Below are 453,966 nucleotides of genomic sequence, written 5' to 3'. Positions count from 1 at the left end.
ATGGATGCACGCAGCAATGCAGTGGCAGATCAGGGGCGAAAAGTTCAGGAGTATACCCAGCAGTCAGCGCAGTACGTCGAAGCAGCCCGCAAACACTATGATGCGGCGGAAAAACTCAACATCCCTGATTATCAGGAGAAAGAAGACGCGTTCATGCAGGTCGTTCCGGCACCGGTCGCCACCGACATCATGCGCCTCTTTCCGGAGAAATCCGCCGCAATTATGTACCACCTGGGCGCAAACCCAGAGAAAGCCCGCCAGTTACTGGCGATGGACGGACAGCTTGCGCTGATTGAACTTGCCCGACTATCTGAACGTTTAACTCTCAAGCCTCGCGGGACTCAGGTTTCCTCCGCTCCTCCTGCTGACCAGTCTGTTGCCGGAGATGTGACAGCGGCTAACGCCGATGCCATTCGCAAGCAGATGGATGCAGCATCAAGCAAGGGGGACGTAGCGACCTATCGCGCATTAAAGGCAAAACTTAAAGGAATCAAATAATGGCTTTGAACGAAGGTCAACTCGTTACGCTGGCTATCGATGAAGTTATCGAAACCGTCACCAACATGACGCCGATGGCTAAAAAGACCAGCAAATACACCCCGCCTGCTGCTGAGATGCAGCGTTCCAGCAACACCATATGGATGCCGCTGGAACAGGAAGCCCCGACACAAGAAGGCTGGGATTTAACCGGTAACGCTACTGGCATTACCGAACTGAACGTTGCCGTTAACCTCGGTGTACCTGATAACGATTTCTTCCAGCTTCGCGCTGATGATGTGCGTGATGAAACGTCATATCGCCGCCGCATCGCTGCGGCCGCTCAGAAGCTGGCGAATAACCTGGAAGTGAAAATCGCTAATACGGCGGTTGAGATGGGCTCCCTGGTGGTTACCGATCCGGCACAGATTAATACTGACCCTGCAAAGGGATGGGACTTTATGTCTCAGGCTGAATCACTGATTTTTGCCCGCGAGTTAAATCGTGATAAAGGTCTGTCGTGGTTCTTCAACGCTGATGACTATCGCCGTGCCGGGTACAACCTGCAGGGTCGTGGTTTTTACGGTGAAATTCCGGAAGAGGCATACCGAAACGGTAATATTCAGCGTCAGGTTGCTGGATTTGATGACGTCATGCGCTCTCCGAAAATCCCGACGCTGGCTGCATCAACCGCTACTGGTCTGACGGTTTCCGGAGCCCAGGCATTTAAGCCCGTTGCATGGGATCTGGATAATGATGGAAACCGCCGCAACGTTGATAACCGTTTCGCTACAGTCACCCTGTCAGCAACTACCGGCCTGAAACGTGGTGACAAAATCAGCTTTACCGGCGTGAAATATCTCTCGCAAATGGCGAAAAACGTCCTTACTCAGGATGCGACATTCTCCGTTGTACGAGTTGTTAACGGTACGCAGGTGGTGATTACGCCTAAGCCTATCGCGCTGAATGACGGGAGTCTGACGCCAGACCAAAAGGCTTACGCCAACGTCAACATCTCGCTGACTAACACAATGCCGGTCAATATCCTGAACAAAGCCACAGCAAAGGCTAACGTGTTCTGGGCTGATGATTCTATCCGTATCGTGTCTCAGCCAATCCCGGCTACGCACGAGTTGTTTTCTGGCATGAAGACCACCTCTTTCAGTATTCCTGAAGTGGGTCTGAATGGCATCTTTGCGACACAGGGCAATATCTCGACGCTCACCGGTCTGGCGCGTATCGCCGTCTGGTATGGCGTGAACGCCACCCGACCGGAAGCGATCGGCGTAGGTCTCCCTGGGCAGTCGTAATAACAAATGGGGCTTCGGCCCCTTTATTATTTGGAGCAGAACATGTCAAACATGGTATTCCGTCACGGCGACAACGCAGAGTGGAAAGGTGTTGGTTACGACTGGGTTATCGTCAGTGATGAAGAATTACAGGAATATCTCGATGCCGGATGGTTTGCGCATCCTGATGAGTTACTGAAATCATCTGCTGAGCCTGAGCCTGAGCCTGAGCCTGAGCCTGAGCCTGAGCCTGAGCCTGAGCCTGAGCCTGAGCCTGAGCCTGAGCCTGAGCCTGAGCCTGAGCCTGAGCCTGAGCCTGAGCCTGAGCCTGAGCCTGAGCCTGAGCCTGAGCCTGAGCCTGAGCCTGAGCCTGAGCCTGAGCCTGTTCAACGCAAGAAGCCGGGGCCAAAGCCTAAGGCGGTGAGTGATGCTGATAGCAACTAAGGGCGATCTGGTGAGGGCGGCTCTGCGAAAATTGGGGATAGCTTCTGATGCCACCCTGACTGATGTTGAGCCGCAATCCATGCAAGATGCGGTCGACGACCTTGAATCGATGATGGCTGAGTGGTATCAGGACGGAAAGGGGATTATTACCGGATATGTGTTCTCAGATCCAGATAACCCGCCAGCGGAGGGTGACGCGCATGGGCTTCAACCTTCTGCGGTAAGCGCTGTTTTTTACAATCTTGCCTGCCGTATCGCGCCTGATTATGCCCTCGAGGCTACAGCAAAAATCATCTCCTCTGCCAGATATGGCAAGGAACTTTTGTATAAAAACTCCGCTCTGAAGCGCGCTAAACGTGCTCCATACCCTAACAGGATGCCTGTCGGCAGCGGAAATAGTCTTGCCAACCTGAATGGCTGGCACTTCTTTCCTGGAGAAAAGCCAGATGCCGATTCAGAAACTCCCGCTGATGAAGGGAGTGGGTAAAGATTTCCGCAATGCGGATTATGTCGATTTGCTGCCAGTGAATATGCTGGCCACGCCGAAAGAGGTACTGGACGCTGCCGGATATTTTCGCTCCTTTCCCGGCTTAGCCAAAAAAGCAGATGTCGCAGGAGTATCGCGTGGGGCTGAGTTCAACACCGTACAGAATCTGGTTTATCGCGTAGCTGGCGGTCATTTGTATAAGGTGGAAAGCGATCGAGGGGGAGTGCCGGGGGATGGTCGTGTCAGCCTGGCTCATAGCGCTACGAGCCAGGCAGTTGCAGCCAGCGGCGTCATGACACTGTATCGTTATGACGGAACGAACAAAACGCTACAGAACTGGCCTGAGCATGTCGGTGATGTTACCTATGCCCAGTACGATATCGGCAGCGTACGCGACATCTGCCGGGCACGCGGGCGCTATGTGTGGGTTAAAGACGGAACTCAGACCTTCGGAGTTACAGACCTGGAGGACGAATCACATCCAGACCGTTTTCGACCGTTTTACAGTGCGGAATCGCAGCCTGACGGCATTATTGGCTGCGGGGTATGGCGTGATTTTGTAGTGATGTTCGGCAGCAGCACCATAGAGTATTTCTCCCTCACCGGCGCAACGGATAGCACTTCAGCAATTTATGTATCTCAGCCGTCGCTGATGGTACAGAAGGGGATCGCCGGCACTTACTGCAAAACTGAATTTGCTGGTAGTTTTGCATTTATTAGCCACGGGGCCACCGGTGCGCCATCAATTTACCTTATCAATAGCGGGCAGGCTACGACGATCGCCACGTCTACTGTTGAGAAAGTGCTCCGTGAATACACCGCAGCTGAACTGGCTACCGGTGTGCTTGAAACGGTGAGGTTCGACAGTCACGAACTGCTCCTCGTTCATCTCCCGCGGCACGTACTGTGTTACGACGCCGCAGCCGGGCAGAACGGCCCGCAGTGGTGCATTCTCAAAACGGGGCTGTTCAATGACGTGCATCGGGCGATCGATTACATGTTTGAGGGTAACCAGATCACTGTCGGTGACAAGGCCGAACCGGTAATAGGGTCCCTACGATTCGACTCCTCATCGCAGTACGACGAGCAGACCGAGCACCTGTTATTTACACCGATGTTCAAAGCCAATAACGCGCGGGTATTCGATTTCGAGCTGGAAGCAGTAACGGGCGTTTCGCAGTACGCGGAACGTCTGTTTATCTCTGCGACAGCGGACGGCTCAAACTATGGCCGCGAGAAGATGATCGGCGCTAATGCGCCTTTTGTATACGACAAGCGCGTGCTGTGGCGCCGTATTGGTCGGGTGCGTAAAAACATCGGCTTCAAAGTGCGGGTAATAACGCGCTCTCCTGTGACGCTGAGTGACTGCTCGGTAAGGATTGAATGATGGCTGATAACAGTCTCCGGAACCCTGTAGTTATCCAGGCCACGCGTATTGATGCAACGCTCCTTCCTCGAAATATATTCTCCCAGCCGTATCTTCTTTATGTCATTCAGCAGGGTACAGACCTGGGCAATGTTGCCAGTAAGGCCAACGATGCAGGCCAGGGGGCGTGGGATGCCCAGGTAAAAAATGACGAGCAAGACCTGGTGCTGGCTAATCATGAATCAAGGATAGAGGCTGCAGAAGCAACACTCGTTAACCACGAGCAACGTATTAAGGCCGCTGAAACTACGCTGGCTAATCATGAGCAACGCATTACTGCTGCCGAAACTAAGCTGGAAAATCACGAGCAGCGCATATCCACAGCGGAAGAAACGCTAATCAATCATGAAGAGCGAATCACGCAAAACAAGAATGATATTTCGGCGTTAGATACCCGGCTGAATACCGCCAAAAGCGACATTGACACTCTCAAAACCAACTCGATTTCGAAGGCGGTTTCAACGAGCCAGTCAGTGCAGGCTACGGGCGGTTCGTTTTTTGTTGGAAATGTGCCAGCACCTACGACTGACAAGTTGCAGGTTGGTGGCAGTGTTAATGCCAGCGTTTCGTACAAAGTGGCGGGGCTGCAGGTCCTTGGCGCTCGCCAGACAGGCTGGACTGCTGCGACAGGAACGGCGAACAAAGGGGCATTCGACGCTGATAAGTCATTCTCCACAGGGTACCCGCCAACACAGGAAGAAATACAGGCTCTGGTTGATGGGCTGGTAGAGACTCGTCGTCGTTTGAAGGCAATGGAGGACATGGCAAGAACCCATGGGTTGATAGCATGATTACTTTCACGCCAACGAGAAATATCGACCTCATAGAAATGGTCGGAAACCACCCCGACATCATCGCCGGTAGCAACAATGGCGATGGTTATGACTATCGCCCAGAATGTCGGTATTTCGAAGTTAGTGTGCATGGTCAGTTTGGTGGGATTGTTTATTACCACGAGATACAGCCGATGACTTTCGACTGCCATGCGATGTACCTGCCAGAGGTGAGGGGATTCAGCAAAGACATTGGCCTGGCGTTCTGGCGGTACATTTTATCTTCCACTGCTGTTCAATGCATCACCTCGTATGCTGCCCGTAAATTCAGGCACGGCCAGATTTATTGCACGATGATTGGCCTTCATCGGGTCGGAACTATCCGTAAATACTTCAAAGGCATCGATGATGTCGCCTTCTACTATGCCACTCGCGAAGATTTAGAAGCCTTCCTACAAAAAAGCAGGAGTTAATCATGACCAATATTTTTGCGCTGGGCAGGAAACTGCGCGGTGAAGAACCTCTATTTCCTGAGGGGGGCGGTGGCAAGGGTGGAAGTAAGGACAATGGTTCCAAGGCAGCCGCAGAGGCAACAAGATACTCTGCTGACCTGCAAAACCAGCAGTTCGAACGCATCATGGGAAACCTGGCGCCATTCACTCCGCTGGCCCAGCAATACATCGGCCAACTGCAAAACATATCCACGCTCGGCGGACAGCAGCAGGCCTTGGGCGATTACTACAACTCCGGCCAGTTCAAAGACCTGGCAAATCAGGCTCGTTATCAACAGCTCGCCTCCGCCGAAGCAACCGGGGGGCTGGGTTCGACGGCAACCAGTAACGGACTGGCGACGATCGCACCGACGCTCGGGCAGAACTGGCTTTCTGGCCAGATGCAGAATGCAAATAATCTGGCAAATATCGGCCTCGGCGCACTTCAGGGGCAAGCCAGCGCCGGGCAGAATTATGCCAATAATATGAGTCAGATATCACAGCAGAATGCTGCGCTGGCTGCTGCTAATGCCAACCGACCATCAGCAATACAGCAGGGAATTAGCGGTGCCCTTGGTGGCGGCGCTCTTGGGTATGGGATTGCTGGCGCATTGGGTACTTCAACACCTTGGGGCGCTGGTATTGGTGCTGGTATTGGTCTGCTTGGTTCACTGTTTTAAGGGGCAATCATGGCAACGTGGCAGGAAAGTAATGGCGCAGGTTTTCTTGCGGGTATCGGCCGGCAGAATGATAACGCCCCCCGGGCTGGCGATAATGTACTGGCGCTGGACCTTGTCCGTCAAAATAACGACATTCAGCGTTCTGGCGCTAATAACGTTGGCTTGCAGGCATTGCAGGGGATCGGCGGACTTGTTGATACCATGCGACAGACAGATCTGGCAAAAGCCACACAGCAGTTTAACCAGGTCCACGCTAACGCCTGGGCGACTGGCGATAATTCAGGACTCATTAAGTTCGCCCAGCAGAATCCGGCGTTTGTCGCGCAAGCTCAGCAGGCGGTTTCTGGTCTGAATGAGCAGCAGCGTGCCGAACTTGGCAGTCTGGCGATGCAGACAAATACCGCCCTTGCTCAAGGGCCTGAAGCGTACAGCCAGTTTGTTAACGCAAACAGCGATCGACTGAAACGTGTAGGGGCAGACCCTAACTGGATGCTTAAAACGGGAATATCAAGCCCTGAACAGTTGTCACACCTGACAAATGTAATGACGCTTGGCGCTGTTGGTCCAGATAAGATGCTCGAATATCAGGACAAAGCGGCGGGTCACGATATTGCCCAGCAGAACGCTAATACATCTGCCTTCTCTGCTCAGCAAAATGCCCGGCAGGGTGATGAAAGTCTCGCAATAGACCGGTACAAAGCTCAGACAGGGAATCAGTTAGCTGCTGAGGAATTAAGACTTCGCGCGTTGCTTGGTAAGGCTCAGAATGATACCGCCAGAGCTAATTTACAGCAGAAAATCGATACTCTCACAAGGGCTCGCGATGAAAAGATCAATTCTGTGGCGGGAAACGTAGCTGACTTTGGTAGAGCTGCGGCGGTGGGCACTGAACTTGGTGCTTTGGTCAATCAACATCCTACTGCTGTTTCCAGAAATCAAGGGGGCCTTGTGGGATGGGCTCCGAACGTAGCAGATGATACCCGAACACTGGCATCAAAAACCGACGAATACAATCTCAAGGTTATTTTGCCTGCCCTGAAGGGGACTTTTGGGGGTAACCCCACCGAAGGTGAGCGCGCTTCGTTGATGCAGTCCAGCAACAACCTTAAGAAAGCCACCAGTAACGAAGACTTCCTTAAAGAGCTGAATAAGGCCCAAGACACCATCGTACAGATGCAAAAGCGCCAAATTCGCGGACTCGGGATCCCCGTCACGAGGTCACAGGATGAAGCGACTGATACGCAGATGCTGCTGTCGGATCCGTCTCTCGTCGAGGAGTATATCCGTGCTCACGGGTACTTACCTGAGAGCTACTATCAGGCTCAACTGAAAGGCGCTAATTAATGGCAAAGCTTACAGATAGCCAGAAAGCCTATGCTAACGATCTCGATACAAAATACGGATTTCCCACCGGGACGATGGGGACCTTGGTTAGTGTAGAGTCAACAGGCGACGGGAATGCGACCTCACCTAAGGGCGCGCGTGGCTACGCTCAGTTAATGCCTTCCGCGATGGAAGATGCAGGATTGAAAGGCGTAGATCCTGCGTCTTTATCTTTCGAGAAGCAAATGGACATCGCGGCTAACCATCTGAACAAAGGATTTTCCCGTTTCGGTGACATTGGCATGGCTCTGGCTGGCTACAACGCAGGTAATGGTCGGGTTAATTCCGTGCGTAACGGGAAATCCACACTCCCTGGTGAGACTGCTGACTATGTGCAGAAGTTTGCCGATGCCGGAATCATCCCCGGTAGTAGTGAAGCGGTACAGTACGCGCAGGCAGCCAAACGAAATAGTGATAACTTACGCCCCCTGGATCTCTCGGATGCCAAAGCTGCAATTAACGCTATCGGCGATACCGAATCGTGGGCCGCAAAACGGCAGCAATTTAGCGCCGCAGCTTCAGGCCAACCTACCGCAAGTTCCTGGGCGCAGAAACGGCAGCAATTTCTTTCTGCAAAGAGTGATAGTAGTCAGCAGCCTAATGATGTTGCCAGGTCTGATATTCAATACTCGCCGGAGTATATATCTCCTGAGATGGCAGCAGCACCTGAGCAGGCGGTGCGTGGTATCGCAAACATCCCGTTTAATCTACCTCAGGGCGCGGTGGACCTGGTCAATACCGTAGGTAAAGCGGCTGCGTGGGCTAATGGCGTTCTAGGCGTAAATGGTGGGGAATTCACACCTATGCAGGATGTGGCGAGGCCGATATCTCAACCTACCGATCCCTATGCACAGGCTGGCGAGGCTATTGGTAACTACCTGATTCCTGGAGTTGGCCCGGTCCGTAGTGCAATGATAGGTTCTATTGCAAATGCCGGGAATCAGCCCGGCGATTTTGCAGAGAACGCATCAAAGGAGATGCTTCTCAACGCGGCACTGATGGGCGCTCCTGAGCTTTATCGCGGTGCACGCGGATTAGTTCAGGCAGTCAGAGGTGGCGGCAATGCGGCAGTGACTGAAAGTGCCGCAGAGCGCTCGGTTGCTTCGCTCTCACAAGACGTTGCTGGTACAACCACTGTGCCTGAAGTTACGGGTTCTCAGATTGCGGATAGCCAGACTGGTGATGCAGTCAGAAAACTGGCGGCACAAAGAAATCCAGACCTCGCATCATCTCTCGATGGTCTTAACGTCAATCCTCAGCAGGACGTAGTTGAGTCCGCCAATCGACTGGGTGTCGAATCTGTACTTCCGTCTCACTTATCCGGAAATGCGCAGTATCAGGCTGTGGAGCAGGCTATAAAGTCCCGTGCCGGTTCTGTCCTGCGAGTACAGGAGGATAAGGCTATCAGCGAATTGGCTTCCGGAGCCGGTAAAATCATTGATGATATCGCTGGTGCGCCAGATGCTCTGGGGATGAGCGAGAACTATGTTAACCAGATTAATGGCCGAATGGCGGCCTTGCAGCGCAGGAGCGATCAGCTTTATAGCCGCGTAGACAAAGCGATGGCACCGGGAACCAGGATAGAAGCTCCTGGTACAGCCTCGGCTCTGGAAAGAGAAGCTGATAACCTCGGTGGCTGGGAAAACCTCGATCCGATAGAGAAGGTGGTTTTCAAAGCTGTAAACCCCGGTCCGGATGGTGTTCTGACGTATGCAAACCTGAACAAACAACGGCGCCTTGTTGGCGATGCTTTGCAGAAGAGAAGCGGACCGTACAAGGATGCAGACCGGACTGCGTTGTCTCGGCTCTATGGTTCCCTGGCAGAGGACCAGAAAGCGGCCCTGGCAGGTACTGATTCCCTGCGTGATTTTGAGGTGGCTCAGCGACTTGTCCAGATGCGCAAGACGATGGAAAGCCAGATGGTAAATCTTCGAGGTAAAACGCTCAATGGTGACGTGACCTACAAAGCCACGAGTGCCCTACAGGCAATGTCGAAAGGCAACGCTAAAGGGTTTCGTGAGTTGATGGAAAATGCCCCCTCCCGCAGCCTGAGAACAGAACTCATCGGCACAGCGTTACGTGACATGCTCTCATCTGGAAAGAGAGGGGCAGACTTCAACCCTGCCGGATATGCTGACTGGTGGCAGAATATGCAGGCTAGTGGGCAAATCAGGACTCTGGCTCAGCATTTGCCAAGAGAGACAATGGCCGGCCTGAATGATGTCTATAAGGTCGCGAGAGCTATTAAAAATGCGAAGTCTCATGAGCTGACCACAGGAAAGCTGCTTGAGTTTACTGACCGGTTTAATTGCGTTACGGCTACACACGAAATGGCTGCTCGCCATGCGCAGAAGATAGGTACGATGATTGGCTCTTACGGCGGGCCTCTGGGGTCCATAGCGGGCGCTGAGATAGGACAGAAAATAGCCGAAAAAGCGAGGCTGGCGGGTGGTGCAGGATCCTCTGACGCCGCTGATAAGCTGATTTCATCCCCTGAGTTTCAGCGGGCGGTTAAATCGCTTCCGGCCAGTGCGCCAGAGCACGTTATGGACAGCAGGGTGCGAAAATCACCGCAGTGGCGCGACTTTTTCGACTCGTTACCTGAAGAGGATCGGCGGACAATAGCCCGCTTGGGCATAGTACGCTGGCTGATGCAAACTCAGGAAGAATATTAACATCAAGCCATGGATGGCTAGTTTATAAGCTCGCAATTGGAATCCGTAAACCTTTTAAGCGCTTCTTCATTCCATAAAGATGACAAGTCTCCAACCCCTTTGTTTTGAACAAACTGCGCCTCTGCAGATTTTCGTATCGAATCTTGCGCGGATAGCATGATGGTAGAAAGGAAATACCCAGCATAAAAATCTGGGCTTGGCTCTTTTTCATCTAATGTATTGAACAAAAAATCTTTTTGGTTAGCTAACCATTCATCCGTTTTTTGGTATTCGTGCGCTGCACTCAAATAAGATTTAAATATTTTTGATAGGGCTTTATGATTCTTATTTAGGGTTTCTTTATCAAAAGACGCTGAGTAACCTAAGCATTTTGATAGTGATAAGATTCTGTTTTCACTAACGCCAGAAGCCGAAGCCGAGGATATTGATAGTACAGTAATGAATGAAAATATAAGTTTCTTCATGCCAACCCCCTTAGTTTCCCCTCACTCTACCACGGAGTGAGCGAGACGTTAACCAGCCCGGCATAGTCCGGGCTTTTTTATACATGCAGTAAAACTCCCGCGCATCACACGCGCATTGTATAATCCTAGAGCCTACAGAAAGCGAGCCTGAGAGTTAGTTGTACTCTGGGGCGGCTATCTCTGTGTGACAGGCTCACTTTCTATAGGTAAACCTCATGCAATATCCTACCGTGTCAGTAAGCGGCGTTTCCGTTCGTGTTGACGACGAAGGTCGCTACAGTCTCAATGATCTCCATGCAGCCGCCGTGACCAACGGGGAGGCAACAGAGTCCCAGAGGCCCAGTAAATTTCTCCGCAGCGCTCAGATTAAAAGATTCATCAGAGCATTGCAGGCCAAAGCCCAAAAAAGTGCTTTGGAACAAATTCAACCACTTAAGGTCGTTAAAGGTGGTGATGAGCCTGGTGTGTGGGGAGTTGAACTGCTCGCCATTCGCTACGCTGCATGGATTAAACCAGAGTTCGAAATTGAAGTGTATGAGGTATTTCGAACCGTAGTCCGTATGGGGATCGGCGCAATGTCCCGCCTGAATAAAATCGACCACATTATCAATACCGAAACTAAGGCGATTAGCCAGTGTGCCAGTCAGATGGCCCGGTGGGGCGCTGGCGGCAGAAAGCAGCTGTTACATTCTGCTCGTGAACGCGTTGCCAATGAAGTGCAGATGTATTTGCCGGGAATGAACTGATATCACAAGGCCCACCAGGTGGGCCTCCTTTGCCTCTCACTCTCCCATGAGGGTAGCGCAAGGGGGAGCAAATTACTTTTTCCTGTAGTGCTCGGATGCCAGCTCAAAAACGAGCTTTTTCACTTCCTGCGCGAGGATATCAGCTTCGCGTTCTGCGTCGTCACTATAGCCGGACACTGGGGAAGGGCGAGATAACGATTCTTCCATCGTCGCTACAATCTCCGCATTGATAGATCTGTTGTTCATCTTCGCGCGTTGCTTAATCTTAGCGTGAAGCTCATGCGTAAGTCTCAAGTGGAACTGCGCCTCATCGTATTTGCTGTACATCCTTGATGCCTCACCGGTGGGTGGATAGGCATCGTAAAACCTACTGGATAAATCAACAATCGTACCATTTCGGTACGTTATCAATTACTGCCGCAAGCCACGCCTTGTGGGGGTTATTTGCGCCCGGAGCACGTAAAATGACTGATACCAATTACATGGTTTCCATGCCTTCAACACAGTTTACCTCGCCACGATCGTTAAAGTCGTTATCGAATGGCCGGATATATATAGGCAACCCCGACACTGACCCGGTTAACCCTGTAAATCGCATACCTGTGTATGTCGTTAACGAAAACGGGGACGAAGTACAGATTTCCCAGCCGATCATCATTAATGCAGGTGGTTTCCCGGTTTACAATGGTCAAATTGTTAAGCTTATTGTTAAGCAAAATTACAGTATGGCTGTGCTTGATGCTTATGGTTCCCTCCAGTATTACTGGCCTGATCTATCTAAAATAGACCCTGAATCTGTATTCAATAATCTGGCATCGGGAGACGGCTTTAAATTTATCGGGCAGTGTGCGAACTATGCTGAGTTGCGTACACAGGCACCAGGCTATTCAGGGCAACAGATATTTGTTCGCCGAGGAAGTCGGTCTGAATCCATGACATTTATATCTATGTCATGGATGAAATTATTAGATTTTCCTGATGATGGCGGTACGCGTATTGCTGCATCTGACGGACAATCCGTGTGGATAAATGCTGACCTAATCCGTAATCCAGGCGTTATCAGAGCCGAGTGGTTTGGCACCTCAAATGACTATGTTGAAGACTCTACACAAAAGCTGCAGGCCGCACTGGACGCTGCCTCTTTTTGGGCCAGAGTTCCCGCAGAAGATACGCGAGGGCTATTTGCACAGCGCTACAAAGTTGTATTCCCGCAGAAATGGTTTGCCAGTCGTACGTTAAAAATAGACGCGGTGTGCTGCTATATAGATTTAAACAGAGGGTTAGGTGTTTTTCTGCAATCTGGTGATTATACGCAACACCCCCTACGAGCTGATAAGCGTATGGCGTTTTATTATGAGTCCAAGAAACCATCCGATGACCTGTTCATTCCGGCCTATAACGACTGGGATGTTATAGTAAACGGGACGTTGGCGATGGGATATATTGACGGAGGACGCCCCAATCAGGGGTCTTTATGGAATAAAACAGAGTGGCCTAATGTCTGCGCCATCGGACATCACGGACTGACATCAACCCTGTACGGCGCACTAGGAAAAATCCGCAACGTTTGTATTGGCGGATTCGGAGAGACGTACATTAATGGTGATTTCGCCTGGGGACTGCAATGGTGGGGGGCTAAATTTATAGGTAATGGAGGAACTGGTGAGCTAATAAATGGTGAAGACAATGGCGAATCTTTTGAATTTTGGGGTTGTGTTGCATTAAATAACGGGAAATTTATAACGCCAGCCGGGTGGGGCGGGAAAGTTAACTGGATGGGCGGCAATCTGGACTATTTTAAAATCGAGAAACCTTGTGTATGGTCAGATAATTGCAATATGCAAATTAATATCGATGGCCCATTTATGGAGTTCAACCCTTTCCATACAAAAAATTTTTTTGATTTGTCTAAAGGTTCAAATGTTGCGCATTTGGGACTTAAAAATATAAAACTAACGTACGCTGTACCCTCCCGTGAGGATGGTGGTGGCGTCGTTAATGACGATTTTATTAAATATAACCCTGATTACCCGGAACAGATTTGTGTTGATACCGTAACAATTGTAGATGCTTCTGCGTCAGGAGAGTTTACAAAAAATTATCAATTTGTCGCAGACACAGGAAAACCAGTGCGCGTGTCTAACATCACGCCAGTGACGCTTAAAGATTATTTTGTTAACTCATCGTTTTTAAACAGGCAGCGGATAGCTAAATGGCAATACTATTTTTCCGGTTCGCAGGATTTCGACATAGCGTTTAGCGATAATGACGTAACTATCACCGGCAAAGTCGGGTCGGTTGTATCTGATAAAAGCGTTTTTATTTATATCCCCATGCAAGCTATCGTCGTTAATTATCAATATATGATGTGTCTGTTGAACTGCACCCGGTCGGATGTGCCTGTTTCATTTGCCGTGTGGTCTGGGTATACGCACTCTGCCATACCGGGACAGGTTAGCGACGGGAGTTTCGTGCTAGACGCCCCGGTTGGTGCAGAGCAACTTGTTAATCTTAACGTAGGGAAAAATACAAACATAATTGCCTACGCGGGTGGATCAGCTAATGGTGGGTTCGACCTGGCATCATATAGTCGTCCTGCGGACGGCAAACCCGCCGAAGGGCTGATTGTCCGACTGTGGCTATATAATTTTGTTGAAGGCAGTCAGGTTACACTGACAAAGCAAACAGGCATGATAACTTTGTAGGAGGTTGTGTGTGGTATATATACAACGCAAAAAATCAGAGCGTCGGCTGTGATGCGTATGCAATATCCCAGGATAAGTCAGCGGGAGTGCTGTTGTCCATTGAGGACACCGATACCCCCCTCGCCGCTGCATCAACTGCCATTGCGGGGGCTGGAATTTCCACGACAAACCATATCAGAGTTGTTTATCTGACAGATGATTTGATTGTTCCGTGGGTTCCTGGCGAGAGGCGGTGAGTAATAGTTCATTTGCCAGGGATGGCGATCGAGGGTGGAGAGGTTTACGGGTAGCCGCGGCATCCCGGCATAATCATTACGTTACATCAGTGGCGAGGATTGATAGCTGCAACCTCTTTGATCTGCCTCTCGAATGAAATTACTGTATGCATAACCAGCATTTTAAGGAGGGCAGATCATGCTCCGTCAGTCAGATATCACCCAGGCGTTCCGTGAATCGATCGCAGTTAATCCGAAGGGGTATCGTTATCTGCATACAAGAGATTTTGTGTGTAAGTTGCAGGAGAAGGGCATTCACTTCTCGGGGCGTGAAGCTAATGCATGGATAGAGCGCTATCAAACATACTTCGTTGACAAGACGCCAGACGAGTCAGAGAACCGTTTGTGGATGCTTCGCAATATGGGGATGGTGCTGTAACACACCATCATCGATCTGATGCGTGATGATGCGCCAGTTTAATAGGTCGCCCAGTATCCATATGCGGCGATTAAAGAATGGGGCCTACTCATGGCTTAAATAGGTGCAGTTATGCTGGAGGCCCCTTCTCCAAAACTAACCTACAACCCTTTGAATTTGCTTAAAGTTACACATGAGTAGCCCATAAGGTAAAACCAGCTAAAAATCATACCTAATGCCATGATAGTATTAAATTAATCGCTAAAATCGTGCGCCTTCTTGTTCAACAGACGCGCCGCGCGCCAGTAAATCAACAGCATCAGGCCCATGACCAGCGTCAGAGTAATGCTGGTTGCGGCACCAAACGGCCAGTCACGGATATTCAGGAACTGACTCTTGATAACGTTACCGATCAGCAGGTTTTTGGCGCCGCCCATCAGATCCGAGACGTAGAACAGTCCCATCGCCGGGAGCATCACCAGCAGACAGCCGGCAATAATACCCGGCATCGTCAGTGGAATAATGATGCGGATAAAGGTTTGCAGCTTGCTGGCGCCCAGATCCCTTGCCGCTTCCAGCAGAGGACGATCCAGCTTCTCAATACTGGAGTAAAGCGGCATCACCATAAACGGCAGCAGAATATAGACCAGTCCGATGATGACCGCAGAGGGGGTGTACATGATGCGCAGCGGCGTATCAATCATCCCCAGCCACAGCAGAAACTCATTGAGATACCCTTTGGTGCTAAGGAAGATCTTCAGCCCGTAGATACGGATCAATGAGTTGGTCCAGAACGGCACGATCAGCAGAAAGAGTAGCAGCGGGCGCACTTTTTCCGGCAGCCTGGCCAGAAACCAGGCGAAAGGGTAGCCGAGCGCCAGGCAGGCGAGGGTCGCCAGCAGCGCCATATTGAGCGAGTGCAGCAGCACGTCGTAATAGAGCGGATCCAGCAGGCGCGCGTAGTTATCCAGCGTGAAGACCAGCTTGACGAAGCTGGCGTCGTCGCGGGTCAAAAAGCTGGTACCGATGATCATCAGGTTGGGCAGGAACACAAACAGCACAAGCCAACCGACGATAGTGGCGATCACCACATTCTGCAATTTACTGGTATTCTTCATCAGCCAGCACAACCTCCCAGCTTTCTACCCAGTTAATGGCCATTTTCTGGTCAAGCGGGTGGTCAAAGTCCGGATCGTCTTCGTTAAAGAATTCACTGACCATGACCATTTTGCCATTTTCCAGTTCGACGACCGACTCCAGCGTCATGCCTTTGTAGTTGCGCTCGCGGATGTAGCCGATCAGTCCGTCGGCGTCGCTGCCGGGGTGGACTTCATCGACGCGCAGATCTTCCGGGCGCAGCAGAACGTTTAGCCGCTGGCCCCGCTCGACGGGGAAATTGACGTAGATATTGCATTCGCGGCCTTCAACACTGGCGCGGACGCGCTGCTCGTCAAGGCGTTCAATGACCGTCGCATTAAAGAGGTTGATCTCGCCGATAAAACTGGCGACGAACAGGTTTTTCGGCTCTTCGTAGATTTCACGCGGCGTGCCGTCCTGCTCGATTTTCCCGTCGCGCATAACCACGATGCGGTCGGACATGGTCAGGGCCTCTTCCTGATCGTGGGTGACGAAGACGAAGGTGATGCCAAGCTTACGCTGCAGTGCCTTCAGCTCGTTTTGCATCTGCTTGCGCAGCTTATAATCCAGCGCCGACAGGGATTCATCGAGCAGCAGCAGGCGCGGTTTATTGACCACCGCCCTGGCGATAGCCACCCGCTGCTGCTGACCGCCGGAGAGCTGATGTGGTTTGCGTTGGGCAAACTCCTCCAGCTGGACCATGCGCAGCGCATCGAGGACGCGAGGGGTGATTTCCGCCGCCGGCGTTTTCTGCATCCGCAGACCGAAGGCGACGTTTTCGAATACGCTCATATGGGGAAACAGAGCATAGCTTTGAAAGACGGTGTTGACGTGGCGGTTTTCCGCCGGAACATGGGTGATGTCCTGACCTTCGAGATGAATCCGCCCGCTGTCGACGTTTTCAAGCCCGGCAATAAGACGAAGAACGGTGGTTTTACCGCAGCCAGAGGGGCCAAGCAGGGTGAGAAACTCACCGTTGTTGATGGTCAGATTCAGATCTGAGATAACCGTTTTGCCATCAAAGCCTTTGCGAATTCCCGCCAGTTGCACCAGCGGCGAAAGCGAACGCGGTTGTATATTCAATTTTTAACTCTGTCCCATGTAGACGCAGCGGACGATTGACCGTTGCGGGGTTTGTGGTTAACCACCTTTGCGGTTGCGCATAATAAACGAGGGCAGGCATTTTACGGCAAACGCTTACGAACGCCAATGCTTGTCTCATCCGGATGCACGACCTTTACATCAATACGCGGGTTCAGGTATTAAATTCTTATTTGCCGGGCTAAAAATGACCTGACGCAATATTTGTATATTCGCGCTTATGAATAATGTTGTCACAAAAGATGAGGGTGGCTACATGGATAAATTGCTTGAGCGTTTTTTACAGTACGTTTCTCTGGATACACAGTCGAAGCCTGGCGTGCGTCAGGTTCCAAGCACGGAAGGTCAGTGGAAACTGTTACGCCTGCTGCAAGCACAGCTGGAAGAAATGGGACTGGTTAATGTGACGCTAAGTGAGAAAGGGACGGTGACGGGAACCCTGCCGGCCAATGTTGCCGGCACTATTCCTCCCATTGGCTTTATTTCCCACGTCGACACGGCGCCGGATTTCAGCGGCAAAAACGTCAACCCGCAAATCGTTGAAAACTACCGTGGCGGTGATATCGCTCTCGGGATTGGTGACGAAGTGCTCTCGCCGGTGATGTTCCCGGTCCTGCACCAGCTGCTGGGGCAAACGCTGATTACCACCGATGGCAAAACGCTGCTTGGTGCCGATGATAAAGCCGGTATCGCCGAGATAATGACCGCACTGGCGACGCTGAAGGCGAAAAATATTCCCCATGGCGATATCCGCGTGGCCTTCACGCCGGACGAAGAGGTCGGGAAAGGGGCGAAGCATTTTGATGTCGCCGCGTTTGACGCCCGCTGGGCCTATACCGTCGACGGTGGCGGCGTGGGTGAGCTGGAGTTTGAAAACTTCAACGCCGCGTCGGTGACCATTAAGATCGTGGGCAACAATGTCCATCCGGGCACCGCAAAAGGGGTGATGGTGAATGCGCTGTCGCTGGCGGCACGGATTCATGCCGAAGTCCCTGCCGATGAGGCGCCGGAGACGACCGAAGGCTATGAAGGCTTTTATCATCTGGCGAGCATGAAAGGCAGCGTTGATCGGGCAGAAATGCACTATATCATTCGCGATTTTGACCGTAAGCAGTTCGAGGCCCGCAAGCGCAAAATGATGGAAATTGCCAAAAAGGTTGGCAAGGGGCTGCATCCGGATTGCTATATCGAGCTGGTGATTGAAGACAGCTATTACAATATGCATGAAAAAGTGATGTCGCACCCGCATGTCGTTGAGATTGCCCGCCAGGCGATGGTGGATTGCGATATTGAACCGCAAATGAAACCGATTCGCGGCGGCACCGACGGCGCGCAACTCTCTTTCATGGGCTTACCCTGTCCGAATCTGTTTACCGGCGGCTACAACTACCACGGTAAGCATGAGTTTGTGACGCTGGAAGGGATGGAGAAGGCGGTGCAGGTGATTGTGCGCATCGCGGAGCTGACGGCAAAACGCAGCGCCTGATCCCGCTCCCGTCGCTCCCACAGGCCCGGTAAGGCGCGAGCCGTCACCGGGCAACCTCGGGGCTCAGTCCTCGAAGAACCAGTAGCCGCAGTTGACCAGCGCGGCAAGCATCGCGAGGAACGACGGGTCTTCCAGCGCATCGCCAAAATGTGCCGCGTTAAGCGACAGATGCGTTGCCAGCGCGTCCAGCGCCGGGCGGTGCGGCGAATTAATTTTCTCGCCGTTGACGAACACCTCGCCGTCAATACGCAATACGCGCAGCCCGCCCAGCCGCACCAGGCGATCGCCCTGTTGCAGAGCGTCGTAAATCTCATCAGGCTGATACGGTGGCTCAGCAGGAGCCACGTCCAGCTCGTGGCGGGACTGGGTAATAAACTCGCCAAACCACTGCTTAAAATGCTCGGGCTGGTTAATCAACCCCAGCATCATATCGCGCAGACGATCCAGTTCATCCGGCAGAATATCCGCCGGATGATCGCGGGAAGGCACGTCCGGGTCGGCATAGCGCTGGCTGCCCAGTTCACGCTGCAGAATATAGTCGGCAAAACCGCTGAACAGCTCGCGGGCGTTCGGCGCGCGATAGCCCACCGAATAGTTCAGCGAGTTTTCCAGGGAGTAACCTTCATGCGGGAATCCCGGCGGAATATAGAGAATATCGCCGGGCTCCATCTCTTCATCAATGATGGCGTCGAAGGGATCCACCTGCAGCAGGTCCGGATGTGGACAGTGCTGCTTCATCGGGACTTTATCGCCCACGCGCCAACGACGTCGGCCGGTTCCCTGGATGATAAACACGTCATATTGATCGAGATGGGGGCCTACGCCGCCGCCGGGTACGGAGAAAGAGATCATCAGATCATCAATACGCCAGTCGGGGAGGGCGCGGAAGGGTTGCATCAGCGCGGCCGTCGGCTCATGCCAGTTATTCACCGCCTGCACCAGCAGTGACCAGTTGTTTTCGCTCAGGTGATCGTAGCTTTCGAAAGGACCATGGCTGACCTGCCACTTCCCGTCCTGATGGCTGACCAGGCGGCTATCGACTTCGCTTTCCATCGCCAGCCCGGCCAGTTCATCCGGGCTAATCGGGTCGACGAAATTAGCGAAGCCGCGCTTGAGGACTACCGGGCGTTTTTGCCAGTAGCGTTCGATAAAGTCAGGCCAGTTAAGCGTTAATTGATAATCCATTTTTTTTATTCCACAGCAGGTGTCTGTCTGGGATTATACACGCCATGCTTCAAACTGCCTCTTTGTTGACGGCGATTGTGCTGCGCAGTCACAGAGTTTGCCCAACCGCGGCAAGCGGGGAGGTTCAGCTTTCCGTATCGTCGGGTAACTGGCGGCCAAAAACCACCTCCATGCAGGCTCCGCCGAGCAGGCTTTCACCGGTGAGGATGTCACCATCGTATTGCTCAACGATATCCCGGGCGACGGAAAGTCCCACGCCCTGGCCCGGCCGCAGCGTATCGGCGCGTTGCCCGCGATCGAATACCGCGGCCCGCTGGTTTAACGGGATGCCGGGGCCATCATCTTCCACCAGAATATGCAGGTGGTTGTCGTTGGTCTGACGCACGGAAACTTCGACAAATTCCAGACAATATTTACAGGCGTTATCCAGCACGTTGCCCATCACTTCCATAAAATCATTCTGTTCGCCGACGAAGCTTGTCTCCGGAGAGATATCGAGACTGATATTGACCCCTTTACGCTGATAAACCTTGTTCAGCGCCGAGGTCAGCTTGTCGAGCAGCGGCGCAATCGGATGCAGTTCGCGGCTGAGCAGCGTACCACCGCTGCGCATGCTGGCGCGATGCAGATAGTAGCCGATTTGCTGTGAGATGCGACTGATCTGCTCCAGCATGATAGGCTCTGCTTCATTGAGGTCGATTTTTTCGCCGCGCAAAGAACGTAAAGTGCTTTGCAGCACGGCCAGCGGGGTTTTCAGACTGTGGGTCAGATCGGTCAGCGTGGTGCGATATTTGTCGTAACGCTCGCGCTCGCTTTTAAGTAGCCGGTTAAGGTTGCTGACCAGTCGGGTCAGTTCGCGGGTGGTATTCGGGTTGAGCATCTCGCGGTGATGCTCTTCCAGCTCACGGACCTCTTTTGCCAGCGACTCGATAGGGCGCAGGCTCCACCAGGCCGCCACCCAAAGCAGCGGGATCACCAGCAGCAGATTGGCAACCAGCACGTAAACGAACCAGCTCCAGACCATATAAGAACGTTTCAACTCGACGGGAATGGTGTCAATCACCACGATGCTCAGCTGCGGCATCTTATCGGTTGCCGGATAGATATTGATCGCCACCGAGTGGGTCATTTCTGAACCATCATCCTGCTGGCGAAGGGCGTCCAGCTCCTCCTGGAACTGATGATTGTCGCGCAGCAGCATGCTGCTGCTGTCAACGTCGGACTCGATTTCGTGGAAGCCGTTGCTTTTCAGCCATTCGGGCTGAATGCGTTTTGCCAGCCAGGCGACATCGCGCTGCATCCACAGCAGTTTGCCGTTGGCATCGTATATCAACGTAACCGTCGGGCTCTGCATGTTCAGCCTTTCGGGGATATCCACATCGATGCGATTATTTTCCCACCTTGCCAGCATGTAGAACAGGTTACTTTCGCCGCGCAGCAGGCGGAAGGTGGTTTTATCAAAGCTGACGCTGTAGCCCACTAGCGCAACCATGCCGTAGGCCAGCGACAGCACCAGCACCACAGCCGCCGTCGCCAGCAGAAAACGCACGCGTAATGAAAGCGGCAAAATATGCCTTAGCGGATTTTTCATTCGCGCAGTTCAAATAAATAGCCCTGGCCGCGCACGGTTGTAATGACGTCATGCGGGTGCTGAGTCTGAATTTTTTTCCGCAGCCGCCCCATCAGAACATCGATGGTGTGGCTTTCGCGCAGTTCAGCATCGGGGTAGAGCTGGAGCATTAATGAATCTTTGCTGACGACTTTGCCACGGTTGCGAATCAGCGTTTCCATAATGGTGTATTCAAAGGCGGTCAGCTTGATGGGCTGTTCGTTAATCGACAGCTCGCGGCGTGACAGGTCGACCTGGAAAGGCGGAATGGAAATAACCTGTGACGCCAGGCCGCTATTACGACGCAAAAGCGCCTGCATCCGGGCTGCGACTTCTTCAATATGGAACGGCTTGGTGACGTAGTCGTCCGCCCCGGCGCTCAGCACCTCGACTTTGTCCTGCCAGCCTTCGCGGGCGGTCAATACCAGCACCGGAACCGACACGTCATGACTGCGCCAGCGGCGAATCAGCGAAAGACCGTCTTCATCGGGCAGGCCCAGATCGACAATGGCGATATCCGGCACGTGTTCACCCAGATAGTAATCGGCTTCCTTCGCATCTTCTGCTGCGTCCACCTGGTGGCCTAATTCCTGGAGCTGGACTTTCAGGTGATGGCGCAGTAAAGCGTTATCCTCAACGACGAGCACGCGCATGCCTTTTCTCCCGTTTATTTTGATTTTAAGTAGTGTAGCGCTGATTAGATATACTGAATTTAAACGGCTGTAAATGAAAGGCTTTTGTTGCAACCAGACCTGCCGTCCCATTTGCTGGCCTGCCACGTCGGTGGAGAGAGGGAGGTAGCGCCAGCGTCCGATATGTGTCCGGCAAGAGAAGGGGCATATCGTGGACATATATTGGCAAGTTTATCCTCATGTTTCCAGCCTGGCGAACATGGCGCGGATAAAACGGCGCTTCAATGGGTGATGCGAGGAAAAAAGCGAACTCAGGCGTGTGGCGGGGCATTTATCGCCCTGACGACGCTCTGGCGAATGAATGGCCGGAATGATTCCCGGCCATCTGTTTATCGGTATTCACGCACTCCTCGCTGATTCCGGCTGGAAGGCGAGGCCAGGCGCTTACTTCAGTTCATCAACCATGGTGGTGGCGCGGCCGATATAGTTAGCCGGGGTCATGGCTTTCAGACGAACCTTCTCGTCTTCCGGCAGCGGCAGACTGTCGATAAACTGCTGCATCCCTTGCGCATCCACGCGCTTGCCGCGGGTCAGCTCTTTGAGCTTCTCGTACGGTTTTTCGATGCCGTAGCGGCGCATCACGGTCTGGATCGGCTCAGCCAGCACTTCCCAGTTATGATCCAGCTCGTCCAGCAGGCGATCGCCGTTCAGCTCCAGCTTGCTGACGCCTTTAAGGGTCGACTGGTAAGCAATCAGCGCATAGCCGACGCCTACGCCGAGGTTACGCAGGACGGTGGAGTCCGTCAGGTCGCGCTGCCAGCGGGAAACCGGCAGTTTGCTCGCCAGATGCTGCATCATGGCGTTGGCCAGGCCGAGGTTACCTTCGGAGTTCTCAAAATCGATCGGGTTCACTTTATGCGGCATGGTGGAGGAACCGATTTCGCCGGCGATCGTTTTCTGCTTGAAATGGTTGAGGGCGATATAGCCCCACACGTCGCGATCGAAGTCGATCAGGATGGTGTTGAAGCGCGCGATGCAGTCGAACAGCTCGGCAATATAGTCATGCGGCTCAATCTGCGTGGTGTACGGGTTCCACTGGATGCCCAGCGAGGTGACGAACTCTTCGCTGAACTGGTGCCAGTCCACTTCCGGATAGGCCGCGATGTGGGCGTTATAGTTACCCACCGCGCCGTTGATTTTGCCCAGAATTTCCACCTGGTTCAGCTGACGATACTGACGCTCCATACGGTAAGCGACGTTAGCCATCTCTTTACCCATGGTGGACGGCGTGGCCGGCTGACCGTGAGTTCGGGACAGCAGCGGCACATCGCGATACTGAACCGCCAGGTCTTTCACCGCGTCGATAAGCTTGCGCCAGTACGGCAGAACCACCTCATCGCGCGCGGTTTTCAGCATCAGCGCGTGGGAAAGGTTATTAATATCTTCGGAGGTGCAGGCGAAGTGGATGAATTCAGATACCGCGTGCAGTTCAGCGATATCGGCCACTTTTTCCTTGAGGAAATACTCTACCGCTTTGACATCGTGGTTAGTGGTACGCTCGATGGTTTTGATGCGCTGCGCATCTTCAACGCTGAAGTCGGCAACGATTTTATCAAGGAAACCGTTTGCGTCGGCAGCAAAAGCAGGAACTTCCTTGATCGCTGCGTGCGCGGCTAACTTTTGCAGCCAACGTACTTCGACTTGTACACGGAATTTCAGCAAACCGAATTCGCTGAAGATACCGCGCAGCGCGCTGACTTTATCGCCGTAGCGTCCATCGACAGGGGAAACGGCGGTCAGTGAGGATAATTCCATAGATCACAACTCCGGGGTTAAATGAGCAAGAATTTGTTTGGCCTGGTTAACCAGACGATTACGAGAAAACATGAGCTGCATGCGCCCGCCGCCCACCTGGTGCCAGAGCACGGCGGCGCGAATGCCTGCCAGCAGGGAGGCGCGAACTTTGGCCTGAACCTGCGGACTCTGCAACACGGCCGGTGAGCCGGTCACCTGAATACGCGGGCCCAGTGGGCTGATGACGTCAACATAGATGCCCGCCATGGCGCTGAGCAGGGTTTCCGATTGCAAATCGAAATGTTCCAGCTGACGGCGCAGGCCGGCAATACGGTTGCCGAGGGTATCCATCGCCCCTTTGCTCCCGTCAAGCTTACGCTCAAGCACCATCAGGCTTAACGTGTAGCGGGTCAGCTCGGCATTGAGGCCCTGACGACTGCCGCTGTTGAGTACGCCGAGCAGGGTTTCCAGCCCGAGGCGAAGATTGGCTTCACTGCCACCGAACACCGCCAGCGTTGAATCCGGGTTGAGATCGATGATGCTGTTCAGCGAAACGTGCAGGGCATCGCCGTCGCAATGGCCCTGGTGCGCCAGTTGCTGAACCAGACGGGCGGCCTGGCAGATGCCCGCCAGCGCCAACGTGATGTCATAATAATTCTTCGCCACACCTACTCCTTGTAAACCGTCGGCGAGGATTTTGCCTCACCGGCGGTAAAAAACTGTCTGTCAGGACTGCAGCGGCAGACGCTGCTCGATCACGCCGCCGCCGAGGCACACTTCGCCAAGATAGAAGACCGCCGACTGGCCCGGCGTCACTGCCGCAACCGGTTCATCAAAAAGCACTTCGATGCGTTCGTCATCCAGCGCGTTTACGGTGCACGGAATATCGGTCTGGCGATAGCGGGTCTTCACCGTGCAGCGCAGAGTACCTTTAACCGGCTCGCGATCGACCCAGTGCAACTGTTGGGCAATCAGCCCTCTGGACATCAGACGCGGGTGGTCGTGCCCTTGAGCCACAACCAGAATATTGCTTTCGACGTCTTTATCAACAACGTACCACGGGTCTTCGCTGCCTTCTTTGGTGCCGCCGATGCCGAGGCCTTTACGCTGGCCAAGGGTATGATACATCAGACCCTGATGTTCGCCGATTTCGTCGCCGTCAACGGTGACAATTTTGCCCGGCTGAGCAGGAAGGTAACGGCCGAGGAACTCGCGGAATTTACGTTCGCCGATAAAGCAGATCCCGGTAGAGTCTTTTTTCTTCGCGGTGATCAGGTCGAGATCTTCCGCTATCTTGCGCACCTGCGGCTTTTCCAGCTCGCCAACCGGGAACAGGCTCTGGGCAATCTGCTCATGGCCGAGGGTGTACAGGAAGTAGCTTTGATCTTTGTTGCCGTCGAGACCGCGCAGCAGCTGGCTTTTACCATTGACATCGGCACGGCGCACGTAGTGGCCGGTGGCAATATAGTCGGCGCCCAGATCTTCTGCCGCGAACTCAAGGAAGGCTTTAAATTTGATCTCTTTGTTGCACAGAATGTCCGGGTTCGGCGTACGCCCGGCTTTGTATTCGGCCAGGAACAGTTCAAACACGTTGTCCCAGTATTCTGCGGCAAAGTTAACGGTATGAAGCTCAATCCCGAGCTTATCGCAGACGGCTTGCGCGTCGGCGAGGTCGGCAGCAGCGGTGCAGTATTCCTCACCATCGTCTTCCTCCCAGTTCTTCATGAACAGGCCTTCTACCTTATAACCTTGCTGAAGCAGCAACCAGGCAGAAACAGAGGAGTCGACGCCGCCGGACATGCCGACGATCACTTTTTTTTGGCTTTCTGACATTGGAATATTCACCACATTGAACTTCAAGGCGGCATATTCTAGCACGCACGAGCGGCTCAGGCACCCCCCAGGAGCGGCCAGTTAAACGCGCCAATTAATGACAGCGGATAGCGCGGGTCCTGTTGATAGCTGCGGATGCTTTCGGCAACCAGTTGAGAGCGCAGATTTGGCGCCGTCAGGATCTGTTGCGCACTCAGCCACAGACAGCGGTCGATATCGCTGTCATGCGGTTGCGTGGCGCACGTATCGTTAAGTTCGATGGCGAACAGAAAGCGTAAAAACGGCGTATTGTCTGGCGCAATCCACTGGTGCATGCGAATAAAATGCTGGGGCGTGGCGCGAATGCCGGTCTCTTCCCACAGCTCTCGCTCGGCGGCCTGCGCCAGCGTTTCATCTGCTTCGAGGTGTCCTGCCGGCTGATTCCACAGCGCTTTGCCGTTGATGGTTTCCTCAACGATCAGAAATTTGTCTTTCGCGTGTACGACGCAGGCGACGGTGACGTGCGGTTTAAACATACTTCCCGTTCCTTGTGTGATTAGCCGACCTGGCGCCACTCGCCGTTGGCCAGTCCGTCGAGAGTATAGCCGCCCATGGCGTAACGAATAAGCCGCAGCGTGGGATAACCGACGTGGGCGGTCATGCGTCGCACCTGACGGTTGCGCCCTTCATAAAGGGTGATTTTTAGCCAGCTGGTGGGAATGGATTTGCGTTCGCGGATAGGCGGATTGCGCGGCCACAGCCAGGCAGGTTCTGCCACCCGTTCAATGCCGGCGGGCAGAGTAGGGCCATCATTGAGCGTGACGCCAGTGCGTAGCGCGGTTAATGCGTCTTCTGTTGGCTGGCCTTCGACCTGAACATAGTAAATTTTACCGGTGCGCTTGCCGGGCTGGGTCAGCGTGGCCTGTAGTGCGCCATCGTTGGTCAGCACCAGTAATCCTTCGCTATCGCGGTCAAGACGACCCGCCGCGTAGACCCCGGAGATGGAAATAAAATCTTTCAGCGTGCTGCGTCCGGCTTCGTCCGTAAACTGCGGCAACACATCATAGGGTTTATTAAACAAGATCACGCGTTTTGGCGCGTGTTCTTTGCGTTGTCTGGCGTCTTGTTGTGAGCTGAATCGCTCAACGCGATGTTTTCTAAATGAAGTTTTCTGCATGGTATTTTCAGATCCTGACAATTGCCGCATTATAGCCTAATTACGAATGCCTTTCATGGACGCAAACATTCAGGTAGTATTGACATGCTCATCACAATTTTTTAACAAAAATATTGCTCAAACTGATTCGCGCTACAAGAAGGCGGCACGGACGCGAATCTCCGGTTAGCGGGATGACCCGGTGGCGGAGTGGGCGGATAAAGCCAACGCTCGGTTAGTGTGAAAAGGAAGAGCAGAACCAGAAGCGCTCGAAGGAGAGGTTAATGGAAAGCAAAGTAGTAGTTCCGGCGGAAGGTCAAAAAATCACCCTGCAAGATGGCAAACTGAATGTCCCTGACAACCCGATCATCCCGTTCATCGAGGGTGATGGTATCGGTGTTGACGTGACTCCGGCGATGCTGAAAGTGGTCGATGCCGCCGTTGAGAAAGCCTATAACGGCGAGCGTAAAATTTCCTGGATGGAAATTTACACCGGCGAAAAATCGACCCAGGTGTATGGCCAGGACGTCTGGCTGCCTGCCGAAACTCTTGATCTGATTCGTGACTATCGTGTTGCTATCAAAGGCCCTCTGACGACGCCAGTTGGCGGCGGTATTCGTTCCCTGAACGTTGCGCTGCGCCAGGAGCTGGACCTCTACGTCTGCCTGCGCCCGGTTCGTTATTACCAGGGTACTCCGAGCCCGGTTAAACACCCGGAGCTGACCGACATGGTTATCTTCCGTGAAAACTCCGAAGACATCTATGCGGGCATCGAGTGGAAAGCGGACTCTGCTGAAGCAGAAAAAGTGATCAAATTCCTGCGTGATGAGATGGGCGTGAAAAAAATTCGCTTCCCGGAACATTGCGGTATCGGTATCAAGCCGTGCTCTGAAGAAGGCACCAAGCGCCTGGTTCGCGCGGCTATGGAATACGTTATCACCAACGATCGCGATTCGCTGACCCTGGTACACAAAGGCAACATCATGAAGTTCACCGAAGGCGCGTTTAAAGACTGGGGCTACCAGCTGATCCGCGAAGAGTTCGGTGGCGAGCTGATTGACGGCGGCCCGTGGCAGAAAGTTAAAAACCCGAACACCGGTAAAGAAATCATCATTAAAGACGTGATCGCCGATGCCTTCCTGCAGCAGATCCTGCTGCGTCCGGCGGAGTATGACGTCATTGCCTGTATGAACCTGAACGGCGACTACATCTCTGATGCGCTGGCAGCCCAGGTTGGCGGTATCGGTATCGCGCCGGGTGCGAACATCGGTGACGAATGCGCGTTGTTCGAAGCGACCCACGGTACAGCGCCGAAATATGCTGGTCAGGATAAGGTGAACCCGGGTTCTATTATTCTGTCCGCTGAGATGATGCTGCGCCACATGCAGTGGTTCGAAGCCGCAGACCTGATCGTTAAAGGCACCGAAGGCGCCATCGCCGCCAAGACCGTGACCTATGACTTTGAACGTCTGATGGAAGGCGCTAAACTGCTGAAATGTAGCGAGTTTGGCGACGCAATTATCGCGAACATGTAATCCAGTCTCTGGGTTAAACAATAACGGGAGCTTAACAGTTCCCGTTTTTTATTAGTTTTTGAATGGTTATCAATATTTTATCAACTCAGGTTCTCAAAACCTCATTCCGAAAATCCTCATAAAGCCTCTCTTGTCCATCCCTTGCCGCGGGCATCAGGGCATGTAATGTCAGTGGGGGACGCCGGGGCTGTCGGCTTCTCTCGCCAGGGAAACCGACGTCGCTGGCAAATGGCTGACGCGATCGGAAGGCTCAATCCGCCGCAGACCGGTTCACTGAACATACCAGAGTGGCATGATCCCACCATGGGTTGCTGTTCACGCGGGTCGCAAGCACATCGAATTGCGCCTCCTTGAGCTCATTGATTAAGGCCGGGAGTGGTCTCAGCGTTCGCCAGGGCTGACCATTTTTGAGTAAATGCTGCTTCGCGGCATGATATGCCGCTCTGTCTTCCGCGTAACGAGGGGTTCCACACATCGAGCCGACGACAAATCGTCCTCCGGGTTTGAGCAATCTTCTCACCTCCGCAAAGCAGCGGCTGCGGGCATCATCAATCAGGCAATGCAAACAACTGCCATCAATAATGAGCTCAAACGCGGCATCCTGACATTGGTGGATATCACCGACATGACCGACAAGAAAGTGTGCTGAAAGACCGATGCGCTGAAAACGCTCTTCTGCCCATCTGATGGCGGTTTCTGATAAATCTATCCCCCACACAGCAAATCCCTGTTCGGCAAGATACTGCGCGGCCATGGCTCCGTTCCCACACCCCAATTCAAGTACCGGCGCGCCGGGACGAGGAAGGTGGTGATGTAAGTTGAGCCAGTGAAAGATCTGCTCCTGCTGTTTTTGTAAGCGCCTCGTGAAGGACGTGGGGTAAAAATTAGTTTACAGAGAGGGTGACGTTCCAGGGCAACAGATCTTTCACGCGGTTGGCAGGCCAGGTATTGATGACACTGATCACGTGGTGCAGCCAGGCCTCCGGCTCGATGCCGTTGAGTTTGCAGCTTCCGAGCAGGCTGTACATCACTGCCGCACTGTCACCACCACTATCAGAGCCGAAGAACATGTAGTTACGCCGTCCCAGCGCCACCACTCGAAGTGCGTTTTCGCACAGATTATTGTCGATCTCCACCCAGCCATTGCGGCAGTATTCGTTCAGTGCATCCCATTGTTTCAGCAGGTATGCGAACGCTTTCGCCGTATCTGAGTGACGCGACAGCGTGCCCATCTGCTGTTGTATCCAGTCGTACAGCGACTGCATCAGCGGAACACTTCTGGCTTTCCTGGCTGTCAGTCGCTCTTCTGCCGGACTACCGCGGATCTCCGATTCGATGGCGTACAGCGCCCCGATACGGTTCAGCGCCTCTGCTGTTACCGCCGTTGGATGGCGAACGTGAACATCGTGGAGCTTGCGTCGGGCATGTGCCATACAGGCCGCTTCGGTTACCCGCCCGCTTTCATAAAGAGCGTTGTAACCCGCGTAGGCATCGGCCTGCAGGATACCACTGTAGTCCGCCAGATGTTGCTGTGGATGGATACCTTTGCGGTCGGGAGAGTAGGAGAACCACACGGCAGCCGGCATGGTTGAGCCGGCGTTACGATCGTCACGAACATAGACCCACAGCCGCCCGGTACGGGTTTTACCCTGACCAGGCTCCAGTACACTCACCGGCGTGTCGTCTGCATGCACTTTACCCGGCATCAGCACATAGTGGTTCAGTTCATCATACAGCGGACGAAGTTGTTCTCCCATAATGTCAACCCAGCGCCCCATCGTATTGCGGCTCAGCTCCACGCCCTGCCGGGCGTAGATTTCCGACTGACGATACAGCGGCAGGTGTTCAGCGAACTTCGCCATGATAATGCGTGCCAGCAGAGCCGGACTGGCGTAACTGCGCTCGATGGGTTTTGGTGGCAGTGGTGCCTGCACGATGCAGTCGCACCGACTGCAGGCCAGTTTTGGGCGGACCGTTTCGATTACCCTGAACGCAGTGTTGATGATATCCAGCTGTTCAGAGATGCTTTCCCCCAGCGGTTTTAGTTTGCCGCTGCAGACCGGGCATTCGGTTTCTGCCGGGGAGATAACCCGCCTGTCACGGGGGAGTGTTACCGGAAGCGCTTTGCGGGCGGGAGTGTCTGATGTTTTTGATCCCGTATCTCCGGCCATTGAGGTGAGTTGCGACTGCGCCTCGCCAAGCCTGTTCTGGAGCTCGGTTATGCGCTTTTCTGCCTGCGCGATCTTCTTTTCTATCTTCTCGCGGTTTTTCTCGCTGCTGCGGCCGAACAACATTCTCTGCAGTTTAGCGACCAGCGCCCTGAGTGAGTCGATCTCGCGGGCATAGCCGGTTATTTCACCGGACAGACGGACGATAACCGCCTGCTGTGCGATCAGCAGGGCCTTCAGTTGCTCGATGTCGTCGGGGAGTGTGTTGTTCATTCCCCTGTTTTATCACGGGTTATATCCGTATACCAGGCCGTTCCGTCCGTTTTGGATGTTGCCACGCGATCCCCTCCAGAAGCATGGACAACTGGGCGGGTGTCAGATGCACTTTCCCGTCGCGGGTCACCGGCCACACGAAGCGGCCCTGCTCGAGGCGTTTGGCGAACAGGCACAACCCGTCACGATCGGCCCACAGTATTTTCACCATTTTGCCACTGCGGCCCCGGAAGACGAAGATATGCCCGGAGAACGGGTCATCTTTCAGCGTATTCTGCACCTTCGAAGCCAGCCCGTTGAAGCCACAACGCATATCTGTGACGCCAGCGATGATCCAGATTCTGGTACCGGTTGGCAGAGTTATCATCGGGCACCGCCTTTCATTTCGCGGATTAGCGCCCGTAACAGTTCCGGAGTGAGAGGGTCAAACAGTTTTACCACACCTGATTTAAGATGCAGCTCGCACCGTGGGACGTTTTCGGGATCGCACTCAGGGCACTCATCAGGCTTGTTACGCCAGAAGGGATTTGTAACTGGTCTGATCGGCTCTGGCGTATCAGTCAGTGCCACCGGGACAGGCATGCATTCCTGTATATCATCATCGCTCAGTAAGCCGTCCTCGTACTGGCTTTTCCATTTAAACAGCAGGTTATCATTGATATCGTGCTCTCTGGCGATCCGGGCAACAACAGCACCGGGTTGTAATGCCTGCTTAGCCAGACTGACCTTAAATTCACGGCTGTAGCTGGCTCGCCGTTCTTTTCGCCATTTTTCCTCGCTGATTTCAGGGCGAGTGGATTCATTTTTTCTGTTGGCATAAAGGATGGCGTCAAGCTGAGCGAATGAGACTGAATCGGGCAATGGCCATGCGATACCGGATGCAATAAAGCGCTGAAAAAGCGTATGTATTGTGGAATGACTGAGACCGAGGCGCTGAGCGATGGCCCGGATGGTCAGTTTATCTTCAAATCTTAAACGCAGGGCATCAGGCAAATAAGAACGGAAGCAGGGAATATCTTTTGTTGTCTGGGAATTCATCGTTCGTGTCCATCAAAATAGATGGGCGCGATTGTTGCCAGACAGGACAATTTTCACAAGACGTCGCAGATGGGGCGCTTACCTGTTTTTTGGCCCTGAGATAACCTTCTCCAGCCCAGGCGGTAGCGCCATTAGCCCGCAGTTGCCGATACGCTTGTTCATAGGGATTCATAGTGAAAATGCCTTTTTGCCAGCGACCATAGGCGCCAGTTTATACGCCATAGGGTATGGGATGAAGCGTTTGTGTAGCGAAAATAGCCTGCGCAGCATGCAATAACAGGGCTGCATCCGGCACACCTGTATTATTTTCCGCTCGTAGCGTCCGCGTATTCCTTGCGCAAAAAACTGACCGGTATTCAATGATGGCGCAGAGGTAACATCCGGCCGGAGTGCGCGGGGTTAAGAACCGTCTTCAGCAGCAGGTGAGGCGATAGCGCCATCTTTCCTCAGAGCATGACCATACTGCCAGGTGGATACCAGGCAGATCAGTAAAACAGGTAACATCATCAGGCCCAGCGCCTTCCAGCCCACAACTGCCAGCATCACGCCGGCCCCTGAGGTGGCGATCGCGGAGAAAATAAAGCGGCTGGTTTCGGCCAGACCTTGTGCTTTTTTTCGCTCATGATCCCGATAAGAGAGACTGAGCAGCGTAGAGCCACCGACAAACATAAAGTTCCATCCGATCCCCACCAGCAGCAGACTTAAGCTGTATGCCAGCATCGTTTCCCCGCTCAGGTTAACCGCGATGGCTGATATGTTGAGCGCGATCCCGGTATATAACAGAGCGGTGATACCCACTTTTCGTATCAGCAGACCGGTAAACAGTGAAGGGACATACATCCCCAGCAGATGCAGCTGAATAACCAGCGCGCCCTCATTCATTGAATGGTGGTGCGTCACGGAGAGAGGGGCCGCCGTCATAAGAAAAAGCATCACGAAGGAGCCCACGACCAGGTGAAGCCAGGCCGTACGGTAATCCGCACGTTTCATTAACTGCCGACTGGTCGGTGACCCTGGCGGAGGCGCGGCGCTGTCCGGGGCAGGGGGATCTTTTTTTTCTCGATCGAGGAACAGGGCCAGATTAAGCGCAGACAGAATACCCAGCATTGCCACAACGAGATAAACACCGGCAAAGCGAGGTAGCCCGGGGACATCCCGCGCAATAATCGTCAACAGCGGCCCGAGGATTGCCGCCACAACGCCGCCAATCATGACCAGAGAGATAGACTGCCCCTTCACTTCCGGCGGGGAGTGATCGGCGGCAACCAGACGATAGTACTGGCTGAAAGCCTGATAGACGCCGACAAGAAAGCAGCCGGTGCAAAAAAGTAAAAAACTGCCCTTCAGCACGGCGAGAAAAGACAATAATCCGCCCGCTGTACCGCATACCGATCCCAGGATAAACGCGAGTTTTTCGTTTCCCCGGCCAATCATGCTGGCCGCAAACAGACTCGAGAACGCGCCGGCGACAGTGATGAGCGCAAATGGCACTGTCGCCAGTTCATCAGACGGCGCCAGCTGATAGCCCACCAGAGTGGCGATGGTCAGATCAACAGAGACAGCGCAGGTAAAAAACAGATTACTGACCGCAAGGATGACGGGGATGCGGCCCGGAATGTATCGCATGATGCCCCTCCTACAGGGATGAACTGAACGGAAGTAAAGCGCAAGGCGCAGCCGTTAAACGCTACTCTGACTATTCCTGGCTGATGCCGGGGCACCGGGTATTGTTTTTATCAACTGACAGTAAAACCCGCCGTAAGCAAGCGGCTGCTCCTGAGCAGAAGTCTCAGGGGATGGGCAGGGTAGAGCAAAGTGAAGCGGTTCAAATAACGGTTTTCGGCGGGCCGCTTTCTCATCGTGAAAGATTTTTGTGGTCATGATTTAAGCTTCCGTCCGCTATTCGCGTCGTCAGAACGCTGTATTTATGGCTTCTCGATTACCTGAGCAATAAATAAAGCAAGAAGGATGCCATAAAAAAAGCGGATTTAACCCGCTATTCATGGCGCGCCTGCACCGTCCGGGAGCAAATTTTTCCTGCCCTGGTGCAACAGATTTAATTATCTATTTTATTATTAATAATAAAATAGATAAATTATTCACTGACAGGGGTTTTAAATTAAACGGTTATTGAGAGCTTACGGTGGCCATAGCATAAAGTTCAACAGGAATAACATGAATCTGAAGCCAGCTCGTTTCCCGGTTATTCTCTTTCCCATGTCATCCAGCCTCCGTGCCTGCCTGCTCAGTATCAACGAGTATAGCCACACCGCTGGACGTCATCCGGACTCCAGCCCATTCAGCACCCAATATGGCGGATATTAACGGTCATCCTGACCTCATCGATGGCACGATCGCGAGCGTACAGGCTGAAGAGAGTAATTCAGAGTGTTTTTCTACTATGTTGCCATTTAAGGATTAAATTTAGTGATTTTTTCTTAATGTATTAATTTTTATGGCATAAAATGCGATAGCAAAACTCCGGGTATATATCATTTCTGGTGTTAAAATAGACTTCATCGTCACTTTTGGTGATTAAAACTCCTGCAATTAGTTCAATGTGTGAATTAAATTTTATTTAATTCATTGATGTATAAGGTTTTGTTAAAACCTGGTGACAAGAATAAAACGTTACTATAAAGTAAATTTAAGTTTATTCATTGCCGTGTTTTTATCATGAATAGTTCTGAAAAAGATGACCTGGCGCCTGTGGGCCAGTTATTACGCGAATGAACGCCTGTCAGACCGTATCTTATTTGCCGACCAACGAGATCGCGATAATTTCCGCAGATCTTACCGGGGTGCAGCTGCGCCCCCTGTTCCTGACAGGATGTACTTTTATGCAGCAGATCGCTTTTTATATGCTTATCGCCAGCCTGACCATCGCCACCCCCGGGCCGGGCGTGTTGTTTACCCTGACGAACACACTGAACTATAGCTTGCGTCATGCCATGGCCGGGATCATCGGTGTGGCCGCCGGAATGGGGGTGATAGCGATCGTTGCGGCCAGCAGTGTCGGAGCGATCATCACCACCTCCCAGCTGGCGCTGCTGGCGGTGAAAGTTACCGGGGCCGCTTACCTGATCTACCTGGGGAGCAAATTATTCCGCTCGGTCCCCCCTGTGCTGAACAATCGCGCGGTCACCGCGGGAACCGATGTCGTACCGCCGGCGAGTCAACGTTTCCGCCAGGGACTGCTGGTTTCTCTGCTCAATCCCAAACCTATTGTCTTCTTTATGGCGCTGTTCCCGCAATTTATTCACCCGCAGCAGCCATTCGTTGCTCAGTTTTCGATACTGGCGGGTATTTTCTGTCTTTTAGTGATCGCCATCCACTCGCTTTACGGGCTTTTCGCCCACGCCGTAAAGATGAAGATGTCTGCCGGTAATCTCTTCAGTAAACTCAATAAAACCGGCGGGATAGTGTTCATGTGTTTTGCAGCTGGCCTTATCATTTCCGCCCTGCATCCTTATATCTGAACCTCTGCTGCCTTATTCCTTATGGCGTCGTTAACATGGACATTTTCGCTGATAACCCAGGGCGTAAATCCTTTTGACCACCACGAGGGGATATCCCGGCAGTGTGGGGCGGCGTATTGGACCATTTACCTGGAGAAATGACGGGCGATAGCGTTCCCGGCCCCATTCCCTGGAGTATGCCGTGACGCTGGAATTTATTAAAGCGGGTAAACCAACGTATAATGTAGCGCCGGAGGAGCGACGGTTGATGACCAGGAAAACGGCAATATCAAAAGCACGAAGAAAACAGGTGCGCTGACAATACCTGCTCAGGTATTTGCTATCATCCCCACATCCCCACATCCCCACATGGACACGTGAATGTTGTATATGACGTCAAAACAGCAGAAATGAAAATCCTGTCAAAAGGGAAATCCATTGAGAGTTGCGCTGGCTACGCAAGATAACTTTCCTGACGGAAAAGTGAAGGCAAGTTGCCAGGATCTTCTGTAATACAGGTGAAAAATGTTTCAAAAAAAACCGTTTCTCCTCCCCCTGCTTATTGCTTTCTCGTCAGGGGGGGTTATCCTGACAACTTTTCTGCTTCTTGGAGGGATCTATTTATTTCAAAAGAAAGAAATAGAAAACTCGCTCCTTGAGAGTAACCTGGCTTACGCGATGAAAATTGCTGATACGACAGACCGATATCTGGCCATGGCGCAACGTGAATTAGCCTGGACCGCGTCAGAGCTACATAGCACCGATACATCCCTGGCCAGGCATGAGATAGAGCGTCTGCAGCTGAGGTCAGAAGTCTTTAACTCTGTCGGAGTGGTTGACACTAAGGCTGTTATTATTGCCACTTCACCTTACTTGCCTGCGCTGACAGGCCTCAAAGTGCATTCTGACGCCAGCCAAAATGCTCTGGCCGTTCAACAACCGCTGATTTCTGGTCCATTCACGTCGGTTGCCGGGAATGAGATAATCATGCTCTCGCACCCACTCCGTTCGTCAGATGGTCACTATCTGGGGTATCTCGGTGGAAGCATTTATCTGAAAAAGCAAAGTATGCTAAGTGATATTATTAGTCTTCACTTTTATAAAGATAATGTCTCGGTAACTATTGTCGATCGCGATGGCATGGTGATATTCGCGACGACTCCCTCGAAGACAACCCCGCGTCTCAATCTATCTCCACAATTGAAAGCGTATATGAGCAACAACTTAAGCGGTTCTTTTGTCGGGCGAGATCGTTTGGTTGGCTATGCGGGTCTGAAGAAATCTGACTGGAATATTATTGTGTCAACGCCGTCAGAGGTTGTAACCAGTATGTTGTTGAATACTGCGAAGAAAATTTCCGGGCTGGTGCTGGCTATACTGTTCTTTATTGCTACGGGGGTGGCTTTCCTTTCATTACGGATAGCAAAACCACTGGCGCAGCTTGCCCGGCTGGTTCAGGCCACTGACAGTCTTACCTCCCCGGAGAAAATATCATCCATCAGGGCCTGGTATCAGGAAGCTTATCTACTCAGAGATGCGATGGAAAAACGCTTTCGTTTAGTCTCTGCACAATTTGCCGCGCTCAGTGATGAGGCGATGACAGATCCTTTGACGGGTTTGTATAACCGACGGGGTTTCTATGAGCAATTAACGTATATCAAGAACCTCAAAAATCAGTGTGCGATTGCCGTCGATATCGATCATTTTAAAACGATTAACGATCGTTTCGGGCACAGTGCTGGCGATGCCGTGCTGGTTCATACCGCGGATCTATTAAAACTGACATGCCGCAAAGGGGACGTCATCAGCCGCTTTGGTGGCGAGGAGTTCGTGGTCCTGTTGTCGGAAACCACGCTCGCAGAGTCCGCTGCGATCGCTGAGCGGATCCGTCAGGTCATATCGGCTACAGAGTTCACTGAGGCCGGACATCTTACGGTCTCGATCGGTGTTGCGGGGCTAAAAGATTATGCCAGCGACTACGAACGACTCCTTATGGAAGCGGATTCAGCGTTATACCAGGCCAAACGACAAGGACGAAACCGGGTCGTGGTCAGCGAGCATCGCCAATAGTCATTTGCCTGACGTTGCTGCGCTAAAGTTGCGAATATTTTTTTGCTTTATTAACGGTGGGGGACTGGTCAGGATTTTTACCGCCGCGGTTTTCAGACAGGAACAGGAGCCGGTTTGCGCAACGGCAGATGACTCTCGCCACCGGGTCGCCTGGGGAACGAAAACCAGATATCGGCATTCTCAATTTTCAGCGGCTCTGTCGACCGGGAGAGCCGCAGGGAAAGGCCGAACGGCGTGCTGAAAATAGTGAAGCTGTGGCTGCAACCATCTGGCGGCAAGACAATACATCAGGAAAGGGAACCCAGAATTAATTACCCCTAAAATAAGCGATGATTTGAACTTCCCTTCAAAATTAAATGAGGATTTAAGAACAAACAAAATAACGGTAAGCCCGCTAAAGCCAAAGAAGACGCGTAAAAAAGCAGTGTTAATCGCACCGAATTCAGGTGCGGCAATTCGCATGAACAAAAAACTTGCGCCCCAAATGGCGGCCTTCAGTATTTCGCGCATAGCCGGCATGGTGTCCTCTACCTGTAAGAGTGGCCGCTAATCTTGCGGTGATGCAATCCTGGTACAGCCGCCGACATTCCCGCTATAATCGCAGAAATTTCTCAACGGGGTTAGAGACGAAATGACAAAACTCACCTTACAAGAGCAGCTGCTGAAAGCCGGGTTAGTGACCAGCAAAAAGGTCGCTAAAGTGCAAAGAACGGCGAAAAAATCACGGGTTCAGGCGCGTGAAGCGCGAGAGGCGGTGGAAGAAAACAAAAAGGCGCAGCTCGAACGTGATAAGCAGCTCGGTGAACAGCAAAAGCAGGCTGTTTTAGCCAAAGAATATAAAGCCCAGGTGAAACAGCTTATTGAAATGAACCGAATTGTGCCGGCAAAAGGGGACATTGGCTTTAACTTTACCGACAACAACCTCATCAAAAAGATTTTTGTCGATAAGCTGGTTCAGTCCCAACTGATTAGCGGCCGTCTGGCGATCGCGCGTTTGGTGGCAGACAGCAGCGGCGAGAGCGTATACGCGATTATTCCGGCTAACGTCGCGGATAAAATTGCGCAGCGCGATGCGGACAGCATTGTGTTACACAGCGCGCTCAGCCAGGAAGAGCAGGACGAAGACGACCCGTATGCTGATTTTAAAGTGCCTGATGATTTAATGTGGTAGTTGATCTCGCCGTTGGTCTTGTATTGCGTCGAATGGCCGCCTCAGTGAAGGGGATGAGCGCCTGGCCTCACGGCAAAAAATGCCGCCCCCTCAAAGGATGAATCAGTAAGGATGAATCAATGATGATGTTTCGCCCCATGCGCGAAGAAGAATATCCGGCCTATCTGCAATATTTTATTGCGGATTATGCGCGTGAAATCGCCGCCAACTATCGACTTAGCGCAGAGGATTCACTGGCAAAAGCGAAGCGCGAAATCGCCGGGGATCTTCCGGAGGGGGTGAATACGCCCGGGCAGGTTCTGCTGTGTCTCTTTACCCAGGCAGACAATCGTGACAGACACGTCGGTTATCTCTGGTACAAACCCGATGCCGCCACGCGAAGCGTGTTCATCTATGATTTTTATATCTTCAGCGCCTGCCAGGGGCAGGGGCTGGGCACGCAGGCGCTACGCGCTTTTGAGCAGGAGATGCGTGAGCAGGGGGTTGAACAGATTCGACTTCGCGTTGCCGGGGATAATGAACGAGCCCGCCATGTCTACCAGTCCACCGGTTTTTGGGTGACGGGAATCAATATGAGTAAAACGTTGACCGGTTAACGCGCGACCGGCGCTACGCGGACGTCGACTAAAAGCCGTTTATAGCGCCGGGCTGCGGTCAACGGCGTGGTGAACCAACGGCTCTTCAGGGTCTCGTCGCTGTGCTTACCCTGAGTCTGGTTGCCTTGCGCGCCGTTTGGTCCGGCGAGGGTTCTGGATAGTGATTCCGAACGCCTGAGCCGGACCATTCGTTCAGCGCGCTTACTCCGCAGCTTATTTCGCCAGCAGCTCCCGACGGACAATCTCCGCGCCGGCACTTAACGCATTGAGCTTGCCTCTGGCGACCTGACGAGACAGTGGTGCCATACCGCAGTTGGTCGAAGGATAAAGCTTATCGGCATCGACAAACTCAAGGGCTTTGCGTAGCGTACCGGCGACCTCTTCCGGGGTCTCAATGGTATTGGTGGCGACATCAATGGCTCCCACCATCACCTTTTTGCCGCGAATCAGCTCAAGCAGATCCATAGGGACATGCGAGTTATGGCACTCCAGCGAGATGATATCGATATTTGACGTTTGCAGTCTCGGGAACGCCTCTTCATACTGACGCCACTCTGACCCCAGCGTCTTTTTCCAGTCGGTATTGGCTTTGATGCCATATCCATAGCAGATATGCACGGCCGTTTCACATTTTAGTCCTTCAATGGCTCGTTCTAATGCGGCGATCCCCCAGTCATTCACCTCATCAAAAAAGACATTAAATGCCGGTTCATCAAACTGGATAATATCGACACCCGCCGCCTCTAATTCTTTAGCCTCTTGATTGAGAATTTTGGCAAATTCCCAGGCCAGCTTTTCGCGGCTTTTATAGTGATTATCATAGAGGGTATCGATCATCGTCATCGGTCCTGGCAGGGCCCATTTAATCGGTTGTCTGGTCAACTGACGTAAAAACCGGGCATCTTCAACGAAAACGGGCTTCTGACGCGCCACTTCACCCACGACCGTCGGCACGCTCGCCTCATAGCGATTGCGAATTTTCACCACTTCGCGTTTCTCAAAATCCACGCCGCTGAGGTGTTCGATAAAGGTGGTGACAAAGTGCTGGCGCGTTTGTTCGCCATCGCTGACAATGTCAATTCCCGCACGCAGCTGATCGTACAGGGACAAGCTCAGCGCATCTTTTTTCCCCTCAATTAATTCTTCGTTATGTAATTTCCACGGGGACCACAGTTTCTCAGGCTCTGCCAGCCAGGAAGGTTTAGGTAAGCTGCCAGCCGTCGATGTGGGTAATAATTTCTTCATAATAGGGAGCCTTGTATGTTCGGTGAATTAAAGTGCGTAGCCAGCAGACCATTTCTCAAGAATATTCTGGTAAGGCTTAATGAAATGCTCTTCAGTAAATTTTCCTTGCTCAATCGCCAGCTGGCTTCGTTCTTCCCGATCATAAACAATTTTGGTTAATGAATGATCCTGGTGATTCAGGCTCGGTTGATAGTATTGCCCTGCGGCAGCATTGGCATTGTAAATTTCAGGCCGGTAAATCTTCTGGAACGTCTCCATCGTACTGATGGTGCTGATCAGCTCAAGATTAGTGTAATCACTAAGCAAATCACCAGCAAAATAAAATGCTAACGGCGCAACGCTATTCTGCGGCATAAAATAGCGAACCTTTAATCCCATTTTGGCGAAATATTGTTCGGTCAGCGACGAGCCATTTTGCTGATATTCAATACCCAATACCGGATGCTGATTTCCGGTCCGCTGATAGGTGTCTTTGCTCGATACGCTCAGGCAAATTACCGGCGGTTTGTTAAAGTTCTGCTGATACTCGTGTGAATTGACGAAATGTTTAAAAATATTCCCATGCAGATCGCCAAAACCATCCGGGATGCTAAATTGGGATTGCTGTTTGTTATGCTCTAACAGCCGCACGCTAAAATCATAATCGCGTACATAAGAAGAAAAATTATTCCCGACGATGCCGTCAATACGTTCTTGCGTTTTTTTATCAAGAATATTCGTTTTTAATATCTCAATCACCGGGAAGCTGCCGCGGCGATCCTGGTCATGGAGTGTCATCTCAACTGAAATAATTTCCAGCTCGACAGAATAACGATCGCCTTTCGGGTTATCCCAGTACGCCAGCGAGTTAAAACGGTTGTCAATCATCGTCAGCGTGTTACGCAAGTTTTCCTCGCGGTTGTCCCCTCTGGCCAGATTCGCGAAGTTGGTTGTAATTCGCGTATTTTCAGCGGGGTTATAATGCGTGTCAAAACAACTACGTTTGATAGCAAATGTAAAATTTTTATTCATCGCGATGCTGCACCCTAAGTTCTGATATGAAGACTGAATTTATTCCCTGAATCCCAGAATATCCTTTCTTTTTATCTGGTTTTATCGTTCAGTAATCATCATATTGTCTCTGATTAATAAACACATTTTATGCCAGAGTCCCCGGATGAGTGAAAGCGACATAATTTCATTACAACATGAGGTATCTTCATGGTCGCCGGTCGGGCCACTTCAAAACCGCGACCGCTGCTCTCTGCCGTCTCTGCGCAAGGCCGATGGTCGGCGCGCGACTCTCAGGTTAAGCGGATGAGTGGCAAGAGCGGGGCGACCCGCAGTGTAGAGTCTCAATCACAAATGTGTTTAGATATTTGCTTCTGAAATCCGGTGACCAACATGATGAATCCACAAGAAAATATTGTCAGTCAGTTCAGTACGCTTTCACCTGAGTTACAGCGGGCCGCAGAGTTTTGTCTGCAAAACGTGAATATACTGGTTGTGCAATCCATGCGCGCTTTCGCCGCGCAAGCCGGGGTGAAGCCCGCCACGCTGCTGCGTCTGGCGCAGCGTCTCGGGTTTAGCGGCTGGGGAGAGCTGAAGGATGCCTTTATTGACGATCTCGGCTTACGTAATGATACATATGTATCTAAAGCAAAAAAACTCGTTGCCAAAGATACGCAGTCGAAGCTGTATGAGGAAGTCTTTCAGGCGCATCAGGCCAATCTGACCTTCACCGGGCGTGAAAATCAGCAGGCGATGCCGCGAGCCGTCACGCTACTGGATGAGGCGGACAACGTCTATATCTGCGGGTTTCGCGCCAGCTTCCCGATTGCCTGGTCGTTGTATTATGTCTACCGTTTATTCAACCGTCAGGTGTCATTGATTGATGGTCTGGCAAGCAACATTGAACTGTTTACCCGCGAACTCACCGCTGGCGATTGTGTGCTGCTTACCAGTTTTGCCCCCTATTCACGAGAGTCGCTGGATGTCCTGCATGCGGCGCAGCGGGCCGGCGCCCGTATTATCGCCATCACCGACTCACCGGTCTCCCCGTTAGCTCAGGCGGCGGAGTGCACATTGCTGTTTTCAATCGACAGCCCCTCGTTTTTCCCGTCTGTCGTCTCCGGTATGGGGCTGGCGGAATGTCTGCTGGCGATGCTGGTGGCGCGTCACGGCAACGAGGCGGTCAGCAAAATCGAGAGCGCTGAGCGCTATCTGATCGACTCCGGCGCCTATGTGATTCCCGGCAAATCCGGGTAAATGAAGCACTTGTCTCTGTAATAAGAAAATTAAATACATATGTATCATAATTGCGTTGACGTGATTCAAATGAATCCTGCAAGATAATCCTCATAGTACGCAATAGCGTTTTCAGGAGCAGGAACAGAGCATGAGTCAGATCATTCATCGCAGCTTACGCCACACCCCCGCCGTTGCGGCGAGCGCGCAAGGTGTTTACATCACCGATGCCAGCGGCAAACGTTATCTTGATGCCTGCGGCGGCGCCGCCGTCTCATGCCTTGGGCATGGGCATCCCGACGTGCTGGCAGCCCTGCATCGTCAAATCGACCAGCTGGCCTACGCGCATACCAGTTTCTTTACCAGCGATACCGTTGAGCAGTTGGCGGAGCAGTTGACTCGCCAGGCACCGGGCGACCTTAACTACGCCTATTTTGTCTCCGGGGGCTCCGAAGCGGTAGAAACCGCATTGAAACTGGCGCGCCAGTATTTTGTCGAAATCGGTCAGCCGGAGCGCACCAAATTTATGGCCCGCAAGCAGAGCTACCATGGCAATACGTTGGGGGCATTGGCCGTGGGAGGCAATGAGTGGCGTCGTCGTCAATTCGCACCGCTGCTAATCGACGTGATTCGCGTCGCCGCCTGCAATGAATACCGCGACCGTCGCGAGAATGAGAGCCAGCAGCAGTATACCGATCGTTTGCTGCTGGAACTGGAGCAGGCAATGATCGAGGCCGGCCCGGAAACCATTATCGGTTTCTGCGCAGAAACGGTGGTCGGCGCGACAACCGGCGCGACCCCGCCGACCCCGGGTTACCTGCGCGGCGTGCGTCAGCTGTGCGATAAATACGGCATTTTGTATATTGCCGATGAAGTGATGTGCGGCATGGGGCGTACCGGCACGCTGCACGCCTTCGAGCAGGATGAGGTTGTCCCGGATCTGGTGACCATCGCTAAAGGCCTGGGGGGCGGATATCAGCCGATCGGCGCGGTGCTGGCCAGCGAGAAGATTGTCGCCGCGCTTCAGGCCGGCAGCGGTCTGTTCCAGCATGGACATACCTACATCTGTCACGCCACTGCCGCCGCCGCCGCATTGGCGGTCCAGCAGGTTATCGAGCGCGATAACTTGCTGGATGCGGTGAAACAACAGGGTCATTACCTACAAAACGCGCTGCGTGATGTGCTGGGTGAGCTACCGCATGTCGGGGACACTCGTGGACGTGGCCTGTTTGCCGGCGTGGAGTTGGTTTATGACAAAGGGGACAAAACCCCGTTCGATCCCGCATTAAAGCTGCATGCGGCAATCAAGGCCAACTGTCTGTCCCGTGGCCTGATGGTCTACCCGATGGGAGGAACTATCGATGGACAATATGGCGATCATATTCTGATAGCCCCGCCGTTTATCATTACGCAACCGCAGCTTGATTTCGTGGTTGATATGCTGCATCAGGCCATTCGTGAAGAGACGCACAAGTTAGCGAGGCCAGTATGATGAATCGTTTACCGCCGCTAGCCGAACAGGAGTGGGATGAACATCAGCGCCTGCTGGCGGAGGAGATCATTAACGGCCCCCGCGGCGCACTGTTGCCGCCCTTTGAACCGCTGCTGCGCAGCCCCGAATTGATGGCCCATGCACAGCGCATGGGGGAGTACCTGCGCTATCGCAGCGCGCTCGGACAACGGTTGTCTGAACTGGCTATTCTCATGACCGCGCGCCATTGGTCCCAGCCGGTGGAATGGGCGATTCATGCGCCTATTGCCCGTGAGAAGGGTATTTCAGCCGCGGCGGTACAGGCGATTAATGAATGCCGTCTGCCGGTGGATTTGCAAGCGGATGAGTGGGTGGTTTATCACTTCTGCCAACAGCTGCACCGAGAGAAAAGAATCAGCGATGATACCTGGCAACACGCCATCGCGCTTTGGGGAGAAAAGGGCGTGGTCGATTTGATGGGCATTAATGGTTATTACAGTTTACTTTCTATGATTATGAACGGCGCGCAGACGCCAGTGCCCGATACCGGGGATGAGATTATTCCCGCTTAAATAATTGACCGGCAAACTGGAGGGTCTTTTTTCTTCACTCCAGGTTGCTTGCTTAATTTGTCATGGAATACACACACCGGTTGTTAGCCCTTCAGTGGGCGCAACATCTGTTCTGTTATATACTTTCTCATCGACGTTGAGGGTTATTATGTCTACTTTTATTAGCAAATTAAAAATTACACTGGCACTGGTCGCATGCTCCACCAGTTTTTTAGCCGCGGCGCAGGATAAAATAACGGTGGGTGTTGATACGGCATTTGTCCCCTTTGAATTTAAACAAGGTGATAAATACGTAGGCTTTGATATCGACCTGTGGGATGCTATTGCTAAAAAAATGAATATAAGCTACGAGTTACGCCCCATGGATTTTAGTGGGTTAATTCCTGGCTTGCAATCGCGTAATTTAGATGTGGCAATGGCGGGTATTACCATTACCGATGCACGAAAACAGGTTGTCGATTTTAGCGACGGATATTATAACGCTGATTTGTTAATAGCGGTGAAGAAAGGGGATAATAGCATCACCCGCTTCAGCGACCTGGCAGGCAAAAAAGTGGGGCTTAAACAAGGCACCGCCGCCGCGACCTTTATGAAATCGAAATACAACGCTAACTATATTGAATTTCCGAATATCGACAATGCCTATCTCGATCTGCAGGCAGGGAACCTCGACGCCGTGGTACATGACTCGCCGAACGTGCTCTATTACGTGAAGACGGCCGGCGGTGGTAAAGTCAAATCCACCGGGGAAACCGATAGCATTTTGCCACAGCAGTATGGCTTCGCGATGCAGAAAAACAGCAGCCTGACGCCAAAGATCAACGCCGCGCTTGAGGCATTACGCGCAGATGGAACCTACGGCAAAATTTATGTGAAGTGGTTTGACAAACAGCCTAAATAACGTCTTCTGGCCGGAGCAATTCGGCCCATATTCCATCTGAGCCGGTTTTATTATGAATTTTGATAGTCATTATATATGGCAATCCCTGCCGCTGCTGCTGCAGGGATTGCAACTGACATTGATTATTTCGCTGTCAGGTCTGTTGGGTGGATTTATTATTGGTTTGTGCGCCGGAACCTGCCGGGCGTTTGGCGGCCGGATCGCGAAAACGCTGTCGTTAGTGTTTGTTGAGTTAATTCGCGGCACGCCGATCATGGTACAGGTGATGTTTATTTATTTCGCTCTGCCGATGATATTGCCTGTGCGTATCGACCCGGTTACCGCCGCGATTGCGACGATTATGATTAACTCCGGTGCCTATATCGCCGAAATAACGCGTGGCGCAATCTTATCAATCAATAAAGGCTTTAAAGAAGCCAGTCTGGCAATGGGATTATCGCAACGTAGCACCATCTGGCATGTGATTATGCCTCTGGCATTGCGGCGTATGATCCCAGCGCTGGGTAACCAATGGATTATCAGCATTAAAGATACTTCGTTGTTCATTGTTATCGGTGTGGCTGAGTTAACGCGGCAAGGACAGGAAATTATTGCCGGAAACTTTCGCGCCCTGGAAGTGTGGACGGCAGTGGCGTTGATTTATCTGATGGTGACGTTATGCCTGAGTTTTCTGCTGAAGCAACTAGAGAAAAGGATCCACATTTTATGAGCATGGTTGAATTTAGCGCAGTATCTAAAAGCTTCGGCACGACGCCCGTGCTGCATGATATCAATTTGAAAATTGAAGCCGGAGAAGTGGTGGTGATTATCGGGCCATCGGGGTCGGGTAAATCGACGCTGCTGCGCTGTATCAATAAGCTGGAGGAGATTAGCTCTGGCACGCTGCTGGTGGCGGGGATGCATATTACCGATCCGCACGCCAACGAATGCGATATCCGCCGTGAAGCGGGCATGGTGTTCCAGCAGTTCCATCTCTTTCCGCATTTAACCGCGCTGGAGAATGTGATGTTTGGCCCCATTCGGGTGCGTAAACAGAGTAAAGCGGCGGCACGCGAACAGGCGCTGGCGTTGCTGGATCGCGTCGGTCTGAAGGAACGCGCTAACCACTATCCAGCGGAGTTATCCGGCGGCCAACAGCAGCGCGTGGCGATTGCGCGCGCGCTGGCGGTGAAGCCGAAAATGATGCTGTTCGATGAGCCCACTTCCGCGCTTGACCCTGAACTGCGCCATGAAGTGCTAAAGGTCATGCGCTCGCTGGCCGATGAAGGGATGACCATGGTCATTGTCACGCACGAAATTGGCTTTGCGCGTGACGTGGCATCGCGCTTGATCTTTATTGATGGCGGAACCATTGCCGAAGATGGCGCACCTGATATGCTGCTAAACGCGAGCACCAATCCGCGCCTGAAAGAATTCCTGCAACACGTATCCTGAACAGAAGTGGATAATAACCCTATGCAAAAAATAACAATTAGTGGCTCTCCGTTTGCCGTTGGTCAACGTTTGGGCGAGTTCGGCCGCCACGCCTGGCATCAAAAACTGGTACATATTCCGCTGTGGCAAACGGTCATCGCGATGAAAGACAGCGCTCAAACCCAGGCGATGCGAGCCCTGGTTGAAGAGCAGTTTCCGCTGATTTGGCAAGAGCTGGCCGGTATGGCGGCGGGGTTACAGGCGCCGGTTGACGAAGTTTTCGCCTGGAACTGCCGGGGCGATTTAGTGCGATCCACATCCGATGGCTGTACCACGGTAGCGGGGGCGAGCCCCGAGGGGGAGAGCGTTATCGCCCACAACGAAGACGGTTTCCCGCAGTTACGCGACGATTGCGCGTGGGTTAGTATTTCCCCCACCGAGGGGATGGCCTTTTCCAGCTTTGCATACCCAGGTTCGCTTTGCGGTCATACCTTCGCAGTCAATGCCCGGGGGATCGTGAATACCGTAAACAACATTCGCGCGCTGCACCGGCCCGTCGGTATACCGCGGCAAATCCTCGCGCGCGCTGCGCTGAATGCCGGGACGCTGGATGAGGCCATTGCCGTTTTAACCTCAGCGCCGCGTTCAGGCGCGTTCCATCACACCCTGGGACAGTGCGGGGATAGTCGTCTGTTCAGCATTGAAGCGACCGGCTCCGGTTATTCCGTGCGTTTGCTGGATGGCGTATTTGGCCATGCTAACCATTTGATCCACGAATCGCTCGGGGATGTGCAGCAGGTGATCACCGACAGTTCCGCCTCGCGCCAGGCTCGCCTTATCGACGAGTTAACAACGTCATCGCAACTGGATGCCGCTGGCGCCCTGGCAATACTATCCGACAGGCAGGATGCGGAACTGCCGATATACCGTCTATCGCCGCAGGATCCGGATGAGGAGAATACCCTGGCTACGGCCCTGTTTGTGCTGAATGCCCGGCAGGTGGAGTGGCGCATTTTCACCCTGGATCGTCAGCAGGCCATCTTGCAAGGTGTGGTGAATGCATGACCTGCATGAAGTGAATGACGCGAATGCGCCGGGGTGATTCTGGCTCTCCGGCGCAGGCGGAGGGAGTCTGGTGAAGACGGGCAGGTTATTCCCTAACGCAACGGATTCCGCTAACCTGAATGACTCATCGCCTTTATGGGACTTATTAAATGAAATGGCTGACGTTTATTTCTTTAGCGCTATGCCTGCCGATCGTTTCGTATGCTGCCGACGATCGGAACCAACCCGGTAGTATCCTGAATGAGGGAGTGGAAACCTTCTCCATCGCTTGTGCCGGTATGCCGCAGGAGACAACCCTGGATATGGATGCCTGCATGGACGTGCAGCTCAAACAACTCAGTTGGGTTAAAGACAAGTACCTTGCCCGCGCTTTAAATCGCCTCCAGCAGGACAATAAAGATTCTCCGCCACGTCTGCAGGAATTAACCCGCGCGTTGAATGATGAAAGCCAGGCCTGGGATACTCTGATAGACAAAGCCGCCGCCTCAACGAAGGCGGACAGCGCGGGAGGGACGATAAGCGCTGTCAGTATTTCACTGCGACAAATCGGTCTTATAGAGCTACAGATACATGATATCTGGGACCACTGGCTGCGCTTTGAAGACGCAACGCCGCCGCTTCTGCCAGAGCCAAAGTTTAAGTCCGCGTCATAAAGCCGTTCAGCCGGGGTTCCCTTATCTGGAGCGCAAATGTACACCGCACGCAGGGCCGCAATAGCGCCATACAATCGCGGGTTCGGGAGAGAGAAGGCGTATTGAGCGCGGTGTGCCAGAGGCCGACAGGCTGCGCCACAAGGGGGCAGAATGTCGGCCCAGGCTCAGAGGCCATGCGCTCAGACTTTAAGCAGTTTCACCGTGGTATCGATGTCAATCTCATCTTCCGAGAAGATCAATGTCGTCCCCTGAAAAGTGGTGATCGCCAGTTTTTTCAGCGAGCGCATATCACCGGGCTTAACGTCGGATTTCGGCTTGATGCTGCTCATCAGGATCCCCACGGACAGCACCGCATTTTCTTTATCAATGCGGGTATCGGCAGGCACTTCTTCGCTGTAGACCAGGTAGGATTTGATCGACGTGAGCTTCAGACGCTCGCCGGCGATATAGATGTATTTGCTTTCCGGCACCACTTTCACCGCATAAGCTGACAAACCCTTGTTATTGGTGGTGGGTTCGAAGGTCACCGCCGCATCTTTCTTAATCAGATCAGGATTGGCGACCTTAATCACATGAAAATAGCGGTTATCGCCGTTTTCATCTTTGATAAATCCAAAACCTTTATCTTTAAACCAGGTTGTGATCGTTCCGTTCATCGCCATTACCACCTACTTAATCATGTATTAACTCAATTTTTGCAGCGCGCAGTGTAATGCACAATGCCTGCGCAGACCACGCCTTTGGTTTCAGTCTGGACGATAAATTTGGGCTACGCGAGAGAGAATGGCGTGCAGCAGAATAACCACACGCCGGTTTACCCTGGTCAGAGAGCCAGGGAGCTACTCATTGCCCCATTGATTGAGGAACATCGCAATCTCATCGATCCGATCCGGATGAAGACCGGCTTCACGCGCCATTTCGCCCTGGGCCTCTTCGCTGATCTCCTCGTTGTTCATGAGACGCGTGAGCAGCAGCTGAAAATAGCGCGCCAGAGGATCGCGTTCTGATTCACTGACCGGCTTTGCGCATTCCGTCGCGTACTCATCGGCGATGTCATAATATTTTAGCGGTATTTCATTATTCATTCAGTAGCCCCTCAGGTTAATGCCGGCATCATTTGCCGGCGATCATAGCATCCTTATTTCATTTTTTCTGCCACCCGCGCGGCGGCGGTCAGAAAGCGAGAAACGCCCGTGAGCAAGCACGGTCTCTTTGCGTTTTGCCGGGCGCTCTGAGCGTTAACGGGAAGCGTGTCAGGGGAGCGCTTTCTTTTTATTCTCTGCGGATGATAATGTTGCCCGATAACTCGTAACCCGATGCCGTCAATGAAGATATTGCTCGTAAGACATGGTGAAACCGAATGGAATGGCGTTAACCGCCTGCAGGGGCACCTTGATAGCCCGGTGACCGCGCGCGGGCATCGACAAATTGCGGCGCTGATCCGCGCGCTTGATGGCGAGAAGATCGATCGGGTGGTCTCTTCTCCAGCAGGTCGCGCCGTCGCGGCGGCCATGCCGATCGCGGCCCATTTTGCCTGTCCGATCCGCTTTGATTCGCGGCTTATGGAACGGGGGTTGGGGCCATTAGAGGGCACGGTCTACCCACAACTTGATGACGAGAGGCGCAGGCTGTTCGAGACAATCTACTCCGGCGATCCGAATGTGAAACCGCCGCATGGCGAGTCGCTGACCGAGGCCGTCGACAGAACGACAGCGGCGCTGCTTGACGCCGCTGAGGTCGCGGATCGGTGCGTGTGCGTGGTTTCTCATGGTCAGGTGATTCAGGCGGTTGTCTCCAGACTTGACGGCCACGGCCTGGAGAACTTTCCCCGCTATGCGCATCTGAATGGCAGCTACTCGATCCTGGAGCGTGCTGAAGGCCGCTTATCGCTGGTGACATGGGGGATAGCCACCCATCTGCTGGTGCGGGGATAAGCGGCCAGCTTATCCCCTTATGGTCTTAGTCGGTTTTCAGCATGCCGAAACTGACGATTCTGGAGCGACCCTGCTCTTTGGCCCGGTAAAGCGCGGCATCCGCGGCGCGCAGCAGGCTGTCGCTCTGGGTATGCTGCGGGAAACTGGCAATGCCTATCGAGACATCCACCTGGCCAATATCGTTGAGGCCATCGCGCAGGGTCAGGCTGCGGACATTGTCGTAAATCTCCTGGGCGCAGGTCCGGGCCGACTCTTCACTGGCACCGGCAAGCAGCGCCAGAAACTCCTCGCCACCGTAGCGAAAAGCCATCCCTCTGTCATGTACCGCGCGTTGCACAATCGCCGCTACGCTCTTGATCACCAGATCGCCGGCTTCATGACCATACCGATCGTTAATCATTTTGAAGTGATCGATATCGATCATCAGGCAACTCAGCGGCGTATGGTTTTGCACCGCGAGATTGATTTGCGTATTCAGGGCATCATCCAGATGATGACGATTACGCAGCCCGGTGAGCGAATCGAACAGCGCTTTCTCCAGCAACGCGCTGCGCAGACGCTGGTTTGCCAGCGCCAGGCCCAGCGCTTCGGCCATCAGTTCCAGATAGGCGCGAGAAGGGGCGGTGGCGGAGGTGACGTTCCTGAAGGAGAGCAGACCGATCGCTTCCCCTTGCGCAACCAGCGGCACGCAAAGCGATTGGTGAATGCAGGCCTCGGGCAGGTGCGAACAGGCGATGTCTGGCTCACCATTGACCGGCGGATGGCTTAACCCCCGGCGCACGGCCCAGCAGTTGTCAGGATAGAAGACCTCGGGTTCATCCGGCGGCGAGAGCCATTGCGCCACGCAGCGCAACTGCCAGGGGTTGGTTTCGAGAACATACAGGCGTCCGGGAATCGCGGGGGCGATATTCGGAGCGAAGAGTTCGGCGACCTTGATGACATCCTCAAAAGATTCGCAGCCTTGCAGACGCTGGGTCATGCGCGCCAGCAGTTCGCGAATCGCCCAGTCAGCATCCCGCTCTTGCTCAAGACGCTGACGCGCGAGGCCATTTTCGCGGAAAATACGGATCGCCTGGGCCATATCGCCAATCTCATCGATCTGCGTGAAGCGGGGAGCTTCGACGGCATAATCCTGTGAGGCAAGGCGTTGTACCACATCGCTTAAACGGACAACCGGGTACAATACCCGCCGTTGAAGGATAAACCCGAGGACAAACAGGAACATCAGCGCCGTCAGGGCGACCATGATTTCTGATAAGGTACGCCAGGTGTGCGATTTTGCCGTGGCTTGCGCAATGGCGCTGGCGGCCCGGCCTTCCAGCATCAGGCGGAAGTGATCGATCTGCGTCTGTACCCGGTCCAGATCCTGTTCATAAGGCTTGCCGTAGAGCAGGGCGATCGCCTCGTTGTCTGCGCCACGTTCAATACTGGCAAGCGCGGTCTGCTGTTCATCCTGTAGCTCATCCGCTATCTGCAGTCCCTCACGCAGCAACAGCAGCTCCTGGGAGGTCGCTCCCTGATCTTTCAGCTTTTCCAGCCGCTGCTCTATTGTCTTCAGCGAATGGGCCTGCTGGCGGTATTCCTGTAAGAGATCCGGATTTTTGTTAATGACGTAAGCGCGAGCGAGGTCGGATAATTCCCAGCTCTCGGTTTCAACCGATTCAGTTAATTGATCGAAGATCTGCCGCTGCTGTACTGCCCGGCGTTCGGCCGTCTCCGCGCTGGACGCCATCAGCATGGCAATACCGGAAGTGATGGTCAGGCAAACGGTGATCCCGTAGGCCCAGTTGGTCATGGTGGCGATTCTCACCCGAATTTTCCTTGCATGCAGATGAACAAATGAGGTCAGGTCTAATTATAGAACCCGCTTCGGCCCATTTCCGGGCAGAGGGTTAGCGGCGTTTTTTGCAAATAATCGTGCTATGCAGCGTATCGGCATGCTGGCATAACGTACAAAAAACATCTTTATCCAGGGCGCCATTTATAACATCGTTCTCTATCAGCTGTAAGGCATCCTGATAACGCATGGCGACGCGATAGGGGCGATCTTCGGTCAGGGCGGTAAAGATATCGGCAATGGCGATGATCCGGTCAGGCAGCTGCAGATAATCCTGATTCAGATGCAGCGGATAGCCGCTGCCATCGAGTTTTTCATGATGGTTCGCCGCCCAGTTAATGATTTCCCCCAGTTCGCTAAAGGCGCTGAGAATTTCACCGGTCATATAACTATGTTCTCGCACATGACGTAGTTCATCAGGGGTGAGTTCACCCTGCTTTTCCAGGATATCCAGCGGGATATTAATTTTACCAATATCGTGCAAATAACCGGCAATCTCGATTTTTTTACACTCTTCTTCCGGCAGATGCATATAGGTTGCCAGCAGGCAGGATATTTCGCCGACCATAATACTGTGGCTGGCGGTAAAACTGCTGTAGGTATCGACAATTTTGGCGATTAACAAACAAATATCTTTTAGCCCGTCGATATCGATGGACAGCTCGTTTATCGGGCCGATGATTTCCAGCATCCTCTGGATATGTCCGGGGTGAAGATGCAGCCAGAAATGCTCTTTTTGCGCGAGCTGGCAGACGGTGTCACAGAGCATCGGATCGATCGCTTGATGCAAGGTGCGAAAGGTGTCGATGATCATGTCAGGGTAATGATCGGTGGTGATATTTCCGCCAGAGAGCAGACGTTCAAAAGCATCGGCAAAAAAAACGATATGCTCTTCGAGGTTGCCTTTACGCGCCGGGTTAAAATGGTGATGGCGAATAAGAGGCAAAACAGGCGCGAAGGTGGGTAAGCCGTCGAGCATCTCGGCGCCCCGCTGCTGGTGGGGGTCTTCGATATTATCGATGTCATTCAGCGACGTAACGATTCGTTTATCGCCGAGTACGCCAATATCGTGAAGCAGCGCGGCGCAAAATATAGTCTGCTGTTGCGCTCGCGGCAGCTTCAGGGCCAGCGAGAGTTCGAGGGCAATTAACGCCGTGCGCTGCATATGCAACTGAAGTTCCGGGTTGATTATCTGTATAACGCGCGTGGTTAGCATCAATGCTGATTTTAAGGTGAGACGCATCGTTTTTCTCCATCCGCGTGATCGGGATAATATCGGCTCATTCTGGTCATCTGTGTCCAGATAACGCCAGCAGGGGGAAAGAGACGCCAGTACGCAGCGAAATGATCGGTAAGTAAATTCCGGGATAATTTCATTTATAGCAATACTCAAGCCCATAATGCGTGGCGACAAAGGCACATAAAGCGTGAAAAAAGTCTTTAACAGTCGTCAGTTAATCATTTTGCTCATAAAAAGAAAATACATTGTCGTGAGCCGGTTGCGTTATTTCGCCACCGGGATGATAGCTGGCTATTTTGACCATTGGCAAAACGAATTTTAGAACCGGATAGATGATGGAGTGATGAACGCTTGCCGCCGCTAAAGGACGCGCGGTTTCTCGAAAGGCGTTGGCGGCGTGAAACCAGTACAGGGACTCAAGGCGCAAAGCCGCGCGCAAACGCCACCGTCACCGCCCATGCCGGGACGGTGACGGAACAGCAGCAGAAGGTGTTCCGTCACCGCTGCATCATCAGAAGGTCATGGCGCCTTGCAGATACAAGGTACGCGGCTGACCGGCATAAATACCTTTGTTATTATCATCATAGGAGCGGGTGTAGTACGCGTGGTCGAAAATGTTTTTCACGCCGAATGCCAGGTTGAGGTTGGCCATTTGCGGGCCAAAATCATAGGCGACGCGGGCGCCCCACAGCATATAGCCCGGAATGCGGCCGGTGCTGCCGTCAGCGCTCTCTTCCACGGTGTTGGCGTTGTCAGCGAACTGGCTGGACTGAAAATCGCTGTTGAGGTTGAACGTCCAGTTGCCCGGTTTGTAGTCCACTCCGATCGTGCCTTTATGCCTGGGCGAGAAAGGCACCTGGTTGCCGTAGGTGTCGCCTTTCTCACGAATGATGGCGTTGACATAGGCATAGCTGGCATAGACCGACAGGTTGTCCAACTGCGAATTGAGATCGCCAAGGTCGTAACGCGTCCGGGTCTCCAGCCCGCTGTGCCGCGTTTTGCCGCGAGCGGTCACGGTATCGTTGGTCTGGTTGGCGTCGTACTGATTGTTAAAGTTAATCAGGAACAGCCCCATCTCCGCGCTCAGCGCGCCGTTGTCGTAGCGGCTGCCGACTTCCCAGGTACGGGCTTTTTCCGGTTCCACATGGCCGCTTTGCACAGCCTTGCCAATTTGGCTGTACTGTACGGTACCGAACGATCCTTCTGTATTGGCATAAAGATTCCAGCTGTCTGTGAGGTGGTAAAGTACGTTAAGCGCCGGCAGCGGGGCGTTATAGCTCACCTGCTGGCGGGTATCTTTCAGGTTGTTGTCCTGGTAAGACTCAATATGTTCGAAACGCATGCCCGGCGTGACCGTCCAGTTGCCGATATCGATGCGATCGTCGATATACCAGGCGTGAGCCTCGGTCCCTGAGCGGGTATCGCGGTCGTACGGACTGTTGGTGTCGGGTAACTTGCCGCTGACGGTGGGGGTGGTGTAGCGCATCTCGTGCGTGGATTCATTCACGTAGCGATAGCCGACGCCGACTTCGTGAGCGGAGGCGCCGAGCATAAAGCTCTGGCTGTAACGCGGTTCGATGCCGCGAACCCAGTATTCACGCGGGGAAAGGGTTGTACGTTTTCCCTGCTCCAGATAGCCGCTGCGCAATGTCTGAGTATAGAAGCCCTGGATATTGAACTTGCGCTGCGCATCAGGCTGGAACTGGTAGCCGAGGCTGGCGAGCTGACGTCGTCCCCAGAAGCTATCTTTTAAGCGGGTGGACTGCCAGCGATCGGCAGCATAATCGGCGCGGGACAGACCGCCGGGCATATCGGCTTCGCCGTCATAGTACTGCAGCAAACTGTTGAACGTGTGCGTCGCGTTTGGCGCATATTTGCCTTTCAGCATCACGTCATCGATGCGCGTGGCGCTATGTTCACGCCAGTCGCTGCCGCGGGTGCCGGAATAGAGCAGGGCCGCCCCCAGTCCGTTATCGGCGCTACCGCCCAGCATCAGGTTGTGGGTCTCTTTGGGATTGTTCTGCGAGGCGCTCGGGCTGAGCTGTCCTTCCACCCCGCCCGCGATGGCGAAATCCTGCGGGATGGCGCGAGTGACAAAGTTCACGACCCCACCCACGTTTTGCGGCCCGTAACGCACGGCGCCCGCGCCGCGAACGACATCCACCGCCTCCATGTTGCCGAGCGATACCGGCGCCAGCGAGAGCTGAGGCTGACCATAGGGGGCGAAGGGGACCGGGATACCGTCCATCAGCACCGTCGAACGGCTGGCGAGGCGTGGGTTCAGGCCCCGGATACCAAAGTTCATTGCCAGATCGTGGCTGCCGGTACCGGTATTTTCCGGCGCATTGACCCCGGGAATGCGATTCAGGACTTCGCGCATGGTGCTGGCGCCGGTTTTGGCGAAATCGTCGCGGCGGATAACATCGCGGGCGCCGGCGTGTTCAAAAACGTCGTTTTCTCGTGCCTCGCCAAGCCAGTCGCCGACCACCGTCAGCGTTGATTCCGTATCAACCGGCGCCGGTTCCAGCGTCCAGGCATGATTGCCCAGCGATTTCAGCCGCAGGCCGCTGCCGGTGAGCAGCATTTGCAGACCGTCTTCCACCTCATAGCTGCCGCGCAGGCCAGCGCTGTGTTTGCCGCGGGTCAGGCTGGCATCCGCCGAGAGCGTGATCCCGCTACGGGCGGCATATTGGTGCAGAGCGCTGTCCAGATCCCCGGCGGCAATGTCAAACTGCGTGGCGGCATAAGCGGACGCTGCGGTCAGCCCCGCGAGCGGCAGCAGGCTTAAACGGATTGCCATCACCAGAGGCATGGGTTTGCGTAATACGCGTAAAGGCGTCATGTGTTCTCCACGATCGTTTTTGGTTGTCATCACCTGTTAAGTCGAACGAGCAGGTGAAAAGGGACAATCGAGAAGACGAATTTTTTGTTTTTTTCTCAGGCCGCGACAACAGTGACCCAGTAGCGGGTGGCAAACTGCAGTTTTACCGGCAGCGTCTGCGCGATGATGTGCAAAATCGCATCGCTATCGCCCAGCGCAAAGGTGCCGCTCAGGCGTAAACCGGCGACGGCGGGATCGCAGCGTAAGACCCCGGGGCGATAGCGGGACAGGGTAGCGATCACCTCGCGCAGAGGCCGATCGCGGAAGCTGAGAATGCCCTGTGTCCAGCTGGCATCGCTGCTGTTCAGCGGCTGAAGACGGGAGAAGGCATCGCGGGTAAACCACAGGCTCTCGCCCGCGTGGATAATCGTCCGCTGGCCGTCTGGCAGCGCCACCTCCACGGCGTGCTGTTGTACCGCCAGGCGCGTCTCACGGGCCAACTGACGGACGGTAAATTCGGTGCCCAGCGCGGTGAGTAAACCGTCGCGGGTCTGGACGCGAAACGGTCGCCGCTGGCGGTCACGGGCAGTGGTAATGGCAATTTCGCCGTAGCGCAGGCGTATCAGGCGCTGGCGGTCATCAAAACGCACATCGGCGGCGCTGTCGGTATTGAGCGTCAGCAGAGTACCGTCGTTGAGCGTTTGCCGCAGCGGCAGGCCTTTGGCCGTCCGGTAATCGGCGCGCAATCCTTCCGCCAGTTCACTGTTCCACATCTGCCAACTGCCGCCAGCGGCGAGCAGCAGCACGCCTTTGAGCACCTGGCGGCGAGTCAGGCGGCTGTCATTGAGCGTCCGGCTGGCAAGAGGGCCGGGAAGTTGTCCCATCTGCTGGCGCAGGTTTTCGACCTGCTGCCACGCCCATTGGTGATCGCGGTGTTGTTGATACCACTGTTGCCAGCGGGCCTCCTGCTGCGGGTTGGCGCGACCATCGCTTAATACCGCGTACCAGTGCGAGGCGGAACGCAGGGCCTGCCGACGGGATTCGGATAACGCGGAACTCACAGGCCATTCTCGAGGCGAAAGAGCAGGCAGTGCTCGGTTGCCCTGGCGACATATTTTTTCACCGAGCTTACCGAGACCGTCAGACGTTCGGCTATCTCGGCATAGGTCAGCCCCTCCAGCTGCGAAAGTAAAAAGGCCGCGCGGGCTTTCCGGCTCAGACCATCAAGCATGGTATCGACCTGCTGCAGCGTCTCCAGTTGAAGGTGCAGTTGTTCCGGCGAAGGGACCTGGGTTTGCGGGAGGCGGGCAAGCATCTCCAGCCACGCACGTTCCAGCGCATGACGACGAAACCTGTCGATCATCACCCGTTTGGCGATGACGCACAGGAAGGATTTAGGATCGCGGATAGCGCTGAGGGATTCGCTGCCCATGATGCGCAGAAAGGTATCCTGAGTCACATCATCGGCGTCAAAGGCGGATTGCAGCTTAACGGTTAACCAGTGTGTCAGCCAGCCGTGATGGGCTTGATACAGCGAGGCGAGCGTGGGCGGTGCGACGGCGGAAAGCTGAGACATGATCGGCTTCAAAACAGGTTATCAATAGCGACATGTTAATATGAGAATGGTTATCATTACAATTAAAAGGGGCGCAAAAATGCGCAGCGGCAAGACTAATTTCAATAAGTGATTGTTGCGATTATAAAATGTTGTCGATTTTACGCTATCAGGTCTTAGACCTGTTTCACCGACGGGTTAGCGCCGAAGAGTGGGGATAAAAAATGATAATTGTTCGTTATATACGAATAATATGCGATTTATTTGCCGCAAGCGCCAGGCATTCAGCAGATTTATAAAATAAGGTGATTCTTATTTTATATATAGAGAATGAATGAAAAGATACGTTACATGCTATTTATAGATCCTGGTTCTGAAGTATGGAAAATAGTTATATTGACTCGCGTGGATTCTTTAGCAACGTTTATACTTTTACCCCTGCGCCGTCGTCAGCGGGTTGGCCGGTTTGCAAGGTGTCGCCGACCAGTGATGACAGGGGTTGCGCAGCGATATGCGGTGGATGAGTACAAACTGATTTAATTATGTGCAATCAGCAAATCGAAATAATTAGCGAGAAAAGGGTTGCCTCAGTAAATATTTGTCATCAGATCTGCTATTTTATTTTACATTCTGTTACAATTGTGAGGGTATTATGCTTTTTTCTGCTCAGGGATGTTTTTTACTTGCCGGAGTGAATTTAGCCGGATTACTATTGTCACAGTTGCCATACGTACCGCCTAACGACTGATGAATGGACTTCGTTTTTTCCTTAAGCGCTACTCATTTATTGATGTTTACAGGAAAAATCATGTCTTGCGCTTTTAATAAAAGTCTTCTGCACCCTCGCAACTGGGGGACCTGGTTTGGCCTGGCCATCCTCTGGTTAATCGTGCAACTACCCTATCCTCTGTTACACATCATCGGCACCAGCGCAGGGAAGGCGTCACGCCGTTTCCTTAAGCGTCGTGAACATATTGCCCGACGCAATCTCGAACTCTGTTTTCCGGACATGTCGCTGCAAGCGCGGGACAAGATGATTGAGCAGAATTTTATGTCGCTGGGCATGGGGCTTATCGAAACCGGGATGGCCTGGTTCTGGAGCGATGAGCGGGTGAAAAAATGGTTCGCCGTTGAAGGCTTTGAAAATCTGAACAAAGCGTTAGGTGCCGGGCAGGGCGTGATGGTCGTTGGCGTGCACTTTATGTCGCTGGAACTCGGCGGTCGTACCATGGGCCTGTGTCGGCCAATGATGGCGACCTATCGCCCGCATAACAGCCCGCTGATGGAGTGGGTGCAAACCCGCGGACGTCTGCGTTCGAATAAAGCGATGATCGATCGGCGTAATTTATCGGGTCTGGTGCACGCGCTGAAAGCCGGCGAAGCGGTATGGTTCGCCCCGGATCAGGACTACGGCCCGAAAGGCAGCGTGTTTGCGCCGTTCTTCTCCGTCCCTCAGGCGGCGACGACAAACGGTACCTATGTCCTGTCGCGTCTCTCCGGTGCGAAGATGCTGAGCATCAGCATGGTACGTAAGATGGACCGTAAAGGTTACACCTTGCACATCAGCGATGTGCTCAATGACTATCCTGGCGAAGATAAACAGGATGCGGCCAGCTACATCAACCGGGTGATTGAAAAAGAGATTCTGCGCGCGCCGGAGCAATACCTGTGGGTCCATCGGCGCTTTAAAACCCGCCCGCTGGGCGAAGGCTCGCTCTACTAAGCTAACCCGCACCGTAAGCGCTTTCAAAATCGCGGCAGTTGCGTTAACGTGAGCGCGATCGTGTTTTTATGTTGAAAGCGAAGGAGTGCAGCGTGTTCGCTGAGTTTGGTGTGTTGAATTATCTGACCTATCTGGTTGGGGCTATTTTTATCATCCTGGTGCCCGGCCCTAATACCTTTTTTGTACTGAAAACCGGTATCGCGCACGGCGTTAAGAAGGGCTACCTGGCGGCAGCTGGCGTGTTTATCGGTGACGCGGTGCTGATGCTGTTGGCCTTTGCCGGTGTCGCGACCCTGATTAAGACCACGCCGGTGCTGTTTAATATCGTGCGCTATCTGGGGGCGATTTACCTGCTGTGGCTGGGAGGCAAAATGCTCTATTCCGTGCTGACTCATCGGGAAGGGCACGCGGATGCCGGGGCTGAACCGGGAAGCGCAATTCTGAAACGCTCGCTGACGCTGAGCCTGACGAATCCCAAAGCTATTCTTTTCTATGTCTCTTTTTTCGTGCAGTTCATCGACGTCAATGCCAGCACGCCCGGGCTGGCGTTCTTTATCCTTGCGCTGACGCTGGAGGTGATTAGCTTTATGTATATGAGCTTCCTGATCCTGTCCGGTTCGTTCGTGACGCGCTACGTCAAGACCAGAAAGAAACTGGCAAAAATTGGCAACAGTCTGATTGGTCTGGTGTTTGTCGGTTTTGCCGCCCGTCTGGCAACCCTGCAATCGTAAACCGCTGGCCGGTAGTGATCCCGGCCAGATCGCCATATCCTCTGGCTTGTAACAAAAACCTTTCAATTTTTATTGCATTAATGTTACATATACCGCCGATTATCGGTCAGAGAAAAGGGAACCCGGATGCTTGTGCAAAAACTCATCAGCAACAAAAACAGCAAGAAATTTTTCTTGTCGATAGGGATTGTGTTTGTCATCGCGCTCACCGTGGTGGGGCGAGCAACGTTTGGTGGGGTCGTTAGCGAATACAACATGCCGTACTCCGAATGGAGCACATCGATGTTTTTCCTGCAGGGGGCGATGGTGACCGTCTACAGCATCGTGTTCACGCTGCTGTTTTCGATTCCGCTGGGCTTCATCTTTTTAGGTTCTGACCGCCAGGACTAAAGCGACGGGGCGAACGGACGTTCGCCCTGCTTCATTTCTGCTACCAGTCGCGGCCATCATAATTATGATGGTGGTGCCTGTGGTGATAACCGTCGTCAACAATAAATCCCGATAACAGCGTGCATAGCGCAAGAATCAACGGTAACACGATCGGTTTTTCATTTCTCACTTCTCCGTTGTCCACCGTCCGTGGGCAAAGAGCTTGCGGGATCGGCTGATGAAGTGAGTGTATAGCGTTAACTTATTGAGTGGATAGGATAACTCCGCAATAACACGCTGACCGATGATCTCTTGTCGCAAACACTACCACCAGCCGAACTGAACGCCGGCCAGGGCAACGATGGCGATGATAATCATCAGAATGGTGCTTTTTTTCATTACGCGCCGCCCGGAGCCGCGTAGCCGCCGACAAAAAACCAACTGAGAAAAATAACGGCGACGATAAAAATGGCCACCGGGAAAAGAATACCCAATCTCATGATGTTACCCCTGAAGCTAAAAATACGACCTGTCCTGCCACAAAATCATTAAGCCGTTGCCTGCTATGCGAACAGCTTACCGGAAAACCTCGCTATCATACTGGATATCGCCAGCAGATTTTAATCAATATTCAGGAAGGAATTCCGCCGACGGGACTTTTTATCCTGATACATGGCGTCATCCGCAGCACGCAGCGCACTTTCGACATCCTGAACCTGCGGATTGACCTCAGCGACGCCAAAGCTGGCGCCGGGATAGTTAATCCGCTGTTCGCCAACACAGTAAATCCCACGCAGGGCCTCTCGCAGGGTCGCAATAAAGGTCTGTTGCTGCCCCCTGTCCAGCCCGTGGCCGACGACCAAAAACTCATCGCCGCCGAGACGTCCCACCAGGTCTCCCGGGCGAATATGCGCATTCAGGCGTTCGCCGATTTGAATCAAAAAGTGATCACCGCATTGATGACCGAAGCGATCGTTTATCGTTTTAAAATCGTCAAGGTCGATAAAGATCAGCAGAATATTACGCTGCTGTTCGCGCTCGCGGGGAAACATGGCCGACAGATGCTTAAACAGCGCCCGGCGATTGGCTAAACCGGTCAGTTCGTCGGTACAGGAGTGCATTTCCAGCGCCACGTTGGCGGCGCGAAGCCGGGCAACCAGCGTCTCTTTCTCGACGTAGTGAGAAATTAAGTTGGCGAACAGCTCCATGACCTGCGTAGCTTCAAGGTTATAGGGCTGCTTATGGCGGCTGGTTGCACACAGCGTGCCGTACAGCGAGCCATCGGCGAGGCGCACGGGAATGCTGAAGAAGGTGATGATACCAAGCTCCTGAGCGGCAATGCACGACTGCCAGCGGCTGTTGACATCGTTACTAAACCGGCAGTTTTCGTCGATTGCACGCTTACACAGCGACTCATTCCACGGCACCGAAAACCCTTCCGGGATCTGCATTTCGCTGCTGTTATGCGCATACAGAACCTGCTGGCGCTGCGCGGCTAAATCAATACGAGTCAGGTAGGTCGACTCCATTCTGGTCACCAGCTCCAGCATCTCAAGCAGCTGCCTGACTAACATTTCGAGGGAATGTTCAGTGGCGAGCGTTTGCGAGACGCGAGCAAGAATAAAATCTGACATGAATGTACGGCTCCCGATCGGGTGGGGCCGTCCGTCATTTATGCTGGAAAACGGCTACCAACGAAGAGTAAACATAGATACAGGAAATTTAACACATTTGTTAAGGGAATACCTGCGATCGCAGCAGGAAAAAAGCCCCGTCGGGGGCGACGGGGAAAACTCATTGATTATGGAATGATCTGTTCTCTGGTTCGTTCGAGAACAAGCGCTACTCTAAGAAGCAAAAGTGCAGTTAAAATGGAGAAACCATGAAGAATCAGGGCAAATACGTGCTCTGTGCAAAGAAGGAGCAGAAATGAAGTGGATGATAATGATGCTGCCGCTGGCCCTCGCCGGCTGCGTGAAGCAACAGGATGCCCCGCCGCCGCCGCAGTCTATCGGCATGGCCAACCCGGCTTCCGTCTACTGTACTCAGAAAGGCGGTAGCCTGATTCCGGTTCAGACGCCGCAAGGCGTACGTACGGACTGCAAACTTCCCGGCGGAGAGACCGTGGATGAATGGACGCTATGGCGCCGGGACCATCCTGCTAAGCCTTAACCGGCAGGTTTTCCAGCCACTCAGCCAGTACCCGCGCATGGTTTTGCCGGGTATCTTTGGCGGCATACAGCAGGGTTAATGGCTGTTGATGAGCCAGCGTGGCGAGGCGTAATCCTTCGTCATGCCGGGCATTCAGCTCTTCGCGATACTGTTGACTGAAGCTGGCGAAATCGATCGCCTCGCCGTGCAGCGCTTTACGTAGCGCCGAAGAGGGCGAGAGCGATTTGCACCACTCATCGTAGCGCAACGCCTCTTTTTTCATACCGCGCGGCCAGAGCCGGTCAACCAGGACGCGGTAACCGTCGCCGGGCTGTGGCTGGTCATAAACGCGTTTACAGTGAATCATCGCTATTCTCTCTCTGTTGCATCCAGGCGAGGAGCTGGGGAAGCTGTCGCTCGGAAAAAACCGTGATTCCGTGTTCACGCAGCAGCGCTGCCGCCACGCCTGAACCCGGCTTTCGCTGCCCGCTAAACGTCCCGTCGTAAATGAACTGACTGCCGCAGGTTGGGCTGCCGTCGGTTAACAAGGCGGCCTCGCAACCGGCTTCCTGCGCCGCGCGCAGGGCCAGCCAGGCGGCCAGCTGATAGTGCGGAGTGACGTCCTGACCGTCGCTCTCAACGATACGCGCGCGGTCCTGCATAACATCCGTACCCTGGGCGTGAAGGATTTCGGCCGGGAGTCGGGGGACCGGCAGCCCGGCGGCGAGCTCCGGGCAATGAATCACCAGCCGACCGTCGCGCTGCCAGCGCGCCAGTACGTCGGCGAGCCGTGCTTTTTCGCTGCCATTATAGCGAACCTGAAAACCCATCAGACAGGCGCTGACCAAAATTTTGCTTTTCATAGGCGGTCCATTATGATTTCTCTGCGCTATACAATAGCGCCTGCGCGTGGAAATTACCCGCGCGTAAAGCAAGCAGAAAGCGCGAAAGGCTCTGTGTTGCGATGAAAACAGGGGTTGTGTTCCGCGAAGGAGATCGCTAATCTGAGCTTCCTTGTGTTGCCCGAAAATCGCTCTGACATAAGGATCCTGCTATGAACACCCCCCTGCGTATTGCCCTGGTTGGCGACTACAATCCTGACGTGATTGCCCATAAAGCTATCCCCCTCGCTATCGATGACGCTGCCGCCGTGCTGGAACTGCCCGTGCGCTATGACTGGCTGGCAACTCGCGATATTCACCATGCCGACGCGCTGGTGGATTACGATGCTATCTGGGTGGTGCCCGCCAGCCCGTACGAAAATGCCGAGGGCGCGTTTACCGCCATTCGCTACGCGCGCGAAAACAGCGTGCCTTTCCTCGGAACCTGCGGTGGTTTTCAGCACGCAATAATCGAATATGCGCGTAACGTGATGGGCTGGCAGGATGCGGCCCATGCTGAAACCGATAGCGCAGGACGGATGGTGATAGCGCCGCTAAGCTGTTCGCTGGTTGAAAAGTCGGACACTATTGAACTGCGTGCTCATACCCTGATTGCCCGTGCGTATGGTCGCGATACTATCGCAGAGGGCTACCACTGTAACTACGGTATTGCCGACAGCTTTGCCCGTGAACTGGAACAGGGGGAGCTGCGGGTAACCGGGTGGGATGAGGAGGGCGAGATTCGCGCGGTGGAGCTGATCACGCACCCGTTTTTTGTGGCGACCTTGTTCCAGCATGAACGTCATGCCCTGGAAGGGCGTCCTTCACCGCTGGTGCAGGCGTTTTTACATGCCGCGAGTCAATAATCTCACCGCCGGTTAATTTCACAGGATTCAGGTCGCATCGCCGCCATCGCCATGGCGGCTTAGCGGACGGTTATCCGTTTATCTCCCGGTCGCGTCCGGCCAGCGCGCCGAACAGCGCCATCACGACTGAAATCAGCGCCACGGCGATAAGCGGGATCTGCCAGTCGCCGTTGGCATCATGAATTTTCCCCATGAGCGGTGGTCCACAGGCGGCCAGCAGATATCCGATGGTCTGCGCCATCCCTGACAATGCCGCCGCCTGGTGCGCGGAGTTCGCGCGCAGGCCGATAAACGTCAACCCCAGAATCATGGTCGCCCCCGAACCGAAACCAAAGATAAGCGTCCAGACTACCGCCTGTCCCGGCCAGAACCACAGCCCACAGGCGCTGATGGCGCACATCAGCGCCACACTGACCGCGATGGCGCGCTGGTCTTTTAGACGATGAAGAATCAGCGGAATCGCCAGACCAGGGGCGGCGGTGGCCAGCTGGAGCAAACCATGCAGGGAGCCCGCCTGCGCTTCGCTGTAGCCAAGGCTCTGTAAAATGGCCGGCAGCCAGCCGATAATCACGTAATAGACCAGCGAGTTGATGCCAAGGAACAGCGTGACCTGCCAGGCGAGCGCGGAGCGCCAGATGCCGCGATTATGCATGGCGCCGGAACCGGTGAGCGGCGCGGTCGCGCTCTTGCGCGTTTGCGGTAACCACACCAGCAGCGCCAGCAGCGGAAAGAGCATTAACATCAAGAGGGCGCCGTGCCAGGCGAAACCCGCCAGCGCCAGCGGTACCACCATGGCTGAACCCAGCGCGGCCGCTCCGCCCATGGTTATCGAGTAGGCCCCGGTCATCCTGGCAACATGCTGTGAGAAGTCGCGTTTGATCAGACCCGGCAGCAGAACGTTACCGAGCGCAATTCCGCAGCCGATGATCGCCGTGCCGCTAAAGAGCAGGGCGGTGGACGGGAGCGAACGCAATCCGATGCCCAGACAAATCAGGATTAACGCCGCCAGCAGGCTACGTTCAATGCCCAGCCAGCGCCCGACGCCTGCCGCCAGCGGGGAGACCAGGCCAAAGGCCAGCAGCGGCAATGTGGTGAGCATCCCGGTTTGTGCGGTGGAGAGACCATAGTCAGCGCGAATGGCGTCCAGCAGCGGGGCTGCGCCGGTAAACGTCACGCGTAGCGTAGAGGCAATCAATAAAATCCCGATAATCAGCAGCAGATGACGGCGGCCGGTAGAAGGCAAAACAGAACTCATGGCAATCTCTGACGAGTAAACAGGGCGGCTACAATAGCGCGTTTGCCGGTGCTTTAAATCAAGCTAAAATGACAGATTATCGCTAATATCGGACAAAATCATGACAGGACTTGGCCTTGATGGCTACGATCCGGACAGCGGTCATCAATCGGCGCTCGCTTTTCGCATTCAGGTGGTGGAGAACGAGCAGTTTATCCCTCGCCATCAACACCGCAAAGGCCAGTTGATCCTCGCTTTGCATGGGGCGCTCACCTGCGAAGTGGAGAACGCCATGTGGATGGTGCCGCCGCAGTACGCGGTGTGGGTCCCGGGCCAGATGCCGCACAGCAACCGCGCTACGCCGGGGGCGCAAATCTGTTTTTTGTTTATTGAACCGGATGCCGCGCCAATGCCAGCGCACTGCTGCACCTTAAAAATTTCCCCCCTCGTTCGCGAGCTTATCCTGACCCTCGCCGGACTTCACGGCGAGGCGTTTGCCCATCCGACAACGCAACGGCTGGTACAGGTGCTGTTCGATGAGCTCCCGCGGCAGCCGCAGGAACATCTGCACCTGCCGGTTTCCCCGCATCCGAAGATTCGTCAGATGGCGGATTTGATGGCGGTTGATCCGGCCCGCTGGCAGACGCTGGGGCAGTGGGCGACCGAATTCGCGATGAGCGAACGGAATCTGGCGCGGCTGGTAGTGCGCGAGACCGGGCTGAGTTTTCGCCGTTGGCGTCATCAGCTGCAGTTGATTCTTGCCCTGCGGCTGTTGATTGGCGGGAAAACGGTTCAGCAGACCGCGCAAACGCTGGGATATGACTCGACGACCGCGTTTATTACGATGTTTAAAAAGGGGCTGGGCCAGACGCCAGGGCGCTACCTGGCGAGTCTGGTTACGACTTCCCGATAAACAGGGAAATGATGCCGGCGGCGATCAGCGGGCCAACCGGTACGCCGCGGAACAGCGCCACGCCGAGGACCGTGCCGACCAGCAGTCCAGCCACCAGGTGCGGTTGCGAGCCCATCAGCGCCACGCCGCGCCCGCCCAGCCATGAGACGAAGACGCCCACGGCAATCGCCAGCAGCGACTTCCAGTTGACGAACGAGTGCAGCAGCGTCGATGGCGGCAACGTGCCGCTGGCAATGGGGGCCATGACGCCAATCGTCAGAATAATAATGCCGATCGTCAGCCCCTGCTTTTCAATCCACGGGAAAAAGACGTTAAGCGGTGTGACGCGAACGATGATTAAAACGAGGATAGAAATGGCCACGGTGGTGTTATGGCTGATAAAACCCAGCGCGGCCAGCCCCAGCAGAATAAACAGGGTTGTATCGAACATGAACGGGGATCCTTGCCCAAATTATAAGCCTGTCTACTTTACGCGTAATAGCGTGAACAGACAGGCATTTTTTGACGAGCGACCTCGTTTTCAGGCATCTGCACAATGTTGCCTGACGGCAGACTATCGCGCTCTCAGCTTTCGCGGCGAAAGGCGACCAGCTCCGGGCGGGCAATGCGCAGATAATCCTCGCTGTTGAGGACGATCGATTTATCCAGCCGCCCGGCGTTAAAAGCAATTTCCGGGTAGCGATCGAACAGCAGCGGATCGGCAATCAGCCGCAAATCCGCATGAAAGCTGAACGGAGGAATGGCGCCGAAAACGCAGGCGGTGAGCGTATCGACTTCCGCCGGGCTGGCCAGCGATGCTTTGCTGCCGCCGATATGCTGCGCCAGGCGTGACAGGTCCGCCTGTTGGTCGGCGGCGAGGATCGCCAGCACATGCTGGCTAACACCGTTGCCTTTGACTTTACAGACCAGCGCTTTTGCGCCCTGACCCAACGCGGTACCGCGGATTTCCGACACGGCCTCGCATTTCCCCACGGCCTCATGGTCGACGACGCGATAGCGCGCCCGGTGCTGTTCAAGCAGTTCGAGCAACTGACGGTGAGTGTTTCGTTTTTCCGGCATGTTCATCGCAATCTTTCCATCATGACAAAGCCGTCAGCATAATCTTCTTCCTGCCAGATGAGAACCGCTGCGGCCCGAAGGGGCATATCCTGTCGCGCTTTCATCATGCCTGCTGTTCCATTGCGCCCCAGATTGGGGGTACTATCTAACCCATTATCTCTTTGCAACAGGTAACATCCCCGATGGCTCTGATCCCCAAAAACTACGCCCGGCTGGAAAGCGGCTACCGTGAAAAAGCATTAAAAATCTATCCGTGGATATGCGGGCGCTGCTCGCGGGAGTTTGTGTACTCCAACTTACGCGAATTAACGGTTCACCATATCGATCACGACCATACCAATAATCCAGAAGATGGCAGCAACTGGGAGCTATTGTGTCTGTACTGCCACGATCATGAGCACTCCAAATACACGGAGGCTGACCAGTACGGCACGCGGGTCGTGGCGGGGGAGGATGCGCAAAAAGAGGTGGCCGCCGCAACCTACAACCCCTTTGCGGATTTAAAATCGATGCTCAATAAGAAGTCCTGAGACCGGCGGTCTTGTCGCCGATCAGGTCTGCCTGGCAGCCCTGATCGGCTTATCTTCCCGGAGAGTGCGGTCTCGTGCCTCCACGACTTTGCTACTGTAGCGTTCATTCAGACGCAATCCTTCACCGCGTTGCCCGCTGCGGGCGGCTTACGCCAGTGGTTCCCGGTGGACCGTCCCGTTAACTCAGCAGACCTGCGCCGATGTTCACCGACAGACCCAGTATCGCGAGATTGAACACGAAGGAGATAACCGATTGTAGCAGCGTGATTCTACGGATCCCGGTTGTCCCTGTGGCCACATCGGCGGTTTGCGAGGCCACCGCAATCGTAAACGCGTAGTACAGAAAGTCCCAATATCCCGGGTCCTCCGGCTTTTCCGGAAACATCATCGGGGTAACGTCTTGCGTCCGATGCAGATAGTGCTGATGGGCATAGTGCATAGCGAAGGAGCTGGGCAGCAGGGCCCAGGAGACAATGAGCGTTGCCACCGTCAGCAGGAGATGCACCGCGCGCGGCGTGCCGGAGAGCGCTTTCAACGCAGGGAGTTCGCTTAAAATGGTGACGATGCTGGCCGCACAGGCCACAATCACTATCGTTAGCACGAGCATCGCGCTCTGGTCCTGTAAACGGGCAATGCGCTGAATGCCCGATACGTCAGTCATCAACATGCGGATCCAGATAAAAACCAGATACGGCCACGCCAGCGCATTCCAGCCGATCAACAGTCTTTGCAGCGTCCCCAGGTTTGTCGGAAGCAAGAAAAAACAGACCACGCCCAGCGCGATTGAAATCAACAGGGGCAGACGAATGTAGAGGTGGGCGGTAAGACGCATAGTGGCAGTCGCATCCAGTCAGGCACTGATTCAGGCGGATAAAAAATCATTATTTGAATTGAAGCGTGAAATTCAACAGCCAGAGCGCAAAAAACAGTCAGGATCTTAATGTAACTGACTGTTTTTATTAGTTAGCTTCTGGCCTCGGAACCCTGCTTGTGGAACAGTTCGCGGAACACCGGATAGATATCTTCCTGGTCGCGAATGTGCTGCATCGCAAAGTTCTCAAAGGTTTCCTGCAGATGTTCATATTCGCGCCACAGCGTCTGGTGCGCGCGACGGGTTATCTCTATGTAGCTGTAGTAACGTACCACCGGCAGGATATTTTTTGCCAGCAGCTCATGGCACAGCGGCGAATCATCCGCCCAGTTATCGCCGTCCGAGGCCTGCGCGGCATAGATATTCCACTGCGACGGATCGTATCGGGCTTTAACAACTTCATCCATGAGCTTCAGGGCGCTTGAGACGATAGTGCCGCCGGTTTCCTGAGAATAGAAAAACTCGTGCTCGTCCACCTCTTTGGCCTGCGTATGGTGACGAATATAGACCACCTCAACATTCTTATAGGTCCGGCTGAGGAACAGATACAGCAGGATATAAAAACGCTTCGCCATATCCTTGGTGACCTGATCCATTGAGCCCGAGACATCCATAAGACAGAACATCACCGCCTGACTGGACGGCTCCGGGCGTTTTTCGTAATTTTTGTAGCGCAGGTCAAAGGTATCGATAAAGGGCACGCGTTCGATTTTTGCCCGCAGCTCGGCTATCTCCCGACGTAACCGCTCCTCTTCCAGCAGCTGCGCCGGTTCACTTTTGCCTATGGTGTCCAGATCCTCCTCAAGCGCCCGCAGCTCGCGACGCTTACCCGCCGTCATCGCGGTACGTCGCGCCAGCGAGTTTTGCAGGGATCGCACCACGCTGATATTGGCCGGCACGCCGTTAGCGGTGAAGCCTGCCCGATGCGTTTTAAATTCGGTGAGCTGGCGCTGCTGGTTTTTCTTCAGATTCGGCAGGGCGAGATCCTCAAACAGCAGATCCAGATACTCATCTTTCGATATTTGAAAGACAAAACCATCCTGACCTTCGCCGTCGGCGCTGGCTTGCCCCTGACCGCTCCCGCCACCGCCGCCGCCTCCCTGAGGGCGCTCGATGCGGTCATTTTGCACAAAGTGGTCGTTTCCCGGATGGACGCGGTTACGCAACCCACCGCGTCCCTGATGAAACATCGGTTCGTTGATATCGTCCGTCGGGATCGAAACGGATTCTCCGCTGTCAATATCCGTCACCGAGCGCTTATTGATAGCCTCGGAGATGGACTGTTTAATCTGCGCCTTATAACGGCGCAAAAAGCGCTGGCGATTCACCGCACTTTTATTCTTTCCGTTCAGGCGCCGGTCTATGAACCAGGTCATATGCCCTCCTGTGCTGCAATTGCCAACCTTATGCTGCGACGGAAATGCCGGATGGCGCTAAGCTTACCCGGCCTACAGGTCGCTGTTATTGTAGGCCCGGCGGCTCCGCGCCGCCGGGCAATTTCCGCTATCAGGATGATTTACGTACGCGCAGGTACCATTCGCACAGCAGACGCACCTGCTTACGGGTATAGCCTTTCTCCATCATACGATCGACAAAATCGTCGTGTTTTTTCTGCTCGTCGGTTGAGGTTTTGGCGTTAAACGAAATCACCGGCAGCAGCTCTTCGGTATTGGAGAACATTTTCTTCTCGATAACCGTGCGCAGTTTTTCGTAGCTGGTCCAGTTCGGGTTCCGTCCGTTGATATTAGCCCTGGCGCGCAGGACGAAGTTGACTATCTCGTTACGGAAGTCTTTCGGGTTGCTGATCCCGGCTGGCTTCTCAATTTTCTCCAGCTCGGCATTCAACGACTCGCGATCAAACAGTTGGCCGGTGTCCGGATCGCGGTATTCCTGATCCTGAATCCAGAAATCCGCATAGGTGACATAACGGTCAAAGATGTTCTGCCCGTATTCGGAGTAGGACTCAAGATAGGCGGTCTGAATCTCTTTACCGATAAACTCGGCGTATTTCGGGATCAGATAGCCTTTGAGAAACTCCAGATAACGTTCCGACTGCTCTTGCGGGAACTGCTCGCGCTCGATTTGCTGTTCCAGAACGTAGAACAGATGGACCGGGTTCGCGGCGACCTCGGCGTGGTCAAAGTTAAACACCCGCGACAATATTTTGAAGGCGAAGCGGGTGGAGAGGCCGTTCATCCCTTCGTCGACGCCAGCGTAATCGCGATACTCCTGATAGGATTTCGCTTTCGGGTCGGTGTCTTTCAGACTTTCGCCATCGTAGACGCGCATTTTGGAGTAAATGCTTGAGTTTTCCGGCTCTTTCAGTCGCGACAGGATTGAGAAGCGCGACAGCGTCTCCAGGGTCCCCGGGGCGCACGGCGCGTGGGTCAGCTCACTGTTGTTAAGCAGTTTTTCGTAGATACGCATCTCTTCGGAAATGCGCAGGCAATAAGGCACCTTGACGATATACACGCGGTCGAGGAAGGCCTCATTGTTTTTGTTATTACGGAAGGTCACCCATTCGGATTCGTTGGAGTGGGCGAGAATAATGCCGTTGAACGGCAGGGCCGAAATTCCCTCGGTCCCGTTGTAGTTGCCTTCCTGGGTCGCGGTCAGCAGCGGATGCAGCACCTTAATTGGCGCTTTAAACATCTCGACGAACTCCATAATCCCCTGGTTGGCGCGGCACAGGGCGCCGGAATAGCCGTAGGCGTCCGGATCGTTCTGGGCATAATGCTCCAGTTTACGAATATCCACTTTACCGACCAGCGCGGAGATATCCTGGTTATTCTCATCCCCCGGTTCCGTCTTGGCGATCGCAATTTGTTCAAGGATGGAGGGCCACACTTTGATCACGCGGAATTTGGTGATATCGCCGCCGAACTCGTGCAGGCGTTTTGCCGCCCACGGCGACATAATGGTGCCAAGATAACGGGTGGGCACGCCATACTCTTTATCCAGAATCTGCGCGTCTTCCTGCGGGTTAAACAGGCACAGCGGATGATCGTTAACCGGGCTACGCTCGCCGTTGGCGCTCAGGATATAGATAGGTACACGCTGCATTAAGGATTTCAGACGTTCAGCCAGCGACGATTTCCCCCCGCCTACCGGGCCCAGCAGATACAGAATCTGTTTCTTCTCTTCCAGACCTTGTGCGGCGTGTTTCAGGTAAGAGACGATCTGCTCGATAGCATCCTCCATACCGTAAAACTCTTCAAATGCCGGGTAGCGCGCGACAACCCGGTTTGAAAAGAGACGGGACAGCCGGGGCTCCAGGGCCGTGTCGACCATAACTGGCTCACCAATGGCCATCAGCAGCCGTTCCGCCGCGTTGGCATAAGCACTGCGATCTTGCCGGCAGATGGTAAGAAACTCCTGCAGTGTGAACTCTTCGTCCTTGGCAGCTTCATAGCGCTGGCGATAGTGATCGAATATATTCATGGCATGCCGTCCTTTCGTTTTAAGCACAAGTTGAGAGCCGTTCATATGAATAGTGGGAGCTCCCGGAAGAGGTAAACTGCGCGACGTTCATCGATTCTCCAGCAACCCTTATGCCAGGTTGTCGAAGCGATAAAGACAACGTGCGCTAAAATCACTTCTTCTAAATTAAAGCGTAGATGCATTTAGAAAACTTGCATGCCGTCAAAAATCAATTTCAATGACATATCAATAACTCATCCGGAAAAAAGCGCCTTTTTCGCACGTCTTGCCAGCTCGCGTCATGGTGCTGTCATTCCGCTGCAAGTTTATGGTCATCTGTAGATGAGAAATTGAATGATTTATGTAATGACGGGTAAAGAATTTGAGGCATGGGGTCTACGACGTTAAACTGCCCCGGTGTATTAATTGACAAACGGGAAGATGGATTGTGAATAAGATCAAACCTCTGGCACTCAGCGTGTGCCTTGCGGCCTCTGTTTCGGCTGCCCACGCGGAAGGGAAATTTACGTTAGGGGCCGGCGTGGGTATCGTCGAGAACCCTTATAAACAATACGATGCCGATGTTTACCCGGTCCCGGCAATAAGTTATGAGAGCGACAGCTTTTGGTTTCACGGCCTCGGCGGCGGCTACTATTTGTGGAATGACGACACCGATAAGCTGTCCGTAACCGCCTACTGGTCACCGATGTACTTCAAGCCGGGCAACAGCGATAGTGAGCAAATGCGCAAACTGGATCGCCGTAAATCAACCATGATGGCCGGGCTCTCTTATATCCACAACACGCCGTACGGCTTCTTGCGTACGACGCTGGCAGGCGACACGCTGGATAACAGCAACGGTATCACCTGGGATACCGCCTGGCTCTATCGCTATAACAACGGCAACCTGACCTTGACGCCGGGGATCGGGGTAGAGTGGAACAGCGATAACCAGAACGAATACTACTATGGCGTTTCTCAGCATGAGTCGAATCGCAGCGGCATGCGTAGCTACGACCCGGATAGCAGCTGGAACCCCTATCTTGAGCTGTCGGCCAACTATCGTTTCCTCGGCGACTGGAGCGTGTATGGCGTGGCGCGTTACACCCGCCTGTCAAATGAAATCACCGACAGCCCGATGGTGGACAAATCCTGGAGCGGCCTGATCTCCACCGGGATTACCTACACCTTCTGATCGAACACGATAACGATCGTAGCGCAGACGGCTGTGCGTCATGCTGTGCACCATAACGAAGAAATTTGTGCAGCAAAACAGGGCGCCAGGCCCTGTTTTGCACTGTAGTGGTGCGGTGGCATTAGCGGAGGAGTTGATGATGGAAAAAACGCTATCTTTTGGCGATCGCGCGGCGGTTCCTGCTATCGGGCAGGGCACCTGGTTCATGGGTGAAAACCGCTCCCGACGTGCGCAGGAGATTGCTGCACTACGAGCGGGCGTGGAACAAGGGCTGACGGTCATCGACACCGCTGAAATGTACGCTCATGGTGGGGCGGAAGAGGTGGTCGGAGAGGCGATTCGTGGCCTGCGGGACCGCGTCGTGCTGGTCTCCAAAGTGTATCCGTGGCATGCGGGTGGGCAGAAGCTCATGGATGCCTGTGAGGCCAGCCTGCGCCGTCTGGGCACCGACTACCTTGATATGTACCTGCTGCACTGGGCTGGCGAGTTTTCTTTTGCCGAGACCGTGGCGGGTATGGAGACGCTGGTGGCGCAGGGAAAAATTCGCCGCTGGGGGGTATCGAATCTCAATACTGCCGCGATGCAGGCGCTGTGGCAGGTTGCCGGTGGCGATCAGTGCGCGACCAACCAGGTACTTTACCATCTGGCGTCGCGGGGAATTGAACATGACCTGCTGAAGTGGTGTCAGCAACGGGCGCTACCGGTGATGGCCTACAGCCCGTTGGCCCAGGCCGGACGTCTGCGCGATGGACTTTTAAATCATCGCGTTGTGACCCATATTGCTAAAGAGCGAGGGGTGAGCGCGGCACAAATTCTGCTGGCCTGGGTCATCAGTCATCCGGGCGTCATGGCTATCCCGAAAGCCGCAAGTGTAGAACATGTGGCCCAGAATGCCGCAGCGCTGACGCTGACTCTCACGGCTCAGGAGCGGTCGCAGCTCGATAATGCGTTTCCCGCGCCGGGCAACAAAGTCCCGCTCGATATGGTGTAAAGCGCGACGCGTCAGAAAACATTAGTGATTCGTTGATGAAAATCAAGGTTCACTGGTGAGTATCTCCTTAAAGATAAAAGAAAAAGGAGATTAACATGACTGAACTTAACAAACCTCTGGATGTGAAGCTGGCTTTCCCGTTGTGGAAAGCGGTGCTCACGATACTCTTCGGCGTTATTATCTGGTTTATCCCACCGCCGGAGGGGCTCACCCTCCACGCGTGGCAAATGTTCGCTATTTTTGCCGCCACTATCTTCGCCATCATTCTTAAGGTGCTCCCGATGGGGGCGGTAACGATGATTGCGCTGATTGTCTCCGCATTTTTGGGCGTGACGCCGCTCTCTCCGGGTAAAAGCGACAAAGTTGCGGCGTTATCCGGGTTTGCCAACGGTACTATCTGGCTGATTGGTATCGCCATGTTTATCTCCCGGGCGGTGATCAAGACCGGTCTGGGCAAGCGGGTGGCGCTGTGGTTTATTTCTAAATGCGGTTCCAGCATGTTGGGGGTTGCCTATGGTCTGGCGCTGTCGGATGTTGTCCTTGGACCGGGGATCCCTTCGGCATCAGCGAGGGGCGGCGGAATTATGTACCCGATTACCCAGTCCATTGCCACTGCCTACCAGTCAGAACCTGGCGCGACGGCGAGAAAAGCCGGCGCCTTTTTAATGATTTGCGTTTCGCAGATCGATGCCATCGTCTGTACGATGTTTTTAACGGCAATGGCGGGTAACCCGCTGGTGGCCGAACTGGCGAGAAGCCAGGGAATAGAGATAACCTGGACGACCTGGTTTGTCGGGGCTATCGTACCGGGGATTGCCTCTCTGATCCTGCTGCCGCTGGTGATTTACGCGATTTACCCGCCGCAGCTGAAAAAAACGCCGGAGATTCCAGCGATCGCCCGAGAAGAACTGCGCAAAATGGGGCCGATGTCGCTGGCAGAAAAAATTCTGGCCCTCGATTTTGTCCTGCTGATATTGCTATGGACTATCGGTGATATTTTCTTTTCGATTCCGGCTACGCTTTCGGCGTTTATTGGGCTGATGGTGCTGCTGATCAGCAACATCATGTCGTGGAAGAATATTATTGAAGAAAAAACGGCCTGGGACACCATGTTCTGGTTTGCCGTGTTGGTGATGATGGCAAATGCGCTTAATAAGTACGGCATGATTAGCTGGATATCTGAGCGAATTGTCGGCTATGTCGGTCACTTCGAATGGATAACGGTTTTTTTACTGCTGGTCATGGTTTATTTCTATACCCGCTACTTTTTCGCGTCGGCGATGGCGCATATTTCCGCGATGTATCTGGCGTTTCTTGCCGTCGCCGTTTCAGTCGGCGTACCGCCGCTTTTTGCCGCGCTGGTGCTGGGTTATACCTCTAACTTGTCGATGGGGCTTACGCAATACTCGGGGGGCCCGGGGCCCGCGCTGTTTGGTTCGGGATATAACACGACGGGGCAGTGGTGGGGCGTCAGTTTCGTGGTTTCGCTGGCGTCTATTGCTATCTGGCTGGTACTGGGCGGCGCGTGGATGAAGCTGGTGGGATTCTGGTAACGGAAAAACGTCACGAGTGCCGGTCAATAAAACAGGGCGATTTCGCCCTGTTTTTAATTATCTCCCGTTTATCGGCAGCAGAAGGCGTTAGCCGCGTTTCGCGATGCGGATAGTTTGCGCCAGCCGAGAGGGATTCTCTTCGCTGGTTTTCTGCGCTTCGGTAACGCAACAGGTCTCGACGCAAACAAAGGTTTTGTAACCGTCATCCGGCATATCGCCCATGCTGATGGACAGCGCCGGGCCTGGGTTCCAGCCAACTACGTTGCTGTGGTGATGGTGGACGACGTCGATGTTGCGATTCAGCGCAGCGTCGTGAATCACGCTACAGGCTTCGGCATTCAGATAGACACGGTCGGTACGATCCGGGAAGGTCTGTACGCCGTTGCTCAACACGCCTTCTTCGGCATTGTTCACTTTATCGATATAGCGGTCGCCGAGGCCACTGACTTTTACCGCGGCGATGTCGCCGACGTTGAAGTAGGTATGCAGCGCGGAGGTGGTTTCAAATTCGCCGTGCGCTTCCAGCTCGATCTCGCAGGTTTTACCCAGTCTGAAACGCGCATACAGCGTAAATTCGTGCGGCCAGTACTTGCGGGTCTCATCGCTACTTTTTAGTTCGAAGGTCAGCATCACGCCGCTTTCATCTTCGTCATGGCCTTTCAGCGCCCACGGCAGGTTACGGGCGAAGCCGTGAGACGGGAAGCCCTGCTGCGCCGCCGGGCCAAACCACGGCCAGCAAACCGGCACGCCGCCGCGCAGCGCCACGCCGTTTTTGAACGGCGTATTGTTGCTGAGCCACAGTACTTCTTGTTCGCCAGCCGGTTGCCAGGAGAGCAGGTGCGCGCCCTGGAAAGCAACGGAGGCTTTAACCTGCGGATGGTCGACAACGATCAGCTCCAGCTCATCAAGCTGGCGGCGCGAGAGGACAGGGGTAAGTTGTTCAACTACCGGGAGAGCAAAAATTTTGTTAATCATGGTGCAATCCTAAAGGTTAGCCGTAAACATGAAGCCATAAAAAAAGGCGACCGAAGTCGCCTTTTTGGATCAATGTCTCATCTCAACTTATTTGGAGATGTGAGCGATCAGGTCCAGAACTTTGTTGGAGTAACCTGTTTCGTTGTCGTACCAGGAAACCAGTTTCACGAAGTTGTCGTTCAGTGCGATACCCGCTTTAGCATCGAACACGGAAGTGCAAACTTCGCCGTTGAAATCGGTAGAAACAACGTCGTCTTCGGTGTAACCCAGAACGCCTTTCATTGCGCCTTCAGAAGCCGCTTTGATTGCTTTCTTGATTTCTTCGTAAGACGCTGCTTTTTCCAGACGAACGGTCAGGTCAACAACGGATACGTTCGGAGTCGGAACGCGGAACGCCATACCGGTCAGTTTGCCGTTCAGTTCTGGCAGTACTTTACCGACTGCTTTAGCAGCACCGGTAGAGGACGGGATGATGTTCTGTGCTGCGCCGCGGCCGCCGCGCCAGTCTTTGTGAGACGGGCCGTCAACGGTTTTCTGAGTTGCGGTGGTCGCGTGAACGGTGGTCATCAGGCCTTCGATGATACCGAAGTTGTCGTTGATGACTTTAGCCAGCGGAGCCAGGCAGTTGGTGGTGCAGGATGCGTTAGAAACGATGTCCTGGCCTTCGTATTTGTCAAAGTTAGCGCCTTTAACAAACATCGGAGTGTTGTCTTTGGACGGGCCAGTCAGAACGACTTTTTTCGCGCCAGCAGTGATGTGTTTACGAGCGGTTTCGTCAGTCAGGAACAGACCGGTTGCTTCAGCAACAATGTCAACGCCTGCTTCGTTCCACTTCAGGTTAGCCGGATCACGTTCAGCGGTAACACGGATTTTTTTACCGTTAACGATCAGATGACCGTCTTTCACTTCAACGGTACCGTTAAAACGGCCGTGAGTGGAGTCATACTTCAGCATGTATGCCATGTAGTCAGCGTCTAACAGGTCGTTGATTGCAACGATCTCGATGTCAGAACGTTCCTGAGCAGCACGGAAAACAATGCGACCGATACGGCCAAAACCGTTGATACCTACTTTGATAGTCATATATTCCACCAGCTATTTGTTAGTGAATAAAAGGTTGCCTGTAAAATTACAAAAACCTTACGCAGCGTCAAGCGGAATCGTGTCAATCATTGCGACAAATCAATCCTGAGCACACCTTTTGCACGATTGATTTGCCTCACTCTCCCTTTGAGCCCAATTCCATATTGGGGCTGCGCCTGGAATTTTAAAGGCCATTGAAGATAAAAATGAGATGTCTGTCACAATTATCTGGCTGTCTTTTGGCTCCGGATAAGTTTAGAACAAAAGTCCACGCTTCATTGTTAATGTTTTGTTAGAATCGGGGCGTAAAGTTGTCCTTTCACAGTGAGAAGCAAGCACATGGCGAATAAACCCTCCTCGGACGAGCTCAAAAAAAATTTGAGCGAGATGCAGTTTTACGTGACGCAGAATCACGGTACTGAGCCGCCGTTCACCGGGCGACTGCTCCACAACAAACGGGACGGCGTCTACCACTGCCTGGTGTGCGATGCGCCGCTGTTTCACTCGCAAACGAAGTATGATTCAGGCTGCGGCTGGCCGAGCTTTTACGAGCCGGTGAGCGAGGAGGCGATTCGCTATCTGAACGATGACTCCCACGGGATGCAACGCACGGAAATTCGCTGCGGAAATTGCGATGCGCATCTGGGGCATGTGTTTCCGGATGGACCGCAGCCGAGCGGGGAGCGTTTTTGCGTCAATTCGGCCTCATTAAGCTTCAATGACAACGATAATGGCGAGCAGATTAAAGGTTAAAGAAACGATTCAGCAAATTATTCCAGTGCGGAGTTGAACGGATCATGGAAATCGAGCAAATAATAGACAGTATGACGCCGGAAGTGTACCAGCGACTGGCGACGGCGGTGGAGCTGGGAAAATGGCCAGATGGCGTGGCCTTAACGCCCGAGCAGAAAGAGAACAGCCTGCAGCTGGTGATGCTCTACCAGGCGCGGCATAACAGCGACGCGCAGCACATGACCATCGACACCAACGGCCAGATGGTGATGAAGAGCAAGCAGCAGCTGAAAGAGGATTTTGGCATCGCCCCCCGACCGATTGCGACGCTGAAAATGCACTAGCCAGTGGCCTGATGCCCGGTGCCGGGCCTGAGGCAGGATTACGCAGGCCCGTTAAGACCCCGCTCCGTCGGGCCTGAGGCAGGATTACGTAGGCCCGTTAAGACCCCGCTCCGTCGGGCCTGAGTCAGGATTGCGCAGGCCCGTTAAGACCTCTCTGCAGGGCCTGAGGCTGGATTACGTAGGCCCGGTAAGGCAACGCCGCCACCGGGCAAGGTTGTGACAACTGACAACTCGGGTAAAACGCCGCTCACACCACCCAGCGGCCGATCGCCGCATAAGGTTTAATCCCAGGCGACGCCGCGAGCTGCTTCGCCTGCTGATTATGGTCATCGTCGCCATACTCCCAGAACATGACCCCCGCCAGACCTTTTCGCTGAATGTAATCAGCCTTTATCGCCACCGAACGAAGGGCGTTGAATCTGCGAGTCAGCTCAATTTGTAGTCAAAGCGATGCGGGGAAATGGCCCGAAGCGGACGCTTCGGGCACAAGGATTACGCCTGCGTTTCCAGCCAGTCGTCGAGGGTGTACAGCGTAGCGCCGGCGGCGGCCATCGCCATAAAGGCGTGCGCGCTATCCTGCGCCTGGAGGTTGACCCCGCGGCAGCCGTCGGTAATGACGTTGACGGTATAGCCGAGATCCAGCGCATCCAGCACGGTAAATTTGACGCAGTAATCGGTCGCCAGCCCAACAATGATCAGATCGGTGATGCCGCGTTGGCGCAGCCACTCGTCAAGCGCGGTTTTTTGCCGGTGACCGTTGTCAAAAAAAGCGCTGTAGCTGTCGATAGCCGGGTTTTCCCCTTTATGAAACACCGCGGTAATCGCCTGTTGCTGCAGCAGCGGATGCAGCGCCGCGCCTTCGCTGTTCTGCACGCAGTGATCGGGCCAGAACGTTTGCGCCAGGCCATCGAGATGGCCCTGGGTGTACGGTTCGACCTCGTGCTGGCTGGCGAAGCTGCCATGGTTCGCCGGGTGCCAGTCCTGGCTGGCGACGACGGTTTCGCCGCGGGCAAGGCAATGGTCGATAAGTCGGTTGGCGACATCTATGGTGCTATCGCCATCCGGAACGGCCAGTGCGCCGCCGGCGCAAAAATCGTTTTGTAAATCGACCAGCAGTAGTGCGCGGTTCGTCATCGGTTCTCCTTACTCATCGGGGGTCAGTTCGCCACGCAGGTTTTTCTGCATCAGGTTGCGAATCTCATCGACGCTCAGGTTCTGGCTCAGCAGATAATGTAGTTTGGTCAGCGTGGCCTCAACGGTCATATCAAAACCGCTAATGACGCCCGCCTGGGCGAGGGCGTTACCGGTGGCATACCCGCCCATATTGACCTTCCCGGACATGCACTGGGTCAGGTTGATGACCACGATCCCGCGCTGGCTGGCTTCTGCCAGAACCTGGATAAACTCGCCGTTTTGCGGGGCGTTGCCGACGCCATAGGAGCGCAGGATCAACGCTTTCACCGGCTGGCGCAGGAAATTACGCACCACGTCGGCGGAAATGCCCGGATAGATAGTGACGACGCCAATCGGCTGTGGCGTGATGGGATGGACAATCAGTTCGCCGATACCCTGTGGTGCAGGCGGCGTGCCGAGGCGACGAATGTGGATCCCGGCTTCCAGTAAAGGCGCCAGATTGGGAGAGGCGAAGGCGTCGAAACCATCGGCATGGGCTTTGGTTGTGCGGTTGCCGCGATACAGACGATTATTGAAGAACAGCGCCACTTCATTAATCGGGTAATTCGCGGCAACGTACAGGGCATTGAGCAAATTGATCTGCCCGTCGGAGCGCAGCTCGGCCAACGGAATTTGTGACCCTGTCACAATAACCGGTTTACCCAGATGCTCCAGCATGAACGACAGCGCTGAGGCAGTAAAGGCCATGGTGTCCGTCCCGTGCAGGATAACAAAGCCGTCGTACTCGTCGTAATGGGCGCGGATATCGTCGGCGATATGCTGCCAGTCTTCCGGCGTCATATCGGAAGAGTCCATCAGCGGCTCATACTCATGGATCGTAAAGTCCGGCATCTCCGGACGGTGGAACTCAGGCATCAGCGCCAGCTGACGCTGCAGGTGGCCGGAAACGGGGATATAGCCGTGTTCTGAGCGCTGCATACCGATGGTCCCACCGGTGTAGGCAACGTAAATCGATTTCTTTTGCATATCATCGCTTAGGTTGGACGTAGACAGGCGCAGTATAAAGTGACCGCTAAAAAAATACAGCGCAATCCCCGTTATACTTCGCGGTACGGGGGCGTGGCGCGCGCATTCCCCCCGACAGCACTAACGTTGTCGGGGGGGAACGGGTCAAACGAGGGGGACTAGCGGATATTGGCGCAGGTTAAACAGAACGCGTAGCGGTTCTGCGGATCGTTGAACGCGGCGAGCTTATCGCTTTCAGCCTTGACGGCATTGGCTGCGGCGGCAACCGGTGCCGGCAGCCAGGCCTGCAGCGCCGCAGGCAGCGACGCGCGTACCGAACCGGTCAGGCTGTCGAGAACCATCGAGAAGAACGTCGGCTCTTCTTGATAGTAGCTGATATGCCACTGTTTCAGCTTCGCCAGCTCCGCGGCTTTCGCCACCGCGTCGTCAAAGTCGCCCAGGCTATCGACCAGCCCGTTGGCTTTCGCATCTTCACCGGTCCAGACATGGCCCTGGGCAATCTGGTCGATTTTCTCCGGGGTGCTGTTACGCGCGTTGGCGACCAGAGTGATAAAGCGTTTGTAGCCGTTTTCAATGCTCAACTGCATCAATTGCTGAACTTCAGGCGGCAGCGATTTGGTGGTTGAAACATCGGCCAGCGCCGATGTCGCCACGCCATCGGTATGAACGCCGATCGAGGCCAGCGTATTTTCGACGGTGTTAATGACGCCGAAGATGCCAATCGAGCCTGTGAGAGTGCTAGGGTTGGCGACGATATAGTTGGCCGGCGTGGAGATCCAGTAGCCGCCGGAAGCCGCCATGCCGCCCATGGAGACCACCACCGGTTTACCCGCCGCTTTCGCCGCCGCCAGCTCTTCACGAATCACTTCCGAGGCGCTGACGCTGCCGCCCGGGCTGTTGACGCGCAGGACAATCGCTTTCACCTTCGGATCGAGGCGGGCATCGCGAATCTGCGCGGCGGTCGTGTCTCCTCCGACATTACCCGGCGTCTCTTCACCGTCCATAATCGCGCCGTTAGCGAAGATAACCGCAATGGCGGCACCCTGGTCGGACGGCGTTTTCACGCTGTAATCGTAATAGCTGATCGCGCGATAGTGATTATCCTCTTTGCTCCAGCCGAACTGTTTAGTCAGCGCCTTCTCCACGTCGGTGGCGGTGCCCAGTTCATCAACCAGCTTGTTGTTCAGCGCGTATTGCGCCGTATCGCCGTCCACTTTACGCAGACCGTCAATCAGCCCCTGAGCGCCTGGGAACAGCTGCTGCGCGGTGATTTGGCGGTTAGCGGCGATGGTATTGAGATAGTTTTGCCACAGCTCGCCAATCCAGCGACTGTCGGCTTCACGCGCGGCAGGCGACATATCGTCGCGGATAAACGGCTCGACCGCCGATTTATAGGTCCCGACGCGGAAAACGTGCGTCGAGACTTTCAGCTTGTCGAGCAGCGATTTGTAATACAGGCCGTTGGTGGCAAAGCCGTGCAGGTCGACGTCACCCTGCGGCGAGAGCCAGATTTTATTGGCGAAGCTCGCCAGATAATACTGCCCCTGGCTGTAGTTGCTCCCCACGGCATACACCGGTTTTCCGCTATCGCGGAATTCACGCAGCGCCTTACCGATATACTGCATCGAAGGCTGATCGCCGCCGGCAAAATTTTTCAGATCCAGTACGATGCCGGTGATATTGCGGTCATCTTTCGCCTGGCGAATGGTCTGTACGATATCAAACAGCGAGTTTTCCTGGAGACGGTCGGAACTGGCGCCAAAGAGCTGACGACCGATCACGCCGAGTTTGCTGCTGGCGGACGGTTTATCGACCACCACGCCGGTGATATCCATCAGCAGCGCGCCGCGAGCGGGATGTTCCGTTGTGGTGCTGCTGAACTGTGCCCAGATACCGACACACACCAGGACCAGCAACAGGAAAACCACGTTCAGTGCGAGCTGGCGAATAAAGTTAAGTACCCGCCATGTCCATTTAAAAAATCCGGCGAGCAGCCGCCAAAGAGTTCGCATGTATTCTCCCTAACATTGTTAAAAATGGGCCAACCGCATGGGTTGCCGCGTCTGGTTATCCTAAAGAGACGGCTGACGGTTGTCAGCAGGAATCACCGGTCGTGCTGTAACAAAATTCTTGCGCATGTTAATTTTATGCAAAATGACAGCACAGGAGTCACATCGATGGATGCTCTCGAACTACTGATAAACCGCCGTAGCGCCTCGCGTCTCGCCGAGCCGGCACCGGCCGGCGACCAACTGGAAAACATTCTTCGCGCCGGATTGCGCGCCCCGGATCACGGGACGCTGCAACCCTGGCGTTTCTTTATTATTTCTGATGATGGCCGCGAACGCTTCAGTCAACTGCTGGAGAAAGGAGCGATTGCGGCCGGGCAGGATGACAAAGGCATTGAAAAAGCCCGCAGCGCGCCGTTCCGCGCGCCGCTGATTATTACCGTCGTCGCCCGCTGCGAAGATCACCCGAAGGTGCCGAAATGGGAGCAGGAAATGTCGGCCGGCTGCGCGGTGATGGCCATGCAGATGGCGGCGGTTGCGCAGGGCTTTAACGGCATCTGGCGCAGCGGCGCATTGACCGAAAGCCCGATCGTCCGTGAAGGATTCGCCTGCCGTGAGCAGGATAAAATCGTCGGTTTTCTCTATCTGGGAACGCCGCAGCTTAAAGCCTCAACCACCGTTTCTCTGCCGGACACCGCGCCGTTTGTGGTCCGTTTCTGAACCAACGCTGAGTAAGAACAGCCCGGCAGGCATGCCGCGCCGGGCTGTCACGCCGACAATCCGCGCGGCGTCAACATCGCTCTGCCAGTGTGTTTAGCGATAAACGGAACGCGCGATGCGGGTGTAGGTATGCCTGACCCCGCGAATCGCAATACTGTAGGCCAGAATATTCTCTGGTAATGCCACTCCCATATAGCCCGTATCGCCAATATGGTGCAGGTCGGCGCCCGCCATTTTACTCATCAAGGCTATCTGACGAAGGGTGCCGACATCAGCGCCTTCCTGGGAAGTCCCAATCGCCGTCATCGCCAGCGCGCCATGCACATGTGCAGTCTCAATAAGCGATGCCACACGTTGCTGGCTCATTCCTGGTATCGTGCCCGGGGCCGGGAGCAACACAATATCCGCCCCCTGGGCGGCGAAGGCGATGACATCCTGCTCGCTGATAATGCTGCTGCCGCTTTCACCTACGACTCCCGCGCCGTGCATTTTCCCGGTGATAATCACCGCGCTGTCGCCCACCGCCTGGCGAATCTCCCCGGCGGCTATCGCCAGCGCCCGGTTGCTGACCCCGTTATTCGGGTTGCCCGTTAACAGCAGAATTTTCGCCCCCATCGCGACCAGCTTACGGGCATTGTCAGCCGTAGCCGAGCGCCCCGGTCTCATTTTCCAGATATCGTCATGGGCAACCGCAAATTCCGGATCTACCGCCTCCAGATTGACGCCAATAATACGCCCGGTCAGGCGCTGCAGTTCATGCAGCGTTTTGTCCGCCGCGATACCGGCAGGCAACCCCTCAATATGCGGGTTTTCACTGTCAAACATATTAATCAGCAAGATATCCGCACCCTGCGATGCGGCAAGCTCGGCATTGGTGACATTGTTCAGCAATGGCTGCGCGATGGCGATAGATTCGCTGACCATTACCCGACCTTCGCTGGCGCGAATGGCATACAGCAGTTGCTCTTTATCCATTGACACAAAATCGGAAGCGCAGCAGTCCAGCAGGCGTTTAGTTTTCATCGGGATATTCCTCGTCGCTGAGCCAGTGTTGCTGTTTCGCCTGCCGCCGCTGGCTGGCGAAACAGCAACACTGGCATCCATTTACCGCAATTGTTTCAGCCATCTTTGCTCGAATTAAAGATAAATCACTTAGGTCCCACGAGTGAACCGTTTTAGTGAAATGGCGGCACAGCGCAAAGCGAGCTGGTGGGAGATCAGCGGCGTTTAGCAATCCAGGAGGAGCGCCACGCGCTGCAACTGACCAAATAGTGAAGATGGCGAGGTCATGCGGCTTGTCCATCGCAAAATCGTCTATTTGTCTGCTTAATGAGCAACCACTCGCGATTTCAGACTGTCATACTTACCACCCCGGCGTTTGAGCGCTACCATAGCGGGATTGCAATGACAGGAGATGTCCATGAGCGAGCAAGCTATTCGTTTAACGCAATACAGCCACGGAGCCGGTTGTGGTTGTAAAATTTCCCCTAAAGTACTGGAAACGATCCTGAAGAGCGATCGGGCGAAGTTTATCGATCCGAACCTGCTGGTGGGGAATGAGACCAGCGATGATGCGGCGGTTTATGACCTGGGCAACGGGACGTCGATCATCAGCACCACCGACTTTTTTATGCCGATAGTCGACAGCCCGTTCGACTTTGGCCGTATCGCCGCCACCAACGCCATCAGCGACATTTTCGCGATGGGTGGAAAACCGATTATGGCGATTGCCATCCTTGGCTGGCCGATTAATACCCTGGCGCCGGAAATTGCCCGCGAAGTAGTGGACGGCGGGCGTTTTGCCTGCCAGCAGGCGGGCATCTCCCTGGCGGGCGGCCACTCGATTGACGCGCCGGAGCCGATTTTCGGTCTGGCGGTCACCGGCGTGGTGCCGACCGAGCGGATCAAGAAAAACAGCACCGCCGAGGCGGGCTGTAAACTCTATCTCACCAAGCCGTTAGGCATTGGCGTGCTGACCACCGCCGAGAAAAAATCGCTGCTCAAACCGGAGCACCAGGGGCTGGCGACGGAAACCATGTGCCAGATGAACCTCGCCGGCGCGGCCTTTGCCACCCTCGGCGGCGTAAAAGCGATGACCGACGTCACCGGCTTCGGCCTGCTGGGCCACCTGAGCGAAGTGTGCCGCGGCGCGGGTGTTCAGGCGCTGCTCAACTACGCGGATATCCCGAAACTGCCGGGCGTTGAAGAGTACATTGCGGCGGGCGCCGTTCCCGGTGGCACCGGGCGCAACTTTGCCAGCTACGGCCATCTGATGGGCGACATGCCGGCGGCGTGGCGCGATCTGCTGTGTGACCCGCAAACCTCCGGCGGTCTGCTGCTGGCGGTGACGCCGGAAGCCGAAGGCGAAGCGCGGGCCGTAGCCGAAGAGTTCGGGATTAAGCTTGCCGCCATCGGCGAGCTGGTGACCGCACGCGGCGGACGTCCTATGATCGAGATCCGTTGATTACATGCGGTTGTTTATTGCGGAAAAACCCAGTCTCGGCCGCGCCATCGCCGATGTGCTCCCTAAGCCGCATCGCAAAGGCGATGGTTATATTGAGTGCGGTAACGGGCAGGTGGTAACCTGGTGTATCGGCCATCTGCTCGAGCAGGCTCAGCCTGACGTCTATGACGGGCGCTATGCGCGCTGGAATCTGCTCGACCTGCCGATTGTGCCGGAAAAGTGGCAGCTGCAGCCCAAACCGTCGGTCACCAAACAGCTCAACGTCATCAAGCGTCTGCTGGGCGATGCGCAGGAGGTGATTCACGCCGGTGACCCGGACAGAGAGGGGCAACTGCTGGTCGACGAAGTTCTCGACTACCTGCAACTGGCGCCGGAAAAGCGCCAGCAGGTCCAGCGCTGCCTGATTAACGATCTCAACCCGCAGGCGGTGGAGCGGGCGATTTCTCGCCTGCGCGCCAACAGCGAGTTTATTCCGCTCTGCGTTTCGGCCCTGGCCCGCGCCCGTGCTGACTGGCTGTACGGGATTAACATGACCCGCGCCTATACGCTGCTCGGCCGCAATGCCGGCTACCAGGGCGTGCTGTCGGTCGGTCGGGTGCAGACGCCGGTGCTGGGGCTGGTGGTGCGGCGTGACGAAGAGATTGAGAACTTCGTCGCTAAAGATTTCTTTGACGTCAAGGCGCATATCGTGACGCCGAAGGATGAGCGTTTCGTCGCCACCTGGGTGCCGAGCGATGCCTGCGAGCCGTATCAGGATGAAGAGGGGCGTCTGCTGCATCGTCCGCTGGCTGAACATGTGGTGGCGCGTATTGAGGGCCAGCCGGCGCGGGTGACCGCCTACAACGATAAGCGGGATTCAGAACCGGCGCCGCTGCCATTTTCGCTTTCGACGTTGCAGATTGAGGCGGCGAAACGCTTTGGCTTTAGCGCGCAAAACGTGCTGGATATCTGTCAGAAACTGTATGAAACCCACAAGCTGATTACCTATCCACGTTCGGACAGCCGCTATCTGCCGGAAGAGCATTTTGCCGGTCGGCATGCGGTTCTCAATGCCATCGCGGTGCATGCGGCGGATCTGCTGCCGCAGCCGGCGGTGGATCTGGAAATCCGTAACCGCTGCTGGGACGATAAAAAAGTGGATGCGCACCATGCGATCATCCCGACCGCCCGTAGCAGCCAGGTGAAACTGTCCGATAACGAAGAGAAGGTGTATGGCCTGATTGCCCGTCAGTATCTGATGCAGTTCTGCCCGGATGCGGTCTTCCGCAAGTGCCAGATCGATCTTGATATTGCCAATGGCAAATTTGTCGCCAAAGCGCGTTTCCTCGCCGAAGCCGGCTGGCGCGCGCTGCTGGGTAACAAAGAACGGGACGAAGAGAACGACGGTACTCCGCTGCCGGTGGTGGCAAAAGACGACGAGCTGCTGTGTGAAAAGGGCGAAGTGGTGGAGCGACAAACTCAGCCGCCGCGCTATTTTACCGATGCAACGCTGCTGTCGGCGATGACCGGGATTGCCCGCTTTGTGCAGGATAAAGATCTGAAAAAGATTCTGCGTGCGACCGACGGTCTGGGGACGGAAGCGACCCGCGCCGGGATTATCGAGCTGCTGTTTAAGCGGGGCTTTTTAGTCAAAAAGGGCCGCTATATTCACTCCTCCGATGCCGGGCGTGCGCTGATTCACTCCCTGCCGGAGATGGCGGCCCGCCCGGACATGACCGCTCACTGGGAGTCGGTACTGACGCAAATTAGCGAGAAGCAGTGCCGCTATCAGGACTTTATGCAGCCGCTGGTCGGCACGCTTTACCAGCTGATTGAGCAGGCCAGGAGTACGCCGGTGCGTCAGTTCCGCGGCATTGTCGCGCCGGGCGGCGGTAAAAAGAGTTTCAGCAAAGGTAAAACCAAAGCGAAAGACAAGAAGCCTGCGGCGGACTCCGCTGCGGAAAAACCATAAAAAAACCCCGGAAACCCGGGGTTTTTTTATGGCTGCCGCTCATCCCCGTCTTAAGGGACGGCGGCAGGGAACCGTGACGTCTTAAATGACGCCCTGCGCCAGCATGGCATCGGCCACTTTGACGAAACCGGCGATATTGGCGCCGCGGACGTAGTTGGTCTGCTGCGCTTCGCCGCCGTATTCAACGCAGGCGTGGTGAATGTCCAGCATGATGTGATGCAGACGGGCGTCGACCTTCTCCGCCTTCCAGCTCAGGCGGGCGGCGTTCTGCGCCATTTCGAGGCCGGAAGTGGCGACGCCGCCGGCGTTCGCCGCCTTGCCAGGCGCGAACAGCACGCCCGCATCAAGGAACAGATCGGTGGCGGCGATGGTGGTCGGCATGTTAGCGCCTTCGGCAACGGCCTTCACGCCGTTAGCGATCAGCAGACGCGCCGCATCGGCGTCCAGTTCGTTTTGCGTGGCGCAAGGCAGTGCGATATCCACAGGAACGGACCACGGCTGTTTGCCTTCGAGGTAGGTCAGACCATACTCGCGGGCGTAGTCGGCAACGCGGCCATCGTGGCTGGCTTTGATTTCGCACAGACGGGCCAGTTTTTCCGGGGTAAAACCGCCTTCATCGACAACGGTGCCGCTGGAGTCGGAGGCGGTGATCACGCGGGCACCGAGGGTCATCGCTTTTTCGATAGCATATTGCGCCACGTTACCGGAACCGGAAACCGCCACCCGCATCCCTTCGAAGCCCAGACCGTGACGCTTGAGCATCGCGTCGGTAAAGTACACCAGACCATAGCCGGTCGCTTCCGGACGAATCAGGCTGCCGCCGAAAGAGAGCCCTTTACCGGTGAACACGCAGGCGCTGTTGTTGGAGAGTTTACGCATCATCCCGGCCATAAAGCCGACTTCACGACCGCCAACGCCAATATCGCCTGCCGGAACGTCGGTGTCCGGGCCCAAATGGCGATACAGTTCGGTCATCAGCGCCTGACAGAAGCGCATCACTTCGCCATCGCTCTTTCCTTTCGGATCGAAGTCGCTGCCGCCTTTTCCGCCGCCCATTGGCAGCGTGGTGAGGGCGTTTTTAAAGGTCTGTTCAAAGCCGAGGAACTTCAGGATCGACAGGTTGACCGACGGGTGGAAACGCATGCCGCCCTTGTACGGGCCAATTGCCGAGTTGAACTGCACGCGCCAGGCGCGGTTAACCTGAACCTGATTGCGGTCGTCGACCCAGACGACGCGGAACTGAATAGCGCGCTCTGGTTCAACCAGACGTTCCAGCAAAGAGAGCTGGCGATAGCGCGGGTTTTCTTCAAGGAAGGGCCACAGCGTGGTCATCACTTCGCGGACAGCCTGAGCAAATTCGGTTTGTTGCGGGTCGCGCTGTTGAACGCGGGTAAGAAAGCTTTCCAGAGTACACATCTGATCCATAGATATAATTTCCCCTTATGGTTGTGGTTGCATGTATACGCGTCACGTGCAGATTGCTTCGCTGTCCGCTTCGAAGCGCCTGGGCGGTCGCCTGAGGCAATCTGAATGATTTTGTATCTCTTTTTTTATTATTCGGCCCTTGAAAAGACCGATTTTCCGACTATAACACCGGGAATCGTTAGGCAAGCAAGGAAAAATTATCCAGACAGGAAAATTTATAATCTGGCGTCAGTCATAACTAAAAACGATGACGCCAGTGGCAGAGAATTAGCGGGGAAGCCCGGCGGCGCGTTGGGCAATAAACGCGTTCAGCAGCGGAATATCCGCCGGAGCAAGGTCGAAGGTGAGCGCCTCTTGCGGCGTGCACCAGCGCAGCTGGCGATGATAGTGGGCGCTGGGAAGGCCGCTAAAGCGCGCCACCCACCAGGCGTGCAGGTGAATCAGGCGGCCGGAGACCTCCCGTTGATGACTGGCGATATAACGCTCAACTTGCGCCGTAATGCCGAGCTCCTCCTGCAGTTCGCGGATAAGCGCCTGCGGCTGGCTCTCGCCAGCTTCCACTTTGCCGCCGGCAAATTCCCATAGGCCGGGCTGATCGGAGTGGGACGGGCGCTGCGCCAGCAGAATTTTGCCATCCTGTTCAATAATGGCGGCTACAACATCAAGCGTTTTTTGCATCTGAATCATCGTTCCGGGCAGGATAATGGCCTATTATCACCGCCTTTATCTTTGCCAGACAACCTTTAGCCCATCGGAGATATGTCGTGCTCGATAGTCATCTGCATCCCCGCCTGAAACCCTTGCTCAATATTTGCGCCGCGCGACTGGACCGCCTCGGCGTCTGCGCCGACGGCGTGACCCTGACGGGATTCGTCATCGGCGTTCTGGCGCTGCCGTTTCTCGGGCTGCGTTGGTACGGGGCGGCGCTGGTGGCGATTGTCGTGAACCGGCTTCTCGACGGATTAGATGGCGCGCTGGCGCGTCGCCGCGGGTTGACCGATGCGGGGGGATTTCTCGATATTGCTCTCGACTTTCTGTTTTATGCCCTGGTGCCGTTCGGGTTTATTCTCGCCGATCCGACGCAGAACGCCGTGGCCGGAGGCTGGCTGTTGTTTTCTTTTATCGGCACCGGCAGCAGCTTTCTCGCCTTTGCCGCGCTGGCGGCAAAGCATCAGCTAACCAATCCGGGCTACGCCCATAAGTCGTTTTACTATCTCGGGGGATTGACGGAGGGGAGTGAAACCATCCTGCTGTTCGTGCTGTGCTGCCTGTTTCCCGCGCAGTTCGCCTGGCTGGCGTGGCTGTTCGGCGCGCTCTGCTGGCTGACCACCGCTACCCGTATTTACAGTGGCTACCTGACGCTGAAGCAGCTTCAGCGTCAGGCGTAAGGCGGTTACTGACTACTCTCCGGCCCGCGTACGCCGGTCTGCACCGGATTTTTCGGGTCGCTGCTCCATTCGTACCAGCCGCCATCGTACACCGAGATATTTTTCCAGCCCATGGCGCGGGCGTACATAAAGGTCTCTGAGGCGCGCCAGCCGGTGCCGCAGTAGAACGAGACCTGCTGATCGGGACGGATATTCCACTGTCGCCACATGGCGGCGATATCCTCCGCGCTGCGCATGGTGCCGTCCGGGTTGTGGAAGTCCTGCATATGGGTGGAGTCGCTCCCGGCGTGTCCCCAGCGGGCGCCGGCAATCTCGCCTTTTGGCTTGATATAGCTATAGCCGCTGGTGGTGCCGATAAACTCCGGCCAGGAACGGATACTCACCAGCGACGCATCCTGACGATGCAGCAGTGCGCGCGCCTGCGCCATATTCAGCATCAGCTGTGGCTGACCGGGAATCGGCGCGCCGAAGTCGGGGGCCGGTTTGGGTTCCGGCGGCATCCCGCGTTCGACCGGCAGACCGGCATCGGACCAGGTTTTCCAGCCGCCGTCGAGCAGACGCACATCTTTTACCCCGGCGTACAGCAGAATCTGCGCCACGCGGGCGGCGGCGTAGACGTCGCGGCCGTAGAGAATCACCGTCGTGTCATGACGAATACCCTGTTTCGCCAGCAGCGCTTTCAGCTGGGCATCGGAGACCTTATTCCACAGCGGTTCGCTCTCCACCTCGTTGGTATCGATATAGCCGGCGCCGGGAATATGATTCAGCAGATAGAATTTGGGCGCCCCCCAGGCCGCTTCAATCACTTTCCACTCTCCGGCCGGTGCGGCGGTCACCGCTTTACCCTGCTGGAGGTTATGCAGCCACTGCGGGTAAACCAGTTGCTCAAAGTGCGGCAGTTTTTGCAGGCGCTCGGGTTGACTCAGCGCATCGCTAAGGGTGCTGAGACGGGTAAACCCTGCGGCCTGCAGGCGCGCGGCCACTTTCGCGTTGTCTGCATCGCTGCCGTACAGCGCGACGGGGGTATCGGCCCGCAGCTGATGCTGTCTGGCCCATGCGCTAAGCTGTTCATCGTTCATGGCGCTGAGCCAACTGGCGGAAAGATTCAGCGCCTGCGGTTCGTGACCCTGCGGGCCGTTAGCCCGTTGGGGCCAGCCGTTGTAGAACGCGCTCAGACGTGTATCAATTGCGATACCGTGCTGCTGTTGTAGGGTGGAGAGCGTCAGCGTTGGCATGGTTTCAGCGGCGAAGGAGGTGGAAGCAGCAAGCCCGATCAGCAGGGCGAGTGCGGTCAATTGAGAAACACGTTTCATCGAAGTGCCCGACAAGAAAAAATTGAGCGCACATTTTCCGCCGCCCCCGTGGGGAATTCTTTGCGATAACGCAGGTTAGCAGAGTTTTCATTGCCAGTTGCGCATATTCAGACAGCGGCCGCGGGCCGGAACATCATCACTGTCGTGAGTCACCAGCACCGCCGGGATGGCGAGGCGCGCCAGCTCATCAAAAACCCAGCGGCGAAAATCGGCGCGTAGTTCGGCGTCAAGGCGGTTAAACGGCTCATCGAGCAGCAGCGCCAGCGGACGGGCCAGCAGGGCGCGGAGCAGGCTGACGCGGGCGCGCTGACCGCCGGACAGCGTCGCCGGATCGCGGGAACAGAACCCGGCCAGCCCGGCCCGTTCCAGCGCCTGCTGGACCTGAATTTTACGCGCCGCGCCGCGGATGTCTGCCGGTAGCGCCAGCAGCAGGTTTTGCCCGACGCTGAAATGGTCGAACAGCAGCGCATCCTGAAACAAAATCCCGATCCGCCGCCGCTCGGTGGGGCGTTCATCGCAGCGTTCATTGTTGAGCCACAGTTCGCCGCTGGCGCGAAAAGGGGCCTCCAGCGCGCCAATCATCCAGGCGAACAGTGTGGACTTACCGCTGCCGGATGGCCCCATCAGCGTCAGCACTTCGCCCGGCGAGACGGAAAATGCGATTTCCCGCAGCAGAGGACGATGGTGCAGCGTCAGGGTCAGGTTGTTTACGGTAAGCACTAGCGTAATCCTCGTCGATAGCGGCCTGCCAGCCAGGCCAGCAGGGCGGTCAGGGAAAAGACCATCGCCGGCAGCAGCAGTTGCCATAATGCCTGCGCGGCAAGCGTTGGCGTATCGCCGCCGCTGCTGAGCGCCACGGCTTCGCTGGTTAATGTCGGCGTCCGCCCGGCACCCAGCCACAGGGTGGGCAGATACTGGGCAATGCTTACCGAGAAGCCGACGGCCAGCGCCATCAGCAGCGGGCGTATCAGCATCGGCAGTTTTACCCGCCAGAATTGCTGCCAGCGCCCCCAGCCAAGGGTTCGCGCCACCAGCGCCAGCCGCGGGTCGCGGTGACGCCACGCCGGGCGCAGAACAAACAGCATCCACGGCACCACCCACAGCAGGTGGCCCCACAAGACGGTGGCGAATTGCCCATCCAGCCAGGCAGACAGCGCCAGTTGATACTGAGCGTCGGCCAGCGGTAGTGCAGGCAGGACCAGCGGTAGCCAGACCCAGCTATCGCCGCGGGAGGGGCCGCACTCCAGCCACAGCAGGCAGATAAGCGCCCCCGCCAGGCAGGCGAGAAGCGCCAGCCTGAGGCTGTTCGCCAGGCTATCGCTTAGCGCAGAGGCGCTGTGTGCCAGTGCCGCCAGCAGCAGCGCGCAAAGCAGACCGCTCAACGGCAGGCCGATTGCCAGCAGCCGCCCGGCGAGCGCGCGCGGCTGCGCACGACGAATGCCTCGCAGGTCAGGGACCCGTCGTTGCCAGAGGCGCCATCCGCCCCAGGCGCAAACAAGCAACCCTCCCAGGATGAGCAGCAACAGCAGGCTGGCGAGGGCGCCTTTCGCCTGCTGCCTATCATCGCCGTGGTTTAACCATTGCCAGGCGAGTACCGCAAGCGTTGGCGGGTTGCCCGGACCGATCACCAGCGCGACATCCACCGTCGACAGGCTCCAGGCGGTGGTCGCCACCAGCACGACCGCAAGCGCGGGCGCCAGCGTCGGCAGTATCAGCCAGTTCAGACACTGCCAGCGGCCGTATCCCTGGCTTTTGAGAATCGTGGCCTGCTCCGCCAGGCGCTTTTCGCTCAGCAGACCGTAGATAACCCACAGCAAAAAACCACTCTCTTTGATGGCCATCGTCAGCCCCAGACCGATGCCGTAGCGATCGGCCAGCGGAGAGCAAACGGAACAGATGCGATACAGCCAGCCGCCTTCGGCGAAAAGCAGCAGCGCGGCGGTGGCAAAGGCGATATGAGGTACGGCTAACAGCAGCGGCAGGCGTCCCGCCAGCTGCCGCCAGCCGCGGGAGGGCCAGAGCGCGGCGACGACGCTCAGGCTTATCAGCAGCGCGCCGCCGACCGCGAGGAGCGTGGAGATAAGCGTCGCCGCCAGCGCCTGCCAAATCTGCGGATCGACGAACAGCGCCTGCCAGCAGGCGAGGCGGAACGCCGGCACGAGCATGAGCGCAATGGCCGGGAAGACGGGCAGATAAATCAGCGCCATGCTTCCCCAGGCCAGCAGAATCAGTGGGTACCGTAACGGCGCAGCCATTCCTGCTCCAGGGCATCAACCCAGGCCGCATGGGGTTCCGCCAGTACCGGCGGTCGGTTTTGCGGAGTCAGCGCCTGTAGCGCCTGGCGCTGGTCGTCGGGTAAGCTCTGCGGGTTCAACACGCTGGGGTCGCCCCACACCGCCGGGTCAGCCTTACGCAATTGCGCCGCCGGGGAGAGCAGGAAGTTGGCTACCACTCTGGCGCCCGCCGGGGCGCGCGCATTGGCCGGAATGGTCACGAAGTGCACATTACCGAGCATCCCGTGCGTAAAACCAAAGCCATAGCTGTCTTTCGGCAGCTCACCGCTAACCGCTTTTTGCCGGGCATGCAGCGGGTTAAACGTCAGCGACAGCCGGAGCGTGCCGTTCGCCAGCATGGCATCCATGCGGGCTGGTGAGGCCGGGAAATCGCGACCCTTCCGCCACAGCAGAGGATGAAGCCGGTCGAGATAGCGCCACAGCGGCGCGGTGACGGCGGCAAACGTCTGTGGGTCCGGGGGGAGGCGCAGCGCCTCCGGGCGTTGCGTCAGACTCATCAGCAACTGCTCAATAAAGGCGGTGCCGGTAAAGTCCGGCGGACGCGGATAGGTGACCTCGCCGCGATGCGCGGCGGCAAAGGTCAGCAGCGCCTCAGGACTGTCTGGCGGCGTCGGCGTCTGTGTGCTTCGGGCGATAAAGGTGAGCTGCGCGCTGCCCCACGGGGACTCTGCACCTTCGGTCGGCAGGGAGAAATCCTCACGCACCGGCTGGCGGGTATCAACATAGCGCCAGTTTGGCAGCGTCTGGGCCCACCCGGTTTGCAGCAGGTTGGCGGTTTTCAGGGTACGGAAGTTCTCACCGTTAACCCACAGCAGATCGACGGAGCCGTTTTGCTTGCGCCCGGCACGGGCTTCCGTTTGCAGGCGCTTTACCGTATCCGCGGCATCGGCGATATGCACGATGCGCAGGTCGATGGCATAGTCGCGCTTCACTTCGGCGCTGACCCAGTCGAGATAGCGATTTACCGCCGGGTCGCCGCCCCAGGCATTAAACCAGACCGTCTGTCCGCGGGCCTGGCGAGCTATCTGTTGCCAGCTATCGTCGGCGTGAGCGGCAAGCGGGGCGCACAGCAGCGCCGCGAGCCAGAGTAAACAGTAGCGCATCATCCGCTCCTTATTATTGGGGGTCTTTTGCCGAGTCCGCCGGGGGGATCTGGCACAGGCCCTGCGCCGGGATCGCCATGGCGGAATTAAAGCGTGCCGACAGATTTTGTAAGCCGATCAGCGCCGTGAGTTCGGTCAGGGCCTGGGCATCAAATCGCGCCATCAGCTTGCCGCGCAGCGCATCGTCGACGGTTGGCGGCGTCAGGCTGGCGGCTTCGGCATACTCTAGCGCCAGACGTTCGTTTTCGCTGAACAATGGGCTCTGGCGCCAGCTGGCGACGGCGAGGAGTTTATCGTGGTTGCCGGTGCGTTCAGCCAGCTTCATGCTGGTGATGTCCACGCAAAATTCGCACCGACACATCTGGGCGACGCGGGCGCTGACCAGCGCGCGCAGCACCGGATCAAGGGGCGAACGCTTGCGTTCAAGATAGCCGACAAACATCGACAGCAGATAAAAGAGCCACGGAATACGTCCCCACCAGCGAACAGGGCTAAGCACTTCGCCGTAATGGCGACGATGCAGCCAGGTCTGCGGGCGCAGGATCAGGGGGATGGTGCGCAGCGGCGACAACCTCATCAGGACTTCCTCTTATGACGTTCGAGATAGCGGGCTTTAGCTATAAAGATAATCAGCGTCAGCGCAAACAGAACGGATAATGCGCTAATAAACCAGAATGTCCCGCCGGTTAACTGGCTGCCCACCCACGAGTACACCAGCGTGGCGGGCAACTGGCCGATACCGGTGGCGAACATAAACTGGCGAAAGCGAATCGAGGTCAGACCCGCCGCATAGCTGATAGGATCAAAGGGGACAAACGGCAGCAGCCGACAGATCAATACCGTCTGTTGACCGTAGCGGTCGAAGAAGGCGTCCATACTGCGCAGCACCGTTTTGCCGGTCAGCTTTTCAACCGCTTCGCGGCCCAGCACTCTGGCGATAAAAAAACACAGTGCGGCGCCGGCCATGGCGCTGGTCCAGGAAAGTGCAGCGCCCCAGAAAGCGCCAAACAACGAAGCGTTAGCGAAGGTGATCAGAAAGGCGGGGAGCGGCGCCACGACGGCCTGCAGGATCATTAAGGCGAAGGAAACCAGTGCCGCCTGCGGCCCGTAGGCGTGAATAAAGCGCTCAATGGCGTGCTGATCTAAGGCGGAAAAGGCCGCCAGACTGTGCTGAATAAACGCATTCACGGCGGGGATACGCCACCAGGCGACGAGCGCGGCCACGACAATGAGGACTAGCGCCGCGCGAGCGCACCAGATGAGACGCGCGTTATTTTTCTTCATGGCTAACCTGCAGCTTGTCGGGATCGATCTGTCGCCGCCGGGCAAAGATTTTGGCGCCCTGAATGATGCCAAATAAGGCGAGGCCGGCGAGGCTCAGTTTCAGTATAAACCCCAACGTAATGCCCTCTCTGGCGAGTTCGCTCGCCATCAGAGTATAGATAAACAGCCCCGGCAGGGTCGTCAGGAGCGATATCAGCATAAATGAGCCGAATGGAATGGCGGTCAGGCCATAGGCATAGTTTTGAATGTTGTACGGAAACAGCGGCACCAGGCGGGTAAAAATCAGGAAATCTGTACCGCTGCGGGCAATTCCGCGTTCAATAGCCTGAAAGGTGGCGGTATGTCCGGCATATTTCAGCAGCAGATCGCGACCCAGCCAGCGGGCCAGCAAGAAAGAGAGCGCCGAGGCCACCGTGGCCGCACACAGCGATAGCAGGGTGCCCCATACCGGGCCAAAGACCACGCCGCCGACCATCACCAGGATACTGCCCGGAATCAGGCACAGGGTGGCGACGATAAATAAGGCAACATAGAGCGTCCAGCCGAGCGGGCCGCTGTGTTGGATCAGCGCCTGCAGTTGACGGAAGTGGGTCAGCAGGTCGGCAAAGCCAGAGAAGGAGACAATCGCCGCCGTGGCGCAGAGCAGGGCGAGAATCAGCAGCAGCTGAGAGTCTGCTTTATGACGGCTTCTTTTGCATGGGGCGCTCCTGTTTTTACCGCGTTCCGTGAACCCTGCGCCCCGGTCGCCAGGGCGTGCGCGACAGTATAATAAATGGCGATCCGCAACAATGTCTTACCGCGGATTTATTGATTTTGCTCAGGATAAGCGCACTCTCCGCGGCCGTCAGGCCGGGAGAGTCGAGGGAGAAAGCGCGTTACGGTTTGAAGGTGGCCCAGACCGGCGCATGGTCGGACGGTTTTTCCATACCGCGAATGTCGTAATCAATACCGGTTTCTACGCAGCGCTGCGCCAGTGGAGAGCTTGCCAGCAGCAGGTCGATACGCAGCCCGCGGTTATCGTCAAAGCCTTTGGAACGGTAGTCAAACCATGAGAAGCGATCCTGGCTATCGGGATTGGCCTGACGCCAGGTGTCAACCAGGCCCCAGTCCAGCAGGCGCGCCATCCACTCACGCTCTTCCGGCAGGAATGAGCACTTACCGGTGCGCAGCCAGCGCTTACGGTTCTCTTCGCCAATGCCGATGTCAAGGTCGGTTGGGCTGATGTTCATATCACCCATGATCAGCAGCGGATTATCTTTGTTCAGCTCACTATCGAGATAGTTTTGCAGATTCTGGTAAAACGCCGCTTTTGCCGGGAACTTAGTTGCGTGGTCGCGGCTTTCGCCCTGCGGGAAATAGCCGTTGATCACCGTCACATTGCCGAATGCGGACGGAATTTCCGCCATGATGATGCGCCGCTGGGCCTCTTCGCCGTCGTCCGGGAAACCGCGGCGCACTGAGACCGGCGTCTCTTTGGTCAGCAGCGCCACGCCGTAGTGCCCTTTTTGACCGTGGTAGAACACGTTGTACCCGAGTTTTGCCACCTCTTCGAGCGGAAACATGTCGTCGTGTACTTTGGTTTCCTGTAAGCCAATAACGTCAGGCTGATGTTTGTCGACGATGGCGGCCAGCTGGTGGGGTCGGGCACGCAGGCCGTTGATATTAAAAGAGAGAAATTTCATAGTCGCTGCCACTGTGCAAGGTGAATAGTGCAGGGATGGTAGCAGAAATTCGTCGGGCTGGCTGCCGGAAGGCATTTTATTGCGCCTGTTGTTCCGATTGGCAGTGCTGGCGTAACCCGCGTGCACCATTCCGGCGCAGCCTGCGCTAAAAAAGGGCGAATATCTACGATAAATTTCGTAGAGGATCACAAATACAGAATTATATCTTACTGATGCATAAACTATCTGATTTATTCACTGCTGTTGCCGAGTGGTAAGATATTTATTCACTATTTATGCATTTGATGTGCATAAATTGAAATCGTAACTTATTGATATTCCTTGCCTGACTCCGATTTATGCATTTTTTCCTCTGGCTGGCACGATGTGTGCAATCTACATTTACAGCGTGACAATCTACAATTTTTAACATTATTCATACTTTTTATTTACCGGAAGAGGTCGATATGTCTCAGTCAATTACGCGTAACAATTTTGATGAATGGATGATGCCGGTCTACGCGCCAGCGGCTTTTATTCCGGTACGCGGTGAAGGTTCACGCCTGTGGGATCAGCAGGGGAAAGAGTATATCGATTTTGCCGGCGGCATTGCGGTGAATGCCCTGGGACACGCTCATCCGCAGCTGATTCGGGCGTTGACGGAACAAGCCGGAAAGTTCTGGCACACCGGCAACGGATACACCAATGAGCCGGTCCTGCGTCTGGCGAAACAGCTGATCGACGCGACTTTTGCCGACCGCGTTTTCTTCTGTAACTCAGGCGCAGAGGCTAACGAAGCGGCGCTGAAGCTGGCGCGCAAATATGCTCACGACCGTTTCGGCAGCCACAAAAGCGGCATCGTCGCGTTCAAAAATGCCTTCCACGGTCGCACCTTGTTTACTGTTTCTGCGGGCGGCCAGCCGGCCTACTCTCAGGATTTTGCCCCGCTGCCGCCGCAGATCCAGCATGCGGTTTATAACGATCTCGAATCGGCGCGGGCGCTTATCGATGACAACACCTGCGCGGTGATTGTTGAGCCGATGCAGGGTGAAGGGGGCGTGGTGCCAGCCGATGCGGCCTTCCTGCGTGGTCTGCGCGAGTTGTGCGACGCCCATCATGCGCTGTTGATTTTTGATGAAGTCCAGACCGGGGTGGGCCGTACCGGCGAGCTGTATGCCTATATGCACTATGGCGTCACGCCGGATGTCCTGTCGACGGCGAAAGCGCTGGGCGGCGGTTTCCCGATTGGCGCGCTGCTGGCAACGCAAGACTGCGCCAGCGTCATGACCGTCGGGACGCACGGCACCACCTACGGCGGTAACCCGCTGGCCAGCGCGGTGGCCGGTGAAGTGCTGTCAATAGTCAATACGCCGGCGGTACTGAACGGCGTGAAGCAGCGCCACCAGTGGTTTACCGAGCGGCTGAACGCCATTAACGCGCGCTACGGCCTGTTCAAGGAGATCCGTGGACTGGGACTGCTGATCGGCTGCGTCCTCAATGATACCTGGGCCGGAAAGGCGAAAGCCATCAGTACCCAGGCGGCGGAAGAGGGGCTGATGATTCTGATTGCCGGCGCGAACGTGGTGCGTTTCGCTCCGGCGCTCATTGTGAGTGAGGAAGAGGTGAAAACCGGGCTGGATCGTTTTGAACGGGCCTGCCAACACTTCCTCGCGGGAGCGTCATCATGATGGTGATTCGTCCTGTAGCCGCCGAAGATCTGGCCGGTCTGGTGACCCTGGCCGGTGAAACCGGCGGCGGCCTGACATCGCTGCCTGCCGATGAAAAGACGCTGGCGGCGCGGATTGAACGTTCGCAGAAAACCTGGCGCGGGGAGCTGCCAAAAAGTGAACAGGGCTATGTTTTTGTCCTTGAAGAGACCAGCAGCGGCGCGGTGGTGGGGATTTGCGCTATCGAAGTCGCGGTAGGGTTGAACGATCCCTGGTACAACTACCGCGTGGGGACACAGGTTCATGCCTCAAAAGAGCTGAATGTCTACAACGCGCTGCCGACGCTGTTTCTCAGCAACGATCACACCGGCAGCAGCGAGCTGTGCACGCTGTTTCTCGATCCGGCCTGGCGTAAAGAGGGCAACGGCTATCTGTTGTCGAAATCGCGCTTCCTGTTTATGGCCGCGTTCCGCGAGCACTTTAATGAAAAAGTGGTGGCGGAGATGCGCGGCGTGATTGATGAACATGGCTATTCGCCGTTCTGGGAAAGCCTCGGCAAACGCTTTTTCGCCATGGAGTTCTCGCGTGCCGACTACCTGTGCGGGACCGGGCAAAAAGCTTTTATTGCCGCCTTGATGCCGAAGCATCCGCTGTATATCGACTTTTTATCCGATGAGGCGCGCGCGGCGATCGGCGAAGTTCATCCGCAAACGGCGCCGGCGCGCGCGGTGCTGGAGAAAGAAGGGTTTCGCTACCGCAACTATATCGACATTTTCGACGGCGGGCCGACGCTGGAGTGCGACATTGACCGGGTGCGGGCGATTCGTAAAAGCCGGCTGGTGACCGTGGCGGAAGGGCAGCCCGCGCCGGGGGAATGGCCGGTATGCCTGGTGGCCAACGAGCAGTATCTGCAATTTCGCGCGCTGCTGGTGCACACCGATCCGCATACCGATCGCCTGCTGTTAAGCGCGCGCGAACTGGATGCCCTGAAATGCCATGTCGGCGACCAGGTGAGACTGGTTGGTCTGATTCCGGAGGAGAAAAAATCATGAGTTTATGGATCAACGGTGAGTGGCAGAGCGGACACGGTCCGGCGCGCAGCAAAATCAACCCGGTCAGCCAGGCGCTGCTCTGGCAGGGCAACGACGCCGACGCCGGGCAGGTGGCGCTGGCGGTCAGTGCCGCGAGACGGGCCTTCCCGACATGGGCCAGGCAGCCGTTCAGCGTCCGTCAGGCGATCGTGGAAAAATTTGCCGCGCTGCTGGAAGCGAACAAAACCGAGCTAACCGCGGTCATTGCCGCAGAAACCGGTAAGCCGCAGTGGGAAGCGGTAACCGAAATCAGCGCGATGATCAACAAGATCGCTATTTCCCTGAAAGCCTACCATAGCCGCACCGGTGAGTCGCAAACGGCCATGGGCGATGGCTCGGCGACGCTACGCCATCGCCCGCATGGCGTGCTGGCGGTGTTTGGTCCGTACAATTTTCCCGGTCATCTGCCTAACGGGCATATTGTGCCGGCGCTGCTGGCGGGGAATACGCTGGTGTTTAAGCCCAGCGAACTGACGCCGCACAGCGGCGAGGCGGTGGTGAAACTGTGGGCCGAGGCGGGACTGCCGCCGGGGGTGCTGAACTTACTGCAGGGCGGACGGGAAACCGGCGAAGCGCTGAGCGCCCAGCCGGATATTGACGGGCTGCTGTTTACCGGCAGCTCGGCGACGGGGTTTCAGCTGCACCGCCAGCTCGCCGGCCAGCCGGAAAAGATTCTGGCGCTGGAGATGGGCGGCAACAATCCGCTGATTGTCGACGACCCGCAGGATATCGATGCGGCGGTACATCTGACCATTCAATCGGCCTTTATTACCGCCGGACAGCGCTGTACCTGCGCTCGTCGCCTGCTGGTGAAGCGCGGCGAGAGAGGCGATGCGTTTCTCGAACGACTGGTGACAGTGTCACAAACTCTGGTGCCCGACGCCTGGGATGCGTCGCCGCAGCCGTTCCTTGGCGGGCTTATCTCGGCCCAGGCGGCGCAAAAGGTGCTCCAGGCCTGGCTCGGACAGGTTGCGAAGGGCGGAAAAACGCTGCTGGAGCCGCGGCTGTTGCGGGCCGGTACTTCGCTGTTGACGCCGGGAATTATCGAACTGACGGCGGTGGCGGAAGTGGCCGACGAGGAAGTTTTTGGTCCGCTGCTCAGCGTCTGGCGCTATGACGATTTTGCCGAGGCCATCGCCCTCGCGAATGCCACCCGGTTTGGTCTTTCCTGCGGGCTGATTTCCGCAGAGCGCGAGAAATTCGACCGCCTGCTGCTGGAAGCGCGGGCCGGAATCGTCAACTGGAACAAACCGCTGACCGGCGCCGCCAGCACCGCGCCGTTTGGCGGCGTGGGGGCCTCCGGTAACCACCGTCCGGGGGCATGGTACGCGGCCGATTATTGTGCGTGGCCGATGGCAAGTCTCGAAACGCCGGAACTGACGCTACCGGCGACCCTCAGTCCCGGTCTCGACATCCTGCGAGGAACCGCCCGATGAAAGCTTTTGAGGTAAATTTTGACGGACTTCCCGGTCTGACCCATCACTACGCCGGGCTCTCCTTTGGCAATGAGGCGTCGACACGACATCGCTATCGGGTATCCAACCCGCAGCTGGCGGCGAAGCAGGGGCTGAAAAAGATGAAGGCGCTGGCGGACGCGGGCTATCCCCAGGCCGTCATCCCGCCACAGGAACGGCCGAATGTTCCCCTGCTGCGCCAGCTCGGATTCAGCGGCAGCGACCCGCAGGTCATCGAGAAGGCGGCGCGCCAGGCGCCGGATCTGCTGTCGGCGGTGAGCTCGGCTTCGTCAATGTGGGTGGCCAACGCGGCGACGGTTTCGCCCTCGGCCGATTCGCTGGATGGCCGGGTTCACCTGACGGTGGCCAATCTTAACGATAAATTCCACCGCGCCAGTGAAGCGCCAACGACCGAAGCGTTGCTGCGCGCTATCTTCCCTGATGAGCAGCGCTTTGCCATCCATTCCCCTTTGCCGCAGGTGGCGTTGTTTGGCGATGAAGGGGCGGCGAACCATAACCGCCTCGGCGGCGAGTATGGCGCGCCGGGCGTGCAGCTTTTTGTCTACGGTCGCCAGCAGGGCGGCGAGGGCGAAAGCCCGCTGCGCTACCCGGCACGACAGACGCTGGAAGCCAGTCAGGCGGTTGCGCGCCTGAATCAGGTGAATCCGCGGCAGGTTATTTTTGCCCGGCAGAATCCGGCGGTGATTGATAAAGGGGTATTTCACAACGATGTGATTGCGGTGAGTAATCGCCAGGTGCTGTTTTGCCATGAACAGGCGTTCGTCGCTCAGCCGCAGCTGATGCGCGAGCTTGCCGGGCAGGTGGCCGGGTTTACGCCCGTTATTGTACCGACCCGCGCGGTGACGGTAGAAGAGGCGGTAGCGACCTATCTGTTCAACAGTCAGCTATTGAGTAAACCCGATGGCACGATGCGGCTGATTCTTCCCCAGGAGGCGCAGGAACATGCTGGGGTCTGGCGTTACCTGAACACGCTGCTGGACGCTGACAACCCGATTGATGAACTGCAGGTTTACGATCTGCGCGAAAGTATGGCCAACGGCGGGGGGCCGGCCTGTTTGCGCCTGCGAGTGGTGTTGACGGAGGAGGAACTGCGGGCGGTGAATCCGGCGGTATTGATGAACGAGGCGCTGTTTGTGACCCTCAATGACTGGGTCGATCGCTACTATCGCGATCGTCTCACCCAGGCAGATCTGGCGGATCCACAGCTGCTTGTCGAAGGTCGCGAGGCGCTCGATCGGCTGACGCAAATCCTGCAACTGGGTTCCGTTTATCCGTTTCAGCAGGCGCTGTGACTTCGTTTTCGTTTCAGCAGGCGCTGTGACTTCGTTTTCGTTTCAAGGAGGCGTCGTGGACGACTTTCTGGCATTAACTCTGGCGGGGCGTTTGCCCCACCATTTTCATGGCGAAACGGCGCATTTTCGCTGGCACTGGCTGGATTGCGGGGTGTTGCAACTGACGCCGCATGCGCGCTGCGAGCGGTCGCTGGTTCTGTCCGCGGGTATCCACGGCAATGAAACCGCGCCGGTGGAGATGACCCATCAGCTGCTACAGCAGCTGTTTAGCGGTGAGCTGCCGCTGCACTGGCGGCTGCTGGTTATCTTCGGCAATCCGCCCGCGCTGCGGCAAAATAAGCGCTACCTGGACTGCGACATGAACCGGATGTTTGGCGGGCGCTGGCAGGGTTTTCCCGTCAGCGACGAAACGGCCAGAGCGCGTCAGCTGGAGCAGGTGTTGACGCGGTTTTATGCTGGCGGAACGGGCGGCCGCTGGCACCTTGATTTACATACCGCGATTCGCGGGTCGCTGCATACGCGCTTTGGCGTGCTGCCGGCGCGTGAAGCTCCGTGGGATGAGGATTTTTTGCGTTGGCTGGGCGGCGCCGGGCTGGAGGCGCTGGTCTTCCATCAGCAGCCGGCGGGGACATTCACCCATTTCAGCTGTGAACGCTTTGCCGCGCTCTCCTGTACCCTGGAACTCGGGAAGGCGTTACCGTTTGGCGCTAACGATCTGGCGCAATTTAGCGTCACCCAACGGGCGCTAATGCGTTTGCTGGTGGGCGACATGACGGTTGTTGACGCCGAGCCGGCGCCGCTGCGCTATCGGGTGGTGCAGCAAATTACCCGCCATAGTGATAAATTTCATCTGTTTATGTCGGATCGGACGCTCAATTTTACCGCCTTTCCAGGCGGAACCCTGCTTGCCGAAGATGGCGATATTCGCTATGTGGTAGAAAAAGCGCAGGAGTTTGTTCTGTTCCCTAATCCGTCCGTGGCGCGGGGGCTGCGGGCCGGGTTGATGCTGGAGCGTTTACCGTAGCCGCGGGCCGAATATTTTGCCGCTCATTCGGGCGGCTGTTTAATTTCGGATGGTGACTTTTTCGCGCAATCTTATTTTTTCGTGCGCTGGAGTCTGATTGCGGATTATTCCTGGATAAATGCTTTGTTTTTAATCTTTGCTGCTTTATAATCCATAAAAACCATCTAAAAACAGTAAGTTATTTATTTTCTGTTGCAATTCCCTCCTTAATTTCCTTATTTTCTCCACAATTGGTGAGAAAATGTTTTTTACACTTTCATTGTTTTACTCTTGCTCTGACTAATTGACGATAAACGTCGTAAAGTTTATCTCGTCAACACGGCAACACGCCGTAAAAATAACTTAAAGTAAGGACCAGATATGAAGAAGATGACTGCTCTGTTTGTTGCCTCTACACTGGCTCTGGGTGCGGCTAACCTGGCTCACGCTGCCGATACCACCGCCGTTCAGACCGATAGCAAACCGATGATGCACCATAAGGGTATGCATGGCGGCCAGCATGAAATGATGTTTAAAGGGCTGAATCTGACCGATGCGCAAAAACAGCAGATTCGCGACATCATGAAGGACCAGCGTGAAAATATGAAACGCCCGTCGCTGGATGAACGCCGCGCGATGCATGAGCTTATCGCCAGCGACACCTTCGATAAAGCGAAAGCGGAAGCGCAGATCGATAAAATGGAGGCGCAGCACAAAGCGATGGCGCTTTCCCGTATGGAAACCCAGAACAAGATTTACAACATTCTGACGCCGGAACAGAAAAAACAGTTCAATGCGAATTTTGAGAAGCATCTGACAGAACGCAACGCGGCAGAAGGTAAAATGCCCGCATCAGCTGAATAACTCAGCGCTTTGAATGAAGACCGCCGGTCTTGCCCAACATACGCCGTCAGGCATTGGGCAGGACCGGCGGTTTTTTTTGCCCTAACGGGGGGAGAGCGGATGCAGCGTAAAGCGGCCACTCAGCAGCGGTTTACAGAGAATTTTGTAGCCGTCATGATCGAAACTGGCCGACTGGCGCGTTAAGGACTCTGCCTGCTCCAGCGTCTCGACCGCTCCCAGCCACAGCCAGTTATGAATGACGTGATAGTGGGTGAGGTCTGGACCTTGCTCTTCCAGCGCGATGGCCCCAGGCCACGGCCAGCACACCAGCTGCATCTGCGCCATCCGGGCGCGAAGTCTTTCATGATGCGCGGCAAGAGTTTCCTGGCCGCAGCAGGCGCCGGCGCAGCGTCCCAGCGCGTGCCGGAAACAGGCGCGGCCCGCAGTGAGCGTCTCCAGTCCCAGCAGCCCGTAACAAAGATGCTGTTCGTCTGCGAGGGTTTGCAGCGCCTGCAGCGCTGCCCGCCGGTTGGCGAACAGGCCGTACAGATGATTCTGGTGGGAGAAATCAACCTCGCGGGCGTACACCACCTGCGGGCGAGCCCCTTCCAGCCGCAACGAGCAGAGCTGCTTATTACGCCGCAGGCGCTTATTAAACAGCGGCTGGCGTTCTTTAATCAGCTGCGCCTCCAGCAGCAGCGCACCCAGCTCTCCCGCGGTACGCTGCCAGCTGATGCTTCGCGCCTGGCGCAGCATGGCCGCCTCTTCGGGCGTACGCAGGTGCGACAGCACCCGACTGCGGAGATTCACGCTCTTACCGATATACAGCGGGAGCGTCTCGCTCTCACCGTGAAACAGATAAACGCCCGGCAGAGTAGGCAGCGCCTCCACCCATGGACGCAGATGTTCGGGATATTCATAGATAGCCGCCGCCTCGAATTCCAGACGCGGGGCAGATTGCCTTCTCACTACATGGGCTCCTGATGCTGGTTATTTGTCCAGTATAGCAGGGCGTTCAGGCAGCGAAAAGTACAAAAAATAACCCCGGCGGTGGCCGGGGTCAGCGAAATGCAGGGCGCGCGTTATTTTTTCCAGAAGTCATCGAAAACGGTGATCGGCGTCCGGCGCTTATGCTCGGTTTTCAGATACCAGCCTTCAATAATTCTGGCGATGCCCGCATCCAGCGTTTTGCCTTCCAGATAGTCATCGATATTGTCGTAGGTCACCCCCAGCGCAACTTCATCCGGCAGGGAGGGGCGGTCGTCTTCCAGGTCGGCGGTCGGCAGCTTCTTATACAGATGCTCCGGGCAGCCCAGCAGCGCCAGCAGCTGCTTGCCCTGGCGCTTATTGAGGCGGAAGATAGGGTTGATATCCGTGCCGCCGTCTCCGTACTTGGTAAAGAAGCCGGTAATTGCCTCAGCCGCATGGTCAGTGCCTACCACCACACCGTGGGTCATCCCGGCAATGCTGTACTGCGCTTTCATGCGTTCGCGAGCTTTCTCATTGCCGCGAACAAAGTCGCTAAGCTCAATACCGGCCTCCCGCAAGGCCTGCTCGCTGGCCAGGACGGCGCCTTTAATATTTACCGTCAGCACCCGATCCGGCTGGATGAAGGCGATCGCATCCTGGCAATCCTGCTCATCCGCCTGGACGCCATAAGGCAGGCGTACGGCAATAAACTGCAGCTTTTCATCGCCGGTTTCGGCCCGCAGTTCAGTGATGGCCTGCTGACAAAGTTTGCCTGTCAGGGTTGAATCCTGGCCGCCGCTGATTCCCAGAACCAGTGACTTAATAAAAGGGTAGGTCTGCAAGTACGACTTCAAAAAGTCCACGCTGCGGCGAATTTCACCCTCAGCATCGATCTGGGGCTTTGCGCCCAGCGCCTGAATAATTTCTTGTTGTAGCGTCATCGCGCCCTCCGGAAAGTGAATCTGTTTGGCTGCCAGTAGGGGTTAAAGCTACCTCTTTGCCGGGAAAACGACAAGGATCGCAGAATTGAGTGGCGTAAAAGAAAGCAATCAACGACATAGGTTTTTTTTATTAGAAAGAGCTTAAATTTGCCCCTTTTGTACCTTCGGCTTGAAAAATAACGCTATTTATTCCAGGCTTATTAACACGCAGAATAAAAGAGGACGGAATATGAACAACAATTTAACTGGATTTCTGGGCGCAGCAGCCGTTTTGACCATGCTGGCAGGTTGTACGGCTTACGATCGTACCGCCGATCAGTTCACGCAACCGGTCGTCAAAGATGTCAAAAAAGGTATGACCCGCTCGCAGGTCTTACAGATTGCGGGTAAACCGTCTTCTGAGGTTACCATGATCCATGCCCGCGGAACCTGTCAGACCTATATCCTCGGTCAACGGGATGGTAAAATTGAAACTTACTTTGTTGCCCTCGACGATACCGGCCGCGTGATGAACTCCGGCTACCAGACCTGTGCGGAGTACGATACCGACCCGCGTAACAGCAAGTAGTGCAACATGCTGGGATCTACGAAAGCCCGACCACTGGTCGGGTTTTTTTATGACCGCTAATGCTTATTTAATTGCGCGAATTATTTGGGGGAAATGTGAAGGTAGTCAAAACGCGAGGTCAATGAGAGACAATTTTGATTAACCAGGAATTATCCAGGCTCCGAACGATGCCGTATACTCAATGCATAAACAATACTAATTGAATGATGACCTGTCTTATCCGGCCTTCAGACAGAAAATGATACTGAGGCCGCCAGGTTTTACACATTGAGGAAGCGCTCATGGAAAAGAAACACATCTATTTGTTTTGCTCGGCTGGAATGTCAACTTCACTGCTGGTCTCTAAAATGCGTGCGCAGGCGGAAAAATATGAAGTGCCGGTCATCATCGAGGCTTATCCTGAGACACTTGCTGGAGAAAAGGGCCCTGAAGCCGATGTCGTATTATTAGGCCCACAAATCGCGTATATGCTTCCTGAAATTCAGCGGCTGTTACCAAATAAGCCGGTGGAAGTTATCGACTCTGTACTGTATGGCAAAGTCGATGGTTTAGGTGTACTGAAAGCGGCCGTTGCGGCCATTAAGAAAGCTGCTGCACATTAATTTAATTTTAAAACTCAATATCTTTTTGGTTTTCGCTGAATCAATAGTGCGCTAAGGCACTATCTTATTTGCCGGAATAGCGCAAGGTGAGAGTTTATTTTCCCGTCAAAGAGTAATTTCATACATCTATGCCGTAATGATTCGATTACGGCTTTTAAGGGTATTTGCTATGAGTAAAGTGATTGATTCGCTTGAAAAGGTACTCCTTCCTTTCGCAGTGAAAATAGGAAAGCAACCGCACATTAATGCGATTAAAAACGGCTTTATTAAATTAATGCCGTTGACCCTCGCCGGGGCTATGTTCGTATTAATCAACAACGTTTTTCTGAGTTTTGGTGAGGGTTCTTTCTTCTATTCAATGGGGATTCGCCTGGATGCTTCCACCATTGAAACGTTAAATGGCTTTAAGGCCATCGGCGGCAACGTTTATAACGGGACGTTAGGGATTATGTCGTTGATGGCGCCGTTCTTTATCGGTATGGCGCTGGCTGAAGAGCGTAAAGTCGATCCGTTGGCCGCAGGGCTGCTATCGGTCGCCGCCTTTATGACCGTCACGCCGTACAGCGTGGGCGAGGCCTATGCGGTCGGCGCGAACTGGCTGGGTGGGGCAAACATTATCTCGGGCATGATCATTGGCCTGCTGGTGGCGGAAATGTTCACCTTTGTTATCCGCCGCAACTGGGTTATTACCTTGCCGGACAGCGTTCCGGCCTCGGTATCACGCTCATTCTCGGCGCTGATTCCGGGCTTCCTGATCCTCTCCGTGTTCGGCATTATCTCCTGGCTGCTGGCCAACCATGGCAGCAACTTCCACCAGATCATCATGGACTCCATCTCCAGACCGCTGGCGTCGATGGGCAGCGTGGTGGGCTGGGCCTACGTTATCTTTAACTCCCTGCTGTGGTTCTTCGGCGTACACGGGTCTCTGGCGCTGACCGCGCTGGACAACGGCATCATGACCCCGTGGGCGCTGGAAAACATCGCGCTGTACAACCAGTACGGTTCCGTTGAGGCGGCCATCGCTGCGGGCAAAGAGTTCCACTTCTGGGCCAAGCCGATGCTGGACTCTTACATCCTGCTGGGGGGCTCCGGGGCCACGCTCGGTCTGATTATCGCTATCTTCATCGGCTCACGCCGCGCAGATCACCGTCAGGTGGCGAAACTGGCTCTGCCGTCAGGCATCTTCCAGATTAACGAGCCGATTCTGTTTGGTCTGCCGATTATCATGAACCCGGTAATGTTCATCCCGTTTGTCCTGATTCAGCCGATTCTGGCCGCGATTACGCTTGTTGCCTACTCGATGGGGATTATCCCGCCGGTGACTAACCTGGCGCCGTGGACCATGCCTACCGGCCTCGGGGCGTTCTTCAACAGTAACGGGAGTATCGCCGCACTTTGCGTGGCGCTGTTCAACCTCGGGGTGTCGGTGCTGGTTTACCTGCCGTTCGTCGCGGTCTCCAACAAGGCACAGGCGGTTATTGAAGAGCAGGAAAGCGAAGAAGATATCGCTAACGCGCTGAAATTCTGATGTCGAGCGGTACGGGAGCTTTCCCGTACCGCCTGAGAAATGAGGAAATAGTATGTTTGATCTGGATAATATCGAAGCGGTTGACGTACCTGAGAACGATCTCGAAGAGGTGGTGATGGGGCTGATTATCAACTCCGGACAGGCCCGTAGCCTGGCCTATGCTGCACTTAAGCAGGCCAAGCAAGGGGATTTCGCCGCCGCCAAAAATATGATGGAACAGTCGCGAATGGCGCTGAGTGAAGCGCATCGCGTGCAGACGCAGCTCATTGAAAGCGATGAAGGCGAAGGCAAAATGAAGGTCAGTCTGGTACTGGTTCATGCGCAGGATCATTTGATGACCTCCATGCTGGCGCGTGAGCTGGTCGCCGAATTGATTGAGCTGCATGAGAAGGTACAATAGGCCATCTACACGATGAGGCAGCCAAAGATGATCACCACTGAAATCAGTACCGCGCGGGAACAGCAGCTTTTCAACGGGAAAAATTTTCATGTGGTTATCTACAACAAAACGGAAAGCGTAAGCGGGCTTCACCAGCATGATTATTACGAGTACACCATCGTTTTAACCGGGCGCTATTATCAGGAAATCAATGGCAAGCGGGTACTGCTGGAGCGCGGGGATTTCGTCTTTATCCCGATGGGGTCGCACCACCAGAGTTTTTATGCTTTTGGCGCGACTCGCATTCTTAACGTCGGCATCAGCAAAAGTTTCTTTGAGAAACACTATCTGCCGCTGCTGCCGTTTGGTCTGGTTGCTTCGCAGGTCTACGCGGTAAAAAGCACCTTTCTCAGCTACATCGAGTCGGTTATCGCTTCGCTGAACTTTCGCGAAACTGAGTTTGACGAATTTATTGAACTGGTCTCGTTTTATACCATTAACCGTTTACGGCATTATCGCGAGGAGCCAGCGCAGGATGTCATTCCGCAATGGCTGAAAAATACCGTCGAAGATATGCACGATAAGCTGAAATTTGGCGAAGGCGCGCTGGAAAATATGGTCGCTCTCTCCGGGAAAACACAGGAATATTTAACCCGGGCAACCCAACGCTATTATGGTAAAACGCCGATGCAGATTATTAATGATATTCGCATCAATTTCGCCAAGAAGCAGCTGGAAATCACCAACTACTCGGTAACCGATATTGCTTACGAGTCGGGGTACAGTAGCCCAAGTCTGTTTATTAAAACATTCAAGAAGCTGACCTCATTTACGCCAAGCAATTACCGAAAACAGCTGACCAGCATTAATTAACCGGAGCGGGTTATTCCGCGTCAGGACATATTCAATTTAACTTTCCGTTTCTATGCGGAGGGCGGACTACGGTCAATTCGTAGTGCCACAAGGGAGAATATAATGAGCCAGAAACTAAAAATTGTCACTATCGGCGGCGGCAGCAGTTATACCCCGGAGTTACTGGAAGGGTTTATCAAACGCTATCACGAACTGCCAGTAACGGAATTATGGCTGGTTGATGTCGAAGAAGGACGGGAGAAACTCGATATTATCCATGCGCTGTGCCAGCGTATGGTGGAAAAAGCGGGCGTTCCGATGCAGGTTTACAAAACGCTGGATCGTCGCGCCGCGCTGGAAGGGGCGCATTTCGTCACCACGCAACTGCGGGTTGGCCAGCTGAAGGCGCGTGAAAAAGATGAGCGCATTCCGCTCAGCCACGGCTACCTCGGGCAGGAGACTAACGGTGCCGGTGGCCTGTTTAAAGGTCTGCGTACCATTCCGGTGATTTTTGATATCGTGAAGGATGTACAGGAGGTCTGCCCGGATGCCTGGATCATCAACTTTACCAACCCGGCGGGGATGGTCACCGAGGCGGTGTATCGCCACACCAACTTTAAGCGCTTTATCGGCGTGTGCAATATTCCGATCGGCATGAAAATGTTTATCACCGATGTGCTGCAGTTGAGCCCGGAAGATGAACTGCATATCGACCTGTTTGGTCTCAATCACCTGGTGTTCGTTCGCGATGTGCTGGTGAATGGCGAATCGCGCTTCGATGAACTGCTCGATGGCGTTGCTTCCGGTACCCTGAGTGCCAACTCGGTGAAAAATATCTTCGATTTACCGTTCAGCGAAGGGCTGATCCGCTCGCTGCGCCTGATTCCGTGCTCCTATCTGCTCTACTACTTTAAACCTAAAGAGATGCTGGCCATCGAAATGGGTGAGTATTACAAAGGCGGCGCGCGCGCCCAGGTGGTGCAGAAGGTCGAAAAACAGCTGTTCGAGCTGTATAAAAACCCGGATCTGAAGGTGAAACCAAAAGAGCTGGAGCAGCGCGGCGGCGCCTATTACTCCGATGCGGCCTGTGAAGTGATCAATGCTATCTACAATGACAAGCAGGCCGAGCACTACGTAAACATCCCGCATCATGGCCACATTGATAATATTCCGGTGGACTGGGCGGTGGAGATGACCTGCACGCTCGGCAGTGAAGGGGCGACGCCGACGCCGCGCATCACCCATTTCGATGAGAAGGTGCTGGGGCTGATTTATACCATCAAAGGCTTTGAAGTGGCGGCCAGCCAGGCCGCGATCAGCGGCGAGCTGAACGACGTACTGCTGGCGCTTAATTTGAGCCCGTTGATTCACTCTGACCGCGATGCCGAGCAGCTAGCGCGTGAAATGATCCTCGCGCACGAAAAGTGGCTGCCAAACTTTGCCGCGACAATTGAGCAACTGAAACAGTAACGGGAGGGCTGATGGAACGCGTGTTAATCGTTAATGCCGACGATTTTGGCCTGAGTAAAGGCCAGAACTACGGCATTATTGAAGCCTGTAAAAATGGCCTGGTCACCTCGACAACGGCGCTGGTTAACGGGGCGGCGATTACTCATGCGGCCCAACTGAGCCGCAGTGTGCCGGAGCTGGGGGTCGGGATGCATTTTGTCCTGACCCTGGGCGAGCCTTTATCGGCGATGCCGGGTCTGACCCGCGACGGGCGACTGGGGAAGTGGATCTGGCAAATGGCGGAAGAAGATAACCTGCCGCTGGATGAAATCGCCCATGAGCTGGAGTGTCAGTATCGCCGGTTTATTGCACTGTTTGGCTGCGAACCGACGCATATCGACAGCCATCACCACGTGCATATGATCGCCGGGATTTATCCCATTGTCGCCGCATTTGCCCGCGAGAAGGGGGTGGCGCTGCGTATTGATCGTCAGCTCGCTCAACGTGACAAACTGGCGCAGGATACCGCGCGCAGCAGCGACGGTTTTACCAGCGAGTTCTACGGCGAGGCCATCTCGGAGGCGCTGTTTTTACACACCCTGGACGCCTCTATCCAGCGGGGAGAATCATCGCTGGAGGTGATGTGCCACCCGGCGTTTGTGGATAACACCCTCATGGGCAGCGCCTATTGCTACCCGCGACTGGCGGAGCTGGATGTCCTGACCTCGGCATCACTGAAGTACGCGGTGGCCGAGCGCGGGTACCGTTTAGGCACCTACCGCGACGTTTGATATCAAAGCGCAGGGGAAGACCTCATCTTCCCCGCTATTTTACCGGTTCCTGCCAGACTTCACATCCGTATGCGAAGAGACACGTAAGGGGCGACGAAAGGGGATGCAATCGGCTATGATAACCCTTCTGTCTCCCGCTTTGTTTAGTGAATCTATCGGTTATGAAAACACTTCGCCAACAAAATCGCCCTGTCATTAGCTACGTGCCTCGGGTGGAACCCGCCCCGCCGGAACACGCCGTCAAAATGGACGGTTTTCGCGATGTGTGGCTGTTGCGCGGCAAGTATGTTGCCTTTGTGCTGATGGGAGAGCATTTCCGCCGTTCGCCAGCGTTTAGCGTACCGGAGTCGGCGCAGCGCTGGGCCATACAAACGCGACAGGAAGGCGAAATCGCCTCCTGAATATGGCTTAAAAATAAAAAACCGCAGAGCGGTGTGCTCTGCGGTTTTTTTATGCCTGCCAGCCTGAGGTTACGCTGTCGTCAGTCTGGCCACGGCGTCGGCGATACCTTGCCGGGAGGGCGATTAGCGATGCGCCAGTTCGGCGTCGTCTTCGCTGTCGAGAATCGTTTTATCGGTCTGGCGCAGCCATTGGCTGGTCAGGGTACCGGCGGTCATTGAACCGCTGACGTTCAATGCCGTACGACCCATGTCGATCAGCGGTTCGACGGAAATAAGCAGGGCCACCAGGGTCACCGGCAGGCCCATGGCCGGCAGGACGATCAGCGCCGCGAACGTTGCGCCGCCGCCGACACCTGCAACCCCTGCGGAGCTGACGGTGACGATGCCGACCAGCGTGGCTATCCACAGCGGATCAAACGGGTTGATGCCGACAGTCGGTGCCACCATCACGGCCAGCATCGCCGGGTAGAGACCCGCACAACCGTTCTGACCGATGGTGGCGCCAAAGGAGGCGGAGAAGCTGGCAATTGATTCCGGTACGCCCAGACGACGGGTTTGCGCTTCGACATTCAGCGGAATCGACGCGGCGCTGGAGCGACTGGTGAAGGCGAACGTCAGGACCGGCCACACCTTGCGGAAGTATTTCAGCGGGCTCACGCCGTTAATCGCCAGCAGCAGACCGTGAACCACAAACATAATGCCGAGGCCAATGTAGGAGGCAACCACGAAGCTGCCGAGCTTGATGATGTCCTGCAGATTGGAACCGGCCACCACTTTGGTCATCAGCGCCAGCACGCCGTATGGCGTTAACTGCATGACCAGACGCACCAGCTTCATCACCCAGCTTTGCAGGGTATCGATGGCAGTCAGGACGCGTTGGCCCTTCTCAACGTCATCTTTCAGCAGCTTCAGCGCCGCGACGCCGAGGAAGGCGGAGAAGATAACGATGCTGATGATCGAGGTCGGGTTCGCGCCGGTCAGGTCGGCAAACGGATTCTTCGGTACAAAAGAGAGAATCAGCTGCGGTACGCTGAGATCGGCGACTTTACCGACATAGTTGCTCTGAATCGCATTCAGACGCGCGGTTTCCGCGCTGCCCTGCACCAGCCCTTCGGCGGTCAGACCAAACAGGTTGGTCACCAGCACGCCGACCAGCGCCGCAATCAGCGTGGTAAACAGCAGGGTACCGATGCTCAGGAAACTGATTTTCCCCAGCTGCGAGGCATTATGCAGACGGGCGACGGCGCTGAGAATAGATGCGAAAACCAGCGGCATGACGATCATCTGCAGCAGCTGGACATAGCCATTGCCGACGATATTGAACCATTGAATGGAGTCTTTCAGCACCGGGCTGTCGGAGCCGTAAATCAACTGCAGCGCCAGGCCGAACACCACGCCAATGACGAGGCCGAGCAGTACTTTTTTGGCAAGGCTCCACTGTTTGTGGCGGGTTTGCCCCAGCGCAAACAGCAAAACCGCGAACACGATAACGTTCGCTATTAATGGAAAATTCATCCCCGTTCTCCTGATAGGTTTTTATCTGGCCGGTCTGTTACCAGCTCTAATGGCGCAAGGTTAGCAGAAGAGGAATTCATTACTTATATTCAAATGGAATGGGTTATAACTATTTTGACTGTTTCGTCTGTTTATCGTCCGGTCTGGTGACTAATAAAACGATTAAAGGTTATCTGCAGTGAATTAATCATCCCCGAAGACCAGCGCACCGCGCTGTTTTCAGCGAAAGTTTGCGGCATCCAGACGGCGTAAACGAACAGCGCCATACAGAGCGCTCGCTCCAGCTGGTTACCTTTACGCGGCGCGAGGATCGGCAGGCGGAAGCGCCAGCGGCAGGGCCACAGCAGCGGCACGCCCGCCGGGGTGAGCATATCGGCAAGAATATGGCTGAGATAGCCAAGCACCAGCCCCTGCACGGCGTCAGCGGGCACGAACCAGCTTTCCGGCACTTTCAAATAAAACAGCGTGATAGCGCCAAAAACCGCCAGCAGACTATGGGTGAACCCGCGGTGACCAAAGGCGCGGGCGACGGGCTTCGATATCCAGCTTAGCCGCTGCCCGAGAAATGACCTGGGATGATCGATATCCGGCAGCAGGCAGGTCAGTACCGCTGAGGGAACAATATGCCACCAGTCACCCTGTGCCAGTACGGGGGTTAATTCCGCATTTTTCGCAAATACCGCACAGGCGATAGAAAAGAGGAGATGGCCTTCCGCCGTCATGATAAAAACCCTAAACTGTCAATTCATACAGTATAGGGTTTTTATACAGTGCGCGAAAGAGGTGACGGTGTAACTCTTTGTCACAAAATTATCAACGTGCCAGCCAGCCGCCATCAACCGCCAGAGTATAGCCATTGACGTAATCCGCGGCCTGCGACGCCAGGAATACCACCGGTCCCTGTAAATCATCCGGAACGCCCCAGCGCCAGCACCTGTTCGGCCGTTTGATGTGGGATCTTACGATTGACGCCGACGATATCGCAGCCGGCCTGGGCAAGGGCCTGCGTCATTCCCTGGCCCAGACCGGTGTCACATCCCGTCACGATGGCGACCTTACCCGTCAGGTCGAAGGCGTTAAGTACCCTATGCACCTCTGTATGCTGATTTATGCGCGTAACCACGCCGTTTTTTCAAGCATAGGGGGGCAGAACGGAAAAAACAATAAAAATAAAACGTTGTTTTATTTTTTATAATCGGGCAACCGCGCCGCGCCGATCACTGGCCGGAAAGCGGGCCGCAAAGTTTGCTGGCGGTGAGGGATTCCAGCGTCGTGAGCTTAACGTCTGCCAGTACAAAACGCGGATCGTGGTGATTTTCCTCAGCCGGAACGACGACAGAGCGCATGCGGGCGGCCTTACTGGCGATCATACCGTTGACCGAATCTTCCAGCGCGACGCAGGCCATCGGGTCCACGCCCAGGCTGGCGGCGCAGTTGAGATAGACCTGAGGATGGGGTTTGCTGTACGGCAGCGATTCGGCAGAGGAGAGGGCGTCAAATTGTTCGCGCAGCTCAAACATGGTGAGGACCTTTTCCAGCATCCGCAGCGGCGAGGCCGACGCCAGGCCAACCTTCAGCCCCTGCGCTTTACACAGGGCAACGGCTTCGCGTACGCCGGGTAACAGAGGGCGGGAGGCTTCAACCAGCTCAATCGCGCGGCTGATAATGCGGGCGGTGACTTCGTCACGAGCCGGGCCTTGCCACGGCTGCTGGGCAAACCACAGGTCCACCACCAAATCGATGCGCAATCCCAGCATATCGGGCAGCTCATCGCGGCGGCTGATATCGACTCCGAGGCTTTCAATGACCTCCAGCTCCGCCTGATCCCATAGCGGCTCGGAATCAATCAGTAATCCATCCATATCGAAAATAGCGGCATGAATTTGTCGCCTGGCTGACATAAGTCCTTCTCCTGTAGCGCAAGTAGATAACGAATTTGTCCTCATGGTATATCATACCGCGCATTATTGGGCGAAATTCGCCGCTGAGGGTAGACTTAGACGGTGATGAAAGCGTCTTTAACAAGGGGAATCCATGACGTATCAACAAGCTGGACGCATTGCAGTGCTTAAACGTATTTTAGGGTGGGTGATTTTTATCCCCGCGGTGATTTCAACGCTGATTTCGGTACTGAAGTTTATGTACGAACACAGTGAAAAAAAACCGGGCATTGATGCGGTACTGATGGATTTTGCGCACGTCATGATTGAAATGATGCGTTTTAATACGCCATTCCTTAACTTTTTCTGGTACAACTCGCCGCTGCCGGATTTTAAACACAGCCTGAATATTGGCTTCTGGATTATCTATATTCTGGTGTTTGTCGGCATGGCGCTGCAGGCGTCAGGCGCGCGCATGAGCCGCCAGGCGAAGTTCCTGCGTGAAGGGGTGGAAGATCAGCTGATTCTTGAGCAGGCGAAAGGAGCGGAAGGGCTCACGCGCGAGCAAATTGCGGAGCGTATCGTGGTGCCTCGTCATACGATTCTGGTGCAGTACTTTCCACTGTACATCCTGCCAGTTGTCATGATTGTCCTCGGCTATGTCTTCTTCTCGCTGCTCGGATTCCTGTAAAAATGGCCCGGCACGCCGGGCGCTTTGTTACTCGCCGGGTATCGCGCGCGGCTTACCCTGATTGTCGACCGCCACGTAGATAAACAGCGCTTCCGTGGCTTTGTAACGTTGGCCAATCGGCTCAGACGACACTTTTTTCACCCAGACTTCGATGTTGATGGTGATCGAGGTGTTACCGCGTTTCACGCAGCGCGCGTAGCAGCACACCACGTCACCCACGGCGACCGGCCGTAGAAAGGTCATGCCGTCAACGCGCACGGTTACCACACGGCCTTGCGCAATCTCTTTGGCCATAATCGCGCCGCCGATATCCATCTGCGACATCAACCAGCCGCCAAAAATATCGCCATTGGCGTTGGTGTCCGCTGGCATTGCCAGGGTGCGTAAAACCATTTCACCCTTTGGGGTGAGATCTGATGTTGTCATTCTGTACTCTGTGCTGGTCAAAGAGGATCAGCGCGATGCTACTATGAAAACGGCGGGGTGAAAACAGGGGAATACGCCCGCGGCTGCGGATGTGGGGATTCAGAAGCAGAGGATAACGCTGGCGCTACTGGCGCGCCGGGATTGTGACAGAGCGAAGCGCGCGCGTTTTCGCGATAAATTTGCTTAACGAACAGGCGCTGATACCGGTAGCCCGCCAATAAACGGCCTGAGAGGTGCGTAGGCCGCTCAGCAGATGTGCTGTATCGGCGAAGAGGCAGACAGGCGATTCTCAAGAGAAAGCGCGGCCAACGCCGAAAACGAGAAGCAGGCGATGAGAGGGGAACAGGCAACGCAAGAAGGGCGGGGGCAGAAGCGCTACCCCCGGCTTCGCAATTAGTGGTTATCGTCCTGCGGCATATGGCGATAGATGTATACGCCGCTCAACAGGGTGAAGACCAGCGTCAGCGCCGTCAGGCCGAAGACCTTGAAGTTGACCCAGATATTCTGTGGCAACCAGAATGCGATGTAGATATTGGCCAGACCGCAGAGAATAAAAAACAGCGCCCAGGCAAGGTTCAGACGTGACCAGACCTGCTGTGGCAGGGTCAGCTCTTTTCCGAGCATGCGTTGAATCAATGGTTTTTTCATCACCCATTGGCTGAACAGCAAGGCGCCGGCGAACAGAGCGTAGATCACCGTGACCTTCCATTTTATAAACTCATCGTTATGGAAGAAAATGGTCAGGCCGCCAAATACGGCAACCAGCACAAAGGTAATCAGCGCCATCTTTTCGACTTTACGATAGCGTACCCAGGTATAGATCAGCACGATAGCGGTGGCGATAATCAGCGCGGTGGTTGCGGCATAAATATCGTAGAGCTTGTAGAAGGCGAAAAAGACTACCAGCGGTAAAAAATCCAGAAACTGCTTCATACATCGGACCCGTCGTTCAGATAGGGCCGGAGAATCCCGGCCCAGGTTAATTTAGTTGCGGATAAGCATATACAGGCGGAACAAATAGATCAGCAACAGCGCAGATATCAGATTGCTGATCGTATTGATAACCACCGCGCCGACGTTCGGCGTCAGTACCGCGAAGCTGGATGCAAACAGCAGCAGCAGTGTTTTCGCCAGCAGCCAGCCTATCACCGCCGGGGCGACCAGACGCATATTGGCCCACGCCAGACGCATACTGCTGCGCATAGCGCTAAAAATCCCCAGCTTATCCTGCACCAGCATGACAGGGGCGAAAGCCAGCACGATAGCCAGCAGTACGCCCGGCACCAGCACCAGCATGATCCCCATCTGCACCACAAAGGTGGTGAACAGGATCAGCAGCAGCAGCTTCGGCAGTACCGGCGCAGAAGCCCCGATAGCACGCAGCGCGCTGACCCGCTGTCCGGCGGAGACCAGTTGAATCAGCAGCAGCACGCCGCCGGCAAGAATGGCATTACCCACCAGACCGGAGAAGGTCGATGCGGCCGAGGCGCGCAGCAGGATCTGCTGTTGCTCTGGCGTCATGTTTTGTACCAGCTCAAACAGCCCGACGCTCCCCGCCAGATTATCCCCTTCGCTCAGAATCGAGAGCTGCTCTTCACTGGGTGAAAAAGCGTGGCCAAGGACTACCGTAATGAACGCGCATAACAACGCAATCAGTAAAATGGTGACAAACTGATTACGAAAAAAATTTCCCGTGTCACGGTAGACGGTCTTCGCCGTGATAGACATGCACTCTCCTTGAGTATTGCAGGTGTTAACTAGCCGGCGATTGTACCGCAAATCCCTCCTGGGTAGCAGCCTCTGCCGTTGTCAGGCTAAGTATATCTTTGTAAAGAGGGATGAGCGGCGGCAGGCCGTAGCGGGCGCGGGCCCGGTTGCAGGCGTCGTTTAGCTCGCCGCCTTCGCCGGACTGAGCGAATTCGCGGCAGGGAGAGGGGCGATGCTGATAGATAGCGCAGTGCACCGATTCGCCGATTTCACCCGTGAGGGCGGCGCAGCGGATTTGTCGTTGGTTGGTGCCGCTCATGCAGCGCAGAAAAGGGGTCAGCGGCTCGGTAAGCTGCGTCGGCACAATGCCGCCAGCATCGTCGGCTTCCGCCCAGTAGAAAGAGACTCGAAAATACGCACAACAGGCACCGCACGTCATGCACGGGTTGATTTCACTCATGATTACACCTGATAAAAACGCATCAACACAGATTGTCGGCAGATAAATTATCCAGATGCATTGAGGGCGGCAAGAGGTGGCGGAAAATTTTTTTGCTGTTCGAAAAGTGAAAATTGACGCGAAGTTGTGTTTTTTGGTATCGCCATGAAAGTAAAAATTAATCTGGATCAATAAATGTTAAATCTCACGACTTTATGTGATCCAGAACGGATCAAAAGTAACTCGTTATAGGTATATTGACCGGCGCTAAATAACCATAACGGGAAAGTGGATATGAAAAAGTTAGCAGCGGTTGGCATTATTTTGGGTACCCTTTCCGGCAGCGTCTGGGCGCATGAAGCCGGGGAGTTTTTTATTCGTGCGGGTTCTGCCACCGTTCGGCCGACGGAAGGGTCTGATAACGTGTTGGGCAGTCTGGGTGGTTTTAACGTCAGTAACAACACGCAACTGGGGTTGACCTTCACCTATATGGCGACGGACAACATCGGCGTTGAGCTGCTGGCGGCCACGCCATTCCGTCATAAGGTTGGCACCGGCCCGACCGGGACCATCGCCACCGTGAATCAGCTGCCGCCAACGCTGATGGCGCAATGGTATTTCGGTGACGCTCAGAGCAAAGTACGTCCGTATATCGGTGCAGGTATTAACTACACCACCTTCTTTAATGCCGACTTTAATGACACCGGTAAAAATGCCGGATTGAGCGATCTGAGTCTTAAAGACTCCTGGGGAGCGGCAGGGCAGGTAGGGCTGGATTATCTGATTAACCGCGACTGGTTGCTGAACATGTCGGTGTGGTACATGGATATCGACACCGACGTGAAATTTAAAGCCGGTGGCGTGGACCAGAAAGTCAGTACCCGCATCGATCCGTGGGTGTTTATGTTCTCTGCCGGTTACCGGTTCTGAGTTCTTCTGCAAACTCCCTGCAAAACTGGTCATGATATGGCCAGTTTTTTTGTCTGTTTTTAATGTTAAGACGGCATATCAGGAAAAATTTTCCGCCACCATTCAGGTTTCATATCTTCGAAAGAATGAGACTCCGGGGCAAAAATGTCACTCTGACACGGGTCAAAAACGCCTGACAATAACCCTATTCCCGAATCGTCATCAATAGCACCGAGAGAACTGCCGCATCGTGGGCAAAAAGCCCGGCTTGATGTTTCAGAAGAACGATACAAAGAAGGTTTACCGCCTTCGCCAGTCCACTGCACATCCGCTGAAGAGAACTCCAGCCAGACAACAGTCTGGCTTCCGGTATGTTTCTGGCAAAGGTCGCAGGAGCAGGAGTGAGGACTTCCAGGGTTAATAGCCCTGAAGCGTATAAACTGGCACAAACAACCGCCAGATAATGCAGTCGTCATAAATAACTCCCTTTCCGCAGTTGGTATGCGGAAAATATAGCAGAAAATTTGAACAGTCCCTGCGACAGGGACGCCCTTATATAATTAGCGCGTATTGGTGGGGGTATTCTGAAGTTTTTTTCGCCGGTTGAAATACGGAGATCCTCTCTATCCCTGTGCTCAGCGACACGGTGCCGTGTGGTTTTCCCCGATGAACAGCACCTGTTCCTCTTCTTCATACTCAGCGCGAAGAAGAGGAACGGGATGAGCAGAATTATCTCAGCAGGACGATCCCGCTGTGGATAGCCAGATAGAGACCCATCGCGGCAATCAGCAGGCTTGAAAAATAGGGGGCTCTGCGGGCAAGGGTATGAAAACCGTCCCAGCGTCTGGCGACCTGACGGACGCCGATTGCGGCACCCACGCCCACCGTCACCAGCGTCAGGGCAAGTCCAATACTAAAACTCACCACCAGCGTTGCGCCCAGCGCCAGAGCTTTGATCTGGATACAAATCAACATCACCGTAATGGCCGCAGGACAGGGGATTAACCCGCCGGTCAGGCCAAAGAGTAAAATCTGCCCGTTGGTGACCTCTTTATTGGTGAACCGTTTTTCTATGTCGTGCGCGTGGGCCAACTCATGCGCATCCCGGTACGCTGTGGAATCGACATCCAGCCCTTCAAGTTCCGTATGATCGTGCGCATGTTCATGCTCGCAAAATTCCAAATCGTAATCATGGACATGGCCGCGATGCCCCAGCGACAGGCGCACGCGAAAATCGTGCGGTTCCGGAATGGGGGATGTTGACTGCAGATAGCTACCGCAATCGACAAAATCAAATGACTGCGTACCAGCGGGCATTTCTCGCTGCGTGACTAACGAAACAGTCCCGGCATCCCATTCTCTGCCGCTGAGCGTACGTATGCGCCAGTGCGGCGGCTGGCCCTCTTCAAAAATGGACAGTTCCACTTTGCCATGACCGGTATCGATCAGTCTTGATTCATCATGATGGTGCCGCTCGCTTTCCTGCTGGCTGGTCAGCCAGTTTTTTTCTCCCTTCCAGGTTCGGCAGAACATCCAGACGGCGGTACCCAGAATAATGATGGCAGAAACCAGCTGCAGCCACGGCTCAGCCGATTCGGCGGTAAAGCGGTTACTGATATACATGCCGCCAAAAGCAATCAGCCAGACGATGGCGGTGTGTGAAAGGGTGGCTGCCAGTCCAAGCATGGCCGCCTGCCTGGCCGTGCCTTTTATCGCAATGATGAAGGCCGCCATCATCGTTTTTGAATGTCCTGGCTCCAGCCCATGAAGTGCGCCGAGAAGCACCGCGCCTGGAATGAAGAACCAGGCGTTTCCTTGCTGAAGTAGCGTTGTAAAGTCGGTCATGAGTTGTGCTCTGGGTTATGGAAGATGGGCGGGATTCTACTCCCCCCCAGTACATAATACTACCCCCCAGTAGAATTGTAATAGTATAATCAGCCAGGATTTTTCCATGGGAGATTGCAGCATGTCGCATACCATCCGCGATCAAAAAAAGCTTAAAGCCCGCACCAACAAGATTCAGGGCCAGGTCATTGCGCTGAAAAAAATGCTCGATGAACCGCATGAATGTGCCGCCGTACTTCAGCAGATCGCCGCGATACGCGGGGCGGTCAATGGATTAATGCGTGAGGTCATTAAAGGCCATCTGGTCGAACATATCGTTCATGAAGGGGACGAGGCGAAGCGGGAAGAAGATCTGGACGTCGTGCTCAAGGTCCTCGACTCCTATATCAAGTAAGCACTCCGTCGAGAATCATAAAACAGGTGCCATACTCTGCTACGAGAGTCAGGGGGCGCCGGGACGGTCGATAGGCCTTCGCACGGATCACCACGGCACGGTTTTTCCCTGATAATCCAGGTACTCCAGACCAGGCCTCTGCTGTTTTGCCAGCAGCACGGCAACCAGATGAGGAATCGTCTCTTCGATACTCAACGGCGCCTCATCGCCGCCCAACGCGGTACGAATCCACCCCGGCGCCATCACTACCAGCGGTCGTGATAGCGAACGGGCGGCGAAACTGCGCATAAACATATTGAGTGCCGCTTTGCTGCCGCGATAGAGCTCGCGCTGACCGCGGAGGTTATTGGTCAGGCTGCCCTGGCCTGAGGACATCGCCCCCAGCAGTCCCTGCGGCACCACATGGTGCTGAAGGCGCTCAAGTACCCGCATTGGCGCAAGGGCGTTCGTCAGCATCACCTCAATAAACTCCTCGGTGGAGACCTCGCCGATGGTCTGCGTCGGATCGCGATTGGTGGTCCCCGCATTAACAAACAGCATATCCAGACGGTCAGCGGCGAGCTTTGTATCCAGCGCGGCCAGCTGGTCATCGTCACACACATCCAGCGTTTCCAGACGTACCCGTTCGGGGTTTTCCAGCGCGAGTTGATGCAGTGGAGTGGTGTGTTGCATATCGCGTACGGTGCCGATCACATTCCAGTCATGGCGCAGAAATTCAGCGGCCATCGCGTGGCCGAGGCCGCGTGAAGCGCCGACAATCAGTACGGTAGGGCGAACGTTCGTGGTCATAATAAAACTCCCTGAGTAAAACGTGAGTTTATGACTATAGTCATAAGACATATCAGGCGGAAGGCGCAGCATTTGCAGTAATAAGATGCAGCAGACGCCATGACTAAACACAGGACGCACATGACCGATCCCGATTTTAATTTGCTCGTGGCGCTGGATATTTTACTGGCGGAAGAGAGCGTGGCGGGGGCAGCGCGGCGCTCAGGACTCAGTGCCTCGGCGATGAGCCGCACTCTGAGCCGTTTGCGTGAGGTCACCGGCGATCCGTTACTGGTGAGAGCCGGGCGCAAAATGGTCTTAACGCCGCATGCGCAAAACTTAAAAGCGCGAACGCAAAACGTGGTGTCTGAGATGCGTTCGGTGCTCAACAATTCCGCGGCACCGCTCCATCTTCCGACGCTGGAGCAAACCTTTACTCTGCGTACCAACGAGGGATTTGTGGAAACTTTTGGCCCGGCATTAATTTGCGCCTGTGCGGCGCAGGCGCCGGGGGTGAAGCTTAATTTTGTCGCCAAAAGTGAAAAAGGACCGCAGTTTCTGCGCGACGGGAGCGTGGATCTGGAGATCGGGGTCCTGAAAAATATGGGGCCGGAAATTCGTCTGCAGGCGCTGTTTCGCGATCGTTTTGTTGGCGTTCTGGCTAAAACACATCCGCTGGCGCAGGGCGGAAAAATCACTCGCGAGCGCTATGCCGCCTGCGAGCATGTGATTGTTTCCCGCCACGGGATGGTACGCGGGCCCGTTGATGACGCGCTGGCGGAATTTGGCCTGAGCCGCAAAATTGCGGCGGTGGTGCCGGGTTTTACCGCGGCGGTGGCGGTTGCCCGCGGCTCGCAACTGATGGCGCTGGTCCCGGCTTCCTGTCTGCGTCATGGCATGAATGACGGCATCGTCATGTTCGAACTGCCGGTCAGTACACCGGAGATTACCGTCTCGCAGATGTGGCATCCGCGTCAGGAGCTTGATCCCGGTCATTACTGGCTGCGCCAGCAGGTGTTGAGCGTTTGTCGGCAGGGGATATGATGGCAAAAAAAGCCCGCACAAGTGCGGGCGAAAAATACTGGAAGCAATGTGAGCAATGTCGTACCAAATACCTGAGTGTTTTGCTCAACTATTTGGTAATGAGAAAGATAACGATTATCATCTAAGATATCAACCCCAACTTTTGTGCGGAAGCGACTTTTTTAGCTGAGCAGAAAAACGGTCCGTTTCTGGCTGTTATCACGCGGCCATGCGCGCGCCACTTCGCTGAGCGCGAGCGGGGTGGTGGCGATGGTAAAACCGCCTGCAACGGCGGCCTGCAGCATTTCGCCGGTAGCCGCCAGAAGTTGCGGCATCGACAGGCTACCGATACCGCTGCCTATCAGCTGTAGCGGGGCCGCTCTCAGTATCGCGCCGTTGAGCGCAATTTCAGCGCCGGAAAGCGAACCCACCTGTACGTAGCGCACCGGCGCGTTGCCTGGACTGTGTTGCGCCAGCGCGGGCAGCAGCAGTTCCGCGCTGCGGCCCCATAAATAATCCACCACTACATCAACCTGCTGTGCCGCCTGTTCGCTGAATTGTGCCTGTAGCGTCGGGCCATCTGCCGTTAAGTCGATACAGACGTCGGCGCCGAGGGCGGCCAGTATCTGCATATTTCGACCGGTGGCAACGATCTTCCTTGCGCCGAGGAAACGGGCAATCTGTACCGCTAGCTGACCGGCGCTGCCGGTTGCGCCGTTGATCAGCACGCTCTCTCCGGCAGCCAGTCCGGCACGTTTCACGAGCGCGGCCCACGCGGACATTCCGGGATTTGCCATCGCCGCGGCGGTAATATCATCCAGGTTATCTGGTAAAGGCAGGCAGTTTTCGACGGCGACCGGTGCCCACTGCGCCATGCTGCCCCACGGCGCCATCGGGAAAGCGAAATAAACGCGCTGTCCTCCGGCCAGCGTTCCAACGCCATCAATGCCGACCACAAACGGCAGTCGGCCGTCGAAACTGTAATGCTTACCGGAAGCGCGACCTTTCACCACATGGCTGATGGCGGCGGCATTCACCTTTACCAGGGCGTGACGGGCGTCGGCCTGCGGATCGGTAAAATCGGCCCATACCGGACCCTGTTGCAGATCAAAAACCACGGCTGCTTTCATAATGTTATCTCCTGAAGGCAATTATGTGTAAAATGCACATAATAGATAACGGCACTATACCCGGTTAAAAAATACATGCAAGATGCACATAATAATTACGACATTACCGATTTCCACGGCGCGCTGCTCGATATCATTAGCGTGATGAATCAGCCCGTGCGTGATGAGCAGCTGCTTCAGGCCGCAGATGTCCAAATCGATCAAATTCTGTTTCCGTTGCTGGTGGCCATCGGACGTTACGGGCCGGTGGGAGTCGTGGAGCTGGCGGATAGCCTGGGGCGCGATTACACCACCGTCAGTCGGCAGGTAAAAAAACTGGAGGCGCAGGGACTGGCGCTAAAACAGCCTAATGCCCACGATCGGCGGATTAGCGAAGTCACCTTGAGCGAGCGGGGAAAAACACTGATTGAACGCATCGCGGTGGCGAGGACACGACTTATCAATCAGGTACTGGCAGAGTGGGCTGAGGAAGAGGTAGCGGCGCTGTTCCGTCTGACGCGCAAATACGCTGACAGCTTGCAGAGGAAGTAGTCCTCTGGTGTCGATATTGACGGCAGAGAAGATTCTGCCGTCAGATGGCCGCTTGCAACATCTGGATAAATGTCTGTAACCGAACTGCGGTTTTTCGATGGTTGGCATTGCAGCCCTCCCAGGCTTGTTGCGGCGTGTTCTTCAGCCGCAATAATAATCCGTTGGTGAAAAAACAGCGGGGCTTGCGGCTGAGCATGTTGTCGGATTAGAGGATAAAGGCAAGGTCAGTGATGAAATCGAGAAACCGAGGTCTTAATTTATCAAGGTGGCGAATGAAAAAGATAAAGGTATAAAGTTTTTTAATTATTCACGCTGAAATAAAAGCGTGGTTGTCTTTTATTGGTTTCTTTGGTGAATGTCATTTTTTATTTAATAAATGCAATGAATGAATATGCTTGCTTTCTGTTATGAAAGAACAGGTTAATATATTGAATTTTATAATAATAAAATTATCTTCTGATTTTATTTGATCTCATTGAAGAACAGGAGTAAATAAAATCCAGTAAATGAATATTAGCAAACATAAGGATTTTATATGCAAGGTCAGCCCTGTTTCACTTCCAGGCAAAGGCCGTTTGATTCTTGCCAAAAAATATTTTCCATAAAACGATGCTGGCGTATTGTGGCTGTGCTGGCAGGATTGTTTCTCCAGGTCATATCGCCATATACCCGCGCGGATCAATCTAGTGCTGCAGTGGAGCAATCCACAGCAAAGGGGGGCACTGCTAACAAGCCATTAAGAAAACTGTCTCCTAAGCAGTTCTATGTGGACGTGGAAATTCCAGGGAAATACAGTATCAGTATACTTTTTGATATAGGGTTTTCAACCAATGAAAGCAGTAAGGACGATCAGCATGAAATAAATAATTTCATGGAAAGAGAACGTGAAATTTTAACTTTGTTAAAAAATGAAGTTGAAGGTGAAATTAATGTTTGTAGAATTGCGAATGATAAATTTGTTCGGGAAATAAAAGTTCGTTGCTATGTCATACCCTGTAGTTATTAAAAATAATTAATTTCCTTCCTGTGGCGAGATATTGGTTATTTGTACTTGATAACAGGTATGTTGGGCTAACACATAAGAGAATACAATGACAGATAATTCAGATTCAAGGGAAAAGAAAAACTTCGCAATAATGATTGTTTTGATGGTGGTCCTCTTTCCATCGCAAGGGGTTGGGTATTTATTTTATATGCATCGAAGCTCTAATGAGTTGGCAGGGTGGTTTTCTGTTGTTTTTTTTACGATGGCAATTTTTTGTTCTCTTTTATCTTGTTGGTTTATTTTATCTTATTTTAACGTATTAAGGAGGCGGGCTGACAAAAAGGAACCGTTATGGCTTGTATTTCTTCAGTTAATTAAATGGTATGTTGTTTCCTTTACTGTTATTGCATACGATTTGTCATTTGTTTTTAATGCTATCAAGGATGGATATTTATGAGTGATAGAGCAAACGGGAGTATATCTGAAGAGCATGAGCTGTCATTTGTTGTGGTTGACAATGTTCAAAATATCTTTGAAATACTTCTTGCTGACCGTATCCCTGACAAAGCACAATTTATCCGCGTTGTGAGTGGGAAATTTGGCGCGACCGCCTCTTTTATCAACTTGATGGATAAATATAAAAATGGAACCGATACGGTTAGTGACTGGTTAGGTGTAGGGGCCGATTTAGCCACAATTGTTGCAGGATATACAGCTAATCCTTTTGTTGCTGGAGTTGCGACAGCTCTGGGAATTGCATCATTCCTGACATCAGATACGGCGAAAATTATGGCAGGAATCTGGCTTGATAGTGTGAATAAATATGGGCTTTTTGATGCGAAAACAGGCCGGTTTATTCTTCCTCCTGGTATGTTGGATTCGTTTCTTTCATCGGAAGGGCCCGATATGTCAAACGTGGAAAACAATGCCAGCCCCATTATTATTGACCTCTACGGCGATGGCATCGAAACCTTATCCGTCAGCAGCGGTGTTTTCTTCGAACATGATGGTAACCCGGTTGCGGGAAAGTCAGCAGGGTTTGCGGCAAAGCATTTTGTCAGCTTGAGCTATAGCGGTAATGGGACTTATTAATTTCAGAATGGAATTGTACGTGTTGATTTATCACGATGGAGAATGAGAAAGATAAAATCATTAAATTTTTATATTATTTGCGATAAGGGAAAGGAATGATTTCCTTTCATTGGTTTATTTGGTGAATGTTATCCTGTATTTGATAAATGTAATGAATGAATATGCTTATTTTATTTGATGGAGAAACAGGTTAACGCATTGAATTTTATAATAATAAAATTATTTTCTGATTTCATTTGATCTCACTGAAGAACAGGAGTAAATAAAATCTATTAAATTAATTTAAACAAATATAAGAATTTTATATGCAAAGTCAGCTCTTTTTCACCTCCAGACAAAGGCAGTTTGATTCGTCCCAAAACATATTTTTCACAAAACGATGCTGGCGTATTGTTGCTGTGCTGGCCGGATTGTTTTGTCTGGCAATTTTGCCCTTTATCCGTGCGGAACAGTCTGGGGCAGAGGCAGAATCCGGTGAAAAATAGAAAAATGGCTCGCATTTGTCATGTTTCTTTCGGAAAACTCTTTCATGAAATATTGATACCGGGTAAATAGGTTGTAATTTAATGCCTCAGTCATTAGCAGAGAGTAGATAGTGTAGTTAATACAGTATCCGACTTGCAGGATAGTGAGTGTAAGATACAGGAGAAGTTCGAATGGTATATATAACAGATAAAAAACTTTCTGCAAAAGAGCGGATTCAGAAAGAAATAAGAAATAAAATTCTTGTGTGTGCTTTCACTTTCCTGGTTCTGGAAAGTGTTGGTCATATTATATATGATCATTATCTTAATACATTATTATCTGAGTTGATTGTTGTTTTTTGTTTCGTATCTGGTTTTTTTCTGGTCTGCTTTTTTACTAAATTGATATTAATTCAGGGGCGTTTGTGGAAAAAAGAGAGAAAAAAAGAGTCGCCTGATTCTTTCTGGGATAATGTGGAATATTGGGGGAATGTATTTATAGGTGCTGGCACGGTTCTGTATAGTATGATTTTGGTGTTTAAAATAATTATTTCGTGGGGTGCTAAATAATGGGTTCTGAGTCTGAAGACATAGAGTTAAATAAAGTTGACTTTACAGATGAATGGGATAAGCTAACAAATTTAACACAGTTTATTTTAACTAATATTGTAGGGGGGATTGATATTAAAGGTAGTAAACAATTCTTCCATGAAAATAAACAATTCATCCGGGTAATAAGTGGAAAACTTGGTGCAGCAGCTTCCCTTGCAGATCTGATGGCTAAACATAAAGCAGGCGAAGCGACTCTGAGCGACTGGTTAGGTGCCACTTCGGATATTACGTTGTTAGTGGCCGGGTATACCGGTAACCCGCTGCTTGCAGGTGTGGCAACCGCGCTGGGTGTGGCCTCTTTTCTGACTTCTGAGGGTGGTCAGAAAATGGCTAAATCTTTATGGGATGCGATTCAAAAATACGGTATTGCCGATCCGGATACCGGTGGTTGGTTATTGCCTCCACATGACTTTCTTATGGAACAGTTATTCGGTAGTTCAGGACCGAGTATGTCAAACGCGGAAAACCAGGCCAGCCCCATTATTATTGACCTCGACGGCGATGGCATCGAAACCTTATCCGTCAGCAGCGGTGTTTTCTTCGATCACGATGGTAACCAGTTTGCGGAAAATACCGGCTGGGTGGCCCCGGACGACGGGTTACTGATATTTGATCGTGATGGTAACGGGCAGATTGATAGCGGCAGTGAACTCTTTGGCAATAATACGCTGCTGAAAAATGGCAAACTGGCGGCCAATGGCTATCAGGCTTTGCAGGAACTGGATGAAAATAAAGACGGGCAGTTGAACAGTCATGATGCAATCTGGACATCGTTACGCATCTGGCAGGATGGTAACAGTAATGGTCGGGTTGACGAAGGAGAGTTACTTTCTCTTGAAGAAGCCGGTGTGGCTGCCATTGGCACCGGATACAGCATGTCACAATATGTTGACGTACAAGGAAATGCCCACCGGCAAACCGGCAGCATTACGCATATAGATGGCTCTGTCGGCCAATCGACGGACGTCTGGTTTGCGGCGAACAAAGGATACTCACGTTACACAGGTGATGTGACCCTGTCCGCTGAAATTCAGGCTCTGCCGTATATTCGCGGGTTTGGGAATATGCTCGACCTGCATACGGCGATGAGTCTTAATCCGCAACTTATCGCACTGGTTCAGCAGTTTGTGGCCGATCCCTCGGCGGCTAAAGCGTCTGGCCTTATCGAAAAACTCCTTTTTACCTGGGCAGGCGTAGCGGATATCGCTGAAAACAGTCGCGGGAGCTATATCGATGCCCGACAGCTTGCGGTTCTCGAAACCGCTGCTGGCAGGGGATACCGGAACACGGTTAACGGTACGGTTAATCCTCTGAGCGTCGCTGCGGCTTTATTACAGGATGAATACCTCCGTTTTGCTGCCTATACCGAAGCCTGCCTGTTGGCCACAACAGTATATGCCAGCGATTTTGATTTTATTCATCTGCAGCTAAGCCCCGATCTTAGCGGCCTGACGCTGAACTTTGAGGCATTTGAGACGCATCTGAATACTCTGATGCAGACGGATATGGGGCGCTATCTGCAGGTGAGCAATGTCTTGTACGCCTGGATGGAATACCTGCCATCCTTTGCTGACGTCCGGGTGAGATTAGGTATTCCTGAGGCGTTGACATTTACCGGCAGTGACGATGTGGATGTCGTGACGGGAAAAAACACGAACGATGTGCTGTGGGGAGGAAAAGGAAATGACCTGCTGAAGGGCGGATACGGGGATGACACCTACCTCTTTAACGCCGGAGATGGGCAGGACACGATTTTTGAGGGCAGCGGAACGGACACGCTGCGGCTCGGGGAGGGGCTGCTGGCGGAGCAGACGGTGCTCTCCCGGCAGCGGGTACAGGGCTATGACAGCCTGGTGCTCAGCTTCCGCGACCGGGCGGACAGCGTGATTATCCAGGGGTACTTCAGTCTGGACTACTATCAGGTTGAGCAGATTGTCTTTGCCGATGGCACGGTATGGGACGAGTCCGCAGTGAAGGAGATGCTGCTGGCGGGAACGGAGGCGGCGCAGAGCCTGCAGGCCTACCGGGAGGGGAGTGAGATCCACGCCGGAGGCGGGAATGACGTGCTGACCGGGGACAATGGCAACGATGCGCTGTACGGTGAGGCGGGGGACGATACTCTTGCGGGTCTGTCCGGGGATGATCTGCTGAGCGGCGGGAGGGGCAATGACCGGCTGGAAGGGGGAAGCGGTAATGACACCTATCTGTTCGCCCCCGGAGACGGGCAGGACATCATCTACGATATGAACGGTGTGGATGTTCTGAGGTTTGCCCCGGGGATCCGCCCGGAACAGCTGCAGCTGCAGCGCCGGACCATCACCGGGCTCTCGGGAACGGACACGCTGGAGATCACCTTCCGGGACAGCAGCGACAGCCTGACGCTCAGGGACTATTTCATATCAAGCCATGCAATAGAGCAGATTGTCTTTGCCGACGGCACGGTATGGGACGAGTCCGCAGTGAAGGCGATGCTGCTGGCGGGAACAGAGGCGGCGCAGAGTCTGCAGGCCTTTCGGGAGGGGAGTGAGATCCACGCCGGAGGCGGGAATGACGTGCTGACCGGGGACAGCGGCAACGATGCGCTGTACGGTGAGGCGGGAGACGATACCCTTGCGGGTCTGTCCGGGGATGATCTGCTGAGCGGCGGGAGGGGCAATGACCGGCTGGAAGGGGGAAGCGGTAACGACACCTACCTGTTCGCTCCCGGAGACGGGCAGGACGTCATCTACGATATGAACGGTGTGGATGTCCTGAGGTTTGCCCCGGGGATCCGCCCGGAACAGCTGCAGCTGCAGCGCCGGACCATCACCGGGCTCTCGGGAACGGACACGCTGGAGATCACCTTCCGGGACAGCAACGACAGCCTGACGCTCAGGGACTATTTCATATCAAGCCATGCAATAGAGCAGATTGTCTTTGCCGACGGCACGGTATGGGACGAGTCCGCAGTGAAGGCGATGCTGCTGACGGGAACAGAGGCGGCGCAGAGCCTGCAGGCCTTCCGGGAGGGGAGTGAGATCCACGCCGGAGGCGGGAATGACGTGCTGACCGGGGACAATGGCAACGATGCGCTGTACGGTGAGGCGGGAGACGATACTCTTGCGGGTCTGTCCGGGGATGATCTGCTGAGCGGCGGGAGGGGCAATGACCGGCTGGAAGGGGGAAGCGGTAATGACACCTATCTGTTCGCCCCCGGAGACGGGCAGGACATTATCTACGATATGAACGGTGTGGATGTCCTGAGGTTTGCCCCGGGGATCCGCCCGGAACAGCTGCAGCTGCAGCGCCGGACCATCACCGGGCTCTCGGGAACGGACACGCTGGAGATCACCTTCCGGGACAGCAACGACAGCCTGACGCTCAGGGACTATTTCATATCAAGCCATGCAATAGAGCAGATTGTCTTTGCCGACGGCACGGTATGGGACGAGTCCGCAGTGAAGGCGATGCTGCTGGCGGGAACGGAGGCGGCGCAGAGTCTGCAGGCCTTCCGGGAGGGGAGTGAGATCCACGCCGGAGGCGGGAATGACGTGCTGACCGGGGACAGCGGCAACGATGCGCTGTACGGTGAGGCGGGAGACGATACTCTTGCGGGTCTGTCCGGGGATGATCTGCTGAGCGGCGGGAGGGGCAATGACCGGCTGGAAGGGGGAAGCGGTAATGACACCTATCTGTTCGCCCCCGGAGACGGGCAGGACATTATCTACGATATGAACGGTGTGGATGTCCTGAGGTTTGCCCAGGGGATCCGCCCGGAACAGCTGCAACTGCAGCGCCGGACCATCACCGGGCTCTCGGGAACCGACACGCTGGAGATCACCTTCCGGGACAGCAGCGACAGCCTGACGCTCAGGGACTATTTCATATCAAGCCACGCAATAGAGCAGATCGCCTTCGCCGATGGCACGCTATGGCTGCCGGAGGATGTGCTGAATTATATCGAACACAATATTCCTTTACCGGTCATGGATACCGCGGAAAGCACGGCAGACATCGCGCTGTTGAAGCAGGAGATCTGCCAGTTTCTGGCCTCGGGCGATGTTGATGATGCGGACGATGCCGGGGTGGCTATACCGCTGGCTACCGCGCAAACGACGGCGGAAAACTGGCGAACGGCCATTGGCTATTAGTGGAGCTGCGTTATGTCATCGGATGATAATCTATGGCAGGGGCTGCGGCTGATCGCCCGCTACCACGGTACGGCGGTGAATATCCGCGCCCTGCGTGAGCAATTTTTTGTCGATGCGGAACATCACATCACCCTGCAACTGGTACGTGCGGCCCGCCATTGTGGCTTTCGTTGTCGCTATTATCCCCGCCTGCACGTTACCTCGCGCTTACCTCTGCCGGCGCTGGTTCATTTACCCGATCGGGGATATAGCGTGCTGTTGGCGGTTAAGGACGGGCAATGGCTGGTTCAGGAGATCGATCGGCCGCAACCCTCCGTGTACTCGCCTGTGGAAGGGGCCAGGGTCGGCGGTTTTTTATTTAGCCAACGCTTCTCTGTGGAAAAGCTGGTCAGCGAGTTCAATCTGCGCTGGTTCTGGCAGGCATTTATGCAGTATCGCAGGCTGGTTGGTGAAGTCTTGCTGGCCTCATTTTTTATTCAATTGCTGGCATTAATCACCCCCCTTTTTTTCCAGGTCGTGGTCGATAAGGTTTTGGCCCATCAGAGTCTGACGACGCTGGACGTCCTGGCGCTGGGAATGCTCGGTATTACCGTTGCTGAAGTCGTACTGGACGGACTCCGAACTTACCAGCTGGCGCATACCGCGCAAAGAATTGATGTCACCTTGAGTTCATTGCTCTTTCGTCATCTCCTGGCGCTGCCGCTGGCGTGGTTTAAAGAACGACAGGCAGGCGTTACCGTAGCGCGGGTTCACGAACTCAAAACGGTACGGGAATTTCTCACCGGCAGCGCTCTGACGCTCTGTACCGACCTGCTCTTTATGGTGCTCTTCTTCGTCGTCATGGCGCTCTACAGTATTCCATTGACTCTTATCGTCATTATTTCACTGGTTTTTTACGCCATTTTATCGGCGCTTATCACGCCATCTCTGCGCCGTCGTCTCAACGATCAGTTTCGCCAGGGAGCGCAGAATCAGGCTTTTCTGGTGGAGAGCATCACGGCGATCGAACCACTGAAAGCGATGGCGGTTGAGCATCATATGGTCCGTCGCTGGGATACCCGAATCGCCGCTTTTGTCAGCAGCAGCTTCAGAACGCAGAATTTGGGGAATATTGCCGGGCAGATTTCCCGCTTTATTAGCCGGGCAACCAGCGTGGCTATCCTGTGGTACGGCGCGCAGCAGGTTATTCAGGGCGACATGACGGTCGGTGCGCTGATTGCCTTTAACATGTTTGCCGGCCAGGTTACCGCGCCGGTGCTGCGCCTCGTACAGCTATGGCAGGACATACAGCAGGTCTCGGTTTCCATCAAACGGCTGGGGGATATTTTGAATATGCCTACCGAGCAACAGCCTGCGAGCGGCATCACTCTCGCCCGGATGAAGGGGGCGGTAAGGTTCGCCGGGATCAGCTTTGCCTATCATCCCGGCGGCGCTCAGGTGCTGAACAGCGTGACGCTATCCGTGCGGCCAGGCGAGGTGATTGGCATTGTAGGGCGCTCGGGATCGGGTAAGAGTACGCTGGCGAGACTGATGCAAAGGCTGTATTTACCCTCGGCAGGCCAGATATTTATTGATGGTACGGATATCGCTCATACCGATCCGCAATGGTTGCGCCGTCAGGTTGGCGTCGTGTTACAAGAAACTCTGCTTTTCTCCGGCACCCTGCGGGAGAATATCGCCCTTGCCGTACCCGATGCCTCGCAGCAGCAGGTCATGGCTGCTGCCGCGCTGGCCGGCGCCCATGAGTTTATCAGTGAACTTCCGATGGGCTATGACACACCGGTTGGCGAACACGGCGGGCAACTTTCCGGCGGACAGAAACAACGTATCGGCCTTGCCCGCGCCCTGATAACTGACCCGAAGGTATTGATTCTCGACGAAGCCACCAGCGCGCTGGATTACGAGTCTGAACGGATTATTCACCACAATATGGCGGAAATATGTCGGGGGAGGACGGTATTCATTATTGCTCACCGCTTGTCCGCCGTGCGGCTGGCCGACCGTATTATCGTGATGGAAAGGGGCGGGATCGGCGAGCAGGGAACGCATGCTGCACTTCTTACGCAGAACGGTCTGTACGCACGTTTATATACGCTACAGCAGGGGATGGTCGGATGAAGCGCTATCGGGAATTTCTCCCCGCGGTGCTGGAGGTTCAGGATACGCCGCCTTCGCCTGCGGGCAGGGGCATCATCTGGTGCGTGATGTTGACGATGTCCGCGGCGTTCTTATGGGCGGCCTGGGGTAAGGTTGATATTGTTGCCGTGACGCAGGGGAAAATTGTGGTGAGCGAACTGTCGCGCCCGGTGAATGCCGCGGTCACCGCTGAAGTCGCGGCGGTGATGGTGCGGGAGGGGATGCACGTGGCTCAGGGCCAGCCGCTGATCAAATTTAACGATGGTCATTTGCAGGCGCAAATAAAAGAGAACCGGCTGCGCCAGCGTATTAACCGGTTTCACATTGCGCGTCTGACCTTGCTTAACCGTTATTATCATCAGGGGATCGTTACCGCTCAGCTTTCTCCCGCGTACCAACAAGAGGATGTCGCGCTGGCGGAACAGGCGGCGTTGCGGCTAACGGCGGAAATCGAGGCGGACCGTCGTGAAAAAGCGGTGTTTGACAGCAGAAGAGCGGTACTGCTGGCGCAGCTGGCCGAGGGGCAGGGAGAAAAAGCGCTGGCTGAAAAGCTGCTGCCGGTTTTCAGAGAACAATATCAGGCGCTGGAATCGCTGTATCAAAAGAAGCTCACCAGTCGGGACAGCCTGCTGGAGAGTGGGAAAAAGTATACCGAGTCCCGGCATCAGGTGGTGGCCGCAGAAACTCGTTTACAGGAGGTACGCGACAGTCTCCATCAGACAGAGCAGGAAGCCCTGGCGAGAACGGCCGATAAAACCAACGCCCTTGCCAAAGAGAGCGCTGAGCGCAGCGATGAAAACCGGGTGCTGGAAACCCAGTTAAGCCAGCTCCAGTCCCTGAGCGCGCAATACCTGTTGCGCGCGCCGGTCAGCGGAACGGTGGAGTCTTTGGTCTTCAGGGATGCGGGCGGCGCCGTGGAGCCCGCGCAGGAGCTGCTGAAGATAGTCCCGGATAGCGGTGAACGGGTGGCGGAAGTCATGGTCAGGAACCAGGATGTCGGTTTTCTTCGGCCCGGACAAAAAGCGGCGGTGAAAATCAGTACCTTTGACTTCACCCGCTATGGGTGGGTGACGGGAGAGCTCCGGCAGGTCTCGGCTGATGCCGTTGAAGATCGGGAGCTGGGGTTGGTTTATCGGGCGGTGATTTCCCTGAAACAGCGAACGTTGATGGTGGAAGGAGAGGAAAAACCTCTTGAACCGGGGATGCAGGTTACCGGTGAAATAAAAACGGGACGCAGAACAATCCTGAGTTATCTGCTGAGTCCCGTTATGGAAGCGCTGGATGGGGTGGGTAAACAGCGCTAGTAACGGCTTTTCGCTTAAAGCCGTTACCGTATGCCGTGTTCGATTAGCGCGTCGCCGCTTTCAGGCTCTGCACGAATGCTTTAAGCTCGGCCAGCATGGTCTGCGGATCGTTAACGTTGCGCTCGATGATCTTCACGATAGCCGAACCGGAAATCGCTCCGGCGGCCCCGGCTTCAAGCGCGGCGGTCACCTGCTCCGGCGCGGAGATGCCAAAGCCCTGCAGCGGCGGCGCGGCGTTATATTCGGCCAGCTTTTCCACCAGGTGGTGCAACGGCAGCGCGGCGCGGTTTTCCGCTCCTGTCACGCCGGCGCGCGACAGCAGGTAGGTATAGCCGCGGCCCCAGGAGGCAATCTGGCGCAGCAGGTCATCATCGGCGTTAGGCGGGCAGATGAAGATCGGCGCGATATTATGGCGCAGCGCCGCCTGACGGAATGGAGCGGACTCTTCAATCGGGACATCGGCGACCAGCACCGAATCGACGCCCACGCGTTCGCACTGGGCATAGAATTCGTCGATACCCGGGCTGAATACCAGGTTGGCGTACATCAGCAGGCCAATCGGGATAGTCGGGTGTTTGTGGCGAATCGCGGCCAGCATTTCAAAACATTGCGCCGGGTTAACGCCCGCGGCAAAGGCGCGCAGGGTCGCGCCCTGAATCGTCGGGCCATCCGCCAGCGGATCGGAGAACGGAATCCCCAGCTCCAGTGCGTCGGCGCCAGCTCCAATCAGCGTATCGATGATCTTCAGCGATAGCTCAGGGTTCGGATCGCCGAGGGTGACGAAGGGAACAAACGCGCCTTCCTGGCGGGTTTTCAGTTGTGCAAACAGCGTCTCATAACGTTCCATCAGATTTCCCCTCGCGCTTTCAGAATATCGTGTACGGTGAAGATGTCTTTATCGCCGCGGCCGGACAGGTTAACCACCAGCAACTGCTCTTTCTCCGGGTTTTCGCGCATCATTTTCAACGCATGCGCCAGAGCGTGAGAGGACTCCAGCGCCGGAATAATCCCTTCATGGCGGGAGAGCGCTTTGAAGGCTTCCAGCGCTTCGTTATCGGTAATCGACACGTAATCGGCGCGGCCGGTACTGTTGAGGAAGGCGTGCTGCGGGCCAACGGACGGGAAGTCCAGACCGGCGGAAATGGAGTAGGATTCCTCAATCTGACCGTCTGCGGTTTGCATCATCGGCGACTTCATCCCGAAGTAGATGCCGACGCGACCGTGTTTCAGCGGCGCGCCGTGCTCACCGGTTTCAATCCCGTGACCCGCAGGCTCGACGCCGATCAGACCGACGTTGGTTTCATCGATAAAGTCAGCAAACATGCCGATAGCATTAGAGCCGCCGCCGACGCAGGCAATCACCGCATCCGGCAGACGACCTTCTTTTTCGAGAATTTGCGCTTTGGTCTCTTCGCCAATCATGCGCTGGAATTCACGCACGATGGTCGGGAACGGATGCGGGCCCGCTGCGGTACCGAGCATATAGTGCGCGGTCTCGTAGCTACCGGACCAGTCGCGCAGTGCTTCGTTACAGGCATCTTTCAGCGTGGCGGAACCGCTGTGCACCGGAATCACTTCGGCGCCCATTAAACGCATGCGGAACACGTTCGGCGACTGGCGTTCAACGTCTTTTGCGCCCATATAGATGCGACACTTCAGGCCGAGCAGGGCGCTGGCGAGTGCGGATGCCACGCCGTGCTGACCGGCGCCGGTTTCGGCGATAATTTCGGTTTTACCCATCCGTTTAGCCAGCAGCGCCTGGCCCAGCACCTGGTTGGTTTTGTGCGCGCCGCCGTGCAGCAGATCTTCGCGCTTCAGATACAGCGTGGTGCGGGTTCCCGCGGTCAGGTTACGGCATTTGGTCAGCGCCGTCGGACGACCGGCGTAGTTTTTCAGCAGATCGGTAAATTCCGCCTGAAACGCAGGATCTTTCTGCGCGCTGACGAACGCTTCTTCCAACTGGCGCAGGGCAGGCATCAGAATCTGCGGGACATACATACCGCCAAATTCGCCAAAGTAGGGATTAAGTAAAGTGCTCATTATTGCTCCTTAATATGCGCGCAGTGTTTGAAACACCGAAGCCAGTTTGCTGGGATCTTTAATACCCGGCTGTGACTCTACGCCTGAATTGAAATCGAGTCCGGCACAGCCGCTTTTCGCGGCTTCTACACAGTTATCGGCGCCCAGGCCGCCTGCCAGAATGACATTACGCAGGTCCTGGCCCTGCAGCAGCGTCCAGTCGAAACGCTGGCCGCTACCGCCCTGGCCATTATCGAATACGTACTTATCGACATGGGCGAAGTTGCGCGCGGGCAGGGTATCGCTGACGCTGAGGGCTTTCCAGATCTGGACGCTGTCCGGCAGCGCGGCGCGTAGAGCGTCGATATACGTCTGGTCTTCGCTGCCGTGCAGTTGAACGGCAGCCAGCTGCAGATTGTCAGCCCGGACAACGATCTCTTCTACCGGGGCATCGCGGAATACGCCAACGTAGCGCAGCGGGGCGGCCTGAACAATCTCTTGCGCCTGGGCATCGTTCACGGCGCGCGGCGAGGAGGGCACAAAAATCAGCCCGCCATAAATTGCCCCGGATTCACAGGCGATCTGCGCATCCTGAGGACGGGTCAGGCCGCAGACTTTATTCTCGCCGAGCAGCACGCGCTTCACTGCGGCATCAAGATCGGCCTGTTCCATCAGGGCGGAGCCTATCAGGAAACCGTTGGCAAAATGGCTGAGCTCGCGCACTTCGGCGTAAGTATGGATACCAGATTCGCTGATAACCGTCACATCATGATCCAGGCGCGGCGCCAGCTGGCGGGTGCGGTTCAGATCAATCGACATATCGCGCAGGTTGCGGTTGTTAATCCCGACCACTTTGGCCTTCAGCGCGATGGCGCGTTCCAGCTCCTCTTCGTTGCTGACCTCGGTCAGCACGCCCATGTTCAGGCTATGGGCCACGGCGGCAAGCTGGCGATACTGGTCGTCGTCAAGCACCGACAGCATCAGCAGGCAGGCGTCGGCCTGGTAATAGCGCGCCAGGTAGATCTGGTAAGGATCGATGGTGAAATCCTTGCACAGAATCGGCTGCGGCGCGATGGCGCTGACGATCGGCAGAAAGTCGAAGCTGCCCTGGAAATATTTCTCGTCACACAGAACGGAGATGGCCGAGGCGTAATTTTTATAGACACCGGCGATGGTCGCCGGGTCAAAATCCTGGCGAATCAGTCCTTTTGACGGAGACGCCTTTTTGCACTCCAGAATGAACGCGGTGCGGGTACCGGCGAGCGCATCGTAAAAATTACGCTGAGTCGGGACGACGTCGTTCTGAAAACTGGCTAACGGTTGCTGTTGTTTGCGTGCTTCTACCCAAATCGCTTTGTCGGCAACGATTTTTGCTAAAACGGTCTGCATTATTTACCCTCTTGCCGCTAATGCGGTCACTCTGTCATAGGCCGCTCCGCTGCGCAGCACATTGATCACCTGCTGAGCGTTGGCCTTCAGGTCTTCGTGGCCGTACAGGCGCATCAGCATGGCGACGTTGGCGGCGACGGCGGCTTCGTGAGCGGCTTCACCTTTACCTTGTAGCAAGCGCGTCAGAATGTCACGGTTTTCTTCCGGCGTGCCGCCAGCCAGCTGCTCCTGATGGTAAGGGGTAAGACCAAAGTCATTGGCTGTCAGCTGATAGCTTTTGATTTCCCCGTTATTCAGCTCGGCGACGACCGTCGGCGCATGCAGCGACACTTCATCCATCCCGCCGCTGTGAACCACCGCGGCACGCTGGTAGCCCAGCACGCGCAGGGTCTCGGCAATCGGCAGCACCAGTTCCGGGCTGTAGACGCCAATCAGCGCCAGCGGCGGATGCGCCGGGTTAATCAGCGGCCCGAGCACGTTGAACAGCGTGCGGGTTTTCAGCTGCTGGCGAACCGGCATCGCATGGCGGAAACCGGTGTGATACTTCGGCGCAAACAGGAAGCAGACGCCCAGTTCATCCAGCGCGGCGCGGGACTTATCGGCATGCATATCCAGGTTGATACCGAACGCCGCCAGCAGATCGGAAGAGCCCGACTTGCTTGAGACGCTGCGGTTGCCGTGTTTGGCGACTTTCAGGCCGCAGGCCGCGGCCACAAAGGCGCTGGCGGTGGAGATGTTGATGCTGTTGCTGCCGTCGCCGCCGGTACCGACGATATCGGCGAACAGGTAATCCGGACGCGGGAACGGCGCGGCGTTTTCCAGCAGGGCGGTGGCGGCGCCGGCAATCTCTTGCGGTTGTTCACCGCGCACCTTCATGCTCACCAGCGCAGCAGCCAACTGCTCGGGTTTGACCTCGCCGCGCACCACCGCAGAGAACAACTGGTGACTTTCCTGCTGGCTCAGGGTTTCCGCCTGATACAGTTTTTCGAGGATCGGCTGAATCACGTTGGTCTGTTCGAGTTTCTGTAGCGCCCATGCCAGGGTCTGCTCCAGCAGACGTGCGCCCTGGGTGGTGAGAATCGACTCCGGATGGAACTGGAAGCCGCAGACGCGGTCGGCATCATGACGCACCGCCATGACCATCCCGTTAAAGTTGGCGTTAATGGTCAGCCCGGCCGGAATATTGCTGCCGACCAGCGAGTGATAGCGCGCCACCGGCAGCGGGTTGCTCAGCCCGGCAAACATTGCCTGACCGTCATGTTCGATGCTGGAGGCTTTGCCGTGGAGGATTTCGCCAGCCTGGCCCACGTAGCCGCCGTAGGCTTCCACAATGGCCTGATGGCCGAGGCAGATACCGATGATCGGCAGCTTGCCGCGCAGCCGGGTCAGCAGCTCCGGCATGCAGCCGGCTTCGCTGGGGGTACCCGGCCCCGGGGAGAGCATCAGTACCGGATTATCCATCGTACCAATACGCTCAATTAAGGTCTGTGCCGGAACCGAGTTACGGTAAATCACCACGTTATGGCCGTTCGCGCGCAGCTGGTCTGCCAGGTTGTAGGTAAAAGAGTCGATATTATCGAGCAGCAGAATGTCGGCCATCAGAAAGTCTCCTTAGCGTGGTGGGCCTGAGCGATTGCGCGCAGCACCGCGCGAGCTTTATTGCGGGTTTCATCCGCTTCGGACTGAGGCACTGAATCCAGAACAATACCGGCGCCAGCCTGGACGGTGGCGATGCCGTCCTGCACGTAGGCAGAACGAATCACGATGCAGGTATCAAGGTCGCCGTGGGCGGTAAAGTAACCCACCGCGCCGCCGTAACTGCCGCGGCGTTTGCCTTCGGCGGCGGCGATAAGCTGCATGGCGCGGACTTTCGGCGCGCCGCTCAGGGTGCCCATATTCATACAGGCGCGATAGGCGTGCAGCACGTCGAGGTCGCTACGCAGTTCGCCAACCACCCTGGATACCAGGTGCATCACAAAGGAGTAGCGGTCTACTTTGGTCAGGTCGGCGACGTAGCGGCTGCCCGGCGTACAGATTCGCGCGAGGTCGTTACGCGCCAGGTCAACCAGCATCAGATGCTCGGAAAGCTCTTTATGGTCGGTGCGCATTTCCAGCTCGATACGGCTGTCGAGATCGCGATCCAGCGATCCGTCGGCACGGCGGCCGCGCGGGCGGGTGCCGGCAATCGGGTAGATCTCAATCTGGCGGCTGACGGCGTCATATTTCAGCGAGCTTTCAGGCGAGGCGCCAAACAGAGAGAAGTCGTTATCCTGCATAAAGAACATGTACGGGCTGGGGTTGCTCTTTTTCAGAACGTCGTAGGCCGCCAGCGCCGACGGGCAGGGCAGAGAGAAGCGACGGGACGGCACCACCTGGAAGATTTCACCGGCGCGAATGGCGCGCTGCATTTTGCGTACCACCGCACCGTACTCTTCATCGCTTTGATCGCAGTCGCAGGTCATCGATTCAACTTTGGTCACCGGCAGCGGCGCAGGCGGCTCGTTAATCTGCTGGCGAAGCTGGGCAATTCGCTGAACCAGGCGCTGTTTTTCATTTTCCAGCGGGGTGAACAGGCTCGACTGAATGCGGGTATTTTTGGTTTGATGGTCGATAACCAGCAGGGTTTCGGCCAGATAGAAACAGTAGTCCGGGCAGGCGGTGTCGCTTTCCAGCGCCGGCAGATTTTCAAAACCGGCCACCAGGTCATAGGCAAACAGGCCGCCGAAGAACATCGCTTCGCGCTCGTCCGACGGGACGGTCACCAGCTCCTGCAGCAGACGGAAGGCGTCGAAGACCGATAAAGAGCACAGGCGAGCATCTTCATCCAGCAGCGCGCTGACGGGCGGGAAGGTCAGGATCCGGCTGTTGGGCTGACGCTGATTGCCGATGCCTGAAGGCAGGGTGTTATCCAGTAAATCCAGCAACGCCGCGCCGTTAGCGGACAGCGCCTGTAAAGTGACGGTGTCACCTAGTGCGGTAATGCGCAGCGCGCTGTCCACCAGCAGCAGGCTCTTTAAATCATCTTTGCTGTCGATATCCGCGGACTCCAGCAGCAGCGTGGCCGGGCGAGCGCCGCAAAGCTGGTGGAACAACGCCGTGGGATTCTCGCGGTAAATGGCGTCGCTGGTGAGAAGCTCAAGTGCCGGTTTTGATGTTTGCATTATTGTTGTCGCCTTTCGGTATAATAATTTGTCCAATAAAAAGCCCGCTCATTGGCGGGCCGGGTATCTGTATGCTGAGTGCAAAACGCGATCACGCCGCCCGATATCAGGAGGTGCGCCACCAGCCGTGCAGAGTGATATATTGCGTTGTCATCGTGATACCCCTTCATGTGAACTTGCGTACTAGTTAACTAGTCCAGGGGAATAAAGTCAACCCCTGTTTGCAGATTTTCTCCGTGAGTCGTTATGATAATGCGCTAATTTAAGCCCATGTCCAGCAGGAGTCTCTTTGAGCGACACCCAATACGCAGTGATTTACGATCTGCACAGCCATACCACCGCCTCTGACGGGCGGCTGACTCCGCAAGAACTGGTTCATCGCGCTCACCAGATGCGCGTCGGGACGCTGGCGATTACCGACCACGATACCGTGGCGGCGATCCCCGCAGCGCGTGCCGAAATCGCCCGCGCCGGTTTACCGCTTACGTTGGTGACCGGGGTGGAAATTTCAACATTGTGGGAAAACCACGAGATTCATATTGTCGGGCTGAATATTGATATTGCGCACCCGGCGCTGACCGCGCTTCTGGAAGAGCAGAAGGCGCGTCGCCAGCTGCGCGCGCAGATGATCGCCGAGCGGCTGGAGAAAGCGCGGATTCCTGGCGCCTGGGAGGGCGCCATGAAGCTTGCCGACGGCGGGGCGGTCACCCGCGGACATTTCGCGCGCTTCCTGGTGGATGCCGGGCATGCCAGCAATATCGCCGACGTTTTTAAAAAATACCTCGCCCGCGGGAAAACCGGATACGTTCCGCCGCAGTGGTGTACAATAAAACAAGCGATTGATGTCATTCATCATTCTGGCGGCAAAGCGGTTATCGCCCATCCCGGGCGTTACGACCTCTCCGCCAAGTGGCTGAAACGGCTGTTGGCCCACTTCAGCGAGCAGGGTGGCGATGCGATGGAACTGGCGCAATGTCAGCAGGCGCCCCATGAACGTACGCAGCTTGCCGCGTATGCCGCGCAGTTTGGTCTTCTGGGTTCGCAAGGCTCTGATTTTCACCAGCCTTGTCCGTGGATCGAACTGGGCCGCAAACTTTGGCTACCCGCTGGTGTGGAAGGGATCTGGCACAGCTGGGAAACGGCCGCAGAATAAAATTGAGAGGGAAGTATGAGCCAGTTTTTTTATATCCATCCGGACAACCCGCAGGTACGGTTGATTAACCAGGCGGTGGAGATTGTGCGTAAGGGCGGGGTGATCGTTTATCCCACCGATTCCGGTTACGCGCTGGGCTGTAAGATTGAAGATAAAGGCGCGATGGAGCGTATTTGCCGTATTCGTCAGCTGCCTGATGGCCACAACTTCACGCTGATGTGCCGCGATCTGTCGGAGCTGTCCACCTATGCGTTTGTCGATAACGTGGCGTTTCGCCTGATTAAAAACAACACTCCGGGCAACTACACGTTTATCCTCAAAGGGACCAAAGAGGTACCGCGTCGCCTGCTGCAGGAGAAGCGTAAGACCATCGGCATGCGCGTGCCGTCGAACCCGATAGCCCAGGCGCTGCTGGAGACGCTCGGCGAACCGATGCTGTCGACCTCGTTGATGCTGCCGGGCAGCGAATTTACCGAATCCGATCCCGAAGAGATCAAAGACCGGCTGGAGAAGCTGGTGGATCTGATTATCCACGGCGGCTATCTGGGTCAGCAGCCGACCACCGTCATCGATCTGACCGAAGACGCGCCCGTGGTGCTGCGCGAAGGCGTCGGCGATGTGAAACCGTTCCAGTAAACCCTTTCCTCCGGGCGGGACTTCCGCGACCGCCCGGCCTTAGCGCACCGGCCAATGTTTATTTCAAGAGAATAGTGGTGTTGTGGTGGGTTATTTCCATTACGACTCGCATCCTGCTGGCGATATCTGCTGAAAACAGCGCGCTAACAGCATCCCAATATCATGCGTCAGCCGACAAAATATCCTTCCGGTTATTTTTAGAGGGAGAGCCACTATTGCCGCCGGGGAGTCAGGATATGACAGACCTTGTTAACCCTCCACAGGTTTCGCTTACTTTGAGATGGCATTTCTGTCTTAACAGAGACCACAATCTGGCTGCGGCTAGTGCCGCTGGGCGCAATATCTTCAGCGGGCAGGGAATGGATTTCGCTGAAAGGTGATGAAAAAGTGTTCTTCATCTCGGCGCGGCTGGCGATGCCCTGCAGGGAAGCAGCGGCTGGGCAACTTAACGATGAGAAAGGGGATTTCGCCACCACTATGTAAACAAATTTAAATTCTCTTGTTAAAAACCACTGCATTTGTGAGGTTGTTCACTGTTCCCATTCAGCTTTTCCTTAACATTAACTACACATGTTCAGTCAGCGCTTTTATTCTCATCACCCGTTGTCCTGGGATGCTAAGCCGCTGATAGGGTCATCTGGCGTTTAAACACGGTAATGAACAGTATAACAATCACATTGATTAATAGAGGATGAGTCATGTCGACATATTATTTTCTGCCTGCACGAAATATATTTGGTGAAGGCAGTGTGCAGGAAGCGGGTACTTTGGCAAAAACGTTAAATGTAAAAAAAATCCTTATTGTCACCGACGCGTTTCTCGAAAAGAACGGCATGGCGGATAGTGTGGCGAAAATCTATCAAGAAGCCGGGATCGATGTATATATATTTGGTGGCGCAGAGCCAAACCCCACGGATAAAAACGTCGCGGCAGGCATCGAATGCTATCGTGAACACGGTTGTAACGGGATTGTTTCACTCGGTGGCGGTTCCTCTCATGACTGTGCGAAAGGCATCGGACTGGTCGCGGCAAATGGCGGAAAGATCAGTGATTATGAAGGGGTGGATAAATCCAACAACGATATGATTCCGTTGATGGCTATCAATACCACCGCAGGTACAGCCTCCGAAATTACCCGTTTCTGTATTATTACGGATACCAGTCGCAAGGTGAAAATGGCGATCGTGGACTGGCGTGTAACCCCGCAAATTTCTATTAACGACCCGGTATTAATGGTTGGAATGCCGCCTTCTCTTACCGCCGCCACCGGCATGGATGCGCTGACTCATGCTATCGAAGCCTACGTGTCGACAATGGCTAATCCGCTGACAGATGCTGCCGCATTACAAGCTATTAAGATGATTACTCAATATCTGCCCAAAGCGGTAGCGAACGGTGAGTATATGAAGGCAAGGGACAATATGGCCTATGCCCAGTACCTCGCCGGGATCGCGTTTAATAATGCCTCGCTGGGCTATGTACACGCGATGGCGCACCAGTTGGGCGGATTCTATAACCTTCCTCATGGCGTATGTAACGCTATTCTCCTGCCTTACGTCGAATCTTTTAACCTGATTGGGAATCTTAATCGCTTCCGCGATATTGCAGAAGCCATGGGGGAAAAAGTCGCAGGACTGTCGACCGATGAAGCGGCAGTGAAAGCGATTGCCGCCATCCGTCGTCTGAGCAAACAGGTTGGCATTCCCGCCGATCTGAAAAGTCTGGGGGTCAAAACTGAAGATTTTGCCATTATGGCGGAAAATGCCAAAAAAGATGTTTGCCAGCTAACTAACCCAAGAAAAGCGACGAAAGAGCAGATCATTGAGCTTTATCGTCAAGCTTATGAAGGTGAAGGCTCGCTCTAGACAAGCGCTGTTGTCGCATTCACTGAGGATTTATTACCCCTTACAGGTAATAAGTCCTCAGGCCAGCTTATCGTTGATTAACACTTCCCGCTATCAACCAGGCTTATATTGTCTTTAATAGACATCCCCTGCAAAAATTTTTACAGTAACCCCTCTGGAGAGAAAACGAGTATTACAATAAATCCTAAGGCGTCAGTCCGTCCTTGGACCGTTCAGATTTTGGGGACAGAGAGCTTGCCTGTACTGATTATGGTGACTTCGTGGCGTAAGGGGGCGGAATGAACGATATTGAATTTAAAAAAATTTATTTGTCGCTTCCGATTGCTGCATGCGTCATTGATCGAACCTTATGTTTTGTTGCCGCGAACTCGATGTATGCGGATCTCATGCGCGCGCCGCTGGAAAGCATACCCGGCCGCTCTATGATTGGCTTTAACCCGCCTGAACACATCAGTAATGTTCGTCGTGACTTTGCAATATTAGATGAAGGGAAACAGCTCCAGGATCATGAAATTGAGTTGTGGGATGGGAATTATTGGGTATCGGTCCGGCCTGTCGTGGAGGAGGCTGACGCGCGGGTTATGTGTATTTCGGTGACGTTAACCAATATTACCCATCATATGCAAAAAGAAGAAACGCTCCATCAGCTCATTGGGCAAATGTCTATCGTTAATCAGGAGATTCAACGATTATCAGAAACCGATGCGCTTACCGGCCTCGGAAACCGTCGGGCTCTGGATGCGATACTCAAGCATGAAATGACAAATATATTTCAGGTATCGGGTAACATTTCCGTATTAATTATTGATATCGACTATTTTAAAGGCTTCAATGACACCTACGGACATCTTGCCGGAGATGATTGCCTTCGCTGTATCGCCGAGGTGATTCAAAAAAGCCTTCACAATCCTACGTACGTTGCAACCCGGTTTGGTGGCGAGGAGTTTGTGATAGTCCTGCCTCATACCGCCATCGAGGAGGCGAATTTGCTTGCCGAAACGATACGGCGCCAAATCGCAGCGATGGGACTTGCAAACCCCAGTAGCCCGTACAAGGTCGTCACGGCAAGCGTGGGAGTCGCAAATTATAATACTTCAGGCGAAAACGCCGGCAATGGCAATGAAGCGGAGATCGTGCAGTGTCTTTTGTCAGGGGCTGACTCGGCACTCTATGACGCAAAACTTAATGGCCGCAACAAGGTTTGTCTTCTTCGCTAACGTCTTCCAGATCGTACTTCCTGAATCACTCCGTACTCTACTTTTACGTTGGGCCTTTGCCGCGGGAGCCCGGCACATGAAGGCGAACAGGACGGCTGGTCTCTATCGCCGGGCGTACCCGCGCTGAATCCGGCTTCAGCGCAGCGTCCCTCGCTTCACCAGCCGCGCATCAAAAACCCGGCTTTCCGGTCGTTGCGTGTCCGGGGAAAGCAGCAGTTCACAGGCCGCTTGCGCCATCTCCGCCAGCGGCTGCGAGAAGGTGGTGAGCTGATAGCCGAGCCAACTGGCTTGCTCAATATCATCGAAGCCGATCACGCAAAGATCCTGCGGAATGCGCAGGCCAAATTCGTGGCGCGCGGCGTCGATAAAACCACAGGCGATCAAATCGGTGACGCAGAATACGCCGTCCGGGCGCAGCGGCTGGCTTAACAGTTTACGCGCGGCGAGAACGCCGGTCTGGTAGCTGGTGCTGCCGGGGCGGATCAGCGATACGTCGGTCTTCGCATCGGCTGCGGCCTGCATAAAGCGGGTTTCACGAATGACCATGCTGGGCGAGCGTGCGCTGGAGGAGACCACGGCAAGATGCTGGCATCCGGCGACAATCAACTGGTCAAAAGCCTCTTTCATCGTCGTGCTGTAGTCGATGTCGATAGTGTCCGCACCGGCGTACTGTCCCATACGGTTAATCAGAATCACCTGCTGGCCGCTTTGCAGACAGATCTCAATCAGCGAGCCGGGTGGTTTGCCCGACAGCACGATGGTGGCGGTGGAGCGGTAGTTTAAGGTCTGTTGCAGCGCCTCTTTCGCACTTGCTTCGCCGTCATCGGTATTGATAACCATCACCGCGCGTCCGGCTTTGTTCAGGCGGCGGGTCAGGTGCTCCAGCAGGCTGGACTGATACGGCGACGCCAGGTTGCCGCCGAGGATACACACCGGGCGGCTGGCCTCTTTCGACAGGCCGCGTGCCAGATGGTTAACGTGGTAGTTCAGCACCTCTGCGGCGGCGAGCACCTTGCGCCGGGTTTCCGACGAAACGCTGCTGCCGGGGGTAAAGGTACGCGATACTGCCGATCGTGACACGCCCGCCAGGCGCGCCACCTCGGTGGCGCTGGCAAATCCGGACTGTTTACTCTTATCGTTCATCATGCGGTTCCGCTGCGGCTATCGCCCGTTCGCGAAGGATGGCATGTTCCGCCAGGCGGATCAGTGACGGTTTTGGCGCTTCAAACCATTCATCCGGATGGAGCTGTCGGCGATCGCGGATTAACGCCATTGCGGCATCAAGCGTCGGGAAGCGCTGCGGGCACTCCAGGTGCATAAACAGTGCGACTAACGCCACCGAGCGGCTGCGGCCGCCGCGGCAGTTGACCAGTACATTGCCGCGCCGCCGGTTGCGGTAGGAGGCTTTATCCGGGATTTGTTGCAGCAGCGCCGAGCGCATCAGTTGATAGCCCGCGTGCAGCATCTCCGGCGCGTTGCCGTCGCCATCGATCAGCCCCAGCTTGTAGTAACGAACCGGCCCGCCGCCGTGGGAGAGCAGATGTGCGGCGGCTCCGGGTTCCGGCACGTTGACCCAGTCGATGTCGAGATTCACCGCACAGTTAATCACCACCCCGATATCGTGCTCCGCCAGCAGCGCGGCATCGCTCACCCCGGCGGATCCGCCGATATAGATATCCATTTCCCAGCCGGGAAAATCTTCCACAATCAGACTGATCGGCGGGCGGGGATATTGCGGCGCCGGGGGGATCTCCGCCGCGCCCGGTAGTGTGCTGGCGCAAGCCGGAGCGGCGTCCGGTTCGCGGAGTGTCATCGTCTCGCCAGTGTTGGCCGTTGTTCCCGCCGTCGCGGTTTTCGCAGCCGTGTCTTCCGCCAGCGGAATACCCGCCGCACGGGCCAGTTCGGCGGCGATGCCGGGGGCAACCGCCAGCACCGGCAGACCGTTGAAAATCCCTTCTGCCGTGTCGGGCGCGATGCCAGTTCGTCCACCGGCTTCGCGCACCAGCAGCATTCCGGCCAGGCAGTCCCAGGCGTTCATATGAATTTCCACGTAGCCATCGGTGCGGCCTTCCGCCACCCACGCCAGCGCCAGCGCGCCGGAACCGCCGCGCCGCACACTGGTGCCGAGATTCAGGAGCGATGCCATCACCTCCAGATAGCGGCGCTGGCTGTGGCGGGCAGACCATCCCAGCTCAACGGCGGCGCGCTGCGTGTCGGTAACCGCCGTGCAGCGCAGCGGCTGGTCGTTTTTCAGCGCGTAGTGGCCGCGCCGCGCCAGATACAGCTCCTGGCTTGAGGGGTTATAAATCGCCCCCAGTTCGGTAACGCCGTGGTGCACCCAGGCAATGCAGACGCAGAAGTGGGCGATGCCGCGGGCAAAGTTGGCGGTGCCGTCAATCGGATCGACCACCCACAGACTCTCCGCGCTGGCAGGCTGGCTGGCGGACTCTTCGCCGAGGATCAGATCATCGGGGAAGGCGTCGCCAATCGCCTGTAGAATCAGCGCCTCAACGAAGGTATCGGCCTCGGTGAGAATATCCTGGTGGCCTTTCAGTTGGTATTCGCCTGCCTGACGGGAGTGGAAGAAGTGCAGGGCGGTGTCCCCGGCCTCGGTAACAATGCGTTTGAGCGCCGCTTCGCGCCGGGCAATATCGAGAGTGGTCAAAGTATGCTGCCTGTTGAGAGTGAATAGGAACGGCTTCGTTGCTACACGATGCGCTATTTTTTGTAGTTCAGGTTCCAGATATCCTGCCAGTCCTGGCGGCTTTTCCAGTCCTCTTTCGCCGTCGCTGTCAGGTATTCCATCAGCTCGCCGCGATATTTTTCGATACCGGAAGCCTCATCGGCAGGCAGCTTTACCGCCGGGTTGGTGGACATTTTGCCATCCACGCCCTGCGGACCAATGCCTTCGGCAGTCAGCAGATAGTGAATAAACAGCTTCGCGGTGTTCGGGCTTTTGCTGCCGGTGGCCACCACGCCAAGGCTCGGATAATTCCAGCCGATAAACGGCTTCAGTCCACCGCACAGGCCCAGCTTCATGCCCTGCTTGTTGTCACGGAATTTGGCGGTGGATACCAGGCCAACGAAGTCGGTTTTACCGTCCGGTGCACCGATAGCCGAGGCCGCATCGTTATCGGAATGGGTCAGCAGCACGCCGTTGCCCGCCAGCGCTTTGACAAAGGCCGCAGTGGCGGATTTCTCATCGGTTTGCAGCGGCTTGCCGAACTGCTGTTGATAGGCATCGCGCATCTGCTGGTCGTAGTGGGTTTCCATCTGGCTGAACCAGTCGGTGTAGGCCGGTTTGCTGGTCGGGTCCTGCATTGCCACACGGCCCCGCCAGGCCGGTTCGGTCAGCTGCCAGAGATTCGTCACCGGGCAGGTGGCGTGATGGGCGGTGTTATAGGCAAAAACGTTCGGGGCCAGTACCACGGTCAGCGGATCCTGATAGCGCGCGGGAATGCTGCCTTTCAGATCGTCCGGAACCCAGCTCTGGACATACCCTTTGTTCAGCAGCTGCGTCATCCCCGCCGGGGCATCCTCAACGATGGCGACGTCGGCCCGCACGTTTTTCGCCTGCGCTTCCCGGCTGATAATTTCAATAATCTGCGGGGCATCGGCCTTGACGCCGTTAGCCTGTAGCCCGTACTGCTCGCTGAAGGCTTTCGCCTGCTGAACGATTTTACCGGTGGAGGCATAGACGGTAATCGGCTGCTCCTGCTTCGCGGCGGCGATCAGTTGCTGAAGATCGACGGTTTCAGCCTGAGCAAATGTGCTGCCCAGCAGGGCGCTGGTGACAACGGCGGCGGTCAAATTGCGCTTCATGGTGGTTCCCTTCAAAGTGATAAAGACGAGTTAACGTGCGTAAATGTCGTGACGCAGCCCGCTGCTGTTAAAGAAGTGCAGGGAGTGGGTCGGGAGCTGGCAGTGCACCTGCTGGCGTGGTTGCCAGCGCGGCCGCAACTGCGTGGAGTGGAACAGGCGATCTTCACCGGCCACCAGCTCAATCACCCAGCTGCCGCCGGTGGGCATAATGTTGTCGATGGTCATCGTAATACCGTTGTTGCCAGCCCCTTCGCTGAGCACGATCTCCTCCGGGCGAATGCCGCAGTGCAGGGTGCGATCGAGCAGGTTAAAGCGCTGCTGAAGGTGCGATGCGAGCAGGCTGACCGGCTGGTTCAGAGGGATCATATTCAGCCGCGGCGTACCGATAAACTCGGCGACAAAGCGGTTGGCCGGGGTGGCGTAAATCTCATCCGGGGTCCCGACCTGCTGCATATGCCCGGCGCTCATCACCGCAATGGTCGTGGCGAGGGTCATCGCTTCCCACTGATCGTGGCTGACGAAGACGATGGTGGTGCCAAAGGTTTCATGCAGCCGACGCAGCTCGGCGCGCATCTCCAGACGCAGGGTGGCATCAAGGTTGGAAAGCGGTTCGTCCAGCAGCAATACGCCGGGGTTCACCGCCAGCATGCGCGCCAGGGCCACGCGCTGCTGCTGACCGCCGGAAAGCTGTGCCGGATAGCGTTTGGCGTAATCGGCAATGCGCAGCTTTTCCATCACGTCCTGGCAACGGGCGATACGCTCGTGGGTAGGCGCCTTTTGCAGACGCAGGCCAAAATCCACGTTCTGTTCGACGGTCATATGTGGCCAGAGCGCGTAGCTCTGGAACACCAGGCCGATGCCACGCTTTTCAGGTGGCACGTAAGTGCCATGGGCGATGGAATCGACGAGCTTATCGCCAATGCGGATCTCGCCGCCGCTGGCATGCTCAATCCCGGCGATCATCCTCAGGATGGTGGTTTTCCCGCAGCCAGACGGCCCCAGCAGGCACATAAACTCGCCATCTTTCACCGTCAGGTTGATATTGTTGACCGCCGGCGTATCGCTGCCGGGGTAGGTTTTGGTGAGATTGTTCAAATGAATCGTCGGCATCTTATTTCTCCAGTCCGTCAGCCAGACCGGTACCGGTGATCTTCTGGATAATCACCGTGCCAGCCCATGAAATTAGCGCAATCATCAGCACCACGGCGTTGGCCGCCTGCTGGTAGTTGTAGTCAATCAGGCGCAGGGAATAGGTGGTCAGCACATCGGTCGCCGGGGTGGCGAGGATCACGAACAGGCTTACGCCTTTAATCCCTGAGATAAACGGCAGCAGTACCCCGGTGGCCAGCGGCGCGGCCTGAATTGGGATCACGATGCGGCGGATACGGGCGAACCAACCCGCTCCGGCAATGCGCGCCGCCTCTTCGGCTTCTTTGCCCAACTGGGTCATCGCGGCGATACCGGAACGGCTGGCGTACGGCATTTTTTCCGCGATCAGTGCCAGTACCAGAATCAGCGGCGTACCGTACAGCGCCGGGAGCGGTCCTCTGGCCACCGCAAACAACGACAGGAAGGCGGCGGCGAAGGCGATGCCGGGCACCAGATAAGGCAGGAAAGTTAGCTGGCGCAGGCAGGCGGCCATCCAGCGGAAATGGCAGCGCATCACCGCGTAGCCGACCAGCAGCCCCAGCACGCCGCAGGCGACAGACGCCGAGCCGACGATCAGCAGCGTGTTCCACACCGTGTACCAGAACTCGGTGGTCAAGAGAATGCCGTTACGCAGCGCCACCGTATCGAGGTCATGGCCGATCCAGTAGGCGAGGGTGAAGTTATCGGCGGTAAAGCGCCCCGGCAGGATCATAATGGTCGACAGGAACAGGGTCAGCAGCGGGATAGCCACGCCGAGTGCCACGAACAGTAGCGGTATTGTCCCGGCGGCGATGCGCCAGCGGCCCAGATGGCTGCGGCGCTCCATCACGCCCTTGCCGCCCACGGTGACGAAGCGTTTTGCCTCGCGCAGCATTTTCATATCCAGCATCAGGGTTAGCATACCCATCAGCATGATCACCGTGGCGATGACCGCCGCCACGCCGGACTGGCGCGTGCCGATAGCGCGATACAGCCCGGTGGAGAGGGTATCGAAATGCACCGGCAGACCGAGGATATAGGGCAGGGCGAACTCGCCGATGCAGTCGGCAAAAATCAGCAGCGCGGCGGAAAGCAGCGCCGGGCGCACCAGCGGAATAATGATTTTAAAGGCGATCGCGTTGCGGGATGCGCCGAGCACCCTGGCGCACTCTTCCATCTGGCTGTCCATGCGCTTTAGCGCGTTACCGACAATCAGGATCACCAGCGGGGCGTAGTGCAGCACCATAATGGTGACGATAGGGAAGTAGCCATAGGCCATCCAGTTTGGCGTCTGAATGCCCATGGCTTCCAGCCAGCCCGGCTGTCCGCCGATGGCGTGGTTTTTGAAAATTGTGCTCCACGCCAGCGCGAAGGTCCAGGAAGGCAGCATAAACGGCACGATCAGCAGGGTGGCAAACCACTTTCTGCCGGCAATATCGGTGCGGTTGATAAGCCACGCCAGCGCAACGCCGACCACTATCGCCCCGGCCACGGTGCTCAGGGCCACCGCCAGCGTATTGAGCATCGGCGTCCACAGGAGCAGTTCGGACATCCGCGAGGTCAGCGTGCGCAGCAGGTAATAGGCGGTGACGGTGCCTTCGGGCGCGCCGGTGCGGCCTTCATCGCCGCTCTGAACCAGAACCGCATTCAGCAGCACCGAGACTACCGGGGCAAGGATTATCCAACTGAACAGCATCAGCAGCAGCGCGGCCAGCAGATTGGCGGGTTCATGGCTGATAATCGACAGCGTATGACGGATTCTGGGCCACACGCCTGGGCGGTGGCGGATTTCAACTTGGTAAGACACGGGTTTACCCCTGGCTATGAAAGACAGACAGGAATATATCGGCGCAATGTGACAGTTTTGCGAGTTTTTTGCACATATGTGCAAATGTGCGCGAGTTTATTTTATCCCCTGTCAATATGTTGCCCTGTCGGGAGACAGGGCAGGCAGTCGCTGAGTTATTTTACGGCGGCGAAGGCCGCGGCTACGCGCGCGATATTGCCGTGGTTAATACCCGCGATACAGACACGCCCGCTGGCAATCAAGTAGACGCCAAATGCTTCACGCAGCTTATCCACCTGTTGCGCGCTGAACCCGGTGTCACTGAACATACCGCGCTGGGTTAGCAACCACGAAAAGTCGTGCTCCGGCAGGGCGTCTTTGAGCGTCTCCACCAGGGCCTGGCGCATTCATTACACCGCATAGCGTCCCGGGCGGTGGTTCATGGCAATAATCGAATTGAGGATCACGGCACCTACAATAGAGGTGGCCAGCATCGGCAGGCTCACGAAGAACAGCGACGCGGTCACGATGCAGGCATCGACCACCATCTGGAATTTACCGGCGCGGATGCCGCTTTTATCCTGCAGGTAGAGCGCCAGAATGTTGACGCCGCCGAGGCTTGCTTTATGGCGGAACAGCACCACAAAACCAATCCCCACCACAATGTTGCCGAACAGCGTAGCGTAGTAAGGATTGAGCTGGTCGAAATGGATAAAGCGGCCGTGCAGCTCGGAAAATAACGACACCAGCGCTACCGCACAGAAGGTTTTGAGGGTGAACTGCGCCCCCATTCGGCGAATAGAAAGCCAGTAAAACGGCAGGTTAATCGCAAAGAAGGCGGCGCTAAACGGCACATGGGCGGCGTAGTGGATGAGAAACGCCATGCCGGCTGTACCGCCCGTCAGCGCGCCTGCCTGGCGAAATAAAATAATGCCGAAAGAGATCATCAGCGTGCTGAACAGCAGCGCCAGCGCATCTTCCAGCCAGGAGTGCGCGAGTTTATTGGGGGTCAGGACATTATCCATTAGAAAGTACGATCCAATGATGGCGAAAGATAAGTCATATTCTGCAAAAATCGCACCAGAGACGCTTGCTGGTGCGATTGAGTGCGGAAAATACAGACAGCCTTATCGCTAATGCATTGATATTGTGAAAGAGAGTTTTTGCGCGCTTCGTGCGTATTATGGCCTTATTGCGGGCGATGTGTGTATTTTTTGTTGGTCAAATACATCAATTAAGCAAATGATTGCACCAAAATAAAATGCATTGCCTCGTTTCAGGGCACTAAACCGCTTCCTGGCATCAACTGACCATTTTCTTTCAGCCTGTTCAGCACCACCGAGGTTTTCAAATGGGCAACCCCTTTATTCTGAGCCAAAATATGGCTGATTAAATGGCTCAGTGCCGGCAAATCCGCTACGGCAACCCGGAGTAGATAATCAGCGTCGCCGGTGGTTTTCCAGGCATCAAGAATGGCGTCTACTTCGCTCAGCATCTGGTGGAAGCTCTCCACATACTCCTGCGTGTGGTTTAAGAGGCGCACCTCAATTAACCCCAGCATTTCACGCCCGGCCACGTCCGGAGCGAGCCGCGCGTGGTAGCCGAGAATCAGTTGCGCCTGTTCCAGCGCGATACGACGGCGTGAGCACTGGGAAGCGGAAAGGCCGACGAGACCGCCCAGTTCCTGATTGGTCAAACGGCCATTGGCCTGCAGCAAGGTGAGGATTTTCAGATCAAAGTCGTCAATGTTATACATGTGAGCCAATACCGGAACAAAAAAGAGGCTATCAGACTAACAGTTTTTTTGATGGCGGGAAGCCTGACGGCGTTGCGCTTTTTCCCTTTGCACCAAAATGGTTCGCTTTCATGCATGTTAAGGCTGTTTTTCTCATGAAGTGTGCAAATCAGGCTTATTTATTGCGCGATTATGATGATAAATCCGCCAATACTCACAAGGTGTGAATGAGGTTGAAGGTTTAATTTTCTATTTTTTCAGTTGGTTAGCCTGCCGTTGTCGATTTCTTCCCACTGGCTGGCCTGGAAGTTGCTCAGGCCGGGAGTGATGTTTACAAACAGGGGGAAGCTTAAAGATGGCAGCACAGCAAGATAATGAATTAAAACGCGGGTTAAAAAACCGCCACATCCAGTTAATTGCGCTTGGCGGGGCCGTTGGCACCGGGCTTTTTTTAGGCATTGCGCAGACCATTCGCATGGCCGGACCATCCGTACTGCTGGGGTACGCGATAGCCGGGCTCATTGCTTTTTTTATTATGCGACAGCTCGGCGAAATGGTGGTTGAAGAGCCGGTGGCAGGATCATTCAGCCATTTCGCCAATCGCTACTGGGGGCCCTTCGCCGGGTTTATGTCCGGCTGGAACTACTGGGTGCTGTATGTGCTGGTAAGCATGGCGGAACTGACGGCGGTCGGGATTTATATTCAGTACTGGTGGCCGGGCGTGCCTACGTGGGTGTCGGCGGCCATTTTCTTTGTGGTCATTAACGCCATCAACCTGACGAGCGTCAAAGTGTACGGCGAGATGGAGTTTTGGTTCTCCATCATCAAGGTGGCGGCCATCATCAGTATGATTGCCTTTGGTTGCTATCTGCTGTTCAGCGGCAGCGGTGGTCCGGAGGCTTCCGTGGCGAACCTGTGGCAGGATGGCGGTTTCTTCCCGAACGGTATCAGCGGATTAGTGATGGCGATGGCGGTGATCATGTTCTCCTTTGGCGGTCTGGAGCTGGTAGGGATCACGGCGGCGGAAGCCGACAACCCGCAAAAAAGCATTCCTGAGGCCACTAATCAAGTTATCTACCGCATCCTGTTGTTTTATGTGGGTTCGCTGGCCGTGTTGTTGTCGCTCTATCCGTGGAGAAACGTGGTGGAAGGCGGCAGCCCGTTCGTCCTGATTTTCCATGCGCTGGACAGCAATATTGTCGCTAACGCCCTCAACCTGGTGGTGCTCTCCGCCGCACTGTCGGTCTACAATAGCTGCGTTTACTGCAACAGCCGGATGCTGTTTGGCCTGGCGCGGCAGGGTCACGCGCCGCGTTCGCTGCTCAAGGTGAACCGCCGGGGGATCCCGCTGGCCGCGCTCGGCGTTTCCGCTGTCGCAACGGCGCTGTGTGTGCTAATCAACTATGTGATGCCGGGCAAAGCCTTCGAATTGCTGATGGCTCTGGTGGTTGCTGCCCTAGTGATCAACTGGGCGATGATTTGCATCACCCATCTGAAATTCCGTCTCGCCATGCAGAAAGCCGGGAAAACCACCGCTTTTAAAAGCCTTGGTTATCCGCTGACTAACGTTATTTGTCTGCTGTTTCTGGCGGGGATCCTGGTGGTGATGTTTATGACGCCGGGGATTCGTATCTCTGTGTGTCTGATCCCGGCATGGCTGCTGGTGCTGGGGGCGGGCTATATGTTCAAGAAAAAACGCGCCATGGCATCCGTACAACTGACGGAAGTGAACGAAGGTTAAAGTGAATTTCCCTGCTGACTGGCGGGCATCGACACTCTCCGTGGCTGAGCAGGGAGGATAAATCGGGATCGGGATTTGATTCACATACCTGCGGGTAAACAGACGTTATGCCGAGGGGGATTCTGCGCCGGAAATACCGGGTTTTCCGGCTAAGCATCTTTGACAGCTGCTGACGTGTGCACTTAAAACATGTTAACTTACCTTTTGGCCTTGTCGGAATGCTTCACGCGTTTCGTTCAAACTCATAACGTTAGCCCCGCCTCTGTAGTCAGAGTCCCCTGCTTGAACAGGATAATCCTCCCGGCTGCAGCTGGGAAAATCTCAAAACTACCTTCTTCGGGGAATTCATACTGACCACAACAAGGGCATGAGTGTTTAAAATCCATCATTTCTGCTTCTCCCGGTATCCCATCCCACCTTTCGGCTTAAACATTGTTTTCGGTACTCCGTCCTTAGTCTTTACGGAGAAAGTATTTGTCGCTGGATGATAGTACATCACATCGCCATTCTGTCGGACCTTCGTTAAAGTCCCTGTGGGAGGTGTTCGAACAAAATCATGAGTAGCATCAACGTACTCCTTCGAGTTGTTGAAAGACTTGTCTACAAATTCATGCCCGTGTTTAACCCAGTGACCATAAGCATTTTCCACAGGTTCGGCTGCTTTAGTTTTTGTCCAAATAGGATCATCGGGATTTTTACTAAGGTAGATATAAGTCGGCGGGATGTCTGACACGGGCAGGATCAGAATGTAATCCGCGAAACCCTTCTCATCCGGTGTCGGGGTTGCCGTGCTGGTGATCCGGGTGTCATCCGGTAGCGGGTCAACAAGTATTGTCCCCGGTAGCCGTGGCGGTGTCTGGTTACCTGTGTTTGATGGCGTATTAACTCCCGAACTGTCCGGGGTCCAGATGATTGTTACGGGGTTTTCTTCCTCAGTGGTTAAGGTGTACGCCTCGTAACCGACGCCCGTCAAATAAGGCATCAGAGACAAAGTCCATGCCCCAGACATGATTCGGATACAGCCCCTGAGGCTGGGGCTGTCGGCGCTGTGCCGATTTATTACGGCGTGGGCATTTGAGACGCAGGGACAGCCCCTGCTCGCTGTAGAGTCGGTAAATGCGTTTATGATTATCCCGCCAGCCCTCCCGCCTGAGCATGACGTGAACCCTGCGGTAGCCATAGTGAACCCGGGTTTCGGTGATCTCCCTTGATACGGAGGCGCAACGCGCTGTCGTCTGCTGCTACAGAACGGTAGCGGAAAGAGCTGCGGCTGGCCCGTAGCGCAAAACAGACCTGCCTCTCACTGGCCCCGTAGCGTGCCTGCAGGTCCCGGACCCATTCGCGCAGACGTGCCAGCGTCAGCTCTTTTTTGCCAGCACATCCTGCAGCATGGCCTTGTCGAGGCTCAGATCGGCAACCAGCTTCTTCAGCCTGAGATTCCCTTCCTCAAGCTGCCGCATGTGTTTCAGCTCCGAAGGAGAAATCCCGCCGTATTTCTTGCGCCATGTATAGAACGTGGCATCGGAAATGCCCAGCTTACGGCAGACCTCCGGCACGGACGTCCTCAGTTCAGCCTGTTTCAGGGTAAAGACAATCTGCTCTTCGGTGAATCGTGATTTTTTCATCGGCACCACCTCCGTTCAGGGAGTGTAGTTCATGCCGGAATTCTGTTTCTGAATGGCTCAGGATTTTGGGTCAGGGTCACTCAATCCCCATTGTCCCATTCTGAACCAGCGGGATGTATGGACGGATCTGATTCATGATCACTTCGGCTTGTTTTTGGCTATCAGTACCGAGACTCATACGTACAAAACTAGTTGAATCATTTAGTCTAAAATTCGTGTAGTATGTGCGCCCACGAATCATTGTGTGTGACAGCTTGTGTGACACGTTGTTTGCCATGCTGTGTACCATGAAATAGTTACAGATCAGTGAGTTAAGTTTATTATTCGACTAACTCGTTGTTTCGCAAAGTATATCAGACGCCTGGGAAGGCGACACCTTAAGGAAGCTCAATGAGCGAGAAATTACAGAAAGTGCTGGCCCGCGCCGGCCACGGCTCCCGCCGTGAAATTGAATCTAAAATCGAAGCTGGCCGCGTCAGCGTCGATGGTAAAGTCGCCACCCTCGGCGATCGTGTAGAAGTGGTTCCGGGTTTAAAAATTCGTATCGATGGTCATCTGATTTCGGTGAAAGAGTCCGCTGAACAGATTTGCCGCGTCCTGGCGTATTACAAGCCGGAAGGCGAACTCTGCACGCGTAACGATCCTGAAGGCCGTCCGACGGTATTTGACCGATTGCCGAAACTGCGCGGCGCGCGCTGGATTGCGGTGGGGCGTCTGGATGTCAACACCTGCGGTCTGCTGCTGTTTACCACCGATGGCGAACTGGCAAACCGTCTGATGCACCCGAGCCGCGAAGTGGAACGTGAGTACGCCGTGCGTGTGTTTGGTCAGGTTGATGACGACAAACTGCGTCAGCTGTCTCGCGGCGTGCAGCTGGAAGATGGCCCGGCGGCGTTTAAAACGATCAAGTTTGCCGGCGGCGAAGGGATTAACCAGTGGTACAATGTCACGCTGACCGAAGGGCGCAACCGTGAAGTCCGCCGTCTGTGGGAAGCGGTTGGCGTGCAGGTCAGCCGTCTGATTCGCGTGCGCTACGGCGATATTCCGTTGCCGAAAGGCCTGCCTCGCGGCGGCTATACCGAGCTGGATCTGGCGCAAACCAACTACCTGCGCGAGCTGGTTGAACTGCCTGCGGAAACCACCTCGAAAGTCGCGGTAGAGAAAGATCGTCGCCGTATGAAGGCGAATCAGATTCGCCGCGCGGTGAAACGCCATTCCCAGGTGGGAAACAGCAACAACCGCCGTTCGGGCGGCAGCCGTAGCAACGGCTAATCTGCTTAAATCCGGCGGGTTCCCGCCGGATTCCTCTTTAAAGTGGTGCTGGCGTCAGGTGAAGATTCATTGCGCCTGCCGCTGAATGCCACGCTTATCAGTAATCAATCCCCATCTGCGCTTTGATACCGGCATCGAATGCGTGCTTAACCGGTCGCAACTCGCTGACGGTATCAGCCAGCTCGATGATCTCCCGGTGGCAGCCGCGTCCGGTGATGATCACCGTTTGCTGTAGCGGGCGGTTGCGCAGCGCACTAAGGACCGTTTCGAGCGGCAAATAGTCGTACGCCACCATGTAAGTCAGCTCATCCAGCAGCACCATGTCCAGGGATTCGTCGGCCAGCATCCGCTGCGCGTGTTCCCAGACCGCAAGGCAGGCCGCCGTATCGCTTTCACGATCCTGGGTATTCCAGGTAAACCCGGTGGCCATCACCTGAAACTCTACGCCGTGCGGCTCCAGCAGGTTGCGCTCGCCGTTGGGCCAGGTGCCTTTGATAAACTGGATGACGCCCGCTTTTTTTCCATGCCCGATAGCGCGGGTGACGGTACCAAAACCGGCCGTCGTTTTGCCTTTTCCGTTGCCGGTGAAAACGATGACGATGCCGCGTTCTTCCTGCGCCGCCGCCACGCGGGCATCCACTTTATCTTTTACCCGCTGCTGGCGTTCACGGTAGCGTTCATCACTCATTGTGCAATTCCTGGTTTACGCCCTGGCTGGGCATCGAAAGTCATTCCCGTCTTGCGACGGCTGTCATCGCCCATCAGCCATAGATAAACCGGCATAATATCGGCGGGGGTTTTGAGCTTTTGCGGATCTTCCGTCGGGAACGCGTTGGCGCGCATTTTGGTGCGCGTTCCGCCTGGATTGATACAGTTAACCCGCAGGTGACGGCTCTGGTACTCTTCGGCCAGCACCTGCATCATCCCTTCAGTGGCAAACTTGGAGGCCGCATAGGCACCCCAGTTGGCGCGTCCCTGGCGGCCGACGCTGGAGGAGGTGAAGACCAGCGAACCCGACTCCGACTTGAGTAATAAAGGAAGCAGCGCCTGGGTCAGCATAAAGGTGCCGTTGACGTTGACCTGCATCACCTGCTGCCAGACTTCCGGCTTCTGTTGATCCATCGGGCAGACATCGCCCAGCAGACCGGCATTGTGCAGTACGCCATCAAGACGCGGGTAGTGGACGCTAATCTGCTGTGCCAGCTGCTGGCACTCCTGCGGCGTGCAGGTTAACAGATCCAACGTGAACCAACGCGCCGGAAGCCCGCCGGCCTGGTCTATTTCCTGCGCCACGCTGCGCAGTTTCTCTTCGTTACGTCCGACCAGCACAACGCTTGCGCTGTAGCGCGAATAGGTCAATGCGGCTTCGCGGCCGATACCGTCGCTGGCGCCGGTAACCAGGATAATGCGATCTTTTAATAAATGATGCTGCGGTTGATAGTGCACGGCGACTCCTTGGGCAATCTGCTGACGATCGCGCGTTGTATTCGGTCTCATACTTTTGCGTTTTATGCCTGAAACAGCCGGGCATTGCAATCAGCGAAGGGGAAACTCTTCGCGGAATGAATATCTTGCAATGATTTCATCGTCGCTGAAAAAAACGGGAAGGGGGCTCGCGCACCACACAAAGCGCAGAGACTTGGTGACGCCGGCTGATGTACACTGTGCTTCAACGTCAGTGGTTTACACAAGGTGAATACGTGGAATTACTTGCTCAATATGGCCTGTTTTTGGCCAAAATCGCGACCGTTGTCGTCGCCATTGCGGTTATTACCGCCCTCATTGTTAACCTGACCCAGCGGAAGAAACAACGTGGGGAACTGCGGGTAACCAATCTCAGCGAGCAATACAAAGAGATGCGGGAAGAGCTGGCGGTCGCGCTGCTGGATGGTCCGCAGCAAAAGGTGTGGCACAAAGCGCAAAAGAAAAAGCACAAGCAGGAGGCGAAGGCGGCCAGGGCGCGGGCTAAGCTTGGGGCTAGCGAACCAAACAGCAAACCGCGCGCCTGGGTGCTGGATTTCAAAGGCAGTATGGACGCCCACGAAGTCGCCAGCCTGCGCGAAGAGATCACCGCGGTTCTGGCGGCCGTAAAACCGCGCGACCAGGTGATCCTCCGTCTGGAAAGCCCCGGCGGGGTGGTTCACGGCTATGGCCTGGCGGCGTCTCAGCTGCAGCGTCTGCGCGATAAGCAAATACCCTTAACCGTGGCGGTTGATAAAGTCGCGGCCAGCGGCGGTTACATGATGGCCTGCGTGGCGAACAAAATTGTGGCTGCGCCGTTCGCCATCCTGGGATCTATCGGTGTGGTTGCGCAGATCCCTAACCTGCATCGCTTCCTGAAGAACAAAGATATCGATATCGAACTGCATACCGCCGGTCAGTACAAACGTACCTTGACGATGCTGGGTGAGAATACTGACGAAGGTCGACGCAAGTTCCGCGAAGATCTGAATGAGACCCATCAGTTGTTCAAAGATTTTGTCCATGAGATGCGGCCATCGCTGGATATTGAGACCGTCGCCACCGGTGAACACTGGTACGGCGTTCAGGCGCTGGAGAAAGGGCTGGTAGACGTCGTGGAAACCAGCGATGAACTGCTTCTGGGGCTGATCGACAATCACGACGTGATCGGCGTTCGTTACCAGCAGCGTAAAAAAATGCTCGACCGTTTTACCGGCAGCGCCGCCGAAAGCGCCGACCGTTTGCTGTTACGCTGGTGGCAGCGAGGGGAAAAGCCGCTGATGTAATCAGTGAATGTGAACAAAGCAACGCGAGGCAACTGCCTCGCGTTGGCGTTTTATGCCCGCTCAATACAGCGAAGAGGGCTTAATCGGCCAGGTGGTATTTCTCTGACAGCGCATGGGCGAGGTATTTGAACATATTGAATACCGCCGTGCTCTTCGCTGTTGGCAAGCCTTGCTCATCAAGATAAAACTCGCCGCTAAATACCAGCACGCCGTTACGCTGAACGACGTCGGTCGCTTCAATCCCGGCTAGCGTATCTTCATGCTCGCGGATGAGTTTGTTGGCTATTTCAAGCAGCGACTGGCGATCGATAGGTTGGGTTGTACCTTGCATAAGTGACTCCTGTGATTCTTCGCCCGGTAGTTTACGCCGCGCGGCGAGATGGGGCAAATTTTCCATTCAGAGTACAGGGTTAATGGCAAAGCTCTAAGAAACATGACTTTACTGGCAGGATTTGCTTTTGCATGCTAATAAAGTTGCGTAACGAATTTTATCAGGTACAGTGTGACGCTTTCGGCGATCTGGCAACAGATTTGCTTGACATTCGGCCAAAAATTCTTCGTGCTATGTCACCTGACGAGAAAAAGTCAGTAAACTCAGCTATCTGGTTTTATGGATGTGGAACTGGACGTGCAAAGGGTTGATATCCATCGACGGCGTCGCAACATTTGACGTACGTCGTCAGTGGATGGTGAATCAAAATGTGCGATGTATTCCTGGATGAATCAAATTAGGTAAAGGTGAATATGGGTAAAGCTCTCGTTATCGTTGAGTCCCCGGCAAAAGCCAAAACGATCAATAAGTATCTGGGTAATGACTATGTGGTGAAATCCAGCGTGGGTCATATCCGCGATTTGCCGACCAGTGGCTCAGCTTCCAAAAAGAGCGCCGACTCTACCTCCACCAAAGGGGCTAAAAAGCCTAAAAAGGATGAACGTAGCGCTCTGGTCAATCGTATGGGCGTAGACCCATGGCATGACTGGGATGCTCAGTATGAAGTACTTCCGGGTAAAGAAAAGGTAGTTTCAGAACTCAAACAGTTGGCGGAAAAAGCCGACCACATCTATCTCGCAACCGACCTTGACCGCGAAGGGGAGGCCATTGCATGGCACCTGCGGGAAGTGATCGGTGGAGATGACAAACGCTATAGCCGCGTGGTGTTCAACGAAATCACCAAAAATGCGATCCGTCAGGCTTTTGAGAAGCCGGGCGAGTTGAATATCGATCGTGTTAATGCCCAGCAGGCGCGCCGTTTTATGGACCGCGTCGTGGGCTATATGGTTTCTCCGCTGCTGTGGAAAAAAATTGCCCGCGGTCTGTCCGCAGGCCGCGTCCAGTCGGTTGCCGTACGTCTGGTCGTGGAGCGTGAACGCGAAATTAAAGCGTTCGTACCGGAAGAGTTCTGGGAAATCGACGCCAGCACCACCACTCCGGGCGGCGATGCTCTGTCGCTGCAGGTGACGCATAAGCACGACAAGCCGTTCCGTCCGGTGAACCGCGATGAAACGATGGCTGCCGTTGCGCTGCTGGAGAAAGCCAGCTACAGCGTGCTGGAGCGTGAAGACAAACCGACCAGCAGCAAGCCCGGCGCGCCGTTTATTACCTCGACCTTACAGCAGGCAGCCAGCACCCGCCTGGGCTTCGGCGTGAAGAAAACCATGATGATGGCGCAGCGTCTCTATGAAGCTGGCTACATCACCTACATGCGTACCGATTCAACGAACCTGAGTCAGGATGCGCTGAGCATGGTTCGCGGCTATATCGGCGATAACTTTGGCAAAAAATATCTGCCAGAGAGCGCCAATCAGTACACCAGCAAAGAAAACTCACAGGAAGCGCACGAAGCGATTCGTCCTTCTGACGTCAACGTGATGGCTGAAGACCTGAAAGGGATGGAAGCCGACGCGCTGAAACTGTATCAGCTGATCTGGCGCCAGTTTGTCGCCTGTCAGATGACGCCGGCGCAGTACGACTCCACCACGCTGACCGTGAAAGCCGGCGACTTTAAACTCAAAGCGCGCGGTCGTACCCTGCGTTTTGACGGCTGGACCAAAGTGATGCCGGCGCTGCGTAAAGGTGATGAAGATCGGACGCTACCGGTCGTCAATCAAGGCGAGAGCCTGAGCCTGGTCGAACTGATTCCGGCACAGCACTTTACCAAGCCGCCTGCGCGCTTTAGCGAAGCCTCGCTGGTTAAAGAGCTGGAAAAACGCGGGATTGGCCGTCCGTCTACCTATGCGTCGATCATTTCGACCATTCAGGATCGCGGCTACGTGCGGGTGGAAAACCGTCGCTTCTATGCCGAGAAAATGGGTGAGATTGTCACCGATCGTCTGGAAGAGAATTTCCGCGACCTGATGAACTACGATTTTACCGCGCAAATGGAAGATCGCCTCGATCAGGTGGCGAATCATCAGGCCGAATGGCGTCAGGTGCTGAATCACTTCTTCGGTGACTTCACCACCCAGCTGGAAACGGCGGAGAAGGATCCGCAAGAGGGCGGCATGCAGCCGAACCCGATGGTGCTGACCAGCATCGACTGTCCGACCTGCGGGCGTAAGATGGGGATTCGCACGGCCAGCACCGGGGTGTTCCTCGGTTGTTCCGGCTATGCGCTGCCGCCGAAAGAACGCTGCAAGACCACCATTAACCTGGTGCCGGAAAACGAAGTGCTCAACGTGCTGGAAGGCGACGATGCCGAAACCAACGCGCTGCGCGCCAAGCGTCGCTGCCAGAAGTGCGGCACGGCGATGGACAGCTACCTGATCGATCCTAAGCGCAAGCTGCACGTCTGTGGTAACAACCCGACCTGCGATGGCTATGAGATTGAAGAGGGCGAGTTCCGCATCAAGGGTTATGACGGCCCAATCGTTGAGTGTGAAAAATGTGGTTCTGAAATGCACCTGAAAATGGGACGTTTTGGTAAGTACATGGCTTGCACCAACGACGAATGTAAGAATACGCGTAAAATTCTGCGTAACGGCGAAGTCGCTCCGCCGAAGGAAGATCCGGTTCCGTTACCGGAGCTGCCGTGTGAGAAGTCGGACGCCTGGTTTGTTCTGCGGGATGGGGCGGCCGGTGTTTTCCTCGCGGCAAACACCTTCCCGAAATCGCGTGAAACTCGTGCGCCGCTGGTGGAAGAACTGTACCGCTTCCGCGATCGTCTGCCGGAGAAACTGCGTTATCTGGCCGACGCGCCGCAGCAGGATCCTGACGGTAATAAAACGCTGGTGCGTTTTAGCCGTAAAACGAAGCAGCAGTACGTTGCGTCAGAGAAAGATGGCAAGGCGACCGGTTGGTCAGCCTTCTATATTGACGGTAAATGGACTGAAGCCAGCAAGTAAGCAGTACTCTCCTGAAGGGCCGCGATGCGGCCCTTTTTGTCACTGATTTTCCTGCCTTATTCGCCATTCCTGTACGCCGGACGATAGCCTTATAACCAGCTTATTATTTTTCGTTAGTGTCTATACACTGTAGATATAAATGATATAGTGGTTATAGCTAATCTCTTTTTTATTATTAAATCGTCTTATACATCATCGTGTTCAGGATGCTTTGTGGCGCCATAGCGGCGAGTCGCAGGGACGGCAAACGTGCAGCTTGCCGACAGGCGGCCTGAACGTAAAATGTATGAACGAATTCATTTTACGCGTTAACGGATATCAGCCATGAAACTACAGCAGCTCCGCTACATCGTTGAGGTTGTTAACCATAATCTGAATGTCTCCTCGACTGCCGAAGGTCTGTATACCTCACAGCCCGGTATCAGCAAGCAGGTACGCATGCTGGAAGATGAACTCGGTATTCAGATTTTCGCCCGTAGTGGCAAACATTTAACTCAGGTGACGCCGGCCGGTCAGGAGATCATCCGCATTGCCCGCGAAGTCCTGTCGAAGGTCGATGCGATTAAATCGGTCGCAGGCGAACATACCTGGCCTGACAAAGGCTCGCTGTATGTGGCTACCACCCATACTCAGGCCCGCTATGCGTTACCTGGGGTGATAAAAGGCTTTATTGAGCGCTATCCGCGCGTCTCCTTGCATATGCATCAGGGCTCGCCGACACAAATTGCGGAGGCGGTGTCAAAGGGGAACGCGGATTTCGCCATCGCGACCGAAGCACTGCATCTCTATGATGATCTGGTCATGCTGCCGTGCTATCACTGGAATCGTTCGATTGTGGTGACGCCTGAACACCCGCTGGCCTCCCGTGGGTCGGTGACGATTGAAGAGCTGGCCCAGTACCCGCTGGTCACCTACACCTTCGGCTTTACCGGCCGTTCTGAGCTGGATACCGCCTTTAACCGTGCCGGGCTGACGCCACGTATCGTTTTCACCGCCACCGATGCTGACGTTATCAAAACCTATGTCCGTCTTGGCCTTGGGGTCGGGGTGATTGCCAGCATGGCGGTGGATCCGGTCTCCGATCCTGACCTGGTTAAGCTTGATGCTAACGGTATTTTCAGCCACAGCACCACGAAAATAGGTTTCCGCCGCAGCACCTTCCTTCGTAGCTATATGTATGATTTTATTCAACGTTTTGCGCCGCATTTGACACGAGATGTGGTGGATACCGCGGTGGCCTTGCGCTCGAATGAAGATATTGAGGCAATGTTTAAAGATATTAAACTACCGGAAAAATAGCCCTGTAAATGATAATGGCATCCTTACGGGGATGCCAGAGCCTATTATGGCCTATAATCGGGCCTCTAAACCTCGTATAAATCACAATTTTCGTTAACTCCTCGTACCACATTTTCAAATATACCCGCCGCGATCAAATTAATGATTAAAGGTCTCCGTTTCTAAGAAAATTAGCTGGATTAATCTTAATCCCATAATTAATATTTAATCGTACCTGATAATTTTAGCGATTGGTGGTGATGAAATGATAAGTGATATCGATTATATGAAGTTTGCGATGTCACAGGAAAGTGACAAAACGGAGATCGATCCTGTGTTGAGGAGTCGGGCCTGGAGCGCTGTTATCCTTGGGCTCGCGATGTTCTGGAGTATTGTGGCGCTAGTCATTTGTAACGTCTGGATCATTAGCTGAACCTTTTTTTCTGAGTCTGAATATATTTCATTTTTATGACAGTTAAAATACGAGGTATTATTTAAGTTAATAAACTAATGGCAGCAAGGAGGATATATTTCGCCACAATGGTTTTTAATCCCTGACCCATACTGTTGAACTAATCGTCAATAAGCCGGCGATTAGTTCTTTTTCGTTTCTGCGTATTAATCAACTCCCTCTCTTACCATCGTTTCATCAATTGTATTCAACATTTTCCCGCGATGTTATTCAGGTTTTCTGTCCTTATCGCTTTTCAATTCGTTCCCGCCGATTTTAGCAATTCGGGTTGTTATCAAAGTGTTATGCCCGGTATGTGTTATCTTTAATATTAACCCTGAGGAGGATCAGGGCATGCCATCCCTGTGATAAAGGAGGAGCTATGTCGTCAACCCTACGAGCAGCCAGTAAGGATACGCTACAGGTCAAAGATAAAACCTACCACTACTACAGTTTACCGCTGGCCGCTAAAGAACTGGGCGATCTGACCCGTCTGCCCAAATCGCTTAAAGTCCTGCTGGAGAATCTGCTGCGCTGGCAGGACGGTGACTCGGTCACCGCCGAAGATATTCACGCGCTGGCAGGCTGGCTTGAACATGCCCATGCTGACCGGGAAATCGCCTATCGTCCGGCGCGCGTGCTGATGCAGGATTTTACCGGCGTACCCGCGGTGGTGGATCTCGCGGCAATGCGTGAAGCGGTCAAACGCCTGGGAGGCGATACGGCGAAGGTCAACCCGCTGTCGCCGGTGGACCTGGTTATCGACCACTCGGTCACCGTCGATCGCTTCGGCAATGACGATGCGTTCGAGGAAAACGTGCGTCTTGAGATGGAGCGCAACCACGAGCGCTACGTTTTCCTGCGCTGGGGACAGCAGGCGTTCAGCCGCTTCAGCGTCGTGCCGCCGGGCACCGGTATTTGCCATCAGGTTAACCTGGAGTACCTCGGCAAAACGGTCTGGAGTGAGGAGCAAAACGGCGAATGGGTGGCCTGGCCTGATACGCTGGTCGGTACCGATTCGCATACCACGATGATCAACGGCCTGGGCGTGCTGGGCTGGGGCGTCGGCGGTATTGAAGCGGAAGCCGCGATGCTGGGCCAGCCGGTCTCGATGCTGATCCCGGATGTGGTGGGCTTTAAACTGAGCGGTAAACTGCGCGAGGGCATTACCGCCACCGACCTCGTGCTCACCGTGACCCAGATGTTGCGTCAGCACGGCGTGGTGGGTAAGTTTGTTGAGTTTTACGGCGATGGTCTGGATTCGCTGCCGCTGGCCGACCGCGCGACCATCGCCAATATGTCCCCCGAATACGGTGCGACCTGCGGCTTCTTCCCGATTGATGCGGTAACCCTCAGCTATATGCGGCTGAGCGGTCGTAGCGATGCACAGGTGGCGCTGGTGGAAGCCTATGCTAAAGCGCAGGGCATGTGGCGTCAGACGGGCGATGAGCCGATCTTCACCAGTACGCTGGCACTGGATATGGGCACTGTCGAAGCGAGTCTGGCGGGGCCAAAACGGCCGCAGGATCGCGTGGCGCTGGGGGATGTCCCGAAAGCCTTTGCCGCCAGCAGCGAGTTGGAGGTTAATCAGACACAAAAACAGCGCCAGCCGGTCGACTATACGCTGAACGGACATCGCTATTCGCTGCCCGATGGTGCGGTGGCGATTGCCGCCATCACCTCCTGTACCAACACCTCTAACCCCAGTGTGCTAATGGCCGCCGGCCTGTTGGCCAAGAAAGCGGTTGCGCTGGGCCTGAAGCCGCAGCCGTGGGTGAAAGCCTCTCTGGCGCCAGGATCGAAAGTGGTGTCGGATTATCTGGCCCACGCCGGGCTGACGCCGTATCTCGACGAGCTGGGTTTCAACCTGGTCGGCTATGGGTGTACTACCTGTATCGGTAACTCCGGGCCGCTGCCGGAACCGATCGAAGAGGCTATCAAAAACGGGGATTTAACCGTCGGCGCGGTGTTGTCCGGTAACCGTAACTTCGAAGGGCGTATTCATCCGCTGGTGAAAACCAACTGGCTGGCATCGCCGCCGCTGGTCGTGGCCTACGCCCTGGCCGGGAACATGAATGTCAATCTGACCCGCGATCCGCTTGGCACCGGTAAAAATGGTCAGCCGGTCTATCTGAAGGATATCTGGCCGAGCGGCCTTGAGATCGCCCAGGCGGTTGAGCAGGTCACGACCGATATGTTCCACAAAGAGTACGCGGAGGTGTTTGAAGGAACGCCAGAATGGAAAGCCATTCACGTCGATCGCTCCGATACTTACGACTGGCAGGAGGATTCAACCTATATCCGTCTGTCGCCATTCTTTGACCAGATGGGGGTTCAGCCTGAGCCGGTAGAGGACATTCACGGCGCGCGTATTCTGGCGATGCTCGGCGACTCGGTCACCACGGACCACATCTCTCCGGCCGGGAGTATCAAGCAGGACAGCCCGGCCGGGCGCTATTTACAGCAACATGGCGTCGCGCGCGTTGACTTTAACTCCTACGGTTCCCGCCGCGGCAACCATGAGGTGATGATGCGCGGGACCTTCGCCAACATCCGTATTCGCAACGAAATGGTGCCGGGCGTGGAAGGAGGGATGACCCGACATCTGCCGGACAGCGAACCGATCGCGATTTATGACGCGGCGATGCGTTATAAAAATGAGGGGATCCCGCTGGCGGTGGTGGCCGGGAAAGAGTACGGTTCCGGCTCCAGTCGCGACTGGGCGGCGAAAGGCCCGCGGTTGCTGGGTGTGCGGGTGGTTATCGCTGAATCATTTGAGCGTATTCACCGTTCCAACCTGATAGGGATGGGGATCCTGCCGCTGGAGTTCCCGCAGGGCGTCACGCGTAAAACGCTGGGGCTGAACGGGGAGGAGCGGATAGATATCAGCAACCTGCAGGCCTTGCAGCCAGGCGCGACGGTGCCGGTGACCCTGACGCGGGCGGACGGTACGCAGGAGACGATCGACTGCCGTTGCCGCATCGATACCGCCACCGAACTGACCTACTATCAGAATGACGGCATTCTGCATTATGTGATCCGCAACATGCTGTAAAAAAAGGGCCAGCAAGCGCTGGCCCTGTCTTTTTTTGCCGACTTATTTATTCAACAGATGCCCCATTTTGGCGGCCTTGGTGTCCAGATAGTGGGCATTTTTCGGGTTGCGCCCGACAATCAGCGGCACGCGTTCAACGATATTAATCCCGGCTTCGCTGAGAATTTCCACTTTTTTCGGGTTGTTGGTCAGCAAACGCACCTGGTCGACGTGGAGCAGTTTGAACATATCCGCGCACAGCGTAAAGTCGCGCTCATCCGCCGCAAAGCCCAGCTGATGGTTGGCTTCCACGGTGTCATAGCCCTGATCCTGCAACGCATAGGCGCGAATTTTATTCAGCAGACCAATGTTGCGGCCTTCCTGACGGTGGTACAGCAGGATACCGCGTCCCTCTTCGGCAATATGCGACAGCGCCGCTTCGAGCTGAAAACCGCAATCACAACGCAGACTAAAAAGGGCGTCGCCCGTTAAGCACTCAGAATGTACGCGAGCAAGGACCGGGGACTGGCCCGAAATATCGCCGAAGACCAGTGCGACATGATCCTGCCCGGTTGCCAGTTCTTCAAATCCCACCATCAGGAAATCGCCCCAGGGGGTTGGCAGTTTGGCTTCTGCCACACGTTTAAGCTGCATGTGATTCTCCAGATTCTGTCAGCACCTGAATGTGCTTTCTGTTTGGCGCTATTTTGCCACAATGGCGCGACGTTCTCCTAATTACGCACGGCTGCCTGCGCGTAAAGCGCACAAACGTACCACTTTCCGTTATGATAGTCGGAAGAAGAGATAAGGAGAGAAGATGCTGTCGATTGCCAGACGAACCGCCCTCGGTGCGGCATTGCTTATGATTATGCCCGGCGTGGTGTGGGTATCCGGTTGGAAGTGGCAGCCAGACCTTCCGCAAGCGTGGTTAAAACTGCTCTACTGGGTGACAGAGAGCGTGACCCAGCCGTGGGGCATCATTACCCATACGGTTTTATGCGGCTGGTTCCTGTGGTGTCTGCGTTTTCGTCTGCGCGCCGCGGTGATGCTGTTTGTGATTCTGGGGGCGGCTATCCTGTTGGGGCAGGGCATAAAATCCTGGATAAAAGAGCAGGTTCAGGAGCCGCGTCCTTTTGTGGTTTGGCTGGAAAAGACGCAGCAGGTGCCGGTTGAGCAATTCTACGCGTTAAAACGCAAAGAACGCGCTAAACTGGTGCATGAGCAGCTGGCGCAAGAGCAGGATATTCCTCGATTCCTGCGCAAGCACTGGCAGAAAGAGACCGGTTTTGCTTTTCCGTCCGGGCACACGATGTTTGCGGCCAGTTGGGCCTTGTTGGGCGTCGGACTGCTGTGGCCGCGGCGACGCTGGCTGACCATCGCCGTGCTGCTGACGTGGGCGACGGCCGTGATGGGCAGTCGCCTGGCGCTGGGCATGCACTGGCCGCAAGATTTGCTGGTCGCCACCTTTATCTCGTGGCTGCTGGTAACCCTGGCCACCTGGATAACCCAGCGGCTGTGCGGTCCGCTTACGCCGCCGGGAGAAGAGGCGCAGGAGATTAAGACGCGGACGATAAATCAGGGATAACGTTGATTTCCGCGCCGGACGGACGCATATCCGGACAGGGTGCCATGCTTTTCCATTTCACCGCTGCGGCGAAAATGATACTTTATAGGGCTGAACGCGGGATTTTTTCGCTCAACCCACAAAACGGGAAGTAGTGTGAAATATTTACTGATTTTCTTACTGGTATTAGCCATCTTCGTCATCTCCGTGACCTTAGGCGCACAGAATGATCAACTGGTCACGTTCAACTATTTGCTCGCGCAGGGTGAATTCCGTATTTCGACGTTGCTGGCAGTGCTCTTTGCCGCAGGGTTTGCAATTGGCTGGTTGATTTGCGGCCTTTTCTGGCTGCGGGTTCGCGTTTCTCTGGTTCGCGCTGAACGTAAAATCAAGCGCCTTGAACATCAGATTGCGCCAGCCAACGCCGCGCCAGCCGACGCAGGTGTTCCTGCGGTGAAGGAATAATCATTTATGCTGGAGTTGTTATTTCTGCTTTTGCCCGTTGCCGCTGCTTACGGATGGTATATGGGGCGCAGAAGTGCACAACAGTCCAGACAGGACGACGCTAGCCGCCTGTCGCGTGACTACGTGACCGGGGTGAACTTTCTGCTGAGCAACCAGCAGGATAAAGCGGTGGATCTGTTCCTCGACATGCTGAAAGAGGACACCGGTACCGTTGAGGCCCACCTGACGCTGGGTAACCTGTTCCGCTCGCGCGGTGAGGTTGACCGGGCTATCCGTATTCACCAGAGCCTGATGGAGAGCGCCTCGCTGACTTACGATCAGCGGCTGCTGGCCGTTCAGCAACTGGGGCGCGACTATATGGCCGCCGGTCTCTACGATCGCGCGGAAGATATGTTCAAGCAACTGGTGGATGAAACCGATTTTCGCCTCAGCGCGCTGCAGCAGCTGCTGCAAATCTATCAGGCCACCAGCGACTGGCAGTCGGCCATTGATGTTGCCGAGCGTTTAGTGAAACTGGGTAAAGAAAAACACCGGGGCGATATTGCCAACTTCTGGTGCGAGCTTGCGCTGCAGCAGATGGCGAACAGCGATATGGATAAAGCAATGTCGCTGCTGAAAAAAGGGGCTGCGGCTGACCGCAACAGCGCCCGCGTGTCGATTATGATCGGCCGGGTATGGATGGAGAAGGGCGACTACGCGAAAGCGGTAGAGAGCCTGGAGCGGGTCATCAATCAGGATAAAGAGCTGGTGGGCGAAACGCTCGACATGCTGCAGACCTGCTATCAGCAGCTGGGCAAACTTGATGAATGGGAACTCTTCCTCCGCCGCTGCGTCGATGAAAACGCCGGAGCGACCGCGGAGCTGATGCTGGCGCAAATTCTCGAACAGCGCGAAGGCGTGGAGGCGGCCCAGAGCTATGTTACCCGCCAGCTGGAGCGTCATCCGACGATGCGGGTGTTCCATAAGCTGATGGACTACCACCTTAATGAAGCCGAAGAGGGGCGCGCGAAGGAGAGCCTCGGCGTTCTGCGCAATATGGTGGGGGAGCAGGTTCGCAGTAAACCGCGCTACCGCTGTCAAAAGTGCGGTTTTACCGCTCACACTCTGTACTGGCACTGTCCGTCCTGCCGGTCGTGGTCAACGATTAAACCCATTCGCGGCCTCGACGGGCAATAGTTTTTAAAAAAAGCGCAATTTAGTTACAACATACTTATCAGTTTTTATCATCCGCTGCCTTTGACACCATCGCTGCCATCGTCCGCCAGGCGGCGAAAAGCAGCCTGTCAATTTCCCTCCATCGCAGGTAGAATGCTGCCCGTTTACCTTTTTTGCGCCAAACGGCGCCCATCAACAATTAAGGTCTGGTCATGACGTCTACTGCTTCATCTTCGCCTCGCGTTGTCACATCCTCTCCCGTTGTTGTTGCGCTCGATTATGACAACCGCGACAAAGCGCTGGCCTTTGTTGACCGTATTGATCCACGCGACTGCCGCCTGAAGGTGGGTAAGGAGATGTTTACGCTGCTGGGGCCACAGTTTGTTCGCGACTTGCATCAGCGCGGTTTTGAGGTCTTCCTCGACCTGAAATTTCATGATATCCCGAATACCACTGCGCGCGCGGTAGCCGCGGCGGCAGAGCTGGGTGTCTGGATGGTCAATGTTCATGCCTCTGGCGGTGCGCGAATGATGACCGCGGCACGTGAAGCGTTGCTGCCGTTTGGCAAGGACGCGCCGCTGCTGATTGCCGTGACCGTCCTGACCAGCATGGAAGCCAGCGATCTCCAGGATCTTGGCATCACGCTTTCTCCCGCCGATCATGCGGCAAAACTGGCGGCGTTAACCCAGCGCTGCGGCCTCGACGGCGTGGTCTGTTCTGCGCAGGAAGCGGCCCGCTTCAAGCACGAACTGGGGCAGGCCTTTAAGCTGGTGACGCCGGGTATTCGCCCGCAGGGCAGCGATGCCGGAGACCAGCGCCGTATCATGACGCCGGAACAGGCGCAGGCAGCCGGCGTAGACTATATGGTGATTGGTCGTCCGGTGACTCAGTCGGCGGATCCGGCAGCGACCTTACGCAGCATCAATGCGTCACTGACTCAGGGGGTATAATGACTGATTCCAATAGCCGTCTGGTCTATTCGACGGAAAGCGGCCGTATCGATGAACCGAAGGCGGTCGTTGAGCGCCCTAAAGGCGATGGCGTGGTACGTATTCAGCGTCAGACCAGCGGCCGCAAGGGCAAGGGCGTATGCCTGATCGTCGGTATTGACCTGGATGATGATGCGCTGGCAAAACTGGCCGCCGAGCTGAAAAAGAAGTGCGGCTGCGGCGGGTCGGTGAAAGATGGCGTGATTGAAATTCAGGGCGATAAGCGCGATTTGCTTAAATCGCTGCTGGAAGCCAAAGGCATGAAAGTTAAGCTGGCGGGCGGGTAATCAATAACAAGGCCACGGTAAATACCGTGGCCTTGATTTTAGCAGGTGCGTGAGTCTGTAAGTCTACTGATGCGGATTATTTTTATCGTTGATCCAGTTGAGACCTTATTTACCAACCTGGTGACCGATAATCCCGCCAACTGCCGCGCCGCCCAGGGTACCGAGCGTGCTGCCATCGGTTAAGACTGCGCCGCCGAGTGCGCCTGCGCCTGCGCCGATGGCGGTATTACGATCGCGTTTGGACCAGTGGGAACATGCGCTCAGAGACATTGCTACGGTAACGGCCAGAACAGCGGCAGCCATTTTTTTGCTCATTGAAGTCATCATAATTTTCTCCTGAATAATCAATTCATGGATACAACTTCCTTTAAAGCATAGCGTGATGCCAGGTTTTAAGGGCTATTCCATGAAACTTAAGTTGCGCAGGCGGTACTTTAATCACGCAGGTGATAGTCACTTCCTGTTATATCGCTAACATTAATTCTACTTTTTTTTAATTTTGCCGGCAGGTAAAAACTCTTAATTGCGGGCTCGGAATACTCTCAGACAGGGATTCATGCGGTCTGCGCCCACGACGGTGGGCGGCGGGGAAAGAAAAAATGCCGGGCGAAAAAGCAAGTCGGGATGAATTCAGGAACAACTAACAATATCGACGGTGAGTCCGCTTTCCGTCAGCTGCTGACGTGCGTCATCGTGCAGACCGCTGTCGGTAATAATGCGGCTAAACCGCGCCACCGGACCGAGCGGATAAGGGTGCACGACGCTGAACTTCGAACTGTCGCTCAGGACAATCGCCTCACAGCCCTTTTCAAGGACGGCATTGACCACATCCGCGCGCATCATATCCTTGCCGGTAAAACCGGTTTCCGGCTGCCAGCCATCGATGCCAATAAACGCTTTGCTGAAGTGCACCTGCTGAATAAACTGCCGTGTGAGCGGACCGACCATACTTTCGCTGCGCTTCTGGTAGATCCCGCCGAGCAGAATGACCTCTGCCGGCGTCTCTTTAAGCAGATGCGCAATATAGCTGCTGACGGTGATGATGGTAATGTCGCCGCGTTCGGCAAGCGTGCGGGCGAGCAGGGCGTTGCAACTGCCGTTTTCGATAAATACCGTCTCACCGGCGTTGACCAACTCTGCGGCGCGCGTAGCCAGTTCACGTTTGATCGAGAAATGAGTCATCATCCGGGTTTCGACATCTTCGCTATCCAGCGGGACGGCGAAACCATGGGTCCGGCGCAGATAGCTCTGTTTTTCCAGTAAATTCAAATCCTGTCGAATCGTGACTTCAGAGACACCGGTCATTTTCGCGAGATCGGCCACGCTCATGCGGCCTTTATCGATGACCATTTGCAAAATACTTTGTTGTCGGGCGTTCATAGCAACATCACAGTTAGGGGGCAATTTTGGCTGCAATCGACTTCATTGAGCGATTGTGGCGATGTGGGTGATCAGATTTCCCAGGGTGCTTTCGGTTGGCCGGGTTTCGCTTCCGGCTCATCGCTGGCAAGCGCCTGCAGCTCCGCTTTGAGGATCTCCAGATTATGAATTGCAGAGTGATAATCTCCGGCAACCAGAATATCCAGCACGGTATCGATACGTTGGGCGAGCAGGCGGGCATTCAGATCAGACATAGCATTATCCTGGTTACAAAAACGAATGAAATCAATGATGCAAAAAACAGATGAAAAAGAGAAGAGAAAAAAACGCACAACGTAAATCATCTGCGTTATAGCGTCAGAAAAACGAGGAAAAACGGGGCAATAGCAGACAATGCGGAGAAAAAACAAGCGGCCCCCGATAACGGGAGCCGCTGAAGACGGCTATCAGGCGAACGGACGCGCGATGACGCTGCGGGTTTCCATACGGACTTCAGCAATCTTGACGTCGATAACGTCAGTGACTTTGTAGACGGTTTCGCCTTTGATCTGCACGGTACCGTTTTCCTGGCTACAAACCAGTTCATCACGCACGGCGTGCAGGAACGGCGCCGGGATAAAGGCGACGGCGCCGTTGTCCACCAGGCGCACGCGCATCCCGCCGCGGCTGATATCGATGATTTCCGCGGCGAAGCGTGTATCGGTACCTGCCTGCGGGCTCAGATAGCGGGCGTACAGCCAGTCACCCACATCGCGTTCAGCCATGCGGTTCAGGCGGCGGCGCTCGGCCATCTGTACGGCAATTTCATCTTGTGGACGCGTTGCCGTTTCACCTTTAATGATCGCTTTCAGCAGACGATGGTTAATCATGTCGCCATATTTACGAATCGGTGAGGTCCAGGTGGCGTAGGCTTCAAGGCCAAGGCCGAAATGCGGACCCGGTTCGGTGCTGATTTCCGCGTAGGACTGGAAGCGACGAATGCGGCTGTCGAGGAAACCCGACGGCTGGGCATCAAGCTCGCGACGCAGTTTACAGAAACCGTCGAGCGTCAGTACTTCGACCGGATCAACGTGGACGTCGTGGGTCTTCAGCAACGTTGCCAGCTGTTCGGTGTTGGCCGGGTCAAAGCCGGTGTGCACGTTATAAACACCAAAGCCCAGCTGGTCGCGCAGAACGCGGGCGGCGCAGATGTTTGCCGCGATCATTGACTCTTCGACAATGCGGTTCGCGATGCGGCGCGGTTCGGCAACGATATCCAGCACCTCGCCTTTCTCGCCCAGTACGAAACGGTAGTCCGGACGGTCCTTGAACACCAGCGCATGGGTTTTACGCCATTCGCCGCGGCGCAGGCAGACATCCTGCAGCAGTGTAATCTGCTGAGCGATGGACTCGCTCTCAGGCTGCCAGCTGCCGGTATTTTCCAGCCAGTCGGAGACGTTGTCGTAGGCCAGTCTGGCTTTTGACTCAATGGTCGCGGCGAAGAATTCGATATCGTCTTCAATCGTGCCGTCAGCCGTGAGGATCATGCGGCAGGCGAGGACCGGACGCACTTCGTTGGCGCGCAGAGAGCACAGGTCGTCAGACAGCTCGCGCGGCAACATCGGGATGTTAAAGCCCGGCAGATAGTTGGTGAAGGCGCGAATTTTTGCCGCTTTGTCCAGTTTGCTCCCTTCGGCAATCCAGGCGGTCGGATCGGCGATGGCAACGGTCAAATGCAGCTTGCCGTCGGCGGCAGCTTCGACATACAGCGCATCGTCCATATCTTCGGTGCTGGCGCTGTCGATGGTGACGAAGTCCAGCGCCGTTAAGTCACGACGTTCCAGACCCTCATCCAGCATCTCGGTCGCCACGCCGTCCGGGGCTTCTTTTTCCAGATTGTGGCGAGCCAGCGTGACCCACCACGGAACGAAGTGATCGTCGCTGAAGGTAATAAACTGGGTTAATTCGGCATAAAAGCCGCGGTCGCCTTTCAGCGGATGACGGCGCATTTCAGCAACGGCCCAGTCACCCTCTTTAAAATCATGGTTCACGCTACGATCGGCGCGGCAGGGGATGGCGTCTTTCAGCAGCGGATGATCGGGAACGATAGACAGTCGGTCATCTTTCTTATGCACTTTACCGACGAAACGGGTCAGAAAAGGTTCAATCAACTCTTCCGGCTCGGCGCTTTCACGTTCTTTTTCGGTGTGGATCACGGCGCTGATACGGTCGCCATGCATCACTTTTTTCATTTGCGGCGGCGGAATAAAGTAGCTTTTTTGCGCATCAACTTCGAGGAAGCCAAAACCTTTTTCCGTCCCCTTAACGACCCCTTCAACACGAGGAGTCTGGGAATGCAGTTGCTGTTTAAGCTGCGCTAGCAGCGGGTTGTCCTGAAACATAGTTAGGTATTTTCGTGGCTAAAAGAGCGGCTGACATTTTTACGCGATAATGCCTGTGGCAGCAAGCGATGTTTGGCATTTTACGTCTGTTGACGAACGATTCCGAGGGCGATTTTCAGACGATTCATCCAGCCACACGCTCCGCTCCACGCCAGAATGTCGATGATCTGCGCATGGGAAAGCCCGTGTTCAGCGAGGGGCGTTAATTGCGCCGCGCTAAAACGGTCGGGCGCCCGGGTTAAAAGCTGTACCGCCTGCAAGATGCTGCGCTCAGCGGGATGGTTTTGTGCCCAGGACTCAAGCGCGCGATCGTCGTTGCGTAGCGCATCAACAAGCTGCGGGGAAACCGTTCCGCTTTCGGCCCAGGCATTAAAGCAGCTGGCGCTACCGTTGATGCGCGCGGTCATCAGCGCCACCAGCGAAGCAACAGGCTGATTCACGCGCAACCGGGTGAGTAATTGATGTTGGCTGCTGAGAAGGGTTTCGTGGACGGCAAGCAGCGGCGCCAGCCCGGACAGACCTGGATGCGCTAGCCAGTCGGCCAGCAGCGCCTGGCGTTCGTCACTGGCATAGCGGAGGTCGGTATCGTTGATGTCGGGCGCCCAGGTCAGTTGACCGATCGTAAAATCGTCGGACGGCGCATCTTCCTGCTGCGGCATTCCTGGCATCCAGCGCACCGGGAAGCCGAGACCAGCGTGGAACGCGGCAATTACGCGCGCCTGGAAGCCGACAAAACCGACAATCTGATTAATGAGAATCATATCGCGACTGGTTAACCCGACCTCATCCAGTTGGCTGCGGGAAAGGGTGTTAATGACCGATGGCGAACCGGCCAACTGGCGGGCGTACTGGGTCATTTGCGCCAGCCGGCGGTTGCTCTCGCGTGAAGAGTCTGGTCCCGGCAGCGGCGCCAGTCGGGCGGCATAATGGTTACACAGCCGCTGCACGCCATACACCTGAGCGACGGTCAGCGCGGTGCTCAGCCGGTCATAGGCGCTAACGGTTTGTAAACGATTGACGACGACCGAGGCGGGAAAGAGCGCGTCGGCCAGACATCGCGCTGGCGTCAGCCAGCCCGCATGCGCGCGAAGCCACTCTTCCGGTAACGTCAGATCGAGTAAAAAGCGATCTTCGACATGGGCGGCTTCAGGGACGAGCGGCAGCACATCCACCGGGCAGATGGTTGACTGGGTTTCATGATACCAGTGGTTTTTGCCATAAACGCGGCGTTGCTCCATGGGCGTTCCTTGATCGGTAGGTGGCGGGCCGCACTTCCGTGGGCCCTGTATGCGTAACTATCCTGGCGTAACCCCGAAGCGGGAGAAAATATTGATACGTGCTAACAAATAGCTGTTTGGAATAACAGGGGGGAATGTTCGTCTCTGGAATGCAGAGAATGCAGAGAATGCAGAGAATGCAGAGAATGCAGAGAAGTGAGGAATGTGGCGAAGGCAATCCCTCCTCACCGACGTGAGGAGGGAAAAGAACTTATTTCAGTTCCAGTTCGTTCATGGCCGCGATGCTGAAACCGCCATCGACGTGAACGACTTCACCGGAGATACCGGCAGACAGGTTGGAGCACAGGAAGGCTGCGCTGTTACCCACGTCTTCGATAGTCACGGTACGACGAATCGGGGTAACCGCTTCGCAATGCGCCAGCATTTTACGGAAGTCCTTAATGCCGGACGCTGCCAGCGTACGGATTGGACCCGCAGAGATGGCATTGACGCGCACGCCTTCCGGACCCATCGCGTTCGCCATGTAGCGCACGTTCGCTTCCAGAGACGCTTTTGCCAGACCCATAACGTTGTAGTTAGGAATCGCGCGCTCTGCGCCCAGGTAGGAGAGCGTCAGCAGGGCGGAACCCGGGTTCAGCATACCGCGGCAGGCTTTCGCCATCGCCACGAAGCTGTAGGCGCTGATATCGTGAGCGATTTTGAAACCTTCACGGGTGACCGCGTTGACATAATCGCCGTCCAGCTGGTCAGCCGGCGCAAAACCGATTGAGTGAACGAAACCATCAAATTTCGGCCAGACTTTAGTCAGTTCAGCGAACAGAGCGTCGATGCTCTCATCTTCCGCCACGTCGCACGGCAGTACGATGTTGGAACCCAGTGCCGCGGCAAATTCTTCCACACGACCTTTCAGTTTTTCGTTCTGATAGGTGAACGCCAGTTCAGCCCCTTCACGGTGCATTGCTTGCGCAATACCGTAGGCGATGGACAGTTTGCTGGCAACGCCAGTGACCAGAATGCGCTTACCGGAAAGAAAACCCATAGCTTTAATCCTTATCGTTATTGCTTATTTTTACTTTAACAATCATGAAGTTAAGTTTGTTATTTCAAAATAACTCAAATTTAGCCGGGAATTATATCCCACTGACGACCCCTTGTGTCACGATATTTTCGTGCGGTAACACGTAATGATAATCGGACACACTCCAGTATATCACCGGATAGCTGGCTCGTTTTACGCCGCTCGCCCGGCGTTCGGCAGTCGAGCGGCGGGGGATGCGGGCCAGCAGAAACCGGCTTCGGATGAGCGCGGAATCCGTGCGCCGGGCGACAGCCTCTGCCGGCAGTTTCCTGACTGCGCTTACCGGCAAGCTGCCAGCATTTCGCAACACTCGGGTTATGTCGTCGCCATTGTCCCCGGTGTTGCGGCAGGGAAGAGCGCTCAAAGGCCGTTATCTTCGCCGTTTCCCCCTCGGTTTGTCGCTTAGTGTAAATTTTTAGTTACACACAATTTTCAATTTGATCACAAATTATTTACAGTGCAGCTCACAAATCCATCATCGGGAGCGTGTGCTGCTTTGTTAATGCTTGTATATACATGCTCTGTCATCTGAATTTTACCTCCGACTGGCAACCCCAGAACGGCATGACTTAAATGAATCAGGAGAATTACCATGAAGCAGAGCATCACTTTTCGCCAGGTCTGTCTGACAACCCTGTTCTCAGGACTCTTGCTCTGCGGCAGCACGGTCAATGCCAAAGAGTGGAAGTCCATCACCATCGCAACGGAAGGGGGTTATGAGCCCTGGAACCTGACGCTGCCGGGCGGAAAGCTGAGCGGCTTTGAACCCGAGCTGATGGCCAATCTCTGCCAGCGCATGGGCATTGAGTGCAAACTGGTGGTGCAAAACTGGGACGGGATGATCGCCGGACTCAACGCCGGGAAATACGATGTGATCATGGATGCCATCGTCATTACGCCGGAAAGAAAACAGGTGGTCTCCTTCACGATCCCCTACGCCGCAACACCGGCGTCATTTATCGCGGTAAAAGGCACGTTGCTGCCGCCAGCGACGGGGGCCAACCACACCATCAAGCTTAACGATGATGACAAAGCGATTCAGGCAGCGATTGCGCCATTAAAAGCGGCCCTGAAAGGCAAAACGATTGGTATCGCTTCCGGCACCGTCTATACCCCGTTTATCGACAAGTACTTTAAAGATGTGGCCGATATTCGCGAATACAGCAATTCAGCTGACGCCATTTTGGATCTCCAGGCTGAACGTATTGATGCCGTCTTTGACGATATTACCTTCGCCAACTCCACGCTTGCCCGCCCGGAAAACAGCAACCTCAACTTCAGCGGCCCGCAGCTGAGCGGCCCCATCTGGGGCGAAGGCGAAGCGCTGGGCGTCCGTCACGCCGATGCCGATTTAAAAGCGAAGCTGGATACCGCGATTAAGGCCGCGCTGGCGGACGGAACGGTGAAAAAGCTGAGCGAAAAATGGTTTAAAAGCGATGTCACGCCATAAGTGAGGTTGGAGATGCTGAGTCTGCTGAGTTTTGGTGACAACGGTTGGGGAACGCTCATCCTGAGCTCGACGCTGACCACGCTGCTGCTGTCTCTCGCCGCGTTAGCGGTCGGCGCCGTGGTCGGCGGCATCATTGCCGCCGCAAAACTGTCGTCACACGCCCCCGTCCGCTGGTTTGGTTCGGCCTATTCGGTCGTATTCCGCGGGATTCCTGAACTGCTGGTTATTTATCTGTTCTATTTTGGCGGTTCAGGGCTGGTCTCGGCGATTGGCCAGCTGTTTGGCGCCGACGGCTTTATCGAGGTCCCGCCGTTCCTGATTGGCTCGCTGGCTATCGGCTTGATTTCCGCCTCGTATCAGGCTGAAGTTTACCGCGCGGCGCGCCTGGCGCTGATGCCCGGCGAAGTCGAGGCGGCGTCGGCAATCGGCATGCCGCGCTGGCGGATTTTTCAGCGCATCATGCTGCCGCAGATTGCCCGCTATTCGCTGCCGGGGCTGGCAAATGTCTGGCAGATGAGCCTGAAAGATTCGGCGCTGGTCTCGGTGACGGGGATTGCGGAGTTAATGCGCGCCAGCCAGATTGCCGCCGGCTCCACCCGCGAATACTTCCTGTTCTATCTGATTGGCGGCGGCTGCTACCTGCTACTCACTCTGGCGTCCAACCGGGCGTTTATGCGAGCGGAACTGCGCCTGAATCGCGCCTGGCTGCGTCGCAGCGCGGCTCAGGCTTAAGGAGAATCTATGTTTATCGACATTGCCTTTCTCAGCGATACCTTCCTCAAGCTCTGCGCTGCGCTGCCGGTTACGCTGGGGCTGTTTATCTGTTCTTTTCTCTGCGGCGGCATACTGGCGGTGGGGGTTCTGGCGCTGCGCATGAGCCGCTGGCCGCTGCTCAGCGGTTTTGCCAAAGGCTACATTCTGGTGTTTCGCGGTTCGCCGCTGCTGATCCAGCTGTTTCTTATCTACTACGGGCTGGGGCAGTTTGGCGTGATTCGCCACAGTTTTTTGTGGCCGCTGCTGCGCGAACCGTTTATCTGCGCGGTGCTGGCGCTGGCGCTGTGTACCGCCGCTTACACCGCTGAAATCCTGCGCGGCGCGCTGCTGGCGGTGCCTTCCGGGCAGATCGAAGCCGGACAGGCCTGCGGGATGTCCCGTTTTTTGCTGCTGCGACGCATCATCGCCCCGGTGATGCTGCGCTATGCGCTGCCGGCCTACTCGACCGAGGCGATTTTGCTGGTGAAATCCACGGCGCTGGCCAGCCTGGTGACGGTGTGGGATGTGACCGGCGTGGCGCAGCAAATTATCCAGAGAACTTACCGGACGATGGAGGTGTTTCTCTGCGCCGCGGTTATCTATTTGCTGCTCAACTTTATCATCGTACAGCTTTATGCGCTGCTTGAGCGTCGTCTGACGCCGCATACCCGGCAAACCCCTGCCACCGTATCACTCAAACCGGCCGCCAAAGGAGAATAGTATGCACGATCCCCGTCCCGTGACGCTGTCCGTCAGCGATATCCATAAATCCTTTGGTTCACTCGATGTGCTGAAGGGGATTTCCATCCAGGCGCAAAAAGGCGATGTGATCTCGATTCTGGGCGCCAGCGGTTCTGGTAAGAGCACGTTGTTGCGCTGCATCAACCTGCTGGAGACGCCCGATGCCGGCGTGGTCAGCGTGGGAGGTGAAACCATTGAGATGAAGCACCATGCGCGCGGCCACCGTTTAGCGGCCAACCCTAAGCAGATCGAGCGCCTGCGCTCGCGGCTGGGGATGGTGTTTCAAAGCTTTAATCTGTGGTCGCATATGACGGTGCTGCAAAACGTGATTGAAGGGCCGCATTACGTCCTCAAGCGCAGCAAACAGGAGTGCATTGAGCAGGCGGAAAAGCTGCTCGACCGCGTCGGTATGCTGAACCGTAAGGATTTCTACCCGGCCCAGCTCTCCGGCGGTCAGCAACAGCGTGTGGCGATAGCCCGGGCGCTGGCGATGGATCCCGAGGTCATGCTCTTTGATGAGCCGACATCGGCGTTGGATCCGGAACTGGTAGGCGAAGTATTAAAAGTGATGCGCAGCCTGGCGGAAGAGGGGCGCACGATGCTGGTGGTCACGCATGAGCTGGGATTTGCCCGCCATGTTTCCAACCGCGTGGTGTTTATGCATCAAGGCACCATCGACTGCGACGGTCCGCCGGAGGCGCTTTTTGGCGCGCATGGGTCGCCGCGTTTTCAGCAGTTTATCTCCAGCCATCATCAGCCAGGGCAAGCCGTATGAGTCAACAGGTGTTGTGGGGCGATGCCCCGTTATGCTGGCAGGATGTCGTGCGGGTCGCCAGAGGCGAGGCGCAGCTGGCGCTCAGCGCCGATGCCTGGGAGCGCATCGCGCAGGGGCGGGCGATTGTTCAGCATATTATCGACGCGGGGCAGATAGCCTACGGGATTAATACTGGCCTCGGCGCCTTGTGCAATATCACGCTGCCCGCAGAGCAACTGAGCCAGCTATCGCGCAATACGCTGCTCAGTCACGCCTGCGGCGTCGGCCCGCTGCTCGACGACGCGCAGACGCGAGCCATTATGTGTGCCGCTGTCGCCAACTACAGTCATGGTAAATCCGGGATTTCCTGCGCCATCGTGCAACAGCTGATTGCCTTCCTGAATCAGCACATCACCCCGCAGGTGCCTTCGCAAGGTTCGGTGGGCTATCTGACGCATATGGCGCATATCGGTCTGGCGCTGATGGGGACGGGTGAGGTGAGCTGGCAGGGGCGGGTGCTACCGGCCACCGAAGCGTTGGCGCAGGCGGGGCTTTCCCCCATTTCACCGGGGGCGAAAGAGGGATTAAGCCTGGTCAACGGGACGCCGTGTATGACCGGGATGGCCTGTCTGGCCCTCGACGACGCCCGCCGGTTGCTGGACTGGGCCGACGTCACCGGTGCCATGAGTTTTGAAGCGCTGCGCGGCCAGATTGTGGCGTTTGATGCCGGGATCCTGGCATTGAAGGCCAGTCCCGGCATACAGCATAGTGGAGCCCGACTACGCCAGCTGTTGGCCGACAGCCCGCTGTTGAGCGCCAGCGAGGGGATACGCACTCAGGATGCGCTCAGCCTGCGGTCCATGCCGCAGGTGCACGGCGCCTGTCGCGATCAGTTTGACCATGCTGAGCGGCAAATTAACACCGAGCTGAACGCCTGTACGGATAATCCGTTGATTCTCGGCACCCTGGAGAGCTGGCGCGTGGTGTCGCAGGCGCATCCGCATGGCGAATCGGTCGCTATGGCCTGTGATGTGCTGGCGATTGCGATGGCCGAGCTGGGCGCTATCGCCGAGCGGCGCCTGGATCGCCTGGTCAACCCGTTAATCAGCGGTCTGCCGGCGTTTCTGGTGGCGAAACCCGGCGTCAACTCCGGCATGATGATCGCCCAGTACGTGGCGGCCTCGCTCTGCGCGGAAAACAAGCAGCTGGCGCAGCCGGCGGTGCTCGATAATTTTGTGACCTCGGCGCTGCAGGAAGATCATCTGAGTCTGGGGACCGGCGCCTCGCTAAAGCTACAGCGCCTGCTGGATAACCTGTATCAAATCATGGCGATCGAGTATCTGCTCGCCGCGCAAGGGCTGGAGTTTCATGCGCAGGACATGTTGGCCGCCGGCACGCGTCATGCGTTGGCGCTGCTGCGACAGCATGTGGCGACATGGGAAGACGATCGCTGGCTGGCGCCAGAAATAGCCAAAGCGGTCGCGACCATAAAGAATCATCGCGCAGACTGGCTGGCATAGCGGCGGGATGGTCCACCGCGGTCAATAACGATGCGCTATCGCGAGGCAGCCTGTGGTCGGTTTTATCCGTCGGCGGCTTCGCGTGCGGCCTGTAGCGCGCCGTTCCCGGACCTGAGCTGTCTTACCCGCCGCTGGCGCGGAAGGTTATTTACCGTCTTTGCGCCAGGCATCGGCGGTCAGCGCCTCGCCAAAGTGTCCGGCAATCAAGCGGCGGGTGAGGTCATGCAGCGGTGACGCCAGCACATCGGCGGTGCTGCCGCGTTCGACGACCTCACCCTGATGCATCACCAGTACCTGATCGCTGATATGCTTCATCATCCCCAGATGCTGGGTTACGTAGATATACGAAATCCCCTGTTTCTCCTGTAACTCCAGCATCAGGTTGATCAGCTGCGAACGCATCGACATGTCCAGCGAGGCCAGGGCTTCATCGCAGATGATCACTTTCGGGCGCAGAATCAGCGCGCGCGCGAGGCCCAGACGCTGCTTCTGGCCGGGAGCCAGCATATGCGGATAGTAGCTTACGTGGTCCGGCAGCAGGCCAACCATCCGCAGCGTCTCAATAATCTGCTTCTCCCGCGCTTCCGGTTCGAGATCGGTATTCAGGCGCAGCGGGAAGTCGAGGATCTGCGAAATACGCTGTCGCGGGTTCAGCGAGGTCGACGGGTCCTGAAAAATCATGCGGATACGCTGGCTGCGGAAAGAGTAGTCGCCGAACGTCAGCGGATGATCGTCAATCAGCAGCTCGCCGGATGTCGGCTCGATCATGCCCGCCAGCATTTTCGCCAGCGTTGATTTTCCCGAGCCGTTCTCACCAATAATCGCCAGCGTCTGGCGCTCGCGCAGCGTAAAACTGAGCGGTTTCACCGCTTCCACCATCTGACGACGAAACCAGCCGGTACGGTAGCGAAAGGTCTTACTCAGATTACGCACTTCGAGCAATGTTTCGACCATTTCACTCTTTCTCCATGTTTAGCGGGAAATGACAGGCGTACAGATGCGTTCTGGCTCCGGTCAGACGCGGCGTTTCAATGCATTCACGCTGCGCATAGGGGCAGCGCGGCCCAAGACGACAGCCGATCGGCAGCTGTTCGAGCAGGGGAATGGCGCCCGGCAGCGTATTCAGGCGACTTTTATGCGGGAGCGCGCTGCCAAAATCCGGGATCGCGCGGATTAATGCCTGGGTATACGGATGATGGGGCGTGGTCACCAGCTCTTCGCTGGGCGCCGTTTCTACCGTTTGTCCGCAATACATGACATTGATTTTATCCGCCCATTTGCTGAGCATCTGCATATCGTGGCTGATCAGCAAAATGGTGGTGTTATTGTTCTGGTTCAGACGGGTAAGCAGGCGGATGATTTGCGCCTGGGTCGTCGGTTCCATGGCGTTGGTCGGCTCATCGGCGATCAGCAGACGCGGCTGGTTGGCGAGGGCGATGGCAATCATCACCTTCTGGCACTCCCCGTCGGTTAATTCGTAGGGGAAACTGCGCATGGTGTCTTTGTGATCTTTAATGCCGACGCGGTGCAGCAGTTCGATGGCCCGGCGTTTTCGCCAGCCGATACGCTGCCACCAGCGGCCTTTAAAGGTCCAGCCGGGGATATTCTGCATTAACTGCAGGCCGATGCGCTCCGACGGATCGAGACAGGACTGCGGCTCCTGAAAGATCATCGACACGTTGTGGCCAATCAGCTTGCGGCGCTCGCGGCTGGAGAGACGTAAGAGATCGATATCATCGAAACGCATACGGTCGGCGGTGACCCGCCAGTTGTCTTTGGTGACGCCACAGATAGCTTTGGCTATTAAGCTCTTACCGGAGCCGGATTCGCCCACCAGACCACGAATTTCACCTTCCGCAAGGGTCAGGCTGACGCGGTCGACGGCTTTAACCCAGCCTTCGTTGGTTTTGAACTCAATGGTTAAGTTGCGAATATCGAGTAACGGCATTTATTCCACCCCGGCGATAATGGCGCGGCGGATCCCGTCGCCCAGCAGGTTGACCAACAGGACGCTGATCATAATCGCCGCGCCGGGTAGCATGACCGCCCATGGCGCGACGTAAATCAGCTCCAGCGCGTCGCCCAGCATCGCGCCCCATTCCGGTGAAGGAAGCTGGGCACCGAGGTCGAGAAAGCCCAGGGCAGCGATATCGAGAATCGCCATTGATAACGCGCGGGTGATCTCCGTGACCAGCCCGGAGGCGATATTCGGCAACACCGCGAACCAGAGAATATTTAATGTCGACGCGCCGTCGAGACGGGCGGCAATGACGTACTCTTTTTCCAGCTCATCATGCACCATGCTGTAGACCGAGCGCACGATCCGCGGCAGCAGCGCCAGCCAGACGGCGAACATCGCGTGGCTCAGATGCGGCCCGGCGAAAGCCACGACAATAATGGCCAGCAGCAGCGACGGAATCGACAGCAGGGTATCGAGGATATGGTTCAACATCGCCGACAGCAGGCCATGGGTTGAACCAGCAACGACGCCGAGCACCAGACCAAACAGCGTGGCCGCGAAGGTGACGACAAAAGCGCCGCCGACGGTCGGCGCCGCGCCGCTCAGCAGACGGCTCAACACATCGCGACCGAGATCGTCGGTTCCGAGGAAGAATGACACTTCGCCATAGCGCGACCATGACGGCGGCAGCAGTTGGTAGCCAAGAAACTGCTGATCGATCCCATAAGGAGCAAACCAGCCGCCGAAGACGCACAGCAGCACCAGACCCGCGCAGCCGTACAGGCCGATCATCGCGGTCGTATCGCCGTAGAATTTTCGCCAGACGGTACGCAGCGCCCCGGGCGGACGCTTTTCCAGATACACGCTATCGTAGGGCATAGGAATCCGTTTTATGTTCGTTAATCATGCTTGACGTCTTTTTAATGTTTCCGCTTTCTGAGCGGCTTTGCCGCCCGTTTTCGCTTTAAATCTGTTTCGCCCGGACAACCCTGAAGGTTCTCAATCTGCAGAAAATGCATACGCTCATGCGTCTATGGTCTGCACAATGCACACAGGCTCGCTGATACTGAGTTAAGAAAGGCCTTCGGCAAGAAAATCGATGTCATTTCAACTGCTCACGGAGTGAATGTCAGGCTCTCTATAACCGGCAGTATAACATTCTTTAGCGCTACAGATGGAACGACGAGGCGGTAGCGCTGACGACTGGCGATTATCCGAGCGTATCCTTAGCTTATGCCAGGGCGCTCAGGCGGCAATACCGATCCTGAGCGCGGGAGGGACTGGCGCGAGGACGCGAAGCGAAAGCGGGCAAGCAGGCGATTCAGCGGGTGAGCGGTCCTGGTAGCGGACGACAAATCACCGCCAGGGCAACGGCGCTACACAAGGGAAACAGCGCCAGCAGTAGCCACGGATAGATGGCCTGGGGTGAGGGTACCAGCGCCGCATCCAGCAACGGACCAAACAATAAATTACCCAGCAGCACCGCGAAGCCGCCGGCGGTGGCGAGCGCGCCATAGTGCGCGCCAAGCGTCGACTCGTCGGCAAACAATGGGATCAGATCCTTTGCCGAGGGTACCAGCAGCATCTGCCCCAGCGTTAACAGCGTCACAAGACATACCGAGGGGATTAACCGCCACCAACCTTCCGGCGGCTCTGTCGCCGCAAACAGGGCCACGCTCATAAAAGCGGCGGAGAGCAGCAAAAAACCAACCGGTAAGATTTTGACCGCCCCCATTCGTCGCGCGAAGCGCGCAAGCGGAAGCTGGAAGGTAATGATCAGGAGCGAAGCCAGCATAAAAAGTGGGCCAAGATCTTTCTCGCTGCCGCCCGATCGCTGAATCTCCACCGGTAGCGCCAGATAAAGCTGGTTGTAGCTTAACAGCCACGAGCTATAGGCGATGATAAAGGCGACAAAACGCGGCTGGCGGAATGTCGTCCACCAGGGCAGAATTTTTAGCGCCTGTTTGCTGTAACGAGGAGCAGGGAGGCAAAAGTACAGTACCACCAGGGCGCCGACAAAGACGCCTGCTCCAGCGAGCGCCACCTGGCGGAAGCCGAACCCCGCCAGCAGCGCGCCAGCAACCGGGCCCAGCACGGCTCCGAGTTCGCCGCACACGGCAAAAAGGGCGAACCACTCCGCGCGGCTGCGCTTACCGTTCGTCTCGCTTTGCGTTCCCGCTTTTGCCAGTAGCGCTTCAATCGACGGGGAAAACAAGGCACCGCCGATGCCCGTCAGACATGCGCCGAGAATGATGGACCACAGGGAGTGCCCGAATGCCAGCAACAGATAACCGGCGACACGAACAATGCAGCCACACAGGATAACGGCCTTCGCGCCGTAGCGGTCAGAGAGCGCGCCGCCGAGGATAAACATCCCTTGCTGCGAGAAGGTGCGCAGCCCGAGGACCAGCCCGATAACCCCGCCGGAGAGCAGCATATCGTCGCGTAAAAAGATGGCCAGGAAAGGGACGACCGCATAAAAGCCAATGTTGAAAATAAACTGGCTGCCCAGTAAAACGGGCGGCCGAAGCGTTGTGACAGGGCGCAGAGAGAAAAGAGACATGCTACCTGAACCTAAACAATAAAATGAATGTGCTGCTTGCCATGAAAGCGCGAGGTCTCAATTTTCGTTTTCACCCGGAACACTTCCCAGAGAAGCTCTTCGGACAGAATGTCCTGCGGCGTCCCGGTCGCGATGATCTCGCCTTCCTGCATCACAATCAGCGCATCACAGAACATGGCGGCATGGTTGAGATCGTGGATGGCCACAATGCTGGTGACGGGTAGCTCACTAATCAATTGCATTAACTGCATCTGGTGGTGAATGTCCAGATGGTTGGTCGGCTCATCGAGCAGGATTTCGCTGGGGGTCTGCGCCAGCGCGCGGGCAATGTGGACCCGCTGGCGTTCCCCGCCGGAGAGACTCAGCCAGCCCTGCGCGCTTTTTTCCAGCATGTCCACTCTTTGCAGGGCGGCGGTGACGGTCTCGTCATCGTGCGTACTCCAGTTCGAAAAAGGAGAGTGATGCGGAATACGCCCAAGTTTTACTACGTCGCGAACGCGCATATTGGCATCGGTCATGCCGTGTTGTTCAACAAAGGCCACCCGGCGGGCAAACTGCTTTTTGCCCATGCGGGAAATGTCCTGCCCGTCCAGCTTCACGCAACCGGCATCCGGGCGCCGCAGCCCCGCAAGGATGCGCAGAAGTGAGGATTTTCCGCAGCCATTAGGGCCGAGAAGTCCTACGGTTTCGCCACGAGAAACATCGAGCGAGACACCGTTGACGATGACTTTTTTGCCTACCTTCCAGGTAATATTGTCGGCAGAGATACTCATTACTTATTTATTCCTTGAGCGGTAGATAATCACGGCAAAGAAAGGAACGCCGACCAGCGCGGTCACCACGCCGACAGGAAGGCTTTGCGGCGCGATCAGCAGGCGTGAAGCAATATCGGCCAGCACCATCAGGACCGCGCCTGCCAGGGCGCTGGCAATCAGCAGCGTACGGTGCAGGGGACCAAAGAAGAAACGCATCATATGCGGAACCACCAGGCCAACAAAGCCGATAGAGCCGGCCATACTGACGATAGTGGCGGTGATGAGCGCGGTAACGGTGAAGAGAATCAGGCGCACCCACGGCACGGCGATGCCCAGCGACGCGGCGGCATCATCACCAAAAGTAAAGGCATCCAGCGCCCGGGAGTAGTAGAGGCAAATGGCCAGTCCGGTCAGTACCACCACCAGCACCAGCTGAAATTCAGGCCAGCGCACGCCGCTAAAGCTGCCCAGCAGCCAGAACATCACATCGCGCGCCTGCTGCGCGCTGGCGGAGGTGCTGATGGTATAAGCGGTAATCGCATTGAAGAGCTGGGAAGCGGCAACGCCGGCCAGAATGGTGCGTTCATTACCGCCGCGCGCGCCGTTGGTCAGGAAGGCGACAAAGGCGAAGGCGGCAAACGCCCCGGCAAAGGCGCCCGCGGACAGAGAAACCGCCCCGGTACCGATGCCCAACACGACAACCGCAACGGCCCCGGTGGAGGCACCGGCAGAAACGCCGAGCACATAAGGCTCAGCCAGCGCATTCTTCAGCAGGCTTTGCAACACGGCGCCGCAGATAGCTAACCCGGCGCCACAGCAGGCTGCCACCAGTGCGCGGCTCAGACGAAAGTCCCAAATCACGCTTTCATAGATGCGGTTGAGCGGAACCTCGGTCAGGCCCATTTTATTGCTGATGGCGTAAAAGACGTTTTGCAGCGGGATCGACAGCTCACCCACACTGACGCCAATCGCAATCACCAGAAATAACAAAACGATAGAAAGCAAAAGCGAGATAGTCAGTAACAGCCCCTGGCGGGGCTGAAGAATAGCGGTCGTCATCAGTTCAGTCCCAGCTTTCTGAGCTGCTCGCCGACCTGTTCAGCACCGTAGATAGTCCGGATGGTCGGGTTCATTGCCTGACCGTCCATGACCACGATATGCCCTTTTTTCACCGCGTCCAGTTGGCTGACGGCAGGATCGCTTTTCAGGAATTTGATTTTTTCCTCAGCGTTATCAAGCGCCCAGCGGTTACGATCCAGGCTGGAGACCACAATCACATCCGGGTTTGCAGCGATAATACTTTCCCAGCTTACCGTCGGCCATTCGGTCTCGGAGGTGATGGCGTTATGCCCACCCAGAACGTTGGCAATAAATCCGGAAGAACTGTTTTTACCGCCGACATAAGCATCAGAAGACGGGGATGCGCTGGAGAACCAAAAAACAAAAGAGAGATCCCGTTTGTTTTTACCGAACTCTTTACGCAGGTCCGCTTCACGTTTTTTGAAATCGGCAATAACGGCCTGGCCACGATCTTCTACGTTAAATATTTTGGCGAAATCTTCAATTTCTTTATAGAGATACGTCATATCCCACAGTTTCTGGCGGCTGCCGTACATATCGCCAGAGGATTTTTTGGTCGCGCACATGCCAGGGGACACATAGCTGTTCACGCCCACGGTCATCAAATCTTCGCGTTTCGCGACCTTACTTTCCGGCCCCAGCAACAGCGGTAACTGAGCCGCCACAAAATCCGGATTTTGCGCAAGCACAGATTCAAGGGTTGGGATTTCAACCGTTAGCGTTTTAATTTTTGCATTCTGTTCAGCCAGCTGCGGCAAGACTTTGGTCGGCCAGAATGCACTGGCGGCCACCTTATCCTGCAGGCCCAGCAGGAGTAAAATTTCAACGGTATTTTGCCCCAGCGCCACGACGCGTTCAGGCGATTTGGTAAATGTCTCTTTATACCCGCAGTTTTCAATGGTCAGAGGATACGTGGTCGCCAGAGCGGAACTGACCGACGCAAACACCATACCTAACGCGCAGATGACCTTTTTCATTAAACGCTATCCTTCATTATTAAAATCGTTTTCAAAAATCCCGGAGCTATTTTAATGCAAATGTAACTCATTACTGAAGCGGGGTTTTATACAATGGCGGATATAGGGTGTCAATGATAGCCCCGGCAGTCGCTATCAAAACATGGATTGCCGGGGCAAACGGAAAGGGCCGATGCGGACGTTTTGGCGGACCACAATCAGTAAAATTTGATGACGAAATTTTATATTAAATTGATTTATATTGAATTAATGTTTTTTATCCCTGCTAGCGCAGGGCATACCATTCCTTATGCTTCAGCGGGTTAGCCATCGCCCCCAAAATATCGGATATTACGTTGACGGTAATCACCAGCGCGCCAATAACCATGACGCCGGCCGAAATGGCGGCGTAATCCTGCTGGCGGATAGCATTGATCAACCAGCGGCCGAGTCCCGGCCAGCTGAAGACCATCTCGGTAATCATCGCCAGAGTCAGCATGGTCGAAAACTGTAGCCCGAGGCGAGGGATAACCGGCGGCAGGGCGTTGTGCAGAACGTGGCGGAGCAAAATCGTCCGCCGCGAGACGCCGCGGGTGGCGGCGGCCTTCACGTAGTTGGCATCAAACACTTCGCTGGTGCTGATGCGCATCAGGCGGATCACTTCGGTGGTGGGGGCGACCGCCAGCGTCAGCACCGGCAGCACCATATGGCGTACGGCGCTGACGATCATTTCATGGCGCCACGGCGAGTCGGAGAGCCAGGCGTCAATCAGCGCAAAACCGGTGACCGTCTTCACCTCGTACAGCAGATCGAAACGCCCGGAGACCGGGAACCAGCCGAGGGTCAGAGAGAAAAAGAGCGTCAGCAGCAGCGCCAGCCAGAACACGGGAATCGAGAAACCAAGCAGCGCCAGGGCACTGATCAGCGTATCGGGCCACTTGTTGCGCATAATCCCCGCCAGCATACCGACGGGAATACCCACCAGCAGCGCGAAGCCAAACGCGAGGATACACAGCTCCATGGTGGCCGGGAAAACCTCTTTCAGCTGTTCGGAAATCAGCTGACCGTTAATGCTGGAGACACCGAAGTCCCCGTGCAGCAGCCCGCCGAACCAGAACTGCCAGGCGTTCCACAGCGAGGCGCCCTGCAACGGGGCGTGGGGGGTAAAATAGCTCAGGCTGAAGCCGACGAAGGTCAGGAAAAAGAGCGTGACCAGCAGTAGCAGCAGGCGGCGCAGGGTAAAAATAATCATGGTTTTTTCACCTCGTCTTTTTTCTCCCGCGAGACCCCCGCAAAGGAGGCGTTGCCAAACGGACTCAGTATCAGACCTTTCATATCATAGCGGTAGGCCTGCAGACGCAGCGATGAAGCCAGCGGCAGCACCGGCAGCTCACGAGCGAGGATATGCTGCGCCTCTTTATAGGCTTCAATGCGCGACGCCAGTTGCTGGGAGCGCAGGGCCTTTTGCAACACGTCGTCAAATTCGCGATTGCACCAGTGGGCGAAGTTGGTCTGTGAGGCAATGGCCGCACAGCTCAGCAGCGGGCGGAAAAAACTATCCGGGTCGTTGCTGTCCGTGGCCCAGCCGGAGAGCGTCAGATCGTGGTTCATGTCCATCAGCCGGGCCTCCTGGAAACGGCCTTCGACCGGCACAATAATCACCTTCACGCCAATTTGCGCCATGTCCGCCTGAATCAGCTCGGCGGTCTTCAGCGGGCTGGGGTTCCAGGCCTGTGAGCTGGTGGGCACCCAGAGCTTAAGCGTCAGATTCTCCAGCCCCAGCGCTTTGAGGCGCTCGCGGGCTTCTTTCGGGTTGTATTCGGTAATTTTAGCGTCGTTATCGTAGGCCCACGAGGCGCGCGGCAACATCGAGGCGGCGGTTTCCGCCGTCCCGTAGTAAATAGACTGCATCAGACGTTGGTTATTGATAGCCAGCGCCAGCGCATGGCGCACTTCCGGTTTATCCAGCGGTGGCCGGGCGGTATTGAACGCCAGCCAGGCGATATTCATTCCCGGGCGCAGGGTCAGACGCAGACGGGGATCGTCGCGTAAAATGGTCAACTGGCTGGCGGCAGGCCAGGCCAGAACGTCGCACTCCCCGGTGAGCAGTTTCGACAGGCGGCCGGTGCCGCCGGAACCGAGGTCGATCACCACCTGCGGCATCAGCGGTTTGCCGCGCCAGTAGTCCGGGTGACGCTGCAGGCGTACGTACTGCCCGGCGCGATACTCTTCAAGCTGGAACGGGCCGGTACCGACCGGCTGGCGGTCAAGCTGTTCCGGACGATCGGCTTTGGTCAACTGCGCGCCGTATTCCGCAGACATGACCGATGCATAGTGGGTCGCCAGGTGCCAGAGGAACGAAGCATCCGGGTGCTTCAGGCGAAATTCGACGGTCTGGTTGTCCAGCTTGCGCACGCTTTCTACGCTGTCGGCGAACTGTAAACTGTCGAAATAGGGGAAGCTGCTGCCGTTGACGCTGTGCCACGGATCGTTGCGGTTAAAAATACGACTGAAGGTGAAAATCACATCGTCAGCGTTAAAGGCGCGGCTGGGCTTAAACCAGGGTGTCGACTGGAAAGGGACGTGGCTACGCAGATGGAAGCGGTAAGTCGCGCCGTTATCCAGGACTTCCCAGCTTTCGGCCAGTTCAGGGACCAGACGGTAGGTATAAGGATCGACATCCAGCAGGCGATCGTATAGCTGGGCGGCTAAGGTGTCGACAATCAGACCGCTGCTGACTTTCTGCGGGTTAAAGGTATTAACCTGGCCGCTTACGCAGTAAACAAAGCCGCTATCGCGAATATCGGCATTCGCGGGCAGCGTGGGCGCGGCAAGAGCCTGCCCGCACAGCAGCGACGCTACTGCGAGAAGAGAAGATATTTTCAGGCGCATAATGTTTTTATGATGACGGAGCGGTGCTCCATCTTATTAATATTGAATGACATATTCCATCACCTTCAACGCTCACAGGGATACTATCACGGCGACGGCGCCGGTTCGCATGCCTGTCACGCCGCTACGTCGAGTATACCTCGTAAAATCACCCGGCGTTTTAATCCGCCATCCCCCTGAATAAACGAACAACGCGCACGAACGTATGGGGCTGCCGATCGTGATGCTGCAAAGGGGGTTACGGATTGATATTTATCAAAAACCTGAGGGTATGGTGCTCTTTCAGGCGCTTCCCGGCATATTCATGCGCTGTATGGCGGATAATGAAACATGGTATCTTTTTATCGCCACTTTCTCCAGTTGGCTGTTCGTTCGCCGACGCTTACAGCGCAAGTAAGCGGTTATATCGACCAATGTAGTCCCTGGGGGTGATTTCGATAGCCTTCCCGCCCCGATGGGTGGCAACAAAGCTACGCAGCACCAGCCCGCTATGCTTCTCGCTAATTTCCCAGCCCTGATCCCGGTAGGAATCCAGGGTTGAACGGATACATAAATCGGAGAAGATCATCATCACGGAGAGGGCGGGCGATCGATGGTTTTTCATTGTGTGGGTCAAACTGACATGGGCCGCATAGCGACTAAGAGTATGAATATTAACCGGAATCATGTGCATTTTCAGTCCATTGAACGATGATGCGCAGACTATAATTCACATTGGTGGATCTTACCAGTTACAAGTAATTAACCCGGACGGGGTGACTTCGCTGGTGGCGAGGCGGGATAATGCGGGCGGTCTGGCGACCTGCCCGCAGTGTTTATGCTCTGTCAGGCGAGCGATTGCGACAGATTTGCCAGCGCGAATTTAAGCACGCTGTCGCCGTTGAATGAGGCGTAGGGCAGGCTCTCAATAACCGCAATCTCCTGCTTATCTTGCAGCACGTTAGCGATTTCATCCTTTTTATATTGAATATGCGGTGCCACCAAAACGGCGTGGTAGGCTGGCGCAACGCTAAACACATTCTCCAGGCCTACGGCGCTAATTAACAGCTTCAGACCCTGAGCATCCGCTATTTTTTGCATTTTCTTCGCTAAGATGTTTGCCGTCTCGCCTGACAGGCAACATATCAGTAACTTTTTCACGGTTTTATCCTCGATGGAGTAGCGAAACTACCTTATTCCGCTTCTGTCGGAGAAAATGCGTGGCGCATCAATTTTGTCTGACAAATTTATCCGCACGGCGAGACAGGCGAGAGAAAAGTGCGGCCGCGCCAGCGAGCGCGCGAGTGCTGGTTTTGTGACGGTGTCACTTTTCCAGTGCAGACGACGCCGATTGTCCAGCAGGCCCGGTCCGCCTGGCTGCCCATTCGGCGCTCCATGATGGTGTTTACCCCGGCTACCGAAGCGAGCCGGGTGAAAATCCATGATGGAATACAGTAAGGGAAACAGTGATCCGATGGGGGCGAGATTAGCCACTGAGCGGGGTAAATTCGTAGAGAACCAGGGCGTTGCTTTCCAGCGAGTCGACGACATGCCAGCCGTTTTCCGGCCGCTCCTCTGAGACGCTCAGCGCCGGGCGCGCCCGGTGCATTATCCAGTGATAATCCTCTTCGTCCGGCCCGCTCTGGCTGCGGAATGTGTCAAAAAGGGGGAATAACGCCCCGTGATGGCGATCGAAAAGATGCTGTTTAACCCGCCAGCGGCCCTCAAGTCCCGATAGCTGCACGCTATAGGGCTGGCTGAAGCGTTGGATAAAAGCCTCTTCGCTGGAGAGCCAGGGGTTGAACACCACCGTATTACGTAACAGCAGCTGATAATGTTCCCCGTGGCGTAACAGCAGCAGATTTTTGTCATTCACCAGTACCTCGCCACGCAGTCGCCGCCACAGCCACAGCACCCAGTAAACCGGGCGCGGGAGGCCGTGCAGATAGTGCAGCGCCAGGCTTGAGGTATCCAGCTTGCCGTTGGCCCGCGCTTCGCCCTGCAGGCCAGAATTGAGCCAGAACCCGGCCAGCCACACTTGATCCGCCAGCCCCAGCAGGTTATCCATCAACAGCGCGCCGCGAAAGAAACGGCCGTTGGTGTCGCGGGTGTTGCCGGTCAACGTATTCCAGGAGAGCAGCCAGACGGGGAGCGAAAGCTGGCGCTGGCGCAGGGCGCTGTGGATCTGGCGCAGTTTATGTACCGGGTAGTTTTCGCTGGCGGCCAGCCTGCTGCTATCGAGCTGGGCCAGATCCAGCAGTTCGTTCGCGTCGGCCTGGCAGGCGAGAAAACTGGCTTCGCTCAACAGCGGCGAACGCAGCAGCGGGTCTTCAGCAATGGCGCTCTCCGGGAAGCGATGCCAGATCCCCAGCTGCGGCTGTGGCAGTATCGCCCGCAGCGTGTCGCGCTGCTGTTGCCAGGCGTGTTGGCGCGCCTCTTCGCTGGCCTGCGCTGACCAGTGCCAGACAAATCGCCAGCTGGCGAGCGTCGCCGGGGGGAAATGATTCGCGGCGAGGCGTAAAAAACGCTGGAGCAGATCGCAGCGGGTGGTCAGCCCGGTATGCAAAATCAGCCCCCAGCCCATGCTGGACAGCCAGCTGAAAATTTGCTGCAGCTGGTACCAGCAGGCATAGCCAGCCATCTGCGGATCATCCCAGCCGGTGGCGAACAGTCTGCTGCTGAGAAACGGGTCGTTAATATCAATCGCATAGACCGGCAGAGTAGTGTGCAGCCGTTCCAGTTCGCGGCGGACATCCTCACGCAATAAATCATCCAGCTCGCGGACGGTGATAACGATGCGGGTATGGCGCAATGGTGTGGCCCGGCGCGGCAACTGGCGCAGATCAATCTGGCGGGTCTGCTGCGGATTTAGCCGCGGCGGAGGATTATCCCAGCCGTTTTTCTCCGGCTCATTCAGCCGGGCATAGAGGCGCTCCACGGCCACCGGCTGCCAGATATCGCTCGGGACGGAGCGTAAACGGCCGGACTCCGGCGCAGCCTGCGGATGCTGCTGGCGAAACTGACGCGGGGTTTGCTCATGCAGACGTTTAAACAGATCGCTCATGATGCGGGTGCTGGCGAACCCTTGCTCCTGGGCAATCTGCTGCACCGGCTTGCGGGTGGTGAGGAGCTGTTCCGCCGCTTTATTGAGACGCAGAGCGGTGATGTACTGCACAAAACTTACGCCGACTTCTTTACGAAACAGGCGCGACAGCCAGGCTTCGGAGACAAATTCGGCGGCGGCGACATCGTGCAGTGAAAGCCTCTGCTGATAGTTGGCGTCGATCCGCGCCACCACCCGGGCGATGCGGCGGCTCCACTTCTCCGCTCCGCGCTGTGTCCCGGCGATGACGGGCCGGGTATAGCGCGTGGCCAGCAGCAGGGCGATTTCACTGAGCCAGCGATTGGCCTCCAGGCGGTAGCGGGACTGGTGATTCACCAGTTCAATGACCAACAGCTGGCGTAGCAGATGGCGCAGGTTATCATCGGCATCGCGGGTCGCGTCAGAAATCTGGTAGTCGACGGCGAAAAAATCACCGTCAAGGCGCGTCAGCCAGCCGCAAGACAGGGTCAGCAGCATCACCGCATTGGCCGCCGACGCGCTCAGGCTCCAGCGCTGATGACGGTTCACTATCGCCAGGTCGCCAGCATGCAAAGGCTGGCGGAGATCGCCGTCGTGCAGCCCGACGTGGCCTTCCAGCACCCACAGCAACGTTAATGCCTCGCTATCCTGCTGGCTGTACTGACGAATATCGCGCACCGCGACGCTAAAATCGCCTGAATAGTGTTCCACCGTCACGCCCCCTCAAAGACAAAAAACAACAGGTCGTTTTTTGTCATAACCGATTTGTATGAAAAACACTCATGAATAATCCGTCAATATAAAACAAAAAACAGCGCATAGGCGGCTTTTTAACCGCATAAACTCGGAAGTGTCGCGCAAACCCAATGAAGGAATAACAAAAATGACACATCCACTTATTGAGGCCTTACAGGTTAATGAAGCGCAGTTTATTGCCCTGCGTCGCCGGTTCCATCAGCAGCCGGAGATCGGCTTCGAAGAACATCAAACCAGCGATGAAGTCGCTCGCCTGCTGGCCGAATGGGGTTATGAAGTGCATCGCGGTCTGGCGGGAACCGGCGTGGTCGGGACCCTAACCGTCGGCAGCGGTCAGCGCCGCCTCGGCCTGCGCGCCGACATGGACGCGCTGCCGATGCAGGAAGCGAGCGGTAAAGCCTGGGCCAGTCAGGTCGATGGCCGTTTTCACGGCTGCGGTCATGACGGGCACACCACCACGCTCCTTTACGCCGCCGAGTATCTGGCGCGCACCCGGCAGTTTAATGGCACGCTCCAGCTGATTTTCCAGCCCGCGGAGGAGCTGCTGTACGGCGGTCGGGTCATGGTGGAAGACGGCCTGTTCGATAAATTCCCCTGCGACCTGATCTTTGGCCTGCACAATATGCCGGGGCAAGCGCTGGGGAAAATTGGCCTGCGCGACGGTGCCATGATGGCCTCCTCCGACACCCTGCATATTGAAGTTAAAGGAGTCGGCGGACACGGGGCGGTACCGGAGCATACCGTTGACGCCACGCTGGTTGCCTGTCACATCACGCTGGCGCTGCAATCCATCGTTTCGCGCAATATCACGCCATTTGAACCGGCGGTGGTGACCGTCGGCAGTATTCAGGCGGGACATGCACCAAACATTATCAACGATAAGGTGCTGATGAAACTGACAGTCCGCACGCTGAACGAGCAGGTGCGGGAAACGATCCTGCAGCGCATTCACGGTATTGCCGTTGCCCAGGCGGAAAGCTTCAACGCCACCGCCACCTTAACCCACGTCAACGGCAGCCCGGTGCTGAAAAACGACCCCGCCGCCAACCAGATGGTGCGCGAGGTGGCGACGTCGCTGTTTGGCGACGCGCAGGTCGGGGAGGTGAACGCGTTTATGGGCAGCGAAGATTTTGCCTTTATGCTCGAACATAATCCGCACGGGTGTTATTTCACTGTCGGCGCCGGAGATGAAGCGGATCGCTGTATGGTGCATAACCCCGGCTATGATTTTAACGACGAAATCCTGCTCAAGGGCGCGGCGCTGTGGTGCGGCCTGACGGAACATTATCTGCGCTAACGACCCGCCACCGTGAGGACCCTGTTATGAGCTCTGTATCTCTGAGCGACACACCGTTTGTCGGCACCGATCGCCTGCTGGCGGGCATCGTGCTGAGCGTGCTGACCTTCTGGCTGTTTGCCCAGTCGGTGATCAACGTCGTGCCGGCAATGAAAAGCAGTCTGGATATTTCCCTTGAGACATTGACGCTTGCCGTCAGCCTCAGCGCGCTCTTCAGCGGCTGTTTCGTCGTCGCCAGCGGCGGGCTGGCGGATAAGTTTGGCCGGATGCGCATGACCCATATTGGCCTCGGATTGAGTATTGCCGGCAGTGCGCTGCTGATCCTGGCCCAGGGGCCAGGGTTGTTTCTCGCCGGGCGCGTTTTACAGGGGTTGTCGGCGGCCTGCATTATGCCCGCCACCCTGGCATTAATTAAAACCTGGTATGAAGGCAAGGCCCGCCAGCGCGCGGTGAGCTTCTGGGTTATCGGTTCGTGGGGCGGTAGCGGGCTGTGTTCATTCGTCGGCGGCGCCATCGCCACCGGGCTCGGCTGGCGCTGGATCTTCGTCTTTTCCATTGCCGTTGCGCTGGCGGCGCTGCTGCTGCTTCGCGGCACTCCGGAAAGCCGTAGCGCCGGCGCGCAGCAGCAAAAGCTGGATATCAGCGGCCTGTTGAGTCTGATAGCGTCGCTGGTGCTGTTGAATCTGTTTATCAGTAAGGGGCACGGCTGGGGCTGGAGCAGCGGCCTGTCGCTGACGATGTTTGCCGGTTCGCTGCTGGCGGCGGGGGTTTTCATCCGCAGCGGCCTGCGCAAAGGGGACGCTGCGTTGATTGATTTTGCGCTGTTTCGCAACCGGGCCTACAGCGCTGCCGTACTGTCAAACTTTCTGCTTAACGGTGCGATTGGCACGATGATGATCACCAGTATCTGGCTGCAAAAAGGGCACAATATGAGCCCGCTGGAGACCGGCGGCATGACGCTGGGTTATCTGGTGACCGTTCTGGCGATGATCCGCGTGGGAGAAAAGCTGCTGCAGCGCTATGGGGCGAGGCTGCCGATGATGACCGGGCCGCTTTTAACCGCCGTGGCGATTGTGCTTATCTCCTGCACCTTTCTCGATAAGTCGCTGTATATCGTCACCGTCTTTTTCAGCAACGTGCTGTTTGGCCTCGGGCTGGGATGCTATGCGACACCCTCTACCGACACGGCGGTCGTCAACGCGCCGGAAAACAAAGTGGGCGTCGCCTCGGGGATTTACAAGATGGGCAGCTCGCTGGGCGGCGCGATGGGAATTGCGGTGACAGCGTCACTTTTCGCTCTATTTTTACCGCTCGGTATGGCCAGCGCCGCGCAGTATGCGCTGTGGTTTAACGCGGCGATGTGCCTGGGGGCCACGCTGGTCAGCGCCCTGATGCTGCCGCGCAGGTCTCACAGCTGATGTTTTTTGAGCAGCGCCCGCAGCTGGTGGTAGGTTAGCCCGAGCAGCGCCGCCGCCTGTTTCTGATTGTACTTCGCCTGCTGCAGACTGGTCTGCAGCAGGTTTTTTTCTTGTTGCTGCTGGAAGGCTCGCAGATCCAGAGGCAGCGCTGGCCCGGCGGGATTCGCGGCAACGTCTGCGGAAGGCGACTGCAGCGGCAGAGGTTGATGAAAAGGATTAATGATGATGTTGTCCAGTTCGCTGTCGCTGGTGCCGTGGCGATAGACCGAGCGCTCCACCACGTTTTTCAGCTCGCGTATATTTCCCGGCCAGCGGTAGCCGAGCAGCGTTTCGCGGGCGCGGTCGCTGAAGCCGGGAAACAGCGGTAGCCCCAGCTCACGACACATCTGGATAGCAAACTGATTTGCCAGCAGCATAATGTCGCTCTGTCTGTCGCGCAGCGGCGGCAGCTGCACCACATCGAAGGCGAGGCGGTCGAGAAGATCGGCGCGGAAATGGCCGGCCTCAACCATCTGCGGCAGGTCGGCGTTGGTGGCGCACACCAGACGCACGTTGACCTGCAGCGGCTGACTGCCGCCCACGCGCTCCAGTTCGCCATATTCAATCACCCGCAGCAGCTTTTCCTGGACCAGCATCGGCGCTGTCGCCAGTTCATCCAGAAACAGGGTTCCGCCGTCGGCGCGCTCAAAGCGCCCCGGATGACGCTTGCTGGCGCCGGTAAAGGCGCCAGCTTCATGACCAAACAGTTCGCTATCCAGCAGATTTTCATTCAGCGCCGCGCAGTTGAGGGAGATGAACGGTCCCTGCCAGCGCGAAGAGAGAAAGTGCAGGCGGTTGGCGATAAGCTCTTTACCGGTACCGCGCTCGCCAATGACCAGCACCGGCTTGTCCAGCGGCGCCAGCCGCGACACCTGTTCCAGCACCTCGAGAAAGCTGTTCGCTTCTCCGAGCAGATTGTCCTTGTATTCCGCCATGATGAAATTCGCCATTTAATCGTGTGATTCACCAGGTTACTCTAGCAACCCGTTGTGCAGATAACAACCACTCCTTTTAAAATCAACAGGATAAAAAGTTGGCACAGGATTTGTATTAACCAACGTAAGTATCACACAGGCCACCGCCTGAAATCAGAACTATGAGGATCAACGTTATGGGTATTTTTTCTCGTTTTGCCGACATCGTGAACGCCAACATCAACTCCCTGCTGGAGAAAGCGGAAGATCCGCAGAAGCTGGTTCGTCTGATGATCCAGGAGATGGAGGATACGCTGGTCGAAGTGCGTTCGACCTCGGCGCGTGCGCTGGCGGAAAAGAAACAGCTGAGCCGCCGCATCGAACAAGCGCTTGCCCAGCAGGCCGAGTGGCAGGAAAAAGCGGAACTGGCGCTGCGTAAAGACAAAGAAGATCTGGCGCGCGCCGCGCTTATCGAAAAACAAAAGCTGACCGACCTTATCGGCAGTCTGGAAAATGAAGCGCAGATGGTGGATGAAACGCTGACGCGCATGAAAAAAGAGATTGGTGAGCTGGAGAATAAACTGAGCGAAACCCGCGCTCGCCAGCAGGCGCTGACGCTGCGTCATCAGGCGGCCAGCTCTTCCCGCGATGTGCGTCGTCAGCTGGATAGCGGTAAAATTGATGAAGCGATGGCGCGTTTTGAATCCTTTGAACGCCGCATCGATCATATGGAAGCCGAAGCGGAAAGCCACGGTTTTGGTAAACAGAAAACGCTGGATCAGCAGTTTGCCGACCTGAAGGCGGATGATGAAATCAGCGCGCAGCTGGCGGCGTTGAAAAGTAAAATGAACCAAAACAACTAATGGCATACGCCAGCGCCTTCGGGAGCGGCGGGGCGGGTCCGGCGGTCGCGACCCGCTGCCCCGACTTTCTGAAGGATAACGCGTTGCGGCGTGGCCATGCGCCGCTATTCACTCACTGTAAGGAGTACACATGAGTACGCTTTTTATTGCCATACCCCTGACGCTGTTCGTGCTGTTCGTTTTACCGGTCTGGCTTTGGCTGCACTACAACAACCGCACTGCGAGCGGCAGCTTATCGCAGAATGAGCAGCAGCGTTTGTTGCAACTGACCGACGATGCAAAGCGCATGCGCGAACGTATTCAGACGCTGGAAGACATTCTTGATGCCGAACATCCGAACTGGAGAGACAAATAATGGGTGGACTGGATCTGAATAAAAAACTGTGGCGGGTGCCGCAGCGCGGCATGGTAAAAGGCGTCTGCGCCGGTATCGCGCAGTATCTGGATGTGCCGGTCAAACTGGTACGGCTGATTACCGTGCTGGCGATGATCTTTGGCCTGTTTTTCTTTGTGGTGGTGGCGTACATCATCCTGACATTCGCTCTCGATCCGATGCCGGAAAGTGAGTTGTACGGCGAGAAAATGCCGACCAGCGGTGAGCTGCTGGCGGCGGCGGATCAAGAGCTGGCGGCCAGCGAACGCCGCCTGCGCGAAATGGAACGCTATGTCACGTCGGATACCTTTACGTTACGCAGCCGTTTTCGTCAGCTTTAACTGAAAGATGAGGTCACGCATGAACATAAAATGGCAGCAGGCGGGGCAAAAAGTGAAACCCGGCCTGAAAATCGCGGGCAAGCTGGTTGTGCTGACCGCGTTACGCTATGGCCCGGCGGGCGTTGCCGGCTGGGCGGTGAAATCGGTAGCGCGTCGGCCGTTAAAAATGCTGCTGGCGGTGGCGCTGGAACCGTTGCTCAGCCGTCTGGCCAATCGTTTTGCCCGCGGGATGAAATGATCGAACGAGGCGATGCGTCAGGCGCATCGTACCGACGTGGACGGGGTGAACTCGCGCAGGCGCGCCTGCGCGCAGCCACTGAGGTGAATGCCATCAGCGCTCAGCCTCCGGCATCACGGGCGGGAATCTTGCTACTTATCCTCACCTAATAGCTTATAATCAAAGCACTTTCCTTCAGAGCATAACAGGATGGCAATGAAGCGATTCAAAACTGAATTCAATGCGCTGGTGAACCGCGGCGTTGACCGCCATTTGCGTCTGGCGGTCACGGGCTTAAGCCGCAGCGGCAAAACCGCCTTTATCACCGCGTTGGTCAATCAACTGCTGAATATTCACTCCGGGGCGCGTCTGCCGCTGCTCAGCGCGGTGAGAGAAGAGCGCCTGCTGGGCGTTAAACGGGTTCCGCAACGTGATTTCGGCATTCCACGTTTTACCTATGACGAAGGGCTGGCGCAGTTGTACGGCTCGCCGCCGGTGTGGCCGACGCCAACCCGCGGGGTAAGCGAAATTCGTCTGGCTCTGCGCTACCGCTCCAGCGAATCGCTGCTCCGCCATTTTAAAGAAACCTCCACGTTGTACCTGGAAATCGTCGATTACCCGGGCGAATGGCTGCTTGATTTACCGATGCTGGCGCAGGATTACCTCAGCTGGTCGCGACAGATGACCGGTCTGCTGCAAGGGCAGCGTGAGGCGTGGTCGGCCCGCTGGCGTCAGCTCTGCGACGGGCTGGACCCGCTGGCGCCGGCCGATGAAAATCGTCTGGCGGAGATTGCCGCCGCATGGACGGAGTATCTGCATGCCTGCAAGCGAGAAGGGCTGCACTTTATTCAGCCGGGGCGCTTTGTGCTGCCGGGGGATATGGCCGGGGCGCCGGCCCTGCAGTTTTTCCCCTGGCCGGACGTGGATGCGTTTGGCGAAGCGAAGCTGGCCCAGGCGGATAAACACAGCAACGCCGGGATGCTGCGCGAGCGCTTTAAATATTACTGCGAAAAAGTGGTCAAGGGCTTTTACAAAGACCATTTCCTGCGCTTCGACCGCCAGATCGTGCTGGTGGACTGCCTGCAGCCGCTGAACAGCGGTCCGCAGGCCTTTAACGATATGCGTCTGGCGCTGACTCAGCTGATGCAGAGCTTCCATTACGGTCAGCGAACCCTGTTCCGCCGCCTGTTTTCCCCGGTGATCGACAAGCTGCTGTTTGCCGCGACCAAAGCCGATCACGTTACCGTCGATCAGCACGGCAATATGGTTTCCCTGCTGCAGCAGCTGATTCAGGACGCCTGGCAGAATGCCGCGTTCGAAGGCATCAGTATGGATTGCCTCGGGCTGGCATCGATTCAGGCGACGCAGAGCGGGTTGATTGAGGTGAACGGCGAGAAGATCCCCGCGCTGCGCGGTAACCGCCTGAGCGACGGTCAGCCGCTGACCGTCTACCCCGGAGAGGTGCCGGCCCGGCTGCCGGGTCAGGCGTTCTGGCAACAGCAGGGGTTTCAGTTTGAGAATTTCCGTCCGCAGGTGATGGACGTCGATAAGCCGCTGCCGCATATCCGCCTGGATGCCGCGCTTGAATTTTTGATCGGAGATAAATTGCGATGAGCGAACCTTTAAAACCGCGTATCGACTTCGACGGCCCGCTGGAAGCGGAGAAAATGGCGGCGCTGAAATCGGCCCGTGCCTTTGACGGTGCAGAGGCGGAGAAGTTTGCCCCGGCGCGAGTCGATGCCCCGGAGGAGGACGAGGGGGCGGCAGAAGCGGTGGTTGAATCGGTTCTGCGGCCGAAACGCAGCTTATGGCGCCGCATGGTCAGCGCCGGTCTGGCTATTTTTGGCGTCAGCGTGGTGGCGCAGGGCGTACAGTGGACCCTGAGCGCCTGGCAAACCCAGGACTGGATTGCGCTGGGCGGCTGCGCGGCGGGAGCGCTGATTGTCGGTGCTGGCGTCGGGTCGGTCGCCACCGAATGGCGGCGACTGTGGCGTCTGCGCCAGCGGGCCCATGAGCGCGATGAGGCGCGGGATTTGCTGCACAGTCACGCGGTCGGAAAAGGGCGCGCGTTTTGCGAGAAACTGGCGCAGCAGGCCGGGCTGGATCAGGCGCATCCTGCGCTGCAGCGCTGGTATGCGGCGATTCATGAAACGCAAAACGATCGGGAAGTGGTCAGCCTGTATGCGCAGCTGGTACAGCCGGTGCTCGATGCCCAGGCGCGACGGGAAATCAGCCGTTCGGCGGCGGAGTCCACGCTGATGATCGCCGTCAGCCCGCTGGCGCTGGTGGATATGGCCTTTATCGCCTGGCGTAATTTACGCCTGATCAACCGTATCGCCACGCTGTATGGCATTGAGCTGGGGTATTACAGCCGTCTGCGTCTGTTCCGCCTGGTGCTGCTGAATATCGCCTTTGCCGGTGCCAGCGAGCTGGTGCGAGAAGTGGGTATGGACTGGATGTCGCAGGACCTGGCGGCCAGACTCTCGGCGCGTGCGGCGCAGGGGATTGGCGCCGGACTGCTCACCGCGCGTTTGGGGATTAAGGCCATGGAACTGTGCCGCCCGCTACCGTGGATTGCTGATGATAAGCCGCGGCTGGGCGATTTCCGCCGTGAACTGATAGGTCAGTTGAAAGAGACGCTGCAAAAAAGTAAAAGCGGTCCACAGCCCTGATCGCCTTTTGAAAACCGCCTCCCGAACGGCGGTTTTCGCTCGCTTCCGCAGCCGTCGGGGCTTTGAACGGATATCTTTACGCCATAACGGCCGTTTTTCCGCCATGCTGTCAATAATTGTTGACAGCTATCTTCACGCCAGCAAATAACTGTCCTATTATTCATCGGTCATTGGCCTTTTTAGGGTGAATACTCCCATGCGTCTTGAAGTCTTTTGTGAAGACCGTCTTGGTCTGACTCGTGAATTGCTTGATTTGCTGGTGCTCCGCGGTATCGATCTGCGCGGCATCGACATTGATCCCATTGGCCGAATTTATCTTAATTTTGCCGAGCTGGAGTTCGCCAGCTTCAGCAGTCTGATGGCGGAAATCCGCCGGATCGCCGGCGTGACCGACGTGCGTACCGTGCCGTGGATGCCGTCGGAACGCGAACACCTGGCGCTCAGCGCGCTGCTGGTGGCGATGCCGGAACCGGTGCTGTCGCTGGATACCAAAGGCAAGGTTGAGCTGGCGAACCCCGCCAGCTGCCAGCTGTTTGCGCAGAGCCCGGAGCGGCTGCGCAATCATCCGGTCGCCCAGTTAATTACCGATTTTAACGTCCAGCGCTGGCTGGAGAGCAGCCCGCTGGAGTCGCATAGCGAACATGTGGTGGTTAACGGCCAGAACTTCGTGCTGGAAATCACTCCGGTGTATCTTGAAGGCGAACACGGCGAACGGGTTCTGACCGGCGCGGTGGCAATGCTGCGTTCCACCGTCCGGATGGGGCGGCAACTGCAAACCATGACCACGCAGGACACCAGCGCCTTTAGCCAAATCCTCGCCGTCGGCCCGAAAATGCGCCATGTCGTCGAGCAGGCCCGCAAGCTGGCGATGCTCAGCGCGCCGCTGCTGATCGTCGGCGATACCGGAACCGGCAAAGATCTACTCGCCCACGCCTGCCATCTTGCCAGCCCGCGGGCAAGCAAACCCTATCTGGCGCTGAACTGTGGTTCCATCCCGGAAGATGCGGTGGAAAGCGAGCTGTTTGGCGACGCCATTCAGGGTAAAAAAGGGTTCTTTGAGCAGGCGAACGGCGGTTCGGTCCTGCTGGATGAAATCGGCGAAATGTCGCCGCGGATGCAGACCAAGCTGCTGCGTTTTCTCAATGACGGCACCTTCCGGCGCGTCGGGGAAGATCACGAGGTTCACGTCGATGTGCGGGTCATCTGCGCGACGCAGAAAAATCTGCTGGAGCTGGTGCAGAAGGGATTATTCCGCGAGGATCTCTACTACCGCCTCAACGTGCTCACCCTCTACCTGCCGCCGCTGCGCGACTGTCCGCAGGATATCATTCCGCTGACGGAGCTGTTTGTTTCCCGGTTTGCCGACGAGCAGGGGATCCCGCGACCGAAGCTTTCCGCCGACCTCAGCACGGTGTTGACCCGCTATAGCTGGCCCGGCAACGTTCGCCAGCTGAAGAACGCGGTTTACCGCGCGCTGACCCAGCTCGAAGGCTATGAGATGCGTCCGCAGGATATTCTGTTGCCGGATCACGATGTGGCCTCGCTGCCGGTTGGCGAAGAGGCGATGGAAGGGTCGCTGGATGATATTACGCGTCGCTTTGAACGCTCGGTCCTGACCCAGCTTTATCGCAGCTTCCCGAGTACCCGTAAGCTGGCGAAGCGTCTCGGCGTATCGCATACCGCGATCGCCAACAAGCTGCGTGAATACGGTCTGAACCAGAAAAAAGGCGAAGAGTAGCGCGATCACCGGCGGCTCAGGCGGCCGGTGACCACCTGATGTCAAGGAGGCTTCTGCCTTTCGTCCGCTTCTGGATATACTCAGTTTTCTTCATCTTTTAGGAATACGGATGTCAACTTCGCCGGGTCATCTGCTTCAGTGGATGAAACTGCTGGGACTCTCTGCCGGACTCTCCGGGCTTCTGTTCTGGCTGCACCTGCCTGCGGCATTGCTGCTGGGGCCGATGATCGCCGGGATAACCTTGAGTCTGCGCGGGGCGAACATGCGCGTTCCGCGGCCATTTTTTATTGCCGCTCAGGCCATTATCGGCTGCATGATTGCCCGCACGCTGACCCCCTCTGTTTTTAGCGTCCTCATCGGGCACTGGCCGCTGGTGCTGCTTATCCTCTTCTCCACGCTTGCCGTCAGCGCGCTGGCGGGGTGGCTGCTGGTGCGCTATAGCGCGCTACCCGGGGCGACCGGTGCGTGGGGCTGTTCGCCTGGCGGGGCGTCGGCCATGGTGGTGATGGCGCAGGATTACGGCGCCGACGTGCGGCTGGTGGCGCTGATGCAGTATCTGCGGGTGCTGTTTGTCGTGGGCACGGCGGCGCTGGTGGTGCGTTTTGCCCTGGGCGGCGATGCGCAGGCGATGACCCAGCAGATAGTCTGGTTCCCGCCATTGACGTGGCAACTGCCGTGGACGCTGCTGCTGACGATGGTTGCGGGATGGCTGGGGCTGAGAATGCGTTTCCCGTCTGGCGCGATGCTCTTCCCGATGCTGGCGGGCGCGGTGGTGCAGGGAGAGGGCTGGTGGATGCTGGAGCTGCCTGAATGGCTGCTGGCGCTGGCGTATGCCGCCATTGGCTGGAGCGTTGGACTAAAGTTTAATCAAGAGATCTTCCTGCTGGCTCTGAAGACCCTGCCGCAGATTATCGCCGCCATTATCGGCCTGATTGTGGTTTGCGCGCTGATGGCGCTGGGCGTGACCCAGGTGCTGCCGCTCGATTTTATGACCGCTTATCTGGCGACAAGCCCCGGCGGGCTGGATACGGTGGCGATTATTGCCGCGGGCACGCGGGCGGATATGTCGTTTATTATGGCGATGCAGACGCTGCGCCTGTTTACCATTTTGCTGACCGGCCCAATGATTGCGCGTTTGATTTCGCGCTATGCGCCGCAGAAATAAACAAGCCTCCGCAGGACGGAGGCTTGAGGTAGCCGGAGGCTGGCGCTGACGCCGCCCTCCGGGATAGCCTGTGGTTTAGCCTTTCAGCGAAGCCAGGGCCGCATCGTAGTCCGGCTCTTCGGTGATTTCGTTCACCAGCTGGCTGTAAACAACCTGGTCATTTTCATCAACAACGACCACCGCACGTGCCGCCAGACCAGCCAGTGGACCGGCTGCAATGGCGACGCCGTAATCGGCGAGGAACTGCGGAGCGCGCAGCGTGGACAGGGTGACGACATTGTTCAGGCCTTCCGCGCCGCAGAAGCGAGACTGAGCGAACGGCAGGTCGGCAGAGATGCACAACACCACGGTGTTATCCAGCTCGGAAGCCAGTTGGTTGAATTTACGAACCGATGCCGCGCAGACGCCGGTATCGATGCTCGGGAAAATATTTAGTACTTTACGTTTGCCGGCGAACTGGCTCAGCGCGACGTCAGAGAGATCTTTGGCGACCAGCGTAAACGGCTGCGCGGTAGCGCCGGCCTGCGGAATGGAGCCCTGAACAGCAACGGGGTTGCCCTGGAAATGCACGGTTTGTGACATGTTTATCTTCCTGTTTACATATAGTTAACGTCACGGGTAGTGTATGACATCCGTTATCGGCACGGCAAATCCTATTTAATGTTTCCCCTGGAGGAACCTGGGAATGCGAAACCTGCGAGTGTACGAAGAAGCCTGGCCGTTACATACGCCTTTTGTGATTGCCCGCGGCAGCCGCAGCGAGGCGAAAGTGGTGGTCGTGGAAATTGAGGAGGACGGCGTCAAAGGGGTTGGTGAGTGTACGCCGTACCCGCGCTATGGTGAGAGCATCGCATCGGTCATGGCGCAGATCCTCACCATCGGCGAGCAACTGGAAAGCGGCATGACCCGCGAACAACTCCAGCATCTGCTGCCGGCCGGGGCCGCGCGCAACGCCGTAGATTGCGCGCTGTGGGATCTGCAGGCCCGTCGCGTCGGGAAAACCATTCCTCAACTGCTGGGTATCGGACTCCCCAATCGGGTGGTGACGGCGCAGACGGTAGTGATCGGTACCCCTGAACAGATGGCGGCCAGCGCCGCCGCGCTGTGGGAGAAGGGCGCCCGGTTGCTGAAGGTGAAACTGGATAATCATCTGATCAGCGAACGACTGATTGCCATTCGCAACGTAGTGCCGCAGGCGACACTGATTGTGGATGCCAATGAATCCTGGTCCAGCGATGGCCTGGCGGCGCGCTGCCAGCTGCTGGCGGACATCGGCGTGGCTATGCTCGAACAGCCGCTTGCGGCGGACGCCGACGACGCGCTGGAAAATTTTATTCACCCGCTGCCGATCTGTGCCGACGAGAGCTGTCACACCCGTGAGAGCCTGCCGCAGCTGCGTGGGCGCTATGAGATGGTGAATATTAAGCTGGATAAAACCGGCGGCTTGACCGAGGCGCTGTCTCTGGCGCAGGAGGCCGGCGAGCTGGGGTTTGAACGTATGCTGGGCTGCATGCTCTGCACGTCGCGGGCCATTTCAGCGGCGCTCCCGCTGGCGCCGCTGGCGCGTTTCGCCGATCTGGATGGCCCGACCTGGCTGGCGGTGGATGTCGAGCCGGCGCTGCATTTCAGCACCGGCGTGCTTCATCTCTGAGCGTGCCAGCGCAGCAGATCCATCATCGCCGACAGATGCTTTTCCGTGGCTTCGTCGGCCGAGATGGGTGGAAACTCGGCGGTGATACAGGGCAGGTCGATATCAGCGCACCAGCTGCCAAAAGAGCCGGGGGTTTCGTAACCGACGCTGCCGACCAGCGGCAGGGCGAACGCGTCGGCCAGCCACTGTCCCAGCTCGCTGTGGCCGGGATCTTCAATGCAGGCCAGCGGATCGTGGAAGGAGACAACCCACGCCGGGTGGATCTGATGGATCAGCTGGCACAGCGCCTGGGTTTCCGGTTCTGAGCCGGGCCTGTCACCGGTCAACAGCACCACGTCGCGCTGCTCTGCCGCGCTGTTCCAGCGATACACCGTTTCCCCTTCTTTCCAGTTTGCCGCGGGAAAGTTGCGGTTCAGATCGACGCCACGGGCGTTGGCCCGTAGTCCCAACTGACAGCCATCGGGATTCACCGCCAGCACGACGTGATGGCGGCGTAATTCCGGCTTCAGGGTACGCAGCGCACAGGAGAGCGTCACGATCGATGAGTTTTCATCGCCGTGGGTACCGGCAAGAATCAGGCCGCTGCGGCTGTCCGCCAGCGGCGCAGGGAACCAAAGCAGCGGCGCACCAAGATGTGACTGACCATAGCGCTGCGTACCGGGCGGGAAGGCGCCGCGCTGAGGGCGAGGACGGGAAACGGGCATAGGGCATCCTGTTAGCAGGTTATTTTCTGCAGTGTTGTGTAAAAGCCTCCCGGAATCAAATAGTTTCCTGAGGCGGTTAAATCGGTAGACATGTCAATTTTCTATCACAAGCCGTTTGCAATTTCAGGTGATGAAACAAATAATTATCGCTCTGCCAGCTCTGGTTTTTTATTTTAAAGGGGATCTCATGAAGTATCCTGTCACATTGACATGCGGCGCGCTGTGGTTAGCCAGCATTTCTTCTCTTGCCTGGGCGGCGGATGTCCCCCAGGGAACCGTATTAGCCGAAAAGCAGCTGCTGGTACGGCACATTAAAGATGAACCCGCATCATTAGATCCCGCTAAAGCCGTTGGCCTGCCGGAAATTCAGGTGATTCGCGATCTGTTTGAAGGTTTAGTCAACCAGGACGCGAAAGGCAATATTATCCCCGGCGTGGCGACCCGCTGGCAGAGTAACGATAACCGCGTCTGGACGTTTACCCTGCGTGATGATGCGCGCTGGTCCGATGGCTCGCCGGTGACGGCGCAGGATTTTGTCTATAGCTGGCAGCGTCTGGTCGACCCGAAAACCACGTCGCCTTTCGCCTGGTTCGCCGCGCTGGCGGGGATCGGCAACGCGCAAAATATTATCGACGGGAAAGCGGCGCCGCAAACGCTGGGCGTCACCGCCGTTGACGCGCGTACCCTGCGCGTGCAGCTGGATAAGCCGCTGCCGTGGTTCAGTAATCTGACGGCCAGTTTCGCGTTTTATCCGGTACAGAAGGCTAACGTCGAGAGCGGGGCCAACTGGACGCGTCCGGGCAATCTTATCGGCAACGGCGCTTACGTGTTAAAAGATCGCGTGGTTAACGAAAAACTGGTGCTCGTGCCGAACAGCCACTATTGGGATAATGCGAAAACGGTCATTCAGCAGGTGACTTTTGTCCCTATCAATCAGGAGTCCTCGGCAACGAAGCGCTATCTGGCCGGCGATATTGATATCACCGAGTCTTTCCCGAAGAATCTGTATCAGAAATTGCTGAAGGAGATTCCGGGCCAGGTGTATACGCCGCCGCAGCTGGGAACCTATTACTACGCCTTTAATACTCAGAAAGGTCCCACCGCCGATGAGCGCGTGCGTCTGGCGCTGAGTATGACTATCGACCGTCGTCTGATGGCGGAGAAGATACTGGGAACCGGCGAAAAGCCGGCCTGGCACTTTACGCCGGACGTGACGGCCGGGTTTACCCCGCAGCCGTCGCAGATGGAAAGCATGAGCCAGGCGGAGCTGAATGCCCAGGCCAAAGCGCTATTGCAGGCGGCGGGCTACGGTCCTGGTCGTCCGCTGAAGTTAACGCTGCTGTATAACACGTCGGAAAACCACCAGAAAATCGCGATAGCGGTCGCTTCAATGTGGAAGAAGAATCTCGGCGTGGATGTGAAGCTGCAGAATCAGGAGTGGAAAACCTATATCGATAGCCGCAATAGCGGCAATTTTGATGTGATTCGCGCCTCGTGGGTCGGGGATTACAATGAGCCTTCCACTTTCCTGTCGCTGCTGACCTCGACCCACAGCGGGAATATTTCCCGTTTTAACGACCCGACCTATGACAAGATTCTGAGCCAGGCGGCGCTGGAAACCTCGGATAAAGCGCGCAATGATGATTATAATGCGGCAGAAAAAATCATCATGAGCAAAGCGCCTGTTGCCCCCATTTACCAGTATACCAACGGGCGTTTGATTAAGCCGTGGCTGAAAGGCTATCCGATTAATAACCCGGAAGATGTTGCCTATAGTCGTACGATGTATATCGAAAAGCATCCGTAATTCTTACTTCAGCACCGTTTAACCCGGGCGCGCTATCCGCGCCCGGGTTTTTTGGCAATATTGCACCACCACGATGGCCCGCTATAACGCCGCGTCAGGGGGACAGGCAAATCTCATTTTCTTCAATCACCGCATGCTTTCGCGGATTGCCGTTATTTTAATCTGCTCAGTTTTTAGATTCTCGCCCCGTGCTCCGCATATTCTTATTAATATGAGGTAAATTCTTCATGGTGCAATACAATAAAAAAGCAATAAAATTCAACGGTTGTCATATTGATGTTATACGGGAATTAAGTTCGCTGTCAGAATAATATTATTTGAATGAAATGATCGGCTTAATAGTGACTTTTTATTGTCGAGCAGCAACGGACTTCGCTGGCTGGCGAGAAGAGCCGTCGTTCTGGCGGCACAGCGGATGAGATGGCCCGGCGTTGGCGCACCCTTCGCGGGCAAGGGGACGGCGGGATGACGGCGGCGAGCGCGCTCGGGTGGCCGGCAGACCACCGAGAGGGCAAACAGCATGTTAATATCGCGGCACGGCCTGTCAACGTCAATCGCCTTTCGCTGTTGACAAGACAGTCAAATAACGCGCTTGATTAACCGACGAGAAATTAAAATCTTACTAATACACTATGAGTAATTGGATTTTCTTATGCGTAATGTTGCTAATACGCATGACCCGTGTGTTTAAAGCGACGTCAATCGTTGACGAGGTATCGCGTTAAACTGGCCATGTCAGACTATCGATCGTTCAGTCAAATTCATTCAGTCAAATTCATTCGGGAAAGTTCACGGATGTGTATCTCTCCTGTTTTGCTTTTGTTATTAACGTCTTTTTTTGAACGTAAACTGCTGTTTTTTTCTGTCTTTGAGATAAGAAACAAGAGAAAAAACAGCAACCAGAAGCAGTACTATAGCTAATACTAAAAAGAATATGTTTGCCATATGGTTTAGTCCCCGGGAAGTTCATGGATATTCTTGCTTTTATGACAGCGAATCTACTCCAGGATTAAGAAAAATCCTAACTAAATATTTTAATAGAATGTAAGAAAAGTTTTTTTAATTCTTTTTGTGTTTTAAAAGTGTCGTTTTGTGCTGGAAATTAAAATATAATTAGCATTATATTGTTATTAGTGACGGTTTTTTCGCTCAAAGATACCGGATTAGCGATGGCTGGCCTGTGCGGCAGGCAAATACAGGCAAGAGGCCGATAGCTGGCGATATCTGATTAATAACTCACTGAAAATGGCAACCGGGCGGTGTGTCGGGAGCGTGGGGCAACATTAAGCGTGCAGGCCTCGCGGGAGACCTGCTGAAGCGGACGGTTTAGCACAATACGCGCGCGGATCGCCCGCGATGGTCATTCAGGAATGGGGTTCGGCGGGTCGTTCATCCATAAACGCTCAGCGGGGCTGTGTCCGAATGAGGAAGAAAAACGTAGGCAGATTCCGACCGGCGTTAGTCCACGTTATTGAAGTAGTCCCGCGCCACGGCTTCGACGCGCTTAGCATCAATACCCGTTTTTTCGGTAATCAACTCAATGAACTGCCTGAAATTATCGCTCATCACATTACCTCCGTCCCAATGGGCGACGTAGAAACGGCACTGATAGCGATAAAAGTGGAGGGGGGTATCTCCTGACGTGTCATACATAAGAATCTCCAGTTCAGTATCTCGGGCACATCGCCGGTACGGTGGGGATAACGATGGCCCATAACGGTCGGCTTCACAGAGACTATCCTCCTCCCAACCGGCGAAAATTTCCAGAGATGCGACTAACTCTTTGCCAATTTTCTGGTCATTTCTCCTGCCGGTGGCCGGCAGGGAGAGTCTATCTGACAAGTGACATATCCTGTCGAGCTGGCCGGTGTTAACGCCCGGCTTTTCTCGCTGCCCGTATCCTCAACCGGAACCGTCTCCCCCGATCGCGCCGCAGATTATCTGCTCGCGTTCCTTCAGCCGCTACCTCATGGAACAGGAGGCGCTGTGGCAGACTATTTGCCGCTAGGCCAACGCCTCGATGTCGTCACGGTATAACCATTTTGTCCGGCGCTGCGCCAGCATCGCCCGCTGTTGTACCGTCGGCGCACGCTCGCTGACGACATAGTCGAAATCACCTACATTACCGTTACGACAGAGCGCCGTGCGGCCAAATTTCGTGCTGTCGATGACCAGTACCGTGACATCTGCGCTGGCGGTTAAGGCCAGCCGGGCCACCACTTCATCATCGTTAAAATCATACAGATCGCCCGTTTCGCCAACGCCGCCGACTGAAACCACGCCGATATCGACCCGATAGCGGCTGAAGAAGGTCTGGGCATCGCTACCAATAATATCCAGATCGCGTTTGCGGATACGCCCACCGGCGATCGTCAGCTCGCAACCGGGAAGGCGGCTGAGCGGCTGCGCGGCATGCAGGTTATTGGTGAAAACGGCGAGAGGACGGTTCTCTGGCAGGGCGCGCGCCACCATCTCCACCGTCGTTCCGGTGCCAAGAAAGCAGCTTTGCGCTGCGCAGAGCAACTGCGCGACCTGTTCGCCAATCCAGCGCTTGCCGTTGATATTGACGATCTCGCGCTGCTTATAGGCGATATTTTCGCGAGCGAAAGGGGCGACCATGCCGTGGCGACGCAGCAACAGCCCCTGTGCCGTTAGGTCGCGCAGATCGCTGCGGATGGTTTGCAGCGACACGCTAAAGTACCGGGAAAGCGCTTCAATACTGATTTCTCCGCGCTCTGTCACCAGGGTGACAATGGCGCTGCGACGAATTTCGGGGGGCATTTTCCCCTCCTGCGACGTTATTTTTGGTCATGCTAGCGTGGCAATGTGAAACTATTACTACGAAAGAAATTAGTCATATTTTTGTCAGATTCCCTTGTTTTAATCGTCGCAACGAAAACACTGGGGACGGAACGATGAACAAAAAAAACCTGTTGGCGGCGGTGATGTTGACCATGATGAGCGCGTCGGCTTTGGCCAAATCTACGCTGACGCTCTACACCAGCCAGCCCAACGAAGATGCGCAGATGACCGTTAATGCTTTTGAAAAAGCGCATCCTGATATCGAAGTGAAATGGATCCGTGACGGGACCACGAAGCTGACTGCCCGCCTGCAGGCGGAGTTAGCCGCTGGCGGCGCGACGCCAGATGTCCTGTTGATCGCCGACAGCGTCACCATGGAAGCGCTGAAGCAGCAGAATTTACTGGCCGCGTATCACTCGCCGCAGGCCGCGCGTTTTGATGCGCAGCTCTATGATAAAGACGGTTACTACTACGGCACCAAGCTGATTACTACCGGTATCGCCTGGAATAGCAAAGCGCCGGTCAAACCGACATCATGGCGGGATCTCCTGAAGCCGGAGCTGAAAAACATGACCACCTTGCCAAGCCCGCTTTACTCCGGCGCGGCGCAAATTCATCAGGCGACGCTGATGAACTCTCCTGATCTCGGCTGGCAATACTACGAGAAGCTGAAAGAGAACGGCGCGATGCCGCAAAGCGGCAACGGCGCGGTCATGAATGCTATCGCTTCTGGCAGCAAAGCCTACGGCGTTCTGGTGGATTACATGGCGATCCGGGAAAAAGCCAAAGGCGCACCGATCGAATTTGTCTTCCCGAAAGAGGGGGTCAGCATCGTGACCGAGCCGGTGGCGATGATGAAAAACGCCAAGAACCCGCAGGCGGCAAAAGCCTTTATTGATTTCCTGCTGTCGGCGGACGGGCAGAAGCTGGTGCTACAGCAGGGTTATTTACCTGCGGATGCCTCGCTGCCGGTACCCAAAGGCTTTCCGCCACGCGACAGTATTAAGCTGATGCCTTTCGATGCGGCAAAAGCGCTGGCGGATGCTGAAGCCAACAAAAAACGCTTTGCCGACCTGTTTGGAAACCGTTAATTGATGAGCGATATGACATTGCGTCAGAACGCCAGCAGCAGCCCGGTTAAAGGGCTGCTATGGCTATTATTATGCCTCGTTGCATTGATAAGCCTGCTGCCCAGCCTGCGGCTGCTCATCGCGGCGCTGCTTGACTGGCGGCAGGGCGGTGACAGCAGTTTGTGGCGTGTGCTGAGCAATCCCGCCACATGGACTGCGCTATATAACAGCCTTTATACCAGCGGTCTGGGAACGCTTATCTCCCTGCTGCTTGGCAGCCTGTTCGCCTTTTGCCTGGCGTTGACCAATATCCGCCTCAAGCAGGTGTGGGTATTCCTGTTTATGCTGCCGATGATGATCCCGCCTCAGGTTACCGCCCTGAGCTGGCTGCAGCTCTTCGGCCCGAGCAGCATTCTGCTTAACAGCATCGGGCTTGCGCCGGGTTTTGGCAGCGCGAATCCGCTCTATTCTGCCGAGGGCATTGCCTTGCTGCTTGGCATCCAGCATGCGCCGCTGGTGTTTCTGGCTCTGCGCACGCAGCTGCAATGCCTGCCGAAAGAGCATATTGAAGCGGCGAGACTCAATGGCGCCTCGCTGTGGCGGGTCTTTTTCGATATCGTGCTACCGCTGTGCCGCACCGCACTGTGGGCTGGCGCGGCGATCGCCTTCGTCTCCGCGCTTGGCAACTTCGGCATTCCGGCGATGCTGGGGATCCCCATATCCTACTTTGTGCTCCCGGTTTATATCTACCAGACGCTCTCCAGCTTTGGGCCTTCAATGCTTAATGAAGTGGCGGCGCTCTCGGTGCTGATGGGCGTGCTGGCGATCGGTATCGTTATCCTGCAAAGTCGTATGCAGCGACGCTACGCGCTGCCGCTGATTGGCATGGCCGGGCGCGCGTTGGGCTTTTCGCTGGGGAAATGGCGGCTGGCGATGGAAGTGCTGCTGGGGATTGTGCTGTTCGCTATTCTGATTGCGCCGCTGCTGGCTTTGATGGCGACGTCGCTGGTGCCGACGCTTGGCGTTCCGCTGAATGGCGATACGCTGACCTTTGCCGCCTGGCGGGGGATCGTCGATGCGCAGAGCGCCACCTGGCGCGCGCTGACCAACAGCATGCTGCTGTCGGTGTCCGCCGCGCTGGTGTTGATGCTGTTAAGCCTGCCGCTGGCATGGCTGCTGGTGCGCCATCCTACCCGGTTGCTACGTTGGCTCCACGGCGTCATTGATATTCCCTACACGCTCCCCGGCGTGGTTCTGGCGATCGCCTGCATCCTGCTGTTTGCGCGTCCGCTGCCGTTGCTGAATATCAGCCTCAGCGGAACATTGACGATTATCTTTTTCGCCTATCTTGCCCGTTTTCTGACCGTCTGCCTGAAGCCGGTGCACAGCAGCATGCTGCAACTGGACCCGGCGATGGAAGAGGCCGCAAGCCTGGCCGGAGCCAATGTCTCCCAACGATTACGCCATATTGTTCTGCCGCTGATGGCGCCCGCCGCGTTCGCTGGCGCGCTGCTGGTGTTTCTTTCCGCGGTGAACGAGCTGACCGTATCGGCGCTGCTATGGAGTGCCGGAAAAGAGACGCTTGGCGTGGTGATTTTCAACCTTGATGAAAGTGGCGATAAGGTGCTGGCGTCGGCGGTATCGGTGCTGGTGGTCGCACTGGTCGCGGTGGTGATGCTGTTGCTCAGCGCGCTCGGCAAATATTTACCCAAAGGAGTGATTCCATGGCAGAACTGAGGCTGGAACAGCTTAGCAAAGTCTTTGGCAACCAGACCGTGGTGCGGGATCTTGATCTGACCATCCCGCAGGGCGCATTTACCGCGCTGCTGGGGCCGAGCGGATGTGGCAAAACGACCACTTTACGTATCCTTGCGGGCCTGGAGCAGCTCAGCGGCGGTCGTTTGCTGTTGGGCGATCGCCTGCTGGCGGATACCTCGCTGCATTTGCCGCCGGAACAGCGTGATATGGGAATGGTCTTTCAGTCCTACGCCCTGTGGCCGCATATGACCGTAGCGGAAAACGTGGGTTATCCGTTGAAGCTGCGCAAAGTGCAGGGGGCCGCGCGTCGTCAGCGAGTGAGCGAAGCGCTGGAGATTGTCGAACTGGGCGCTTATGCCGAACGTTCGCCGCAGGATCTAAGCGGTGGGCAACGTCAGCGCGTGGCGCTGGCGCGCTGCCTGGTCTCAGAGCCTCAGGTTGTGCTGCTGGATGAACCGCTGGCTAATCTCGACAGACATTTACGCGCGACGATGGAGCAGACCTTCCGGGAGTTTCACCGTCGTACCGGGGCAACCTTTGTCTATGTTACTCACGACCAGGCGGAAGCGATGGCGCTGGCCAGCCATATCGCGGTGATGCATCAGGGGGCATTAATGCAGTGGGGCGCGCCGCAGCAGTTGTATCAACAACCGCAAAACGCGTGGGTAGCGCGTTTTATTGGCAAGGGGCAGGTTTTGTCTCTGTCCATCCCCGGCGGCAGCCGACAGCTGGATCGCGCTGTTCTGCATGAGGGGTTCTCCGGCGGTCAATATTATGCCCGGCAGTCGGTACTGGTTCGCCCGGAGCATGTGCAGTTAACGGCTGAAGGGCTGAGTGCCGAAGTCGAAAACTGTATCTATCAGGGAGAGCGCTATTTACTGGATTTACGTCTGGCGGACGGGCAATCGCTGAGCGCTTTCCATCACTCGCCGCTGCGGGCGCAGCAGAGCGTGCGCGTACAGCTGACGCAGGGCTGGCGTCTGGAGGCGGCGTGAAGATAGAGATCGTTAGCGGCTTACACCGCAAAGCCCCGGCCGCGATTTTGCTGAGTACGCCGAGCCAACGCATCCTGCTGGATGCGGGCGGCGCGCTGGAGCCAGATGAAGCGCCGTGGCCGGTACCCGCCGATATTGATGCGGTGCTGTTGAGCCATGACCATGTGGATCATATTGGCGGATTGAACCGTTTGCCGGCGGATATCCCCATCTATTGCAGCGCCGTCACGGCCCAGGCGCTGCCGCCCGGGCGTCGCGTCCATCCCATTGCCGTACGCGGGCAGTTTTCCCTTGGCGACATCACCGTGACCACCGGCAGTTGCGGCCATGCCTGGGGGGGCGTGTGGTTTCATCTTAACGTGGCGGGCGGCATTTTCTATAGCGGCGACATCAGTATGGAATCGATGCTGTTTCGCTTTGATGCGCCGCCCCCCGCAGACATTGCGCTGGTGGATGCTTCCTACGGTTTATACGATATTCCCCAGAGCCAGCAGCTGGAGAAACTGCGGGCCTATCTGTCGCAACCCACGCTGTGCCCCGTTCCTCCTTCCGGACGCGCCGCCGAACTGGCGCTATGGATGGCGCGAGATAACAGCCAGCCGGAGATTGCCCTGGATGCCGCTTGCCGGGCGATGCTTGTGCAGATGGCGGAAGATGACGAGGGGAGTCTGCAGCAGGGTATCGCTACGGCGTTACGGACGCTGGCGCAGACCAACCCGCTATTTTCGACTCAGGCGCCACTGGTGTTGGCCGCCGATCCTGACGGGATGAACGGTATGGCGGGCGTGCTGCGGGCGCGCGACGATTTCCACCATCGTGTTTTATTCACCGGCCATATGAACCGGGTCGCATATCAGCAGTGGCTGGCAGGCGAGGTCGATTTTTGCCGCTGGAATGTGCATCCGACGCTCTCCTGCCTGCAAAAGCTGGTCTCTCAACTGTCGTGCCGCTACGTTGTGCCGCTATTTACCGCGATTGATAATCCTGTCCGCTGGCAACAGGCGCTGAACTGCCAGCTGATGACTCATCCCATGATTGAGATGGAATTATGCCAATAATCTGTAAGCCCTTTGTTTTTGTTCGCCACGGCGAAACCGCCCTTAACCGGGACAAACTGATCGGCGGACGAACGGACGTGCCGCTCACCGATGAGGGGGAGTGGCAAGCGCAGGAAGTGCGCTCGCTGCTGAGCCGCTATCGCTGGAGCGGTATTGCCGTCAGTCCGCTATTGCGCGCCCGGCAAACGGCGGAGCTGGCGCTCCCCGATCTGCCCTATACGGTTTTTGATGACCTGCGCGAGCGGGACTGGGGCGATTTAGAGCTGCGCCCGTGGTCCGAACAGCCGCCGTATGAAGAGACGCCGCCGGGAGGAGAAAGCTGGGAGGCGTTTTGCCGCCGGGTGACTGACGTGCTGAACACGATCCTGACGCAGTACGACCGTCCGTTAATTATTGCCCATTCCGGCGTGTTCCGGGTGCTGCGCCGCTATGCTCTCGGTACCCCTTATGGCGCCCGACCGGGTAACGTTGTGCCGATGTGGATCTCTCCCGGACAACAGGCGAATGAGTGGCGGATTGTTCCGCTGGAGGAAGCCGATGAGCGCTAAGCCCTGCATTATTGTGGATATTGACGGTACCCTGGCGGAGTTTGATGCGGAAAAAATGCGTGACTGGGTACTGGGGAGCGAGAAACAGTGGCCCCCTTTTTTTGCGTTTATGGCGCAGGCGTTACCGAATGCGGCGATCGGCAAACTGGTGGCGTTGTTGCACGCCGGGCAGCAGTCGATTGTGATTTGCAGCGGGCGCCCCGATGGATTTCGTCACCATACCGAGGCGTGGCTGGCGCGGCACAATATTGCGTATGATGGCCTCTATCTGCGCCCGGAAGGCGACGATCATGTGGCAGATGAAGAGGTCAAAAAGGGGCTACTGCAGCAAATCATCGCCGATGGCTATCAGCCATGGCTGGTGATCGACGACCGTCAGGCCGTCGTGGATTTCTGGCGTAGCGCGGGACTGACCTGTCTGCAGTGCGCGCCCGGCGATTTTTGACCTCTGCCACGCGATCTGAGCAAGCCGGAGAGCACTAAAAAGGCGTCAGACATTCCCTCTGGCGCCTGTCCCGGGGGGCCGCGGAAAAAACTAAAGCGGCGTAATGGCTTCTACAACATGTTGAAAAACGTAGGGGGTCGGAAAGGCGTTCAAATTCTTCATCATCTGGATAAGTCACCGCGAGGTGATAGTTATCCTCTGACCCGTTCACGAAGGCGTTTCTGGCGCATGATGAATACAGCCCAGACCCGTTAAGGTCTTGTGCACGGCCTCAATAAGAGGGGTATGTGGTTCGTAGCCCAGAAAATCGATCAGTTTTGCATTGTCCATCCGGATTGGCTGTTGCCACAAATATCGCATCTCCAGCATTTCATGCAGCGTGGTGTTGAAAGGTGACAGCGCAAAGATGAGCCACCAGGGAAACGACTTTATCTTTGCCTGAATCCCGCTAAGTTGCGCGACATGCTGTATGGCCGCGGCCATCGCCGTGCCATCGGCGTCCCAGTGTCCGCGCATATGAAAACAGGCAAACGGTTCGAGTTGATCCCGACGCGCTAACAGCGCCGCAAGGGTTTCTGCGACGTCGGGCAGCCAGGCCCACTGATGACCTGTTCCGGCTTTACCCGGGTTTTTAATTATCCGCGGGCATTGTCCCGGCTTGATCCATCCCTGCGAAAACCAGTTATTGCCTGCGGCAGGGCCGAAGAAGTCGCCTGCTCGCAGAATCAGCACCTTTCCGCCACGCTGCGCGTAGGCTAACAGCGCCTTCTCCATCTGTACCCGTATTGCCCCTTTGCGGGTGACGGGATTTTGCGGGGAGTCTTCCCGCAACAGGGGAAAGGCATCCGGGCCGTAGTTATAAACGGTGCCAGGGAGAACGATTAAGGCGCCATTGCGTTCCGCTGCCTGGATAGTGTTATGTAACATTGGCAAAACCAGGTGTTCCCAGTTGCGATAACCCGGCGGATTAACGGCATGGACAATCACATGACACTCTGACGCGGCAGAGGCCACCTGCCGGGTATTCAGCGCATCGCCGCTTACCCACGTTATACTTCCGGGTTGTTCATTTTGCGGGGCGTTGCGGCGCAATGCATGAACGTCCCATTTTTCGCCGATGAGTTTACGCGCGATTTCGCTACCGATTCCACCTGTCGCGCCCAGGATGAGTACCTTGTTTTTGCTTTGCATGGTCTTACCTTTGCCGGATGTCTGCTGCTTGACAGCGTAATGCCAGCGCGAGCTAAATGTAATTGCATGACATCGGATAGCAGGTATGCATTTTTGTATGAAACTAAATATTCCATGGGAATGGTATCGCACCTTCCTGGCAGTGATGAAAGAGGGATCCCTGTCGGGGGCAGCCCGGATGCTCGCCATTACCCAGCCCACGGCGGGACGCCACGTCGCGGCACTGGAATCAGCATTGGGTCTGGTGTTGTTCATCCGTTCTCAGACTGGCCTGCAGCCGACAGATGCCGCCGTCGCGCTGCAGGGCCATGCGCAAGCGATGGAAAACACGGCCAGTATGATTGAGCGATCGGCTGCCGGCTTTAGCACCCGCACTGGCGAATTGCGTGGCGTGGTGCGTGTTTCTGCGAGTGAAATTATCGGCACCGAAGTTCTGCCGCCTCTGATTGCGCAAATTAAAGAGGCTCACCCGCAGGTTGCCATTGAGCTGGTTTTGTCTAACCGCATTCAGGATTTATTGCATCGGGAGGCGGATATTGCAGTACGCATGACCAGGCCGGTACAAGAGCAACTGATCGCACGTCGGATGGGCAGTATTGAAATGGGTCTGCATGCCGCACCTGCCTATCTGGCGCGGCATGCCGCGCCGGAGAGTATGGAGGCGTTGTTCACGCATACTCTGGTGGGCTTTGATAAAATCACGCCATTTATTTTACAGGCTCTGAAACAGTATCCGCAGCTGCATCGTGAGCGGTTTACCGTGCGCACTGACAGTGATGTGGCGCAGTTGAACCTTATTCGCGCAGGCGCCGGCATCGGGATATGTCAGGTGCGACTGGCCGACTTTCCTGTCCCGCTGCAGAGATTGCTGCCTGATTTCTTTGCCTTGCATCTCGACACTTGGCTGGTCATGCATGAGGATCTTCGCCAGAGCAAGGCCTGTAAAACGGTATTCGATATTCTTGCCGAGGGGCTACAGGCTTATATCACGAAGGCGAAACCGTGATATTCCCGCATCTCCCCCCCGGGCCGCAGAAGTGACCATTTAACTGTGGACGCATTGGCTGGTTGATTTATGCGCGGGCAGATAGCGCAAAGCGGTTTTCAAGGACATGGGCAATTTCATCTTCAGTCAGCAATTGCTTCTCTACTCTGTCCGCTGTAATCGTCTTAAGCGTATCGCCCAGCAGGATAAATCGTCCCTCGGGTCGATGCTGTATGACAAGCAACTTCTGTACAAAGACGGCATCGGGGTGCGTGGAGTTAAGGTAATTAGCCGGAACAAAGTCAATCCATTCCTGAGGTGAGAGGTCGAAACCGTATTGATCGGCCCAGCTTCCTTCAACCTTTGCCTGCAGCAGATAGTCGCCGCTCGCATCACGGCTAAGCCGGAAGGTATCGAAATCCTGGATGATGTCCGTCTCCAGTTCGTCTAAGGCCATCGGCGCGCGAATACCGTAGCTGCCAAATCCAAGGTCGCAAAGCCACTGACGGCCATCGACTTCGGCGATGACCGCCATATGGGTTTTAGGTCGGCGCGCAGGATAGAACATTGGCCGCGCCGCGACAAAACGGTAGGTCATACCCAGCGCCTCCAGCGCCATGGTAAACAGTCCGTTGAGTTCATAGCAGTAGCCGCCTCGTCTCTGGCGTAATAGCTTATCGGCAATATCATCAGGTACCATCGAAACGATGTGACCGGCCTGGACATCCAGATTCTCGAAGGGGATCGAAAAGAGCTGGTGACGCATGAGCGCGTGCAGCGTAGCGGTATCCGCAGCCGCGTGTCCGCTATAGCCTATGCGCCGGAAGTAAAGGGAAAGGTCAAAATTGTCGCTGTGCATGTGACTTCCTTGGCTGGTTTGTGTTGAACACACTATAGATGGCGCTCTGCATCGCCTGTATAGTCAGATTTATCAAAAACCAGACTATACAGATAGCGATGTCCGATCCCTTCCCGCCGACTCCCCACTACCGCCGAATCGCCGAAACGCTGCGGCTTACGCTCGCGTCAGGCGCTTTACGAGCCGGCGATCGTATTATCTCCGCGCGTAAACTGGCCGAGCGCGAGCAGGTCAGTCTCCCCACGGCGCTGGAAGCCCTGCGCTGTCTTGAGGCGGAGGGGCTGATTATCGCGCGACCGCGTTCAGGCTACTTTGTTCGCCAGATAACCCCCGGCGGGGAGGCGCAAAGCCCCGCGTCTTTACCAGGGCCCGTGCCGGTAACCATGTCCGCTATAGCCCGCTCGCTGTTCGGTAGCGCTGAAGCGCGTCTGGTCCCGCTTGGCGCCGCGCTACCCGATCCCGCCTGGCTGCCCGTAGATGCGCTGCAGCGGGCGTTACAGACAGCCGGTCGTCGGCTTGATGCGCGCGGACAGAGCTACAGCCTGCCTCCGGGGAGAGCAGACCTGCGTCGCAAGATTGCCGCTCGCGCTGCGCAGTGGGGGGGCCTTTTTGGCGCGGATGACCTGATCATTACCGCCGGCGCAACACAGGCGCTACGTCTGGCGCTCCATGCCGTGTGCCGGCCAGGCGATGCCGTGGCGATTGAGCAGCCCGCCTACTTCGGCACGCTCCTGCTGTTGGAGAGTCTGGGTCTGAAGGCATTACAGATCCCCACTGACCCGATTGAAGGTTTATTACTGGCGCCGCTTGAAGAGGCCATTCTGCGCCATCGTCCTGTCGCCGTTCTGGCCTCGCCCACGGTGCAAAATCCGTTGGGTGCCAGCATGCCCGTTGAACGCAAGCGGGATCTGGTGACCCTGCTTGCCAGTCAGGGCATTCCGTTAATTGAGGATGATGTATATGGCGATCTGGCCGGCGGCGCGCAGCGGCCGCCAGCGTGTAAAGCCTTTGACAGGTGCGGAAATGTTATTTATTGCAGCTCGCTGTCTAAAACCCTGGCGCCGGGCTGGAGAATCGGCTGGATTGCTGCCGGACGCTATCACGCAACGGTATTGCAGGCCCGCATGGCAGGGGAGTGGGCAGGCTCGCCGCTGATGGAAGCCGCGGCAAACGAGATTCTGGCCAGCGGTGATTATGACAGGCATCTGCGGCACCTGAAGCTGCGGATTGCGCAGGGTATCCGGGCTATTATCGCAAAGGTTGAAACCAGCTTCCCTCCGGGCACGCGCGTCGCCGCGCCAGAAGCCGGTTTTCTGATTTGGGTACAACTTCCGTCCGGGATAGAGGCGCTGGAGGTCCATCGTCGCGCTCTCGCCCTTGGCATTGGCGTCAGTCCGGGACCGCTGTTTTCCCCTGGGGCGGCGGAACTGCAAAACTACCTGCGGTTGAACTGCGCGAATGAACCCACCCGCCAGCTTTTACATGCGGTGGAACAACTCGGTAGCTTATGCCATGAATTGGTCAGGGGGCATTGACCGAATCGCCATAAGTTTAAAGATTATGGGGGGCACATATTGTCGGTATGGCTCAGTCTGAATATTGGTAAGCGCCCCATCTGCGACGTCTTGTGAAAATTGTCCTGTCTGGCAACAATCGCGCCCATCTATTTTGATGGACACGAACGATGAATTCCCAGACAACAAAAGATATTCCCTGCTTCCGTTCTTATTTGCCTGATGCCCTGCGTTTAAGATTTGAAGATAAACTGACCATCCGGGCCATCGCTCAGCGCCTCGGTCTCAGTCATTCCACAATACATACGCTTTTTCAGCGCTTTATTGCATCCGGTATCGCATGGCCATTGCCCGATTCAGTCTCATTCGCTCAGCTTGACGCCATCCTTTATGCCAACAGAAAAAATGAATCCACTCGCCCTGAAATCAGCGAGGAAAAATGGCGAAAAGAACGGCGAGCCAGCTACAGCCGTGAATTTAAGGTCAGTCTGGCTAAGCAGGCATTACAACCCGGTGCTGTTGTTGCCCGGATCGCCAGAGAGCACGATATCAATGATAACCTGCTGTTTAAATGGAAAAGCCAGTACGAGGACGGCTTACTGAGCGATGATGATATACAGGAATGCATGCCTGTCCCGGTGGCACTGACTGATACGCCAGAGCCGATCAGACCAGTTACAAATCCCTTCTGGCGTAACAAGCCTGATGAGTGCCCTGAGTGCGATCCCGAAAACGTCCCACGGTGCGAGCTGCATCTTAAATCAGGTGTGGTAAAACTGTTTGACCCTCTCACTCCGGAACTGTTACGGGCGCTAATCCGCGAAATGAAAGGCGGTGCCCGATGATAACTCTGCCAACCGGTACCAGAATCTGGATCATCGCTGGCGTCACAGATATGCGTTGTGGCTTCAACGGGCTGGCTTCGAAGGTGCAGAATACGCTGAAAGATGACCCGTTCTCCGGGCATATCTTCGTCTTCCGGGGCCGCAGTGGCAAAATGGTGAAAATACTGTGGGCCGATCGTGACGGGTTGTGCCTGTTCGCCAAACGCCTCGAGCAGGGCCGCTTCGTGTGGCCGGTGACCCGCGACGGGAAAGTGCATCTGACACCCGCCCAGTTGTCCATGCTTCTGGAGGGGATCGCGTGGCAACATCCAAAACGGACGGAACGGCCTGGTATACGGATATAACCCGTGATAAAACAGGGGAATGAACAACACACTCCCCGACGACATCGAGCAACTGAAGGCCCTGCTGATCGCACAGCAGGCGGTTATCGTCCGTCTGTCCGGTGAAATAACCGGCTATGCCCGCGAGATCGACTCACTCAGGGCGCTGGTCGCTAAACTGCAGAGAATGTTGTTCGGCCGCAGCAGCGAGAAAAACCGCGAGAAGATAGAAAAGAAGATCGCGCAGGCAGAAAAGCGCATAACCGAGCTCCAGAACAGGCTTGGCGAGGCGCAGTCGCAACTCACCTCAATGGCCGGAGATACGGGATCAAAAACATCAGACACTCCCGCCCGCAAAGCGCTTCCGGTAACACTCCCCCGTGACAGGCGGGTTATCTCCCCGGCAGAAACCGAATGCCCGGTCTGCAGCGGCAAACTAAAACCGCTGGGGGAAAGCATCTCTGAACAGCTGGATATCATCAACACTGCGTTCAGGGTAATCGAAACGGTCCGCCCAAAACTGGCCTGCAGTCGGTGCGACTGCATCGTGCAGGCACCACTGCCACCAAAACCCATCGAGCGCAGTTACGCCAGTCCGGCTCTGCTGGCACGCATTATCATGGCGAAGTTCGCTGAACACCTGCCGCTGTATCGTCAGTCGGAAATCTACGCCCGGCAGGGCGTGGAGCTGAGCCGCAATACGATGGGGCGCTGGGTTGACATTATGGGAGAACAACTTCGTCCGCTGTATGATGAACTGAACCACTATGTGCTGATGCCGGGTAAAGTGCATGCAGACGACACGCCGGTGAGTGTACTGGAGCCTGGTCAGGGTAAAACCCGTACCGGGCGGCTGTGGGTCTATGTTCGTGACGATCGTAACGCCGGCTCAACCATGCCGGCTGCCGTGTGGTTCTCCTACTCTCCCGACCGCAAAGGTATCCATCCACAGCAACATCTGGCGGACTACAGTGGTATCCTGCAGGCCGATGCCTACGCGGGTTACAACGCTCTTTATGAAAGCGGGCGGGTAACCGAAGCGGCCTGTATGGCACATGCCCGACGCAAGCTCCACGATGTTCACGTTCGCCATCCAACGGCGGTAACAGCAGAGGCGCTGAACCGTATCGGGGCGCTGTACGCCATCGAATCGGAGATCCGCGGTAGTCCGGCAGAAGAGCGACTGACAGCCAGGAAAGCCAGAAGTGTTCCGCTGATGCAGTCGCTGTACGACTGGATACAACAGCAGATGGGCACGCTGTCGCGTCACTCAGATACGGCGAAAGCGTTCGCATACCTGCTGAAACAATGGGATGCACTGAACGAATACTGCCGCAATGGCTGGGTGGAGATCGACAATAATCTGTGCGAAAACGCACTTCGAGTGGTGGCGCTGGGACGGCGTAACTACATGTTCTTCGGCTCTGATAGTGGTGGTGACAGTGCGGCAGTGATGTACAGCCTGCTCGGAAGCTGCAAACTCAACGGCATCGAGCCGGAGGCCTGGCTGCACCACGTGATCAGTGTCATCAATACCTGGCCTGCCAACCGCGTGAAAGATCTGTTGCCCTGGAACGTCACCCTCTCTGTAAACTAATTTTTACCCCACGTCCTTCACGAGGCGCTTACGAATATTGCACATTGCCGCTAACGTCCGCTCATAGCGGACTACGCCTGTTTACCGTAGTGTGCGTTGTCCCCAGTGTAATGCCAGCCTGGTACCGTCAGCTTGATAGCGCCAGTTTCAGATCTTCGGCATTAAAAACGGTGTCTGTCTTCAGGACGCCATATCTGGATATTATTGCAGAGAATAACGGTGCAAGAAGAGGTTATGAACGTACCGGGTTTTATGAAATTGGGCGAAAAAACGCTTCTGTTTTCTTGCCAATTAGATTGAATTCCTGAACACCTCTGCACTTGCATCTGTAAGTGTTGATGCCCGGTGTTCAGGGTGCGCTGACAAATAACGGGCAACCAAATCAAAACCCAGAGAATATCCCAGCCATCTGGGCAAATCGCCAGCACCGAAAAACCAGACATTATGGTTATAATCCGTGTTCTGCCATTCTCTTGATACCCGTGCCTTGTAAAGATTCATTTCATGTGAATCAAGACATTCCCAGGGTTCTGGCGGCCCCCCAAAGAGCTGAATAGCGAAATGCCCGGCTAATCCCTCGGAGACAAGAACTTCACCCAGAGAAAAGCCATATCCCGGACCACGCCATCTTGCTGCATGGTGGAGTTCATGAGCAAACATTCGTTCCAGTGATTGATTGGCATTAGCACAAAATGCCGGGTTCGCAGGATCAACCGTAATATACACAACCCCAGGTTCCGGGCAATATCCCAGATGTCCTTTTTCAGGAATAACATGGACTCCGGCTTTAACGATTACATCCAGAGAAGGTAATGGCATAGGGATATTGGCTTTCATGTACGTCTCTGACAGACATGTTTCAAGCCAGTTGTAATGTGCTGTTAGCTTCTTTTGCGCATTAAGGAAATGAAGAACCATCGATGACATGAGACCTCCTGTTTTAGGGGGTGAGGACCAATGGAACGAGATCATACGTTAGTGGGTAACTTTATGATATATCAAAATATAACAGAGAGAAAAACAGTCTGAAAATGCTGTCGTTATTAAGCGGGAAATGGCATTTAGTGGACCATCATGTCTCATGATCGATTTTTCAGACAATGATTTTTCAGACAATGATTTTTCTCTTCTCGGATGATTCTGGACACAGAGACGCCGTAGCCGCGACGTTCGGGAAAACTGATTTATTCAACAACGCCGCAGTATTATTATCTGGAATGAAATTTTGTTGGGATAGTCTCTGAATGACGTCTTATCAAAATAATAATCTGCCTGATGTGAAGTCAAAAACCCGGCATATTATGCCGGGGTAAGATTTTATTGCTGAATGCCTTCGACAGAGATTATCAGCTCAACGTCTTGTGACGCTGGTCCAAGATCGCTTTTAATATTAAAGTCTTTGAGGTGGATGTTGCCCTTGGCTTCAAAACCTGCGCGTTTACCGCCCCATGGATCATCCCCTTTACCAACTAGTTTTGCATTAAGGGTGACTGGGTGCGTTACACCATTGAGTGTCAGGTCACCGGTAATATCAAGGTTGTCACCATTTTGTTTCACTTCCTTCGACAAGAAAGTTGCTTCCGGAAATTTACTTACGTTCAGGAATTCAGCACCACGCAGATGTTTATCTCGTTCTGCGTGGTTAGTGTCGAGACTGCCGGTAGCGATTTTCACACTCACTTTATCAGCCGCTGGGTTAGATTCATCATAGGTGAAAGTCCCGTCAAAGTCCTTGAAGGTACCATATAACCAACTATAGCCGAGATGTTTAATCTTGAAGTTTATAAATGCGTGCTGCCCCTCTTTATCAATTTTATAATTAGCTGCAAAAGCAGGAGCGGATGAAAACAGGACAGCAAACAGCGAAAGACCCAGCAGGTGTTTTTTCATTTTTTAACTCCAGTTTGTGATGACGATTTACCAAGCATTCTGAGAAGTGTTTCGTCTTTATCGATAATATGGTGTTTAACGGCCATCAGCCCATGCATCACAGAGACAATAACAACGGCCCAGGCAACCCATAGATGGATTGTTCCTGCGAGATCCGCTTGTATTGCCGCATCGGTTAATGTTGCCGGAACTTCAAATAAACCAAACACATTAATGGGTTTACCATCTGCTGTTGATATTAGATATCCGCTAATGACAATGGTCAACAGGGTAGCATATAGAAATATATGCGCTAAACTCGCGCCAATGCGTGTCAGTCGCGAATAGCTTTTTAACGGGGCTGGCGGTGGTGAGATGACTCTCCATGCAATCCTAATCACCAATCCCATCATTAAAAGGATACCGATTCCTTTATGGATCTCCGGGGCTTTGTGATACCAGACATCGTAATAGCCTAATGTGACCATCCACAAACCTAAGGCAAACATCGCATAGACTGCTACTGCTGTCAGCCAATGCAAGGTTATGGATATAAGGCCAAACGTTGTTTTTGAGTTTGTCAGACGCATGAAATAAAAGCTCTGTTATGTAACAAAATACTAAAATGACGACATTCTGTTAATTAATCAATCATTAATTTGCGGATGATGTGAAATTAAATTCTAGTTCAAATTTATTGTTTAACCCCCATGTTTTTCCACTAGTTTTTAGCACAATAATTCATATTCCCTATTGGGTTTTATATAGTTAAGTAAATATCGTTTACATTAATTTGAGAAAATATTCATATCTTTATCAGACCGGATGGCGCTTTTATTCACATATTCGGCATATGACTCCGTTTGTGCTGCGACGCAGAGTCTGCCGTTTTGGCGCGCACGGATCCTGCCAGCTCATTATTTGTAGCGGAAATTGTTTTCTCTCGTTCTTACGTCTACGGTGGCGGCAAGACATAAGGCATATCTTAATCGCGCAGTGCCACGTTTCGACAATCTGTAACCCCTGTGCTTTTGTCCGCTCTGACGGGCGGAAAGATTAAAACCGCAAAAGTTGAGGTACAGTCGGTAGTGGGGGAAACGTGTCAGATCGCCACTTTCAGCAATGACATAACGGCAATGACCGCGCCAATCCCCGGATCGTACATAAGTGCTCGTAGTGACTCCGCGTCCGGGACATATGCAGAAACTGCCCAGCTTCGGGAAAATAAAGGGGCTGATAGTGGTTATTGCCAGTTTTTACTTACCCCTCGACTGATTATTTCATTGATTCCTTGGTAAAAATGGGCATAAAATAAGCATCTTTTACCAGGGTGGTTTGTCAATTAAAAAATAAGGAATACAAGTGAAACTTACAGTGCTGGTTGACAATAATACATTTATAGATCGCTATTTGATTGGTGAGCCTGGGGTATCTTATCTGATTGAATGCGATGGAAAGAAAATACTTTTTGATACCGGGTATTCAGACGTCTTTATAAAAAATGCCCAGATCTTAAATATTGATTTACTGGACCTCGATAGTATTGTTTTTTCTCATGGTCATAACGATCATACTTGGGGGTTGAATCATTTGATACAATATTATGATCGCGCGACCAATCCCCCGGCTAAAAAAATACAGTTAATCTGCCATCCTGACGCCTTAATCCCAAAGTATTATAATGCAAAGCCGATTGGTATAAACTTCATGTTGGAGGAAAATCATTATTTCTTCACGAAAATTTGTTCGGCAACTCCAGTTAATATAACAAAAAACATTATTTTCCTTGGGCAGATCCCACGAAATAACAATTTTGAGGCAACTGAATCTATAGGCCATACTCTCGATCATTGTGGTGATATATCAGATGACTTTGTTCGAGATGATTCTGCGTTGGTCGTAAAAACAAAAAAAGGAATAGTTGTCATTACCGGGTGTTCCCATGCCGGTATTTCTAATATTATCGAATATGCTAAACTGGTTAGCGGAGAAACACACATTGTTTCAGTGATCGGTGGGTTTCACTTGCAAAATGCGGATAAAAATACCTTGTCAAAAACAGGGGAGTATTTTCAAGAGCTGTCTGCGGACTCGCTTTATCCATGTCATTGTACCGACCTCGCCGCGAAAATAAACTTAGCCAGTTATGTAAAGATAAATGAAGTCGGTGTTGGCCTCAGGCTCCATTTTCCTGTTACAGAAGAGTGATTGCCGCTCATTGTCGGTTTCATCCAGATCTCAGGGGCAAAATCCGCAAGACTGACGCCAGTGCCCGCGCAGTCGTAGGGGCATAATGCTGAATCCAGCGGTAAAGTGTTGTACGCTCGACACTGTATTCGCTATCTGTGCCCCGGCAATGGCGGCTGGCATGATCGCCAGCAACGCCATCTCTCTCAACTGGCTTCACTGTTCAGAACGGATATTTCTGAAGGCTGCTCCTGTGACATCACGGTCAATTGCTCAGGACGTCTTTTCCGCAAGGAACTGACTTATCGATTCATAGCCAGCAAAGGCTAAACATCGTTGCCAGACAGTTCAACAACAGGCCGGATAATACGTTTAGCCAGTTTCTTTTGCAGTATTATGACCATAACAGGAAATCCACAGGCGGCTAATGCACTAACAACCAACAGTCTGTTGAGATTTTGCGTTGTTATTCCCGGGTCAGGTAGTAATAAGGAAGACAGAAAGAATGCGAGAGTTGTTATCAGGTACATTATTGCTGTCTGTAGTGAAGTAAAACTGGCTCGTCGTTCATCCTCAGGATACCGGACTGCAACCGATGAAGCGGCAACAAGTCGGCTATATGCAGCACCAGTAAATAAGGTTATAAATAGAACTGCATTATGATAACCCATTGCAGGCAGCAGCAAGCTTGCGACAAACAACAGAGTTGAAATGGTTGCCAGCATCAGCGCAGATAAATGCGATATCAGAATACCTGTTATTTTTGTAGACAAATAACCTGCTATCCCGCCACTTAAAAATAAAAAGGGTAATAAGTTTTGTGCTGCGCCCATATACTGCGTCATTAATGGAGTCAAAACAGGAATGATCAGCATGGGACTAAATTGTACCAGTGCAGGGCAAGAGGCGAAAAGTAAGGTTTGAGCGTCAATAGACAGATTTCTCTTCACGCCCGCTGGAAGCGTATCCCTGGGGACAATCAATATTATCAACGGTACAGACAGCAGGCAGAGTGAACTGATTAACCACAGCGCGCTATGCCAGCCATTGTGCGTGCACAAAAATAAGACCGCTGGCATGCCGACAATACTGACCATCGAAAATGAGGCAATCACCGTTGCCAGCATTTTTCCACGTAAGTTAAGCGGGGCACAGTTTATCAAAATGCTCATGCCCACTCCCATTGTTGTGCCACCAACCAGTCCTGCGCAAAATCGGAGGGCGAGTAGAGCGCCAAAATGAGTCATCAGTGTGGACAAAAATGTTAACACTGCCAGCAGCACCATATTCCTGATCAGGAATCGTTTTTTATTAACCCGGTCGATCATATAAAAAGCAACCATTCCGGAAAGGACGGCACCCAGTGTGTACATACCGGAAACATAGCCAGAAAATGATACGGGAACTGCAAGCCCGTCTGCCATAAAAGCAAAAACCGGCGTTAACGCCATATACTCCAGCGCATTAGTGAACTGGATAAAAGCCATGACAATGGCTATCCGCATGAGGGCTTTATGATTAAACGTCTGTGTGACCTGTAGCATAGCAAGCAACCTATGGATAAAAGATACCCTGAGTTTAACCGCTATCAATGGTGTGTATTATATGATAGAAATGGCATTTATTATTATCAAATATGGGATAATTGATGCGTCCGGCTCTTGATTTTAATACCCTGAAAGTGTTCATTGCGGTGGTTGAAAGAGAAAGTTTTGTTGGGGCATCTAAAGTCCTTGAAATGCCGACATCAAATGTCAGCCGCTGTATTTCTCAGTTAGAAGAAAGACTCAATCTTCAGCTCATAGAGCGCAGCACCCGACATATGAAACTCACCCCGGCGGGGCGTCTGCTCTATACCCGAGCGAAGCCATTACTGGAGGCGCTTGAGCAAACTGAGATAGAATTAACGTTGCGGCAAATGCAACTCAAGGGGCCTTTACGCATCTGTATTCCCAATGAAATAGGTCCCGCATTGCTGGGTTCTGTGATTGCCGATTTTGCCTGTCTGTACCCGGACCTGGAGATCAGCTGTATTACAAATTTGTCTGGCCTTGAATCTCTGCGCGATGATCTGGATTTAGCTATCATTATTACCCGTGGTCAGATGGAGGACGGTGACTATATAGCCCGTCATCTGGTGACGATCCCTTGCACTATTGTGGCAGCCCCGTCCGTTATTCAGCGTTATGGTACCCCTTCTCATATCCGGCAATTTGCAGAATTACCCTGTATTACAACGGTAAGTGCACTGAAAGGCGCGCCCTGGCAGTTTGTTAATATCAAGGGGGGATTCGAGACCATTAAGGTTAATGGGCATTATCGGGTAAACAGCGGAGAGATGGCAGGCCGCGCGGCGCTAGCAGGTGTCGGTTTTGCAATTCTATCGAAACAAGCCTGCCAACCCTACATTAGCGATGGACGGTTGATTGAGGTTGAGTTTGAACAAGCGCCGGCGCCATTGCAATTGTTCGCACTGTATTCCGACCGGCGTTACTTGCCCGCTAAAACAAGAGCGCTCATTGATTTCATGCATCAGAAATTGCGCAATGACTGACGGAATACAACAGCGCCTGAATAACCTGCCGCCAGCGGTAAACCCGGAAATCGCAAAACGTGCGTGGAACTAAAACCGGCATGCTGACAGGCGAGCGGCGAAACAAAGCGCCAGGGTGAGCCGATAAAAAGCGGCTGCGCGCAGGCTTTTTATCGGCGCACGGCACGAACGGTTAGGGGTTCTCCAGCAGGGTGGAAAGACGCGCCAGCACAGCGGCGCATCCGGCCAGCACCAGATTGCCGTTTAACAGACCATTATCGGCGAGAAACGCATTACTGACACCGCCCGCTTCGACAATGATCAACATCCCCGCCAGCGCGTCCCAGCTGTTCATATGCTCTTCGTAATAGGCATGCACCTGCCCGCTGGCAACGTGGGCGAGCATCAACGCCCCGGCGCCAAAGCGGCGATACTCCATTCCGCCATTGAGCACGCGGTCCAGGGCGCGGGTATAGTTTTCGACCGGCGCGCGGCTCGAGCGCCCGATACCGATAACCACCGTTTCCGGATCCGGCTCGCGTAGCGTCAGACGCCGATCGTTAAGAAATGTCCCTGCGCCACGGCGGGCAAAGAAAAACTCATTCCGGTCCGGGGCGTAGATAATCCCCAGCTCCGTGGTGTTCTCGCGAACGTAAGCCAGCGAGATGCACCAGTAATCCATCCCCTGAATATAGTTGGTGGTCCCGTCGATAGGGTCCAGTACCCAGGTACCGTGCTCGCCAGCCTGCAGGCCGCTCTCTTCCCCGAGAAAACCATCCTGTGGGCAGTGGGCATTCAGCCAGCTTTTGATCTCTTTTTCCACATACAGATCGGCATGTGAAACAAAATCCTGGCGGGCTTTTTTATCCACTTGTAACCCGGCATTGCGTAATGCCTGCGCTTCTGCGCCCAACCGGCGAATCAATACACATAATGATTGTTGCTGTTCTTCCGTCATGGCCTGCTCTTTTGAGGTGATGGCGACGTGCGCCGGGAAATGAGCTCTACATCCACCCAGGTTGTCCGCGAGGGTTGCAACGGATCGTCCGCGCGCTCCAGGAGGCGGGTTAATGCCTGGCGGGAAATCTCCGCAACGTCCTGATGCAGGGTGGTGAGCTGATAACTGTATTGCGCCGTTTGTGGCGTATTGTCAAAACCGATGAGCTGAAAATCGTCCGGGGCGTGCCTGCCGCGCTGGCGCATCCCGTCAAGAAAACCGCAGGCCAGCTGCGCATTGGCGCAGAAGATGCCATCAAGGGTCTCATCGGCACTGACTGCGGCCTGAAACCCACCGTCATAACCCTCGTCGGGCGCGATGATCGCCTGCAGATTGCGGGTGGTGTCGACACCGAAGGTCTGTAGCGCCTGATAAAAAGCATCGCCGCGCATTCGTCCGGCCCAGGTGGAGTGCGCGGTATTGAGCCAGCCGAAACTATGGCAGCCGTTGCGCACCAGCTGTCCGGCGGCGAGGGTTGCGCCGTAGACGTTGTCTGAGCTGACGTAATCCACAAAGGGGATATCCGGCTGGCGGTTGATGCCTACCACCGGGATCTGTTGCGACACGCACTCATTCACCAGCGATTCCGGTGGCTGACCCGAGGTCACGATCACCCCGGACACACGGAACTGGGAAAAACGGCGCAGCGTGCGGGCCAGGTCCTTTTCGCTGCGAATTTCACTCACCAGCGCCTGAAAACCACAGCGCTGGATCTCGCTCAACAGAGCATCCAGCAGGCTGCTGCGAAACGGGTCGCTGATGCGTGAGACAATCACGCCAACCAGATGGCTGCGGCGGCGGTTGAGCCCCTGCGCGAGAAAGTTAACCTGATAACCCAGCTCCTCCGCCGCGCGCAGGACCCGCTCCCGGGTGTCGGGGGAGATACTGCCATTATTGCTCAGCGCGCGTGAGACCACCGCCCGTGAGACGCCCGCCCGGTGGGCGACATCCTGCGCGGTGACGCTCTGTTTACGGGGGACTGAACTCATGCCGGGCGTTCCTGCGCAGAAATCACGGGGGCGTTGAGCGCGCATTGCAGGCCGTCATGGCTGACGAACAATCCGCTCCACGGCTGGCAAGCGCGCTTAAGGTCATCCAGTATCGCGTCGTGACAGTGATAGAGTCCCAGCGCCGGGAGATTCAGTTGCTGAAACAGCGCCAGACAGGAGGCAAAATCGCCGTGTGACGCCTCACTGCTGAGGGCCGTCAGCGACGCACATTCCTGGAAAGCAAGATCGACGCCCTCCATAAGCGCCACTGACTCTGGCGTTGGGCGGCCGTCACCGCTGTAAAACAGCGTCTGCTGGCCCTGGGTGATACGAATGGCGCGGTTGGTGAGCTCATGCCGGGTTTCGGCGGTCTGGATATGCCAGTCGTGCCACGTCCATGCGTCGGCGGTGTCGCGCCAGTCGAGATCAAAACACAGCGTGGTCTGCGGCCAGGTGGCGAGCGCGGCCAGTTGCCTCAGCACGGGGCGCTGCTGCGGCTGACTGTAAATAATCAACGCTTTGTGGCGCGAGAAGCTGTGCCAGTAGTTGAGCAGCGCCGCCAGCCCGCTACAGTGGTCCGGGTGAACGTGGGTAAAATAGACGGCGTCGATAGCATTGGCGTCTCCCCCGCGTTGCCACAAGGCCCGGGGAATGGTGGGGCCGCAGTCAATCAACCATTGCCGGTTCGCCTCATCGATTATCCGCAGCGCAGAGGTATTTTGTTCACGGGAGAAGGCGCTGCCGCACCCAAGTACATCTATTTTCATTTTCCCTCACCAAAAAATGTTTGACGCTTAATTAAATTGTCACAAATACCCGACAAAGTAGGCTCACATAATGTCGAGTCAACATTGCATTTTTTTTACATTCGAATGAACACGTGTTCATTGCAGTAAAAAAAGTCCACGCAGCGATTTTTGGGTAATGAATATGAGTTATTTACAGATTGCCGGGCTTCAAATTAGCTATGGCGAAAAGGTTGTGTTGCATAATATCGATCTGCAGGTCGGGAAAGGCGAGATGATTGCCCTGTTGGGGCCGTCCGGCTGCGGAAAAACAACGCTTCTCAATGCGCTTTGTGGTTTTATTCCGGTAAAAACCGGGGAGATTACCGTTGCCCATCGCGATATTACCCACAGTGCGCCGGAGCAGCGCAATATCACGATGGTATTTCAAAGCTACGCGCTGTGGCCGCATCTGACGGTGGCGCGCAATATTGGCTATGGGCTGAAACTGCGCAAATGGCGTCGTGACGATATTGACCGCCGCGTCACGGAACTGCTCGGCATCGTCAATTTGACCGGTCTGGCGGATGTGAAGGTGACGGAGCTTTCCGGCGGGCAGCGGCAACGTGTCGCTCTGGCGCGGGCGCTGGCCATTGAGCCGGACGTGCTGGTACTGGATGAACCGCTGTCGAATCTCGATGCCAAAGTGCGTCTCAATGTGCGGCATGAAATAAAAACCCTGCAAAAACGTCTCGGCTTTACCTCATTAATTGTCACCCACGATCAGCAGGAAGCGCTGGTTATGGCTGACCGCATCGCGGTGTTAAATAATGGCCGCATCGAGCAAACAGGCACGCCGGAAGATATTTATCAACGTCCCGCCACACCATTTGTTGCAGATTTTATGGGGGCGGACAATAAAATTTCTGCCAACCAACTCTTCGCCGCTCAGGACATTTCCCTGTGCGTCCAGGGGAAATATTCCGCTGACGATTTTCGCGACCGGACGCTTTATTTTCGCAGCGCCGATACGGCGCTCGGTGCGTTAACCACCCGCATGCCTGACGAGGGCTTAAGCCTGAATGGCGTAGTCGAGCAAAGTGTTTTTCTTGGCAATTTATATCGCCACAGCGTGCGCTGCCGCGATCGCGTGTTACTGGCGGATTCAAGCCAGTGCTGGCCCGTGCAGTCATCCGTGCGACTGCACGTTCCGGCCGCCGCGTTACATATTTTTCCATCGTCTCAAGCAAATTAACTTCATTGTGTTCATTTTGGGGATAGACCATGTTGACTAAAACGAAAGCTGCGGTAGTGACTGCATTGTTTCTGAGCTACGGCGCGCAGGCCGACACCATCCTGAACGTTGCCACCGCAGGCGATCAGAATATGGTGGATTACGTGAAAACCTGGCTGGGGCCGAAGTTTGAAGCGGCGCATCCGGGCGTAAAAGTGCAGGTGGTGGGGACCGGTCCCGGCGATGCCGGCTCAAATAAAATTATCGAGAAACTGAGCGCGCAAAAAGAGAGTGGCGCGAAGACCTGGGATATTGATGTGGCGGTCGTTCATCAGAAAGCCGGTGGCGAGCTGGTGGAAAAGGGGCTGCTGGAGAAATACCGCCAGCATATTAGCACTGGCAGCATGGTGAGCGCCGATAGCGCCAAAAATGCCCTCGGCGTGAACGTCGACGGCTACGTGATGCCGATGTTCTTAAGCCAGACCGCTATCGCATGGAACAGCGAAGCCATCAAAACGCCCCCGGCGTCTTACGATGAGCTGGTGAGCTGGGCGCAGAAAAACCCGCAGGCTTTCGGCTATAACGGCATCAAAAACGGCATGTCCGGCGTGAGCTTTGTGGTGGGCTGGATGTACGCCTACGGCACGGACGCCCGGCGTCTGTCTGCGCTGCCTTACGACAAAGGCGTGGAGAAAAACTGGAACCAGGCCTACGAGAAGCTGAAGGCCTTCAATAAGAATGTGACCTTCACGCCAGGCAATGCCGGTACGCTCGATATGCTCAGCCGCGGCGAGATCACCATGGGGCCGGTGTGGGTGGATATGTTCTACAGCTGGAAAGATCAGGGCAAGCTGCCGCCGTCTATCAAGCTGGCGCTGCTGTCGCCGGGGATGCCGGGACAGCCGATGTACTACGTGATCCCGGCGAAGGCGGCAAACCCACAGCTGGCGCGTGAATTTATCGAGCTGGCAACCAGCCCGGACGTGCAGGCGCAGGGGATCGTGAAACAGTTTAACTGGTACCCAGGGATCAATGCGGAGTACGTGAAGCCGAAGCTGGATCCGGCGACCTGGCAGAAGCTGTTCGCGGAAATCTCCCCGAAAGCGCTGGCGGACTACGGCAAAAGTTTCCCGATCGCCCCTTACTTTGACGACATAAAAGAAGGCTACGAAAGCCAGGTCGCCAACTAATTATACCCGTCATACTTCCCGCTGCAGGCGCGTTGGCTACACTCGTTCACCGCCTGCCTGCAGCGGGAATTATTGAGGGTATACCGTCAATGTTCAGGCGCGACATGACGTCGCCCTGAGCGTTTCTTTTTCTGATGTCAGGTTTGCTATGCGCCGTTCGTTGAAATATCTGTTACTGGTCGCGCCTGCCGCGCTGATGATCGCCGTGCTCTTTTTGTACCCGCTGGGGTTCTCGCTGATTGCCGCGTTTACCAACGATGCGCGGCAGTTGACCCTGGGCCATTTCGCTAAGGTCTATGCTCTCTATTCCAGCGATATTGCCTTTACGGTGGTGATTGTGCTGATCTCCGTGGCGCTGCTGGCCGCGATTTCGATCACCCTCTCGGCGGTGATCACATTGTCACCCTGTCGGCCGATTGTGCGCATGCTGGGGTTCTTGTACCGTCTGCCGCTGTTTATCCCTTTTATTGTCGCCGCGCAGATGATGCGGACCTTCCTCGCTAAAAACGGCCTGATGAACAATGCGCTGGTGGCAACCGATCTGTTTACGCCGATGGAGACCGTCTCCTGGCTGGGCTGGAAAGGGATCATCATTACCTTTGTCTGGAAACAACTGGCGTTCGCCACGCTGCTTATCTGCGGCGCGATGGCGGCGCTGGAGCAGTCGCAAATCCTGGCCGCTCGCAATCTTGGGGCTTCGCGCGTGCGTATTCTGTTCGACGTTATTCTGCCGCAGGTGCTGCCTGCTATCGGCGTGGCGCTGGTGCTTTCTACGGTGACCATGATGTCGGTGCTTTCCGTGCCGCTGATGATCGGTGTCGGTACGCCGACGATGATGACCGTGGACATGGCGTTTCGCGTCAACTCTTACGGCGACTACGCGGTGGCCAATGCGCTGGGGGTGGTATCACTGCTGATATGCGGCGCGCTGTCGTGGTTCTACCTGCGTCATAGCCTGCAACAGAAAGGGGGCGATTTATGAAAGAGGTCAGTATGACTTTGCCGGAGACGTGGCTGGCGAAAGGGCGGCGAAAACTGAGCGCCAGTCTGCCGCTGCAGACGCTGCTGTTGGTTTTTATGCTGCTGGCGATGTTTGGCCCGCTGCTGAACTTACTCATCTGGACGGTGGCGGAGAGCTGGTTTTTCCCCCATGCGCTGCCCAGCCAGTGGGGGCTGAAATACTGGTATCAGGTGTTCAGTCCCTACAGCGATGTTTCCGGTTCACTCCTCACCAGCGTGCTGATTGCGGTGCTGTCGGTGGGGGTGTGTCTGGTGATTTCGGTGCCGGCAGGTTATGCGCTTTCACGGCGAGGGATGCCGCTGCGGGTGCTGTTCATGCTGCTGTTTTTGATTCCGCAGGCGTTTCCGAACCTGACGGTGTATATGAATATCGCCCGGCTTTTCTATCAGTGGGGGTTAAACGGGACGGTAGCGGGCGTGGTGCTGGTGCATAGCATGCACGGCCTGATGTATTCGGTATGGATTTGCGTGGCGGCCTTTTCCGCCGTGGATCCGTTGCTGGCGAGGGCGTCACGTAACCTCGGCGCCGGGCCGATTTACACCTTCTGGCATATTGTGCTGCCGCAGGCCTCGCCGGGCATTATTGCCGCCAGTATTTTTGTCTTCCTCGAATCGCTGGATGAATTTACCGGCACGTTTTTCGTCGGCGCACCGGACATCAGCACGCTGCCGCTGCTGCTGTACAACGCCAGTATGTCGGGGAACTACCAGGTGTCGTCCATTACCGCCCTGATTCTGCTGGTGCCATCGCTGCTGTTTATGCTGGTCATCCATAAGTTTATGCGCCCGGAGATGCTGTCAAAACTGGGCAAAGGGTGAGGGGGAAGGGCCCGTTCTCCATCGTCGAACGGGCGTACTCAACGCCTCACTCCGGATAGCAAATCTGCTCCGGCTGACGTTGCATAATCACTTCACCGTGGCGGATAGAGGTCAGCACTTTGGCCTGGCGACGTACCGCTTCATAGTCGTTTTCCGCATCAAGGATCAGCAGGTTGGCCGGGCGCCCTTCGGCAATACCGTAGTTAGCGCCCAGGCACAGCGCCCGGGCGCTGTTCTCGGTAATGAGATCGAGGCAGCGCTGCAAATCTTCATACCCCAGCATATGGCAGATATGCAGTCCGGCGTCGAGAATGCGCATGATGTTGCCATTGCCCAGCGGATACCACGGATCCTGGATGGAGTCCTGGGCAAAGCAGACGTTGATCCCGGCGCGATCCAGCTCTGCGACGCGCGTCACGCCGCGGCGTTTCGGCCAGCTATCGAAGCGCCCCTGCAGGTGAATGCTTTCGGTCGGGCAGGAGATAAAGTTGATGCCTGAGGCTTTGAGCAGGCGGAACAGCTTCGAACAGTAGGCATTATCGTAGGAGCCCATGGCGCAGGTATGGCTGGCCGTTACCTGGGCGCCGATGCCGCGTACCCGGGCTTCTTCCGCCAGCACCTCCAGAAAACGCGACTGCGGGTCGTCGATTTCATCGCAGTGGACATCCACCAGGCAGCCGTGGCGCTGGGCCAGATCCATCAGGAAAACCAGCGAGCTGACGCCCTTATCGCGGGTGTTTTCGTAATGCGGAATACCGCCCACCACGTCGGCGCCCATCTCAATGGCACGGGTCATCAGGTCGCGTCCGCCGGGAAAGGATTCGATGCCCTCCTGCGGAAAAGCGACGATTTGCAGATCGATAAGGTGGGCCGCCTCTTTTTTCACCATCAGCATCGCTTCCAGCGCCGTCAGCGAGGGGTCGGTGACATCAATATGGGTACGCACATGCTGCACGCCGTTATCGCGCAACATGCCGATGGTTTTCAGCGCCCGCTGGCGCGTATCTTCAACCGTGACGCGCTCTTTACGCTGGCTCCAGCGGGCGATGCCCTCGAACAGCGTGCCGCTCATATTCCACTCCGGTTCGCCCGCCGTCAGGGTGGCGTCGAGATGGATATGCGGCTCGACAAACGGCGGAATAACCAGCTTGTGCCGCGCGTCGATATCGCCGGTGTCAGCCGCGCGTGCGGCATCCTGCGCGGTGATGCTTTTAATCAAACCATCCTGTAGCTCCAGGGTATAGAGCGCTTCTTTATGGCGCAGGCGCGCGTTGATAATGTTCATGGTTGTTCCCGTAAATGGTTTTGCGACATACGCCAGATAGCCAGGGCGACCGAGGCGTTGAGATGAAATTGCGGATGGCTGACCGGATAGCCGGTCAGTTTTTCAATACGTTGGATGCGCTGATGCAGCGTGTTGCGGTGAATAGCCAACCGCTCGGCGGCTCTGACCACGTTGCCGCTCTCCTGAAGCAGCGTTTCCAGGGTCTCCATTAACAGCCACGGACTTTTGCGGTCGGGTTCGATCAGGCAGCCGAGGGTGTCATGCATAAAGTCGGTGAGTAGAGTCGGGTCGCTGACGGCGGAAAGCAGCTTGATAAAGCCCAGTTGCTGATAGTCGCTGATGCGCTGGGCCGGGCGCAGGTTATCGCTGAGATCCAGCGCCTGGCGCGCCTGCGACAGCGCGCGCTGATAGCCCTGTAGCTGCTGCACCGGCGCCGACAGGCCGCACAGCAGCGACAGCCCGTCGCGGCCTTCCGCCTGGGTCAGCAGCCACTGTTCTAACCCCTTTTTCTGCTGATAAAATTCGCCTTCCTCGTCCGGAAGCAGGAAGAGAAACATATTGCTGCGTTCAACCAGCGGAAAGGGATTGCCCTGCTGGTTGAGCTCCTGCTGCAGGCGCTGGCGCACGGTGCGGCGAGCCTGCTGGAGCCAGGCTTCGGCCTGCTCCGGCGGCAGCTGGCGGAACAGGCGCGGTATCCCCTCAAGGCGCAGCGCCGCCACCCGCAGCGGGCGGGTAAAATCCAGCTGCTGGTGGAGCGCGCGTTGATGCAGGATATGCAGGTCGGGGTAGTCGCCGGTCAGCAGCTGCAGCAGAATATCGCGCTGTGATTGCAGGGCATTCTCGCTACGTACCAGCGCGGTGCCGATGCGTTCGGTCACCATCACCATCTTCAGCAGATAGGGCTGTTCGATCAGCGGAATACCCAGCTCGTCGGCCAACGCGATCAGGCGCGGCGGAATCGCCTGAATATATTGGTCGCCGGTGAGGATCACCATCCCGGCGATCCCGCGCTGTTTGCCTTCCATCAGCAAATCAATCAGGTTGTCTTCATCGCGGGGATGGTTGATCCCGGTGATAAAGACCAGCTCCCCGCCCATGATCCATTCGGCGATATTTTCATTTTCCGCCACGTAATACCAGCGCACCGCCAGCTGCAGCCCCTGTTGCCCCGCGCGCAGGCGCAGGGGGGAGAGCCCGTCAAGCGCGAGGATTTCACTGACCGTCAGGCCCATGATTACTGCTCCGCGACCGAGTCAGCGGCGGGCTGACGTTTGCTCAGACGCGTCAGGACGATGTAGACCAGCGCGGAAACGGTAATACCGACCAGCGGGGCTATCCACGGCGACAGGTAAGCCACCACCGCGCCCACGGCGTAGGCGCCAAGCCCCAGCCAGTTAAAACGCGGCAGGCGGGCGGTGTGCAGCAGGGGATAGCGGCCGCCGCGATAAAACCAGTAGTCGGCAAGGATAACGCCGCCGATGGGCGGAATGATGCTGCCCAGCAGCACGAGGAAAGGGATCAGCATTTCATACATCCCGCCAATGGCCAGCAGAATGCCGACACCGGCGGCGACTACGGTCAGGGTGCGGCGACGTTCGCTGCGCAGCAGGTGGCAGGCGGCCGCCGAGACGTTATAAATCGTCGGCCCCTGAATGGTCAGCAGGTTGAGGCACAGCATTACCACCGCCGCCACGGACAGCCCCTGTAGAATCAGTACCTCCACAATATCGGCCTGCTGATAGACGATGGCGCACCACGCCCCGGCAACAATCATCAGCCCGTTGCCGACGAGGAAGCTGCTCATGCTGGCGACGATGGCGGTACGGCTGGAGTTAGCCAGCCGCGTCCAGTTCGTCGCCTGGGTCGCGCCGCTGGCGAAAGTGCCGAATACCATGGTGATGGCCGCCGACCAGGTCATGGTTGAGCCCGGTTCGATTTGGGTCATCGCTTGCCAGCCACCGGCGTGATGGGCGGCAAGATACATAGAGACCACCAGCAGAATAAACATCAGCGGCACCGACACGCGGGACAGCGCATCCAGCCCCTTGTAGCCGACCAGGGCGGTGACGCAGAACAGGATGCCGAACAGAATCATCAGCGGAATAGTCATCGCCTCGGGCAGGGCGAGGATCTTGACCAGCGAGATAGCGACCGTCGCCGTACCCCAGGCGTACCAGCCCAGTTCGGCGAAGCCGAGAATAAAATCGGCGAGCTTGCTGCCGATTTCACCGAAGCAAAAACGGCCCATCAGTACGGTATTCAGCCCGCTGCGCGCGGCAATCCAGCCGAGCGACGCGGCATACAGGGCCAGCAGAAAGTTGCCGATAACCGCGATCCACAGCAGGTTTACGATGGAAAAAGAGACGCCGAGCTTGCCGCCTGCAAACATGGTGCCGGTAAAAAAGGTGAAGCTGAACAGGACCATGGAAATCGAAAACACGCCCTTACGCCCGGAGGCGGGCGCTTCGACGAGTGGAAAATCATTGCTGTTTGACATTGTGGAACCTCTGAGTGGTTATCCGAATAGCGATACCAGAGGTTTAGCAAGAGATATGCCAAAAATATCACTGCACAGGCAACATAATGAAGTGGGCACTTTGCACATAAAACGGCGTTAATCTGCCGCTAGGGGTCATAAGAGTGTGCAGGGTGCAAACTTTCGCACCATGATGGCGCAGTCGCTCAGCCATCCGTTGTGCGGGGCATTTTCCCATCGTCCTGTTTCCTGACCTGAGGCCGCGCGCTTTTTGCCGATCTTTACCGCCGGATATGTCAGCGGGCAGGTCTTTTATCCGGAACAAGAACGGCTGAACAGAGACGAGAAAATCCGCCGCCCCAACGGCTCCTGGGGAAAGTCAAACGAAGGTTAAACGAAACGTTTTCTTCAACCCGGCGCAGTGTATCGCTATTAAAGATGTCACCGCTAAGGATTATATTCACGCAGGGTACTGAATGGATTCATGACCTGATGCTTTGTCTTAGTATTTAACATGGGAATCCATCACCCGGAGAAAATATGACCTTTTTGAACATATTGATTTTGGCAGTCATTCAGGGGCTGGCTGAGCTGTTGCCTGTTTCCAGCTCGGCACACGTTATTATGGCGGAAAAAATACTGGGGCTGAATCCAAGTGCACCAGACATGACATTGCTGTTGGTTATGCTGCACACCGGGACGATGTTTGCTGTTATCGTTCATTTCTGGAAATCCTGGCGCGTCACCTATTTTAGCTCTGGTGCGGCGTTTAAACATTATGCTCTGCGCATTATTATTGCCACCATGATGACGGGGATCGTCGGCTTAACCCTGCAACATATCATCAAGGTTTATTTCTCTGGCAATACGCCAGATTTCGAAATTGAATCACTGTTCAGCAACAGTAAACTGATTGCTTGCGGGCTTGTCGTGTCGGGCATTCTCATTATTGTCTCGTCGCGAATAAAAGAAAGTCACACTCAGCGTCTCTCTTTAATCCAGTCGGTCATTGTGGGGATGGTGCAGGGACTTTGTCTGCCTTTTCGCGGGTTATCCCGTTCCGGCGCGACAATTTCTACTGCATTATCCGTCGGCGTTGCCCGAAAAACCGCAGAAGAATTCAGTTTTGCGCTGGCGGTTGTGCTGACGCCCATTGTTATCGTCAAAGAAGTGGCGCGCGCTTTCCATGCCAGCACTGCACTCAAGGCGGTCTCACCGACCGTTTCCTCCATCGTTCTGCCGAGTTTGCTGGGTATGGTTTTCAGTTTTATCGCCGGTTTAGTGGCGCTTCGCTGGCTGGCGGGCTGGCTGGAACATGATAAGTGGCACCTTTTTGGTGGCTACTGTCTTCTTGCCGCCTGCGCCGTTCTTTGGATAGGGTAATTCTTATCGTCGTGGCGCGTAAGATACCCTAAATCATGCGCGTCGCAGGGCAAAGCATCCCCTTTCGGGAATAGCGCAAGTGCTGTTCCCGAAGGGCAGTGGCCACAGGGCGAATGACACGGCAATGCCGTAGCCCGGCGTCAATGACAGAGATGAGCATCTGCCGCCAACGCCCGTGCAGCGTGAGGTCTTTTAATCGCGGCGACTGGCAGAGCGTGATATTCCCGTGGCGAGCGATACCCCTGCACACGTGCGGGCGAGGTTGATTGTCATGACTCAACGCCAGTGCAGATTCATCGCCGCCACTTGACCGTCCGGTTTTAGCATGATGCTGCTGTCATCCCGTTTATCGTCTTCCCGAACGTTTGCTATATTCATGGGCTCTGTAAGCCGTATCATTATCCGTCAGCCATTCCACATTGCCTGAGCATGGCCGATCCGCACATGAGAAGTCGCTGTTTTCCGCCAGATATCCTCCTTCGCCCCCGGATATGCAACCGTTACATAACATTCCATAATGGAATGTTATGTATTCTAAATATTCACTTTTAGAATACATGGATTAGAGTATGATTGCCCTGTTGTTTTTAATCCGCCAGCCTTGGCTAATGAAAAATGTATATTAATTAAGGCATTTAAATGAAAGATAAATCCTCTTCCTGTCTTATGCGTTTAACCATTCAGGATATACTGGAGTGGATAGAATTTAATTTAACAGAGGAGTTAACACTTCGGGTCCTGGAAGAAAAAACAGGATACTCCCAATGGCACTTTCAAAAAAGTTTCAAAGGAGTGACTGGTATGTCTCCAGGTGTATATATAAGAAAGCGTAAAATGGTTATTGCCAGGGATTTACTGAAAGAAACAAACAGTTCAATCACAGAGATCGCAATGTATCTCGGTTACAGACAGCAGTCAACCTTCTGTCGGTCATTTCGACAGCATTATCATTTAACTCCACGTCAATATCGTCTTAATACACGGAGCTGATCCGTTCAGTAATCATCCTGCACCAGGGATAATCTGAATGATACAGGAATTAAGAAATAATCATTTGCCAATAAAAATCCATTGACAGGTATCATTATGACCCATAAACAAGATTTACGGCAAGCATCTCAACCTGTTACTCGCTGGCTGACTTTCACAGGCACTCTTCTGGCCCAGTTCGCGTTGGGCTCGGTATATACCTGGAGTTTGTTTAATAGTCATTTTGCAACACAGTTCCACACTACGGTTCCAAACGTTGCTTTCACCTTTGGTATCCTGTGTCTCTGTCTGGCTTTTGCATCCAGTTTTGCGGGGAGGCTACAGGATAAATTTGGCGTTAAAGTGCTTACCATATTTTCTGGTATCGCACTGTTACTGGGTTTAGGGCTGACGGGGATCGCTCATAATCTGACAATGCTGTGGATTTTTGGCGGTGTCCTGGTAGGACTGGCTGACGGTATTGGCTACTTACTTACGCTGACCAACTGTATTCGCTGGTTCCCGGAACGTAAAGGACTCATTTCCGCTTTATCTATCGGTTGTTATGGGCTGGGGTCGTTAGCCTTCAAATTCATTAATATGGATCTGCTTGCCAATAACGCATTACATACCGCATTACTGTACTGGGGAGTTATTGCTGCGGTGATTTGCATCATTGGCGGGATATTAATGACAGATGCGCCATATCAAAATGTGAAAGTTGCCAGTGGTGCGGTCCAGAAAGAATATACTCTGCGTGAAGCTGTTTGTACGGCGCAATTCTGGATGTTATGTCTAATGTTCGGAACCGCAATGATGGGAGGGTTGTACATTATTGGTGTAGCAAAAGATATTGCGCAAATCATCGCCCATCTCGATGGCGTGACGGCTGCAAATGCGGTAACTGTTGTTGCTGTCGCCAACTTAGTCGGTCGTCTGGTGATGGGCATAATGTCCGATAGCATACGCATCATCCGAATTGTCACCTTTGGTCAGATAATCCTCCTGATGGGTATGGTTCTGCTTAATTTCTTCCATCTGAATGAGTATAGTTTCTTCTTTGCTCTGGGGTGTGTCGCGTTTAATTTTGGTGGTCACCTTACTACTTTTCCATCCCTGGTGGCTGAGTTCTTTGGTCTGAATAATGTCACTAAGAATTATGGCGTCATTTATCTGGGTTTTGGGATCGGATCTTTCCTGGGGTCTGTGATTGCTTCGGTCTTCGGTGGCTTCCAGTCAACTTTCTGGGTCATCTTCATTTTAGCCATTATCTCTATCATCTTCTCACTAACGGTGAAGCGTCCTGCGAACACTGAGGACGACTCTTATATTCCATGGGGTATCTGAGTTTAACCGAACCCGTTTTAAGTCGAGTCATGTATTCAGCAATGACCATGATAGTCACGATGGTGAGAATCTGTTGGCGTCAGATGTGAGGTGAAAAGTAAATGATTTTTAATATCTGCTGGTCTCTACCGTTAACTTTATGTCTGTTCTTTTCAGCTCGCTGGCTGGCAATGAATAAAATAAAAAACCCTTTGTTCAATCCACTTCTCATTACGCTGATTATCATCATTGCTATCCTGGCATTTGGACACATTCCTTATGCGAGCTATTTCCAGGGTTCTTCTTCACTCAACGCTCTGTTGCAACCAGCCGTTGTGGCACTGGCTTTTCCTCTTTATGAGCAACTGGTTCAGCTCCGTGCGAAATGGAAATCGTTGATCATCATCTGCACGATAGGTAGCCTTACAGCAATGTTTTCAGGCAGCATTATCGCCTTAGAAATGGGCGCGACGCCTCAAATGGCCGCGACCATCCTGCCTAAATCAGTGACAACACCCATTGCAATGGCGGCAAGTAGCGCGATTGGAGGTATCCCTGCTATCACTGCAGTATGCGTTATTCTGGTTGGTATTTTGGGGGCCGTGCTTGGTCATGTGTATCTGAACATTGTGCATATCAATCACAAGATCGCACGGGGACTTTCAATGGGCTCTGCAAGTCATGCGTTGGGCACTTCCCGCTGTGCTGAAATTGACGCGGAAGAAGCCGCATTTAGTTCCGTGGCCCTGGTGCTATGCGGAATCATAACCGCAGTTCTGGCGCCGTATGTTTTCAAAATAGTCATGCTTCTCGTACCCTGGCTGCTGAATAGATAATCTGGAGGTTATTATTTATGCATATTTCAGCTTCGGTTATCGACACTATTGTGGAATGGATTAATGAGAATTTACATCGAAAGCTATCTATTGAAGAAATTTCAATTCATTCAGGCTATTCAAAATGGCATATCCAGCGGTTATTTTTACATTACAAGGGAGAAAACCTGGCAAGTTATATCAGAAGAAGGAAAATGGAGCTTGCGGTTCTTCAGTTAACCCACACTGATGCCTGTATCTACGAAGTTGCCCTGACTTGTGGGTATGATTCTCAGCAAACGTTTACCCGCGTATTTTCTCGTACCTTTGGGCTATCGCCCGGTGCCTGGCGTAAAGAGAGAAGAAAATCTATGGCAGACTGTTTGCGTCAGGTCGGCACCCAATATTATTATTGATGTTGATACTATTAAATATAACAGGGTATTTAATCATGCCTACCTGGATGGTTGTAAGAAAATGCATTTTATACTCATTAAGTATAATTGGCTGTGGATATATGGAATATCTTTTTGTTTTTAATCATTACTGGTAGGTTTATTATTGGGGGGGTGAAGGTGTGTTTTAAATGTAATCTGGTTACTTCGAGCCGGTGAGGGATATGTCATGCCTGCTATCATTATGAAATATATACGTGCATTCGTCATAATTTATGTTTGTCTCTATCTGGGTTTATTTATAGCCCCGATATTACCAGTGGCTATTCCAGGAAGTATTCTGGGGTTGATTATTTTGTTCGTTCTTCTTTCATTTCAGATAATCCCTGAAAGGTGGGTTAATCCGGGATGTACTCTTCTTGTTCGTTATATGGCATTGTTATTTGTTCCGATTGGCGCAGGCGTTATACAGTATACGGGTTTACTGCGAGCGCAGTTTGGTCTGATTTTTGTTTCCTGTCTGGGAAGTACCATCATCGTGATGGTTGTTGTGAGCTATACATCGCATCTGGTGCATAATAAACATCATGCCAAAGAGAAGTCATGACAGATGTGCCGGGTATAATTAAATGTATCCTGAGCCAATATTTTAATTTTCAGATAATGGTATAAAAATTATACTGTTAACAGGGGTTATCAGATAAATTCAATGACTAATCACTGGAGATGTTATGAATAATTCCAGGCCTGACATAAATCATCAACAAAAAATGGCTGATACAGAGCATTTTTTATGGTGTGCGCTTATAGCGCTGCATCTGTCGCGTATTGATGGAAAAACTCCCTCACCACTAATGGAGCATATTTTTCTGCAAAACTGGCTTGTTACCGCTAAAAAACAAAGACGTTTCCCTCAGACTGTTGCAAAAGACATTGACTACCTTATACAACTTAGCAGAGATCTGGGGCCATCAGCGAAGCTAGGTCAACGTTTAGATACGCTGTGGAAAACCAGTATTATCAGGCCACAGGAGGATTCTCCACTCTCACGATTGACACGAGTTATCCGGATACTTAAATGTCAGGGGTGGTCAGATATCACTCTGAAACAACGAAGCTGGACAGCTGTTAAGCATGTGGACATCAATACTGAAGCGCCGGCTATTTTTATCCTGGGAATTGATTTGGTTGAGTGTTTTTCAGATGCTGGCGATCTGACTAAATCAATGGATATCCTGTCAACGGGTGATGCGGACATATTATTCAATGCATTCAAAACCGAAGGTTTAACTATAAAAATGCATCCAAAAAAACAGTCTTACTTTACCATCGAAAATTAATTCATCAAAAGCAGACTGTTCGCATCCCGACGCCAGCCAGTACGGGTTGATCTGCCACGTGAGTCTCAGATCTGCCTGATGGTGTTATGAATACAGCAGATGGATCAGGCGTAAACTCCCCCGGATGCCCATCCCGCCCCCGACAGCGTCGTCGGGCTACGTTGCGAAGTGCGCCGCAATTTTTTTAATATGTCCCGTTTAGCAGTAACCCGCTTTCATTTCTTCTGGAGTCGGTGGAGCTTGCTTTGCCGGGTAAATTTACACCGCCAGCTCTCTTTTTCTTCGCCTTATCACCACCGCCAGAACATACCCGTCCACCAGATGAGGTGGTGTTTTATAAAACGATTATGTTGGATCCGAAGCGCTTTATCCCTGTTCTTTATGATCCGGTGGTTGCGGATGCCTGTCTGGAATTCGGCCACATTTATCGTCGCCCCCGCGGAATGTACATTACTCATCATATGCAGAGGAACGGAAGAGGGCACCGCCTTGACAGTCATTACGCCTCGTCAGGAGCAATGCTGAATATCCCCCGGGGGCCACAAGCGGGCATTAAGCGCCTTACTCGGTATCCAGCCTGTGCCTCACTCAGGGATCTGTCGCTCTTCGACCGGCAAAATAGTGCGCGGGCGTGCTGCCCATTGTTTTTCTGAACATGGTGATAAAAGCGTTTACCGACTCATACCCCAGATTAGCCGCGACGTTTTGCACCGATACCCCGCTTGCCAGCTCCCGAAGGGCAATAATCAAATGCAGTTGCTGACGCCATCGTCCGAAGGTCAGCCCGGTTTCGCGCAGCATCAGGCGTGCTAATGAACGCTCGCTGAGCGCCAGCCGTTTCGCCCAGACTTTAAACGTGCTTCGATCCTCCGGGTGGCTAACCAGCGCATCAGCCATGGCGCGGATCTTCGGGTGCGCCGAAACCGGCAGACTCAATTTCTGCTGCGGCATGGTGGCCAGTTCATCGAGCGTCACTCTGGTCAGCCTGCCGACATGGCTCTGCGCCGGGTAATCAACGTCCTCATGCGTCAAGCGATCAACTAACTCTTTAATCAGCGGAGAAATCGCCAGCGTGCAGCATTTCTCCGGCAGTGCGGCGGCGCCGGGTTCAATAAACAAATAGTTGAGATGCGCATTCCAGGTCGCTTTGGCGCTATGGGGGATCCCGCCGGGGATCCACACCGCGCAATCTGGCGGTACTATCCAGATATCGTTTTCCGCGCGACAAATCACCGCCCCATAGCGGGCCACGATCAGTTGTCCCTTGCGGTGCGTATGCACCGGCACTTCTGCTGCATAATCAACGAAATCAATATGCCGCGCGACGGCCGGGCCCGGCGTGCTATCGGGATCAAACAGGGTATGGGCAAGTCTGGATGACATCTTATTGGCAACATTTAGGTATTTTTTGACAGAATAGAGTATTTAAGGACAAGCGCAAAGCGGGAATAATTCCCGGCATGAGCAAATTAACTCCCCATCACCGCCGCGTTTTGCAGGCGATAAGCCGTTGGTCAGGCCGCATGGCCTCTCCCGCGCTACTGAGCGACGCCCATGCGCTACTCTATTCCGTCAGGAGTTTTGTCGCAGCGATGCTCGCGTATTACATTGCCCTGGCGATTGGCCTTGAACGGCCTTCATGGGCCATCATCACCGTCTATATCGTTTCGCAAACGTCGGTGGGCGCGTCTTTGAGCAGGTGCCTGTATCGCCTGGCAGGGACCGTGGCCGGCGCGGGGGCCACGGTGTTGATTGTGCCCATGTTTGTGAATACGCCGATTTTATGTAGCGTGATTCTGGCAGGCTGGATCTCCTTCTGCCTCTGTTTATCCCTGCTTGAACGCACGCCCCGCGCCTATGCCTTTGTACTGGCCGGTTACACCGCAAGTCTGATTGGTTTTCCCGCCGTCTCAGACCCTGGCACGGTGTTTAACATTGCCATCATTCGGGTACAGGAGATAACGATAGGCATCGTCTGCGCCGCGCTGATTCACCGATACATTCTGCCTGTCCGGATATCCGGGCTGTTCAACAGCAAATTAGCGCAGACGCTGCAGGCCGCGCGTCAGCGGATTGCCGACACCCTGGCAGGCAGGTCCGACGCGCAGTCAGAGCCTCTGCATCTGGCGCTGGCGCTACAGTTCCTGCAGGGCATCAGCCACCACATCCCGTATGATTTTGCCCTTTCGGTGCCGGTCCGTCAGGCCAGGAAAGCGCTCCATGACAGGCTGGCGCGGTTAGTTATTGTCAACGGTGAATTACGCGATCGTTTACAGGCGATCGCGAAGATGCCCGCCGATATGCAGAGGCTGCTGGATGACGTTCAGGCCTGGCTGAGCTGTGACGATACCGGGAAACGCAAAAACGCAGCAGCGACGCTACAACAACGCAGCGCGCAGTTAGCACAGCGGCACGCTGCGCAGGCGCTGACGTTCGAGGATGCGCTGCGGGTGAATTTCTTACGCTACGTCGCTGAGTTGCTTACCCTCCTGCAACAGTGTGAGCGCCTTTCGGATGCCATCCATCACGGCAAAACTTCGCCAATGCCGGCGGAAGATCATGCAGTGAAAGGGTATGTTTTCCATCGCGATCCCCGGAGTGCCGCCCGAACGGCGCTGGGCGCTTTTGTCATCATCCTGGGCGGCTGTCTGCTCTGGATTTACTCCGCCTGGCCCGATGGCGGCACGGCGGTGTCGATTCTTGGGGTTTGCTGCACGCTGTTTGGCAGTTTCGATACGCCGGCCCCGCATCTTGTCAAATACATTATCGGCTCCGTCTGGGGCGTGTTGATAAGCCTTATCTATAGCTTCGCTCTGCTTCCCCCGCTCAGCGATTTTCCGGTGCTGGTGGCGGTGCTTGCCCCAGTCTATCTGCTTGCCGGATCGCTGCAGGCGCGACCGCCCACGACCTTTATGGCGATGGGCATCACCCTGACGCTGCCTGTGCTATGCGAGCTGGGGGCACACTACATCGGCGACTTCGCCGCTGCGGCCAACACCGCTATCGCGCTGTTTTTTGCGACCGGCTTTGCGGTTATCGGCATGAGTCTGCTGCAAACCGTACAGGCGGACGCGGCGATAAACCGTCTGCTAAAACTTTGCCAACGCGATATTCGCCGCAGCGTGAACGGTGTGTTTAAAGGTGATGAAACGCACTGGACCAATCTGATGATCGATCGGGCCGCTCTGTTGCTGCCACGCTTGCACGCCTGGTCCATTTTCTGCGTATTGGCCTCTGTGTGATGCGCCTGCGCCGTTGCGATACGCCCGCAGGCAGCGATATCAACGAGTTGCTTTCTCATTTTACCCGCACAACGCACACCGACGCCTTACGCGAGCGTATTGCCGCAATGGCCGTCCTCTGCCTGCCCGCGACAGATGAACAATCATGCCAGTTTGTCGACAGACTGGTGGATCTGCACTGCGCATTACGGACGCAGAACAAGGAGCCCAGCCATGATAAATGACATCAATATCGGGGGTGTTTTTATCCCCGGATTGCTACTGACCGCGTTCCTTGCTGTGGTCTGTACGCTGTTACTCGTGCCGCTTTTTTCTTGCAGCAGGCTTTACCGGCGTTTGCCTTTGCGCCCGTTGCTTGATGTCTCAACCTATATCGTGACCTTTTTCCTGCTTTTGCAGGGCCTGACCACTCTGGGGTTATTCGCATGAAATCTTTACTCTTTTTACTGGGTCGTTACGCGCTGACGTTAATCGCTGTGGCGGTGGCGATTTTCGTGGCGTTTATTTTCTGGAAACAGTATGCGCAGACGCCCTGGACGCGCGATGGAAGGGTCAGGGCCGATGTGGTGCAGATTGCGCCGGATGTTTCCGGGCCGGTGAGCCGCGTGGCGGTCCGCGATAATCAATGGGTTAACCAGGGCGATGTACTTTATGCTATCGACCCGCGCTGGCTGAAGCTGGCGGTGCTCAGCGCGCAGGCCGACGTTGAAGCAAAACGTCATGAGATGCTGATGCGCCAGGATGCGGCCAGGCGACGCGCGCTCATCAAAGGGGCCATTTCCGGCGAGGACATCCAGCAAACGGGCAGCGCAGCGCGCGTTGCGGCGGCCAATTATCAGGGGGCGCTGGCTGCGCTGGAACTGGCGCAGCTTAATTTATCTCATGCTACCGTGCGCGCACCGGTTGCTGGCTACGTCACGCATCTTCGGCTGCGTCCAGGCGACTACGCCACTGCGGGAGAGACCAGGGTCGCCGTTGTCGATGCGCACAGTTTCTGGGTGGTGGGCTATTTTGAGGAGACCAAACTGCGTCATATTCGTATCGGGAACGCCGCACAAATTTCGCTGATGGGGTTTGACCCGCTCATCACGGGGCATGTGGAGAGTATCGGCCGGGGGATCGATGATAGCAATGATCAGACGGGTGGGCTCGGGCTGCCGGATGTCAATCCCACCTTCAGTTGGGTGCGACTTGCGCAGCGAGTCCCTGTCCGTATCCAGTTAGATAAGATACCGCAAGGGATTGAACTGGTGGCGGGATTATCCGCCAGCGTTTCCATTATGCCTTAAACGTTTTAACCGTCCTGCCGACGGACATCGCCGAAGACCGGTTTGTGTGACTCAGGCAGCGATAAATATGGTGTGGCAAGCTGCTCGCAGATTGCCTGAATATGGATGAGCGCCGACCTGATCCCGCGGGAGCAACGCTCAAAAATACGACATGCGCAGAGCAAACGTTACGCCAGAGTGTCTGGGGCGGCCTGGAGAGCGGAACATATCCAACGCCAGGCAAATGTTATCTCCGACGCGCTCGTTACTCAGCCAGATATCCGCCATCAACAGGATAAACACCGCCGGTACAGAACCCTGATTTTTCTGACAATAAAAACAGGATAAAATCAGCCACTTCGGTCATGGTGGCCATTCTTTTCATGGGATGGCTGTTTGCAAACGCACTGATAATATTTTCGGGAAGTTCATTGATTCGCGGCGTACTGACATAACCCGGCGCAACCGCGTTAACCCGCACACCTTGACAGGCAAATTCCAGCGCCGCGCTTCTGGTTAAACCAATTATGCCATGCTTTGCCGTCGTGTAAGGGGCCAGACCGGGGATACCTGCTAACCCATTTACTGCCGACAAATTCACTATTGAACCGCCTCCTGATTTTAATATTTCTGGTATTTCGTATTTCATACAGTAAAAGACGCTACTCAGTGTGTTTGATATGACGTTATTCCAGTTGTCTACTGTCTGCTCTGTTATTGTTTTATTATGTTCACCGGTGGTGCCTGCATTATTTACGGCATAATCAAGTCTGCCGAAATGATCTACGGCATGATTAATCATGCTGCTGACTTGTTCAGGGTCTGCAACATCACATTCTATGCCGATCGCTGTTTTTTCATCGGGTGATAACGATCTGGCTTTTTGTCTGGCCTCATGTAATGACCGGGATACAATGATGACTCTGGCGCCATATCGGTGTAATTGTCCTGCGACCTCTTCGCCAATACCCGTGGTACTTCCCGTGATTAATGCAACTTTGTTATGAAAGTTCATACGCTCTCCTGTCATCATCCTGGTGTCTTTTCTACAGAAGCGTACACGATCGTTGCGACAATTTTTGTCAGTACTCACTGTCCAGGCTGATACCTTCCGCATCTCGCCATCTTTTCAACAAGATGGCTCTGCTCTCCGGGTAAGTGGTGCTCAGTACAGTGATTTTCTTTATTCTGTCGGTTCTGAAATGACGAAAATCGTTTCTCATCTCGCACCATCCTGCAAGTAACCAGCAGGACTCCATATATACCAGCGCGACTGGCCAGATTACACGGGATGATACGGTATTATTTTTATCGGAGTAGGTTATAGTGATTTTTTTTCTTTCATTAATTGCGTGGTGTATATCACCAAAGCCGTAACATTCTCTTTCAGTCGGACCTGTCAGATATGACTGATATTCAATGTGTTCCTGCAATCTATCAGGAATAACTGCGCGTATTTTGGCAATGGCTTTTTTTGCATTTTTTTTAAAGTCCGCGTCCGTGTTGTGACACACCCAGTTAAGACCCAGCGTCAGAGCATTCAGCTCCTGCACGGTGAATACCAGTGGCGGTAAATGATAATCAGAATTAATAATATATCCAATCCCGGCACTCCCCTCAATACATACTCCCTGGTGCTGGAGCGTTTTTATATCCCTGTAAACGGTGCGCACGCTTATCTTTAAGTTTGCGGAAAGCGTCAGTGCAGTGACCGGATAGCGGTGAGCCCGTAATATCTGGAGTAATTCAAGAAGCCTTTGTGTTCGGGTCATATCTGTTGCGCCTCCCTTATCCTGATGACCATGTGTCGGGGTGTCTTACATTCGCGCGCAACCGCGCTTACGCAGTTTCTGGCGTTTAGTTGTTCAGGGCGTGATGCGGTTCACGCCGCCCTGCGCCAGACAGTGTACACGAATATCGGATTCCGCCCGGTCGTTCGCACATTTATCGCATCGCGCCTGAGTCGCCGCAGTCTGGTGATTATCCGTTGGATGCGCTGGCGTGAAAGGTGGGGCGACGACACTCCTCCCGTCGGGCAGCGGGCTATCAGCTTTTCCAGGCGGCGAATAACACGGCGGTGTTATCTGATGTTCCTGATGACAGGCGCGGTGGGTTGGCTGCTTTCAGAATGTGGTATAACCCCGCCTAAGGACGTCTTCACCGTTTTTCTCAGAGATCATAACCACCAGGGTTAAATTTTTAACCCAGCGCGAAATGATATTATCTTTTAAGGCCTAGAACCTGAAAATAGAGAGGGAGAGGCAGTGCGACAAGGAATGAAGGAAAAAATCATCAGGGTCTGCGATTCAAAAATTGCCTCTAGGGGAAGCAATGCAGGACTTTCGTTCTATGCTTTTTTTGCCAATAAAAATGACGATCCTGAATTGCTTATGGAAGTTGCGCATTGGTGGATTATCGAGATGAAACTGGACCACTTTGAAAAGGCGGAAAAGATAAGAGCCCTCGTCCAGGCGATGTAACACACCTGCGATTCAGGTAAGGGGTTTAACCGAGAACAGACTTCACCCTGGCCTGACCGGGAACACCGTTTTCAGTCACCGGCCATGGTGTAAGTTGTAAGTAGCAATTAATTAAACGGTTATGGCAACATTAGCTGATCTTTTATCCCATCGAACAGGGTAATTAAATGATCGGCGACCACTCTGACGCGCCGCGAATTGGCTAAATCTGAATGCATCACCAGCCATAAGGTTTGATCGACGCCGAGATCCGAATTCACACAATGCAGACCGTTTTTCCGCGCCATAAAGTGTGGCAGCACCCCCAACCCCAGGCCTGCTGAAACTGCCGATAACTGCGCTGCCAGCGTGTTCGCTTCCACTCTGCATGGACTGCCGCGAAGCGTCTGCGTGACCCATCGCGCAGCGGGCAGGTGTTGATGCGATTCCGGCCAGCCCACATACTGAGCGTGACCTGACGCTACGCCAGTGGCGCCATTTAAACAGGCATCGGCGGCGTATAAGCCAAATCCCACGATACCGAGACGCTTTAGCGTCAGGTTTCCGCTGTCTGGTTTGACCATCCGTATTGCTAAATCAGCATCCCGCCGATGCAGATTGACGGATTGCACACCGCTTATCACCTCGACCCGCAGGTCGGGATATTTTTCCATCAACGCGTTGAGTGAAGGAAGAATAAAATACGCCGCCAGGTTATCCGATGTAGCCAGTCGGGTAAGCCCGGCAACGTTCCCTTGCAGCCTGGCCATCTCGCCGAACGCGAGTCCGGCATGTTCAAGCGCCTCGGCACGTTCCAGAAGCGCCTCGCCATCATCCGTGAGTCGGTAGCCGCTCTGGTGTCTGCTGAACAGAGGGACGGCCAGCGACTTTTCAAGCCTGTCCAGCCTTCTTGAGAGGGTCGCGATGCCCATATCCAGGGCATTTGCAGCGCCGCTAAGGGTGCCCGCTCGGGCGACAGCCAGAAAAACCCGCGTATCGTCCCAGTTAAAATCTGTTTTCATCTATTTTCCGATTATGGAAAACGGCTCTCCGTTTTCAGGTCTGTTTTATCACTTATCTCGGGATGATACTGCACTCCACATAAGGAGATAAACAGGCAATGAGGAACGACGCGGAAAACCGCTCGCATCTGGTAAACATCCCCCTTTCACATATTATTCCTGGGAAATTCATCCAATGAACGACACCGTTTTACAGGCAAACACGGCGCCCATGCGCGCCTGGCTCGCCGTAACCGCACTGGGGATCAGTGCATTTTCGATTGTGACCAGCGAACTTTCGCCGGTTGGCATGCTCAGCGCGTTGGCGAAAGATTTACATCAGACTGAAGCGGGGGCGGGTCTTGCCGTCACCGCATATGGATGGGTTGCCGCGCTGGCGGCTTTGCTGGCCGGCGCAATCCCCGTCCGGCTTTCCCGCAAGGCGCTGCTGGTGGCGTTGATGCTAATTCTGGCGCTCTCTTGTCTGATGGCGACACAATCGCACACCATGCGGGAATTTATGACGGCGCGAATGACAGGGGCGCTTGCGCACGGCGCTTTCTGGGCATTAATTGGTACCGTGGTGATAAAGCTTGTGCCGGTAGATAAGCTGGGATTAGCCACGTCAGTCATCTTTGCCGGTGTCTCGGCGGCCAGCGTACTGGGTGTGCCGCTATCAAGTTTTATTGCCGGCCTGGCCGGATGGCGACAGGCGTTCACCGCGATCTCCTTGCTGTCATTTGTCACCGCCGTTGCGTTATTCTGGACGCTTCCCGCGTTGGCGGCTCCGCAACCGCTGAGTCTGAGGGTTTACGGGGAGATCTTTAAAAATCCGTTGCTCCTTTCACTCTTTGGCGCAACGGCCTGCATTATTTCAGCACACTTTGCCGCCTTCACTTATCTTGAACCCTTGCTAACCCAGGCCCGTGGTATACCTACATCTGCTATCTCAGCTCTGCTACTGATTTCAGGTCTCTCCGGGCTGCTGGGAAATATCATTGCCGGTAAACTCATTGATCGATATATCAAGATACTGATTATGACATCGCTGTTGCTCAGTGCGGGCGCACTAGGGATGTTGGGTATCAAGGGCTGGCCATCATGTCCAATGTGGTTCACCGGGACGCTGCTCGCCCTATGGGGCGCAGGTATGGCAATTGTGTTCGTTGGCTTACAAACCTGGCTGCTTTGCAGCGCGGGAGAGGCCACTCAGCCCGCATCAGCCGTCTACGTTGCCATTTTCAATGCTGCGATCGGTACGGGGGCGCTTGTCGGAGGTCTGGTGTCGGCGAAGGTCGGTCTTCAGACCATGGTGATACTGGCGGCGGCGGTCATCGCCTGCGGTATGGTACTGGTTTGGATGCTGAAAAGCCCGGAAAGGCAGGCGTAATTCTGCAGCGTCAAGCCTGATTAGCGACCTAATCAGGCGCCAGTGAGAACGGTGTATCCCGGCGGTGTTAATGTCTTTATTCACCCGGACACTGAGCGCAGAAGAGGTGATTTCTCATCGTGCGCAGGTAACAGTCAGGGAGGGGATATTGTCGTGGTACCGATTAACTGGTCAGCAAGTATGTCAATAATCAAATCGAGTGGAAAGATCGTTTCATTTGTATGTCTGAGTTCTTCTAATGTCCACCAGCGGTGAGCATGGATAACTTTTTTTTCGTTGCTGCTCCATCCGGAACAATCGATATCTGATTTTTCTGTGTGAATAATAAAAAAATGCTCTTCTGCGAGAACCGTTTCCCCGCAGGGCAGCATCATTGTGAAGCTTCTGGAAGCGACTTGCGGCCCCGCAGTGCTTCTTGTCAATCCCGTTTCTTCTCTTAATTCACGTAAGGCTGCCTGTTCAAAAGATTCATTGAGTTCAAGTCCTCCACCGGGCGTTGCCCAGTAAGATTTTCCACTCAACGCGTCATCTTTATGGTTGAAGCTAAAGAGCAGCACGCGGTTTTCAGGCGAAAGCACTATCAAACGGGATGATGGCCGAGTACGCACGATATAACCTCCTGAAATAAATAATAAATGCTACCTCTCATATTTTGAGGTAGCCATTATTCTGTCTGAATCCCTAAAATATCGAGAATGAATTTTATCCGGGCCTTCTTATCTCAGGCAAACAGTTATTTTTCGGAACAAGGGGTGCTGTGGATGAGGAAATACGCAATCGATTCGATTAAACCTGGCGCTAAGGGAAGGGTGGGGTCGGTGTAGGAAGCGATATTGGCCTCGCGATCGTCCGAAGTGACCTCTTTCATCACATGGTTCATATTGGGCAGTATCACCAGGGAGGCTCGAGGATTGGCTGTTTTAAGCCTTCTTGCATCCATTTCTTCTACCTGGAGATCGCGTTGCCCTTGCAGAACTAATACGGGTTTGGAAATGGTCGCAATGAGTTGGTCCGGGTTATATGAAAAAGCATCGATCAAAAAACCCTGAATCGCAGGATTAAAGAGATTTTGCAGCGCTGGATGTATATTCGTTGTATCGACTCGCCGCCGATGCTCCAGAGCATCAATTATCGGTAAAGCTTCCTTTAATAAAGGTGCGTTTGCCGGATTAGCCATTAATTGTCCTTTCAACACCTCGCCCATCGGCCTCCCGGGCGTTGCAATAAGAACCACTCCGCACACATCCTCTTCCTGAGCCGAGGCCAGTGCGACAAGACCTCCTTCACTGTGTCCCATTATCCAAATACAGGGAGTTTGCGTCTCACGTCTCAGCACTTTTATCCAGGCCCGAACGTCGTCAACATAGTCAGCAATTGTCACCGCATTGGCATTATCTACCGCCAATGCACTAGCGAACATTCCTCGTTTATCGATACGAAGCGTGGCAAAGCCTTTCGAAGCCAGGCCTTCGGCAAGAAGTCGGTAAGGCGATGCATTGACACCAGGCGGATTGTTTCCATCCCGATCGGTCGGCCCGGAGCCAGGAACGATAAGAGCAACGGCGGTTGGTTTCGAATTTGGGGTCAGTAACGTGCCTTTCAAAGGGCCTTGTGGTCCAGGAGCATCCAGGAATATTTCGGAAAAGGTCAGCGGCATCGACGCCTGACTTACAAATGGACATGCGCTCAAAAGAGCAATGCAGGCTGTAATATTCACCGATTATGTTCCTGTAGAACTAAGCGTACATGACAATTTATATGATAAATATGTTCTGCTCTTTATTAATTAACACATCAGTGATGGTAGTCAAGTTCACCCCCGATAAAGCCTAATCAGGAACAGATAGCGAGATTAACGCCTGGTTTGAGTTTTCCAACGCGGAGTTATTGTTGAAAAGTTGTGTTTATGGATAGCCATTGACGTCGGCCTGCCTCAAGTCAGAGGATGCGAATATCGGTCAGATATGCCGGGAATATCCCCCCGCGCCATAGGCGGCAGGGGGTTAATCATGTCAGGCCGGTCTGGCCGTGAATAACGTAGGCCGTTATTTTGTGGGGGTGATTTTCGTCACTGAGCCTGTTTGAGCTTTATCCCCGGTCGTTCCATACATAGACACCAGATAAACGGCGCCATCAGGGGCGACGGTCAGGTGGTTTGGCGTATCATCCATCGGAATATTAGCAACCAGTTTACCGTCCTTGTCCAGAACAGCAACGGTTCCGCCTGCACGCGTGGCGGCGAAAACCTGCGACGTCACCGGATCCCAGACGACAGATACGCCCCCGGCGCCAATGTAAGTATCGGCGAGAACCTTGCCGTCCGCATCAAGAACCACGACATTGTTCGTCTCCTGGGAAACGACGTAGAGACGACCGGTCTTCAGATCGCGAGCGATGTCGGTTGCGCCTTGCGCCTGAGGTATTTTCACCGTCGTACTCTTACCCGTTTTGAGATCAATCCAGCCCACCCAGGGCGTATCGCGGCTGACGCCATAGAGTTTCTGACCGGCACTGTCGAGGGCAAGATCGGTACTGTAAAACGGGTCGCGGCCGCGGTTGGTCACAAACTCTATCTGACCGATATGCTCCAGCGTTTTTGTATCATATACCTCGATAAAACCGGTTAGCGCTGCGCTGACATAAGCCCGATTGTGGGCTTCATCAATAATCACATCGCGTGGATGTACGACTGACCCCTCCGGGAAGACTTTCACGACGGAAAGGGTCTTTGCGTCATAGACGGTCACCGTCTCGGCAAGCGTGTTCGTCGTCCAGACATGATTATGGACATTATCAACAGCGATGCCGAAGACGCCAATCTGCTCACCCTTTTTGTCTTTAGGCAGCGTAGCCTCCGCTTCGACAGCCAGCGTTCCGGCGTTCAGTCTCATCAGGCGGCTACCATCCTTCGGGCCGCGTGCAGAGGTCACGAACAGCTTCCCGTTGGCCGAAACTGCCGACTGGTAAGCCCGCTCACCGACGGGAACTGTTTGCAGTCTGAAAGCCTCAATGTTTTTCGGCGCAACAATCTGGGACAATTTCAACATGACTTGCGAAACGCTCGCAGGATTTTGAGTGATCGCCGTGAGTGGATGAAGGCCTGTCGCGGCATCGGCCGGAACGGTCAGAGGAATCGTGAGGTTTCCCTTATCATCGGCGGTCAGTGGTTTCGGTGTCAGAACTTCAGCACCATTCAGCATGGTGACGGTCGCGCCCGCTGGCAGGCTCTTAATCGTTATCACCGTTTTATCTCCGGGCTTAACGGGAATGTCCCGTGATCCGGCACGAATACTGCCAGGAAAGGTCGTGGTGGCGGCTGCCCATTGGCTATCGGCGTATGCCGTTGTGGCGGTTGACATCGCAAGAGTGGAGGCCAACAGCACTGAACGGATTGACATTCTTCTCATCTTATCTCCATAAGTTGTATTGATGCTGCATCTCAATGCAGTCACCGGTGATTCCCCACGCGCAGCGTCTTACCTTCCGCCATGAGAAATATCACGTGGCATGCGCGCATTGAATGTATCACATCAATGCAAATAATTATCATTACTATTTTGGATGGTATTGCAGAGGCGGGGGGAGTTTGATGTATAGCGGGTGAACGTACTGGAGATTTTCCGGGAAGGGGGCGGCATTGTGCCAGATATAGTCATTCACACCCTGAGAGTTACACTTTTAAGTGATTCAGGGTATGCGCTTATTGGTTACGAATATTGTGCCAGAATCATGTGATTTGATGATTGCCGCTTTGCTTTTGAGCCAGTAAGTGCTCCACGTTCGCTAACGAATACTCAGGGCATGCAGAAAAACTGCTGACTATATTTCTTTCGAAGAGCGTGGAATGCATACCAATCCCCGATAAAAAGGAGTTGGTGATGACTGCGAAAGATCAGTTTGCTGCCCATGTTGGTCTGGACTGGGCGGATAAAAAACACGATGTCTGCGTTCAGTTTAAAAACGGTGATCGCATATTTCATGTGATTGAACATACGCCTGAGGCACTTGATATCTGGCTCAATGAGTTACACCAGAGGGCGAAAGGCAGGATTGCTATTGCCGTTGAGCTGAAGAAAGGCCCGGTGGTGTATGCACTCCAGAAGTACCCATTTGTCACTGTTTTTCCAGTACACGCGTTGTCACTGGCCCGCTACCGACAGGCTTTCTGGCCCAGCGGTGCGAAGGATGATCCGCAGGATGCTGAGCTGGCATTAGACCTGATGCTACGTTATCCCCACAAGATAAAAGCCATTGAAGCCGACAATCCGGATATCCAATTACTCCAGCAATTAGTTGAGCAGCGCCGACTGCTGGTCGAAGACAAGCGTCGCTTTGTTAATCGGCTCATCAATACGCTTAAGCAGTATTACCCCCAGCTCCTGGAATGGTTCTCCCATCGGGACAGCTCACTGTTCTGCGAGCTAATCATTCGCTAGCCGAGTCTGCAACAACTCAAACGGGCTCGCAGCGATACTGTCCGTCATTTTATGAATGCTAAAGGTGGTCCTGCTGTTGCATATACCGAACAGCGGGTTGCAAGTATTGCCAGCGCTATTCCCCTGACCACAGATAAAACTGTCATCGAGGCAAATGCATTGATGGCAACAGCACTTGCATCCCAAATCAAACTCACAAGCGACCTAATCAGAATCTACGACGAACGTATTGAATCCTTATTCGATACGCTTCCGGATGCAGAACTGTTCAAATCACTCCCTGGAATGGGACCGTGTATGGGCCCACGGATGCTTGCCGCACTGGGTGATAACCGCGACCGCTTCAACAGCGCCGAAGAAATTCAAAACTACGCTGGCATCGCACCAGTAACCGAGCGAAGTGGTCAAAAATCCTGGGTACACTGGCGTTGGCAGTGCGCGAAGTTCGTCCGGCAGACATTCGTGGAATGGACTGCGAAGACGGTTAACTCATCGTACTGGGCCAGACTTTATTACCAGGGCCAGCGAGAAAAAGGGAAATCTCATCAGTCAGCGATCCGGGCTCTGGCGTTTAAATGGATAAGGATCATTTACCGTTGTTGGAAGACCAAAACCCGGTACGACGAAGCGAAATACTTGCTGGCACTGGAAGCGCGAAAGTCGCCCTTACTGAAGCCATAAAAAGCTTGTCGAATGTCTCAGGGCGTGAAGCGGGCATTGCATTGTGATGCGTTTGGCAATTTGGAACAGATAAGAATGTTAAAACAGTCATCATTACTTATAATGATTGCTATTTGCAGTTGTGTAATTCTATAGTTCACCAAAACGGAAACTTTAAATGATCATAAATAACCTTAATGAATTATTGATACCTGACGCTGATAGAAAGAGTCAACCTTTAGATAATTTTAATACTCAATCTGATACAACAAGTGTTTATTTTCGCGATTTGGAGAAGCATTTAGTTAACCATATCAAGTCAGCAGATATTGTGCTTGGTGCTGTTGCATGGTTAACAAGTTACTCAGTACTTGATGCCTTAGCTCAGGACGATAAAGAAGTGGTTTTTGTGATTCAAAAAGAGGACTTCTTAAGGCCTGATATTGGTGCAAAAAATGATTTTAAAGAAACTTTAAGAAAAAAATATAGCAAGCTCAAAAATTCTCTGACGCGCTATGATTTTGAAGGGACGATTCTTCCAAATATGTCTTATGCTGGTGATCCTTCAATTGACCCTGTGACATGTGTCGGAAACATGAATAATGCTAAGGCTGCGGCATTCCCACGAATGCATAATAAATTTATTATTTTTGCCAAAAAGGATATTGATTATGATGTTCCTGAAGATCCTGAAAGTGGTTCAAGGATAAAAATTAGTCCTTATGCTGTTTGGACTGGATCATTCAACATAACTAAAAATGCCGGAATGTCGTTCGAAAATGCACTTTACATAACTGATATGACCATAGTTAATGCTTATTATCAGGAGTTTGCTCAAATAACAGCATTGTCAGAATCACTCAATTGGTTTAAGGATTGGGTAGAGCCGCAATGGCGTATAGGCACTTAGTTCATGACAATTAAACTGATTGTAGGTAACTCTATGAAAAAATCTGCTCGATCGACTCTCATCAGTTAACATTTTGCAAAACACATGTCTGCTCCTCGCTCATAGCGGACCTGAGGACCAGTGGGTAGGTTCGTTTCGTGCCAAAAGCAGACATTGGATAAGTCTTTGTTACTTATAAGAGTACAAGCCAGCTGATATGATAGACTGTTTAATAGCTAGTGTGTTAACAAGTCAAAAATGTAGAATTTAATTCCTATCCACTTCTGAAGACATATGGATGCTGTATGAGTAACCCATTCACCCTTGAAATACTTCAGGCTATCAACGATTGGCAGCGCAGTACGACTAAAAATCGTGGTAAAAACTTAGAGACTCTATGTGTAAATCTTCCGGCTCAATACAAAACTGTTGATTTTGCATGCTACAGGAAAATAAATTTGCAGAAGGATGGTGTATTTAGCATGTTCGCCCACTATCGTCTCCCGGAAAGAATTTCCTCATGGTCTTCTTCAGTCGACGTCGTCAAAAATTTTAAACACGGTGTATCGTTAAATATCGTCGAACAGTCTTTTATCTATCAAACTATTCCAACTCCAAATGAAATCATTCTTAATCTTATAGCAGTCTACAATTCTTCTGATTTTCAAACTGCTCTTAGCCTACATAGAAAGGATATTGATAATATTCATCTAGGTATTGATAAATATGGTAATAAGCAATTTGAAGTGGTCTTAAAAAAGGATTTTGTTACACACAATGACATATACATGCTGGGTGGTCGTTCAAGCGCTTTCTGTGTTTCTCACTCTCCAGTCATCCAAAAGATGTCATTAAGTTACTTGGATTACGATATCAGAAAAAATAAAGTTATTACTTTCAAATGGTTAAGCCATGAAATAACACGACGAATCATTGATAGGATTCTCAGGAAGTACCCTCAACCTTTCAATGCTTATGGGAAGAGCTACGGATATACCATCCCTAAGAAAAGAAAGAAGAAATCTAGAAGGTGACTTATAAGCCTAACTGGGTCGATCTGCTTCCCGTTAATTAACACTCCGCAATGCTAGTAACAACCCTGGTTGGTGATAACAATTACCATAGTCCGCTCCTCGCTCATAGCTGCTGGCCGGATGTTTCGCTCAACTGACTGCTCAGCAGCGGAGCAACCTGCTATGGACAGCATCACCTAAAAGCCCTGCCAGGACGAAAATTAATCTTATCCCTACATTTAGCGGTGGTTATGTGAGGGCGGTTCATCTATTCTGCCTTCATCAGCGAGCAGGCCGGAGTCACTGTTGGTGGATAATCCCATACTTCAGAAAATCATCATTATCCTTATTCTCGTCCTGTGGGTAATCGATGAATTCAGGACAAAGAAAAGACAACGTTCTGCCCCCGCCATTGAAGAGGCTGATGCCAGAGAACGCCATGAATGGCGCTACCTCAGATGGGGGTTCCGGGCATTGCAAGTGGCAGCAACGGTGTATATTTTTGTTCAGCTGATTCAGTTATTACTGAGATAGATGCCACAGGCAGGCATGACCGGACAGAAGCACCTGACTGTCCAGGCTGATAGCCGTTGAGCCTCGGTGATAGCTGTTGTGAATGTCCCCTGTGTCCTGGGTTGCTTAACTCGTTTTTTCCCAGCCATACTCTGAATATGTTTGGCCCTTGCTGATAGCCTTTATCGCCTGTCGGACATAAGGGATGGTATCCTCTGGCAATAATGCGATATCTTCCCAGCTAAGTTGCGCGTGTTTTTCTGGCTCGGCGAGAAATGCGATACCATCCCAATTTCGACAAATAAAATAATGCCCTACCCATGAACGGTTTTCGGTCCAGACATGCATTGTGTGGGCAAGGGTCATTTCAAAGGGGGATGCCTGCATACCTGTTTCTTCTGCCAACTCTCTTGCAGCAGCACAGGAAAGTGTTTCACCATATTCAAGCCCACCGGCAGGCAAGCTATAGCACCCGTCCATCCAACCGGTATTAGCTCGTCGCAGCATGCAGATTTCATTTCCCCTGAGAACTAAAACGAAAACTGCGATAGAAAGGTTATATCTTTCCCTGCTCATGAGTTGGTTCCTGTTAATTAATGTAACTGTATTTATATACAGTAAATCGGCGTTTAAGTGAATCGCCAAATTTCAGGATCTGGCGGGAGGCTGAAAGGCGGCCGCCGGGGCAGGGGTATAAATCGCCCCTCACGGTCTGTTCAGAGGCAGATTGGCGCCAGGCGCGGAGTTGAATTCAGGAAGCAGCGCGTCTGTCGCGATTGCACTCTTTTTAATCAAAAAAGCACCATTTGTGTGCATGATAACCATGCATATCCCCCATCACCAAAAAACCAGCACAGAGTACATCCGGTGCTGCATCATAAAATAAATATTATTTTTCATAGTGATAAAAATTTAACGGCTGATTTCAACGTCATTGGCATGCTTCATGCTTTCATTAAATTCAAGTAACTTTCATGTAGTTCATATATCTTTATTGGAGCATGCCATGAAGCTAAATCGTTTTTCTTTACCCGTGCTTATTTCCACCTGCCTTTTTTGCTCTACGGCTTTCAGCGCCGATCTGCTTGAACGAATTAAAGAAGCAAAAGAGATCACCGTTGCCACTGAAGCGCGATACGCTCCCTTTGAGTACGTTGATAACGGCAAAATTGTCGGTTACGACGTTGACCTGATGAACCACATCTTTGCCAAATCATTACCAGGCGTGAAAGTGAAACAGCTGGATCTGCCTTTCCAGGGCATCCTGCCAGGGCTTGATGCGAAAAAATTTGACTTCGTGGTGACCGCCGTCACCGTCAATAAACAGCGTATTGAACGCTTCAGTTTTACCGCTCCGGTGGCGGAATCTACCGTCGCACTGCTCAAAAGAGCAGAGGACAGCGCGATTAAAACTCCGGATGACCTGAGCGGCAAAGTGGTGGGCTCGCAGGCCGGTTCCGGTCAGTTGCAGGTACTGCAATCCTTCGATCAGGCGCTACGCGCCAGCGGCAAACCGGGCATCAAAGAGATCAAACAGTATGTCGCGTTTGATGAAGCCTATGCCGATCTGGCATCCCGCCGTCTTGATGGCGTCGCCCAGTCGCTCTCTAACCTGGGTCCGCTGATTAAAACCCGCCCGGGCGTTTTTGCCACACTGCCGGAAATGATAGGGCCACAGACCTTCTTTGGCTGGGTCGGGCGTAAAGATGCCGACAGCGCCGCTCTGGTAAAACTGATCGCTGACGGGATCATTGAAGCCAATCGCGACGGCACCATGAAGGCACTGCAGCAGAAATGGTTCGGCTTCACGATGAGCGTTCCGGCAACAGAAATGCCCGCACCGGCGCTGTGAGTGGAAAACGATGACGGATTTCATGACGAGCTTTATCCACTGGCTTCCGATGCTGATGCAGGGAGCACTCACCACCGCAGCGCTCTGCCTGACAGCGATGGTCGCCGGCTTTCTGGTGGGTATTGGCGTATGGCGGATGTCGACCAGTCCGTTACCGATTTACCGCATGACGGCCCATGGATGGGTCAGTCTGTTTCGCGGGACCCCGGTTCTGGCTCAACTGCTGCTCTGCTTTTATTTACCGTCACAATTGGGGATCGACATTCCCGGCTTTGCCGCCGCCACGCTGGCATTAACGCTGAACACGGCGGCCTATCAATCGCAAATTCTGAAAAGTGGTTTCGCCAGCATCACCCCAGGTCAACTGGAAGCCGCCGCGATTTGCGGGCTGAGCCCACGGCAGACTTTATGGCGCATCCAGGTACCGCAGGTTGTCCGTACTACGCTGCCGTCACTGATTTCCGAGCTGATTGATGTGATCAAAGCCTCTGCGGTGGTGTCGGTCATCGCGCTGACGGATCTGATGCGCGTGGGCCAGCAACTGGCGTCATCTACGTACCAGCCGCTGCAGGTCTATCTGGCCGTGGCTCTGGTCTATCTACTGCTGACCAGCCTGCTGGCGCTGTTGGGCCGTCAGGCAGAACGCCACTGGCAGAGGGAACAACGATGACGGAACTCGCGCAATACCTGCCAGCCTACATTCAGGCCCTGGGCGTGACCCTGTGGATAAGCCTCTGCGCCGCATGCGGCGGCATGCTGTTGGGGTTTGCCTTAAACGGACTCTGCGGCAGACATGGTCTGGCGTTTCGTCTGTGGCGCGCCTACGTGTGGGTGATCCGCGGCACGCCATTTCTGGCGCAGCTGGCCGTTATCTACTTTGGCCTGCCGTCCATCGGCATCATGCTGAGCGCCGTTGACGCCACGCTGCTGTCGTTGACGCTGTATAGCGCGGCTTATTTCGGCGAAATTTTTCGCGCCGCGTGGAACACCATTCCGCCGGGACAGCGAGAGGCGGCGCTGGCAAACAACATCTCTACGGTCCACTGTTTCTGGCATATCCAGACGCCGCAGGCCGTTCGTTTTGCGCTACCGCTGTTGGGCAATCAGTTCATTCTGACGATTAAAGAGAGCGCTGTCGCATCGATCATTACCGTACCGGAACTGACCATGACGACGAGTCAGATCGTTGCTAACACCTACAGCTATATCTTGCCTTATACCTTGCTGATCGTCAGCTACTGGCTGCTGGCGCAGGGGGTGAGTATGAGCATAAAAACATTGAGCCACCTACTACGGACCGGAGAATAACGTGGGCAATACATCTGTGCCGGTGCTCGAAATGCGCCATGTAGGCAAGTCATTCGCAAACCATGTGGTACTGAATGACATCAATTTACGCGTCGATCACGGTGAGATAGTCACGCTGATTGGCCCGTCGGGCTCCGGGAAAACCACCGCGCTACGCTGCATGAATTTTCTGGAAGCCTACGACAAAGGGGACGTGCTGATTAAAGGACAACTGCTCGGCTATTCCGGCACGCAGCGTGGCCTCGCGCATGCCGACAGCGCCAGCCTCATAGCCGATGTGCGCAAACCGCTCTCGATGGTGTTCCAGCAGTTCAATCTCTGGCCGCACATGACGGTGCAGGAAAATGTCGCCGCGCCGCTGGTACTGGGGAAAAAAATGTCCCGCCAGGCGGCAAAAACGGCCGCGATGGCTGCCCTCAGCCGTGTCGGGATGGCGCAAAAAGCGAATGACTGGCCGGTGCGACTCTCCGGCGGCCAGCAACAACGAGTGGGTATTGCCCGCGCACTGGCGCTGAATCCGGAGTTATTGCTGCTCGACGAACCCACCTCGGCGCTCGATCCCGAACGTGTTGAAGAGGTGCTGGACGTTATCCGGGATCTGGCCGGGCAGGGGATGACCATGGTGATGGTCACCCATGAGATGGCGTTTGCGGCCCATATCTCGTCACGGCTGGTGTTTATGGCCGACGGCAACATTATTGAAAGCGGCACGCCGCGACAGATTTTTACACAGCCGAAAAGCGAGCGCCTGCGGAGCTTTCTCGCGCCGCTGTTTCGTCGGCCTCTGCAACCCGAAGAACTGGAGAAACTACCATGATGGAAACAGGCTTACGGGTTGCCCGACAGCTGGATGAGGATTGGCTGAACCAACTGTTGGCGCAGCTTGCAGAATATGGAAAGTTAGCGAATGGCGGCGTCGATCGCCAGGCTTTGAGCGCGGCGGAACTCGATGCCCGGTCCTGGCTTATTGATGTCGCCCGAGAGCTCGGGTGTGAAGTCTACCGCGATGCGGCGGCGAATTTATTCTTCCGTCGTCCAGGACGCGTTGCTGCATCGCCCGTGACCACCGGTAGCCACATCGATACGCAACCGTCCGGTGGCAACTACGATGGCTGTTACGGCGTGATGGCCGGACTTGCGTGCCTGAAAGCGCTCAATGAGGCACGGGTTGTCACCGAACGCCCGGTCGAAGTGGTTATCTGGACCAATGAAGAGGGCAGCCGCTTTGCGCCGGGGGCGATGGGCTCCAGCACCTTCGTCGACCCTGCGAGATTGTCTGACCATCTTGGCGCGATGGGCGTAGATGGCGTCTCGTTTCGCGATGCGCTGGCAGACCACCAGGCCCGCTTTGCAGCCATCCCGTTACGCCCGGATCGCGAGATAGCCTGCTTCGTGGAATTGCACATCGAGCAAGGTCCGGTACTGGAAAGTCGCCGCGTGCCGCTGGCCATCGTCAGAGGTATCCAGGGCGTGCGCTGGTACCAGATCACCTGCCATGGGATATCGGCACATGCGGGGACCACGCCGATGGCGCTGCGCCAGGATGCGATGACCCTGGCGCGCGAACAGCTTGCGATCATTGAGCAGGCGATGGGTGACACGGCAGATGAAGAGTTGCGGTTGACGTTTGGCCGTTGGCAGGTCATGCCAAATGCCATCAACACCATCCCGTCGAGCGTGCATTTTACCCTTGATTTCCGCCACCCATCGGCCGAAACGCTGGCCCGGTTCGACGCGGTGATTGCCTCTCTGGCAAGCGAACAAGTCACCATCGAGCTGCTACTGAATAAAGCGCCGGTCACCTTTGACCCGCGCATCAATCATGTCTTGAAAGCGGCCGGAAATGCGCTGGATATCGCCCATATGGAGCTGTTATCTGGCGCGTTTCACGACGCCATGTATCTGGCCGAACACTGTCCGACCAGCATGCTTTTTGTCCCCAGCCATCAAGGCATTAGCCACAATCCGGCTGAATATACCGATCCTCGTTCACTGGCGGCAGGTGCCCGTACGCTGGCCTGTGCACTGACTGAGCTATCCCAATCACTTGAAGGAGTTAAATCATGACCGCAACTGCACACTACCCAACCTGCTGCGATAAAGACAATGGCGATGCCCTGGGCCTCAACCCAACGGCAACCTCACCGATTTCAGCCGATGGTGCACCGACGTTAAACGAACTGTATACCATCCCGCCGCGCTGCGGACGCGCCGTTTTGCTGAAAAAAGGGCAGGTGATTAAGATCATCAATACCCCAGGCAGCCAGGTCTGCGACACGTGGTTTTTCAATACCGGCGATCTCAGCGAGTTTGCGTCCATGGAACATACCCGTGCCTTTATCGACAAAATTATTCCGCAGCCAGGTGATGTGCTGGTGACCAACCAGCGCCGTGCCATCGCCACTCTGCTCACCGATACCTCACCTGGTGTGCATGACACGTTGATCGCCGCCTGCGATCTTTACCGCTATACCAACATGGGGATTACGGAGTATCACGACAGCTGCGCTGACAATATGCGCATGGCGCTGAAGGCGATTGGCCTGCGCGCGCGTGAAGTGCCGCAGCCGCTTAATTTGTGGATGAACACGCCAGTAAATCCTGATTATTCAATTTCCTGGTTGCCAACTGTCAGCAAAGCAGGTGATTATGTAGAGATTCGTGCCGAGCTGGATTGCGTGGTGGTGATGTCCGCTTGCCCGCAGGACATTGTGCCGATTAACGGCTGCTCACCGAAAGAAATTCAGTTCGCCGTGATGGCATGATTTCTCTTACCAGGCCTGCATGATGCAGGCCGTTGGCAGACTTTAATGAAGCAGACAGATGAAAAAAAACGCTGACATCAAATCTACCGGAACCCCGCTGGGAATGAGGTTGCGCCACGCACGTCTGGTGCAGGAGCTGACCCTCAAGCAGCTCGCGCAAAAGGTGGAATGCTCGGAAAGTCTGTTATCCAAACTGGAAAATGACGCTGCCTCGCCGTCGCTGGCGATGTTGCACCGCCTGGCAAAAGCGCTGGAGACCAGTATCGCCGACCTGATGGCCGATGACTGGACGGCCGATCGGCCTGTACTGAAGCCTGAACAGCGAAACCGTAAGCGGTTCCTGCAGCGCAGTAAAAAGGGGGGGATCGAACTGGAGAACCTGACCTGGCACCACAAAGGCGGGTTGCTGCAGGGTAATATTCATATTATCGAACCGGGCGTCGCCAGCGATGGCCTGATTGAGCACCACGGCGAAGAGATGGGCTATGTGCTGGAAGGCGCGCTGGAATTGCGTCTGGGAGACAATATCTGGATCCTTGAGCAGGGGGATTCGTTCTATTTTCCCAGCCAGATCCCGCATGGTTACCGCAATATCGGCCCCGTTGTCGCCAAAGTTTTGTGGGTGAATACTCCAGTTACCTTCTGATTAGCCATCATCGGTCGTTTATCGGCTAATCGCCCCTGTTTAAGCCGGAAACTCCGTCATGAAGGCATCGGCCTGGACCGGTGTTTAAGGCACGTCCCGTGCAAAGAAGCGATCGCGGACGAGCAACAACGCCGTCGCTATCGTGCCGAAGAACAATCCCGTTTTATTGCGCCCGCCATTCACCCCAGCGACATAAATACCGCGATAGCAATCCATAGACTCTCCATCATCTGCGCAATAGAAATCAACAATCCTCTGTCAGAATACTTATTATAAGGAGGAAGAATGAACAAAATAAATTATCATATTAAGTCTATCGAATATTTTTTCAGAAAGTGTAGAGTGTTTTTCATCACCGACCTTTCCTTTCATACCGCCAGACTGAAGAAAATATCAGGGACTTATGCAAATATACGTGAGCCATTAACTCTGAATGAGAAAATCTGTCACCGACTCGTCTATGAACGTGACTTATTTCATACCATGCTTGCAGATAAGCTTGCTGTCCGGGAATATGTCACGACACGGACTACCTTAGTTAAACTTACGCCTTTAATTGGTGTTTATCATCGGGTGGAAGATATCGATATCACCAGACTACCAAAAGAATTTGTTTTAAAATGTAATCATGATAGTGGTAGTACTATTATCTGCAAAGACAAAAATAACTTTAATGCTGCCAGGGCGTTAAATAAACTAAAGTTCGCGCTTAAAAAGAACATGTATTACACGACCAGAGAGTGGCAGTATAAAAATATCCCTCCCGTAATTCTCTGCGAAATGTATGTAGATTTATTTTCCGGGAAAGATAAAGATTACACGCCGGAAATGTTAAGGATCCACTGTTTTCATGGCGTGGCCTGTTTTATTGAGGCGGATTTTACCAGTGACGATGGCAGTGAGTTTATTAATGTCTATGACAGGTCCTGGAATCTGCAGCCATTCCAGATGGAGTATCCAAATACGCCAGTTACAATTCAGGAACCCGAGTCATTCCATAACGCATTAATTGCCGCTCAGGATTTGGCAAAAGACATTGACTATTGTCGTGTCGATCTCATGCTAAAAGGAAAGGACATCTATTTTAGTGAAATAACATTAAGTCCCGAAAGAGGTAAGCTTAAAATCACCCCGGCATCATGGAACGCTAAACTAGGGGCAATGTGGGATTTGCATCTGGCTAAAAGCAGGCTCAATTGAGCCTGTTTTATCAGGACCGTCAATCGGGCCATGATAGCTTAAAAACTGAGTGGTTTTCTTTTGTTAAGCTATGACTTACGTTTCCCCCGTGGGCGAGCATGATAGCTTTCACAACCGATAAGCCTAAGCCGCACCCCTCAGGATGAATGTGTTTGGCATATTCGCCACGATGAAAGGGCTGAAATAAGGTTTTCTGCAACTCGTCAGATATTCCGGGGCCACTATCTTCAACGATAATGAAATTTTCACCATCCTCAATACCATTCTTCACCAGGATCGTTCCTGGCGTCGAATACTTTAATGCATTGTCAAAGATAACCGTCAGGCACTGAATAATACGAAACGCGTCGCAGATACAAGGCTGATGCTTAAGTTCAGTGACTATTTTGAATGGTTTCGCTTCAAAGTCCGGAGAAAATGTATCCAGCGTATTGCTAATGGTTGTCCCGAGATCGACTTCACTGAGCATCAGGGTATATCCTGCGCCTCCAGAGGAACTCACAACACGCAGATCCTCAATTAAGTTGGTCAGCCCTTCGGTTTGTTTAAGTAGATTACGGAAGAGCGCGGGTTCTGGCTTGAATACGCCATCAACTAACCCCTGGAGCCTTCCCCGCAGAATAGTCACGGGAGTGCGCAGTTCGTGAGCGATTGCCGCATTCCATAGATTCCGCTGGGCGTCCAGCGTCTGTAGCTTTTCCGCCATTTCGTTAAAATCATTGACGAGGTTATTCATCTCACCCAATTGCGAAGTGTTTGCGGATGCTCTCGCATCAAGATTTCCCTGCGAAATTTGTTTCAGGCTATAGGCTACGGCATTTAATGGTTTTAATATTCTTGCCGACAGTGTAACGGTAAAAAAGAGTGAAACGACAAGACTGGTTATCGAAGCTATCAGGATCCATACCCAGTCAAGTAAGGTCATCTCATCTTCATTTCCCGCGCTCATCCCTGCAGGCAGGTAGTCAATCAAGAAACTATAGAATAAGTAGGATCCAAGGACAGCGATGACAATAATAATAAATGTTAACGACAGCATATGCGTCAATATCTGCCGGCTGAGAATTGTTTCTTTGTTCATTTATTGTCGCCCAAACGGTAACCCAATCCTCGGATGCTTTCAGGAACGCCTTTAAGTCCGGCATGTTCAAGCTTTTTCCGCAGTTTACTCATGTGACTGTCTACGGTGCGATCCAGCGAATCCCCCTCGGGCAGACAAGCATCGAGTAACTCTTCACGCGAACACACCTTTCGCGGATTTCGCGCCAGGTAGGTCAGAAGCTTAAATTCAGTGGTGGTCAATACCGGGGTGGAAACCTGACCCCGGACAGTGATTTCAACATAAAATTCATCGGGATAAATGGTAAGGCAATATGTTCTTAGTGGCCGTAAATGAGCCGCTTCTGCGCTGGATTTGGTTCTACGCAGTACCGCTTCGACTCTGGCGACAACCTCTGATGGATTAAAGGGTTTGATGACATAATCGTCGGCTCCGAGCCGCAGGCCCATCAGTTTATCTACGTCCTGATCCAGTGCGGTCACCATGATAACGGGTACATTGCTCTCCTTTCTCAACGTGGTCAGAACGTTCCAGCCATCGTACACGGGCAGGTGAATGTCCAGTAATATGAGATCAGGTTTATGCACACGAGTAAGATTGATCGCCTGCTCGCCATCCTCGGCTCTTAAGGTTTGCATTCCTGCCTTATGCAAATAGCCTGTCAGTATGGCGGCTATTTCATCATCGTCTTCGGCGACGATAATCAGATTGTTTTTGTTCATTTTTTCTTCCACAGTACCGATGACAGAATGCATTGTACCTCGAATGATCTTTTGTCGAAATTTTTAAAGATTATTGGCGCAACCAGACGAGGGTTATTTTTAATTTAGCCAGATTTGACAGCTTCATTTTAAAAAAGTTTCATGCACATGATGTAAAATGAAGTGCTGGCGTCGTCCGGTTAATCTCTCCATACTGGCTACATAATCCCGGAATAAAAAATCAACATACTGCAGTGATAATGTCTAATCGAGAAATAACCTTGCCGGTATCAGGAATAATACCAAGAGAAATCTAGTGATGAAATATGTGGGGTTGCAAATCAGGAAGGTGATGACAGGGCTTGTGGTTAATTTTTGTCGTGAGAATTTCATGGCCGCATTTTTATTTTCTTTGATTTCATGGGAGCTGTTATATTCCTGGCTTTATCTGATGCACTCAATTGATGAAACGGTAGCTTCTACTGTACTCTCATCATCATTGATCCATGTTTTGATAATCACCGCCGCATGCTCTTTTATTTTTCAAAAAAGATCGGGAGTGTTAACCGGGTTAGTCGCCATCACCGCTGGGTTTATTTTTATCTTTATAAATAGCATTGTTATATTTAACCTGATTTTTAACATCACGCCAGATATCAATGATTTTATTTTTTATTATGAATGTTTTTTATTGATCTTTTTTTGTGGGATGCCGGTGTATTCATTTATCAGGATGATTTGAGTACACATATCCTCCATAAACGATCCATCAGGGGCTCACATCATTACTTTATACTTAACGTATCCCCTGGCGCTGGCGATTTTACGCCAGACTATATTTGCGGCGGGCCTGGACGATGCTCTGCTGCTCCTTAAAAAAATCGCTTAGCTCAAGGGTATCGGTAAGCGGGTCACAACAGACGATGAGAACCGTGTATCGAATGAGCCATCTTGAGTTTTATGATCCTCTGTATGTTGACTGGAAGTATATCTGATGCCGCACTTTTTCATTGACCGTCCCATTTTTGCATGGGTGATTGCGCTGTTTATTGTCTTAGCCGGAATCTTGTCCATTCCCCGTTTACCGGTAGCTCAATATCCTGCTGTGGCCCCGCCGGGGATTATTATTTCAGTCAGCTATCCTGGCGCCAGTCTGGATGTTATGAACTCGTCGGTCATTTCCCTGATTGAACGTGAGATATCTGGCGTGGACAATTTACTGTATTTTGAGTCCTCCAGTGACACCACCGGTATGGCATCAATTACGGTAACCTTCAAACCCGGAACCGATATCAAACTCGCTCAGATGGATCTGCAAAACCAAATTAAGATTGTGGAGCCTCGTCTGCCACAGGCTGTACGGCAAAATGGTATAAACGTTGAGGCGGCCAACTCCGGTTTCTTGATGATGGTGGGATTAAAATCCCAAAGTGGAGAATATCAGGAGGCCGATTTAAGCGATTATTTTGCCCGAAATGTGACGGATGAACTTCGACGCGTCCCCGGTGTAGGGAAGGTCCAGCTTTTTGGCGGAGAAAAGGCACTCCGTATATGGCTGGATCCAATGAAGTTACACGGCTATGGATTGTCTGTCACGGATGTATTAACCGCGGTCAGTCAGCAAAACGTGATTGTTTCTCCCGGTAGAACGGGGGATGAACCTGCGATTAACGGACAAAGGGTGACCTATCCGATAACCGTCACAGGGCAACTCTCTTCGGTTGAGGCCTTTCGCAATATCACGATTAAATCAGAGACCTCGGGGGCTCGTCTGACATTAGCCGATGTCGCTCGCGTTGAATCCGGGTTACAAAGCTATGCATTTGGAATTCGTGAAAATGGCGTACCCGCAACGGCCGCAGCTATTCAGCTTTCTCCTGGCGCCAATGCTATCAACACGGCATCGGGTATCCGCTCACGATTAACAGAACTATCAGGCGTTCTTCCCGAAGGAATGACCTTTACCGTTCCTTTCGATACGGCTCCATTTGTTAAACTTTCTATCCTGAAAGTGGTTGAGACGTTTGTTGAAGCCATGGTTCTGGTTTTTCTCGTTATGCTGCTTTTTCTGCACAAGATTCGCTGTACGCTGATTCCTGCGGTAGTGGCGCCAGTAGCGCTGTTAGGCACCTTTACGATTATGTTATTAAGCGGTTTTTCGATTAATATTCTGACCATGTTTGGCATGGTGCTGGCTATCGGGATTATCGTCGATGACGCCATCGTTGTTGTCGAGAATGTCGAGCGCTTGATCGAAGAAAAAAACTTAACCCCGCGCGATGCAACGCGAGAAGCGATGCGTGAAATTACGCCAGCAATTATCGGTATTACGCTGGTGCTTACCGCGGTATTTATTCCAATGGCTTTTGCTAGCGGGTCCGTCGGTATTATTTACCGGCAGTTCTGTATTTCGATGGCGGTATCTATTTTACTCTCAGCATTCCTGGCGCTGACGTTAACCCCGGCGCTTTGTGCAACCCTGCTCAAGCCCCATAGCCAACATCAGAGTAAAGGCAGAACCTTTTCCGTATGGTTTAATACCCATTTTCATTCTCTGACGTCGTTTTACGCCTCCGGCCTGGGATTTGTTATTAAGCATGCCGGCCGTATGATGATGATCTACGCCGCTTTATGCCTCGCGCTGTATGCTGGTCTGTCTTCCTTACCTTCGTCATTTTTGCCTGATGAGGATCAGGGCTATTTTATGTCGTCAATCCAGCTCCCTTCAGACGCCACCATGCAGCGAACGCTTAAGGTTGTCGAAAAGTTTGAAGACGAAATCGCCCTTCGGCAGGCGGTGGAAAGTAATATTATGATTCTGGGATTTGGTTTTTCTGGCTCTGGTCAGAACTCAGCAATGGCTTTCACCACGCTGAAGGACTGGAAACAACGCGGCGGGACGACTGCGCAAGACGAAGCTGACCATATTCAGTCCACAATGACGGGTGTGCCGGATGCCGTCACGATGAGCCTGTTGCCGCCCGCGATTTCTGATATGGGAACCTCATCTGGCTTCACCTATTATTTGCAGGACAGAGGCAGTAAAGGTTATCAGGCGCTAAAAAAAGCGGCGGATGATCTGGTTGCGCATGCCAATCAGAATCATCAATTGGCCGATGTCTATATTGATGGATTAGGTGAGGGGGCGCGTCTGACTCTCAATGTCGACAGGGAAAAAGCGGAAGCGATGGGCGTGTCGTTTGATGAGATTAATCAAACCCTTTCCGTCGCCACGGGTTCCAATTATGTCAATGACTATACGAATAATGGTCGGGTTCAGCAGGTGATTGTCCAGGCCGATGCGCCACACCGGATGCAGCCGGAACAATTGCTGACCTTGTCAGTCAGAAATCGCCTGGGGCAGATGCTTCCGTTATCCACTTTTGCGACGCTTTCGTGGAATGTCGCTCCGCAGCAGTTGAATCGCTATCAGGGATATCCTGCCATTCGCATAACCGGAAGCGCCGCCCAGGGGGAATCTACCGGCACCGCAATGGCGGCAATGGAAAAACTGGCGCGCGACTTACCGTCGGGGTTTGCAGGAGAGTGGGCGGGGAGTTCGTTACAAGAAAAGGCCTCTGCGTCGCAGCTTCCGGGGTTGATTGTGCTGTCAATGTTAGTGGTCTTTATGGTGCTTGCCGCGCTGTATGAAAGCTGGTCCGTACCCTTTGCGGTAATGTTTGTTGTCCCCCTGGGACTGCTTGGCGCAGTGCTGGCCGTAACCGTGGCAAATATGACTAACGACGTATTTTTCAAAGTGGGCCTGATAACCCTGATTGGGCTTTCCGCCAAGAATGCGATTCTGATTATTGAATTTGCAAGGCAATTAATCGCTGAAGGCAAAACTCTGCTTGAGGCAACGTTAACCGCGTCGAAGCAGCGTTTACGCCCAATACTGATGACATCGCTGGCGTTTACATTAGGTGTTGTTCCACTGATGCTTGCCAGCGGGGCAAGTGACAGCACTCAGCATGCTATCGGTACCGGCGTTTTCGGCGGCATGATTAGCGCAACGCTGCTTGCCGTTTTCTTTGTGCCGGTATTTTTCGTGGTGATTACCCGCTTTACTGGCATGCGAAAACGTCGCCACAAGAAAAAGCGGAACGACTAATCGCAGTCATATTTTCCAGCCAGTAAACATCCTGCGTAGCGCGCGACTGGCTGGTATTTTATCAACTGGAAAACTATTTGAGGTCCTCATGAGCATAATGACCACCCCAAGGTTGATTATTCGCCCTTTCAAGGCAAAAGATGCAGCCGCGCTTTTCGATTACCTTGCTTCACCACGTGCCCCTTGTTTTCAGGATGAAAAATTGCATTCAATCGCAGAGGCGCAGGTTGAAGTGGCCAGACGGGCCAATGATCCAGGGCTGTTTGCCATTTGTATAAAAGAGACTGATACGTTAATCGGGCACCTGTTTGCGGAAAATAGCGGCGAGCCGGACCGCAACACCTGGTCGGTGGGCTGGCATTTTAATCAGCGTTATGAAAAGCAGGGTTATGCGACAGAATCGGTTACTGCTCTTTTCGATTATTTATTTAATGAGAAAGGGGCAAGGCGTTTGTATGCCTGGGTCGAGGATTATAATCAGGCTTCGCAAAAACTATGCGAACGCTTGCATATGCGACGCGAAGGCTGCTTTAAAGAGTTTGTCTCCTTCGTCAGTGAGAATGGTCACAAGCGATATGATGATACCTACATTTATGCGCTGCTGCGTAAAGAATGGCTTAAATAGAGAATCCGTCTAAGCGTGTCATGTCCGCCCTGGTTGTAAGTTCATAGCGGCCGTCAAAGCCGCTAATAATAGTGGTTGAAAGGCGGTCAGGGATGACGGGAATATATGCCAATATTGCTAAGGTATAAATGGAGTGGGGGCAAGAAGTGGGATCGTCTGAAACCGTAATGAAAATCGTGATGCTGACCATTGTGGTCAGCCTGGCCGCGGGCTGCGCGCCGTTACATCCTTCCGACTGCCATAAAACCACGGCATTGGGGAATTGCAGTTCAGGGCGCTGGGAGGATCAGGATGCATGGGGGGCGCAAGCGCGGGCAATCAGGGCGGCGATCAATGCCAAACTTGATGAGCCGCAACGCTGGCAAGGGAAAAAATGCAGGCTGCATATTGAATTTGCTCAGGACGGCACGGCTTTCAACATATCAACCAGCAACGGTAATAAAACCTATTGCGAAGCGATAAAATCGGCAGCCCAAAAAGCCAAATTTCCAGCCTTCAACAATGCGGAAGTCTATCGAGATTTTCAAAAATCCGGCTTCGATATGCGCGGTTAGCCCGATAATAATCCATTCCAGGTCGGCTCTTCGCTCAGAGTGGACCTCTTGACGCTTTAGGCGGTCCGCTTCGTGCCAGGAGCGGACATTGATACCATTGATCTATGTTAGCTTATGAGGATCAAATCAGGATGTCCTCATGGGTGATATGAGGACATTGCTGATGTCGTGATGTGCTCATTAGTGGGAAACAATCACTATCGCTTTGCCTCGCAAGCAATCTTCAGGGCTAACCCTGCCAGTACAGTACCCATAAACCAACGTTGCGCTTTTATCCATGAAGGACGACTTGAAAGAAACCCTGCTATTGAACCTGCAACAAGGACAATCATGGAATTTACCATCAGGCTTATAAAGATTTGGACACATCCAAGGGCCAGTGACTGACTTAGAACGCTGCCATGGTCTGGTTGAATAAATTGTGGAAGCAAAGATAAATACATGATGGCAATTTTAGGGTTAGCGAGATTAGTAATGAAGCCCATCATAAATAGTTTATTAGGGCCATCAACCGACATCTCTTTAACGGAAAAAGGGGCATTTCCACCGGGTTTTACAGCTTGCCAGGCGAGATAGAGAAGGTAAGCAGCTCCACCAAAACGAAGTAAATCATAGGCATAAGGAATGGCAAACACAAATGCTGTTATGCCGAATGCGGCACAAAGCATGTAGAAGACAAAGCCAAGCGCAATGCCGCCCAGGGAAATAAGCCCAGCGCGTTTTCCCTGGCAAATGGAGCGAGAAATTAAATAGATCATGTTTGGGCCGGGAGTTAATACCATTCCTAACGCAACCAGACCAAAAGTAAGAATATGTACGTAATCAGGCATAACTTATCTCCAAGGAAGGTTATGCCCAGACGCGCGGCTAGCAATGACCCATGCTCCCCGATAGTGATCTATCTTTAAGCGTCAGTAACATGAGCGCATTTATTATTACACAATATCAACAACACAGGGCTTCGCAAATCATAAACATTAATTGCTGCGGCAGTGAGCAGTTTACTCTATTCTCAGGGCCTTATGGTTATGGCCGCCGAAATGGGCCTAAATGCCTGTATATGTCGAATTAACCGCTTACTTAAGTCCCAGCTCCTCAGTACTCAGGACACTTTCAGCCGCCCGGCGGGCGGCTCGCAGTCTTATCTTATTTCTCAGAATAAAAGCTCCAGTCCGCTGCTGTCGCGAGCGTCACAAATGGGCCAGCCAGGGTGACGTTATGATGGTTGATGATTTCATTAGCTGACAGGTAGCTGTTATCCATTGTCGTATGCGCATCTGAAATCAGCACAGTCCTGAATCCCAGCCCGGGCGCTGCACGGCAGGTAGTGTCCACACAGAATTCTGTTTTCATCCCGGCGATGACAAGTTGTTTTATTCCCCGCCTGCCTAGCTGAAGCTGCAGGCTCGTATCCCGGAAACAGCTGGGATACTTTTTGATAAAAACGACGTCGTGCTCAGCGTTCACACCCATTTCGGGTATCAGTTGTGTTAAGGGACTTTGCGCAGAAAAGGAGGAATCGTCAGGTCCGGTGTGACGGGCAAAAAAGACTGGCACCTGCGCCTGCCTGGCTTTTTCTATAAGCAGGCAGATGTTTGACAAAATCGTGTCTGCGAGATGCGGTGAAGCGGGGCCACGGAAAAGCCCCTGCTGCATATCAATAACTAAAAGTGCATTTTCGGATGAACTCATGATGTATCTCCATTCAGTAAATCATGAACGGAGAGACATTCTTCCCCGTCCGGTTTGGCGGGGAGTCAGAATCTGTTTTGTCAGGAGCCAGTCACAGATGCGCACACGCCGCCGAAGGTTTCGGTGGTGGTAACGGTGGTCGCTGACTGAACTGGCTTAATCATTTTCCGGCGTTCTCTTTTGAGTTGAGAATCAGTAAACCTAAAAATCTTAAAAAAGGCTCTTCATCTTTTAGCACTGGGAGTTAACGATTTCAACGGATATGTTTCCTGATTGATAACGTACCCTATTGGTATTTTCCGACAATAATTTAGCTTCCGCTTCTCGCTCATAAGGGACAACCATACTCAAATCTCCCACATTGCAGGAGATTTGAGTATGAACACGTCACCGTGGAACAAAGACCGTATCATCGGCCAAAAAAGACCACTTCAGATATCTCATATCTGGGGGATCCGAATCCGGCTTGAACTGGAAGGTAAAACGCGCGATTTAGCTCTGTTCAATATGGCTCTGGACAGTAAGCTACGAGGCTGTGATCTGGTCAAACTCAAAGTATCTGATGTTGCATATGGTAGCTCTGTTTCAAGCAGAGCTACGGTGTTGCAACAGAAAACCGGTAGCCCTGTGCAGTTTGAGATAACCAAAGGGACAAGAGAAGCTGTTGCTGCATTGATAAAGCTTGGCAATTTGCATAGTAAAGACTTCTTGTTTTGGTCTCGAGTCGGAACTAACCAGCCCATATCTACCCGGCAATACAACCGAATTTTTCATGGGTGGATAGAAAAGCTTGGTCTCGAAGATTCGCTTTACAGCACACATTCCATGAGAAGAACAAAACCTTACCTAATCTACAAGAAAACCAAGAATCTCCGGGTGATCCAACTTCTGTTGGGCCATAAGAAACTGGAAAGCACAGTCCGTTATCTGGGCATTGAAGTCGATGATGCATTAGAGATCTCTGAATCGATCGAAGTCTAAGGTTGTCAGGGCTGCATCAGCAGCCCTGTGCCAGAAGCGGACGTTGTACAGAACACGCGAGTTTCCCCTGAATGCCTGAACTCATCATCGAAAAGATATCTAAACAGATCCATTATACTTAAGCACATCAATTAACAGAGAAAATGCCGAACCCGCATGGCGGCGGTGTGGGTAGTACAGATGATACCCTGGTAAGTCGGGTGTAAATTTCTCCAGAACGCGGGTCAGTTTTTTTTCTTCAATAGCCTGCTGAACCTGGTCATAAGGCAGATACGTGAGGCCGTGCCCGTCAATCGCTGCATCGAGGATCAGGTCTATCGTATTCAATAGCAGTTGTCCTTCCATGCGAACCCTGACTTCGCGCCCTCCACGCACTAATCTCCAGCGATTCGCGGTACCCGATGAAGGAAGGTACAGATTAATAGCCTGATGATCGACCAGGTGCGCCACAGACACTGGAATACCTTTTCGCGAGAGATATTCTGGCGCACCAACAATTGCCATCGGGATATCGGGCCCGATTCGAACAGCAATCATATCCTTATCCATCTCTCCCCCCAGGCGAACCCCGGCATCAAAACGCTCTGAGACGACATCAGTCAGGCCGTAATCGATGAGCAACTGCACATTAATGTCAGGGTGAGATTTCAACAGCGTGCGCATGGCGGGCAACAATATGGTCTTTGCGGCATGTTCCACTGTGGTAATGCGTATTGTGCCTGAGGGGCGGTCACGCAGATCGCCTAATGAGGCCAGGGTCGAGTCTATGTCGTGCAGCATTGGACCAAGAACAGACAAGAGGTGTTCACCCGCCTCTGTGGGAACAACACTGCGTGTAGTACGCGTCAGAAGCCGCAGGCTCAGGCGCTCTTCTGTTCGGCGCACTATCTGGCTTAGCGCTGACTGGGCCATGCCCAGACGGGCGGCAGCCCGGGTGAAACTACGCTCTTCGGCGACGGCCACAAATGCCATCAGATCGGCTATCTCATCGCGTTTCATCTCTGTGTTTTCATCCGGCAATTAATCATTTAAATGATAAGTCCAATCATTATTTTGGGTCTAATCATCTTAATGATCAATGGCTATAGTTATCCCATCAAACATGACAGATAGCCGACAGCCCAATGAGGAACCGGATGATGAACCAGAAAATCAGCTTCACCAACAGCAATATCCCGACAATTTCTTTGTCCGCTGTACTTTATTTTCCACCCGCATTTGATGAAAGCCGCAAGTACCCGGCCATTGTGGTTTCTCATCCGGGGGGCGGCGTTAAGGAACAAACCGCCGGTACCTATGCCGAAAAGCTGGCAGAACAAGGGTTTGTGACCGTGGCTTACGATGCGTCTTATCAGGGCGAAAGCGGCGGCGAACCGCGCCAGCTGGAAAACCCATATATCCGTACCGAAGATGTCAGCGCAGTGATTGATTACCTGACCACGCTTCCTTATGTCGACACCGCGCGAATTGGCGCGATGGGAATATGCGCCGGTGCGGGCTACACCGCCAATGCCGCGATTCAGGATCGCCGTATCAAGGCCATCGGAACCGTCAGCGCCGTCAATATCGGCTCGATGTTCCGCAACGGCTGGGAAAACAATGTGAAATCCATTGATGCGCTGCCGTACGTTGAAGCGGGTTCAAATGCCCGTAGTACCGATATTAGCAGCGGTGAGTATGCCACCATGCCGCTGGCGCCCATGAAAGAGTCTGATGCACCAAATGAAGAATTGCGCCAGGCCTGGGAGTACTACCACACGCCACGGGCACAGTACCCGACGGCCCCTGGATACGCCACGCTGCGCAGCCTCAACCAGATCATTACCTACGACGCGTACCATATGGCGGAGATTTACCTGACCCAGCCGCTGCAAATTGTGGCGGGTAGCGTAGCGGGAAGTAAATGGATGAGTGACGACCTGTACGATCGCGCCTCAGGCCAGGACAAGCGGTACCACATTGTCGAAGGCGCCAACCACATGGACTTGTATGACGGTAAAGCCTACGTTGCGGAAGCCGTTTCCGTATTAGCCCCGTTCTTTGAGGAGACGCTGTAATGAAAGATGTTCAAATCCAGAACGCCGATATGGCCTGGCACATTGCGGCCAGCATTCATTTTCCACCGGCGTTCGATGAGTCAAAACAGTATCCGACAATTATCAGCGTCCACCCTTTTGGCAGCTGTAAGGAACAGACGTCCGGCAATGTCTACGGAAAAGTGCTGGCTGAAGCAGGCTATGTCGCGATCGCCTATGACGCCAGTTTCCAGGGGGGATCCGGCGGCTCTCCACGCTGGGTGGAGGATCCGAATCAGCGCGTGGAAGATATCAGTCGCGTTATTGATTACGCCGTAACGCTGCCTTACGTCGATGCTGAACGGATTGGCGTGCTGGGTATTTGCGGCGGCGGTGGCTATGCCATTAATGCCACACTGACGGAGAAGCGTATTAAAGCCGTGGTGAGCATCACCGGCGTAAACATCGGCCGTCTTTTTCGCGAAGGTTTCAGCAATTACGACCCTATTGGCGCGCTGAATGCGATGGCGGCACAGCGTACAAATGAAGCCCGAGGAGGGGAAATTCAGGTTAATGAACTGCTCCCCGCCAGCCCGGAAATAGCAATGGCCAGTGGACTGACTGAGCGTGACGTGTTTGAGGCAACAGACTACTACAAAACGCCGCGCGGCCAGCAGCCAGGTGGGGCAACGCGAATGGTGTTCTCACATGCGCAGAAAACGCTGGCCTGGGATGCCTTCGCTTTTGCGGAAGTGTTGCTGACTCAACCCGTGATGGTGGTGGTCGGTGAAAAAGTGGGCGCTTTCGGGGCTTACCGTGATGGTCTGGAAATCTATGGACGGGCTGCCGTTTCCCGTGACCGCCAGTTAGTCTCATTAGCCGATTTTTCGCATTACGAACTGTATGACAAACCGGAAGCGGTTCGTGAAGCGATGTCAAAAGTGCTTCCGTTCTTTGCCGCACACCTGGAGTAATGCCCCGTGAAAAACATCATTCAAAAAGTCCTGGTACTTGGCGCCAGCGGGCAGATTGCCCGCCATGTTATCGACCAATTAGCGGATAAACCGGGCGTCACACAGACATTATTTGCCCGTCATCCGGTCAAAATCCACACACCACACCCGCTCAATAGCCGGATTATCATGGGCGATGTGTTAAACCATACAGCGCTGGAACAGGCCATGGTGGGTCAGGATGTGGTGTACGCCAACCTGACCGGGGAAGATTTGGATCTTCAGGCGAAGGCGGTGATTGCGGCGATGAAAGCCGCTGGCGTAAGACGCCTGATTTTCGTCCTTTCTCTCGGTATTTATGATGAAGTCCCGGGGAAATTCGGCGAGTGGAATAACGCCACTATCGGCGAACCGCTCAGGCCATTCCGCCGTGCGGCTGACGCGATTGAAGCCTCCGGGCTGGATTACACCATCCTGCGTCCGGCCTGGCTGACGGATGAAGATACGGTTGATTATGAGCTCACTACCCGCAATGAGCCGTTCAAAGGCACGGTGGTATCCCGCAAAAGCGTTGCCGCATTAATCAGCGATATGATTGATAAACCTGAACAACATATTGGTGAAAATATCGGTGTTAACCAGCCCGGGACCGATGGCGACAAGCCGTACTTTATGTAAATCAATTATGCCCTTTTACCCGTACAGCCTGAATTGCAGTACGGGTTCTTAAACTTATCAAGGTGAGCTGAGATGAATCGTATTTGGTTTGTAACCGGGGCTGCCCGCGGTATGGGGGCCAGTATAGTGAATGCCGCTTTGCAGCAGGGAGATCGTGTGGTGGCAACGGGACGTAATATGGACAAATTACGCCAAATATTCAGCACGGTAGCGGCGGAGAATATTGCGCTGCTGGAGCTTGATGTTCGCGATGAGCACCAGGCTAAGGTTGCCGTTGATGCCGCTATTCGCCGTTTCGGGCGTATTGATGTTCTGGTTAACAACGCAGGATTCTGCCTGCTGGGTCGCTTTGAAGAGGCAACCGCTGAACAAATTGAGCTGCAGTTTACCACCAACGTGTTCGGCACGGCCAATGTGCTACGCGCTGTGTTACCAGTCATGCGCCAGCAGCGTAGCGGACGCATTATTAATACGTCCTCGATCGCGGGTGTCAAAGCGGTCGCAAACGCCACATTTTACTCAGCTTCGAAATTTGCCGTTGAAGGTATGACCCTGGCACTTGCCGATGAAGTTGCGCCGCTTGGTATTCATGTCACCGCAATTGAGCCCGGTTTTTTCCGCACCGAGTTTCTCAGTAATAGTTCGGCCCACTATGGCGAAAAAAAGATTGAGGACTATGCCGATTATGGCGATGCGCGTGAGCTGCTGGCATCCGCAGATGGTCAACAGCAAGGGGACCCGGCCAAACTCGCACAGGTGGTTTGTCAGGTGGTTGAAATGGAGAACCCACCTCGACAGCTGCTAATAGGAAATGACGCTATCAGTTTTGTAATGCCTTCGCTGGAAGCCCGTATTAAAGAGATACGCGAATTTGCGGTGCTGAGTAATACCACTGATTTTGATTAATGGGTGTAAGCACCCGATGCTTTAAATATCGAGAGTACAATGACTGACTTATTAACCCAGGCCTTCACGTTTAAAAATGGCCTCAGGATGCGTAACCGCGTCGTTATGGCACCGATGACCACATGGTCCGCTAATGACGATGAAACGATTTCAGATGAAGAAGTAAACTATTATCGGGCGCGCGCTACCGGTGTGGGATTAGTGATAACGGGATGCGCTCATGTTCAGAGAAACGGTGTGGGTTTCACCAATGAATTCGCAGCCTACGATGATCGTTTTATCCCGAGTCTGAGGAAACTGGCTGATGCAGCAAAAAGCGGGGGGGCGCTGGCAATCCTGCAACTGTTTCATGCCGGTAATAAAGCGGTTCCCGAACTCATCCCTGGTGGAGAGTTCGTCAGCGCCAGCGCCCTGGCCGCTCCGGCTGGCCCTTTTAATCGTGGCGAACAAGCCAGCCGGGCTTTGGGTCATGACGAAATTTCTGGTGTCATTCATGACTTCGGCGAAGCCACTCGCCGCGCAATTGAGGCCGGTTTTGATGGTGTTGAATTGCACGGTGCGCATGGTTTTCTTATCCAGAATTTCTTCTCCCCCTGGTTTAACCAGCGTACTGACGAATGGGGTGGTTCATTAGCAAACCGGATGCGTTTTCCGCTGGAGGTCGTTAGGGAAGTCCGGCGGGTTATTGAAACTCATGCCGGGAAACCCTTTTTATTGGGTTACCGGTTATCGCCGGAAGAGTCAGGAGACGGAGGATTACGGATTAATGACTCCCAGGCTCTGGCTGGTCAGTTAGAGAAAGAGACTCTCATTGACTATCTCCATATCTCACTCCACGACGTACTGACCGATCGGCCGCAGGGCAGTGAGGGTAAGGATACGATCCTGGCGCGGTTTGTAGAGCAGTTTAATGGGCGTTTGCCTTTGCTGGCAGCGGGAAAAATTACTTCGTCACAAGCGGCTCAACGGTCTCTGAAGGCCGGGTTGTCACTGGTTGCCTTAGGTCGGACGATTGTCATGAATCCCAACTGGATGGAACTGGTGCAGGCAGGCCATGAGGATAAGGTAAAAAACAAACTTATCCTGTCTCAACGCTCAGATGAATTGGCGATCCCTGAAAAACTATGGCATGCGATTCAGAAGACTCCCGGATGGTTCCCGACATAAAAAGAGCTGTGTAACCGGACTTCAGTACAGGTAATCCTGGAATATACCGTTTTACCTGTAACTATCTGGAAGATGGAGCTACAACTTGTAGCTTTCTATTCGTACAGGGCGAGAAGGTCCGCTCCTCGCTCAAAGCTGACCCTCATCGGAACCAACGTTGCCTGGATTCTTTCCCGAGATCAAAACGCTTTCGTCGTTCAAGTTAGTGTAAAACGGCATCTTCACTCACAGACCGGCTCAGGGATTAATCATCGCCACTGAATGCCGGTTCTTTGGAATATTACCGGGTTTAATGCACCCTTTAATATCGTCATGCAGCAAGCAGACAATCCTGAAGGGCGGACCTGCTTGCTATTGGCACGGATAGTCTGGATATCAGCTCAAGCATGCTACGGCCAGACGGGTATCCCGTGTTAAACACCTTTTTGCCTGCTTTTGAAGTAACCTGCCCATTGTAACAACAGGCTAAATGACGCGGGTAATACCGTTAAGGTAACCAGCGTCGCAACCAGCAGTCCGCCGATAATCGCATAAGCCATTGGCCCCCAGAATACCTGATGCGAGATAGGGATCATGCCCAGAACGGCGGCGCAGGCTGTCAGACAGATGGGTCTGGCGCGGTGCTTTGCGGCGGCAATAATCGCCTCATCGTTAACCATACCCTGCGCAAGATTGCTGTCCACCTCGCTAATCAGGATCACCGCGTTACGAATGATCATCCCCGCCAGGGCGATTACGCCCAGCAGCGCGACAAACCCCATCGGCGTTCCGCCGGGCAACATCGCCAGTACGATCCCCGGTAAACCAAACGGGGCCATCAGGAGGGCAAGCAACATCCGGGAATATCGCCGCAGCTGAAGCATCAGCAGTAGCAACATGATGACAAGCGTCACGGGAAGAACGGTAAACACCGAGCTATTTCCCTTAGCGGATTCGGCAACCGCGCCGCCTTCTTCAATGCTGTAACCCGCAGGCAGCTCCGCACGGAGTTTATCTACCGCCGGACGCAGAGCCGCGGATACCGCTTCGGCCCGGCTCCCCGGGGCAAGATCCGTTTGCACCGTGATAAAAGGCAACCGCTGCCGACGCCAGATCACCGGATCATCCACGCCCCAGACCGGCGTCGCGACGGCGCTGAGCGGGATTTTTTTACCGTCATTCCCCTGAATCGTCAGTGAGGAGAGGGTGGCGGTGCTAAGACGCTCATTGTCCCTGGCCCGGAGCACCACATCGACAAGGCGGTCATTATCCCTGAGCGATGTGACAATGCTGCCGGACCAGACCGTATTCAGCGTCCGGGCGAGACTTTCTGATGATATTCCCGCCGCTCTGGCAGCAGTCTGATTCACTTTAAGGGTAATTATTCTCTCCGGTTCTCCCGCCGTCTGGTTAACTTCGCGTGATAATGGCGAGCGGCCAATCACCTCCGTCAGCCGGTTCGCTAGCGCCCGGACCTGCAGATAATCAGGCCCGCTTACCCGATATTTGAGCGGCCAGCCGACGGGTGGCCCAAGCTCAAGGGGTGAGACACGCGTGATGATGTCGCTAAATTGCGTCGCCAGTATCCGGTTCAACTGTTGATGCAGACGATCCCGTGCGTCAAGATCTTTGGCCACCACAACCAGCTGGGCGATATTTTCATTCTCCAGCAGCACATCCATCGGCAGGTAAAAACGTATGGCCCCCGATCCGACGTACGACGAGTAATGATCGATATTGCTGTTGCCCGTCAGCATTTTTTCAAGCCTTTCTACCTCTCTTTGCGTTTCCGGCTGCGACGCGTTTGCCGGAAGTGTCAGGCTGACCAGCAGCTCTGGCCGATCGGAGGCGGGAAAAAACTCGCCCTGCATAAATGTCGTTCCATAAACTGACAGCCCCAGAGCGGAAAGCGCAAACAGTACGGTGACCAGCCGGTGGCGCAGCGCCAGGGTTAAAAGCCCCCCGTATCCGCGAGCGATACGCCCCGGTCCTGCCGCGTGATGTCTGACTTTTTCCGGCAGCAGCCATGTCCCCGTCAACGGAGAAAACAGGATCGCGACAACCCAGGAACAAAGCAGGGCAATGAGCACCACCGCAAAGAGGGAAAAACAGTATTCGCCGGCGCTGGAGGCGGCAAAACCCACGGGAATAAAACCGGCAATCATCACCAGGGTGCCGGTGAGCATCGGGAATGCCGTCGTTTTGAAAGCGCAGGTGGCCGCGTGTCGACGGGAATCTCCGGCTTCCAGTCGGGAGACCATCGTTTCTACGGTTATCATGGCGTCATCCACCAGCAGACCCAGAGCAATGATCAACGCGCCGAGCGAGATACGCTGAAGACCGATGCCAGCCAGCATCATGCCGGCGAAGGTCATGGCCAGCACCAGTGGGATTGCCGCCGCCACCACCAGTCCTGCCCGTAAACCGAGAGAGACAAATGAAACCGCCAGAACGATAACAACGGCCTCGATAAGCACCCGGATAAAACCACTTACCGCGTCACTGACCACCGCTGACTGATCGGCGATTTTAACCATCTCTATTCCGTGCGGCAGACCGGTGCTGATGGCCGCCATTCGGGCATTCAGCGCGGCGCCGAAACGCAACATATTGCCTGTCGGCGCCATTGAAACCGCCAGCCCGATAGCCGGTTTTCCGTTAACCCGCCAGGCTGGGGCAGGCGGCTCGGCGGTTTCCCGCGTGAGGGTGGCGATGTCAGTCAACGGGATATAGCGATTGTTAATATGTAGCGTGACGGCCCGTAAACTCTCTTCGCAAGTAAGCGCTCCGCTGACCTTTAGCGCGATATTTTCCTGCCCGGTGCGCATAATCCCTGCCGGGACCACCGCGTTTTGCGCCCTGAGGGCATCGGCGACCTCCTGAATATCCAGACCCATCCCCGCCAGACGAGCCGGAGAAAAGGCGAGGACCAGCTGTTCCTGCTGTTCGCCCAGCAGGGTAGTTTTGCCGATATCCGGTAAGGACATGAGCTCACGACGTATTGTCTCTACGCGATCCCGCGTTTCCCGCAAGGTGTAACCCTCGGGAACAAAGCCGTAAATCGTACCGTAGGTGTCGTCAAACTCATCGTTCACGGCGGGGCCCTGAACCCCTTCTGGTAAGGACGGGGCGATATCCTGCATTTTTTTGCGGATCTGATACCAGATATCCGCGACTTTTTGCGGCGGCGTATCATCGCGGAGATTGACATGGATAACGCTGCGACCGGCCCGGGTTTCACTTTCGATATAATCCAGCCAGGGCGTTTCCTGTAGTTTTTTTTCAAGCGTGTCGGTCAGCAGACGGGTCGTATCCCCCACGGATGCTCCCGGCCACTGCGCGGATACGACGGCCGTTTTAATGGTGAAAGCGGGGTCCTCATTACGCGGCAGTCGCTCATAGCAAAATACGCCTAGCGCCATCACCAGCAGCATCAAGAAACTGACCAACTGCTGATTTTCAAGCGCCCAGGCGGACAGGTTAAATTTCTCTCCCGCTGCCGTTTTCATGGCTGGACCTCCCCGGCAATGACCGGTTCGCCCGAACGTAATTTGCTTACGCCAGCCGTAATGACCCGATCGCCAGGCCCAAGACCGGAAGCGATAAAGACGGAGGAGGCCGTGTAATATGCTGGCACCACCACGCGCAACTGCGCCTGTGAGTCAGCGTTGATCACAAAAACAGCCGGTTTATCGCCGGCCCGACTCAGTGCCGATGCGGGAAGGGCGTACCCGTGGGGGGCGGTGGATGGCAACGTCACGGTGACGCTGGCACCCAGTGCCATGGCCTCCGGCGGGTTTATCAGGGTGGCTCTGACGCGCCAGGTGCGGGTCTGAGGATCGGCCTGAGGCGTGATATCCCGTAGCACGGCGGAAGCGTTGACCGCCTGGTTGCTGAGGAGGGAAACCCGCAAATTCGCATTATTCCCGGCTGGGATCTCATCGGGCGTGGCAATATCAAACACCACGTCGCGGGCTTCGCCGGTCGCCAGCGTGAGCACCGACTGGCCCGCGCTGACAACCTGCCCGGCAGAGGCGCTGACGCCGGTGATCACGCCCGCTTGCGGAGAGATCAGGCGTGTCCAGCTCAGACTTTCGCGCGCATTACGCAACGCGGCCTCGCTGCTTTTTAGGCGCGCGCTGGCGACAAGCCAGTCAGCGCGGGCGCTGTCGAGCTGGGTGCGGGCTATCGCGCCTGTTAGTATCAGCTTTTGCATGCGATTGACGTTAAGCGTAGCAACCTGGGCAGAGGCTTTGGCCCCTTCATAGTCAGCCGTTGCGCTGTCGAACTGATTTTTTCCGGTGGTATTTTCAAGCGTGGCCAGCTGTTGTCCGGCGTTGACCCGATCGCCAATATCGACGTCACGCGTCAGGATCCGGCCCTCGGTACGAAAGCTGAGGGTCGTTTCATCGTGGGCATGGATCTCGCCGGTTCTCTCCTCGGTGGGAAGGGAGCGGGCGGCGCCCACGATAACGTAGCGTACCTTTCGCGCCGGGTCTGGCTTATTTTCGTGTTTATCGCCGCAGCCGGTCAGTGGGAAAATAGCCAGCGCAAGCAGGGCCAGAGGGAGAAAATGCAGCCAGGGAAGGGTGCGCGCCACGCCGTACATATGATGCAGACAGTGGCGGAGGGAGAGAAAAAATTCGTCTGACATAACGCCGCTCCATAAAGGTGATGGCGTTATTAAATGCGCGGTAAGTCGAGAAAGATTCGACGTTGTGTCAAGGGATTATCAAGAGTGACTGTTTTCCTCATCAGCAGGGCGCCAGGGCAACAGAATACGTACCACCAGGCCTCCGGTGTCGGCTAATGAGGCGCTAATGCTTCCCCCGTGCGCCTGACAAATAGCCTGAGCGATTGACAAACCGAGACCGCTGCCGCCGGAATGCCGCGCGCGGGACTGCTCCTCCCGGCTAAAGCGCTTAAACATTTCCGGCAGAAACTGTGGCGATACGCCCGGTCCGTCATCCTTAAATTCGAGGGTGTAACGCCCTTTAGCGTAGTGGATAGTCACCGCAAGATGGCCGCCATCGTGTCCGTAGCGTAGCGCATTTTCCATAAGGATTGTAAACACTTGCCCCATACGGAAGGCATCGCCACTGAAGGGGCAAGCGCGCGGGTTGCGAAGGGTGATGGTAAAATTATGCGCATCGGCCTGGGGCGTCATCCAGGCCGCCCGCTCCTCAATCAACTCGTCGAGACAAAACGGCTGGTCTTCCAGCACAAGGTTACCCGCATCGGCCAAAGAAAGAAGATGGAGTTCATCGGTCAGGCGATTGAGGTGCTGGAGTTGTTTCATCACCATCCCCAGTTGCTCCGGGCTGGCATCAAACACCCCGTCGAGCATTCCCTGCAGACGGCCAATGGCTGCCGTCAGGGGAGAGCGCAGTTCATGCGCCATCGCGACGTGCGAGGCGCGCAGCTCTTTTTCATAGCGGGCCAGTTGCCTCGTCATGGTATTAAAGTCAGTGGCAAAACTGACCATTTCAGCCGGCGCATCCTTGATGAGCTCTGCCTGACGGCCAAATTGTCCGTTGGCGACATCCTTTGCCGCATCACGAAGACGGCTGAACTGCAGTGCCAGCGGCCGCGCGTGTTTTAGCCCCATCACGACAATAAAAGGGATCATGACCAGCACCAGCAGGGCCACGGTGACCCAGTCTGCTGAGGCGATGGACGGCGTTGAATAACTCAGGCCCCACCAGGTATCGACAATGTTGTGAAAGCGGGCCGGGTTGGCCTGTGGATTCTGGCTGAGGGTCAGAAATTCTTGCCGCACCGCCGCCGGCATCCTGCCCATTATCCAGTAGTTCTGGACGGCATAACGTAGCCACATACAGGTTGCAATGACAATCACGCTGCCGATGGCCAGTGCCAGAATACGCGCGCAAATCCAGCGCCACAGAGAAGAATGATGGTTTTTTATCATGGTTGTCTGAACCTGTAGCCCACGCCGCGAACGTTGACCAGTACGCCGGAGATACCCACCGCTTCGAGTTTTTTGCGCAGGTTATAAATATGGGTATCCACGACTCGTTCAAGGGCTTCGCTTTCCGGCAAACAGTGTTCCAGTAAATACTGGCGGGAAAACGGGTGCGCAGGCGAACGCAGCAGGGTTGCCAGAAGAGAGAATTCCGTCGGGGTAAGATCCAGTATCACCGGCGTGTCGTCGCCGTTAACCACGCTTGCCACAATGGCGGCGACATCCACCTCCAGGGTATGCCAGCGAAGTATCTCTTCCTCTGTCTCTTTTTTATTGCTGCGTCGCAGCACCGCCTGCACCCGCGCCACCACTTCTCCCGGATGATAAGGTTTAACAACATAATCATCGGCACCGTACCTGAGGGCGCCAATGCGATCGGGGGTATCGCCCATGGCGGTCACCATGATCACCGGCACATCGCTTTTGCGGCGCAGGCTCGCCAGCACTTCCGTGCCGTTAAGACCGGGGAGCATCACATCCAGCAGGATAAGGTCAGGTTTCCACCGTTGCGCCATATCCAGCCCGGCCAGGCCGTCTCCGGTAATGGTGACGTCGTAATTCTCGCGACGTAAATAGGCTTCGAGCACGCCTGCTGCATCGGCGTCATCTTCAATAATCAACACTCTTCTGGACAACATCCGTTCACCTTGACCGTTTCTTAACACTATCCGGACTATTCATTGATTTAACCCAATCATACTGCACCCACATTGGGTGGCGATTCCTGTATCAGGAGAAGCCAGAGTCTGTGTGGAGAAACAGTATGATAGCGATAAAAAAAGTCCTGTATATGTCCGTTGCGCTTCTCACTGTCGCTGCATTCGGCGTCCAGGCTGATGATGGCGCGTCTTCCGATTCATTAACTCTCGGGGTGGCCGGACAATATGTCCCCCGTTACTCAGGCTCTGACAAGCAGGTATGGCAGGTGGTTCCTGTGCTACAGGGACGCAAAGGCGCATTTTTTATTGATGCACAAAAAGGAGCAGGATATGACCTGCAAAACGCCAGCGGTTGGTACTTCGAGCATACGTTGGGTTATAACCTCGGCAGGGGGGAGAAAAATGCCAGCTGGCGCGAGGGGGCAAATAATCTGCAAGGCATGGGCAACATTGATGCCACTCTTAATACCGGCCTTGCCATCGGCTGGCAAGTCGTTCCCTGGCTCAGTTTTGAAGGCAAAGCAACACTGCCTCTGACGGACAGTCAGGGAGTAAACTATCAGACATCCGTGACGTTGATTCCCTTCCAGGACAGCCAGGATACGGTCGCTTTTCAGTCTGCGGCCCTGTTTGGCGACAGTCGATATATGAATACCTGGTATGGGGTTAGTCAGCAACAGAGCCGCCGCTCCGGCTATCGCCGCTATTCTGCGCCGGGCGGATTTTATGGCGTAGACAACAGTCTGAGCTGGAGTCACCAGTTCGATGCTCACTGGGGTTCGCTACTGAGCGCTGGCTATACCTGGTCTGGCGAGCATGCGAATGAAAGCCCGATTGTTTCACGGCGTAGTGAGGGCTCGGTAACCGTCGCGGTCACCTGGACATTTTAGTCGGTTAACTTCAGCCAGGCATATCCTGTGTGGTTAAATATGCCGGATATGCTGGGTTTAAAAGTGAGACTGTGTTACATAGTGCTATTCGCCTGACAAAATCTGGATGGGATTATGCTGACAACTCTGATTTACAGAAGTCAAAAGCATTTTATACAAGACGCTGATCTCATATTGCTGGTGGAAAAAGCGAATATCGAGAACGCAGCATGTGGGGTTACGGGCATACTTCTTTTAAAAGATAACTTTTACCTTCAGGTACTTGAGGGTGATGAGTGCGTGCTTGAGCAGCTATTCAACAAGATTAAGCATGACCAACGCCACTATCAGATAGTGGAGTTAATGCGCGATTATGCACCGCGCAGGCGCTTTGAGAACGTGGGGATGATGTTTTTTGACCTGAACAAGCAGCACATTGGTGACGTTCTGGAAAAGATCCATCAGCTTAGCCATTTGAAAAGTTATCTTTCCGCGGAAGAGCGCGCCTACAAATTTATCCATACTTTTATCAGCCAAAAAAGAGATTGCTCGCCGTCACCCTTTTTATGGCCTGAAAAGTGGTCAGTACACCCGCGTAAACATTCATTTCACGTACCAGAAGAACCGGTTGCTGCCCATTACTGCTGCCAGTTTGCTTTCCAGCCCATTATTGAACCCCTGAGCGGAAATATCACCTCGCTGGAAGCGCTTATTCGGGATAAAGATGGCGGCAGTCCCGCCAGTTTTTTTGCATCGATTCCGCAGGATCAACGCTATGAAATTGATCTTAAAGCTAAGTCGGTTGCTTTTGCCCAGGCTAAAGCCATTAATATCGGCGACCATAAAATATCGATTAATATTCTTCCGATGTCGTTGGTCGTTATTCCTGATGCCATCGAATTTCTGTTACAGGAAATAAAAAAACAGGGGCTGGTGCCGGAGCAGGTTACTGTCGAAGTGACGGAAGATGAAATGATCTCCGGTTTTAGCCAGTTCAGCAGTGCTATCAAAAAACTGCGCGTCTCAGGAATGGGGCTGGCCATTGATGACTTCGGCGCGGGATATGCCGGGCTGTCGTTGTTAACAAAAATTCAGCCAGATAAAGTCAAAATCGACCGTGAGATTATTACCGATATCCATAAGAGCGGGCCTAAACAGGCGGTGGTGAGATCGATAATCAACTGCTGCCGTGAGCTCGAGATTACCGTGGTTGCTGAAGGCATTGAGCAGATAGAGGAGTGGTGCTGGCTTGAGGCTGCGGGCATTAAGCGCTTCCAGGGGTTCTTATTTGCGTTGCCAAAAGTGAACGGCGTCGGTGAGATTCGCTGGCCTGTGAAAACCGCTGACAGTTCCATCCGACCTTAATCATCCACGATAATCAGGATACAGGTCAGTATCCTGAGCTGTCCCCCGTTGATGACTACATGATTTTTATGAGTTTCACCACCATGGGCCTGTTCCACACGCAAGAGTGACGGCTCATCGCTCACCGCAGACTTAGCGCCCTTACTTTCTGTCCACTCAGGGTCAGGGCGGACTCACAGTGCCTGTCTGGAAAAAAAGTCTAATGCCTGCTGGGTCATCTGAAGGAAACGTTTCTTATTCAGAATGATGGAAGCGGATCGTTAGATACATTTTGAGTGGAGCCTGCAGTGCGTCTTTTCCATTTCAGCGATAGTCCTGATATCACTATCTTCAAACCTCGTCCATTACGGGTGCATGTTGAGAGGCCTGCAGGACAGGAGTGGCTTAACGGGTCACTTATATGGGCTACGGACGAAGCACACGAACTTCTTTACCTTTTCCCTCGCGAGTGCCCACGTATCGTGTTCTGGCCATTGCCTGAGACGACCGGAGAGGACGTTGAAAAATGGATGGGCGATGAGTCTCATGCTACTGCCATTGCCTGCATAGAGCAGGCATGGTTTTCACGCTTTATCAGCGGCAAAATTTACAGATATGAACTGCCCATTGATGGCTTTGAACCTACCGGCGAGGTTGGTATGTGGGTATGTCGAACAGACGTTATCCCTGCCAGCTTAAGAATAATGTCCGATCTTCCAGCAGAACTTGCCGTCAGGAATATCTCCCTGCGTGTAATGGAGAGGCTTGCGCCGCTTAAAAGTATATGGCTGACATCGTTTCACGCCAGTGGCATTCGATTACGAAATGCGCAAGACTGGGGCAAACCAGGCTGGACGCACTCAAAACCGGGCCGTCAGATGAGTGTATAGAGTAATAACCGTTAGTTTTTGAAGATCTGTCTGAAGAAGGAGGCTCCTTGAGCTACGTTTCAGAAATTCGCAGCATTATTGGCCACAGAATGCTATTGCTGGCTGGTGCCAATGTCATTCTTGTTCGGGATGATGGATATATATTGCTTCAACAACGCAAGGACACCACATGGGGATTACCCGGCGGACTGCTGGAGCCTGGCGAATCTTTAGAGGAAACCGCGATCCGGGAAGTAAAAGAAGAAACTAATTTGGATATTAAGCATCTTGATTTCTTAAAAGTTTTCTCGGGTGCAGAATACACGTTTACTCTTCCCAATACAGACGAGATCAATGTTATCACCGCATTATATTCTGCTGAAATCTGGTCAGGAGAAATACTCAACGATCCCACAGAAGGTCTTGCCATAGAGTTTTACCCGCCTGACCAATTGCCCTCACCCATGAATGAGGAGTACTTAACCTATATCCGCTTTTATTTAAGGCATAAGGCTGAAAAGGGATGTCAGCAGGCACTGTGAACTAAAATATCCGCCCTCTGATGAACACGCATGCCCGCAACCCCGACATTGGCGTGAGTCCCGGTTTCGCCAGTTCGGTTATGGGAAAATGCGCAGGGCGGTTGCGATTAGCGGTCAATGACAGGCAAAAACTGGTAGCGGAGAATACCGCTTCGCCCGGCTCTTTCCGCTGTTTTTATGGAGGGTAAATTGTCCGGAATAATCGTTCCCATAAGCAGAGAATCTTCCCGGCGGGTAGGGGAAAGACAGTTAAACAGCAAGCGTTGTGCCCGGGAGGCCAGTGAGCGCCCCCGAAAGTCCGGGAGAATAATTTCTTCTGAAATTTTGCAACCCGGTAAAAACGCGATTTCCCCCTTTTCACAAATTATCAGTCCAGCACGATTCGCATGTTCATAAATAATGTACACCTCGCCTTGTGAAATATTATCTATGAGATCTTCATCATCAGCATAGTTCAGATTGCGGCTGGTTAAGGCAGGAACAGAACGCCACGTATGCTGATAGGCTTCAACCAGAGCCTGTCGGCACCATTCAAAATCGGCGTATACCGCGGGTCTCAGAGTTAATGCGTCATCCTGATACTCTGCTGCGCAGGACAGGCGCGATGCATATATGAGCTGATCTGTTATACCCTGAACGTTAGAGTGGAACGGAGTGAGAATACGGATGTACTCAGGTTTTAGCTGCGCCCATTCCTGGCTGACAGCCTGAAGGACTAAAGGATTAATGTCGGAATCTGAGGCCACGATATCAATGAAGGGTCTGTTGATATCGCCTCCGTGATAACGGGGGCCGGTGAGAAAATGTCGACCAGCAATGCGTAGTTTTCGCTGTAAAAAGTCATGCTGGGGTAAACCCGTTTCCTGCCATGGAAATTGTGCTGAAAAGGCTTCATCTGTACATCGTCGCTCCTGCTCATAAATCCATTTTTCGAGCCAGCCAGCGAGCGTTTTTTGGGATAAAGGTAGATCGGCATATTGAGAAAGCATATAAGTCATCATCGCGATTTGATATTACTCCTGGTATCAGTCACGCTTCCCGGATTGCCTTGTCTCTTGCTTAAATAGCAAGCGGGGCTCTGGTTTTTATAGCCGGTTCGTCCCCCTGGATCCTGTTTATTACTGCGCTTTCTGCAGTGATAACCGCTTAGTTGCCGTTGAGAAGCGCCATACGTCGGCGATCTTTCTCACGGCCACACAACAGGAAAATCGAGGCCAGTTTTTTTCGTGTCGGTAGAAATAACGTTTGTGATCTGATGAAAAACATCTGTGTTTCGCCGACGGGTACTTCAACCCATTCGTCCATTGTTGATACACGGAAACCACCGAGAATTTCAACAGGCACAGGGCCAAAATTTGGTTTCAGCAGATATTCAGAACGAAATCTCGGGAACTGCGTATTTGCAAAATTTGGCCATGAAAATTGCTTGCTCAGAAAGGCTGCTGAGCTTGATGACAGAACAATATCGATATCTGCAACCGGGCCATCTTCAAGGCCGTAAAGCACCATCGCCGCCCCTCCGATTATCATCCAGGAGAGAGCGTGTTGATTGAGAAACTGCGCCGTATTTTCCAGCGTGTTGATTAGCCCGTATGCATTGGATGGTATGCTCATTTTCGGCTCTTCAGTATGTTAATAAAGGCGTCTCTCGTGCTCCAGAGCTAGCGTCTGAAAAGATTATATGACCACTTTATGACCGTTTGAGAAGCAATGAGTCGGGCATAAAAGGAAGAGGGCGTAACCGCAGCCGCGGGCTCATGAGTTAAGTCCGTAATGAACTCATATCGTCAAACGGGCAATTACACAAATCTACGTACAGGCTCATTGATGGCAGAAGCGTGGCGTACTCGATATCTGCTTCCACTCTTCACCGTCATTGAGATGTCCCAAATAACTACCATAATCGTCATTTAAGACACTTCTTTCTCACTTATGATTCTCGCATCGAATCAATGGTGACCGAAAGGAGTCTGCAATGAGTCTCGCAACACAATCTGCCAAAGGCACCGCAGTGATAACGGGTGCATCCACCGGTATCGGTGCGATTTACGCCAGCCGACTGGCGCGCATTGGATATGATCTGATTATTATTGCCCGCAATCATCACCGCCTGAATCAGATGGCCAGCCACATTACGGCTGACACCGCCCGCAATGTGGAAGTCCTTGCAACCGATCTTGGTGATGCCCAACAGTTGGCCGCCGTGGAGCGAAGACTGCGCGATGACGCCAGCATTACGCTGCTGGTGAATAATGCTGGCGTCGGAACACATACGCCCCTGTTAACGAGCGATGTCGATCAGATGCAGGCGATGATTAATCTCAATGTCGTCGCCCTGACGCGTCTGACTTATAGCGTGGTTCCGGGTTTTGTCGAGCGGGGTGCGGGCGCCATCATCAATATTTCATCGATTGTCAGCCTCGCGCCGGAACTGCTGAACGGCGTGTACGGCGGCACAAAAGCCTTTGTGCTGGCATTCAGTCAGTCACTGCATCATGAACTCGCCGACAAGGGCATCCACATCCAGGCCGTGCTGCCGGGTGCTACGGCAACGCCGTTCTGGGATAACGGCGGTTTGCCTCTTGAACAACTTGATAAGTCGATAGTGATGAGCGCTGATGACCTGGTAGATGCCGCTTTGGCGGGTTTTCTTAACCGGGAACTGGTCACTATCCCGTCATTGCATAACGACGCTTACTGGCTGGCGATGGAAAGCCGTCGCCAGGCCATGATTCCACACCTTTCCAGTCATGTACCCGCCGAACGTTATCGCGTCGGCCTTACTCGCTAACAGGGCATTTAGCCAACAGGAATAACCGTATGAAACTGACAGGCAATACTATTTTTATCACTGGCGGCACGTCGGGTATTGGTCGCGCGATGGCAGAAAAATTTCATCAACTGGGTAATCAGGTGATCATTTCGGGTCGTCGTAAAGCGCTTCTGGACACGGTTACCGCGGCGAATCCCGGGATGGACTCCGTGGTGCTGGATGTAACCCGTGCCTCAAGTATTAAATCGGCGGCGCAAGAGGTGCTCTCGCGCTATCCGGCACTTAATGTGGTATCAATAACGCCGGCATTATGCCATTCGATAATGCCTCTGCTGAACTGGATGACAACATGGCCACCACCTTATTGGATACCAACCTGTTGGGCACGGTTCGGGTGAGTTCAGCATTTGTTGAACATCTGAAACAGCAAGCGGATGCGGTCTTGATCAATAACAGTTCGATTCTGGCCTTTTTACCGCTGGCGACCAATGCACTTTACTCCGCAACCAAAGCGGCGATTCACTCTTACACTCTGTCTCAGCGTTTTTTACTGCGCGATGCAGGGGTGACGGTTATTGAAATTTCACCGCCATGGGTCGATACCGATTTGATCTACAAAAGCGGTGATTCCCGTGCGATGCCGGTTGCCGATTTTATCCAGCAGACCTTTGACAAACTGGCGACAGATTCCATTGAAGCGATTGTCGATAGCGTGCTCCCCGCACGTGCGAATCCGGGGGCTAATGAACACGAGATGGTGAACGCGTTTAATCAGTCAATGATGGATAACCCTATCCCGGTTGCCTGACCGACCCTGGGGCAGGTCACTGCCCCATCCCTGGAGTTTATCATGCAAAATCACCTGTCCACATCGCAAAGGCGCGCGCTATGGGCGCTGAGCCTGGCGTATTTTATTCAGGCGACCGGTTCACTTGCCGTGGCGGGCAGCCTGGCCGCAATTTCTCAGGAGTGGGGGATCAGCGACGGGCAAAGCGCTCGTCTGCTCTCTATTTTCGGTCTGACATTTGCGCTGGGCGCTCCGCTGGCACAGGTCCTGTTCGGCAAGCTGATGCGCAGGACACAGGTGCTGGCCGGCATGTTGGTATTTGGGCTGGGCGCCCTGATTTTTGCCATTGCTCCGGACTACAGAGTACTGGTGGTTTCCCGGATTGTGATGGGGCTGGGGGCATCGCTGATAGGCCCCGTGCTGGTTGCTCTTGGCGCTGAGCTGGTCGCCCCGCAAGAGCGTGGCAGCGCCATTGCCACCATCCTGCTGGGGGTGTCGATGGCCAGTATGGTTGGCATTCCGCTGGCGACATGGGTAGCCAGTGTCGGGGGACCACGCGTGCTGTTCGCGCTTGTCGCGCTGCTCAGCTTGCTGACGGCGGCGAGAGTGTGGCTTCTGGTGCCGAATGTGGTCAAAGGCGTTGATATTCATTTACGGCAGGTCGGCCAGGTGCTGATGGAAGGGAAATCGCTGGCCGCCTTTCTGGTGGTGTTTTTTATTACCTCCGGCGTATACGACATGTATGCCTTTATCTCTCCAATGATCCGCGACCGTTGGCAGGGCGATATCTCTTCCGTATCGATAGCTCTGGCTGTTATCGGCGTCGCGGGTATTGTGGGGAATCTTTTTGTTACTCGGGCCGCCCGGCGCTACAGTGCAGAGCACTTACTGGTCGCCGGTCTGAGCTTACTGGTTGCGGTTATGCTGCTGATCATGCTGTTACCGGCTCAGCTGTCATTGCTGTATCTCCTGCTGGTGGTCTGGGCCTTCTCCACGGATCTGTTATGGCCCACGCAACAGCGACGTATCGTGGAGATCTCGACAGCGGAGACGCGTGGCATTTCGCTGGCATTAACCAGCGCCTTTATGTTCTGCGGCATTGGTTGTGGATCGGCGGTGGCATCCTGGCTTTATCCGCTGTCGGGCTTTTACGGAGTAATGATAAGCTCAGTGCTGTTCCTGCTGCTGGCATTGGCCAGTCTGTGGGCTTCTGAGCGTTTACGGGCTCGCTCTGCGCAATATCAGGCGGTTCGCCAGCCATAAAGGAGTTACGATGCACCGTGTGGGATTCATCATTGCCGACCATTTCCAGATGCTGGCGCTGTCTACGCTGACGGTATTTGAGTTTGCTAACCTGGTGGCCGATCGCCCGTTTTACCAGTCCGTGGTCTATTCCGAACATGGCGGAACCGTACGCTCTTCTTCAGGTATTGGCGTGGACTCCGTAAAATTGAGCGAGGAAACGCAGGTGGATACCTGGCTGGTGGCAGGCGTATTATCACCAATGGACGAACCTGCCAGTCCTGGCGTGATTCACTTTCTGCAAACCACCGCCCGCCAGGCGCGGCGGATTGCCGGGATCTGCACCGGGGCATTTGTGCTGGCCCAGGCCGGGCTACTGGAGCAAAAAAGCGCCACTACGCACTGGGCGCACGCACACAGTCTGGCCTCGCAGCATCCCACGATTCAGCTTGAAGATGACCGTATTTTTATTATCGATGGCACCATCTGGACGTCGGCAGGCATGACCGCCGGGCTGGATATGGCACTCGGGATGGTGGAGAAAGATCTCGGCGCAGACATTGCCCGTATTGTGGCGCATCGTTTGGTGATGAATCAGCGCCGTTCTGGTGGTCAGACCCAGCATTCAGAAATGCTTTCCCTGGCGCCCCGCTCAGATCGTCTGCAAACCGCGCTGGAATATGCGCGTAATAATCTGCACAAAACGCTGACGGTGGAAATACTGGCCGATGCGGTTCATGTGAGCGCCCGCCAGCTTAGCCGTCTTTTTCGTCAGGAAACGGGCAAGTCGCCGGCAAAAGCAATCGAAGGGCTTCGGCTTGAAGCCGCACGTTTAATGATAGAGCAAAGCCGACTGTCGCTGGATGCTATTGCCCGCGAGTCCGGTTTTCGCGACAGACGGCATATGCGCGAGGTGTTTATTCGTGGGTATGGCATTCCGCCTCAGTCGCTTCGCGCGGGGCGATAATTTTCAATGGGCTGATAATGGGCTGATGTAAGTGTTCATCGGGGGTATTTTTCTTTTCCGCATGTGCAGGTTAACGGCATGGTTAGTCACTGAAAGGAAGTGGCAGCCTGCAGGATATATTACGCCCGGTCACCGTTAACCCGCGGTAAGGTTGCCGTGAAGAAGGTATTTTCCCCATTTATACGATACTGAGCAGGCGGCATACTAAATTGCGACGGTTTATATAGACACTCTGGTGGGGGCAGTCCACAGTCCAATGAATTTCTGTTCCTCGCTCAAAGCTGTTCAGGCGGCCCCAAAGTGGGTTATTCGATGCGCGTAACATCGGGGTGACGTGTGCTGGCCGCCTCATGGAAAATATCGCCCAGCCATCCCGCGATCTCGGCTTCTGTCAGCTCATCTGGAATGATGATATCGTACAGACGGGAGAACTTTCTTTCCGTCATATCGGCACGAAATACCTGCCAGTGATTCTCAACCCTTTTGACGCCAACATGCCGTCCGAATACGTTGTAAATCAGCAATTTTTATCCTCCTGGTCACCCATGTTTTAACCTCGATCTTAGCAGAGCATGTTATGTCTCATTTGTCCAACGACAACAGTGACTTCTTAATTTCGTTATCGCCGATGTGAATGCTAAAATTCCTGAAAGTTTCACTATTGCCAAAGAATCCATTTATGAAGAACGCTGATTTTAAACGCCCGCAACTGACGCTGCCGAACGGCGCAGACAAGCTACTGCTGCACTCGTGCTGTGCGCCCTGTTCGGGGGAAGTCATGGAGGCGATTCAGGCCTCGGGCATTGATTACACGATTTTCTTTTATAACCCCAATATTCATCCGCAAAAGGAGTACCTCATCCGTAAGGAAGAGAATATCCGTTTTGCCGAAAAAAACGGTGTTCCTTTTGTCGATGCGGATTATGACACCGACAACTGGTTCGAACGTGCGAAAGGGATGGAGTGGGAGCCTGAGCGCGGTGTTCGGTGCACTATGTGCTTTGATATGCGCTTCGAACGTACAGCGCTGTATGCCGCGGAACATGGGTTCAGCGTGATCAGCAGTTCACTCGGAATTTCCCGCTGGAAGAATATGCAGCAGATTAACGATTGTGGACAACGCGCTGCCGCACATTATCCGGGAATGGCGTACTGGGATTACAACTGGCGTAAGCAGGGCGGCTCATCGCGCATGATTGAGATCAGCAAGCGCGAGCAGTTTTATCAGCAGGAGTATTGTGGTTGCGTCTATTCATTGCGTGATACCAATATGCACCGTAAATCGCAGGGCAGGCCGCTCATCAAACTCGGTAAACTTTACTACGGTAAGGAAGGCGAAGAACAGTAATACCAGAAGCCCACATTCACATGTGGGCTTCTGTAAGCATTGGCTCATCCACGGCGTTTATCCCACCTATTTCATTTATTCGTGTAACGTAAGGACAGTGCAGTTTAGACTGGTACTGTTTTCCGGGGGAAGGTCACAGGGTAAGTGGAGCTAATGGGTGATAAATACAAAAAAGCCGGCATGAAAACTCAGATCTGGGGAAATATAAAAAAAACACACAAAAAGAGACAGGTCAGCTTTGTTCTGAAATTTGCTTACGTTAATGTTCTTCATCTCACTTGGCGGATTAAGAATCTTAAGTCATTAATACAGGGGGGCTGTCAGAGTTAGCGTTTTTACCTGCCAGTACGCAACTGCAAGGCGGTATATCTCCAGGCTAATTAAGGATACCTTCTGATGTTCAATCGTTTTATAACCCATTCGGCATCTTTCTTTTTGTCATTGACAGTCTTCATTATAAGTTTACCGGGGCACGCAGAATCTTTAACTGACACGGCCGAATACCAACAGATAAGCGAGCTGATCAGGGAACCACTGACGCTGTCTGTCACTTTAAATAATGGCCAGCCTGCGATACTTGATGCTTTCGTCACACGGCCGGTTAGCAAGAAGCCTTTGCCGGTCGTGTTAATCACCAATGGAACTACCGGTACGGCCGAGTTTGACCGCTGGACGCTTAACCCAAACAGATATTCTTCAACAGCAATCGCGTTTGCACGCCACGGGTATGCTGCGGTGGTTGTCCTGCGAGAGGGATATGGTCAGTCCAGTGGTGCTGCAGAATATACAGGACACTCATGCATCCAGCCCTTTCATCTTCAGGCCGGAGAACAGGACGTCCAAAATATGGTTGCGGCGCTTGAGGCTGTGCGCCGGAACTCATGGGCTTCCGCTGATAACGCGATGCTGGTTGGTATGTCCGCCGGTGGATTTGCTGCTATCGCAACAGGCGCAACGAATCCGCCAGGCGTCAAGGCGGTTATCAATTTTGATGGCGGCAGAGGGGCTATCGACGGAAAATCCCTCTGTGATAAGACAGGGCTAATGAAAACGTATGAACAATACGGAAAAACAGCAAAGCTTCCTTCGCTGTGGCTTTATGCAAAAAATGATAAGTCGTTTCCCCCGGATATGGGCAGAGAAATGTTTAATGCGTATCAGCAGAGTAAAAACCCCGCTCAGTTCATCGTCATGCCTTCTTACGGGAAGGATGGCCATGTCTTTATGGATTCAGCGCCTGAGAGTTTCTGGTGGAATACCGTTGCCGCTTTTCTTGAGCAGAATCATCAGCCTTTCCAGGAGATAATCAAGCTTCCCGTCGTAAATCTCATTGAACCGCCAGCCCTGAATGCTGCCGGAAAAAAAGCTTTTTCCGAGTATGAATCAACGCAGCGATATGAAAAAGCATTTGCTACCGATCCGGACGGAGACTGGGGCGCTGCATACTGGGCCAGAAACAGTCAGGAAGCTGCTGCAACGGCGCTTAGTCTCTGTACAAAGGAACAACGGAGAGGGGCACCTAAATGCGCTGTCTACGCTATCAACAATAATTACGCCTCAGAGAAAACGCACTGAAATAAGCTGATATAACCGCAGCCCTGGTGCTTGTACGAGATTAGGTTTCTTCTTTTCTCACCGCGGATATCCTTTCTTCTGGCGCGTCAGGAGCGGATGCTGCTGAAACTGTGTTACGGTGACAATTGGGAACGATTCATAAGGTGTGTGATTCGAAACTGACTGACGTTTAGTATTGTGGAGAACATAAATGACAAATGATTTGATTGCGCTTTCTGCTATTGGCGTTGCTATTCTTTTTGGTGCGATGAGCCCGGGAGTCAGCTTCCTTCTCGTTGCTCGCACGGCCATGTCCAGTTCAAGACGGGCGGCATTATCTGTGGCGGTAGGTATGGGTTTTGGTGCACTTATCTTTGCTGTCATTGCGTTAGCGGGGCTTCACACCCTGCTGACATTGGTTCCATCACTTTACACAGGCCTGAAGATTGCCGGTGGTTGTTATCTATTATGGCTTGCGTTAAAGATTTTTCGGCGCCCTTCAAACAGGTTTATCGACTTGGCCGTTACTGAGGAAGTCAGATCCTCAAAAGCTTTTCTAACTGGTGTGTTCACGCAAATCAGTAATCCCCATACCGCCCTGATATTTGCCAGTATTTTTTCCGCAGCGCTTAGCAAAAACATTCAGCCTGTTATGTACATCATCCTGCCCATAATGGCATTCGTTATTGATGTGCTCTGGTATGCCATCGTTGCATACTTATTATCCACTGATGGGCCACGTCAGGCTTACATTAAATACCGTAAGCTCATAGATAGATTAAGCGGGGGAGTCATGGCCTTTCTGGGAATACGGCTTCTGTTAAAGTAATTTAAACGATTACAAACTAAGTCTATGGATGAGAAACATTAAGGTCTGCTTCTGCTGTGAGCTCACAACGCTATCCTCAATCAAGGGGGGACGTTGCTATGAAACGAAGAACTCACAGCCAAAAGCGGACATATGTGCAGGGTTACGCTTTTTTACTACTTATAGTCCCTGATTGAACAAAGTTGCTGGCAGTTTTTGAGGCAGCAGGCAGAAAGAACCTGAACGTGAGACTAAAGTGCTTTTATCTACTCCTTTTAAAATCGCACCCAGTAAGGTTATGGTAGGAATTCATCGTTAACTGGAAACAGGTGTCGCACATGTCGGCTTTACAATCGAATAAAGACTGGGTCAGAGTTGCACACACGCCGGGAAAAATTGAACGCCTGGAGGCCTACTTCAGTGGGTATGGTTATGAACCCCATCGTCATGATACTTATGCGATCGGCAGGACACTGTCAGGAGTGCAAAGCTTTCGTTACCGAGACAGTAAACAACACAGCTTACCAGGGGGGACAATAGTCCTGCATCCGGATGAAATTCATGATGGAGAGGCAGGAACGACAGAAGGGTTTCAGTACCGGATGCTATATATCGAACCTGCGTTAATTCAGAAAATTTTGGGCGGAAAACCATTACCCTTTATTCCAGGTGGCATATCAGCGGATCCTCGGCTTTTTGCCGCCACCGGACCGCTGTTAAAAGCGTCAGAAGATTCTATTGATGTCCTTGAAGAGGAGGACGCACTTTATGATCTTGCCCAGACTTTGGCCGTCGTAGGAGGGCAACGCTTTCGTCGCTGCCTTGTGGATTATCAGTCTGCAGAGCGCGCGCGAGAATATATACAATCTGAATTCAGCCAGAACATTACGCTGGAAACCTTATCCACCGTCTGTGGTAAAGATCGCTGGAGCCTGAGTCGGGATTTTCGGGCACTTTTTGGCACGAGTCCTTATCGCTATGTAACAATGCGCCGTCTCGCATACTGCAGACATCTGATTCAGACAGGTCTGTCACTTGCAGAATCTGCTTTAGAGGCAGGGTTCTCAGATCAAAGTCATATGACACGGCAGTTTATAAAGGCATACGGTATTTCTCCGGGCCGTTGGCAAACCTTCATTCACCCCCACAGTGCCTGAGTTGCACGATCGTTCAAGACCATCACAGCGACTTTATTTATCCTCGACGTTTCTTGAACATTAAGGAATGTCATCATGTCGTTACCGGTAAATCTAGAACAAAAATTCTCTCTTTTCGAAACCCATTGGCAGCCAAAAGTCATTGCGCAGATGAACGATTATCAGTTCAAAATCGTGAAAATAGCGGGCGACTTTATATGGCACTCACATCCTGAAACCGATGAGGCCTTTATTGTAGTAGAGGGGGTATTGCGTATCGATTTTCGCGACGGCCACGTCCTCGTTAATCCGGGAGAAATCTACGTTGTACCAAAAGGTGTAGAACATAAAACGTCAGCCCAAATGACGGTAAAAATGATGATGATAGAACCCTGTGGTGTCCTGAATACTGGACACGAAGGTGGGGAACGAACCGCTGAAAACGATATCTGGATCTAGCTTGGGTTGTATCAGACTGCCCGGCTGGCCGATCTGTCTGATAAACCACGACTACATAGATAACTTCAGGCTCAATACGAGCCTGAACGGCAGTTTTTCGCTCACCGTCGACTCTGTCATCTGGAAGGGATACGATTCCCTGACCCGCGAATACGGGGTTTGCCGGTCAATGATGTAAAAAACATGTTAAGCAGATAACTCATTGTTATATAAGTATTAGATCGGATTTTTTCTGAGATAACTATGGCACAAAGCCTGGCCTAATATTTTTTTTATTACTTCGATATAAGATCCAGCTCACTAAGCTACATAGCAGAGAGCAATACACAGCTATTTTTAACGCTCTCACAATATCAACATAAGAGAATAAAAAATCACCGCCGATCCAATAATATGCAAATACTCTGATGGAGAAAAATATTGCTACTGCCATGATAAATATAGCGAAAAACCATATCAGCACAGTCATTAAAAAACGCTGAAGGAAAGATTGATACTTCATTTTTTCTTCTCTTGTTGGTTTTTTATCTGATCCTGAATTATAGCTCCTGCTCCTTCGGAACCAATTGAAGATCCTATATTTCCAGCAATTCCAGACGTTGGGTTTAGTGGCAGAGGCTTGCTGATCCCCATACCAACATCAGTCCATTCCCAGTTTTTCCAGTTAGGATCAATTACTTTCTCAAGTGGTCCTTGAATAACCTTTCCTACACCATAACCTATTGCCGATGTACCACCACTCATCGCAGCACCAGATAATGGATCTTTCCCATCCAGCCAGTTTCCAAACGCACCACCGGCAGCATTCCAGCCCACGGTACCCGCCAGTCCTGCCGGCAGCGTTGCCAGCGTCGAGACGGTCTGCTTCTGCGTTTCGTCCAGTTCGCTGGCCGGTTTACCGTACATCTGTGTGGCGATGAGGCCGACGATTTCCGCCGTGGCTGCGCCAGCGGCACCGGCGAGGGCGCTCTGGTTCTGCGCGGCGGCAAGGGCGGCGTTGACCACCGCATGCGCGGCGACCTTGCCCGCATCATCCAGATTACTGTAGTGACCGATAATCTCCGCGACATACGGCGCGGCGGCGCCTGCCAGCGCGGCTTTCAGGTCGCTGCCCGCCAGCCCCTGCATGCCCGGATGGAACTGGATAAACTTTGAGTTTGCAAAAAACTACCCGCCCGGATAGGGCGGGATTACTACTTACGGTTATTCAGGCCATGCTAAGCCAGCACTAAATTTTTTATGCCAATACTTTCTTGAGTAAAAATCATCCCGGTCTAGATGATATATTAAATCTCTAATTCTTTTTTCTGGCTCATATTCATATTTGTATAACATAGTGGCAAGTTCAGATTGCATACCAAAAAGCTCATCAAATAGAGATTGCGCACTATCAAAATCTATACTCCCGATCTGATGAATTAACGATTCAATACACTCTTCATACAATCGAATGCTACGTTTTATCGATAAAACAGCATCTCGATATCTCTCCAGATCCTGTTGAAAATCAGGCCAAATGTCCATCCAGCCCCCCTTATTTAGTCTTAACTGGTTGAATATGACCAACCTGTCCGGTTTTCGGGTTATAGATCATTTCAAGTCCCGCACCTTCATATCTAAAGTAGCCAGGTGCACCTCTAGGGTCTGGCTCAATTTTTGGATTACCATTTAAAACTTCTCTTGCTTGAATGAATGGAGCAGGTCTGCCTTGTGACCATAGTTTCTCATAATAACTTTTGCTGAATTTCATTCCATCAACAGCATAAAAATCGCCATCGAAGGATATCTTTTTCCCTACACCAAGAAACAGAATGGCCAGGAGTTGGAGAAGAGTTTACATTCAATAGATCAACATAAGGAACTGTAATTATCACATGCATGTTCAGTGGAAAGCCGCCGTAGCGGCTTAATATAAAATTAACGAAGTTTATTTTTCAATTGTTTGACAGGGCAAAAACTCAGCTAATCTTTCATGCGTCTCTACCTTTTCGGCATGTCCATTATTCTGATTTATCTGCACTAATTTCATTGAACAAATATTGCCGGCTTTATTTAGACGATTTCGGACTTCGTAAAGCGCGCCTTTTTCAGGCTTAAACCAATGGGTGCCTAAAGTACACAAGCCACCATCGCTTGCGAATAATGCAGATCTGACTTCAATCCACCCTTTAGCAGGAATGAGTCGTTCTTGATAGTCTAACGGCATGTTTTCCGGTGTTGGAACCGATTTTTTAAATCCTTTATCAACTACTCTTGGTGGGTTTCGTTCTTCATAATGTTTATCTCTAAGGTACCCCAAATCAGATGACTCTGTGCAGGACAATATTTGATGTATAGTTGTATCGTCTGTAAATCCAATTACTCGTATTTTTGCAGTGTCTCCAGTTGCATCTTTATATAACGTGTAAGGCTTTTGTTTTTGAGCACAGGAACTTAAAAAGGCTAATGCCATGATTGTTATAAGTGTCTTATTTGATTTTTTCATCATATTCCCTATTATAAAAATACAGAAACAGTACCATTTAGTGAATTTGATTTCCATAAAACTAATCGAAAATGTTGGGCGCCTCTGCAGAATTTTTCGTCATAGACAGAACAATCTGAACGTCCAGTCGAGTCCGTAGGTGAGATGCCTGACGTATAAAAGGCCACTGTCGCAGCCTGCTCTGGAAAGCTACAGTTCATCAAAATAGCCAGTCTGACCTGCCCCCCGTTGATTAATACACTGAGGTTTGAGAAATACCTTTATCAGTTGAACTCACAGCTCATAGCGGCCACTGGCCGTTACCGTAAACTGCTTTGTGCCAGGAGCTGCCGTTGCCGACTAATTATACTTTATGCAGCTTACAAAATCCTTTATTTCACTAACTTGAATGATTTTGCGCCTTGACTTTTTCAAGTAACTTTAATAGTGGGTTGTCATAAGGGTAATATTCTTTTCTTATATTATCTTTAAAGTGCTCAGATAATATTGGCTTATCCTCCCTATAAAATATTTCATTTTTTGAATATATCTGAACGGTGTCGTTACAGATTGTCACTTCTTCCTCGTTTACCGCTACTGATATCAACGAATCATTCTTTTTTCTTTCTTTTGCATCAATAATGACACATATATGAGGTGTAAGTGGACATACTAATGTTGGTGATCTACTTGGTATAGTGACTGTTGGAATGTCATGATAAAATCCATCACCAAAGATAAACTCTTTTTCTTTACTTAGAAGAAGATAAATGAATGCTTCGTTTTTTATATAGTTTGTAATATTTTTAAGAGCATCTCTCATATTGATAGAGATCAATCTATCCTTCTCTAGCGCCCGTATCTCACCCCTAAGTTTTTCAGCAATAGCTATACATCCATCCCTATACATTGGGCTTCTTACTGCCAAGGAAACAATTATTTCTATGAGTAATTCATGTTCTTCTGACGAACAGATATTAGCTTTGGTAAAGCTTTCACTCTCACATTGAAAGTGCTTAAATCGAATTTCTGATAATAGCTCTATTATTGTGTTTGAATTACTGTCTGCTTTATCAAAAAAATTCGAAATTATGATCAAAACTCGACCGTTTTTCTGGATTATCGCTGAGTTTAATTATATGGCCGTTTTTTATTACAGCTAAGGATTTCGGTTTTACTTCGGTACTTTCTCCCTTTGTATTCACTCTATTAACGAAGCCTCTTGAGTTCCTTCAGTATTTAGAGATTGTTTGTGGCCACCAATGGTTGTGAGTTCAACGGGTCGATGCAACGCTATACTTAATCAAGGGGGACGTTGCCATGAAACTAAGAATGCCCGTGTTATCTCTGGCGGGGCCATAAGGAACTGGAAAACATAGTTCTCTATTTAGGTATTGAACTTAATGAGGAGCTGGAGATATCTGGGTCACTTAAAGCCTATGTCTGTAAGGGCTGCTAACGATATCTTTAACCCCTCAGGTGCGATTATCCAACTTTTGAGCGAACTGTTACAAAAGTTGGATTTGGGTATTAACTGGATTTTACATGTTGGTTTATATTATATTTTTTAAGGCAGACTTGCTACCTAAAGCAACAACCTCAGTATCTCTCTCGTCAAAATGACCTAAGAGGAAGAAGATGACTCCATCATTGCGGAGGATATTGTTTATCCAATGAGTAAGACGATCAAATTGAGGGTCGTCATCAGTGCTTATATATGGCTCCAGATTCGAAAGGAATAATTTTTCTTCCGAATTTATTAATTTTTGGAGTTCATTGTCTACATGCTTAGAAATATATCCGGTTCCTGTTAGTACTAGTCCTTTAATACCATTGTCAATGAAAGATGTTTTATTGTGAATATTATTTGTATTTACTCCTGAATTTTCAATCAATCCCCATGTTTTTTTATATTTAACTATTGCCGTATTAGGCTGTTCGGGAACCAACTGCACCATTACGTGAATATTCTCAATATTATCATCAGTTACATATGTATACATATCCTTCAATAGTTTCTCACCATACTCTCTCCGTGCACAACCTGGTAACTCCCAACTTACAGCTGAAATCCCATCCAATGAGAAAGATAGCTTATCGAAATTAGTTATGTCATTTTTGATAGTTAAATCGGCAGCATATCGTTTTACGCAATTAATAGTCATAGTGGTTGCCTTGCTCATCGTTAAAATGTGGGCCGCGGTTTTGGCTGGCATCATCCTCATAAAAATGGCCACCGGCATCATCATGAATATACACTTTTTGAGTTCCTCCGCCTGGTTTCGGTACATCAAATTCATATATATAACCGGGCTGAATATTGCCACGCCTATCAACGTTAGGAGATACTTTACTCGGACTTTGGCTAACAGGAACACCAGATTGTCTTTTAGCTTCATTGAATGCACCAGCTCTTGCCGAACCTTCTAGTGATAAGTTCGCCGGTTTATCTCCTGTAGCCAGGTAGGCTAAATCATCCTTATTCGGCCCATCCAGGATCGGCGTTACTGTGGTATTTCCACCTGTATCCGGAGTACCTTCAGTATTTCCGGTATTACTGCCTCTTTGATCGTCAGACTGATCCGGCGTGATAAGCGACGTTCCCTTATTCTCATCCTGAATCGGATTAACCAGTTTTCCACCCGTCAGGTCATCATTCACCGGCAGAGTTTCAGTTCTGCTTCCTGACCCGTCCGTATGTTTCTGACTCTGTTGTGCTTGAACCACAGCCATCAGCACGCACATCTCATTTGCCAGACAACCTGCACTCAGTCCTTCTTTCACTTTCTTCGTCAGCGCAAGAGCGGCCCGATCGTTCGCCGTCCCTTTACCAGCTTCTGCCATAGCGGCTGCATTCAGTGTTTCCTGCGCCATCATCTGCTGCAACATACCGATGCTGGCCATATTATTACTGATTTCGTTCTGTCCCGCCTGTGCTCCGGCCATTGCACTGGCTGAACTGTCACCCGCCAGACCTGCCGCCAGCGTGCCCAGCGTAACCAGCGTCTGTTTCTGATCTTCGCTTAACTGGTTGACCGGTATATCACCATACAGGGTTTTCTTGATGGCTTCACCCATCAGCGCGGTGGTGGCTGCTCCCGCCGCTCCTGCCGCCGCGGAATTACCCTGAACGGCGGCTATCACGCCCGCCACCGCTGCATGAGCCATGATGCGGCTTGCTTCATCCGGCGCGGTCTGCTTAATGACTTCCGCAATATATGGTGCTGCGCCTCCGGCAATGGCCTTCGCTATATCGCCCCCGGACAGCCCCTGAATGGCAGCGGTTGCAGCCTGTAACCCCTGCTGGACCGCACTGCCGGTACCGTATTTTGCCATTTCCGCTTTATAGACATCGCTGTTACGCAGCGCGTCGGTATACGCGGCGCGCTCTTTCTCCGTCGCATTTTCCTTCAGTGGGCCGAGTGCCTCTTTCGCTTTTTCCAGTCCGTTTATTTCCCCCTGTGTCCGCGCAATATCCGCGACCTGGCTGTCAATCTCGCCAATCAGCTGGCTCTGCTGCAGGCGCTGCTGCTCCTTCTCCTTATCAAATATCGGCGACAGGGTCTGGCTGGCGTGCTCCACGTCACGGCTTAACGTGGCTGTGTTCTGGGTCTGCTGTCCGGGGTTGCGGACAATCAGCGTGCCGTCAGAGACCGCCGCGCGGGTGGTGCTGCTGTCGTGGCCTGCGTTGTTCCCGCCGGTCAGCAGGCCGTTAGCCATGTTCCCCGCAAACTGGCTGCCGATGCTGCCGCCGCTGCTGAACCCGACGCTCTGGTGTTCGGTTTTAAAACCGGCCCGGTTGTCGATATCGCCCCAGCCCAGCGTGCCGGTGTCGAGTCGGTTTTTGTCCGCCGTCGCCGTCGAGCCAGTCACCGCGCCATCCAGCTGCGTATGTTCACCCAAGGTGATGTCATACCCGCCTTTGCCGGCAAAGATGCCGGTCTGCTCGACCACGGAATCGTAGTTGCTGTGCATCCTGTCCTGGCTGAGGTTGACGCTGGCGGAGCCGCTCATGGAGCCGAAGGTGAAGCTGCCCCCGGCGCTGGCATTCTGCTGTTTTGAGTCGTAGCGGTCGCTGTCCTGCTCAGAGGTGAGGGTCAGGTTGCGGCCGATACCGGCGATAACCGTATCCCCGCTGACCTGGGCGCCGGTGAGGGTGGTGTCGCGTCCGCTGTTGAGGGTGAGCCGGTTGCCCGCATCGACGGTGGTTTCGCTGTGGGTGGTGCCGGTGCCGCTTTCACTGCCTTTGCCCTTGTTGGCGCTGGCGGAGACGCTGATCCCCCAGCCGCCGGAGCCGACGCCAATCCCGACGCCGACCGTGCCGCCGTGGCTGTCGTTTTTACCTTCCAGCAGCTGAGTGTTCTGCGCCGATTGTAAGGTGATATCGCGGCTGGCCGACAGCGCCACGTCATTACCGGCCTTCAGCTGGCTGCCGACGGCAGTCAGATCGCCTTCGCGGGCGCTGATGCTGAGGTCGCGGCCCGCCGTGCCGGAGAGGGCCAGGGTCAGGCCGGAGGTTTTCTGTTCGACCACGTGGGTCTGCTGACTCTGGTTTTCGGCGGCGGTGATGGCGACGTTTTTGCCGGAGAGGGCCATGTCGCGACCGGCGATCAGGTCGGAGCCGGTGACCGTCAGGTTGTCGCCCGCGTGCAGGGTCAGGTCGCCGTTGACGCTGCCGACGGTGCTGCCCGCCCGGGTGATATCCGCCCCGGTGTCGGTGGTTTTTACGCTCTGGGTGCCGTAGCTGAAGCCGATCCCGCCGGAGCTCATCAGCCCCGATTTTTTCTCCTGCTTCAGGTGCTGCTCGCTGTTGTACTCATCCCGGGTGTCGATCCGCAGATTGTTGCCCGCCAGTAGCGCCACGTCGCCGCTGCCGGCCACGCTGCTGCCGCGCACGGTGAGGTCATGCCCGGCGGTGAGGCTGACGCGGTCGCCGTTGAGTTCGCTGCCCTGGGCCGTCTGCCGCGAGACGCTGTCTTGGGTGCGGGTGGTGGTGTTGGACAGCCAGCCGCTGCTGCCGGTGACCCTGTGGCGTTCGTCCAGCGTCTGGCTGTTTTCGCCCGCGTCCAGGGTGAGGTTGTTGCCTGCGCCGAGGTTCAGCGCCGCGCCGGAGGAGAGGGCGGCGCCGCGGGTGCTGAGGTCGTTCCCGGCGCTGAGGGTGATATCGCGCCCGGCCACCGCCAGCAGGCTGCTGCCGCCCTGGATGATGCCGCCGGTGTTATTGATGTCGTTGCGGGCGTTCAGGCGCACATCGTCGCCGAGCAGGGTGCCCGCCTGGTTGGTGATATTCCCGGCGTCAAGCTGCAGGACGCGGCGGCCGTTCAGAGTGCCGCTGTTGAAGAGGTCGCCGTCGAGTCTGATGTTGACGTTGTTTCCTGCGATCAGCGCGGCGGAGCCGTCGATGTCGCCCGGTTTGACCTTGGCGTAGACCTGCGGCACCAGCACGGTCTGCAGTGAGCCGTCGGGCATCTTCACGGTGGTGTTCACCAGCCAGACGATGTCGCCGGTCAGCAGTGCCATCTGCTCGGGGGTCAGCGCCACGCCGCTCTTCAGGGCATACTGTTTGCCGAAGGTTATGCCCTGATCCATCAAGGCTTTAAACTGCGCTTCGTCGCTGGAGTAGCCGTCTAGATAGCGATGGCCGGTCAGGGCGATCACCCGCTCGCGGATCCGTTGAGTGGCAGCAGACAAGGCTACCGCTTACCCTGATCCGCAGATCTGTCCCACAGGGAGTTTAACGAAAAATGGTACCTCAGTTCTGTAGTATTTTTATTATTTATTAGTGTGTTAGTTAATGGATCGTGTAATAAGAAAAAGGGGAGCCGGTATGTCGTCTATAGGGAAGGGGTTTCAGACAGCCTGACAGGGTTGATGAACTGAACGGAGCCGAATCTGACAGTCGGCTCCGTGCCAGGAGCGGAAGTTGTGTCTGTTGGTATGATATTATAATTACACTCACTTATAATAAGCCCACAAAACCGAGATAAGAATATCTCAATCCCTAGGAGTTAACAAATGATTAACTTTACTGAAATTGATAGTGACGGTGAAGTCTGGGAGTCATTTGCCCGTGATTTTCTTGAAGAACTTGGCTTTTATATTGAATCCGCACCAGATAGAGGTGCAGATGGAGGTAAAGATCTTTTAATCACAGAGCAATTGCAAGGCCAGTTAAATAAATATAAATTCCGTTGGCTTGTTAGCTGTAAACATTATGCAACAAGCAAAAGATCAGTTTCAGAAAAGGATGAGATTAATATACAAGAACGTATTGATGGATTCAATGCTGACGGATTTATTGGATTTTACTCAACACTACCAAGCAGTGGTCTAAATTCAAGATTGACGCAATTAAAAGAAAATGGAAAAATAAAGGACTTTCGATTCTTTGATGGTAAATTAATTGAAAATCACTTAGTCAGAATTGGGTACTCAAAATTACTTTTGAGGTATCTTCCTGAGAGCTATAAAAAAATAAAGCCCAAGCATTTTATTTTTAATGAATACTTACCTATAAAATGTGATCATTGTGGAAAGGACTTAATAGAAAACCATCATGAAGAAAATTATGATGGCATTGTGTGCAATGCAAAGATCATACATGATGACAAACCGACTGAAGTGATAGCAGTTTATTATGCGTGTAAAGGCGATTGTGATAAGCATTTTGAAGATTATTTTTGGAGTAAATACAAAGCGATTACGGAATGGCAGGATATAAGTGATTTAGCTATCCCATTATTCTATCTCAAATGGATTATGGGGATATTTAATGAACTTGAGTCTGGAAGGAAAATATATACCAAAGAAGCCTTCAATAAAACAAAGGAGATAACATTAGCGTTATCTCAAATTGTTATGAGAGAAATAACGGAAAAAGAAAGAGAAAGAGTGATGGATTTGAATTCACTACCTGATTACATATAAATTATATTTACTAACATTTGATCTGGCGCATCTATGGTGCAGAGACAGCCCCATCTTGGGGGCCACTGGCCCCCAATTTATCGTAATACAGGATAATAAGGTGCTCCAGGGGAGCGATGAACTTGGTGTTAAATCTGCTCCTCTCTCGCAGCGGACCTCGGCTTGGTTAGCTTGCCCGCTGCGTGCCAAGAGCGGACATTGTTACTATTTCGGTTTACTCATTAGAGATAGATGGTGAAGTCGTAACTTGAATATTGCTAATTTTGTAAAATTTGATAGGTTCGTTTACTAATGGTTTGACACCATAATCTCCAAAAGGAGACTCAACTCTACACTCAACATCATTATTACCAAAAAATACGTAATTCACCCCTCCATTCAATTGAGTTGAATTGAAAATAATCCCATCAAAGTTCCTTTTTTTTGTGTCATGCGTAAACTCATAATGGCGGACAGTTTCAGAAAAAGCTTGAATGGCTGTGTAGCTAATATCCGTCGCTCTAAAAGGCTGAGCTATTAAATCATGCAATCGTGATAGAAGATGTCTGCGCGCATATATTTTTGCTGAGGGATCATGAATAAGACCAGGTAATCCATGCTTCACATCAGCTGCCCGTGTAAGGTCAAAAAAGTAAAGTGGACGATCGGTCTCCAACTTAATAACAGCAATTTCATCACCTGCGAAAGGATGCAATTCAGCAATACAAGTCTTTTGATCTGTTGCGGTATAAAGAAATGACATGCCCGGCGGGCTCATACGGCTGTTAGCAGCTTTTTCCGGCGGTGGTGCATAAAACTCATTATGTCTTACTTCTAATAGTTTTTTATGTCCATCATCTAAAACACGACGTCCCCGATAGAACTCTGACCCGATAGGAATAACTTTGAGCATAGGACTGTCATTTTCATCATTATCTCCGCTCGCATGTACACCGTAGCTGATAACGTTTTTGTAGAAGTTAATGGCTTTTTCGTTAGTGAAGCGCTTTAAGTGTTTTAATTCAAATGCATATTTATTCCATTCATCTACAATCGCAGATGTCTGCTCTTCAATAGCATTCTGGTCGAATAAATTCTTGTATTTTTTACCACTATCAAATCTGTTTTTATTTGAATTATATAAAATTTCAGAAATCGTTTTTACTACATCTTCATTATTACAGATGAATCTTTTAATAACGTCCTGTAAGGGGACAAAAATATTAAGGTCGTCTTTATTTTCGATGGGCTTATAATGCTTGTTTAAATGGTCGCTTATCTTTCCGGCAAGATATTCCAAACTGAGTCCTTTGTCTATTTCTTGCCCGCATCCTGAACATTTTTTATTATTGTGTAACTGTTTTCCAGTAGCAGTATTATGTAAAAAAAGGTCTTTATTGAGACATGATGCACATAAAAATCCAATGGCTTTCTCCTCCTCCTCGATTTCAATATCCCGAAGCATTAACCACATACGAGTGTTAATCATGTTTATTTACCTCTAATCCAAGTACGATTTCGAAAACAGATTGTTCGAGCCAATTCTCCGTTTTTTTGAATTTTAACTGATAATTTGCTGTTGTGTCAGCTATACGTAATGTTGTCATGCATTTTCGAACACTTCAGCTCCTCGCTCACAGCAGACGGTATGTCACTTGGGCCTGGCGGCTTAGTGCCAGAAGCGGACATTAGCAATATCGCTTTCCCTCATTTGAAAGGCCATCTTCCTATGCTCGACTAACTAAGCCTGATAGGTTCTCTGTGGATTTGACCCTTTATATCCAGACGCTTTTTCTCTCTTATGGTTACGATAACTTTCTGCGTATATATTCTCGTGGTGAGCGGTATCCCAGCGCACTGTGCGGATGATGTTCATTGTAATGGCTGAACGCCACTGCCAGATTTATCAACGCCATCTGGCTGTCCGCTTTTGGCATGATGCTGATGTAATCCCGCTTTATCGTCTTCACGAAGCTTTCTGCGATGCCGTTACTTTCCGGGCTACGCACTCTTGTCGTGCACGGTTCAAGCCCCAGCATCCGGGCGAACGCCCGTGTTTCATGCGCCCTGTAAGCCGAACCATTATCCGTCAGCCATTCCAGCGGCTCTGACGGCAGATGTTGCCCAAAGCGTTTTTCCACCGCACCCAGCATCACATCCTGCACTGTTTCTTTGTCATAGCCACCTGTGCCCGCTGCCCAGTCGATGATCTCCCGGTCACAGGAGTCCTGGGCGAAGGTTACCCGCAACTTTTCGCCATTGTCACAGCGGAACTCGAAGCCGTCTGAGCACCAGAGCCGGTTGCTTTCAGCCACCGCCACGCGTCCTTTATGGGCCCGCTTCCGGTGGTGCTCAGCTGGCTTACGCTCAAGAAGAAGATGGTGAGTGCTCATAATGCGGTACACCCGCTTCGCATTAACAACAGGCTGCCCGTCCTGCTCAGACTCCCGTCGCAACAGCGCCCATACCCGGCGATAACCGTATGTGGGCAGTTCAGCCACCGCCGTATTTATCCGGGACAACACCGCGGTGTCGTCGAAGCTGGATTGTCTTCTGCGATCCTGCCAGCCAGATGGCCGGTTAACCCTGATACTCAGCTGCGCACGCGACACACCGATACTCCGGCAGACGTCAGTTATTCGTCGTCCCCGGGCAACAAGGGTGCATGCGCAATCCATTTTTTTGCCCGACCGAACTCCACAGCCTCTTTAAGTATTTCAGCTTCCATCGTCTTTTTGCCCAGAAGGCGCTGAAGCTCGCGGATTTGCTTATTGGCAGCAGCAAGTTCAGATGCGGGAACGACCTCTTCGCCTGATGCCACGGCGGTCAGAGAGCCGTCTTCATACTGCCTGCGCCATTTGAAGATCTGGTTAGCATTGATGCCATGAAGACGGGCAACATGAGACACGGTCATGCCGGGCTCCATAGTCTGCTGAATAATGGCAATTTTTTCCTGCGGTGTTCGGCGTCGCCGCCGCTCGGGTCCTGATAACACTTCAACCATCTTATTATTCTGACTGGTGTTAAACATAGGTCTAAGACTACCTCTTATTTTAAGAGAGGCGAAGTGTCCGGTGATCTATGGGGCTAGTCTACTCTGCATCTACCACTTGCCACTGGTAGGCATTTTGCGAGTAGCTAAACATATGTCTTATGATTATAAGGAGATTTGTTAGATTATTGATTCATGGGGAGCAATCAAAGGCACTTTCAACTACCTCAACTCGTCTTCATTTCTGAAACAGTTAAAGGGGAAAAGATTATGCAAGATTACAACCTTGACTTTGCTGAGCCACTGTGTTGAAAATTTATACTGCATATTTTTTAATCAATGAACATGATGGTGCTTTTCATTTACACCTGTTGAGGGCACAATAAGAGGACCTTTTGGCTAAACAACCTATGCTCATGACTCTAAATATAAACATCAACGAACTTGATAATGAGAAAATATTTTTAATATTCCTTTTTATTGTGTTAATCATGGCTTTTGTATTCATCTTGTACAATTCAACAAAATTTATAAATTCACTACCCATTAAAGAAAAGAAACTTTATATTAAAAGACTCTTTACTAATATTAGTGCATTTGGGATGACATACTCCATCCTTTCTAGTTTTTTATATATTAATAAAGGGAAAGACATAACGATAGATAGGAGCGATCCTGTAGGAAAAGCGGAACCAAAACTGAAAAATTTAAACAATTATCTTGAAGAGGAGTACTCTAGCGCAAAAACCACTCGCATGATATTTATCAATCTATTCTTTATATCTACTATTTCAGTGATATGTGGTTTCATATGGCTTGATAAACTATCTTATGAAGTTAGAATAACTATTGCTTGCTTGTATTTTGGTCTTAGTTTGTTCGTCCTATTTGTAATAAAGTCCTGTTATTCGAGGACGGCCGTTATAATGGCAATACTAGAAGATCAACAAAAAAAGGATGACATCAAAGATTTCTTCATTAAGTATAAAAAAGGGTCAGATTTAAATGAACGCGACATCGAGCTAATTAAAATAATATGCGTATCTCGTTCAGAGCGAGAAAAAGCTGCTAAACATCCTTATGAAATAATATTAAAAAACATCTCTGGTAGCAGTTTAAGCTTTGGAAATAGCAAATTGAAAATAAGTGATGAAGAAAAAAATGACTATTTACCCCGGGATTAATATATAAATCGGGTTAAAATAGGTGGGGCGTTTATGTTGGCACTTCTGCTATTGGTGGAAACTCTAAGGCTCGTGCAACGTCCAGGGGGCATTCAATCGTTCCTAGCACATCCGCGCTGGGAACTTCCTTTTAAAATACATTTAGTCGTCGCGCCGGATATGTGAACGGCTATGAGTACCATTTTGGGATACTTTTACCAACGACATTATCGCCTCCTAACAATTAATGTCTCTAATTCTTCCTTAATTGCGTATCAATTCACCTCAGTAGATTATTCGTAGAATGGCACGTTGCACATGATTGAAATCAGCAAGCGCGAGCAGGCATGATTGTTATGTCACGCCCTCTGCGGCGTGACAGCCTACCTGCGCTTTCCTCTAACAACAGAATATGTCACCCGGCACGCAACATTAATTTTTCAGTCATGAGATGGCTAAACGACGATCTTGCACTGAAATGTCTGCTCCTCGCTCATAGCTGTCCTTTAGTGTTGCCCTGCCGTGAGCGCTGCTCACCACAACCAACGGCTAAGGAGTTGACGCGATTGTAAGTCAGAACCGGTACAACAGAAGCGCCACAACCCATCACCCGCTGCGAGTACTACAATCGGGCCTGCATCACGCGATATTTTTACGCGGCGAGTGGATATCGCAGGCAGGATTTACTGACGGGATGCCGATTAAGATCTGGGTGGTGCCAGACTGCATCGTTATCATCGCGCAAAACACGCCTAGGGGCTGAGCGTGGCTCGTTAACCGGCAGAAGATGAAGTTGTGGCTGGAAGGGTTTGCGAGGGCGATTAATGACACCGGCGATTTGCCGATGAACAGGTGCCGGAGAGAACATTGTGGGTAAGACTGACGGCTGATAAAATAATCCCGGTCTTGTTGCCGGGATTGTCTTCTTACAATTCAGAGTGGTGTACTTGTTTCTAAAATAGCATTTTCATATTTATCAAGATTGCTATTTAACCAGTTTTCACCTTCGCGTTTCACATGAACTTTAATAACAGCTCCAAACTCATCAAGAGAAATAATGACATTTAGATCTTCAGCCTTATTATCATTATTACGATCCCATCTGCTTAGTATTTCATTACAAAACAAACAGGAATAGTCTAGGTATCTTTCTGAAACGTAATCATCGATATGGAAGGAGTTCACAAAGCATTCAACTCCTGTTTTATCAAAATGATTATTTATTCCAGGATTGCCCTTAAATAGACCAACCAAAAATACACATCCATCATCTCTTATGAAACCACAATCCACCCATAGTTGGAGTTCCTCAGGAAGAGAGAGATCTTTCCAGTCTACATTGCGAATTTCTTTCATCATTAGTGAGTTACATTTCATTTCTTCTCTCCTAAATATTGCGTCATACCTTTATCAATAGCTTTCTTAAATGAGCTGTCATTCAATAAATTATTTACTGATTTAGGCGCGTCAGGGAATGAATTTGTTTGAGGATCATAAAGGTATTTATTCCCCTTGTTGTCCTGATAATGTAACTGACCTGGTCTTTGGCCCGGATTAGGATTTTCAACATCTATACGTTCTTTTCCTGCTCCTTTCCATATAGTCTTACTGGCAGTTTGAACACCATTCTGACCCAACATTGGATCTTGTTTAATATTGCCCTTACCAGCTTTATTTACCCCCGCAGCAACACCTGCTGCACTAGTCCCAGCCACCTGCGCCAAAGAGTTGATCGCAAGCTGTTTTGCTTCAGACGAATCTCCAGACATCAGCGCATTATGAATTGCTGCATTTCTGTCTGCTTCAAGCTGGATAGTCGTCACCTGAAGAATAGACAATTCGCTCTGTTCTGCTGGGCTTAAACTACCATTAACACGTGCCTTTTCCAGCAACTCGCTCGTACGACGGATATAATCTGCCTGTAACTCGCCCATCGCATTGGCTTTATTAACACAGTCCTGAGCGCCTTTACATCCCACAACGCTTTCATGCTGTTCTGCGTTGATTTTTTTGTACTTATCAATTATAGAACTTTCGCAAGCAACACTGCCCTGACACTGAGTCATTTCTTGGGCACGGGATTTGTTTTGAGCAACACCCAGCGAGTTATTCTCAACCGCGTTTTTACCTGCCTGTGCCCCAGCTACTGCATCCGCCGTACTGTTACCGGCAATACCGCCTGCAAGTCCGGCTGCTAGTGTACCTAACGCGCTGATGGTTTGTCTCTGCTCTTCCGTCAGGTCTTTTCGATCTACACCCGGATACATCTGCTGGGCAATATATTCACCCATTACTGCACCGGATGCACCAGCCAGCGCTGTGTTTCCATTGATTGTCGACATCACCGCGCCCAGTACCGCATGCGCCATCAGATTGGCTTCGGTGTTCACCTTTCCTATGGCATCGGTGGTCATATTATGGATCACCGATGCCAGATAGGGGGCCGAGCCGCCAGCCAGAGCTTTAGCCATGTCACCTCCAGCCAGCCCCTGGACTGCTGCCGTCGCTGCCTGGATACCTTGCTGAATAGCTGAACCGGTACCGTATTTCTGCATTTCGGCTTGATAGATATCCGTTTCGCGAAGCTGGGCTGTGGTGTAGTCCGGATGAGCTTTTTTAGACTCTTTTAGTCCGTTGATATCCCCCTGTGTCCGCGCAATATCCGCCACCTGGCTGCCAATCTCGCCGATCAGCTGGGTCTGCTGCAGGCGCTGCTGCTCCTTCTCCTTATCAAATATCGGCGACAGGGTCTGGTTGGCATGCTCTACGTCGCGGCTGAGGTTCGCCACGTTCTGGGTCTGCTGACCCTGGTCGCGGACAATGAGCGTACCGTCGGAGACCGCCGCGCGGGTGGTGCTGCTGTCGTGACCTTCATTGTTCCCGCCGGTCAGCAGGCCGTTGGCCATGTTCCCCGCGAACTGGCTGCCGATGCTGCCGCCGGTGCTTAACCCGACGCTCTGGTGTTCGGTTTTAAAACCGGCTCGGTTGTCGATATCCCCCCAGCCCAGCGTGCCGGTGTCGAGGCGGTTTTTATCTGCGGAGGCAGTGCTGCCAGTCACCGCACCATCCAGCTGCGTATGCCCGCCCACGGTGATGTCGTAGCCGCCTTTGCCGGCAAAGATGCCGGTCTGCTCCACCACGGAATCGTAGTTGCTGTGCATCCTGTCCTGGCTGAGGTTGACGCTGGCGGAGCCGGACATCGAGCCGAAGGTGAAGCTGCCCCCGGCGCTGGCGTTCTGCTGTTTTGAGTCATAGCGGTCGCTGTCCTGCTCGGAGGTGAGGGTGAGGTTGCGACCCACGTCGATCATGACGTTATCCCCGCTGACCTGGGTGCCGGTGAGGGTGGTGTCGCGTCCGCTGTTGAGGGTGAGCCGGTTGCCCGCATCGACGGTGGTTTCGCTGTGGGTGGTGCCGTTGCCGCTTTCACTGCCTTTGCCCTTGTTGGCGCTGGCGGAGACGCTGATCCCCCAGCCGCCGGAGCCGACCCCAATCCCGACGCCGACTGTGCCGCCGTGGCTGTCGTTTTTGCCTTCAAGCAGCGAGGTGTTTTCAGCGGAGACCAGATTCAGGTCGCGGCTGGCCGACAGCGCCACGTCATTACCCGCTTTCAGCTGGCTGCCGACGGCAGTCAGATCGCCTTCGCGGGCGCTGATGTTGAGGTCGCGGCCCGCCGTCAGGGTGCTGCCCTGGGCGGTGGTCTGCGTACTACGCTGGGTTGATGTCGACGACTGGCTGCCGTAGGAGAGGCTGATGCCCACCGTATTGTTGTTGGCCGGATCGTTGCCCTGGGCCGCATCCAGACGGGCGGCCTGGCTGGCCTGTACGCCGGAGAGCGCGGCTTTCACCCCCTGCAGGGCCTGTAACCGGCTGCTGCCGGCGGATTTGGCGTCCTGAGTGGCCTGCACCACGCTGTTGAGGGCGCTGCCCGCCGTGCCGGAGAGGGCCAGGGTCAGCCCGGAGGTTTTCTGCTCCACCACGTGGGTCTGCTGACTCTGGTTTTCGGCGGCGGTGATGGCGACGTTTTTGCCGGAGAGGGCCATGTCGCGACCGGCGATCAGGTCGGAGCCGGTGACCGTCAGGTTGTCGCCCGCGCGCAGGGTCAGGTCGCCGTTGACGCTGCCGACGGTGCTGCCCGCCTGAGTGGCGTCCGCCCCGGTGTCGGTGGTTTTCACGCTCCGGGTGCCGTAGCTGAAGCCGATCCCGCCGGAGCTCATCAGCCCGCTTTTTTTCTCCTGCTTCAGGTGCTGCTCGCTGTTGTACTCATCCCGGGTGTCGATCCGCAGATTGTTGCCCGCCTGCAGGGCCACGTCGCCGCTGCCGCGCACGGTGAGGTCGTTCCCGGCGCTGAGGCTGACGCGGTCGCCGCTGAGTTCGCTGCCCTGGGTCGTCTGCCGCGACACGCTGTCCTGGGTGCGGGTGGTGGTGGTGGACAGCCAGCCGCTGCTGCCGGTGACCTTGTGGCGTTCGTCCAGCGTCTGGCTGTTTTCGCCCGCGTCCAGGGTGAGGTTGTTGCCTGCGCCGAGGTTCAGCGCCGCGACGGAGGAGAGGGCGGCACCGCGGGCGCTGAGGTCGTTCCCGGCGGCCAGGGTGACGTTGCCTTTGCCGGTCACTTCGCTGCCAGTGCTGCGGCTCTGGCTCTGGCTGAGGGCGTTGTCGGCGTTCCACACCAGACTATCGCGCCAGGCGGTGGTGACGTCGTTGAGGCGGATATCGCGCCCGGAGTGCAGCGTCAGCCTGCCGTCATCGCCCTCGACGTAGATACCGGAGACGCTGTCGAGGGTGGTGCGGCTGAAGCGGTTATCGCCGCTGACGCTCTGTGCGCTGGCGAGGGTGGTGGTGGCGTTGATGTCGCGCCCGGCCACCGCCAGCAGGCTGCTGCCGCCCTGGATGATGCCGCCGGTGTTGTTGATGTCGTTGCGGGCGTTCAGGCGCACGTCGTCGCCGAGGAGGGTGCCCGCCTGATTGGTGATATTCCCGGCGTCAAGCTGCAGGACGCGGCGGCCGTTCAGGGTGCCGCTGTTGAAGAGGTCGCCGTCGAGTCTGATGTTGACGTTATTCCCGGCAATCAGCGCGCCGGAGCCGTCGATGTCGCCGGGTTTAACTTTGGCGTAGACCTGCGGCACCAGCACGGTCTGCAGTGAGCCGTCGGGCATCTTCACCGTGGTGTTCACCAGCCAGACGATGTCGCCGGTCAGCAGCGCCATCTGCTCGGGGGTCAGCGCCACGCCGCTCTTCAGCGCATACTGTTTGCCGAAGGTAATGCCCTGATCCATCAAGGCCTTAAACTGCGCTTCGTCACTGGCGTAGCCGTCAAGGTAGCGCTGGCCGGTCAGGGCGATCACCTGCTCGCGGATCAGCCGCTGCTCGTAGTAGCCGTCGCCCAGTCGTTTCAGCGTCGTGTCGCCGTCGTTGGTGAACGCTCAAAAGCGACATATCTTTGAGTGACAGCAGACAAGGCTACCGCTCACCCTGATCCGCAGATCTGTCCCACAGGGAGTTTAACGAAAAAAGGCACCTCAGTTCTGTAGTATTTTTATTATTTATTAGTGTGTTAGTTAAGTGTTAATGTAATAAGAGAAAGGCGGATGTGCTGTCGGAGGTGAAAGGAGTTAAGACTGACTGATAAAGTTGATGAACTGAGCGAAGCCGAGCCTGATGGTCTGCTCTGTGCCAAGAACGGACATTTCACATCTCTGCTTAGATGGTCAAAATCGGTATACCACGACAAACCCACGGCGTTTAAGGGGAAGGTGGCACTTGCATCAATTCTTAGCCTCCAAAGTATATTTAATACTTCCGGGAGAGATATGTGTCGAGTAACACTCGGATTATACTTCTTATGGCAAGTCTTAACTTCAAAGATGAGTTTCTGAGTATTCATTGCATAACAGTGTGCTATATATTTTTACATGCATGTTTAATTTTGTTGTAAACAGTATGGAGTGTCCATGAGTAAATACATCGCCTTTTCTATATATGCTTTAACCCTTATCTCAGGGTGTTCTGCACCGTCGATAAAATCTGGTTATGTAGCTCAACAGTGGGCGATTAATACGCGACAACTTGGGATTCATCCTATCTACCCACTTAGCGAGAATTATTCAGTTGGGGATATTTACTTGGTACCAGTTGGCGACGACAGAACAATAAATAACCTACCTTCTGAGTCTTATAATGTAACAATGAAGCTGATAACGAATATTCCTGTTAATGAAAATGAAATGGCAAATAAGAATGGATTTTCAAGAACGCCAGATTTTCAGGATAGTAATGGTGTCACACATAAACCTGGTTTATTCATAGAAAAGGTTGTTAATGGGAAAAGAGTTAATAGTGTATGTGCATTTCCAGGTTTCTCGTTTGCCGCTGCCGTGGGCGTCAGCGGTGGCTTAGAGGCTGCTTATGATAATGCGGGCGTTGCAGCTGGCGGCTCAAAGAAATCACTTTATACCGTGTCATATACTGTTCCTGATGCTGAGTGTGAAAGCATTTCCTTTATGAATGGCATTGCTCATTTATATGAATTTAAAAATTCAAAATATCTGCCTGACCTGAAAAATGAAGGTGATCTGCTTGATGCCAGATTAAGATCTCTGGAATCAGGACGTGAAAGTTCTGGTGGGATGTCCGCAGGTGTTGTACTGGCTACCGATGTTTACTATACGCGCTCTCTTGATATTACTATTTCTGCAGAAAATGATGCGGCGGCGTCTGCATCTGCGACGTTTGCGAACATCACGAATATATCGAAACAAAGGGCTGATTTGATTGACCAGTTAACAAAACTTAAAGGCCCGGATGTTAATCAAACAACTTCTGTCACACAACAGCAGCAGTCTCTTCAGACGCAAATTGATAGCAAGCAAAAAGAAATTGATCAGATGTCAAAAACCCTTATACCTAGTGGTTTTCCGCTAGCAGCATCTGGCTCTGTTGCAAGCGTATCAAGTAATGGCATAACGCTAAAACAATCGTATGCCTATCCAGTTGCGATAGGATATAACGGAATTGCCAGAAAATTATCAGAGTTCCTTGCTTTCGTGCCTTCCCCACCGGGGGAAAATATACAAAAACCTGTAGTTCCTCGTGACAAGAAAAGAAGTGTTCTCACTTCGTCAGTGCAGGGACAACATTGAGTCTGTAATTAAAATTGTGCAATTGCCTGTTTTTGATATGCTCACTCCAACAACGGAGACAGGCAAATTATGGACGAAAAGAAACTTAAGGCCCTGACAGACTGCACTTGCGAAGAATTCAGAAGCCTCACGTTTGAGGCTTCCGCTGAATCTGAATCTGCTATTTCAGCGTGTTCCTAAGATCGGTGTAGATGTCGATCAGCTTCGCAACGTTTGCTTCGTCCATCGATAGCACTGAAAAATCGATGAACCAGCTGCCGGAACCGTGCTTCCTGATGACAAACTGCTTCTTCCCATTCAGAACCTGGTACTCGACATCGTAGTCCTTGTGGAACAGCGAGAGGTTGTCTTTGATGTTGAATTTGGTCTGCTGTGCTGTGTTCTGCGGATCCCATTTCAGGAAATCAGAGAACATGGTAATCTAAGTTTCCAGATTGTCCTTGGTGACATATCCAAAATGGCTGGATAAATCGCCGCCGTTGTATATGGTCATTACCGCGTACTACTATTTTTATCAGACATGTGAGCACCTATTTAAATTTTAATCGGATTTTGAGGTGAAATTTGAATGGGTTTTTATATGCAATCGAGGTGTAACAATTAGCATGTTATCAAAATTAAAAAGCTCGCCGCCTTCAGAAATCAAGTTAATATGATGAATCTCTAATTTTGCTCTACCTCCAACCTTATCGCCAGATCGGGCAAAAACACTATGCCTAAAAGTGTAATTCTCAGGGTGCGAATGACTATACCTCGCTCATAGCTGCCCTTTAGTGTTGCCGTTCACCTTGCTGCCTTTATCATATGACTCGCCGTAGTGTCCCGGAGGGGGGGCGACAACCTGCCGTTCTTGCGAGGGCAGGGGGATACATACCATCAATACCGCTACTGCTGGCAGAAAAACAGTGTGCCCTTATGAATAATGCAAAATTACATGAAATTGTATTAATTCCTGAATCTACTTCGCAATAATCAACAATGCCTATGCAATATATACTGTGTTTTTATTCAGTGCGATATAATGAAGTCAGATAAAGCTTTCGCTTGTCATAACGGAAGGATGGAATAAGTAAAATATTATTAAAAACGCGGTAAGAAGGTGGTGGAACACCTCCATACCGCTGACCACAGACAACTGAAAAGGAGTTGAATATGGCTGAGCAGAATTTTAAGCCAGAAAGTGCTATTGCCAAAACGGAATCTGATGAATCAGAAACCAGTAGTGAAAATTGCGAGCTGGTACGTAAAAAATCAGCTAAGCGTTCGCAGCGAAAACCCGCAATTGAGGAACCGCAACCGCCTACCCGCACGGAGTTTTACGACCGCATGCGACATGATTATATCCCGCTACAGGGTGACTGGCTCCCATTGGCAGGGTTTACACCGGGTATGCCGATAAAAATCAGAGTGATGCCTGACTGCATCGTTATCACCACCCAGAACACCCGCGAGCTGTGGGGTTGTGCCGAAGGGTTAAGTGCGGTGGACTTCAATCAGAAGAAGATGAACCTGTGGATCAAGACGTTCCCCGGTGCGCTTAACGATACCGGTGATCTGCCGGTCATCCGGCGGGAGAAGCCCCGCTATGATTGCCTGAAACGAAGCCATGATTGACCCTTAAAGAAAAATCCCGGCTCAGGCACCGGGATTTTTAATGATTAACAGAAATTAGGATCTATTTGACCTTCTGCCTTGAGGATCTCAAGGAAACGGTTATAGGCAACACCATCTCGCTCTAATATATCATCCAGTAACTTTTCTTTTATCAAAGCCCAATGATATATTCCATTTATATGCGTGGAAAAGTACTTAAATGTACCATGCAAAGTTGAATCAATAACCTGAACGTTTTTTGCGTTATAAGCAAGTAAACCACCATAGTTTTTAGGTAACCCTAAAAATAGAGTTTCATTTCCAAGCCAATATATGGCGAACACATCTAATATGGTTCCATCTTTCTCTTTTATTTTCATTTGATATGCCCTTTAATATTTTCGAACACATCTTCCAGATTAGAGCTAGCTATTTGAGATGTATCAACTTTAATATCATAGGCTTTACCTGTAGTAGAGTTGTACTGATAATGAATAGTGATTGATTCCCCTTTAGCATTTTTCTGAACTACCTGCATTTTTTGGAACCCTGCACTTACAGGAAAACGAGGGTCATTATTCATTCCTGGCAGTATTTCCCCTTTTGACGGGTTTTCCTGTACCTGCTTTCAAACACTCGTCAGACCGCCAGCCCGACCTGCTGCCAGCGTAGCTAACGTAACCAGCGTTTGTTTCTGCAGCGAGTAGTCCGGCATCTTCACCGTGGTGTGTTCACCAGCCAGACGATATCGCCGGTCAGTAGCGTGTTCCCAGAATATAATTCAATTATTTATCAACTCTTTAAATTGAACTTCGTCGCTGGTGTAGCAGTCAAGGTAGCGCTGGCTGGTCAGGGCTACCACCTGCTCGCGGATCAGTCGCTGCTGTTGTGTAGCGACTGATGTCTGAGAAACGACATATCGCTAAGTGACAGCAGGTAAGGCTACCGCTCACCATGATTCGCAGATCTGCCCCACATAGTTTTGTCATTAATATCCATTATACCTATAATAAGAACAGTCCTATCTCATAAGCGTTACTCTACATAATTGGTCATTATTATTGAATTGTAGATGTAATGCGTAGCCATCTCTTTCATATTTTATCCAATGATTGATATAGCCAAGAAGTACATCTGTTTTTCCACCGCCTAAAGATGAGGGCATGCCTAATAGATGAATAATCTCAGATTCAGAGCTGCTAGAAGGAAACGGTAGCTCGCCTCTATATTTTGAGAATCCTTCATCATCCTCAATATAAAAAACAATTTGATCTACCAGGCCATTCTCTAATAAAAAAAAGACACCTGATCTGGTGAATGAATAATAATCTCGATCACCTAAAACACTTTCATCAAGGTTAGGTAATTCATTAAATTCTTGAGAAAGATGAATGAATTTATCATCCGCTTTCTGACATCCTAACATTTCGACAAAACCATCCCATGTCAACATCACTTAATCACTCCAGTTTGACGATTTCTATCAATAATCTGTTTTATTGCGTCATCAACCTGCTTTGGATCGTATCCACGCTCTATCATATTACGTCTTAGCGTATCTGTATCACGGCATACAGCACCACAAAGATCAATTGCATCTTTTTGAACTTGTGCTGCCGTATTCTTCCCACCATAAGTTGGTCCCGATTGATGAACATCTTTAGGAACTTCTACAGCAGTTGCATTTTGATATAAAGTTTTTTCTTCTGCTGGCGTCAGTTTTCGACCTAACTCATTTTCCTTTGCTTTTCTTAAGGCTGCAAAAGACGGTATATGGTCATGTTCGAGCCCATCACCGACAACTTCACCTTTCTTAAGGTTGTTATATGACCCAACATCAAGTGCTTTAACCCTCTGAATTTCATCACTGGCTTTGTTGAGAAGTTTGGATGCTGTTTCAAGATCCCCTGTTTTCAGTGCTTTTTCTGCACCTTTTATGATTTTTCCGGCAACATCACCTGCACCAGGTATAATGCCGATTGCTGCCGCCAGGTAATCAAGGGCACTGTGTGCTTCTGCTATGCTCTTGATATCACCGACCACTGGAACAAAATCTGAACCGGTCAACAGAATATCTCTCAACTCTTCCCGGCGCTGTGTGTACATCTTCACTGAGCACGCCTCTGCGCTCATCCCGGCACAGTTTTCCTTCTTATAGCGTTCGTTTTCCGTTGTAACGCGCTCTTCAGCGACTTGTTGAGGTGTCTTACCCATCGTTAATGCATCTGTCACATCACTCAGAGAGTTATTCTCCACCGTCGTCTTCCCGGCCTGCGCCCCGGAAACCGCAGAGGCGCTGCTGTCACCGGCCAGCCCACCCGCCAGTCCTGCCGCCAGCGTTGCCAGCGTCGAGACGGTCTGCTTCTGCGTTTCGTCCAGTTCGCTGACCGGCTTACCGTACATCTGCGTGGCGATGATGCCGACGATTTCTGCCGTGGCTGCGCCAGCGGCACCGGCGAGGGCGCTCTGGTTCTGTGCGGCGGCAAGGGCGGCATTGACCACTGCATGCGCGGCGACCTTGCCCGCATTATCCAGATGACTGTAGTGGCCGATAATCTCCGCCACATACGGCGCGGCGGCGCCTGCCAGCGCGGCCTTCAGGTCGCTGCCTGCCAGCCCCTGGACTGCTGCTGTCGCCGCCTGAATCGCCTGCTGGACGCTGCTCCCGGTGCCCCATTGCTGCTGCGCGGCCTTATAGCCTTCGGTCGCGGCCAGCTGAGCGTTATATTTATCCCAGGCCTCCTTGCTGGCGCCTTTTTCCGGCTCGTTGATCTTTTTCTTCGCCAGGTCGGCCTTGCCTGCGTTGATGGCGTTAATCTGTCCCTCGGTGCGCGCAATATCCGCGACCTGGTTACCAATCTCGCCAATCAGCTGGCTCTGCTGCAGGCGCTGCTGCTCCTTCTCCTTATCAAATATCGGCGACAGGGTCTGGCTGGCGTGCTCCACGTCGCGGCTTAACGTGGACGTGTCCTGGGTCTGCTGTCCGGGGTCGCGGACAATCAGCGTGCCGTCAGAGACCGCCGCACGCGTGGTGCTGCTGTCGTGGCCTTCGTTGTTCCCGCCGGTCAGCAGGCCGTTGGCCATGTTCCCGGCGAACTGGCTGCCGATGCTGCCGCCGGTGCTGAACCCGACGCTCTGGTGTTCGGTTTTAAAACCGGCGCGGTTGTCGATATCCCCCCAGCCCAGCGTGCCGGTATCCAGTCTGTTTTTGTCCGCCGTCGCCGTCGAGCCAGTCACCGCGCCATCCAGCTGCGTATGCCCGCCGACGGTGATGTCATAGCCGCCTTTGCCGGCAAAGATGCCGGTCTGCTCCACCACGGAATCGTAGTTGCTGTGCATCCTGTCCTGGCTGAGGTTGACGCTGGCGGAGCCGCTCATCGAGCCGAAGGTAAAGCTGCCCCCGGCGCTGGCGTTCTGCTGTTTTGAGTCGTAGCGGTCGCTGTCCTGCTCGGAGGTGAGCGTCAGGTTGCGGCCGATACCGGCGATAACCGTGTCGCCGCTGACCTGGGCGCCGGTGAGGGTGGTGTCGCGTCCGCTGGTTATCTTCAGATTGTGACCGGCATCGACGGTGGTTTCGCTGTGGGTGGTGCCGTTGCCGCTTTCACTGCCTTTGCCCTTGTTGGCGCTGGCGGAGACGCTGATCCCCCAGCCGCCGGAGCCGACGCCAATCCCGACGCCGACCGTACCGCCGTGGCTGTCGTTTTTACCTTCCAGCAGCGAGGTGTTTTCAGCGGAGACCAGGTTCAGGTCGCGGCTGGCGGAGAGGGCCACGTCATTACCGGCTTTCAGCTGGCTGCCGGCGGCAGTCAGATCGCCTTCGCGGGCGCTGATGCTGAGGTCGTGTCCCGCCGTCAGAGTGCTGCCCTGGGCGGTGGTCTGCGTGCTGCGCTGGGTTGATGTCGATGACTGGCTGCCGTAGGAGAGGCTGATACCTACGGTATTGTTGTTGGCCGGATCGTTGCCCTGGGCCGCATCCAGGCGGGCGGCCTGGCTGGCCTGTACGCCGGAGAGCGCGGCTTTCACCCCCTGCAGGGCCTGCAACCGGCTGCTGCCGGCGGATTTGGCGTCCTGGGTGGCCTGCACCACGCTGCTGAGGGCGCTGCCTGCCGTGCCGGAGAGGGCCAGGGTCAGGCCGGAGGTTTTCTGCTCCACCACGTGGGTCTGCTGACTCTGGTTTTCGGCGGCGGTGATGGTGACGTTTTTGCCGGAGAGGGCCATGTCGCGACCGGCGATCAGATCGGAGCCGGTGACCGTCAGGTTGTCACCCGCGTGCAGGGTCAGGTCGCCGTTGACGCTGCCGACGGTGCTGCCTGCCCGGGTAACATCCGCCCCGGTGTCGGTGGTTTTCACGCTCCGGGTGCCGTAGCTGAAGCCGATCCCGCCGGAGCTCATCAGCCCCGATTTTTTCTCCTGCTTCAGGTGCAGCTCGCTGTTGTACTCATCCCGGGTGTCGATCCGCAGGTCGTTGCCCGCCAGCAGCGCCACGTCGCCGCTGCCGGCCACGCTGCTGCCGCGCACGGTGAGGTCGTTCCCGGCGCTGAGGCTGACGCGGTCGCCGTTGAGTTCGCTGCCCTGGGCCGTCTGCCGCGAGACGCTGTCCTGAGTGCGGGTGGTGGTTCTGGACAGCCACCCGCTGCTGCCGCTCACCTTGTGGCGTTCGTCCAGCGTCTGGCTGTTTTCGCCCGCGTCCAGGGTGAGGTTGTTGCCTGCGCCGAGGTTCAGCGCCGCGCCGGAGGAGAGGGCGGCACCGCGGGCGCTGAGGTCGTTCCCGGAGGCCAGGGTGACGTTGCCTTTGCCGGTCACTTCGCTGCCGGTGCTGCGGCTCTGGCTCTGGCTGAGGGCGTTGTCGGCATCCCACACCAGGTTGTCGTGCCAGGCGGTGGTGACGTCGTTGAGGCGGATATTGCGCCCGGCCACCAGCTGCACCTCGCCGCGTTCGCCGCTGGCGACCACCTGGGCGCCGCCGAGGGTGATATCGCGCCCGGAGTGCAGCGTCAGCTTACCGTCATTGCCCTGAACATAAATGCCGGAGACGCTGTCGAGGGTGGTGCGGCTGAAGCGGTTATCGCCGCTGACGCTCTGTGCGCTGGCGAGGGTGGTGGTGGCGTTGATGTCGCGCCCGGCCACCGCCAGCAGGCTGCTGCCGCCCTGGATGATGCCGCCGGTGTTGTTGATGTCGTTGCGGGCGTTCAGGCGCACGTCGTCGCCGAGGAGGGTGCCCGCCTGATTGGTGATATTCCCGGCGTCAAGCTGCAGGACGCGGCGGCCGTTCAGGGTGCCGCTGTTGAAGAGGTCGCCGTCGAGTCTGATGTTGACGTTATTCCCGGCAATCAGCGCGCCGGAGCCGTCGATGTCGCCCGGTTTAACTTTGGCATAGACCTGCGGCACCAGCACGGTCTGCAGTGAGCCGTCGGGCATCTTCACCGTGGTGTTCACCAGCCAGACGATGTCGCCGGTCAGCAGCGCCATCTGCTCGGGGGTCAGCGCCACGCCGCTCTTCAGCGCGTACTGTTTGCCGAAGGTTATGCCCTGATCCATCAAGGCTTTAAACTGTGCTTCGTCGCTGGTGTAGCCGTCTAGATAGCGCTGGCCGGTCAGAGCGATGACCTGCTCGCGGATCAGCCGCTGCTCGTAGTAGCCATCGCCCAGCCGTTTCAGCGTCGTGTCGCCGTTGCCGACCAGCGCCTGCTGCATATAGTCGCTGCCAAGCCACTGTTTCTGGTTGGTGAAGCGCGGATCGGTCTCCACCAGATAGGGGACGTCGCTGGCGGGATTAAGCGTAAACAGGCTGTTATCCGGCAGGGTGGTGTTCGGGCCGACTATGCGAATCGTCCCTTGTGCGGGCGTGACCTCAAACTGCTGGCCCGCGGGCGGCGTGACCGGCTCGCCGGGCGAGACGGTGTGCTGACCGGCGACGGCGCCCGCCACGCCGATGGCCGCCGCCGTGCCCTGCGGGGTCAGCGGCGCAATGGTGAGCGGCGTGCCCTCGACGCTGCCGCCGCTGATCAGTTGCCCCGGCTTCAGGGCGATACTTTGAATGTTGGTCGGCGGCGTATAGTCAGTACGGTCGCGGCCCTGCTCATCGCCCCCTTTGTGGCGAATGCGGTAGTAATGGGTGGCGCTCTCGACGTCGGTGGTTCGCCGCTCGCCCGGCACATCGTCGTTTTTCACCTCCTGCAGACCGGCTATCGCCAGGGTGCCGCCAGCGATGACCTGACTTTTGTCGTTCAACAGGTGGTCGCCGGTGAGGGTTATATTGCCGCTGGCGAGGATCTTCGCCGGGTCGGATTCGAGGATCCGCGTCTCTTCCACCGTGCGGGTATAGTCGAACTGGTTGAAGTTGTCGTTATTACTCCCGGTATCGTCCGGGGTGTTGAGATTGCGCAGGCCATCGGCGGAGTTACCGTCGACAAACACCCCGTTGTCCGTGGCGTTCCAGCGGGTAGGGGAGCCGGTATGCTGATATTCGGTCACCTGCTGCTGAGAAACGGTGACCAGGCCGATGGTGAAGCGATCGTTGATGTTGTTGATCTGCCCGGCGGCGAGGGTCATATCGCCTGCCGATTCAATGGTCGCGCTGTGGTTGTTGATGGTTCCCGCCCGGCCGCTGGCCGCGCCGTTATCCGCCAGTGCGCCGCCAATCAGCAGATCGCCGCCGCTGTAGATTAACCCGTGATCGCGGTTGTTCAGCGTCTGCACGCCGAGGTCGACGCGCTCGCGCCCGGCGAGGGTCGCCGCCGTACCGTGCTCTGCCAGGTTATTGAAGGTAAGGGCGTTGACGCCTATCGCATTGCCGTAGATGCGCCCGCTGCCGCTATTGGTGAGAGTATCGGCGTTAATCCGCGTATAGCCGCCGTCAATCAGCCCGGTGTTGAACAGCGTGTCGCTGACATTAAGGGTGTTTTGCCCGGCATTAATTTCGCCGTTTACCCCGTTGTTCAGGTTGCGGCTGGTAAGGTCGAGACGGCCGCCCGCCAGCAGCTTACCGCTGTTGACGATATCCCCCGCGGAGGTGAGCGTGAAGCGGCCGTTGGCGACCATCGTGCCGCGGTTATTCAGCGGCCGTTGGCTGCTCAGCGCCATATCGCCGAGCGACAGCAGCTGGCCGTCGCCGTCGAGCGTATCCGCCTCGATGCGCAGTAGCTTGCCGGCTTTCACCGTGCCATCCTGGTTAAACAGCGCCAGTTTATCGCCGCGAAGATCCACCGTCCCGGAGGCCGCCAGCCCGCCGTTGCGGTTGTTGAGTTCGCCGCTGTTGCGCACTGTCAACGACTTATCGGCCAGAATTATCCCGTGCTGGTTATCGAGCGTGTCGGTGGTGAGCGCGATGTTTTGCGCCTCCAGCCCTTTATTGTCGCCGGAGGTATGCTGGTTGATCAGGTTCAGCGCATTGAGCGTTAAGGTCGCGCCGCTGCGCATCAGCCCGGAAATGTTGTCCACGACGCCGTGGGCGCTGTCGATCAGCAGATCGCCGACGCTCTGAATCTCGCCGCCGCCGTTTTGCAGGCGCTGAGTATGCAGGCTGGCCTGTGCGCTGCTGATAATGCTGCCGCCGCTGCGGTTGCTGATGTCGTCGGCGGTTAACGTCAGGCTATCGCCGCTCTGGATCAGGCCGCGGTTATCATTGATCACCTGCCTGCCGTTAACGCTCAGCGCCCGCTGTGCCGCCAGCTGGCCGCCCTGATTATCCAGCCGGTCGGCGCGCAGAAGGGCGTCTGCGCTGCTGACCAGGGTGCCCGCGCGGTTGTCGAGGGCGGTGACGCCGATGTTGAGCCCGCCGCCTGCGCCGACAGTTCCGTGAACGTTGTCCAGCGAACTACCGTTCAGCGTCATCGCGCCCTGCGCCTTCAGGCTGCCGTTCTGGTTGAGGAAGGTGCTGAAGCTGGCGTCCAGCGCCTGGGCTGTGGCGAACTGGCCGTCGCGGTTATCAACCTCGCTCCCTTTGAAGGTGAGCGGGCCGCCGCTGGCGAGGAACCCCTGCTGGTTGTTGAGCGCGCCGCTGCGAATAGCCAGCGCGCTGTGCGAGTACAGTGAACCGGACAGGTTGTTGAGCAGGCCGTCGGCGAGCGCCAGCGTGGCCCCATCGGCGACGATAATGCCCTGCTGGTTATCCAGTCCGGCGGCGTTGAGCGTCTGCGTTTTGGCCGCCTCAATGCGCCCCTGGCGGTTGCTGACCGCCTGCGCGCTGCGGATGTCGCCGCTGCCGGTGGCGGCGGAGATCAGCCCTTCGTTATTGTTGAGCATCCCGGCGTCGATCCGCGTATCGCCTGCCGCCGCGAGGGTGCCTTGACGGTTATCCAGCGTTGTCCGGGCGTGTGCCGTCAGGCTGCCGTGTTGCGCCGCCAGCACTTTCCCGCCCTGATTATCAACAGACTGCGCGGCGAGCTGAATATCGCTATTGGCGGCAATCTCCCCCTCCCGGTTATCGATGTTGCCCGCCAGTTTCACTGCCAGGGCGCCGTCGCCGGTCTGCACCAGTTTGCCTTTGCGGTTCGACAGATGCTGAGCGGAGAGGGTTATCGCGTCGGCGCTGAGCGTGCCGCCGTCGTTGTTGAGCGTTTGACCGCTGCGCAGGGTCAGCGCGTTGGCATTGACCTGGGCTGCGGACGTCGTCAGGTCGCCCGCGCCGCTGTCCAGCGTGACCTGCCGGGCCTGGGTCCGGCTGCCGCTGACGTCTATCCCCTGGCCGCTGGCGCGCAGGTTTCCGCCCGCCAGCGTCTGGCCGTGGGCGCTCAGCTGGCCGTCAGCATGCAGCCGCAGGTCGCCGCTCTCCGCCAGCTTACCGTCGCTTTTTACCCCGGCGGCCAGCACGCTGTTTTTCGTGCTGGCGAGGCTTGCCGCCTGAATGTCCACATCACGACCGGCGGTCAGCGCGCCGCTGTTGCTGAACTCGCCGGCGGTGCGGACGGCGGCGTCTTCGCTGGCGCGCAGCGTGCCGCTGTTTTCAATGCGGCCGTCGGCGGTGAGGGTCACGCTCCCGGCCTGGGCGCCAATCGCCCCGGCGTTACGCACCCCGACGCCGCGCTCGGTGCCGACCATGCGGATTTTACCCGCGTACATGCCGCCGAGGCTGGCGACATCCACCGCCAGCTGCGGGCGGGTTGCCGGGTCATCGCCGGTTTTTTCGATGCGTTGATGGGCGGCATCCACCCGGTTGCGCCCGGTGGTGACCTGCAGATCCTTCGACCACAGCCCGGCGTTAACCTTCACCGAGCGGGCGATAATATCGGTGTAATCGGCGGTCGAGCTGTCCATCCCGGCGCCTTCGATGGTCACTTCGCCGCGTTCGACCTGATAGCCGGTAAGATTGCCGTTGGTGAGCTGCGCCTGGCCGGTGGTCAGCGTGGCGCGATTGGCATTGATAAAGCCGCAGCCGTTACAGGTAATACCGGACGGGTTGGCGATGACGACCTGGGCTTTTTTCCCGGCCACTTCAATCATCCCGTTCAGATGGCTGGGGTCGCGCGAGTTAACCTCGTTAAGAATGACCTTCGCTTCGCCTTTCGCCAGCCAGGGGTTCCCCGCCACCATTCCGCCCAGTTGGGTCTGGACGTTTTGATGCGAGTTATTGAGGATCGCCCCCTGCTGATTGACATCGAACTGGCTGTACGTATTGTGCGATACCCCGGCGGCCGACGGAGTCTGAATATTGACCTGCGGCGTACCGTTGGCGCTCTGCATTACCGTGGGCTGCTGATTATTCGGCGCCCCGGCATCGGCGACGATGTTGGCCTGCGCCGGCTGTATCACGCCCAGCGCCAGCCACAGGCTGAAGCTGATGGCGCTGACTTTGCCGCACAGCTGGCGCGGGAGGACTCCCGGCGCGGAGGAGCGCGCGGAGCCGGCGCGGCCGGAACGGGCGATATCCGCCACCACCATCAGCATGCCGCGCGCTTTGTTGAAGACAATACGGTAGAGGTTCTTATTCATGGTTTAGTCCTTTAAACGCTTCCGGCAGGTCGACGGCGAGCGGGTGAGCCTGCCGCCAGCTTCTGGCCTGTTGGCGGCTGACGCGGCGGCCGTGGAACATCACCACCCGTTTACCGCGCTGTGCGCCGCGGTGATACAGCGCCCGCGCGCAGTGATCGGCAAAGATGTCCTGGCGCATCAGGGCGTTGATGGCGGCGGTATGGCCGAATGGCGCGATCCAGTCGCAAAACCACATCCGGTCGCCGCTGTTCCAGTCGGCCTCCGCCATGTCAATCGCCGGGCGGGTGAGGTAGCGGGCTTCTGACTCCGGGTTGAGCCACGCCCAGCTGAGGAAAAATACCGGCCGTTCGTTTTCAATAATCAGCACATACTGGCGGCGCTTGATAATCGGCAGCAGCAGCGTGGGGAGGGCGTGCAGCGGGGCGTCCCGGTGCATCGGCGAGTGCATCCACAGCCAGACGCTGGCCCCCAGTACTTCGGCTTCGTTGTCCGTGCCGCCGAGCATCAGCGGCGCTTTAATTTCGTATTGTCCGACGCGCATCACCAGCTCCAGTTGAGGTTGAAGCCCAGGGAGACGGCGCTGGTGTGGAACCCATCCGGCTTCGACAATGGTGTTCCGGCGAACAGGTCATAGCCGGTGCGCAAGGCGTTGCCGCGCACGCCGATAACGCCGCCCGCCAGGTGTTGGCCGATCAGGTAATCAGAGCTGTAGCCGCCGACTTCACCGTAGTCCGCCCCGAGGTAGAGTTCCTGATTCTCCAGCGGCGTACGCCACGCCAGATCGTTGCGCACGTACCAGCCGTGGCTGGCATTGAGGGTGCGCTCGCCGTCGAACCCGCGTACCGTCCAGCGGTTGCCAATGGCGAACTGATCCTGCGGGGTGAGCGGGGTGTTGCTGATCTGGCGCAGATACTGCACGTTGTAGCGGAAATTCTGGCGGCCGAGGGTAAATGGCAGGTCGAGCTGGGCGTTAAGTTGGGTGATTTTGCTCAGCGCGGTGGCGTCGCCGACGAACTCTTCCGGCGCCGGCTGCGCGCCAAACCAGCGGGTGCCGCGCTGGTAGCTGGCGCCGACGTCAAGGACGGCCTGGCCGATATAATGACGATGCTGTAGCCCCACGCGCCAGGCTGCCGTCTGGCGACGCTGTACGTTGACTTCGGTATCGTCGATGTAGTTGCGGCTTTCGCGCGCCAGCACATCATAGGTAAAGGTTGTCTTCTGCGTCCCGCTGCGGTGCAGGACCCGGCTTAGCTGTATGTCGAGGTTTTTACTTTTGCCGCTGTAGCGGTAATCGCTGTTGAGGCCAGCCACCGTCTGGTGGTAGTCGTAGTCGCTGCCGGTTACCCCCAGCATCCAGTAGCCGTACGGTACCGAATAGTGGCCGACGTAGTTGCGGCTTTTCTTGCCGCCGTTATTGTCGAGATCGTGGCTGGCGGAAAAATAGAGCAAATCGCTGAGCGAGAAGGGATTGTCAAGTGACAGTGTCACGCCTCCCTGATAGCGGCCGGTGGTTTCGGTGCCGGAATCGTCCAGTGACAGCCCCAGGCGCCACATCTTCGCCTGCTTGCGGGTAATGACGATGTCGCTCTCGCCGGGATTGTCGCCGGGCACAATTTCCATACTGGCCTCAACCGTGGGCAGGCGCTGGAGGTTTTCCAGCCCCTGTTCGATATCGAGCAGGTCGAGCAAATTGCCCTCATGCGCCGGAAAGGCGCTGCACAGCCGGATATAGTCGTCGCTCTGCTCCGTCAGCCGTACATGGCGCACGTAGCCTGGCACAATCGTCAGTTTCAGCGTCCCGCTTTTCAAATCCTGCGAGGGGGCCAGCACGCGGGTGGTTATCCAGCCATGATCGACCAGCCGGTTTTGCAGAGTGCTCATCAGCAGGTTAATCCCTTTGCCCCCCAGACAATGCCCCTGCGCCTGGTCGGCGATGCGCTGCAGCGGCAGCCAGCGAGGGAGCGCTTGCTGGCCGCTTAACGCCACGCGGTGGATGGTAAAGCAGGGGGTTTCCGTCGGGAAGGGAATTTGACCGAAGCCGGAGGCGGGCCCGGAAAGTCGGACGTCCGGCGTCGGCGGCGTCAGCTGTTGCTCCAGCGCCTTCTGCCGCTGCTGCTGAATAATAAACTGGTCGTCAGAGCTTGCGGCGTGGGCCGGTAGCAGGAAAAACAGGCCGATCGCCGAGGCGATCGCTTTGCAGGGTATTGCTTCGCGGCTCATTGGCATCCTTGCAATGTCAGAAAATGAACAACTGTGAATTTGTGTAAAATTGTTCAGCTATCGTCAAGGAAAGGGAATTAGGCTTATTCCGAAAACGCGATCGTTCCCGTCGCGAGGTATAGGGAAATAAAATTAATCTAACTTATTGTATTTTAATTTAAAATTATGAGATGTCGCGCTTTTTTTCGCACCGCGGATGGGGGCAAAACTACCAGAAAAGGCACCGCAGGCTGCAGAGGGCGCCGTTCGCAGGAGAAAAGGGATAAGAATTTACCCGAAACCATACCCGGCAGCGGGCTAGTGCATCCCGCCAGGCCTCGACGCCGTTGAACGGCGGGCAATCAGCGCCACAGTGCGCCAGAGTGTGAGCAGGCTGGCCCGGCAAATGCCGCGACCCGCCCCGTCCGGCGGTTCATGACCGGCGGAAAAGCGCCGGTCATGGGGGAACGCGAGTTATTGCAACGCCGCCAGCTCATCTGCGGTCAGGGCAACGCTCTGCACCGTACCCGATTCCGCCGACCGTACCGCCGCTTCTAAGACCGCCATTACCGCCAGCGCCTGTAGCGGCTGGACCGGATTCTCTATCTTGCCGGTTAGCGCATCGCGCACATTAATATAGTACTGGCGCTGGTCGCCCTGTGGGGTGGGGATTTCGCGCGGCGGCGAGCTGGCATCAAACACCACCAGATTGTCGTCATCATGTCCCCAGCTTTCGCAGCCCGGAACCACCCCGGCCAGCAGCTGGCTTTCCTGCTGGTCGGCTCGCGATTTCACGACGCTGCCCCGGTCTCCGTGGACGGTAAAGCGCGATACGCCGCCGGCCACCAGCATGCTGCAGTGCAAAATCACCTTATGCTGCGCGTAGTTTAAGACCACATGCGCCCAGTCATTAATCTCCGCGCCCTGGCGCAGGGTGGCGATATTGCCCTGTACCGACTGCGGCAGGCCGAACAGCTGTAAAGCCTGATCGATCAGGTGCGGCCCCAAATCGAACCATAAGCCGCTGCCGGGGACATTTTGTTCTCTCCAGCGCACGCGAACTTCCGGGCGGAAGCGGTCAAAATGCGACTCAAAGTGCTTAACGTTGCCGATAAGCCCTTGTTCGATAACTTGTTTAATGCCGAGGAAATCGCTGTCCCAGCGACGGTTGTGGAAGACCGAAAGCAGCCGCTGTTTCTCTTGCGCCAAGGCAATCAGCTCGCGCGCTTCCTGCATATCCAGGGTAAACGGCTTATCCACTACCACATGTTTCCCGGCATTCAGCGCCAGTTTGGCTAACGGGGCATGGGTGGCGTTAGGGGAGGCGATCACCACGAGGTCAATATCCGGGTGTTGAACGGCCTGTTCTGGCGAGCCGATGACGGTGACATCCGGCAGGTCGCGCTTTACCTTCTCTTCGTCGCCGGACGCCACGACCGCCAGCGTGAGACCTTCCACCGACTGAATCAGCGGGGCGTGAAACGTTTTGCCGACGAAGCCATAGCCGATCAGCGCAATATTCATGTTTTTACCTTCACCTGCGATGACTTTATTCATTACCCTCTCCACGTTATTGAGCGTCAGCAATGTTGACCTGCAGCGCGCCAGTATCCCCGAGTTCTTCCCAGGGCTTGTCTAAAAATAACTGATGTATGTCTGTCAATTCGGCCACCAGATGCGGCTCGCAGTGGTTCAACTTCAGATGATCGGCCACCAGCCAGTGCCCGGTGCTTGCCGCCAGCATCGCGCGTTTAATTTCAGCATCGGCCTCCTGGCTGGCGCTTAAACCGAGTTGAGCATGGATGGCGCAGGCGCCGAGGATAGCGATATCGGCGCGATAGCGCGCCAGCAAGGCCAGGGTGGCGCTGCCGGCAAAGAGTCGCTGCCGCGCATCCCATGTTCCCCCCAGCACGATCAGCTGGATATCCGGGCGGGTGCTGAAATGCGTGGCAATATCTAATGACGGAGTGATGACCGTCATCGGGCCTTGAATCTGGCTAGCGACGGCCAGAACGGTACTGCCAGCATCTAAAAAGAGGGTCGAACCGGCGGGTATTTTGCTGGCGACCATACGGCCTAAACGCTGTTTAGTCTGCGGCAGCAGGGCGTTTCTGCCCTGGCGGTTCATCGCGGAAATATCGAGCGCGATTGCGCCGCCGTGGTTCTTCTGCGCCAGCCCCTGCTTTTCAAGATCGGCCAGATCGCGACGCAGGGTGTCTGCGGAAACCTGCAGCTTTTCTACCAGCTCGCTGATGCTGACTTGCCCATTTTCACTAATAAGTTCAACCAGGTACTTTTGTCTGGCGGTTTTATGCATGGTGATGAAATCCTGCAAAATACTGCAATAACTCGCATAATACAGCATTTCGCAGGAAAAGAAATCTTCCTTGCATCGCGTCGAGGAGCGCAGCGCAGGCGCGGCCCGAAACGTTGTCAGGGGCGGCTTGCAAAACGGCAACAGCGGTCTGCGCTTATTCCTGCGTATAACAATCAAGGAGATAAAACATGTGTACAAATTTGCACGACAACGCGCGTCGCTACGCAGAAGAGAAAAAATGAGCGGCGCCAGCTGGCCTGCCATCCTGCCGCCATTCATTCTGGCGCTGGTTCATTCAGCGGGCCGGACATACTTTTGTGAAACGCACTCATCACCCGCCGTCGGCGGGTTCTTTTTTCCATTTTTACCCCCCGCTTTTCATTAGTAAATTCAGCGCCCTGCTGACTTTCCCCCTTGATTAACCGATGCGTCAGGCTAGACTAGCAAAAATAAGTACTGACTGACGGAGGTCCGGTGGACGCCATTAAGGGATCGGAATTGAACGTGCCGGATGCGGTTTTTGCCTGGCAATTCGACGGGCAGGGCGGAGTCAAGCCGCTGACTGACAGTGATGCTATTGATAAGGATCACCCCTGTTGGCTGCATCTGAACTATACCCACGCCGACAGCGCCGAATGGCTGGCATCTACGCCGCTATTACCAAACAGCGTCCGCGATGCGTTGGCCGGGGAAAGTACCCGTCCTCGGGTCACCCGGGTGGGCGACGGGACGTTGATTACCCTGCGCTGCATTAACGGCAGTACCGATGAGCGGCCGGACCAGCTGGTGGCAATGCGTCTGTATATGGACGAGCGCTTAATTGTTTCCACCCGCCAGCGTCGGGTGCTGGCGCTGGATGATGTGCTCGGCGATCTGCGTGAGGGCACCGGTCCGGTGGACTGTGGTGGTTGGCTGGTGGATATTTGCGATGCGCTGACCGACCACGCCAGCGAATTTATCGAGCAGCTGCATGACCGGATTATCGACCTCGAAGATAACCAGCTGGATCAGCAGGTGCCGCCGCGGGGGTTTCTGGCGCTGCTGCGTAAACAGCTGATTGTGATGCGCCGCTATATGTCACCGCAGCGCGATGTTTACTCCCGTCTTGCCAGCGAACGCCTGCCGTGGATGAATGACGACCACCGCCGGAGAATGCAGGATATCGCTGACCGGCTGGGGCGCGGCCTGGATGAGATTGACAGCTGTATTTCCCGAACGGCGATTATGAGCGATGAGATTGCCCAGATTATGCAGGAGGCGCTGTCGCGGCGTACCTATACGATGTCGCTGATGGCGATGGTGTTTCTGCCCAGCACCTTTTTGACCGGTCTGTTTGGCGTTAACCTCGGCGGGATCCCCGGCAATGCGTGGCATTTAGGCTTTTCTATTTTCTGCATAATGTTAGTCGTTCTCATTGGCGGTGTTACATGGTGGTTGCATCGTAGTAAATGGTTGTAAATAATCGTTTTTCATTGCCGCCCGTAGCGCGAAAACCCGGGAATATTTGAGCGAAATCAATAAACCGTCTACCCATTCGGGGCAATATCTCTCTCGCAGGTGAATGCAACGTCAAGCGATGGGCGTTGCGCTCCATATTGTCTTACTTCCTTTTTTGAATTACTGCATAGCACAATTGATTCGTACGACGCCGACTTGATTAAGTCGGCTTTTTTTTGCTCTCTGGTTAGCAGCTTCTACGCTTAATGGGTGTACCCGCTGACTACCGGGAGAGCCAATATGCGCTATCAGCCCCTGACATCGCTCCCTGTTCCGCCAGAACCTAACGATCCCATTCCGGTGCCCGATCCCCGACCGCGGCCGCATCCGTTACCCGACCCGCCGCCGGATGATGAGCCGATTAAATTGTCGCATCGCAGGCGCAGATCTGCGAGGATACGCGCCTGCCCTTTGTGTGCCTGTTAATTCGAGAAAAAATTGTGACCGCTTTTTCAACACTGAACGTTTTACCCGCAGCCCAGCTCGCCAATCTCAATGAGCTGGGTTATCTCACGATGACCCCTGTGCAGGCCGCCGCCTTGCCCGCGATTCTGGCGGGTAAAGATGTGCGCGTGCAGGCCAAAACCGGTAGCGGTAAAACAGCGGCATTTGGTCTGGGGCTGCTTCAGCACGTCGATGCGACCCTGTTCCAGACACAATCTCTGGTACTGTGCCCGACCCGCGAGCTGGCCGATCAGGTCGCGGGTGAGCTGCGTCGTCTGGCGCGCTTTTTACCGAATATCAAAATTTTGACCCTCTGTGGCGGCCAGCCTTTCGGCGCGCAGCGCGATTCGCTGCAGCATGCGCCGCATATCATCGTCGCCACCCCGGGTCGTTTACTGGATCACCTGCAAAAAGGCACCGTGTCGCTGGATGCGCTGCAGACGCTGGTGATGGATGAAGCTGACCGGATGCTGGATATGGGCTTCAGCGAGGCCATCGATGAGGTGATCCGCTTTGCCCCGGCTGAACGCCAGACGCTGCTGTTTTCCGCCACCTGGCCGGAAGCGATCGCGGCGATCAGCGGACGGGTGCAGAACCATCCGCTAACCATTGAGACCGATTCTGTCGACGCGCTGCCGGCAATCGAGCAGCAGTTTTTCGAAACCTCCCAGCGCGGAAAAATCCCGCTGCTGCAAACGCTGCTCAGTCAGCATCAGCCGGCCTCCTGCGTGGTGTTTTGCAACACCAAAAAGGATTGCCAGGCGGTTTGCGATTCGCTGAATGCCGCAGGGCAGAGCGCGCTGTCGCTGCACGGCGATCTTGAACAACGCGATCGCGATCAGACGCTGGTGCGCTTTGCCAACGGCAGCTCTCGCGTGCTGGTCGCCACCGACGTTGCCGCGCGCGGCCTCGATATTAAATCGCTGGAGCTGGTGGTTAACTACGAGCTGGCCTGGGATCCGGAGGTTCATGTGCACCGTATCGGCCGTACCGCCCGCGCCGGTGAGAGCGGTCTGGCTATCAGCCTCTGCGCGCCGGAAGAGGCGCAGCGCGCCAACATCCTGGCCGAAATGCTGCAACTGAAGCTGAACTGGGTGAACGCGCCGACCAACGGCACCATCAAACCGCTTGACGCTGAGATGGCGACGCTGTGTATCGATGGCGGGAAGAAAGCGAAAATGCGCGCTGGCGATGTGCTTGGCGCATTGACCGGCGATATGGGCTTTGACGGCGCCGATATCGGCAAGATTAACGTCCATCCTGCGCATGTTTATGTGGCGATTCGCCAGGGCGTCGCGCAGAAAGCCTATAAGCAGTTGCAAAACGGCAAGATTAAAGGCAAAAACTGCCGCGTCCGCCTGCTGAAATAAGCGATGACAAGGCGTCTCAGAGGTGACTCTGAGACGCCGGTTGGTTACTTCACTTCCACCACGTTCAGACGCAGTTCATCCAGCTGTGCGGCATCGTCTTCCGGCTGCCAGCCGGCAGGCTGCAGCGGGATCTCTTCCCGGTCAAAAGCCAGATCGCCGCCGTCAACCACGGCGGAATTGTGATTAATCCCTTTAAAGTCAAACAGGTTAGTGTCGCTCAGATGAGACGGCACCACGTTCTGCATGGCGCTGAACATGGTCTCGATACGGCCAGGATAGCGTTTATCCCAGTCGCGCAGCATATCGGCAATGACCTGGCGCTGCAGGTTAGGCTGCGAGCCGCACAGGTTGCACGGAATGATCGGGAAGCCTTTCGCCTGCGAAAAACGCTCAATGTCTTTTTCGCGGCAGTATGCCAGCGGACGGATAACGATATGTTTACCGTCATCGCTCATCAGCTTCGGCGGCATACCTTTCATTTTGCCGCCGTAGAACATGTTCAGGAACAGCGTCTGCAAAATATCGTCGCGGTGATGGCCGAGGGCAATCTTAGTTGCGCCCAGTTCGCTTGCGGTACGGTACAGGATCCCGCGACGCAGGCGCGAACAGAGCGAGCAGGTGGTTTTGCCTTCAGGAATCTTCTCTTTGACGATCCCGTAGGTGTTTTCTTCGACAATTTTATACTCGACGCCCAGCTGCTCCAGATATTCCGGCAGAATGTGCGCGGGGAAGCCCGGCTGTTTCTGATCGAGGTTGACCGCGACCAGTGAGAATGAAATCGGCGCGCTTTTCTGCAGGCTGCGCAGGATTTCCAGCATGGTGTAGCTATCTTTACCGCCGGACAGGCAAACCATAATCCGGTCGCCGTCTTCGATCATGTTGAAATCGGCAATGGCTTCGCCGACGTTACGGCGCAGGCGCTTTTGCAATTTATCGAGGTTGTATTTCTCTTTCTTAGTAAGATCTTGATTTTCTTGCATTATTAACATTCTCTAAATCTAAAAGGGGCATATAGGGGGCAAAATGTTTTAAAGCCCAAGCCGGGAATTCAACATAGAAACCTGGTCGCCGTTCATCTCTTCTATCCATCTACTATAAACGTCGTACACCATTTGCGCGTTTTCATGCCCCATCTGATTGGCTATAAAAGACGGGTTTGCGCCAGCCGTCAGGAGCCAGCAGGCAAAAGTATGCCGCGTATGGTACGGATTCCTGCGGCGAATGCCAGCGCGTTTTACTGCAGCTTCCCATCTGCTGCCTATGCTACTGTGCGAGTAGCAGGGTTTTTGCTCGCCTTTCCTTTTCCGCGGCATGAAAACGAATCGCAATTCCTGTTCCTCGCTTGAACCATATTCCCTGTGGTGAAACGTAATAGTGGATACCGGATGACCAGCCGTCAGTTCATGCTGCGCTTTCAGCGCGTCCAGGGCCGGGCCGAGCAGTTGAATCGTCCGGTTTCCTGCTGCTGTTTTTGGTGGGCCGAACATGCCGTTCGCTGTCAGATTCCGTCTAACGTGTATCACGCCCTTATCCAGATCGACATCCTCCCATGCTAGTGCCGCCAGCTCACCATGCCGCACACCAGAAGGGGAACATAAAGAACGAATGCCGCTGCCGGGGGCGAGGCGAGGTTCTCGATAAGAAAAAATCTGAGCTGCAGGGAGTTCCTGTTTTTAAGCAATGTCCTCGCTGTACCGGTCGCGGCTATCCCAGATTAAAGGACTCGGAGGTATTCAAAGCGCTGGGTGTTACTGAAACCACCTGGCGCAGAAACTTCAAATTGTTCTTCGATCGGCTGGTGGAGTATTGCCACGTTGAAGAATCCTTTGCTGAAAAGATGCTTGAAAAGGTAACGAGGTGATTTTGCAACCGGCTATTGCAAACGTGGCGGAAATTGGCTAATCTCGCTTCAACGATGGGTTATTACGCCCATGACGTTACAGATATTAAGAACCCGCCTCGGCGGGTTTTTTTAACCGCTGCGCAGGAGTGCGGCTCTAACTATCTAAACAGTAGGAGAGCGCATTATGCGTCATCATTTGGTTTGCCACATACGGTACTTTGACCCTGAGCACCCTTGGGAACCAGTTTACGCAACTTTTCATGAGAAATACCGCATGGATACGCTGGTCTGTGTAGCCATAAGCGACGATCTCGGTAACACAATAAATCGCTTTTTCAGACAAGAAATCTTTAGCCAGCTAGGAGCAGCCAGGCTGCCCCTACCGAATAAATTAAGAGAGCTTCGCCGAAGCAGAACTTCGCTAAGTTAGTTCAAACATAATACTTTCCTCCTTACGAGCTCGCTTTGGCGGCCCTTTTTAATTTCTGCAATCCGGTCAGGGCTCTTGAGTGAATGCGTGCCGCACTACACGTTGAAGCTCATACGCGAGAGTCCTGAGCCAGATTGCTGATTTAGCTCAGCAGGTAGAGCTCCTGCCTTGTAAGCAGGATGTCGGCGGTTCGATTCCGTCAATCAGCACCACATACTCCCCGAAGATTCTGCCGGTGTAATCACGCGTTTTTAGATAGTTTTATTCCTTCGCATGAACGTGTTACTCGGTTAACACTAAACTAAGCTTGAATTGCGCAAAGAAGAATCAAGCTAGTCGACTAGCTTAAATTTGGATGCTCTTTGCATGCATTACAGATAGCAATTGGTTTTTTTATATTTTCTTCGAGGTTACGAAATGAAAAAATCATTGATCGCATACGTCTTATTGGCAGGCTGCGTAACTTCACAGGCAGCGCCACCAACCTCTACAATCACTGAATCAACAACGTCCTCGATACATAATAAATTAGAGCAAACTAGTGCTTTGAGTAGAAAAGCAGATAATGAAATTTATGTCCGCATGAGTGTAGATGTTGATGGTGCTCCAAACGCTTATGGCCCTAAAAACAAAAAAACTCTGGACTACGAACTAAACGCCCATGTTGGCGCAAAGAAATCGGGAGCTATTGTCGGTTATCTTGTTGATATGGATGGAAATCCTATTATTCAAGGAAAGAGTGATCCTGCCCCAGGTTTTTATATTTCAAAAACTGGGTATGTCGATGTTAAAAATAATAATAAATTCGACCCTCGTCGGTATGTAAATGCTACCGAAATAAATTACACACTCTTAGCTGATAGCGCGAAGAAAAAAGGTGTCAAAACTGGTGACTTTTGTGTGGTCCACTCTGTTAATAATAACAAGACTGTCTTTGCTATAGTGGGAGACACCGGAAACAGCAATGGAGAAGAAGGCTCGCTGGCACTTCTCCAGCGTCTTGGGTATCCAGTAAAAAATGGAAAAGGTGGAAAAGGTGCTCCCGAAACTAAAGACATCGTTGTACGTTATTTTGCAAACTTAAATCCATCTAAGCAGTTCTTTTTCGACCAATCTGATCTAGATCTCGCCGCTAAGGCATTGAATCTAGATACCGATTTCTCAAAATATCACTAGCCTCAATCGAGTACGGATAAGTGTAATCAGCACTTAAATGGCAGCGGGGCCAGCGTTTGAAGCGAATCCCGATCACGATGCGAAACTTACATGTCCCAGATGAGCGCAAAGTGACTCCAAATCAGGGCCACAATTTGATTCTGCGACAACTGCAGTTGGTCGCTCCGTATCAGTAAGCGGAACTAACAGGCTCGCGTTCGCGGGCCTTTTTTATATCCGCGTCACGCCCGGCGCATAAACCTGCAGAGCTTTTCGGGGTGGGCCTTTGGAATGGTTGCGTGACTGTTCTGCAGGGCGGCTACTCCGGGCGAAGGCTCACCTCAAAAGTAAAGTGGATTTGACCCTTTATATCCAGACGCTTTTTCTCTCTTATGGTTACGATAACTTTCTGCGATGCCGTTACTTTCCGGGCTACGCACTCTTGTCGTGCACGGTTCAAGCCCCAGCATCCGGGCGAACGCCCGCGTTTCATGTGCCCTGTAGGCTGAACCGTTATCCGTCAGCCATTCCAGCGGCTCTGACGGCAGATGTTGCCCAAAGCGTTTTTCCACCGCACCCAGCATCACATCCTGCACTGTTTCTTTGTCATAGCCACCTGTGCCCGCTGCCCAGTCGATGATCTCCCGGTCACAGCAGTCCTGGGCGAAGGTTACCCGCAACTTTTCGCCATTGTCACAGCGGAACTCGAAGCCGTCTGAGCACCAGAGCCGGTTGCTTTCAGCCACCGCCACGCGTCCTTTATGGGCCCGCTTCCGGTGGTGCTCAGCTGGCTTACGCTCAAGAAGAAGATGGTGAGTGCTCATAATGCGGTACACCCGCTTCGCATTAACAACAGGCTGCCCGTCCTGCTCAGACTCCCGTCGCAACAGCGCCCATACCCGGCGATAACCGTATGTGGGCAGTTCAGCCACCGCCGTATTTATCCGGGACAACACCGCGGTGTCGTCGAAGCTGGATTGTCTTCTGCGATCCTGCCAGCCAGATGGCCGGTTAACCCTGATACTCAGCTGCGCACGCGACACACCGATACTCCGGCAGACGTCAGTTATTCGTCGTCCCCGGGCAACAAGGGTGCATGCGCAATCCATTTTTTTGCCCGACCGAACTCCACAGCCTCTTTAAGTATTTCAGCTTCCATCGTCTTTTTGCCCAGAAGGCGCTGAAGCTCGCGGATTTGCTTATTGGCAGCAGCAAGTTCAGATGCGGGAACGACCTCTTCGCCTGATGCCACGGCGGTCAGAGAGCCGTCTTCATACTGCCTGCGCCATTTGAAGATCTGGTTAGCATTGATGCCATGAAGACGGGCAACATGAGAAACGGTCATGCCGGGCTCCATAGTCTGCTGAATAATGGCAATTTTTTCCTGCGGTGTTCGGCGTCGTCGCCGCTCGGGTCCTGATAACACTTCAACCATCTTATTATTCTGACTGGTGTTAAACATAGGTCTAAGACTACCTCTTATTTTAAGAGAGGCGAAGTGTCCGGTGATCTATGGGGCTAGTCTATAAAGTCACATGAAAAAGTTAATCATGGCCGCAATTGCGGTCGCTTCGCTGTGCCTGAGTAATGTTGCTGCCGCAGCGGATGTCGTCATTACTACTGGCCAGCAGGGCCTGACCTATAACGCGGTGTATGGCGTTAATCTCGCCAGCGCGCTAAGTGAGTATGGCTATAGCTCGACGGTGATCCCCAGCAAAGGCTCTTTGGACAATCTCGACAAGGTGGCCAGCGGTACCGCCCAGATCGGTTTCACCCAGGCTGATGCTTTCCAGTTCTGGCGCAGCTGGCATAGCAACGAAGCGCAGAAGGTGGACATCATCGGCGAGCTGGCTGATGAATGCGTTTTTGTCGCGGTGAAGAAGGGCGGCAAGATCAGCGATGAAGGGGATTTAAAGGCGGGTGTGAAAATTGCAGTCGGCGAGCCAACCAGCGGATCGTATGCATCCTGGCAATATCTGCAGGGGCTGGAAAGGGATTACGCTAAAGTCGAGACCTATGCCAAAGGCGGTGTACGCTCTCTGGCGAAAGTCACCACTGGCGAGTATGACGCCTTCCTCTGGGTATCAGCACCGGACCGGTCGAATAAGTTTCTGGAGGCGGTTAATCAGGAAGGCAGCGGCCTGACGATGATCGACATGAACGGCTGGCACGTAGACGATAAGTTGCCTAACGGGAAACCGGTGTACGAACTGAAAAAGGCGGTGACCGAATCCGGTTGGCTGAGCGATTCGAAGGTGAAGGTTCCCTGCACTAAGACGCTGGTGGTCGCCAATACCGATGCGGGCGATGACATGCTGGAAACGGCCTCGACTGTCCTGCTGAAAAACCTGAGCCGGGTACTCGGCACCAACGGTAAATAATCATGCTGCGCAGGCTGTATTTTTGGGCGCTGTTTGCCATTGCGCTGCTCGTAGTCTGGCGGCTGGTGGTTATTGTTGCGGCGCTGGCGGTGTGTTGGCGCAGGCCATTTAAGCGAAAAGCCTGACATTGTGCAAAAGGCATCTTCGGGTGCCTTTGACAGAAAGTCATTACCTGAGCCTGCAGCGTTAGCAGGCCCCTCTATTTTGGTCGCCAGAACGTCACTCACTCTGTGCTTTGTCGTAAATCCATCTGGCGGCCATTCCCCACTTCACACAGCGCCATCCGTCATCAACGGAGGTGAGGCTATGACCAAAATGAGCACCATTTACAGCAGACTCTCATACGGCACCGGGACCGCGCTGACGGGCTGCGGTGTCTCAGCAAAGGCTTACGCCGATGTAGCAAAAACAGAGGTATGGATTTTGGCCGACAAAGTGGCGGGTATGAGCCTGAGTGACTGGGCGATCGTTGTCGGTATTGCATGCACTGTCATTACCTGCGGCGTGAACTGGTATTACCGGAGAAAGGAACGGGAGGATCGGCTGAATGGCTATGTCACCAAAGCTGAGGAATAGCGTTATTGCTGCCGTCGGTGGTGGAGCTATTGCCATTGCGTCAGCGCTGATCACCGGGCCGACAGGTAACGATGGTCTGGAGGGAGTGCGGTATAAGGCTTACAAAGATGTCGTAGGTGTGTTGACGGTATGCCACGGACACACGGGCAACGATATCATGCTCGGTAAAACCTACACCGAGGCAGAGTGTCGAGCGCTTCTCAATAAAGACCTCAACACAGTCGCACGCCAAATTAACCCCTACATCAAACAGCCGATCCCCGAAACGATGCGTGGGGCGCTGTACTCGTTCGCGTATAACGTTGGCGCTGGCAATTTCCAGACCTCAACGCTGCTGCGCAAAATCAACCAGGGCGATCAGAAAGGCGCATGCGACCAGCTGCGTCGCTGGACGTATGCCGGCGGTAAAGAGTGGAAGGGCCTGGTAACACGCCGCGAGATTGAGCGCGAGGTTTGTTTGTGGGGGCAGAAATGAGCCGCTTAACCGCCATTATCAGCGCAGTGGTTATCTGCCTGATAGTCAGCCTTGGGTGGCTGGCTAATCATTACCACACTAACGCCACTGAGTTTAAAAGGCAGCGCGATGCTGCGACGGCCAAGGCAGATTCTGCTGAAATCGTCAGCAATAACGTCATAAACGCAATGAACCTCATGAACGACATTTCCCAGGCAACCAAGAATGCAAAGACCCAGTTGGCACAGAAAGGTGAGGAACGCATTGTCTACATCAGGCAGGCGCTTGAAGGCGATCAGTGTGCTAAGCAGCTTGTTCCTGCTGCCGCTGCTGACAGCTTGCGGGAATTCGCGGACGGTTTACGTACCGGCGCCGGTGGTCCCGATAAGCGCTGACCTTACTGCAGAGACACCGATCCCGGGAATGGAGATTCCGTTTACGTGGCAGGCTAGTCTGGAGTTAAACGCGAAGCTTTACTCTGCGCTGGGGCAGTGCAATCTGGATAAGGCGGGGATTAGAAAGGTAGAGGAAGAGCGCCGCAGTACTTTGCAATGACGCTGCAGACGAGGATGACGATGGCATTAATTGCCGGGGCAAAAGGTGCCAATGAATTTAGTACTTCTAACATGTATACCTCCGTTGTTGTGAATGGTCGTCAATGCTTCTCTTGTGTAACTTGATCCTCCTTTTAACTGTACCTACTCGTGTCACTTCTGAGATTGGAGGCCTGCTCTTCTATACTCGCCACTATTAAACGTCCAACGTGTTGGACAAGGTCTCCTATAGTGGGCCCTAATTACTTCTGAGCATCATTTGTCTCTTACAGGAGACAAGGCCATTCATGGTGCCAGGCGAAAAGAAAGCAGTAATGGCGCGGCTCTGATTGGCGGTGCCGAACAGATAAAATAAGGAATGGAATATGAGCAAATCGAACTGGGAGGTCATCTGTACGGCGTATCAGTCCAGGGCGATGCTTCCTGCCTCCGGGCTACTGGCGCCGCTCAACGGGATTATTTCACCCTCAGAGAGCGAATCGTCACAGTAACGAACCAGGTTGATTATCTGCAGGGCTACATAAAAGAGCAGTGCCTGAAATAGTACCTTAAGCACGCCTCAGGCACTGACACAGTCTATCTGTGGGATTTCACCATTCCAAAGGCAGTGAGTAAATGAAAGCGTGGTTGTAACATAAAATCAACTATAACCTTAGGATGACTATTCAAAAAGTGGATAAGTTAGTATAATCACGTGATTCTTATCAAAAGCATCGAGATTTTATATGTCCCATGTAAATGAAATTAAAGAAGCAATAAGTTATCTAAAAAAATACCGTTCAGTTGCTTCAGATTCCAACTCAACTCATCTTGAGTTTATGGCTAAAATTATAAGGGTCGCGAATGAAGCTAAAGAAAAAGAAGAGGGTGACCGTACTGAAGAGGAAAAAGTTATTTATAAAACCTTTTTCATTATGGCGAGTGAAATAGATAAATCTCTACAGGCTATAGACGACTACAATAAATCTTTAGATGATTACTCAAAAGGGTATAAGTTGCTCATGAAGTTGGTTGGGAGTAATTCAAATGACAACGGATGAGATCAACAAATTTCTAAATAAAATCGATGCCGTTGAGAATGAGACAAGTAAGGTTGAAGAAGGTGTCGATGCCTTAGAGGCTAACTCAGACAATACGAGGGTGCGTGACGGTAAAACTAGAAGCACGCTAACACTTACATTTATGATAGGTTTTTTTGGGATTCTGATTTTCTCATGCCTATTTGTTCTTTTGTATAATTGGGCAGCAGTCAACTGGGCAATTCACCTTTCGCAGGCAAAATTAGAGAAAGATGCATTGGGTGTTCACCTGCTAGAAGTTGATAAAATCCTTTCGATAATGATCGGTGCTTTAGGTACCTCATTAGGTTTCATAATTGGTTATTATTTCAAAGAAAAACATTCTTGAAGAAGATTTTGATAATGTCTGAAATGTTAAGTTCTGGGTGTTTTAATGTTAATGAAGGCCACCTCAGGGTGGCTTTTTTATCGCAATAGTCACAGAAAAACACAATGGCAAAACCGGACTGGGGCGATCTTCAATACTGAATATTGTACTGATCTATATACGCTTACCATCAATGGTCACGCTGGCATCAGCAGTGCTGTTTGGTATGAGTATTTTGACTTTTGAACCGTTATTAGTTACGACTTCAATTGTGATAGATGACGGTGGCGCTCCAGTGTCATCACCAGTGAAAGCCATAACGATTTCTTCTGAGGTTTTACCTTCAATGATTGGCATTAGGTCGCCATTAACCAATCCAGCGTAAATCTTCACATTACTCATTACATCCCCCAAGGGTACATAAATGGCACTCAACGCAAAACAGGATATGTTCTGTCGCGAGTAGGCGGACGGCGGCGAGTAATGACTCCTGATGTAGTCGATCGGGCACATCGGATGCTGGAGAACGGAGCCACACGGCAGCAGGTGGCAGACGTGATCGGGGTCGGAGTGAAGACGATTTACAAATATTTTCCGGTGCAATACGCCGACAAAAAATCCCCCTGAGCAGGCACACCCAGGGGGAAAATACTGCATGACATTATTGCTGTGTGCGACTTTGCACACCGTGCATCATCTAAGAAAAATCCTAGTGTTACAAGATGTTTCTGGTCTGACCGGTTACATGACGAAGTCTGCCGCCGAAGTGATCGGAGCAGGAGTTAAGACCGTTTACAAATATTTCCCTGCTGGATAAGAATGCTCACCAGTTAGCCGTATGCAAGAGCTAGCAGGTGAGCAAGTCACTATGGTGGAGACCATAGCCTGAAAATATTATCCTCGCGCTGCTGGTAAAACCATCAATCGATCCAGGGTAGAAATCACTTTAGGAATTACCTGACTCAATACATCAATATCTTACGACAGAAGCGATAATTGATAGCTGTAATCAATATTGACCCGATGCATTGATAAAACTACTGTATATGTAAACAGTATTTTTTGAGCGGTCGCCATGCTCCATTCTGAACTAATTTATTCAGCTACCGGTATAGGCAAGCATGCAAAATTTATCGATACACAGAGAGGAATTGCTGTTGTCGAGCGCTAATCAGTACCCATCGCTACTGCGGTTTTGCTCATTTTGTGGATGCCAGCAGTTCGCCCGCTTCCTTGGTGGCGCGCTTATCACTGAAGATGGTGAGTCGATTGAAGGTAATGTGCTGGCAGATGTGGCGCTGATCGGTGTGGTTACGCACATTATCAGTAAGCCAGACTTTGACGGCTGTCCGGTGGTGTGATGTTTGCCCTGGTTGATGTCAATTCATTCTATGCATCTTGTGAGGCCGTATTTCGTCCTGACCTGAAAGGGCGTCCGGTGGTCGTCCTGTCAAACAACGACGGCTGTGTGATCGCCCGCTCGCCAGAGGCGAAGCCCTTCGTCAAAATCGGTGAGCCTTATTTCAAGCAAAAGGACATGTTTCGCCGACATGGCATTATCGCGTTTAGCAGCAACTATGAACTTTATGCCGATATGTCCAACCGAGTAATGACAACGCTGGAGGAACTCTCTCCACGCTGCGAAATTTACAGTATTGATGAGGCATTTTGCGACCTGACAGGAGTTCGGAACTGTCGCGACCTTACCGACTTTGGCAGGGAAATTCGCGAGACGGTTCTGCGCAGGACGCACCTCACTGTCGGTGTCGGCATAGCCCAGACAAAAACCCTGGCCAAGCTGGCCAATCACGCGGCGAAACAGTGGCAGCGGCAGACCAGAGGAGTGGTGGATCTTTCTAATCTGGAAAGGCAAAGGAAGTTGATGGCTTTGCTTCCGGTGGATGAGATCTGGGGAGTCGGGCGCCGTATCAGTAAAAAACTGGAGGCTATGGGGATTAAAACCGTGCTGCAGCTGGCTGATACTGATATCCGTTTTATCCGGAAGCATTTTAATGTGGTGCTGGAAAGAACCGTGCGGGAGTTGCGTGGCGAGCCTTGTCTCGGTCTGGAGGAGTTTGCTCAGGTAAAACAGGAAATAGTCTGCAGCCGGTCGTTCGGTGGGCGTATCACGGAATACCATGAGATGAGGCAGGCAATATGCAGCTATGCATCGCGCGCAGCGGAGAAGCTCCGTGGTGAGCATCAATATTGCCGGTTTATCTCCGCTTTTGTCAAAACGAGTCCCTTTGCGCTGAATGAACCGTACTACGGGAACAGCGCATCGGTAAAACTGTTTACGCCAACCAAGGACAGCAGGGACATAATCACCGCGGCGACGAAATGCCTCGATGCAATCTGGCGAGACGGACATCGTTATTAGAAAGCAGGCGTGATGCTCGGTGACTTCTACAGCCAGGGCGTGGCACAGCTAAACCTGTTCGACGATAACGCTCCGCGGCAAAACAGTGAAAAGTTGATGGAGGTCTTGGATCATCTCAATGCAAAAAATGGAAGGGGGGCCTTGTATTTTGCCGGGCAGGGGATACAGGCCGGTTGGCAGATGAAGCGAGAGATGCTCTCGCCTCGATATACTACTAGATACAATGATTTATTAATTGTTAAATAATAAAATTATTTGGATAATGCGCTTCCTGATTTGACTTGATTCATGCGAATCCCACTTAATTCTTCGGGTTTAAATATATACACGCCTTTTGCCTTGTTTGTGTCTTTCGTTTTTACAGCGATTACATTATCACCATAGTTTTTAATAAGTTTGTACTCTTCATTTTTGTAAGTGAAAGTATTGAAATTATCAGTTGTTCGCGCTATGAAAGTACCCATTCCACTTGTTATGGAGAAGAATATAAAGGAAAACCAAAAGACTAAGGCAACGGCATCATCTATACTTGTTAATATGCCCTTGGTGATTTTTGCAGCATTCAGTTTGTTGGTTGCACATGTTTCCGTGATACTTAAAGCAACGCTAATGCATAAGAATAAGTACGCCGCTGTTACTATAGCAAAGTTTGATGCTTTAAAACCAGACATTAAGAAGAAAATGAGATTCAATAGTATCCATGCTGGCGATAAATTTAATGCAACTATGATATATTTATTCTTAAGTTTTTCACTACGAGATATTAAGATTGGGAGGCTTGACATCATATATAATACCATGAGAAATGCAATAAAGAGAAATACTGTAGTAATAATACTGCCTGGTGTTACTGAAATTAATTCTGTAGGGATGCCAAAGTAGACAGAAAACCCTCTTTCATATATATATGCGCCCGTGTAGCAAAGAGCAGTTACTAACGCAACTATTAACGTTTCTTTTTTTAACAATGTATTAATTCGTGTCTTGTCCATTTCATAACCTCATTTTGTATGGTGAATCATACATTAAAGGGTCATTTTATCCTTTTTGAAGAATTTTAATCATTTCTGCCCCCTGATTTTTCACGTTACCGACGGTGTGGGAAACCGGGTGCCATGTGAAATGGTCTGCTGACAGAGCGCCATCTGCATTTATTTCCTCTGCCTCTTTCCCTCCGATATCCTGCCTCATCCGTTCGCGTGCGGCTTCCGGCATCAGGACGAGCGGCCGGCGGTCTTGGATATCGACCAGACCCTGATCGGCCGCGGCGGTCACAATCAAAAATCCCTCAGCTTCATCCCCGCTCTCGAAAGGTACGCTGCCGATAGCAGCCATGAATATGAGCTTGCCGTCCTTCCTGTGGATGAAATAGGGCTGTTTCTTATCACCTTCACGCTTCCACTCAAACCAGCCATCCGCAAAACAGATCGCCCGACCATGCTGCCAGAGGGCCTTAAACATCCGACTGGTTGCGGCGGTTTCAACCCGGGCATTAATGAGCGGTGGCTTATCCCACCACCCTGGCGCATAGCCCCAGTGAACCGGATCGAGGTGCAGCTGTTCACTGCGTTCGCTTAGCAACAGAACTTTGGTACCGGGCGCGACGTTGTAACGTCCGATAGGCTCGGGATCATAGGCGATATCACGATCAGCTTCTTCGGCCAAATAGGCTAAATATTCTTCTTTAGTCTGTGATTGAGCAAAACGTCAGCACATGGATACCTCCAGTTTTCAGACTGAAAGTATAGTTATCACCTATGAACATTGCCGAAATGCAGGAGTTAAAAGAAGGTCTTCTGGGTAAGTTCATGAAAAAGTGGTGCGTACCTAAATTTCATCTTTACGGTACGCAGGATGCCATGCATCAGGGAGGGGATAAACTGGCTTATGTTAGTTCTGGAAAGCTGCTCGCAAAAGAGGGGCATATAGGGGGCATTGAATGAAAAAAAGGGGCAAAAAAGGGCATTAAATTTGTAGGTTGGCGTAGGTTGGCGTTATTTGTGTGGGGCGGCAACTGGCTGTATTTAAAGGTAAAAATAATAGATTCAGTGGGTTACGATTATTTAAGAAGCTTATCGAGGTTGTACTTTTCTTTTTTGCTAATTTCTTGATTTTGCAGCATTTAATAATAGCTCAATTCATAGTGTGGCACACGCACGCTGCTCGCGGCACGGCGGGTGATCGCAATTAATGACGTTGGACCTGATGAGTCTCAGTCTGTGGCGTGTATGGTACGGATTCGCGGTGGGGATGTCAGCACATTTCAGGTAGTTTAGCCTGACAGAGATTGAGACAAAAAGCCCGCCATAGCGGCGGGCTGAAGGGGATTAACGCACAACCAGTACGGAACAGTCGGCATGACGAACCACGGCCGCGGCGTTGGAGCCGAGCAGATAGGTCGTAATATCCGGGCGGTGAGAGGCGATAATCACCAGCTCAGCCGGCAGCGTTTTCGCCAGTTCCAGAATGTTATCCTTCGGCGAACCTTCCTTAACATGGAAATGCACCCGGTCTTCAGGAATGGCGAACTGGGCGACAATCTCTTTCAGGCGCGTTGCCGATTCTGCTTTAAACTCGTCCATCGGCGGTAGTTCGGTGGTATAGGCCATCCCCAGCGAGGCGTAATAGGGAAGGGATGGAATCACGGTCAGAAAGTGTACTTCGGCATCATCAATGCGCGCTTCTGCCTCAACGTGACTGACAACACGCTGCGTTAATTCCTTATCAGAAATATCAATAGGTACAAGAATGATTCTGGCCATAAAACCTCCTGTTTAAGTCACCTCTTAAAGGGTACGTCATTTGGCGGTGCGATGTACCTTGACGGGTCACATTTTCGCGTTAGTCACCCGGCGTTCGGTAAATTTCCCTTTGATGACGCCATCATAAAAACGCCCTTTGGACACCACCTGCAAAAAATGGCGATAGATGCGCTCCGGCACCTTCTCATAACGCAGCGTGATATCGCCGTGAAAGCGGATTTCGAGGAGGCCAGAGGCTTCGTCATAGGCGACGGAGGCGATTCGGGATGATTTTACAGGTTGATGTTGCATGGCAGGCGTCCTTTACGACAAAGCTTTAGTGGCAATATATCATTTATCGGGTAACGGTTTTAATACGCCAGGTATATTGTTTTGATTTGATTGATGTTGCCGGCAAGCCCGCCTGTCCGCGCGGCTAAGTCCGCCCAGCGGCACCGTGACTGAGATAAACGTTGTCCTTCTGGCCCTGGAAACCGGCTTTCGAGCCGACAGCGGGGGGCATATTCTGCGTGGATGAATAAAGCGTCATCATATTGAGATATTCAACACGGCTTTCATCGTCAGCGGACCCGATCGGGGTTTTATTTATAACGCGCTGGGAAAGTTGTCGATGGATTGTTATTTCGCTGGCCGGATTAATGTTCGGGGAGTGTGGCTAATGGCGGGATAATAACAAACCCCTTTACTCATAATTAATGTTAATATGTTGATAAATATGGTTTAAATTGGTGTTTTGAATGTTGACTGATAAAGTCGCTCCGTCAAGGCTATAGTTTCTATGAATATATCAAGCCGAAGCATGAAAAATAAAAATTATACATCGTGACATGAAGGGTGTATTCTGCGCGCGTTAGATGCCTTTTATTATTGTCAGCTTTTATTATGATCGTCACATATTATATTCACGCATGATATTTTTTTGACGATAGAAATGACAAGCCCGAATGAATATTCGGGCTTTTTTTATGGCTACGCTTAAAGGAGCGGGTTAACTCTCAGTTGCCGGTTTCTCCGCTTTGCCAGCCATCCGGGCCAGGAAGTCATAGCGTTTTTGCAAATCCTCCGCCGCATCTTTCCACAGTTGCTCCGCGACTTCAGGCTGCTGGGCATTGAGGCGCCGGAAACGTTGCTCGTTAAGCAGCGTTTCGGCCAGCGCGTCCGATGGCGGGCGAGAGTCCAGCGCCAGCGGCAGTTTGCCTTCATCTGCGCGACGAGGGTCGAAGCGGTACAGCGGCCAGAAGCCGGTGGCGGTCAGCTGACGCATCTGATCGTGGCTGAGCGCCAGATCGTAACCGTGCTCTTCACACGGGCTGTAGGCGATAATCAGCGACGGGCCAGGATAGGCCTCCGCTTCCTGAATCGCTTTCACCGTCTGATTCAACTGTGCACCCAGCGAAATTTGCGCCACGTAAACATGCCCGTACATCATCATGCTGACGCCGAGGTCCTTACGCGCTTTGCGCTTGCCGTGCTCGCCAAACTTGGTGACCGCGCCGAGCGGGGTCGCCTTCGACGCCTGGCCGCCGGTGTTGGAGTAACACTGCGTATCGAGGACCAGAATGTTGACGTTTTCTGTCAGGCTCAGGACGTGGTCGAGACCGCCGAAGCCAATGTCATAGGCCCAGCCATCGCCGCCGATAAGCCAGATGGATTTCTCAACCAGCGCATCGGCATCGGTTAAGAGCTCCTTCGCGCCTTCTTCATTAGCCAGAACTTTACGCAGTTCGGCTACCTGTTCACGGCGCGCCTCCGGCGTGGCGTCGGCATGCAGCGCGTCGTTCAATGCGGGCGGCAGCTTGTCGGCAAACGTTGACAGCAGGCGCATCACGCGCTGGCGGTGCTGGTCGACGGTTAAGCGGAAGCCGAGGCCAAATTCGGCGTTGTCTTCGAACAGCGAGTTCGCCCACGCCGGGCCGCGGCCGTTGGCGTCGGTGGTATACGGGGTAGAGGGCAGATTGCCGCCGTAAATGGACGAGCAGCCGGTGGCGTTAGCGATCAGCATCCGATCGCCGTACAGCTGGGTCAACAGTTTGATATACGGCGTTTCGCCGCAGCCGGAGCAGGCTCCGGAATATTCAAACAGCGGGCTAATCAGCTGCGAGGTGCGAATATCAATGCGCTCCAGAGTGCTGCGGTCGATCTCCGGCAGGTTGAGGAAGAAGTCGAAGTTGACTTTCTCCTCTTCCACATGCTCAAGGCGCGACATCATGTTGATGGCCTTGATATCAGGGTTCTGCCGGTCTTTTGCCGGGCACACTTCTACGCACAGGTTACAGCCGGTGCAATCTTCCGGCGCCACCTGCAGCACATATTTTTGCCCGCGCATATCGCGCGATTTGACATCCAGGGAGTGCAGGCTGGCCGGCGCCGCGTCCATCGCTTGCGGTGGGACAACTTTGGCGCGAATCGCCGAGTGCGGACAGGCGGCGACGCAGTGGTTGCACTGGGTACACAGCTCCTCTTTCCAGACAGGGATCTCTTCGGCGATATTGCGTTTTTCCCAGCGCGTGGTGCCCATCGGCCAGGTGCCATCCGGCGGCAGAGCGGAGACCGGCAGCGCGTCGCCGAGTCCGGCCAGCATGGCGGCGGTGACGGTTTTGACAAAGTCCGGCGCGGCGTCGGAGACTACCGGCGGGCGGTTCGGGCTGGAGGCATCGACCGGGCGCAACGGCACTGCGGCCAACGATTCGCGCGCCAGCGCCAGCGCCTGCCAGTTGCGTTCAACCAGATCCTGGCCTTTGCTGCCGTAGCTTTTCGCAATGGCGCCCTGCAGTTCGGCCAGCGCGCTGTCGCCCGGCAGAATTTGCGTTAAGTGGAAGAATGCCATCTGCATGACGGTATTGATTCGCGCGCCGAGGCTACACTCCCGGGCAATCTTCGCGGCGTTGACGATATAAAAGCGCGCTTTTTTCTGATTCAGCGTCGCCTGTACTTCCTGCGGCAGGCGCGACCACACTTCATCGGCGCCGTAAGGCGTATTGAGCAAGAAGATCCCGCCGGGTTTTAAACGCTCAACCATTTGATATTTGTCGATAAACTGGAGCTGATGGCAACCAACGAAATCGGCCTGCGAGATCAAATAGGAGGAACGAATCGGTTTCTCGCTGACCCGCAAATGCGACACGGTCAAACCGCCGGCTTTTTTCGAGTCATAGACAAAATAGCCCTGCGAGAACCACGGCGTGGAGTTGCCGATAATTTTGATATTGTTTTTCGTCGCCGATACGCTGCCATCGCTGCCGAGGCCGTAGAACAGCGCCTCCAGTTTGGCTTCTGACGGCAGGGTGTTCTCCCCGAGCGGCAGGGAGAGATTGGTCACATCATCGTAAATGCCGACGGTGAACCGCGGTTTGGGTCGGGCTTCGCGTAATTCATTGAAGATAGCCAGCACGCACTCCGGGCCGAACTCTTTGGATGAAAGACCGTAGCGGCCGCCGATGGTGCGGGGCAGGGTTTCACGTTCGCCGCGGTTAAAGGCTTCCGCCAGCGCGGTCATGATATCCAGGTACAGCGGCTCGGCATGGGCGCCCGGTTCTTTGGTGCGGTCGAGAACGGCGATCGCGCGCGCGCTTTCCGGCAGCGCCTCCAGCAGATGGGCGGCCGAGAAGGGACGATAGAGGCGAACTTTGAGAACGCCGACTTTTTCGCCGCGGCTCAGCAGTTCGTCTACCACCTCTTCACAGGTGCCGATAGCCGAGCCCATAATCACAATTACCCGTTCTGCCTGCGGATGGCCGTAAAACTCGAACGGTTTGTACTGGCGGCCGGTCGCGGCGGCGAAATCATTCATCGCCGTTTCAACGTGATCATAGACCGCGTCGTACCAGGGGTTTGTGGCTTCGCGGGACTGGAAATAAGTATCCGGGTTCGCCGACGTGCCGCGGATCACCGGATGTTCCGGGTTCAGCGCGCGCAGACGGTGCGCGTCAATCTCGTCCTGAGGCAGCAGGCTGCGAATCGTGTCATCCGCCAGCGGGGCGATTTTATTGATTTCATGCGAAGTGCGGAAACCATCGAAGAAATGAATAAACGGCACCCGGCTCTTAAGCGTGGCGATATGGGAAATCAGCGCAAAGTCCTGAGCTTCCTGGACGTTGCTGGCGCACAGCATGGCGCAACCGGTCTGGCGCACGGCCATGACGTCGGAATGATCGCCAAATATCGACAGCGCGTGGGTGGCGACGGTACGGGCGGCAACGTGCAGGACAAACGGCATCAGCTGACCGGCCAGTTTGTACAGCGTTGGGATCATCAGCAGCAAACCCTGCGATGAAGTAAAGGAGGTTGAGAGCGCACCGGTCTGCAGCGCGCCGTGTACGGCACCAATCGCCCCGGCCTCCGACTGCATTTCGACAACGCGAGGGACATCGCCCCACACGTTTTTCAGCCCGTTACCCGCCCAGGCATCCGCCTGTTCCGCCATCGTTGAACTGGGCGTAATCGGGTAGATGGCGATAACTTCGCTCGTGCGAAACGCGACTGAAGCGGCCGCGCCATTACCGTCGATAGTAATCATAAAAGACACCCTAACATTGCGCAAAAGAAGAGACCTGACAAACGGCTACAGGTCCTGTAATTATAGCGGCTAGTATACGGGCATTATCTATACCCTTGAAGTTGTGAGGCTTTCAAGTGCACAAATTGATCCACGATTTCTGGTGTTGCGGGCCGGGCTGCGGATAAATCGCCATGATATTGCACGGATTATTTAGCCGCAGCCGCGGTGGCGTTATGACGACAGCGCCCCTTTGGCAAACGCTAAAGGCGGCGCTGGGATGGGCTTAAAACCAGGTTTCAAGCTGCGCGCCGAAAACTAAGGTCCCCCCGCTGTGGTAGCCTGCGCTGCCAAAGGTATCGCTGGTGGAGTAGTTATCCAGCGATTTGTCCCAGTTCATCCAGGTGGCGAAAAAGCGAATTTCCGGGCGCTCAAAAAAGTCAGTCACATTGTGCATTTTGAAGGTGGGAGCAAAGGTCAGTTTGTAATAGCTGCCGCTGACCGGCCGGTTGCCGTTAAACCCTTTCGGGTCGATATCCATATACTGATAGCTGGCCTCATACTGCAGCGCGAAGTTTTGATTCATCTCCTGAATAAGGCGGGCGTTCAGGGTTAACCAGTCGTAATGATCCGAATCCAGATAGCGGTTGTTGCTGCTTTGGGCAACGATGAGCGGCGCCAGACTCAGCCGGTCGGTCAGGCTGGTGATGCCATAGGAGGCAAATTTCAGGGTCCAGGCGTTATCAATGAGGTAGCCATCTGACCCTGGCCCCCGGACCTCCGCGCCGAGCGACTGACCATAGAGCAGCACCGTTTTAGACAGGCCGGGACGTAACCCGTAAAAACTGTCGCCGTGATACGCCAGCATCGTATTGAAACCCTGCGCTGCCGCTTTATCGGATGCCAGTCCGTCATTAATGCGCTTGTCGTTGTCTTTGGAGTAAAGACCGTTAACCATCCACTGCCACGGGCCTGATTTGTTATTGACAGAGAAGGTATAGTTCTGGATATAGGTATTGGTAGCCCCGGTCATGTTGTTATATTCAACATTTTCCATGCTATCAATATCATTAAAATTACGTCCGTAGACCGAAAAATTGGTTTTTACATCCCCCCAGAAATTAACATCATAAATACCGGCGCCAGTACCGATCAAATTCATCATATCGGAGTCCAGCCAGTGAATATCAAAATTATCGCGGTCTTCTCGTTTTCCTGCCCAGAGGGTGGCGTGCGTAAATGCGCCGGTGAACGAGGGGAGATCGCTCATTTCAGCAAAGGCCTGACGTAAATTCATCTGGCCGTTAAAGGCGCTGTCGGTGTTATAGGTTTTATCCCATTCGGCGATTTTCATGTAATAGCGCAGCCGGGCGTTATTATCGTACTGACGTATATAGTTAATGTCGGCGGTGACATAGGTATCCGATTCATTACCCAGACGCCCGACGCTACCGCCGGTGCTGCCGGCTGGCGTCAGCGAAGGGCCAATGGTACTGGTGGTTCCTTGTCGCCCGGTCAAAATGCCGCTGCGCGCATAGCCGCCGATTTTAATCTCGTGATTATCGCCACCATTCGGCGGCGTATTGACGGTCGGGTTTTTGCTTAATACCCGATCCGCCGGCGTTGCTTGTTCAACGGCCTGCAACTGCTGGCGGCTTAGCATCGCATTATGCTCAGCGGCAGCCGCTCTTTTTTCTGCATTATCAATTTTCTGTTCGGCGTGCTGTAACTGTATTTTCGACAGTTTTAATTCCGTTTCTAGTTTTTCCAGCCGGGCACTGATTTCTTTAAGCGTCATATCGGCGCTGTGTGCAGCGAGTGGCAACGTCAGCGCGCAAAGGGTAAGGGCATAAATTTTCATCATTAATAACCTGTACGGATTCCCCGTATTCAAGGCGCAAGGGCGCCTGGCGCACGGGGAAGGTGCCATTAAAAAGTGGAGCTATTTAAGTTGACGAGTCAGGACATTAAATATATCGCGGTTTATTTATCTCATTTTTTCGCGACCGGATTATTTGTATTGACGAAGAGCGTGGCGGTAATAAATGCAAAGATAAATACCGCAATACCCACGATGATATAGCTCACGAATTGATAGCTATCGTATATATACATCAGCGGCGAGAGCAGTACCGCCAGTCCATACGAGTTAGCTTTGATTGATAAAAGAGAGAGTATCATTCCGCCTAATGCTGAACTGGTGAGCATGACAGCAATCGCGCGGATACCTGACTGCATGACAATACCGAACAGCGCTGGCTCAGACACCCCCAGTAGCTGCGTTACCGTGGCCGAGATCCCGGCGGTTTTAAAGGCCGTATTTTTTGATTTCAACGAAATCGCCAGGCACACGGCGGCATTAGCAAAACCATACATGGCGCAAACGGTGATCAGCGGATTAAAGCCGGTCCCGGCAATCAGGGATGTTTCAATCATAATGAACATATGATGCATGCCGGTCATGACCGCGATGGGATAAATAAACCCGATCAACAGACCGCCAATTCCGGCGGGCAGGGCAAGGAATTGCTCAATTGCCATCACCGCATAATGTTCAAACCCGTGTACCAGCGGACCTAAAATGAATAGCGCTATCGCAATAGCAATCAGGATCACGATGAACGGAGTGAATATCAGATCCATGGCGTTTGGCATGATTCGGCGAAAATAGATTTCAAGCTTTGCCCCGATAATACCGGTAATCAGCGCAGTGAGAATGGAACCCTGATAGCCAACCAGCGGGATAAAACCCAATACGTAAATCGGCGAGGCATGTCCATACGCCACGTCATAGGCATTGGGGAGTGACGGAGAGACCAGCATCAGGCCAATGAGAAAGCCGATAATCGGCGTGCCGCCAAATTTCTTGAAGGCCGACCAACAAATAAATGCGGCGAGAAAAGCAAAAGCGGTGTCGCACAGTACGGTCGTCAGGGTCTTGAGATAAACGGGAATATCCTGCACGCTACTGCCAAAAAGAGACAGCACGGTATCATTAAACATGACCCCTTTCAGCCCCAGAAACAGCCCGGTGGCACCCAGTATCGGCACGATGGGAACAAAGACGTCAGAAAGGTTTCTGATCCCTCGCTGTAGTCTCCCGGCGTCCTGTCGGGTCATTTCGTCTTTACTGACCTCCGCCACCTGAAATTCGGCCATAAATGCCTGATAAACTTTATTGACGATGCCGGTACCCAGAATGATCTGATACTGGCCGGAATGGTAAAAGACACCTTTCACTTCACTAATATTACGTATTTTTTCATCATCAATACTCTGGCGATCCTTTACCTGTAAGCGCAAACGTGTCGCACAGTGGGTCGCCGAAGCGATGTTATCCTTGCCAATTGTATTGACGATATCAACAGCGATATTTTTATATTTGCTCATTTTTAGCATGTACCTTAATGAGAAGGGTCTGGTAGGGTTGCAACGGAGAAGTCATATTGTCGTTATTGCTGAGTAAAATTTCGCCGTCAGGTAAGGCAAACGGCTGCGCTTTGCTGCTCAGATTAGTGATGCACAGAATACGCGCGTCGGCGGAACATCGCTCATAAGCGATAATGTCATCGGCAACGTTGTTCAGCGGCGTAAACTGGCCATAAATAAGCGTCTCGGGAAACGCGATATTTCTCAAGGCAATCATGCGCTGATAAAACGAAAAAACGGAGTTTTCCCGCGAGATCTGCTCTTGCGCATTCAGCGAAAAATCGTCGGATGTAAACGCCAGCCACGGTTTAGCCCCTTGGTTAAACCCACCGTTGCTGCCGTTGGACCACGGAAATGGCGTGCGCGCATTATCTCTCGAACGTCGGTTAATAAACGCCATTGCCTCATCTGCACTAAAACCTTCCGCCAGCGAACGAGAGTAGTTATCGAGGCTGGAAATATCATCAAACTCGCTAATATCGCTGCGGCTGAAGTTTTTCATCCCCAGCTCCTGCCCCTGATAGATAAAAGGCGTGCCGTGCATAAAAAAGTACATCGCCGCCAGCGCCGTGGCGCCGGTGTCGTTCTGGTAGTTAACGTCCTTGACCAGCTTAGAGAGCGCGCGAGGCTGGTCATGATTTTCGATAAACGAGGTGCCCCATCCCGCGCGGATAAACGCAAGCTGACTGGCAAACAGGGTTTCTCTGAACTCTTTGACACCCCAGTCGCATTGCCGGAACCATTCAGAACCATTTTCCACGTCGATATCGGCGGCATGAAAATCAAAGATCATGTCGAAATATCCTTCGGGCCCGATAAAGCGCTCGTACTCATCCAGCGGCACGCCAGGCGCTTCCCCAACGGTTACGCAATGATATTTTCTGAAGGTTTTTTCTTTTAGCTCGTTCAGGAAAATCTCAATTCCCGGTCTGTTACGGGCTTTATTTTTGATGGAGACGAGGCCATCGATACCATCCGCCGGAAGAGAGCCGAAATCCTGGTCCTTTTTGATAAAGGTGATTGCATCGATGCGAAAACCCGCGATCCCTTTATTCAGCCACCAGTTAATCATTGCATAGATATTTTCACGTAATGCCGGATTTTCCCAGTTCAGGTCAGGTTGCTTTTTATGGAACACATGAAGGTAGTACATCGCTTCGCCGGGGACTTTTTCCCACGCGCTACCGCCAAAAATGGAACGCCAGTTATTCGGCGGCGCGCCGTTAACTTCGGGTTTAAAGATGTAATAGTCGCGATAGGGGGACTCAGGATCCGCCAGCGCCTGCTGAAACCAGGCGTGCTCGTCGCTGGTATGATTGACGACCAGATCAATCATCACTTTTATGCCCATTTCTCCCGACCGGGCGATCAGTTCATCGACATCCTGCATGCTGCCAAAGTCAGGGTTCACAGCAAAATAATCGGCAATATCGTATCCGTTATCCGCCATCGGCGAGCGATAGAACGGTGATACCCAAATCACAGTGATACCTAACGTCTTGAGATAAGGCAGTTTCTCGATGATGCCGCGAATGTCGCCGACCCCATCATTGTTGCTGTCATAAAAACTCTTTGGATAGATCTGATAGATGACAGATTCCTTCCACCATGCGGATTGCCGGGGAATATTCATAACTTCTCCTTGATATGAAATCGATACCATATTGAGATAAAAAAATTAAGCGGACGCTCTGATAATCAATTCAGATTGCAGATCTTTTTCATCGTACTGATACCGTGTGCCGTTAATGAGCGAAAGCAGACGCTCAATCGAAATTCGCCCCAGTTGCTCCACAGGCTGGCTGACGGTGGTGAGAGGGACGTTAATCATTTCCGCGACCGGTAAATTATCGAAACCCATTACCGCAAGATCGGTCGGAACCTTAATACCCCTGGCGGTCAGATTGGCAATTAAACCGCACGCCACCTCGTCACTGCCGGCAAAGATGGCATCGGGACGTTTATCGATATCCATCTGCATAATGTTATCGGCAAGACGCTGCCCGTCTTTATAGGTATGCATCTGGCGGAAAATCAGCGCGGGATCAATAGCCAGCTTGCCCGCCTGCATGGCTTCACTAAAGCCGTTATTTCTTCTGCTGCCGTGACCTTTTTGTTGAAACGCGCCGCCGGTGGAGTAGGCGATTTTTTTATAACCTTTGTTAATCAGGTACATCACGGCGTTATAGGTCGCCTGGCGGTCGTCAACTTTTACTACCGGCAGGCTGATATTATCAACGCTGGTATTACACAGCAGAATCGGACCATATTGCTGATATTTTTCCAGCACATTTTTATCGTTTTCGACGGCGCATAAAATAAGGCCATCGATAATTTTCTTCTTCAGCAGATCGAGGCAATTCTTTTCTTCACCCGCGCTGTCGTGGTTTTGCACGATCAGTACCGAATAGCCATTTTTACGCGCGGTGACCTCCAGCGCGTCGACCAGGCTTGCGAAAAACGGGTTGGTGATCCGCGAGATAAGCACGCCGATACGGTATGTTTTTACCCCGCGCATCTGCTGGGCAACGGTGCTTGGCTCGTAATCCAACGCCTTCATTGCCGCCAGAATCTTCTCTTTTTTATCATCGGAGATATAAGGATGATTATTCAGGAAGCGTGAGACCGTCGTCACCGAGAGTCCCGCTTTTTCTGCTACGTCTTTTATCGTTGCCATATCAGTCTATGAAATCGTTATCATAGTGTTGTAAGCTATTTTCAGCAGGTGATTAAGTCAACAACCTTTTTTTAAAACATGATCGGCTTCACAACAAAATGCGAGCGGCCGCTTGTCGCGATAGCCGCTCATCTTCGCCGCGTTTTCCGCAAACGCACTCGCCCCCTGACAAGATCAACATTTGGGCGGAAAATTTGCTAAGAAATGTTAATGAGGCGCATAAATACGTATTTCGCCTCTCGACGTCAGGCGCTGCGCTGCCTATTATTCTGGGGTTTGTTTATTTTGGGAAGTTTCTGAGGGGAGAGACGATGCGAGCTGCGTTTTTAGTAGGGTGTGCCGCGTTATTATTGTCGGCCTGTAGTAGCGAACCGGTTCAACAGGCGACGGCGGCACACGTGTCACCGGGAATGCGTGCCGCGATGAGCAGCTCAGGGCAGGCGAACTGCGCGATGATTGGCGGCTCATTGTCCGTGGCACGACAGCTTGACGGTTCGACAATCGGCATGTGCGCGTTACCTAACGGCAAGCGCTGCAGCGAGCAGGCGTTAGCGGGTGGAAGCTGCGGCAACTACTAGCTGACCAGGTCGGCGAGGGTATAGACCAGGGTCTGATCGGCGGTGGCCAGCGTCAGCTGATGTTCCGTCAGGTCGACCTGTGCGCCATCGCGCAGCATTTTGCTCAGCGTACTGTCCAGCGTATTCTGCCGGGAATCGGCGCACAGCTGACCAGTCATCACCAGCGTTTTGACCTTCAGCTCGCCGTCGCTGATTTTACCTTTCCCGCTAAAGCCGTTGCACATGTTGCCTGAAACATACATATCTTCGCCAAAACTCAGCGCCAGCGGTTTGGTTCCCGCCTTTAGCGCCTGGCCATTGACGCTGGTCAGGACGAAACGATGGTGCTGAAGTTGCTCCGCGCCGGTGGAGACCTTGCTGTTGTAGACGCAGCCAGATAACAGCATTCCTGCCGCCAGCAGTGCAGCAAACTTGTTCATTTTTCCTCCAGAAACATTGATCATATCTATCGAATGAGCACAGTTTAACTTTACTGCGGGCAATTTCTGTCGGGGTTATCTGAATGTGCCCCCCGTGGAAGGAGGGCACAAAAGGGGAAGGATTTTCAGACCAGCGCGTTCGGGCAGGTTTCGCCAGCATCGACCTGGCGCAGGTTATCAAGGGTGGTTTGTGAAATGCTGATCAGCGCTTCGGCGGTGAGGAAAGCCTGATGCCCGGTGAACAACACGTTATGACAGGCAGAGAGGCGACGGAAAACGTCATCCTGAATCACGTCATTGGACTTGTCTTCGAAGAACAGATCGCGCTCGTTCTCATACACGTCCATGCCCAGTGCGCCGATTTTCTGGTGTTTCAGCGCATCGATAGCCGCCTGAGAATCAATCAGCGCCCCGCGACTGGTGTTGATCACCATCACGCCGTTTTTCATTTGCTCAAACGCCGCATGATTCAGCAGATGGTAGTTCTCTTCCGTCAGCGGACAGTGCAGGGAGATAACATCGGACTGCGCATACAGCGTCGGCAAATCGACATACTCGACGCCAAGATCCAGCGCTGCGGCGCTTGGGTAGGGATCGAACGCCAGCAGGCGCATGCCAAACCCTTTCAGAATACGCAGCGTGGCAACGCCGATTTTGCCGGTCCCGATCACCCCGGCGGTTTTACCGTGCATGGTAAAGCCGGTTAAGCCTTCCAGCGAGAAGTTAGCATCGCGGGTACGCTGGTAGGCGCGGTGGATGCGGCGGTTCAACGACATCATCATACCGACGGCATGTTCAGCGACCGCTTCCGGCGAATAGGCGGGAACGCGGACAACGCGCAGACCCAGCTCTTTGGCCGCATCCAGATCGACGTTGTTAAACCCGGCGCAGCGCAGGGCGATGTATTTCACGCCATAGGCTTTCAGCTCTTCCAGTACCGGACGGCTTCCGTCATCGTTGACAAATATGCACACGGCTTCACAACCGTTTGCCGTTTTCGCGGTTTTCCCGGTTAACAGGAAGTCGAAAAATTCGAGTTCAAAGCCATATGTATTATTAACATGCTGAAGGTACTTTTTATCGTACTGCTTTGTACTATACACAGCGATTTTCATAAGACTTTTCTCCAGTGATTATACCGTCACGGTAGCATATTTAAAATATTCGTACAAATCTTAAAAATTAGTTTAACCTGGCGGATATAACCTTAATTCTAGAGCATATCGCTGAATTGAGGTATCTCTTTAAAACACAATGTATTTTACCAAAAACTGAAGCTGAAGGCGCCGGGAGCCAGCAGGAGCAGTGGCCAGAGGAATCCCGAGCTGACATTGGCCAACTGAAAATGCCAGAACGGAGTGCCGCTGACGCCGCTGGCCAGGGGGAGTATGGCGCGCAGCGGTGAGAGAAAACGCCCGAAAAACACCGCCCATGCGCCGTGGCGATGAAGAAAAGCCAGACTACGCGCCAGCCGTTCGCCGCGCAACCAGCGAAGCTGTAGCAGCCGATACTGATGGTGTCGTCCCAGCCACCAGGAGATCCAGAATCCGCCGATTGCCCCCAGACTGGCGCTGAGCCACATAAATAAGAAGTGATTCAGGCTGGCGGAGGCGAGCGGGCCGAGCAGCAATAGTCCGGAAGTGCCCGGCACCAGCAGGGAAATCAGCGCACAGGATTTGCTGAAGGTCAGCAGGAAGACCAGCAGCAGCAGGAAGGAATAGTGGCGTTGGGCATAGTCAATAAGCGAAACAAAAAACTCCACGAGGTCCACCCACTTGTTTGAACGATTCCAGCGAGTGTGACAGGCGCTGGCTAAATGGTGGTTAAATAAGCGAATGGCAAAAATTCACCATAACGATGATGTCTCAGCAACTATTCTTAGGCTGGATAGAAACTTTAACTCGCTGGTCGAACGTGCCACAATACGCGCTACTTTCGGCTTTTACTTTTGTTGAATCAGGATATTAACTGCCCATGAGGGGTAAATATAAAGCCGCCATCGCGCTATTCTTAGCATTGATTCTGCTACCGTTGGCCTTGTTGTCGACGCTTACCCATTGGGTTCCTACCCTGGCAGGGATCTGGCTGCCTGAGGGAACTCGTATTGCGCTGCATGACAGTCCGCGCCTGACGCGTTCTGCGCTGCGCATTCCCGATTTACGCTATCTGGTCGGCGACTGCGAGCTGGCCCGGATAACCAACGCCCGGCTCTCCCATCCCAGCCGCTGGCGGTTGCAGGTTGACGAACTTGATATCAACAGCGCCTGCCTGAGCAAGCTGCCTGAAAGCGAACCGGCATCCGGCGCGCCGCGCACGCTGGCGGAATGGCAGTCCATGCTTCCCTATAGCTGGTTGACAATTGAGAACCTGCGTCTCTCGCCGTGGGAAAAGTGGCAGGGACGGCTGGCGATGTCATTGACTCCGCAGCAGCAGGATATCGGCTACAGCGGTAAAGAGCTGACGCTGCAGGCGCGCCTGCGTGGACAGGCGCTGACGGTGAGCGACTTTTCCGCGCAGCTGATCGAGGGACAGGCACCGGTGAAGCTGGTGGGCGAGTTTCATATGCCGCTGGTGCCGGACGGTTTGCCGGTGGATGGTCATCTGATCGCCACGCTCGAATTTCCGCAGACGGCAGGGCTGGTTGATGCGGAGCTGGAGTGGCAGAAAAACCGTGGACAGTTGCTGGTTACGCCGCGCGGCGATGTGCAGCCGATGCTCGATTTGCCCTGGGAAATCACCCCGGATCGTATTGCCATCAGCGATGGCCGCTGGAGCACCGAGTATGCCGGGTATCCGCTGAGCGGCCGGGTGGCCTTGTCGGTTGGCAACTGGCAACAGGGCACCGAGCAGATGCGGGTCAGCGGTCGTCTCAATGTTCTCACCCACGGCGACGCCGGGAAGGGCAACGCTGTGCTGACGCTAGGTCCTGGCAAACTGAGCATGGACAACAGCGACATGCCGTTGCAGTTAACCGGCGAGGTCAAGCTTGGCGATCTGATTGTCTATGCCGGGCTGCCGGCGAACCTGAGCGGGCCGCTGACCGCGCCTATACTGGCGTTCCATCCCGGCGCGCTGCTGCGCTCCCGTGGTCGGGTCATTGACACGCTCAATATTGATGAAGTCCGCCTGCCGTTAGCCGGGGTGAAGGTCACTCAGCAGGGCATCGACGGCCGTCTGCAGGCCATTTTGCGCGCTCACGAACAGCAAATGGGCGACTTCACGCTGCACCTTGACGGCCAGGCCGACAACTTTATGCCCGACAGCGGCCGCTGGCAGTGGCGCTACTGGGGCGAGGGCCGCTTTACGCCGATGCAGGCGAAGTGGGACGTCAAAGGGGCCGGGGCGTGGGTAGACAATTCGATAGTGCTGAACAGCCTGTCGACGGGCTTCGATAAACTGCAGTACGGCACGATGCTGGTCAGCACGCCGCGGTTAACCTTAGACGAACCGGTTCACTGGCTGCGCGGCGAGCAGCACCCGAAACTGACCGGCACGCTGTCGCTGGATGCGGGTAAAACCAGCTTTAGCAGCGGCAGCGAACTGCCTCCCTCGACCTTAAAGTTCAAGATAGATGGACGGGATCCCACCTGGTTTCAGTTCAACGGGGCGCTCCATGCCAATAAGATAGGTCCCGTGCGGGTCACCGGGCGTTGGGACGGCGAACGTCTGCGGGGCCAGGCCTGGTGGCCGAAACAGTCGTTAACCGTGTTTCAGCCGCTGGTGCCGCCAGACTGGAAAATGAACCTGCGCGAAGGCATGTTGTATGCGCAGGTGGCCTTCTCCGCGGCGGCAGACCAGGGATTTGAAGCCGGTGGCCACGGCGTCTTAAAAGGCGGCAGCGCCTGGATGCCTGATAATCAGATTAATGGCGTAGATTTTGTTCTGCCTTTCCGCTTTAGTCAGGGGACCTGGCAACTGGGGACCCGGCGTCCGGTATCGCTGCGTATCGGCGAAGTCGTCAACCAGGTGACGGCGAAAAACCTCTCGGCGGATCTGCAGGGCTCCTGGCCCTGGAGCGAGAGCGAACCGCTGCAACTGAGTAACGTCAGCGTGGATATTCTCGGGGGTAAGGTGACCATGCAGCAGCTGCGGATGCCGCAGCATGACCCGGCGCTACTGCGTTTACAGCACATCTCCAGCAGCGAACTGGTGAGCGCGATAAATATCAAGCAGTTTGCCATGTCCGGCGCCTTTAACGGCGCGCTGCCGCTGTGGCTGAACAATGACAAATGGATCATTAAAGACGGCTGGCTGGGTAACCCGGGGCCGATGACCTTACGTCTTGATAAGGATATGGCGGATGCGATGGTTAACGACAATATTTCCGCCGGGGCGGCGATTAACTGGCTGCGCTATATGGAGATCTCCCGCTCATGGACGCGCATCGATCTCGATAATCTGGGCATGCTGACGCTGAAGGCGACCATCAGCGGAACCAGCCGCGTCGGGGAGCAGAGTAATACGGTGCATTTAAACTATTCTCATCAAGAGAATATTTTTGACCTGTGGCGCAGTTTACGTTTTGGCGACAATTTACAGGCATGGTTTGAGCAAAATGCCGTGCTCCCCGTGCGCAGCTGTACGGACAGTAAAAAGTGTAAGGAACAACAATGATGAAATTGCTAACGCCGGTGCTGATGACCATGCTGCTGGCGGGCTGTACGCCGCGCATTGAAATCGCGGCGTCAAAAGAGCCGATCACCATCAATATGAATGTCAAAATCGAGCATGAGATTCATATCAAAGTGGATAAGGATGTCGAACAGTTACTGAAGTCGCGTAGCGATCTATTCTGAGGTGGCGATGAGAAAACGACTGTTAACGGCGGCGTTGGCGCTGGGCCTTCTCAGTTCATCGGCGCTGGCGCTGACGCTGGGTGAGGCGCGGCAACAAGGGCGGGTCGGTGAAACGCTGAATGGCTACCTGGCGCCGCTGCGTCAGGACAAGGAAACGCGGGATCTGGTCAAACAGATCAATGCGGCCAGAAGTGAAAGCTATCAGCAGTTGGCGGATGATAATAACCTGCCGGTTGATGAGGTGGCGAAAATGGCCGGGCAAAAACTGGTCTCCCGGGCGCAACCCGGCGAGTATGTTCAGGGACTGAACGGCAAATGGCTGCGGAAATAGCGCGCCCGCCGCTTTTGCCTGGCAGAAGCGGCCGCTGATGAGATGCCCTTTCATCAGCGGCGGCGAGGCCGGATGGCCATAATGGAAGGCTAGCGGTGTTGTTGTAGAATCGTCAGAAAGTCCTGCTTACTGGAGATCAATGACAGCGCATTGGCAATGATTTCATCACTGAAAATAGAGGCGATGTCCTTCAGAACATCAATATGTTCCTTCTCTCTGGCAATCACGCCAATAGCGATAAACATGACGTTGCTTCTGTCCCAGATGACCCCGTCCGGGAACTGAAATATCTCTATTCCGGTTTTGAGGATGATATGGGTCGCGGATTTCGGCAGGTGCGGAAGGGTAATGCCATTGCCTAAAAAGGTGGAAACCTGACGCTCCCTTTCATCAAGAAAAGCGACGCAGTCTGCGCTGACGTAGCCTTTCTGTTTACATTCCGCGCCGAGCAGGGCGAGGACTTCAGCCTTATTTTTTGCCTTGTAGCCAAGGTGAAGGTTTTCTTGCGTAATATTAGCGATCATTGTGAGCGACCTCCGCGCCGTTATTCACCCGCGTATCATATTTAGTAGACGATAACTCTGCTTCTAATTGCTCCAGCGATTTGTTCGAGGTTTCCGGGAGCGCCGTGACCACAAAGATAATTGCCATATAGTTAATGGCCGCAAAAATCAGGAATACCGGGCCAAGGCCGAGTTTGGCCTGGAGCAGCGGAAACAGGTAGCTGACAATGGCATTCATGATCCACATGAAAAACACTGAAATACCCATCGACAGGCCGCGGAATTTCAGCGGGAACAGTTCGGCCAACACCACCCAGGTAATAAAGCCCATCGTCCCTTGCATGACCCCGACAAACATCGCGCCAAGCAGCCAGATGGCCGTCGCTTTGACATCGCCAACCAGCGTGTAATCGACACCGGCAATAATCAGGTGCAGCGTCGCCATAATCGCAAAGCCGTAAATAATGATGGTTTTGCGTTTAAAGCGATCAACAAGGAAAAAGACCCCAACCAGCATTCCGCCCACGGAGAAGACGCCGTTGAGCACATTGCATATTAAAGAGGTTCTTTCTGAGAACCCGGCGGTACTGAGGATCTCGGTGCCATAGTACATAATGACATTGACCCCGGTGGTCTGTTGCAACGCGGCCCAAATGATGCCCACCAGCAGTAATTTAAAAATCCACGGCGTACTGAGAATGGTGACAAATGCGCTTTGTGTACTGAATTTACGATCGGCTTCAACTTTGATAAGGGTGGATATATCGGCGAATTCTTGCGCTGCGCGTTCCGGCGAGCGAATCTGTTTTAAGACTTCCAGCGCTTCCTGATGACGGTTTTTGCTGACCAGCCAGCGCGGACTTTCCGGAGAACGCAACATTCCGACAAATAAACAGATGGCCGGGATGGCCTGGACCATTAACATATATCGCCAGACGTCGGGGAGATGTCCCCAGAGGATGCCAATCACGGCGTTGATGGCAAATGCGGCAAGCTGCCCGATAACAATGGCGACCTCATTTAGCCCCGTGAGTTTACCGCGCATTTCAGTGGGCGCGACTTCAGAAATAAAGGTCGGCGCCGTAACGGAAGCGCCGCCCACGGCATACCCGAGCAGAAAACGGGATATCAGTAATACGGTAATATCCGGCGCGAGGGCCGACATTAATGCCCCGACAAGGAAAATAAATGACAGGCAAAGCAGATATTTTCGTCTGCCAAAATAGTCGGCGAGGGTACCGCCAAAAACGCTGCCAATAGCCGCGCCCACCAGTAATACGCTCATCACCAGACCTTCGGTGGTCGGCGTCAGGCTCATATATTGTTTCAGTGAAGAAAATGCACCATTAATAACCCCGGTGTCATAGCCGAAAAGCAGGCCGCCAAATGTTGCCACGAGCGTTATTTGGTGAAGCCGCTTTCTTTGCTGTACGTTCAGTTTCATGATAGCTGACATTTTCATACCTTTTATTTTCATTAACAGCACCGGTTATGCCGTTTCTCTTCGCCACGGTGACCGCTTTACGGTGGGAAACGAGACGGGTGGTGCGATTATTCGTCTTCATCGCCATAGGCTGAGGAGCAACGGGCGATGAGGCGTGTTTTTGATTGACGGTGTGTTATCAGTGTCTCTGGGTGGTGTGTGGCATCAGTGATGCAGGCTGTCGATATTCACACGGTTAGCCGACAGCACTTTTGCATCGAGCGGGCTGGGCGAATCCGACACCGGGTTTGCGCCTCGCGCAAGAAGCGAGAGAAGCCAACCTGCGGTACGGGGTAGCGTGCCGCCCCGTTGTTTTTCATCGCCAGCTCGTTGCTGTGGCGCAACCGCCGCGGCCGCAACGTGGTCACTGGCATGACCGCGTATCCTGGCGTCCGGGGTGATAAATCTTCTTTCTGTTTCCTTCATGGTCTCCTCCGTGCTTGCGGGTTTGCGTACCGCCGAGAGTGGACAGATTGCGTTTATCGAAGGCTACTATGACAGTTGATAATGAAATAAAATCACAAATAGATCACAAACTGGAAATTTCATTTCATTTTAATTGATTCGGAAGGCGCCGGATTTTGATTTTTGAGATAAAAGGATATGATTGATTTACAATGATAATTGTTGATGGCGTTTGCGGATTTTTCAAAAATAAGCTATTGAATTAAAAGTTAAATTTTTGATACGAGTCACGCTTTTAAACCCATGCGCTTGTTAATGAAATTAAAATTCCATTTTATATTTTTTATACACTTTTGTTTTTTAGGGCAAGGGCTCGGCCATGCGGGAACAGAGGGGAATACGTGGGATGAGGCCTCGGGAACGCCAGAGGCGGGGCCAGCAGCGGATAAAGCGGCTTGAGCTAATTGAGCTGCGGTCACAGCGGGGGTATCGCCGTCAGCAGCGAGGGGCAGGCTATGGCGGGTTTCCGGTCCATTGCCGTATAAATGTCAGCGGCAGCGCTTGCGATATTCTCCAGGCGACACGCCAAAACGCTGTTTGAAGGCGGTAGAGAAGTGGCTGTGGTCGCTGAATCCCCAGCTATAGCCAATTCCTGCCAGCTTTTCGTCATCGCGGGCATTGTGCAGCGCCTGCGCGCAGAGATCGAGACGCCGGTTCTTAATATATTGTGCGACCACCAGACCCTTATCGGCAAACAGCCGGTACAGGCTGCGAACCGACATCCCGGTCTCGCTGGCCAGCCATTCCGGGCGCAGATGTTCCGCCTGTATCGACTCATCAATTAAATCCATAATCTTCTGAAACTGCTTCTCCCTGCGTGACGGTTGGGCGTCGTGATGATGCAGCATCGGTCGCAGCAGACAGACGATGGCCTCCAGCGCCGCGGCACTCTCACTTTCCGACAGCCCCGGGCTGCACATACTTTCCTGCAACAGCCGTTGGCTGAGCTGGACCATCGGCAGCGATTTTTCCAGCCGCGTGGCGATGCTTATCTCACTGCCGCGCAGCTGTTGTTCAAGCAACTGACGAGGGAGCAGCAGGGAGGCCTGGCGCGAGGTCTGCTGCCAGAAAAGAGAGCAGGGGCGCGATGCATCAATCAGGGTGATGTCGCCGGCGTCAAGGACCACCTGGCGATCGTCCTGCTCGATGACCGCCTGGCCGGAGAGCTGGAAGACGGTATAAAACCAGTCGTCATTGCTGCGCTTAATTTCGTTGCGGGTGCGGAACAGATTGACGCTGCTGGCGGTGACGGTGCTGACTTTGAGAGTGCCCGCATAGCTGGCGTCAATCTCCCCGTGAAAGCGACCTTCCAGCGGACGAGCGGCAAAATGGCCGCAGACCTGATTGATTTTTGCCAACCAGCGCTGGTAGTCCTGTCCGTACTCCGCCGTCGCCATAATCTGTCTCATGTAAACATAATGTTTTTGTATTGTTGCATTTTAACGGCTGCAGGCAAGAGCGAGGCGCCGGGTATATGAAAGAACTATTACCTGAGGCACATTTCTGCCGCCGCAATATGTTGAATTGCGGCGGCTGTCACAGCGGCACAAACGAATGTCACAGAGAAAAAAGCGCGATCGTCAGCCGCGTCGTAGACTGAATTCACGATCCGTGAGCAATAGGGAGGCGATATGTCCACAGCACAGGTAGCGCTGCTTGCCAGCGTTCAACAGTTTTTAGACAGACAGCATGGTTTATATATCGACGGTCACCAGCAGGCCTCGCAGAGCGAACAGCGCCTGACCGTCTGGAACCCGGCAACCGGGCAGGCCATCGCCAGCACGGCGGATGCTAACGCGGCCGATGTCGATCGCGCGGTGATGTCGGCCTGGCGCGCCTTTGTCGCCCGCAGCTGGGCGGGGCGCACGCCGGCTGAGCGTGAGCGCATCCTGCTGCGTTTTGCCGATCTGGTCGAACAGCATGGCGAAGAGCTGGCGCAGCTGGAAACCCTGGAGCAGGGGAAATCCATCCAGATTTCTCGCGCATTTGAAGTGGGCTGTACGCTGAACTGGATGCGTTATACCGCCGGGCTGACGACCAAAATCAGCGGGCGCACGCTCGATGTGTCGATTCCGTTCCCGCCGGGAGCGCGCTATCAGGCATGGACCCGAAAAGAGCCGGTGGGCGTTGTCGCCGGTATCGTGCCGTGGAACTTCCCGCTGATGATCGGCATGTGGAAAGTGATGCCGGCGCTGGCGGCAGGGTGCTCTATTGTCATTAAGCCGTCGGAGACCACGCCGCTGACGCTACTGCGCGTTGCCGAACTGGCCAGCGAGGCGGGGATCCCGGACGGGGTATTTAACGTTGTGACCGGCAGCGGCACCGGATGCGGCTCGGCGCTAACCTCCCATCCGCAGGTGGCGAAAGTCAGCTTCACCGGCTCCACTGCGACCGGTAAGCATATCGCCAGAGTGGCCGCCGACCGTCTGACCCGCGTGACGCTGGAGCTGGGAGGGAAAAACCCGGCAATTGTGCTGAAAGATGCCAACCCGGAGTGGGTAATCGAAGGGCTGATGACCGGCAGCTTCCTCAATCAGGGCCAGGTCTGCGCCGCCAGCTCGCGTATCTATATTGAAGCCCCGCTGTTCGATAAGCTGGTGAGTGGTTTTGAACAGGCGGTGAAATCGCTACAGGTGGGACCGGGGATGCTGGAAACGACCCAGATTAACCCGGTGGTATCGAAAGGGCACTGCGAGAAAGTGGCGGCTTATCTCGATGAGGCGCGTAAGCAAAATGCGGAGCTGATTTCCGGCCAGGTTGGTCCGAATCCGCAGGGCTATTACATTGCGCCAACGCTGGTCATTAACCCGGACGCCGGGCTGCGCCTGAACCGGGAAGAGGTCTTTGGGCCGGTGGTCAATCTGGTGTGCGTCGCCGATGGCGAAGAGGCGCTGCGCCTTGCTAACGACAGCGATTTCGGTCTGACCGCCAGCGTCTGGACCAGCGATTTGACGCAGGCGCTGAGCTACACCGAACGCCTGCAGGCCGGGACGGTGTGGGTCAACAGCCATACGCTTATCGATGCCAACCTGCCGTTTGGCGGTATGAAGCAGTCCGGAACCGGGCGCGACTTTGGCCCCGACTGGCTCGACGACTGGTGCGAAACGAAATCGGTCTGCGTGCGTTATTAATTCCCGCCCCAGCGCCTGACGCCCGGCAATGAACCGCGGCGTCGGGCGCTCTCCACTTCTCTTTGTACTCTGTTCTGTACAGCGTGCCCGTCGTTATCCGCGAACAAGGGTTGCTGAATCAGCACATTTATCGCTACTGTTAATGCTTTCCCGCCATGGTGGCGGAGCTTATCATCAGGAGGCGGATATGATGTCGAAGGAGCCTGCCGTTGCCCTTCTTGGCCCCGGCGCGATTGGCACCACGATAGCCGCAGCGCTACATGAGGTGGGGCGCACGCCGGTGGTGTGCGGACGAACATCTCATGCGCAGCTGTTGCTCAAATTCGATGGCGGAGAGATTACGGTCCCCGGTCCGGTACTGACCGACCCCACGGCCATTGTGCGGCCGTTTTCGCTGGTTTTCGTTGCGGTCAAAGCGACCCAGAACCCCGATATTGCCCCGTGGCTGACCGCGTTGTGCGATGAAAAAACGGTGGTGTGCGTGTTGCAAAACGGCGTCGAACAGCAGGCGCAGTTTGCCGATCACGTCGCGGGAGCGACGGTGTTGCCCGCGGTGGTATGGTTTCCGGCGCAGCGCGAACCCGATGCCTCCGTCTGGCTGCGAGCGACGCCCCGGCTGACCTTGCCGGATCTGCCGCAGGCCCGGCTGGTACAGCAAACGCTGCAAGGCACCCGCTGCGCGGTGGAGCTGGCCGATGACTTCACCACCGTCGCCTGGCGTAAGCTGTTGCAAAATGCGGTGGCTGGCCTGATGGTGTTGACGGGCCGTCGGGCCGGTATGTTCGCCCGTGACGATATCACCGACATCGCGCTGGCCTATTTACGCGAATGCCTGCTCGTCGCGCGCGCGGAAGGCGCCAGGCTGAGCGACAGCGTGCCGCAGGAAATTGTTGAAGGATTCCATCGTGCGCCGCCCGATCTCAGTACTTCGATTTTGATTGACCGCGAAAGCGGGCGGCCGCTGGAATGGGCGATTCGTAACGGCGTGGTACAGCGCCGCGGGCGCCTGCACGGCATTGCGACGCCGCTGAGCGATCTTATCGTACCGCTGCTGGCGGCCGCCAGCGACGGACCCGGCTGACGGGGGAACGCGGCGGCGAGGATCTGGCGAGCGTTGGCTATTATCTCGTTTTTACTCTTCTGAATGCCGACTATGCTGCAACACGCGCTTTGTTATCACCACTATGGGCCGCCATCATCGGCGCTGACGCTGCGCATCTTTCCTTTACCGCTGCTGGCGGCAGGGAAGGTGCGGGTTAAAATGCGCTACGCCGCGGTTAATCCTTCCGACCTTATCCCGGTGACCGGCGCCTATCGCCACCGCACCCGGCTCCCGGCGACGGCGGGCTATGAAGGGGTTGGCGTGGTGGTTGACGCGCCGCCAGGCGTCAGCGTGGCGCCCGGTCAGCGGGTACTGCCTCTACGGGGCGCGGGCACCTGGCAGAGCTATCTGGATATCGACGCACGCTGGCTGGTACCGGTCCCTGATGAGATTGACGATCGGCTGGCCGCCCGCGCTTATATTAACCCTCTGACCGCGCTGCTGATGCTCCGGCGGTGGCCGGTAGCGGGGCAAAACATTGTACTGACCGCGGCGGGCTCCTCGTGTGCCAGCCTGCTGGCGCAGTGGGCGTTGCTAAAAGGAGCGCGTTCGGTGAGCGGGGCGATCCGTTCGCAGCGGCATTTTCACCGCCTGGCGCAGCAGGGTGTTTATCCTGTGCTGGAGAGCGACCGGTTGATGCTGGAACAGGTGAGTCATCACGCCGATCGGGTGTTTGATGCCGTCGGCGGCGGCCTGGCGAATGCGATATTGTCGGTGCTGCCGGAGCGGGCTGAGCTGGTGTCCTACGGATTGTTGTCCGGGCAGGCGCTGAGTCAAACCCGGGCGACGCCCAGGGTGTATAAATTTCATCTGCGTGAGGCGCTGGCCGCGCTTTCAACCGCCGCGTGGCAGGCGGCATTTCGCGAAATCTGGCCGCTGTTGCAGGCAACGCAGCTGCCGCCTGCGCAAGTGATCCCCCTGAGTCGCTGGCGTGAGGCGATAAGCGCCCGCGCTCCGGGAGACGGTCACGGTAAAATCCTGCTCGATTTTACCGCTGAGGATTAGACCGCCGCAGGCAAGCGTGAACCGTTGACGGCATCCGTGCCGTCATCAGCGCGACAAACCTACTTTTTCTTTTCGCCCAGCGTCGGGGTTTCATCAAAGAAGTTCCACGGTTTCAACAGCGCATGCGCCCATTCGGTCGGCATAATCGGCCACTCTTCCGCCCGCGCCACGTGGGTGGTGCCGGTGGTTATCCAGACCACGTCATCATGGTTGGTCAGCGACTCGTTATCCTTCGCATAGGCGCCAAGGCCGGTATCATGGGTCGAGCGGTTGGGGTATTTCCCTTCCGGGTAACGCTCTGACGGATGATAGCGGGTGACCCACAGCTGTTTATCCATAAAGCTCAGACGGTGGTAAATCCACTCATCCGGCGCGAATTTAGCGCCGGTTGCCACCGGGTGGGTGCCGCCCGCGTACGGGATAATCTGATACGACACCGGGTTACCCATCCGGTTCTCTTTGGTAGTGTTGCTCAGCAGGCGAATGGTTCCCGGATCGAACTTCTGCGCCGCTTGTTGTTCACTGTCGATGGTGTACTGGTTAATCTGCATGGTGCTGGTGCGCGGGCCGCCGGCGGTATTGGGCTTCACTTGCGGGTCCATGGCCACCAGCGTGTTGTTCTCGCCATCAACGTCAAGGTCGAGGCGGAAGTTGTAGATATGCTGGTGGGTAGTACCGACGATGTTATGGTCGATCAGCGTCCCGTAACGGGTATCTTCTTTGGCGCTCGGATCGTGCATGGTCTTCGCCATGACGCCTTTGACCGCTTCGATTCCGGTGGCGCCGGCGTCGATGCCGATGGTGCCGTTCTCGTGGAACACCCAGTCAAAGATATAGTCGTAGTTGCCGACGGTACTGATCCAGCGCACCACCAGCTCGCGGCGCTCGGTGCTGACGTTCGGTTGGCCCATCTCCTGATGTTTGTATTCCGGACCGGCATAGCGCTCGAAGATCGCGATAGCATGCGGGATGGTGGTCGGTGCCCCGGTATAATCAGCAATGGTTTCATCCAGCAGGACCGAGTTCGCCGGCGCATCTTTGCCGCGAACGATCGGCGAGGTCAGGGTGCCCATGCCGTAGTCGCCGGAGTCGAGATAGGCTTTGAAGTACCAGCCCACGTCCGGGTCACCGTAAGGCACGATCATCCCGCCCAGCGAGCCTTCATACATCACCTGACGTTTCTGCCCGTTGTCGTTGTAGGTCACGGTGGAGAGAATCGGCCCGACGCGGGAGTTCAGCCGCAGGTGGAAATCCCAGTTCTGCCAGTGAATCATGTCGCCGGTAATGGTGTAGTTTTTGCCTTCCGGTTCGGTGATATCCAGCGGTTTAACCGCGGCAGCCACGCGGTCGCGGCCATCATAAGGACGCGATTCCATCGGCACCGGGATCACCGGACCCTCTTCAATTTTGATGATTTTCTTCTGCTCAAGATCCACCACGGCGACCAGGTTTTCGATCGGGTGCGCCCAGTAGTTGCCGTCGCCGGTATCCAGATAGCTCACCACTTTCAGCAGGCGGGAATCCTGCTTCAGGCCATCTTTGCCGTCAAAGTAACCGACGGTCAGCGGGGTGGTAATGACTTTTTTGCTGTCGGTGATGCCGTGTTTTTTGAGCACCGCGGCAAATTCGTCACTGGCGTTAATGATGTTCTGCACGCTGGCGAAATCATCCAGCAGGACCATGCCGTGAGCGTCTTTAATCGGTTGCCAGGAGAGGATTTTCTTATTCTGTAAATCCACCACGCTTTCGATGACCTGTTTGCCATCGAGCATCACCACGTCAGCGGTGCGCGGTGCCTCAACGGCGGTTCCTTTAAGCGCGAAGGCCCACACCGCCGCTTTATCCGGCTCGTGCAGCGAGATTTCGGTAAAACGGGTGTTGGGGCGGAATTGCGGCGAGGCTTTGACAATCGTTACCGCTTCGCTGATTTCCGCCGCAGATAACGAGTTGAGCGGATGCGGGCGTTTCTCGACCTGGAAGGTTTGATCAAGACCGGACTGGAAGACATCGTTGATAAAGGTATCCGAGACCCACGCCTTGCCGTCTTTCATCACTACCGGAACCGGTAAATCCAGCGATTTGCCGTTGACGATGGCCGTTTTTGCGCCGGGCTTCACTTTGACGTAGGCGCCGTCCTTCATCAGGGTAAACATCTGGGCATAATCATCCCACTGCACGTCGGCGCCAAACGCCTGCAGCGTTTTATCCATCGGGACCATATGCGCCTCGTCGCCGTGCGCGAACACCGGTGATTGCCAGGCACAAAACAGCGCAACGGCCAGGGATAAAGCCGTTTTACGCGGGGAACGCATTGAGTTATTTGCCATTGTGACCTCATCTTATATTTATATTCCCGTCATGCTTTGGGTTGCATCTACGGTGACCACGCGTCCCTGCTGACTGCCTGCAACGCCAATGATTCCGGCGCGTTGTGTTGTCGCTTGCCGCTGCGAAATGTCGGCTTTACTCGCTTTAACCTACCAGCGGCTGGCCGGTTGGCGTTTGTTTGCTCTTGCCAGGTTGTTTGTCAGATTTGCCAGTTATGCCTGGAACACCGCCGGGCGGGGCGCAAAAAATGCCTCCGCAGAGGCATCGTGAACAGTCCTGCATGCCGAAGCGGCGGGGCAGGCAGCGTTTAATCGGCAAAGTCGCCGCGCTGGCGGGCCACCAGCGTCAGGATGGAATAGAGTGCCACCGGCTGCTGGTGCTGATTGAATATCTCTACCGCCCACTCCACCACCCCGGTCGCTTTCTCCTCGGCGCTACGCTGGCGCTTCACCGTTTTACGCTTGCAGGTCAGGCGAACCTGAATGGTATCGCCCGGTTTCACCGGCTCGATAAAGCGCAGGTTTTCCATGCCATAGTTAGCGATAACCGGCCCGACGCCGGCATCGACAAACAGCCCGGCCGCCGCGGAGATCAGGAAATAACCGTGGACCACGCGCTCGCCGAAAATGGAGTCTGCGGCGGCAATTTTGTCCATGTGCGCATAGAAGTGATCGCCGCTGAGACAGGCAAAATTGACGATATCCGCTTCGCTCAGCGTGCGGCGCGGGGTCAGCAGGCTATCGCCGGGCTGGATCTCTTCAAAATATTTACGGAACGGATGAATACGATCCTCGCTGACTTCGGCGCCGCGAACCCACTGCTGACCGATGGCGGCCAGCATCGTCGGGCTGCCCTGAACCGCGGTACGCTGCATATAGTGTTTCACCGCGCGCAAACCGCCGAGTTCTTCGCCGCCGCCAGCGCGACCCGGCCCGCCGTGAACCAACTGCGGCAGCGGTGAACCGTGGCCGGTGGACTCGACGGAAGAGATCTGGTTGAGGACCTGGATACGACCATGTGCACGGGCGGCGCCGAGAATAAACTCCCGCGCCAGCTCGCCGCTGGCGGTTACCAGCGTGGCGACCAGGCTGCCTTCGCCGGCGCGCGCCAGCGACAGGGCGTGCTCGCGATGTTGATACGGCATCAGGGTGGCAACCGGGCCGAAGGCTTCGATGGCATGCACCGCCGGGGTTTCATCCGGCTGCGGGCAGAACAGCAGCGTCGGCGGGAAGAAGGCGCCGGCGGCGTTAAGATCGGCCTGACCGCCGAGCAGAACCTCGCACCCGGCCTGAATCAGCGCGTTGACATTGTCCTGTACATCCTGGCGCTGCTCCTGGCTGACCAGCGCGCCCATTTTTATCCCTTCCTGCGCCGGGTCACCGACGGTGACTTTCTGCAGACGGGCAATCAGCGCTTCGCTGACCGCATCAACCTGGGCCTGCGGAACGAGGATGCGGCGAATCGCGGTACATTTCTGCCCGGCTTTGGTGGTCATCTCGCGCACCACTTCGCGGATAAACAGGGCAAATTCCGGCTGTTCGGGGGTGATGTCCTCTGCGAGCACGCAGCAGTTCAGCGAATCGGCCTCCATGGTGAAGGGGATCGATTTCGCGACCAGGTTCGGGTGTACGCGCAGCTGCTGGCCGGTATGGGCGGAGCCGGTAAAGGTCACCACATCCTGGCTATCCAGGTGATCGAGCAGATCGCCCGCGCCGCCGCAAATCAGGCTGATGGCCCCGTCCGGTACCAGCCCGCTGTCGATGATCGATTTGACCATGGCCTGGGTCAACTGGGCGGTGGCGGTGGCTGGCTTGATGATGGCCGGCATCCCGGCAAGCCAGGTTGGCGCCAGCTTTTCCAGCATGCCCCAGCAGGGGAAATTAAAGGCGTTGATATGCACCGCGACGCCGGATTTTGAGGTCAGAACATGACGAGCGGCAAAACCTCCCTGTTTCGACAGCGGGATCAGTTCATCTTCCGGCCACAGCGTATCGTCCGGCAGCTCGCGACTGCCGAGGCTGGCGTAGGTAAACAGCGTGCCGATCCCACCTTCAATATCGACCCAGCTATCGCCGCGGGTCGCCCCGGTTTGCGCTGAAATGGCATAAAACGCCTCTTTTTCTGCCAGCAGGTGTTTCGCCACCGCTTTCAGCATCGCGCTACGTTCGATAAAGGTCATGGCCTGTAACGCCTTAGCGCCGTGGTCGATGGCAAAACGGCGCGCCTGCGCCATATCCAGCCCTTCGCTGGTGACGTCCCATAATGCCTCACCGCTGATGGCGTGGCGAAGCGTGCGGGCGCGGCCCCGACCGCTCTGCCAGGCGCCGGATAAATAGCTGGCTAACTGCTGCATGGCGAATCTCCAATGTGTTACGTTAAATATCGATAAATAGTTATTTTATGAATCATGAAATGCAAACGACTATTTAATAATTTATTAACATTGTGATCGCGGGCGCGTCGTGTCTTGCCGCATGTAGCCTGCTTTCAGGCGCTGATAAGGCGATTTTTTGTCGTTACCATCACAAAAAACACAAACAAAATTTGTGGATTTATTTAACCTTGGCGTAACTTTTATAAAACAAAATGATTCACAAATACATGTTTGATGAATTTATCGGAATCATAAAGGTGATGACGTGACAGAAGAACAACGCTTTGAGCAGCGGATCGCGCAGGATACGGCCATCGAACCGCAGGACTGGATGCCGGATGCCTACCGCCAGACGCTGATCCGTCAGATTGGCCAGCACGCGCACTCGGAAATCGTCGGCATGCTGCCGGAAGGCAACTGGATTACCCGCGCGCCGACGCTGCGCCGCAAGGCGATTCTGCTGGCGAAGGTGCAGGATGAGGCCGGACATGGCCTGTATCTGTATAGCGCGGCGGAGACGCTCGGCTGCGCCCGGGAAGACTTGTATCAGAAGTTGCTCGACGGGCAGATGAAATACTCCTCGATCTTTAACTACCCGACGCTGAGCTGGGCGGATATCGGCGTGATCGGCTGGCTGGTCGACGGCGCCGCCATCGTCAACCAGGTGGCGCTGTGCCGGACCTCCTACGGCCCCTACGCCCGGGCAATGGTCAAAATCTGCAAAGAGGAGAGCTTTCACCAGCGTCAGGGGTTTGAAGCCTGCATGGCGCTGGCCGAGGGCAACGAAGCGCAGCGTCAGATGTTACAGGATGCGATTAACCGCTTCTGGTGGCCGGCCCTGATGATGTTTGGCCCGAGCGACGATAACTCGCCGAACAGCGCGCGCAGCATGGCGTGGAAAATCAAACTGCACTCCAACGACGAACTGCGTCAGCGCTTTGTCGATAACACCGTACCGCAGGTGGCGATCCTCGGCATGACCGTGCCGGACGCCGATTTGCAGCTGGATGAGGCCAGCGGCCATTACCGCTTCGGCGAGATCGACTGGCAGGAATTTAACGAGGTGATCGCCGGGCGCGGCATTTGTAACCACGAACGCCTGGCCGCCAGGCGTAAAGCCTGGGAAGAGGGGGCATGGGTGCGGGAAGCCGCGCTGGCGCATGCGCAAAAACAACACACCCGCGACGTGGCATAAGGAGAAGCAGGATGAGCAACGTTTACTGGCCGTTATATGAAGTCTTTGTCCGCAGCAAACAGGGGTTATCCCATCGTCACGTCGGCAGCCTGCACGCCGCCGATGATCAGATGGCGCTGGAAAATGCCCGCGACGTCTACACCCGTCGCAGCGAAGGCTGCTCGCTGTGGGTGGTGAAAGCCAGCCAGATAGTCGCCTCCCAGCCGGAAGAACGCGGCGAGTTTTTTGACCCGGCGGAGAGCAAAGTCTATCGCCATCCGACTTTCTACCGCGTGCCGGACGGCATGGAACATATGTGAGGCAACGATGACCAACCTGAATCCCGTTGCAACCTATGCGCTGCGTCTCGGCGATAACGGCCTGGTGCTGGCCCAGCGCTTAGGCGCGTGGTGCGGCCATGCCCCGGAGCTGGAAATCGATCTCGCGCTGGCCAATATCGGCCTCGATCTGCTGGGCCAGGCGCGCAACTTCCTCAGCTATGCGGCAGAGCTTATCGGGAGCGGCGATGAAGATACCCTGGCCTATGGTCGGGATGAACGTCAGTACGGCAATTTACTGCTGGTGGAGCAGCCAAACGGCAACTTCGCCGACACCATCGCCCGCCAGTTCTTTATCGATGCCTGGCACGTGGCGCTGTTTACCCGGCTGATTAATAGCCGCGATGCGCAAATTGCCGCCATCGCCGCCAAGGGGCTTAAAGAAGTGCGCTATCACCTGCGCTTCAGCCGCGGCTGGCTGGAACGTCTGGGCAACGGCACCGAGGTGTCGGCGCAGAAAATGCAGCAGGCGGTCGATGGCCTGTGGCGCTTTACCGGCGAACTGTTCCTCGCCGACGCGCTGGAAATCACCCTTGCCGAACAGGGTATTGCCGTTGACCCGCGCGACCTGCAGGCGGAGTGGCGGAGTACGGTCCACACTGCGCTGCTCGACGCCGGCTTGCAGATCCCGCAACAGGCGGCGTTTCGCCACGGCGGCAAACAGGGGCTGCACAGCGAACATCTCGGGCCGTTGCTGGCGGAAATGCAGTATCTGCAACGCGCTTACCCCGGTCAGCAGTGGTAACAGGAGGTGGCTATGCAACGTCTTGCCGCTATCGCGCCCGCAGAAGTCCACGCTATCTGGGCGCTGTTAAGCGAGATCCCCGACCCGGAAGTGCCGGTGCTGACCATTACCGACCTCGGCATGGTGCGCAGCGTGGCGCCGCACGACGAAGGCTGGGTGATTGGCTTCACGCCAACCTACTCAGGCTGCCCGGCAACCGAGCATTTGCTGGGCGAGATCCGCGCGACGATGGCCCGCCACGGCTATACGCCGGTGCATGTTGTCCTGCAGCTTGACCCGCCGTGGACCACCGACTGGATCAACCAGGATGCCCGCGAACGTCTGCGCCAGTACGGCATCAGTCCGCCGCAGGGGCACGCCTGCCACGCCGGTCTGCCGCAGGAGGTGGTTTGCCCGCGCTGCGGCAGCGTACACACCACGCCGATCAGTGAATTCGGTTCGACGGCCTGTAAAGCGCTTTACCGCTGCGACAGCTGCCGTGAACCCTTTGATTACTTTAAATGTATTTGAGGTTGCCATGACGACGTTTCATTCGCTTACCGTCGCGAAAGTGGAGCCGGAAACCCGCGATGCGGTGACCATAACCTTTGCGATTCCCGACGCGCTGCAGGCGGAGTACGCCTTCCGTCCGGGCCAGCACCTGACGGTGAAAGCCCGCCTCGGCGGGGAAGAACTGCGCCGCTGCTACTCCATCTGCCGCAGCCGCTCGCCCGCAGAAATCAGCGTGGCGGTCAAAGCCATCGACGGCGGGCGTTTCTCCCGCTATGCGCAGCGCGATATCTGCCAGGGGATGGTGCTGGAGGTGATGGTGCCGCAGGGGCACTTCGGCTACCAGCCGCAGGCCGGGCGCGAGGCCCACTATCTGGCGATTGCCGCCGGATCCGGCATCACGCCGATGATGGCGATTATTAGCGCCACGCTGGCCAGCGAAACGAACAGCCGCTTCACCCTGATTTATGGTAACCGCAGCAGTAGCAGCATGATGTTCCGTCAGGCGCTGGCGGACTTAAAAGACCGCTATCCGCAAAGACTACAGGTGGTGCATCTGTTCAGCCAGGAGTCGATGGACAGCGATTTGCTGCAGGGGCGCATTGATGGCGAAAAACTGCGCGCGCTCTCCGCCAGACTGCTCGATTTCAGCCGCTTCGACGAGGCCTTTATTTGCGGCCCGACGCTGATGATGGATGAAGCCGAAACGGCGCTGCGCGAGCTGGGGATGGCGCAAAACCGGATTCATCTCGAGCGCTTTAATACGCCAGGCAGCAGCGTTAAACGCGCCGCCGGCGTGCAGGCGGAAGGCCGCACCGTCACGATTCGTCAGGACGGCCGCGATCGGCAGATTGCCCTCAGCGCGGAAGATGACAGCATTCTCGATGCGGCGCTGCGCCAGGGGGCGGATTTGCCCTTTGCCTGTAAAGGCGGCGTCTGCGCCACCTGCAAATGTAAAGTGCTGCGCGGCGAAGTGGCGATGGCGGCCAACTACAGCCTGGAAGCGGACGAACTGGCCGCCGGATATGTGCTGAGCTGCCAGGCGCTGCCGACCAGCGGCGATGTGGTGGTCGACTTTGACGCAAGGGGAATGGCATGAGCGATCTGCTGATAACCCGTCACCAGCGGGTCCTGCTGCTGACCCTCAATCGTCCGCAGGCGCGGAATGCCTTGAATAACGCGCTGCTGACGCAGATTGCCGATGCGCTGGACGCGGCGGCGGCTGACCCGGATATCCGTGCCTGTGTGATCGGCGGCAACTGCCGTTTCTTTGCCGCTGGCGCCGACCTCAACGAAATGGCGGAAAAAGACCTGCCCGCCACGATGGATGATATTCGTCCACGTCTGTGGGCGCGGATTGATGCGTTTGCGAAGCCGCTGATCGCCGCGGTCAACGGCTACGCCCTTGGCGCGGGCTGCGAGCTGGCGCTGCTCTGCGACCTGGTGGTGGCGGGCGATAACGCGCGCTTCGGCCTGCCGGAAATCACTCTCGGTATTATGCCCGGCGCCGGAGGCACCCAGCGACTGATCCGCTGCGTCGGGAAAGCGCTGGCCAGCCGGATGGTGCTGAGCGGCGAAAGTATTGATGCGCAGCGGGCGCAACAGGCCGGGCTGGTGTGCGATATCACTCCGGCGCTGTTGACCGATGAATATGCCCTGAAGCTGGCGGCGACCATCGCCGGTCATTCGCCGCTGGCGCTGCGTGCGGCGAAACAGTCGCTGCGCCAGGCGCAGGAAGTGAGCCTTCAGGCCGGACTTCAGCAGGAGCGCCAGCTGTTTACGCTGCTGAGCGCCACCGACGATCGCCGCGAAGGTATTGCCGCCTTCTTACAAAAACGAACCCCGGAATTTAAAGGACGCTAATCGTGGATGCTTTTATTCTCAGCGAAGTAGAACAGGGTGTGATGACGATTACCTTTAACCGCCCGGATCGTCTGAACAGCTTTAACGACCTTATGCATCAGCAGCTGGCGGCCTGTCTGACTCAGGCCGAGCGCGATGAGAACGTGCGCTGCCTGCTGATTACCGGCGCCGGCCGCGGTTTTTGCGCCGGTCAGGATTTAAACGATCGCAACGTCGACCCCAGCGGTCCGCCGCCGGATCTGGGTCTGTCCGTTGAGCGTTTCTATAACCCGCTGGTACGCCGTCTGGCGGCGCTGCCGAAGCCGGTGATTGCCGCGGTGAACGGCGTGGCGGCCGGTGCGGGCGCCACCCTCGCACTGGGCTGCGATATTGTCCTTGCCGCGCGGTCGGCGAATTTTGTCATGGCCTTCAGCAAGCTGGGGCTGGTCCCCGACTGCGGCGGTAGCTGGTTCCTGCCGCGGGTGGCCGGGCGCGCCCGGGCAATGGGGCTGGCGCTGCTCGGGGAGAAGCTCAGCGCCGAACAGGCCGCGCAGTGGGGGATTATCTGGCAAGTGGTGGCGGACGCCGAACTGGCCGACACCAGTCGTCAGCTGGCCCGCCATCTGGCGGCGCAGCCGACCTTCGGTCTGGGGCTTATCAAAAAAGCGCTGCAGGCCGCAGAGACCAACGGCCTCGATGCGCAGCTCGATCTTGAGCGCGATTATCAGCGTCTGGCCGGACGCAGCGATGACTATCGGGAAGGCGTCAGCGCCTTCCTGGCGAAGCGTCCTCCACAGTTCAGCGGGAAATAGACCATGAGCCAAACACTGCAAACCGTCGCCGTGATCGGCGCGGGCACCATGGGGGCTGGCATTGCGGAAGTGGCCGCTGCGGCCGGACATCCGGTTCTGCTCTACGATATCGCCGCCGAGGCGCTGACCCGCGCGGTGGAAGGTATGGGTCAGCGTCTGGCCGCCCGCGTGGCGCGTGGCAAGCTGACGGCGGACCAGGCGGCTGCGCTGACCGCCCGGATTGTGCCGGTGACGGAGCTTTCCGCGCTGTCCGATGCCTGGCTGGTGATTGAAGCGGCGTCAGAGCGCCCGGATGTCAAAAAAGCGCTTTTCAGCCAGCTGGCGACGATCTGCTCCCCGTCAACGCTGCTGACCAGCAATACCTCATCGATCTCGATTACCGCCATTGCCGCTGACGTTAAGCACCCTGAACGGGTGGCCGGGCTGCACTTCTTTAACCCCGCGCCGGTGATGAAACTGGTGGAGGTGGTCAGCGGCCTGGCGACATCGCCGGAAGTGGTTGAACAGCTGTGTCGGTGCGTGACGGCATGGGGAAAACAGCCGGTACGCTGCCGCTCGACGCCGGGCTTTATCGTCAACCGCGTGGCGCGGCCGTTTTATGCCGAAGCGTGGCGGGCGCTGGAGGAGCAGGTGGCTCCCGCGGCGGTGATTGATGCCGCATTGCGCGACGGCGGCGGTTTCCCGATGGGGCCGCTGGCGCTGACCGACCTGATTGGTCAGGACGTCAACTTCGCCGTGACCTGTTCGGTCTTTAACGCCTTCTGGCAGGAGCGCCGTTTTCTGCCGTCACTGGTGCAGCAGGAGCTGGCGCTGGCCGGGCGTCTGGGCAAGAAGAGCGGCCAGGGCGTCTATCGCTGGCCCATTGAGAGCGCATCCGTACCGTCGCTGCCCGCCGTGGCTGAGACTCGCAGTGCCAAAACCGTTTGCACGACAGGTGACAGTGTCACCGGAAGGGTGGCGATCGCGCTGGACGACGTGCGACTGCTGGAAACGGAAGGTGAAACCGCCCAGGCGCTGAGCGTGCGGTATGGCTGTCCGGTAGTGGTGTATGACTATTGCGCGGGTGACACCGTGGTTCTGGCAACGGCGGCGACGAACCTGGCGTCGGCAACCGACAAAGCGGTGCGCTATTTCCAGCAGCAGGGCAAAAAAGTGCTGCTGATTGCCGATTATCCCGGCCTGCTGGTCTGGCGCACCCTCGCCATGCTGATTAATGAAGCCCTCGACGCGGTGCAAAAAGGGGTCGCCAGCCCGGAAGATATCGATACCGCGATGCGCCTGGGCGTCAACTATCCGCATGGCCCGCTGGCGTGGGGCGAATCTTTAGGCTGGCAGCGCGTGCTGCGTCTGCTGGAGAACCTGCAACAGCACTATGGCGAAGAGCGTTATCGCCCCGGTTCCTTACTGCGCCAGAAGGCGCTGGTGGAGAAGCGTAATGAGCAATGAGGCCTGGCGCAACGCGCGCGCGATGTACGAAAAAGATACCTGTGCCAGAACCCTGGGCATCGAGATGATTGAAATGGATGACGGCTATGCGCAGATGAGCATGACCGTCTCGCCAGCCATGCTTAACGGCCATCAGACCTGTCACGGCGGGCAGCTGTTTTCGCTGGCCGACACCGCATTTGCCTACGCCTGCAACAGCCAGGGGCTGGCGGCGGTGGCTTCTGCCGCCAGTATCGACTTCCTGCGTCCGGCCTTTGCCGGCGACCGACTGGTCGCCACGGCAAGAGTCAAGCAGCAGGGGAAACTGACCGGCGTCTACGACATTGAAATCGTTAATCAACAACACAAGATTGTGGCCCTGTTTCGCGGCAAATCGCACCGCATCGGCGGCACAATAACGGGAGAAGTCTGATGCGTGACGCCTTTATCTGTGATGGGATTCGTACGCCGATTGGTCGTTACGGCGGGGCGCTGGCCAGCGTCCGCGCCGATGATTTAGCCGCCATTCCGCTGCGCGAATTGCTAAGTCGTAATCCGGTTCTCGATCCATCGGCTATCGATGATGTGATTTTCGGCTGCGCGAACCAGGCCGGGGAAGATAACCGCAACGTGGCGCATATGGCGACGCTGTTGGCGGGCTACCCGCAGACGGTCTCCGGCACCACCATCAACCGGCTGTGCGGTTCCGGGCTGGATGCGATCGGTTTTGCCGCGCGCGCCATCAAAGCCGGGGAGGCGGATCTGATGATTGCCGGCGGCGTGGAATCGATGTCGCGGGCGCCGTTTGTGATGGGCAAAGCCAGCGCGCCGTTCCAGCGTCAGGCCGAGCTGTTTGATACCACCATCGGCTGGCGTTTTGTGAACCCGCTCATGCAGCAACAATTTGGCACTGACAGTATGCCGGAAACGGCAGAGAATGTAGCTGAATTGTTAAATGTCAGCCGGGCCGATCAGGATGCCTTCGCTTTTCGCAGCCAGCAGCGGACGGCGAAAGCGCAGCGGGCGGGGATTCTGGCGCAGGAAATCGTGCCGGTACAGATTATTGGCAAGAAGGGGGCGCAGAGCGCGGTTGGCGAGGATGAACATCCGCGTGCCGAGACCACCCTCGAACAGTTGGCGGGGTTAAAGACGCCCTTTCGCAAAGGCGGCGTGGTCACCGCCGGAAACGCCTCCGGGGTGAACGATGGCGCCGCCGCGCTAATTATCGCCAGCGAACGGCAGGCGCGGGCGCAGGGGTTAACCCCGCGAGCGCGAATTGTGGCGATGGCGACCGCGGGCGTGGAGCCAAAGTTTATGGGGCTGGGGCCGGTGCCGGCGGTACGCAAAGTGCTGGAGCGCACCGGACTGAATATTAACGATATGGATGTTATCGAACTGAACGAAGCCTTTGCTGCGCAGGCCCTGGGCGTGCTCAGGCAGTTGGGTCTGGCGGACGATGCGGAGCATGTTAACCCCAACGGCGGCGCTATCGCCTTAGGTCATCCCTTGGGAATGAGCGGCGCGCGGCTGGCATTGAGCGCCAGCCTTGAGCTGCAGCGACGGAACGGGCGCTATGCGCTGTGTACGATGTGTATTGGCGTGGGTCAGGGCATTGCCATGATCCTTGAGCGAGTGTGAGCGATTTTACCTGCGAGTACCCTAAAATGATAACTAATACAAAATTAGATCCGATTGAAACTGCTTCTCGTGACGAATTACAAGCTTTGCAAACCCGGCGCCTGAAATGGACGCTGAAACATGCCTATGACAATGTGCCGATGTACCGGCGTAAATTTGCTGCGGCGGGCGTCCATCCTGACGATTTTCGCGAACTGAGCGACCTGAGCAAGTTCCCGTGCACCACCAAACAGGATCTGCGCGATAACTATCCGTTTGATACCTTTGCGGTCCCGATGGAACAAATTGTGCGTATTCACGCCTCTTCCGGTACCACCGGCAAACCGACGGTGGTGGGCTATACGCAAAATGATATCGACACCTGGGCCAACATCGTTGCCCGCTCCCTGCGCGCGGCGGGCGGTACGGCAAAAGATAAAATTCATGTCGCCTACGGTTACGGCCTGTTCACCGGCGGTCTCGGCGCCCACTACGGCGCAGAGCGCCTGGGGGCCACGGTGATCCCGATGTCCGGCGGCCAGACGGAAAAACAGGCGCAGCTGATCCGCGATTTTCAGCCGGACATGATCATGGTCACGCCGTCCTACTGCCTGAATCTGATTGAAGAGCTGGAACGCCAGATGGGCGGCGACGCCAGCGGCTGCTCGCTGCGGGTCGGGGTCTTCGGCGCCGAGCCGTGGACGCTGGCGATGCGGGCGGAGATTGAGCGTCGCCTGGGGATCTCGGCGCTGGATATTTACGGCCTGTCGGAAGTGATGGGACCGGGGGTGGCGATGGAGTGTCTGGAAACCGCCGACGGCCCGACCATTTGGGAAGATCACTTCTTCCCGGAAGTGGTTAACCCCAACGACGGTACGCCTCTGGCGGATGGCGAACATGGCGAGCTGCTGTTTACCACGCTGACCAAAGAGGCGCTGCCGGTGATTCGCTACCGTACCCGCGATCTGACCCGCCTGCTGCCGGGTACCGCGCGCACCATGCGCCGGATGGATCGCATCAGCGGGCGCAGCGACGATATGCTGATTATTCGCGGGGTAAACGTCTTCCCGTCCCAGTTGGAAGAGGAGATCCTTAAAGTCGAGCATCTGTCGCCGCACTATCAGCTGGAAGTCAATCGCCGCGGCCATCTTGATTCACTTTCGGTGCGCGTTGAGCTAAAAGAGAGCAGCTTGTCGCTCAGTCATGAACAGCGCTGCCAGATCTGCCATCAGCTGCGCCACCGTATTAAGTCGATGGTCGGGATCTCGACCGACATCAGCATCGTCAACTGCGGCAGTATCCCTCGCTCGGAAGGCAAGGCCTGCCGCGTCTCCGACCGGCGCAAAATCGTCGCCAACGGTTAATCTTTCCCCCGGAGGCGGCGCCTGAGGCGCCTTGTCCGGGCTACCGTCCGCGCGGGCTGAGGCCTGCAACCCGGCTAAGGCATGCTTGTAGCCAGGCTAAGGCACACTTGTAGCCCGGCTAAGGCGTTCACGCCGCAAGCCGGGGAGTGACGGCAGTGGATTAGACACTCTGACCCTTCGCGCCGCATTTTTCCCCGGAGGCGGCGCCTGTGGCGCCTTGTCCGGGCTACCGTCCGCGCGGTCTGGGGCCTGCAGCCCGGCTAAGGCACGTTTGTAGCCCGGCTAAGGCGCGCTTGTAGCCCGGCTAAGGCGTTCACGCCGCAAGCCGGGTAAGGCGGCAGTGCATTGACTGGCGCAGACAGGTGCGCGCACCGCCTCCGGATTTCCCTGTGCTATGATTCAGAAAGGACAACAATAACAACAGAATGAATCAGATGAGTAAACTCGATACTTTTATTCAACAGGCGGTCGAAGCGATGCCCATCAGCGGTACTTCGCTGATTGTCTCGCTGTACGGCGACTCATTGCTACAACGCGGTGGCGAAGTGTGGCTCGGCAGCGTGGCCGCGCTGCTGGAAGGGCTGGGCTTTGGCGAACGGTTCGTGCGCACGGCGCTGTTCCGGCTGAACAAAGAGGAGTGGCTGGATGTGGTGCGCATCGGCCGCCGCAGTTTCTATCGTCTGAGCGACAAAGGACTGCGCCTGACGCGCCGGGCGGAGCATAAAATCTACCGCGCCAGCGCGCCGGAATGGGACGGGACCTGGCTGCTGCTGCTGTCGGAAGGACTGGAGAAAAATCAGCTGGCGGAAGTGAAAAAGCAGCTGCTGTGGCAAGGCTTTGGCGCGCTGGCACCGAGCCTGCTGGCTTCGCCATCGCAGAAGCTGGCGGACGTGCAATCTCTGCTGCACGAAGCGGGCGTGGCGGAAAACGTGATCTGTTTTGCCGCCCACTCGCCACTGGCGCTCTCCCGGGCGGCGCTGCGCGCCCGCGTTGAAGAGTGCTGGCATTTGACCGAGCAGAACACGATGTACGACGCCTTTATTGCCCTGTTTCGCCCGCTGCTGCCGCTGCTGCGCGATGCGGCCACCGACGAGTTAACGCCGCAACGTTGCTTCCAGATCCAGCTGCTGCTGATCCATTTCTATCGTCGCGTGGTGCTCAAAGATCCGCTGTTGCCGGAGGAGCTCCTGCCTGCGCACTGGGCCGGACAAACCGCGCGCCAGCTGTGCATCAATATTTACCAGCGGGTGGCGCCGGGCGCGCTGATCTTCGTCGGCGAAAAAGGCGAAAGCTCGGTGGGGGAACTGCCTGCACCGGGGCCGCTCTATTATCAGCGTTTTGGCGGCTTGCCAGGCGCCTAAGGAGGCTTGATGCCGATTTATCAGATTGACGGTATGACCCCGGTGGTACCGGATGAAAGCTATGTGCATCCCACGGCGGTACTGATTGGCGATGTGATCCTCGGGAAAGGCGTGTACATTGGCCCCAATGCCAGCCTGCGCGGCGACTTTGGGCGTATTGTGGTGAAAGACGGCGCTAACATTCAGGATAACTGCGTGATGCACGGCTTCCCCGGTCAGGATACGGTGGTGGAAGAGGACGGGCATATTGGCCACGGGGCGATTCTTCACGGTTGCATCATTGGCCGCAACGCGCTGGTGGGGATGAGCGCGGTGATTATCGACGGCGCGACCATCGGCGAAAACAGCTTTGTTGGCGCATCGGCGTTTGTGAAGGCGAAAGCCGAGATGCCGGCCAACCATCTGATTGTCGGCAGCCCGGCCAAAGCGATCCGCACCCTGAGCGAGCAGGAGATCGCATGGAAAAAACAGGGGACGCGGGAGTATCAGGTACTGGTTGAGCGCTGCCAGCAGACGCTGCGTCAGGTGGAGCCGCTGAAAGAGGTGGAGCCGCAGAGAAAACGACTGGAGTTTGATGAAAACCTGCGGCCGAAATCATCATCCTGAATCCGTTTGAGGGTTTACAGGCAGATTGGGCTGCTGATTTTACGAGGCATCGCGTAAGGTGGGTGACGGGGAGAAGACACTCCCACCGGGCGGTGGGAGTGGCAATCTATATTACGCGGCAACCACGCTGTCGATGGCCGCTTTGGCATCGGACTGTGCTTTGGCTGCGACTTCCGGGCCGTAAGCAATGCCTTCTGCGAAGACAAAGTTCACATCGGTGATACCGATGAAGCCGAGGAAGGTAGACAGGTACGGCGTGACCAGGTCGGTCGGGGTATCTTTATGGATACCGCCACGGCTGGTCAGTACGACCGCACGTTTACCGGTCACCAGACCTTCCGGTCCTTTTTCGGTGTAGCGGAAGGTCACACCGGCGCGAGCCACCAGGTCGAAGTAGTTTTTCAGCTGGGTCGGGATGTTGAAGTTATACATCGGCGCCGCGATAACAATCACATCGTTTGCCTGCAGTTCAGCAATCAGTTCGTCAGACAGCGTCAGCGCTTCCTGCTGGCGCGGAGTCAGCGGCGTGTCGCTCGGACGCAGCGCGCCAACCAGTTCACCATCCAGTACCGGAATCGGATTGGCGGCCAGATCACGCACGGTGATCACGTCTTCAGCGTGCTGTTCACGCCATTGTTCAACAAAATAGTCGGACAGCTGACCGGATTGTGAGTACCCTGCCAGAATACTGGATTTCAGTACTAATACTTTGCTCATGGGTGTTTCCTTATATGAGGTTGACGGGTCGATGCCCTGGTGCTTGTTGACACTTTATTCACAATCATGCCACAGAGAAAGCGCAATAAATCGAACTCTGTATTCAATTTTTTTGAACAAGGCATGCGATTCGCAGATGTGGTAATATACAGCAATACATCAAAAGAGATTTTTCCCGGCAGTGCGCTGCCCGATAACGCTATGACAGAACAACAAAAGTTCACCTTCTCTCTGCTATTCCAACAGCTTGATGGCCTGATGCTGCGCGACAAGTCACGCTTCTCCCGTCGCCTGCATGGCGTGAAGAAGGTTAAAAATCCTGAATCCCAGCAGGCCATTCTTCAGGAGATGGCGCAAGAGATCGAACAAGCCGCAGGGAGAGTCCTGCTGCGTGAAGCATCGCGTCCGACGATTACCTACCCGGAAAATTTGCCGGTCAGCCAGAAAAAAGATGAGATTTTGCAGGCGATTCGCGACCATCAGGTGGTGATTGTGGCGGGGGAGACCGGCTCCGGTAAAACCACCCAGCTGCCGAAAATCTGCATGGAGCTGGGGCGCGGGGTGAAAGGGCTGATTGGCCACACGCAGCCGCGTCGACTGGCGGCGCGCACCGTCGCCAACCGCATTGCCGAAGAGCTGCAAAGCGAGCCGGGCGGCTGCATCGGCTATAAAGTCCGTTTTAGCGACCACGTTAGCGACAACACCATGGTCAAGCTGATGACCGACGGTATTCTGCTGGCGGAAATCCAGCAGGATCGGCTGTTGATGCAGTACGACACCATCATCATCGATGAAGCGCACGAACGTAGCCTGAACATCGACTTCCTGCTCGGCTATCTGCGCGAGCTGCTGCCGCGTCGCCCGGACCTGAAAATTATTATCACCTCGGCGACCATCGACCCGGAACGCTTTTCGCGCCACTTTAACAACGCGCCGATTATCGAAGTGTCCGGGCGGACTTATCCGGTGGAAGTGCGCTATCGGCCAATCGTTGAAGAGGCCGACGACAGCGAACGCGATCAGCTGCAGGCGATTTTCGATGCCGTTGATGAACTGGGGCGTGAAAGCCCCGGCGACATTCTGATCTTTATGAGCGGCGAGCGGGAAATCCGCGATACCGCCGATGCGCTCAATAAGCTTAATTTGCGCCATACCGAAGTGCTGCCGCTGTATGCGCGCTTATCGAACAGCGAGCAGAACCGCGTCTTCCAGTCCCACAGCGGGCGGCGGATCGTGCTGGCGACCAACGTCGCCGAAACCTCGTTGACCGTGCCGGGCATTAAGTATGTTATCGACCCCGGTACCGCGCGCATCAGCCGCTACAGCTACCGTACCAAAGTGCAGCGGCTGCCGATTGAACCGGTGTCGCAGGCCTCCGCTAACCAGCGTAAAGGGCGCTGCGGTCGTGTTTCCGAAGGGATCTGTATTCGTCTCTATTCGGAAGACGATTTCCTCTCGCGCCCGGAATTTACCGACCCGGAAATTCTGCGCACCAACCTGGCGTCGGTTATTCTGCAAATGACCGCCCTCGGGCTGGGCGATATCGCCGCTTTCCCGTTCGTTGAGGCGCCGGATAAGCGCAATATCCAGGACGGCGTGCGCCTGCTTGAGGAGCTGGGGGCGATTACCACCGACGAGCAGCAGACCGCCTATAAGCTGACACCGATGGGCCGTCAGCTCAGCCAGCTGCCGGTGGACCCACGCCTGGCGCGGATGGTACTGGAAGCGCAACAGCATGGCTGCGTGCGTGAAGCGATGATCATCACCTCGGCGCTCTCCATTCAGGACCCGCGTGAACGCCCGATGGACAAACAGCAGGCCTCCGATGAGAAGCATCGCCGCTTCCATGATAAAGAGTCCGACTTCCTCGCGTTTGTTAACCTGTGGAACTACCTCGGCGAGCAGCAAAAGGCGCTCTCCTCGAACCAGTTCCGTCGCCAGTGCCGCACCGATTTTCTCAACTATCTGCGAGTGCGCGAATGGCAGGATATCTACACCCAGCTGCGCCAGGTGGTGAAAGAGCTGGGGCTGCCGATTAACAGCGAACCGGCGGAGTATCGCGAAATTCATACCGCGCTGCTGACCGGTCTGCTGTCGCACATCGGGATGAAAGATAACGATAAGCAGGAGTTTACCGGCGCGCGCAATGCGCGTTTCTCTATCTTTCCGGGCTCCGGTTTGTTCAAGAAGCCACCGAAGTGGACGATGGTCGCCGAACTGGTGGAGACCAGCCGCCTGTGGGGACGGATTGCCGCGCGCATCGATCCGGAATGGATCGAGCCGGTGGCGCAGCATCTGCTTAAACGCTCCTACAGCGAACCGCACTGGGAGCGGGCGCAGGGGGCGGTGATGGCGACGGAAAAAGTGACCGTCTACGGTCTGCCGATCGTCGCCGCGCGTAAAGTGAACTATAGCCAGATAGACCCGGCGCTGTGCCGTGAGCTGTTTATCCGCCACGCGCTGGTGGAAGGGGACTGGCAGACGCGTCATGCCTTCTTGCGCGACAACCTCAGGCTGCGTACGGAAATTGAAGAGCTGGAGCACAAATCGCGCCGCCGCGACATTCTCGTCGATGACGAAACGCTGTTTGAGTTCTACGACCAGCGCATCAGCCACGATGTGATCTCCGCGCGCCACTTCGATAAGTGGTGGAAAGCGGCCAGCCGCGAAACGCCGGATCTGCTCAACTTCGAAAAGAGTATGTTGATCAAAGAGGGGGCGGAGCAGGTCAGTAAGCTCGACTATCCGAACTTCTGGCATCAGGGCAACCTGAAGCTGCGGTTGACCTATCAGTTTGAACCGGGCGCCGATGCGGACGGGGTGACGGTACATATTCCGCTGCCGTTGCTCAACCAGGTGGAAGAGGCCGGGTTTGAGTGGCAGATCCCCGGCCTGCGCCGCGAGCTGGTTATCGCGCTGATTAAATCGCTGCCGAAACCGGTACGGCGTAACTTTGTACCGGCGCCGAACTACGCCGAGGCATTTTTAGGCCGCGCGACGCCGCTGGCGCTGCCGCTGCTGGATTCGCTGGAGCGCGAGCTACGGCGAATGAGCGGCGTGACCATCGACCGCGAGGCCTGGCAGTGGGAACAGGTGCCCGATCATCTGAAAATCACCTTCCGGGTGGTGGATGACAAGAACAAAAAGCTGGCGGAAGGGTGCTCGCTAGCGGATCTCAAAGAGGCGTTGAAGGGTAAAGTGCAGGAGACGCTTTCTGCGGTTGCCGACGATGGCATCGAGCAGAGCGGGCTGCATATCTGGAGTTTTGGTCAACTGCCGGAGAGCTACGAGCAAAAACGCGGCAACTATCAGGTGAAAGCCTGGCCGGCGCTGGTGGATGAACGTGACAGCGTGGCGATTAAGCTGTTTGATAATCCGCTGGAGCAGCAGCAGGCGATGTGGCAGGGGCTGCGCCGTTTGCTGCTGCTGAATATCCCGTCGCCGATTAAGTATCTGCACGAGAAGTTGCCGAATAAAGCCAAACTGGGGCTCTATTTTAACCCTTACGGCAAAGTGCTGGATCTGATTGATGACTGTATCTCCTGCGGCGTCGATAAGCTGATTGATGAAGCAGGCGGCCCGGTGTGGAGCGAAGAGGCGTTTGCCGCGCTGCATGAAAAAGTGCGCGCCGAACTGAACGAAACGGTGGTGGAGATAGCCAAACAGGTCGAACAGATTCTGACCGCGGTGTTCAACATCAATAAGCGGCTGAAAGGGCGCGTCGACATGAGCATGGCGCTGGGGCTGTCGGATATCAAAGCGCAGATGGGCGGGTTGGTCTATCGCGGTTTCGTCACCGGCAACGGCTTCCGTCGGCTGGGGGATACCCTGCGCTATCTGCAGGCGATTGAAAAACGGCTGGAGAAAATGGCCATCGATCCGCACCGCGACCGGGCGCAGATGCTTAAGGTGGAGAGTATCCAGCAGGCCTGGCAGCAGTGGCTGAATAAGCTGCCGCCGGGACGTCGTGGGGATGCGGATGTGCAGGAGATTCGCTGGATGATTGAGGAGCTGCGCGTCAGCTTCTTCGCCCAGCAGCTCGGTACGCCGTATCCCATTTCCGACAAGCGGGTACTGCAGGCGATGGAGCAGATAGTCCCCTGATCCCGGCGGCGTTGCCTGATCCGGCCTGCGGGTTTCCCGGGGTTCCCCCGGTCGTGAACGGCCTGCACGACGTTTGTAGGCCCGATAAGCGCAGCGCCATCGGGCAGTCCTGCGCAGATAGCCGGATGGCGGCGTTGCTTGATCCGGCCTGTGGGTTTCCCGGGGCTCCCCCGGTCGTTAACGGCCTGCACGATATTGTAGGCCCAATAAGCGCAGCGCCATCGGGCAGTCCTGCGCAGATAGCCGGATGGCGGCGTTGCCTTATCCGGCCTGTGGGGTTTCCCGGGGCCCTCCCGGTCCTGAACGGCCTGCACGACGTTTGTAGGCCCGATAAGCGTCGCGCCATCGGGCAGTCCTGCGCAGATAGCCGGATGGCGGCGTTGCCTTATCCGTCCTGTGGGTTTCCCGGGGTTCCCCCGGTCGTGAACGGCCTGCACGATATTTGTAGGCCCGATAAGCGCAGCGCCATCGGGCAATCCTGCGCGGATAGCCGGATGGCGGCGTTGCCTGATCCGGCCTGTGGGGTTTCCCGGGGCTCCCCCGGTCGTTAACGGCCTGCACGATATTTGTAGGCCCGATAAGCGCAGTGCCATCGGGCAGTTCTGCGCGGATAGCCGGATGGCGGCGTTGCTTTATCCGCCCTGTGGGGTTTCCCGGGGCTCCCCCGGTCGTTAACGGCCTGCACGACGTTTGTAGGCCCGATAAGCGCAGCGCCATCGGGCAGTCCTGCGGAGATAGCCGGATGGCGGCGTTGCTTGATCCGTCCTGCGGGTTTCCCGGGGGATCCTCTGTCGTCTATGCATTCACCCACGCCAGGGTAAAACCATCCCAGCCTTTGCTGCCTACCGTTTGCAGCGCCGTGACCGTCAGGCGCGGATCGCGGGCCATCATCTCGATAAAGCGTCGTACACCCTGCACGCGGTCGTCCTCGCTGTGCGGGTTCACCACCTCGCCGTCGCGCACCACGTTATCGCCGATAATCAATGTTCCCGGTCGGGAATAGCGCAAGGCCCAGCGCAAATAGTCGGGATTACTGGGTTTATCGGCGTCGATGAAAATCATGTCGAAAGCGGGGCGATCGCCGAGAGCTTCCAGTGATTGCAGCGCGGGGCCTTCCCGCAGTGTGACCCGATCGTCGACGCCCGCCAGGCGCAGATTTTCCCTCGCCACCGCGGCATGATGCGCATCGGCTTCCAGGGTCAGCAGCTCGCCATCTTCCGGCAGCTCACGGGCCATCCAGATGGAGCTATATGCACCGAGCGTGCCGATTTCCAGCACCCGTTGCGCCCGTACCATTCGCACCAGCAGCGCCAGAAACTGCCCCTGGTTTGCGGCGACGTCGTGAGCGGGTAGCCCGGTGCGCTGATTGTTCGCCAGCACCTGTGCGAGCAGCGGATCGTGGGGAATTAAAGTATCAACCAGATAACTGTCAACGGCAGACCATTTTTGTTGCATAAGCGATTTCCCGCGTTACATCCCTGATGAGTCAGACCAGCCGCCTCCCTGCAACCGGTATCAATCCATCTGCGCCTGCAGCAGATTGTTTTTCACCTGCACGACGCTCATTTGCGTGGCGCCAGGTGTCGAGATATCCACCCAGGCATTGGCGGTTGAGGAACGACGCAAGAATGCTGTCGCCCAGGCTCCATAAGCGTAGCGGATTATCGGGCAGAGGGAGGCCAGTGGAATGCCCGGGCGCACGGGCAAAAAAAAGGTTCATCGCGCTTAAGCGTGAACCAAAAAAAGCCCGGGCCATCGCCCGGGCGGTGGTCGCTGCATCTTAACCCGGATAGATACCGCGATCTTTACGCGCCATCAGGATGCGTTCACAGGCGACGATATAGGCTGCGGTACGCAGTGAGCACGCTTTGTCAGCGGCCTTCTCGCAGACGTGGATGATAGCGTCCGTCATGATGCGGTCCATTTTGGCGTTAATCTCCTCCTCGCTCCAGAAGAAGCTTGCCATGTCCTGGACCCATTCGAAGTAGCTGACGGTCACGCCGCCGGCGTTGCAGACAACGTCCGGAACCACGACGACGCCGCGTTCGGCAAGGACATCATCCGCTTCCGGATAGGTCGGGCCGTTCGCCCCTTCCAGCACCAGTTTACAGGTCAGTTTTTCCGCGCGCTCGCGCGTGATCTGGCCTTCCAGCGCGGCGGGGATCAGAATGTCCATCCGGGTGGTCCAGAAGGCCTCTTTATCAATTTCATGGGCACCCGGGAAACCGGCAATTTGCTTCTTCTCAGCCTGCCATGCGGTCAGGGCAGCCATATCAATGCCCCCTTCGTTATACAGGGTGGAGGTGTGGTCCTGAATCACCACGATACGCGCGCCCGCTTCGGCGAACAGACGTGCGGCTTCACTACCAACGTTACCGAAACCTTGCAGCGCCACTTTCGCGCCCTCAATTTCAACGCCACAACGACCGGCGACTTCACGGCCGGTAATAAAGACGCCGCGACCGGTCGCTTTTTCACGTCCCAGCGAACCGCCGAGGTGAATCGGCTTGCCGGTTACCACGCCGGTAATGGTGGTGCCATGGTTCATGGAGTAAGTATCCATCATCCACGCCATCACTTTACCGTTGGTGCCGACGTCCGGGGCCGGGATATCTTTCTGCGGCCCGATGATCAGACCGATTTCGCTGGTATAGCGGCGGGTCAGACGTTCCAGTTCGCCCTCTGACAGGCTGAACGGGTCGACGCGCACGCCGCCTTTAGCCCCGCCGTAAGGAATATTGACCGCGGCGCACTTGATGGTCATCCAGGCAGAAAGTGCCATCACTTCGTTCAGGTCAACGTCCGGATGGTAGCGAACACCACCTTTACCCGGTCCGCGCGATAGATTGTGCTGAACGCGATAACCTTCAAAGTGACGGATAGTGCCATCATCCATCTGCACCGGAATGTCGACAATCAGCGCGCGTTTGGGATGACGCAGGGTTTCCACCCAGTAAGCGAGATCGCCCAGATAAGGCGCGACGCGGTCGATCTGGCGCAGGTAGGTTGTCCATGGAGATGTATGACTTTCAGATGCGTAAGATAACTTTTCCATAAGAGTCCTGTTCTTAATGTTATTTATGGCGTGTGAAACCGTGGAAGAGGTACAGCAGTAAACTCTGTGCAATGAATGTTATCACCAATTTTATAAACCGGTATTTGACGGCCATTGCGAATTTTAAATTTTTGTTAGAAATTTGGTTTTTTTGAGTGCATAACTACGCAGCGAAAAATGCGCTCATGTTGTGCATTTATATGCATATTTATGCTATATAGTGAATGATAAAATAAATTTTTCATATTTATCATTATCTTGATGGCCTTCAAAAAGTTAATAAAATGATAATGCTGGTATTGACTTTGTTACGTGACAGGGCCAGGTGTGGAAGCGTGAAGCGCACAAAATATTAACCGTGAATTAACAAATACCCATAAATATAAAAAGGCTTTCTTTACGGCGAAGAAATCAGGCGCAAGCCGATCGTTTTAGCTATGGTAGGGTCGTTTACTGACCTGTTACCGTTGATGACCCGGCGCTGCGGGCGGCGGTTTATGCTATGCCGGACGTCCTTGATGGATGCGATGGCGTGAAAGGAGCGAGTATGACTGAGCATTTCCCATCCCTGCCGGAGGCCACGCTGGCGGCGGCCAACCGCCTGGGCCAGTGGCTGGCGCTGGATGACTTTACCGTCCAGGCGTCGGCGGTGGATATTGTGGTGCTGGCGGGCAATGCGGTGATCCCGACCATCGACGCCGCCTGTCGACTGGCGGCTGATGTCGGGGTACCGCTGCTGATTAGCGGCGGGGTCGGTCACTCCACCGTCTTTCTCTACGACGCGGTACGTAACGATCCGCGCTATCGGTCAGTGCCGGTCGATGGACGTCCGGAGGCGCATATCCTCGCCGATATTGCCCACCTTTTCTGGCATATCCCCCGCGACAAGATTGTGGTCGAGGACCGCTCCACCAACTGCGGCGAGAACGCGCGCTTTACCCGCGAGAGGCTGGCGGCGACGGGATTGGCTCCTCGCGCCGGCGTCGTGCTCCAGGATCCGACGATGCAGCGGCGGACCATGGCGACGTTTGCCCGCGTCTGGCAGGGCGAGGCGGCCATGCCGCAGTGGTACAGTATGCCGGGCTGCGCACCGCTGCTGGGCAATACGGCAAACGGGCTGGCTTTTTGCGGTGATTCTGTCGGACTGTGGCCGGTCGGGCGCTATCTGTCGCTGATTCTTGGCGAGCTGCCGCGACTGCTGGATGCGCCTCAGGGATACGGCCCGCGCGGAAAAGATTTTATCGTCCATGTGGATATCCCCGCGCAGATCCTTGACGCCGGACAACGACTGAGTGAAGACAGCCTGCTGAGCGACGCGCTGAATGCCCGGGCGCCTGGCTGAGGGGCGTCCGTTTACACATCAGCGCCGGATGTTGGCCGACAAAAAAGCGGATAGCCGGGCTACCCGCCTGGTTTCACCGCCGCGCTGGCTGGCGGGCAAATTTATCCAGCACGCGGATGAGCTGGGTGACAAAACCGTACTCGTTATCGTACCAGGCCACGGTTTTGACCAGCTGCAGGTCGCCAGCTTCGGCGACTTCAAGCTGGGTGGCATCGTAAATCGAGCCGAAGTGGCTGCCGATAATATCGGAAGAGACGATCTCTTCTTCGGTATAGCCGAAGGACTCGTTGTTCTCCGCCGCTTGCTTCATCGCCTGATTAACCTCATCGGCGGTGACTTTTTTCTCCAGGATGGAGACCAGTTCAGTGACTGAGCCGGTTTTGGTCGGCACGCGCTGGGCGTGGCCCTTCAGCTTGCCGCTGAGCGCAGGAATAACCAGTCCGATAGCTTTCGCCGCCCCGGTGGTATGCGGGATGATGTTTTCCGCCGCCGCGCGCGAGGCGCGTAAATCTTTCCCCCGCGGGCCGTCGACCAGCGACTGCGTGCCGGTGTAGGCATGAATAGTGGTCATGGTGCCGAGCTTAATGCCGAAGGCGTCGTTGAGGACTTTGGCCATCGGCGCCAGGCAGTTGGTGGTACAGGAGGCGACGGAAATGATGGTGTCATCGGCGGTCAGGGTATCGTCGTTGACGTTATAGACGATGGTCTTCATGTCGCCGGCCGGGGCGGAAATCAGGACTTTCTTCGCCCCGGCATCGAGGTGAGCCTGCGCCTTCCCGGTTGATGTGTAGAAGCCGGTGCACTCGACAATCAGTTCTGCGCCCACCGCTGTCCACGGAATATGCCGGGCCTCTTTCTCGGCATAGACGGTAATTTTTTTACCGTTCACGATGAGCGCATCTTCCGTAAAATCAACGCTCCACGGGAACGGCCCGTAGTTTGAATCATGTTTTAACAGATAGGCCAGCACCTTCGGCGAGGTCAGATCGTTGATCGCCACCACTTCAAGCGGGCTGTTCACTTCCAGTAAACGGCGTAATACCAGACGTCCGATACGACCAAAGCCATTAATCCCAAGTTTGCTCATGTGAAGCCTCCGGTAGGATGGTGAGTGAGGTTGTGGGTATAAGACAAGACACTCCAGGCATACTCTACTGATGGTGAATCGGCAACCCGGAAAGCCTGTCTGTCCGCTAAGCGCTTGAAAAGCGCTGTAGAAAAATTAATCAATGCGGGAGGGCGGGCTATCCATGTTGCCACGTCTTGCTAAGCGCCGCGTTCCCTCGTATTTTGAACCTCTTCACCGCCCGTCGGGCATGAGTGACTTTGCGACGAGGAATCATGGAACGCTTATTTGTCTACGGTACGCTACGTCCGGGGCATGAAAATGCCCCCATTCTGGAAAATATCGGCGGCGAGTGGTTGCCGGGCTGGGTGCACGGCACGTTTTATGCGCGCGGCTGGGGAGCCGCTGCCGACTTCCCGGGAATCGTTCTCGATACTGACGGTCCCCGGGTCGACGGTTATCTCTTTATATCGGATAAACTTGCCGCGCACTGGCCGATGCTGGATGAGTTTGAAGAGGGCTACGACCGCGTGGCGGTCGAGGTGACGACGGCTGAAGAGCAGCGCGTGACCGCGTGGATCTATCAGCTTCAGCCGCCGACCTGTCCGTAAGCCATCCCGGCGGCGCAGGGGGACGCCCCGCAGGTTGTTAACGGGCGGGGCGTTGAGATGGCTTACTTGTCGCGCCAGCCCATCGCCGGCGCAACATGTCGCAGTATGGACTCGATGACGTGCACGTTGTAGTCGACGCCGAGCTGATTCGGCACGGTCAGCAGCAGCGTATCCGCCTCGGCAATCGCCTCATCCTGCTGCAACTGGGCGATCAGCTTGTCCGGCTCGGCGGCATAGCTGCGACCGAAAATAGCGCGGGTCTTCTCGTCGAGGAAACCAACTTTATCGCTGTCGTCATGGCTGGAGCCAAAATAGCGCCGGTCCCGATCGTCCATCAGGGCAAAAATGCTGCGGCTGACCGAGACGCGCGGCGTGTGCGTATGCCCGGCCTGCGCCCAGGCGTCGCGATAGGCGCGGATCTGTTTCGCCTGTTGGATATGGAACGGTTCGCCGGTTTCATCGTCTTTCAGGGTTGAGCTTTGCAGGTTCATACCCAGTCTGGCGGCCCACTCCGCCGTGGCATTCGAACCGGCTCCCCACCAGATGCGCTCGCGCAGTCCGGCGGAATGGGGTTCCGGGCGCAGCAGACCCGGCGGGTTGGGGAACATCGGCTGCGGATTGGGTTTGGCAAAGCCTTCGCCGCGCAGGACGTCCAGCAGGACCTCAGTATGCCGACGCGCCATATCGGATTCATTTTCCCCTTCACCAGGGACGTAACCGAAATAGCGCCAGCCATCGATCACCTGCTCCGGGGAGCCCCGGCTGACGCCCAGCTGCAGGCGTCCGCCGGAGATCAAATCCGCCGCGCCGGCATCTTCGGCCATGTACAGCGGGTTTTCATAACGCATATCGATAACGCCGGTGCCTATCTCAATATGCCGGGTTCTGGCGCCGATCGCCGCCAGCAGAGGAAAAGGCGAGCTGAGCTGGCGGGCAAAGTGGTGCACTCTGAACCAGGCGCCGTCAGCGCCCAGCTCTTCCGCGGCCACCGCCAGATCGATGGATTGCAGCAACGCGTCAGCGGCCGAGCGGGTGGCGGACTGCGGCGATGGCGTCCAGTGACCAAATGACAAAAATCCAATCTTTTTCATGACGTCGTTATCCTGGTTTTCAGGGAAATATTTAGCAGACGGGCGCCGGGCTTGATGAAGGCCACCGGTTCCCGTTGAGGATGATCACTACTTTACGTATTCCCCGCGGAGAATAAATAACGTTTGTTTAACATAATGCATCAAATAAATTGATTGAACGGGGACGGATTGCCCGGGTCGCTGCCGCCTGGGCGGCAGGAACCGCGTCCGCCTCCGTATTCAGTCTGCTGCGCCGGGAATCTGGTGTTGAGCGGCCGCAGTCGCTGGTGCCCTTGCGGCGATATGGGCTTTAATTCTGAGATTGAGCAATTAGCCAACGGCAGATGGCCCGATCTGTTTGCATCGGCGGTTCCCGGTGGTACGCTGCATCTCTTTTCCCGCACCCGATACTCTTGTTCTCTGAGCGACATATGACCCTGAATCAGTTTTATCCAATCGGTACCCCGGGGCAACCCTGGACAGCAGACGAAATACAACAGTGGCGGCAGAATCAGACCCGCTCCAGGAGCTATCAGCGCGATGTGTCAGAGGTGCTCGATGGCCTGAAGCACCGCTACGACATCATTCAGTATGGCGAACTGCATTACGCCGATGATGTTTATCCGTTGAGGGCGGTAAAATCAACAAACTGGGACGAGACTCTGCCGGTGGCGCTGGTGACGGGCGGCGTCCACGGGTATGAAACCAGCGGCGTGATGGGTGCCCTGACGTTTTTAACTGAGTATCAGAATGAGTATGCGGGAAAAATCAATTTACTGGTTGTTCCCTGCGTCAGCCCCTGGGCTTATGAGCGTATTTCCCGCTGGAACTACGATGCCGTCGACCCTAACCGGCAATTTTTCCCGGAGGGCGCCGCGGAGGAGTCGCGGGCATTGATGAGACTCATTTCCCCGCTGAAAGGGCGGTTCGCCGTGCATGTGGATTTGCATGAAACGACCGATACGGACGAGAGCGAATTCAGCCCCGCGCGGGCAGCCAGAGACGGCGTGGCGTATACACCGGAGAATATTCCCGATGGCTTCTACCTGGTCAGCGACGAGCGCAATTCAAGACGGGATTTCCAGAGCGCATTGATTTGCGCCGTTGCGCAGGTGACGCACATTGCCCCGTCGCTCCCCGGCGAGACCGTGCTCGGTTATCCGGTCATCGGTCATGGCATCGTGGAGTATGACAATAGCGCCTGGCATCTGTGCTCGACCATGACCGGCGCGCCGTTTACCACCACCACCGAAGTCTATCCCGATAGCGCGAAAACGTCCCCGCAGGAGTGTACCCGGGCGCAGGTTGTCACCGTCCGTCGGGCCATCGAATTTGCATTATCGCAGTGATTTATCCGAGCGGGCGGATATCGCCCGGTCTGCCAGCGGGTCTTCTGATTGGTCTTTATCGCAGGGGCCTGGCGCAAATGACCGGTTGCCATCACCACAATAAAATTGTCATGATAATAATCAGCGTTTGCCAGTTGCTATGAAATCAAACGCTGGCTTTTGACGATATCAGCGGGGCCAAATGGCGACTGTTTAAGTCAATTATTACGGGTAATAAACAGATAATGGATTATGATTTCGGGTATTCATATTTCTGTATTTGTGACGGCTGTTATTCAGTTTATCTTTATTGTGCCAGTTAATACTTTTATTGCCCGTGTCGCGCCATAAAATCCCCGGTGAGCAAAAGTGATGGCCAGACTCCTGAGCGGTAAGGTAACGGTTCTGAGGGGGCATGCTGATTCAGATACCCTCGCAATCGGACAGGAGCCTGCTGCGCACGTCTTCGGAAACCCTGTGCGGAGAGCAGACCTGAGTGCGTCTGCGTACTACGCCCCGTGATATAACGTTGCGACTGGAAAGGGATCAATGTGCACCATCACATTCAGTACCCCGTGCTGGTGTAAAACCCGTTCCCGTGCCGCCACCGCTATGTCGTGACCATCCCTGACCGAGAGGTGTTCCGGCACCTCCAGGTGCACATCGACAAGGATGAGATCTCCCACCTTACGTGTTTTCAGATCGTGAAGCCCGGCGACCCCCGGCGTTGACAGCAGAAGCGCTTTGATTTCATGTTCCTTATCGCTATCCGTCGCGCGGTCCATCAGGTCATGCATGGCGTCGGCAGCGAATGAGTAGCCCATGCGCAGGATCAGTAACCCGACCACCAAAGCCGCCGCCGGATCAAACCAGGGATACCCGGCCAGTGTCCCGGTAATACCGATAGCGACAACCACCGATGAAGCGGCATCAGAGCGGGCATGCCATGCATTGGCCATCAGCAGGGAGGACTGGAGACGAATGGCCACCCTGCGCATATAGCGGAACAGCGTTTCCTTGATAGCGAGCGCGGTCAGCGCGACCCACAGAGCGGTAACATGCACCTCAGAGAGTGACTCAGGGTGGAGTAATTTCCCGCCAGCCGACCACAGCATACCGGCGCCCACGGCCATCAGCATCATGCCGAGAATCATTGAAGCACCGTTCTCGTACCGCCAGTGACCGTAATGGTGGTCACTGTCCGAGGGTTTACGGCTCTTTTTATTGGCCAGCAGTACCACAAAATCTGCCACTAAATCAGAAAGAGAATGAATACCATCAGCAATTAAACCTTGAGAGCCGGAAAATATACCGCTAAGAATTTGCATGAGCGACAAAATAATATTAACCAGCGCACTGATTAATGTGCTTTTTTGCGCTACTTTTGAACGTTCATGATACCCATTATCATTCCGCATAAAACAGTCCGCTTAAATAAATAATCTCAGACACGGGATTATACTGGCGCAATCTTAATGTAAGGTTAATGATGAAAGAATAAATTGCGGATGAAGCGATTTTTATATATCGGCGATGCCGGAATGACTCATTTCCTGAGTAAAAGGAAAACAACATGCATCTGGAACGACACAGTATCGGAAAAGTAGGCTGGCTGAGAGCGGCAGTGCTGGGGGCGAATGATGGCATCGTCTCGACCGCCAGTCTGGTGCTCGGGGTCGCCGCGGCGGGCACGTCGTCGTCGGGGATCTTACTGGCCGGCGTGGCCGGACTGGTTGCGGGCGCGATGTCGATGGCAACCGGCGAATATGTTTCCGTCTCATCGCAGGCGGATAGCGAACATGCGGCGCTCAGTCAGGAAAAAAGAGAGCTTGCGGCAAATTATGAAGAAGAGGTGCAGGAACTGACTTCGCTGTACAGACAGCGAGGACTGGAACCGGCCCTGGCGCGCCAGGTTGCGGAACAACTGATGGCGAAGGATGCGCTGGATGCTCATGCCCGGGAGGAACTGGGGCTGACGGAGACAAATTCTGCGCAGCCGCTGCAGGCCGCGATGTTTTCAGCGTTCAGCTTTTCCGCCGGCGCGTTGCTGCCGGTCATCATTGCATGGTTAGCGCCTGCAGGTCTGGTTTTGCCGTTGGTTATTCTCTCCACGCTTTTTTCGCTGGTTATTCTTGGCTATATCTCCTCCGTTGCGGGTAATGCCTCTGCGATAAAGGCAATAATAAGAATCACTTTCTGGAGCGCAATGGCCATGGCTATATCAATGGCGGCCGGTTCTCTCGCCGGACAGGTGATGGCCTGAATGAGCGCTTAGCGCTAGCAGATTGAAACAGCGGTCGTCCCGGGGGGGTCGGGCGGATCCCCCCGGTAGCCCTTTCCGGAACTCGCGGGCGCGTCCCGCTTTTCATTTCAGGGCTGCGCGCGGTCAGGGGATAATGCGCGCCTTTCTGAGCTGCGAGAACAGGTTGAAAAACATTTCGTCGGTTGCCTGCATCCGCGAGAAACCCGCCCGGCGCAGCTTGCTGCCATCGCCAAACATGTCGTGATTCCAGCCAAAGACGAAATCGGCAAAATTGCCATCGCTGAGCCGTAAAAGCTCCGGCTCCACCAGCCGCTGTCCGGCAAGCTCGCGCCATTGCGCGCGGTAGTCCTTAAATAACTGCTGAAAGGAGAGCCTGACCGGCGGGGCGACCTCCAGCGCGAACCAACGTGCGATCAGCGGCCACAGTTCGCTCCAGCGCCAGACGTCACCGTTATTGACGTTGAAAACCTGATTCTGTGCCGCTGGCGAGGTGGCTGCCCACAGGGTCGCCTCCGCCAACAAGCCGGCATCCGTGAAATCGACGATGCTGTGCCAGGTCTGAGGCGAACCGGGAAAGCGCAGCGGTAGATTCAGAGCCCGGCACAGCGAGGCGTACAGGGCGATGCTCAGGACGAGATTCATGGTATTGCCCGCCACCGCGCTACCCACCACGCCAGGCCTGATGGCATTCCAGTGCCACGTTTTACCCCGTTGAAAATGGCTGAGCCACGCGAGCTGGGCGGCGTTAAATTCAGCGCCAGGGACGCCAGGATCGCTTTCACGCGCCGGAGTTTTAAACGGTCCAAGATGCGCGCCATAGACCTTGTATCCTTGCATCAGACTGACCGCTTGCAGCGGAGCCGTGTTCTCGACTTGACTGACCAGATTACGCAGCATGGTGACGTTCGGGGCTACCATCTCCGTCCAGGTCGCGGCATTGACCCAGGCGCTGTAAAAAATATGGGTGATATCGCTAAGGGGCCGCAGTGCCCGCACGCTGTCCTCGGCATCGAGTAAATCAACCTCGACCATCGCAATGCCGTCAGGGTGGGCGCGGGCATGGCGGCTCAGTCCGATGACCTCCCACCCATGCCGCACAAGCGTTTTGACGAGCTGGCTGCCGATAATACCGTTGGCGCCGGCAACCAGCGCGACTTTCTGTTGCCGTGTTTTATTCATCGTGTTTCTCCAGGGAAGGTGACAGAAACAGTGTGATATATTATTTTTTTTCCACATATCCCCTGAAACTGATGGCACTTATAAGCAGAATCATTAAATGAATAATAAGCTTAACGCCATAGCCACTTTTTTACGCGTAGCCGAAGCCGGTTCCTTTTCTGCGGCCGCTCGCCAGAGCGGGATGAAGCAATCTGCCGTCAGTCAGCAGATTGCGGCGCTTGAGGAGGAGCTCGGCGTGGTCTTGCTACGTCGTACCACGCGGGTGATGGCGCTGACTGAGCAGGGAGAGCGCTACCGGCACGATATGCAGCTTGTGCTCGAGGCGATGGGGGAGGCGGAAAGGCGGTTGATTCCTGCCGAACAGCCGTTTCAGGGCCGGGTACATGTGCAGTTGCCGAGCGGACTGGGGCAGATCGTCATGCCCCATCTGCTGGCGCTGCAGAAAAAGAATCCAGGCTTACACCTGATGCTGTCACTGGATGACCGCATCGCCGATCTGGTTACTGAAGGGGTGGACGTCGCGCTGCGGCTGGGCCATGAGCCGCCGCAAACGCATGCGGCGCGCGTGCTGGCGCGTATTGAAACGGCGCTCTTTGCCGCGCCTGATTTTACGCCGGTGCATTCCGTCAGCGAACTGGCTGCGCATCCGCACGTGCGGTTCAGCGCTATCCCGCTGGAAGCGCCGCTTCGCCTGCTCTCGGGGCAAGACGCTGTCGATGTGAAAGTGAATACCGTTTTCCGCGCCAACACCAGCGAGGCGCTGCGACAGGCGATTGAATCAGGCCTCGGTATCGGCGGTATGCAGCTTCCGCTTGCTGCCAGGGCGGTGCAATCCGGCAGGCTGGTGCCGGTATTACCCGCCTGGCGCTTGCCTGACCGCTTCCTCTACGCCGTCTATCCCGACGCTCGCTTTATCCCCCGGAGAGTCAGAAGCATTATCAGGGCGATCGAACCCTTACTGCCGGAGATTACGGGCACTATCTGACGGTGAGACGCTGGCGTTCACGAGGCGTTAAAAGGAGAGAATGGGGCGAACTGACAGAGCGCCAGCGTCGCCAGGAGACTCAATATCACACTGATGATGAAGTAGGTTTTAAACGGCTGCTTTTGCGTTTTATGGCGGAAGAGCTGTTGACCGGCTATCGCGCCAGGCCATCCGCCGACCAACCCGAATATCAGCAAGGTCGACTCCGGCACCCGACGCCAGGCCTTGCGCGCCGCCATTTTATCAATGCCGTAAATCACCAGCGTCAGTACGCTGGCCAGCAGGAACCACGTGACATAAGGGTGCGGAGCGAACAGGCTACCGGTAGCCGCGCAGACCAGGAGTAAATAACAGAAGCGATTGAGATTCATACCATTAGCCAGCCGCGTTCGGTGAATGTTGAGGGCGAATTATACGCAACCGGCGGGCGGAAAACACCCCGGCGATAGTGGCGCGGAGAAGAGGTGACTTCATTGTTTCTTCTGGAAATATATGTTTATCGACAATTGTTTCTTATAAGTACGTAAAAGTTAATGAATTTTTAATAAAAGGTCGTTATGTTGTCGGCATCACAGTTTTGTTAAGGGTTTACCATGCGCGATAAATACACTGGCCTGCAGACAGGTATCCACTGGCTGGTCTTTTTATTGGTGGTCGGCGCCTATGCCACCATGGAGCTGAGGGGCTTTTTCCCCCGCAGTGACCGTCCGGTCATTAATATGATTCACGTTTCCTGCGGGGTAGCTATCCTCGTGTTGATGATCGCGCGCCTGCTGGTCCGGCTGAAATACCCGGCGCCGCCGATTGTGCCAAAACCGTCACCGATGATGACCGGTTTTGCTCACCTGGGCCATCTGATTATCTATCTGCTGTTTATCGCCCAGCCGATTGTCGGCATGGTGATGATGTATTACCGCGGCAATCCGTGGTTCGCCTTCGGCCTGGCCATGCCCTTTGCGGCGCAAAGTCAGTTTGAGCTGGTGGATACGCTGAAGGGCGTGCATAGCCTGCTGGCGAACACCGGTTACTTTATTATCGGCGCGCACGCGCTGGCCGCACTGTTGCACCACTATCTGTGGAAAGATAATACGCTGCTGCGGATGATGCCGCGTAAGCGCTAATCACGCCCGACCAATTGACCCGCTTCCGAGCGGGTTTTTTTTATTCCTTTCGCCGCAGGCTGTGGTAGAACTGATACGGACTGAGGAAAAGGGGAACAATATGAAAGTCAGACTTGCTACGCCGGATGAGGCGCCTGCGCTATGGATAATCCGCAATCAGGCCATCCGCAACGGCTGTCGTGAGAGTTACGCAGCTGCGGTTCTGGAGGCCTGGACGCCGGATACGATGCCGGAAGGGTATCGCCATGCGGTGTGCGATAACCCCTTTTATGTCGTTGAAGAAGAGGGCGGGCAGCCGGTGGCAACCGGCTATCTTGATCTCCGCGCGGCCAGCGTGGAAGCCATCTTTACGTTGCCGGAATGGGGCGGAAAAGGTTGCGCCGGCATGATTTTGACGGCCATTATCGCCGACGCGCGACGGCGGAATTTCCGTCGTCTGACGCTGGAAGCGACGCCGAATGCAGCCGGTTTTTATCTGCGCCATGGTTTTGTCGCCGTGCGCGAAAAGCTGCTGCCGTCAACGCTGGCGAAGGCGGATTTACGCTGCGTGGAGATGGCGCTTCAGCTCCACTGATAGCAACGGCTCGCCGCTGTACTACGGTTTAAAGTGATGTTTCAGTTTGCCACTTTGCTTAATAAAATATCGTCCCCCTCCGAATAAAATCGATAGACCATTTTCGTGATTGCTGCGCGTAGAGAAGGGAAAAGCCCGAGCTGTAAATGGCCTCGGGTAAGGACTGCAGTAAAGCGGGGTATTAGTCATATAACCAGCGTCCGGCATTGGCTGATTCTATAATCATCTCAACAGTGAGCGGTTTGATTTTTATATCTGGTTTTTTTTGCCAGAAAGGGTACTCATATTCGATGTAATTTGTGCTTTCAAACGTTGAATAGTCAATGTTGAAATGCTCGAATATGTCTAACAAAAAATCTTCGGCATCTTCAGGAAAAAACCAAAAATCGCCCTGTAAAGTCCATTCCTTAGTAACTTGTTTAAAGCCTGGTTTAAACCAAGGAATTCTTATCGGGTATCGCTGCATAATGTACCCGATAACCTCCGCTTCATAGTCTCTTTCCATTAGAACGAAGTCCACTGTATACGGTCAATTGGTGGCTGTTGAGAGCTTGCCTGAAACGTGAATATAAGGTTGCCTAATCAGAATCATGCTCACACCTTCCGTGCCATCCCTAAAGCATCTGCAAGTTGTTCAATAACAACCCGATCGAACAGCCCACCGGCCGTTACGTTAGGGTGTCCGCGATAACAGTATGTCCTGTTCCTCGCTTCTGTTGTGTCCATTTACTATAAATCTTTTTTTTATTTCGATCTATAAATAATGATATATATCATGGTGATATAAATATTTTTGGCATTCCCTGAGTAAATGATTGATGGTATATGCTGCGCATATAACCAGTATTTATTGGAGGGGGCGGCTTCGTTATGACGAAATCGAATCGGTATTTTGGTCAGCAATGAAGAGAGGTTTTCGAGATACACAGCCCTTGTACCTATGTGATGCAGCATGAAGCTGTTTCAGGGCGTGAAGGGATTAAACCCGGTTCACGACTTGTGACAGAGATGGGAAGCAAAGCCTGCGATGACTCACATTACCGCCGACGCACGGCGGCGGAATTTCTGTCGTCTGACGCTGGAAGCGACGCCGAATGCGACCGGTTTTTATCTGCGCCACGGTTTTGTCGCCGTGCGCGAAAAGCTGCTGCCGTCAACGCTGGCGAAGGCGGATTTACACTGCGTGGAGATGGCGCTTCAGCTCCACTGATAGCAACGGCTCGCCGCTGTGCTACGGTTTAACGTGGTGTTTCAGTTTGCCACTTTGCTTAATAAAATATAGTATACCCCCCTATACAATATTGAGGGCGTCATCGTGCCACATTCACCTGAAGACAAAAAACGCGCGCTCAGTCGCGTACGTCGCATTCGCGGGCAGGTTGAGGCCCTGGAAAGGGCGCTGGAGTCCGGCGAATCCTGCATGTCGATTTTGCAGCAGATTGCCTCTATCCGCGGAGCGACCAACGGCCTGATGGGCGAAATGGTCGAAATTCATCTCCAGGATGAGCTGGTCAGCGGCGAAACGACCCCGGATCAGCGCGCGGCCAGAATGGCGGAAGTCGGCCATCTGCTACGATCCTATTTAAAATAAATCACCACGAAGGAAGAGACGGTTATGAAATCACGTGCAGCTGTCGCGTTTGGCCCAGGCCAGCCGCTGAAGATTGTTGAAATTGACGTTGCTCCGCCGAAAAAAGGCGAAGTGCTGGTCAAAATTACCCATACCGGCGTCTGTCATACCGATGCGTTTACGCTGTCCGGTGACGATCCGGAAGGCGTATTCCCGGCCGTGCTGGGTCACGAAGGCGGTGGTATCGTGGTCGAAGTTGGCGAAGGCGTCACCAGCCTGCAGCCTGGCGATCACGTTATCCCGCTGTATACCGCAGAGTGCCGCGAGTGCAAATTCTGTAAATCCGGTAAAACTAACCTCTGCCAGGCGGTACGCGCCACCCAGGGGAAAGGTCTGATGCCGGACGGCACTACCCGTTTCTCCTATAACGGCGAGCCGATTTACCACTACATGGGCACCAGCACGTTCAGCGAATACACCGTGGTAGCCGAAATTTCACTGGCGAAGGTGAACCCGCAGGCGCCGCTGGATAAAGTCTGTCTGCTGGGCTGCGGCGTGACCACCGGTATCGGTGCCGTTCACAACACAGCGAAAGTCAAAGAGGGCGATACTGTGGCGGTGTTTGGCCTTGGCGGGATTGGTCTGGCGGTCATTCAGGGCGCAGTACAGGCGAAAGCCGGGCGTATTCTGGCGGTTGATACCAACCCGGAAAAATTTACCCTCGCCAAAGAGATGGGCGCGACCGATTTTATTAACCCGAATGATTATGATAAGCCGGTTCAGGATGTGATCGTTGAGCTCACCGATGGCGGCGTGGACTTCAGCTTCGAATGTATCGGCAACGTCAACGTGATGCGTGCGGCGCTTGAGTGTTGTCACAAAGGCTGGGGTGAGAGCGTGATTATCGGCGTTGCCGGTGCGGGTCAGGAGATCAAAACCCGTCCGTTCCAGCTGGTGACCGGGCGCGTATGGCGCGGTTCGGCGTTCGGCGGGGTGAAAGGGCGTACACAGCTGCCGGGGATGGTTGAAGACGCGATGGCCGGTAAAATCGACCTCGATCCGTTTATCACCCACCGCCTGCCGCTGGAGCAGATTAACGAGGCCTTTGATTTGATGCACGAAGGGAAATCGATTCGTACCGTCATTCATTTTGGCGAGCATTGATTTTCAGGCGTGAAAATAACCCGGGCATGCCCGGGTTATTGCTAAACAGAGTTTACCCCGCCGCAGATTTGTATACCCATTTCACCCCCGCCGCAGTTCGCGATGCCCCGTGTCGGGTGGCGGCTGGCGCCTGACCCGACCTACAAAGACGTCGTTTCCTGCAGGACCGCGCAAACACCGTTCCGCTAGACCCGTGCAAGCGTTGTTCCCGGTAGGCCCACGCAGGTACTGTTCCTGGTAGGCCCGTGCAAGCGTAGCGCCGCCGGGCAAATCGCCGACGTTCGCCGGTTGCCAGTAATCAGGGCCCCGTGCGGGGCCCTGAGCGTGGTGATCAAAGGGTTTAGCGATTGGTTGGTTTCGTCGGGTGGCGGCTGGCGCCTGACCCGACCTACAAAAGCGTCGTTTCCTGTAGGCCCGTGCAAGCGTTGTTCCCGGTAGGCCCGCGCAGGTACTGTTCCTGGTAGGCCCGTGCAAGCGTAGCGCCGCCGGGCAAATTGCCGATGCTCGTCGGTTGCCAGCAATCAGGGCCCCGTGCGGGGCCCTGGTGTTTACTTCTGTTCCGGTAACGCGTAGGCGATGATGTAATCGCCGCGATCCGGAGACTGACGAGCGCCGCCGGCGTTGATGATAATGTACTGTTTGCCGGTTTTTGGCGAAACGTAGGTCATCGGGCCGGACTGACTGCCGACCGGCAGACGAGATTTCCAGATCTCCTTACCGTTGGCGGTATCAAATGCGCGCAGGTAGAAGTCCTGAGTCCCGGCGAAGAACAGCAGACCGGACTGGGTCGACAGCGATGCGCCCAGCGTCGGCATCCCGATGGGGATCGGCATATGCATGCGAATACCCAGCGGACCGGTATCTTCAACGGTGCCTACCGGCACCTGCCACACCAGTTTACCGCTCTTCAGATCCACGGCGGACATGGTACCGAACGGCGGTTTCTGGCACGGAATACCCAGCGGCGACAGGAAGCGCTCACGCATTGCGCCGAACGGCGTCCCTTCCATCGGCACAATCCCCATCTCAATGCCGCTGGCATTTTTGGCGACTTTTTCACGCGGAACCATATAGTTCGCCAGGCCCAGGCGCATATCGTTGACGAACATCAGGCTGTTGTTCGGATCCACCGAGACGCTGCCCCAGTTCATGCCGCCCAGTGAACCCGGATACTGCAGCGAACGGTCTTCGCCCGGCGGCGTGAAGACGCCCTGATGACGCATGGCTTTAAAGGCGATTCGACAGATCAGCAGGTCCACCGGCGTGGCGCCCCACATATCCGACTCTTTCAGGGTGTCATTGCCAATCATCGGCATGCCCACGGAGTAGGGCTGTGTCGGAGAGTAACGTTCGCCTTTAACCGTTCCGGCGGGCACCGGGCGCTCTTCCACTTTCGCCACCGGTTCCCCGGTCGCGCGGTTGAGCATAAAGATCATCCCCTGCTTGCTGGTCTGCACCAGCACCGGCGTGGTGCCGCCTTTCCCGTCGGGGAGGTCATACAGCAGCGGTTGTGACGGCAGGTCGAAGTCCCACAGATCGTGGTGGGTGGTCTGGTAGTGCCAGCGCACCTGGCCGGTCGTGGCGTCGACGGCGACGATCGAGGAGCTGTATTTGTCATCCAGCGCGGTTCGTTCACCGCCGAAGAAGTCCGGAGTGGCGTTGCCGGTTGGCAGATAGATCAGGTTCAGCTTCGCGTCATAGGACATTGCCGACCAGACGTTTGGCGTCCCGCGGGTATAGGTCTGCCCCTCCGGCGGCAGGCCGGTCAGCGCCGGGTTACCCGGATCCCACGCCCAGGCCAGTTTACCGGTATGGACATCGTAGGCGCGGACCACGCCAGGAGGCTCGCCGGTAGAGAAATTATCCGCCACGCGGCCGCCGACAACGACGACGTTACCGGCAACCAGCGGGGTGGAGGTTTGCTGATAGTAACCCGGTTTGATTTCACCCATCCCGACGCTCAGATCGACGATACCGCGATCGCCGAAAGCCTCACAGGTCTTGCCGGTATCGGCGTCAATCGCGATAAGACGGGCATCGGTGGTCGGCAGGAACAGACGCCGGGCGCAGGCGGCCGGCTGAACGTCACCCGTGGCGGCGGCCTGGGCGTGGCTGTCTTCGTAATAGCCGAGACCGCGGCAGCGCTGCCAGTTTGGCGCGGTGGCTTTTGCATCATAGCGCCACTTTTCTTTTCCGCTATCGACATCCAGCGCCAGCACTTTGCTGTACGGCGAACAGACATACAGCGTATCGCCGATTTGCAGCGGGGTGTTCTGGTCTTCCGCGCCGGAACCGTTGCTTTGCGGGATATCGCCGGTATGGGCGACCCAGGCAACCTGCAGCTGGTTAACGTTCTGTTTGTTAATCTGATCAAGGGCGGCAAAGCGGTCGCCGTGGGTGGTGTTACCCCAGTGCTCCCAGTTCTTCTGCTGTTCGCCCGGAGCAACCGGTTTGACCGGTACGGCTTGCGTAGCGCTGACCAGCGGCTGTGATTTGAACATCCAGCCAAAGCTGGCGGCCAGCACGACGGCCAGCACCGCAGCCAGGCCAAACGCCGGGCCTTTCTTCGTCGGCTGGGCCGAAAGATAGGGCCAGACGAGCACCGAGAGCAGCGCCAGCGCGCCGAAGGTGAACAGGCGCGAGAACAGCGGCCAGTAGCTCCAGCCGGCATCGCCGATCGCCCAGACGATGGAGGCGATGAAGGCGATGGCATACAGCGCAATGCCGATGCGACGATTGCGGAAGATAAGCACGGCGGCGATAACCATCACCAGACCCATGATTGCGAAATAGAGGGTGCCGCCCAGCGTGGCGAGCTTGATCCCAGGAATACCGATAGCCAGGCCGATGATGAGCATCAGCCCGGCGAGAAGCCACTGCAGGATCCGGGGGAATCCTCGCGGCACGTTGCCAGTTGCCATTTTGTCTCCTTAACCATCCGTTCTCAGATGCGAACCAAATGAATCAAAAAATACGCGGGTGCTTTTGAGTGAAGTGGAATGTGCTTTCATGTTAGCGGCATTCACAGGTGCTATTGATTTCGAATGAACCATTTGGTGAAATCGAAGTAATGATAAATCTGTTAATGAAGTTTGCGCAATTGTTAATAAACAATACCGCATTAATTGATTAGCACGCTGATCTTCCTGCCTGGCAACGGCGGTCAAAAGCCTGATGGCTGGCGAGAAAGCTGGGCGGAGAAGGGCCGGACAGGGCGTCAGGTGCCATATCCGGCGTTGATCATGTCGGCATGGATTTGCGAATGGCGCTGAGTAAGGTTTGTGCGCCGGATGAGAAGGCGGCATCGACGCGCGTCAAAATACCGATCGGTTCCCCTGCGCCCTGCGTGGGCACCGGCAGGGCGGTCAGCAGCCCGTGGCGCAGGTCGTCTTTGACCGCGCCGGAAGGGACGAACCAGATGTAGTCATAATCCACGGTCAGCTGACGCGAGAGCGACGCGGAGAGGGTTTCGATACAGCCGGCGGGAATTTTGCACCCCTGACTTTGCAGCAGCGTTTCCGCATTCTGCCGCGGAATCGTGCCTTTGGGGGAGACGACGACCGGCCACTCCATCACCCGACTGAGGGTCACGGTTTCCTGCAATAGCGGATGACCGGGGCGCACCACCAGCTTCAGGGATTCGAGAAACAACAGTTCGTAGTTGAGGCCGCTCATCAGCTCCGGGTCAGACATGCGCCCGATCCCAATATCGATCTCTCCCGATTTTAAGCCCGCCAGCAGCATGGTGTTGTTCATGGTCGCGACCTGCAGGGTGATATCTTTTTGCTGCTTATGAAACTGGCCGATGACAGTGGGCAGAATACCTAACGCGGCGGTCGGGAGTGCGCCGATACGCACCACATCGTTATTCAGCCCCTCTTTGCGGTTAAGCGCCTGGCCTGCGGTATTCAGCGCATCGAGGACCTTGACCGCATGGGTGAGAAACTGTTCACCGACCAGCGTCAGCTGGGCGCCCAGTCGCCCGCGCTCGAACAGTCGCGTACCGGTCAACTGCTCCAGTTCATTGAGCGTTTTTGATAACGCAGGTTGGCTCAGATTGAGTGTTTCAGCCGCACGCCCCAGCGTTCCCTGTTGAGCGACGGCCACGAAAGTATGTAGATGGCGCAAGCGAATGCGCTGACTAAAAAGACCATTTTTTTCCATAAGTGATGTTAAAAACAGAGCGCTGTGGGTGACAAGCGAAGTTATTGGAATTTGATAACCTGATAGCAAAATATTATTAACATTTCACCCTCTTGTATTACAAATTTTTTATTTTGCTGAAAAAACAGACGCCCCGAACCTGGTCGGGGCAAAATCGGACGGAAAGTCATTCAAATATCGAAGAAGACGGTTTCGTTTTCACCCTGCAGGTGAATATCAAAACGGTAGACGATTTCACTGCCGCGCACCTCGCGTTGGGCAATTAACGTCTGGCGACGCACCTCCCACTCGATCAGATTCAGCACCGGATCGGCCTGGTTCGCCTCCTGCTCGTCGGAGAAGTACATCCGCGTGTTGAGACCAATATTGATGCCTCGCGCCACCACCCATAAATTGATGTGCGGCGCCATCATCCGGCCATCGCGACCAACGACGGCGCCCGGCTTGATGGTCTCAAAACGCCAGATGCCGGAGGTAAAGTCTGAGCAGCTGCGGCCCCAGCCGCGAAAGGCCGGATCACGCTTTTTGTCCTGCTGGCGATCGTCGGGGTGGTGATAGCGCCCGGCGGCATTGGCCTGCCAGAGTTCGAGCAGCACATCGCGCACCGGCGTCCCGGAGCCATCGATCACCCGGCCTTCGATAGTAATGCGCTCGCCTTCGGTATCCGGCGTGGTGAGCTGCGGACCGAAATTCTTTTCAAAAATATGAAAACCGGCGGCATCGGGGGCGAGGCCGATATGTACATAGGGACCAGCGGTCTGCGAGGCAGTTTCGGCTAAATACTCTTTCATCGGGCGGCCCCCTGAGTGCGGTTTTCAAACAGCGTCGCGCGATGACCGCGCAGCACAAGATCAAAGCGGTAGGCGAGGCAATCCAGCGGCACGGCGGCATGGGTATCGAGTTCGGCAATCAGCGTGCGAACCGCCTCGTCGTTATTGATGGTTTTGACGATCGGACACTGTTTAATTAACGGATCGCCCTCGAAATACATTTGCGTAATCAGGCGCTGCGCCCACGCATCCCCGGAGAGGGAAAAGTGAATATGCGCCGGGCGCCAGTCGCTGACCTGATTACGCCACGGATAGGGCCCCGGCTTAATGGTGCGGAAGCAATAATAGCCGTTTTCATCCGTCAGTACCCGACCGCAGCCGCCAAAATTGGGGTCGATGGGCGCCAGATACTGATCCTTTTTATGTCGATAGCGGCCGCCAGCGTTGGCCTGCCACACTTCGACCAGCGTGTTTTTCATCGGGCGGCCGAAGCCGTCGCGCACGTAGCCGTGGACAATAATACGCTCGCCAATAGGCAGACCTTCTTTGGCGTAATTAAGGATCAGGTCATTATCCAGCGGCCCGAGATCGTCGTGGCTGAAGACCGGGCCGGTAATTTCAGACAGGGAATTCTGCAGTGAGATCAGCGCATTGCGCGGCGAGCGCAGGACGCTGGTTTTGTAGCCCGGGGCATAGGCGGGCGGGTGACTGCTATAGTCGCGATGCACGACCTCGCGCGGTGACCATTTATCATTCATAGGGTAGCGGCTCCGTTTTAATCGGTAGAGGGCTTGTTATTGTCATATCGCCAGAAACAGTGTGTGTAAATGCTTTGTTAATTTAAAGTGAAATTAATGGTCGTTTTACATAACCCACGGTTATGCCCAGCGCCGCCCGGATGACAGAGGCAGGTTATCCTCATCACAATTTGTAAATTCTTCCCGCCGTCGCCAGCGGTCTTTTCTACACTCCAGGAAGTATTCACTGGAGGTAAGGCATCATGGCGAACACCATCACGGCAGATGAGATTCGGGAAAATTTTTCGCAGGCAATGTCGGCAATGTACCAGCAGGAAGTTCCACAATACGGGACGTTACTGGAGCTGGTGGCCGACGTAAATCTGGCGGTGCTGGAACATAATCATGAACTGCATGAGCAACTGGCGAATGCCGATGAGCTGTCGCGGCTTAACGTCGAGCGCCACGGTGCGATCCGCGTTGGCACGGCGGAGGAACTGGCGACGCTGCGGCGTATGTTTGCCATTATGGGGATGTTCCCCGTCAGTTATTACGACCTGTCGCAGGCCGGCGTGCCGGTACACTCCACCGCGTTTCGTCCGGTTGATGATGCGGCGCTGGCGCGTAATCCGTTTCGTATTTTTACCTCGCTGCTGCGCCTGGAGCTGATTGCCAACGTTGAGCTGCGCCAGCGCGCGGCGGCGATCCTCGCCCGGCGCGATATTTTTACCCCCCGTTGTCGCGAACTGATTGCGGTGCACGAAGAGCAGGGCCACTTTTCCCCGGCGCAGGCCCGGGAATTTGTCCGTGAAGCGCTGGAGACGTTCCGCTGGCACAGCCACGCAACGGTGGACGCCGACACCTATCATGCGCTGCATAATGAGCACCGGCTGATTGCCGATGTGGTCTGCTTCCCCGGCTGCCATATCAACCATCTGACGCCGCGCACGCTGGATATCGACCGGGTGCAGGCGCTGATGCCGGGGGGCGGAATTGTGCCGAAGGCCTTGATTGAAGGGCCGCCGCGTCGTGAGGTGCCGATTCTGCTGCGCCAGACCAGTTTTAAGGCCCTTGAAGAGCCGGTGATGTTTGCCGGAGAGCATCAGGGGACCCACAGCGCGCGTTTTGGCGAAATAGAGCAACGCGGGATTGCGCTGACGGCAAAAGGCCGGGCGCTGTACGATCGCTTGCTGAGCGAGGCTGGCGTTGGCAAAGACAACCTCAACCATCAGCGCCATCTGCAGGAGGTATTCAGCCAGTTTCCGGACAGTGAGTTTCTGCTGCGTCAGCAGGGGCTGGCGTGGTTCCGCTATCGTCTGACCCCCGCCGGGGAAGCCCATCGCCATGCCTTTGGCCCCGGCGACGATCCGCAGCCGTTGATCGAACGCGGCTGGGTGGTGGCGCAACCGATTATTTATGAAGATTTTTTACCGGTGAGCGCGGCAGGAATTTTCCAGTCGAATCTCGGCAATGAAACTCAGGCCCGCAGCCACGGCAATGCCAGCCGTGACGCCTTTGAAACGGCGTTGGGTTGCCCGGTACTCGATGAGTTTGCCCTCTATCAACAGGCGGAGGAGCGCAGTAAACGCCGTTGCGGTCTGCTCTGAAACCGGTACTCTGCTGACATGAATCATTGACGACAGTCAGTAAGACCGTCAGTAAAAGGAAGCAGGTCATGCAGAACCCGTCCACCCCACTGGTCAAAACCCGGCAGGGGACGTTATCCGGTATCACTGAACAGGGCATTCATCTCTGGCGCGGCATTCCCTTCGCCGCGCCGCCGGTCGGCGATCTTCGCTGGCGCGCGCCGCAACCGCCCGCGCGCTGGCAGGGCGTGCGCCAGGCCGATACCTTCTCCGCCGCCAGCTGGCAGGATATTGAGTACTGCCGTGAGCTGGGCGGCGGCGATCCCGGTCGCTTTTCGGAAGATTGTCTCTACCTCAACGTCTGGGCGCCCGCCGGGCGTACTCAGCCGCTACCGGTCATGGTCTGGCTGCATGGCGGCGGGTTTACCATCGGCGCCGGTAGCCTGCCGCCTTACGATGGCAAAGCGCTGGCGGCCCGCGACGTGGTGGTGGTGACCGTCAACTATCGGCTGGGTCATCTCGGGTTCTTCGCCCATCCGGCGCTGGAAGGGGAAGATGGCGAGCGGGTGTATAATTTTGCCCTCCTTGACCAAATCGCCGCGCTGCAATGGGTGCAGGATAACATTCACGCTTTTGGCGGCGACGCTACCAACGTCACCCTGTTTGGTGAGTCGGCCGGGGCGCGCAGCGTGCTCTCGCTGATGGTATCGCCGAAATCCCGCGGCCTGTTCCATAAAGCCATCATTCAGAGCGGCTATACGCTGCCGGATCTGCCGCGAGAAAAAGCGCTGGAGAAAGGGCGTTTGCTGGCGGAACACTTCTCGTTGCCGCAGGCCAGCGCCGCGCAGCTGCGGGCGATTCCGGCGCAGGCGTTCTGGTCGCTGACCGCGCCGCTGAATACCGGGCCGGCGCCAATCGTCGGCGATGCGGTGCTACCGCAGTCGATGCTGGAGGTCTTTTTTGCCGGTCGACAGCATCCGATGCCGGTGATGGTTGGCTCTAACAGCGACGAGGCCAGCGTGATGGCGGTGTTTGGCGTCGATATCGCCGGGCAGATCCAAAAACTGCGCCGCGAGCGGCGCTTTGGCCTTGGGCTGATCAAACTGCTCTATCCCGGCGTGAAGGGGGATGAGAATCTGGGGCGCGAAGTGTGCCGCGATATGGCCTTCACCACGCTGGGCTACGTGGTGATGCAGGCCCAGCAGCGGGTCGGTCAGCCGTGCTGGCGCTACTGGTTTGACTATGTTCCCCACGGTGCCGAGGAAAGCTGTCCGCACGGGGCGTGGCACGGCGACGAAGTGCCTTATGCGTTTGACACGCTCACCCTGGCCGAGCCGGTGCGCACCTACGCCAGCGAGGAAGACCGCGCGTTTGCTGCTCAGGTCGCCGATTACTGGGCGAACTTCGCCCGCCTTGCCGGGCATCGCTGCAGCGAACTGCCGGGGGTGGTACGCTGGCCCGCCAGCCTGCGCGGGCGCGATCGTTTGCTGCGCATCGGGCTCCATAAACGGGCCGGGTTTAAGCTGGAAAACCGCTTTATGCGCGCCCGGCTGGCGCTGTTTCGCCGGGTGATGCGCCACCACGTTACGCTGGATTAACCAGCTCCTCCCGAAACCGCGCCAGACCGTCGGCTTTGCTCTGCGAACTGCGGACCACCAGCCGGTAGCTGGCGCCGGTTTTTACGCTGAAGGCGAAAGGGCGCACCAGACGGCCGGCGCGCACATCTTCAGCCACCAGAGTGGCGTCAGCCATGGCGACGCCCAGCCCCTGCATGGCAGCGGTAATCGCCAGATCCATGGTATCGAAGTGCTGGTTTTTACGCATTGGCGGCGGGGCGTCCGGGGAGGATGCCGCCAGCCATAGCGACCAGTCGGTCTTATCGCGGGTCGGGTGCAAAAAAGTGACGTCGTTCAGCCTGTTGTCGCCGGTCAGGGCCGCGCTGCTGACCGGCGTCAGCGCCTCTTCAAACAGCAGATCGCCGACGCTGTGGTGAGTCCCGAAGACGATGGCGGCGTCATAGGGTTCGGTCCTGAAATTGACGCCGTGTTCCGTGGTGGTGGTCAGGGCGATTTGCAGTTCCGGGTGACGCCGCTCGATGCTGACCAACCGGGGAACCAGCCAGCGAATGGCGCAGGTCGGCGCCTTCAGGCGCACCACGGTCTGCTGTTGACGAGCCTGCTCCGCTACCGCGAGCAGATGGCCGAAGGCAGATTGCAGCTCGGGATAGAGCGCGCTGCCCTGCGGCGAAAGATGCAGCCCGCGCGCGTGGCGGGCAAAAAGCGGGAAACCAAACCACGCCTCCAGCGCCGCTATCTGGCGGCTGACGGCGCCCTGAGTCAGGCAGAGCTCGCGCGCGGCATGGGTTAAGTTAAGGTGCCTGGCGGTGACCAGAAAGGTTTCCACGGCATGAAAAGGCAGGGCGCTTCGCGACATCTCATCTCCAGCTATGCATTTTGATCATGGACAGTATGCCTGCTTTGTTCCGCGAATGGGACCCGGTATTTATCGACCCGCAAAAATTCAAGGACAACGTGCTGGCGCTGGGGATCTGGCTAATTATGTCGGCCTGCCGACCATCCTGACCCCCGCGTTGAGAATGGCCCGAACGGTCCGCGGCTGCCGGAGCTGACAGCGCCGTTCCCGGACGCGCCCTGTATTGCCCGTCCGGGGAATATCAATGGCCGGGCTGGCCGTCTCTTTTCTCAAGGTATGAGCAAAATGCATGGCTACTATGACAACAATTCGGTTGTCGCCGGGGAATGCATTGGATTGAATGGTTATGCAAATAAAATGAGAAAGGATTAACTATGAGTCTCCGTTCCCCGCTGACTACGCGCTCCAAACTGCCGGATGTCGGCACGACCATTTTTACCGTGATCGGTCAACTTTCCGCTCAGCACCATGCCATCAACCTTTCTCAGGGCGCGCCGAATTTTGCCTGCGATGCCCGGCTGGTTGCCGGAGTCACGCGGGCGATGGAAGAGGGGCATAACCAGTATGCGCCGATGACCGGCCTGCCAGAGCTGAAGGAGCGAATTGCCGGGAAGATTGCCACCCTGTACGGTACGCGCTATGACGTAGACCGCGAAGTCCTGATTACCGCCAGCGCCAGCCAGGGGATCTACTCGGCTATCGGCGGGCTGGTGCATCCGGGCGATGAGGTTATTTACTTCGAACCCTCTTTCGATAGCTATGCGCCGATTGTCCGTTTGCAGGGGGCGACGCCGGTGGCCATCAAGCTGACGGTGCCTGACTTTAGCGTCAACTGGGATCACGTTCGCGCCGCCATCACCCCGCGCACGCGGATGATTATCGTCAATACGCCGCATAACCCCAGCGGCCAGGTCTTTTCCCGCGCTGATTTAGATCAGCTGGCGGCGCTGACGCGCAATACCGATATCGTGATTTTGTCGGACGAAGTGTATGAGCACGTGGTTTTTGACGGTGAACACCACCACGGGATGGCGACCCATCCTCAGCTGGCTGAGCGCAGCGTCATCATCTCATCGTTCGGCAAGACCTACCACGTGACCGGTTGGCGCGTGGGCTACTGTGTTGCGCCGGCGGTGCTGATGGATGAGATCTGCAAGGTTCACCAGTTCCTGATGTTCTCCGCCGACACGCCGATGCAATACGCCTTTGCCGGGCATATGACCGATCCCCAGTCCTGGCTTTCGCTGGCCTCGTTCTACCAGCAGAAGCGGGATCTACTCCGCCAGCTGCTGGCTGATTCACCATTCCGCCTGTTGCCGAGCGCGGGCTCTTTCTTCATGCTGGCCGACTACAGCCATTTCAGCGATGAAAGCGACAGCGAGATGGTGAAGCGGTTGATAACCGACTATGGCGTGGCGACGATCCCGCTGTCGGCGTTTTATACGGATGGTACTGATAACAAATTGATTCGCCTCTCTTTTGCTAAAGATGAAGCCACGTTGCGGGCCGGTGCGCAGGCACTGTGTCACGTTAAGCCGCGTTAAGGAGCCCCATGATGAAGATGAAAATTACCGCTCTTACCCTCGCTTTGGGGATGATGTCTGCCTTCTCTGCGTTTGCCGCCGACGAACTGCGCTACGGCGTGGAAGCGGAGTATCCACCGTTTGAAAGCCGCAACACGGCTGGGGAGCTGGAAGGTTTTGATATCGACCTCGGCAACGCCATTTGCCAGGCGGCCGAGCTGAAATGCAGTTGGGTGGAGACGTCGTTTGATGCGCTGATCCCGGGGCTGGTGGCGAAAAAGTTCGACGCCATTAACTCGGCGATGAATATCACTGAACAGCGGCGCAAAAGCATCGATTTTACGCAGCCGATTTATCGCATTCCCTCGCAACTGGTCGGTAAAGCCGATAGCGGCATGACGGCTACCCCGGAAGGGTTGAAAGGCAAAACCATCGGTGTGCTGCAAGGGTCGATTCAGGAAACCTTTGCCAAAGAGCACTGGGAGAAGCACGGCGTGACGGTGGTGTCCTACAAAGATCAAAATATGGCGTGGGCGGATCTGCTCAACGGCCGGATCGATGCTTCGCTGGTGATGTCTGCCGCCGGGCAGGCCGGTTTCCTCAGCAAACCGCAGGGTAAAGGCTTTGGCTTTATCGGCAAACCGGTGGCTGACGATACGATTCTCGGCAGCGGGATCGGCTACGGCCTGCGCAAAGGCGACGAGGCGATCAAAAAACAGCTCGACGCGGCAATCGACAAGGTTCGCGCTGACGGCACCATCACTCGTCTGGCGGCCAAATACTTCCCGGGGATTGATGTGAGCATCAAATAATCGCTTTTTGCGCTCGGCTACCGACCGCAGAGCAGCCTGCAGGCTCTTTTACCGGACTGAAGTCGCTGACAGAGGGGAATATGATTTCCCCTCTGTTGTCGTCAGCTAAAAAGCAATCAAGGATGTCCTTGATTGACGGGGTTTTCCGCGAAGTTGTCTGTCCTCTCAGATTTGTTGTCAGGTTAAGCCTTCGATTCGCCCGCGAAGCGCCTCGTTTGCGCCAGTACATCTGAACGTTTGCGCATTCGGGCGAGCCGCTATTATTAATATGTTCCCGGTAAAACTTTTCTCAAATAAATCAATGTGACTTTGCGGGACAGTACGTCGGTTCTGATACGACGGTAACCTAAACTTTCATACAACCGTATATTGGCCTCACTTCGCGAGCCGGTAAACAGCTCACAATAACGTGATGAGGGGAAAAGGGCTTCACAAGCCAGCAGCAGTGAACGACCGATGCCTCTTTTTTGATAGTGTGGACTGACGCTGAGACGCCCGATTTCGCAGATTTCACCTTTCAGCCTGGCGCGCACCGAGGCCACCGCAACCCCCTCCAGCTCTGCCTTGAGCACCACGCTACTGGACAGCGCTTGGGTAAAATCAATAAGGGTTTCAGTTAACGGTGGGATCGCGTAGTCAGAATAGATATCCGCTTCAGCCAGGTAGGCCTCTTTCTGAATGTCGAGGAGGGTGGGGAGATCTTTCAGATTTGCTTTTGTTATATTCATGGTGTCAGGTATCACATAAAGAAATAAAATAGCAGCTGTTGTGATTATTTATTTCACTATAAAAAAGAGAACCGCTATCTGAGCTGATTAATATCAACTCTGTCCGCGATGCCGTTTATCTCTGAGGCCATATTGACTGTGGCAAATGGCCCACCGCCGGGACGACATGACAACGCCGTTCTCGCCCTGGGCGATGAGGACGACGCGGCTATATTGAGACTGCGAGCGCTGGCCTTCGGTCAGACGGCCCGGTAAAAGACAATTCAGTCTGCTCCGATGGAGAGAATTTTTTTAACGTTTTTTCTGTCGCCAACAATTGGATTATCAACCGTTTTTGTCTAGAGTGGGCGAAATTCACGGCGCATCAGTTTGTCGCGTTGCGTACCCATTGGCATAACAGAAGGATGCTTTCTCAGGCATGAATCGCAGACGTTTTCTCAAATCTTCCATGGCTGTTGCCGCCGTATGCGGAACGTCAGGGGTCGCTTCACTTTTTTCTAACGCCGCGCTTGCCGAGGAATCGGGCATTGCTGATGGGATGACGCGCCGTTTTGACTTTACCGTTTTGCAATCGATGGCCCACGATCTCTCGCGTCAGCCGTGGGGCGGCGCCCCGCGCGACCTGCCGTCAACGCTGGCCAATCTGACCCCGCAGGCCTACAACAGCATTCAGTACGATGCGGGACATTCGCTGTGGAATAATATCGATGACCGCAAGCTGGACATCCAGTTTTTCCACGTCGGTATGGGTTTTCGCCGCCGCGTGCGCATGTTCTCGCTGGATTCGCAAACCCAGCAGGCGCGGGAAATTCACTTCCGCCCGGAGCTGTTTAACTACAACAACGCCGGCGTAGACACCAGACAGCTGGTCGGGCAAACCGACCTCGGTTTTGCCGGATTCCGCGTGTTTAAAGCGCCGGAGCTGGCGCGCCGCGATATCGTCGCCTTCCTCGGCGCCAGCTACTTCCGCGCGGTGGACAGTACCTACCAGTACGGGCTCTCCGCTCGTGGTCTGGCGGTCGATACCTTTACCGATACCCCGGAAGAGTTCCCGGACTTTACCTCGTTCTGGTTCGAGACGGTTAAGCCGGGCGCGACGGTCTTTACCGTGTATGCGCTGCTCGACAGCCCGAGCGTCACCGGCGCCTATAAATTTGTCATCAACTGCCAGGAGACGCAGGTGATTATGGATGTGGAAAACCACATCTACGCCCGCAAAGATATTAAACAGCTGGGGATTGCGCCGATGACCAGTATGTTCAGCTGCGGCAACAACGAGCGCCGGATGTGCGATACCATCCACCCGCAAATTCACGACTCCGACCGTCTCGCCATGTGGCTCGGCAACGGCGAGTGGGTCTGCCGTCCGCTGAACAACCCGCAAAAACTGCAGTTCAACGCCTTCCAGGACAAGAACCCGCGCGGCTTTGGTCTGCTGCAGCTCGATCGCGATTTCAGCCATTACCAGGACATTATGGGCTGGTACAACAAGCGTCCGAGCCTGTGGGTCGAGCCGCGTAACCAGTGGGGTAAAGGGGCCGTCAGCCTGATGGAGATCCCCACCACCGGTGAGACGCTGGATAACATCGTCTGCTTCTGGCAGCCGGAAAAAGCGATCAAGGCCGGTGATGAGCTGGACTTTAGCTATCGCCTGTACTGGAGCGCGCAGCCACCGGTGCGTTCACCGCTGGCTCGGGTGATGGCCACCCGCACCGGGATGGGCGGTTTCCCGGAAGGCTGGGCGCCGGGCGAACACTACCCGGACAAATGGGCGCGCCGTTTTGCCATTGATTTCGTCGGCGGGGACCTGAAGGCCGCTGCGCCAAAAGGCATCGAACCGGTGATTACCCTGTCTAACGGCGAAGCGAAGCAAATAGAGATTCTGTACGTTGAACCATTCGACGGCTATCGTATCCAGTTTGACTGGTACCCGACCAACGATTCCACCGACCCGGTGGAGATGCGCATGTTCCTGCGCTGCCAGGGCAATGCCATCAGTGAGACCTGGCTGTACCAGTATTTCCCGCCGGCTCCGGATAAACGTAACTACGTTGATGACCGGGTCATGAAGTAACCGTCGCGGTTGCCCGTCCGCATGCCGTGGACGGGTTTACCCGCAGTGAGAGATAGCCATGTCCGCAGAAAATATCCCCGTTCCTGAAATCATCCCGGTGACCGACCAGCTGACGCTACGCGCAGTGGACGAGCGCTATGTGACCGACTTACACCTGCTGGTGGAAAAGAATAAACTCTGGCTACAGCACTCGCTTAGCTGGCCCGCCGCGGTCGACAGCGAAGGTGAAACCCGTCGCCATGTACAGGGGAACGTCATGCTGCACCAGCGCGGCTACGCCAAAATGTTTTTCCTGTTTTGGCGCGATGAGATGGTGGGCGTGCTGTCGTTCAACCAGATTGAACCGCTGAATAAAACCGGCTACATCGGCTACTGGATTGATGAGGATCACCAGGGGCAAGGGCTGCTTTCCCAGGCGCTGCAGGCGTTTATGCATTACTACGCCCGCCGCGGCGAAGTCCGGCGTTTTGTTATCAAATGCCGGGTGGCTAACCACAAGAGCAATCAGGTGGCGCTGCGCAATGGCTTTACTCTTGAAGGTTGTCTGCAGCAGGCCGAGTATCTGAACGGCGCGTATGACGATCAGAATATCTACGGACGGATTATCGATAGCCCCACGGCCTGATGATTTGGTTTCCCGGCCCGGCCCGGCGCGCGGCACTTTAGCTAGCCAGCAAGGGCTACAGCGACCCCAGCAGCGGCGTGCGGGTAATATGCTGCGCGCCGTTGATCACTTTGCGGCCGCGCAGATGAATCGCCTCGCCGTTAAGCGCTTCAATCCGCGCGTCGTCGGTAATTTCAATCTGATGTTCGATCACCACATCGCCGCTGATGTGGGCATTCCCCTGCACCAGTACGTCGTCGTCCAGCAGAACAGGGCCGCCGCACAGCCGCGCGTGGCCGCCGATCAGCACCCGATGTTTGAGCACGCAGTTGCCCTCGACCACGGCATTCTCTGCCACCTGCGCGCTGTAGCGTAGCGTCGGTATCGCATCCTCCGCGCGTCCGGCGATAAGGCGCGCATGGTCGTAGACTCTGGCGTTATCGCAGACCCAGACATCGTTCTCTTCGTTACCTTCCAGCCGCGCATAGTCAAAGATTTCCGCCCGGTGCTCCACAAAGGCGTGGTCCACGAAGGCATCACCGTAAATCTGCGCCTGATGAACGATGCGCGAAGCGCTGACCGTCGCCCGCTGGTAGATTTGCAGAAACTTGTCGCGGTCGGCGGTCAGCCCCTGGGCGGCGATAATCAGGCAGTGGGGGAGAATGCGCGCCCGGTCAGCCAGACGGCAGAAGCCGCGAACGCAGGAGTCCTGAAGCGTGACGTTGTCACAGATAAGGGCGTGATGGCTGATGGTGCCGCTGTCGATCCATACATCGTCGCGGATAATAGCGGAGTGGCTGACGACGCAGGTTCCCGTCAGACGCGCGTTGCCTTCAATCCGCGCCCCGGCAAACACCGCGCTGTTGGGGTCGTAGATCCAGCAGTTGCCCGCCTGACTCAGCGCCGTTTCCTCGTCCAGCCAGCCGCCTTCGCTACCGGCCTGCACATCGGCGAAATCACGCAGGGCCACAATTTGCCGCAGATTTACGCTATGTTTAATCCCGTCTTCTTCATAGTGAAACGGGCGAACCTTGTCGCTCAGACGATATTTGTTCATCAGGACTTCTCTTATCAAGGTTTCATTTTACTTTTGGTTAACACAAACATAGCAAAAATCTCCGTAGCGCGTTGCATAAGGTTCTTTTAAAATGCAACTTAAAGATAAATTGAAAAAAATAAATAAAATGAA

General features: G+C 54.7%; 419 protein-coding genes, 1 tRNA gene, 29 pseudogenes, 1 riboswitch and 1 other annotated feature (2 of these 451 cut by a window edge). Of the genes and pseudogenes, 236 read left to right on the top strand and 213 right to left on the bottom strand.

Annotation, left to right across the window (positions count from 1 at the left end):
* The 11 genes and pseudogenes from Electrica_RS15405 to Electrica_RS29335 all read left to right on the top strand — a co-directional run.
* Positions 1 to 498, top strand: partial view of a scaffolding protein gene (locus tag Electrica_RS15405; RefSeq protein ID WP_141964898.1) — the 3' portion only. 402 nt of this gene lie to the left of the window's left edge; 498 of the gene's 900 nt are visible here — the last part of the coding sequence; its start codon lies off the left edge, out of view; its stop codon occupies positions 496 to 498.
* Positions 498 to 1,787 carry a P22 phage major capsid protein family protein gene (locus Electrica_RS15400; RefSeq protein WP_141964897.1) on the top strand — a complete coding sequence of 430 codons (1,290 nt, stop codon included), beginning with the start codon at positions 498 to 500 and terminating at the stop codon, positions 1,785 to 1,787. Before Electrica_RS15405 ends, Electrica_RS15400 begins: the two co-directional genes overlap by 1 nt.
* A gap of 42 nt (positions 1,788 to 1,829) precedes the next feature.
* Positions 1,830 to 2,064 (top strand): annotated as a pseudogene (locus Electrica_RS29345) (hypothetical protein); the annotation flags it as partial.
* A gap of 129 nt (positions 2,065 to 2,193) precedes the next feature.
* Positions 2,194 to 2,697: a packaged DNA stabilization gp4 family protein gene (locus Electrica_RS15390; RefSeq protein WP_141964896.1), complete on the top strand. Its 504-nt coding sequence runs from the start codon at positions 2,194 to 2,196 to the stop codon at positions 2,695 to 2,697.
* The gene (locus Electrica_RS15385) at positions 2,657 to 4,084 is read left to right on the top strand and encodes a packaged DNA stabilization protein (protein WP_141964895.1); all 1,428 of its coding nucleotides are present in this window, start codon (positions 2,657 to 2,659) and stop codon (positions 4,082 to 4,084) included. Before Electrica_RS15390 ends, Electrica_RS15385 begins: the two co-directional genes overlap by 41 nt.
* Complete coding sequence (locus Electrica_RS15380; protein ID WP_208764249.1) at positions 4,084 to 4,914, top strand: coiled-coil domain-containing protein; 831 nt, start codon at positions 4,084 to 4,086, stop codon at positions 4,912 to 4,914. The genes Electrica_RS15385 and Electrica_RS15380 overlap by 1 nt, the downstream gene beginning before the upstream one ends.
* Positions 4,911 to 5,369 (top strand): DUF2824 family protein, encoded by a 459-nt coding sequence (locus tag Electrica_RS15375; protein WP_141964893.1) that lies wholly within the window; start codon positions 4,911 to 4,913, stop codon positions 5,367 to 5,369. Before Electrica_RS15380 ends, Electrica_RS15375 begins: the two co-directional genes overlap by 4 nt.
* A 2-nt stretch (positions 5,370 to 5,371) precedes the next feature.
* Positions 5,372 to 6,067, top strand: a complete 696-nt coding sequence (locus tag Electrica_RS15370; protein ID WP_141964892.1) for a DNA transfer protein — start codon at positions 5,372 to 5,374, stop codon at positions 6,065 to 6,067.
* A 9-nt stretch (positions 6,068 to 6,076) separates the two neighbouring features.
* Positions 6,077 to 7,411 (top strand): phage DNA ejection protein, encoded by a 1,335-nt coding sequence (locus Electrica_RS15365; RefSeq protein ID WP_141964891.1) that lies wholly within the window; start codon positions 6,077 to 6,079, stop codon positions 7,409 to 7,411.
* A pseudogene (locus Electrica_RS29340) lies at positions 7,411 to 7,692 on the top strand (lytic transglycosylase domain-containing protein); the annotation flags it as partial. The gene Electrica_RS15365 and the pseudogene Electrica_RS29340, both read left to right, overlap by 1 nt.
* 669 nt (positions 7,693 to 8,361) lie before the next feature.
* Positions 8,362 to 10,125: a hypothetical protein gene (locus Electrica_RS29335; protein ID WP_407081263.1), complete on the top strand. Its 1,764-nt coding sequence runs from the start codon at positions 8,362 to 8,364 to the stop codon at positions 10,123 to 10,125.
* A gap of 17 nt (positions 10,126 to 10,142) precedes the next feature.
* Here Electrica_RS29335 and Electrica_RS15355 read toward each other — a convergent pair whose 3' ends face one another.
* Complete coding sequence (locus Electrica_RS15355) at positions 10,143 to 10,589, bottom strand: hypothetical protein (protein ID WP_141964889.1); 447 nt, start codon at positions 10,587 to 10,589, stop codon at positions 10,143 to 10,145.
* Between the two features lie 215 nt (positions 10,590 to 10,804).
* On the opposite strand from Electrica_RS15355, the gene Electrica_RS15350 reads away from it, so the two are divergent.
* Positions 10,805 to 11,335: a KilA-N domain-containing protein gene (locus Electrica_RS15350; protein WP_141964888.1), complete on the top strand. Its 531-nt coding sequence runs from the start codon at positions 10,805 to 10,807 to the stop codon at positions 11,333 to 11,335.
* Between the two features lie 72 nt (positions 11,336 to 11,407).
* On the opposite strand, the gene Electrica_RS15345 is transcribed toward Electrica_RS15350, so the two are convergent.
* Positions 11,408 to 11,662, bottom strand: a complete 255-nt coding sequence (locus Electrica_RS15345) for an Arc family DNA-binding protein (RefSeq protein ID WP_141964887.1) — start codon at positions 11,660 to 11,662, stop codon at positions 11,408 to 11,410.
* A 137-nt stretch (positions 11,663 to 11,799) separates the two neighbouring features.
* On the opposite strand from Electrica_RS15345, the gene Electrica_RS15340 reads away from it, so the two are divergent.
* Positions 11,800 to 14,040, top strand: a complete 2,241-nt coding sequence (locus Electrica_RS15340; protein WP_141964886.1) for a phage tailspike protein — start codon at positions 11,800 to 11,802, stop codon at positions 14,038 to 14,040.
* A gap of 414 nt (positions 14,041 to 14,454) precedes the next feature.
* Positions 14,455 to 14,694, top strand: coding sequence for a hypothetical protein (locus tag Electrica_RS15335; RefSeq protein ID WP_141964885.1), 240 nt, complete (start codon positions 14,455 to 14,457; stop codon positions 14,692 to 14,694).
* 233 nt (positions 14,695 to 14,927) lie between these two features.
* Here the strand turns inward: Electrica_RS15335 and potB are convergent, their stop codons facing one another.
* Together potB and potA are read right to left on the bottom strand one after the other, a co-directional pair.
* The gene (gene potB / locus Electrica_RS15330; protein WP_141964884.1) at positions 14,928 to 15,791 is read right to left on the bottom strand and encodes a spermidine/putrescine ABC transporter permease PotB; all 864 of its coding nucleotides are present in this window, start codon (positions 15,789 to 15,791) and stop codon (positions 14,928 to 14,930) included.
* Positions 15,775 to 16,893, bottom strand: coding sequence for a spermidine/putrescine ABC transporter ATP-binding protein PotA (gene potA / locus Electrica_RS15325; RefSeq protein WP_131050554.1), 1,119 nt, complete (start codon positions 16,891 to 16,893; stop codon positions 15,775 to 15,777). The genes potB and potA overlap by 17 nt, the downstream gene beginning before the upstream one ends.
* A 274-nt stretch (positions 16,894 to 17,167) precedes the next feature.
* On the opposite strand from potA, the gene pepT reads away from it, so the two are divergent.
* A complete protein-coding gene (gene pepT, locus Electrica_RS15320) occupies positions 17,168 to 18,397 on the top strand; it encodes a peptidase T (protein WP_131050553.1) in 1,230 nt (409 codons plus the stop codon).
* A 63-nt stretch (positions 18,398 to 18,460) separates the two neighbouring features.
* On the opposite strand, the gene Electrica_RS15315 is transcribed toward pepT, so the two are convergent.
* The 8 genes from Electrica_RS15315 to rluE all read right to left on the bottom strand — a co-directional run bounded on the left by Electrica_RS15315 (position 18,461) and on the right by rluE (position 26,636).
* Positions 18,461 to 19,582 carry a ribosomal protein uL16 3-hydroxylase gene (locus tag Electrica_RS15315; RefSeq protein ID WP_141964883.1) on the bottom strand — a complete coding sequence of 374 codons (1,122 nt, stop codon included), beginning with the start codon at positions 19,580 to 19,582 and terminating at the stop codon, positions 18,461 to 18,463.
* Between the two features lie 124 nt (positions 19,583 to 19,706).
* Positions 19,707 to 21,173 (bottom strand): two-component system sensor histidine kinase PhoQ, encoded by a 1,467-nt coding sequence (gene phoQ / locus Electrica_RS15310; protein WP_100684897.1) that lies wholly within the window; start codon positions 21,171 to 21,173, stop codon positions 19,707 to 19,709.
* Complete coding sequence (gene phoP / locus Electrica_RS15305; RefSeq protein WP_032688316.1) at positions 21,170 to 21,844, bottom strand: two-component system response regulator PhoP; 675 nt, start codon at positions 21,842 to 21,844, stop codon at positions 21,170 to 21,172. Before phoP ends, phoQ begins: the two co-directional genes overlap by 4 nt.
* Before the next feature lie 423 nt (positions 21,845 to 22,267).
* Positions 22,268 to 23,638: an adenylosuccinate lyase gene (gene purB / locus Electrica_RS15300; RefSeq protein ID WP_131050550.1), complete on the bottom strand. Its 1,371-nt coding sequence runs from the start codon at positions 23,636 to 23,638 to the stop codon at positions 22,268 to 22,270.
* Between the two features lie 3 nt (positions 23,639 to 23,641).
* Positions 23,642 to 24,283, bottom strand: a complete 642-nt coding sequence (gene hflD / locus Electrica_RS15295) for a high frequency lysogenization protein HflD (RefSeq protein WP_100684899.1) — start codon at positions 24,281 to 24,283, stop codon at positions 23,642 to 23,644.
* A 60-nt stretch (positions 24,284 to 24,343) separates the two neighbouring features.
* Positions 24,344 to 25,450, bottom strand: a complete 1,107-nt coding sequence (gene mnmA, locus Electrica_RS15290) for a tRNA 2-thiouridine(34) synthase MnmA (RefSeq protein ID WP_141964882.1) — start codon at positions 25,448 to 25,450, stop codon at positions 24,344 to 24,346.
* A 56-nt stretch (positions 25,451 to 25,506) separates the two neighbouring features.
* Positions 25,507 to 25,965, bottom strand: a complete 459-nt coding sequence (locus tag Electrica_RS15285) for an NUDIX hydrolase (RefSeq protein WP_100684901.1) — start codon at positions 25,963 to 25,965, stop codon at positions 25,507 to 25,509.
* 20 nt (positions 25,966 to 25,985) lie between these two features.
* Entirely contained in the window at positions 25,986 to 26,636 is a 651-nt protein-coding gene (gene rluE, locus Electrica_RS15280) for a 23S rRNA pseudouridine(2457) synthase RluE (RefSeq protein WP_131050549.1), read from the bottom strand.
* 233 nt (positions 26,637 to 26,869) lie between these two features.
* Between rluE and icd the strand changes: the two genes are divergently transcribed.
* Positions 26,870 to 28,120 carry an NADP-dependent isocitrate dehydrogenase gene (gene icd / locus Electrica_RS15275; protein WP_100684903.1) on the top strand — a complete coding sequence of 417 codons (1,251 nt, stop codon included), beginning with the start codon at positions 26,870 to 26,872 and terminating at the stop codon, positions 28,118 to 28,120.
* A gap of 250 nt (positions 28,121 to 28,370) precedes the next feature.
* Here the strand turns inward: icd and Electrica_RS15270 are convergent.
* The 6 genes and pseudogenes from Electrica_RS15270 to Electrica_RS15245 form a co-directional block, all read right to left on the bottom strand.
* A pseudogene (locus tag Electrica_RS15270) lies at positions 28,371 to 28,979 on the bottom strand (class I SAM-dependent methyltransferase); the annotation flags it as partial.
* A 25-nt stretch (positions 28,980 to 29,004) separates the two neighbouring features.
* A complete protein-coding gene (gene tnpC, locus Electrica_RS15265) occupies positions 29,005 to 30,561 on the bottom strand; it encodes an IS66 family transposase (protein WP_141964155.1) in 1,557 nt (518 codons plus the stop codon).
* Between the two features lie 19 nt (positions 30,562 to 30,580).
* A complete protein-coding gene (gene tnpB, locus Electrica_RS15260; protein WP_141964154.1) occupies positions 30,581 to 30,928 on the bottom strand; it encodes an IS66 family insertion sequence element accessory protein TnpB in 348 nt (115 codons plus the stop codon).
* Positions 30,925 to 31,599: an IS66-like element accessory protein TnpA gene (gene tnpA, locus Electrica_RS15255; RefSeq protein ID WP_141964153.1), complete on the bottom strand. Its 675-nt coding sequence runs from the start codon at positions 31,597 to 31,599 to the stop codon at positions 30,925 to 30,927. The genes tnpB (Electrica_RS15260) and tnpA (Electrica_RS15255) overlap by 4 nt, the downstream gene beginning before the upstream one ends.
* 82 nt (positions 31,600 to 31,681) lie before the next feature.
* A pseudogene (locus Electrica_RS28925) lies at positions 31,682 to 31,771 on the bottom strand (class I SAM-dependent methyltransferase); the annotation flags it as partial.
* 227 nt (positions 31,772 to 31,998) lie between these two features.
* A complete protein-coding gene (locus tag Electrica_RS15245) occupies positions 31,999 to 33,225 on the bottom strand; it encodes an MFS transporter (RefSeq protein ID WP_141964881.1) in 1,227 nt (408 codons plus the stop codon).
* Between the two features lie 1,214 nt (positions 33,226 to 34,439).
* Here Electrica_RS15245 and Electrica_RS15240 point away from each other — a divergent pair.
* On the top strand, positions 34,440 to 35,078 hold the full coding sequence (locus Electrica_RS15240; protein ID WP_141964880.1) for a LysE family translocator: 639 nt from the start codon (positions 34,440 to 34,442) through the stop codon (positions 35,076 to 35,078).
* A gap of 504 nt (positions 35,079 to 35,582) precedes the next feature.
* On the top strand, positions 35,583 to 37,127 hold the full coding sequence (locus tag Electrica_RS15235; protein ID WP_141964879.1) for a diguanylate cyclase: 1,545 nt from the start codon (positions 35,583 to 35,585) through the stop codon (positions 37,125 to 37,127).
* A 207-nt stretch (positions 37,128 to 37,334) separates the two neighbouring features.
* On the opposite strand, the pseudogene Electrica_RS15230 reads toward Electrica_RS15235, so the two are convergent.
* Positions 37,335 to 37,646 (bottom strand): annotated as a pseudogene (locus Electrica_RS15230) (EamA family transporter); the annotation flags it as partial.
* Positions 37,647 to 37,758: 112 nt separating this feature from the next.
* Here Electrica_RS15230 and Electrica_RS15225 point away from each other — a divergent pair.
* Together Electrica_RS15225 and Electrica_RS15220 are read left to right on the top strand one after the other, a co-directional pair.
* On the top strand, positions 37,759 to 38,298 hold the full coding sequence (locus Electrica_RS15225) for a DUF2058 domain-containing protein (protein ID WP_131049722.1): 540 nt from the start codon (positions 37,759 to 37,761) through the stop codon (positions 38,296 to 38,298).
* A 119-nt stretch (positions 38,299 to 38,417) separates the two neighbouring features.
* On the top strand, positions 38,418 to 38,894 hold the full coding sequence (locus tag Electrica_RS15220) for a GNAT family N-acetyltransferase (protein ID WP_100684912.1): 477 nt from the start codon (positions 38,418 to 38,420) through the stop codon (positions 38,892 to 38,894).
* A 213-nt stretch (positions 38,895 to 39,107) separates the two neighbouring features.
* On the opposite strand, the gene Electrica_RS15215 is transcribed toward Electrica_RS15220, so the two are convergent.
* Positions 39,108 to 40,139: a methionine synthase gene (locus Electrica_RS15215; RefSeq protein WP_141964878.1), complete on the bottom strand. Its 1,032-nt coding sequence runs from the start codon at positions 40,137 to 40,139 to the stop codon at positions 39,108 to 39,110.
* A gap of 27 nt (positions 40,140 to 40,166) precedes the next feature.
* The gene (locus Electrica_RS15210) at positions 40,167 to 41,150 is read right to left on the bottom strand and encodes a DUF1852 domain-containing protein (RefSeq protein ID WP_141964877.1); all 984 of its coding nucleotides are present in this window, start codon (positions 41,148 to 41,150) and stop codon (positions 40,167 to 40,169) included.
* 375 nt (positions 41,151 to 41,525) lie between these two features.
* On the opposite strand from Electrica_RS15210, the gene Electrica_RS15205 reads away from it, so the two are divergent.
* From Electrica_RS15205 to Electrica_RS15170, 8 genes are all read left to right on the top strand, one after another.
* Complete coding sequence (locus Electrica_RS15205; RefSeq protein ID WP_142255913.1) at positions 41,526 to 42,386, top strand: MurR/RpiR family transcriptional regulator; 861 nt, start codon at positions 41,526 to 41,528, stop codon at positions 42,384 to 42,386.
* Positions 42,387 to 42,516: 130 nt separating this feature from the next.
* Positions 42,517 to 43,857: an aspartate aminotransferase family protein gene (locus tag Electrica_RS15200; protein ID WP_141964876.1), complete on the top strand. Its 1,341-nt coding sequence runs from the start codon at positions 42,517 to 42,519 to the stop codon at positions 43,855 to 43,857.
* The gene (locus tag Electrica_RS15195; protein ID WP_142255912.1) at positions 43,857 to 44,408 is read left to right on the top strand and encodes a carboxymuconolactone decarboxylase family protein; all 552 of its coding nucleotides are present in this window, start codon (positions 43,857 to 43,859) and stop codon (positions 44,406 to 44,408) included. The genes Electrica_RS15200 and Electrica_RS15195 overlap by 1 nt, the downstream gene beginning before the upstream one ends.
* A 148-nt stretch (positions 44,409 to 44,556) precedes the next feature.
* Positions 44,557 to 45,309, top strand: a complete 753-nt coding sequence (glnH, locus tag Electrica_RS15190) for a glutamine ABC transporter substrate-binding protein GlnH (RefSeq protein ID WP_141964875.1) — start codon at positions 44,557 to 44,559, stop codon at positions 45,307 to 45,309.
* Between the two features lie 52 nt (positions 45,310 to 45,361).
* The gene (gene glnP / locus Electrica_RS15185; RefSeq protein WP_131049717.1) at positions 45,362 to 46,018 is read left to right on the top strand and encodes a glutamine ABC transporter permease GlnP; all 657 of its coding nucleotides are present in this window, start codon (positions 45,362 to 45,364) and stop codon (positions 46,016 to 46,018) included.
* 2 nt (positions 46,019 to 46,020) lie between these two features.
* Entirely contained in the window at positions 46,021 to 46,743 is a 723-nt protein-coding gene (gene glnQ / locus Electrica_RS15180; protein ID WP_100684961.1) for a glutamine ABC transporter ATP-binding protein GlnQ, read from the top strand.
* Between the two features lie 21 nt (positions 46,744 to 46,764).
* On the top strand, positions 46,765 to 47,787 hold the full coding sequence (locus tag Electrica_RS15175) for a C45 family autoproteolytic acyltransferase/hydolase (RefSeq protein ID WP_141964874.1): 1,023 nt from the start codon (positions 46,765 to 46,767) through the stop codon (positions 47,785 to 47,787).
* 149 nt (positions 47,788 to 47,936) lie between these two features.
* Positions 47,937 to 48,440, top strand: a complete 504-nt coding sequence (locus Electrica_RS15170; RefSeq protein ID WP_141964873.1) for a lysozyme inhibitor LprI family protein — start codon at positions 47,937 to 47,939, stop codon at positions 48,438 to 48,440.
* A gap of 179 nt (positions 48,441 to 48,619) precedes the next feature.
* Here Electrica_RS15170 and Electrica_RS15165 read toward each other — a convergent pair whose 3' ends face one another.
* Both Electrica_RS15165 and Electrica_RS15160 read right to left on the bottom strand, forming a co-directional pair.
* Positions 48,620 to 49,102: a cold-shock protein gene (locus tag Electrica_RS15165; protein WP_131049715.1), complete on the bottom strand. Its 483-nt coding sequence runs from the start codon at positions 49,100 to 49,102 to the stop codon at positions 48,620 to 48,622.
* A gap of 177 nt (positions 49,103 to 49,279) precedes the next feature.
* Complete coding sequence (locus Electrica_RS15160; RefSeq protein ID WP_100684921.1) at positions 49,280 to 49,525, bottom strand: YmjA family protein; 246 nt, start codon at positions 49,523 to 49,525, stop codon at positions 49,280 to 49,282.
* A gap of 240 nt (positions 49,526 to 49,765) precedes the next feature.
* Here Electrica_RS15160 and Electrica_RS15155 point away from each other — a divergent pair, with 240 nt between their 5' ends.
* Positions 49,766 to 50,374 carry a histidine phosphatase family protein gene (locus Electrica_RS15155; protein ID WP_224742486.1) on the top strand — a complete coding sequence of 203 codons (609 nt, stop codon included), beginning with the start codon at positions 49,766 to 49,768 and terminating at the stop codon, positions 50,372 to 50,374.
* A gap of 25 nt (positions 50,375 to 50,399) precedes the next feature.
* Here the strand turns inward: Electrica_RS15155 and Electrica_RS15150 are convergent, their stop codons facing one another.
* From Electrica_RS15150 to fecI, 6 genes are all read right to left on the bottom strand, one after another.
* Positions 50,400 to 52,184: a diguanylate cyclase gene (locus Electrica_RS15150; protein ID WP_141964872.1), complete on the bottom strand. Its 1,785-nt coding sequence runs from the start codon at positions 52,182 to 52,184 to the stop codon at positions 50,400 to 50,402.
* A gap of 82 nt (positions 52,185 to 52,266) precedes the next feature.
* On the bottom strand, positions 52,267 to 53,454 hold the full coding sequence (locus Electrica_RS15145) for an HD-GYP domain-containing protein (RefSeq protein WP_141964871.1): 1,188 nt from the start codon (positions 53,452 to 53,454) through the stop codon (positions 52,267 to 52,269).
* A 211-nt stretch (positions 53,455 to 53,665) separates the two neighbouring features.
* Positions 53,666 to 53,890 carry a hypothetical protein gene (locus Electrica_RS15140; protein ID WP_141964870.1) on the bottom strand — a complete coding sequence of 75 codons (225 nt, stop codon included), beginning with the start codon at positions 53,888 to 53,890 and terminating at the stop codon, positions 53,666 to 53,668.
* 72 nt (positions 53,891 to 53,962) lie between these two features.
* The gene (fecA, locus tag Electrica_RS15135; RefSeq protein ID WP_141964869.1) at positions 53,963 to 56,293 is read right to left on the bottom strand and encodes a TonB-dependent Fe(3+) dicitrate receptor FecA; all 2,331 of its coding nucleotides are present in this window, start codon (positions 56,291 to 56,293) and stop codon (positions 53,963 to 53,965) included.
* 95 nt (positions 56,294 to 56,388) lie between these two features.
* Positions 56,389 to 57,333: a ferric citrate uptake sigma factor regulator FecR gene (gene fecR / locus Electrica_RS15130; RefSeq protein WP_141964868.1), complete on the bottom strand. Its 945-nt coding sequence runs from the start codon at positions 57,331 to 57,333 to the stop codon at positions 56,389 to 56,391.
* A complete protein-coding gene (gene fecI / locus Electrica_RS15125) occupies positions 57,330 to 57,848 on the bottom strand; it encodes a ferric citrate uptake sigma factor FecI (RefSeq protein ID WP_141964867.1) in 519 nt (172 codons plus the stop codon). The genes fecR and fecI overlap by 4 nt, the downstream gene beginning before the upstream one ends.
* Positions 57,849 to 58,635: 787 nt before the next feature.
* Here fecI and lpxP point away from each other — a divergent pair.
* The 3 genes from lpxP to Electrica_RS15110 all read left to right on the top strand — a co-directional run bounded on the left by lpxP (position 58,636) and on the right by Electrica_RS15110 (position 60,671).
* Positions 58,636 to 59,550: a kdo(2)-lipid IV(A) palmitoleoyltransferase gene (gene lpxP, locus Electrica_RS15120; RefSeq protein ID WP_100684927.1), complete on the top strand. Its 915-nt coding sequence runs from the start codon at positions 58,636 to 58,638 to the stop codon at positions 59,548 to 59,550.
* 92 nt (positions 59,551 to 59,642) lie between these two features.
* On the top strand, positions 59,643 to 60,281 hold the full coding sequence (leuE, locus tag Electrica_RS15115; RefSeq protein WP_131049708.1) for a leucine efflux protein LeuE: 639 nt from the start codon (positions 59,643 to 59,645) through the stop codon (positions 60,279 to 60,281).
* A 126-nt stretch (positions 60,282 to 60,407) separates the two neighbouring features.
* Positions 60,408 to 60,671, top strand: coding sequence for a DUF2534 family protein (locus tag Electrica_RS15110; protein ID WP_100684929.1), 264 nt, complete (start codon positions 60,408 to 60,410; stop codon positions 60,669 to 60,671).
* Between the two features lie 40 nt (positions 60,672 to 60,711).
* Here the strand turns inward: Electrica_RS15110 and Electrica_RS15105 are convergent, their stop codons facing one another.
* The 3 genes from Electrica_RS15105 to Electrica_RS15095 all read right to left on the bottom strand — a co-directional run bounded on the left by Electrica_RS15105 (position 60,712) and on the right by Electrica_RS15095 (position 62,284).
* Positions 60,712 to 60,840, bottom strand: a complete 129-nt coding sequence (locus Electrica_RS15105) for a hypothetical protein (protein WP_141964866.1) — start codon at positions 60,838 to 60,840, stop codon at positions 60,712 to 60,714.
* A 208-nt stretch (positions 60,841 to 61,048) separates the two neighbouring features.
* On the bottom strand, positions 61,049 to 61,150 hold the full coding sequence (locus Electrica_RS15100; RefSeq protein ID WP_100684931.1) for a YoaK family small membrane protein: 102 nt from the start codon (positions 61,148 to 61,150) through the stop codon (positions 61,049 to 61,051).
* Between the two features lie 120 nt (positions 61,151 to 61,270).
* Complete coding sequence (locus Electrica_RS15095) at positions 61,271 to 62,284, bottom strand: sensor domain-containing diguanylate cyclase (RefSeq protein ID WP_141964865.1); 1,014 nt, start codon at positions 62,282 to 62,284, stop codon at positions 61,271 to 61,273.
* Positions 62,285 to 62,579: 295 nt separating this feature from the next.
* Between Electrica_RS15095 and Electrica_RS15090 the strand changes: the two genes are divergently transcribed.
* Positions 62,580 to 62,822 carry a putative hemolysin gene (locus tag Electrica_RS15090; RefSeq protein ID WP_100684933.1) on the top strand — a complete coding sequence of 81 codons (243 nt, stop codon included), beginning with the start codon at positions 62,580 to 62,582 and terminating at the stop codon, positions 62,820 to 62,822.
* On the opposite strand, the gene Electrica_RS15085 is transcribed toward Electrica_RS15090, so the two are convergent.
* Both Electrica_RS15085 and Electrica_RS15080 read right to left on the bottom strand, forming a co-directional pair.
* Positions 62,812 to 63,168 carry a DUF488 domain-containing protein gene (locus tag Electrica_RS15085; RefSeq protein WP_141964864.1) on the bottom strand — a complete coding sequence of 119 codons (357 nt, stop codon included), beginning with the start codon at positions 63,166 to 63,168 and terminating at the stop codon, positions 62,812 to 62,814. The two genes, Electrica_RS15090 and Electrica_RS15085, sit on opposite strands and share 11 nt — an antisense overlap.
* Positions 63,155 to 63,664 carry a DUF523 domain-containing protein gene (locus tag Electrica_RS15080; RefSeq protein WP_141964863.1) on the bottom strand — a complete coding sequence of 170 codons (510 nt, stop codon included), beginning with the start codon at positions 63,662 to 63,664 and terminating at the stop codon, positions 63,155 to 63,157. Before Electrica_RS15080 ends, Electrica_RS15085 begins: the two co-directional genes overlap by 14 nt.
* Before the next feature lie 191 nt (positions 63,665 to 63,855).
* Here Electrica_RS15080 and Electrica_RS15075 point away from each other — a divergent pair, with 191 nt between their 5' ends.
* The gene (locus Electrica_RS15075) at positions 63,856 to 64,548 is read left to right on the top strand and encodes a CTP synthase C-terminal region-related (seleno)protein (protein ID WP_141964862.1); all 693 of its coding nucleotides are present in this window, start codon (positions 63,856 to 63,858) and stop codon (positions 64,546 to 64,548) included.
* A 70-nt stretch (positions 64,549 to 64,618) separates the two neighbouring features.
* Here Electrica_RS15075 and Electrica_RS15070 read toward each other — a convergent pair whose 3' ends face one another.
* Positions 64,619 to 65,803 carry a CynX/NimT family MFS transporter gene (locus tag Electrica_RS15070; RefSeq protein WP_100684937.1) on the bottom strand — a complete coding sequence of 395 codons (1,185 nt, stop codon included), beginning with the start codon at positions 65,801 to 65,803 and terminating at the stop codon, positions 64,619 to 64,621.
* A 97-nt stretch (positions 65,804 to 65,900) separates the two neighbouring features.
* On the opposite strand from Electrica_RS15070, the gene Electrica_RS15065 reads away from it, so the two are divergent.
* Complete coding sequence (locus Electrica_RS15065; RefSeq protein WP_167686277.1) at positions 65,901 to 66,695, top strand: AraC family transcriptional regulator; 795 nt, start codon at positions 65,901 to 65,903, stop codon at positions 66,693 to 66,695.
* Here the strand turns inward: Electrica_RS15065 and Electrica_RS15060 are convergent.
* Positions 66,679 to 67,125 (bottom strand): DUF441 domain-containing protein, encoded by a 447-nt coding sequence (locus tag Electrica_RS15060; RefSeq protein ID WP_100684939.1) that lies wholly within the window; start codon positions 67,123 to 67,125, stop codon positions 66,679 to 66,681. The two genes, Electrica_RS15065 and Electrica_RS15060, sit on opposite strands and share 17 nt — an antisense overlap.
* Positions 67,126 to 67,259: 134 nt before the next feature.
* Positions 67,260 to 67,760 carry a YbaK/prolyl-tRNA synthetase associated domain-containing protein gene (locus Electrica_RS15055; protein ID WP_131049700.1) on the bottom strand — a complete coding sequence of 167 codons (501 nt, stop codon included), beginning with the start codon at positions 67,758 to 67,760 and terminating at the stop codon, positions 67,260 to 67,262.
* Positions 67,761 to 67,936: 176 nt separating this feature from the next.
* Between Electrica_RS15055 and yajD the strand changes: the two genes are divergently transcribed.
* Entirely contained in the window at positions 67,937 to 68,284 is a 348-nt protein-coding gene (gene yajD, locus Electrica_RS15050; protein ID WP_100684941.1) for an HNH nuclease YajD, read from the top strand.
* 178 nt (positions 68,285 to 68,462) lie between these two features.
* Here yajD and Electrica_RS15045 read toward each other — a convergent pair whose 3' ends face one another.
* From Electrica_RS15045 to yeaG, 3 genes are all read right to left on the bottom strand, one after another.
* Positions 68,463 to 69,116 carry a DUF1345 domain-containing protein gene (locus tag Electrica_RS15045; RefSeq protein ID WP_100684942.1) on the bottom strand — a complete coding sequence of 218 codons (654 nt, stop codon included), beginning with the start codon at positions 69,114 to 69,116 and terminating at the stop codon, positions 68,463 to 68,465.
* Positions 69,117 to 69,247: 131 nt separating this feature from the next.
* Complete coding sequence (locus tag Electrica_RS15040) at positions 69,248 to 70,531, bottom strand: YeaH/YhbH family protein (protein ID WP_100684943.1); 1,284 nt, start codon at positions 70,529 to 70,531, stop codon at positions 69,248 to 69,250.
* A 130-nt stretch (positions 70,532 to 70,661) separates the two neighbouring features.
* Positions 70,662 to 72,596, bottom strand: a complete 1,935-nt coding sequence (gene yeaG, locus Electrica_RS15035; protein WP_004860792.1) for a protein kinase YeaG — start codon at positions 72,594 to 72,596, stop codon at positions 70,662 to 70,664.
* Positions 72,597 to 73,023: 427 nt separating this feature from the next.
* On the opposite strand from yeaG, the gene Electrica_RS15030 reads away from it, so the two are divergent.
* From Electrica_RS15030 to Electrica_RS15020, 3 genes are all read left to right on the top strand, one after another.
* Complete coding sequence (locus tag Electrica_RS15030) at positions 73,024 to 73,770, top strand: MipA/OmpV family protein (RefSeq protein ID WP_100684944.1); 747 nt, start codon at positions 73,024 to 73,026, stop codon at positions 73,768 to 73,770.
* A 136-nt stretch (positions 73,771 to 73,906) separates the two neighbouring features.
* Positions 73,907 to 74,761 (top strand): aldo/keto reductase, encoded by an 855-nt coding sequence (locus Electrica_RS15025; protein WP_141964860.1) that lies wholly within the window; start codon positions 73,907 to 73,909, stop codon positions 74,759 to 74,761.
* A gap of 95 nt (positions 74,762 to 74,856) precedes the next feature.
* Complete coding sequence (locus tag Electrica_RS15020; protein ID WP_131049697.1) at positions 74,857 to 76,314, top strand: DASS family sodium-coupled anion symporter; 1,458 nt, start codon at positions 74,857 to 74,859, stop codon at positions 76,312 to 76,314.
* Between the two features lie 87 nt (positions 76,315 to 76,401).
* Here Electrica_RS15020 and Electrica_RS15015 read toward each other — a convergent pair whose 3' ends face one another.
* Both Electrica_RS15015 and gapA read right to left on the bottom strand, forming a co-directional pair.
* The gene (locus Electrica_RS15015) at positions 76,402 to 77,289 is read right to left on the bottom strand and encodes a D-hexose-6-phosphate mutarotase (RefSeq protein ID WP_141964859.1); all 888 of its coding nucleotides are present in this window, start codon (positions 77,287 to 77,289) and stop codon (positions 76,402 to 76,404) included.
* A gap of 87 nt (positions 77,290 to 77,376) precedes the next feature.
* Positions 77,377 to 78,372, bottom strand: a complete 996-nt coding sequence (gene gapA, locus Electrica_RS15010) for a glyceraldehyde-3-phosphate dehydrogenase (protein WP_100684948.1) — start codon at positions 78,370 to 78,372, stop codon at positions 77,377 to 77,379.
* 339 nt (positions 78,373 to 78,711) lie between these two features.
* Between gapA and msrB the strand changes: the two genes are divergently transcribed.
* Positions 78,712 to 79,125, top strand: a complete 414-nt coding sequence (gene msrB, locus Electrica_RS15005; RefSeq protein WP_141964858.1) for a peptide-methionine (R)-S-oxide reductase MsrB — start codon at positions 78,712 to 78,714, stop codon at positions 79,123 to 79,125.
* A gap of 44 nt (positions 79,126 to 79,169) precedes the next feature.
* Entirely contained in the window at positions 79,170 to 79,448 is a 279-nt protein-coding gene (locus tag Electrica_RS15000; RefSeq protein WP_100684950.1) for a YeaC family protein, read from the top strand.
* Between the two features lie 247 nt (positions 79,449 to 79,695).
* Here the strand turns inward: Electrica_RS15000 and Electrica_RS28920 are convergent.
* The 4 genes and pseudogenes from Electrica_RS28920 to sppA form a co-directional block, all read right to left on the bottom strand.
* Positions 79,696 to 79,854: pseudogene (locus tag Electrica_RS28920) on the bottom strand (hypothetical protein); the annotation flags it as partial.
* Positions 79,855 to 79,940: 86 nt separating this feature from the next.
* Complete coding sequence (pncA, locus tag Electrica_RS14995; RefSeq protein ID WP_141964857.1) at positions 79,941 to 80,582, bottom strand: bifunctional nicotinamidase/pyrazinamidase; 642 nt, start codon at positions 80,580 to 80,582, stop codon at positions 79,941 to 79,943.
* A 9-nt stretch (positions 80,583 to 80,591) separates the two neighbouring features.
* Entirely contained in the window at positions 80,592 to 81,608 is a 1,017-nt protein-coding gene (gene ansA, locus Electrica_RS14990) for an asparaginase (RefSeq protein WP_100684952.1), read from the bottom strand.
* 158 nt (positions 81,609 to 81,766) lie between these two features.
* On the bottom strand, positions 81,767 to 83,620 hold the full coding sequence (gene sppA / locus Electrica_RS14985) for a signal peptide peptidase SppA (protein WP_100684953.1): 1,854 nt from the start codon (positions 83,618 to 83,620) through the stop codon (positions 81,767 to 81,769).
* Positions 83,621 to 83,785: 165 nt separating this feature from the next.
* Between sppA and Electrica_RS14980 the strand changes: the two genes are divergently transcribed.
* Positions 83,786 to 84,337 carry an NAD(P)H nitroreductase gene (locus Electrica_RS14980; protein ID WP_131049693.1) on the top strand — a complete coding sequence of 184 codons (552 nt, stop codon included), beginning with the start codon at positions 83,786 to 83,788 and terminating at the stop codon, positions 84,335 to 84,337.
* A gap of 93 nt (positions 84,338 to 84,430) precedes the next feature.
* On the opposite strand, the gene Electrica_RS14975 is transcribed toward Electrica_RS14980, so the two are convergent.
* Together Electrica_RS14975 and Electrica_RS28435 are read right to left on the bottom strand one after the other, a co-directional pair.
* A complete protein-coding gene (locus tag Electrica_RS14975; RefSeq protein WP_141964856.1) occupies positions 84,431 to 85,360 on the bottom strand; it encodes a DUF7916 family protein in 930 nt (309 codons plus the stop codon).
* The gene (locus tag Electrica_RS28435) at positions 85,350 to 85,640 is read right to left on the bottom strand and encodes a hypothetical protein (RefSeq protein ID WP_160703740.1); all 291 of its coding nucleotides are present in this window, start codon (positions 85,638 to 85,640) and stop codon (positions 85,350 to 85,352) included. The genes Electrica_RS14975 and Electrica_RS28435 overlap by 11 nt, the downstream gene beginning before the upstream one ends.
* 117 nt (positions 85,641 to 85,757) lie before the next feature.
* Here Electrica_RS28435 and selD point away from each other — a divergent pair, with 117 nt between their 5' ends.
* Positions 85,758 to 86,801, top strand: a complete 1,044-nt coding sequence (gene selD, locus Electrica_RS14965) for a selenide, water dikinase SelD (RefSeq protein ID WP_141964855.1) — start codon at positions 85,758 to 85,760, stop codon at positions 86,799 to 86,801.
* 4 nt (positions 86,802 to 86,805) lie between these two features.
* Positions 86,806 to 88,752, top strand: a complete 1,947-nt coding sequence (locus tag Electrica_RS14960) for a DNA topoisomerase III (protein ID WP_141964854.1) — start codon at positions 86,806 to 86,808, stop codon at positions 88,750 to 88,752.
* A gap of 81 nt (positions 88,753 to 88,833) precedes the next feature.
* Here Electrica_RS14960 and gdhA read toward each other — a convergent pair whose 3' ends face one another.
* The gene (gene gdhA, locus Electrica_RS14955) at positions 88,834 to 90,177 is read right to left on the bottom strand and encodes an NADP-specific glutamate dehydrogenase (protein ID WP_141964853.1); all 1,344 of its coding nucleotides are present in this window, start codon (positions 90,175 to 90,177) and stop codon (positions 88,834 to 88,836) included.
* 267 nt (positions 90,178 to 90,444) lie between these two features.
* Positions 90,445 to 90,855: a pyrimidine (deoxy)nucleoside triphosphate diphosphatase gene (locus tag Electrica_RS14950; protein ID WP_142255911.1), complete on the bottom strand. Its 411-nt coding sequence runs from the start codon at positions 90,853 to 90,855 to the stop codon at positions 90,445 to 90,447.
* Positions 90,856 to 90,941: 86 nt separating this feature from the next.
* On the opposite strand from Electrica_RS14950, the gene Electrica_RS14945 reads away from it, so the two are divergent.
* The gene (locus tag Electrica_RS14945) at positions 90,942 to 91,565 is read left to right on the top strand and encodes a CDP-alcohol phosphatidyltransferase family protein (RefSeq protein ID WP_141964852.1); all 624 of its coding nucleotides are present in this window, start codon (positions 90,942 to 90,944) and stop codon (positions 91,563 to 91,565) included.
* Between the two features lie 5 nt (positions 91,566 to 91,570).
* Here the strand turns inward: Electrica_RS14945 and Electrica_RS14940 are convergent, their stop codons facing one another.
* The 7 genes from Electrica_RS14940 to Electrica_RS14910 form a co-directional block, all read right to left on the bottom strand.
* A complete protein-coding gene (locus tag Electrica_RS14940; protein ID WP_141964851.1) occupies positions 91,571 to 92,878 on the bottom strand; it encodes a rhodanese-like domain-containing protein in 1,308 nt (435 codons plus the stop codon).
* A gap of 87 nt (positions 92,879 to 92,965) precedes the next feature.
* Positions 92,966 to 93,598, bottom strand: coding sequence for an ATP-binding cassette domain-containing protein (locus tag Electrica_RS14935; protein ID WP_131049685.1), 633 nt, complete (start codon positions 93,596 to 93,598; stop codon positions 92,966 to 92,968).
* Positions 93,598 to 95,133, bottom strand: a complete 1,536-nt coding sequence (locus Electrica_RS14930) for an ABC transporter permease subunit (protein WP_141964850.1) — start codon at positions 95,131 to 95,133, stop codon at positions 93,598 to 93,600. Before Electrica_RS14930 ends, Electrica_RS14935 begins: the two co-directional genes overlap by 1 nt.
* Positions 95,106 to 96,275, bottom strand: a complete 1,170-nt coding sequence (locus Electrica_RS14925) for an ABC transporter substrate-binding protein (protein ID WP_142255910.1) — start codon at positions 96,273 to 96,275, stop codon at positions 95,106 to 95,108. The genes Electrica_RS14930 and Electrica_RS14925 overlap by 28 nt, the downstream gene beginning before the upstream one ends.
* A 13-nt stretch (positions 96,276 to 96,288) precedes the next feature.
* Positions 96,289 to 96,852 (bottom strand): carboxymuconolactone decarboxylase family protein, encoded by a 564-nt coding sequence (locus Electrica_RS14920; RefSeq protein ID WP_131049682.1) that lies wholly within the window; start codon positions 96,850 to 96,852, stop codon positions 96,289 to 96,291.
* A complete protein-coding gene (locus tag Electrica_RS14915; protein WP_141964849.1) occupies positions 96,852 to 97,559 on the bottom strand; it encodes a TVP38/TMEM64 family protein in 708 nt (235 codons plus the stop codon). Before Electrica_RS14915 ends, Electrica_RS14920 begins: the two co-directional genes overlap by 1 nt.
* Entirely contained in the window at positions 97,546 to 98,184 is a 639-nt protein-coding gene (locus Electrica_RS14910; protein ID WP_141964848.1) for a TVP38/TMEM64 family protein, read from the bottom strand. The genes Electrica_RS14915 and Electrica_RS14910 overlap by 14 nt, the downstream gene beginning before the upstream one ends.
* Between Electrica_RS14910 and Electrica_RS14905 the strand changes: the two genes are divergently transcribed.
* Entirely contained in the window at positions 98,116 to 98,328 is a 213-nt protein-coding gene (locus tag Electrica_RS14905) for a hypothetical protein (protein WP_141964847.1), read from the top strand. The genes Electrica_RS14910 and Electrica_RS14905 overlap by 69 nt on opposite strands.
* 106 nt (positions 98,329 to 98,434) lie before the next feature.
* Here Electrica_RS14905 and xthA read toward each other — a convergent pair whose 3' ends face one another.
* Positions 98,435 to 99,241, bottom strand: coding sequence for an exodeoxyribonuclease III (xthA, locus tag Electrica_RS14900; protein ID WP_100686071.1), 807 nt, complete (start codon positions 99,239 to 99,241; stop codon positions 98,435 to 98,437).
* 446 nt (positions 99,242 to 99,687) lie between these two features.
* On the opposite strand from xthA, the gene astC reads away from it, so the two are divergent.
* The 6 genes from astC (at position 99,688) to spy (ending at position 106,612) form a co-directional block, all read left to right on the top strand.
* Positions 99,688 to 100,908 (top strand): succinylornithine/acetylornithine transaminase, encoded by a 1,221-nt coding sequence (gene astC, locus Electrica_RS14895; RefSeq protein ID WP_141964846.1) that lies wholly within the window; start codon positions 99,688 to 99,690, stop codon positions 100,906 to 100,908.
* Positions 100,905 to 101,939, top strand: coding sequence for an arginine N-succinyltransferase (gene astA, locus Electrica_RS14890; RefSeq protein WP_141964845.1), 1,035 nt, complete (start codon positions 100,905 to 100,907; stop codon positions 101,937 to 101,939). Before astC ends, astA begins: the two co-directional genes overlap by 4 nt.
* Positions 101,936 to 103,414 carry a succinylglutamate-semialdehyde dehydrogenase gene (gene astD / locus Electrica_RS14885; protein ID WP_141964844.1) on the top strand — a complete coding sequence of 493 codons (1,479 nt, stop codon included), beginning with the start codon at positions 101,936 to 101,938 and terminating at the stop codon, positions 103,412 to 103,414. The genes astA and astD overlap by 4 nt, the downstream gene beginning before the upstream one ends.
* Positions 103,411 to 104,745: an N-succinylarginine dihydrolase gene (gene astB / locus Electrica_RS14880; RefSeq protein WP_141964843.1), complete on the top strand. Its 1,335-nt coding sequence runs from the start codon at positions 103,411 to 103,413 to the stop codon at positions 104,743 to 104,745. Before astD ends, astB begins: the two co-directional genes overlap by 4 nt.
* A 55-nt stretch (positions 104,746 to 104,800) precedes the next feature.
* Positions 104,801 to 105,769, top strand: a complete 969-nt coding sequence (astE, locus tag Electrica_RS14875) for a succinylglutamate desuccinylase (RefSeq protein ID WP_141964842.1) — start codon at positions 104,801 to 104,803, stop codon at positions 105,767 to 105,769.
* A 360-nt stretch (positions 105,770 to 106,129) separates the two neighbouring features.
* Positions 106,130 to 106,612 carry an ATP-independent periplasmic protein-refolding chaperone Spy gene (spy, locus tag Electrica_RS14870; RefSeq protein WP_100686077.1) on the top strand — a complete coding sequence of 161 codons (483 nt, stop codon included), beginning with the start codon at positions 106,130 to 106,132 and terminating at the stop codon, positions 106,610 to 106,612.
* Between the two features lie 81 nt (positions 106,613 to 106,693).
* Here spy and cho read toward each other — a convergent pair whose 3' ends face one another.
* A complete protein-coding gene (gene cho, locus Electrica_RS14865) occupies positions 106,694 to 107,560 on the bottom strand; it encodes an excinuclease Cho (protein ID WP_100686078.1) in 867 nt (288 codons plus the stop codon).
* Positions 107,561 to 107,673: 113 nt separating this feature from the next.
* The gene (nadE, locus tag Electrica_RS14860) at positions 107,674 to 108,501 is read right to left on the bottom strand and encodes an ammonia-dependent NAD(+) synthetase (protein ID WP_141964841.1); all 828 of its coding nucleotides are present in this window, start codon (positions 108,499 to 108,501) and stop codon (positions 107,674 to 107,676) included.
* Positions 108,502 to 108,730: 229 nt separating this feature from the next.
* Here nadE and osmE point away from each other — a divergent pair, with 229 nt between their 5' ends.
* From osmE to cedA, 8 genes are all read left to right on the top strand, one after another.
* Positions 108,731 to 109,069: an osmotically-inducible lipoprotein OsmE gene (gene osmE / locus Electrica_RS14855; RefSeq protein ID WP_131049672.1), complete on the top strand. Its 339-nt coding sequence runs from the start codon at positions 108,731 to 108,733 to the stop codon at positions 109,067 to 109,069.
* Positions 109,070 to 109,350: 281 nt separating this feature from the next.
* Positions 109,351 to 109,671 (top strand): PTS N,N'-diacetylchitobiose transporter subunit IIB, encoded by a 321-nt coding sequence (gene chbB, locus Electrica_RS14850; protein ID WP_100686081.1) that lies wholly within the window; start codon positions 109,351 to 109,353, stop codon positions 109,669 to 109,671.
* 169 nt (positions 109,672 to 109,840) lie between these two features.
* Positions 109,841 to 111,199, top strand: coding sequence for a PTS N,N'-diacetylchitobiose transporter subunit IIC (gene chbC, locus Electrica_RS14845; RefSeq protein WP_100686082.1), 1,359 nt, complete (start codon positions 109,841 to 109,843; stop codon positions 111,197 to 111,199).
* 52 nt (positions 111,200 to 111,251) lie between these two features.
* Positions 111,252 to 111,599: a PTS N,N'-diacetylchitobiose transporter subunit IIA gene (gene chbA, locus Electrica_RS14840; RefSeq protein ID WP_100686083.1), complete on the top strand. Its 348-nt coding sequence runs from the start codon at positions 111,252 to 111,254 to the stop codon at positions 111,597 to 111,599.
* Positions 111,600 to 111,626: 27 nt separating this feature from the next.
* The gene (chbR, locus tag Electrica_RS14835; protein ID WP_100686084.1) at positions 111,627 to 112,451 is read left to right on the top strand and encodes a transcriptional regulator ChbR; all 825 of its coding nucleotides are present in this window, start codon (positions 111,627 to 111,629) and stop codon (positions 112,449 to 112,451) included.
* A 102-nt stretch (positions 112,452 to 112,553) separates the two neighbouring features.
* Entirely contained in the window at positions 112,554 to 113,900 is a 1,347-nt protein-coding gene (locus Electrica_RS14830; RefSeq protein ID WP_141964840.1) for a 6-phospho-beta-glucosidase, read from the top strand.
* A gap of 11 nt (positions 113,901 to 113,911) precedes the next feature.
* Positions 113,912 to 114,670, top strand: coding sequence for a chitin disaccharide deacetylase (chbG, locus tag Electrica_RS14825; protein WP_141964839.1), 759 nt, complete (start codon positions 113,912 to 113,914; stop codon positions 114,668 to 114,670).
* Positions 114,671 to 114,831: 161 nt separating this feature from the next.
* Positions 114,832 to 115,071 (top strand): cell division activator CedA, encoded by a 240-nt coding sequence (gene cedA / locus Electrica_RS14820; protein WP_202395396.1) that lies wholly within the window; start codon positions 114,832 to 114,834, stop codon positions 115,069 to 115,071.
* A 123-nt stretch (positions 115,072 to 115,194) separates the two neighbouring features.
* Here the strand turns inward: cedA and Electrica_RS14815 are convergent, their stop codons facing one another.
* From Electrica_RS14815 to hxpB, 5 genes and pseudogenes are all read right to left on the bottom strand, one after another.
* The gene (locus Electrica_RS14815) at positions 115,195 to 116,586 is read right to left on the bottom strand and encodes an L-cystine transporter (protein WP_100686088.1); all 1,392 of its coding nucleotides are present in this window, start codon (positions 116,584 to 116,586) and stop codon (positions 115,195 to 115,197) included.
* A 131-nt stretch (positions 116,587 to 116,717) separates the two neighbouring features.
* Complete coding sequence (locus Electrica_RS14810; RefSeq protein ID WP_100686089.1) at positions 116,718 to 117,308, bottom strand: metal-dependent hydrolase; 591 nt, start codon at positions 117,306 to 117,308, stop codon at positions 116,718 to 116,720.
* A gap of 91 nt (positions 117,309 to 117,399) precedes the next feature.
* A pseudogene (locus tag Electrica_RS29330) lies at positions 117,400 to 117,513 on the bottom strand (2-deoxy-D-gluconate 3-dehydrogenase); the annotation flags it as partial.
* Positions 117,503 to 117,679: pseudogene (locus Electrica_RS29325) on the bottom strand (2-deoxy-D-gluconate 3-dehydrogenase); the annotation flags it as partial. The pseudogenes Electrica_RS29330 and Electrica_RS29325, both read right to left, overlap by 11 nt.
* A 124-nt stretch (positions 117,680 to 117,803) precedes the next feature.
* Positions 117,804 to 118,487 carry a hexitol phosphatase HxpB gene (gene hxpB, locus Electrica_RS14800; RefSeq protein ID WP_141964838.1) on the bottom strand — a complete coding sequence of 228 codons (684 nt, stop codon included), beginning with the start codon at positions 118,485 to 118,487 and terminating at the stop codon, positions 117,804 to 117,806.
* Between the two features lie 133 nt (positions 118,488 to 118,620).
* Between hxpB and Electrica_RS14795 the strand changes: the two genes are divergently transcribed.
* On the top strand, positions 118,621 to 119,157 hold the full coding sequence (locus Electrica_RS14795) for a YniB family protein (protein WP_100686091.1): 537 nt from the start codon (positions 118,621 to 118,623) through the stop codon (positions 119,155 to 119,157).
* Positions 119,158 to 119,184: 27 nt separating this feature from the next.
* Here Electrica_RS14795 and yciA read toward each other — a convergent pair whose 3' ends face one another.
* From yciA to Electrica_RS14775, 4 genes are all read right to left on the bottom strand, one after another.
* A complete protein-coding gene (gene yciA, locus Electrica_RS14790) occupies positions 119,185 to 119,583 on the bottom strand; it encodes an acyl-CoA thioester hydrolase YciA (protein WP_131049666.1) in 399 nt (132 codons plus the stop codon).
* 393 nt (positions 119,584 to 119,976) lie between these two features.
* Positions 119,977 to 120,516, bottom strand: coding sequence for a septation protein A (locus Electrica_RS14785; RefSeq protein ID WP_004860967.1), 540 nt, complete (start codon positions 120,514 to 120,516; stop codon positions 119,977 to 119,979).
* 51 nt (positions 120,517 to 120,567) lie between these two features.
* Positions 120,568 to 121,311 (bottom strand): YciC family protein, encoded by a 744-nt coding sequence (locus tag Electrica_RS14780; RefSeq protein ID WP_141964837.1) that lies wholly within the window; start codon positions 121,309 to 121,311, stop codon positions 120,568 to 120,570.
* 25 nt (positions 121,312 to 121,336) lie between these two features.
* On the bottom strand, positions 121,337 to 121,750 hold the full coding sequence (locus Electrica_RS14775) for a YkgJ family cysteine cluster protein (protein ID WP_100686093.1): 414 nt from the start codon (positions 121,748 to 121,750) through the stop codon (positions 121,337 to 121,339).
* A gap of 273 nt (positions 121,751 to 122,023) precedes the next feature.
* Between Electrica_RS14775 and ompW the strand changes: the two genes are divergently transcribed.
* A complete protein-coding gene (gene ompW / locus Electrica_RS14770) occupies positions 122,024 to 122,659 on the top strand; it encodes an outer membrane protein OmpW (protein WP_100686094.1) in 636 nt (211 codons plus the stop codon).
* Between the two features lie 65 nt (positions 122,660 to 122,724).
* Here ompW and Electrica_RS14765 read toward each other — a convergent pair whose 3' ends face one another.
* Both Electrica_RS14765 and Electrica_RS14760 read right to left on the bottom strand, forming a co-directional pair.
* Positions 122,725 to 123,114, bottom strand: coding sequence for a GFA family protein (locus Electrica_RS14765; protein ID WP_100686095.1), 390 nt, complete (start codon positions 123,112 to 123,114; stop codon positions 122,725 to 122,727).
* Between the two features lie 253 nt (positions 123,115 to 123,367).
* Positions 123,368 to 124,483 (bottom strand): nickel/cobalt efflux protein RcnA, encoded by a 1,116-nt coding sequence (locus Electrica_RS14760; RefSeq protein ID WP_141964836.1) that lies wholly within the window; start codon positions 124,481 to 124,483, stop codon positions 123,368 to 123,370.
* Positions 124,484 to 124,604: 121 nt separating this feature from the next.
* Between Electrica_RS14760 and rcnR the strand changes: the two genes are divergently transcribed.
* Positions 124,605 to 124,877: a Ni(II)/Co(II)-binding transcriptional repressor RcnR gene (gene rcnR, locus Electrica_RS14755; RefSeq protein ID WP_064793093.1), complete on the top strand. Its 273-nt coding sequence runs from the start codon at positions 124,605 to 124,607 to the stop codon at positions 124,875 to 124,877.
* Between the two features lie 87 nt (positions 124,878 to 124,964).
* Here rcnR and Electrica_RS14750 read toward each other — a convergent pair whose 3' ends face one another.
* The gene (locus tag Electrica_RS14750; protein WP_141964835.1) at positions 124,965 to 125,666 is read right to left on the bottom strand and encodes an SDR family NAD(P)-dependent oxidoreductase; all 702 of its coding nucleotides are present in this window, start codon (positions 125,664 to 125,666) and stop codon (positions 124,965 to 124,967) included.
* A gap of 120 nt (positions 125,667 to 125,786) precedes the next feature.
* On the opposite strand from Electrica_RS14750, the gene Electrica_RS14745 reads away from it, so the two are divergent.
* Entirely contained in the window at positions 125,787 to 126,689 is a 903-nt protein-coding gene (locus Electrica_RS14745) for a LysR family transcriptional regulator (RefSeq protein WP_141964834.1), read from the top strand.
* A 161-nt stretch (positions 126,690 to 126,850) separates the two neighbouring features.
* Here the strand turns inward: Electrica_RS14745 and Electrica_RS14740 are convergent, their stop codons facing one another.
* The gene (locus tag Electrica_RS14740; RefSeq protein WP_141964833.1) at positions 126,851 to 127,798 is read right to left on the bottom strand and encodes a quinone oxidoreductase family protein; all 948 of its coding nucleotides are present in this window, start codon (positions 127,796 to 127,798) and stop codon (positions 126,851 to 126,853) included.
* A gap of 75 nt (positions 127,799 to 127,873) precedes the next feature.
* Between Electrica_RS14740 and Electrica_RS14735 the strand changes: the two genes are divergently transcribed.
* The 8 genes from Electrica_RS14735 (at position 127,874) to Electrica_RS14660 (ending at position 139,052) form a co-directional block, all read left to right on the top strand.
* The gene (locus Electrica_RS14735) at positions 127,874 to 128,329 is read left to right on the top strand and encodes a MarR family winged helix-turn-helix transcriptional regulator (protein WP_141964832.1); all 456 of its coding nucleotides are present in this window, start codon (positions 127,874 to 127,876) and stop codon (positions 128,327 to 128,329) included.
* 535 nt (positions 128,330 to 128,864) lie between these two features.
* Positions 128,865 to 129,335 (top strand): hypothetical protein, encoded by a 471-nt coding sequence (locus tag Electrica_RS14730; protein ID WP_141964831.1) that lies wholly within the window; start codon positions 128,865 to 128,867, stop codon positions 129,333 to 129,335.
* Positions 129,336 to 129,420: 85 nt separating this feature from the next.
* Positions 129,421 to 129,771, top strand: a complete 351-nt coding sequence (locus Electrica_RS14725) for a hypothetical protein (RefSeq protein WP_141964830.1) — start codon at positions 129,421 to 129,423, stop codon at positions 129,769 to 129,771.
* Positions 129,768 to 130,406: a hypothetical protein gene (locus Electrica_RS14720; RefSeq protein WP_141964829.1), complete on the top strand. Its 639-nt coding sequence runs from the start codon at positions 129,768 to 129,770 to the stop codon at positions 130,404 to 130,406. The genes Electrica_RS14725 and Electrica_RS14720 overlap by 4 nt, the downstream gene beginning before the upstream one ends.
* Before the next feature lie 656 nt (positions 130,407 to 131,062).
* On the top strand, positions 131,063 to 131,440 hold the full coding sequence (locus tag Electrica_RS14715; protein ID WP_141964828.1) for a hypothetical protein: 378 nt from the start codon (positions 131,063 to 131,065) through the stop codon (positions 131,438 to 131,440).
* A 206-nt stretch (positions 131,441 to 131,646) separates the two neighbouring features.
* Positions 131,647 to 135,612, top strand: coding sequence for a calcium-binding protein (locus Electrica_RS28915; RefSeq protein ID WP_320416067.1), 3,966 nt, complete (start codon positions 131,647 to 131,649; stop codon positions 135,610 to 135,612).
* Between the two features lie 12 nt (positions 135,613 to 135,624).
* Complete coding sequence (locus Electrica_RS14665; RefSeq protein WP_141964827.1) at positions 135,625 to 137,730, top strand: type I secretion system permease/ATPase; 2,106 nt, start codon at positions 135,625 to 135,627, stop codon at positions 137,728 to 137,730.
* Positions 137,727 to 139,052: an HlyD family type I secretion periplasmic adaptor subunit gene (locus tag Electrica_RS14660; RefSeq protein WP_131050224.1), complete on the top strand. Its 1,326-nt coding sequence runs from the start codon at positions 137,727 to 137,729 to the stop codon at positions 139,050 to 139,052. Before Electrica_RS14665 ends, Electrica_RS14660 begins: the two co-directional genes overlap by 4 nt.
* A gap of 43 nt (positions 139,053 to 139,095) precedes the next feature.
* Here the strand turns inward: Electrica_RS14660 and trpA are convergent, their stop codons facing one another.
* The 5 genes from trpA to Electrica_RS14635 are packed head-to-tail and all read right to left on the bottom strand — an operon-like array spanning position 139,096 to position 145,621.
* On the bottom strand, positions 139,096 to 139,899 hold the full coding sequence (trpA, locus tag Electrica_RS14655; protein WP_141964826.1) for a tryptophan synthase subunit alpha: 804 nt from the start codon (positions 139,897 to 139,899) through the stop codon (positions 139,096 to 139,098).
* Positions 139,899 to 141,092 carry a tryptophan synthase subunit beta gene (gene trpB, locus Electrica_RS14650; protein WP_131050222.1) on the bottom strand — a complete coding sequence of 398 codons (1,194 nt, stop codon included), beginning with the start codon at positions 141,090 to 141,092 and terminating at the stop codon, positions 139,899 to 139,901. Before trpB ends, trpA begins: the two co-directional genes overlap by 1 nt.
* A gap of 9 nt (positions 141,093 to 141,101) precedes the next feature.
* Positions 141,102 to 142,460 (bottom strand): bifunctional indole-3-glycerol-phosphate synthase TrpC/phosphoribosylanthranilate isomerase TrpF, encoded by a 1,359-nt coding sequence (gene trpCF / locus Electrica_RS14645; protein ID WP_141964825.1) that lies wholly within the window; start codon positions 142,458 to 142,460, stop codon positions 141,102 to 141,104.
* A gap of 3 nt (positions 142,461 to 142,463) precedes the next feature.
* Positions 142,464 to 144,059 (bottom strand): bifunctional anthranilate synthase glutamate amidotransferase component TrpG/anthranilate phosphoribosyltransferase TrpD, encoded by a 1,596-nt coding sequence (trpD, locus tag Electrica_RS14640; RefSeq protein ID WP_100683965.1) that lies wholly within the window; start codon positions 144,057 to 144,059, stop codon positions 142,464 to 142,466.
* Positions 144,059 to 145,621: an anthranilate synthase component 1 gene (locus tag Electrica_RS14635; RefSeq protein WP_141964824.1), complete on the bottom strand. Its 1,563-nt coding sequence runs from the start codon at positions 145,619 to 145,621 to the stop codon at positions 144,059 to 144,061. The genes trpD and Electrica_RS14635 overlap by 1 nt, the downstream gene beginning before the upstream one ends.
* A 34-nt stretch (positions 145,622 to 145,655) precedes the next feature.
* Positions 145,656 to 145,751, bottom strand: a sequence feature (Trp leader region).
* Positions 145,752 to 145,910: 159 nt separating this feature from the next.
* Between Electrica_RS14635 and rnm the strand changes: the two genes are divergently transcribed.
* Entirely contained in the window at positions 145,911 to 146,774 is an 864-nt protein-coding gene (gene rnm, locus Electrica_RS14630; protein ID WP_100683963.1) for an RNase RNM, read from the top strand.
* A 15-nt stretch (positions 146,775 to 146,789) separates the two neighbouring features.
* Positions 146,790 to 147,410, top strand: a complete 621-nt coding sequence (locus tag Electrica_RS14625) for an L-threonylcarbamoyladenylate synthase (RefSeq protein ID WP_100683962.1) — start codon at positions 146,790 to 146,792, stop codon at positions 147,408 to 147,410.
* Between the two features lie 212 nt (positions 147,411 to 147,622).
* On the opposite strand, the gene Electrica_RS14620 is transcribed toward Electrica_RS14625, so the two are convergent.
* A complete protein-coding gene (locus Electrica_RS14620; protein WP_141964823.1) occupies positions 147,623 to 147,928 on the bottom strand; it encodes a hypothetical protein in 306 nt (101 codons plus the stop codon).
* Positions 147,929 to 148,108: 180 nt separating this feature from the next.
* Between Electrica_RS14620 and Electrica_RS14615 the strand changes: the two genes are divergently transcribed.
* Both Electrica_RS14615 and Electrica_RS14610 read left to right on the top strand, forming a co-directional pair.
* Positions 148,109 to 149,275 (top strand): iron-containing alcohol dehydrogenase, encoded by a 1,167-nt coding sequence (locus Electrica_RS14615; protein ID WP_100683961.1) that lies wholly within the window; start codon positions 148,109 to 148,111, stop codon positions 149,273 to 149,275.
* A 278-nt stretch (positions 149,276 to 149,553) separates the two neighbouring features.
* On the top strand, positions 149,554 to 150,492 hold the full coding sequence (locus Electrica_RS14610) for a sensor domain-containing diguanylate cyclase (protein ID WP_141964822.1): 939 nt from the start codon (positions 149,554 to 149,556) through the stop codon (positions 150,490 to 150,492).
* 135 nt (positions 150,493 to 150,627) lie between these two features.
* On the opposite strand, the gene Electrica_RS14605 is transcribed toward Electrica_RS14610, so the two are convergent.
* The 8 genes and pseudogenes from Electrica_RS14605 to Electrica_RS14570 form a co-directional block, all read right to left on the bottom strand.
* Positions 150,628 to 151,638 (bottom strand): LacI family DNA-binding transcriptional regulator, encoded by a 1,011-nt coding sequence (locus tag Electrica_RS14605; protein WP_141964821.1) that lies wholly within the window; start codon positions 151,636 to 151,638, stop codon positions 150,628 to 150,630.
* The gene (locus Electrica_RS14600) at positions 151,625 to 153,157 is read right to left on the bottom strand and encodes an inositol monophosphatase family protein (protein ID WP_141964820.1); all 1,533 of its coding nucleotides are present in this window, start codon (positions 153,155 to 153,157) and stop codon (positions 151,625 to 151,627) included. The genes Electrica_RS14605 and Electrica_RS14600 overlap by 14 nt, the downstream gene beginning before the upstream one ends.
* A gap of 53 nt (positions 153,158 to 153,210) precedes the next feature.
* The gene (locus tag Electrica_RS14595; protein WP_141964819.1) at positions 153,211 to 154,314 is read right to left on the bottom strand and encodes an ABC transporter substrate-binding protein; all 1,104 of its coding nucleotides are present in this window, start codon (positions 154,312 to 154,314) and stop codon (positions 153,211 to 153,213) included.
* Between the two features lie 30 nt (positions 154,315 to 154,344).
* Positions 154,345 to 155,424, bottom strand: coding sequence for an ABC transporter ATP-binding protein (locus Electrica_RS14590; RefSeq protein WP_131050214.1), 1,080 nt, complete (start codon positions 155,422 to 155,424; stop codon positions 154,345 to 154,347).
* 1 nt (position 155,425) lies between these two features.
* Positions 155,426 to 157,249, bottom strand: a complete 1,824-nt coding sequence (locus Electrica_RS14585; protein ID WP_141964818.1) for an ABC transporter permease — start codon at positions 157,247 to 157,249, stop codon at positions 155,426 to 155,428.
* Positions 157,250 to 157,404: 155 nt separating this feature from the next.
* A pseudogene (locus Electrica_RS14580) lies at positions 157,405 to 157,635 on the bottom strand (aminotransferase class I/II-fold pyridoxal phosphate-dependent enzyme); the annotation flags it as partial.
* A gap of 3 nt (positions 157,636 to 157,638) precedes the next feature.
* Complete coding sequence (locus Electrica_RS14575) at positions 157,639 to 158,253, bottom strand: YitT family protein (RefSeq protein WP_141964816.1); 615 nt, start codon at positions 158,251 to 158,253, stop codon at positions 157,639 to 157,641.
* A gap of 251 nt (positions 158,254 to 158,504) precedes the next feature.
* Positions 158,505 to 158,984, bottom strand: a complete 480-nt coding sequence (locus Electrica_RS14570) for an Lrp/AsnC family transcriptional regulator (RefSeq protein WP_100683953.1) — start codon at positions 158,982 to 158,984, stop codon at positions 158,505 to 158,507.
* Between the two features lie 334 nt (positions 158,985 to 159,318).
* On the opposite strand from Electrica_RS14570, the gene Electrica_RS14565 reads away from it, so the two are divergent.
* Entirely contained in the window at positions 159,319 to 160,704 is a 1,386-nt protein-coding gene (locus tag Electrica_RS14565; RefSeq protein ID WP_141964815.1) for an amino acid permease, read from the top strand.
* A gap of 385 nt (positions 160,705 to 161,089) precedes the next feature.
* Here Electrica_RS14565 and Electrica_RS14555 read toward each other — a convergent pair.
* A pseudogene (locus tag Electrica_RS14555) lies at positions 161,090 to 161,620 on the bottom strand (S-type pyocin domain-containing protein); the annotation flags it as partial.
* A 37-nt stretch (positions 161,621 to 161,657) separates the two neighbouring features.
* Positions 161,658 to 162,329: pseudogene (locus Electrica_RS28910) on the bottom strand (transposase); the annotation flags it as partial.
* A gap of 390 nt (positions 162,330 to 162,719) precedes the next feature.
* Between Electrica_RS28910 and rluB the strand changes: the two are divergent.
* Positions 162,720 to 163,601: a 23S rRNA pseudouridine(2605) synthase RluB gene (gene rluB / locus Electrica_RS14540; protein ID WP_004861010.1), complete on the top strand. Its 882-nt coding sequence runs from the start codon at positions 162,720 to 162,722 to the stop codon at positions 163,599 to 163,601.
* A gap of 97 nt (positions 163,602 to 163,698) precedes the next feature.
* On the opposite strand, the gene cobO is transcribed toward rluB, so the two are convergent.
* Together cobO and Electrica_RS14530 are read right to left on the bottom strand one after the other, a co-directional pair.
* Positions 163,699 to 164,289, bottom strand: coding sequence for a cob(I)yrinic acid a,c-diamide adenosyltransferase (gene cobO / locus Electrica_RS14535; RefSeq protein ID WP_100683932.1), 591 nt, complete (start codon positions 164,287 to 164,289; stop codon positions 163,699 to 163,701).
* Complete coding sequence (locus tag Electrica_RS14530; protein WP_100683931.1) at positions 164,286 to 165,047, bottom strand: YciK family oxidoreductase; 762 nt, start codon at positions 165,045 to 165,047, stop codon at positions 164,286 to 164,288. The genes cobO and Electrica_RS14530 overlap by 4 nt, the downstream gene beginning before the upstream one ends.
* A gap of 254 nt (positions 165,048 to 165,301) precedes the next feature.
* On the opposite strand from Electrica_RS14530, the gene sohB reads away from it, so the two are divergent.
* Positions 165,302 to 166,348 carry a protease SohB gene (gene sohB, locus Electrica_RS14520; protein WP_100683930.1) on the top strand — a complete coding sequence of 349 codons (1,047 nt, stop codon included), beginning with the start codon at positions 165,302 to 165,304 and terminating at the stop codon, positions 166,346 to 166,348.
* Between the two features lie 79 nt (positions 166,349 to 166,427).
* On the opposite strand, the gene Electrica_RS14515 is transcribed toward sohB, so the two are convergent.
* Positions 166,428 to 166,679, bottom strand: a complete 252-nt coding sequence (locus tag Electrica_RS14515) for a YciN family protein (protein WP_100683929.1) — start codon at positions 166,677 to 166,679, stop codon at positions 166,428 to 166,430.
* 413 nt (positions 166,680 to 167,092) lie between these two features.
* On the opposite strand from Electrica_RS14515, the gene topA reads away from it, so the two are divergent.
* The 4 genes from topA (at position 167,093) to acnA (ending at position 174,474) form a co-directional block, all read left to right on the top strand.
* A complete protein-coding gene (topA, locus tag Electrica_RS14510; RefSeq protein ID WP_141964810.1) occupies positions 167,093 to 169,690 on the top strand; it encodes a type I DNA topoisomerase in 2,598 nt (865 codons plus the stop codon).
* A gap of 324 nt (positions 169,691 to 170,014) precedes the next feature.
* The gene (cysB, locus tag Electrica_RS14505; RefSeq protein ID WP_004861036.1) at positions 170,015 to 170,989 is read left to right on the top strand and encodes an HTH-type transcriptional regulator CysB; all 975 of its coding nucleotides are present in this window, start codon (positions 170,015 to 170,017) and stop codon (positions 170,987 to 170,989) included.
* Positions 170,990 to 171,233: 244 nt separating this feature from the next.
* Positions 171,234 to 171,401, top strand: a complete 168-nt coding sequence (locus Electrica_RS14500) for a YmiA family putative membrane protein (protein WP_100683926.1) — start codon at positions 171,234 to 171,236, stop codon at positions 171,399 to 171,401.
* Positions 171,402 to 171,801: 400 nt separating this feature from the next.
* Positions 171,802 to 174,474, top strand: a complete 2,673-nt coding sequence (gene acnA, locus Electrica_RS14495; protein WP_141964809.1) for an aconitate hydratase AcnA — start codon at positions 171,802 to 171,804, stop codon at positions 174,472 to 174,474.
* A gap of 42 nt (positions 174,475 to 174,516) precedes the next feature.
* Here the strand turns inward: acnA and ribA are convergent, their stop codons facing one another.
* Positions 174,517 to 175,107, bottom strand: coding sequence for a GTP cyclohydrolase II (gene ribA / locus Electrica_RS14490; RefSeq protein ID WP_004861045.1), 591 nt, complete (start codon positions 175,105 to 175,107; stop codon positions 174,517 to 174,519).
* 163 nt (positions 175,108 to 175,270) lie between these two features.
* On the opposite strand from ribA, the gene pgpB reads away from it, so the two are divergent.
* The 5 genes from pgpB to yciH all read left to right on the top strand — a co-directional run bounded on the left by pgpB (position 175,271) and on the right by yciH (position 178,913).
* Complete coding sequence (gene pgpB, locus Electrica_RS14485; RefSeq protein WP_131050200.1) at positions 175,271 to 176,038, top strand: phosphatidylglycerophosphatase B; 768 nt, start codon at positions 175,271 to 175,273, stop codon at positions 176,036 to 176,038.
* 135 nt (positions 176,039 to 176,173) lie between these two features.
* Positions 176,174 to 176,482: a LapA family protein gene (locus Electrica_RS14480; protein ID WP_100683923.1), complete on the top strand. Its 309-nt coding sequence runs from the start codon at positions 176,174 to 176,176 to the stop codon at positions 176,480 to 176,482.
* A gap of 6 nt (positions 176,483 to 176,488) precedes the next feature.
* The gene (lapB, locus tag Electrica_RS14475; protein ID WP_100683922.1) at positions 176,489 to 177,658 is read left to right on the top strand and encodes a lipopolysaccharide assembly protein LapB; all 1,170 of its coding nucleotides are present in this window, start codon (positions 176,489 to 176,491) and stop codon (positions 177,656 to 177,658) included.
* 191 nt (positions 177,659 to 177,849) lie between these two features.
* A complete protein-coding gene (pyrF, locus tag Electrica_RS14470; RefSeq protein ID WP_141964808.1) occupies positions 177,850 to 178,587 on the top strand; it encodes an orotidine-5'-phosphate decarboxylase in 738 nt (245 codons plus the stop codon).
* Positions 178,587 to 178,913 carry a stress response translation initiation inhibitor YciH gene (yciH, locus tag Electrica_RS14465; RefSeq protein ID WP_100683920.1) on the top strand — a complete coding sequence of 109 codons (327 nt, stop codon included), beginning with the start codon at positions 178,587 to 178,589 and terminating at the stop codon, positions 178,911 to 178,913. The genes pyrF and yciH overlap by 1 nt, the downstream gene beginning before the upstream one ends.
* Positions 178,914 to 179,018: 105 nt before the next feature.
* On the opposite strand, the gene osmB is transcribed toward yciH, so the two are convergent.
* The 6 genes from osmB to fabI form a co-directional block, all read right to left on the bottom strand.
* Positions 179,019 to 179,237 (bottom strand): osmotically-inducible lipoprotein OsmB, encoded by a 219-nt coding sequence (gene osmB / locus Electrica_RS14460; RefSeq protein WP_100683974.1) that lies wholly within the window; start codon positions 179,235 to 179,237, stop codon positions 179,019 to 179,021.
* A gap of 306 nt (positions 179,238 to 179,543) precedes the next feature.
* Positions 179,544 to 180,293: a DNA-binding transcriptional regulator YciT gene (yciT, locus tag Electrica_RS14455; protein WP_100683919.1), complete on the bottom strand. Its 750-nt coding sequence runs from the start codon at positions 180,291 to 180,293 to the stop codon at positions 179,544 to 179,546.
* A 71-nt stretch (positions 180,294 to 180,364) separates the two neighbouring features.
* Positions 180,365 to 180,547: a YciZ family protein gene (locus Electrica_RS14450; RefSeq protein WP_131050198.1), complete on the bottom strand. Its 183-nt coding sequence runs from the start codon at positions 180,545 to 180,547 to the stop codon at positions 180,365 to 180,367.
* A 192-nt stretch (positions 180,548 to 180,739) separates the two neighbouring features.
* Positions 180,740 to 182,674, bottom strand: a complete 1,935-nt coding sequence (locus Electrica_RS14445; protein WP_131050197.1) for an exoribonuclease II — start codon at positions 182,672 to 182,674, stop codon at positions 180,740 to 180,742.
* Positions 182,675 to 182,754: 80 nt separating this feature from the next.
* On the bottom strand, positions 182,755 to 183,912 hold the full coding sequence (locus Electrica_RS14440) for a carboxymuconolactone decarboxylase family protein (protein ID WP_141964807.1): 1,158 nt from the start codon (positions 183,910 to 183,912) through the stop codon (positions 182,755 to 182,757).
* Between the two features lie 250 nt (positions 183,913 to 184,162).
* Positions 184,163 to 184,951 carry an enoyl-ACP reductase FabI gene (gene fabI / locus Electrica_RS14435; protein ID WP_100683915.1) on the bottom strand — a complete coding sequence of 263 codons (789 nt, stop codon included), beginning with the start codon at positions 184,949 to 184,951 and terminating at the stop codon, positions 184,163 to 184,165.
* 631 nt (positions 184,952 to 185,582) lie between these two features.
* Here fabI and Electrica_RS14430 point away from each other — a divergent pair.
* Genes Electrica_RS14430 through Electrica_RS14410 form a run of 5 tightly spaced genes read left to right on the top strand, consistent with a single transcriptional unit; the run spans position 185,583 to position 190,208 of the window.
* Complete coding sequence (locus tag Electrica_RS14430) at positions 185,583 to 186,440, top strand: transporter substrate-binding domain-containing protein (protein WP_141964806.1); 858 nt, start codon at positions 185,583 to 185,585, stop codon at positions 186,438 to 186,440.
* Between the two features lie 12 nt (positions 186,441 to 186,452).
* Positions 186,453 to 187,172, top strand: a complete 720-nt coding sequence (locus Electrica_RS14425; RefSeq protein ID WP_141964805.1) for an ABC transporter permease — start codon at positions 186,453 to 186,455, stop codon at positions 187,170 to 187,172.
* Positions 187,173 to 187,181: 9 nt separating this feature from the next.
* Entirely contained in the window at positions 187,182 to 187,913 is a 732-nt protein-coding gene (locus Electrica_RS14420; protein WP_141964804.1) for an ABC transporter permease, read from the top strand.
* A 1-nt stretch (position 187,914) separates the two neighbouring features.
* On the top strand, positions 187,915 to 188,709 hold the full coding sequence (locus Electrica_RS14415; protein WP_131050192.1) for an ABC transporter ATP-binding protein: 795 nt from the start codon (positions 187,915 to 187,917) through the stop codon (positions 188,707 to 188,709).
* A complete protein-coding gene (locus Electrica_RS14410) occupies positions 188,706 to 190,208 on the top strand; it encodes an HAL/PAL/TAL family ammonia-lyase (RefSeq protein ID WP_141964803.1) in 1,503 nt (500 codons plus the stop codon). The genes Electrica_RS14415 and Electrica_RS14410 overlap by 4 nt, the downstream gene beginning before the upstream one ends.
* Before the next feature lie 144 nt (positions 190,209 to 190,352).
* Here the strand turns inward: Electrica_RS14410 and sapF are convergent, their stop codons facing one another.
* The 3 genes from sapF to sapC are packed head-to-tail and all read right to left on the bottom strand — an operon-like array spanning position 190,353 to position 193,047.
* Positions 190,353 to 191,162 carry a peptide ABC transporter ATP-binding protein SapF gene (sapF, locus tag Electrica_RS14405; RefSeq protein WP_004861112.1) on the bottom strand — a complete coding sequence of 270 codons (810 nt, stop codon included), beginning with the start codon at positions 191,160 to 191,162 and terminating at the stop codon, positions 190,353 to 190,355.
* Position 191,163: 1 nt separating this feature from the next.
* Positions 191,164 to 192,156 (bottom strand): putrescine export ABC transporter ATP-binding protein SapD, encoded by a 993-nt coding sequence (gene sapD / locus Electrica_RS14400; protein WP_131050190.1) that lies wholly within the window; start codon positions 192,154 to 192,156, stop codon positions 191,164 to 191,166.
* Positions 192,157 to 193,047, bottom strand: a complete 891-nt coding sequence (gene sapC / locus Electrica_RS14395) for a putrescine export ABC transporter permease SapC (RefSeq protein WP_131050189.1) — start codon at positions 193,045 to 193,047, stop codon at positions 192,157 to 192,159.
* A gap of 159 nt (positions 193,048 to 193,206) precedes the next feature.
* Here sapC and Electrica_RS29215 point away from each other — a divergent pair.
* Positions 193,207 to 193,433: pseudogene (locus Electrica_RS29215) on the top strand (Arm DNA-binding domain-containing protein); the annotation flags it as partial.
* 56 nt (positions 193,434 to 193,489) lie between these two features.
* Here the strand turns inward: Electrica_RS29215 and Electrica_RS14390 are convergent.
* The 6 genes from Electrica_RS14390 to sapA all read right to left on the bottom strand — a co-directional run bounded on the left by Electrica_RS14390 (position 193,490) and on the right by sapA (position 200,414).
* Positions 193,490 to 194,731: an MDR family MFS transporter gene (locus Electrica_RS14390; RefSeq protein ID WP_141964802.1), complete on the bottom strand. Its 1,242-nt coding sequence runs from the start codon at positions 194,729 to 194,731 to the stop codon at positions 193,490 to 193,492.
* A gap of 11 nt (positions 194,732 to 194,742) precedes the next feature.
* On the bottom strand, positions 194,743 to 195,504 hold the full coding sequence (gene eitC / locus Electrica_RS14385) for a siderophore ABC transporter ATP-binding protein EitC (RefSeq protein WP_131050187.1): 762 nt from the start codon (positions 195,502 to 195,504) through the stop codon (positions 194,743 to 194,745).
* Between the two features lie 3 nt (positions 195,505 to 195,507).
* The gene (locus Electrica_RS14380) at positions 195,508 to 196,545 is read right to left on the bottom strand and encodes a FecCD family ABC transporter permease (RefSeq protein ID WP_131050186.1); all 1,038 of its coding nucleotides are present in this window, start codon (positions 196,543 to 196,545) and stop codon (positions 195,508 to 195,510) included.
* On the bottom strand, positions 196,545 to 197,543 hold the full coding sequence (gene eitA / locus Electrica_RS14375; RefSeq protein ID WP_141964801.1) for a siderophore ABC transporter substrate-binding protein EitA: 999 nt from the start codon (positions 197,541 to 197,543) through the stop codon (positions 196,545 to 196,547). The genes Electrica_RS14380 and eitA overlap by 1 nt, the downstream gene beginning before the upstream one ends.
* A 265-nt stretch (positions 197,544 to 197,808) precedes the next feature.
* Positions 197,809 to 198,774, bottom strand: a complete 966-nt coding sequence (sapB, locus tag Electrica_RS14370; protein ID WP_100683892.1) for a putrescine export ABC transporter permease SapB — start codon at positions 198,772 to 198,774, stop codon at positions 197,809 to 197,811.
* A complete protein-coding gene (sapA, locus tag Electrica_RS14365; protein ID WP_141964800.1) occupies positions 198,771 to 200,414 on the bottom strand; it encodes an ABC transporter substrate-binding protein SapA in 1,644 nt (547 codons plus the stop codon). Before sapA ends, sapB begins: the two co-directional genes overlap by 4 nt.
* A 205-nt stretch (positions 200,415 to 200,619) precedes the next feature.
* On the opposite strand from sapA, the gene Electrica_RS14360 reads away from it, so the two are divergent.
* Complete coding sequence (locus Electrica_RS14360) at positions 200,620 to 200,811, top strand: hypothetical protein (RefSeq protein WP_131050183.1); 192 nt, start codon at positions 200,620 to 200,622, stop codon at positions 200,809 to 200,811.
* On the opposite strand, the gene Electrica_RS14355 is transcribed toward Electrica_RS14360, so the two are convergent.
* From Electrica_RS14355 to Electrica_RS14345, 3 genes are all read right to left on the bottom strand, one after another.
* Positions 200,797 to 201,081: a hypothetical protein gene (locus tag Electrica_RS14355; RefSeq protein WP_142255908.1), complete on the bottom strand. Its 285-nt coding sequence runs from the start codon at positions 201,079 to 201,081 to the stop codon at positions 200,797 to 200,799. The two genes, Electrica_RS14360 and Electrica_RS14355, sit on opposite strands and share 15 nt — an antisense overlap.
* Before the next feature lie 158 nt (positions 201,082 to 201,239).
* A complete protein-coding gene (locus Electrica_RS14350) occupies positions 201,240 to 201,554 on the bottom strand; it encodes a PTS sugar transporter subunit IIB (protein ID WP_131050182.1) in 315 nt (104 codons plus the stop codon).
* A gap of 325 nt (positions 201,555 to 201,879) precedes the next feature.
* Positions 201,880 to 204,186: a helix-turn-helix domain-containing protein gene (locus tag Electrica_RS14345; RefSeq protein ID WP_141964799.1), complete on the bottom strand. Its 2,307-nt coding sequence runs from the start codon at positions 204,184 to 204,186 to the stop codon at positions 201,880 to 201,882.
* Between the two features lie 172 nt (positions 204,187 to 204,358).
* On the opposite strand from Electrica_RS14345, the gene Electrica_RS14340 reads away from it, so the two are divergent.
* Positions 204,359 to 205,528, top strand: a complete 1,170-nt coding sequence (locus Electrica_RS14340; RefSeq protein WP_141964798.1) for a M20 aminoacylase family protein — start codon at positions 204,359 to 204,361, stop codon at positions 205,526 to 205,528.
* Positions 205,529 to 205,554: 26 nt separating this feature from the next.
* Entirely contained in the window at positions 205,555 to 206,946 is a 1,392-nt protein-coding gene (locus Electrica_RS14335; RefSeq protein WP_131050179.1) for an MFS transporter, read from the top strand.
* Here the strand turns inward: Electrica_RS14335 and pspF are convergent.
* Positions 206,937 to 207,935 carry a phage shock protein operon transcriptional activator gene (pspF, locus tag Electrica_RS14330; RefSeq protein ID WP_160703636.1) on the bottom strand — a complete coding sequence of 333 codons (999 nt, stop codon included), beginning with the start codon at positions 207,933 to 207,935 and terminating at the stop codon, positions 206,937 to 206,939. The genes Electrica_RS14335 and pspF overlap by 10 nt on opposite strands.
* 161 nt (positions 207,936 to 208,096) lie before the next feature.
* On the opposite strand from pspF, the gene pspA reads away from it, so the two are divergent.
* From pspA to Electrica_RS14290, 8 genes are all read left to right on the top strand, one after another.
* Positions 208,097 to 208,762 carry a phage shock protein PspA gene (pspA, locus tag Electrica_RS14325; protein ID WP_004861156.1) on the top strand — a complete coding sequence of 222 codons (666 nt, stop codon included), beginning with the start codon at positions 208,097 to 208,099 and terminating at the stop codon, positions 208,760 to 208,762.
* 130 nt (positions 208,763 to 208,892) lie between these two features.
* Positions 208,893 to 209,117: an envelope stress response membrane protein PspB gene (gene pspB / locus Electrica_RS14320; RefSeq protein ID WP_004861160.1), complete on the top strand. Its 225-nt coding sequence runs from the start codon at positions 208,893 to 208,895 to the stop codon at positions 209,115 to 209,117.
* Positions 209,117 to 209,476, top strand: coding sequence for an envelope stress response membrane protein PspC (gene pspC / locus Electrica_RS14315; RefSeq protein WP_100683883.1), 360 nt, complete (start codon positions 209,117 to 209,119; stop codon positions 209,474 to 209,476). Before pspB ends, pspC begins: the two co-directional genes overlap by 1 nt.
* Before the next feature lie 19 nt (positions 209,477 to 209,495).
* Complete coding sequence (gene pspD / locus Electrica_RS14310) at positions 209,496 to 209,714, top strand: phage shock protein PspD (protein ID WP_100683882.1); 219 nt, start codon at positions 209,496 to 209,498, stop codon at positions 209,712 to 209,714.
* 195 nt (positions 209,715 to 209,909) lie between these two features.
* Positions 209,910 to 211,307 (top strand): YcjX family GTP-binding protein, encoded by a 1,398-nt coding sequence (locus Electrica_RS14305; protein WP_141964797.1) that lies wholly within the window; start codon positions 209,910 to 209,912, stop codon positions 211,305 to 211,307.
* Positions 211,304 to 212,365, top strand: coding sequence for a YcjF family protein (locus Electrica_RS14300; RefSeq protein WP_141964796.1), 1,062 nt, complete (start codon positions 211,304 to 211,306; stop codon positions 212,363 to 212,365). Before Electrica_RS14305 ends, Electrica_RS14300 begins: the two co-directional genes overlap by 4 nt.
* A gap of 196 nt (positions 212,366 to 212,561) precedes the next feature.
* On the top strand, positions 212,562 to 214,103 hold the full coding sequence (gene tyrR / locus Electrica_RS14295; protein ID WP_131050176.1) for a transcriptional regulator TyrR: 1,542 nt from the start codon (positions 212,562 to 212,564) through the stop codon (positions 214,101 to 214,103).
* A 109-nt stretch (positions 214,104 to 214,212) separates the two neighbouring features.
* Entirely contained in the window at positions 214,213 to 215,268 is a 1,056-nt protein-coding gene (locus Electrica_RS14290; protein WP_167686239.1) for an AbrB family transcriptional regulator, read from the top strand.
* Between the two features lie 75 nt (positions 215,269 to 215,343).
* Here Electrica_RS14290 and tpx read toward each other — a convergent pair whose 3' ends face one another.
* Positions 215,344 to 215,850: a thiol peroxidase gene (tpx, locus tag Electrica_RS14285; RefSeq protein ID WP_100683879.1), complete on the bottom strand. Its 507-nt coding sequence runs from the start codon at positions 215,848 to 215,850 to the stop codon at positions 215,344 to 215,346.
* Positions 215,851 to 215,953: 103 nt separating this feature from the next.
* Between tpx and ycjG the strand changes: the two genes are divergently transcribed.
* Positions 215,954 to 216,919: an L-Ala-D/L-Glu epimerase gene (gene ycjG, locus Electrica_RS14280; protein ID WP_141964795.1), complete on the top strand. Its 966-nt coding sequence runs from the start codon at positions 215,954 to 215,956 to the stop codon at positions 216,917 to 216,919.
* Here ycjG and mpaA read toward each other — a convergent pair.
* The gene (gene mpaA, locus Electrica_RS14275) at positions 216,910 to 217,623 is read right to left on the bottom strand and encodes a murein tripeptide amidase MpaA (RefSeq protein WP_131050174.1); all 714 of its coding nucleotides are present in this window, start codon (positions 217,621 to 217,623) and stop codon (positions 216,910 to 216,912) included. The genes ycjG and mpaA overlap by 10 nt on opposite strands.
* Positions 217,624 to 217,810: 187 nt before the next feature.
* On the opposite strand from mpaA, the gene Electrica_RS14270 reads away from it, so the two are divergent.
* Positions 217,811 to 219,430: a peptide ABC transporter substrate-binding protein gene (locus Electrica_RS14270; RefSeq protein WP_131050173.1), complete on the top strand. Its 1,620-nt coding sequence runs from the start codon at positions 217,811 to 217,813 to the stop codon at positions 219,428 to 219,430.
* Between the two features lie 825 nt (positions 219,431 to 220,255).
* On the opposite strand, the gene Electrica_RS14265 is transcribed toward Electrica_RS14270, so the two are convergent.
* From Electrica_RS14265 to Electrica_RS14255, 3 genes are all read right to left on the bottom strand, one after another.
* Positions 220,256 to 220,375, bottom strand: a complete 120-nt coding sequence (locus Electrica_RS14265; protein WP_141964794.1) for a small membrane protein — start codon at positions 220,373 to 220,375, stop codon at positions 220,256 to 220,258.
* 513 nt (positions 220,376 to 220,888) lie between these two features.
* Positions 220,889 to 221,083: a hypothetical protein gene (locus tag Electrica_RS14260; RefSeq protein WP_131050056.1), complete on the bottom strand. Its 195-nt coding sequence runs from the start codon at positions 221,081 to 221,083 to the stop codon at positions 220,889 to 220,891.
* Between the two features lie 351 nt (positions 221,084 to 221,434).
* Positions 221,435 to 222,211: a DeoR/GlpR family DNA-binding transcription regulator gene (locus Electrica_RS14255; RefSeq protein ID WP_141964793.1), complete on the bottom strand. Its 777-nt coding sequence runs from the start codon at positions 222,209 to 222,211 to the stop codon at positions 221,435 to 221,437.
* A 134-nt stretch (positions 222,212 to 222,345) separates the two neighbouring features.
* On the opposite strand from Electrica_RS14255, the gene Electrica_RS14250 reads away from it, so the two are divergent.
* From Electrica_RS14250 to Electrica_RS14225, 6 genes are read left to right on the top strand one after another with little or no spacing between them, the layout of a single operon-like run.
* Positions 222,346 to 223,323, top strand: coding sequence for an ABC transporter substrate-binding protein (locus Electrica_RS14250; RefSeq protein WP_141964792.1), 978 nt, complete (start codon positions 222,346 to 222,348; stop codon positions 223,321 to 223,323).
* 3 nt (positions 223,324 to 223,326) lie between these two features.
* Positions 223,327 to 225,039, top strand: a complete 1,713-nt coding sequence (locus Electrica_RS14245) for an ABC transporter permease (RefSeq protein WP_224742482.1) — start codon at positions 223,327 to 223,329, stop codon at positions 225,037 to 225,039.
* Complete coding sequence (locus Electrica_RS14240) at positions 225,027 to 226,055, top strand: ABC transporter ATP-binding protein (RefSeq protein WP_141964791.1); 1,029 nt, start codon at positions 225,027 to 225,029, stop codon at positions 226,053 to 226,055. The genes Electrica_RS14245 and Electrica_RS14240 overlap by 13 nt, the downstream gene beginning before the upstream one ends.
* Positions 226,052 to 227,113 (top strand): MBL fold metallo-hydrolase, encoded by a 1,062-nt coding sequence (locus Electrica_RS14235; RefSeq protein ID WP_160703622.1) that lies wholly within the window; start codon positions 226,052 to 226,054, stop codon positions 227,111 to 227,113. The genes Electrica_RS14240 and Electrica_RS14235 overlap by 4 nt, the downstream gene beginning before the upstream one ends.
* Entirely contained in the window at positions 227,104 to 227,661 is a 558-nt protein-coding gene (locus Electrica_RS14230; protein WP_100683870.1) for a histidine phosphatase family protein, read from the top strand. Before Electrica_RS14235 ends, Electrica_RS14230 begins: the two co-directional genes overlap by 10 nt.
* Positions 227,651 to 228,106, top strand: a complete 456-nt coding sequence (locus tag Electrica_RS14225) for a phosphatase domain-containing protein (RefSeq protein WP_131050060.1) — start codon at positions 227,651 to 227,653, stop codon at positions 228,104 to 228,106. The genes Electrica_RS14230 and Electrica_RS14225 overlap by 11 nt, the downstream gene beginning before the upstream one ends.
* A gap of 90 nt (positions 228,107 to 228,196) precedes the next feature.
* Here the strand turns inward: Electrica_RS14225 and Electrica_RS28905 are convergent.
* A pseudogene (locus tag Electrica_RS28905) lies at positions 228,197 to 228,302 on the bottom strand (hypothetical protein); the annotation flags it as partial.
* An 11-nt stretch (positions 228,303 to 228,313) separates the two neighbouring features.
* Complete coding sequence (locus Electrica_RS14220; protein ID WP_131050061.1) at positions 228,314 to 229,297, bottom strand: NAD-dependent epimerase/dehydratase family protein; 984 nt, start codon at positions 229,295 to 229,297, stop codon at positions 228,314 to 228,316.
* A gap of 97 nt (positions 229,298 to 229,394) precedes the next feature.
* Here Electrica_RS14220 and Electrica_RS14215 point away from each other — a divergent pair, with 97 nt between their 5' ends.
* Positions 229,395 to 230,303, top strand: coding sequence for a LysR family transcriptional regulator (locus Electrica_RS14215; RefSeq protein ID WP_141964790.1), 909 nt, complete (start codon positions 229,395 to 229,397; stop codon positions 230,301 to 230,303).
* A 67-nt stretch (positions 230,304 to 230,370) separates the two neighbouring features.
* On the opposite strand, the gene Electrica_RS14210 is transcribed toward Electrica_RS14215, so the two are convergent.
* Positions 230,371 to 231,141, bottom strand: a complete 771-nt coding sequence (locus tag Electrica_RS14210) for an arylamine N-acetyltransferase family protein (RefSeq protein ID WP_141964789.1) — start codon at positions 231,139 to 231,141, stop codon at positions 230,371 to 230,373.
* Between the two features lie 38 nt (positions 231,142 to 231,179).
* Here Electrica_RS14210 and Electrica_RS14205 point away from each other — a divergent pair, with 38 nt between their 5' ends.
* From Electrica_RS14205 to tnpC (Electrica_RS14190), 4 genes are all read left to right on the top strand, one after another.
* The gene (locus tag Electrica_RS14205; RefSeq protein ID WP_141964788.1) at positions 231,180 to 232,676 is read left to right on the top strand and encodes an aminotransferase-like domain-containing protein; all 1,497 of its coding nucleotides are present in this window, start codon (positions 231,180 to 231,182) and stop codon (positions 232,674 to 232,676) included.
* Positions 232,677 to 232,825: 149 nt separating this feature from the next.
* Entirely contained in the window at positions 232,826 to 233,500 is a 675-nt protein-coding gene (gene tnpA, locus Electrica_RS14200) for an IS66-like element accessory protein TnpA (RefSeq protein WP_141964153.1), read from the top strand.
* Positions 233,497 to 233,844 carry an IS66 family insertion sequence element accessory protein TnpB gene (gene tnpB, locus Electrica_RS14195; RefSeq protein ID WP_141964154.1) on the top strand — a complete coding sequence of 116 codons (348 nt, stop codon included), beginning with the start codon at positions 233,497 to 233,499 and terminating at the stop codon, positions 233,842 to 233,844. Before tnpA (Electrica_RS14200) ends, tnpB (Electrica_RS14195) begins: the two co-directional genes overlap by 4 nt.
* Before the next feature lie 19 nt (positions 233,845 to 233,863).
* Positions 233,864 to 235,420, top strand: coding sequence for an IS66 family transposase (gene tnpC / locus Electrica_RS14190; protein ID WP_141964155.1), 1,557 nt, complete (start codon positions 233,864 to 233,866; stop codon positions 235,418 to 235,420).
* Positions 235,421 to 235,711: 291 nt separating this feature from the next.
* Here tnpC (Electrica_RS14190) and Electrica_RS14185 read toward each other — a convergent pair whose 3' ends face one another.
* The 4 genes and pseudogenes from Electrica_RS14185 to Electrica_RS14170 form a co-directional block, all read right to left on the bottom strand.
* Positions 235,712 to 236,347, bottom strand: coding sequence for a DUF2268 domain-containing putative Zn-dependent protease (locus tag Electrica_RS14185; protein ID WP_141964787.1), 636 nt, complete (start codon positions 236,345 to 236,347; stop codon positions 235,712 to 235,714).
* A gap of 390 nt (positions 236,348 to 236,737) precedes the next feature.
* Positions 236,738 to 237,310, bottom strand: coding sequence for a YceI family protein (locus tag Electrica_RS14180; protein ID WP_141964786.1), 573 nt, complete (start codon positions 237,308 to 237,310; stop codon positions 236,738 to 236,740).
* Entirely contained in the window at positions 237,307 to 237,879 is a 573-nt protein-coding gene (locus Electrica_RS14175; RefSeq protein WP_141964785.1) for a cytochrome b, read from the bottom strand. The genes Electrica_RS14180 and Electrica_RS14175 overlap by 4 nt, the downstream gene beginning before the upstream one ends.
* Positions 237,880 to 238,209: 330 nt before the next feature.
* Positions 238,210 to 238,457 (bottom strand): annotated as a pseudogene (locus tag Electrica_RS14170) (IS110 family transposase); the annotation flags it as partial.
* A gap of 194 nt (positions 238,458 to 238,651) precedes the next feature.
* Here Electrica_RS14170 and Electrica_RS14165 point away from each other — a divergent pair.
* Positions 238,652 to 239,497 carry an MBL fold metallo-hydrolase gene (locus Electrica_RS14165; protein WP_141964784.1) on the top strand — a complete coding sequence of 282 codons (846 nt, stop codon included), beginning with the start codon at positions 238,652 to 238,654 and terminating at the stop codon, positions 239,495 to 239,497.
* A gap of 245 nt (positions 239,498 to 239,742) precedes the next feature.
* Positions 239,743 to 239,847 (top strand): annotated as a pseudogene (locus tag Electrica_RS29460) (IS30 family transposase); the annotation flags it as partial.
* Here the strand turns inward: Electrica_RS29460 and Electrica_RS14160 are convergent.
* Positions 239,803 to 241,020: an MFS transporter gene (locus Electrica_RS14160; RefSeq protein ID WP_131050068.1), complete on the bottom strand. Its 1,218-nt coding sequence runs from the start codon at positions 241,018 to 241,020 to the stop codon at positions 239,803 to 239,805. The pseudogene Electrica_RS29460 and the gene Electrica_RS14160 overlap by 45 nt on opposite strands.
* A gap of 104 nt (positions 241,021 to 241,124) precedes the next feature.
* Between Electrica_RS14160 and Electrica_RS14155 the strand changes: the two genes are divergently transcribed.
* Positions 241,125 to 242,030, top strand: a complete 906-nt coding sequence (locus tag Electrica_RS14155) for a LysR family transcriptional regulator (protein ID WP_100683862.1) — start codon at positions 241,125 to 241,127, stop codon at positions 242,028 to 242,030.
* Between the two features lie 172 nt (positions 242,031 to 242,202).
* Here Electrica_RS14155 and Electrica_RS14150 read toward each other — a convergent pair whose 3' ends face one another.
* Genes Electrica_RS14150 through Electrica_RS14140 form a run of 3 tightly spaced genes read right to left on the bottom strand, consistent with a single transcriptional unit; the run spans position 242,203 to position 244,762 of the window.
* On the bottom strand, positions 242,203 to 242,967 hold the full coding sequence (locus Electrica_RS14150; RefSeq protein ID WP_141964783.1) for an inositol monophosphatase family protein: 765 nt from the start codon (positions 242,965 to 242,967) through the stop codon (positions 242,203 to 242,205).
* Positions 242,964 to 243,995 (bottom strand): LacI family DNA-binding transcriptional regulator, encoded by a 1,032-nt coding sequence (locus Electrica_RS14145; RefSeq protein WP_141964782.1) that lies wholly within the window; start codon positions 243,993 to 243,995, stop codon positions 242,964 to 242,966. The genes Electrica_RS14150 and Electrica_RS14145 overlap by 4 nt, the downstream gene beginning before the upstream one ends.
* On the bottom strand, positions 243,992 to 244,762 hold the full coding sequence (locus tag Electrica_RS14140) for an MBL fold metallo-hydrolase (protein ID WP_141964781.1): 771 nt from the start codon (positions 244,760 to 244,762) through the stop codon (positions 243,992 to 243,994). Before Electrica_RS14140 ends, Electrica_RS14145 begins: the two co-directional genes overlap by 4 nt.
* Before the next feature lie 163 nt (positions 244,763 to 244,925).
* Between Electrica_RS14140 and Electrica_RS14135 the strand changes: the two genes are divergently transcribed.
* From Electrica_RS14135 to Electrica_RS14120, 4 genes are all read left to right on the top strand, one after another.
* Positions 244,926 to 245,975 (top strand): ABC transporter ATP-binding protein, encoded by a 1,050-nt coding sequence (locus Electrica_RS14135; protein WP_141964780.1) that lies wholly within the window; start codon positions 244,926 to 244,928, stop codon positions 245,973 to 245,975.
* Between the two features lie 29 nt (positions 245,976 to 246,004).
* Complete coding sequence (locus Electrica_RS14130) at positions 246,005 to 247,144, top strand: ABC transporter substrate-binding protein (protein WP_141964779.1); 1,140 nt, start codon at positions 246,005 to 246,007, stop codon at positions 247,142 to 247,144.
* Positions 247,145 to 247,292: 148 nt separating this feature from the next.
* Positions 247,293 to 248,126: an ABC transporter permease gene (locus Electrica_RS14125; RefSeq protein ID WP_131050075.1), complete on the top strand. Its 834-nt coding sequence runs from the start codon at positions 247,293 to 247,295 to the stop codon at positions 248,124 to 248,126.
* Entirely contained in the window at positions 248,123 to 248,983 is an 861-nt protein-coding gene (locus Electrica_RS14120; protein WP_160703615.1) for an ABC transporter permease, read from the top strand. Before Electrica_RS14125 ends, Electrica_RS14120 begins: the two co-directional genes overlap by 4 nt.
* Before the next feature lie 46 nt (positions 248,984 to 249,029).
* Here Electrica_RS14120 and codA read toward each other — a convergent pair whose 3' ends face one another.
* From codA to codB, 3 genes are read right to left on the bottom strand one after another with little or no spacing between them, the layout of a single operon-like run.
* Positions 249,030 to 250,268, bottom strand: a complete 1,239-nt coding sequence (codA, locus tag Electrica_RS14115; RefSeq protein WP_141964778.1) for a cytosine deaminase — start codon at positions 250,266 to 250,268, stop codon at positions 249,030 to 249,032.
* Positions 250,265 to 251,500, bottom strand: coding sequence for a PucR family transcriptional regulator (locus tag Electrica_RS14110; RefSeq protein WP_141964777.1), 1,236 nt, complete (start codon positions 251,498 to 251,500; stop codon positions 250,265 to 250,267). Before Electrica_RS14110 ends, codA begins: the two co-directional genes overlap by 4 nt.
* Before the next feature lie 2 nt (positions 251,501 to 251,502).
* A complete protein-coding gene (gene codB / locus Electrica_RS14105) occupies positions 251,503 to 252,765 on the bottom strand; it encodes a cytosine permease (RefSeq protein WP_141964776.1) in 1,263 nt (420 codons plus the stop codon).
* 519 nt (positions 252,766 to 253,284) lie between these two features.
* Between codB and Electrica_RS14100 the strand changes: the two genes are divergently transcribed.
* The 8 genes from Electrica_RS14100 to Electrica_RS29320 all read left to right on the top strand — a co-directional run bounded on the left by Electrica_RS14100 (position 253,285) and on the right by Electrica_RS29320 (position 259,625).
* Positions 253,285 to 254,127, top strand: coding sequence for an undecaprenyl-diphosphate phosphatase (locus Electrica_RS14100; RefSeq protein ID WP_141964775.1), 843 nt, complete (start codon positions 253,285 to 253,287; stop codon positions 254,125 to 254,127).
* Between the two features lie 639 nt (positions 254,128 to 254,766).
* Positions 254,767 to 255,117, top strand: a complete 351-nt coding sequence (locus Electrica_RS14095; protein ID WP_100683851.1) for a helix-turn-helix transcriptional regulator — start codon at positions 254,767 to 254,769, stop codon at positions 255,115 to 255,117.
* Positions 255,118 to 255,213: 96 nt separating this feature from the next.
* A complete protein-coding gene (locus Electrica_RS14090) occupies positions 255,214 to 256,443 on the top strand; it encodes an MFS transporter (RefSeq protein WP_141964774.1) in 1,230 nt (409 codons plus the stop codon).
* Positions 256,444 to 256,544: 101 nt separating this feature from the next.
* Positions 256,545 to 257,258, top strand: coding sequence for a CidB/LrgB family autolysis modulator (locus Electrica_RS14085; RefSeq protein ID WP_141964773.1), 714 nt, complete (start codon positions 256,545 to 256,547; stop codon positions 257,256 to 257,258).
* 17 nt (positions 257,259 to 257,275) lie between these two features.
* Entirely contained in the window at positions 257,276 to 257,653 is a 378-nt protein-coding gene (locus Electrica_RS14080; protein ID WP_141964772.1) for a helix-turn-helix domain-containing protein, read from the top strand.
* A gap of 208 nt (positions 257,654 to 257,861) precedes the next feature.
* On the top strand, positions 257,862 to 258,239 hold the full coding sequence (locus Electrica_RS14075; protein WP_141964771.1) for a CidA/LrgA family protein: 378 nt from the start codon (positions 257,862 to 257,864) through the stop codon (positions 258,237 to 258,239).
* A gap of 124 nt (positions 258,240 to 258,363) precedes the next feature.
* On the top strand, positions 258,364 to 258,972 hold the full coding sequence (locus tag Electrica_RS14070) for a DUF2913 family protein (protein ID WP_131050085.1): 609 nt from the start codon (positions 258,364 to 258,366) through the stop codon (positions 258,970 to 258,972).
* A 347-nt stretch (positions 258,973 to 259,319) separates the two neighbouring features.
* The gene (locus Electrica_RS29320) at positions 259,320 to 259,625 is read left to right on the top strand and encodes a hypothetical protein (protein ID WP_142255904.1); all 306 of its coding nucleotides are present in this window, start codon (positions 259,320 to 259,322) and stop codon (positions 259,623 to 259,625) included.
* Here the strand turns inward: Electrica_RS29320 and Electrica_RS14060 are convergent.
* Complete coding sequence (locus Electrica_RS14060; RefSeq protein WP_141964770.1) at positions 259,561 to 260,355, bottom strand: AraC family transcriptional regulator; 795 nt, start codon at positions 260,353 to 260,355, stop codon at positions 259,561 to 259,563. The genes Electrica_RS29320 and Electrica_RS14060 overlap by 65 nt on opposite strands.
* Before the next feature lie 77 nt (positions 260,356 to 260,432).
* On the opposite strand from Electrica_RS14060, the pseudogene Electrica_RS14055 reads away from it, so the two are divergent.
* From Electrica_RS14055 to Electrica_RS14045, 3 genes and pseudogenes are all read left to right on the top strand, one after another.
* Positions 260,433 to 262,438, top strand: a pseudogene (locus Electrica_RS14055) (FUSC family protein).
* Positions 262,428 to 262,643, top strand: a complete 216-nt coding sequence (locus tag Electrica_RS14050; RefSeq protein ID WP_100686033.1) for a DUF1656 domain-containing protein — start codon at positions 262,428 to 262,430, stop codon at positions 262,641 to 262,643. The pseudogene Electrica_RS14055 and the gene Electrica_RS14050 overlap by 11 nt, the downstream one beginning before the upstream one ends.
* On the top strand, positions 262,640 to 263,503 hold the full coding sequence (locus Electrica_RS14045; protein ID WP_141964769.1) for an efflux RND transporter periplasmic adaptor subunit: 864 nt from the start codon (positions 262,640 to 262,642) through the stop codon (positions 263,501 to 263,503). The genes Electrica_RS14050 and Electrica_RS14045 overlap by 4 nt, the downstream gene beginning before the upstream one ends.
* Positions 263,504 to 263,747: 244 nt before the next feature.
* Here Electrica_RS14045 and Electrica_RS14040 read toward each other — a convergent pair whose 3' ends face one another.
* Both Electrica_RS14040 and Electrica_RS14035 read right to left on the bottom strand, forming a co-directional pair.
* Positions 263,748 to 264,497, bottom strand: a complete 750-nt coding sequence (locus Electrica_RS14040) for an SDR family NAD(P)-dependent oxidoreductase (protein ID WP_131050092.1) — start codon at positions 264,495 to 264,497, stop codon at positions 263,748 to 263,750.
* Between the two features lie 67 nt (positions 264,498 to 264,564).
* Positions 264,565 to 265,254: a helix-turn-helix transcriptional regulator gene (locus tag Electrica_RS14035; RefSeq protein ID WP_141964768.1), complete on the bottom strand. Its 690-nt coding sequence runs from the start codon at positions 265,252 to 265,254 to the stop codon at positions 264,565 to 264,567.
* A gap of 330 nt (positions 265,255 to 265,584) precedes the next feature.
* On the opposite strand from Electrica_RS14035, the pseudogene Electrica_RS28900 reads away from it, so the two are divergent.
* Together Electrica_RS28900 and Electrica_RS14025 are read left to right on the top strand one after the other, a co-directional pair.
* Positions 265,585 to 265,677, top strand: a pseudogene (locus Electrica_RS28900) (DinB family protein); the annotation flags it as partial.
* 69 nt (positions 265,678 to 265,746) lie between these two features.
* On the top strand, positions 265,747 to 265,962 hold the full coding sequence (locus Electrica_RS14025) for a DUF6500 family protein (RefSeq protein ID WP_141964767.1): 216 nt from the start codon (positions 265,747 to 265,749) through the stop codon (positions 265,960 to 265,962).
* A 119-nt stretch (positions 265,963 to 266,081) separates the two neighbouring features.
* Here the strand turns inward: Electrica_RS14025 and Electrica_RS14020 are convergent, their stop codons facing one another.
* Positions 266,082 to 266,963: a LysR family transcriptional regulator gene (locus Electrica_RS14020; protein WP_141964766.1), complete on the bottom strand. Its 882-nt coding sequence runs from the start codon at positions 266,961 to 266,963 to the stop codon at positions 266,082 to 266,084.
* A 175-nt stretch (positions 266,964 to 267,138) separates the two neighbouring features.
* Here Electrica_RS14020 and Electrica_RS14015 point away from each other — a divergent pair, with 175 nt between their 5' ends.
* Complete coding sequence (locus Electrica_RS14015) at positions 267,139 to 268,332, top strand: MFS transporter (protein WP_141964765.1); 1,194 nt, start codon at positions 267,139 to 267,141, stop codon at positions 268,330 to 268,332.
* A 134-nt stretch (positions 268,333 to 268,466) separates the two neighbouring features.
* On the opposite strand, the gene Electrica_RS14010 is transcribed toward Electrica_RS14015, so the two are convergent.
* From Electrica_RS14010 to Electrica_RS14000, 3 genes are all read right to left on the bottom strand, one after another.
* The gene (locus tag Electrica_RS14010; RefSeq protein WP_100686040.1) at positions 268,467 to 268,940 is read right to left on the bottom strand and encodes an NUDIX hydrolase; all 474 of its coding nucleotides are present in this window, start codon (positions 268,938 to 268,940) and stop codon (positions 268,467 to 268,469) included.
* Between the two features lie 125 nt (positions 268,941 to 269,065).
* On the bottom strand, positions 269,066 to 270,049 hold the full coding sequence (locus tag Electrica_RS14005) for an alpha/beta hydrolase (protein ID WP_141964764.1): 984 nt from the start codon (positions 270,047 to 270,049) through the stop codon (positions 269,066 to 269,068).
* A gap of 328 nt (positions 270,050 to 270,377) precedes the next feature.
* A complete protein-coding gene (locus Electrica_RS14000; protein ID WP_228267371.1) occupies positions 270,378 to 271,730 on the bottom strand; it encodes a YncE family protein in 1,353 nt (450 codons plus the stop codon).
* Positions 271,731 to 272,210: 480 nt separating this feature from the next.
* On the opposite strand from Electrica_RS14000, the pseudogene Electrica_RS13995 reads away from it, so the two are divergent.
* The 4 genes and pseudogenes from Electrica_RS13995 to Electrica_RS13980 all read left to right on the top strand — a co-directional run bounded on the left by Electrica_RS13995 (position 272,211) and on the right by Electrica_RS13980 (position 275,864).
* Positions 272,211 to 273,449, top strand: a pseudogene (locus tag Electrica_RS13995) (IS110 family RNA-guided transposase).
* Positions 273,450 to 273,606: 157 nt separating this feature from the next.
* On the top strand, positions 273,607 to 274,338 hold the full coding sequence (locus Electrica_RS13990) for a phospholipase D-like domain-containing protein (RefSeq protein ID WP_141964762.1): 732 nt from the start codon (positions 273,607 to 273,609) through the stop codon (positions 274,336 to 274,338).
* 284 nt (positions 274,339 to 274,622) lie between these two features.
* Positions 274,623 to 275,351 (top strand): hypothetical protein, encoded by a 729-nt coding sequence (locus Electrica_RS13985; protein ID WP_141964761.1) that lies wholly within the window; start codon positions 274,623 to 274,625, stop codon positions 275,349 to 275,351.
* Positions 275,352 to 275,639: 288 nt separating this feature from the next.
* Positions 275,640 to 275,864 carry a hypothetical protein gene (locus Electrica_RS13980; protein ID WP_100686067.1) on the top strand — a complete coding sequence of 75 codons (225 nt, stop codon included), beginning with the start codon at positions 275,640 to 275,642 and terminating at the stop codon, positions 275,862 to 275,864.
* Positions 275,865 to 275,969: 105 nt separating this feature from the next.
* Here the strand turns inward: Electrica_RS13980 and Electrica_RS13975 are convergent, their stop codons facing one another.
* Positions 275,970 to 276,419, bottom strand: coding sequence for an NUDIX hydrolase (locus Electrica_RS13975; protein ID WP_100686044.1), 450 nt, complete (start codon positions 276,417 to 276,419; stop codon positions 275,970 to 275,972).
* A 430-nt stretch (positions 276,420 to 276,849) separates the two neighbouring features.
* On the opposite strand from Electrica_RS13975, the gene Electrica_RS13970 reads away from it, so the two are divergent.
* The 7 genes from Electrica_RS13970 to Electrica_RS13940 are packed head-to-tail and all read left to right on the top strand — an operon-like array spanning position 276,850 to position 282,414.
* A complete protein-coding gene (locus tag Electrica_RS13970) occupies positions 276,850 to 277,695 on the top strand; it encodes a transporter substrate-binding domain-containing protein (RefSeq protein WP_032432500.1) in 846 nt (281 codons plus the stop codon).
* A 22-nt stretch (positions 277,696 to 277,717) separates the two neighbouring features.
* A complete protein-coding gene (locus tag Electrica_RS13965; protein ID WP_227699351.1) occupies positions 277,718 to 278,365 on the top strand; it encodes an amino acid ABC transporter permease in 648 nt (215 codons plus the stop codon).
* The gene (locus Electrica_RS13960) at positions 278,362 to 279,003 is read left to right on the top strand and encodes an amino acid ABC transporter permease (protein WP_141964759.1); all 642 of its coding nucleotides are present in this window, start codon (positions 278,362 to 278,364) and stop codon (positions 279,001 to 279,003) included. The genes Electrica_RS13965 and Electrica_RS13960 overlap by 4 nt, the downstream gene beginning before the upstream one ends.
* Positions 279,004 to 279,034: 31 nt before the next feature.
* The gene (locus Electrica_RS13955) at positions 279,035 to 279,820 is read left to right on the top strand and encodes an amino acid ABC transporter ATP-binding protein (RefSeq protein ID WP_032432532.1); all 786 of its coding nucleotides are present in this window, start codon (positions 279,035 to 279,037) and stop codon (positions 279,818 to 279,820) included.
* A complete protein-coding gene (locus tag Electrica_RS13950; RefSeq protein WP_141964758.1) occupies positions 279,817 to 281,070 on the top strand; it encodes a M20 family metallo-hydrolase in 1,254 nt (417 codons plus the stop codon). Before Electrica_RS13955 ends, Electrica_RS13950 begins: the two co-directional genes overlap by 4 nt.
* Complete coding sequence (locus tag Electrica_RS13945; RefSeq protein WP_131050107.1) at positions 281,067 to 281,768, top strand: DUF1989 domain-containing protein; 702 nt, start codon at positions 281,067 to 281,069, stop codon at positions 281,766 to 281,768. Before Electrica_RS13950 ends, Electrica_RS13945 begins: the two co-directional genes overlap by 4 nt.
* 58 nt (positions 281,769 to 281,826) lie before the next feature.
* On the top strand, positions 281,827 to 282,414 hold the full coding sequence (locus tag Electrica_RS13940; protein ID WP_131050108.1) for a cupin domain-containing protein: 588 nt from the start codon (positions 281,827 to 281,829) through the stop codon (positions 282,412 to 282,414).
* 84 nt (positions 282,415 to 282,498) lie between these two features.
* Here the strand turns inward: Electrica_RS13940 and Electrica_RS29145 are convergent, their stop codons facing one another.
* A complete protein-coding gene (locus Electrica_RS29145; RefSeq protein ID WP_266095165.1) occupies positions 282,499 to 282,630 on the bottom strand; it encodes a hypothetical protein in 132 nt (43 codons plus the stop codon).
* A gap of 69 nt (positions 282,631 to 282,699) precedes the next feature.
* On the opposite strand from Electrica_RS29145, the gene Electrica_RS13935 reads away from it, so the two are divergent.
* Positions 282,700 to 283,614: an ATP-grasp fold amidoligase family protein gene (locus tag Electrica_RS13935; RefSeq protein WP_141964757.1), complete on the top strand. Its 915-nt coding sequence runs from the start codon at positions 282,700 to 282,702 to the stop codon at positions 283,612 to 283,614.
* 19 nt (positions 283,615 to 283,633) lie between these two features.
* Here Electrica_RS13935 and Electrica_RS13930 read toward each other — a convergent pair whose 3' ends face one another.
* Both Electrica_RS13930 and Electrica_RS13925 read right to left on the bottom strand, forming a co-directional pair.
* Positions 283,634 to 284,695: an ATP-binding protein gene (locus Electrica_RS13930; RefSeq protein ID WP_131050110.1), complete on the bottom strand. Its 1,062-nt coding sequence runs from the start codon at positions 284,693 to 284,695 to the stop codon at positions 283,634 to 283,636.
* A complete protein-coding gene (locus tag Electrica_RS13925; protein WP_100686053.1) occupies positions 284,692 to 285,396 on the bottom strand; it encodes a response regulator in 705 nt (234 codons plus the stop codon). Before Electrica_RS13925 ends, Electrica_RS13930 begins: the two co-directional genes overlap by 4 nt.
* 298 nt (positions 285,397 to 285,694) lie before the next feature.
* Between Electrica_RS13925 and crrC the strand changes: the two genes are divergently transcribed.
* The 4 genes from crrC to Electrica_RS13905 all read left to right on the top strand — a co-directional run bounded on the left by crrC (position 285,695) and on the right by Electrica_RS13905 (position 290,665).
* Positions 285,695 to 286,117, top strand: coding sequence for a colistin resistant protein CrrC (gene crrC / locus Electrica_RS13920; RefSeq protein ID WP_228267423.1), 423 nt, complete (start codon positions 285,695 to 285,697; stop codon positions 286,115 to 286,117).
* Between the two features lie 252 nt (positions 286,118 to 286,369).
* Entirely contained in the window at positions 286,370 to 289,486 is a 3,117-nt protein-coding gene (locus Electrica_RS13915; protein ID WP_141964756.1) for a multidrug efflux RND transporter permease subunit, read from the top strand.
* Positions 289,487 to 289,574: 88 nt separating this feature from the next.
* Positions 289,575 to 290,111 (top strand): GNAT family N-acetyltransferase, encoded by a 537-nt coding sequence (locus Electrica_RS13910; protein ID WP_141964755.1) that lies wholly within the window; start codon positions 289,575 to 289,577, stop codon positions 290,109 to 290,111.
* 128 nt (positions 290,112 to 290,239) lie between these two features.
* Positions 290,240 to 290,665, top strand: a complete 426-nt coding sequence (locus Electrica_RS13905) for a cell envelope integrity TolA C-terminal domain-containing protein (protein WP_141964754.1) — start codon at positions 290,240 to 290,242, stop codon at positions 290,663 to 290,665.
* Between the two features lie 197 nt (positions 290,666 to 290,862).
* On the opposite strand, the gene Electrica_RS13900 is transcribed toward Electrica_RS13905, so the two are convergent.
* On the bottom strand, positions 290,863 to 291,495 hold the full coding sequence (locus tag Electrica_RS13900) for a LysE family translocator (protein WP_033783585.1): 633 nt from the start codon (positions 291,493 to 291,495) through the stop codon (positions 290,863 to 290,865).
* Between the two features lie 16 nt (positions 291,496 to 291,511).
* Positions 291,512 to 291,594, bottom strand: a riboswitch (ZMP/ZTP riboswitch).
* 217 nt (positions 291,595 to 291,811) lie between these two features.
* Positions 291,812 to 292,357: a cysteine hydrolase family protein gene (locus Electrica_RS13895; protein ID WP_141964753.1), complete on the bottom strand. Its 546-nt coding sequence runs from the start codon at positions 292,355 to 292,357 to the stop codon at positions 291,812 to 291,814.
* Between the two features lie 378 nt (positions 292,358 to 292,735).
* Between Electrica_RS13895 and Electrica_RS13890 the strand changes: the two genes are divergently transcribed.
* Positions 292,736 to 293,338, top strand: a complete 603-nt coding sequence (locus Electrica_RS13890; protein WP_141964752.1) for a site-specific integrase — start codon at positions 292,736 to 292,738, stop codon at positions 293,336 to 293,338.
* Positions 293,339 to 293,437: 99 nt separating this feature from the next.
* On the opposite strand, the gene Electrica_RS13885 is transcribed toward Electrica_RS13890, so the two are convergent.
* Positions 293,438 to 294,337 (bottom strand): LysR family transcriptional regulator, encoded by a 900-nt coding sequence (locus tag Electrica_RS13885; protein ID WP_126765033.1) that lies wholly within the window; start codon positions 294,335 to 294,337, stop codon positions 293,438 to 293,440.
* Between the two features lie 137 nt (positions 294,338 to 294,474).
* Here Electrica_RS13885 and Electrica_RS13880 point away from each other — a divergent pair, with 137 nt between their 5' ends.
* The 5 genes from Electrica_RS13880 (at position 294,475) to Electrica_RS13860 (ending at position 299,057) form a co-directional block, all read left to right on the top strand.
* Positions 294,475 to 295,395: an alpha/beta hydrolase gene (locus Electrica_RS13880; RefSeq protein WP_126765035.1), complete on the top strand. Its 921-nt coding sequence runs from the start codon at positions 294,475 to 294,477 to the stop codon at positions 295,393 to 295,395.
* A complete protein-coding gene (locus Electrica_RS13875; RefSeq protein ID WP_112203995.1) occupies positions 295,395 to 296,327 on the top strand; it encodes an alpha/beta hydrolase in 933 nt (310 codons plus the stop codon). The genes Electrica_RS13880 and Electrica_RS13875 overlap by 1 nt, the downstream gene beginning before the upstream one ends.
* Before the next feature lie 18 nt (positions 296,328 to 296,345).
* Entirely contained in the window at positions 296,346 to 296,984 is a 639-nt protein-coding gene (locus Electrica_RS13870) for an SDR family oxidoreductase (protein ID WP_142255902.1), read from the top strand.
* Positions 296,985 to 297,056: 72 nt separating this feature from the next.
* Complete coding sequence (locus Electrica_RS13865; protein WP_141964751.1) at positions 297,057 to 297,890, top strand: SDR family NAD(P)-dependent oxidoreductase; 834 nt, start codon at positions 297,057 to 297,059, stop codon at positions 297,888 to 297,890.
* Between the two features lie 39 nt (positions 297,891 to 297,929).
* The gene (locus Electrica_RS13860) at positions 297,930 to 299,057 is read left to right on the top strand and encodes an NADH-dependent flavin oxidoreductase (protein WP_141964750.1); all 1,128 of its coding nucleotides are present in this window, start codon (positions 297,930 to 297,932) and stop codon (positions 299,055 to 299,057) included.
* A 413-nt stretch (positions 299,058 to 299,470) separates the two neighbouring features.
* Here Electrica_RS13860 and Electrica_RS13855 read toward each other — a convergent pair whose 3' ends face one another.
* From Electrica_RS13855 to Electrica_RS13840, 4 genes are all read right to left on the bottom strand, one after another.
* The gene (locus Electrica_RS13855) at positions 299,471 to 302,545 is read right to left on the bottom strand and encodes an efflux RND transporter permease subunit (protein WP_141964749.1); all 3,075 of its coding nucleotides are present in this window, start codon (positions 302,543 to 302,545) and stop codon (positions 299,471 to 299,473) included.
* On the bottom strand, positions 302,542 to 303,690 hold the full coding sequence (locus Electrica_RS13850) for an efflux RND transporter periplasmic adaptor subunit (RefSeq protein WP_141964748.1): 1,149 nt from the start codon (positions 303,688 to 303,690) through the stop codon (positions 302,542 to 302,544). The genes Electrica_RS13855 and Electrica_RS13850 overlap by 4 nt, the downstream gene beginning before the upstream one ends.
* 78 nt (positions 303,691 to 303,768) lie before the next feature.
* The gene (locus Electrica_RS13845; RefSeq protein WP_141964747.1) at positions 303,769 to 304,965 is read right to left on the bottom strand and encodes a sensor histidine kinase; all 1,197 of its coding nucleotides are present in this window, start codon (positions 304,963 to 304,965) and stop codon (positions 303,769 to 303,771) included.
* Positions 304,962 to 305,657, bottom strand: coding sequence for a response regulator (locus Electrica_RS13840; RefSeq protein WP_100686061.1), 696 nt, complete (start codon positions 305,655 to 305,657; stop codon positions 304,962 to 304,964). Before Electrica_RS13840 ends, Electrica_RS13845 begins: the two co-directional genes overlap by 4 nt.
* Before the next feature lie 125 nt (positions 305,658 to 305,782).
* On the opposite strand from Electrica_RS13840, the gene Electrica_RS13835 reads away from it, so the two are divergent.
* From Electrica_RS13835 to Electrica_RS13820, 4 genes are all read left to right on the top strand, one after another.
* Positions 305,783 to 306,568: a MipA/OmpV family protein gene (locus Electrica_RS13835; protein ID WP_141964746.1), complete on the top strand. Its 786-nt coding sequence runs from the start codon at positions 305,783 to 305,785 to the stop codon at positions 306,566 to 306,568.
* A 114-nt stretch (positions 306,569 to 306,682) separates the two neighbouring features.
* Complete coding sequence (locus Electrica_RS13830) at positions 306,683 to 307,912, top strand: diguanylate phosphodiesterase (RefSeq protein ID WP_141964745.1); 1,230 nt, start codon at positions 306,683 to 306,685, stop codon at positions 307,910 to 307,912.
* Between the two features lie 287 nt (positions 307,913 to 308,199).
* The gene (locus Electrica_RS13825; protein ID WP_141964744.1) at positions 308,200 to 308,781 is read left to right on the top strand and encodes a DUF6886 family protein; all 582 of its coding nucleotides are present in this window, start codon (positions 308,200 to 308,202) and stop codon (positions 308,779 to 308,781) included.
* 47 nt (positions 308,782 to 308,828) lie between these two features.
* Positions 308,829 to 309,302 carry an NUDIX hydrolase gene (locus tag Electrica_RS13820; RefSeq protein WP_141964743.1) on the top strand — a complete coding sequence of 158 codons (474 nt, stop codon included), beginning with the start codon at positions 308,829 to 308,831 and terminating at the stop codon, positions 309,300 to 309,302.
* Between the two features lie 107 nt (positions 309,303 to 309,409).
* Here the strand turns inward: Electrica_RS13820 and Electrica_RS13815 are convergent, their stop codons facing one another.
* Together Electrica_RS13815 and Electrica_RS13810 are read right to left on the bottom strand one after the other, a co-directional pair.
* Positions 309,410 to 310,303, bottom strand: a complete 894-nt coding sequence (locus Electrica_RS13815) for a GNAT family N-acetyltransferase (RefSeq protein WP_141964742.1) — start codon at positions 310,301 to 310,303, stop codon at positions 309,410 to 309,412.
* Positions 310,304 to 310,448: 145 nt separating this feature from the next.
* Complete coding sequence (locus Electrica_RS13810; protein ID WP_141964741.1) at positions 310,449 to 310,916, bottom strand: hypothetical protein; 468 nt, start codon at positions 310,914 to 310,916, stop codon at positions 310,449 to 310,451.
* A gap of 361 nt (positions 310,917 to 311,277) precedes the next feature.
* On the opposite strand from Electrica_RS13810, the gene Electrica_RS13805 reads away from it, so the two are divergent.
* The 4 genes and pseudogenes from Electrica_RS13805 (at position 311,278) to Electrica_RS13790 (ending at position 315,071) form a co-directional block, all read left to right on the top strand.
* Positions 311,278 to 312,093 (top strand): SDR family NAD(P)-dependent oxidoreductase, encoded by an 816-nt coding sequence (locus tag Electrica_RS13805; RefSeq protein ID WP_141964740.1) that lies wholly within the window; start codon positions 311,278 to 311,280, stop codon positions 312,091 to 312,093.
* 29 nt (positions 312,094 to 312,122) lie between these two features.
* A pseudogene (locus tag Electrica_RS13800) lies at positions 312,123 to 312,883 on the top strand (SDR family oxidoreductase).
* Between the two features lie 42 nt (positions 312,884 to 312,925).
* The gene (locus Electrica_RS13795) at positions 312,926 to 314,125 is read left to right on the top strand and encodes an MFS transporter (RefSeq protein ID WP_141964739.1); all 1,200 of its coding nucleotides are present in this window, start codon (positions 312,926 to 312,928) and stop codon (positions 314,123 to 314,125) included.
* 10 nt (positions 314,126 to 314,135) lie between these two features.
* Positions 314,136 to 315,071, top strand: coding sequence for a GlxA family transcriptional regulator (locus Electrica_RS13790; protein WP_141964738.1), 936 nt, complete (start codon positions 314,136 to 314,138; stop codon positions 315,069 to 315,071).
* Positions 315,072 to 315,376: 305 nt separating this feature from the next.
* Here the strand turns inward: Electrica_RS13790 and Electrica_RS13785 are convergent, their stop codons facing one another.
* A complete protein-coding gene (locus tag Electrica_RS13785; RefSeq protein ID WP_131049759.1) occupies positions 315,377 to 315,595 on the bottom strand; it encodes a DUF7661 family protein in 219 nt (72 codons plus the stop codon).
* Between the two features lie 155 nt (positions 315,596 to 315,750).
* On the opposite strand from Electrica_RS13785, the gene Electrica_RS13780 reads away from it, so the two are divergent.
* The 5 genes from Electrica_RS13780 to Electrica_RS13760 all read left to right on the top strand — a co-directional run bounded on the left by Electrica_RS13780 (position 315,751) and on the right by Electrica_RS13760 (position 320,376).
* Positions 315,751 to 316,419: an epoxyqueuosine reductase QueH gene (locus Electrica_RS13780; protein ID WP_131049760.1), complete on the top strand. Its 669-nt coding sequence runs from the start codon at positions 315,751 to 315,753 to the stop codon at positions 316,417 to 316,419.
* Positions 316,420 to 316,815: 396 nt separating this feature from the next.
* Entirely contained in the window at positions 316,816 to 317,994 is a 1,179-nt protein-coding gene (locus tag Electrica_RS13775) for a CocE/NonD family hydrolase (protein WP_141964737.1), read from the top strand.
* Between the two features lie 190 nt (positions 317,995 to 318,184).
* The gene (locus Electrica_RS13770; protein ID WP_141964736.1) at positions 318,185 to 318,802 is read left to right on the top strand and encodes a LysE family translocator; all 618 of its coding nucleotides are present in this window, start codon (positions 318,185 to 318,187) and stop codon (positions 318,800 to 318,802) included.
* Positions 318,803 to 319,119: 317 nt separating this feature from the next.
* Complete coding sequence (locus Electrica_RS13765; RefSeq protein ID WP_131049763.1) at positions 319,120 to 319,938, top strand: AraC family transcriptional regulator; 819 nt, start codon at positions 319,120 to 319,122, stop codon at positions 319,936 to 319,938.
* A 75-nt stretch (positions 319,939 to 320,013) separates the two neighbouring features.
* Positions 320,014 to 320,376: a cupin domain-containing protein gene (locus Electrica_RS13760; protein WP_100685201.1), complete on the top strand. Its 363-nt coding sequence runs from the start codon at positions 320,014 to 320,016 to the stop codon at positions 320,374 to 320,376.
* Positions 320,377 to 320,874: 498 nt separating this feature from the next.
* Here the strand turns inward: Electrica_RS13760 and Electrica_RS28895 are convergent.
* The 8 genes and pseudogenes from Electrica_RS28895 to Electrica_RS13720 all read right to left on the bottom strand — a co-directional run.
* Positions 320,875 to 321,504: pseudogene (locus Electrica_RS28895) on the bottom strand (VENN motif pre-toxin domain-containing protein); the annotation flags it as partial.
* A gap of 75 nt (positions 321,505 to 321,579) precedes the next feature.
* Positions 321,580 to 321,900: a hypothetical protein gene (locus Electrica_RS13745; RefSeq protein ID WP_141964734.1), complete on the bottom strand. Its 321-nt coding sequence runs from the start codon at positions 321,898 to 321,900 to the stop codon at positions 321,580 to 321,582.
* Positions 321,901 to 321,910: 10 nt separating this feature from the next.
* Positions 321,911 to 322,126, bottom strand: a complete 216-nt coding sequence (locus Electrica_RS13740) for a hypothetical protein (protein WP_228267369.1) — start codon at positions 322,124 to 322,126, stop codon at positions 321,911 to 321,913.
* Between the two features lie 177 nt (positions 322,127 to 322,303).
* Positions 322,304 to 322,864, bottom strand: a complete 561-nt coding sequence (locus Electrica_RS13735; protein ID WP_141964733.1) for a hypothetical protein — start codon at positions 322,862 to 322,864, stop codon at positions 322,304 to 322,306.
* A gap of 376 nt (positions 322,865 to 323,240) precedes the next feature.
* Positions 323,241 to 323,939 (bottom strand): DUF4238 domain-containing protein, encoded by a 699-nt coding sequence (locus Electrica_RS13730; RefSeq protein ID WP_167686238.1) that lies wholly within the window; start codon positions 323,937 to 323,939, stop codon positions 323,241 to 323,243.
* Between the two features lie 454 nt (positions 323,940 to 324,393).
* Entirely contained in the window at positions 324,394 to 325,005 is a 612-nt protein-coding gene (locus Electrica_RS13725) for a hypothetical protein (RefSeq protein WP_141964731.1), read from the bottom strand.
* A complete protein-coding gene (locus tag Electrica_RS28890) occupies positions 324,995 to 325,573 on the bottom strand; it encodes an HNH/endonuclease VII fold putative polymorphic toxin (protein ID WP_228267422.1) in 579 nt (192 codons plus the stop codon). Before Electrica_RS28890 ends, Electrica_RS13725 begins: the two co-directional genes overlap by 11 nt.
* A gap of 159 nt (positions 325,574 to 325,732) precedes the next feature.
* Positions 325,733 to 328,069 (bottom strand): annotated as a pseudogene (locus Electrica_RS13720) (hemagglutinin repeat-containing protein); the annotation flags it as partial.
* 786 nt (positions 328,070 to 328,855) lie between these two features.
* On the opposite strand from Electrica_RS13720, the gene Electrica_RS13715 reads away from it, so the two are divergent.
* On the top strand, positions 328,856 to 329,767 hold the full coding sequence (locus Electrica_RS13715; protein WP_141964730.1) for a restriction endonuclease: 912 nt from the start codon (positions 328,856 to 328,858) through the stop codon (positions 329,765 to 329,767).
* Between the two features lie 214 nt (positions 329,768 to 329,981).
* On the opposite strand, the gene Electrica_RS13710 is transcribed toward Electrica_RS13715, so the two are convergent.
* Together Electrica_RS13710 and Electrica_RS13705 are read right to left on the bottom strand one after the other, a co-directional pair.
* Positions 329,982 to 331,235 carry an RES family NAD+ phosphorylase gene (locus Electrica_RS13710; RefSeq protein ID WP_141964729.1) on the bottom strand — a complete coding sequence of 418 codons (1,254 nt, stop codon included), beginning with the start codon at positions 331,233 to 331,235 and terminating at the stop codon, positions 329,982 to 329,984.
* Between the two features lie 316 nt (positions 331,236 to 331,551).
* A protein-coding gene (locus Electrica_RS13705) for an IS3 family transposase (protein WP_142255900.1) occupies positions 331,552 to 332,750 on the bottom strand; the annotation gives its coding sequence in 2 pieces (ribosomal slippage) (positions 331,552 to 332,432 and positions 332,432 to 332,750; 1,200 coding nt in all).
* 383 nt (positions 332,751 to 333,133) lie between these two features.
* Between Electrica_RS13705 and Electrica_RS13700 the strand changes: the two genes are divergently transcribed.
* Both Electrica_RS13700 and Electrica_RS29315 read left to right on the top strand, forming a co-directional pair.
* On the top strand, positions 333,134 to 333,922 hold the full coding sequence (locus tag Electrica_RS13700; protein WP_141964728.1) for a hypothetical protein: 789 nt from the start codon (positions 333,134 to 333,136) through the stop codon (positions 333,920 to 333,922).
* Positions 333,923 to 334,466: 544 nt separating this feature from the next.
* Entirely contained in the window at positions 334,467 to 334,664 is a 198-nt protein-coding gene (locus Electrica_RS29315; protein ID WP_407081262.1) for a SymE family type I addiction module toxin, read from the top strand.
* A 170-nt stretch (positions 334,665 to 334,834) separates the two neighbouring features.
* Here the strand turns inward: Electrica_RS29315 and Electrica_RS13690 are convergent, their stop codons facing one another.
* Both Electrica_RS13690 and Electrica_RS13685 read right to left on the bottom strand, forming a co-directional pair.
* Positions 334,835 to 335,260: a hypothetical protein gene (locus Electrica_RS13690; protein WP_141964727.1), complete on the bottom strand. Its 426-nt coding sequence runs from the start codon at positions 335,258 to 335,260 to the stop codon at positions 334,835 to 334,837.
* A gap of 14 nt (positions 335,261 to 335,274) precedes the next feature.
* A pseudogene (locus tag Electrica_RS13685) lies at positions 335,275 to 339,321 on the bottom strand (hemagglutinin repeat-containing protein); the annotation flags it as partial.
* A 528-nt stretch (positions 339,322 to 339,849) separates the two neighbouring features.
* On the opposite strand from Electrica_RS13685, the gene Electrica_RS13680 reads away from it, so the two are divergent.
* Positions 339,850 to 341,037, top strand: coding sequence for a hypothetical protein (locus tag Electrica_RS13680; protein WP_141964725.1), 1,188 nt, complete (start codon positions 339,850 to 339,852; stop codon positions 341,035 to 341,037).
* Between the two features lie 160 nt (positions 341,038 to 341,197).
* Here the strand turns inward: Electrica_RS13680 and Electrica_RS13675 are convergent, their stop codons facing one another.
* Both Electrica_RS13675 and Electrica_RS29310 read right to left on the bottom strand, forming a co-directional pair.
* Positions 341,198 to 341,452 (bottom strand): hypothetical protein, encoded by a 255-nt coding sequence (locus tag Electrica_RS13675; RefSeq protein ID WP_141964724.1) that lies wholly within the window; start codon positions 341,450 to 341,452, stop codon positions 341,198 to 341,200.
* Between the two features lie 126 nt (positions 341,453 to 341,578).
* Positions 341,579 to 341,698 carry a hypothetical protein gene (locus tag Electrica_RS29310; RefSeq protein WP_407081261.1) on the bottom strand — a complete coding sequence of 40 codons (120 nt, stop codon included), beginning with the start codon at positions 341,696 to 341,698 and terminating at the stop codon, positions 341,579 to 341,581.
* A 491-nt stretch (positions 341,699 to 342,189) separates the two neighbouring features.
* On the opposite strand from Electrica_RS29310, the gene Electrica_RS13670 reads away from it, so the two are divergent.
* Positions 342,190 to 342,651 (top strand): SymE family type I addiction module toxin, encoded by a 462-nt coding sequence (locus Electrica_RS13670; RefSeq protein ID WP_141964723.1) that lies wholly within the window; start codon positions 342,190 to 342,192, stop codon positions 342,649 to 342,651.
* A gap of 44 nt (positions 342,652 to 342,695) precedes the next feature.
* Here Electrica_RS13670 and Electrica_RS13665 read toward each other — a convergent pair whose 3' ends face one another.
* The 9 genes from Electrica_RS13665 to Electrica_RS13625 form a co-directional block, all read right to left on the bottom strand.
* Complete coding sequence (locus tag Electrica_RS13665; protein WP_141964722.1) at positions 342,696 to 343,010, bottom strand: hypothetical protein; 315 nt, start codon at positions 343,008 to 343,010, stop codon at positions 342,696 to 342,698.
* The gene (locus tag Electrica_RS13660) at positions 343,007 to 343,213 is read right to left on the bottom strand and encodes a hypothetical protein (RefSeq protein WP_141964721.1); all 207 of its coding nucleotides are present in this window, start codon (positions 343,211 to 343,213) and stop codon (positions 343,007 to 343,009) included. The genes Electrica_RS13665 and Electrica_RS13660 overlap by 4 nt, the downstream gene beginning before the upstream one ends.
* A 45-nt stretch (positions 343,214 to 343,258) precedes the next feature.
* On the bottom strand, positions 343,259 to 343,345 hold the full coding sequence (locus Electrica_RS29305; protein WP_407081260.1) for a VENN motif pre-toxin domain-containing protein: 87 nt from the start codon (positions 343,343 to 343,345) through the stop codon (positions 343,259 to 343,261).
* 306 nt (positions 343,346 to 343,651) lie between these two features.
* A complete protein-coding gene (locus Electrica_RS13650; RefSeq protein ID WP_320416066.1) occupies positions 343,652 to 344,086 on the bottom strand; it encodes a hypothetical protein in 435 nt (144 codons plus the stop codon).
* Entirely contained in the window at positions 344,083 to 352,560 is an 8,478-nt protein-coding gene (locus tag Electrica_RS13645) for a hemagglutinin repeat-containing protein (RefSeq protein WP_141964719.1), read from the bottom strand. The genes Electrica_RS13650 and Electrica_RS13645 overlap by 4 nt, the downstream gene beginning before the upstream one ends.
* Positions 352,553 to 353,101 carry a toxin-activating lysine-acyltransferase gene (locus Electrica_RS13640; protein WP_131049769.1) on the bottom strand — a complete coding sequence of 183 codons (549 nt, stop codon included), beginning with the start codon at positions 353,099 to 353,101 and terminating at the stop codon, positions 352,553 to 352,555. Before Electrica_RS13640 ends, Electrica_RS13645 begins: the two co-directional genes overlap by 8 nt.
* Positions 353,101 to 354,780, bottom strand: coding sequence for a ShlB/FhaC/HecB family hemolysin secretion/activation protein (locus Electrica_RS13635; RefSeq protein WP_208764228.1), 1,680 nt, complete (start codon positions 354,778 to 354,780; stop codon positions 353,101 to 353,103). The genes Electrica_RS13640 and Electrica_RS13635 overlap by 1 nt, the downstream gene beginning before the upstream one ends.
* Positions 354,781 to 355,233: 453 nt before the next feature.
* Positions 355,234 to 356,316, bottom strand: coding sequence for an oxidoreductase (locus tag Electrica_RS13630; RefSeq protein ID WP_141964717.1), 1,083 nt, complete (start codon positions 356,314 to 356,316; stop codon positions 355,234 to 355,236).
* 13 nt (positions 356,317 to 356,329) lie between these two features.
* Complete coding sequence (locus tag Electrica_RS13625; protein ID WP_141964716.1) at positions 356,330 to 357,076, bottom strand: DeoR/GlpR family DNA-binding transcription regulator; 747 nt, start codon at positions 357,074 to 357,076, stop codon at positions 356,330 to 356,332.
* A 474-nt stretch (positions 357,077 to 357,550) separates the two neighbouring features.
* Here Electrica_RS13625 and zntB point away from each other — a divergent pair, with 474 nt between their 5' ends.
* The 3 genes from zntB (at position 357,551) to dbpA (ending at position 360,387) form a co-directional block, all read left to right on the top strand.
* Entirely contained in the window at positions 357,551 to 358,534 is a 984-nt protein-coding gene (gene zntB / locus Electrica_RS13620) for a zinc transporter ZntB (protein WP_141964715.1), read from the top strand.
* Positions 358,535 to 358,813: 279 nt separating this feature from the next.
* A complete protein-coding gene (ynaL, locus tag Electrica_RS29210; protein WP_320416065.1) occupies positions 358,814 to 358,999 on the top strand; it encodes a proline-rich small protein YnaL in 186 nt (61 codons plus the stop codon).
* Between the two features lie 14 nt (positions 359,000 to 359,013).
* Complete coding sequence (gene dbpA, locus Electrica_RS13615) at positions 359,014 to 360,387, top strand: ATP-dependent RNA helicase DbpA (RefSeq protein WP_131049773.1); 1,374 nt, start codon at positions 359,014 to 359,016, stop codon at positions 360,385 to 360,387.
* A gap of 44 nt (positions 360,388 to 360,431) precedes the next feature.
* On the opposite strand, the gene ttcA is transcribed toward dbpA, so the two are convergent.
* Together ttcA and Electrica_RS13605 are read right to left on the bottom strand one after the other, a co-directional pair.
* On the bottom strand, positions 360,432 to 361,367 hold the full coding sequence (ttcA, locus tag Electrica_RS13610) for a tRNA 2-thiocytidine(32) synthetase TtcA (RefSeq protein WP_141964714.1): 936 nt from the start codon (positions 361,365 to 361,367) through the stop codon (positions 360,432 to 360,434).
* A 48-nt stretch (positions 361,368 to 361,415) separates the two neighbouring features.
* A pseudogene (locus Electrica_RS13605) lies at positions 361,416 to 361,973 on the bottom strand (site-specific integrase); the annotation flags it as partial.
* On the opposite strand from Electrica_RS13605, the pseudogene Electrica_RS13600 reads away from it, so the two are divergent.
* From Electrica_RS13600 to Electrica_RS13590, 3 genes and pseudogenes are all read left to right on the top strand, one after another.
* Positions 361,973 to 362,248: pseudogene (locus tag Electrica_RS13600) on the top strand (antitermination protein Q); the annotation flags it as partial. The pseudogenes Electrica_RS13605 and Electrica_RS13600 sit on opposite strands and share 1 nt — an antisense overlap.
* 548 nt (positions 362,249 to 362,796) lie before the next feature.
* A tRNA-Thr gene (locus tag Electrica_RS13595) sits at positions 362,797 to 362,872 on the top strand.
* Positions 362,873 to 363,077: 205 nt separating this feature from the next.
* Positions 363,078 to 363,836, top strand: a complete 759-nt coding sequence (locus Electrica_RS13590) for a glycoside hydrolase family 75 protein (protein WP_141964713.1) — start codon at positions 363,078 to 363,080, stop codon at positions 363,834 to 363,836.
* 380 nt (positions 363,837 to 364,216) lie between these two features.
* On the opposite strand, the pseudogene Electrica_RS13585 reads toward Electrica_RS13590, so the two are convergent.
* Positions 364,217 to 365,250, bottom strand: a pseudogene (locus Electrica_RS13585) (IS3 family transposase); the annotation flags it as partial.
* 115 nt (positions 365,251 to 365,365) lie between these two features.
* On the opposite strand from Electrica_RS13585, the gene Electrica_RS13580 reads away from it, so the two are divergent.
* The 8 genes and pseudogenes from Electrica_RS13580 (at position 365,366) to Electrica_RS13545 (ending at position 369,187) form a co-directional block, all read left to right on the top strand.
* Positions 365,366 to 366,196 carry a TAXI family TRAP transporter solute-binding subunit gene (locus Electrica_RS13580; protein WP_228267368.1) on the top strand — a complete coding sequence of 277 codons (831 nt, stop codon included), beginning with the start codon at positions 365,366 to 365,368 and terminating at the stop codon, positions 366,194 to 366,196.
* A 306-nt stretch (positions 366,197 to 366,502) separates the two neighbouring features.
* Positions 366,503 to 366,772: a phage holin gene (locus tag Electrica_RS13575; RefSeq protein WP_032688543.1), complete on the top strand. Its 270-nt coding sequence runs from the start codon at positions 366,503 to 366,505 to the stop codon at positions 366,770 to 366,772.
* Positions 366,744 to 367,247 (top strand): lysozyme, encoded by a 504-nt coding sequence (locus Electrica_RS13570; protein WP_115192975.1) that lies wholly within the window; start codon positions 366,744 to 366,746, stop codon positions 367,245 to 367,247. The genes Electrica_RS13575 and Electrica_RS13570 overlap by 29 nt, the downstream gene beginning before the upstream one ends.
* Positions 367,244 to 367,621, top strand: a complete 378-nt coding sequence (locus Electrica_RS13565) for an SPFH domain-containing protein (RefSeq protein ID WP_141964712.1) — start codon at positions 367,244 to 367,246, stop codon at positions 367,619 to 367,621. The genes Electrica_RS13570 and Electrica_RS13565 overlap by 4 nt, the downstream gene beginning before the upstream one ends.
* The gene (lysC, locus tag Electrica_RS29455; RefSeq protein WP_141964711.1) at positions 367,512 to 367,781 is read left to right on the top strand and encodes an Rz1-like lysis system protein LysC; all 270 of its coding nucleotides are present in this window, start codon (positions 367,512 to 367,514) and stop codon (positions 367,779 to 367,781) included. Before Electrica_RS13565 ends, lysC begins: the two co-directional genes overlap by 110 nt.
* A gap of 435 nt (positions 367,782 to 368,216) precedes the next feature.
* Positions 368,217 to 368,324: pseudogene (locus Electrica_RS13555) on the top strand (lysis system i-spanin subunit Rz); the annotation flags it as partial.
* Between the two features lie 181 nt (positions 368,325 to 368,505).
* Positions 368,506 to 368,820: a hypothetical protein gene (locus Electrica_RS13550; protein WP_141964709.1), complete on the top strand. Its 315-nt coding sequence runs from the start codon at positions 368,506 to 368,508 to the stop codon at positions 368,818 to 368,820.
* Positions 368,807 to 369,187, top strand: coding sequence for a hypothetical protein (locus Electrica_RS13545; RefSeq protein WP_141964708.1), 381 nt, complete (start codon positions 368,807 to 368,809; stop codon positions 369,185 to 369,187). Before Electrica_RS13550 ends, Electrica_RS13545 begins: the two co-directional genes overlap by 14 nt.
* Before the next feature lie 153 nt (positions 369,188 to 369,340).
* On the opposite strand, the gene Electrica_RS13540 is transcribed toward Electrica_RS13545, so the two are convergent.
* The gene (locus Electrica_RS13540) at positions 369,341 to 369,568 is read right to left on the bottom strand and encodes a hypothetical protein (RefSeq protein WP_141964707.1); all 228 of its coding nucleotides are present in this window, start codon (positions 369,566 to 369,568) and stop codon (positions 369,341 to 369,343) included.
* A 57-nt stretch (positions 369,569 to 369,625) separates the two neighbouring features.
* On the opposite strand from Electrica_RS13540, the pseudogene Electrica_RS13535 reads away from it, so the two are divergent.
* From Electrica_RS13535 to Electrica_RS13525, 3 genes and pseudogenes are all read left to right on the top strand, one after another.
* A pseudogene (locus Electrica_RS13535) lies at positions 369,626 to 369,793 on the top strand (helix-turn-helix domain-containing protein); the annotation flags it as partial.
* A 530-nt stretch (positions 369,794 to 370,323) separates the two neighbouring features.
* Positions 370,324 to 370,527: a hypothetical protein gene (locus Electrica_RS13530; protein ID WP_228267367.1), complete on the top strand. Its 204-nt coding sequence runs from the start codon at positions 370,324 to 370,326 to the stop codon at positions 370,525 to 370,527.
* Positions 370,527 to 371,792 (top strand): annotated as a pseudogene (locus tag Electrica_RS13525) (Y-family DNA polymerase). Before Electrica_RS13530 ends, Electrica_RS13525 begins: the two are co-directional and overlap by 1 nt.
* A 5-nt stretch (positions 371,793 to 371,797) precedes the next feature.
* Here Electrica_RS13525 and Electrica_RS13520 read toward each other — a convergent pair.
* Both Electrica_RS13520 and Electrica_RS13515 read right to left on the bottom strand, forming a co-directional pair.
* Positions 371,798 to 372,538: a hypothetical protein gene (locus Electrica_RS13520; protein WP_141964706.1), complete on the bottom strand. Its 741-nt coding sequence runs from the start codon at positions 372,536 to 372,538 to the stop codon at positions 371,798 to 371,800.
* 46 nt (positions 372,539 to 372,584) lie between these two features.
* Entirely contained in the window at positions 372,585 to 373,211 is a 627-nt protein-coding gene (locus Electrica_RS13515; RefSeq protein WP_228267366.1) for an SOS response-associated peptidase family protein, read from the bottom strand.
* Positions 373,212 to 373,303: 92 nt separating this feature from the next.
* Between Electrica_RS13515 and Electrica_RS13510 the strand changes: the two genes are divergently transcribed.
* Entirely contained in the window at positions 373,304 to 373,489 is a 186-nt protein-coding gene (locus tag Electrica_RS13510) for a hypothetical protein (protein WP_141964705.1), read from the top strand.
* A gap of 384 nt (positions 373,490 to 373,873) precedes the next feature.
* Here the strand turns inward: Electrica_RS13510 and uspF are convergent, their stop codons facing one another.
* From uspF to Electrica_RS13475, 7 genes are all read right to left on the bottom strand, one after another.
* Positions 373,874 to 374,308, bottom strand: a complete 435-nt coding sequence (gene uspF, locus Electrica_RS13505) for a universal stress protein UspF (protein WP_141964704.1) — start codon at positions 374,306 to 374,308, stop codon at positions 373,874 to 373,876.
* Between the two features lie 66 nt (positions 374,309 to 374,374).
* Entirely contained in the window at positions 374,375 to 374,599 is a 225-nt protein-coding gene (locus Electrica_RS13500; RefSeq protein WP_131049775.1) for a KTSC domain-containing protein, read from the bottom strand.
* A gap of 697 nt (positions 374,600 to 375,296) precedes the next feature.
* Positions 375,297 to 378,824: a pyruvate:ferredoxin (flavodoxin) oxidoreductase gene (gene nifJ / locus Electrica_RS13495; protein ID WP_141964703.1), complete on the bottom strand. Its 3,528-nt coding sequence runs from the start codon at positions 378,822 to 378,824 to the stop codon at positions 375,297 to 375,299.
* A 265-nt stretch (positions 378,825 to 379,089) separates the two neighbouring features.
* Positions 379,090 to 380,667: a carbohydrate porin gene (locus Electrica_RS13490; protein WP_141964702.1), complete on the bottom strand. Its 1,578-nt coding sequence runs from the start codon at positions 380,665 to 380,667 to the stop codon at positions 379,090 to 379,092.
* Positions 380,668 to 380,795: 128 nt separating this feature from the next.
* Positions 380,796 to 382,193 carry a PTS transporter subunit EIIC gene (locus tag Electrica_RS13485; RefSeq protein ID WP_141964701.1) on the bottom strand — a complete coding sequence of 466 codons (1,398 nt, stop codon included), beginning with the start codon at positions 382,191 to 382,193 and terminating at the stop codon, positions 380,796 to 380,798.
* Positions 382,180 to 383,865 (bottom strand): glycoside hydrolase family 13 protein, encoded by a 1,686-nt coding sequence (locus Electrica_RS13480; RefSeq protein WP_141964700.1) that lies wholly within the window; start codon positions 383,863 to 383,865, stop codon positions 382,180 to 382,182. The genes Electrica_RS13485 and Electrica_RS13480 overlap by 14 nt, the downstream gene beginning before the upstream one ends.
* Before the next feature lie 45 nt (positions 383,866 to 383,910).
* Positions 383,911 to 384,909 carry a LacI family DNA-binding transcriptional regulator gene (locus tag Electrica_RS13475; protein ID WP_141964699.1) on the bottom strand — a complete coding sequence of 333 codons (999 nt, stop codon included), beginning with the start codon at positions 384,907 to 384,909 and terminating at the stop codon, positions 383,911 to 383,913.
* Between the two features lie 311 nt (positions 384,910 to 385,220).
* Between Electrica_RS13475 and Electrica_RS13470 the strand changes: the two genes are divergently transcribed.
* Positions 385,221 to 385,487 carry a putative hemolysin gene (locus Electrica_RS13470; protein WP_100685215.1) on the top strand — a complete coding sequence of 89 codons (267 nt, stop codon included), beginning with the start codon at positions 385,221 to 385,223 and terminating at the stop codon, positions 385,485 to 385,487.
* Here the strand turns inward: Electrica_RS13470 and hslJ are convergent.
* From hslJ to Electrica_RS13455, 3 genes are all read right to left on the bottom strand, one after another.
* Positions 385,484 to 385,906, bottom strand: coding sequence for a heat shock protein HslJ (gene hslJ, locus Electrica_RS13465; RefSeq protein WP_141964698.1), 423 nt, complete (start codon positions 385,904 to 385,906; stop codon positions 385,484 to 385,486). The genes Electrica_RS13470 and hslJ overlap by 4 nt on opposite strands.
* A 125-nt stretch (positions 385,907 to 386,031) precedes the next feature.
* Positions 386,032 to 387,021: a 2-hydroxyacid dehydrogenase gene (locus Electrica_RS13460; protein ID WP_100685184.1), complete on the bottom strand. Its 990-nt coding sequence runs from the start codon at positions 387,019 to 387,021 to the stop codon at positions 386,032 to 386,034.
* A 146-nt stretch (positions 387,022 to 387,167) separates the two neighbouring features.
* Positions 387,168 to 387,668, bottom strand: a complete 501-nt coding sequence (locus Electrica_RS13455; RefSeq protein ID WP_141964697.1) for a DedA family protein — start codon at positions 387,666 to 387,668, stop codon at positions 387,168 to 387,170.
* A 212-nt stretch (positions 387,669 to 387,880) separates the two neighbouring features.
* On the opposite strand from Electrica_RS13455, the gene Electrica_RS13450 reads away from it, so the two are divergent.
* Genes Electrica_RS13450 through Electrica_RS13440 form a run of 3 tightly spaced genes read left to right on the top strand, consistent with a single transcriptional unit; the run spans position 387,881 to position 391,033 of the window.
* A complete protein-coding gene (locus Electrica_RS13450) occupies positions 387,881 to 390,520 on the top strand; it encodes a YdbH family protein (protein ID WP_141964696.1) in 2,640 nt (879 codons plus the stop codon).
* Positions 390,517 to 390,702 (top strand): YnbE family lipoprotein, encoded by a 186-nt coding sequence (locus tag Electrica_RS13445; protein WP_100685181.1) that lies wholly within the window; start codon positions 390,517 to 390,519, stop codon positions 390,700 to 390,702. Before Electrica_RS13450 ends, Electrica_RS13445 begins: the two co-directional genes overlap by 4 nt.
* A gap of 7 nt (positions 390,703 to 390,709) precedes the next feature.
* Complete coding sequence (locus Electrica_RS13440) at positions 390,710 to 391,033, top strand: YdbL family protein (protein WP_131049784.1); 324 nt, start codon at positions 390,710 to 390,712, stop codon at positions 391,031 to 391,033.
* 89 nt (positions 391,034 to 391,122) lie between these two features.
* On the opposite strand, the gene Electrica_RS13435 is transcribed toward Electrica_RS13440, so the two are convergent.
* From Electrica_RS13435 to feaR, 4 genes are all read right to left on the bottom strand, one after another.
* Entirely contained in the window at positions 391,123 to 391,557 is a 435-nt protein-coding gene (locus tag Electrica_RS13435) for a PTS sugar transporter subunit IIA (RefSeq protein WP_131049785.1), read from the bottom strand.
* Positions 391,547 to 392,992 carry a sugar porter family MFS transporter gene (locus Electrica_RS13430; RefSeq protein WP_100685214.1) on the bottom strand — a complete coding sequence of 482 codons (1,446 nt, stop codon included), beginning with the start codon at positions 392,990 to 392,992 and terminating at the stop codon, positions 391,547 to 391,549. Before Electrica_RS13430 ends, Electrica_RS13435 begins: the two co-directional genes overlap by 11 nt.
* Positions 392,993 to 393,184: 192 nt before the next feature.
* Positions 393,185 to 393,445, bottom strand: coding sequence for a hypothetical protein (locus tag Electrica_RS13425; RefSeq protein ID WP_141964695.1), 261 nt, complete (start codon positions 393,443 to 393,445; stop codon positions 393,185 to 393,187).
* 527 nt (positions 393,446 to 393,972) lie between these two features.
* Positions 393,973 to 394,884: a transcriptional regulator FeaR gene (gene feaR / locus Electrica_RS13420; RefSeq protein ID WP_167686273.1), complete on the bottom strand. Its 912-nt coding sequence runs from the start codon at positions 394,882 to 394,884 to the stop codon at positions 393,973 to 393,975.
* Positions 394,885 to 395,115: 231 nt separating this feature from the next.
* Here feaR and Electrica_RS13415 point away from each other — a divergent pair, with 231 nt between their 5' ends.
* From Electrica_RS13415 to Electrica_RS13405, 3 genes are all read left to right on the top strand, one after another.
* Positions 395,116 to 396,615 (top strand): aldehyde dehydrogenase family protein, encoded by a 1,500-nt coding sequence (locus Electrica_RS13415; protein ID WP_141964693.1) that lies wholly within the window; start codon positions 395,116 to 395,118, stop codon positions 396,613 to 396,615.
* Between the two features lie 190 nt (positions 396,616 to 396,805).
* Positions 396,806 to 397,696: an oxidoreductase gene (locus Electrica_RS13410; RefSeq protein WP_100685213.1), complete on the top strand. Its 891-nt coding sequence runs from the start codon at positions 396,806 to 396,808 to the stop codon at positions 397,694 to 397,696.
* Between the two features lie 72 nt (positions 397,697 to 397,768).
* Positions 397,769 to 398,722 (top strand): zinc-dependent alcohol dehydrogenase family protein, encoded by a 954-nt coding sequence (locus tag Electrica_RS13405; protein WP_141964692.1) that lies wholly within the window; start codon positions 397,769 to 397,771, stop codon positions 398,720 to 398,722.
* Between the two features lie 59 nt (positions 398,723 to 398,781).
* On the opposite strand, the gene tynA is transcribed toward Electrica_RS13405, so the two are convergent.
* Positions 398,782 to 401,049: a primary-amine oxidase gene (tynA, locus tag Electrica_RS13400; protein ID WP_131049791.1), complete on the bottom strand. Its 2,268-nt coding sequence runs from the start codon at positions 401,047 to 401,049 to the stop codon at positions 398,782 to 398,784.
* Positions 401,050 to 401,357: 308 nt separating this feature from the next.
* Positions 401,358 to 403,403: a phenylacetic acid degradation bifunctional protein PaaZ gene (gene paaZ / locus Electrica_RS13395; RefSeq protein ID WP_131049792.1), complete on the bottom strand. Its 2,046-nt coding sequence runs from the start codon at positions 403,401 to 403,403 to the stop codon at positions 401,358 to 401,360.
* Positions 403,404 to 403,689: 286 nt separating this feature from the next.
* On the opposite strand from paaZ, the gene paaA reads away from it, so the two are divergent.
* From paaA to paaY, 13 genes are all read left to right on the top strand, one after another.
* Positions 403,690 to 404,619, top strand: a complete 930-nt coding sequence (paaA, locus tag Electrica_RS13390; RefSeq protein ID WP_131049793.1) for a 1,2-phenylacetyl-CoA epoxidase subunit PaaA — start codon at positions 403,690 to 403,692, stop codon at positions 404,617 to 404,619.
* An 11-nt stretch (positions 404,620 to 404,630) separates the two neighbouring features.
* Entirely contained in the window at positions 404,631 to 404,918 is a 288-nt protein-coding gene (gene paaB, locus Electrica_RS13385; protein ID WP_131049794.1) for a 1,2-phenylacetyl-CoA epoxidase subunit PaaB, read from the top strand.
* A gap of 7 nt (positions 404,919 to 404,925) precedes the next feature.
* Positions 404,926 to 405,681, top strand: a complete 756-nt coding sequence (gene paaC, locus Electrica_RS13380; protein ID WP_131049795.1) for a 1,2-phenylacetyl-CoA epoxidase subunit PaaC — start codon at positions 404,926 to 404,928, stop codon at positions 405,679 to 405,681.
* Positions 405,682 to 405,693: 12 nt separating this feature from the next.
* Entirely contained in the window at positions 405,694 to 406,191 is a 498-nt protein-coding gene (gene paaD, locus Electrica_RS13375) for a 1,2-phenylacetyl-CoA epoxidase subunit PaaD (RefSeq protein WP_131049796.1), read from the top strand.
* 7 nt (positions 406,192 to 406,198) lie between these two features.
* Positions 406,199 to 407,269, top strand: coding sequence for a 1,2-phenylacetyl-CoA epoxidase subunit PaaE (gene paaE / locus Electrica_RS13370; RefSeq protein ID WP_141964691.1), 1,071 nt, complete (start codon positions 406,199 to 406,201; stop codon positions 407,267 to 407,269).
* On the top strand, positions 407,266 to 408,033 hold the full coding sequence (paaF, locus tag Electrica_RS13365) for a 2,3-dehydroadipyl-CoA hydratase PaaF (RefSeq protein WP_131049798.1): 768 nt from the start codon (positions 407,266 to 407,268) through the stop codon (positions 408,031 to 408,033). Before paaE ends, paaF begins: the two co-directional genes overlap by 4 nt.
* A gap of 2 nt (positions 408,034 to 408,035) precedes the next feature.
* Positions 408,036 to 408,824 carry a 2-(1,2-epoxy-1,2-dihydrophenyl)acetyl-CoA isomerase PaaG gene (gene paaG, locus Electrica_RS13360; protein ID WP_131049799.1) on the top strand — a complete coding sequence of 263 codons (789 nt, stop codon included), beginning with the start codon at positions 408,036 to 408,038 and terminating at the stop codon, positions 408,822 to 408,824.
* A 3-nt stretch (positions 408,825 to 408,827) separates the two neighbouring features.
* Entirely contained in the window at positions 408,828 to 410,270 is a 1,443-nt protein-coding gene (gene paaH, locus Electrica_RS13355) for a 3-hydroxyacyl-CoA dehydrogenase PaaH (RefSeq protein WP_141964690.1), read from the top strand.
* Positions 410,260 to 410,682, top strand: coding sequence for a hydroxyphenylacetyl-CoA thioesterase PaaI (gene paaI, locus Electrica_RS13350; RefSeq protein ID WP_131049801.1), 423 nt, complete (start codon positions 410,260 to 410,262; stop codon positions 410,680 to 410,682). Before paaH ends, paaI begins: the two co-directional genes overlap by 11 nt.
* Entirely contained in the window at positions 410,682 to 411,887 is a 1,206-nt protein-coding gene (gene pcaF, locus Electrica_RS13345) for a 3-oxoadipyl-CoA thiolase (RefSeq protein WP_141964689.1), read from the top strand. The genes paaI and pcaF overlap by 1 nt, the downstream gene beginning before the upstream one ends.
* Positions 411,888 to 411,913: 26 nt before the next feature.
* Positions 411,914 to 413,230 carry a phenylacetate--CoA ligase PaaK gene (paaK, locus tag Electrica_RS13340; RefSeq protein WP_131048986.1) on the top strand — a complete coding sequence of 439 codons (1,317 nt, stop codon included), beginning with the start codon at positions 411,914 to 411,916 and terminating at the stop codon, positions 413,228 to 413,230.
* A gap of 434 nt (positions 413,231 to 413,664) precedes the next feature.
* Positions 413,665 to 414,591, top strand: a complete 927-nt coding sequence (gene paaX, locus Electrica_RS13335; RefSeq protein ID WP_167686237.1) for a phenylacetic acid degradation operon negative regulatory protein PaaX — start codon at positions 413,665 to 413,667, stop codon at positions 414,589 to 414,591.
* A 9-nt stretch (positions 414,592 to 414,600) separates the two neighbouring features.
* Positions 414,601 to 415,197, top strand: coding sequence for a phenylacetic acid degradation protein PaaY (paaY, locus tag Electrica_RS13330; protein ID WP_141964687.1), 597 nt, complete (start codon positions 414,601 to 414,603; stop codon positions 415,195 to 415,197).
* Positions 415,198 to 415,308: 111 nt separating this feature from the next.
* Here paaY and azoR read toward each other — a convergent pair whose 3' ends face one another.
* Positions 415,309 to 415,914, bottom strand: a complete 606-nt coding sequence (azoR, locus tag Electrica_RS13325) for an FMN-dependent NADH-azoreductase (protein ID WP_131048989.1) — start codon at positions 415,912 to 415,914, stop codon at positions 415,309 to 415,311.
* A 258-nt stretch (positions 415,915 to 416,172) separates the two neighbouring features.
* On the opposite strand from azoR, the gene hrpA reads away from it, so the two are divergent.
* Complete coding sequence (gene hrpA, locus Electrica_RS13320) at positions 416,173 to 420,018, top strand: ATP-dependent RNA helicase HrpA (RefSeq protein ID WP_266095185.1); 3,846 nt, start codon at positions 416,173 to 416,175, stop codon at positions 420,016 to 420,018.
* Positions 420,019 to 420,813: 795 nt separating this feature from the next.
* On the opposite strand, the gene Electrica_RS13315 is transcribed toward hrpA, so the two are convergent.
* Together Electrica_RS13315 and Electrica_RS13310 are read right to left on the bottom strand one after the other, a co-directional pair.
* Entirely contained in the window at positions 420,814 to 421,473 is a 660-nt protein-coding gene (locus Electrica_RS13315) for an O-methyltransferase (RefSeq protein ID WP_141964685.1), read from the bottom strand.
* 325 nt (positions 421,474 to 421,798) lie between these two features.
* Entirely contained in the window at positions 421,799 to 423,073 is a 1,275-nt protein-coding gene (locus Electrica_RS13310) for a Glu/Leu/Phe/Val family dehydrogenase (RefSeq protein WP_141964684.1), read from the bottom strand.
* A 547-nt stretch (positions 423,074 to 423,620) separates the two neighbouring features.
* Between Electrica_RS13310 and Electrica_RS13305 the strand changes: the two genes are divergently transcribed.
* Complete coding sequence (locus Electrica_RS13305) at positions 423,621 to 424,415, top strand: YdcF family protein (protein WP_141964683.1); 795 nt, start codon at positions 423,621 to 423,623, stop codon at positions 424,413 to 424,415.
* Positions 424,416 to 424,488: 73 nt separating this feature from the next.
* On the opposite strand, the gene gap is transcribed toward Electrica_RS13305, so the two are convergent.
* Positions 424,489 to 425,502 carry a type I glyceraldehyde-3-phosphate dehydrogenase gene (gene gap / locus Electrica_RS13300; RefSeq protein WP_141964682.1) on the bottom strand — a complete coding sequence of 338 codons (1,014 nt, stop codon included), beginning with the start codon at positions 425,500 to 425,502 and terminating at the stop codon, positions 424,489 to 424,491.
* 254 nt (positions 425,503 to 425,756) lie between these two features.
* Here gap and Electrica_RS13295 point away from each other — a divergent pair, with 254 nt between their 5' ends.
* Positions 425,757 to 426,092: a gamma-glutamylcyclotransferase family protein gene (locus tag Electrica_RS13295; RefSeq protein ID WP_141964681.1), complete on the top strand. Its 336-nt coding sequence runs from the start codon at positions 425,757 to 425,759 to the stop codon at positions 426,090 to 426,092.
* A 62-nt stretch (positions 426,093 to 426,154) separates the two neighbouring features.
* Here the strand turns inward: Electrica_RS13295 and Electrica_RS13290 are convergent, their stop codons facing one another.
* Entirely contained in the window at positions 426,155 to 427,183 is a 1,029-nt protein-coding gene (locus tag Electrica_RS13290) for an LLM class flavin-dependent oxidoreductase (protein WP_100685169.1), read from the bottom strand.
* Positions 427,184 to 427,593: 410 nt separating this feature from the next.
* Here Electrica_RS13290 and Electrica_RS13285 point away from each other — a divergent pair, with 410 nt between their 5' ends.
* Positions 427,594 to 428,511 (top strand): M14 family metallopeptidase, encoded by a 918-nt coding sequence (locus Electrica_RS13285; protein ID WP_141964680.1) that lies wholly within the window; start codon positions 427,594 to 427,596, stop codon positions 428,509 to 428,511.
* A 488-nt stretch (positions 428,512 to 428,999) separates the two neighbouring features.
* Here the strand turns inward: Electrica_RS13285 and Electrica_RS13280 are convergent, their stop codons facing one another.
* Entirely contained in the window at positions 429,000 to 429,908 is a 909-nt protein-coding gene (locus Electrica_RS13280; protein WP_141964679.1) for a cation diffusion facilitator family transporter, read from the bottom strand.
* A 155-nt stretch (positions 429,909 to 430,063) separates the two neighbouring features.
* On the opposite strand from Electrica_RS13280, the gene Electrica_RS13275 reads away from it, so the two are divergent.
* On the top strand, positions 430,064 to 430,753 hold the full coding sequence (locus Electrica_RS13275; RefSeq protein ID WP_131048996.1) for a VIT1/CCC1 transporter family protein: 690 nt from the start codon (positions 430,064 to 430,066) through the stop codon (positions 430,751 to 430,753).
* Between the two features lie 123 nt (positions 430,754 to 430,876).
* Here Electrica_RS13275 and Electrica_RS13270 read toward each other — a convergent pair whose 3' ends face one another.
* A complete protein-coding gene (locus Electrica_RS13270; RefSeq protein WP_141964678.1) occupies positions 430,877 to 431,932 on the bottom strand; it encodes an SDR family oxidoreductase in 1,056 nt (351 codons plus the stop codon).
* A gap of 97 nt (positions 431,933 to 432,029) precedes the next feature.
* Between Electrica_RS13270 and Electrica_RS13265 the strand changes: the two genes are divergently transcribed.
* Positions 432,030 to 432,917: a LysR family transcriptional regulator gene (locus tag Electrica_RS13265; RefSeq protein WP_141964677.1), complete on the top strand. Its 888-nt coding sequence runs from the start codon at positions 432,030 to 432,032 to the stop codon at positions 432,915 to 432,917.
* A gap of 17 nt (positions 432,918 to 432,934) precedes the next feature.
* Here Electrica_RS13265 and Electrica_RS13260 read toward each other — a convergent pair whose 3' ends face one another.
* On the bottom strand, positions 432,935 to 433,288 hold the full coding sequence (locus Electrica_RS13260) for a DUF1294 domain-containing protein (RefSeq protein ID WP_141964676.1): 354 nt from the start codon (positions 433,286 to 433,288) through the stop codon (positions 432,935 to 432,937).
* A gap of 222 nt (positions 433,289 to 433,510) precedes the next feature.
* Between Electrica_RS13260 and cybB the strand changes: the two genes are divergently transcribed.
* Together cybB and Electrica_RS13250 are read left to right on the top strand one after the other, a co-directional pair.
* The gene (gene cybB, locus Electrica_RS13255; RefSeq protein WP_131048998.1) at positions 433,511 to 434,038 is read left to right on the top strand and encodes a cytochrome b561; all 528 of its coding nucleotides are present in this window, start codon (positions 433,511 to 433,513) and stop codon (positions 434,036 to 434,038) included.
* Positions 434,039 to 434,138: 100 nt separating this feature from the next.
* A complete protein-coding gene (locus tag Electrica_RS13250; protein WP_131048999.1) occupies positions 434,139 to 434,612 on the top strand; it encodes a GNAT family N-acetyltransferase in 474 nt (157 codons plus the stop codon).
* Between the two features lie 181 nt (positions 434,613 to 434,793).
* On the opposite strand, the gene Electrica_RS13245 is transcribed toward Electrica_RS13250, so the two are convergent.
* Positions 434,794 to 435,117, bottom strand: coding sequence for a DUF1493 family protein (locus Electrica_RS13245; protein WP_141964675.1), 324 nt, complete (start codon positions 435,115 to 435,117; stop codon positions 434,794 to 434,796).
* A gap of 522 nt (positions 435,118 to 435,639) precedes the next feature.
* Between Electrica_RS13245 and Electrica_RS13240 the strand changes: the two genes are divergently transcribed.
* The 3 genes from Electrica_RS13240 to Electrica_RS13230 all read left to right on the top strand — a co-directional run bounded on the left by Electrica_RS13240 (position 435,640) and on the right by Electrica_RS13230 (position 437,346).
* Positions 435,640 to 435,822, top strand: a complete 183-nt coding sequence (locus tag Electrica_RS13240; protein ID WP_228267365.1) for a GNAT family N-acetyltransferase — start codon at positions 435,640 to 435,642, stop codon at positions 435,820 to 435,822.
* Positions 435,823 to 435,927: 105 nt separating this feature from the next.
* A complete protein-coding gene (locus Electrica_RS13235) occupies positions 435,928 to 436,203 on the top strand; it encodes a metal/formaldehyde-sensitive transcriptional repressor (RefSeq protein WP_004861424.1) in 276 nt (91 codons plus the stop codon).
* A 24-nt stretch (positions 436,204 to 436,227) separates the two neighbouring features.
* Positions 436,228 to 437,346: an S-(hydroxymethyl)glutathione dehydrogenase/class III alcohol dehydrogenase gene (locus Electrica_RS13230; protein ID WP_100686396.1), complete on the top strand. Its 1,119-nt coding sequence runs from the start codon at positions 436,228 to 436,230 to the stop codon at positions 437,344 to 437,346.
* A 548-nt stretch (positions 437,347 to 437,894) separates the two neighbouring features.
* Here the strand turns inward: Electrica_RS13230 and Electrica_RS13225 are convergent.
* From Electrica_RS13225 to pcaH, 4 genes are all read right to left on the bottom strand, one after another.
* Positions 437,895 to 440,267, bottom strand: a complete 2,373-nt coding sequence (locus tag Electrica_RS13225; RefSeq protein WP_141964674.1) for a membrane-bound PQQ-dependent dehydrogenase, glucose/quinate/shikimate family — start codon at positions 440,265 to 440,267, stop codon at positions 437,895 to 437,897.
* Positions 440,268 to 440,586: 319 nt separating this feature from the next.
* Entirely contained in the window at positions 440,587 to 441,510 is a 924-nt protein-coding gene (locus tag Electrica_RS13220) for a LysR substrate-binding domain-containing protein (protein WP_141964673.1), read from the bottom strand.
* 170 nt (positions 441,511 to 441,680) lie between these two features.
* The gene (pcaG, locus tag Electrica_RS13215; protein WP_100686399.1) at positions 441,681 to 442,301 is read right to left on the bottom strand and encodes a protocatechuate 3,4-dioxygenase subunit alpha; all 621 of its coding nucleotides are present in this window, start codon (positions 442,299 to 442,301) and stop codon (positions 441,681 to 441,683) included.
* The gene (pcaH, locus tag Electrica_RS13210; RefSeq protein ID WP_131049003.1) at positions 442,298 to 443,038 is read right to left on the bottom strand and encodes a protocatechuate 3,4-dioxygenase subunit beta; all 741 of its coding nucleotides are present in this window, start codon (positions 443,036 to 443,038) and stop codon (positions 442,298 to 442,300) included. The genes pcaG and pcaH overlap by 4 nt, the downstream gene beginning before the upstream one ends.
* Before the next feature lie 242 nt (positions 443,039 to 443,280).
* Between pcaH and hglS the strand changes: the two genes are divergently transcribed.
* Positions 443,281 to 444,624, top strand: a complete 1,344-nt coding sequence (gene hglS, locus Electrica_RS13205) for a 2-oxoadipate dioxygenase/decarboxylase HglS (RefSeq protein ID WP_141964672.1) — start codon at positions 443,281 to 443,283, stop codon at positions 444,622 to 444,624.
* 68 nt (positions 444,625 to 444,692) lie between these two features.
* Positions 444,693 to 446,201 (top strand): carboxylesterase/lipase family protein, encoded by a 1,509-nt coding sequence (locus tag Electrica_RS13200; protein WP_141964671.1) that lies wholly within the window; start codon positions 444,693 to 444,695, stop codon positions 446,199 to 446,201.
* On the opposite strand, the gene Electrica_RS13195 is transcribed toward Electrica_RS13200, so the two are convergent.
* Positions 446,188 to 447,036 (bottom strand): LysR family transcriptional regulator, encoded by an 849-nt coding sequence (locus Electrica_RS13195; RefSeq protein WP_141964670.1) that lies wholly within the window; start codon positions 447,034 to 447,036, stop codon positions 446,188 to 446,190. The two genes, Electrica_RS13200 and Electrica_RS13195, sit on opposite strands and share 14 nt — an antisense overlap.
* Before the next feature lie 71 nt (positions 447,037 to 447,107).
* Between Electrica_RS13195 and Electrica_RS13190 the strand changes: the two are divergent.
* From Electrica_RS13190 to Electrica_RS13180, 3 genes and pseudogenes are all read left to right on the top strand, one after another.
* Positions 447,108 to 447,282: pseudogene (locus Electrica_RS13190) on the top strand (hydrolase); the annotation flags it as partial.
* Between the two features lie 128 nt (positions 447,283 to 447,410).
* The gene (locus tag Electrica_RS13185; protein ID WP_100686404.1) at positions 447,411 to 448,580 is read left to right on the top strand and encodes a pyridoxal phosphate-dependent aminotransferase; all 1,170 of its coding nucleotides are present in this window, start codon (positions 447,411 to 447,413) and stop codon (positions 448,578 to 448,580) included.
* 17 nt (positions 448,581 to 448,597) lie between these two features.
* Positions 448,598 to 449,371, top strand: coding sequence for a transporter substrate-binding domain-containing protein (locus tag Electrica_RS13180; RefSeq protein WP_142255897.1), 774 nt, complete (start codon positions 448,598 to 448,600; stop codon positions 449,369 to 449,371).
* A 263-nt stretch (positions 449,372 to 449,634) separates the two neighbouring features.
* On the opposite strand, the gene Electrica_RS13175 is transcribed toward Electrica_RS13180, so the two are convergent.
* Positions 449,635 to 450,099 (bottom strand): GNAT family N-acetyltransferase, encoded by a 465-nt coding sequence (locus Electrica_RS13175; RefSeq protein WP_100686405.1) that lies wholly within the window; start codon positions 450,097 to 450,099, stop codon positions 449,635 to 449,637.
* A 418-nt stretch (positions 450,100 to 450,517) separates the two neighbouring features.
* Between Electrica_RS13175 and Electrica_RS13170 the strand changes: the two genes are divergently transcribed.
* Complete coding sequence (locus Electrica_RS13170; protein ID WP_100686406.1) at positions 450,518 to 452,173, top strand: glucan biosynthesis protein D; 1,656 nt, start codon at positions 450,518 to 450,520, stop codon at positions 452,171 to 452,173.
* A gap of 58 nt (positions 452,174 to 452,231) precedes the next feature.
* The gene (gene rimL, locus Electrica_RS13165; protein WP_141964669.1) at positions 452,232 to 452,798 is read left to right on the top strand and encodes a 50S ribosomal protein L7/L12-serine acetyltransferase; all 567 of its coding nucleotides are present in this window, start codon (positions 452,232 to 452,234) and stop codon (positions 452,796 to 452,798) included.
* Between the two features lie 55 nt (positions 452,799 to 452,853).
* Here the strand turns inward: rimL and ydcK are convergent, their stop codons facing one another.
* Positions 452,854 to 453,834 (bottom strand): YdcK family protein, encoded by a 981-nt coding sequence (ydcK, locus tag Electrica_RS13160; RefSeq protein WP_141964668.1) that lies wholly within the window; start codon positions 453,832 to 453,834, stop codon positions 452,854 to 452,856.
* A gap of 127 nt (positions 453,835 to 453,961) precedes the next feature.
* On the opposite strand from ydcK, the gene tehA reads away from it, so the two are divergent.
* On the top strand, positions 453,962 to 453,966 hold the start of the coding sequence (tehA, locus tag Electrica_RS13155; protein WP_141964667.1) for a dicarboxylate transporter/tellurite-resistance protein TehA. 1,000 nt of this gene lie beyond the right edge of the window; only the first 5 of its 1,005 coding nucleotides appear in the window; the start codon lies at positions 453,962 to 453,964; the stop codon falls past the right edge of the window.

Source organism: Klebsiella electrica (assembly GCF_006711645.1).
Taxonomy (GTDB): domain Bacteria; phylum Pseudomonadota; class Gammaproteobacteria; order Enterobacterales; family Enterobacteriaceae; genus Klebsiella; species Klebsiella electrica.
The sequence above is the reverse complement of the archived record's forward strand: the minus strand, read 5'-3'. Positions and strand labels throughout refer to the sequence as shown.

What these genes read in the sequence shown, in the direction of transcription:
- Electrica_RS15400 (WP_141964897.1), top strand. Translation starts at nt 498, where the DNA reads ATGGCTTTGAACGAAGGTCAACTCGTTACGCTGGCTATCGATGAAGTT.
- Electrica_RS15390 (WP_141964896.1), top strand. Translation starts at nt 2,194, where the DNA reads ATGCTGATAGCAACTAAGGGCGATCTGGTGAGGGCGGCTCTGCGAAAA.
- Electrica_RS15385 (WP_141964895.1), top strand. Translation starts at nt 2,657, where the DNA reads ATGCCGATTCAGAAACTCCCGCTGATGAAGGGAGTGGGTAAAGATTTC.
- Electrica_RS15380 (WP_208764249.1), top strand. Translation starts at nt 4,084, where the DNA reads ATGGCTGATAACAGTCTCCGGAACCCTGTAGTTATCCAGGCCACGCGT.
- Electrica_RS15375 (WP_141964893.1), top strand. Translation starts at nt 4,911, where the DNA reads ATGATTACTTTCACGCCAACGAGAAATATCGACCTCATAGAAATGGTC.
- Electrica_RS15370 (WP_141964892.1), top strand. Translation starts at nt 5,372, where the DNA reads ATGACCAATATTTTTGCGCTGGGCAGGAAACTGCGCGGTGAAGAACCT.
- Electrica_RS15365 (WP_141964891.1), top strand. Translation starts at nt 6,077, where the DNA reads ATGGCAACGTGGCAGGAAAGTAATGGCGCAGGTTTTCTTGCGGGTATC.
- Electrica_RS29335 (WP_407081263.1), top strand. Translation starts at nt 8,362, where the DNA reads ATGATAGGTTCTATTGCAAATGCCGGGAATCAGCCCGGCGATTTTGCA.
- Electrica_RS15355 (WP_141964889.1), bottom strand. Translation starts at nt 10,589, where the DNA reads ATGAAGAAACTTATATTTTCATTCATTACTGTACTATCAATATCCTCG.
- Electrica_RS15350 (WP_141964888.1), top strand. Translation starts at nt 10,805, where the DNA reads ATGCAATATCCTACCGTGTCAGTAAGCGGCGTTTCCGTTCGTGTTGAC.
- Electrica_RS15345 (WP_141964887.1), bottom strand. Translation starts at nt 11,662, where the DNA reads ATGTACAGCAAATACGATGAGGCGCAGTTCCACTTGAGACTTACGCAT.
- Electrica_RS15340 (WP_141964886.1), top strand. Translation starts at nt 11,800, where the DNA reads ATGACTGATACCAATTACATGGTTTCCATGCCTTCAACACAGTTTACC.
- Electrica_RS15335 (WP_141964885.1), top strand. Translation starts at nt 14,455, where the DNA reads ATGCTCCGTCAGTCAGATATCACCCAGGCGTTCCGTGAATCGATCGCA.
- potB (WP_141964884.1), bottom strand. Translation starts at nt 15,791, where the DNA reads ATGAAGAATACCAGTAAATTGCAGAATGTGGTGATCGCCACTATCGTC.
- pepT (WP_131050553.1), top strand. Translation starts at nt 17,168, where the DNA reads ATGGATAAATTGCTTGAGCGTTTTTTACAGTACGTTTCTCTGGATACA.
- Electrica_RS15315 (WP_141964883.1), bottom strand. Translation starts at nt 19,582, where the DNA reads ATGGATTATCAATTAACGCTTAACTGGCCTGACTTTATCGAACGCTAC.
- phoQ (WP_100684897.1), bottom strand. Translation starts at nt 21,173, where the DNA reads ATGAAAAATCCGCTAAGGCATATTTTGCCGCTTTCATTACGCGTGCGT.
- phoP (WP_032688316.1), bottom strand. Translation starts at nt 21,844, where the DNA reads ATGCGCGTGCTCGTCGTTGAGGATAACGCTTTACTGCGCCATCACCTG.
- purB (WP_131050550.1), bottom strand. Translation starts at nt 23,638, where the DNA reads ATGGAATTATCCTCACTGACCGCCGTTTCCCCTGTCGATGGACGCTAC.
- mnmA (WP_141964882.1), bottom strand. Translation starts at nt 25,450, where the DNA reads ATGTCAGAAAGCCAAAAAAAAGTGATCGTCGGCATGTCCGGCGGCGTC.
- Electrica_RS15285 (WP_100684901.1), bottom strand. Translation starts at nt 25,965, where the DNA reads ATGTTTAAACCGCACGTCACCGTCGCCTGCGTCGTACACGCGAAAGAC.
- rluE (WP_131050549.1), bottom strand. Translation starts at nt 26,636, where the DNA reads ATGCGGCAATTGTCAGGATCTGAAAATACCATGCAGAAAACTTCATTT.
- icd (WP_100684903.1), top strand. Translation starts at nt 26,870, where the DNA reads ATGGAAAGCAAAGTAGTAGTTCCGGCGGAAGGTCAAAAAATCACCCTG.
- tnpC (WP_141964155.1), bottom strand. Translation starts at nt 30,561, where the DNA reads ATGAACAACACACTCCCCGACGACATCGAGCAACTGAAGGCCCTGCTG.
- tnpB (WP_141964154.1), bottom strand. Translation starts at nt 30,928, where the DNA reads ATGATAACTCTGCCAACCGGTACCAGAATCTGGATCATCGCTGGCGTC.
- tnpA (WP_141964153.1), bottom strand. Translation starts at nt 31,599, where the DNA reads ATGAATTCCCAGACAACAAAAGATATTCCCTGCTTCCGTTCTTATTTG.
- Electrica_RS15245 (WP_141964881.1), bottom strand. Translation starts at nt 33,225, where the DNA reads ATGCGATACATTCCGGGCCGCATCCCCGTCATCCTTGCGGTCAGTAAT.
- Electrica_RS15240 (WP_141964880.1), top strand. Translation starts at nt 34,440, where the DNA reads ATGCAGCAGATCGCTTTTTATATGCTTATCGCCAGCCTGACCATCGCC.
- Electrica_RS15235 (WP_141964879.1), top strand. Translation starts at nt 35,583, where the DNA reads ATGTTTCAAAAAAAACCGTTTCTCCTCCCCCTGCTTATTGCTTTCTCG.
- Electrica_RS15225 (WP_131049722.1), top strand. Translation starts at nt 37,759, where the DNA reads ATGACAAAACTCACCTTACAAGAGCAGCTGCTGAAAGCCGGGTTAGTG.
- Electrica_RS15220 (WP_100684912.1), top strand. Translation starts at nt 38,418, where the DNA reads ATGATGATGTTTCGCCCCATGCGCGAAGAAGAATATCCGGCCTATCTG.
- Electrica_RS15215 (WP_141964878.1), bottom strand. Translation starts at nt 40,139, where the DNA reads ATGAAGAAATTATTACCCACATCGACGGCTGGCAGCTTACCTAAACCT.
- Electrica_RS15210 (WP_141964877.1), bottom strand. Translation starts at nt 41,150, where the DNA reads ATGAATAAAAATTTTACATTTGCTATCAAACGTAGTTGTTTTGACACG.
- Electrica_RS15205 (WP_142255913.1), top strand. Translation starts at nt 41,526, where the DNA reads ATGAATCCACAAGAAAATATTGTCAGTCAGTTCAGTACGCTTTCACCT.
- Electrica_RS15200 (WP_141964876.1), top strand. Translation starts at nt 42,517, where the DNA reads ATGAGTCAGATCATTCATCGCAGCTTACGCCACACCCCCGCCGTTGCG.
- Electrica_RS15195 (WP_142255912.1), top strand. Translation starts at nt 43,857, where the DNA reads ATGAATCGTTTACCGCCGCTAGCCGAACAGGAGTGGGATGAACATCAG.
- glnH (WP_141964875.1), top strand. Translation starts at nt 44,557, where the DNA reads ATGTCTACTTTTATTAGCAAATTAAAAATTACACTGGCACTGGTCGCA.
- glnP (WP_131049717.1), top strand. Translation starts at nt 45,362, where the DNA reads ATGAATTTTGATAGTCATTATATATGGCAATCCCTGCCGCTGCTGCTG.
- glnQ (WP_100684961.1), top strand. Translation starts at nt 46,021, where the DNA reads ATGGTTGAATTTAGCGCAGTATCTAAAAGCTTCGGCACGACGCCCGTG.
- Electrica_RS15175 (WP_141964874.1), top strand. Translation starts at nt 46,765, where the DNA reads ATGCAAAAAATAACAATTAGTGGCTCTCCGTTTGCCGTTGGTCAACGT.
- Electrica_RS15170 (WP_141964873.1), top strand. Translation starts at nt 47,937, where the DNA reads ATGAAATGGCTGACGTTTATTTCTTTAGCGCTATGCCTGCCGATCGTT.
- Electrica_RS15165 (WP_131049715.1), bottom strand. Translation starts at nt 49,102, where the DNA reads ATGGCGATGAACGGAACGATCACAACCTGGTTTAAAGATAAAGGTTTT.
- Electrica_RS15160 (WP_100684921.1), bottom strand. Translation starts at nt 49,525, where the DNA reads ATGAATAATGAAATACCGCTAAAATATTATGACATCGCCGATGAGTAC.
- Electrica_RS15155 (WP_224742486.1), top strand. Translation starts at nt 49,766, where the DNA reads ATGAAGATATTGCTCGTAAGACATGGTGAAACCGAATGGAATGGCGTT.
- Electrica_RS15145 (WP_141964871.1), bottom strand. Translation starts at nt 53,454, where the DNA reads ATGCGTCTCACCTTAAAATCAGCATTGATGCTAACCACGCGCGTTATA.
- fecA (WP_141964869.1), bottom strand. Translation starts at nt 56,293, where the DNA reads ATGACGCCTTTACGCGTATTACGCAAACCCATGCCTCTGGTGATGGCA.
- fecI (WP_141964867.1), bottom strand. Translation starts at nt 57,848, where the DNA reads ATGTCTCAGCTTTCCGCCGTCGCACCGCCCACGCTCGCCTCGCTGTAT.
- lpxP (WP_100684927.1), top strand. Translation starts at nt 58,636, where the DNA reads ATGTCTTGCGCTTTTAATAAAAGTCTTCTGCACCCTCGCAACTGGGGG.
- Electrica_RS15110 (WP_100684929.1), top strand. Translation starts at nt 60,408, where the DNA reads ATGCTTGTGCAAAAACTCATCAGCAACAAAAACAGCAAGAAATTTTTC.
- Electrica_RS15100 (WP_100684931.1), bottom strand. Translation starts at nt 61,150, where the DNA reads ATGAGATTGGGTATTCTTTTCCCGGTGGCCATTTTTATCGTCGCCGTT.
- Electrica_RS15095 (WP_141964865.1), bottom strand. Translation starts at nt 62,284, where the DNA reads ATGTCAGATTTTATTCTTGCTCGCGTCTCGCAAACGCTCGCCACTGAA.
- Electrica_RS15090 (WP_100684933.1), top strand. Translation starts at nt 62,580, where the DNA reads ATGAAGTGGATGATAATGATGCTGCCGCTGGCCCTCGCCGGCTGCGTG.
- Electrica_RS15085 (WP_141964864.1), bottom strand. Translation starts at nt 63,168, where the DNA reads ATGATTCACTGTAAACGCGTTTATGACCAGCCACAGCCCGGCGACGGT.
- Electrica_RS15080 (WP_141964863.1), bottom strand. Translation starts at nt 63,664, where the DNA reads ATGAAAAGCAAAATTTTGGTCAGCGCCTGTCTGATGGGTTTTCAGGTT.
- Electrica_RS15075 (WP_141964862.1), top strand. Translation starts at nt 63,856, where the DNA reads ATGAACACCCCCCTGCGTATTGCCCTGGTTGGCGACTACAATCCTGAC.
- Electrica_RS15070 (WP_100684937.1), bottom strand. Translation starts at nt 65,803, where the DNA reads ATGAGTTCTGTTTTGCCTTCTACCGGCCGCCGTCATCTGCTGCTGATT.
- Electrica_RS15060 (WP_100684939.1), bottom strand. Translation starts at nt 67,125, where the DNA reads ATGTTCGATACAACCCTGTTTATTCTGCTGGGGCTGGCCGCGCTGGGT.
- Electrica_RS15055 (WP_131049700.1), bottom strand. Translation starts at nt 67,760, where the DNA reads ATGAACATGCCGGAAAAACGAAACACTCACCGTCAGTTGCTCGAACTG.
- yajD (WP_100684941.1), top strand. Translation starts at nt 67,937, where the DNA reads ATGGCTCTGATCCCCAAAAACTACGCCCGGCTGGAAAGCGGCTACCGT.
- Electrica_RS15045 (WP_100684942.1), bottom strand. Translation starts at nt 69,116, where the DNA reads ATGCGTCTTACCGCCCACCTCTACATTCGTCTGCCCCTGTTGATTTCA.
- Electrica_RS15040 (WP_100684943.1), bottom strand. Translation starts at nt 70,531, where the DNA reads ATGACCTGGTTCATAGACCGGCGCCTGAACGGAAAGAATAAAAGTGCG.
- yeaG (WP_004860792.1), bottom strand. Translation starts at nt 72,596, where the DNA reads ATGAATATATTCGATCACTATCGCCAGCGCTATGAAGCTGCCAAGGAC.
- Electrica_RS15025 (WP_141964860.1), top strand. Translation starts at nt 73,907, where the DNA reads ATGATGGAAAAAACGCTATCTTTTGGCGATCGCGCGGCGGTTCCTGCT.
- Electrica_RS15020 (WP_131049697.1), top strand. Translation starts at nt 74,857, where the DNA reads ATGACTGAACTTAACAAACCTCTGGATGTGAAGCTGGCTTTCCCGTTG.
- Electrica_RS15015 (WP_141964859.1), bottom strand. Translation starts at nt 77,289, where the DNA reads ATGATTAACAAAATTTTTGCTCTCCCGGTAGTTGAACAACTTACCCCT.
- gapA (WP_100684948.1), bottom strand. Translation starts at nt 78,372, where the DNA reads ATGACTATCAAAGTAGGTATCAACGGTTTTGGCCGTATCGGTCGCATT.
- msrB (WP_141964858.1), top strand. Translation starts at nt 78,712, where the DNA reads ATGGCGAATAAACCCTCCTCGGACGAGCTCAAAAAAAATTTGAGCGAG.
- Electrica_RS15000 (WP_100684950.1), top strand. Translation starts at nt 79,170, where the DNA reads ATGGAAATCGAGCAAATAATAGACAGTATGACGCCGGAAGTGTACCAG.
- pncA (WP_141964857.1), bottom strand. Translation starts at nt 80,582, where the DNA reads ATGACGAACCGCGCACTACTGCTGGTCGATTTACAAAACGATTTTTGC.
- ansA (WP_100684952.1), bottom strand. Translation starts at nt 81,608, where the DNA reads ATGCAAAAGAAATCGATTTACGTTGCCTACACCGGTGGGACCATCGGT.
- sppA (WP_100684953.1), bottom strand. Translation starts at nt 83,620, where the DNA reads ATGCGAACTCTTTGGCGGCTGCTCGCCGGATTTTTTAAATGGACATGG.
- Electrica_RS14980 (WP_131049693.1), top strand. Translation starts at nt 83,786, where the DNA reads ATGGATGCTCTCGAACTACTGATAAACCGCCGTAGCGCCTCGCGTCTC.
- Electrica_RS14975 (WP_141964856.1), bottom strand. Translation starts at nt 85,360, where the DNA reads ATGAAAACTAAACGCCTGCTGGACTGCTGCGCTTCCGATTTTGTGTCA.
- Electrica_RS28435 (WP_160703740.1), bottom strand. Translation starts at nt 85,640, where the DNA reads ATGGACAAGCCGCATGACCTCGCCATCTTCACTATTTGGTCAGTTGCA.
- selD (WP_141964855.1), top strand. Translation starts at nt 85,758, where the DNA reads ATGAGCGAGCAAGCTATTCGTTTAACGCAATACAGCCACGGAGCCGGT.
- Electrica_RS14960 (WP_141964854.1), top strand. Translation starts at nt 86,806, where the DNA reads ATGCGGTTGTTTATTGCGGAAAAACCCAGTCTCGGCCGCGCCATCGCC.
- gdhA (WP_141964853.1), bottom strand. Translation starts at nt 90,177, where the DNA reads ATGGATCAGATGTGTACTCTGGAAAGCTTTCTTACCCGCGTTCAACAG.
- Electrica_RS14950 (WP_142255911.1), bottom strand. Translation starts at nt 90,855, where the DNA reads ATGCAAAAAACGCTTGATGTTGTAGCCGCCATTATTGAACAGGATGGC.
- Electrica_RS14940 (WP_141964851.1), bottom strand. Translation starts at nt 92,878, where the DNA reads ATGAAACGTGTTTCTCAATTGACCGCACTCGCCCTGCTGATCGGGCTT.
- Electrica_RS14930 (WP_141964850.1), bottom strand. Translation starts at nt 95,133, where the DNA reads ATGGCTGCGCCGTTACGGTACCCACTGATTCTGCTGGCCTGGGGAAGC.
- Electrica_RS14925 (WP_142255910.1), bottom strand. Translation starts at nt 96,275, where the DNA reads ATGCGCTACTGTTTACTCTGGCTCGCGGCGCTGCTGTGCGCCCCGCTT.
- Electrica_RS14920 (WP_131049682.1), bottom strand. Translation starts at nt 96,852, where the DNA reads ATGAGGTTGTCGCCGCTGCGCACCATCCCCCTGATCCTGCGCCCGCAG.
- Electrica_RS14915 (WP_141964849.1), bottom strand. Translation starts at nt 97,559, where the DNA reads ATGAAGAAAAATAACGCGCGTCTCATCTGGTGCGCTCGCGCGGCGCTA.
- xthA (WP_100686071.1), bottom strand. Translation starts at nt 99,241, where the DNA reads ATGAAATTTCTCTCTTTTAATATCAACGGCCTGCGTGCCCGACCCCAC.
- astC (WP_141964846.1), top strand. Translation starts at nt 99,688, where the DNA reads ATGTCTCAGTCAATTACGCGTAACAATTTTGATGAATGGATGATGCCG.
- astA (WP_141964845.1), top strand. Translation starts at nt 100,905, where the DNA reads ATGATGGTGATTCGTCCTGTAGCCGCCGAAGATCTGGCCGGTCTGGTG.
- astD (WP_141964844.1), top strand. Translation starts at nt 101,936, where the DNA reads ATGAGTTTATGGATCAACGGTGAGTGGCAGAGCGGACACGGTCCGGCG.
- astB (WP_141964843.1), top strand. Translation starts at nt 103,411, where the DNA reads ATGAAAGCTTTTGAGGTAAATTTTGACGGACTTCCCGGTCTGACCCAT.
- spy (WP_100686077.1), top strand. Translation starts at nt 106,130, where the DNA reads ATGAAGAAGATGACTGCTCTGTTTGTTGCCTCTACACTGGCTCTGGGT.
- nadE (WP_141964841.1), bottom strand. Translation starts at nt 108,501, where the DNA reads ATGACGCTACAACAAGAAATTATTCAGGCGCTGGGCGCAAAGCCCCAG.
- osmE (WP_131049672.1), top strand. Translation starts at nt 108,731, where the DNA reads ATGAACAACAATTTAACTGGATTTCTGGGCGCAGCAGCCGTTTTGACC.
- chbB (WP_100686081.1), top strand. Translation starts at nt 109,351, where the DNA reads ATGGAAAAGAAACACATCTATTTGTTTTGCTCGGCTGGAATGTCAACT.
- chbC (WP_100686082.1), top strand. Translation starts at nt 109,841, where the DNA reads ATGAGTAAAGTGATTGATTCGCTTGAAAAGGTACTCCTTCCTTTCGCA.
- chbA (WP_100686083.1), top strand. Translation starts at nt 111,252, where the DNA reads ATGTTTGATCTGGATAATATCGAAGCGGTTGACGTACCTGAGAACGAT.
- chbR (WP_100686084.1), top strand. Translation starts at nt 111,627, where the DNA reads ATGATCACCACTGAAATCAGTACCGCGCGGGAACAGCAGCTTTTCAAC.
- Electrica_RS14830 (WP_141964840.1), top strand. Translation starts at nt 112,554, where the DNA reads ATGAGCCAGAAACTAAAAATTGTCACTATCGGCGGCGGCAGCAGTTAT.
- chbG (WP_141964839.1), top strand. Translation starts at nt 113,912, where the DNA reads ATGGAACGCGTGTTAATCGTTAATGCCGACGATTTTGGCCTGAGTAAA.
- cedA (WP_202395396.1), top strand. Translation starts at nt 114,832, where the DNA reads ATGAAAACACTTCGCCAACAAAATCGCCCTGTCATTAGCTACGTGCCT.
- Electrica_RS14815 (WP_100686088.1), bottom strand. Translation starts at nt 116,586, where the DNA reads ATGAATTTTCCATTAATAGCGAACGTTATCGTGTTCGCGGTTTTGCTG.
- Electrica_RS14810 (WP_100686089.1), bottom strand. Translation starts at nt 117,308, where the DNA reads ATGACGGCGGAAGGCCATCTCCTCTTTTCTATCGCCTGTGCGGTATTT.
- hxpB (WP_141964838.1), bottom strand. Translation starts at nt 118,487, where the DNA reads ATGTCAGCCAGGCGACAAATTCATGCCGCTATTTTCGATATGGATGGA.
- Electrica_RS14795 (WP_100686091.1), top strand. Translation starts at nt 118,621, where the DNA reads ATGACGTATCAACAAGCTGGACGCATTGCAGTGCTTAAACGTATTTTA.
- yciA (WP_131049666.1), bottom strand. Translation starts at nt 119,583, where the DNA reads ATGACAACATCAGATCTCACCCCAAAGGGTGAAATGGTTTTACGCACC.
- Electrica_RS14785 (WP_004860967.1), bottom strand. Translation starts at nt 120,516, where the DNA reads ATGAAGCAGTTTCTGGATTTTTTACCGCTGGTAGTCTTTTTCGCCTTC.
- Electrica_RS14780 (WP_141964837.1), bottom strand. Translation starts at nt 121,311, where the DNA reads ATGTCTATCACGGCGAAGACCGTCTACCGTGACACGGGAAATTTTTTT.
- Electrica_RS14775 (WP_100686093.1), bottom strand. Translation starts at nt 121,750, where the DNA reads ATGAGTGAAATCAACCCGTGCATGACGTGCGGTGCCTGTTGTGCGTAT.
- ompW (WP_100686094.1), top strand. Translation starts at nt 122,024, where the DNA reads ATGAAAAAGTTAGCAGCGGTTGGCATTATTTTGGGTACCCTTTCCGGC.
- Electrica_RS14765 (WP_100686095.1), bottom strand. Translation starts at nt 123,114, where the DNA reads ATGACGACTGCATTATCTGGCGGTTGTTTGTGCCAGTTTATACGCTTC.
- Electrica_RS14760 (WP_141964836.1), bottom strand. Translation starts at nt 124,483, where the DNA reads ATGACCGACTTTACAACGCTACTTCAGCAAGGAAACGCCTGGTTCTTC.
- rcnR (WP_064793093.1), top strand. Translation starts at nt 124,605, where the DNA reads ATGTCGCATACCATCCGCGATCAAAAAAAGCTTAAAGCCCGCACCAAC.
- Electrica_RS14750 (WP_141964835.1), bottom strand. Translation starts at nt 125,666, where the DNA reads ATGACCACGAACGTTCGCCCTACCGTACTGATTGTCGGCGCTTCACGC.
- Electrica_RS14745 (WP_141964834.1), top strand. Translation starts at nt 125,787, where the DNA reads ATGACCGATCCCGATTTTAATTTGCTCGTGGCGCTGGATATTTTACTG.
- Electrica_RS14740 (WP_141964833.1), bottom strand. Translation starts at nt 127,798, where the DNA reads ATGAAAGCAGCCGTGGTTTTTGATCTGCAACAGGGTCCGGTATGGGCC.
- Electrica_RS14735 (WP_141964832.1), top strand. Translation starts at nt 127,874, where the DNA reads ATGCAAGATGCACATAATAATTACGACATTACCGATTTCCACGGCGCG.
- Electrica_RS14730 (WP_141964831.1), top strand. Translation starts at nt 128,865, where the DNA reads ATGCAAGGTCAGCCCTGTTTCACTTCCAGGCAAAGGCCGTTTGATTCT.
- Electrica_RS14725 (WP_141964830.1), top strand. Translation starts at nt 129,421, where the DNA reads ATGACAGATAATTCAGATTCAAGGGAAAAGAAAAACTTCGCAATAATG.
- Electrica_RS14720 (WP_141964829.1), top strand. Translation starts at nt 129,768, where the DNA reads ATGAGTGATAGAGCAAACGGGAGTATATCTGAAGAGCATGAGCTGTCA.
- Electrica_RS14715 (WP_141964828.1), top strand. Translation starts at nt 131,063, where the DNA reads ATGGTATATATAACAGATAAAAAACTTTCTGCAAAAGAGCGGATTCAG.
- Electrica_RS28915 (WP_320416067.1), top strand. Translation starts at nt 131,647, where the DNA reads ATGGCTAAACATAAAGCAGGCGAAGCGACTCTGAGCGACTGGTTAGGT.
- Electrica_RS14665 (WP_141964827.1), top strand. Translation starts at nt 135,625, where the DNA reads ATGTCATCGGATGATAATCTATGGCAGGGGCTGCGGCTGATCGCCCGC.
- Electrica_RS14660 (WP_131050224.1), top strand. Translation starts at nt 137,727, where the DNA reads ATGAAGCGCTATCGGGAATTTCTCCCCGCGGTGCTGGAGGTTCAGGAT.
- trpA (WP_141964826.1), bottom strand. Translation starts at nt 139,899, where the DNA reads ATGGAACGTTATGAGACGCTGTTTGCACAACTGAAAACCCGCCAGGAA.
- trpB (WP_131050222.1), bottom strand. Translation starts at nt 141,092, where the DNA reads ATGAGCACTTTACTTAATCCCTACTTTGGCGAATTTGGCGGTATGTAT.
- trpCF (WP_141964825.1), bottom strand. Translation starts at nt 142,460, where the DNA reads ATGCAGACCGTTTTAGCAAAAATCGTTGCCGACAAAGCGATTTGGGTA.
- trpD (WP_100683965.1), bottom strand. Translation starts at nt 144,059, where the DNA reads ATGGCCGACATTCTGCTGCTCGATAATATCGACTCTTTTACCTACAAC.
- Electrica_RS14635 (WP_141964824.1), bottom strand. Translation starts at nt 145,621, where the DNA reads ATGCAAACATCAAAACCGGCACTTGAGCTTCTCACCAGCGACGCCATT.
- Electrica_RS14625 (WP_100683962.1), top strand. Translation starts at nt 146,790, where the DNA reads ATGAGCCAGTTTTTTTATATCCATCCGGACAACCCGCAGGTACGGTTG.
- Electrica_RS14620 (WP_141964823.1), bottom strand. Translation starts at nt 147,928, where the DNA reads ATGCAGTGGTTTTTAACAAGAGAATTTAAATTTGTTTACATAGTGGTG.
- Electrica_RS14615 (WP_100683961.1), top strand. Translation starts at nt 148,109, where the DNA reads ATGTCGACATATTATTTTCTGCCTGCACGAAATATATTTGGTGAAGGC.
- Electrica_RS14610 (WP_141964822.1), top strand. Translation starts at nt 149,554, where the DNA reads ATGAACGATATTGAATTTAAAAAAATTTATTTGTCGCTTCCGATTGCT.
- Electrica_RS14605 (WP_141964821.1), bottom strand. Translation starts at nt 151,638, where the DNA reads ATGATGAACGATAAGAGTAAACAGTCCGGATTTGCCAGCGCCACCGAG.
- Electrica_RS14595 (WP_141964819.1), bottom strand. Translation starts at nt 154,314, where the DNA reads ATGAAGCGCAATTTGACCGCCGCCGTTGTCACCAGCGCCCTGCTGGGC.
- Electrica_RS14590 (WP_131050214.1), bottom strand. Translation starts at nt 155,424, where the DNA reads ATGCCGACGATTCATTTGAACAATCTCACCAAAACCTACCCCGGCAGC.
- Electrica_RS14575 (WP_141964816.1), bottom strand. Translation starts at nt 158,253, where the DNA reads ATGGATAATGTCCTGACCCCCAATAAACTCGCGCACTCCTGGCTGGAA.
- Electrica_RS14570 (WP_100683953.1), bottom strand. Translation starts at nt 158,984, where the DNA reads ATGTATAACATTGACGACTTTGATCTGAAAATCCTCACCTTGCTGCAG.
- Electrica_RS14565 (WP_141964815.1), top strand. Translation starts at nt 159,319, where the DNA reads ATGGCAGCACAGCAAGATAATGAATTAAAACGCGGGTTAAAAAACCGC.
- rluB (WP_004861010.1), top strand. Translation starts at nt 162,720, where the DNA reads ATGAGCGAGAAATTACAGAAAGTGCTGGCCCGCGCCGGCCACGGCTCC.
- cobO (WP_100683932.1), bottom strand. Translation starts at nt 164,289, where the DNA reads ATGAGTGATGAACGCTACCGTGAACGCCAGCAGCGGGTAAAAGATAAA.
- Electrica_RS14515 (WP_100683929.1), bottom strand. Translation starts at nt 166,679, where the DNA reads ATGCAAGGTACAACCCAACCTATCGATCGCCAGTCGCTGCTTGAAATA.
- topA (WP_141964810.1), top strand. Translation starts at nt 167,093, where the DNA reads ATGGGTAAAGCTCTCGTTATCGTTGAGTCCCCGGCAAAAGCCAAAACG.
- cysB (WP_004861036.1), top strand. Translation starts at nt 170,015, where the DNA reads ATGAAACTACAGCAGCTCCGCTACATCGTTGAGGTTGTTAACCATAAT.
- Electrica_RS14500 (WP_100683926.1), top strand. Translation starts at nt 171,234, where the DNA reads ATGATAAGTGATATCGATTATATGAAGTTTGCGATGTCACAGGAAAGT.
- acnA (WP_141964809.1), top strand. Translation starts at nt 171,802, where the DNA reads ATGTCGTCAACCCTACGAGCAGCCAGTAAGGATACGCTACAGGTCAAA.
- ribA (WP_004861045.1), bottom strand. Translation starts at nt 175,107, where the DNA reads ATGCAGCTTAAACGTGTGGCAGAAGCCAAACTGCCAACCCCCTGGGGC.
- pgpB (WP_131050200.1), top strand. Translation starts at nt 175,271, where the DNA reads ATGCTGTCGATTGCCAGACGAACCGCCCTCGGTGCGGCATTGCTTATG.
- lapB (WP_100683922.1), top strand. Translation starts at nt 176,489, where the DNA reads ATGCTGGAGTTGTTATTTCTGCTTTTGCCCGTTGCCGCTGCTTACGGA.
- pyrF (WP_141964808.1), top strand. Translation starts at nt 177,850, where the DNA reads ATGACGTCTACTGCTTCATCTTCGCCTCGCGTTGTCACATCCTCTCCC.
- yciH (WP_100683920.1), top strand. Translation starts at nt 178,587, where the DNA reads ATGACTGATTCCAATAGCCGTCTGGTCTATTCGACGGAAAGCGGCCGT.
- osmB (WP_100683974.1), bottom strand. Translation starts at nt 179,237, where the DNA reads ATGACTTCAATGAGCAAAAAAATGGCTGCCGCTGTTCTGGCCGTTACC.
- yciT (WP_100683919.1), bottom strand. Translation starts at nt 180,293, where the DNA reads ATGAACGCCCGACAACAAAGTATTTTGCAAATGGTCATCGATAAAGGC.
- Electrica_RS14450 (WP_131050198.1), bottom strand. Translation starts at nt 180,547, where the DNA reads ATGTCTGATCTGAATGCCCGCCTGCTCGCCCAACGTATCGATACCGTG.
- Electrica_RS14445 (WP_131050197.1), bottom strand. Translation starts at nt 182,674, where the DNA reads ATGTTTCAGGACAACCCGCTGCTAGCGCAGCTTAAACAGCAACTGCAT.
- Electrica_RS14440 (WP_141964807.1), bottom strand. Translation starts at nt 183,912, where the DNA reads ATGGAGCAACGCCGCGTTTATGGCAAAAACCACTGGTATCATGAAACC.
- fabI (WP_100683915.1), bottom strand. Translation starts at nt 184,951, where the DNA reads ATGGGTTTTCTTTCCGGTAAGCGCATTCTGGTCACTGGCGTTGCCAGC.
- Electrica_RS14430 (WP_141964806.1), top strand. Translation starts at nt 185,583, where the DNA reads ATGAAGCAGAGCATCACTTTTCGCCAGGTCTGTCTGACAACCCTGTTC.
- Electrica_RS14425 (WP_141964805.1), top strand. Translation starts at nt 186,453, where the DNA reads ATGCTGAGTCTGCTGAGTTTTGGTGACAACGGTTGGGGAACGCTCATC.
- Electrica_RS14420 (WP_141964804.1), top strand. Translation starts at nt 187,182, where the DNA reads ATGTTTATCGACATTGCCTTTCTCAGCGATACCTTCCTCAAGCTCTGC.
- Electrica_RS14415 (WP_131050192.1), top strand. Translation starts at nt 187,915, where the DNA reads ATGCACGATCCCCGTCCCGTGACGCTGTCCGTCAGCGATATCCATAAA.
- Electrica_RS14410 (WP_141964803.1), top strand. Translation starts at nt 188,706, where the DNA reads ATGAGTCAACAGGTGTTGTGGGGCGATGCCCCGTTATGCTGGCAGGAT.
- sapF (WP_004861112.1), bottom strand. Translation starts at nt 191,162, where the DNA reads ATGGTCGAAACATTGCTCGAAGTGCGTAATCTGAGTAAGACCTTTCGC.
- sapD (WP_131050190.1), bottom strand. Translation starts at nt 192,156, where the DNA reads ATGCCGTTACTCGATATTCGCAACTTAACCATTGAGTTCAAAACCAAC.
- sapC (WP_131050189.1), bottom strand. Translation starts at nt 193,047, where the DNA reads ATGCCCTACGATAGCGTGTATCTGGAAAAGCGTCCGCCCGGGGCGCTG.
- Electrica_RS14390 (WP_141964802.1), bottom strand. Translation starts at nt 194,731, where the DNA reads ATGTCTCTTTTCTCTCTGCGCCCTGTCACAACGCTTCGGCCGCCCGTT.
- eitC (WP_131050187.1), bottom strand. Translation starts at nt 195,504, where the DNA reads ATGAGTATCTCTGCCGACAATATTACCTGGAAGGTAGGCAAAAAAGTC.
- Electrica_RS14380 (WP_131050186.1), bottom strand. Translation starts at nt 196,545, where the DNA reads ATGACGACCGCTATTCTTCAGCCCCGCCAGGGGCTGTTACTGACTATC.
- eitA (WP_141964801.1), bottom strand. Translation starts at nt 197,543, where the DNA reads ATGAAAAAGGTCATCTGCGCGTTAGGTATGGTGTTTGCGTCGGTCAGT.
- sapB (WP_100683892.1), bottom strand. Translation starts at nt 198,774, where the DNA reads ATGATTATTTTTACCCTGCGCCGCCTGCTGCTACTGCTGGTCACGCTC.
- sapA (WP_141964800.1), bottom strand. Translation starts at nt 200,414, where the DNA reads ATGCGCCTGAAAATATCTTCTCTTCTCGCAGTAGCGTCGCTGCTGTGC.
- Electrica_RS14360 (WP_131050183.1), top strand. Translation starts at nt 200,620, where the DNA reads ATGGGGCTGCCGATCGTGATGCTGCAAAGGGGGTTACGGATTGATATT.
- Electrica_RS14355 (WP_142255908.1), bottom strand. Translation starts at nt 201,081, where the DNA reads ATGATTCCGGTTAATATTCATACTCTTAGTCGCTATGCGGCCCATGTC.
- Electrica_RS14340 (WP_141964798.1), top strand. Translation starts at nt 204,359, where the DNA reads ATGACACATCCACTTATTGAGGCCTTACAGGTTAATGAAGCGCAGTTT.
- Electrica_RS14335 (WP_131050179.1), top strand. Translation starts at nt 205,555, where the DNA reads ATGAGCTCTGTATCTCTGAGCGACACACCGTTTGTCGGCACCGATCGC.
- pspF (WP_160703636.1), bottom strand. Translation starts at nt 207,935, where the DNA reads ATGGCGAATTTCATCATGGCGGAATACAAGGACAATCTGCTCGGAGAA.
- pspA (WP_004861156.1), top strand. Translation starts at nt 208,097, where the DNA reads ATGGGTATTTTTTCTCGTTTTGCCGACATCGTGAACGCCAACATCAAC.
- pspB (WP_004861160.1), top strand. Translation starts at nt 208,893, where the DNA reads ATGAGTACGCTTTTTATTGCCATACCCCTGACGCTGTTCGTGCTGTTC.
- pspC (WP_100683883.1), top strand. Translation starts at nt 209,117, where the DNA reads ATGGGTGGACTGGATCTGAATAAAAAACTGTGGCGGGTGCCGCAGCGC.
- pspD (WP_100683882.1), top strand. Translation starts at nt 209,496, where the DNA reads ATGAACATAAAATGGCAGCAGGCGGGGCAAAAAGTGAAACCCGGCCTG.
- Electrica_RS14305 (WP_141964797.1), top strand. Translation starts at nt 209,910, where the DNA reads ATGAAGCGATTCAAAACTGAATTCAATGCGCTGGTGAACCGCGGCGTT.
- Electrica_RS14300 (WP_141964796.1), top strand. Translation starts at nt 211,304, where the DNA reads ATGAGCGAACCTTTAAAACCGCGTATCGACTTCGACGGCCCGCTGGAA.
- tyrR (WP_131050176.1), top strand. Translation starts at nt 212,562, where the DNA reads ATGCGTCTTGAAGTCTTTTGTGAAGACCGTCTTGGTCTGACTCGTGAA.
- Electrica_RS14290 (WP_167686239.1), top strand. Translation starts at nt 214,213, where the DNA reads ATGTCAACTTCGCCGGGTCATCTGCTTCAGTGGATGAAACTGCTGGGA.
- tpx (WP_100683879.1), bottom strand. Translation starts at nt 215,850, where the DNA reads ATGTCACAAACCGTGCATTTCCAGGGCAACCCCGTTGCTGTTCAGGGC.
- ycjG (WP_141964795.1), top strand. Translation starts at nt 215,954, where the DNA reads ATGCGAAACCTGCGAGTGTACGAAGAAGCCTGGCCGTTACATACGCCT.
- mpaA (WP_131050174.1), bottom strand. Translation starts at nt 217,623, where the DNA reads ATGCCCGTTTCCCGTCCTCGCCCTCAGCGCGGCGCCTTCCCGCCCGGT.
- Electrica_RS14270 (WP_131050173.1), top strand. Translation starts at nt 217,811, where the DNA reads ATGAAGTATCCTGTCACATTGACATGCGGCGCGCTGTGGTTAGCCAGC.
- Electrica_RS14265 (WP_141964794.1), bottom strand. Translation starts at nt 220,375, where the DNA reads ATGGCAAACATATTCTTTTTAGTATTAGCTATAGTACTGCTTCTGGTT.
- Electrica_RS14260 (WP_131050056.1), bottom strand. Translation starts at nt 221,083, where the DNA reads ATGTATGACACGTCAGGAGATACCCCCCTCCACTTTTATCGCTATCAG.
- Electrica_RS14255 (WP_141964793.1), bottom strand. Translation starts at nt 222,211, where the DNA reads ATGCCCCCCGAAATTCGTCGCAGCGCCATTGTCACCCTGGTGACAGAG.
- Electrica_RS14250 (WP_141964792.1), top strand. Translation starts at nt 222,346, where the DNA reads ATGAACAAAAAAAACCTGTTGGCGGCGGTGATGTTGACCATGATGAGC.
- Electrica_RS14245 (WP_224742482.1), top strand. Translation starts at nt 223,327, where the DNA reads ATGAGCGATATGACATTGCGTCAGAACGCCAGCAGCAGCCCGGTTAAA.
- Electrica_RS14240 (WP_141964791.1), top strand. Translation starts at nt 225,027, where the DNA reads ATGGCAGAACTGAGGCTGGAACAGCTTAGCAAAGTCTTTGGCAACCAG.
- Electrica_RS14230 (WP_100683870.1), top strand. Translation starts at nt 227,104, where the DNA reads ATGCCAATAATCTGTAAGCCCTTTGTTTTTGTTCGCCACGGCGAAACC.
- Electrica_RS14225 (WP_131050060.1), top strand. Translation starts at nt 227,651, where the DNA reads ATGAGCGCTAAGCCCTGCATTATTGTGGATATTGACGGTACCCTGGCG.
- Electrica_RS14220 (WP_131050061.1), bottom strand. Translation starts at nt 229,297, where the DNA reads ATGCAAAGCAAAAACAAGGTACTCATCCTGGGCGCGACAGGTGGAATC.
- Electrica_RS14215 (WP_141964790.1), top strand. Translation starts at nt 229,395, where the DNA reads ATGAAACTAAATATTCCATGGGAATGGTATCGCACCTTCCTGGCAGTG.
- Electrica_RS14210 (WP_141964789.1), bottom strand. Translation starts at nt 231,141, where the DNA reads ATGCACAGCGACAATTTTGACCTTTCCCTTTACTTCCGGCGCATAGGC.
- Electrica_RS14205 (WP_141964788.1), top strand. Translation starts at nt 231,180, where the DNA reads ATGGCGCTCTGCATCGCCTGTATAGTCAGATTTATCAAAAACCAGACT.
- tnpA (WP_141964153.1), top strand. Translation starts at nt 232,826, where the DNA reads ATGAATTCCCAGACAACAAAAGATATTCCCTGCTTCCGTTCTTATTTG.
- tnpB (WP_141964154.1), top strand. Translation starts at nt 233,497, where the DNA reads ATGATAACTCTGCCAACCGGTACCAGAATCTGGATCATCGCTGGCGTC.
- tnpC (WP_141964155.1), top strand. Translation starts at nt 233,864, where the DNA reads ATGAACAACACACTCCCCGACGACATCGAGCAACTGAAGGCCCTGCTG.
- Electrica_RS14185 (WP_141964787.1), bottom strand. Translation starts at nt 236,347, where the DNA reads ATGTCATCGATGGTTCTTCATTTCCTTAATGCGCAAAAGAAGCTAACA.
- Electrica_RS14180 (WP_141964786.1), bottom strand. Translation starts at nt 237,310, where the DNA reads ATGAAAAAACACCTGCTGGGTCTTTCGCTGTTTGCTGTCCTGTTTTCA.
- Electrica_RS14175 (WP_141964785.1), bottom strand. Translation starts at nt 237,879, where the DNA reads ATGCGTCTGACAAACTCAAAAACAACGTTTGGCCTTATATCCATAACC.
- Electrica_RS14160 (WP_131050068.1), bottom strand. Translation starts at nt 241,020, where the DNA reads ATGCTACAGGTCACACAGACGTTTAATCATAAAGCCCTCATGCGGATA.
- Electrica_RS14155 (WP_100683862.1), top strand. Translation starts at nt 241,125, where the DNA reads ATGCGTCCGGCTCTTGATTTTAATACCCTGAAAGTGTTCATTGCGGTG.
- Electrica_RS14150 (WP_141964783.1), bottom strand. Translation starts at nt 242,967, where the DNA reads ATGACGGAAGAACAGCAACAATCATTATGTGTATTGATTCGCCGGTTG.
- Electrica_RS14145 (WP_141964782.1), bottom strand. Translation starts at nt 243,995, where the DNA reads ATGAGTTCAGTCCCCCGTAAACAGAGCGTCACCGCGCAGGATGTCGCC.
- Electrica_RS14140 (WP_141964781.1), bottom strand. Translation starts at nt 244,762, where the DNA reads ATGAAAATAGATGTACTTGGGTGCGGCAGCGCCTTCTCCCGTGAACAA.
- Electrica_RS14135 (WP_141964780.1), top strand. Translation starts at nt 244,926, where the DNA reads ATGAGTTATTTACAGATTGCCGGGCTTCAAATTAGCTATGGCGAAAAG.
- Electrica_RS14130 (WP_141964779.1), top strand. Translation starts at nt 246,005, where the DNA reads ATGTTGACTAAAACGAAAGCTGCGGTAGTGACTGCATTGTTTCTGAGC.
- Electrica_RS14125 (WP_131050075.1), top strand. Translation starts at nt 247,293, where the DNA reads ATGCGCCGTTCGTTGAAATATCTGTTACTGGTCGCGCCTGCCGCGCTG.
- Electrica_RS14120 (WP_160703615.1), top strand. Translation starts at nt 248,123, where the DNA reads ATGAAAGAGGTCAGTATGACTTTGCCGGAGACGTGGCTGGCGAAAGGG.
- codA (WP_141964778.1), bottom strand. Translation starts at nt 250,268, where the DNA reads ATGAACATTATCAACGCGCGCCTGCGCCATAAAGAAGCGCTCTATACC.
- Electrica_RS14110 (WP_141964777.1), bottom strand. Translation starts at nt 251,500, where the DNA reads ATGGGCCTGACGGTCAGTGAAATCCTCGCGCTTGACGGGCTCTCCCCC.
- codB (WP_141964776.1), bottom strand. Translation starts at nt 252,765, where the DNA reads ATGTCAAACAGCAATGATTTTCCACTCGTCGAAGCGCCCGCCTCCGGG.
- Electrica_RS14100 (WP_141964775.1), top strand. Translation starts at nt 253,285, where the DNA reads ATGACCTTTTTGAACATATTGATTTTGGCAGTCATTCAGGGGCTGGCT.
- Electrica_RS14095 (WP_100683851.1), top strand. Translation starts at nt 254,767, where the DNA reads ATGAAAGATAAATCCTCTTCCTGTCTTATGCGTTTAACCATTCAGGAT.
- Electrica_RS14090 (WP_141964774.1), top strand. Translation starts at nt 255,214, where the DNA reads ATGACCCATAAACAAGATTTACGGCAAGCATCTCAACCTGTTACTCGC.
- Electrica_RS14085 (WP_141964773.1), top strand. Translation starts at nt 256,545, where the DNA reads ATGATTTTTAATATCTGCTGGTCTCTACCGTTAACTTTATGTCTGTTC.
- Electrica_RS14080 (WP_141964772.1), top strand. Translation starts at nt 257,276, where the DNA reads ATGCATATTTCAGCTTCGGTTATCGACACTATTGTGGAATGGATTAAT.
- Electrica_RS14075 (WP_141964771.1), top strand. Translation starts at nt 257,862, where the DNA reads ATGCCTGCTATCATTATGAAATATATACGTGCATTCGTCATAATTTAT.
- Electrica_RS14070 (WP_131050085.1), top strand. Translation starts at nt 258,364, where the DNA reads ATGAATAATTCCAGGCCTGACATAAATCATCAACAAAAAATGGCTGAT.
- Electrica_RS29320 (WP_142255904.1), top strand. Translation starts at nt 259,320, where the DNA reads ATGTTGGATCCGAAGCGCTTTATCCCTGTTCTTTATGATCCGGTGGTT.
- Electrica_RS14060 (WP_141964770.1), bottom strand. Translation starts at nt 260,355, where the DNA reads ATGTCATCCAGACTTGCCCATACCCTGTTTGATCCCGATAGCACGCCG.
- Electrica_RS14050 (WP_100686033.1), top strand. Translation starts at nt 262,428, where the DNA reads ATGATAAATGACATCAATATCGGGGGTGTTTTTATCCCCGGATTGCTA.
- Electrica_RS14045 (WP_141964769.1), top strand. Translation starts at nt 262,640, where the DNA reads ATGAAATCTTTACTCTTTTTACTGGGTCGTTACGCGCTGACGTTAATC.
- Electrica_RS14040 (WP_131050092.1), bottom strand. Translation starts at nt 264,497, where the DNA reads ATGAACTTTCATAACAAAGTTGCATTAATCACGGGAAGTACCACGGGT.
- Electrica_RS14035 (WP_141964768.1), bottom strand. Translation starts at nt 265,254, where the DNA reads ATGACCCGAACACAAAGGCTTCTTGAATTACTCCAGATATTACGGGCT.
- Electrica_RS14020 (WP_141964766.1), bottom strand. Translation starts at nt 266,963, where the DNA reads ATGAAAACAGATTTTAACTGGGACGATACGCGGGTTTTTCTGGCTGTC.
- Electrica_RS14015 (WP_141964765.1), top strand. Translation starts at nt 267,139, where the DNA reads ATGAACGACACCGTTTTACAGGCAAACACGGCGCCCATGCGCGCCTGG.
- Electrica_RS14000 (WP_228267371.1), bottom strand. Translation starts at nt 271,730, where the DNA reads ATGTCAATCCGTTCAGTGCTGTTGGCCTCCACTCTTGCGATGTCAACC.
- Electrica_RS13990 (WP_141964762.1), top strand. Translation starts at nt 273,607, where the DNA reads ATGATCATAAATAACCTTAATGAATTATTGATACCTGACGCTGATAGA.
- Electrica_RS13985 (WP_141964761.1), top strand. Translation starts at nt 274,623, where the DNA reads ATGAGTAACCCATTCACCCTTGAAATACTTCAGGCTATCAACGATTGG.
- Electrica_RS13975 (WP_100686044.1), bottom strand. Translation starts at nt 276,419, where the DNA reads ATGAGCAGGGAAAGATATAACCTTTCTATCGCAGTTTTCGTTTTAGTT.
- Electrica_RS13970 (WP_032432500.1), top strand. Translation starts at nt 276,850, where the DNA reads ATGAAGCTAAATCGTTTTTCTTTACCCGTGCTTATTTCCACCTGCCTT.
- Electrica_RS13965 (WP_227699351.1), top strand. Translation starts at nt 277,718, where the DNA reads ATGACGAGCTTTATCCACTGGCTTCCGATGCTGATGCAGGGAGCACTC.
- Electrica_RS13960 (WP_141964759.1), top strand. Translation starts at nt 278,362, where the DNA reads ATGACGGAACTCGCGCAATACCTGCCAGCCTACATTCAGGCCCTGGGC.
- Electrica_RS13955 (WP_032432532.1), top strand. Translation starts at nt 279,035, where the DNA reads ATGCGCCATGTAGGCAAGTCATTCGCAAACCATGTGGTACTGAATGAC.
- Electrica_RS13950 (WP_141964758.1), top strand. Translation starts at nt 279,817, where the DNA reads ATGATGGAAACAGGCTTACGGGTTGCCCGACAGCTGGATGAGGATTGG.
- Electrica_RS13945 (WP_131050107.1), top strand. Translation starts at nt 281,067, where the DNA reads ATGACCGCAACTGCACACTACCCAACCTGCTGCGATAAAGACAATGGC.
- Electrica_RS13940 (WP_131050108.1), top strand. Translation starts at nt 281,827, where the DNA reads ATGAAAAAAAACGCTGACATCAAATCTACCGGAACCCCGCTGGGAATG.
- Electrica_RS29145 (WP_266095165.1), bottom strand. Translation starts at nt 282,630, where the DNA reads ATGGATTGCTATCGCGGTATTTATGTCGCTGGGGTGAATGGCGGGCGC.
- Electrica_RS13935 (WP_141964757.1), top strand. Translation starts at nt 282,700, where the DNA reads ATGAACAAAATAAATTATCATATTAAGTCTATCGAATATTTTTTCAGA.
- Electrica_RS13930 (WP_131050110.1), bottom strand. Translation starts at nt 284,695, where the DNA reads ATGAACAAAGAAACAATTCTCAGCCGGCAGATATTGACGCATATGCTG.
- Electrica_RS13925 (WP_100686053.1), bottom strand. Translation starts at nt 285,396, where the DNA reads ATGAACAAAAACAATCTGATTATCGTCGCCGAAGACGATGATGAAATA.
- crrC (WP_228267423.1), top strand. Translation starts at nt 285,695, where the DNA reads ATGAAATATGTGGGGTTGCAAATCAGGAAGGTGATGACAGGGCTTGTG.
- Electrica_RS13915 (WP_141964756.1), top strand. Translation starts at nt 286,370, where the DNA reads ATGCCGCACTTTTTCATTGACCGTCCCATTTTTGCATGGGTGATTGCG.
- Electrica_RS13910 (WP_141964755.1), top strand. Translation starts at nt 289,575, where the DNA reads ATGAGCATAATGACCACCCCAAGGTTGATTATTCGCCCTTTCAAGGCA.
- Electrica_RS13905 (WP_141964754.1), top strand. Translation starts at nt 290,240, where the DNA reads ATGGAGTGGGGGCAAGAAGTGGGATCGTCTGAAACCGTAATGAAAATC.
- Electrica_RS13900 (WP_033783585.1), bottom strand. Translation starts at nt 291,495, where the DNA reads ATGCCTGATTACGTACATATTCTTACTTTTGGTCTGGTTGCGTTAGGA.
- Electrica_RS13895 (WP_141964753.1), bottom strand. Translation starts at nt 292,357, where the DNA reads ATGAGTTCATCCGAAAATGCACTTTTAGTTATTGATATGCAGCAGGGG.
- Electrica_RS13890 (WP_141964752.1), top strand. Translation starts at nt 292,736, where the DNA reads ATGAACACGTCACCGTGGAACAAAGACCGTATCATCGGCCAAAAAAGA.
- Electrica_RS13885 (WP_126765033.1), bottom strand. Translation starts at nt 294,337, where the DNA reads ATGAAACGCGATGAGATAGCCGATCTGATGGCATTTGTGGCCGTCGCC.
- Electrica_RS13880 (WP_126765035.1), top strand. Translation starts at nt 294,475, where the DNA reads ATGATGAACCAGAAAATCAGCTTCACCAACAGCAATATCCCGACAATT.
- Electrica_RS13875 (WP_112203995.1), top strand. Translation starts at nt 295,395, where the DNA reads ATGAAAGATGTTCAAATCCAGAACGCCGATATGGCCTGGCACATTGCG.
- Electrica_RS13865 (WP_141964751.1), top strand. Translation starts at nt 297,057, where the DNA reads ATGAATCGTATTTGGTTTGTAACCGGGGCTGCCCGCGGTATGGGGGCC.
- Electrica_RS13860 (WP_141964750.1), top strand. Translation starts at nt 297,930, where the DNA reads ATGACTGACTTATTAACCCAGGCCTTCACGTTTAAAAATGGCCTCAGG.
- Electrica_RS13855 (WP_141964749.1), bottom strand. Translation starts at nt 302,545, where the DNA reads ATGAAAACGGCAGCGGGAGAGAAATTTAACCTGTCCGCCTGGGCGCTT.
- Electrica_RS13850 (WP_141964748.1), bottom strand. Translation starts at nt 303,690, where the DNA reads ATGTCAGACGAATTTTTTCTCTCCCTCCGCCACTGTCTGCATCATATG.
- Electrica_RS13845 (WP_141964747.1), bottom strand. Translation starts at nt 304,965, where the DNA reads ATGATAAAAAACCATCATTCTTCTCTGTGGCGCTGGATTTGCGCGCGT.
- Electrica_RS13840 (WP_100686061.1), bottom strand. Translation starts at nt 305,657, where the DNA reads ATGTTGTCCAGAAGAGTGTTGATTATTGAAGATGACGCCGATGCAGCA.
- Electrica_RS13835 (WP_141964746.1), top strand. Translation starts at nt 305,783, where the DNA reads ATGATAGCGATAAAAAAAGTCCTGTATATGTCCGTTGCGCTTCTCACT.
- Electrica_RS13830 (WP_141964745.1), top strand. Translation starts at nt 306,683, where the DNA reads ATGCTGACAACTCTGATTTACAGAAGTCAAAAGCATTTTATACAAGAC.
- Electrica_RS13815 (WP_141964742.1), bottom strand. Translation starts at nt 310,303, where the DNA reads ATGATGACTTATATGCTTTCTCAATATGCCGATCTACCTTTATCCCAA.
- Electrica_RS13810 (WP_141964741.1), bottom strand. Translation starts at nt 310,916, where the DNA reads ATGAGCATACCATCCAATGCATACGGGCTAATCAACACGCTGGAAAAT.
- Electrica_RS13805 (WP_141964740.1), top strand. Translation starts at nt 311,278, where the DNA reads ATGAGTCTCGCAACACAATCTGCCAAAGGCACCGCAGTGATAACGGGT.
- Electrica_RS13795 (WP_141964739.1), top strand. Translation starts at nt 312,926, where the DNA reads ATGCAAAATCACCTGTCCACATCGCAAAGGCGCGCGCTATGGGCGCTG.
- Electrica_RS13790 (WP_141964738.1), top strand. Translation starts at nt 314,136, where the DNA reads ATGCACCGTGTGGGATTCATCATTGCCGACCATTTCCAGATGCTGGCG.
- Electrica_RS13780 (WP_131049760.1), top strand. Translation starts at nt 315,751, where the DNA reads ATGAAGAACGCTGATTTTAAACGCCCGCAACTGACGCTGCCGAACGGC.
- Electrica_RS13775 (WP_141964737.1), top strand. Translation starts at nt 316,816, where the DNA reads ATGTTCAATCGTTTTATAACCCATTCGGCATCTTTCTTTTTGTCATTG.
- Electrica_RS13770 (WP_141964736.1), top strand. Translation starts at nt 318,185, where the DNA reads ATGACAAATGATTTGATTGCGCTTTCTGCTATTGGCGTTGCTATTCTT.
- Electrica_RS13765 (WP_131049763.1), top strand. Translation starts at nt 319,120, where the DNA reads ATGTCGGCTTTACAATCGAATAAAGACTGGGTCAGAGTTGCACACACG.
- Electrica_RS13760 (WP_100685201.1), top strand. Translation starts at nt 320,014, where the DNA reads ATGTCGTTACCGGTAAATCTAGAACAAAAATTCTCTCTTTTCGAAACC.
- Electrica_RS13745 (WP_141964734.1), bottom strand. Translation starts at nt 321,900, where the DNA reads ATGGACATTTGGCCTGATTTTCAACAGGATCTGGAGAGATATCGAGAT.
- Electrica_RS13740 (WP_228267369.1), bottom strand. Translation starts at nt 322,126, where the DNA reads ATGAAATTCAGCAAAAGTTATTATGAGAAACTATGGTCACAAGGCAGA.
- Electrica_RS13735 (WP_141964733.1), bottom strand. Translation starts at nt 322,864, where the DNA reads ATGATGAAAAAATCAAATAAGACACTTATAACAATCATGGCATTAGCC.
- Electrica_RS13725 (WP_141964731.1), bottom strand. Translation starts at nt 325,005, where the DNA reads ATGACTATTAATTGCGTAAAACGATATGCTGCCGATTTAACTATCAAA.
- Electrica_RS28890 (WP_228267422.1), bottom strand. Translation starts at nt 325,573, where the DNA reads ATGGCTGTGGTTCAAGCACAACAGAGTCAGAAACATACGGACGGGTCA.
- Electrica_RS13715 (WP_141964730.1), top strand. Translation starts at nt 328,856, where the DNA reads ATGATTAACTTTACTGAAATTGATAGTGACGGTGAAGTCTGGGAGTCA.
- Electrica_RS13710 (WP_141964729.1), bottom strand. Translation starts at nt 331,235, where the DNA reads ATGATTAACACTCGTATGTGGTTAATGCTTCGGGATATTGAAATCGAG.
- Electrica_RS13690 (WP_141964727.1), bottom strand. Translation starts at nt 335,260, where the DNA reads ATGATGAAAGAAATTCGCAATGTAGACTGGAAAGATCTCTCTCTTCCT.
- Electrica_RS13680 (WP_141964725.1), top strand. Translation starts at nt 339,850, where the DNA reads ATGAGTAAATACATCGCCTTTTCTATATATGCTTTAACCCTTATCTCA.
- Electrica_RS13675 (WP_141964724.1), bottom strand. Translation starts at nt 341,452, where the DNA reads ATGTTCTCTGATTTCCTGAAATGGGATCCGCAGAACACAGCACAGCAG.
- Electrica_RS13670 (WP_141964723.1), top strand. Translation starts at nt 342,190, where the DNA reads ATGGCTGAGCAGAATTTTAAGCCAGAAAGTGCTATTGCCAAAACGGAA.
- Electrica_RS13665 (WP_141964722.1), bottom strand. Translation starts at nt 343,010, where the DNA reads ATGAAAATAAAAGAGAAAGATGGAACCATATTAGATGTGTTCGCCATA.
- Electrica_RS13660 (WP_141964721.1), bottom strand. Translation starts at nt 343,213, where the DNA reads ATGAATAATGACCCTCGTTTTCCTGTAAGTGCAGGGTTCCAAAAAATG.
- Electrica_RS29305 (WP_407081260.1), bottom strand. Translation starts at nt 343,345, where the DNA reads ATGCCGGACTACTCGCTGCAGAAACAAACGCTGGTTACGTTAGCTACG.
- Electrica_RS13645 (WP_141964719.1), bottom strand. Translation starts at nt 352,560, where the DNA reads ATGAATAAGAACCTCTACCGTATTGTCTTCAACAAAGCGCGCGGCATG.
- Electrica_RS13640 (WP_131049769.1), bottom strand. Translation starts at nt 353,101, where the DNA reads ATGCGCGTCGGACAATACGAAATTAAAGCGCCGCTGATGCTCGGCGGC.
- Electrica_RS13635 (WP_208764228.1), bottom strand. Translation starts at nt 354,780, where the DNA reads ATGAGCCGCGAAGCAATACCCTGCAAAGCGATCGCCTCGGCGATCGGC.
- Electrica_RS13630 (WP_141964717.1), bottom strand. Translation starts at nt 356,316, where the DNA reads ATGAATAAAGTCATCGCAGGTGAAGGTAAAAACATGAATATTGCGCTG.
- Electrica_RS13625 (WP_141964716.1), bottom strand. Translation starts at nt 357,076, where the DNA reads ATGCATAAAACCGCCAGACAAAAGTACCTGGTTGAACTTATTAGTGAA.
- ynaL (WP_320416065.1), top strand. Translation starts at nt 358,814, where the DNA reads ATGCGCTATCAGCCCCTGACATCGCTCCCTGTTCCGCCAGAACCTAAC.
- ttcA (WP_141964714.1), bottom strand. Translation starts at nt 361,367, where the DNA reads ATGCAAGAAAATCAAGATCTTACTAAGAAAGAGAAATACAACCTCGAT.
- Electrica_RS13590 (WP_141964713.1), top strand. Translation starts at nt 363,078, where the DNA reads ATGAAAAAATCATTGATCGCATACGTCTTATTGGCAGGCTGCGTAACT.
- Electrica_RS13580 (WP_228267368.1), top strand. Translation starts at nt 365,366, where the DNA reads ATGGCCGCAATTGCGGTCGCTTCGCTGTGCCTGAGTAATGTTGCTGCC.
- Electrica_RS13575 (WP_032688543.1), top strand. Translation starts at nt 366,503, where the DNA reads ATGACCAAAATGAGCACCATTTACAGCAGACTCTCATACGGCACCGGG.
- Electrica_RS13570 (WP_115192975.1), top strand. Translation starts at nt 366,744, where the DNA reads ATGGCTATGTCACCAAAGCTGAGGAATAGCGTTATTGCTGCCGTCGGT.
- Electrica_RS13565 (WP_141964712.1), top strand. Translation starts at nt 367,244, where the DNA reads ATGAGCCGCTTAACCGCCATTATCAGCGCAGTGGTTATCTGCCTGATA.
- Electrica_RS13550 (WP_141964709.1), top strand. Translation starts at nt 368,506, where the DNA reads ATGTCCCATGTAAATGAAATTAAAGAAGCAATAAGTTATCTAAAAAAA.
- Electrica_RS13545 (WP_141964708.1), top strand. Translation starts at nt 368,807, where the DNA reads ATGACAACGGATGAGATCAACAAATTTCTAAATAAAATCGATGCCGTT.
- Electrica_RS13540 (WP_141964707.1), bottom strand. Translation starts at nt 369,568, where the DNA reads ATGAGTAATGTGAAGATTTACGCTGGATTGGTTAATGGCGACCTAATG.
- Electrica_RS13520 (WP_141964706.1), bottom strand. Translation starts at nt 372,538, where the DNA reads ATGGACAAGACACGAATTAATACATTGTTAAAAAAAGAAACGTTAATA.
- Electrica_RS13510 (WP_141964705.1), top strand. Translation starts at nt 373,304, where the DNA reads ATGAACATTGCCGAAATGCAGGAGTTAAAAGAAGGTCTTCTGGGTAAG.
- uspF (WP_141964704.1), bottom strand. Translation starts at nt 374,308, where the DNA reads ATGGCCAGAATCATTCTTGTACCTATTGATATTTCTGATAAGGAATTA.
- Electrica_RS13500 (WP_131049775.1), bottom strand. Translation starts at nt 374,599, where the DNA reads ATGCAACATCAACCTGTAAAATCATCCCGAATCGCCTCCGTCGCCTAT.
- nifJ (WP_141964703.1), bottom strand. Translation starts at nt 378,824, where the DNA reads ATGATTACTATCGACGGTAATGGCGCGGCCGCTTCAGTCGCGTTTCGC.
- Electrica_RS13490 (WP_141964702.1), bottom strand. Translation starts at nt 380,667, where the DNA reads ATGATGAAAATTTATGCCCTTACCCTTTGCGCGCTGACGTTGCCACTC.
- Electrica_RS13485 (WP_141964701.1), bottom strand. Translation starts at nt 382,193, where the DNA reads ATGAGCAAATATAAAAATATCGCTGTTGATATCGTCAATACAATTGGC.
- Electrica_RS13480 (WP_141964700.1), bottom strand. Translation starts at nt 383,865, where the DNA reads ATGAATATTCCCCGGCAATCCGCATGGTGGAAGGAATCTGTCATCTAT.
- Electrica_RS13475 (WP_141964699.1), bottom strand. Translation starts at nt 384,909, where the DNA reads ATGGCAACGATAAAAGACGTAGCAGAAAAAGCGGGACTCTCGGTGACG.
- Electrica_RS13470 (WP_100685215.1), top strand. Translation starts at nt 385,221, where the DNA reads ATGCGAGCTGCGTTTTTAGTAGGGTGTGCCGCGTTATTATTGTCGGCC.
- hslJ (WP_141964698.1), bottom strand. Translation starts at nt 385,906, where the DNA reads ATGAACAAGTTTGCTGCACTGCTGGCGGCAGGAATGCTGTTATCTGGC.
- Electrica_RS13460 (WP_100685184.1), bottom strand. Translation starts at nt 387,021, where the DNA reads ATGAAAATCGCTGTGTATAGTACAAAGCAGTACGATAAAAAGTACCTT.
- Electrica_RS13450 (WP_141964696.1), top strand. Translation starts at nt 387,881, where the DNA reads ATGAGGGGTAAATATAAAGCCGCCATCGCGCTATTCTTAGCATTGATT.
- Electrica_RS13445 (WP_100685181.1), top strand. Translation starts at nt 390,517, where the DNA reads ATGATGAAATTGCTAACGCCGGTGCTGATGACCATGCTGCTGGCGGGC.
- Electrica_RS13440 (WP_131049784.1), top strand. Translation starts at nt 390,710, where the DNA reads ATGAGAAAACGACTGTTAACGGCGGCGTTGGCGCTGGGCCTTCTCAGT.
- Electrica_RS13435 (WP_131049785.1), bottom strand. Translation starts at nt 391,557, where the DNA reads ATGATCGCTAATATTACGCAAGAAAACCTTCACCTTGGCTACAAGGCA.
- Electrica_RS13430 (WP_100685214.1), bottom strand. Translation starts at nt 392,992, where the DNA reads ATGTCAGCTATCATGAAACTGAACGTACAGCAAAGAAAGCGGCTTCAC.
- Electrica_RS13425 (WP_141964695.1), bottom strand. Translation starts at nt 393,445, where the DNA reads ATGAAGGAAACAGAAAGAAGATTTATCACCCCGGACGCCAGGATACGC.
- Electrica_RS13415 (WP_141964693.1), top strand. Translation starts at nt 395,116, where the DNA reads ATGTCCACAGCACAGGTAGCGCTGCTTGCCAGCGTTCAACAGTTTTTA.
- Electrica_RS13410 (WP_100685213.1), top strand. Translation starts at nt 396,806, where the DNA reads ATGTCGAAGGAGCCTGCCGTTGCCCTTCTTGGCCCCGGCGCGATTGGC.
- Electrica_RS13405 (WP_141964692.1), top strand. Translation starts at nt 397,769, where the DNA reads ATGCTGCAACACGCGCTTTGTTATCACCACTATGGGCCGCCATCATCG.
- tynA (WP_131049791.1), bottom strand. Translation starts at nt 401,049, where the DNA reads ATGGCAAATAACTCAATGCGTTCCCCGCGTAAAACGGCTTTATCCCTG.
- paaZ (WP_131049792.1), bottom strand. Translation starts at nt 403,403, where the DNA reads ATGCAGCAGTTAGCCAGCTATTTATCCGGCGCCTGGCAGAGCGGTCGG.
- paaB (WP_131049794.1), top strand. Translation starts at nt 404,631, where the DNA reads ATGAGCAACGTTTACTGGCCGTTATATGAAGTCTTTGTCCGCAGCAAA.
- paaC (WP_131049795.1), top strand. Translation starts at nt 404,926, where the DNA reads ATGACCAACCTGAATCCCGTTGCAACCTATGCGCTGCGTCTCGGCGAT.
- paaD (WP_131049796.1), top strand. Translation starts at nt 405,694, where the DNA reads ATGCAACGTCTTGCCGCTATCGCGCCCGCAGAAGTCCACGCTATCTGG.
- paaE (WP_141964691.1), top strand. Translation starts at nt 406,199, where the DNA reads ATGACGACGTTTCATTCGCTTACCGTCGCGAAAGTGGAGCCGGAAACC.
- paaF (WP_131049798.1), top strand. Translation starts at nt 407,266, where the DNA reads ATGAGCGATCTGCTGATAACCCGTCACCAGCGGGTCCTGCTGCTGACC.
- paaH (WP_141964690.1), top strand. Translation starts at nt 408,828, where the DNA reads ATGAGCCAAACACTGCAAACCGTCGCCGTGATCGGCGCGGGCACCATG.
- paaI (WP_131049801.1), top strand. Translation starts at nt 410,260, where the DNA reads ATGAGCAATGAGGCCTGGCGCAACGCGCGCGCGATGTACGAAAAAGAT.
- pcaF (WP_141964689.1), top strand. Translation starts at nt 410,682, where the DNA reads ATGCGTGACGCCTTTATCTGTGATGGGATTCGTACGCCGATTGGTCGT.
- paaK (WP_131048986.1), top strand. Translation starts at nt 411,914, where the DNA reads ATGATAACTAATACAAAATTAGATCCGATTGAAACTGCTTCTCGTGAC.
- paaX (WP_167686237.1), top strand. Translation starts at nt 413,665, where the DNA reads ATGAGTAAACTCGATACTTTTATTCAACAGGCGGTCGAAGCGATGCCC.
- paaY (WP_141964687.1), top strand. Translation starts at nt 414,601, where the DNA reads ATGCCGATTTATCAGATTGACGGTATGACCCCGGTGGTACCGGATGAA.
- azoR (WP_131048989.1), bottom strand. Translation starts at nt 415,914, where the DNA reads ATGAGCAAAGTATTAGTACTGAAATCCAGTATTCTGGCAGGGTACTCA.
- hrpA (WP_266095185.1), top strand. Translation starts at nt 416,173, where the DNA reads ATGCTGCGCGACAAGTCACGCTTCTCCCGTCGCCTGCATGGCGTGAAG.
- Electrica_RS13315 (WP_141964685.1), bottom strand. Translation starts at nt 421,473, where the DNA reads ATGCAACAAAAATGGTCTGCCGTTGACAGTTATCTGGTTGATACTTTA.
- Electrica_RS13310 (WP_141964684.1), bottom strand. Translation starts at nt 423,073, where the DNA reads ATGGAAAAGTTATCTTACGCATCTGAAAGTCATACATCTCCATGGACA.
- Electrica_RS13305 (WP_141964683.1), top strand. Translation starts at nt 423,621, where the DNA reads ATGACTGAGCATTTCCCATCCCTGCCGGAGGCCACGCTGGCGGCGGCC.
- gap (WP_141964682.1), bottom strand. Translation starts at nt 425,502, where the DNA reads ATGAGCAAACTTGGGATTAATGGCTTTGGTCGTATCGGACGTCTGGTA.
- Electrica_RS13295 (WP_141964681.1), top strand. Translation starts at nt 425,757, where the DNA reads ATGGAACGCTTATTTGTCTACGGTACGCTACGTCCGGGGCATGAAAAT.
- Electrica_RS13290 (WP_100685169.1), bottom strand. Translation starts at nt 427,183, where the DNA reads ATGAAAAAGATTGGATTTTTGTCATTTGGTCACTGGACGCCATCGCCG.
- Electrica_RS13285 (WP_141964680.1), top strand. Translation starts at nt 427,594, where the DNA reads ATGACCCTGAATCAGTTTTATCCAATCGGTACCCCGGGGCAACCCTGG.
- Electrica_RS13280 (WP_141964679.1), bottom strand. Translation starts at nt 429,908, where the DNA reads ATGCGGAATGATAATGGGTATCATGAACGTTCAAAAGTAGCGCAAAAA.
- Electrica_RS13275 (WP_131048996.1), top strand. Translation starts at nt 430,064, where the DNA reads ATGCATCTGGAACGACACAGTATCGGAAAAGTAGGCTGGCTGAGAGCG.
- Electrica_RS13270 (WP_141964678.1), bottom strand. Translation starts at nt 431,932, where the DNA reads ATGAATAAAACACGGCAACAGAAAGTCGCGCTGGTTGCCGGCGCCAAC.
- Electrica_RS13265 (WP_141964677.1), top strand. Translation starts at nt 432,030, where the DNA reads ATGAATAATAAGCTTAACGCCATAGCCACTTTTTTACGCGTAGCCGAA.
- Electrica_RS13260 (WP_141964676.1), bottom strand. Translation starts at nt 433,288, where the DNA reads ATGAATCTCAATCGCTTCTGTTATTTACTCCTGGTCTGCGCGGCTACC.
- cybB (WP_131048998.1), top strand. Translation starts at nt 433,511, where the DNA reads ATGCGCGATAAATACACTGGCCTGCAGACAGGTATCCACTGGCTGGTC.
- Electrica_RS13250 (WP_131048999.1), top strand. Translation starts at nt 434,139, where the DNA reads ATGAAAGTCAGACTTGCTACGCCGGATGAGGCGCCTGCGCTATGGATA.
- Electrica_RS13245 (WP_141964675.1), bottom strand. Translation starts at nt 435,117, where the DNA reads ATGGAAAGAGACTATGAAGCGGAGGTTATCGGGTACATTATGCAGCGA.
- Electrica_RS13240 (WP_228267365.1), top strand. Translation starts at nt 435,640, where the DNA reads ATGACTCACATTACCGCCGACGCACGGCGGCGGAATTTCTGTCGTCTG.
- Electrica_RS13230 (WP_100686396.1), top strand. Translation starts at nt 436,228, where the DNA reads ATGAAATCACGTGCAGCTGTCGCGTTTGGCCCAGGCCAGCCGCTGAAG.
- Electrica_RS13225 (WP_141964674.1), bottom strand. Translation starts at nt 440,267, where the DNA reads ATGGCAACTGGCAACGTGCCGCGAGGATTCCCCCGGATCCTGCAGTGG.
- Electrica_RS13220 (WP_141964673.1), bottom strand. Translation starts at nt 441,510, where the DNA reads ATGGAAAAAAATGGTCTTTTTAGTCAGCGCATTCGCTTGCGCCATCTA.
- pcaG (WP_100686399.1), bottom strand. Translation starts at nt 442,301, where the DNA reads ATGAAAGAGTATTTAGCCGAAACTGCCTCGCAGACCGCTGGTCCCTAT.
- pcaH (WP_131049003.1), bottom strand. Translation starts at nt 443,038, where the DNA reads ATGAATGATAAATGGTCACCGCGCGAGGTCGTGCATCGCGACTATAGC.
- hglS (WP_141964672.1), top strand. Translation starts at nt 443,281, where the DNA reads ATGGCGAACACCATCACGGCAGATGAGATTCGGGAAAATTTTTCGCAG.
- Electrica_RS13200 (WP_141964671.1), top strand. Translation starts at nt 444,693, where the DNA reads ATGCAGAACCCGTCCACCCCACTGGTCAAAACCCGGCAGGGGACGTTA.
- Electrica_RS13195 (WP_141964670.1), bottom strand. Translation starts at nt 447,036, where the DNA reads ATGTCGCGAAGCGCCCTGCCTTTTCATGCCGTGGAAACCTTTCTGGTC.
- Electrica_RS13185 (WP_100686404.1), top strand. Translation starts at nt 447,411, where the DNA reads ATGAGTCTCCGTTCCCCGCTGACTACGCGCTCCAAACTGCCGGATGTC.
- Electrica_RS13180 (WP_142255897.1), top strand. Translation starts at nt 448,598, where the DNA reads ATGAAAATTACCGCTCTTACCCTCGCTTTGGGGATGATGTCTGCCTTC.
- Electrica_RS13175 (WP_100686405.1), bottom strand. Translation starts at nt 450,099, where the DNA reads ATGAATATAACAAAAGCAAATCTGAAAGATCTCCCCACCCTCCTCGAC.
- Electrica_RS13170 (WP_100686406.1), top strand. Translation starts at nt 450,518, where the DNA reads ATGAATCGCAGACGTTTTCTCAAATCTTCCATGGCTGTTGCCGCCGTA.
- rimL (WP_141964669.1), top strand. Translation starts at nt 452,232, where the DNA reads ATGTCCGCAGAAAATATCCCCGTTCCTGAAATCATCCCGGTGACCGAC.
- ydcK (WP_141964668.1), bottom strand. Translation starts at nt 453,834, where the DNA reads ATGAACAAATATCGTCTGAGCGACAAGGTTCGCCCGTTTCACTATGAA.